Origin of the sequence: Novosphingobium sp. BL-52-GroH, from assembly GCF_044813085.1 — a bacterium.
Classification (GTDB): domain Bacteria; phylum Pseudomonadota; class Alphaproteobacteria; order Sphingomonadales; family Sphingomonadaceae; genus Novosphingobium.
Genome location: NZ_CP171149.1, coordinates 1,075,001 through 1,530,656, shown reverse-complemented (window position 1 = coordinate 1,530,656; position 455,656 = coordinate 1,075,001). Strand labels below are relative to the sequence as shown.

Annotated in this window: 403 protein-coding genes and 8 pseudogenes (2 of these 411 cut by a window edge); 196 read left to right on the top strand and 215 right to left on the bottom strand. The window is 65.2% G+C overall.

Annotation, left to right across the window (positions count from 1 at the left end; all coding sequences use genetic code 11):
- Window positions 1-2,333, bottom strand: the 5' portion of a protein-coding gene (locus ACFFDA_RS06635; RefSeq protein WP_404477186.1) for a TonB-dependent receptor. Its footprint begins 511 nt before the window's first position; the window shows 2,333 of its 2,844 coding nt (coding positions 1-2,333); the start codon lies at window positions 2,331-2,333; its stop codon lies beyond the left edge, outside the window.
- Window positions 2,334-3,275: 942 nt separating this feature from the next.
- On the opposite strand from ACFFDA_RS06635, the gene ACFFDA_RS06630 reads away from it, so the two are divergent.
- The gene (locus ACFFDA_RS06630) at window positions 3,276-3,542 is read left to right on the top strand and encodes a response regulator transcription factor (RefSeq protein WP_404477184.1); all 267 of its coding nucleotides are present in this window, start codon (window positions 3,276-3,278) and stop codon (window positions 3,540-3,542) included.
- Between the two features lie 215 nt (window positions 3,543-3,757).
- On the opposite strand, the gene ACFFDA_RS06625 is transcribed toward ACFFDA_RS06630, so the two are convergent.
- The 4 genes from ACFFDA_RS06625 to ACFFDA_RS06610 form a co-directional block, all read right to left on the bottom strand.
- Window positions 3,758-5,143: an amidohydrolase gene (locus tag ACFFDA_RS06625; RefSeq protein ID WP_404477182.1), complete on the bottom strand. Its 1,386-nt coding sequence runs from the start codon at window positions 5,141-5,143 to the stop codon at window positions 3,758-3,760.
- 22 nt (window positions 5,144-5,165) lie between these two features.
- Window positions 5,166-8,444, bottom strand: coding sequence for a TonB-dependent receptor domain-containing protein (locus tag ACFFDA_RS06620; RefSeq protein WP_404477180.1), 3,279 nt, complete (start codon window positions 8,442-8,444; stop codon window positions 5,166-5,168).
- Window positions 8,445-8,812: 368 nt separating this feature from the next.
- The gene (locus tag ACFFDA_RS06615) at window positions 8,813-9,451 is read right to left on the bottom strand and encodes a flavin reductase family protein (protein WP_404477178.1); all 639 of its coding nucleotides are present in this window, start codon (window positions 9,449-9,451) and stop codon (window positions 8,813-8,815) included.
- A complete protein-coding gene (locus ACFFDA_RS06610; protein ID WP_404477176.1) occupies window positions 9,448-10,227 on the bottom strand; it encodes a GntR family transcriptional regulator in 780 nt (259 codons plus the stop codon). The genes ACFFDA_RS06615 and ACFFDA_RS06610 overlap by 4 nt, the downstream gene beginning before the upstream one ends.
- Window positions 10,228-10,450: 223 nt before the next feature.
- Between ACFFDA_RS06610 and ACFFDA_RS06605 the strand changes: the two genes are divergently transcribed.
- Genes ACFFDA_RS06605 through ACFFDA_RS06590 form a run of 4 tightly spaced genes read left to right on the top strand, consistent with a single transcriptional unit; the run spans window position 10,451 to window position 15,161 of the window.
- Window positions 10,451-11,635, top strand: coding sequence for an ABC transporter substrate-binding protein (locus ACFFDA_RS06605; RefSeq protein ID WP_404477174.1), 1,185 nt, complete (start codon window positions 10,451-10,453; stop codon window positions 11,633-11,635).
- A gap of 3 nt (window positions 11,636-11,638) precedes the next feature.
- Window positions 11,639-12,514, top strand: a complete 876-nt coding sequence (locus ACFFDA_RS06600; protein ID WP_404477172.1) for a branched-chain amino acid ABC transporter permease — start codon at window positions 11,639-11,641, stop codon at window positions 12,512-12,514.
- A complete protein-coding gene (locus tag ACFFDA_RS06595; protein WP_404477170.1) occupies window positions 12,511-14,982 on the top strand; it encodes an ATP-binding cassette domain-containing protein in 2,472 nt (823 codons plus the stop codon). Before ACFFDA_RS06600 ends, ACFFDA_RS06595 begins: the two co-directional genes overlap by 4 nt.
- Before the next feature lie 2 nt (window positions 14,983-14,984).
- Window positions 14,985-15,161 (top strand): hypothetical protein, encoded by a 177-nt coding sequence (locus tag ACFFDA_RS06590; RefSeq protein ID WP_404477168.1) that lies wholly within the window; start codon window positions 14,985-14,987, stop codon window positions 15,159-15,161.
- A gap of 46 nt (window positions 15,162-15,207) precedes the next feature.
- On the opposite strand, the gene ACFFDA_RS06585 is transcribed toward ACFFDA_RS06590, so the two are convergent.
- Together ACFFDA_RS06585 and ACFFDA_RS06580 are read right to left on the bottom strand one after the other, a co-directional pair.
- Window positions 15,208-16,386: a M24 family metallopeptidase gene (locus tag ACFFDA_RS06585; RefSeq protein ID WP_404477166.1), complete on the bottom strand. Its 1,179-nt coding sequence runs from the start codon at window positions 16,384-16,386 to the stop codon at window positions 15,208-15,210.
- Window positions 16,387-16,396: 10 nt separating this feature from the next.
- A complete protein-coding gene (locus ACFFDA_RS06580) occupies window positions 16,397-17,617 on the bottom strand; it encodes an NAD(P)/FAD-dependent oxidoreductase (protein ID WP_404477164.1) in 1,221 nt (406 codons plus the stop codon).
- Between the two features lie 247 nt (window positions 17,618-17,864).
- Between ACFFDA_RS06580 and ACFFDA_RS06575 the strand changes: the two genes are divergently transcribed.
- Genes ACFFDA_RS06575 through ACFFDA_RS06565 form a run of 3 tightly spaced genes read left to right on the top strand, consistent with a single transcriptional unit; the run spans window position 17,865 to window position 21,529 of the window.
- Window positions 17,865-18,521, top strand: coding sequence for a GntR family transcriptional regulator (locus ACFFDA_RS06575; RefSeq protein ID WP_404477162.1), 657 nt, complete (start codon window positions 17,865-17,867; stop codon window positions 18,519-18,521).
- A 24-nt stretch (window positions 18,522-18,545) separates the two neighbouring features.
- A complete protein-coding gene (locus ACFFDA_RS06570; protein WP_404477161.1) occupies window positions 18,546-19,967 on the top strand; it encodes an amino acid permease in 1,422 nt (473 codons plus the stop codon).
- Between the two features lie 44 nt (window positions 19,968-20,011).
- Window positions 20,012-21,529, top strand: coding sequence for a glycoside hydrolase family 27 protein (locus ACFFDA_RS06565; protein WP_404477159.1), 1,518 nt, complete (start codon window positions 20,012-20,014; stop codon window positions 21,527-21,529).
- Between the two features lie 47 nt (window positions 21,530-21,576).
- On the opposite strand, the gene ACFFDA_RS06560 is transcribed toward ACFFDA_RS06565, so the two are convergent.
- The 8 genes and pseudogenes from ACFFDA_RS06560 to ACFFDA_RS06525 form a co-directional block, all read right to left on the bottom strand.
- Window positions 21,577-22,575: a 4-hydroxyproline epimerase gene (locus ACFFDA_RS06560; protein WP_404477158.1), complete on the bottom strand. Its 999-nt coding sequence runs from the start codon at window positions 22,573-22,575 to the stop codon at window positions 21,577-21,579.
- A gap of 10 nt (window positions 22,576-22,585) precedes the next feature.
- Window positions 22,586-23,500 (bottom strand): dihydrodipicolinate synthase family protein, encoded by a 915-nt coding sequence (locus ACFFDA_RS06555; protein WP_404477156.1) that lies wholly within the window; start codon window positions 23,498-23,500, stop codon window positions 22,586-22,588.
- Window positions 23,501-23,696: 196 nt separating this feature from the next.
- The gene (locus tag ACFFDA_RS06550; protein ID WP_404477155.1) at window positions 23,697-26,396 is read right to left on the bottom strand and encodes a TonB-dependent receptor; all 2,700 of its coding nucleotides are present in this window, start codon (window positions 26,394-26,396) and stop codon (window positions 23,697-23,699) included.
- A gap of 224 nt (window positions 26,397-26,620) precedes the next feature.
- Entirely contained in the window at window positions 26,621-28,189 is a 1,569-nt protein-coding gene (locus tag ACFFDA_RS06545) for a family 43 glycosylhydrolase (protein ID WP_404477153.1), read from the bottom strand.
- Window positions 28,190-28,193: 4 nt separating this feature from the next.
- Window positions 28,194-29,759: pseudogene (locus ACFFDA_RS06540) on the bottom strand (DUF885 domain-containing protein); the annotation flags it as partial.
- Window positions 29,760-30,002: 243 nt separating this feature from the next.
- Window positions 30,003-31,004, bottom strand: a pseudogene (locus ACFFDA_RS06535) (Ldh family oxidoreductase); the annotation flags it as partial.
- A complete protein-coding gene (locus tag ACFFDA_RS06530; RefSeq protein ID WP_404477151.1) occupies window positions 31,001-33,388 on the bottom strand; it encodes a beta-L-arabinofuranosidase domain-containing protein in 2,388 nt (795 codons plus the stop codon). The pseudogene ACFFDA_RS06535 and the gene ACFFDA_RS06530, both read right to left, overlap by 4 nt.
- 79 nt (window positions 33,389-33,467) lie before the next feature.
- Window positions 33,468-34,205: a FadR/GntR family transcriptional regulator gene (locus tag ACFFDA_RS06525; RefSeq protein ID WP_404477149.1), complete on the bottom strand. Its 738-nt coding sequence runs from the start codon at window positions 34,203-34,205 to the stop codon at window positions 33,468-33,470.
- Between the two features lie 178 nt (window positions 34,206-34,383).
- Between ACFFDA_RS06525 and ACFFDA_RS06520 the strand changes: the two genes are divergently transcribed.
- The 5 genes from ACFFDA_RS06520 (at window position 34,384) to ACFFDA_RS06500 (ending at window position 43,980) form a co-directional block, all read left to right on the top strand.
- Window positions 34,384-36,732, top strand: a complete 2,349-nt coding sequence (locus tag ACFFDA_RS06520) for a prolyl oligopeptidase family serine peptidase (protein WP_404477148.1) — start codon at window positions 34,384-34,386, stop codon at window positions 36,730-36,732.
- A complete protein-coding gene (locus ACFFDA_RS06515) occupies window positions 36,729-39,485 on the top strand; it encodes a DUF5695 domain-containing protein (protein WP_404477146.1) in 2,757 nt (918 codons plus the stop codon). Before ACFFDA_RS06520 ends, ACFFDA_RS06515 begins: the two co-directional genes overlap by 4 nt.
- A gap of 1 nt (window position 39,486) precedes the next feature.
- Window positions 39,487-41,352: an Svx/AvrXca family virulence/avirulence protein gene (locus ACFFDA_RS06510; RefSeq protein ID WP_404477144.1), complete on the top strand. Its 1,866-nt coding sequence runs from the start codon at window positions 39,487-39,489 to the stop codon at window positions 41,350-41,352.
- 140 nt (window positions 41,353-41,492) lie between these two features.
- Complete coding sequence (locus ACFFDA_RS06505) at window positions 41,493-43,088, top strand: FMN-binding glutamate synthase family protein (RefSeq protein WP_404478305.1); 1,596 nt, start codon at window positions 41,493-41,495, stop codon at window positions 43,086-43,088.
- Window positions 43,089-43,197: 109 nt separating this feature from the next.
- Window positions 43,198-43,980 (top strand): SDR family NAD(P)-dependent oxidoreductase, encoded by a 783-nt coding sequence (locus ACFFDA_RS06500; RefSeq protein WP_404477142.1) that lies wholly within the window; start codon window positions 43,198-43,200, stop codon window positions 43,978-43,980.
- 94 nt (window positions 43,981-44,074) lie between these two features.
- Here the strand turns inward: ACFFDA_RS06500 and ACFFDA_RS06495 are convergent, their stop codons facing one another.
- The gene (locus tag ACFFDA_RS06495) at window positions 44,075-45,319 is read right to left on the bottom strand and encodes a dihydrolipoamide acetyltransferase family protein (protein WP_404477141.1); all 1,245 of its coding nucleotides are present in this window, start codon (window positions 45,317-45,319) and stop codon (window positions 44,075-44,077) included.
- A gap of 3 nt (window positions 45,320-45,322) precedes the next feature.
- Window positions 45,323-47,671, bottom strand: coding sequence for a transketolase (locus ACFFDA_RS06490; protein WP_404477139.1), 2,349 nt, complete (start codon window positions 47,669-47,671; stop codon window positions 45,323-45,325).
- 134 nt (window positions 47,672-47,805) lie between these two features.
- On the opposite strand from ACFFDA_RS06490, the gene ACFFDA_RS06485 reads away from it, so the two are divergent.
- On the top strand, window positions 47,806-48,273 hold the full coding sequence (locus ACFFDA_RS06485; protein WP_404477137.1) for an Lrp/AsnC family transcriptional regulator: 468 nt from the start codon (window positions 47,806-47,808) through the stop codon (window positions 48,271-48,273).
- A gap of 82 nt (window positions 48,274-48,355) precedes the next feature.
- On the opposite strand, the gene ACFFDA_RS06480 is transcribed toward ACFFDA_RS06485, so the two are convergent.
- Window positions 48,356-49,279, bottom strand: a complete 924-nt coding sequence (locus ACFFDA_RS06480; protein ID WP_404477135.1) for a 3-keto-5-aminohexanoate cleavage protein — start codon at window positions 49,277-49,279, stop codon at window positions 48,356-48,358.
- A 579-nt stretch (window positions 49,280-49,858) separates the two neighbouring features.
- Here ACFFDA_RS06480 and ACFFDA_RS06475 point away from each other — a divergent pair.
- A complete protein-coding gene (locus ACFFDA_RS06475; protein ID WP_404477133.1) occupies window positions 49,859-52,369 on the top strand; it encodes a TonB-dependent receptor in 2,511 nt (836 codons plus the stop codon).
- 81 nt (window positions 52,370-52,450) lie between these two features.
- On the opposite strand, the gene ACFFDA_RS06470 is transcribed toward ACFFDA_RS06475, so the two are convergent.
- Window positions 52,451-53,206, bottom strand: coding sequence for an SDR family NAD(P)-dependent oxidoreductase (locus ACFFDA_RS06470; protein ID WP_404477131.1), 756 nt, complete (start codon window positions 53,204-53,206; stop codon window positions 52,451-52,453).
- A 155-nt stretch (window positions 53,207-53,361) separates the two neighbouring features.
- Between ACFFDA_RS06470 and ACFFDA_RS06465 the strand changes: the two genes are divergently transcribed.
- From ACFFDA_RS06465 to ACFFDA_RS06430, 8 genes are all read left to right on the top strand, one after another.
- A complete protein-coding gene (locus tag ACFFDA_RS06465) occupies window positions 53,362-55,707 on the top strand; it encodes a membrane-bound PQQ-dependent dehydrogenase, glucose/quinate/shikimate family (protein ID WP_404477129.1) in 2,346 nt (781 codons plus the stop codon).
- Window positions 55,707-56,471 (top strand): SDR family NAD(P)-dependent oxidoreductase, encoded by a 765-nt coding sequence (locus ACFFDA_RS06460; RefSeq protein ID WP_404477127.1) that lies wholly within the window; start codon window positions 55,707-55,709, stop codon window positions 56,469-56,471. Before ACFFDA_RS06465 ends, ACFFDA_RS06460 begins: the two co-directional genes overlap by 1 nt.
- Window positions 56,472-56,478: 7 nt before the next feature.
- Window positions 56,479-56,886: a nuclear transport factor 2 family protein gene (locus tag ACFFDA_RS06455; RefSeq protein WP_404477126.1), complete on the top strand. Its 408-nt coding sequence runs from the start codon at window positions 56,479-56,481 to the stop codon at window positions 56,884-56,886.
- Window positions 56,887-56,899: 13 nt separating this feature from the next.
- A complete protein-coding gene (locus tag ACFFDA_RS06450; RefSeq protein ID WP_404477124.1) occupies window positions 56,900-57,310 on the top strand; it encodes a nuclear transport factor 2 family protein in 411 nt (136 codons plus the stop codon).
- A gap of 112 nt (window positions 57,311-57,422) precedes the next feature.
- Window positions 57,423-59,216: an FAD-dependent monooxygenase gene (locus ACFFDA_RS06445; protein WP_404477122.1), complete on the top strand. Its 1,794-nt coding sequence runs from the start codon at window positions 57,423-57,425 to the stop codon at window positions 59,214-59,216.
- Window positions 59,213-59,563, top strand: coding sequence for a hypothetical protein (locus ACFFDA_RS06440; RefSeq protein WP_404477120.1), 351 nt, complete (start codon window positions 59,213-59,215; stop codon window positions 59,561-59,563). The genes ACFFDA_RS06445 and ACFFDA_RS06440 overlap by 4 nt, the downstream gene beginning before the upstream one ends.
- Before the next feature lie 51 nt (window positions 59,564-59,614).
- Window positions 59,615-60,877: an aromatic ring-hydroxylating dioxygenase subunit alpha gene (locus ACFFDA_RS06435; RefSeq protein ID WP_404477119.1), complete on the top strand. Its 1,263-nt coding sequence runs from the start codon at window positions 59,615-59,617 to the stop codon at window positions 60,875-60,877.
- Window positions 60,878-60,916: 39 nt separating this feature from the next.
- Window positions 60,917-61,342, top strand: a complete 426-nt coding sequence (locus ACFFDA_RS06430; RefSeq protein ID WP_404477117.1) for a nuclear transport factor 2 family protein — start codon at window positions 60,917-60,919, stop codon at window positions 61,340-61,342.
- Window positions 61,343-61,358: 16 nt separating this feature from the next.
- Here the strand turns inward: ACFFDA_RS06430 and ACFFDA_RS06425 are convergent, their stop codons facing one another.
- From ACFFDA_RS06425 to ACFFDA_RS06415, 3 genes are all read right to left on the bottom strand, one after another.
- A complete protein-coding gene (locus ACFFDA_RS06425; protein WP_404477116.1) occupies window positions 61,359-62,306 on the bottom strand; it encodes a hypothetical protein in 948 nt (315 codons plus the stop codon).
- Window positions 62,306-63,232, bottom strand: coding sequence for a hypothetical protein (locus tag ACFFDA_RS06420; RefSeq protein WP_404477114.1), 927 nt, complete (start codon window positions 63,230-63,232; stop codon window positions 62,306-62,308). The genes ACFFDA_RS06425 and ACFFDA_RS06420 overlap by 1 nt, the downstream gene beginning before the upstream one ends.
- 93 nt (window positions 63,233-63,325) lie before the next feature.
- On the bottom strand, window positions 63,326-64,957 hold the full coding sequence (locus ACFFDA_RS06415; RefSeq protein WP_404477112.1) for an FAD-dependent monooxygenase: 1,632 nt from the start codon (window positions 64,955-64,957) through the stop codon (window positions 63,326-63,328).
- Window positions 64,958-65,244: 287 nt separating this feature from the next.
- On the opposite strand from ACFFDA_RS06415, the gene ACFFDA_RS06410 reads away from it, so the two are divergent.
- Genes ACFFDA_RS06410 through ACFFDA_RS06385 form a run of 6 tightly spaced genes read left to right on the top strand, consistent with a single transcriptional unit; the run spans window position 65,245 to window position 70,008 of the window.
- Window positions 65,245-66,003, top strand: coding sequence for an SDR family NAD(P)-dependent oxidoreductase (locus tag ACFFDA_RS06410; RefSeq protein ID WP_404477110.1), 759 nt, complete (start codon window positions 65,245-65,247; stop codon window positions 66,001-66,003).
- 60 nt (window positions 66,004-66,063) lie between these two features.
- Window positions 66,064-66,822 (top strand): SDR family NAD(P)-dependent oxidoreductase, encoded by a 759-nt coding sequence (locus ACFFDA_RS06405; protein ID WP_404477108.1) that lies wholly within the window; start codon window positions 66,064-66,066, stop codon window positions 66,820-66,822.
- Between the two features lie 13 nt (window positions 66,823-66,835).
- Window positions 66,836-67,222: an EthD domain-containing protein gene (locus ACFFDA_RS06400; protein WP_404477106.1), complete on the top strand. Its 387-nt coding sequence runs from the start codon at window positions 66,836-66,838 to the stop codon at window positions 67,220-67,222.
- Between the two features lie 10 nt (window positions 67,223-67,232).
- Window positions 67,233-68,246, top strand: a complete 1,014-nt coding sequence (locus ACFFDA_RS06395; protein WP_404477105.1) for an NAD(P)-dependent alcohol dehydrogenase — start codon at window positions 67,233-67,235, stop codon at window positions 68,244-68,246.
- A gap of 38 nt (window positions 68,247-68,284) precedes the next feature.
- Window positions 68,285-69,508: a phosphotransferase family protein gene (locus tag ACFFDA_RS06390; RefSeq protein WP_404477103.1), complete on the top strand. Its 1,224-nt coding sequence runs from the start codon at window positions 68,285-68,287 to the stop codon at window positions 69,506-69,508.
- Window positions 69,508-70,008, top strand: a complete 501-nt coding sequence (locus ACFFDA_RS06385; RefSeq protein WP_404477102.1) for a hypothetical protein — start codon at window positions 69,508-69,510, stop codon at window positions 70,006-70,008. The genes ACFFDA_RS06390 and ACFFDA_RS06385 overlap by 1 nt, the downstream gene beginning before the upstream one ends.
- Window positions 70,009-70,099: 91 nt before the next feature.
- Here ACFFDA_RS06385 and ACFFDA_RS06380 read toward each other — a convergent pair whose 3' ends face one another.
- From ACFFDA_RS06380 to ACFFDA_RS06370, 3 genes are read right to left on the bottom strand one after another with little or no spacing between them, the layout of a single operon-like run.
- Window positions 70,100-70,855: an SDR family NAD(P)-dependent oxidoreductase gene (locus ACFFDA_RS06380; RefSeq protein WP_404477100.1), complete on the bottom strand. Its 756-nt coding sequence runs from the start codon at window positions 70,853-70,855 to the stop codon at window positions 70,100-70,102.
- Window positions 70,848-72,566, bottom strand: a complete 1,719-nt coding sequence (locus ACFFDA_RS06375; RefSeq protein ID WP_404477098.1) for an FAD-dependent oxidoreductase — start codon at window positions 72,564-72,566, stop codon at window positions 70,848-70,850. The genes ACFFDA_RS06380 and ACFFDA_RS06375 overlap by 8 nt, the downstream gene beginning before the upstream one ends.
- The gene (locus ACFFDA_RS06370) at window positions 72,563-72,973 is read right to left on the bottom strand and encodes a nuclear transport factor 2 family protein (RefSeq protein ID WP_404477097.1); all 411 of its coding nucleotides are present in this window, start codon (window positions 72,971-72,973) and stop codon (window positions 72,563-72,565) included. Before ACFFDA_RS06370 ends, ACFFDA_RS06375 begins: the two co-directional genes overlap by 4 nt.
- Before the next feature lie 246 nt (window positions 72,974-73,219).
- Here ACFFDA_RS06370 and ACFFDA_RS06365 point away from each other — a divergent pair, with 246 nt between their 5' ends.
- The gene (locus tag ACFFDA_RS06365) at window positions 73,220-74,086 is read left to right on the top strand and encodes an NmrA family NAD(P)-binding protein (RefSeq protein ID WP_404477095.1); all 867 of its coding nucleotides are present in this window, start codon (window positions 73,220-73,222) and stop codon (window positions 74,084-74,086) included.
- A gap of 31 nt (window positions 74,087-74,117) precedes the next feature.
- On the opposite strand, the gene ACFFDA_RS06360 is transcribed toward ACFFDA_RS06365, so the two are convergent.
- The 4 genes from ACFFDA_RS06360 to ACFFDA_RS06345 form a co-directional block, all read right to left on the bottom strand.
- On the bottom strand, window positions 74,118-74,810 hold the full coding sequence (locus ACFFDA_RS06360) for an EthD domain-containing protein (RefSeq protein ID WP_404477094.1): 693 nt from the start codon (window positions 74,808-74,810) through the stop codon (window positions 74,118-74,120).
- Between the two features lie 25 nt (window positions 74,811-74,835).
- Window positions 74,836-75,255 (bottom strand): nuclear transport factor 2 family protein, encoded by a 420-nt coding sequence (locus ACFFDA_RS06355; RefSeq protein WP_404477093.1) that lies wholly within the window; start codon window positions 75,253-75,255, stop codon window positions 74,836-74,838.
- Between the two features lie 17 nt (window positions 75,256-75,272).
- Window positions 75,273-75,875: a VOC family protein gene (locus ACFFDA_RS06350; RefSeq protein WP_404477092.1), complete on the bottom strand. Its 603-nt coding sequence runs from the start codon at window positions 75,873-75,875 to the stop codon at window positions 75,273-75,275.
- Between the two features lie 79 nt (window positions 75,876-75,954).
- Complete coding sequence (locus tag ACFFDA_RS06345) at window positions 75,955-76,356, bottom strand: nuclear transport factor 2 family protein (RefSeq protein WP_404477090.1); 402 nt, start codon at window positions 76,354-76,356, stop codon at window positions 75,955-75,957.
- A gap of 114 nt (window positions 76,357-76,470) precedes the next feature.
- On the opposite strand from ACFFDA_RS06345, the gene ACFFDA_RS06340 reads away from it, so the two are divergent.
- Window positions 76,471-76,956, top strand: coding sequence for a VOC family protein (locus ACFFDA_RS06340; RefSeq protein ID WP_404477089.1), 486 nt, complete (start codon window positions 76,471-76,473; stop codon window positions 76,954-76,956).
- A gap of 55 nt (window positions 76,957-77,011) precedes the next feature.
- On the opposite strand, the gene ACFFDA_RS06335 is transcribed toward ACFFDA_RS06340, so the two are convergent.
- The 11 genes from ACFFDA_RS06335 to ACFFDA_RS06285 form a co-directional block, all read right to left on the bottom strand.
- Window positions 77,012-77,776, bottom strand: coding sequence for a TetR/AcrR family transcriptional regulator (locus ACFFDA_RS06335; RefSeq protein WP_404477087.1), 765 nt, complete (start codon window positions 77,774-77,776; stop codon window positions 77,012-77,014).
- Between the two features lie 150 nt (window positions 77,777-77,926).
- Entirely contained in the window at window positions 77,927-78,781 is an 855-nt protein-coding gene (locus tag ACFFDA_RS06330) for a fumarylacetoacetate hydrolase family protein (RefSeq protein ID WP_404477085.1), read from the bottom strand.
- A 20-nt stretch (window positions 78,782-78,801) separates the two neighbouring features.
- Entirely contained in the window at window positions 78,802-79,617 is an 816-nt protein-coding gene (locus tag ACFFDA_RS06325; protein ID WP_404477083.1) for an SDR family NAD(P)-dependent oxidoreductase, read from the bottom strand.
- 26 nt (window positions 79,618-79,643) lie between these two features.
- Window positions 79,644-79,991 carry a hypothetical protein gene (locus tag ACFFDA_RS06320; RefSeq protein ID WP_404477081.1) on the bottom strand — a complete coding sequence of 116 codons (348 nt, stop codon included), beginning with the start codon at window positions 79,989-79,991 and terminating at the stop codon, window positions 79,644-79,646.
- Window positions 79,988-81,253: an aromatic ring-hydroxylating dioxygenase subunit alpha gene (locus ACFFDA_RS06315; RefSeq protein ID WP_404477080.1), complete on the bottom strand. Its 1,266-nt coding sequence runs from the start codon at window positions 81,251-81,253 to the stop codon at window positions 79,988-79,990. Before ACFFDA_RS06315 ends, ACFFDA_RS06320 begins: the two co-directional genes overlap by 4 nt.
- A gap of 374 nt (window positions 81,254-81,627) precedes the next feature.
- Window positions 81,628-82,506, bottom strand: coding sequence for an SDR family NAD(P)-dependent oxidoreductase (locus ACFFDA_RS06310; RefSeq protein ID WP_404477078.1), 879 nt, complete (start codon window positions 82,504-82,506; stop codon window positions 81,628-81,630).
- Entirely contained in the window at window positions 82,506-83,060 is a 555-nt protein-coding gene (locus tag ACFFDA_RS06305) for a nuclear transport factor 2 family protein (protein WP_404477076.1), read from the bottom strand. The genes ACFFDA_RS06310 and ACFFDA_RS06305 overlap by 1 nt, the downstream gene beginning before the upstream one ends.
- Window positions 83,050-83,946, bottom strand: coding sequence for an SDR family NAD(P)-dependent oxidoreductase (locus tag ACFFDA_RS06300; RefSeq protein ID WP_404477075.1), 897 nt, complete (start codon window positions 83,944-83,946; stop codon window positions 83,050-83,052). Before ACFFDA_RS06300 ends, ACFFDA_RS06305 begins: the two co-directional genes overlap by 11 nt.
- Window positions 83,943-84,473 (bottom strand): nuclear transport factor 2 family protein, encoded by a 531-nt coding sequence (locus ACFFDA_RS06295; RefSeq protein ID WP_404477073.1) that lies wholly within the window; start codon window positions 84,471-84,473, stop codon window positions 83,943-83,945. The genes ACFFDA_RS06300 and ACFFDA_RS06295 overlap by 4 nt, the downstream gene beginning before the upstream one ends.
- A gap of 111 nt (window positions 84,474-84,584) precedes the next feature.
- Entirely contained in the window at window positions 84,585-84,812 is a 228-nt protein-coding gene (locus tag ACFFDA_RS06290) for a hypothetical protein (RefSeq protein WP_404477071.1), read from the bottom strand.
- 40 nt (window positions 84,813-84,852) lie between these two features.
- Window positions 84,853-87,177, bottom strand: a complete 2,325-nt coding sequence (locus ACFFDA_RS06285) for a TonB-dependent receptor (RefSeq protein WP_404477069.1) — start codon at window positions 87,175-87,177, stop codon at window positions 84,853-84,855.
- 229 nt (window positions 87,178-87,406) lie between these two features.
- Here ACFFDA_RS06285 and ACFFDA_RS06280 point away from each other — a divergent pair, with 229 nt between their 5' ends.
- From ACFFDA_RS06280 to ACFFDA_RS06260, 5 genes are all read left to right on the top strand, one after another.
- Window positions 87,407-88,465, top strand: a complete 1,059-nt coding sequence (locus ACFFDA_RS06280) for an AraC family transcriptional regulator (RefSeq protein WP_404477067.1) — start codon at window positions 87,407-87,409, stop codon at window positions 88,463-88,465.
- A gap of 30 nt (window positions 88,466-88,495) precedes the next feature.
- Complete coding sequence (locus ACFFDA_RS06275; RefSeq protein WP_404477066.1) at window positions 88,496-88,741, top strand: hypothetical protein; 246 nt, start codon at window positions 88,496-88,498, stop codon at window positions 88,739-88,741.
- On the top strand, window positions 88,719-90,458 hold the full coding sequence (locus tag ACFFDA_RS06270) for a class I adenylate-forming enzyme family protein (protein WP_404477064.1): 1,740 nt from the start codon (window positions 88,719-88,721) through the stop codon (window positions 90,456-90,458). The genes ACFFDA_RS06275 and ACFFDA_RS06270 overlap by 23 nt, the downstream gene beginning before the upstream one ends.
- 76 nt (window positions 90,459-90,534) lie before the next feature.
- Entirely contained in the window at window positions 90,535-93,285 is a 2,751-nt protein-coding gene (locus ACFFDA_RS06265) for a TonB-dependent receptor domain-containing protein (RefSeq protein WP_404477062.1), read from the top strand.
- A 300-nt stretch (window positions 93,286-93,585) separates the two neighbouring features.
- On the top strand, window positions 93,586-93,999 hold the full coding sequence (locus ACFFDA_RS06260; protein ID WP_404477061.1) for an EF-hand domain-containing protein: 414 nt from the start codon (window positions 93,586-93,588) through the stop codon (window positions 93,997-93,999).
- 65 nt (window positions 94,000-94,064) lie between these two features.
- On the opposite strand, the gene ACFFDA_RS06255 is transcribed toward ACFFDA_RS06260, so the two are convergent.
- Together ACFFDA_RS06255 and ACFFDA_RS06250 are read right to left on the bottom strand one after the other, a co-directional pair.
- Complete coding sequence (locus tag ACFFDA_RS06255; protein ID WP_404477059.1) at window positions 94,065-94,736, bottom strand: GntR family transcriptional regulator; 672 nt, start codon at window positions 94,734-94,736, stop codon at window positions 94,065-94,067.
- Between the two features lie 67 nt (window positions 94,737-94,803).
- Window positions 94,804-96,315 carry an MFS transporter gene (locus ACFFDA_RS06250; protein ID WP_404477057.1) on the bottom strand — a complete coding sequence of 504 codons (1,512 nt, stop codon included), beginning with the start codon at window positions 96,313-96,315 and terminating at the stop codon, window positions 94,804-94,806.
- Between the two features lie 324 nt (window positions 96,316-96,639).
- On the opposite strand from ACFFDA_RS06250, the gene ACFFDA_RS06245 reads away from it, so the two are divergent.
- The 3 genes from ACFFDA_RS06245 to ACFFDA_RS06235 all read left to right on the top strand — a co-directional run bounded on the left by ACFFDA_RS06245 (window position 96,640) and on the right by ACFFDA_RS06235 (window position 101,713).
- Window positions 96,640-97,956 carry an NtaA/DmoA family FMN-dependent monooxygenase gene (locus ACFFDA_RS06245; RefSeq protein ID WP_404477056.1) on the top strand — a complete coding sequence of 439 codons (1,317 nt, stop codon included), beginning with the start codon at window positions 96,640-96,642 and terminating at the stop codon, window positions 97,954-97,956.
- Window positions 97,956-99,182, top strand: coding sequence for an MFS transporter (locus ACFFDA_RS06240; RefSeq protein WP_404477054.1), 1,227 nt, complete (start codon window positions 97,956-97,958; stop codon window positions 99,180-99,182). Before ACFFDA_RS06245 ends, ACFFDA_RS06240 begins: the two co-directional genes overlap by 1 nt.
- A 134-nt stretch (window positions 99,183-99,316) precedes the next feature.
- Complete coding sequence (locus tag ACFFDA_RS06235) at window positions 99,317-101,713, top strand: TonB-dependent receptor (protein WP_404477052.1); 2,397 nt, start codon at window positions 99,317-99,319, stop codon at window positions 101,711-101,713.
- A 186-nt stretch (window positions 101,714-101,899) separates the two neighbouring features.
- Here ACFFDA_RS06235 and ACFFDA_RS06230 read toward each other — a convergent pair whose 3' ends face one another.
- A complete protein-coding gene (locus ACFFDA_RS06230; protein ID WP_404477051.1) occupies window positions 101,900-104,290 on the bottom strand; it encodes a TonB-dependent receptor in 2,391 nt (796 codons plus the stop codon).
- 183 nt (window positions 104,291-104,473) lie between these two features.
- The gene (locus tag ACFFDA_RS06225) at window positions 104,474-105,712 is read right to left on the bottom strand and encodes a cytochrome P450 (protein ID WP_404477049.1); all 1,239 of its coding nucleotides are present in this window, start codon (window positions 105,710-105,712) and stop codon (window positions 104,474-104,476) included.
- A 149-nt stretch (window positions 105,713-105,861) separates the two neighbouring features.
- Here ACFFDA_RS06225 and ACFFDA_RS06220 point away from each other — a divergent pair, with 149 nt between their 5' ends.
- On the top strand, window positions 105,862-106,518 hold the full coding sequence (locus ACFFDA_RS06220; RefSeq protein WP_404477047.1) for a TetR/AcrR family transcriptional regulator: 657 nt from the start codon (window positions 105,862-105,864) through the stop codon (window positions 106,516-106,518).
- On the opposite strand, the gene ACFFDA_RS06215 is transcribed toward ACFFDA_RS06220, so the two are convergent.
- From ACFFDA_RS06215 to ACFFDA_RS06205, 3 genes are read right to left on the bottom strand one after another with little or no spacing between them, the layout of a single operon-like run.
- On the bottom strand, window positions 106,487-109,966 hold the full coding sequence (locus tag ACFFDA_RS06215; RefSeq protein ID WP_404477045.1) for an indolepyruvate ferredoxin oxidoreductase family protein: 3,480 nt from the start codon (window positions 109,964-109,966) through the stop codon (window positions 106,487-106,489). The genes ACFFDA_RS06220 and ACFFDA_RS06215 overlap by 32 nt on opposite strands.
- Window positions 109,959-110,669, bottom strand: a complete 711-nt coding sequence (locus ACFFDA_RS06210) for a glutathione S-transferase family protein (protein ID WP_404477044.1) — start codon at window positions 110,667-110,669, stop codon at window positions 109,959-109,961. The genes ACFFDA_RS06215 and ACFFDA_RS06210 overlap by 8 nt, the downstream gene beginning before the upstream one ends.
- A complete protein-coding gene (locus ACFFDA_RS06205) occupies window positions 110,656-110,964 on the bottom strand; it encodes a Rieske (2Fe-2S) protein (RefSeq protein WP_404477042.1) in 309 nt (102 codons plus the stop codon). The genes ACFFDA_RS06210 and ACFFDA_RS06205 overlap by 14 nt, the downstream gene beginning before the upstream one ends.
- 211 nt (window positions 110,965-111,175) lie before the next feature.
- Here ACFFDA_RS06205 and ACFFDA_RS06200 point away from each other — a divergent pair, with 211 nt between their 5' ends.
- The gene (locus ACFFDA_RS06200; RefSeq protein WP_404477040.1) at window positions 111,176-112,204 is read left to right on the top strand and encodes an AraC family transcriptional regulator ligand-binding domain-containing protein; all 1,029 of its coding nucleotides are present in this window, start codon (window positions 111,176-111,178) and stop codon (window positions 112,202-112,204) included.
- Window positions 112,205-112,242: 38 nt separating this feature from the next.
- Here the strand turns inward: ACFFDA_RS06200 and aldA are convergent, their stop codons facing one another.
- The 3 genes from aldA to ACFFDA_RS06185 form a co-directional block, all read right to left on the bottom strand.
- Complete coding sequence (gene aldA, locus ACFFDA_RS06195) at window positions 112,243-113,670, bottom strand: aldehyde dehydrogenase (RefSeq protein ID WP_404477038.1); 1,428 nt, start codon at window positions 113,668-113,670, stop codon at window positions 112,243-112,245.
- A gap of 17 nt (window positions 113,671-113,687) precedes the next feature.
- Window positions 113,688-114,902: an alpha-hydroxy acid oxidase gene (locus tag ACFFDA_RS06190; RefSeq protein ID WP_404477037.1), complete on the bottom strand. Its 1,215-nt coding sequence runs from the start codon at window positions 114,900-114,902 to the stop codon at window positions 113,688-113,690.
- A gap of 77 nt (window positions 114,903-114,979) precedes the next feature.
- On the bottom strand, window positions 114,980-116,224 hold the full coding sequence (locus ACFFDA_RS06185) for a cytochrome P450 (RefSeq protein WP_404477036.1): 1,245 nt from the start codon (window positions 116,222-116,224) through the stop codon (window positions 114,980-114,982).
- Between the two features lie 247 nt (window positions 116,225-116,471).
- On the opposite strand from ACFFDA_RS06185, the gene ACFFDA_RS06180 reads away from it, so the two are divergent.
- From ACFFDA_RS06180 to ACFFDA_RS06165, 4 genes are read left to right on the top strand one after another with little or no spacing between them, the layout of a single operon-like run.
- On the top strand, window positions 116,472-117,194 hold the full coding sequence (locus ACFFDA_RS06180; protein WP_404477035.1) for an ester cyclase: 723 nt from the start codon (window positions 116,472-116,474) through the stop codon (window positions 117,192-117,194).
- Entirely contained in the window at window positions 117,164-118,291 is a 1,128-nt protein-coding gene (locus tag ACFFDA_RS06175; protein WP_404477033.1) for an aldo/keto reductase, read from the top strand. The genes ACFFDA_RS06180 and ACFFDA_RS06175 overlap by 31 nt, the downstream gene beginning before the upstream one ends.
- A 3-nt stretch (window positions 118,292-118,294) precedes the next feature.
- Window positions 118,295-118,570, top strand: coding sequence for a hypothetical protein (locus ACFFDA_RS06170; protein WP_404477032.1), 276 nt, complete (start codon window positions 118,295-118,297; stop codon window positions 118,568-118,570).
- A gap of 48 nt (window positions 118,571-118,618) precedes the next feature.
- Window positions 118,619-119,803: an MFS transporter gene (locus ACFFDA_RS06165; RefSeq protein WP_404477030.1), complete on the top strand. Its 1,185-nt coding sequence runs from the start codon at window positions 118,619-118,621 to the stop codon at window positions 119,801-119,803.
- 16 nt (window positions 119,804-119,819) lie between these two features.
- Here the strand turns inward: ACFFDA_RS06165 and ACFFDA_RS06160 are convergent, their stop codons facing one another.
- From ACFFDA_RS06160 to ACFFDA_RS06145, 4 genes are read right to left on the bottom strand one after another with little or no spacing between them, the layout of a single operon-like run.
- A complete protein-coding gene (locus ACFFDA_RS06160) occupies window positions 119,820-120,137 on the bottom strand; it encodes a 2Fe-2S iron-sulfur cluster-binding protein (RefSeq protein ID WP_404477028.1) in 318 nt (105 codons plus the stop codon).
- Window positions 120,134-121,057: an enoyl-CoA hydratase-related protein gene (locus tag ACFFDA_RS06155; RefSeq protein ID WP_404477026.1), complete on the bottom strand. Its 924-nt coding sequence runs from the start codon at window positions 121,055-121,057 to the stop codon at window positions 120,134-120,136. The genes ACFFDA_RS06160 and ACFFDA_RS06155 overlap by 4 nt, the downstream gene beginning before the upstream one ends.
- A gap of 11 nt (window positions 121,058-121,068) precedes the next feature.
- Window positions 121,069-122,274 carry an acetyl-CoA C-acetyltransferase gene (locus ACFFDA_RS06150; protein ID WP_404477024.1) on the bottom strand — a complete coding sequence of 402 codons (1,206 nt, stop codon included), beginning with the start codon at window positions 122,272-122,274 and terminating at the stop codon, window positions 121,069-121,071.
- A 10-nt stretch (window positions 122,275-122,284) separates the two neighbouring features.
- Window positions 122,285-123,067, bottom strand: coding sequence for an SDR family NAD(P)-dependent oxidoreductase (locus ACFFDA_RS06145; protein ID WP_404477022.1), 783 nt, complete (start codon window positions 123,065-123,067; stop codon window positions 122,285-122,287).
- Window positions 123,068-123,313: 246 nt separating this feature from the next.
- Here ACFFDA_RS06145 and ACFFDA_RS06140 point away from each other — a divergent pair, with 246 nt between their 5' ends.
- The 3 genes from ACFFDA_RS06140 (at window position 123,314) to ACFFDA_RS06130 (ending at window position 125,352) form a co-directional block, all read left to right on the top strand.
- Window positions 123,314-123,937, top strand: a complete 624-nt coding sequence (locus tag ACFFDA_RS06140; protein WP_404477020.1) for a TetR/AcrR family transcriptional regulator — start codon at window positions 123,314-123,316, stop codon at window positions 123,935-123,937.
- A gap of 135 nt (window positions 123,938-124,072) precedes the next feature.
- Window positions 124,073-124,960 carry an NAD(P)-dependent oxidoreductase gene (locus ACFFDA_RS06135; protein WP_404477019.1) on the top strand — a complete coding sequence of 296 codons (888 nt, stop codon included), beginning with the start codon at window positions 124,073-124,075 and terminating at the stop codon, window positions 124,958-124,960.
- The gene (locus tag ACFFDA_RS06130) at window positions 124,957-125,352 is read left to right on the top strand and encodes a carboxymuconolactone decarboxylase family protein (RefSeq protein WP_404477017.1); all 396 of its coding nucleotides are present in this window, start codon (window positions 124,957-124,959) and stop codon (window positions 125,350-125,352) included. Before ACFFDA_RS06135 ends, ACFFDA_RS06130 begins: the two co-directional genes overlap by 4 nt.
- 51 nt (window positions 125,353-125,403) lie before the next feature.
- Here ACFFDA_RS06130 and ACFFDA_RS06125 read toward each other — a convergent pair whose 3' ends face one another.
- Entirely contained in the window at window positions 125,404-126,633 is a 1,230-nt protein-coding gene (locus ACFFDA_RS06125) for an MFS transporter (RefSeq protein ID WP_404477015.1), read from the bottom strand.
- 332 nt (window positions 126,634-126,965) lie between these two features.
- Here ACFFDA_RS06125 and ACFFDA_RS06120 point away from each other — a divergent pair, with 332 nt between their 5' ends.
- On the top strand, window positions 126,966-127,799 hold the full coding sequence (locus tag ACFFDA_RS06120; protein WP_404477014.1) for a helix-turn-helix domain-containing protein: 834 nt from the start codon (window positions 126,966-126,968) through the stop codon (window positions 127,797-127,799).
- 69 nt (window positions 127,800-127,868) lie between these two features.
- Here the strand turns inward: ACFFDA_RS06120 and ACFFDA_RS06115 are convergent, their stop codons facing one another.
- From ACFFDA_RS06115 to ACFFDA_RS06105, 3 genes are read right to left on the bottom strand one after another with little or no spacing between them, the layout of a single operon-like run.
- Window positions 127,869-128,075 (bottom strand): hypothetical protein, encoded by a 207-nt coding sequence (locus ACFFDA_RS06115; protein WP_404477012.1) that lies wholly within the window; start codon window positions 128,073-128,075, stop codon window positions 127,869-127,871.
- Window positions 128,076-128,083: 8 nt separating this feature from the next.
- Window positions 128,084-128,527, bottom strand: a complete 444-nt coding sequence (locus ACFFDA_RS06110; protein WP_404477011.1) for a MaoC family dehydratase — start codon at window positions 128,525-128,527, stop codon at window positions 128,084-128,086.
- Window positions 128,524-129,420 (bottom strand): IclR family transcriptional regulator, encoded by an 897-nt coding sequence (locus tag ACFFDA_RS06105; protein WP_404477009.1) that lies wholly within the window; start codon window positions 129,418-129,420, stop codon window positions 128,524-128,526. Before ACFFDA_RS06105 ends, ACFFDA_RS06110 begins: the two co-directional genes overlap by 4 nt.
- Here ACFFDA_RS06105 and ACFFDA_RS06100 point away from each other — a divergent pair.
- The 4 genes from ACFFDA_RS06100 (at window position 129,407) to ACFFDA_RS06085 (ending at window position 133,558) form a co-directional block, all read left to right on the top strand.
- Window positions 129,407-130,201: a 2-keto-4-pentenoate hydratase gene (locus tag ACFFDA_RS06100; protein ID WP_404477007.1), complete on the top strand. Its 795-nt coding sequence runs from the start codon at window positions 129,407-129,409 to the stop codon at window positions 130,199-130,201. The genes ACFFDA_RS06105 and ACFFDA_RS06100 overlap by 14 nt on opposite strands.
- Window positions 130,198-131,151, top strand: coding sequence for an acetaldehyde dehydrogenase (acetylating) (locus ACFFDA_RS06095; protein ID WP_404477006.1), 954 nt, complete (start codon window positions 130,198-130,200; stop codon window positions 131,149-131,151). Before ACFFDA_RS06100 ends, ACFFDA_RS06095 begins: the two co-directional genes overlap by 4 nt.
- Window positions 131,148-132,182 carry a 4-hydroxy-2-oxovalerate aldolase gene (dmpG, locus tag ACFFDA_RS06090; protein WP_404477004.1) on the top strand — a complete coding sequence of 345 codons (1,035 nt, stop codon included), beginning with the start codon at window positions 131,148-131,150 and terminating at the stop codon, window positions 132,180-132,182. The genes ACFFDA_RS06095 and dmpG overlap by 4 nt, the downstream gene beginning before the upstream one ends.
- Window positions 132,183-132,415: 233 nt before the next feature.
- The gene (locus ACFFDA_RS06085) at window positions 132,416-133,558 is read left to right on the top strand and encodes an acyl-CoA dehydrogenase family protein (protein WP_404477002.1); all 1,143 of its coding nucleotides are present in this window, start codon (window positions 132,416-132,418) and stop codon (window positions 133,556-133,558) included.
- A gap of 136 nt (window positions 133,559-133,694) precedes the next feature.
- Here ACFFDA_RS06085 and ACFFDA_RS06080 read toward each other — a convergent pair whose 3' ends face one another.
- The 5 genes from ACFFDA_RS06080 to ACFFDA_RS06060 all read right to left on the bottom strand — a co-directional run bounded on the left by ACFFDA_RS06080 (window position 133,695) and on the right by ACFFDA_RS06060 (window position 139,602).
- Window positions 133,695-134,705 (bottom strand): phosphotransferase family protein, encoded by a 1,011-nt coding sequence (locus ACFFDA_RS06080; protein WP_404477000.1) that lies wholly within the window; start codon window positions 134,703-134,705, stop codon window positions 133,695-133,697.
- On the bottom strand, window positions 134,702-135,622 hold the full coding sequence (locus ACFFDA_RS06075) for a hypothetical protein (RefSeq protein WP_404476998.1): 921 nt from the start codon (window positions 135,620-135,622) through the stop codon (window positions 134,702-134,704). Before ACFFDA_RS06075 ends, ACFFDA_RS06080 begins: the two co-directional genes overlap by 4 nt.
- A gap of 10 nt (window positions 135,623-135,632) precedes the next feature.
- Window positions 135,633-136,379, bottom strand: coding sequence for a FadR/GntR family transcriptional regulator (locus tag ACFFDA_RS06070; protein ID WP_404476996.1), 747 nt, complete (start codon window positions 136,377-136,379; stop codon window positions 135,633-135,635).
- A gap of 172 nt (window positions 136,380-136,551) precedes the next feature.
- Entirely contained in the window at window positions 136,552-138,762 is a 2,211-nt protein-coding gene (locus ACFFDA_RS06065) for a TonB-dependent receptor (protein ID WP_404476995.1), read from the bottom strand.
- 180 nt (window positions 138,763-138,942) lie between these two features.
- A complete protein-coding gene (locus ACFFDA_RS06060) occupies window positions 138,943-139,602 on the bottom strand; it encodes a class II aldolase/adducin family protein (RefSeq protein WP_404476993.1) in 660 nt (219 codons plus the stop codon).
- A 114-nt stretch (window positions 139,603-139,716) separates the two neighbouring features.
- Here ACFFDA_RS06060 and ACFFDA_RS06055 point away from each other — a divergent pair, with 114 nt between their 5' ends.
- From ACFFDA_RS06055 to ACFFDA_RS06025, 7 genes are read left to right on the top strand one after another with little or no spacing between them, the layout of a single operon-like run.
- Window positions 139,717-140,994, top strand: a complete 1,278-nt coding sequence (locus tag ACFFDA_RS06055) for a Rieske 2Fe-2S domain-containing protein (RefSeq protein WP_404476992.1) — start codon at window positions 139,717-139,719, stop codon at window positions 140,992-140,994.
- Window positions 140,987-141,490, top strand: a complete 504-nt coding sequence (locus ACFFDA_RS06050; protein ID WP_404476990.1) for an aromatic-ring-hydroxylating dioxygenase subunit beta — start codon at window positions 140,987-140,989, stop codon at window positions 141,488-141,490. The genes ACFFDA_RS06055 and ACFFDA_RS06050 overlap by 8 nt, the downstream gene beginning before the upstream one ends.
- A 16-nt stretch (window positions 141,491-141,506) precedes the next feature.
- Complete coding sequence (locus tag ACFFDA_RS06045) at window positions 141,507-142,415, top strand: VOC family protein (protein ID WP_404476989.1); 909 nt, start codon at window positions 141,507-141,509, stop codon at window positions 142,413-142,415.
- On the top strand, window positions 142,408-143,154 hold the full coding sequence (locus tag ACFFDA_RS06040; RefSeq protein ID WP_404476988.1) for an SDR family NAD(P)-dependent oxidoreductase: 747 nt from the start codon (window positions 142,408-142,410) through the stop codon (window positions 143,152-143,154). The genes ACFFDA_RS06045 and ACFFDA_RS06040 overlap by 8 nt, the downstream gene beginning before the upstream one ends.
- A 20-nt stretch (window positions 143,155-143,174) precedes the next feature.
- Window positions 143,175-144,023 carry an alpha/beta fold hydrolase gene (locus ACFFDA_RS06035; protein ID WP_404476986.1) on the top strand — a complete coding sequence of 283 codons (849 nt, stop codon included), beginning with the start codon at window positions 143,175-143,177 and terminating at the stop codon, window positions 144,021-144,023.
- Window positions 144,020-145,624, top strand: a complete 1,605-nt coding sequence (locus ACFFDA_RS06030; protein WP_404476984.1) for a long-chain fatty acid--CoA ligase — start codon at window positions 144,020-144,022, stop codon at window positions 145,622-145,624. The genes ACFFDA_RS06035 and ACFFDA_RS06030 overlap by 4 nt, the downstream gene beginning before the upstream one ends.
- A 13-nt stretch (window positions 145,625-145,637) precedes the next feature.
- Window positions 145,638-146,261 carry a TetR/AcrR family transcriptional regulator gene (locus tag ACFFDA_RS06025; RefSeq protein WP_404476983.1) on the top strand — a complete coding sequence of 208 codons (624 nt, stop codon included), beginning with the start codon at window positions 145,638-145,640 and terminating at the stop codon, window positions 146,259-146,261.
- Between the two features lie 52 nt (window positions 146,262-146,313).
- On the opposite strand, the gene ACFFDA_RS06020 is transcribed toward ACFFDA_RS06025, so the two are convergent.
- Window positions 146,314-147,051: a MerR family transcriptional regulator gene (locus tag ACFFDA_RS06020; protein ID WP_404476980.1), complete on the bottom strand. Its 738-nt coding sequence runs from the start codon at window positions 147,049-147,051 to the stop codon at window positions 146,314-146,316.
- 129 nt (window positions 147,052-147,180) lie between these two features.
- Between ACFFDA_RS06020 and ACFFDA_RS06015 the strand changes: the two genes are divergently transcribed.
- Entirely contained in the window at window positions 147,181-148,296 is a 1,116-nt protein-coding gene (locus ACFFDA_RS06015) for an alkane 1-monooxygenase (RefSeq protein WP_404476977.1), read from the top strand.
- Between the two features lie 84 nt (window positions 148,297-148,380).
- On the opposite strand, the gene ACFFDA_RS06010 is transcribed toward ACFFDA_RS06015, so the two are convergent.
- The 3 genes from ACFFDA_RS06010 to ACFFDA_RS06000 form a co-directional block, all read right to left on the bottom strand.
- Window positions 148,381-149,178, bottom strand: coding sequence for a tyrosine-protein phosphatase (locus ACFFDA_RS06010; protein WP_404478304.1), 798 nt, complete (start codon window positions 149,176-149,178; stop codon window positions 148,381-148,383).
- A gap of 239 nt (window positions 149,179-149,417) precedes the next feature.
- Window positions 149,418-150,857, bottom strand: coding sequence for an aldehyde dehydrogenase (locus ACFFDA_RS06005; protein WP_404476974.1), 1,440 nt, complete (start codon window positions 150,855-150,857; stop codon window positions 149,418-149,420).
- A 22-nt stretch (window positions 150,858-150,879) separates the two neighbouring features.
- Complete coding sequence (locus ACFFDA_RS06000; protein ID WP_404476971.1) at window positions 150,880-152,028, bottom strand: 2Fe-2S iron-sulfur cluster-binding protein; 1,149 nt, start codon at window positions 152,026-152,028, stop codon at window positions 150,880-150,882.
- Between the two features lie 75 nt (window positions 152,029-152,103).
- Here ACFFDA_RS06000 and ACFFDA_RS05995 point away from each other — a divergent pair, with 75 nt between their 5' ends.
- From ACFFDA_RS05995 to ACFFDA_RS05955, 9 genes are all read left to right on the top strand, one after another.
- Window positions 152,104-154,698 carry a TonB-dependent receptor gene (locus ACFFDA_RS05995; protein ID WP_404476968.1) on the top strand — a complete coding sequence of 865 codons (2,595 nt, stop codon included), beginning with the start codon at window positions 152,104-152,106 and terminating at the stop codon, window positions 154,696-154,698.
- A gap of 86 nt (window positions 154,699-154,784) precedes the next feature.
- A complete protein-coding gene (locus tag ACFFDA_RS05990; RefSeq protein ID WP_404476966.1) occupies window positions 154,785-155,492 on the top strand; it encodes a hypothetical protein in 708 nt (235 codons plus the stop codon).
- Between the two features lie 2 nt (window positions 155,493-155,494).
- Complete coding sequence (locus ACFFDA_RS05985) at window positions 155,495-156,094, top strand: cytochrome c oxidase subunit 3 (RefSeq protein WP_404476963.1); 600 nt, start codon at window positions 155,495-155,497, stop codon at window positions 156,092-156,094.
- A complete protein-coding gene (locus ACFFDA_RS05980; RefSeq protein WP_404476960.1) occupies window positions 156,091-156,351 on the top strand; it encodes a cytochrome C oxidase subunit IV family protein in 261 nt (86 codons plus the stop codon). Before ACFFDA_RS05985 ends, ACFFDA_RS05980 begins: the two co-directional genes overlap by 4 nt.
- Before the next feature lie 70 nt (window positions 156,352-156,421).
- Window positions 156,422-156,652, top strand: coding sequence for a hypothetical protein (locus ACFFDA_RS05975; RefSeq protein WP_404476957.1), 231 nt, complete (start codon window positions 156,422-156,424; stop codon window positions 156,650-156,652).
- A gap of 19 nt (window positions 156,653-156,671) precedes the next feature.
- Window positions 156,672-157,778, top strand: coding sequence for an NAD(P)-dependent alcohol dehydrogenase (locus ACFFDA_RS05970; RefSeq protein ID WP_404476954.1), 1,107 nt, complete (start codon window positions 156,672-156,674; stop codon window positions 157,776-157,778).
- A 17-nt stretch (window positions 157,779-157,795) separates the two neighbouring features.
- Window positions 157,796-158,584 (top strand): enoyl-CoA hydratase/isomerase family protein, encoded by a 789-nt coding sequence (locus tag ACFFDA_RS05965; protein ID WP_404476952.1) that lies wholly within the window; start codon window positions 157,796-157,798, stop codon window positions 158,582-158,584.
- A 4-nt stretch (window positions 158,585-158,588) separates the two neighbouring features.
- Complete coding sequence (locus ACFFDA_RS05960) at window positions 158,589-160,148, top strand: AMP-binding protein (RefSeq protein ID WP_404476950.1); 1,560 nt, start codon at window positions 158,589-158,591, stop codon at window positions 160,146-160,148.
- On the top strand, window positions 160,145-161,293 hold the full coding sequence (locus ACFFDA_RS05955) for an alkene reductase (protein WP_404476947.1): 1,149 nt from the start codon (window positions 160,145-160,147) through the stop codon (window positions 161,291-161,293). The genes ACFFDA_RS05960 and ACFFDA_RS05955 overlap by 4 nt, the downstream gene beginning before the upstream one ends.
- 189 nt (window positions 161,294-161,482) lie before the next feature.
- Here ACFFDA_RS05955 and ACFFDA_RS05950 read toward each other — a convergent pair whose 3' ends face one another.
- From ACFFDA_RS05950 to ACFFDA_RS05910, 9 genes are read right to left on the bottom strand one after another with little or no spacing between them, the layout of a single operon-like run.
- Window positions 161,483-162,427: an NAD(P)H-dependent flavin oxidoreductase gene (locus ACFFDA_RS05950; protein ID WP_404476945.1), complete on the bottom strand. Its 945-nt coding sequence runs from the start codon at window positions 162,425-162,427 to the stop codon at window positions 161,483-161,485.
- Window positions 162,420-163,280, bottom strand: a complete 861-nt coding sequence (locus ACFFDA_RS05945) for a MaoC/PaaZ C-terminal domain-containing protein (RefSeq protein WP_404476944.1) — start codon at window positions 163,278-163,280, stop codon at window positions 162,420-162,422. The genes ACFFDA_RS05950 and ACFFDA_RS05945 overlap by 8 nt, the downstream gene beginning before the upstream one ends.
- Before the next feature lie 10 nt (window positions 163,281-163,290).
- Entirely contained in the window at window positions 163,291-164,205 is a 915-nt protein-coding gene (locus tag ACFFDA_RS05940; RefSeq protein WP_404476941.1) for an SDR family NAD(P)-dependent oxidoreductase, read from the bottom strand.
- Between the two features lie 11 nt (window positions 164,206-164,216).
- Window positions 164,217-165,395: an acyl-CoA dehydrogenase family protein gene (locus ACFFDA_RS05935; protein ID WP_404476939.1), complete on the bottom strand. Its 1,179-nt coding sequence runs from the start codon at window positions 165,393-165,395 to the stop codon at window positions 164,217-164,219.
- On the bottom strand, window positions 165,392-165,721 hold the full coding sequence (locus ACFFDA_RS05930) for a hypothetical protein (protein ID WP_404476937.1): 330 nt from the start codon (window positions 165,719-165,721) through the stop codon (window positions 165,392-165,394). Before ACFFDA_RS05930 ends, ACFFDA_RS05935 begins: the two co-directional genes overlap by 4 nt.
- A complete protein-coding gene (locus tag ACFFDA_RS05925; RefSeq protein WP_404476936.1) occupies window positions 165,718-166,593 on the bottom strand; it encodes an HpcH/HpaI aldolase/citrate lyase family protein in 876 nt (291 codons plus the stop codon). Before ACFFDA_RS05925 ends, ACFFDA_RS05930 begins: the two co-directional genes overlap by 4 nt.
- A complete protein-coding gene (locus tag ACFFDA_RS05920) occupies window positions 166,590-167,042 on the bottom strand; it encodes a MaoC family dehydratase (RefSeq protein ID WP_404476934.1) in 453 nt (150 codons plus the stop codon). Before ACFFDA_RS05920 ends, ACFFDA_RS05925 begins: the two co-directional genes overlap by 4 nt.
- 20 nt (window positions 167,043-167,062) lie before the next feature.
- A complete protein-coding gene (locus ACFFDA_RS05915) occupies window positions 167,063-168,262 on the bottom strand; it encodes an acetyl-CoA acetyltransferase (RefSeq protein WP_404476932.1) in 1,200 nt (399 codons plus the stop codon).
- Window positions 168,262-169,686 (bottom strand): hypothetical protein, encoded by a 1,425-nt coding sequence (locus ACFFDA_RS05910; RefSeq protein ID WP_404476931.1) that lies wholly within the window; start codon window positions 169,684-169,686, stop codon window positions 168,262-168,264. The genes ACFFDA_RS05915 and ACFFDA_RS05910 overlap by 1 nt, the downstream gene beginning before the upstream one ends.
- A 166-nt stretch (window positions 169,687-169,852) precedes the next feature.
- On the opposite strand from ACFFDA_RS05910, the gene ACFFDA_RS05905 reads away from it, so the two are divergent.
- The 10 genes from ACFFDA_RS05905 to ACFFDA_RS05860 all read left to right on the top strand — a co-directional run bounded on the left by ACFFDA_RS05905 (window position 169,853) and on the right by ACFFDA_RS05860 (window position 178,674).
- The gene (locus ACFFDA_RS05905) at window positions 169,853-170,743 is read left to right on the top strand and encodes an SDR family oxidoreductase (RefSeq protein WP_404476928.1); all 891 of its coding nucleotides are present in this window, start codon (window positions 169,853-169,855) and stop codon (window positions 170,741-170,743) included.
- A gap of 3 nt (window positions 170,744-170,746) precedes the next feature.
- On the top strand, window positions 170,747-171,910 hold the full coding sequence (locus ACFFDA_RS05900; protein WP_404476925.1) for an acyl-CoA dehydrogenase family protein: 1,164 nt from the start codon (window positions 170,747-170,749) through the stop codon (window positions 171,908-171,910).
- A 74-nt stretch (window positions 171,911-171,984) separates the two neighbouring features.
- Window positions 171,985-172,461 carry a MarR family winged helix-turn-helix transcriptional regulator gene (locus ACFFDA_RS05895; protein ID WP_404476923.1) on the top strand — a complete coding sequence of 159 codons (477 nt, stop codon included), beginning with the start codon at window positions 171,985-171,987 and terminating at the stop codon, window positions 172,459-172,461.
- Window positions 172,462-172,485: 24 nt separating this feature from the next.
- On the top strand, window positions 172,486-173,244 hold the full coding sequence (locus tag ACFFDA_RS05890; protein ID WP_404476921.1) for an SDR family NAD(P)-dependent oxidoreductase: 759 nt from the start codon (window positions 172,486-172,488) through the stop codon (window positions 173,242-173,244).
- Window positions 173,245-173,251: 7 nt separating this feature from the next.
- Window positions 173,252-173,683, top strand: a complete 432-nt coding sequence (locus ACFFDA_RS05885; RefSeq protein ID WP_404476920.1) for a PaaI family thioesterase — start codon at window positions 173,252-173,254, stop codon at window positions 173,681-173,683.
- Window positions 173,680-174,474: an enoyl-CoA hydratase-related protein gene (locus ACFFDA_RS05880; RefSeq protein ID WP_404476918.1), complete on the top strand. Its 795-nt coding sequence runs from the start codon at window positions 173,680-173,682 to the stop codon at window positions 174,472-174,474. Before ACFFDA_RS05885 ends, ACFFDA_RS05880 begins: the two co-directional genes overlap by 4 nt.
- 24 nt (window positions 174,475-174,498) lie before the next feature.
- Window positions 174,499-175,743, top strand: coding sequence for an acetyl-CoA hydrolase/transferase family protein (locus ACFFDA_RS05875; RefSeq protein WP_404476916.1), 1,245 nt, complete (start codon window positions 174,499-174,501; stop codon window positions 175,741-175,743).
- 30 nt (window positions 175,744-175,773) lie between these two features.
- Window positions 175,774-176,697: a 3-keto-5-aminohexanoate cleavage protein gene (locus ACFFDA_RS05870; protein ID WP_404476915.1), complete on the top strand. Its 924-nt coding sequence runs from the start codon at window positions 175,774-175,776 to the stop codon at window positions 176,695-176,697.
- A gap of 1 nt (window position 176,698) precedes the next feature.
- Window positions 176,699-177,397 carry a hypothetical protein gene (locus tag ACFFDA_RS05865; RefSeq protein WP_404476914.1) on the top strand — a complete coding sequence of 233 codons (699 nt, stop codon included), beginning with the start codon at window positions 176,699-176,701 and terminating at the stop codon, window positions 177,395-177,397.
- A complete protein-coding gene (locus ACFFDA_RS05860) occupies window positions 177,394-178,674 on the top strand; it encodes an enoyl-CoA hydratase-related protein (RefSeq protein ID WP_404476912.1) in 1,281 nt (426 codons plus the stop codon). Before ACFFDA_RS05865 ends, ACFFDA_RS05860 begins: the two co-directional genes overlap by 4 nt.
- 180 nt (window positions 178,675-178,854) lie before the next feature.
- On the opposite strand, the gene ACFFDA_RS05855 is transcribed toward ACFFDA_RS05860, so the two are convergent.
- From ACFFDA_RS05855 to ACFFDA_RS05830, 6 genes are all read right to left on the bottom strand, one after another.
- The gene (locus ACFFDA_RS05855) at window positions 178,855-179,655 is read right to left on the bottom strand and encodes an enoyl-CoA hydratase/isomerase family protein (protein WP_404476910.1); all 801 of its coding nucleotides are present in this window, start codon (window positions 179,653-179,655) and stop codon (window positions 178,855-178,857) included.
- Complete coding sequence (locus ACFFDA_RS05850; RefSeq protein WP_404476908.1) at window positions 179,652-181,274, bottom strand: AMP-binding protein; 1,623 nt, start codon at window positions 181,272-181,274, stop codon at window positions 179,652-179,654. Before ACFFDA_RS05850 ends, ACFFDA_RS05855 begins: the two co-directional genes overlap by 4 nt.
- Before the next feature lie 77 nt (window positions 181,275-181,351).
- The gene (locus ACFFDA_RS05845) at window positions 181,352-183,688 is read right to left on the bottom strand and encodes a TonB-dependent receptor (protein WP_404476905.1); all 2,337 of its coding nucleotides are present in this window, start codon (window positions 183,686-183,688) and stop codon (window positions 181,352-181,354) included.
- A gap of 24 nt (window positions 183,689-183,712) precedes the next feature.
- Window positions 183,713-185,020, bottom strand: coding sequence for a cytochrome P450 (locus ACFFDA_RS05840; protein ID WP_404476902.1), 1,308 nt, complete (start codon window positions 185,018-185,020; stop codon window positions 183,713-183,715).
- Between the two features lie 10 nt (window positions 185,021-185,030).
- On the bottom strand, window positions 185,031-186,131 hold the full coding sequence (locus ACFFDA_RS05835) for an NAD(P)-dependent alcohol dehydrogenase (protein ID WP_404476899.1): 1,101 nt from the start codon (window positions 186,129-186,131) through the stop codon (window positions 185,031-185,033).
- Window positions 186,132-186,203: 72 nt separating this feature from the next.
- Entirely contained in the window at window positions 186,204-187,703 is a 1,500-nt protein-coding gene (locus tag ACFFDA_RS05830) for an aldehyde dehydrogenase family protein (RefSeq protein ID WP_404476896.1), read from the bottom strand.
- A 132-nt stretch (window positions 187,704-187,835) separates the two neighbouring features.
- On the opposite strand from ACFFDA_RS05830, the gene ACFFDA_RS05825 reads away from it, so the two are divergent.
- The 4 genes from ACFFDA_RS05825 (at window position 187,836) to arsB (ending at window position 190,880) form a co-directional block, all read left to right on the top strand.
- Complete coding sequence (locus tag ACFFDA_RS05825) at window positions 187,836-188,606, top strand: MerR family transcriptional regulator (RefSeq protein ID WP_404476894.1); 771 nt, start codon at window positions 187,836-187,838, stop codon at window positions 188,604-188,606.
- 399 nt (window positions 188,607-189,005) lie between these two features.
- Window positions 189,006-189,335, top strand: coding sequence for an ArsR/SmtB family transcription factor (locus ACFFDA_RS05820; protein ID WP_404476891.1), 330 nt, complete (start codon window positions 189,006-189,008; stop codon window positions 189,333-189,335).
- 16 nt (window positions 189,336-189,351) lie between these two features.
- A complete protein-coding gene (gene arsC, locus ACFFDA_RS05815) occupies window positions 189,352-189,801 on the top strand; it encodes an arsenate reductase (glutaredoxin) (protein ID WP_404476889.1) in 450 nt (149 codons plus the stop codon).
- Window positions 189,798-190,880 (top strand): ACR3 family arsenite efflux transporter, encoded by a 1,083-nt coding sequence (arsB, locus tag ACFFDA_RS05810; protein ID WP_404476887.1) that lies wholly within the window; start codon window positions 189,798-189,800, stop codon window positions 190,878-190,880. The genes arsC and arsB overlap by 4 nt, the downstream gene beginning before the upstream one ends.
- A gap of 149 nt (window positions 190,881-191,029) precedes the next feature.
- Here the strand turns inward: arsB and ACFFDA_RS05805 are convergent, their stop codons facing one another.
- Complete coding sequence (locus tag ACFFDA_RS05805; protein WP_404476885.1) at window positions 191,030-191,782, bottom strand: SDR family NAD(P)-dependent oxidoreductase; 753 nt, start codon at window positions 191,780-191,782, stop codon at window positions 191,030-191,032.
- Between the two features lie 111 nt (window positions 191,783-191,893).
- Between ACFFDA_RS05805 and ACFFDA_RS05800 the strand changes: the two genes are divergently transcribed.
- Window positions 191,894-192,802 carry a LysR family transcriptional regulator gene (locus ACFFDA_RS05800; protein ID WP_404476883.1) on the top strand — a complete coding sequence of 303 codons (909 nt, stop codon included), beginning with the start codon at window positions 191,894-191,896 and terminating at the stop codon, window positions 192,800-192,802.
- Window positions 192,803-193,224: 422 nt separating this feature from the next.
- Here the strand turns inward: ACFFDA_RS05800 and ACFFDA_RS05795 are convergent, their stop codons facing one another.
- The gene (locus ACFFDA_RS05795; protein ID WP_404476880.1) at window positions 193,225-193,641 is read right to left on the bottom strand and encodes a winged helix-turn-helix transcriptional regulator; all 417 of its coding nucleotides are present in this window, start codon (window positions 193,639-193,641) and stop codon (window positions 193,225-193,227) included.
- A 124-nt stretch (window positions 193,642-193,765) separates the two neighbouring features.
- Between ACFFDA_RS05795 and ACFFDA_RS05790 the strand changes: the two genes are divergently transcribed.
- On the top strand, window positions 193,766-194,629 hold the full coding sequence (locus ACFFDA_RS05790; RefSeq protein ID WP_404476877.1) for an NAD(P)H-binding protein: 864 nt from the start codon (window positions 193,766-193,768) through the stop codon (window positions 194,627-194,629).
- 11 nt (window positions 194,630-194,640) lie between these two features.
- Entirely contained in the window at window positions 194,641-195,507 is an 867-nt protein-coding gene (locus tag ACFFDA_RS05785) for an SDR family NAD(P)-dependent oxidoreductase (protein WP_404476874.1), read from the top strand.
- A gap of 185 nt (window positions 195,508-195,692) precedes the next feature.
- Here ACFFDA_RS05785 and ACFFDA_RS05780 read toward each other — a convergent pair whose 3' ends face one another.
- Window positions 195,693-196,838, bottom strand: coding sequence for an isovaleryl-CoA dehydrogenase (locus tag ACFFDA_RS05780; protein ID WP_404476871.1), 1,146 nt, complete (start codon window positions 196,836-196,838; stop codon window positions 195,693-195,695).
- 84 nt (window positions 196,839-196,922) lie between these two features.
- On the opposite strand from ACFFDA_RS05780, the gene ACFFDA_RS05775 reads away from it, so the two are divergent.
- The 6 genes from ACFFDA_RS05775 (at window position 196,923) to ACFFDA_RS05750 (ending at window position 204,797) form a co-directional block, all read left to right on the top strand.
- Window positions 196,923-197,798: a LysR family transcriptional regulator gene (locus tag ACFFDA_RS05775; protein WP_404476868.1), complete on the top strand. Its 876-nt coding sequence runs from the start codon at window positions 196,923-196,925 to the stop codon at window positions 197,796-197,798.
- 245 nt (window positions 197,799-198,043) lie between these two features.
- Complete coding sequence (locus tag ACFFDA_RS05770; RefSeq protein ID WP_404476866.1) at window positions 198,044-198,565, top strand: RNA polymerase sigma factor; 522 nt, start codon at window positions 198,044-198,046, stop codon at window positions 198,563-198,565.
- Window positions 198,559-199,512 (top strand): FecR family protein, encoded by a 954-nt coding sequence (locus ACFFDA_RS05765; RefSeq protein WP_404476863.1) that lies wholly within the window; start codon window positions 198,559-198,561, stop codon window positions 199,510-199,512. The genes ACFFDA_RS05770 and ACFFDA_RS05765 overlap by 7 nt, the downstream gene beginning before the upstream one ends.
- A gap of 104 nt (window positions 199,513-199,616) precedes the next feature.
- Window positions 199,617-202,661, top strand: a complete 3,045-nt coding sequence (locus tag ACFFDA_RS05760; protein WP_404476860.1) for a TonB-dependent receptor — start codon at window positions 199,617-199,619, stop codon at window positions 202,659-202,661.
- 82 nt (window positions 202,662-202,743) lie between these two features.
- On the top strand, window positions 202,744-203,706 hold the full coding sequence (locus tag ACFFDA_RS05755) for an alpha/beta hydrolase (RefSeq protein ID WP_404476857.1): 963 nt from the start codon (window positions 202,744-202,746) through the stop codon (window positions 203,704-203,706).
- Complete coding sequence (locus ACFFDA_RS05750; RefSeq protein ID WP_404476855.1) at window positions 203,703-204,797, top strand: pectinesterase family protein; 1,095 nt, start codon at window positions 203,703-203,705, stop codon at window positions 204,795-204,797. The genes ACFFDA_RS05755 and ACFFDA_RS05750 overlap by 4 nt, the downstream gene beginning before the upstream one ends.
- A 39-nt stretch (window positions 204,798-204,836) precedes the next feature.
- On the opposite strand, the gene ACFFDA_RS05745 is transcribed toward ACFFDA_RS05750, so the two are convergent.
- Genes ACFFDA_RS05745 through ACFFDA_RS05735 form a run of 3 tightly spaced genes read right to left on the bottom strand, consistent with a single transcriptional unit; the run spans window position 204,837 to window position 207,098 of the window.
- The gene (locus ACFFDA_RS05745; RefSeq protein WP_404476852.1) at window positions 204,837-205,082 is read right to left on the bottom strand and encodes a hypothetical protein; all 246 of its coding nucleotides are present in this window, start codon (window positions 205,080-205,082) and stop codon (window positions 204,837-204,839) included.
- Window positions 205,042-205,737: a histidine utilization repressor gene (hutC, locus tag ACFFDA_RS05740; RefSeq protein WP_404476851.1), complete on the bottom strand. Its 696-nt coding sequence runs from the start codon at window positions 205,735-205,737 to the stop codon at window positions 205,042-205,044. Before hutC ends, ACFFDA_RS05745 begins: the two co-directional genes overlap by 41 nt.
- 2 nt (window positions 205,738-205,739) lie before the next feature.
- Window positions 205,740-207,098, bottom strand: a complete 1,359-nt coding sequence (locus tag ACFFDA_RS05735) for a formimidoylglutamate deiminase (protein ID WP_404476849.1) — start codon at window positions 207,096-207,098, stop codon at window positions 205,740-205,742.
- A gap of 109 nt (window positions 207,099-207,207) precedes the next feature.
- On the opposite strand from ACFFDA_RS05735, the gene hutI reads away from it, so the two are divergent.
- From hutI to hutU, 4 genes are read left to right on the top strand one after another with little or no spacing between them, the layout of a single operon-like run.
- Window positions 207,208-208,404, top strand: a complete 1,197-nt coding sequence (hutI, locus tag ACFFDA_RS05730; RefSeq protein WP_404476847.1) for an imidazolonepropionase — start codon at window positions 207,208-207,210, stop codon at window positions 208,402-208,404.
- Entirely contained in the window at window positions 208,401-209,930 is a 1,530-nt protein-coding gene (hutH, locus tag ACFFDA_RS05725; protein ID WP_404476845.1) for a histidine ammonia-lyase, read from the top strand. Before hutI ends, hutH begins: the two co-directional genes overlap by 4 nt.
- Window positions 209,927-210,739: an N-formylglutamate deformylase gene (gene hutG, locus ACFFDA_RS05720; RefSeq protein ID WP_404476844.1), complete on the top strand. Its 813-nt coding sequence runs from the start codon at window positions 209,927-209,929 to the stop codon at window positions 210,737-210,739. The genes hutH and hutG overlap by 4 nt, the downstream gene beginning before the upstream one ends.
- Window positions 210,740-210,744: 5 nt before the next feature.
- Window positions 210,745-212,412, top strand: coding sequence for a urocanate hydratase (gene hutU / locus ACFFDA_RS05715; protein ID WP_404476843.1), 1,668 nt, complete (start codon window positions 210,745-210,747; stop codon window positions 212,410-212,412).
- 365 nt (window positions 212,413-212,777) lie between these two features.
- Here the strand turns inward: hutU and pcaF are convergent, their stop codons facing one another.
- The 5 genes from pcaF to ACFFDA_RS05690 all read right to left on the bottom strand — a co-directional run bounded on the left by pcaF (window position 212,778) and on the right by ACFFDA_RS05690 (window position 217,037).
- On the bottom strand, window positions 212,778-213,983 hold the full coding sequence (gene pcaF / locus ACFFDA_RS05710) for a 3-oxoadipyl-CoA thiolase (protein ID WP_404476841.1): 1,206 nt from the start codon (window positions 213,981-213,983) through the stop codon (window positions 212,778-212,780).
- Between the two features lie 27 nt (window positions 213,984-214,010).
- Window positions 214,011-214,328, bottom strand: coding sequence for a 2Fe-2S iron-sulfur cluster-binding protein (locus tag ACFFDA_RS05705; RefSeq protein WP_404476840.1), 318 nt, complete (start codon window positions 214,326-214,328; stop codon window positions 214,011-214,013).
- Between the two features lie 9 nt (window positions 214,329-214,337).
- Window positions 214,338-214,982, bottom strand: coding sequence for a 3-oxoacid CoA-transferase subunit B (locus ACFFDA_RS05700; protein ID WP_404476838.1), 645 nt, complete (start codon window positions 214,980-214,982; stop codon window positions 214,338-214,340).
- Window positions 214,982-215,704, bottom strand: a complete 723-nt coding sequence (locus tag ACFFDA_RS05695; RefSeq protein ID WP_404476836.1) for a CoA transferase subunit A — start codon at window positions 215,702-215,704, stop codon at window positions 214,982-214,984. Before ACFFDA_RS05695 ends, ACFFDA_RS05700 begins: the two co-directional genes overlap by 1 nt.
- An 82-nt stretch (window positions 215,705-215,786) precedes the next feature.
- Window positions 215,787-217,037, bottom strand: coding sequence for a cytochrome P450 (locus ACFFDA_RS05690; RefSeq protein ID WP_404476835.1), 1,251 nt, complete (start codon window positions 217,035-217,037; stop codon window positions 215,787-215,789).
- A 300-nt stretch (window positions 217,038-217,337) separates the two neighbouring features.
- Between ACFFDA_RS05690 and ACFFDA_RS05685 the strand changes: the two genes are divergently transcribed.
- A complete protein-coding gene (locus ACFFDA_RS05685) occupies window positions 217,338-219,539 on the top strand; it encodes a TonB-dependent receptor (protein WP_404476834.1) in 2,202 nt (733 codons plus the stop codon).
- Window positions 219,540-219,685: 146 nt separating this feature from the next.
- Here ACFFDA_RS05685 and ACFFDA_RS05680 read toward each other — a convergent pair whose 3' ends face one another.
- Window positions 219,686-221,173 carry an aldehyde dehydrogenase gene (locus tag ACFFDA_RS05680; RefSeq protein ID WP_404476831.1) on the bottom strand — a complete coding sequence of 496 codons (1,488 nt, stop codon included), beginning with the start codon at window positions 221,171-221,173 and terminating at the stop codon, window positions 219,686-219,688.
- A 102-nt stretch (window positions 221,174-221,275) separates the two neighbouring features.
- On the opposite strand from ACFFDA_RS05680, the gene ACFFDA_RS05675 reads away from it, so the two are divergent.
- Window positions 221,276-222,019 (top strand): SDR family NAD(P)-dependent oxidoreductase, encoded by a 744-nt coding sequence (locus ACFFDA_RS05675; protein ID WP_404476829.1) that lies wholly within the window; start codon window positions 221,276-221,278, stop codon window positions 222,017-222,019.
- Between the two features lie 130 nt (window positions 222,020-222,149).
- Here the strand turns inward: ACFFDA_RS05675 and ACFFDA_RS05670 are convergent, their stop codons facing one another.
- The 5 genes from ACFFDA_RS05670 to ACFFDA_RS05650 are packed head-to-tail and all read right to left on the bottom strand — an operon-like array spanning window position 222,150 to window position 227,802.
- Window positions 222,150-223,322 carry an SRPBCC family protein gene (locus tag ACFFDA_RS05670; RefSeq protein WP_404476826.1) on the bottom strand — a complete coding sequence of 391 codons (1,173 nt, stop codon included), beginning with the start codon at window positions 223,320-223,322 and terminating at the stop codon, window positions 222,150-222,152.
- A 10-nt stretch (window positions 223,323-223,332) separates the two neighbouring features.
- The gene (locus ACFFDA_RS05665) at window positions 223,333-224,457 is read right to left on the bottom strand and encodes an acyl-CoA dehydrogenase family protein (RefSeq protein ID WP_404476824.1); all 1,125 of its coding nucleotides are present in this window, start codon (window positions 224,455-224,457) and stop codon (window positions 223,333-223,335) included.
- Window positions 224,454-225,422, bottom strand: coding sequence for an acyl-CoA dehydrogenase family protein (locus ACFFDA_RS05660; RefSeq protein WP_404476822.1), 969 nt, complete (start codon window positions 225,420-225,422; stop codon window positions 224,454-224,456). The genes ACFFDA_RS05665 and ACFFDA_RS05660 overlap by 4 nt, the downstream gene beginning before the upstream one ends.
- A gap of 2 nt (window positions 225,423-225,424) precedes the next feature.
- Entirely contained in the window at window positions 225,425-226,567 is a 1,143-nt protein-coding gene (locus ACFFDA_RS05655; protein WP_404476820.1) for an acyl-CoA dehydrogenase family protein, read from the bottom strand.
- Window positions 226,568-226,596: 29 nt separating this feature from the next.
- On the bottom strand, window positions 226,597-227,802 hold the full coding sequence (locus tag ACFFDA_RS05650) for an acyl-CoA dehydrogenase family protein (protein WP_404476818.1): 1,206 nt from the start codon (window positions 227,800-227,802) through the stop codon (window positions 226,597-226,599).
- Window positions 227,803-228,027: 225 nt separating this feature from the next.
- Between ACFFDA_RS05650 and ACFFDA_RS05645 the strand changes: the two genes are divergently transcribed.
- Window positions 228,028-228,519 (top strand): nuclear transport factor 2 family protein, encoded by a 492-nt coding sequence (locus tag ACFFDA_RS05645; protein WP_404476816.1) that lies wholly within the window; start codon window positions 228,028-228,030, stop codon window positions 228,517-228,519.
- Window positions 228,519-229,301, top strand: a complete 783-nt coding sequence (locus tag ACFFDA_RS05640; RefSeq protein ID WP_404476813.1) for an SDR family oxidoreductase — start codon at window positions 228,519-228,521, stop codon at window positions 229,299-229,301. The genes ACFFDA_RS05645 and ACFFDA_RS05640 overlap by 1 nt, the downstream gene beginning before the upstream one ends.
- 1 nt (window position 229,302) lies before the next feature.
- Here ACFFDA_RS05640 and ACFFDA_RS05635 read toward each other — a convergent pair whose 3' ends face one another.
- The 5 genes from ACFFDA_RS05635 to ACFFDA_RS05615 form a co-directional block, all read right to left on the bottom strand.
- Entirely contained in the window at window positions 229,303-230,175 is an 873-nt protein-coding gene (locus tag ACFFDA_RS05635; protein ID WP_404476811.1) for an alpha/beta fold hydrolase, read from the bottom strand.
- Window positions 230,176-230,179: 4 nt separating this feature from the next.
- Complete coding sequence (locus ACFFDA_RS05630) at window positions 230,180-231,406, bottom strand: acetyl-CoA C-acetyltransferase (protein WP_404476809.1); 1,227 nt, start codon at window positions 231,404-231,406, stop codon at window positions 230,180-230,182.
- A 69-nt stretch (window positions 231,407-231,475) separates the two neighbouring features.
- Window positions 231,476-232,249, bottom strand: a complete 774-nt coding sequence (locus tag ACFFDA_RS05625; RefSeq protein ID WP_404476806.1) for an SDR family NAD(P)-dependent oxidoreductase — start codon at window positions 232,247-232,249, stop codon at window positions 231,476-231,478.
- 40 nt (window positions 232,250-232,289) lie between these two features.
- Complete coding sequence (locus ACFFDA_RS05620; protein WP_404476804.1) at window positions 232,290-233,066, bottom strand: SDR family oxidoreductase; 777 nt, start codon at window positions 233,064-233,066, stop codon at window positions 232,290-232,292.
- 109 nt (window positions 233,067-233,175) lie between these two features.
- Window positions 233,176-233,649, bottom strand: a complete 474-nt coding sequence (locus ACFFDA_RS05615) for a PaaI family thioesterase (RefSeq protein WP_404476802.1) — start codon at window positions 233,647-233,649, stop codon at window positions 233,176-233,178.
- A 209-nt stretch (window positions 233,650-233,858) separates the two neighbouring features.
- On the opposite strand from ACFFDA_RS05615, the gene ACFFDA_RS05610 reads away from it, so the two are divergent.
- From ACFFDA_RS05610 to ACFFDA_RS05600, 3 genes are read left to right on the top strand one after another with little or no spacing between them, the layout of a single operon-like run.
- Complete coding sequence (locus tag ACFFDA_RS05610) at window positions 233,859-234,293, top strand: Zn-ribbon domain-containing OB-fold protein (protein ID WP_404476801.1); 435 nt, start codon at window positions 233,859-233,861, stop codon at window positions 234,291-234,293.
- A 60-nt stretch (window positions 234,294-234,353) separates the two neighbouring features.
- A complete protein-coding gene (locus ACFFDA_RS05605; RefSeq protein WP_404478303.1) occupies window positions 234,354-235,511 on the top strand; it encodes a thiolase C-terminal domain-containing protein in 1,158 nt (385 codons plus the stop codon).
- Window positions 235,511-237,031, top strand: coding sequence for a class I adenylate-forming enzyme family protein (locus tag ACFFDA_RS05600; RefSeq protein WP_404476799.1), 1,521 nt, complete (start codon window positions 235,511-235,513; stop codon window positions 237,029-237,031). Before ACFFDA_RS05605 ends, ACFFDA_RS05600 begins: the two co-directional genes overlap by 1 nt.
- Here ACFFDA_RS05600 and ACFFDA_RS05595 read toward each other — a convergent pair.
- Both ACFFDA_RS05595 and ACFFDA_RS05590 read right to left on the bottom strand, forming a co-directional pair.
- Window positions 237,028-237,591 carry a metallophosphoesterase family protein gene (locus ACFFDA_RS05595; protein WP_404476797.1) on the bottom strand — a complete coding sequence of 188 codons (564 nt, stop codon included), beginning with the start codon at window positions 237,589-237,591 and terminating at the stop codon, window positions 237,028-237,030. The genes ACFFDA_RS05600 and ACFFDA_RS05595 overlap by 4 nt on opposite strands.
- Complete coding sequence (locus ACFFDA_RS05590) at window positions 237,588-239,162, bottom strand: enoyl-CoA hydratase-related protein (RefSeq protein ID WP_404476795.1); 1,575 nt, start codon at window positions 239,160-239,162, stop codon at window positions 237,588-237,590. Before ACFFDA_RS05590 ends, ACFFDA_RS05595 begins: the two co-directional genes overlap by 4 nt.
- A gap of 112 nt (window positions 239,163-239,274) precedes the next feature.
- On the opposite strand from ACFFDA_RS05590, the gene ACFFDA_RS05585 reads away from it, so the two are divergent.
- From ACFFDA_RS05585 to ACFFDA_RS05565, 5 genes are all read left to right on the top strand, one after another.
- Window positions 239,275-240,246, top strand: a complete 972-nt coding sequence (locus ACFFDA_RS05585) for an NAD(P)H-dependent flavin oxidoreductase (RefSeq protein ID WP_404476793.1) — start codon at window positions 239,275-239,277, stop codon at window positions 240,244-240,246.
- Complete coding sequence (locus tag ACFFDA_RS05580; protein ID WP_404476791.1) at window positions 240,239-240,985, top strand: enoyl-CoA hydratase/isomerase family protein; 747 nt, start codon at window positions 240,239-240,241, stop codon at window positions 240,983-240,985. The genes ACFFDA_RS05585 and ACFFDA_RS05580 overlap by 8 nt, the downstream gene beginning before the upstream one ends.
- Window positions 240,982-242,460 carry an aldehyde dehydrogenase gene (locus tag ACFFDA_RS05575; RefSeq protein ID WP_404476788.1) on the top strand — a complete coding sequence of 493 codons (1,479 nt, stop codon included), beginning with the start codon at window positions 240,982-240,984 and terminating at the stop codon, window positions 242,458-242,460. The genes ACFFDA_RS05580 and ACFFDA_RS05575 overlap by 4 nt, the downstream gene beginning before the upstream one ends.
- Window positions 242,460-244,076 carry a GMC family oxidoreductase gene (locus ACFFDA_RS05570; RefSeq protein ID WP_404478301.1) on the top strand — a complete coding sequence of 539 codons (1,617 nt, stop codon included), beginning with the start codon at window positions 242,460-242,462 and terminating at the stop codon, window positions 244,074-244,076. The genes ACFFDA_RS05575 and ACFFDA_RS05570 overlap by 1 nt, the downstream gene beginning before the upstream one ends.
- 87 nt (window positions 244,077-244,163) lie before the next feature.
- Window positions 244,164-244,991, top strand: a complete 828-nt coding sequence (locus ACFFDA_RS05565; RefSeq protein WP_404476786.1) for an IclR family transcriptional regulator C-terminal domain-containing protein — start codon at window positions 244,164-244,166, stop codon at window positions 244,989-244,991.
- Window positions 244,992-245,033: 42 nt separating this feature from the next.
- Here ACFFDA_RS05565 and ACFFDA_RS05560 read toward each other — a convergent pair whose 3' ends face one another.
- The 3 genes from ACFFDA_RS05560 to ACFFDA_RS05550 form a co-directional block, all read right to left on the bottom strand.
- Window positions 245,034-245,837 (bottom strand): enoyl-CoA hydratase/isomerase family protein, encoded by an 804-nt coding sequence (locus ACFFDA_RS05560; protein WP_404476784.1) that lies wholly within the window; start codon window positions 245,835-245,837, stop codon window positions 245,034-245,036.
- 28 nt (window positions 245,838-245,865) lie between these two features.
- Window positions 245,866-247,056, bottom strand: coding sequence for a cytochrome P450 (locus ACFFDA_RS05555; RefSeq protein ID WP_404476782.1), 1,191 nt, complete (start codon window positions 247,054-247,056; stop codon window positions 245,866-245,868).
- Window positions 247,057-247,133: 77 nt separating this feature from the next.
- Window positions 247,134-248,249: an alpha-hydroxy acid oxidase gene (locus tag ACFFDA_RS05550; protein ID WP_404476779.1), complete on the bottom strand. Its 1,116-nt coding sequence runs from the start codon at window positions 248,247-248,249 to the stop codon at window positions 247,134-247,136.
- A gap of 187 nt (window positions 248,250-248,436) precedes the next feature.
- Between ACFFDA_RS05550 and ACFFDA_RS05545 the strand changes: the two genes are divergently transcribed.
- Both ACFFDA_RS05545 and ACFFDA_RS05540 read left to right on the top strand, forming a co-directional pair.
- Window positions 248,437-249,843 (top strand): MFS transporter, encoded by a 1,407-nt coding sequence (locus ACFFDA_RS05545; protein ID WP_404476776.1) that lies wholly within the window; start codon window positions 248,437-248,439, stop codon window positions 249,841-249,843.
- Window positions 249,840-250,685, top strand: coding sequence for an SDR family oxidoreductase (locus ACFFDA_RS05540; protein ID WP_404476774.1), 846 nt, complete (start codon window positions 249,840-249,842; stop codon window positions 250,683-250,685). Before ACFFDA_RS05545 ends, ACFFDA_RS05540 begins: the two co-directional genes overlap by 4 nt.
- Window positions 250,686-250,948: 263 nt before the next feature.
- On the opposite strand, the gene ACFFDA_RS05535 is transcribed toward ACFFDA_RS05540, so the two are convergent.
- From ACFFDA_RS05535 to ACFFDA_RS05480, 12 genes are all read right to left on the bottom strand, one after another.
- Window positions 250,949-251,965: a CoA transferase gene (locus tag ACFFDA_RS05535; RefSeq protein ID WP_404476773.1), complete on the bottom strand. Its 1,017-nt coding sequence runs from the start codon at window positions 251,963-251,965 to the stop codon at window positions 250,949-250,951.
- Between the two features lie 353 nt (window positions 251,966-252,318).
- The gene (sucD, locus tag ACFFDA_RS05530) at window positions 252,319-253,209 is read right to left on the bottom strand and encodes a succinate--CoA ligase subunit alpha (protein WP_404476770.1); all 891 of its coding nucleotides are present in this window, start codon (window positions 253,207-253,209) and stop codon (window positions 252,319-252,321) included.
- A gap of 1 nt (window position 253,210) precedes the next feature.
- Entirely contained in the window at window positions 253,211-254,410 is a 1,200-nt protein-coding gene (gene sucC / locus ACFFDA_RS05525) for an ADP-forming succinate--CoA ligase subunit beta (protein ID WP_404476768.1), read from the bottom strand.
- 2 nt (window positions 254,411-254,412) lie between these two features.
- Window positions 254,413-255,345 carry an electron transfer flavoprotein subunit alpha/FixB family protein gene (locus ACFFDA_RS05520; protein ID WP_404476766.1) on the bottom strand — a complete coding sequence of 311 codons (933 nt, stop codon included), beginning with the start codon at window positions 255,343-255,345 and terminating at the stop codon, window positions 254,413-254,415.
- The gene (locus ACFFDA_RS05515; protein WP_404476764.1) at window positions 255,345-256,091 is read right to left on the bottom strand and encodes an electron transfer flavoprotein subunit beta/FixA family protein; all 747 of its coding nucleotides are present in this window, start codon (window positions 256,089-256,091) and stop codon (window positions 255,345-255,347) included. The genes ACFFDA_RS05520 and ACFFDA_RS05515 overlap by 1 nt, the downstream gene beginning before the upstream one ends.
- A gap of 5 nt (window positions 256,092-256,096) precedes the next feature.
- The gene (locus ACFFDA_RS05510; protein WP_404476761.1) at window positions 256,097-258,118 is read right to left on the bottom strand and encodes a biotin carboxylase N-terminal domain-containing protein; all 2,022 of its coding nucleotides are present in this window, start codon (window positions 258,116-258,118) and stop codon (window positions 256,097-256,099) included.
- On the bottom strand, window positions 258,100-259,041 hold the full coding sequence (locus ACFFDA_RS05505) for an alpha/beta hydrolase (RefSeq protein WP_404476759.1): 942 nt from the start codon (window positions 259,039-259,041) through the stop codon (window positions 258,100-258,102). Before ACFFDA_RS05505 ends, ACFFDA_RS05510 begins: the two co-directional genes overlap by 19 nt.
- Window positions 259,042-260,112 carry a biotin synthase BioB gene (gene bioB, locus ACFFDA_RS05500; RefSeq protein ID WP_404476756.1) on the bottom strand — a complete coding sequence of 357 codons (1,071 nt, stop codon included), beginning with the start codon at window positions 260,110-260,112 and terminating at the stop codon, window positions 259,042-259,044.
- A gap of 75 nt (window positions 260,113-260,187) precedes the next feature.
- A complete protein-coding gene (gene scpA, locus ACFFDA_RS05495; protein ID WP_404476754.1) occupies window positions 260,188-262,338 on the bottom strand; it encodes a methylmalonyl-CoA mutase in 2,151 nt (716 codons plus the stop codon).
- 147 nt (window positions 262,339-262,485) lie between these two features.
- Window positions 262,486-262,923: a methylmalonyl-CoA epimerase gene (gene mce, locus ACFFDA_RS05490; protein ID WP_404476753.1), complete on the bottom strand. Its 438-nt coding sequence runs from the start codon at window positions 262,921-262,923 to the stop codon at window positions 262,486-262,488.
- Window positions 262,920-264,113: a beta-ketothiolase BktB gene (gene bktB, locus ACFFDA_RS05485; RefSeq protein WP_404476751.1), complete on the bottom strand. Its 1,194-nt coding sequence runs from the start codon at window positions 264,111-264,113 to the stop codon at window positions 262,920-262,922. The genes mce and bktB overlap by 4 nt, the downstream gene beginning before the upstream one ends.
- 105 nt (window positions 264,114-264,218) lie before the next feature.
- On the bottom strand, window positions 264,219-265,745 hold the full coding sequence (locus ACFFDA_RS05480) for an acyl-CoA carboxylase subunit beta (protein ID WP_404476750.1): 1,527 nt from the start codon (window positions 265,743-265,745) through the stop codon (window positions 264,219-264,221).
- Between the two features lie 143 nt (window positions 265,746-265,888).
- Between ACFFDA_RS05480 and ACFFDA_RS05475 the strand changes: the two genes are divergently transcribed.
- The 6 genes from ACFFDA_RS05475 to ACFFDA_RS05450 all read left to right on the top strand — a co-directional run bounded on the left by ACFFDA_RS05475 (window position 265,889) and on the right by ACFFDA_RS05450 (window position 272,554).
- Complete coding sequence (locus tag ACFFDA_RS05475) at window positions 265,889-267,265, top strand: short-chain fatty acyl-CoA regulator family protein (RefSeq protein WP_404476747.1); 1,377 nt, start codon at window positions 265,889-265,891, stop codon at window positions 267,263-267,265.
- A gap of 161 nt (window positions 267,266-267,426) precedes the next feature.
- Window positions 267,427-268,821 (top strand): MFS transporter, encoded by a 1,395-nt coding sequence (locus ACFFDA_RS05470; protein ID WP_404476746.1) that lies wholly within the window; start codon window positions 267,427-267,429, stop codon window positions 268,819-268,821.
- Window positions 268,822-268,846: 25 nt separating this feature from the next.
- On the top strand, window positions 268,847-269,116 hold the full coding sequence (locus tag ACFFDA_RS05465) for a hypothetical protein (RefSeq protein WP_404476744.1): 270 nt from the start codon (window positions 268,847-268,849) through the stop codon (window positions 269,114-269,116).
- Window positions 269,113-270,234, top strand: a complete 1,122-nt coding sequence (locus tag ACFFDA_RS05460; protein WP_404476742.1) for a class I SAM-dependent methyltransferase — start codon at window positions 269,113-269,115, stop codon at window positions 270,232-270,234. The genes ACFFDA_RS05465 and ACFFDA_RS05460 overlap by 4 nt, the downstream gene beginning before the upstream one ends.
- The gene (locus ACFFDA_RS05455; RefSeq protein WP_404476740.1) at window positions 270,231-271,103 is read left to right on the top strand and encodes an alpha/beta fold hydrolase; all 873 of its coding nucleotides are present in this window, start codon (window positions 270,231-270,233) and stop codon (window positions 271,101-271,103) included. Before ACFFDA_RS05460 ends, ACFFDA_RS05455 begins: the two co-directional genes overlap by 4 nt.
- 152 nt (window positions 271,104-271,255) lie before the next feature.
- Complete coding sequence (locus ACFFDA_RS05450) at window positions 271,256-272,554, top strand: M24 family metallopeptidase (RefSeq protein ID WP_404476739.1); 1,299 nt, start codon at window positions 271,256-271,258, stop codon at window positions 272,552-272,554.
- A 113-nt stretch (window positions 272,555-272,667) separates the two neighbouring features.
- On the opposite strand, the gene ACFFDA_RS05445 is transcribed toward ACFFDA_RS05450, so the two are convergent.
- Entirely contained in the window at window positions 272,668-273,444 is a 777-nt protein-coding gene (locus ACFFDA_RS05445; RefSeq protein ID WP_404476737.1) for an alpha/beta fold hydrolase, read from the bottom strand.
- A 228-nt stretch (window positions 273,445-273,672) separates the two neighbouring features.
- On the opposite strand from ACFFDA_RS05445, the gene ACFFDA_RS05440 reads away from it, so the two are divergent.
- Together ACFFDA_RS05440 and ACFFDA_RS05435 are read left to right on the top strand one after the other, a co-directional pair.
- Window positions 273,673-273,966: a DUF1330 domain-containing protein gene (locus tag ACFFDA_RS05440; protein ID WP_404476735.1), complete on the top strand. Its 294-nt coding sequence runs from the start codon at window positions 273,673-273,675 to the stop codon at window positions 273,964-273,966.
- Window positions 273,967-274,001: 35 nt separating this feature from the next.
- Window positions 274,002-275,204, top strand: a complete 1,203-nt coding sequence (locus ACFFDA_RS05435; RefSeq protein WP_404476733.1) for an FAD-dependent oxidoreductase — start codon at window positions 274,002-274,004, stop codon at window positions 275,202-275,204.
- Window positions 275,205-275,223: 19 nt separating this feature from the next.
- Here ACFFDA_RS05435 and ACFFDA_RS05430 read toward each other — a convergent pair whose 3' ends face one another.
- The gene (locus ACFFDA_RS05430) at window positions 275,224-276,030 is read right to left on the bottom strand and encodes a helix-turn-helix domain-containing protein (RefSeq protein WP_404476731.1); all 807 of its coding nucleotides are present in this window, start codon (window positions 276,028-276,030) and stop codon (window positions 275,224-275,226) included.
- Window positions 276,031-276,270: 240 nt separating this feature from the next.
- Here ACFFDA_RS05430 and ACFFDA_RS05425 point away from each other — a divergent pair, with 240 nt between their 5' ends.
- From ACFFDA_RS05425 to ACFFDA_RS05415, 3 genes are all read left to right on the top strand, one after another.
- Window positions 276,271-277,689, top strand: a complete 1,419-nt coding sequence (locus tag ACFFDA_RS05425) for an MFS transporter (protein WP_404476730.1) — start codon at window positions 276,271-276,273, stop codon at window positions 277,687-277,689.
- Between the two features lie 176 nt (window positions 277,690-277,865).
- Complete coding sequence (locus ACFFDA_RS05420) at window positions 277,866-280,214, top strand: TonB-dependent receptor (RefSeq protein ID WP_404476729.1); 2,349 nt, start codon at window positions 277,866-277,868, stop codon at window positions 280,212-280,214.
- A gap of 57 nt (window positions 280,215-280,271) precedes the next feature.
- Entirely contained in the window at window positions 280,272-281,351 is a 1,080-nt protein-coding gene (locus ACFFDA_RS05415) for an alpha/beta hydrolase fold domain-containing protein (RefSeq protein ID WP_404476727.1), read from the top strand.
- Window positions 281,352-281,482: 131 nt separating this feature from the next.
- Here the strand turns inward: ACFFDA_RS05415 and rpoD are convergent, their stop codons facing one another.
- The 3 genes from rpoD to ACFFDA_RS05400 all read right to left on the bottom strand — a co-directional run bounded on the left by rpoD (window position 281,483) and on the right by ACFFDA_RS05400 (window position 285,545).
- Window positions 281,483-283,522: an RNA polymerase sigma factor RpoD gene (gene rpoD, locus ACFFDA_RS05410; protein ID WP_404476725.1), complete on the bottom strand. Its 2,040-nt coding sequence runs from the start codon at window positions 283,520-283,522 to the stop codon at window positions 281,483-281,485.
- Window positions 283,523-283,782: 260 nt separating this feature from the next.
- Window positions 283,783-283,959: a hypothetical protein gene (locus ACFFDA_RS05405; protein ID WP_404476723.1), complete on the bottom strand. Its 177-nt coding sequence runs from the start codon at window positions 283,957-283,959 to the stop codon at window positions 283,783-283,785.
- 68 nt (window positions 283,960-284,027) lie between these two features.
- Window positions 284,028-285,545 carry a UxaA family hydrolase gene (locus ACFFDA_RS05400; RefSeq protein WP_404476721.1) on the bottom strand — a complete coding sequence of 506 codons (1,518 nt, stop codon included), beginning with the start codon at window positions 285,543-285,545 and terminating at the stop codon, window positions 284,028-284,030.
- A 78-nt stretch (window positions 285,546-285,623) separates the two neighbouring features.
- Between ACFFDA_RS05400 and uxaC the strand changes: the two genes are divergently transcribed.
- From uxaC to ACFFDA_RS05385, 3 genes are all read left to right on the top strand, one after another.
- Window positions 285,624-287,066, top strand: coding sequence for a glucuronate isomerase (gene uxaC / locus ACFFDA_RS05395; RefSeq protein ID WP_404476720.1), 1,443 nt, complete (start codon window positions 285,624-285,626; stop codon window positions 287,064-287,066).
- Window positions 287,063-288,487, top strand: a complete 1,425-nt coding sequence (locus ACFFDA_RS05390; protein WP_404476717.1) for a mannitol dehydrogenase family protein — start codon at window positions 287,063-287,065, stop codon at window positions 288,485-288,487. The genes uxaC and ACFFDA_RS05390 overlap by 4 nt, the downstream gene beginning before the upstream one ends.
- 516 nt (window positions 288,488-289,003) lie before the next feature.
- Complete coding sequence (locus ACFFDA_RS05385) at window positions 289,004-289,183, top strand: hypothetical protein (RefSeq protein ID WP_404476716.1); 180 nt, start codon at window positions 289,004-289,006, stop codon at window positions 289,181-289,183.
- Window positions 289,184-289,236: 53 nt separating this feature from the next.
- On the opposite strand, the gene ACFFDA_RS05380 is transcribed toward ACFFDA_RS05385, so the two are convergent.
- From ACFFDA_RS05380 to ACFFDA_RS05345, 8 genes are all read right to left on the bottom strand, one after another.
- A complete protein-coding gene (locus tag ACFFDA_RS05380; RefSeq protein ID WP_404476714.1) occupies window positions 289,237-290,070 on the bottom strand; it encodes a glycosyltransferase family 2 protein in 834 nt (277 codons plus the stop codon).
- Window positions 290,071-290,078: 8 nt separating this feature from the next.
- Entirely contained in the window at window positions 290,079-290,666 is a 588-nt protein-coding gene (locus ACFFDA_RS05375; protein ID WP_404476712.1) for an SAM-dependent methyltransferase, read from the bottom strand.
- Window positions 290,663-291,292: a PIG-L deacetylase family protein gene (locus tag ACFFDA_RS05370; protein WP_404476710.1), complete on the bottom strand. Its 630-nt coding sequence runs from the start codon at window positions 291,290-291,292 to the stop codon at window positions 290,663-290,665. Before ACFFDA_RS05370 ends, ACFFDA_RS05375 begins: the two co-directional genes overlap by 4 nt.
- A 44-nt stretch (window positions 291,293-291,336) precedes the next feature.
- Window positions 291,337-292,464 carry an acyl-CoA dehydrogenase family protein gene (locus ACFFDA_RS05365; RefSeq protein ID WP_404476708.1) on the bottom strand — a complete coding sequence of 376 codons (1,128 nt, stop codon included), beginning with the start codon at window positions 292,462-292,464 and terminating at the stop codon, window positions 291,337-291,339.
- The gene (locus ACFFDA_RS05360) at window positions 292,464-293,507 is read right to left on the bottom strand and encodes a glycosyltransferase (protein ID WP_404476707.1); all 1,044 of its coding nucleotides are present in this window, start codon (window positions 293,505-293,507) and stop codon (window positions 292,464-292,466) included. Before ACFFDA_RS05360 ends, ACFFDA_RS05365 begins: the two co-directional genes overlap by 1 nt.
- The gene (locus tag ACFFDA_RS05355) at window positions 293,504-294,436 is read right to left on the bottom strand and encodes a glycosyltransferase (protein WP_404476705.1); all 933 of its coding nucleotides are present in this window, start codon (window positions 294,434-294,436) and stop codon (window positions 293,504-293,506) included. Before ACFFDA_RS05355 ends, ACFFDA_RS05360 begins: the two co-directional genes overlap by 4 nt.
- Before the next feature lie 10 nt (window positions 294,437-294,446).
- Entirely contained in the window at window positions 294,447-295,580 is a 1,134-nt protein-coding gene (locus ACFFDA_RS05350) for a glycosyltransferase family 4 protein (protein WP_404478300.1), read from the bottom strand.
- An 85-nt stretch (window positions 295,581-295,665) separates the two neighbouring features.
- Window positions 295,666-297,888, bottom strand: a complete 2,223-nt coding sequence (locus ACFFDA_RS05345; RefSeq protein WP_404476703.1) for a catalase — start codon at window positions 297,886-297,888, stop codon at window positions 295,666-295,668.
- A gap of 243 nt (window positions 297,889-298,131) precedes the next feature.
- Here ACFFDA_RS05345 and ACFFDA_RS05340 point away from each other — a divergent pair, with 243 nt between their 5' ends.
- Window positions 298,132-298,881, top strand: coding sequence for a Crp/Fnr family transcriptional regulator (locus ACFFDA_RS05340; protein ID WP_404476701.1), 750 nt, complete (start codon window positions 298,132-298,134; stop codon window positions 298,879-298,881).
- Window positions 298,878-299,090: a hypothetical protein gene (locus ACFFDA_RS05335; RefSeq protein WP_404476699.1), complete on the top strand. Its 213-nt coding sequence runs from the start codon at window positions 298,878-298,880 to the stop codon at window positions 299,088-299,090. The genes ACFFDA_RS05340 and ACFFDA_RS05335 overlap by 4 nt, the downstream gene beginning before the upstream one ends.
- Before the next feature lie 218 nt (window positions 299,091-299,308).
- On the opposite strand, the gene ACFFDA_RS05330 is transcribed toward ACFFDA_RS05335, so the two are convergent.
- Entirely contained in the window at window positions 299,309-299,500 is a 192-nt protein-coding gene (locus ACFFDA_RS05330; RefSeq protein ID WP_404476697.1) for a hypothetical protein, read from the bottom strand.
- 1 nt (window position 299,501) lies between these two features.
- Here ACFFDA_RS05330 and ACFFDA_RS05325 point away from each other — a divergent pair, with 1 nt between their 5' ends.
- From ACFFDA_RS05325 to ACFFDA_RS05315, 3 genes are all read left to right on the top strand, one after another.
- Window positions 299,502-300,332 carry a 23S rRNA (adenine(2030)-N(6))-methyltransferase RlmJ gene (locus tag ACFFDA_RS05325; protein ID WP_404476695.1) on the top strand — a complete coding sequence of 277 codons (831 nt, stop codon included), beginning with the start codon at window positions 299,502-299,504 and terminating at the stop codon, window positions 300,330-300,332.
- A 307-nt stretch (window positions 300,333-300,639) separates the two neighbouring features.
- On the top strand, window positions 300,640-300,960 hold the full coding sequence (locus tag ACFFDA_RS05320) for a hypothetical protein (protein WP_404476693.1): 321 nt from the start codon (window positions 300,640-300,642) through the stop codon (window positions 300,958-300,960).
- A gap of 235 nt (window positions 300,961-301,195) precedes the next feature.
- Window positions 301,196-302,107, top strand: coding sequence for a histone deacetylase (locus tag ACFFDA_RS05315; protein ID WP_404476691.1), 912 nt, complete (start codon window positions 301,196-301,198; stop codon window positions 302,105-302,107).
- A 114-nt stretch (window positions 302,108-302,221) separates the two neighbouring features.
- On the opposite strand, the gene ACFFDA_RS05310 is transcribed toward ACFFDA_RS05315, so the two are convergent.
- A complete protein-coding gene (locus ACFFDA_RS05310) occupies window positions 302,222-303,163 on the bottom strand; it encodes a homocysteine S-methyltransferase family protein (RefSeq protein ID WP_404476689.1) in 942 nt (313 codons plus the stop codon).
- Between the two features lie 250 nt (window positions 303,164-303,413).
- A complete protein-coding gene (msrB, locus tag ACFFDA_RS05305; RefSeq protein WP_404476687.1) occupies window positions 303,414-303,863 on the bottom strand; it encodes a peptide-methionine (R)-S-oxide reductase MsrB in 450 nt (149 codons plus the stop codon).
- A gap of 118 nt (window positions 303,864-303,981) precedes the next feature.
- Here msrB and ACFFDA_RS05300 point away from each other — a divergent pair, with 118 nt between their 5' ends.
- The 4 genes from ACFFDA_RS05300 to ACFFDA_RS05285 all read left to right on the top strand — a co-directional run bounded on the left by ACFFDA_RS05300 (window position 303,982) and on the right by ACFFDA_RS05285 (window position 308,996).
- Entirely contained in the window at window positions 303,982-304,545 is a 564-nt protein-coding gene (locus ACFFDA_RS05300) for a sigma-70 family RNA polymerase sigma factor (RefSeq protein WP_404476685.1), read from the top strand.
- Window positions 304,538-305,239 carry an anti-sigma factor domain-containing protein gene (locus ACFFDA_RS05295; RefSeq protein ID WP_404476683.1) on the top strand — a complete coding sequence of 234 codons (702 nt, stop codon included), beginning with the start codon at window positions 304,538-304,540 and terminating at the stop codon, window positions 305,237-305,239. Before ACFFDA_RS05300 ends, ACFFDA_RS05295 begins: the two co-directional genes overlap by 8 nt.
- 83 nt (window positions 305,240-305,322) lie before the next feature.
- Entirely contained in the window at window positions 305,323-305,883 is a 561-nt protein-coding gene (locus ACFFDA_RS05290; RefSeq protein WP_404476681.1) for a fasciclin domain-containing protein, read from the top strand.
- A 674-nt stretch (window positions 305,884-306,557) separates the two neighbouring features.
- Window positions 306,558-308,996: a TonB-dependent receptor gene (locus tag ACFFDA_RS05285; protein WP_404476680.1), complete on the top strand. Its 2,439-nt coding sequence runs from the start codon at window positions 306,558-306,560 to the stop codon at window positions 308,994-308,996.
- Window positions 308,997-309,099: 103 nt separating this feature from the next.
- On the opposite strand, the gene ACFFDA_RS05280 is transcribed toward ACFFDA_RS05285, so the two are convergent.
- Together ACFFDA_RS05280 and ACFFDA_RS05275 are read right to left on the bottom strand one after the other, a co-directional pair.
- Window positions 309,100-310,152 (bottom strand): aldose epimerase family protein, encoded by a 1,053-nt coding sequence (locus tag ACFFDA_RS05280; protein ID WP_404476678.1) that lies wholly within the window; start codon window positions 310,150-310,152, stop codon window positions 309,100-309,102.
- A 278-nt stretch (window positions 310,153-310,430) separates the two neighbouring features.
- Window positions 310,431-311,846 (bottom strand): MFS transporter, encoded by a 1,416-nt coding sequence (locus ACFFDA_RS05275; protein WP_404476677.1) that lies wholly within the window; start codon window positions 311,844-311,846, stop codon window positions 310,431-310,433.
- Between the two features lie 392 nt (window positions 311,847-312,238).
- On the opposite strand from ACFFDA_RS05275, the gene ACFFDA_RS05270 reads away from it, so the two are divergent.
- The 3 genes from ACFFDA_RS05270 to ACFFDA_RS05260 all read left to right on the top strand — a co-directional run bounded on the left by ACFFDA_RS05270 (window position 312,239) and on the right by ACFFDA_RS05260 (window position 315,631).
- On the top strand, window positions 312,239-313,444 hold the full coding sequence (locus ACFFDA_RS05270) for a class I SAM-dependent methyltransferase (protein WP_404476675.1): 1,206 nt from the start codon (window positions 312,239-312,241) through the stop codon (window positions 313,442-313,444).
- 95 nt (window positions 313,445-313,539) lie between these two features.
- Window positions 313,540-313,896: a hypothetical protein gene (locus ACFFDA_RS05265; protein WP_404476673.1), complete on the top strand. Its 357-nt coding sequence runs from the start codon at window positions 313,540-313,542 to the stop codon at window positions 313,894-313,896.
- A gap of 34 nt (window positions 313,897-313,930) precedes the next feature.
- Window positions 313,931-315,631: an alpha/beta fold hydrolase gene (locus ACFFDA_RS05260; RefSeq protein WP_404476670.1), complete on the top strand. Its 1,701-nt coding sequence runs from the start codon at window positions 313,931-313,933 to the stop codon at window positions 315,629-315,631.
- Between the two features lie 47 nt (window positions 315,632-315,678).
- On the opposite strand, the gene ACFFDA_RS05255 is transcribed toward ACFFDA_RS05260, so the two are convergent.
- The 6 genes from ACFFDA_RS05255 to ACFFDA_RS05230 form a co-directional block, all read right to left on the bottom strand.
- Window positions 315,679-316,683 (bottom strand): Gfo/Idh/MocA family protein, encoded by a 1,005-nt coding sequence (locus ACFFDA_RS05255; protein WP_404476668.1) that lies wholly within the window; start codon window positions 316,681-316,683, stop codon window positions 315,679-315,681.
- A gap of 76 nt (window positions 316,684-316,759) precedes the next feature.
- Complete coding sequence (locus ACFFDA_RS05250) at window positions 316,760-318,841, bottom strand: TonB-dependent receptor (protein ID WP_404476666.1); 2,082 nt, start codon at window positions 318,839-318,841, stop codon at window positions 316,760-316,762.
- 324 nt (window positions 318,842-319,165) lie between these two features.
- A complete protein-coding gene (locus tag ACFFDA_RS05245; protein ID WP_404476664.1) occupies window positions 319,166-320,413 on the bottom strand; it encodes an MFS transporter in 1,248 nt (415 codons plus the stop codon).
- A 34-nt stretch (window positions 320,414-320,447) separates the two neighbouring features.
- Complete coding sequence (locus ACFFDA_RS05240) at window positions 320,448-321,359, bottom strand: SDR family NAD(P)-dependent oxidoreductase (protein WP_404476662.1); 912 nt, start codon at window positions 321,357-321,359, stop codon at window positions 320,448-320,450.
- Window positions 321,334-322,080 (bottom strand): arylmalonate decarboxylase, encoded by a 747-nt coding sequence (locus ACFFDA_RS05235; RefSeq protein WP_404476659.1) that lies wholly within the window; start codon window positions 322,078-322,080, stop codon window positions 321,334-321,336. Before ACFFDA_RS05235 ends, ACFFDA_RS05240 begins: the two co-directional genes overlap by 26 nt.
- A gap of 24 nt (window positions 322,081-322,104) precedes the next feature.
- Window positions 322,105-323,295, bottom strand: coding sequence for an FAD-dependent oxidoreductase (locus ACFFDA_RS05230; RefSeq protein WP_404476658.1), 1,191 nt, complete (start codon window positions 323,293-323,295; stop codon window positions 322,105-322,107).
- 62 nt (window positions 323,296-323,357) lie between these two features.
- Between ACFFDA_RS05230 and ACFFDA_RS05225 the strand changes: the two genes are divergently transcribed.
- Entirely contained in the window at window positions 323,358-324,149 is a 792-nt protein-coding gene (locus tag ACFFDA_RS05225; RefSeq protein ID WP_404476656.1) for a helix-turn-helix domain-containing protein, read from the top strand.
- A gap of 123 nt (window positions 324,150-324,272) precedes the next feature.
- A complete protein-coding gene (locus ACFFDA_RS05220) occupies window positions 324,273-325,733 on the top strand; it encodes a carboxylesterase/lipase family protein (protein WP_404476654.1) in 1,461 nt (486 codons plus the stop codon).
- A 168-nt stretch (window positions 325,734-325,901) separates the two neighbouring features.
- Here the strand turns inward: ACFFDA_RS05220 and ACFFDA_RS05215 are convergent, their stop codons facing one another.
- The 3 genes from ACFFDA_RS05215 to ACFFDA_RS05205 all read right to left on the bottom strand — a co-directional run bounded on the left by ACFFDA_RS05215 (window position 325,902) and on the right by ACFFDA_RS05205 (window position 330,887).
- Complete coding sequence (locus tag ACFFDA_RS05215) at window positions 325,902-326,678, bottom strand: anti-sigma factor family protein (RefSeq protein ID WP_404476651.1); 777 nt, start codon at window positions 326,676-326,678, stop codon at window positions 325,902-325,904.
- A gap of 306 nt (window positions 326,679-326,984) precedes the next feature.
- The gene (locus ACFFDA_RS05210) at window positions 326,985-328,451 is read right to left on the bottom strand and encodes an aldehyde dehydrogenase family protein (protein ID WP_404476648.1); all 1,467 of its coding nucleotides are present in this window, start codon (window positions 328,449-328,451) and stop codon (window positions 326,985-326,987) included.
- A gap of 33 nt (window positions 328,452-328,484) precedes the next feature.
- Entirely contained in the window at window positions 328,485-330,887 is a 2,403-nt protein-coding gene (locus tag ACFFDA_RS05205) for a membrane-bound PQQ-dependent dehydrogenase, glucose/quinate/shikimate family (RefSeq protein WP_404476646.1), read from the bottom strand.
- A gap of 221 nt (window positions 330,888-331,108) precedes the next feature.
- On the opposite strand from ACFFDA_RS05205, the gene ACFFDA_RS05200 reads away from it, so the two are divergent.
- From ACFFDA_RS05200 to ACFFDA_RS05190, 3 genes are all read left to right on the top strand, one after another.
- Window positions 331,109-331,984: a LysR family transcriptional regulator gene (locus tag ACFFDA_RS05200; RefSeq protein ID WP_404476644.1), complete on the top strand. Its 876-nt coding sequence runs from the start codon at window positions 331,109-331,111 to the stop codon at window positions 331,982-331,984.
- A 362-nt stretch (window positions 331,985-332,346) separates the two neighbouring features.
- Complete coding sequence (locus ACFFDA_RS05195; protein ID WP_404476642.1) at window positions 332,347-333,636, top strand: sulfotransferase family protein; 1,290 nt, start codon at window positions 332,347-332,349, stop codon at window positions 333,634-333,636.
- 93 nt (window positions 333,637-333,729) lie between these two features.
- The gene (locus tag ACFFDA_RS05190) at window positions 333,730-334,047 is read left to right on the top strand and encodes a 2Fe-2S iron-sulfur cluster-binding protein (protein ID WP_404476640.1); all 318 of its coding nucleotides are present in this window, start codon (window positions 333,730-333,732) and stop codon (window positions 334,045-334,047) included.
- Window positions 334,048-334,151: 104 nt separating this feature from the next.
- On the opposite strand, the gene ACFFDA_RS05185 is transcribed toward ACFFDA_RS05190, so the two are convergent.
- Entirely contained in the window at window positions 334,152-334,826 is a 675-nt protein-coding gene (locus ACFFDA_RS05185; protein ID WP_404476638.1) for a TetR/AcrR family transcriptional regulator, read from the bottom strand.
- Between the two features lie 107 nt (window positions 334,827-334,933).
- On the opposite strand from ACFFDA_RS05185, the gene ACFFDA_RS05180 reads away from it, so the two are divergent.
- From ACFFDA_RS05180 to ACFFDA_RS05165, 4 genes are all read left to right on the top strand, one after another.
- On the top strand, window positions 334,934-335,854 hold the full coding sequence (locus ACFFDA_RS05180; protein WP_404476636.1) for a Rieske 2Fe-2S domain-containing protein: 921 nt from the start codon (window positions 334,934-334,936) through the stop codon (window positions 335,852-335,854).
- A 14-nt stretch (window positions 335,855-335,868) separates the two neighbouring features.
- On the top strand, window positions 335,869-336,951 hold the full coding sequence (locus tag ACFFDA_RS05175; protein WP_404476635.1) for an oxygenase: 1,083 nt from the start codon (window positions 335,869-335,871) through the stop codon (window positions 336,949-336,951).
- 39 nt (window positions 336,952-336,990) lie between these two features.
- Complete coding sequence (locus ACFFDA_RS05170) at window positions 336,991-337,431, top strand: hypothetical protein (protein ID WP_404476633.1); 441 nt, start codon at window positions 336,991-336,993, stop codon at window positions 337,429-337,431.
- 74 nt (window positions 337,432-337,505) lie between these two features.
- Window positions 337,506-338,021, top strand: coding sequence for a nuclear transport factor 2 family protein (locus ACFFDA_RS05165; protein ID WP_404476632.1), 516 nt, complete (start codon window positions 337,506-337,508; stop codon window positions 338,019-338,021).
- On the opposite strand, the gene ACFFDA_RS05160 is transcribed toward ACFFDA_RS05165, so the two are convergent.
- The 10 genes from ACFFDA_RS05160 to ACFFDA_RS05115 form a co-directional block, all read right to left on the bottom strand.
- Window positions 337,993-339,648, bottom strand: a complete 1,656-nt coding sequence (locus ACFFDA_RS05160) for an FAD-dependent oxidoreductase (protein WP_404476629.1) — start codon at window positions 339,646-339,648, stop codon at window positions 337,993-337,995. The genes ACFFDA_RS05165 and ACFFDA_RS05160 overlap by 29 nt on opposite strands.
- 75 nt (window positions 339,649-339,723) lie before the next feature.
- The gene (locus tag ACFFDA_RS05155; RefSeq protein ID WP_404476628.1) at window positions 339,724-340,644 is read right to left on the bottom strand and encodes a TIGR03619 family F420-dependent LLM class oxidoreductase; all 921 of its coding nucleotides are present in this window, start codon (window positions 340,642-340,644) and stop codon (window positions 339,724-339,726) included.
- Window positions 340,645-340,743: 99 nt separating this feature from the next.
- Window positions 340,744-341,304: a 2-phospho-L-lactate guanylyltransferase gene (cofC, locus tag ACFFDA_RS05150; RefSeq protein ID WP_404476626.1), complete on the bottom strand. Its 561-nt coding sequence runs from the start codon at window positions 341,302-341,304 to the stop codon at window positions 340,744-340,746.
- Window positions 341,305-341,348: 44 nt separating this feature from the next.
- The gene (gene npdG / locus ACFFDA_RS05145) at window positions 341,349-342,005 is read right to left on the bottom strand and encodes an NADPH-dependent F420 reductase (protein ID WP_404476625.1); all 657 of its coding nucleotides are present in this window, start codon (window positions 342,003-342,005) and stop codon (window positions 341,349-341,351) included.
- Between the two features lie 36 nt (window positions 342,006-342,041).
- The gene (cofH, locus tag ACFFDA_RS05140; RefSeq protein WP_404476623.1) at window positions 342,042-344,381 is read right to left on the bottom strand and encodes a 5-amino-6-(D-ribitylamino)uracil--L-tyrosine 4-hydroxyphenyl transferase CofH; all 2,340 of its coding nucleotides are present in this window, start codon (window positions 344,379-344,381) and stop codon (window positions 342,042-342,044) included.
- A complete protein-coding gene (locus tag ACFFDA_RS05135; RefSeq protein ID WP_404476622.1) occupies window positions 344,378-345,379 on the bottom strand; it encodes an LLM class flavin-dependent oxidoreductase in 1,002 nt (333 codons plus the stop codon). The genes cofH and ACFFDA_RS05135 overlap by 4 nt, the downstream gene beginning before the upstream one ends.
- A gap of 86 nt (window positions 345,380-345,465) precedes the next feature.
- Complete coding sequence (locus ACFFDA_RS05130) at window positions 345,466-347,715, bottom strand: TonB-dependent receptor (protein WP_404476620.1); 2,250 nt, start codon at window positions 347,713-347,715, stop codon at window positions 345,466-345,468.
- Window positions 347,716-348,036: 321 nt separating this feature from the next.
- Window positions 348,037-349,131, bottom strand: a complete 1,095-nt coding sequence (locus ACFFDA_RS05125; protein ID WP_404476618.1) for a CaiB/BaiF CoA transferase family protein — start codon at window positions 349,129-349,131, stop codon at window positions 348,037-348,039.
- A complete protein-coding gene (locus ACFFDA_RS05120; protein ID WP_404476615.1) occupies window positions 349,131-350,060 on the bottom strand; it encodes a 3-keto-5-aminohexanoate cleavage protein in 930 nt (309 codons plus the stop codon). Before ACFFDA_RS05120 ends, ACFFDA_RS05125 begins: the two co-directional genes overlap by 1 nt.
- Window positions 350,061-350,174: 114 nt before the next feature.
- Window positions 350,175-352,865, bottom strand: a complete 2,691-nt coding sequence (locus ACFFDA_RS05115) for a LuxR C-terminal-related transcriptional regulator (RefSeq protein ID WP_404476613.1) — start codon at window positions 352,863-352,865, stop codon at window positions 350,175-350,177.
- A gap of 227 nt (window positions 352,866-353,092) precedes the next feature.
- On the opposite strand from ACFFDA_RS05115, the gene ACFFDA_RS05110 reads away from it, so the two are divergent.
- The 3 genes from ACFFDA_RS05110 to ACFFDA_RS05100 all read left to right on the top strand — a co-directional run bounded on the left by ACFFDA_RS05110 (window position 353,093) and on the right by ACFFDA_RS05100 (window position 355,471).
- Complete coding sequence (locus ACFFDA_RS05110; RefSeq protein ID WP_404476611.1) at window positions 353,093-354,094, top strand: zinc-binding alcohol dehydrogenase family protein; 1,002 nt, start codon at window positions 353,093-353,095, stop codon at window positions 354,092-354,094.
- Window positions 354,091-354,867, top strand: a complete 777-nt coding sequence (locus ACFFDA_RS05105) for an SDR family oxidoreductase (RefSeq protein WP_404476609.1) — start codon at window positions 354,091-354,093, stop codon at window positions 354,865-354,867. Before ACFFDA_RS05110 ends, ACFFDA_RS05105 begins: the two co-directional genes overlap by 4 nt.
- A 97-nt stretch (window positions 354,868-354,964) precedes the next feature.
- Window positions 354,965-355,471 carry a nuclear transport factor 2 family protein gene (locus ACFFDA_RS05100; RefSeq protein ID WP_404476607.1) on the top strand — a complete coding sequence of 169 codons (507 nt, stop codon included), beginning with the start codon at window positions 354,965-354,967 and terminating at the stop codon, window positions 355,469-355,471.
- A gap of 47 nt (window positions 355,472-355,518) precedes the next feature.
- On the opposite strand, the gene ACFFDA_RS05095 is transcribed toward ACFFDA_RS05100, so the two are convergent.
- From ACFFDA_RS05095 to ACFFDA_RS05080, 4 genes are read right to left on the bottom strand one after another with little or no spacing between them, the layout of a single operon-like run.
- Complete coding sequence (locus ACFFDA_RS05095; protein WP_404476605.1) at window positions 355,519-356,385, bottom strand: MaoC/PaaZ C-terminal domain-containing protein; 867 nt, start codon at window positions 356,383-356,385, stop codon at window positions 355,519-355,521.
- On the bottom strand, window positions 356,385-357,542 hold the full coding sequence (locus ACFFDA_RS05090) for an acyl-CoA dehydrogenase family protein (protein ID WP_404476603.1): 1,158 nt from the start codon (window positions 357,540-357,542) through the stop codon (window positions 356,385-356,387). Before ACFFDA_RS05090 ends, ACFFDA_RS05095 begins: the two co-directional genes overlap by 1 nt.
- The gene (locus ACFFDA_RS05085; protein WP_404476600.1) at window positions 357,539-359,707 is read right to left on the bottom strand and encodes a 3-hydroxyacyl-CoA dehydrogenase NAD-binding domain-containing protein; all 2,169 of its coding nucleotides are present in this window, start codon (window positions 359,705-359,707) and stop codon (window positions 357,539-357,541) included. Before ACFFDA_RS05085 ends, ACFFDA_RS05090 begins: the two co-directional genes overlap by 4 nt.
- A 31-nt stretch (window positions 359,708-359,738) precedes the next feature.
- On the bottom strand, window positions 359,739-360,941 hold the full coding sequence (locus ACFFDA_RS05080) for an acetyl-CoA C-acetyltransferase (RefSeq protein WP_404476598.1): 1,203 nt from the start codon (window positions 360,939-360,941) through the stop codon (window positions 359,739-359,741).
- Window positions 360,942-361,098: 157 nt separating this feature from the next.
- On the opposite strand from ACFFDA_RS05080, the gene ACFFDA_RS05075 reads away from it, so the two are divergent.
- The 9 genes from ACFFDA_RS05075 to ACFFDA_RS05035 all read left to right on the top strand — a co-directional run bounded on the left by ACFFDA_RS05075 (window position 361,099) and on the right by ACFFDA_RS05035 (window position 368,544).
- Window positions 361,099-362,769, top strand: a complete 1,671-nt coding sequence (locus ACFFDA_RS05075; protein WP_404476596.1) for a class I adenylate-forming enzyme family protein — start codon at window positions 361,099-361,101, stop codon at window positions 362,767-362,769.
- A 43-nt stretch (window positions 362,770-362,812) separates the two neighbouring features.
- A complete protein-coding gene (locus ACFFDA_RS05070) occupies window positions 362,813-363,595 on the top strand; it encodes an SDR family NAD(P)-dependent oxidoreductase (protein ID WP_404476595.1) in 783 nt (260 codons plus the stop codon).
- A gap of 95 nt (window positions 363,596-363,690) precedes the next feature.
- A complete protein-coding gene (locus tag ACFFDA_RS05065) occupies window positions 363,691-364,215 on the top strand; it encodes an SDR family oxidoreductase (protein WP_404476593.1) in 525 nt (174 codons plus the stop codon).
- A gap of 117 nt (window positions 364,216-364,332) precedes the next feature.
- A complete protein-coding gene (locus ACFFDA_RS05060; RefSeq protein WP_404476592.1) occupies window positions 364,333-365,502 on the top strand; it encodes an acyl-CoA dehydrogenase family protein in 1,170 nt (389 codons plus the stop codon).
- A gap of 10 nt (window positions 365,503-365,512) precedes the next feature.
- Complete coding sequence (locus ACFFDA_RS05055) at window positions 365,513-365,971, top strand: hypothetical protein (protein WP_404476590.1); 459 nt, start codon at window positions 365,513-365,515, stop codon at window positions 365,969-365,971.
- Complete coding sequence (locus tag ACFFDA_RS05050) at window positions 365,968-366,357, top strand: MaoC family dehydratase (protein ID WP_404476588.1); 390 nt, start codon at window positions 365,968-365,970, stop codon at window positions 366,355-366,357. The genes ACFFDA_RS05055 and ACFFDA_RS05050 overlap by 4 nt, the downstream gene beginning before the upstream one ends.
- Before the next feature lie 17 nt (window positions 366,358-366,374).
- Window positions 366,375-366,926 (top strand): VOC family protein, encoded by a 552-nt coding sequence (locus tag ACFFDA_RS05045; RefSeq protein WP_404476585.1) that lies wholly within the window; start codon window positions 366,375-366,377, stop codon window positions 366,924-366,926.
- Window positions 366,927-366,940: 14 nt separating this feature from the next.
- Window positions 366,941-367,792: an alpha/beta fold hydrolase gene (locus ACFFDA_RS05040; protein WP_404476583.1), complete on the top strand. Its 852-nt coding sequence runs from the start codon at window positions 366,941-366,943 to the stop codon at window positions 367,790-367,792.
- Window positions 367,789-368,544, top strand: a complete 756-nt coding sequence (locus ACFFDA_RS05035; RefSeq protein WP_404476581.1) for an SDR family NAD(P)-dependent oxidoreductase — start codon at window positions 367,789-367,791, stop codon at window positions 368,542-368,544. The genes ACFFDA_RS05040 and ACFFDA_RS05035 overlap by 4 nt, the downstream gene beginning before the upstream one ends.
- A 12-nt stretch (window positions 368,545-368,556) precedes the next feature.
- Here ACFFDA_RS05035 and ACFFDA_RS05030 read toward each other — a convergent pair whose 3' ends face one another.
- Window positions 368,557-369,015 (bottom strand): nuclear transport factor 2 family protein, encoded by a 459-nt coding sequence (locus tag ACFFDA_RS05030; RefSeq protein WP_404476579.1) that lies wholly within the window; start codon window positions 369,013-369,015, stop codon window positions 368,557-368,559.
- Window positions 369,016-369,077: 62 nt separating this feature from the next.
- Entirely contained in the window at window positions 369,078-369,602 is a 525-nt protein-coding gene (locus tag ACFFDA_RS05025) for an ester cyclase (protein ID WP_404476577.1), read from the bottom strand.
- Window positions 369,603-369,748: 146 nt separating this feature from the next.
- On the opposite strand from ACFFDA_RS05025, the gene ACFFDA_RS05020 reads away from it, so the two are divergent.
- Both ACFFDA_RS05020 and ACFFDA_RS05015 read left to right on the top strand, forming a co-directional pair.
- The gene (locus ACFFDA_RS05020; protein ID WP_404476576.1) at window positions 369,749-370,204 is read left to right on the top strand and encodes a nuclear transport factor 2 family protein; all 456 of its coding nucleotides are present in this window, start codon (window positions 369,749-369,751) and stop codon (window positions 370,202-370,204) included.
- A gap of 35 nt (window positions 370,205-370,239) precedes the next feature.
- Complete coding sequence (locus ACFFDA_RS05015; RefSeq protein ID WP_404476575.1) at window positions 370,240-372,579, top strand: membrane-bound PQQ-dependent dehydrogenase, glucose/quinate/shikimate family; 2,340 nt, start codon at window positions 370,240-370,242, stop codon at window positions 372,577-372,579.
- 18 nt (window positions 372,580-372,597) lie between these two features.
- Here ACFFDA_RS05015 and ACFFDA_RS05010 read toward each other — a convergent pair whose 3' ends face one another.
- From ACFFDA_RS05010 to ACFFDA_RS05000, 3 genes are read right to left on the bottom strand one after another with little or no spacing between them, the layout of a single operon-like run.
- Entirely contained in the window at window positions 372,598-374,202 is a 1,605-nt protein-coding gene (locus ACFFDA_RS05010) for a GMC family oxidoreductase (protein ID WP_404476572.1), read from the bottom strand.
- Window positions 374,199-375,347 carry a serine hydrolase domain-containing protein gene (locus ACFFDA_RS05005; protein WP_404476570.1) on the bottom strand — a complete coding sequence of 383 codons (1,149 nt, stop codon included), beginning with the start codon at window positions 375,345-375,347 and terminating at the stop codon, window positions 374,199-374,201. Before ACFFDA_RS05005 ends, ACFFDA_RS05010 begins: the two co-directional genes overlap by 4 nt.
- Complete coding sequence (locus tag ACFFDA_RS05000) at window positions 375,344-375,652, bottom strand: putative quinol monooxygenase (RefSeq protein ID WP_404476567.1); 309 nt, start codon at window positions 375,650-375,652, stop codon at window positions 375,344-375,346. Before ACFFDA_RS05000 ends, ACFFDA_RS05005 begins: the two co-directional genes overlap by 4 nt.
- Before the next feature lie 136 nt (window positions 375,653-375,788).
- Between ACFFDA_RS05000 and ACFFDA_RS04995 the strand changes: the two genes are divergently transcribed.
- Complete coding sequence (locus ACFFDA_RS04995; protein ID WP_404476565.1) at window positions 375,789-376,232, top strand: nuclear transport factor 2 family protein; 444 nt, start codon at window positions 375,789-375,791, stop codon at window positions 376,230-376,232.
- Between the two features lie 16 nt (window positions 376,233-376,248).
- On the opposite strand, the gene ACFFDA_RS04990 is transcribed toward ACFFDA_RS04995, so the two are convergent.
- The gene (locus tag ACFFDA_RS04990) at window positions 376,249-376,623 is read right to left on the bottom strand and encodes a glutathione S-transferase N-terminal domain-containing protein (RefSeq protein ID WP_404476563.1); all 375 of its coding nucleotides are present in this window, start codon (window positions 376,621-376,623) and stop codon (window positions 376,249-376,251) included.
- 178 nt (window positions 376,624-376,801) lie between these two features.
- Between ACFFDA_RS04990 and ACFFDA_RS04985 the strand changes: the two genes are divergently transcribed.
- Together ACFFDA_RS04985 and ACFFDA_RS04980 are read left to right on the top strand one after the other, a co-directional pair.
- Complete coding sequence (locus tag ACFFDA_RS04985; RefSeq protein ID WP_404476561.1) at window positions 376,802-377,875, top strand: aldo/keto reductase; 1,074 nt, start codon at window positions 376,802-376,804, stop codon at window positions 377,873-377,875.
- Between the two features lie 48 nt (window positions 377,876-377,923).
- Complete coding sequence (locus ACFFDA_RS04980; protein ID WP_404476560.1) at window positions 377,924-378,646, top strand: SDR family oxidoreductase; 723 nt, start codon at window positions 377,924-377,926, stop codon at window positions 378,644-378,646.
- A 17-nt stretch (window positions 378,647-378,663) separates the two neighbouring features.
- On the opposite strand, the gene ACFFDA_RS04975 is transcribed toward ACFFDA_RS04980, so the two are convergent.
- Both ACFFDA_RS04975 and ACFFDA_RS04970 read right to left on the bottom strand, forming a co-directional pair.
- Complete coding sequence (locus ACFFDA_RS04975) at window positions 378,664-379,815, bottom strand: NADH:flavin oxidoreductase (protein WP_404476558.1); 1,152 nt, start codon at window positions 379,813-379,815, stop codon at window positions 378,664-378,666.
- A gap of 126 nt (window positions 379,816-379,941) precedes the next feature.
- A complete protein-coding gene (locus ACFFDA_RS04970; RefSeq protein ID WP_404476557.1) occupies window positions 379,942-380,142 on the bottom strand; it encodes a ferredoxin in 201 nt (66 codons plus the stop codon).
- An 89-nt stretch (window positions 380,143-380,231) separates the two neighbouring features.
- Between ACFFDA_RS04970 and ACFFDA_RS04965 the strand changes: the two genes are divergently transcribed.
- The 8 genes from ACFFDA_RS04965 (at window position 380,232) to ACFFDA_RS04930 (ending at window position 387,114) form a co-directional block, all read left to right on the top strand.
- Window positions 380,232-381,617, top strand: coding sequence for an aromatic ring-hydroxylating dioxygenase subunit alpha (locus ACFFDA_RS04965; RefSeq protein ID WP_404476556.1), 1,386 nt, complete (start codon window positions 380,232-380,234; stop codon window positions 381,615-381,617).
- Window positions 381,618-381,645: 28 nt separating this feature from the next.
- Window positions 381,646-382,221, top strand: coding sequence for an aromatic-ring-hydroxylating dioxygenase subunit beta (locus tag ACFFDA_RS04960; protein WP_404476553.1), 576 nt, complete (start codon window positions 381,646-381,648; stop codon window positions 382,219-382,221).
- Window positions 382,222-382,234: 13 nt separating this feature from the next.
- Window positions 382,235-383,404 carry an NAD(P)/FAD-dependent oxidoreductase gene (locus tag ACFFDA_RS04955; RefSeq protein WP_404476551.1) on the top strand — a complete coding sequence of 390 codons (1,170 nt, stop codon included), beginning with the start codon at window positions 382,235-382,237 and terminating at the stop codon, window positions 383,402-383,404.
- Window positions 383,401-384,213 carry an SDR family NAD(P)-dependent oxidoreductase gene (locus ACFFDA_RS04950; RefSeq protein ID WP_404476549.1) on the top strand — a complete coding sequence of 271 codons (813 nt, stop codon included), beginning with the start codon at window positions 383,401-383,403 and terminating at the stop codon, window positions 384,211-384,213. The genes ACFFDA_RS04955 and ACFFDA_RS04950 overlap by 4 nt, the downstream gene beginning before the upstream one ends.
- Window positions 384,210-384,842, top strand: a complete 633-nt coding sequence (locus tag ACFFDA_RS04945; RefSeq protein ID WP_404476548.1) for a TetR/AcrR family transcriptional regulator — start codon at window positions 384,210-384,212, stop codon at window positions 384,840-384,842. The genes ACFFDA_RS04950 and ACFFDA_RS04945 overlap by 4 nt, the downstream gene beginning before the upstream one ends.
- A gap of 4 nt (window positions 384,843-384,846) precedes the next feature.
- Window positions 384,847-386,073 (top strand): acyl-CoA dehydrogenase, encoded by a 1,227-nt coding sequence (locus ACFFDA_RS04940; RefSeq protein WP_404476546.1) that lies wholly within the window; start codon window positions 384,847-384,849, stop codon window positions 386,071-386,073.
- Between the two features lie 73 nt (window positions 386,074-386,146).
- Complete coding sequence (locus ACFFDA_RS04935; RefSeq protein ID WP_404476545.1) at window positions 386,147-386,746, top strand: malonic semialdehyde reductase; 600 nt, start codon at window positions 386,147-386,149, stop codon at window positions 386,744-386,746.
- A 167-nt stretch (window positions 386,747-386,913) separates the two neighbouring features.
- Entirely contained in the window at window positions 386,914-387,114 is a 201-nt protein-coding gene (locus tag ACFFDA_RS04930) for a hypothetical protein (RefSeq protein ID WP_404476544.1), read from the top strand.
- Between the two features lie 17 nt (window positions 387,115-387,131).
- Here ACFFDA_RS04930 and ACFFDA_RS04925 read toward each other — a convergent pair whose 3' ends face one another.
- A complete protein-coding gene (locus tag ACFFDA_RS04925; RefSeq protein WP_404476543.1) occupies window positions 387,132-387,854 on the bottom strand; it encodes a TetR/AcrR family transcriptional regulator in 723 nt (240 codons plus the stop codon).
- A 143-nt stretch (window positions 387,855-387,997) separates the two neighbouring features.
- Between ACFFDA_RS04925 and ACFFDA_RS04920 the strand changes: the two genes are divergently transcribed.
- Entirely contained in the window at window positions 387,998-388,459 is a 462-nt protein-coding gene (locus tag ACFFDA_RS04920) for a VOC family protein (protein WP_404476541.1), read from the top strand.
- A 133-nt stretch (window positions 388,460-388,592) separates the two neighbouring features.
- The gene (locus ACFFDA_RS04915) at window positions 388,593-389,429 is read left to right on the top strand and encodes an SDR family NAD(P)-dependent oxidoreductase (RefSeq protein ID WP_404476539.1); all 837 of its coding nucleotides are present in this window, start codon (window positions 388,593-388,595) and stop codon (window positions 389,427-389,429) included.
- Between the two features lie 201 nt (window positions 389,430-389,630).
- On the opposite strand, the gene ACFFDA_RS04910 is transcribed toward ACFFDA_RS04915, so the two are convergent.
- From ACFFDA_RS04910 to ACFFDA_RS04860, 11 genes are all read right to left on the bottom strand, one after another.
- Complete coding sequence (locus tag ACFFDA_RS04910) at window positions 389,631-390,008, bottom strand: carboxymuconolactone decarboxylase family protein (protein WP_404476537.1); 378 nt, start codon at window positions 390,006-390,008, stop codon at window positions 389,631-389,633.
- Between the two features lie 35 nt (window positions 390,009-390,043).
- A complete protein-coding gene (locus ACFFDA_RS04905; RefSeq protein ID WP_404476535.1) occupies window positions 390,044-390,805 on the bottom strand; it encodes an SDR family NAD(P)-dependent oxidoreductase in 762 nt (253 codons plus the stop codon).
- A 17-nt stretch (window positions 390,806-390,822) separates the two neighbouring features.
- On the bottom strand, window positions 390,823-392,106 hold the full coding sequence (locus ACFFDA_RS04900; protein WP_404476532.1) for an MFS transporter: 1,284 nt from the start codon (window positions 392,104-392,106) through the stop codon (window positions 390,823-390,825).
- Window positions 392,103-392,945 carry an SDR family oxidoreductase gene (locus ACFFDA_RS04895; protein WP_404476531.1) on the bottom strand — a complete coding sequence of 281 codons (843 nt, stop codon included), beginning with the start codon at window positions 392,943-392,945 and terminating at the stop codon, window positions 392,103-392,105. The genes ACFFDA_RS04900 and ACFFDA_RS04895 overlap by 4 nt, the downstream gene beginning before the upstream one ends.
- A gap of 276 nt (window positions 392,946-393,221) precedes the next feature.
- On the bottom strand, window positions 393,222-393,506 hold the full coding sequence (locus tag ACFFDA_RS04890; protein ID WP_404476529.1) for a hypothetical protein: 285 nt from the start codon (window positions 393,504-393,506) through the stop codon (window positions 393,222-393,224).
- 372 nt (window positions 393,507-393,878) lie between these two features.
- Window positions 393,879-394,520, bottom strand: a complete 642-nt coding sequence (locus ACFFDA_RS04885; RefSeq protein ID WP_404476526.1) for a glutathione S-transferase family protein — start codon at window positions 394,518-394,520, stop codon at window positions 393,879-393,881.
- A gap of 5 nt (window positions 394,521-394,525) precedes the next feature.
- Entirely contained in the window at window positions 394,526-394,942 is a 417-nt protein-coding gene (locus tag ACFFDA_RS04880; protein WP_404476525.1) for a limonene-1,2-epoxide hydrolase family protein, read from the bottom strand.
- Window positions 394,943-395,035: 93 nt separating this feature from the next.
- A complete protein-coding gene (locus ACFFDA_RS04875; protein ID WP_404476523.1) occupies window positions 395,036-395,818 on the bottom strand; it encodes a hypothetical protein in 783 nt (260 codons plus the stop codon).
- 34 nt (window positions 395,819-395,852) lie between these two features.
- Window positions 395,853-396,686: an SDR family NAD(P)-dependent oxidoreductase gene (locus ACFFDA_RS04870; RefSeq protein ID WP_404476521.1), complete on the bottom strand. Its 834-nt coding sequence runs from the start codon at window positions 396,684-396,686 to the stop codon at window positions 395,853-395,855.
- A 37-nt stretch (window positions 396,687-396,723) separates the two neighbouring features.
- Window positions 396,724-398,115 carry a phosphotransferase family protein gene (locus tag ACFFDA_RS04865; RefSeq protein ID WP_404476519.1) on the bottom strand — a complete coding sequence of 464 codons (1,392 nt, stop codon included), beginning with the start codon at window positions 398,113-398,115 and terminating at the stop codon, window positions 396,724-396,726.
- Entirely contained in the window at window positions 398,112-398,510 is a 399-nt protein-coding gene (locus ACFFDA_RS04860; protein ID WP_404476517.1) for a nuclear transport factor 2 family protein, read from the bottom strand. The genes ACFFDA_RS04865 and ACFFDA_RS04860 overlap by 4 nt, the downstream gene beginning before the upstream one ends.
- A 173-nt stretch (window positions 398,511-398,683) precedes the next feature.
- Between ACFFDA_RS04860 and ACFFDA_RS04855 the strand changes: the two genes are divergently transcribed.
- Together ACFFDA_RS04855 and ACFFDA_RS04850 are read left to right on the top strand one after the other, a co-directional pair.
- On the top strand, window positions 398,684-399,187 hold the full coding sequence (locus ACFFDA_RS04855; protein ID WP_404476514.1) for a hypothetical protein: 504 nt from the start codon (window positions 398,684-398,686) through the stop codon (window positions 399,185-399,187).
- A gap of 29 nt (window positions 399,188-399,216) precedes the next feature.
- The gene (locus ACFFDA_RS04850) at window positions 399,217-400,161 is read left to right on the top strand and encodes a phytanoyl-CoA dioxygenase family protein (RefSeq protein WP_404476513.1); all 945 of its coding nucleotides are present in this window, start codon (window positions 399,217-399,219) and stop codon (window positions 400,159-400,161) included.
- A gap of 63 nt (window positions 400,162-400,224) precedes the next feature.
- Here the strand turns inward: ACFFDA_RS04850 and ACFFDA_RS04845 are convergent, their stop codons facing one another.
- Together ACFFDA_RS04845 and ACFFDA_RS04840 are read right to left on the bottom strand one after the other, a co-directional pair.
- Window positions 400,225-400,662 (bottom strand): nuclear transport factor 2 family protein, encoded by a 438-nt coding sequence (locus tag ACFFDA_RS04845; RefSeq protein WP_404476512.1) that lies wholly within the window; start codon window positions 400,660-400,662, stop codon window positions 400,225-400,227.
- 17 nt (window positions 400,663-400,679) lie between these two features.
- Window positions 400,680-401,486, bottom strand: coding sequence for an SDR family NAD(P)-dependent oxidoreductase (locus ACFFDA_RS04840; protein WP_404476511.1), 807 nt, complete (start codon window positions 401,484-401,486; stop codon window positions 400,680-400,682).
- A gap of 210 nt (window positions 401,487-401,696) precedes the next feature.
- Here ACFFDA_RS04840 and ACFFDA_RS04835 point away from each other — a divergent pair, with 210 nt between their 5' ends.
- Window positions 401,697-402,932 carry a cytochrome P450 gene (locus ACFFDA_RS04835; protein ID WP_404476508.1) on the top strand — a complete coding sequence of 412 codons (1,236 nt, stop codon included), beginning with the start codon at window positions 401,697-401,699 and terminating at the stop codon, window positions 402,930-402,932.
- A gap of 748 nt (window positions 402,933-403,680) precedes the next feature.
- Here ACFFDA_RS04835 and ACFFDA_RS04830 read toward each other — a convergent pair.
- The 5 genes from ACFFDA_RS04830 to ACFFDA_RS04810 all read right to left on the bottom strand — a co-directional run bounded on the left by ACFFDA_RS04830 (window position 403,681) and on the right by ACFFDA_RS04810 (window position 410,364).
- On the bottom strand, window positions 403,681-406,023 hold the full coding sequence (locus ACFFDA_RS04830) for a TonB-dependent receptor (protein ID WP_404476507.1): 2,343 nt from the start codon (window positions 406,021-406,023) through the stop codon (window positions 403,681-403,683).
- Window positions 406,024-406,171: 148 nt separating this feature from the next.
- A complete protein-coding gene (locus ACFFDA_RS04825) occupies window positions 406,172-407,230 on the bottom strand; it encodes a hypothetical protein (RefSeq protein WP_404476505.1) in 1,059 nt (352 codons plus the stop codon).
- Window positions 407,223-407,414, bottom strand: coding sequence for a hypothetical protein (locus ACFFDA_RS04820; RefSeq protein WP_404476503.1), 192 nt, complete (start codon window positions 407,412-407,414; stop codon window positions 407,223-407,225). The genes ACFFDA_RS04825 and ACFFDA_RS04820 overlap by 8 nt, the downstream gene beginning before the upstream one ends.
- A complete protein-coding gene (locus tag ACFFDA_RS04815; RefSeq protein ID WP_404476500.1) occupies window positions 407,411-407,935 on the bottom strand; it encodes an LLM class flavin-dependent oxidoreductase in 525 nt (174 codons plus the stop codon). Before ACFFDA_RS04815 ends, ACFFDA_RS04820 begins: the two co-directional genes overlap by 4 nt.
- 11 nt (window positions 407,936-407,946) lie before the next feature.
- Window positions 407,947-410,364 (bottom strand): TonB-dependent receptor, encoded by a 2,418-nt coding sequence (locus tag ACFFDA_RS04810; protein WP_404476499.1) that lies wholly within the window; start codon window positions 410,362-410,364, stop codon window positions 407,947-407,949.
- A 192-nt stretch (window positions 410,365-410,556) separates the two neighbouring features.
- On the opposite strand from ACFFDA_RS04810, the gene ACFFDA_RS04805 reads away from it, so the two are divergent.
- Window positions 410,557-411,360: an SDR family NAD(P)-dependent oxidoreductase gene (locus tag ACFFDA_RS04805; RefSeq protein WP_404476497.1), complete on the top strand. Its 804-nt coding sequence runs from the start codon at window positions 410,557-410,559 to the stop codon at window positions 411,358-411,360.
- An 18-nt stretch (window positions 411,361-411,378) separates the two neighbouring features.
- On the opposite strand, the gene ACFFDA_RS04800 is transcribed toward ACFFDA_RS04805, so the two are convergent.
- Window positions 411,379-411,744, bottom strand: a complete 366-nt coding sequence (locus ACFFDA_RS04800) for a nuclear transport factor 2 family protein (protein ID WP_404476495.1) — start codon at window positions 411,742-411,744, stop codon at window positions 411,379-411,381.
- Between the two features lie 250 nt (window positions 411,745-411,994).
- On the opposite strand from ACFFDA_RS04800, the gene ACFFDA_RS04795 reads away from it, so the two are divergent.
- The gene (locus ACFFDA_RS04795) at window positions 411,995-412,264 is read left to right on the top strand and encodes a hypothetical protein (RefSeq protein ID WP_404476493.1); all 270 of its coding nucleotides are present in this window, start codon (window positions 411,995-411,997) and stop codon (window positions 412,262-412,264) included.
- Between the two features lie 95 nt (window positions 412,265-412,359).
- On the opposite strand, the gene ACFFDA_RS04790 is transcribed toward ACFFDA_RS04795, so the two are convergent.
- The 6 genes and pseudogenes from ACFFDA_RS04790 to ACFFDA_RS04765 all read right to left on the bottom strand — a co-directional run bounded on the left by ACFFDA_RS04790 (window position 412,360) and on the right by ACFFDA_RS04765 (window position 418,244).
- The gene (locus tag ACFFDA_RS04790) at window positions 412,360-412,734 is read right to left on the bottom strand and encodes a glutathione S-transferase N-terminal domain-containing protein (RefSeq protein WP_404476491.1); all 375 of its coding nucleotides are present in this window, start codon (window positions 412,732-412,734) and stop codon (window positions 412,360-412,362) included.
- A gap of 194 nt (window positions 412,735-412,928) precedes the next feature.
- Window positions 412,929-415,340: a TonB-dependent receptor gene (locus tag ACFFDA_RS04785; RefSeq protein WP_404476490.1), complete on the bottom strand. Its 2,412-nt coding sequence runs from the start codon at window positions 415,338-415,340 to the stop codon at window positions 412,929-412,931.
- A 337-nt stretch (window positions 415,341-415,677) separates the two neighbouring features.
- Window positions 415,678-415,810 (bottom strand): annotated as a pseudogene (locus tag ACFFDA_RS04780) (IS3 family transposase); the annotation flags it as partial.
- A gap of 207 nt (window positions 415,811-416,017) precedes the next feature.
- A complete protein-coding gene (locus tag ACFFDA_RS04775; RefSeq protein ID WP_404476488.1) occupies window positions 416,018-416,776 on the bottom strand; it encodes an SDR family NAD(P)-dependent oxidoreductase in 759 nt (252 codons plus the stop codon).
- Window positions 416,773-417,288, bottom strand: a complete 516-nt coding sequence (locus ACFFDA_RS04770; protein WP_404476487.1) for a cupin domain-containing protein — start codon at window positions 417,286-417,288, stop codon at window positions 416,773-416,775. Before ACFFDA_RS04770 ends, ACFFDA_RS04775 begins: the two co-directional genes overlap by 4 nt.
- On the bottom strand, window positions 417,285-418,244 hold the full coding sequence (locus ACFFDA_RS04765; RefSeq protein WP_404476485.1) for a fumarylacetoacetate hydrolase family protein: 960 nt from the start codon (window positions 418,242-418,244) through the stop codon (window positions 417,285-417,287). The genes ACFFDA_RS04770 and ACFFDA_RS04765 overlap by 4 nt, the downstream gene beginning before the upstream one ends.
- 179 nt (window positions 418,245-418,423) lie before the next feature.
- On the opposite strand from ACFFDA_RS04765, the gene ACFFDA_RS04760 reads away from it, so the two are divergent.
- The 3 genes and pseudogenes from ACFFDA_RS04760 to ACFFDA_RS04750 all read left to right on the top strand — a co-directional run.
- Window positions 418,424-419,575, top strand: a complete 1,152-nt coding sequence (locus tag ACFFDA_RS04760; protein WP_404476483.1) for an alpha/beta hydrolase family protein — start codon at window positions 418,424-418,426, stop codon at window positions 419,573-419,575.
- Complete coding sequence (locus ACFFDA_RS04755; protein ID WP_404476481.1) at window positions 419,575-419,982, top strand: VOC family protein; 408 nt, start codon at window positions 419,575-419,577, stop codon at window positions 419,980-419,982. Before ACFFDA_RS04760 ends, ACFFDA_RS04755 begins: the two co-directional genes overlap by 1 nt.
- Before the next feature lie 259 nt (window positions 419,983-420,241).
- Window positions 420,242-420,829, top strand: a pseudogene (locus ACFFDA_RS04750) (IS481 family transposase); the annotation flags it as partial.
- A gap of 214 nt (window positions 420,830-421,043) precedes the next feature.
- On the opposite strand, the pseudogene ACFFDA_RS04745 reads toward ACFFDA_RS04750, so the two are convergent.
- Window positions 421,044-422,337 (bottom strand): annotated as a pseudogene (locus tag ACFFDA_RS04745) (IS110 family transposase).
- A gap of 154 nt (window positions 422,338-422,491) precedes the next feature.
- Here ACFFDA_RS04745 and ACFFDA_RS04740 point away from each other — a divergent pair.
- The 4 genes and pseudogenes from ACFFDA_RS04740 to ACFFDA_RS04725 form a co-directional block, all read left to right on the top strand.
- Window positions 422,492-422,859: pseudogene (locus ACFFDA_RS04740) on the top strand (integrase core domain-containing protein); the annotation flags it as partial.
- A 494-nt stretch (window positions 422,860-423,353) separates the two neighbouring features.
- Complete coding sequence (locus ACFFDA_RS04735; protein WP_404476479.1) at window positions 423,354-423,563, top strand: hypothetical protein; 210 nt, start codon at window positions 423,354-423,356, stop codon at window positions 423,561-423,563.
- 50 nt (window positions 423,564-423,613) lie between these two features.
- A complete protein-coding gene (locus tag ACFFDA_RS04730) occupies window positions 423,614-424,813 on the top strand; it encodes a cytochrome P450 (protein ID WP_404476477.1) in 1,200 nt (399 codons plus the stop codon).
- Window positions 424,814-424,956: 143 nt separating this feature from the next.
- A pseudogene (locus ACFFDA_RS04725) lies at window positions 424,957-425,277 on the top strand (ATP-binding protein); the annotation flags it as partial.
- Window positions 425,278-425,497: 220 nt separating this feature from the next.
- Here the strand turns inward: ACFFDA_RS04725 and ACFFDA_RS04720 are convergent.
- Window positions 425,498-427,273: an SLC13 family permease gene (locus ACFFDA_RS04720; RefSeq protein ID WP_404476475.1), complete on the bottom strand. Its 1,776-nt coding sequence runs from the start codon at window positions 427,271-427,273 to the stop codon at window positions 425,498-425,500.
- A gap of 344 nt (window positions 427,274-427,617) precedes the next feature.
- On the opposite strand from ACFFDA_RS04720, the gene ACFFDA_RS04715 reads away from it, so the two are divergent.
- Complete coding sequence (locus tag ACFFDA_RS04715) at window positions 427,618-428,262, top strand: alpha/beta hydrolase (RefSeq protein ID WP_404476474.1); 645 nt, start codon at window positions 427,618-427,620, stop codon at window positions 428,260-428,262.
- 34 nt (window positions 428,263-428,296) lie between these two features.
- On the opposite strand, the gene ACFFDA_RS04710 is transcribed toward ACFFDA_RS04715, so the two are convergent.
- Window positions 428,297-429,166, bottom strand: a complete 870-nt coding sequence (locus tag ACFFDA_RS04710) for an aldo/keto reductase family oxidoreductase (RefSeq protein WP_404476472.1) — start codon at window positions 429,164-429,166, stop codon at window positions 428,297-428,299.
- A 98-nt stretch (window positions 429,167-429,264) separates the two neighbouring features.
- Here ACFFDA_RS04710 and ACFFDA_RS04705 point away from each other — a divergent pair, with 98 nt between their 5' ends.
- Window positions 429,265-430,185 (top strand): LysR substrate-binding domain-containing protein, encoded by a 921-nt coding sequence (locus ACFFDA_RS04705; RefSeq protein ID WP_404476470.1) that lies wholly within the window; start codon window positions 429,265-429,267, stop codon window positions 430,183-430,185.
- Window positions 430,186-430,583: 398 nt separating this feature from the next.
- On the opposite strand, the gene ACFFDA_RS04700 is transcribed toward ACFFDA_RS04705, so the two are convergent.
- The 5 genes from ACFFDA_RS04700 to ACFFDA_RS04680 form a co-directional block, all read right to left on the bottom strand.
- Window positions 430,584-432,833, bottom strand: a complete 2,250-nt coding sequence (locus ACFFDA_RS04700) for a TonB-dependent receptor (protein ID WP_404476468.1) — start codon at window positions 432,831-432,833, stop codon at window positions 430,584-430,586.
- A gap of 162 nt (window positions 432,834-432,995) precedes the next feature.
- Window positions 432,996-433,784 (bottom strand): enoyl-CoA hydratase-related protein, encoded by a 789-nt coding sequence (locus ACFFDA_RS04695; RefSeq protein WP_404476466.1) that lies wholly within the window; start codon window positions 433,782-433,784, stop codon window positions 432,996-432,998.
- A gap of 235 nt (window positions 433,785-434,019) precedes the next feature.
- Window positions 434,020-434,952, bottom strand: a complete 933-nt coding sequence (locus ACFFDA_RS04690; RefSeq protein WP_404476463.1) for a LysR family transcriptional regulator — start codon at window positions 434,950-434,952, stop codon at window positions 434,020-434,022.
- Window positions 434,953-435,019: 67 nt separating this feature from the next.
- Window positions 435,020-436,531 carry an acetyl-CoA acetyltransferase gene (locus ACFFDA_RS04685; protein WP_404476461.1) on the bottom strand — a complete coding sequence of 504 codons (1,512 nt, stop codon included), beginning with the start codon at window positions 436,529-436,531 and terminating at the stop codon, window positions 435,020-435,022.
- Window positions 436,532-436,735: 204 nt separating this feature from the next.
- Window positions 436,736-439,075 (bottom strand): CoA transferase, encoded by a 2,340-nt coding sequence (locus tag ACFFDA_RS04680; RefSeq protein ID WP_404476459.1) that lies wholly within the window; start codon window positions 439,073-439,075, stop codon window positions 436,736-436,738.
- Between the two features lie 367 nt (window positions 439,076-439,442).
- Here ACFFDA_RS04680 and ACFFDA_RS04675 point away from each other — a divergent pair, with 367 nt between their 5' ends.
- Complete coding sequence (locus ACFFDA_RS04675) at window positions 439,443-440,792, top strand: MFS transporter (RefSeq protein ID WP_404476457.1); 1,350 nt, start codon at window positions 439,443-439,445, stop codon at window positions 440,790-440,792.
- 412 nt (window positions 440,793-441,204) lie between these two features.
- Here the strand turns inward: ACFFDA_RS04675 and ACFFDA_RS04670 are convergent, their stop codons facing one another.
- Window positions 441,205-441,585, bottom strand: coding sequence for a winged helix-turn-helix transcriptional regulator (locus tag ACFFDA_RS04670; protein WP_404476456.1), 381 nt, complete (start codon window positions 441,583-441,585; stop codon window positions 441,205-441,207).
- A 104-nt stretch (window positions 441,586-441,689) separates the two neighbouring features.
- Between ACFFDA_RS04670 and ACFFDA_RS04665 the strand changes: the two genes are divergently transcribed.
- A complete protein-coding gene (locus tag ACFFDA_RS04665) occupies window positions 441,690-442,751 on the top strand; it encodes an SDR family oxidoreductase (protein WP_404478299.1) in 1,062 nt (353 codons plus the stop codon).
- A gap of 123 nt (window positions 442,752-442,874) precedes the next feature.
- Here ACFFDA_RS04665 and ACFFDA_RS04660 read toward each other — a convergent pair whose 3' ends face one another.
- The 9 genes from ACFFDA_RS04660 to ACFFDA_RS04620 all read right to left on the bottom strand — a co-directional run bounded on the left by ACFFDA_RS04660 (window position 442,875) and on the right by ACFFDA_RS04620 (window position 452,292).
- Window positions 442,875-444,500, bottom strand: a complete 1,626-nt coding sequence (locus tag ACFFDA_RS04660; protein WP_404476454.1) for a DUF4166 domain-containing protein — start codon at window positions 444,498-444,500, stop codon at window positions 442,875-442,877.
- Window positions 444,497-444,901 carry a thiol-disulfide oxidoreductase DCC family protein gene (locus ACFFDA_RS04655; protein ID WP_404476452.1) on the bottom strand — a complete coding sequence of 135 codons (405 nt, stop codon included), beginning with the start codon at window positions 444,899-444,901 and terminating at the stop codon, window positions 444,497-444,499. Before ACFFDA_RS04655 ends, ACFFDA_RS04660 begins: the two co-directional genes overlap by 4 nt.
- On the bottom strand, window positions 444,898-446,130 hold the full coding sequence (locus ACFFDA_RS04650) for an FAD-dependent oxidoreductase (protein WP_404476450.1): 1,233 nt from the start codon (window positions 446,128-446,130) through the stop codon (window positions 444,898-444,900). The genes ACFFDA_RS04655 and ACFFDA_RS04650 overlap by 4 nt, the downstream gene beginning before the upstream one ends.
- A 197-nt stretch (window positions 446,131-446,327) precedes the next feature.
- The gene (locus tag ACFFDA_RS04645; protein ID WP_404476449.1) at window positions 446,328-447,035 is read right to left on the bottom strand and encodes an SRPBCC family protein; all 708 of its coding nucleotides are present in this window, start codon (window positions 447,033-447,035) and stop codon (window positions 446,328-446,330) included.
- 1,029 nt (window positions 447,036-448,064) lie between these two features.
- On the bottom strand, window positions 448,065-449,819 hold the full coding sequence (locus tag ACFFDA_RS04640) for a chloride channel protein (protein WP_404476447.1): 1,755 nt from the start codon (window positions 449,817-449,819) through the stop codon (window positions 448,065-448,067).
- Window positions 449,807-450,496 carry a cytochrome d ubiquinol oxidase subunit II gene (locus ACFFDA_RS04635; protein ID WP_404476445.1) on the bottom strand — a complete coding sequence of 230 codons (690 nt, stop codon included), beginning with the start codon at window positions 450,494-450,496 and terminating at the stop codon, window positions 449,807-449,809. The genes ACFFDA_RS04640 and ACFFDA_RS04635 overlap by 13 nt, the downstream gene beginning before the upstream one ends.
- A gap of 37 nt (window positions 450,497-450,533) precedes the next feature.
- Window positions 450,534-450,941, bottom strand: coding sequence for a DUF6691 family protein (locus ACFFDA_RS04630; RefSeq protein WP_404476443.1), 408 nt, complete (start codon window positions 450,939-450,941; stop codon window positions 450,534-450,536).
- Window positions 450,941-451,378, bottom strand: coding sequence for a YeeE/YedE family protein (locus ACFFDA_RS04625; RefSeq protein ID WP_404476442.1), 438 nt, complete (start codon window positions 451,376-451,378; stop codon window positions 450,941-450,943). Before ACFFDA_RS04625 ends, ACFFDA_RS04630 begins: the two co-directional genes overlap by 1 nt.
- Window positions 451,375-452,292 carry an MBL fold metallo-hydrolase gene (locus ACFFDA_RS04620; RefSeq protein ID WP_404476440.1) on the bottom strand — a complete coding sequence of 306 codons (918 nt, stop codon included), beginning with the start codon at window positions 452,290-452,292 and terminating at the stop codon, window positions 451,375-451,377. The genes ACFFDA_RS04625 and ACFFDA_RS04620 overlap by 4 nt, the downstream gene beginning before the upstream one ends.
- Before the next feature lie 31 nt (window positions 452,293-452,323).
- On the opposite strand from ACFFDA_RS04620, the gene ACFFDA_RS04615 reads away from it, so the two are divergent.
- From ACFFDA_RS04615 to tnpC, 7 genes and pseudogenes are all read left to right on the top strand, one after another.
- Window positions 452,324-452,488 (top strand): hypothetical protein, encoded by a 165-nt coding sequence (locus ACFFDA_RS04615; protein ID WP_404476438.1) that lies wholly within the window; start codon window positions 452,324-452,326, stop codon window positions 452,486-452,488.
- Between the two features lie 30 nt (window positions 452,489-452,518).
- Complete coding sequence (locus ACFFDA_RS04610; RefSeq protein WP_404476437.1) at window positions 452,519-452,911, top strand: hypothetical protein; 393 nt, start codon at window positions 452,519-452,521, stop codon at window positions 452,909-452,911.
- A 13-nt stretch (window positions 452,912-452,924) separates the two neighbouring features.
- Window positions 452,925-453,410: a hypothetical protein gene (locus tag ACFFDA_RS04605; protein WP_404476435.1), complete on the top strand. Its 486-nt coding sequence runs from the start codon at window positions 452,925-452,927 to the stop codon at window positions 453,408-453,410.
- A 65-nt stretch (window positions 453,411-453,475) separates the two neighbouring features.
- Window positions 453,476-454,326, top strand: a pseudogene (locus ACFFDA_RS04600) (IS30 family transposase); the annotation flags it as partial.
- 169 nt (window positions 454,327-454,495) lie between these two features.
- Window positions 454,496-454,951, top strand: coding sequence for an IS66-like element accessory protein TnpA (gene tnpA, locus ACFFDA_RS04595; protein WP_404476433.1), 456 nt, complete (start codon window positions 454,496-454,498; stop codon window positions 454,949-454,951).
- A gap of 26 nt (window positions 454,952-454,977) precedes the next feature.
- Window positions 454,978-455,304, top strand: a complete 327-nt coding sequence (gene tnpB, locus ACFFDA_RS04590; protein ID WP_404476432.1) for an IS66 family insertion sequence element accessory protein TnpB — start codon at window positions 454,978-454,980, stop codon at window positions 455,302-455,304.
- A gap of 31 nt (window positions 455,305-455,335) precedes the next feature.
- Window positions 455,336-455,656, top strand: partial view of an IS66 family transposase gene (gene tnpC / locus ACFFDA_RS04585; protein WP_404476430.1) — the 5' end (the start) only. The gene runs 1,251 nt beyond the window's last position; 321 of the gene's 1,572 nt are visible here — the first part of the coding sequence; the start codon lies at window positions 455,336-455,338; its stop codon lies beyond the right edge, outside the window.

The window sequence follows — 455,656 nt, the reverse complement described above, 5'->3', positions numbered from 1 at the left end:
TTCACCCCGCCGGAGTTGGCCAGGTTGTCCACCGCGCCGTCGATCGCATAAGTGTTGCCGTCACGCGGCAGCAGCGAGCAGTAGCTGGTGTCGTAGGGCGTCCAGCCATTGTCCTGGGTGCCGTAGCAGGCCGAAATGATGTTCGACGTGCCTGCGGCGGTGATGAAGTTGTCGATCTTGACGTGGTAGTAGTCCACCGTGAGCGACAGCCCGGGGATCGCCTGCGGCTGCAGCACCATGCCGAAGGTATAGGTGTTGGCGGTCTCCTCGCGCAGCTTGGTATTGCCGCCGTTGCCGCTGTTGATCTGCGTGTCGCTGAAGTCGGAGCCGATCGCGCTGGCAGGAACGCCCGATGCGGTGCAGCTCGAGACGAGGCTGGCGGTGGAGACGACGTCCGGGTTCGAGCAGGGATCGGTCGCCGGCTCGAAGTTCTGGGCGCTGCCGCTGTACAGGTCGTTGACCGTCGGTGCGCGCACCGCGCGGCTGAACTGGCCGCGCAGGCTCAGGTCCTTGACCGGCGCCCAGACGAGCCCGGCCGAGAACGTGCCGACCGACTTGGCTGCCGTCGAGTAGTAGGAATAACGGGCGGCGCCGTTGAACTCCAGTCGCTCGATGAACGGCCGGTCGGCGAGCAGAGGCACGTTGATCTCGGTGAACAGCTCCTTGACGTTGTAGCCGCCGGCGGTCGGTTCCGAGCCGTTGAAGCCGATCACGTCGCCCGAAGAAAGCGCCGCGTCGGGATCGAACGAGCCGTGCTCGTTGCGGTACTCGGCGCCGATCGCAAGGCCGGCATAGCCGGCGCCCAGATCGAACAGCGAGTCGTTGGTGATCGCGCCGCTGACGACCTTCTCGGTGATGGTCGAGCGGTTGACCGTGTCGATCGAGATGAAGTCGGCCGCCGCATCGCTGATGTTGCCCGCGCCGAAGATGTTCAGCGGGACGCAGCCGTTGCTGGTGTCCGAACAGACCAGGTTGCCCGACGAATCGTACGTCGTCAGCAGGGCCTGCTGGACGCGGCTGGCCGAAACGTTGCCCGACTGGCGCTCGACGCGCCGGGTGCGCGAGAAGCTGGCGTAGACGTCGTAGTTCCAGTCGCCGTCGATGGTTCCCTTGGCGCCGATCAGGCCGCGATAGGCCTTGCTGTCGATCCTGGAGATGCGGTCGCCTACTTCTGTCAGGCGACGGTTGACCGCGGCGGAGGTGTAGCCGTCGCCATCGGTGTCGTAGCCGGAGAGCAGCGACTGGCTGTCCGCGGCGAGGAACGAGGAATCGGTGTCGAGCAGGTAGGTGCCGGTCAGCGGGGTCGGCGCGAGCTGGTTGGCGACCTTGTTGTGGACGTACTGCCCCTCGGCGTAGAGCGTCAGGTGGTCGTTGACCTCGAAGTGGCCCTGCCCCGACAGCAGCACGCGCTTCTGCGGGATCTGCAGGTAGTTCTCGGAGGCGTAGTTGTAGGCATCGGTGGTGCCGTCGTAGGCGGAGTAGCTGCCGTCCTGGGCGAACTTGTAGGGCTTGCCGGCCAGCGTCACCTTGCCTTCGGGGATCGTGCCCGAGCCGCCGGCGGTTAGATAACGAACGCCGTCGTCGGTCTCGGCGTCGGTCTGGGTCACCGACGTATAGCTGCGGGCCGACTGATTGATCGACTTGCGCTTCGAGTAGTCGCCGTAGAGCGTGACGTTGCCGCGCCCGTCGGCGAAGTTCTTGCCGACCAGCAGGCCGCCCGTGTACTGGCCGCCGTCGCCGGAATCGGTGATGCGGTAGTTGGCGTTGGCCTGGATGCCCTCGTAGTCCTGCTTGGTCACGAAGTTGACGACGCCGCTCACCGCGTCCGAACCGTAGACCGCCGACTTGCCGCCGGTCACGACGTCGACGCGCTCGATCAGCGCTGTCGGGATCGTGTTGAGATCGACTTTCTGGTTGGTGTCATAGGATATGTAGCGGCGGCCATTGACCAGCACCAGCGTGCGCGCGGTGCCCAGGCCGCGCAAGTCGGCGGTGGCGACGCCGTCGCCCGGGTTGTTGGAGGCGCTCGTCGCGCCCGGCAGCACCTGGGGCATGTCCTTCAGGATGTTCTCGACGTTGACCTGGCCGGTCAGCTTCAGCTCCAGGGCGCTCAGCGCGAGGATCGGCGCGGCCTGCTCGAGATTGGCGTTGGACAGGCGCGAGCCGGTCACGACGATCGCCTCGCCTTCGCCGCCTGCCGCGCCTTCGCTGCCTGCCGCGCCTTCGCTACCCGCCTGGTCGGCAGGGCTCGCGGCGTCCTGCGCATGGGCAGTGGCGGGAAGGCCCATGAGGAGAGTGGACGCCAGCAGGAGGCGCTTCATCTGGGGTGTCATTGATGCTCCTTTCGCAAATTCCGGCGGGACCGAAGTTCGCGGCGCCGGATGCAGGCGGCAGCGTTTGCGCTCGGGAGCGGGACGTTGTCATCCCTTAATGCCTGAACGAATGAACAACAGTTCATCGCCGTGGCAATTCGACAACAAGAATTTCAATTATTGAAAATATCTTGAAATAATACTGAAATATATTTCACAATATTGCATCGTGGTTTTTATGGAAATAATGAGGCAACGCGATATTTATCACGTCATGAATATCCCTCCTTACGCAGATATGCCAGATCAATATCCATAATACATCAAGAATTATTATTCTTCGACGTCTGTATCGTGGGACTTGCCCCGATGCGCTCACCAAATCATCGTGCATGTCGTGGCCCCACCCGGGGGCAAATCCGGAGGGTGTCGGGAGAACCATCCCGCGTTCGCGCGCCAATAGAATGCAGGCGGCGTCGAACCGCTCATGACATGGTGCAGGCATGTCGATGCGGTATCGCGCCCGGCATTGCCGACCCCGCTGCCGCGTACTCCCGCAATTCGCATGGCGCCATGCCGAGTCGCGACTCGCGCCGGGCGGCGAAAGGCGGGGCGTCGCCCGCCGGCGCGACGAGGGCCTGTCGCGCTACGCCGGCCCCGACAGGAAGGCGCCGGCCAATTCGAACCTGCGGCACCGGCAGAACGGCGCGCGCCGGCTCTACGGCCACCGGCAGGGCCCAAAAGCCCCGGGATACCGCGGGATTCGCACTGGTCCGACCCGGCTGGGGCGGGGGCATCCGACCGCAGCCAAATTCCCTATTATAGAGTAAAAATACCGTTATGGGACGAATCGCGCCAGGTAAGCGAAAAATAGACCGTGACTTTATCCCGTAGCATCCCTTAGTATAACCTCGGTTGCTAACATTTAATAATGAGGTTCAATCCGGACGACAGGGGGCATATATGGATTTTCTCGAAGAAAGTTTCACGCAACTGACCGATCGCGAACGCGAGGTCGTCCAACTGGTGGCCTTGGGCCTATCGGCCAAGGAAGCGGCGCTGAGGCTGGCGATCGCCCCCTCAACCGTCGAAAGACACGTCGAAAACGTACGCTTGAAAACCCGGACGCGCAACCGCGCCCACATGATCGCCCATGTTCTCAACCAGGGCTTGATCTCCATGGAAGTCCACCGGCAGCCCGCCGTAGCGGTCGCCCGCGGATATCTCTGAAACTGCGCGCGTAGACGCACGCATCATCCAGCAAACCAGAAGCCCGGGGGCTACCGCATAGTCGGACTGGCCGGGCGCATAGTCGGACTGGCCGGGCGCATAGTCGGACTGGCGGGGCCGGGCACGACCCGCTCGTGCAAGTCTGCGGCATCGACTTCCGCCGGAGTGCCGGTGGCGATGATGCCGCAAGGCTCGCGCGGTCAGGCGGCGCCCGTTCAGGCGGCGGCGTCCAATGCACCGGCGACGAGGTTGCCGGCGTGGAACACCGCCTTGCGCGGTGAGAGGCGCGCGACTGCCTCGGCCGAGCAGCTTGCCGAGACCAGGACCATGTCGGCGGCATCGCCGGCCCTGGGCCAGGCCCGTTCTCCCGCCGCGTCGAGCGGGGTCGGGCCGCCGGTGGCGATCTTGAGCGACTGGGAAATGCCGTATTCGTCGCTCCAGCCGTAAAGCTGGCAGGCGAGCTTGGCTTTTTCCAGGACGTCGCCGCTGCCGAACACCGACCAGTGGTCCTCGACGCTGTCGGTGCCGGTGTAGACCCTGACGCCCTTGTCGAGCAGGATCGGGATCGGCATCACATGCCCGCCGAACGGCAGCGTCGAAGCGACCGAAATCTGCTGCGCGGCAAGCCTTGCGGCCAGTTCCTCCATCTCGGGTGCGGAAAGCGCCATCATCGAGAAGCCGTGGCTGATCGTCACCTTGCCCCTGAGCGAGGGTTCGCGCTCCACGGTGTCGGCGATGCGGCGGATCGCCGCGATGCCGCTGGCGCCCGGTTCGTGGAGGTGGATGTCGACGCCCTTGTTCATGTCGAGCGCGACCTGCATCATCGCATCGACCGACTTCTCCATCCCCCCGTCGAGCGTGGTGGGATCGATGCCGCCGACATGCGTCGCGCCCGCCGCCATCGCCGCGCGCATCGTCGGGATCAGATTTGCGCTGACGAAGCCGTGCTGCGGGAAAGCGACGATTTCATGGCCGAAGCCGTCGGCGCGTTGATCGAGCGCGTGCTTGAGCAACTCGACGTGCCTCGTGCCGATCACCGGATCGACGTTGCACTGGCTGCGCGCGAACGTCGTGCCGTTCGACTGGAGCAGGTCGACGAGCTTGCCGGTGCGCTCCTCCAGGGTGGGCAGGAGCTGGGGCAGCAGGGTCTGCTCCAGCCTGATCTGTCCGCGAATGCCGTCCGTGCGCTTGCGAGGGGGAACCCAGGGACCGCCGTAGAAGGTCTTGTCCAGATGGATGTGCATGTCGCGGAACGAGGGCAGCAGCAGCATCCCTGCCCCGTCGCGCACCGTGGTCCCCGCCGGCGCCGGCGCATCGGCGGGCAGGATCGCGGCGATCTTGCCATCCTGCACCAGCACCGCTGCCTTCGCCGTCTCGGTCCCGACCACTTCGGAGCCTTCACGCAGGTAGCCGGTTTCCAGCAGCACGTTGCGCAGCAGGAAGCTGGCGCCCCGGACCGTGAAGGGCACCGTGCCGGGCGCGCCCTTCTTCGCCGCGGCGAAGGCAGGCGCGGCGACCCCGGCGGCGCCCACGGCCAGCGCGGCGGCAAGGATACCGCGGCGCGACAGCGGCGGCATGGCGTTGCTCGTCTTGTCCATCATGTTGGTCCCTTCCCTCTTTCCGTCAAAACTTGAAACGCGCGCCGATCTTCGCCTGCCAGACCGACTGGGTGTTGAAGCTGGTCGCCGCCCGGCCCACGAAGCTGTCGTACTGGTAGAAGTTGCCCTGCGTCGCACAGGCCCCGGCGATCTGGCAATTGCGCGCCACCACGTTGGCCGAGACGTAGGGCGAGGGAATCTGCTGCAGCACGCCCCAGCGCTTGTTGATGAGATTGCCCAGGTTCTCGACGTCGAGGTAGATTTCCGCCTTCGCCCCTTCGGGGAAGAAGCCGGGGATCTCCTGGCTGATGCGCATGTCGATGGTGGTGATCGCCGGCGCCTTGAAGGCGTTTCGGGGCGCGATCCTGCCCGCATACTTGAGCAGGCCGTTGTTCTTGAGGAAGGCGTTGAACGCCTGGAGGTCGAAGCCCGCGCCGTAGGTGACGATCGGGTCGCTGCCGGCGGTCACCTGCCCGCCCACCGCCTGCGGGACGTAGAGGAGCTGGCGGTTGCGGGTGGCGAGCGCGCCGTTCTCGCCCACCAGCATGTCGGCGGCCATGTTGGCATTGGCGCCCACGTCGAAGGTATAGCTGAACACCTGCCCCGAACGGCGCTGTCCGAACAGCGTCAGGCGCGTGCGATTGTCGCCGAAGAAGGCATGCGAATAGCTGACCGAGAGCTTGGAGAGGTGACGGAACTCGTAGTTCGACGTCGCCAGCCCGGGATCGTTCGGATCGGAGGTCGCCACGCCGCTGTAGTTGGAGGCGGCCACGGTGGTGATGCCGGGGTTGACGTCCTTGGAGCGGATGTAGGTGTGCGAGAACATCGCCTCCAGCCCGTCGAGCGGACCCTCGCGCCAGGTCTTGGCGAGCGCCAGGCCGAGCTGGTTGGCATAGCCCTGCTTGGTATTGGTCACGAGGATGTCGTTGCGGTTCTCGCGCCCCGGCAGGAACGTCGGGCGGCCGTCCGGCGCCGCGGGGCCCTGGTTGGCGCCGGCATAGAGTTCGTACCACGCGACGGCGTTCTGCACCTCGCTGTGGATGAACTCGGCCGCCACGCGCCAGCCGTTGCCGAAGCGGCCGAGGTCGAATTCCTTCTGCGCGCCGATCGACATCTTCCACGTCGACTGCGGCTTGAAGTTCTTGTCGAGCGCGTTGATGAGCCCCTGCCCGCGCGCGGCACTGGCGGTATTGGCCTGCTGCAGCGCGGGGTTGACGGCAAAGCCGTCCACGTTGGTCAGGCCCGCAAGGCATGCCGCGCTGGTCGTGGCATTACGGGTGCACGTGACGTTGCCCAGCATCTGCCCGGTGTTGTAGAAGGTGTTCGCCGTCCACACCGTCGGCGAGCCGCCGCCGAACAGGCCGATGCCGCCGTAGACCGTCAACGTCGGGTCGGGCTTCCAGTTGAAGCCGAAGCGCGGTTGCAGCAGGTGCTTGCCGTCGAGGTTCTCGGTATTGGAGATGCCGTAGCGCGCCATCACCACCGGGTTCTCCGTCGGACGGTCGGACTGCTCGAAGAAGTCGTAGCGCAGGCCCGCCTTGATCGTCAGTTCGGGCAGTACCGCCCATTCGTCCTGCAGGTAGAGCGTGTTGGTGGTGGTGTGGAGCGTAAAGCCCGCGTCCGCCTTCACGTTGTTGCCTGCATTGGCATAGCTGACCGACGAGGCATTGCCGGCCTGCAAATCGGCGAGCGAGTTGAACACGTAGGAGCCGTTGGCGTTCTGCACGAACAGGTCCCACAGTTTCAGCGCCTCGCGTTCGTAGCCGGCGGTGATGCGGTGCGACCCGGCGGTGTAGGTGGCCTTGGCGCGGTATTGCTGGAGGTAGGTCGTCAGCTCGTTCGCCTGGTACGAGGCGTTGGTGCCCGCATAGATGCTGGGGCCCGTGGTCGTGCCGTTGAGGTAGACGCGGAACTGCGCGAAGTCGTTGCCCGCCAGCGGATAGCCGGGGTTGTCCATCTTCTTGTAGGACGCGCTGATCTCGGTGCTGAAGTTGTCGGTCCAGTCGGAGAAGACCTGCGCCTTGTAGACCTGCAGGTTGTTCTGCCGCTCCACCCACTGCGACAGCAGGCCCAGCGACGTGCTCGACCCGGTCAGCGTATTGCCGTTGGCCGAGATCGAGGAGCCCCTGGTCTGCTGGTAGGACACCGTGGCGCGATGGCCCGGCGCGATGTTCCAGTCGAGCTTGGCGAAGATCTTCTCGTCGCGCGCGGGCAGCTTGGTCGCCTCGTAGCCGAGCGGGTCGTAGCCGTACCGATCCTTGAGGATCTGGCGCACCGCGTTCGCCTGCTCGACGCTGACGCCGGGCACCTGGTTGGCGAAGCCGGAGCCGGTCGGCCCCACCAGCGAGGGCTCGGAACGCTGGAACTTCTCGTAGTTCAACGTGAAGAACAAGGTGTCCTTGATGATCGGGCCGGTCAGCGTGGCGCCGAAGGTCTTTTCCGAGAACTTGCCGGTCAGGCGGCGGTTCTGGCGCGAGCCGTCCTGGAAGTCGGTATAGGCGAACTTGCCGCCCTGCAGCGCATCGCCGGTATATTCGTAGAAGACCTGGCCGTGGAAGCTGTTGCCGCCCGACTTGGTGGTGGCGTTGAGCGTGCAGCCGCCGAACGCGCCGTAGTTCACGTCGTAAGGCGCCAGTTCCACGCCCAGGGTCTCGACCACGTCGATCGAGATCGGCGAACGTTGCGTCGGATAGCCGTTGGCCTGCAGCCCGAAGTCGTCGTTCTGGCGCACGCCGTCGATGGTCAGCGAGTTGGTGCGGTTGTTGGCGCCGCCGCAGACCAGCGCGTCGCTGTTGCTGGGATCGACCGCGACGAACGGGTTCATCCGCGCCAGGTCCTTGAGGTCGCGGCTGATCGAGGGCGCGGCCTCGATCTTCTGCGCCGAGAAGTTGGAGCTGGGCCCGGTCTTGAGATCGCCCCCGCCGAACGAGGAGCCGCTGACCACGATCTCGGTCACCTCACCCAGCGCGAAGTTCACCTGGAAGGCGTCGCCGGTGTTGATCGCGGGCACGTCGACCGACTTGGAGCCCAGGTCCGGCGAGGTCGCCGTGACCCGGTAGGGACCGCCGGGGCGCAAGTTGCGCACGGCATAGACGCCGTCGTCGCTGGTGGTCGCGGTGGTCGTCGTTCCCGACGGGACGTGGACGATGGTGACCGGCACCCCGCCGACCGGGTTGCCGTCGGGATCGGTCAGGCGGCCGTTGATGGCCCCGGTGATGACCTGCGCGTGGATCGCGGTTGGAACGGCAAGCGCGATCCCCATCGCGCCCAGAGAAAGACCGGCAGCTAACTTCGCAATATGCATGATCGTCACCCCCATGGCTGTCCGAGATCACGATCGGAAGCGGTGCGACGGACTGTTGCCCTGCCGACACCCGGCGACCCGATCGCTCGTTGCGAATCATGTCATAAAGGGATTTTCGTCGATGATCCAAGTTTAAATCGTCAACGATCTAAGAATTATTCGGCGACGTTGGTTTTGCGCGATTTCGTGGCCCTGTGCATTCCGGTCAAGGCTCCGCCACGCGCGCGAAGCACGGTTTGCGACGACAGAAGCCATCTATCGTTGACGATTTTAGAGGTCGGCGCATTTGGATCGACGCATAATTGCGGGTCCGGCACTCGCCGGGCTGGCAATGACGATTCGCCGTGACGTCATCCCGCCATGACGCGTCAGATGCGGTCGATCGCGGTTTCCCGGGCCTCGCCCTGCAGGGCGAAGCGATCGCGCGTGCGTGTGTAGAAGCTGGCGCCGAAGCGGCCGACGGGGAAATAGTCCTGCAGGTTCACTCGCCACAGCTCGGTGTCGATCAGCCCTTCGCGGGCGTGAAGATGCAGGATGCGGCCCAGGAAGATGAAGCGGCTGTCGGTCTCGATCTTCTCCCACAGCCGGCACTCGAAGGCCACCGGGGCCTCGGCGATGCGCGGCGGACAGACGCTGGTGGACGGCACGGCGTGGAAGCCGACGAGGTCCAGCTCGCTCCGGTCGGGCGGCAGGGTCGTGCCGCAGTCGTGCATCTGCGCGGCAATCGCCTCGTCCGCCATGTGGACGACGAATTCGCGCGATTCCAGAATGTTGGCGGCCGTGTCCTTGAGCGCGTCGTCCTTCAGCCGGTTGATCGAGATCATCACCAGCGGCGGGTCCTCGCCCAGCATGGCGAACATGCTGAACGGGGCTGCATTGACGACGCCTTGGGCATTGATCGTGGTGACCAGCGCGATGGGGCGAGGCACGATCAGGCTCGCCATCAGCTTGTAGCGCTGATAGGCGCCGATCGCGTCGAAATCGACGTGGGTGGGCTCGTTTCTCATCCCAGGTTCAGCATCTGCGCGAGCGTTTGTGTCGAGGCGCCCCGGTCGAGGCTGATGTTGTCCTCCAGCGCGCGCAAGTGGCGGCCCATCTCGGCCCGTGCCGAGGCCACGTCGCCCTTCTCCATGTAGTCGACGATGCGGCTGTGCTCGGCATGTTCGCAAGCGGCGTTGCCGATCGGCTGGTAGAGCGCGACGATCAGCGAGCAGCGCGTCATCAGTTCGGTGAGATAGGCGGTCAGGATCGGATTGTCCGCGACCGCGGCGATCCTGAGGTGGAATTCGCGCGCGCAGGCCGCCCAGGCGGGCTGGTAGGGGTTGTGCGTCACTTCGTGCTCGTGCGCCAGGAGGTGGCGCAGATCGGCCAGGTCCTGCGGGGTGTGCCGCCGCGCCGCGATCTCCACGATGGAGACCTCCAGCGCCCGGCGCGCCTCGAAGATCTGGCGCGTTTCCTCGGGCGTGGGGGCGGCGATGACGGCGCCCTTGTTGGGACGTAGTTCGACGATGCGGTCGTGCTCCAGGCGCTGCAGAACCTTGCGGATCACCGCGCGCGAGACGTTGAACAGCTCGCAGAGCGCCGGCTCGGGCAGCTTGGTTCCCGGTGTCAGCCGCTGGTTGAGCACGCTGTCGAACACCGTCGCGTAGATGTGCTGCTCGATGTCGACGCCATGGCTCGCGGCAGGCGCGCCCAGATCGGGCGCGGCTTCTGCCTTGCGGGCCCGGCGGCGGGGAGGAGTGGCGATGGCGCCTTCGTCCGACATGTCGATGCTCTGCTTCATGATCCAAATCCGCCTTTCCAAGACGCTGGTCGCGCCGCCGCCTCACCCTTTCGACGCTCCACTCTCAAATGCGCGGCGGATGCGTCGGAATCGCTTTGCACTACAATGGAGCCGGATGGCAAGACCAATCACATACGATCCTGAAATAAATCGTTGACGATTTTTGCGTTGAATTGTCCAAGTGTTGTGGTAGCCAGCTTCCCAACCGCAATGAAGGCGAACCATGGCGATTCTCGTTCCAAGACGGACTATCCTGGCCGGCGTGATCGGTGGCGCGGCCACGGCCCTCGCCGGATGCGGCGGTCGCGGCGACCGTATCGGCATCGGCCTGATAACGGCGCTGTCGGCACAGTCGGCAAAGTCGGGCGAGGCGATCACCCGCGGCCTCGCCGTGGCGATCGACGAGATCAACGCGCAAGGCGGGCTCCTCGGCCGCCGGCTGGACCTGATCCGCCGGGACGACGAGAGCAACCCCGGCAAGGGCGTGATCGCCGCGCGCGAACTGCTCTACAAGGAACGCGTCGCCCTGCTGTTCGGCGGGCTGGACACGCCGGTGGCGCGAGCGATCGTCCCCATCGCCACCGCCGCGCGCACGCCATTCGTCGTGCCCTGGGCGGCCGGCACCGTCATCACCCACAACGGCACCGATCCGAACTACGTGTTTCGCGTCTCGGCGGTGGACGAACTGGTCGACAAGGCCATGGTCGGCTTTGCCCGGCGCACCTACGGCGCCCGGCGTCCCGGCCTGATCCTGCTCAACAATCCGTGGGGCCAGTCGAACGAGAAGGGCCTGAAAGCCGCCCTCGCCGCCGCCGGGCTGCCGCTCGCTGGATCGGAAAAGTTCGAGCATTCCGACGTCGACGTCACGCCCCAGCTTGGCCGCCTGCGCGCGTCCGGGGCCGACAGCCTGATGATGGTCGCGACGGTCGGTCCCTCGGCGCAAGTGGTCAAGTCGCTGGACCAGATGGGCTGGGACGTTCCGGTCGTATCCCACTGGGGCCCCGCCGGCGGGCGCTTCTCGGAACTGGCCGGGCCTCACGCGAACAGGGTGAAATTCGTGCAGACATACAGCTTCTTCGGGCCGGACAACCCCGTCAAGACACGGGTGCTGGCCGCGCTGAAAGCGAAGTATCCCGATATCCGAGGACCGCAGGACGTGACCCCGGCCGTCGGCGTCGCCAATGCCTATGACGCGATGCACCTGGCGGCGCTGGCGATCCGGGCCGCGCGATCGCTCGACGGCGAGGCTGTCCGGCGCGGCTTTGCCCGGATCGATCGCCATGACGGCCTGATAAAGTCCTATCGCGCGCCCTTCGCGCATGGGCAGGATGCGCTGGGCGAGCAGGACTACGTCTGGGCGGAATTCGACGACGGGCGCATCGTGCCGGTCCCGGCGAAGGCAGGCTGAGCCATGGAGATCGTTCCCGCGCTGCTGACCGGCCTCGCGCTCGGTTCCGTCTACGGGCTGATCGCGCTCGGTTTCCACATCACCGCCTCGGTCTGCGGCGCGCTCAACTTCGCGCAAGGGTCCAGCGCGATGCTGGGCGCGGTGCTGCTGTGGATGATCGTGCAGGCAGGATGGCCGGTGCCGGTCGCCGTGGGCATCGCCATCCTCGCCTGCGGTCTCTATGGGCTGGTCGTGGAACGCCTGGCCATCCGGCCGTTCCTCGCCCGCAAGTCGGAGGCCTGGCTGATGGCGACCGTCGCGCTCGGCCTGGTGTGCGACAACGGCATGATGCTGGTGTTCGGCGCGGAGCCGCGCTCGATGGCCTCGCCGCTGGTGCTGTCGTCTGTGCGGCTGGGCGGGGTGGACCTTGGCATATACCCGCTTCACCTGCTGATGCCCGTCGTCATGCTGGTGCTGGCGGCAGGCATCGACCTGTTCCGCCGCAGGACCCTGCACGGGACGGCCATGCTGGCCGTCGCGCAGAACCGGGACGCCGCCGGCATCATGGGCATCCCGGTGGGCCGCGTGATCGCCGCCGCCTTCGCCCTGTCCTCCGCGCTGGCAGGCATCGCGGGGATGATGGTGGCGCCGCTTTCGCACGTCGAGACCGGGATGGGCGTGGTGCTCGGCCTCAAGGCCTTCGCGGTCGCCATCCTCGGCGGCCTCGGCAGTGCCTGGGGCATCGTCGCCGCGGCGCTGCTGTTCGGGCTGGTCGAGGCGATCGTCACGCTTGCCGTCGGGTCGGGCTACACCCAGATCGTGACCTTCCTGCTGGTCATCGTCGTCCTTGCCGTGCGCCCCGACGGGCTGCTCGGCCGAGCACAGGTCCGCAAGGTATGATCGCCTCCCCATCCCACCGCAGCGTGGCCCTCTCGCTCTGGGTCCTGTTGCTGGCGGGCGCGCTCGCCGGGGCGCTGACGCTCAACGGCTACTATGCCTTCGTCATCGGCCAGATCGCCCTGCTGGCGATCGCCGGCATCGGCCTCAACATCCTGGTCGGCCTGAGCGGCCAGTTCAGCTTCGGCCACGCCGCGTTCTATGCGATCGGTGCCTACAGCGTGGCCATCTGCACATCGCGCGGCTGGATGCCGTTCTGGCTTGCCTGGCCTCTGGGCATCGGGATCGCGACCGGCGTGGGCGGGTTGCTGGCCTTGCCGGCGCTGCGGGTCAAGGGGCCGTACCTCGCCATGGTGACCATCGCCTTCGGCCTCGTCGTCGAACAGACGCTGGTGGAGGCGGAGAGCCTGACCGGCGGGCAAGGCGGCATCCTGCAGATCGCGCCGCTTTCGCTGGGCGGCACGGTGCTGGGTGACAGGGCGATGGCGATCGTCGCCATCGTCGCCGCCGCGCTGGTCATGGGCGCCTACCGGATCCTCTCCGCCAATGGCTGGGGACAGGCGATGCGGGCGGTGCGCGATTCGGAGACGGCCGCGGCGTCGATCGGGATCAATCCGATGCGCGTGCGCATCGTCGCCTTCATGCTGTCGGCCGGATGCTGCGCGCTGGCGGGCGGCCTCTCCGCGCCGCTCAACAGCTTCGTGATCCCGCAGTCCTTCAACCTGGGCCTGTCGATCCTGCTGGTGCTGGTCGTGCTGATCGGCGGAGCCGGGAGCCGGCCCGGTCCGGTCCTGGGAGCGATCGTGATCGGCCTGCTTCCCGAAATCCTCTCCTCCTTCGAAGCCTATCGGGTTCTCGCCTACGCGGCGCTGGTGCTGCTGGTCCTCTGGCTGGCGCCCACCGGCATCGCCGGCTTGTTCGGGCCGGCGCGCGAGGACGACGGCCTGCCGGTGGAGGCCATGCCCTTCGCGACGTTGCTGCCCGCCCGCCCGCGCGAGACGCTGCACGGCCATACCCTCGGCATCCGTTTCGGCGGCGTGCAGGCCATCGACAGCCTCGACATCGACGTTCCCGCCGCCACGGTGACCGCGCTCATAGGCCCCAACGGAGCGGGAAAATCCACCGTCATCAATATCCTGAGCGGCTTCTACCGCTCCGATGGCGGCCAGCGCACGCTGGGCGACCGGCCACTGCCGCCCGGCAGGCCGTGGCTGTCGGCACAGGCCGGCGTGGCCCGCACCTATCAGACCTCCGCCTTGTTCGACAGCATGAGCGTGGAGGAGAACGTCCTGCTCGCGATGCGCAAGGGGCGGCTTGGCCACCTGCTCGGGCGCGCCACGAACCGTTCGGCAGCCGACCGGGAGCACGCCCGCGCGCTGCTGGCCGCCTGCGGCTTTGCCGGTGCCCCTGCGACGCCGGCCGACGCCCTCGCGCATGTCGACCGCCGCCTCGTCGAAATCGCGCGAGCGCTGGCGACCGACCCCGAAGTGATCCTGCTCGACGAGCCTGCCGCCGGCTTGTCGCAGGCGGAAAAGCGCATCCTGGGCGATCTGCTGCGGCACATCGCGCAAGCCGGGATCGGCGTGGGACTGGTCGAGCACGACATGGGCCTCGTCATGGGCATATCGGACCGGATCGCGGTCCTGCAGACGGGCGCCTTGATCGCGAGCGGCACTCCGGCCGAGATCCAGGCCGATCCCGTCGTGCGCGCAGCCTATCTGGGCGAGCGCCGGATGGGACGACAGGCTCGTGCCGTCGAAAAGCTCGGGGAGCCGTGCCTGGGCGCCTATGCCCTCCATGCCGGATATGGCGCCGTCGACGTGCTGCACGGCGTGGACATCGAAGTCCGCCGCGGCGAAGCCGTCGCCCTGCTGGGCGCGAACGGGGCGGGCAAGTCCACGTTGATGCGCATCCTGTCCGGCCTGCTGACGGCGAGTTCAGGGCATTTGCGGATGGATGGGACGCAGATCAACGGCCATTCGACGGCGGCGCGGGTGCGGCAGGGGCTGGCCTTGGTGCCCGAAGGACGGCAGGTCTTCCCCGAGCTGTCGGTCCGCGACAATCTTCGCCTCGGTGCCTATACCCGTCCCCGGGGAGCAGCGCAGCGCATGGAGCAGGTGCTCCGGCGTTTCCCCCAGCTCGCGACGATGCTGGAGCGACAGGCGGGCCTGCTTTCAGGTGGCGAGCAACAGATGCTGGCGGTCGGTCGCGCGCTGATGGCGCAACCGCGCATCCTGCTGCTCGACGAACCCTCGCTCGGCCTGTCGCCCCAGGCGACGTCCGACCTGTTCGATCAGCTCGAGACCGTCCGGGACGAAGGCGTGGCGATGCTGATCGTCGACCAGATGGCGGACCTCGCCCTGGCCTTATCCAGTCGCGCCTATGTCCTGAGCCAAGGGCGCGTCCGTGCGAAAGGCTCCTCGGCGCAGATCGCGGCCGGTGGCGACCTGGAAGCCGCCTACCTCGGTTAGCCGTGCGCAGGTTCGGATTCGTCGATGCCGGCTTCGAGCTGGGTGCTGCACGCGGTGGCGGCGGCGATCTCGCGGAAGGTCCGCGCGTCGATACCGCGATCGGCGACGAGGTCGAACGCCACCGACAGGACGAGCGACCGGGAGCGGCGGGCGGTCTTGCCAAGCGCGGGCAGGAATAGCCGCCGTCCGAACGGGCAGCGCCGGACAGGCCGTCGCGTCCCGATGCTAGAGCCGGTCGATCGCCGCCTGTGGCCGGGTGAACCACTGCGCGCCGGTGTCGGTGACGAACATGTGATCCTCCAGGCGGACGCCGAAACGCTGCGGCACGACGATCATCGGCTCGTTCGAGAAGCACATGCCCGGCTCCAGCAGCGTGCGGTCGCCGCGCACCAGATAGGCCGGTTCGTGGATCGACAGGCCGATGCCGTGGCCGGTGCGATGCGGCAGGCCCGGCAGGTCGTAGTCGGGGCCCAGGCCCGCCTTCGCCAGCACCGCCCGCGCGGCGCCGTCCACGCTCTCGCAGGTCTCGCCCGGGCGCGCGGCGTCGAAGGCGGCCTGCTGGGCCTCCTTCTCGATCTCCCAGATATTGCGGATGTCCGGCGAGACCGCCCCGAACGCATACGTGCGGGTGATGTCGGAGTGATAGCCCTGCACCGTGCAGCCGGTGTCGATCAGGACGAGCTGCCCCTCCTCCAGCGCGCGGTCGCCGGGCAGGCCGTGGGGATAGGCGGTGGCCTCGCCGAACTGGACGATGCAGAAGCTGGACCCGCTGGCGCCGAGCTTGCGGTGGGCCGCGTCGATGAAGTGCACGACTTCGCTCTGGCGGATGCCGGGCTGGAGGATGCGCGCGGCGGCATGGTGGACCGACAGCGTCATGTCCTTCGCCTGCTGCATCAGCGCGAGTTCGGCCGCCGACTTGACCATGCGGCACTGCTTGACGACCGGCATCGCGTCGACCAGCGCGGTCCCGCCCTGGCGGATGCGCTCGGCGAAGTGGAACGGCAGTTCGGGGTCGATGGCCAGCGTCCTTGCGCCGACTTGCGCCAGCACGTCGATCACCAGCGCGACCGGGTCCTCGTCCTCCTGCCACGAACGGATGTCGACCGGGATGGCGAGGTCGGCCTCCAGCGTGCCGATCTCGAAATGCGGGCAGATCATGATCGGCGTGCGGCCGGGCACCAGCAGCATGGCCACGAGACGCTCGCTCTGGCCCCATGGCAGGCCCGAGAAATAGCGCAGCGAGGCGCCCGCATTCACCAGCAGCGCATCGGCGCCCATGGCATCGGTCAACTGCTGCGCGCGGGCGATCCGCGCGTCGCGCTCGCCGGCGGCGATCGCGGCGGCTCGCCCGGCCCAGGGCTGGATGCGATCCAGTTCGATCTGCGCGGTCGATCCGCCAATCATGATGTCGTCCTTATGCGAAGCGCTGGATGTCGAAGGGCGCGAGCGGCAGTTCCGGCTGCCCGCCTGCGATCATCGAGGCGACCAACCGCGCGGTAATCGGTGCGAGCGTGAGCCCGAGGTGCTGATGCCCGAAAGCATAGAAGAGATTGCCCGCCCGCGTCGAGCGCCCGATCGCCGGAAGGTAGTCCGGCAGCGTCGGGCGGCTCCCCATCCAGCGTCGGAAAGGTCCCGCGATCGGCAGGCCGAGCTGCGCGACGTGGCGCTCGAGACGCTCCCACTTGTGCGGATCGGCCGGCGCATCGAGGCGGCTGAATTCGACGAAGCTGGCCGCCTGCACGCTCTCGCGGTAGCGGGTCACGATCATCGAGCGCTCCTCGAACACCACCGGCGGCAGGTCCGCGGGCCAGCCGGAGGCGTCGCCCCGGACATGATAGCCGCGCTCGGCGATCATCGGCACCTTGTGGCCCGATGCCTCCATCAGCGCGCGCGAACGAACCCCGGCGCAGACGAGCACGCGGTCCGCGTCGAGCCCGGCGATTTCCGCCCGGCCATGGCGGAGGCGCAGCGCGGCGGAGGCCTCGTGGATGGTCCCGCCCCGCGCGATGAACGCCGCCCGCAAGGCGATGCGCAGCGCGCCGAGGTCCGCGATCTGGCCGCTGCCGGAAAAGCGGATCGCACCGGCCACGCGCCTCCTGCACAGGCTCGAGAGCATCTCGTGCTCGTCCGGGGTGACGCCGTGCACCGAGGCGCTTCCGGTCCGGGCCGTTTCCCAGGCCGCGCGCCCGGCGCTCGCCGCGTCATCGCCGTGCCACACCACGAAGTGACCGTCCTGTCGCACCAGTTCGGGCGCGCCGATGCGGCCGGCGATGGACTGCCACGCCGACATCGAACGCTCCAGCAGCGGTGCCAGCGCCGCGCAGCCTTCCTGAAAGCGCGAAGGGCGCGCTGCCGCAAGCAGGCGCAGGCCGAACGGCAACCACGTCGCCAGCGACGCAGGCGGCAAGGCCAGCGCGCCACCGCGCAGGAACAGCCGTCCCGGCATCGCGCGCAAGGTCTCCATCGAGGCCAGTGGCTCGACCTGCTCCACCGCGATATGCCCGGCGTTGCCCCAGGACGGCGCCCGGGCGGCGGTGTCGTCGTCGACGATCACGACGCCCTCACCGGCTTCCAGCAGTTCGATGCCCGCGCACAGGCCGACTACTCCGCCACCGATGATCCCGATTGGTCCCACAAAAACTCCGTTGCAATGAACGAGATATCGTATACGGTATATACACCGATCACCGCCAAGACAAGGCTGCTTCTCCAATGACCCTTCCCGCTCTCCACGCTCAGGAAAGCAGCCTCCCGTGGGGCGCTGCCGCTGATGCCGAAGGCCCGGGACCAAGGCCTGCATTGCAGGTGCACACAGGATCATCTACCGTATACGTTAGTCCAGCCGCGTTACACACGGCTGCTGTCGATATGGAGATATATTGGTGACGATCGTTGTCCGCACGCTTGCAGAACGGATTTTCGATGTGATCCGCGAAAGGATCGTCGAAGGAAAGCTGCCGGTGATGGAGCCCGTACGGCAGGATGCGCTCGCCGCGGAACTGGGTGTCAGCAAGATACCCCTGCGCGAGGCGCTGACCCGGCTCGAACATGAGGGCCTGCTGACCAGCCAGGCCAATCGCGGCTGGTTCGTCCGGCCGATGTCGAGCGACCAAGCCGAGGAAATCTACCTGTTGCGCCTCGCCATCGAACCGGCGGCCGCCGCCTATGCCAGCGCCCGCGCCGACGAGGACGACCGCCGCGCCGCGGTCGAGGCGTTCGAACGGCTGGACGAAGCGGCGCGGGGCAACCTCACCGATGTCGGCCTGCGCAACCGCGAATTCCACGTCGCGCTCGTGCGCCCCGGCAAGCGGCTGCTGACCACCCAGCACGTCGAACGGCTCGAGGTTCTCGCCGAACGCTACGTCATCGCCCATCTCGAGCCAGCCGGGCGCGGCGATCGCGCCCATACCGAACACCGTGATCTGCTGGACGCCTGGCTCGCCGGGGACGCGGACAAGGTGAAGGACCTGCTCACCCAGCACATCGCCAGCACGCTCGACGATCTGCGCGCTCATTTCGCCGCCAGCCAGACCGGCTGATCCACGACTTCCAGGGGGGACCAAATGCTTGGACCGCGTAAATCCATAGACTCGTTGCTGAAACGCGAATCCGGGCACTCCCTTGCCAAGACCCTGAGCTGGCCGCACCTGATCGCCCTGGGGGTGGGCGCCATCGTCGGCACCGGCATCTATACCCTGACCGGGGTGGGCGCCGACCGCGCCGGTCCCGCCGTGATCCTGGCCTTCGCGATCGCGGGTGCGGTCTGCGCCTGCGCCGCGCTGGCCTATGCGGAAATGGCGACGATGATCCCCGCGGCCGGCAGCGCCTACACCTTCAGCTATGCCGCGATGGGGGAAACCATCGCCTGGATCGTGGGCTGGAGCCTGATCCTCGAATATTCGCTGGCCTGTTCGACCGTCGCGGTCGGCTGGTCGGGCTACCTCGTGGGGTGGATCCAGTCGGCGGGCATCCACCTGCCCCATGCGCTGCTGGTCGGCCCGCACGGCGGCGGCATCGTCAACCTCCCCGCCGTCGCGGTGGCGCTGGCGGTGATGGGCATGCTGATCGCCGGCACGCGCGAGAGTGCGACGCTGAACATCGTCCTCGTCATCATCAAGCTTGCCGCGCTGTCGGTCTTCGTGGTGATGGCGATGCCTGCCTTCCATGCCGGCAATCTCGAACCGTTCATGCCCTACGGCTTCGCCAGTACCGAGATCGGCGGCGAACAGCGCGGGGTCATGGCCGCCGCCGCGATCGTCTTCTTCGCCTTCTACGGCTTCGACGCGGTGGCGACGTCCGCGGAAGAGGCGAAGAACCCCGGGCGCGACCTGACCATCGGCATCGTCGGCTCGATGGTGGTGTGCACGGCGATCTACATGGCCGTCGCCATTGCCGCGATCGGCGCCGTGCCGTTCCAGCAGCTTGCCAATTCGCCGGAGCCGCTGGCGCTCGTGCTGCGCCAGCTTGGCCAGCCCGTCGCCGCCCATCTCATCGCCTTCGCCGCCGTGCTGGCGCTGCCCTCGGTCATCCTGGTGATGATGTACGGCCAGAGCCGCGTGTTCTTCGTCATGGCCCGCGATGGCCTGCTGCCCCGCGCACTCGCCAAGATCAGCCCGCGGACCGGCGCGCCCACGCGCATCACGCTGATGACGGGCATCTCGATCGCGGTGGTCGCAGGCATCTTCCGCCTCGACGAGATCGCCGAGCTGGCCAATGCCGGCACCCTGATCGCCTTCATCTCGGTAGGCGCCTGCCTGATGATCCTGCGCCGCCGGATGCCGGACCTGCCCCGCCTGTTCCGCTGCCCCAGGCCCTACCTCGTCGGCACCCTGACGATCCTGGGCTGCGCCTACCTGCTGTTCAGCCTGCCAGCCTCCACCCTGATCCGCTTCGGCGTGTGGAACGTCATCGGCCTGCTGGTCTATTGCCTCTACGGGCGCAGCCGCAGCGATGCCTCGCGCGAGGCGGCCATCGCTCCCGCCTGACCTTTCCTCACTACCCGTCTCACTACCGATCGAAGGAGATCGCGATGTCGCGCGCCCTTTTCACTGCCGCTGTCCTTCTCGGCACCAGCCTGTCGCTGGCCGCCCCTGCCCTCGCCAAAACCGCCTACGACGGCGTCTGGCTGTTCGACGATACCCCGCCCACCCCCGGCGTCACGATGATCGAGGTCGCCTCGAAGGGCGGCAGGATCGAGGGCACCGTGACTACCCGGTGGTACGGCCCGGTCGAGATGCTGAACCCGCGCGTGGAAGACGGCGCGCTGCGGTTCGACACCCGCAACATCAACGACCGCGACCATCCCACCCGCGCCTGGAGCGTCGCCATCGAAGGCAGCAAGGCCCATCTCAAGGGCCGCATCTGGGAATCGGACATCGACGTCGCCGGCTATCGCGGCAAGGCGAAGGACGCGCGCGCCCGCGCCTTCAAGTTCGCCCCGCCCCTGCCCGCGCTCGGTGCCCCGATCCCCAGCAAGCTCGCCGCCACCCCGCCGATGGGCTGGAGCAGCTGGAACAAGTTCGCCGAGCATATCGACGACAAGACCGTGCGCGCCCAGGCCGATGCCATGGTCGCCACGGGCCTGCGCGATGCCGGCTACCTCTACGTCAACATCGACGACGGCTGGCAGGGCCAGCGCGATGCGAACGGCGTGCTCCAGCCCAATGCAAAGTTCCCGGACATGAAGGCGCTGACCGACTACGTCCATTCCAAGGGTCTGAAGATCGGCATCTATTCCTCGCAGGGGCCCCGTACTTGCGCCGGCTACGAAGGCAGCTACGGCCACGTCGCGCAGGATGCCAGGACCTTCGCCGCCTGGGGCTTCGACTATCTCAAGTACGACTTGTGCTCGGGCGAGTGGTTCTACGCGGATGCCGACACGGTGAAGCGCAGCTACTATGAAATGGGCGCGGCGCTGCAGGCCACCGGGCGCGACATGCTGTTCTCCTTGTGCGAATACGGCCGGTTCGACGTGGGATCGTGGGGCCGCGATGTCGGCGGCCAGCTATGGCGCACCACCGGCGACATCACCGACGATTACCCGACGATGGCGAAGATCGGCTTCGACAGGAACGGCAAGCCCGAATGGGCCGGCCCCCACGGCTGGAACGACCCGGACATGCTGGAAATCGGCAACGGCGGCATGAGCGCCGACGAATACCGCACCCACATGACCTTGTGGGCGATGTCCGCCGCGCCGCTGATGATGGGCCACGACTTGCGCGAAACGGATGCGGCGACGCTGGCGATGCTGACCAACCGGGCCGTGATCGCGGTCGACCAGGATGCCAGGGGCGTACAGGCCAGGGCGGTCCGCAAGGCGGGCACGATGGAGGTCTGGACCAAGCCGCTCGCCGATGGCCGCGTGGCACTGGCCCTGTTCAACCGGGGCGATGCGGCCGGATCGTTGGCGGCGACGGCGGCGGATGCCGGACTGGCGTCGGTGACGCAAGTCGAGGACCTGTGGAGCGGGACGAAATCCGGCACCCTGCCGGCCAGCTACACGGTGCCGGCACGCGGCGCTGTTATGGTGGTGGTGGGAGGATGAACGCCAAATCCTCCCCATTGGCCGCGCCAACGGGGAGGATCGGAAGTTCAGGTGACCTGGAAGCCTTCCCAGAAGGTATCCGCCCGGTCGATCCAGATGGTGTTGAACCCGGTGGCGATCGCCGAGCCCTCGATCGAGGGAATGATCGCCGGCTGGTCGCCCAGCATGACGGCCTGCTCCACCCGGCCGGTGAACCGGCTGCAGATGTAGCTTTCGTGCACGAAGGCATCGCCCACTGAAAGCCGCCCGGTCGCCGCGAGGTGCGCCAAACGTGCCGAAGTGCCGGTGCCGCAGGGGCTGCGATCGATCGCCTTGTCGCCGTAGAACACCGCGTTGCGGCCGTCCGCGCCCGGGTGTTTCGGCCTGTCGGCCCACAGGACGTGGCTCACCCCCCGGATCGTGGGATCGAGCGGATGGACCGGCTCGAACTTCGCGCGCACCGCCTCGCGGATTCGGCCGCTCAACTCGATGATGCGCGCCGCGCCGAGGTCGTCGAGGCCGGTGTAGGCGCCCTGCGGCTCGACGATGGCATAGTAGTTGCCGCCATAGGACACGTCGATCGAGAGCGGGCCGATGCCTTCCACGTCCACCGCGATACCGCGCGCGGCGACATAGGCGGCGACATTGGTGATGCGCACCGACGTGACCTTGGGCCCTGCCGTCTCATAGGCGATCTCGATCACCCCGGCGGGCACTTCCACCCGCAGGCGGCCCGGAGTCGCGGGCTGGATCAGGCCATGTTCGAGGCCGAACGTGACGATGCCGATCGTCCCGTGGCCGCACATCGGCAGGCAGCCGCTGGTCTCGATGAACAGGATGCCGATGTCGTTCCCGGGGTCGGTCGGCGGATAGAGGAATCCGCCCGACATCATGTCGTGGCCGCGCGGTTCGAAGCACAGGCCGGTCCGAATCCAGTCGAAGCGCTCCAGGAAATCCTGGCGGCGCTCGGACATGGAGGCGCCCTTCAACAGCGGAACCCCGCCCGCCACGAGGCGAACGGGGTTACCGGCCGTGTGGCCGTCGATGCAGAAGAATGTGTGCCGCATCGATGCTCCTTCAGGCTGCCTTCGCGACGGTCAGGTCGGGACGGGTCGCGGCGGCCTTCTCGACCATGGCGATCACTTCGGCGCGGCGCTCGCCCTGCAGGACGTAGCGCGGAGGCAGGACGCGCTCCGACCCGCGGCCCATGACTTCCTCGGCCAGCTTGATCGACTGGACGAGGTCGTGCTCGGCATCGAGGTGCAGCAGCGGCATGAACCAGCGGTAGATTTCCATGGCCTTGGCATGGTCGCCGCGCGCGAAGGCCGCAACCAGCTCCACCGATTCCTTGGGGAAAGCGTTGGTCAGGCCCGAGACCCAGCCCTGTGCGCCAAGGTAGAGCCCTTCGAGCGCCACGTCGTCGAGTCCCGCGAACAGCACGTAGCGGTCGCCGAAGGCGTTGCGGAAGTCGGTGAAGCGGCGGGTATCGGGCGCCGATTCCTTGACCGCGACGATGTTGGGCACGTCGATCAGGGCGGTCAGCACCTTCTGGTCGATCACGGTGCGGTAGGCCGGGGGGTTGTTGTAGAGCATGATCGGCAGGCCGGTCTGCTCCGCCACGCCCTTGAAGTGGGCGACGAGTTCATGCGCCTTGGGCACGTAGACCATCGGTGGCAGCAGCATCAGGCCGTCGGCGCCCGCCTTCTCGGCAGCCTGGGCATAGCGAACCGCGCGTCGCGTGTCGTATTCGGACACGCCGGTGATGACGGGCACGCGGCCGTCCACCACCTCGACGATCGCCGAGAGAACCTGGACCTTCTCGTCGTACTCGAGCGAGTTGTTCTCACCCACGGTGCCCAGCGCGATGACGCCGGTGACGCCGTCGCGAACCAGGTCGTCGACGACGCGCTGGGTGTCCGCAAGATCGATCGACAGGTCCGTGCGGAGCTGCGTGGTGACTGCCGGGAAAACACCCTTCCAACCGATTGCCATGAATTTCGTCCTGTTATGCGTTAGCTTGAGATATCGTATACGATATTATATGCTGCAACGCAATGCCATTTGTCACTTATCGATCGGGTCTTCGCGATTTTGTAACCCGCCTTGCCCTCGCGGGTGACATTCGAAGGGCCGCGATGCATCGCACCGCGGCCCGTCCTTCAACCCGTGGCCTGCGCGATATCCATGCTCAGAACCGGAAACGGGCACTTGCCTGAACGGTACGCGCCTGCAGACGCACGCCGAGAGGCACCAGCCGGTCCTTGCCCCACCAGGACTGCGTATTGTTCTTCAGCAGATTGGTCCCTTCGATGCTGAAGGTCACGAACTTGAACGGAGTATAGTTCACGGCGGCATCGAGACGCGAAGTCGCATCGACGTAGGGCGAATACTCGGGGAAATCGCTGAACACCCCGGTACGGAACCTGGAACGATGGTTCCACGCAACACGGGTACTGAACTGCGGCGTATCGTAGTAGAGTGCCAGATTGTACGTCATCTTGGACATGCCGATGGCGTTCGAGTCCGATCCGTCCGGGTAATCGATCTTGCCCTTGGCAAGATAGGTCAAATTCGCGGAAGCGCCGAAGTTGCGAAGAATTCCGGGGAGGAAGTCGAAGAACGACTGTGCCGCGATCTCGTATCCCTGGAAGGTGCCGCCCCCCGCGTTGCGGTTGGTCCAGACGTCACCATTGGGAACGCCGACCTCGCCGGGGAACTCGGGCACGTATTCGCGCGCGACGCTGTAGTATATATAGCCTTTCGGCTTCTTGAGGTACGTCGCCACGGAGATCGATCCTGCGCGACCGAAATAGTATTCGAGCGAGGCGTCGAAGCTGTTTTCGGTATAGGCCTTCAGATCGGGGTTGCCGGCATATACGGTCGTGTTGTTGAGCTGGACCACGCGGCTCGGGCGCAACTCGTAGAAGCCCACGCGCTGGACGTTCTTCGTCCAGGCCAGCCTCAACTGAACCTTGGAAGCAAGATGCGCGATCGCATTGAAGCTGGGCAGCACGTCGATGAAGTTGCCCTTGCCCGAAGACGTCGTGATGGTCGGGTTCCAGTTGACGTCGAGCCGGTTCTGCACACTGTCGCTGACACCCCAGGTATTGACCACGCGCGCTCCGAAAACGCCGTCGATCGGAACGCCAAGCTTCATGGCATAATTGAACTGGCCGTAGACCGCGAAAGTACGCTCGGTCGATCCGTAGCCGTTGCCAAGGCTCAAGCTGGGATACTTGGTCGTCCAGTTGGAGCCGCCGTCCGTCTTGTTGGCCTGGACCCACGAGCGCACCGCATCGAAATTGCTCATCAAGCTGGCGCCGTCGAGATGATACCAGGTCGGCGAATCGAAACCGGAGACTTCGGGAGTGCTGGCGATGTAGTCGTAGCCCACTTCGTCCAAAGTCGGCGAAGCGCCGTCGACTTGCGGGAAACTGTCGCGATAGCCGTTGGTGAAGCGAATTTCACGCGAGCTGTATCGCGCGCCCATGCTGAAATCCCGCAGCAGGCCGTTGGTCGTGAGGTTCTGGACGAGGTCGACCTGGGCTGCAAAGCTCTTGCTGGTCTCGACGCTGCGTTCGTCGTGAACGTTGAACAACTGGTACTCGCCCGGATCGCTCAAGTCGACGCCGTTGAACGTGACGGACGGGCCTCGGCCCGATCCCACGTCGGTATCCATGTCGAGCGTGGCGCTCTGGGCCGTCGCAAAACGATAGCTGGTGAGAATCCCGTAATTCTCGCGACGTGATTTATTGTACTGCGTGGCAAAATTGATCCGGGTATGATCGTTGTGCCAATGGGCTTCGAAGTTTCCGCCGTAATTGTAGGAATTGACTTCTTCATAATATGATTCCGGCCCGCCGTTCACGACGCCGGTAGCCGGGGTGACTGTCAAGCCGTCGATCGTCTGGTAATCGGAGTTGCCGTTGTCGGCGTAGCTGATACCCGAGATGTTGTAATTGCCATTGCGGGCGACCAGATGCAGCCGGTCGCGCGAACGCTTTTCGCGGCTGCCGAAGTAGTTGCCCTCGACGACGAAATCGAGCTGGTCGCTCGCCCGCCACTGCCACACGGCATTGATGGCGGGGCGCGAAATCTTGCCCTCCTCGACGCCGTAATTCACCGCATAGGGAACGAGGGTCGTGCCCTGCTGGGCAACGGGAATGCTGTTCAGGTCGGTCCCGAAGAAGACCCCCGGCGTTTCGCTCTCGATGAACGTCTCGTTGTAGTGATTGCGCGTGTACGAGGCGTTTATCAGGAAGCCCATCTCGCCGATGCCGGTATCGAAGCGCTCGCCGACGAGCAGGCTTCCGTAAGGGCTCTTGGTATCGCCGATGCTGGAGAACACTTCGCGGAAGCTTCCGGCGACCGTCAGGCCTCGCTCGAGGTCGAGCGGGCGGCGCAGTTCGACGTTCACGGTGCCGGCGATGCCGCCTTCCACCTGGTCCGGCGTGCGGGTCTTGTAGACGTCCACCGACTTGAGCAGTTCGGCCGGAATGTCCGAAAGGTTCATGGAGCGGCCGACGCCGCTGGCGGCATCATAGCCGTTCACCGTCGTGGAGATGTCGCTCATGCCACGGATCGAGATGTCCCCGCCCTCCCCGTGCGACCGGGTGATCTGGACGCCGGTCACCCGGGCGATCGCTTCGGGGACATTGTTGTCGGGCAACTTGCCGACATCTTCGGCGACGATCGAGTCGACGATCTGCTTGGCCTTGCGCTTCTTGACGGCGGCGGCTTCCACGCTCGCGCGGACACCTGTGACTACGATCGTTTCGCTCGGGGTTTCTTCCGCGGTCTGGGCCTGTGCCATCGGCGCTATGCCCGCGACCAGGATCGCGGCCGAAGACAGCGCCGTCGATAGCTTCAAGGCTTTTAAAGATGTCATCACAAACCCCCTGGTTGAATATCCGGCGCCTTCGATGTGGCCGCCTGAACTTATATCGTATACTTCCTATGATATCTAAACTGAGTCAACCCGATTGTGGCGGTTTGGCGAATTTTATGTCCGACAAATGTCTCGATGGAGATATATCTGGAAAGACAAGCACTTCGGGGCACGGGTTGCTCACCCGCGCCCCGTCCGGTGGCCCGTATTCCGCCGTCAGCGTGTCATTTGCAGGCCGGGCGCGGGGCCTGCTCACGGTGCAGGGTGACCGGCTGCGCGGCGGGTGCGAGCGCCTCCCACTCCTGCACGGCGAGGGCCGCGTGGGTCTTGCCGTCGGTGGACGCATCCATCACCGCGCGCAGGCATCGGGTGGTGACGGCGCGGAACGACACGTCCTGCCAGGCGCCGCTTGCGACCCCATAGCCGCTGGCGCCGCGAACCGGCTTCCAGCCTCCCTTGCCAGCAGTGCTCCAGTATTCCAGGTGCCAGGCAGCCGGCGGCGCCACGCCCAGGCCCGAGCCGGCCGGCTGGTCGTTCCAGAACCGGATGCGCGAGCCGTCGAGCGTGACCGGCTTGTCCCAGCGGTACTCGATCCACTGGCGCGGCGGGTTGTTCGGGGTCCAGCTTCCCCACATGTCGGGCGGCAGCGGGGCGTCCTTGACGATCCCGTCGTTGAGCGACTTGATCCAGAACTGCACCGGCACCGGGTCGTTCGAGGCCGTGGCCCAGGCGGAGCGCGCGATGTTGCGGCTTGGCGCGAGCGGCGGCTGCGGGCGCAGGGTCGGCACCACGGTGCGGATGCGCGCTGGGGTGACGCTGTCGTCCCACTCCATCCGGTCGAGCGCGACGCTACGCCGGAAATGGCCGCCGCCTTTCGCATCGGCGGTGTGGTAGGCCATGTACCACTGGCCCTTGAACTCCACCGCGCCGGGGTGCGACGTGGTCGAGGACACGGGCTTGAGCGCCACGCCGCGATACGTCCATGGCCCCATCGGCGAAGGCGCCGTGCCATAGGCGATGCAGGCGTGATAGACCGCAGGGGTGCAGTCCGAGGTGGGCCCGGCCCTGTTGCCGGCGTAGAGCATGTAGTAGGTGCCCTTGCGCTTCATGATCCAGGGCGCCTCGAAGAAGCCGTCCAGGCCCTCGATCGTCTGCTCCGGGCCTTTCGGCGTCATCATGTCGCGCGCCAGTTCCATGCCGCGCAACTGACCGAACGTACCCCAGTAGACGTAGACCCGGCCGTCGTCGTCGATCAGAACGGTGGGGTCGATGTTCTGGATGGTGTTGGCGGAGGGCACCCGCTGCGAGATGATCGGCCCCGCCGGATGGGCATCGCGCCACGGTCCGACCGGGCTGTCGGCGACGGCGACGCCGATCGCGAAGCGGTCCGCGGCATCGCTGTTCCTCTCCAGCACCGGGGCATAGAAGTAGTAGCGCCTGTCCGGGCCCTGGACGATCTGCCCGGCATAGGCGCGCGCCTCCTCGGCCCACGCGAAGACGTTCTCCGGCTTGGCGATCGCGGGGTAGTGCGTCCATTTGCCCGATGCCGGGTCGGCCGTCTTCAGGAGCTGCCATTCGCCCATGATGAAGTCGTTGACGTCCGGCGGCGCCTGGTCGCGGCCGGCAAGGACCCAGAGCTGCCCGTCCGCAACGAAGGGGGCCGGATCGGTCGAGTAATAGTCACCGTCCGCGAGGATCGGGTTGCCCGGTACGGTCAGTTCGCGTGCATCCCGGGCGAGCGCCGGAGCGGCCAGCGCCGTGGCGCCAAGCAGGGCTGCGGCAAGGCGGATCATCGGTTCATTCCTCATCGGGATAGGGTCCCTTGCCGTCGTCCTTGATGAGCTGGTCGACGCGGGTTTCGATGACCGGCAGCGGCACGCCGCCCAGTTCGAGCACGGCATCGTGGAAGGCGCGGATGTTGAACTTGGGGCCGAGCGCCTTTTCGGCCTTGCGGCGCGCGTTCACGAAGGCGAGCTGGCCCATATAGTAGGACAAGGCCTGACCGGGCCAGGAGATGTAGCGGTCCACCTCGGTCTCGATTTCGTGATCGGACAGCGCGGTATTGTCGCGCAGATACGCCTGCGCCTGCTCGCGCGACCAGCCCATCGCGTGAATGCCGGTATCGACGACGAGGCGCGAGGCACGCCAGGCCTGGTAGCTGAGCATGCCGAAGCGGTCGTAGGGCGTTTCGTACATGCCCATGTCCTCGCCCAGCGCCTCGCAGTAGAGCGCCCAGCCCTCGCCATAGGCAGGCAGGTAGCTGTCGCGGCGGAAGGCGGGCAAGTCGGCGTTCTCGGCCGCCAGCGGCATCTGCATCGCGTGCCCCGGGGCGCTTTCGTGCAGGGTCAGCGCGATCTGCGAGTAGAACGGGCGCGAGGGCAGATCGTAGGTATTGACGAGGTAGATGCCCGGCCCGCCCCGCCCGCCGGTATAGAACGGCGCTATGTCGTCCGGCACCGGCTTGATGGCAAAGCGGCTGCGCGGCATCCGTCCGAAGAACTGCGAGGCCTTGCCGTCGAACGTCTTGGCGATCCAGGCGGCACGATAGAGCAGTTCGTTCGGCGTCTTGGGATAGAACTGCGGATCGGTGCGCAGGAAGTGCAGGAACGCCTTCAGGTCGCCCTTGAATTCGACCTGGTGCATCACTTCGCTCATCTGCGTACGGATCCGCTCCATCTCGGACAGGCCGGTCTGGTGGATCTCCGCCGGGCTCTTGTCGAGCGTCACGAACTCGCGGATCTTGGAGCGGTAGTAGGCCTCGCCGTCGGGCAGGGCATAGGCGGCCAACGTCTTGCGCGCGCCCGGCTCGTACTCGCGGCGCAGGAAGGCCAGCAGCTTCGCGTGGGCCGGGACGACGCCCCGGGTAATCAGCTGGCGCGCTTCGACACGCAGCTTTTCCTGCCTTTCGGCGGGGATCGTCGAAGGCAGTGCCTTGAACGGTTCGTAGAAGGGCGATGCCTCCGCCGTCTTTGCCTGCGCGACCAGTTCGATGCCCTTGTCGCGGCCCGCCAGCGTGACCTGCGGCGCGGAAAATCCCCGCGCGAGCCCGGCACGCATGTTGTCGATCTGCTGGTCGTAGTAGCGCGGGATCTCGCGCAGCATTTCGATATAGTCGTCGGCCGCCGCCTGGTCCTTCAGTGGGTTGCGCGCCCAGTCGCCGAGGTCGCCCCAGAAGCTGGTGTCGGCATTGAACGGCTTTTCGTAGTCGCGGTAGCGCTGGGCGGCGAGCAGGGCGTCGATCTGCCCCTTGTAGACAGCGAAGTTGACGCGGTTGGCAGGCGAAAGCCGGTCCTGCCGGATGGCGCCGAGCTGCCTTTCGACCTTTTCCCAGCAGGCGAGACGATCCGCCTGCGCCTTGGGGCCGAGGTCGGGCAGGATGATCCGGCTGTTCTTCGGGGTATCCTCGCAAGGGCCGGCCTGCTTCTGGCGCCATTCGTATTCGGCCGTATAGATCGCCTCGAATGCCTTGTCGGCGCTGCGGGCCTCCACTTGGGCGGTGGGCGCCGCGGCCGTCACGCCGGGCGCGGCGGCAAGCGCGGCACCGGCCATCAACATGGCCCGGGCAACCGATGTGTTCACGTCATTTCCCCTTTCGAGAACCTCGATAATATCCTGGTGGAGCTTTGCCGGTATGCGCAGCCCGTCGACTTCGGATCGCGCGCGGGCGACCAGGCGGCGCGACCCGGGAAGTCGGGCGCCCTGCCCCTCGATCGCGGCGAACATCGCCTCGGCCCGGCGCAAGTGTTCGTCCATGCCGGCGCCCAGGAAGCCCGCCGGATCGATGGCAACGATCAGTTCGCCGCCCAGCGGCGATCCGCCGCGCGCCCGGTCGGCCGCCAGCGATTCCGCGCTGGTCATGTCGCCGATCAGCGGCCCGGCAAGCAGTTCCACCATCGCCGCCAGCGCCGACCCCTTGTGGGCGCCGAAGGTGCGCATCGCACCGTCCAGCACCGCCTCGGCATCCGCGGACGGGTTGCCCTGCGCATCGTATCCCCACTCGAGCGGGATCGCCTTGCCGGCGCGGCGGTGCAGTTCGATCTCCCCGCGCGCGACGGCGCTCGTGGCGAAATCGAACACGAACGGCGCGGTGCCGGGACGCGGCCATCCGAAGGCGATCGGGTTGGTGCCGAACACGGGCCGGGTGCCGCCTTCCGGCGCGACCCAGGCATGGCTGGGCGTGAAGGCAAGCGCGACAAGCCCCTGCTCGGCCAGCGCCTCGACCTCCGGCCAGAGCGCGGCGAAGTGGACCACCTCGTTCAGCGCCATGGCGGCGATGCCGTACTTGCGCGCCTTTTCGACCAGCAGCGGCATGCCCTGGCGGAAGGGAAGCTGCGCAAAGCCGCCCTTCCCGTCCACCCGCACCAGAGCGGCGGCAGGCTCGCTCACTTCGGGAACGGCATCGGGAACGACCACGCCCCGCTCGATCGACTGGGCGGCCACCAGCAGGCGATACAAGCCGTGCGAGGTACACCCGTCCCGCTCGCCCGAAACCATCGTCTCGGCAACGGCGGCGGCGTGGTCGGGCGCCAGCCCCCACGCCTGCAACACGGCGCGCGCCAGTTCGTCCGCTTGCGCCAGCGTCAGCGCAACCTCATCCGCCACGCTCACTTCGCCGCGCCGACATTGCCTGCATCGGGCTTCGCGGTGAACAGGCGCACGCCGAATACCGGCCCGGCGGAGCTGCGGTCGGCGGGCACGAAGCGCACCTTGACGCTGCTTTTGCCCCTGGTCAGTGCCTCGGGCAGCGAATATTCGACATCGAAGAACTTGCCGGGACGGTCGTTTTCAAGGCGCTGCGTGGCAATCTTCACGTTGTCTACGAGGATGTCGAAGGTGCGCGAACGCTCGCCGCCCCAGTAGCTGGCCTGGAGGAGCAGCGGGCCGGGCTTCACCTTCATCGTGAACTCGAAGTAGCCGCCCGAACGGGCATCGCGGCCGTTGCGCCCCCGGTACGACGCCGGGAACGAGATTTCCGAGGTGAGGTTGTGGTCGCGCTCCGGCTGCATCTCGCCCAGGTGCATGAAGTCGATCGATCGGGCGGCCAGGTCCTTCTGGCGGGCCTGCTCGGCAAGGAACGCGGCTTCCTCGGTCTTCCAGCCGGCCTCGGTGAAGCGCTTGAAGTAGACTGCGCTGCGGCGCTCGTACTGGCTGTAGAAAGGGACGAAGGTGAGGTTGCCCGGGCGGATGATGCCGGCCGTCTGGAAGCGCGGACGGTCCGAAACCATGGGGGCGAAAGCGGTCAGCGGCGCGTCGCCGACCATCGCCGGCTCCACGCCGGTCCATTCCGTCTCCGAAGGCCCGAGGTCTGCGGCAAGCACCAGCGGGCCGCGGACCACCGCGACGACCTCTGGCGAGCCGGGCGCGGCTTCCAGGCGCAGGTCCAGCGGCAGGTGCAGCGCCACCACGTCGCCCTTCTTCCAGCGGCGCTCGACGAAGGCGTAGCCGTTGGTCGGAGTGGAAGGGACTGCGGCGCCGTTGACGGTGATCCGGGCGCGACCTTCCGTCCACGCCGGAATGCGCAGCGCCAGCGCGAACTTGCCCTGCTTCACCGCATCGAGCGTGAAGCGTACGTCGGACTTGAACGGATATTCGGTATCCAACGCCGCCGCCACGCCCTTTGCCCGCCATTGTACGCTGGCGGGGATGTAGAGATTGACGAACAGGGTGTCCTCACCCTCCCAGAAGATGGAATCGCCGTGCTTGGCGTGGCTTTCCATGCCCGAACCGACGCAGCACCAGAACGCTTCCTCGCCCGGCTGCGAATAACCGCGCGCGGCACCGCTCATCATCGGCGTCATGTAGGTGAAGCCGCCGGTCGCCGGGTTCTGCGCCGAGAGAACGTGGTTGAGGTGCGCACGCTCGTAGTAATCGAACAGCGCGCCGTCGGGCTGCCAGCCGTAAAGCTGCCGGGTCAGCTTGAGCATGTTGTAGGTATTGCAATGCTCGCACGTCGATTCCGTGAGGTGCAGCGCCACCGTGTCGGGATCGAAGAAGTATTCGCGATCGGCATTGCCGCCGATCACGTAGCTGTGGTGCCCGGTAACCCGCTCCCAGAAGAAGCGCGCGGCGCGGCCCGGCTCGTCCCTGCCGGTCAGTTCGTGGATGCGGCCAAGGCCGATCAGCTTGGGCACCTGGGTATTGGCGTGGAAGTTGGAGAGCTTGTCCTCCTGCGCCACCAGCGGATCGAGGACGCGGCGGTCGAAGATGTGCTCCGCCACCTTGAGCCAGCGCAAGTCGCCGGTGCGGGCGTAGAGTTCGGCGTAGCTTTCGTTGAGGCCGCCGTATTCGCAGTTGAGAAGGTCCTGCATCTGCTTGTCGTCGAGCGCGGCGAACACCTTCTCGAAGTAACCGCCGAGGCCGATCGCCACGTCGAGCGCCTTGGCATTGCCCCAGGCGCCATGAACGTCGAGCAAGCCGGCGAAGTACTTGTGCACCGTGTAGAGCGGCGACCACGAACCGTTGAGGTCGAAACCGCCGGACTTGATCTCTCCACGCATCACTTCGGGGAAGATCGCCTCGCCATCGACGATCTGGCCGTCCTTGGTCTTGCGCCCCAGCGCGCCGATATAACCGTCGCTGCGCTTCGACTGGCACAGCGCCAGCTCGTCGACGATGTAGTCGGCGCGGCGGCGACATTCGGGGTTGCCGGTCTGCTGCCAGCCCAGCACCAGCGCGGTCATGTAATGGCCCAGCGTATGGCCGGCGATCGTGTCCGATTCCCAGCCGCCATAGATCGGCGCCTTGGGTTCGAGCCCCGCATACTTGCGGAAGTTGTGCAGGAACCGATCGGGACTGAGCGACAACAGATAGTCGATGTTCACGTCCACCGCCGTCGCGAAGGCCGAAGGGCGCAGGCGCACGTCGGTCAGCGGCAGGGGCCTTGCCTTGAGCGGCACCCTGGGCGCGACGATCGCCGCGAAGCCCTTCAAGGGAACAGAGCAAAGCGCCAGCGCCGCAACACCCGCCATCCATTCGCGCCGATTGGCCTTCATGCCCGCAAAACTCCTATCGAATATCGTATACGTTATTGATAGAAGGCGGTCCGGCGAAGTCAACCCCCGCTTCGAGCGCTTACCGCTTCAAGGCAATCTTGGTATCCGAATGCGCCAGTTCGATCAGGGTAATCATCGCCTTGCGTGCCTGCCGGGGATTGCGCTCGGCGATCTGGGTATAGAGCGCATAGTGTTCGGGCATGGCATTGCGCGGCGCCCCGTCGAGGCTCTGCTTGATCGCCGTGGTCGAGGCGATGGCGGTGGAGATCGAGTTGGACAGCGCCAGCAGCATCTCGTTGCGGGTCGCCTCCATCAGCAGCTCGTGAAAGCGGATGTCGGCGGCGCGGCCCTTGGGCGTGGAAAGGGTAAACCGCTCCATCGCATCGAGCGCGTTGGCCATGTCGACCAGTTGTCCCTCGTCACGACGCATGGCGGCCATTTCGGCAGCCTGAGGCTCCACCACCATGCGCAGTTCGAACAGGTCGCGCAGGAATGCGTCACTCGCCCCGCACTGGATCTGCCAGCCGAGCACGTCCGGGTCGAGCAGGTTCCACTTGCGACGCTCGTTGATCCGCGTACCCGCCTTGGGACGGCTGCTGACGAGGCCCTTGGCGGTCAGCATGCGAAACGCCTCGCGCAGGACCGAGCGGGAGACGCCGAGCATGTCGGCATGCTCCACCTCGGCCGGGAAGACGTGCCCGGCGGGCATGGCGCCACTGACGATCTGGGTCGCGAGCCGCTGGGCCACGACGTGATGCAGCCGGCCGCTCGGCAACGGCAGGCCCTCGATCCCTTCGCCCAAACCCAAATCGGCCATCGCGCTCTCTTTCTTCGTCCGTGCCGTCCCCTAGCATGCATTGCGCAAGAGCAGGACACGAAAAGCGCAGATCATATATCGTATATTTTTCTTGACGCCTATCGCGGTGCCCGTCATGACGAGGGCGTTCCCCTGAAATAACCGACGGGCCATAGCCGTGAGCGCATCCCTCCCCCGCATGTCCCGATCCATCAGCGTGTTCGCCATCGCCTGGGCGCTCGGGTCCGCCGCCATGCTCCCCGCGGTAGTTCATGCCGAAGCTGCCCGCCCGCGCGGTGTCGCCGCTCCTGCCCAGCCCAGCATTGCCCAGCGCTACGCCGCGGCCGAAGCCTTCCTGGGCAATGCGCTGGGCGACCTCATCGACAACGCCGACATCGCGCCGCGCTTCGTCGAGGGCGGCCTGTTCTACCGCACCGGCAACCGCGCGGACCAGCGCTACCAGTTGCTCGACCTGGCGACGCGCGAAACCCGGCAGGTGACGACGACCGCCGCGCTCCTTGCCGCGCTGTCCGCCGCCACAGGCAAGGCGGTGACCATCGACGAGGCGCGGATCACCGAAGTCGACTACGACCCGGCGAAAGACGAATTGAAGTTCCACGCCTTCGACGGTGCCCTGTGGGCCATCGACACCGCGGGCAAGGCGTCGCAGATCGAGGAAGCCGACCATCGCGAACTCGACCTGCTGTCCCCCGACGGCAAGACGAAGATCGTCGCGCGCGATTTCAACCTGATCGCCGTCGACGTGGCGACGGGCCGCGAAGTGCCGCTCACCACCGATGGCACGCGCGAACAGCCCTATGGCCGTTCGATCCCCGAACTGTCCGACATCCTGCGCGAAGGGACGGAGGAACCGGCAATGCCGGTTTCCGCCCAGTGGTCGCCCGACAGCCGCTACCTCCTGACCTGGCGGCTCGATACGCGCGAGGTGAAGAAGCTTTCGATCACCCAGCAGAACCCGCCGGGCAGCTTCTATCCGCGCAGCTTCTCCTACGTCTATCCGCTGGCCGGGGCGGAAAAGCTCCCGCAGGCGACCCGCCTCGTGGTCGACGTGCGCGCGGCGACGAAGGCGCGCAAGGCCAGGATCGTACCGATCCGCATGCCGGCAGAATCCCTGCTCTACCCGGCCGCGCCCGACCTGAACTGGGTGGACGGCAAGCCGCGCATGCTCTGGACCGAGCGCGGCTACGGCCAGCAGGCGGTCTACACCGCCGACCCCGAGACCGGCATCGCAACCATCGTGGCGCACGAGGCGGTGAAGCCGGTGGTCACGGTGACCTCCAGCATGATGATGCCCGCGCCCGAGCTGGGCGGCGAGCTTTCCATCTCCGAGCGGACCGGCTGGGCGCAGCTCTATCTCGTGAAGCCCGACGCGCCCGATGGCGGCACCGCGCTTACGCAGGGCAAGTGGGAAGTGCTGTCCGTCGATCACGTCGAGGAGGACAAGTCCGCGCTGGTCGTCACCGGCGTCGGCCGCGAGGCACGGCGCAATCCCTACTGGCGCGCCCTGTACCGGGTGCCCGCCAAAGGCGGCGATCTCACCGAACTGACGCCAGAGCCGCTCGACCACGACGCCAGGGTATCGCCCGACGGCAAGTGGATCGTCGACCAGATGTCCAGCCCTGTCTCGCCCACCCGCGCGGTGCTGCGCGATGGCAGGACGGGCCGCATCGTCAAGGAACTGGCCAGGGCCGACGACAGCCGCCTGCGCGCCCGGGGCTATACCGCGCCCGAGCCGTTCCAGGGCCTCGCCGCGGACGGCACGACGCCGATCTACGGCATGATCCTGCGGCCTGCGAACTTCGACCCCAGGCGCAGCTATCCGGTGATCGACAACGTCTACACCGGCCCCACCACCACCGACGTGCCCGCCACCTGGTCCGACGCGCGGCGCGTGAGCGGCAACAGCCTTGCCCAGATCGGCGCGATCGTGGTCATGATCGACGGCACCGGCACCTCGCGGCGCGGACAGGCCTTCCGGCTTCCCGCCTTCCAGAACCTGGGCGAAGTCGGCCTCGACGATCACATCGCACTGATCCGGCAGATGGCGGCGAAGTATCCGTACATGGATACTACCCGCGTCGGCGTGTTCGGCGGCTCGGCGGGGGGCTACGATACGGCGCGCTTCGTCCTGCGCCGCCCGGATTTCTTCAAGGTAGGCGTGTCGTCCTCGGGCAATCACGACCTGCGGCTCGACAAGACGTGGTGGCCCGAAGTCTCGATGGGCAACCCGGACGAGGCGACGTGGGAACGCAATTCCAACATGTCGGTCGCGGGCCAGCTCAAGGGGCACCTGCTGCTGATCCACGGCGACATCGACGACAACGTGCCGATCACCGAGAGCTTCCGCCTTGCCAAGGCGCTGATGGATGCCGGACGCGACGTCGATCTCGTCGTGCTGCCCAATACCACCCATCGGGTCAACCAGCCGTTCTTCTTCAAGAAGCAGCGCGACTACTTCACCCAATACCTGCTCGGCGAAAGCCCCCCACCGCTCGGCCCGGTGAAATCCCGCGAGGACTCGAAATGAAGCGTCTGTTCAAGCCCCTGCCGATCGTCGCGCTGATGCTGGGCACCGCCCCCGCCCTGCTGCCAATGACTCTCGCCCACGCGGAGGAAGGCGCGGAAAAGCCCAGGCCGGTCTTCCCGCCGATCCAGACCACGGCCATGACGACGCCCGCCTTCGACCTGGCCCTGCGCGCCGATACGCAGACGCTGGCGCACCTGTCTCCCACCGGTGACGCCGCGTTCGACTTCGTCCCCGCGAGCCGCGAGGCCGAGCGCGCGGGCGACGGCTACGTCCACATCGGCGATATCCACATCCGCCTCAGGACCGCCGGAGCCGACTGGCAGGACTTCTCCTCCGCCCACGCCCGCAAGCAGATCGCCGCGCTTGCCGGCGGCGGCAACGTGCTCGCCGCCGCCGACATCACCGCGTCGATGGGCTCCGCCATGCCCCTGCGCGTCGAGCGCCGCTGGGTGAACGACGCGGGCGTGCTGGCGATGCGCTTCACGCTGGTGAACACCGGCACCGTGCCCGTAGAGATCGGCGGCCTCGGCATGCCGATGGTGTTCGACAACATCATCCTCGACCGCGATCTGGATCAGGCCCACGCCCAGGCCAGCTTCGTCGATCCCTACATCGGCCGCGACGCGGGCTACCTGCAGGTCACCCGTTTGAACGGCCAGGGCCCGGCCCTGCTGGTCCTGCCCGAGAAGGGTACCCCGCTCGAAGCCTATCGCCCGGTGCTGGAAGCGCGCGGCGCGTCCAAGGGCGATATCTTCACCGACCGCAGCCCGCGCACGCAGGTCTCGGAAGGGTTCTACGACTGGACGGTCGCCAGCAAGGCCTTCGCCGAAAGGGAATGGGCCAGGGCTGGCCAGCAGTGGAACGACCCCACCAGCTTCACCATCGCCCCGGGTGAAAGCCGCACCATCGGCCTGCGCTTCGTGACCGCGCCCAGCGTGCGCGCGATCGAGGACACGCTGGTCGCCAACAGGCGCCCCGTCGCGATCGGCATTCCGGGCTACGTCGTGCCCACCGACCAGACCGCCAGCCTCTTTCTCAAGAGCGCCAGCAAGGTCGCGAAGATCGAATCCTTCCCGCTGGGCGCGCTGACGGCGACCTCGCGGAAGGCCGGCAAGGGCTGGGCCCGCTACCAGGTCAAGGCCACCGGCTGGGGGCAGGCCCGCCTGACCGTGACCTATGCCGACGGCCAGAAGCAGACGGTGAGCTACTACATCACCAAGCCGCTCGACCAGGTCATGGCCGACATCGGCCACTTCACCACGACCAAGCAGTGGTTCGAAGGCAAGGACGACCCCTTCCACCGCTCGCCCGCGATCCTTTCCTACGACCGCGAGGACAACAAGATCCTCACCCAGGACGGCCGCGTCTGGGTTTCGGGAATGAGCGACGAGGGCGGCGCCGGTTCCTGGGTGGCCGCCGCGATCAAGCAGCTCGACAATCCGAACGCGGAGGAAGTCGCCAAGCTGGAACGGCTCGTCAACGAGACCGTGATCGGCCACCTTCAGGTCGCGGACGGCGCGCAGGCCGGTGCGGTCAAGAAGAGCCTGTTCTACTACGACCCCAAGGAATTTCCGGACTATTACGATCCCGGCATCAACTGGAAGAACTGGACCGCGTGGTCGAAGAAGGATTCGGACGATCTCGGCCGCTCCTACAACTATCCCCACGTCGCGATCGGCCACTGGGTGCTGTACCGTCTGGCCCGCGACAACCAGGGCCTGGTCAAGCAGCACGACTGGAAATTCTACCTCGACTGGGCCTATCGCACTTCGGTCGCGATGATGCGCGATGCGCCGTATTACGCGCAGTTCGGGCAGATGGAGGGCGATGTCTTCGTCGACATCCTCAAGGACCTCAAGCGCGAGGGCCTGAGCGCCCAAGCCACCGAAATGGAAGGCCTGATGAAGGCTCGCGCCGATCACTGGCGCACGCTCAAGTTCCCGTTCGGCAGCGAGATGGCGTGGGATTCCACCGGCCAGCCCGAGGTCTACGCCTGGATGCGGTACTTCGGTTACCAGCCTCAGGCCGACATCACCCGCGAAGTGATCCTCGGCTACGATCCGACGATCCCGAGCTGGGGATACAACGGCAACGCCCGCCGCTACTGGGACTTCCTCTATGGCGGCAAGGTCTCGCGCATCGAGCGGCAGATCCATCACTACGGCTCGGCTCTCAACGCCGTTCCGCTGTTCGACGCCTATCGCCAGAACCCCGCCGACCTGCACCTGCTGCGCGTCGCCTACGGCGGCATGATGGGCGGCGTGACCAACATCGACCAGGAGGGCTTCGGTTCGGCCGCGTTCCATTCCTGGCCGGACATGATGAAGTGGGATGTCATCACCGGCGACTACGGCATGGGCTTCTACGGCCATGCGATCACCTCGGCCAGCTACATGGTCAACGATCCGCAACTGGGCTGGCTTGGGTTTGGCGGAGACATCGAGGCCAAGGGTGCGCAAGTGCGCCTGACCCCGAAGGACGGCGCCCGCCGTCGGCTGTTCGTCGCCCCCGCCGGCTTGTGGATCACGCTGGAATCGGGCCGCATCCAAAGCGCCGTGTACGATGCGAAGTCCGGCAGGGTCGTGCTCGCTCTCGACCCCTCCAGCACCGCCGCGCCAACCGCGCGCCTGCTGTTCGAGACGACCACCGGCGGCGGGCGCACGTACGCGACCGAAGCCGGCACGGCCGATCGCGGCGGCTACGCGATCCCGCTTGGCAGCGGCGCGACCACCGTGACGCTCAGCCCGCGCTGACATGAGGACATTGCTTCAGGCATCGGTGCTGGCGCTGGCAGCGCTTCCCTACCCGGCCATCGCCGCGCCGGTGCCTGCTCGGGTATCGGCGGCGCCGGCCTTCGCAAACACCTGCATGGCCGGAAGCTGGAGCGTGGCGGAAACCGATCCCTCCGACGCGGTCAACTCCGCGCTGCCGCTGCAGATGCAGAGCGCCCATTTCGCGCTCCACTGGAAGCCGGGCACCGTCACGCAGGTCGATGCCCAAGGAGCGGTGAAGCACCTCGAATACGTCTGGGACTATTTCGTCCGCACCCTGCACTTCCCGGAACCGCACTGCGGCTCGGCCACGAAGTTCAAGGTCAACGCCTATATCGGCGTCGACTACGGGCTGACGGGGGGCGCGGACTCGCTGGGCCACATGGGCATGTGGATCGGCCCCGGCGCGCTGAAAGACCGGTTCGGCCTGGCGCACGAGCTGACCCATGCCCTGCAGGCCGCCACCGGCCACCTGATGGATTCGCCCTACACCGGCTGGCTGTTCGAGAGCCACGCCAACTGGATGACCGTGCAACTGCCGGAATTCCGCGAGAATACCCATTGCTCGGTCCTGCTCAAGCAGTACCCGCACCTCTATTACGGCTCCACCCGCACGCGGTACTGCAACTGGCAGTTCCTCGAATACATCAAGGACAAGCACGGATTCGAGGCGGTCAACGACATCTGGCGCAAGGCCCCCGGCACTGCCGACCCCGCGCACCTCACCGCCGATCCGATCAGCGTGCTCAAGCAGAACATGGGCTGGACCCAGGACCAGCTCAACGACGCGTTCGGCGACTGGGCGCTGCACAACGCCAACTGGGACTACACCAATCCCGACGGCTCGGACCAGGGCGCGGTCTTCCGCCGCAACTACGGCACGTACGACCAGACCACCGGACCGGACATCCTTGCCGCCACCGTGCTCGACCCCATCGACCTGGGCAAACGCCGCTTCGCGGTGCCGGGCATGTGGGCACCGCAGCGCTGGGGCTACAACATGGCCAAGCTCTACCCCGACCCCGGCAGCCGCCGCGTAACCGTGACCTTCCGCGGGATCGTCCAGCGGGCCAGCGCCGTCACCGCCCTCCCGGGCCTCGCCGACGAGCCGGAGACGATCCCGGCCCCGTCGTCCGACTGGCGCTGGGGCCTCGTGGCAGTGGGCGCGGACGGCAAGAGCCGCTACGCCCCGCTGCAGCGCGGAGCCAAGGCCACCGCCTCGATCGACGTGCAGCCGGGCGATACCGGGCTGTTCCTGATGGTCATGGCCACGCCGTCGCAGATGCAGCAGATCCGCTGGGACCAGCCTTGGTATTCCATCTACCGCTACCCGTGGATGGCCCAGTTCGAAGGCGCCATGCCCGAGCGTTTCCAGCCCGGGGCCCCTGCCCCCATCCCCGGCGGCCATCGCCACCCGAACGGCGGCGGCTGGGTGGGACCCGGCGCGAAAGTCGCGACCGGCGCCTACGTCGGTCCCTATGCGCGCGTCATCTCGGGCACGGTCTCCGGCAAGGCCCGGATCGAGGATCATGCCGTCGTCATGGACCAGGCGCAGGTCCGCGACGATGCCGTTGCCGCCGGCCTGACGGTGCTGCGCGGCGACACCGTGCTGCGCGATGGCGCCCGGACCGATACCGCGATGCTGGGCATCGGCGAATACGAAAAGGGCATCGTGCTGTCCGGCAGCGCCCGGCTCGTCGGGGATATCGAGCAACGGGGCGCCTCGCTGTCGCGAGGCACCTTCTACGGTTTCGTGGACCCCGCTTCCGTTGGCGCGGAGCATGGCGCGGCGCTGAACGGCCCGGTTCCCGAGGTCACCGCGAAAGTGGAGCCTCGCTGGTATCCTTGAGCGACGGTTGCCGGCCGGCGGCGGGCGGGATGTCCGCAGCTTGCCTTCGATGCACCGCACGGGGGCAGATTCCGCGCGATATCCCTGGACCGATGGCCTAGAACGGCGGCCTCGTTTCGGAGAGGTCTGCCGCCATGGCCATGAGATTGCATCGTTTTACCACTCTTCTGGTCTGTGCCGCGATCGCCGTGATCGCCATCGCGCTGCTGCCCGACCATCACTGGCTGACGGTGCCCGCGATCGTGGCCGTGCTGCTGACGCTGCTCGGGTTGCGCGACCTTGCCCAGCCGATGCATTCGATCCAGCGCAACTATCCGATCATCGGCCATATCCGCTGGTTCGTCGAACTCATCCGCCCCGAGCTTCGCCAATATCTGTTCGAGGCCGACGAGGAGGCCACGCCGTTTTCCCGGTCGCAGCGTTCGCTGGTCTATCGGCGGGCCAAGGGCGAGGCAGGCGATCATCCCTTCGGAACCCTGCTGGACGTCTATCGCGACGGCTACGAGTTCATCGGCCATTCGATGCGGCCGGTGCCCGCTGCCGATCCCAGGGACTTCCGCATCACCATCGGCGGCGACCAATGCGGCCAGCCTTATTCTGCGTCGATCTTCAACATCTCGGCGATGAGCTTCGGCTCGCTCTCCGCCAACGCGATCCGCGCTCTCAACAAGGGCGCGAAGCTCGGCGGGTTCAGCCATGATACCGGCGAAGGCAGTATCAGCCCCTATCATCGCGAATTCGGTGGCGACATCGTGTGGGAGGTCGCCAGCGGCTATTTCGGATGCCGCGATGCCGAAGGGCGCTTCGATCCCGATCGCTTCGCGGCCCAGGCCTGCACCGAGCAGGTGAAGATGATCGAGATCAAGCTGAGCCAGGGCGCCAAGCCCGGGCACGGCGGCATCCTGCCCGCGGCCAAAGTGACGCCCGAGATCGCCGAGACCCGTGGCGTGCCGATGGGACGCGATTGCATATCGCCGTCGAGCCACAGCGCCTTTTCGACCCCGCTTGAAATGATGGCGTTCATAGTCCAGCTCCGCACGCTGTCGGGCGGAAAGCCCGTCGGCTTCAAGTTGTGCCTTGGCCATCCGTGGGAATTCATGGCGATCGTCAAGGCCATGCTGGCGAGCGGCGTCTATCCCGACTTCATCGTGGTGGACGGCGCGGAAGGTGGCACCGGCGCGGCGCCCGTCGAATTCAGCGACCACATCGGCGTGCCGATGCGCGAGGGGTTGTTGTTCGTCCACAACGTCCTGATCGGCGCCGGCATCCGCGACCGCATCAAGGTGGGCGCGGCGGGGCGGATCGTCAGCGCGTTCGACATCGCCAGCGTCCTTGCGATCGGGGCCGACTGGGCCAATGCCGCCCGCGGCTTCATGTTCGCGCTCGGCTGCGTCCAGTCGCTGTCCTGCAACACCAACCGCTGCCCCACCGGCATCGCGACCCAGGACGGCTTGCGCCAGCGCGCGCTTGTCGTACCGGACAAGGCCGAGCGGGTGCGCGGTTTCCACGAGAGCACGTTGCGCGCGCTATCCGACATGATGGCCGCCGCAGGGGTCAGCCACCCGCGCGAGATCGGAGCGCATCATCTCGTGCGCCGCATCAGCGCGACCGAAGTGCGGCAGTTCTCCCAGCTCCACGTCTTCCTGCAGCCGGGCGAACTGCTGGACGGCCAGTGCAGTACGGAATTCTACAAGCGCAACTGGGCCCTCGCGAAGGCGGAGAGCTTCAACGCCTAAGGGCCGATCGACGAGCGCGGCCAGCACCAACCAACGGCACGTCCCGGTCGCCGCCCGGTGGACGAACAAGACGCGCTGCCCCATCCCGCGCCATGAGGACCACACGATCATGAGCAGCCTGCGCAATCTGAACAACCCGGTGACGCTCGTCACCGGCGCGTCGAGCGGTATCGGCGAGGAAATCGCCCGCGAGGCGGCGCGGCGCGGCCACCGCCTGGTCCTGACCGCTCGCCGGACCGACCGCATCGCAGCGCTGGCCGCCGAACTCGGCGCGCTGGCCGCGATCCCCGGCGACCTTTCGGCACCCGGAGGCGTTGCCGGCCTGGTAGAGGAACTCTCGCGCAGGGACATCGCCGTCGACATCCTCGTCAACAATGCCGGGGTCGGTCGCCAGGGCAGCGTCGCCACCCTTCCCGCAGCGCTCCAGACCGGCCAGATCGACCTCAACGTCCGCGCCCTGACCGAACTGACGATAGCCCTGCTGCCGGCGATGGTGGCCCGGGGCGCGGGAGGCATCCTCAACGTCGCATCGCTCGCGGCCTTCCAGGCAGGGCCCAACCTCGCGGTCTATTTCGCGACCAAGGCCTATGTCCTGTCCTTCAGCGAGGCGCTGCACGAGGAAGCGAAGGCTGCCGGCGTCAACGTCACCGCGCTCTGCCCCGGCCCCACGCGCAGCGAGTTCGCCGACGTAGCGCATCTCCACATGTCCACGGCCTTGCGTTCATCCGCGCTGGTCGCGGACCCGGCCGAAGTGGCGCGCACCGGCCTCGATGCCCTGGAACGCAACCGCGCCATCGCGGTGCCCGGACTCGCGAACCGGATCGCGGCGTTCGGGACGCGGCTGGTGCCGCGATCCGTGGCCCGGCGCATCGCCGGCCGGATACAGAAATGAGGACCACGCCTCGCGCAAGGTCGCCGCGAGATCGAGGGCGGGCCATTGGCGCGCCCCGGCGTCCTGCACCTCCGGCGAATTTCCAGCCAGGCTCTCAGGCCACTATCAGCATCGGCGCCTCTACCATTTCTCGGAAGGCGGCCATGAAGCGCGCGGCGACGGCACCATCGATGGCACGATGGTCGAAGCTGCCGGTGGCGGCCATCACGGTCGCGAGACCGATCTCGCCGTCGACTTTCCACGGCTGCTCGATCCCCGCGCCGATGCCCAGGATCATCGCCTGGGGCGGGTTGATTACCGGCACCATCTCGTCGATCCCGAACATGCCCAGGTTCGAGATCGTGGCGGTGCCGCCCTCGTAGTCCTGGGGCATCAGTCGACCTTCACGGGCCTTCGCCGCAAGCGCCTTGCTCGCCTGCGCGATGGCTCCCGGCGACAGGCTCGCGACATCGCGGATCACCGGCGTGACCAGGCCGCCCTCGATCGCCACGGCCATGGCGATATCGACCCGATCGAAGCGATGGAGTTCCTCGCCGGCGAACTGGACGTTGGCTTCGGGCACCTGCCCGAGCGCGCGCGCCATCGCCTTGACCAGCAGGTCGTTGACCGAGAGCTTTATGCCCCGATCGGCAAGCGTCTCGTTGATCGCGCCGCGCAGGCGCAGCAACGGATCGATATTGCAGCGCACGGTGAGGTAGAAATGCGGGACCGTCTGCTTGCTCTCGGTCAGCCGGCGCGCAATCGTCTTGCGCATCGTGGAGAGTTTTTCGGTCCGGACCGGCACGCCCTCGGGCGGGACCGCCCGAACCGGCGCCTGCATCTGCGCCACGGGCGAAGCCACGATCGGCATGGCGGTGCGCGACGGCAGGTTCAGGTCCGCCAGGACGATTTGCCCCCTTGGGCCGGAGCCGGCAATGCCGCCCAGGTCGATACCCTTGGCGCCCGCGATGCGCCGGGCGAGGGGCGTGGCGGCATGCGTCGTGTCGAGATTCGACACGACGACCGGCGCCGGCGCTTCACGCAAGGGCAGCGCAGGCACGTCGACCTCGACCACCGGGACGGCAAGAGGAGCCGCGCCGGGCCCTGCAGCCCCCCCTTCACCGTCGCCGAGCAAGGCGATCACGGTCCCCACCGCCACGTCGGCGCTGCCTTCGGGCACGACGATGCTGGCGATACGGCCGTCCTCGGCCGCTTCCATCTCCATCGTGGCCTTGTCCGTCTCGATTTCGGCCAGCATGTCCCCGGCCTTGACCACGTCGCCGGGCCCCACCAGCCACCGCGCGAGCGTGCCTTTCTCCATCGTCGGGGAGAGCGCCGGCATCTTTATTTCGAAAGTCATGGGTCAGCTCTCCAGGAACAGTTCCGCGGCCGCGTCGATGATCGCCTCGGCATCGAGGCGGTACGTTCGGTAGAGGTCGGGAAGGTCGCCCGTCTGGCCGAAGCGATCGGTGCCCAGCGGACTGATGCGCATTCCGGTGACCCCGCCCAGCCATGAAAGCGCACCCGGCGATCCGTCGAGCACGGTGACGAGTCCCGCCCCCGGTGCCAGCGCACCCAGCAGCGTCTCCGCGTGGCAGGGTTCCGGCCGGGTCCCCTCTCCCTTCCAGCGCGCCGCGCGGCGGGCCGACCAGCCCCGGTGGAGCAGATCGGGCGAGGTCACGTTGAGCAGGCCGAGGCCCGGCAGGTCGTCGCCCAACTGCTCCCACGCCGCCAGCGCCTCGGGCGCGACGACGCCGCTGAAGGCGATCGCCGCTTGTGCGCCGGGTGCGGGGCGGCGCAGCCAGTACCCTCCTTCGAGCGCATCGGCGCGCCAGTCGTCGTCCTCGCGCACCACCTGCGGGATCGACCGCGTCGACAGCCGCAGGTAGACCGCCCCCCCGTCCTGGCGCTGCATGTGCTCGAATGCCCAGCCCATGAAGAGCGCCAGTTCGTCGGCAAAGGCGGGCTCGAAGTAAGTGAGGCCCGGCTGGCCCATGCCGATCAGCGGGGTGTTGATCGACTGGTGCGCCCCGCCCTCCGCCGCGAGCGTCAGGCCTGACGGCGTGCCGACCAGCAGGAAGCGGGAATCCTGGTAGCATCCGTAGTTCAGCGCATCGAGCCCGCGCGCGACGAAGGGATCGTAGACCGTCCCGACCGGCAGCAGCCGCGTGCCGAAGTGCGGCGCGGCAAGCCCGAGCGAGGCGAGCAGGGTGAAGAAGTTGCTCTCGGCGATGCCCAGTTCGATATGCTGGCCGGCCCCGTGCGCGCGCCACTTCTGCGCTGAGGGGATTTTCGCCTTCTGGAACACGTCCGCCAGTTCACGCCGCCGGAACAGTCCACGCTGGTTGACGAACCCACCGAGGTTGGTCGTCTGCGTCACGTCGGGCGCGGTGGTGACGATACGGTCGCCCAGTTCCCCGCCCGCCTTCGCGATGTCGAGGAGGATGCGTCCGAATGCCGCCTGGGTGGACTGCTCGTGTCCCTCCGGAATCGCCAGCCGGGACGGCACCGGGATCATCGGTGCAGCCGGCTCGGCTTCCTTGCGCCCCAGTGCGCTCGCCTTGACGAAGGCGTCCAGGCGCGCGGCGACATTGTCGCCAAGACCGCCCCACGGCTCCCACTCCCGGCCCTCCTCGATGCCCATCCGGCTGCGGAACTGCTCCATCTGGGGCGGGTTCATCATGCCCGAATGGTTGTCCTTGTGGCCCGCAAGCGGAAGCCCGTGGCCCTTGACGGTATAGGCGATGAACAGCGTCGGGCGATCATCCTGGCAGGCGTCGAAGGCCTCGACCAGCGACTGGATGCAGTGACCGCCCAGGTTCGTCATCAGCGCGGCGAGACCGTCGTCGTCGAAGCTCCCGATCAGCGCGGAAACCTGCGGCCGGTCGCCGATGTCCGCCATGAGCCGCGCCCGCCAGGCGGCGCCACCCTGGTAGGTGAGCACCGCGAAGTCGGCGTTGGGGCACTGGTCGATCCATTCCTCGATAACCTTGCCGCCCGGCCGCTTGAAGGCCTGGCGCTGGAGCTTGCCGTACTTGAGCGTGACGACACGCCAGCCGCAGGTCTCGAAGATGTCGTCGAAGCGGCGGAACATGCGGTCGGCGGTCGTGCTGTCGAGCGACTGGCGGTTGTAGTCGACGATCCACCAGCAGTTGCGCAAGTCGTGCTTGTAGCCCTCGATCAGGCACTCGTAGATGTTGCCCTCGTCGAGTTCGGCATCGCCCATCAGCGCGATCATCCGGCCCGCGTCCTCCTCGCGCACCTGGCCATGGGCGATCAGGTAGTCCTGGACGAGGCTGGAGAATGCCGTGACCGCTACTCCCAGGCCCACCGAGCCGGTCGAGAAGTCGACGGGGATCGTGTCCTTGGTGCGCGAGGGATAGCTTTGCACGCCGCCCAGGCCGCGGAAGCGCTCCAGCTTGTCGCGGGTCTGGTTGCCCAGCAGGTAGTGGATCGCGTGGAGCACCGGCCCGGCATGGGGCTTGACCGCAACCTTGTCCTGCGGGCGCAGCGCATGGAAATAGAGCGCCGCCATGATCGCGGTCATCGAGGCGCAACTCGCCTGATGGCCGCCTACTTTCAGCCCGTCGCGCTTCGGACGCAGGTGGTTGGCGTTGTGGATCGTCCAGGCCGACAGCCACAGCAGCCGCTTCTCCAGCGCCTCGAGGGTATCGACGAGGTCTTGTCGGTCGTGAAGCTTGGCTGGCGACATTTCCTGTGCGTTCCTGTGCAAGTGATCAGTTGATGAACGTACTCCACCGAAGCAAAGCATGTCCTTGCTATTTCCAGCGCGAAAGCAGATAATTATGGCATATCCTGCCAATTTCGTGCTATTGAAGATGGATCATGCCAAAGCGTATCCTTGACTCGGTAGATCGTCGCATTCTCGCGGAGCTTCAGTCCGATGGCCGCGTCACCAATCAGGAATTGTCGGACCGCGTCGGACTGTCCCCTTCGCCATGCCTGCGCAGGCTCAAGCAACTGGAAGCCGACGGCGTCATCACCGGCTATGTCGCCCTCGTCGATCCGGCCGCAGTGGACCTTCCGGTAACCGCCTTCGTGCGCATTCGCCTCGACCAGCAGGACGACCGCCACCTTGCCATGTTCGAGCGGGCCGTGACCGAATTTGCGGAAGTCATGGAATGCTACCTTATGACCGGCGAGGCCGACTACCAGTTGCGCGTCCTGGTGCCTTCGCTCGGCGCGTTCGAGGACTTCCTGCGCTTCAAGCTCACCAGGATCGACGGCGTCTCGCAAGTGACCACCAGCTTTGCCCTGCGTCCCGTGGTCTACCGCACCAACCTTCCGGTCTAGGTCAATCGACACTCGGCTCGGGCGGCCTGCAAATGGCGCTTTGCCCCGCTCGCCCAACGCGATGCGAGCGGGATTCCCGATCTCAGAACGCGACTTTGTCGCCGCCCTTGAGCGCGAGGATTTCGCGGGCTTCGGCCGGCGTCGCGATCTCGCCGCCGAGCCCTTCGATGATCTGGCGCACCTTGCTGACCTGCTGGGCGTTGGTCTGGGCCAGTTGCCCCTTGCCGATCCACAGCGAGTCCTCGAGCCCCACCCGGACGTGCCCGCCCATGCTCGCCGCCATCGCCGCGACCGGCATCTGGTTGGCGCCGGCGGCCAGCACCGACCAGCGGTACGCGTCGCCGAACAGCCGGTCGGCGGTGCGCTTCATGTGCATCACGTCTTCCGGGTGCGCGCCGATGCCGCCGAGCAGGCCGAAGCAGGTCTGGATGAACAGCGGGCCCGACACGAGGCCCTCCTTCCAGAAGTAGTGCAGGTTGTAGAGGTGGCTGGTGTCGTAGCACTCGAACTCGTAGCGGGTGCCGGTGGCGTTCAGGGTTTCGAGCGCATAGCGGATGTCCTTGAAGCTGTTGCGGAACACCAGGTCGTGGCTGGCCTCGAGCATCTCGGGCTCCCAGTCGTGCTTCCACTCCCGACCCTTCTTGAGCATCGGGAACAGGCCGAAGTTCATCGAGCCCATGTTGAGGCTGGCGACTTCGGGCTGCCAGGTCTGCGCCGGCTTCACGCGGTACTCGACGGGCATGTAGGGCGAGGCGCCGGTGGTGATGTTGACCACCACGTCGCTCGCCTGCTTGATGACCTGGAGGAAGGGCGCGAAGTCCTCGGGGGTATGGACCGGCTTGCCCGTCTCGGGGTCGCGGGCGTGGAGGTGGACGATCGCGGCGCCGGCCTCGGCGGCCTCGAGCGCGCTGCGGGCGATCTCCTCCGCCGTCACCGGCAGGTAGGGCGACATCGAGGGCGTGTGGATCGAACCCGTGATCGCGCAACTGATGATGGTCTTGGCCATGTCTATCCTCTCCGGCGTCGATTTTCATGCCGCCCGGGCGGCCCACGAAAGGGTCGCATGCCCGGTGACGGTCGACCTGACCTTGGATAAAACTGTCCATACGGTCAAGTGTATCCATTGCACATACCGCATCGACGGACGCCGCAGCAGCCTGAGAACCTTTCGGAATGCCCATAGACCCCTCAGAAACACCTGGATTCGGTCCGCACCTGCCCTTCCCGGCATCGCCCCCCATGGCGCGAATCCGACAGGTACACCGAACATCACTCGGACACCCGCCACCAATTTATTGACCATATAAATAGCGCAGCGCTCGCAGAGTGCTCTATCGCAGGAGAGAACAGGCAATTGGCGACAGGATCTACCCATGTCGAAAATGTTCAATTTTATGACAATATATCAATATCATAAATAATATAATGCGCTGAAAAACGCGAAGCAGATCCGTCGGTATCCGGGAAAATCCGGGACAGCCGATTAATCGGTTGACGCAACAGGACCAATCACTAGAATTCCAATTGGTCAATTTAAGCAATCGACACGACGAGCGCAAAGTGCCGTCAGATGGGGAGGATAATCATGAACACACGCCTGAAATCCGTATTGTTCGCAAGCAGTTCCGCGCTGCTGGGCCTTGCGCCCGTGTCTGCACAGGCCCAGGAAAGCGAGAGCGCCGCCGCACCCGCGGCCACCACCAACGAAATCGTCGTCACTGCCAACAAGCGCGAGCAGAGCCTCAGCGACGTCGGCTCGTCGGTCAGTGCCGTCGGCGGAGAGGCGCTCGAGGTCCAGCACATCTCCAACATCGCGGACCTTGCAAAAGTCACGCCGGGCCTGACCTTCGCGCCCACGCCCAACGCCACGCCCGTCTATACCATTCGCGGCGTCGGCTTCTACGACAGTTCGCTGGCGTCCTATCCCGACGTCGCCGTCTACATGGACCAGTTCCCGCTGGCACTTCCGGTCATGTCGGGCCTCACCGGCTTCGACCTGCAGCGCGTCGAAGTTCTCAAGGGACCGCAAGGCACGCTGTTCGGCAACAACGCCACCGGCGGTGCGATCAACTTCGTCGCCAATACGCCGACACCTACGCTCGAGGCCGGCGCGGACTTCAGCTATGGCCGCTTCAACACGATCGAGACTTCCGGCTTCATCAGCGGTCCGATCACCGAAACGCTGGGGGGGCGCCTCGCCGTCAAGGCAGTGAACGGCGACGGCTGGCAGAAAAGCTATACCCGCGATGACCGAAACGGTCGCCTCGACACGATCGCCGGCCGCCTGATCCTGGAATTCGAACCCACCAGCGCCTTCAAGGCCTCGCTCAACCTCAACGGCTGGCGCGACCAGAGCGAGCCACAGGCGCCGCAGCGCATCGCCTTCGTGCCGCAGAACGACGTGTCCGGCCCGCCCGCCATCGCGCCCTTCACTTATGCCGCCGCGCCGGTGCCCTACGCCCAGGCGACCTATCCCAATGCCCCCCACAACGCCCGTGCTGCCGACTGGTCGACGGACTATCCCCCGAGCCAGGACAACCGCATGCTGCAGAGCCTGCTGCGCATGGACTACGACATGGGCGGCATCACCGTGACCTCGCTCAGCGGCTACACCGACCTCAAGTTCCAGAACACCACCGAAGGCGGCGGCACGGCCCTGCGCGATCTCGATTTGCGCGACGACAGCGGCCACATCAAGAGCTTCACCCAGGAAGTGCGCATCGCCAACGATGCCGGCAACAGCCTGCGCTGGGTGATCGGAGCGAACTACGAGCGCACCAAGGTCAACGAAGTGACCTGGCTCGCCTATACCGATACGAGTTCGACTTACGTCAACGGCATCGTCAACAGCACTTACGAAACGCGTCAGACGATGAAGAACTACGCGGCTTTCGGAAACGTCGAATTCGACGTGACCGACCAGATCACGCTGAAGGGCGGTATCCGCCAGACCAAGGCCAAGCGCGACGCCTACGCTTTCAACGGCGACCTCCCGCAATTTCCGATTCTCGCATCCGACCAGACCTTCGGGGGGACTCCCGGCGTTACCCTGGCCAACTTCTTCAATGCGGTCTACGGCTCGCTCGGTCCGCTCTACGGCGGCCCGGGATACCAGATCCCCACCATCGCGCCGGGCGGTTCGATCATCCTGGACACGCGCGGCCTGGTGCTCGGCGATCCGGCCTCGAACGACCCGGTCGACCCCAGCACGTTCCTGACCGCGACGACCGTCAACACGAAGATCAGCGAGAACAGCACGTCCTGGCTGGTCGGCGCCGACTTCAAGCCGACCGACGGCCTGCTCATCTACGCCAACGTCTCGAAGGGCTACAAGGCCGGCAGCTTCCCGCATCTGTCCGGCGCGATCTTCGATGCCTATGCTCCGGTGAAGCAGGAATCGATCGTCGCCTACGAAGCAGGCTTCAAGGCGGAACTGATGGACCGCCTGCTCACCATCAACGGCGCGGCGTTCTACTACGACTACAAGAACAAGCAGACCCGCGCGAAGTTCGTCGACCCGATCTTCGGAGCGCTCGACAAGCTGCTCAACGTGCCCAAATCGACGATCAAGGGCGCGGAAATCGAAGTCACCGCACGACCCGCCACGGGGCTTTCGATCAGTGCCTCGGCCACCTATCTCGACGCTAAGGTCGACAAGTACACCGGCGCGGTGGGTCAGACGGCGATCAGCGGCGTGCTGGTGCCGGTCAACGCCTCGTTCAAGGGCGTCGAGCTGCCGTTCTCACCCAAGTGGCAGTACGCCATCCGGGCGGACTACTCCTTCCCGATCGGTTCCGCCCTGGACGGCTTCGTCGGCCTCGGCGTCAATGGCCAGAGCAGCGCGGTTTCCTCGCTCGTGGTGCCGGGTTCCACGACTTTCGGGGCGACCTCGGACCTCTACGACATCAAGGCCTATACCCTGGTCAATGCGAACCTTGGGATCAAGTCCTCGGACGGAAAGTGGAGCGCATCGATCTGGGGCAAGAACATCTTCGACAAGTATTACTGGAGCAACGCGACGCAGGCCTACGACACTTTCGTGCGCTACACGGGGCGGCCCGCCGAATATGGCGTGTCGATCGGCGTCAACTTCTGATCGAACCGAACCTACCCTCCTGAAAAAGCCCGGGAACCTCGCGGTTCCCGGGCTACTTTTTGGCCGGTTCGATGGCTGGCGTCAGATCGAGGTGTGTCCGCCGTCGATGGCGAAGGACGCGCCGGTCGCGAAAGACGCCTCGTCCGACAGGAGCCAGCGCACGGCCCCGGCGATCTCGGAAGGATGGCCGAAGCGGTTCATCGGGTGGACCGCGGCCAATGCGCCTTCCAGCCCCGGATCGACCGCCATCGCCCCCTTGAGCATCGGCGTCAGGGTGCCCCCCGGCAGTACCGCATTGATGCGGATGCCCTTCGTCGCGTAATCGATCGCGGCGCCACGCGTGAGACCCATCGCCCCGGCCTTGCTGGCGCAATATTCGCTGCCGTTCGGGAAGCCCACCATCGCCGAGGTCGAGACGATGTTGACGATGGCGCCTCCCTTGTCGAGCATCGCCCGGATCTCGTGCTTGTTGCACAGGAACAGGCCACGCAAGTTGACCGCGTGGCAGGCGTCCCATTCGCCGAGTTCGATCTCGTGGAGGGCCTTGCCACGCTGGGGAACTCCGGCGGCATTGCAGGCACCATCCAGCCTGCCGAAGCGCGACGCTGCCGTCTGCGTCATGGCGCTCACCGATGCCTCGTCGGCAACGTCCACCCGGACGGCTTGCGCGGTCCCGCCCGCCTCGCCGATCGCCGCCGCGACGGCTTGCGCCTTGTCCGCGTCGAGATCGGCAACGGTGACCAGGCAGCCAGCCTCGCCCAGCATCAGGGACACCGCTTCGCCGATCCCGCTGCCGCCGCCGGTGACGATGATGGATTTTCCTTCAAGGCCTTTCACTGCTCTTCTCCCGCATGCGCGTGTCCGCAAGGGAACTGCCCTCGACCGTCGACCTGCATGTCACTTCTAATATTGACCAAACGGTAAACTTAGTCCAGCCTCGACAAAACGATCGGGGAAAGAGGATGATGCCTGCACGGGCGACCTGGGCCACAATGGCTCTGGGGTTTACGGTGATCGTCGCAGGGCTCGCCCTGGCCCTGGGCGGCGCGCAACTCGCGTGGCTGTCGGGTTCGACATATTACCTGATCGGCGGCGTCGCGCTCATGGTCGCCGGTGCGTTGGTATGGGCGAGAAAGGCCTTGGGCGGGCATGCCTATGCCGCGTTCCTGGTCGCGACGGCGGTATGGGCCTTCGCCGAAACCGGCTTCTCCCCATGGCCACTCACCGCCCGGCTGCTTGCCCCCGCACTGCTGGGCGTGGTGTTCCTGCTGCCCTCCCCGCATCGCCTGCTTGGCACCGGCGCGCGGCTTGCGGGAAGCAGCGGGCTCGTCGCCGTCGTTCTCGTCACGGGCGCTTTCGTGGTCCGGGACAGCCACGATATCCGCAACAACGCCGCTGCCGAGGGCCTGGTCGCGAGCGGCAACCCCGGCGCGGCGGGAGACGAATGGACCTCCTGGGGCGGAGACAAGGGCGGGAGCCGCTTTTCCACGCTCGCACAGATCACCCCGGCGAACGTCGGCGACCTCCGGCCCGCCTGGACCTTCCACACCGGCATCGCCTCCAACCCGGCCACCGGCTATCTCTCGACCACGCCGCTGATGGCCGATGGCAAACTCTTAGGGTGCGGGCAGGACAACTCGGTCTTCGCGCTCGACCCCGAAAGCGGCCGCGCGATCTGGCGCTTCGACCCCAAGGTTCCCGCACGCGGATCGTCGGCCGTGCGCACCTGCCGGGGCGTCGCCTTCGCCCGCACCGCGGCGCAAGGCCCCTGCGCGGCGCGGGTGGTGACGGCGACCTTCGATGGTCGCCTGCTCGCGCTCGACGCGGCGACGGGCACGCCCTGCAGCGGGTTCGGCGACAAGGGCACCGTCGACTTGTTCGCGGGCATGGGCCAGGTCCAGCCGGGCTTCTATTACTCCAGCGCCCCGCCGACGATCGCGGGCGGGCGCATCGTGATCGCCGGGTGGGTGGCGGACAACCAGAGCAACGACGAACCGTCGGGCGTCATCCGCGCCTACGACCTCACCACCGGGGCCCTGGCCTGGGCATGGGACGCGGGCAATCCGTCGAACGCGCGCGGCCCCGCACCGGGCGCCCACTATTCGCGCTCGACCCCCAACAGCTGGGCTCCGATGAGCGCGGACGAAGCGCTGGGCCTGGTCTATGCCGCCACCGGCAACCCCACCCCCGACCACTACGGCGCCCGGCGCACGCCTGCGAGCGAGCGGTACGGATCGGCGGTCGTCGCGCTGGATCTTGCCAGCGGCGCCGTGCGCTGGTCGTTCCAGACGACGCACCACGACCTGTGGGACTACGATGTCCCCGCCCAGCCCAGCCTCTTTGCCATGCGGCGTGACGGGCGCAGCATCCCGGCCATTGCCATTCCCACCAAGCGCGGGGAAACCTTCATCCTAGATCGGCGTACCGGCCGACCGCTGGTCCCGGTGGACGAGCGCGCGGTGCCCGTCCGGGGGGCCGTGGAGAAAGTCTCGGCGACCCAGCCCTTCTCGCGCTTTCATTCGATGGCGGGGCCCGACCTGGGCGAACGCGACATGTGGGGCCTCACCCCCTTCGACCAGCTCTGGTGCCGCATCCGCTACCGCCAGCTCCGCTACGAAGGCAAGGCCACGCCCCCCGGCACCGATGAGGCGCTGATCTATCCCAGCATCGGCGGCGGCATGAATTTCGGCGGCGTGGCAATCGATCCCGTCCGACGGATCCTGATCGCCAATGCGCTCTACTACGGGACCGTGATCCAGCTCGTGCCGCGCGCCGAAACGGATCGGCTGCTCGCGCAAGCCTCGTCGCAGAGCCACGCCGTCACCAATTTCGACCTCCCCCAGCCTCAGGCGGGCACCCCCTTCGGCGTGCGCCTCAAGCCTCTGGCATCGCCACTGGGCGTGCCGTGCAACGCGCCGCCATTCGGCCGGCTGGCGGGGGTCGACCTCGATACCGGCAAGGTCCTTTGGCAACGCCCTTTCGGCACCGCGCGCGACGCCGGGCCTTTCGGGATGAGCCTGGGCCTGCCGATTCCGATGGGCGCGCCCAACTTCGGCGGTGCGCTGACCACCGCCAGCGGCCTCACCTTCATCGGCGCCGCGCGCGAAAAGACCTTGCGCGCCTTCGCGACGCGCACGGGCGAGGAGCTGTGGTCCGCCCGCCTCCCCGCGAGCGCCCAGACCATGCCGATGACGTATCGAGGCCCGCGCTCGGGCTGCCAGTTCGTGGTCACGACCGCGGGCGGCCACAACATGCTGCAATCGCCGCTGTCGGACAGCATCGTCGCATTCCGCCTGCCCGGCTGCCCGGGCCAGGCCAAGAAGGGAGAAGGATCGTAATGAACAGGCTCGAAGGAAAGGTCGCGATCGTGACCGGCGGCGCGTCCGGCATCGGCGCGGCGGTGGCCCGGCTTTTCGTCGCCGAGGGTGCACGGGTGCTCGCCTGCGACATCCAGGACCCGCTCGACGCCGGGCTGCGCACGCTGCTGGCGGACATGCCGGACAAGGTCCGCTTCACCCGCTGCGACGCTTCGAACGAAGGCCAGGTCGTCGCGGCAGTCGGCGTGGCGCTGGAGGCATGGGGCAGGCTCGACGCCGCCGTCGCCTGCGCCGGTGTTCCCGGACAGGGCAGCGACATCGACCTCGCGGTGGACGAATGGGATCGCATCATGGCGATCAACGCGCGCGGCGTCTTCCTGCTCACCAAGCATTCGCTGCCCCCCATGATCGCGGGCGGCGGCGGGTCGATCACCAACATCTCATCGGCCTACGGGGTCGTCGGCGCGCCCGGTTTCGCGGCCTATTGCGCCTCCAAGGGCGCGGTGCGCACGTTCACCAAGTCGACCGCGATCGAGCATGCCCGCCAGGGCGTGCGGGCCAACTCGATCCACCCCGGCGTCATCGAGACACCCATGCTGCAGGGCATCTTCGATGGCACTGCCGACCCGGAGCAGACCCGCGCCGCCTTTTCCGCCCAACAGCCCAACGGCTTCAACGGCGCCCCGGAGGACATCGCCTGGGGCTGCGTCTACCTCGCCTCGGACGAGGCGCGGTTCGTGAACGGGGTGGAACTGCCGATCGACGGCGGCCTTCTGGCGGGATGAGACGGACATGACCGAAAACGCACGCATCGCCGCCGATCTCATGGGCACGTTCGGCATCGACATGGAGCCCTGGTGGGCCATCGCACACGACGAGCTCGTGCTCGAATTCCCCTTCGCGCGCTCGATCGGCATGCCGGAGCGGGTCGAAGGCAAGGCAGCGTCCCGCACTTATCTGGAAAAGGTCGTGTCCGGGCTCGACGGCCTGCACTTCACCGGCATCGACGCCCGCGAGACCGGTCGCGAGGGGGAGGTCCTGGTCGAATACCTTGGCCAGTGCCCCGCCCCGAACGGGACTTACGACCAGCGCTACATCACCATCATGCGCTTTCGCGACGGGCGCCTCGCCCTGTTCCGGGAATATTGGGACACGACCGAAGTGACGCGCGCCTTCGGCGACCTTGCCGCCGCATTCTGAGGAGACCGACGAGATGACGACCAACAAGGACCGCGCACTCGAAGCCTGCAGGCTGCTCTCCGAGCGCGATCTCGACACTCTTTTTGCCAATTTCGACGAGGCGGGGACATGGACCATGCCGTTCCTTGCCGATCGCTTCGCCTTCGCGGGAGAGCGCGACAAGGCGGCGATGCGCGCCCTTCTCGAGCAGTTTCTCGGCGGTTTCGACCATTTCGAATTCACCGTGGAGCATGCAACCGCAGAAGGCGACACCGTGGCGATCCAGGGCGCCTCGAAGGGCACCGGCCCCGGGTCGGCGCGCTATCTCAACACCTACCACCTGTTCTTCACCTTCCGCGACGGCAAGGTGTTCAAGGTGCGCGAACTGTTCGATCCTTATCAGGTGGAGGCTTATGTGGCGCAAGTCGAGGCGCAAGCTGCGTAAGCTTTAACTTGACTAATTGGTCAGCTTAGCCATTCTGCAGATGTGGCCGGGGCGCAAAGATCCCGCCGCGCAACCGGCCACACGATGCCGCGCCGATGGAGAGGTCAGCGAAATGAAACGAATTGAAGTCCCGGTCCTGATCGTCGGCGGCGCGGGCTGCGGCCTGGCCAGCGCCAACTTCCTCGGCCGGCTGGGCGTGGAATGCCTGGTGGTCGAACGATATCCGGCCACCTCCCCCGCGCCCAAGGCCCATTACCTCAACCAGCGCACGATGGAGATCCTGCGCGAGGAAGGCCTGGCCGAACATATCTACGCCAGTAGCACGCCGGCACAGAACATGGCGCGTGTGGGCTGGTACACCAGCCTCGGCGGTGACGGTCCGCTCGACCGCAAGCGCATCGGCATCATCGACGCGTTCGGCGGCCATTCGCTCAAGGACGCCTACGAGGCGGACAGCCCGGTCCGGTCCGCCAACTTCGCGCAGATGTACATCGAGCCGCTTCTGCTCGACCACCTCGCGACTTACCCCACCTCGCGCATCGCCTTCCATCAGGAACTCAGGAGTTTCGTCCAGGACGACGACGGGGTCACCGCGACGATCGAGGACCGCGGTTTGGGCGAGACCTACGAGGTCCGCGCGCAGTACATGATCGCAGCGGACGGAGGCCGGCTCGTCGGGCCTTCGCTCGGCATCGAGATGGACGGGATCGAACGGCTCATCGACATGGTCACCGTCTGGTTCGCGGCCGACCTGTCGGAATACATCGAGGACGAATCGGTGATGATCCGCTGGTTCACCAATCCCGAAAAGGGCGGCTCGTGGGGCAGCGGCGTGATGGTGGCGCTGGGCCCCAAGACCTTCGGCGCCGGCAGCGAGGAGTGGCTGATGCACTTCGCCTTCCGGCCGGGCGAGGCCGGACCGCTCGATGCCACGACCGCGATCCCGCAGATCCGCGAACTGCTGCGCCTGCCGGACCTCGACCCGAAGATCATCCGCATGAACGACTGGAAGGTGCAAGGCGTGCTGGCCCGCGAATATCGCCGGGGCCGGGTGTTCCTTGCCGGCGATGCCGCGCATCGCCATCCGCCGACCACGGGGCTCGGCCTCAACAGCGCCATCCAGGACGCGCACAACCTGGCCTGGAAGCTGGCGGCCGTGATAAACGGCACGGCGGGCGACACCCTGCTCGACAGCTACGAGGCCGAGCGCCGGCCCGTTGCGGCCAACAACGTGGCCTGGGCGATGATGACCTTCCAAAACCACCTGACCATCGATTCCGCCATAGGCCTGATGCCCGGCGTGCCGGTCGAATTCAACATCGGTGCCTACCACAAGCTGTTCTCCGAGACCCCCGAAGGCGCGGCGAGACGGCAGATGGTGTCCGAAGTGATCGGCACCCAGCGCGCCGAATTCCAGGCCCACGACATCGAGATCGGCTTCCGCTACGATGCCGGCGCTCTCGTTCCCGACGGCACCGAACCGCCGCCGCGCGGCCTGCTGGGCGATGTCCACGTCCCCACGATGCGCCCCGGCCATCGCATGGCCCACGTCTGGCTCGACGGACCGGACGGGCAGGTATCGACTCTCGACCTCGCGCGGCTCGACCGCTTCTGCGTCTTCGTCGACGGGCCGGCGAATGACTGGGCGGCTGCCGTCGCTGCCGCCGCTGCGGCAAGCGGGCTGACGATCGATCTCGTCACGGTGGGCGAAGGCGCCGACTATACGACGCAAGGCGATCGCTGGGCCCAGGTATCGGGGCTTCAGCGCGGCGGCGCCATCGTCGTGCGCCCCGACCAGCACGTGGCCTGGCGTAGCGCGGTGCCTGTCGGCGATGCCACGGCGACCCTGCTGGACGTCATCGCTACCGTGCTCGGCCAGCGCATGAGCGAGACCCTGGCGGTATGAGCGCCGCGGATCTCTCGCTGCCGCCCGGGTTCGAAGCGCTCGAGCCTTACGTCGCGTACTGGGCGACGGCGCGCACGCAGGAGCGGCGCGAACGGCGCGAGGCCGCCTCGATGGCGGCGATCGAGGAGTTCTACTCGGCCATGCTCGCTCTTGCCCCCGAGGCGATCCGCAGCCTCGAGGGGCGCGACATGGAAGCGCTCGAGGGCGCGGAACTGCGGCTCATGCACCTGCTGCTGGCGCTCGCCCACGTCTCGATGGCGACCGAGTTGCACCGCCAGCCGCGCGCGCCCTTCACGCCTTATCCGCACCACGTAAGGTTGGTGGAGGCCCCTCGAATACTCGGATAAACACTGGGATAGCCACTTGGGACAGGCCGAAAACGGCGAAGGAGAGGAACCATGAACGACCAGGTCGCCGATTTCCGGGCGGAACGCACCAACCTTACCGAACTGGCAGGGCTCGATACCGCCCCCGTCAGCCTCGAACCCTATCGCTCCCAGGCCTGGTTCGAGAGCGAGGTGGCACAAGTCTTCAAGCGCGCCTGGCTGTGCCTCGGCCGCGAAGAACGGATCGGCGCGCCCGGCGACTATTTCGTCCAGACCATCGAGGTCGCCAGGGCCGACGTGCTCGTCACCCGCGCCAAGGACGGCCGTATCCGGGCCTTCCACAATGTCTGCTCCCACCGCTCGAACAAGATCGTGCTGGAGCGCGAGGGCAATGCGTCGCGCTTCGTGTGCCGCTACCACAACTGGACCTATCGCAACGACGGCGAACTGGTCGGCGTGCCGGACCAGAAGAACTTCTTCGACCTCGACCGCAAGGCCTGCGGGCTCACGCCCCTGGCCTGCGACACCTGGGAGGGATGGATCTTCGTCAACCTGCAACCCGAGCCGGAAGTTTCGCTGGACGAGTTCCTCGGCGAGTTCGGGCGAATCTACACCGGCATCCCCTATCCCAATGCCGACAAGTCGATCCTGTTCGTCTCGCACCTCAAGGCGAACTGGAAGGTGATCGCCGATGCCTTCGCGGAAACCTACCACATCCCCGCGATCCATCCCGAGACGATCGGGGCCACGTTCGCCAGCAACGAAAACCCCTTCGCGCGGCCCATCAGCGCACAGACCTGGGGACCGCATCGCTCGGTCTCCACTTACGGGAACCCGGAGTACGCACCGCCGACGGGCTCCCAGGTGGAGCGCCTGTTCTACAGCAACATCGCCACCGGGAACGTCCTGTCCGCCGCCAGCCTCGAGGATACCGAGGTCTTCCGCCGCCACCCGGCGATCAACCCGACCAAGTCGGCGAGCTGGGCGGTGGACGTGACGTGGCTGTTTCCGAATTTCCAGATCGACGTATCACCCGGCGGCTTCTGGACGCATCATTTCTGGCCGGTCAGCCAGGACGAGACCCGCTGGGAAGCACGGTTCTACATCCCCGACGCGTCCGACGTATGGAGCCGACTCCAGCAGGAGCATTACATCGCCCGCCTGGGGGAAATCCTGCTCGAGGACGTCGGCAATACCGAAAGGACGCAGGAAGGCATCGCCTCGGGCGCCAAGGACACGATGCCGCTGCAGGACGGCGAGGTGATGATCCGACATTCGCTGCACAACCTGCGCAAGTGGATCGACGCGCCGAGCGTGCGCGAAGCCCTCGCCTGACGCACAGACGCCCTCAACGATGCAAGGAAATTCCCGGATATGAGCGAATTCGACAAGGCCCTGAGCGATCGCAACGTCGCCAACGCGCAAAGGCTGATGGCCCTGTTCGGTCACGACATGCCGGCGTTCTGGGCGATGGTCTCACCCGCGCTGCACATGGAGCTGCCGTTCGCGCCGACCGTGCGGCTGCCCGAGGTGCTCGAAGGCGAGGATGCCCTGGGCATGTTCCGCACGGCGGCCGAAGTCTTCGACGTGAAGTTCAATTCCGTGGAAGTGACGCCGCTCGCCGATCCCCACCGCGTCCTCGTGGAATATCGCGGCTATGGCGAGCCGGGCGGCGTGGTCTACGACCAGCGCTACGTCGGCGTCCACGAATATCGGGACGACAAGCTGGTGTTCTACCGCGAGTATTTCGATACCGGCGTGGTGACGAACGCGCTGGGGGCGTATCTGCCGCCGGCGTGACTCATTCGCTGCGTGCTCAGTACGCTCCCGTCGCGCGTACATGTTCCAGGTAGGCGATCGGCCAGCCCATCTCCATCCAGCCGCTGCCCGCATGGCCGTCGATGCTGACATGCGCCGCGCCTTCGTTCAGGACGAAACTGGCCGAGGCGGGCAGCGGAAACACCCCGAAGACTTCGGCCTCGACCCGGGTGGCGCGACCCAGTTCGTCCACCACGTCGCATTGGAACGCCGTCTGGTCGAGCCGTGCATCACCCTGCCAGTCGACGTCGAGGCGAGTGATCTCCGCCATCACGCCGTGCTTGTAGACGTACCCCCTGATCTCCCTCTTGCCGAGAGCATGGAACTCCCAGAAATGCACAGCGAACCCGTCTCCCGACTGGCACTGCAGCCAGCGGTAGTAGTGCAAGGCATCCCAGTCCCGTCGACCCCAGCTATGATCGCGGTGACCGCTGGTGACGAAATCGATGGTGCGTTCGCCGATCGTCAGCGTTCCGGTCACGCGGCCGCTCTGTTCGATGCGGTCGTCGGCCGCGTAGGCGGGGCAGCCGTCCTTGTGGCTGGAATAGGCATAGGGCGGGTGGAAGGCCTCGTACGTGAAGGCGATATGCGCCTCCTCGCTCTCCCAGGCGATCTCGGCGCGGTTGAACGCGAGGTCCTGGCGCATGGTGAAACCATCGATGCGCCAGTCGTCGAAGCCCATGGTGTCGGCCACCTTGCGGTCGGGCAGACGTACCGCGATCGGCGCGCGGCCAAGGCCCCTGCCCCAGATGCCCATCGCCGCGCCGGCCTCGCCGTCCTTGTTGACCCAGGTATAGGTGAACAAGGCGATCTCATGCTCGGGTATCACCACGCAATAAGGGATCGATTCGCGCATCAGCGGCAGGCCGGGCAGGCGGTGACGTCCGTCGTGCACCGGGTCGATGGCCATGGCGGGACGCGCGAGCGCCTTGTTGTCGAACGCCATCAGTCCTCTCCGTTGCCGGCCCAGGGAAAGCGGAAGCCGCATTCGCCCAGGCCATAGCCCCTGGTTCCGTCGGCGAGCGTGTATTCCATCATGTGCTCGGTCAGCACGAAAGTATCGAACGGGAAGCTCCAGCGGTAGAGCGGGCGGGCCGTGAAGGCGTGGACGTCGCCATCGGCGTCGGTCACCCGCCAGTCCATCGCCTGCAGGGTCATCTCGTCCGCCTCGTAGACGTTGCGGTCCTCTATCTTCGCCACCGGGATCCACCGGCCGTCCTTGCCGACCATCCTGATGTAGGCATGGTCGCCGTTGGTGGAGATGCCGTGCGTCGCGACGATGGCCAGGCCATTGTCGAAGATCGGCCAGGCCAGCCGGTAGTGGCGCATGAAGTCCCAGTTGCGCGGGCCCACGGCGATGTCGCGGAAGCCCTTGCCGTCGATCGGAATGACCTCGCCATCGGCAAGGGTGATCGTGCCGGTGACGCGACAGGTGCCTTCCATGTGGACGTGGGCGATCTCCTTGGCGAAGGCATCGTCCTCGCCGGCGGCGCTGAGGTGGATGGCGTCCTGCATCGGCAGGATCGCATCCCACGTCAGGTCGACCTTGAAGTCGCGCTCGTCGAAGGTGATGTGCGCCTTGCGCAGCGGTTCGAGCGAGCGGGCCCGCATTCCGGCGATGTCCAGTCCCTCGCCGATGCCAAGCCGCGCGGGGGTGTAGGGCAGGTTCATGTTGAGGCGGGTGAACAGCGGCTTGCCGTCCCGGAAGAACGCGAACCAGCTATTCGCCTCGCTAAGGTTCTCGAGGATGCCGACGCGGATGAAGCAGCCGGTCTGGCGGGCCGGGTCGTAGAAGTTGAAGTAGACGCTCTGGTTCCAGCGAGGGTGGTCGTTGGCCTGCCAGTATTCCTCGGGATTCTTCTCGATGGTCAATGGACCCCTCCTTTTTCCTTCGCCTGTTTCCGGCGTTTCGTTCCAGACACTTCCAGTCCCTCCGGCTTTCGGGAAGGGCTTGCCCGCAAGCGGTCAGGACGCCGTCTTGCGCCCGCAGACCAGTTGCAGCAACTGCCCACAATCGGCCGGCAAGGCATCGCCGCGCCAGGCGACGTGCTGGTCGGGCCGCACCAGCACCAGGTTGCGCTCGTAGATGCCGCGCAAGTCCGGCCTGCCCAACCGCAACACGTCGAGCGGCACCGCCATCGCCGCCGCCGCTTCCTCCAGCCCGGACGTATCCGTATCGTCCAGCGCGACGAGCGTGAAGAACATCCCCAGCTTGTCGAACAGCGCGGTCCCGTCGGCGAGGAAGACGTGCGGCAAGCGGGCGCCCGGCCATGTCGAAGGCGCATAAGTCAGCGGATCGATCGGGGGGGGCGCCCCTTCGTGTGCCACCACGGGGGAACCATCGTAGCGGTAGCCGAACTCGACGCCCCAGCTCTCGTTCTCGGCATTGCCGAGCGCGGCGATCCTGGCCGCCACCTCTGCACGCCGCGCGTCGCCCTCGGGACCGTCCGCCTCGAGGTCGCCGGCCTCGAGGTAGATCATGGTGATCTGCTGGCGAACCGCCATGTGCCGGCGCGAGGCTTCCAGGTGCCACCAGGCGGTCGGCCGCCGTTCGGCATCGTAGGCGTCGAGCAGCCCCTCGCCGCCCCAGCCCTGTACGTTGGCGGCCAGCGCCCACGACAGCGCCGCGGCATCGGCTATTCCCGAATTCATGCCGTAGCCGCCGGTGGGAATGAACTGATGGGCGCTGTCGCCGGCCAGCAGCGTGCTGCGGTCCCGGTACTTTTCCGCGACCACGAAGTGCGCGAACCAGGGGTTGGCCTGAAGCACCTCGTACTCGAACGGCCTGCCGACCCAGCCTTCGAGCACGCCCTGCGGCGTCATCTCGTCCGGGTTCATGCCCGGCAGCAGCCAGGCCTGCAAAGTGTAGATGTCGTGGTCGTTCTGCGCGATGATCGTGCCCAGCCCCGACTGGAGGTGGTAGATCGGACCCCAGCGCTGGAGCAGTTCGCGATCGTCGGTGCGGAAGTGGACCATGTAGGCCCCCGCGACGTTCTCCTCGCCCTCCAGCGCGATGTCCAGATTGCGGCGCACCCGGCTGCCACCGCCGTCGCAGCCCGCCAGGAAGCGGCATCGGATCGTCTCGCTGACGCCGCCCTGCGAATCGACGATCTCGGCGGTGACGCCGTCCGCGCCGTTCTCGACGATGCGCTCGAAGCGCGTGCCGAAGCGCACGTCGATCAGCGGATGGGCATCGATCGCTGCCTTGAGCACCGGCTCGATCTGGATCTGGCTGACGCGCAAGGGCGCCTGCGCGCCGTGGCTGCCGTCGTTCTCCTCGCGGATGATCCGGGTCTTCTCGGTGGCGGACGGATAATGAAAGCGGAACAGGTCGTGCCCTACCATCGAGGTGATCCACAGGATGTCGAAGGCGTTCTCGCGCGGGACGCCTGCATCGCGCAGCGCCTCGTCGAGGCCGAGGCGATGGAACAGCTCCATGCTGCGACCATTGGTAAGGTCCATCTTGGGATGACGGGTGGTCGCCGGGTTGCGCTCGACCAGCAGGGAGCGAACCCCGTAGCGCGCGAGGTTGAGCGCCAGGGTCATGCCTACGGGTCCGCCGCCGGCGATCAATACCGGCACTTCAGTCTGCGTCATCCACTCTCCCCTCGCTTGATCGCATCGTCTCGATGCCGCGACGGCCGCTTGGAGCTCATCGCCTGACTTTATTAAACCATATGGTCAGCTTTTGCGATATCAACGCTTCGCCGTCAACCCGCAAGATTCGCGCCCGATTCATCCATAATTAAAGCCATTGCTATCAGACGCAGGAAATTTTCGACACTTACGGGCTTGACATTTATTGACCGTCTGGTCTGTTTATACCCAAGAACACGGGCCGAACGGCCCCCGGCTCCGGCCGGACAGGAGCAGAGGATGAAGCGATGCGGGAACCCCGCGGACGGCTGTCCGGGAAAGTTGCGCTGATTACCGGCGCGGGCAGCGGCATCGGCGCCGCCCACGCCCGCCTTTTCGCAGCCGAAGGCGCGCGCGTGGCGCTCACCGACATACGCCCGGACGCGGCGCAGACGGTCGCCGCGCAGATCCGGACGGCAGGCGGCGAAGCCATCGCCGTCGCACACGACGTCGCGAGCGAATCCTCCTGGGAAAGCGCCGTCGCGCAGACGGTGGAGGCCTATGGTGCCCTGACCACGCTGGTCAACAATGCCGGGCTCAACCACATGTACGGGGTCGAGGACGAGACGCTGGCGGGCTGGAACCACATCGTCTCGATCGACCAGACCGGCACGTTCCTGGGCATGCGCGCGGCCCTGCCGCACTTGCGCGCGAGCGGCAACGGATCGATCGTCAACATCTCCTCGGTGCTGGCGATGATGTCGACGGTGACCTGCTTCTCGTTCCACGGCGCCAAGGCGGCGATCCGCGGAATGAGCAAGGCCGCCGCGCAGGAATATGCCGCGCGCGGCGTGCGGGTGAACTCGATCTACCCGGGCATGATCGACACCCCCCAGCTCGACACCATGCTGCCCGAGGAACGCGAGATGGTGCGCACCTCGATCCCGATGAAGCGGATCGGCAATCCCGACGAGATCGCGCGGTGCTCGCTGTTCCTGTGCTCGGATGACGCGTCCTACGTGACCGGCGCGGAACTGGTCGTCGATGGCGGCCTGTTCCCGGGATGACCTGCAATCGGCCCGGACCAGTCCGGGCATGGGAGAACGAACAATGCTGAAAGCCACACCATGCTGAAGAACAAGGCGATCCTCATCACCGGCGCGGCCTCGGGCATCGGCCGCAAGTGCGCCGAGGTCTTCGCCGGGCACGGCGCCCGTGTGCTCGTCACCGACATGAGCGTGGAGGCAGGCGAGGACGTCGTCGCAGGCATCCGCGCACAGGGCGGCGAGGCTTCGTTCCAGCGCTGCGACGTCACGGACGAGGCGAGCGTCGCCGCCGCCGTGGATACCGCGGTGGAACGCTACGGCAGGCTCGACGGGGCGATGAACAACGCCGGCATCGAGATGCGCAACAAACCGGTCCACGAGCTGACCGCACAGGACATCGCGGCGGTCATCGGCGTCGACCTCGTCGGCGTGTTCTACTGCCTCAAGCACCAGTTCCGCGTCATGAAGGACAGCGGCGGCGGTGCGATCGTCAACACCGCCTCCTCGTCGGGCCTGCGCGGACAGGTCAACGCCTCCGACTACGTCGCGGCCAAGCACGGCGTCGTCGGGCTGACCAAGGCGGTGGCGTGCGACGGCGGACCGCTCGGCATCCGCGTGAACGCGCTGTGCCCCGGGCTCATAATGACGCCGATGGCCAAGGACCGCCTGATGCAGGACCCGGTCTTCTCGCAGGCGCTCGACGGCCTGCGCCAGCGCCACGTCATCGGGCGTTTCGGCGAGATGGAGGAAATCGCCAACGCGGCCACCTTCCTGCTTTCCGACATGTCCTCGTTCATGACCGGCTCGCCGATGATCGTCGACGGCGGCTATTCGATCTGAAGGAAGCGACACGATGATAAAGATGGTCGTCGAAGTGTGGAAGAAGCCGGGCATGACCGACGAGCAGTTCGGGCAACGCTGGCTGGTCGAACACGGCGCGCTGGTTCGCCGGCACGCCAAGGCGATGGGCTTCGTGCGCTACGTCCAGAGCCACAAGCGCCTCTCCCCCGAGATCGAGGCTTTCGCGCAGGGGCGCGGCTGGAAAGGCCCGCCCGACGGGCTGACCGAAGTCTGGTGGGAAAGCGAGGACGCCATGCAGGCCGCGCTGGCGACGCCCGAGGGGATCGAGGCCAGCCGCCTGCTCCAGGCGGACGAGGAGCAGTTCATCGATGCTCCGCGCATCAGCGCCTTCCTCGCGGACGAACGCACGATCTTCGACTACACTGCCGCACAGGGATGAGGATTCGCCGATGAGCGACAACCGCAAGTACGTCATCACGCCCGGTCTGGGGATCGAGGGCCTGCGCCTCGAACGCGCTGCCGTACCGCGTCCGGGCCGCGGGCAGGTGCTGGTGCGGATGAAGGCGTTCTCGCTCAATTTCCGCGACCTGCTGATGGTCGACGGGCATTATCCGGGCGGCACCGCCGATGCCATCGTACCGCTGTCGGACGGCGCCGGCGAGATCGCGGAACTGGGCGAGGGATGCACCCGATTCGCAGTGGGCGAGCGCGTGTGCCCCATCTTCATGCAGAGCTGGATGGCCGGCCGGATGACTGATGCCGACGGCGCCACGGCACTGGGCGGCGCGATCGACGGGGTACTCGCCGACTACGTCGTCGTCGCTGAGGCCGGACTGGTGAAAGCGCCCGCGCATCTCGATTTCGCGCAGGCCGCCACGCTCCCTTGCGCCGCCGTCACGACCTGGAACGCCCTCTACGACAAGGAACCGATCACGCCCGGCAGCACCGTCCTGGCGCTGGGCACGGGCGGCGTCGCGATGTGGACCCTGCAGCTCGCGAAGGCGGGCGGCGCGCGCGTGGTCGTCACCTCGTCCAGCGATGCCAAGCTCGAACGGGCGGCGGCGATGGGCGCGGATCATGTGGTCAACTATGCCGCGAACGCCGAATGGGGCCGCATCGCCCGCGGCTTCACCGAAAACGGCATCGACAAGGTGGTCGACAGCGCGGGCCCGGGCACCATGGTACAGTCGCTCGCCTCGGTGCGGCGCGGCGGCGAGATCGCCATGGTCGGCGTCCTCGCACCGGGCACCATCGACCCCATCGCGATCCTCGTCGGCGGCGCGCTGGTGCGCGGGGTCATGGTCGGCTCGCGGCGGCATTTCGAAGACCTCGTGACGGCGCTCGAAGCCCACGCGATCAGGCCGCTGATCGACCGCACGTTCTCCTTCGAGGAGGCCGCCCACGCCTACGAATACCTGCGCACAGGCCAGCACATGGGCAAGGTCGTCATCGAGATGACCTGACCCCACGACGCCAACGATAGAAACCGACTGGGAATAGAATGGCTGAGACAATGCATCACAGTTTCGACATCCGGCAGAATCCCGATGCCCATTTCCTTGCGCAAGTGCGTGCGCGCTTTCCGGTCGAGGCGGAGATCGACCGCACGCTGAGCCGCAAGATGACGCAGCGCGCGACCGGGCGGGCTTACGCTGCGCATTCGCTGGAGAGCCTCGTGGCCGGCACCGCCAACCTGGTGCGCGCCAACGTGGGCGACGATTTCGCCATCACCAACGCGCGCTGGCTCACCGGCGGCGCCTCGAAGATCCAGGTCGCCTTCGACCTCGACTGGCACGACGGCAACGTCCGCCGCAGCGAACCGATGGTGCTGCGCATGGAGCCGGCGGAATCGGTGGTCGAGACGAGCCGCAAGCGCGAATTCGAACTCCTCCAGGCGCTCGACGGCGTGGTGCCGGTCCCACCCTGCTTCTGGGTCGACGACACCGCCGAGCACTTGCCGCACCCCGCGCTGATCTATGGCTTCGCCCAAGGGGTGACCAAGCCATCCGACCTGCCCTCGCAGCAGGTCACCGGGATCGGACTGAACTACGGCCCCAGGCTGCGCGCGCCGATCACCGCGCAGTTCATCGAGCACATGGCGCGCTTCCACCGCATGGGCGCCGAACTGGCACCCCGGCTGCCCAGCTTCGACCGCGTCGAGGTCGGCTCCAATGCCAGCGTCATCCGGCTCGTCAACTGGTGGCGCCGGGTGTGGGAAGAGGACCGGGCGCAGGACGAACCGCTGATGACCGTCGCCTACGATTGGCTGATCGCGAATGCCCCGCCGATCGACCACGTCTCGCTCGTCCACGGCGACTGCCGGGCTGGCAACTTCCTGTTCAACGAGAGCGATGCCCGGATCACCGCCTGGCTCGACTGGGAACTGGCACTGCTGGGAGACCGCCACCAGGACCTCGCCTGGTCGATGATGGACCCCTACCGCCATTCGAGCGAAGACGGCTCCGTCGAACTCATCAACGGCATGCTGCCCTACGACGACTACATCGCCGCCTACGAGAAGGCATCCGGCCTCGTCGTCGATCCCGCCAGGCTGGCCTATTACCGGGTGCTGTGCAGCTACCTGTCGGTCTCCATCTGCCTGGGCACCGGCTACCGCGTCGCGAAAGGCGCCAAGACTCACCAGGACATCGTCGTCGGCTGGCTGGCGATGATCAGTTACCCGATCATGGAACAGTTGCGCAGCACCTTGCAGGAGGCACTCTGATGGTCCCCGACCCCGATCTGCAGCTCCAGACCGTCATCAAGGCGCTGCGCGAGTCCGTCCTTCCCGCCATCCCTCCGGGCGAGAAAGTGGCGCACGAGCAACTCCACCTCGCGATGGCGACGCTGGGCATCCTGCGCGGCCATCTGCCGATGACCCGGCGTTTCCTGCGCGGCCTGTCGCGAGACGCCATCGACCTGGCGGAGGCCCTTTCGCGGCTCACCGCGAGCCAGGCACTATCGGGACCACGCACCGCGCTGGAGGCGGCGCTCGCCGACCCCGCCCTGGAAAACCAGGAGATCGAGGCCGCACGCTCGCAACTTATGGAGAGCATCTGCGCCCTGCTGGAAAGCATCGAACCGGACCTTGCGGCGCAGGCTCGGCGGATCGTCCTCGAGGCCAGCGCGCTGCCGATCGAGCGGCAACGGGCCTGGTTCATCGGCTCCGGCTTCGAATCGGCGCCGGGCAACATCCGCCCCATCGCCACACTGCTGGAAGCCTAGCGACTGGCGGAGGGGTCTTCTTTTTACCCCTCCGCCATCTCCGCTTCCTTTCCCGGTCGCCGGGACGGGCGTACCCTTGTCAGCCCGCCATTCAGGCGAGGATTTTCCCGAGCGTCTGGACCGTGGTGCCGACGCTCCAGCCGCCATCGACGAACCAGTTCTGGCCGGTCACGTAGCCGGCATCGTCGCTGGCGAGGAAATGCACGGCTGCGGCGATATCCTCGGGCTGCCCCTCGCGGCCGAGCGGCGCCAGCACTTCGAGCGCCCGCGCCAGCGCTTCCCCGTTGATCGCCACCGACAGCGGCGTCGCCACTCCACCCGGGCTCACCGCATTGACGCGGATGCCGAGCGGACCGAACTCGAGCGCCGCGGTCTGCGTGGCCGAAATGATCGCCGCCTTGCTCATCCCGTACTCGCCCCAGCCCGGCGTTCCGCGCGCGCCTGACAGCGAGGCGATGTTCACGATCGCGCCGCCCCGTTCCATGCGCCGCGCCGCCTCGCGCATGCCGACGAGAACGCTGAGCGCATTGATCCCGAAATAGCGCGCGGCGCGTGCCTCGTCGGCGTCGGCCATGTCGTGGACGCCTGCGATCGCGGCGTTGTTGACCAGCACGTCGAGCCGGCCATGGCGCTCCACCGCCTCGTCGAGCAGGGCCGCGACGTGGGCAGGGTCGGACACGTCGGTCCGGCGAAACGCACAGCCCCAGCCCGCCACGTCGGCCGCGCAATCGGCAATGTCCCCGACCAGCACATGCGCGCCCGCCCGGTGCAGCCGCCGCGCGGTGGCCGCGCCGATCCCGGAAGCGGCGCCGGTGACGACGATCGACTTTCCCGTAAGGTCAAACATGGCCGGCTCCTTGCGCTTTCCTGGCGGCCGCGATCTCGCGCGCGGCGACGTAGCCGAAGGTCATCGCCGGCCCCAGACTGGCGCCGCCGCCGGGATACTTGCCACGCATGATGGAATTGTTGTCCAGCCCCGCCGCATAGAGCCCGGGAATCGGGTTGCCGCCTTCCGCCGCCAGGACCCGCGCCCTGGCATCGGTGTCCAGGCCCTGGACCGAGCCCAGATCGCTCGGCCGCACCTCGATCGCGTAGAACGGTCCCTGCCTCAAGGGACGCAGGCTCGGATTGGGACCGTGCGTCGCGTCGCCCATGTAAGCGTCGTAGGCATTGCTCCCGCGGCCGAAGTCGGGATCGGTGCCGGCGGCGGCATGGCGATTGAAGCGCTCGACGGTGTCGGCCAGCGTCACCGGGTCCAGGCCGAGCTGGACTGCCAGTTCAGCTATGGTCCCGGCCTTCTTCGCATAGCCCGAGCGGACCCACTTGTCGGGTCGGAACGGCGTCGGCTTGATCGCGCCCAACCCGTAACGCGCGACCGCCCGGGCATCGGCGATCTGCCAGATTTTGGTCACGCCCTTGTCCAGCGTGACTTCGCCGAAATTCTGGTAGTGGAAGCTCTCGTCCACGAACCGCTTGCCGTTGCGGGCGTCGACCATGATCTGCCCCGGGCAGTGGCGATCGAAGAACAGCGAAGGGAAGAACCCGACGCTGCCATCCTGGCGGGTGTAGCGCGAGGCCGGCACCCAGATTCCGTTGGCGGCGTTGTCGGGATTGAGCCGGCCCCCCACGCTTTCCCCCATGCGAATGCCATCGCCCCGGCTGCCTTCGGGCTGGAGCGACCACCCGGCCGCCGACTGCGCCATCCACTTCTGCCGCATCGCCTCGTCCTGCCCGAAACCGCCCGAGGCCAGCACCGCGCCGCCGCGCACCGCGATCGTCCGCTTCTCACCGCCGTGCTCGAACACGACTCCCGAAACCCTGCCGTCCGCGAACACGAGGTCACGGGCGCGGGCGTTCTCGATCAGGTGCACGCCGGCGTCGCGCGCGGACTTGAACAGCCGGCCGGCCAGGGCATTGCCGTTCGCCATGTGGCGCCCCCTCCGCCCGCGCAACCGGTCGAGGGCATAGCCACCCATGCGCGATACGGTCAGGCGCAAGGATGCCAGCGACCGGTTCCAGCCTTGCATCGCCACTGCCTGTGCCGGACTTACCTGCATCGAGGCGAACAGGCCCATTTCGCGGATCGGCGGGCGGACGCGCTCGAAATCGGCGCCAAGAGCATTGCCGTCGAAGTCCTCCGTCAACAGGCAGCGGCCCTGGCTCCAGCCGGGCAGCGCGGGCGCGTAGTCGGGTATGTCGCTTGGCGAAAGCCGAACCGTCGTGTGCGCTTCCATGAAGCCGAGCATTTCGTTGGCCTTGGCAAGGTAGGTGTCGATCTTCTCCGCATTGAAGAAATTGCCCAGCACCGCCTCCAGGTAGCTGCGGGCCTTCGCATTGTCGTCCGGGATGCCGATCGCGGCCTGGTGGTGATTGGCCGGAATCCACACACAGCCGCCGGAAAAGGCCGTCGTGCCGCCGAACAGCGGGGTCGCCTCCAGCAGCACGACCTCGAGCCCGCTCAGCGCACCGACCGTCGCCGCGGTCATGCCGGCGGCGCCCGAGCCGATGACCACCATGTCGGCACTGGCCGGGATGCCGGGTTGCGCGCTACTGCTCATTGCCCTGCGTCCACCAGCCTGCGACCGACCAGCGCCGTCTCCACCGCGACCGTGTCGAGGTATTCGACGATCTCGACGATCTGCCCGTCGCGAGTGCGCAGGACGAAACAGTAGGGGTCCTGCCGGTATGGACCATGAGGACCGACCCCCTCGACCTTGGCGATCACCACCGCGCGTTCGCCCTCGGCGATGATCTCGTGCACCGCCATCTGCGCAGGCTCCTTGAACGTCGAGAGCATGGGAATCATGTCGGTGAGCAGGCGGTCCTTCGTGAAGCGCTTCGACAGCGGTGTGTCGCCGATGATGGTCCAGGTCGCGTCATCGGCCAACGTTTCGAAACCGCCGGTAAAATCCCCCCCGCAAAGCTTTCCGAAGAATGCCTGCGCGATCTGCCTGCTGTCGGTCATGACCTCTCCTATCGCCTGTCGTTCCCGTCCTCGCGGCAGGAATCTACGGATGTTTCGAACTTCCCATAACTGACCGTTATGTCAACTCACTATCGAAAATTGCTCGGGAATATGCCGCCATATCTACAAACTCCGACGTCCAGTAACGCATTATGCTGTTAATATGGTCAATTATGTTGCGGATGAAATTGAGCTTCGTCATACTCGACATTCGCCAGCCACGGCTGACACGGAGGGAGAGAAACAATGAGTTCACGCACGATCACCGTCTTCGGCGGGACCGGCACCGCAGGCGGTGGCGTCGTCCGCGCCATGCTCGATGCGGGCTGGAACGTCCGCGCCGTCACCCGCGATGCCGCTTCCGACAAGGCGAAGGCGGTGGAAGCGCTGGGCGCGCAAACCATCGTCACCGACATGGAGGATCGCGCGTCCCTGCGCCGGGCGATCGACGGCGCCGACGCGGTGTACCTGTCCGGGGCCTCCCTGCAGGACCGCTGGGACATCGGACAGGCCGTGCAGGGCATCATGGTCGCAGAATCGGCACGCGAGGTAGGCACAAGCCATTTCGTCTACCAGTCGGCCCAGGCGGCAGGGAGCCACGGGGTCCTGTCGGTCGGCTCGAAGCGCGCCATCGAGGAGCGCATCGCCGAACTCCATCTCGAGGCGACGATCCTGCGCCCCGCGTGGTTCATGGACAACTTCCTGCACTACTTCCCGGTGACCGAGAACGAAGGCACGCTCGTCGTGGCGATGGCCCTGCCCACCCAGGTGCCGCTGGCGCTGGTGTGCTCCGACGATATCGGACGGGCCGCAGCCGCCATCGTCGCCGACCCCGAAGGCAGCCGCAACCGGACCTTCGATCTCGTCGCCGACGTTGGCAGCACCGGGCAGATGGCCGCGATCATCGGCGAGATCGTGGGCAAGCCGGCCACGGCGGTCGAAGTTCCCATGGCCGCGATCGAGGAGCATTGGCCTCAGGGCGTCGACCTCTACACATGGCTCGCCCGCAAGCCCGCCGAAAACGACACCACCGATCTCACCCGGCTGGTCGGCACGCCGATCAGGTTCCGGCAGTGGGCCGAGGACAAGCTCGCGCCGGTCCTGCGCGGCTGAATGGCTGCGGGGGCGGCGCGCCCCCGCATAGCTACATGAAGCGCTCGGCGCTCGCGAGGTAGGCGATGGCATCGCCCGGGCGCCGCAGCAGTTCCTCCCAGGCGCCGGGATCGCCCGCGACCCCTTCCTCCATCGCCGTGCGGGTCGGCCAGTAGAGTTCGCGTATGCCGATGCAGAACGCCCCGTCGCGGTGGAGCACCGGCGACGGACGGCAGCGCACATGGCGCAGCGCACCGATCCGGCGGCCGAGCGCCAGGTCTCCGGCATCGTCCCAGGGCTGCGCGCCATCGACGATGACATATTGCAGTAGCTTGATGCTGAGCGGGCGCCGGTCGAGCCGGAACAGCTTGTCGCCGACTTGCGCCCCCGCCTCGTTCCAGTCCGTCCCGGATTGCAGGACCTCCTCCTCGGCAAAGACGAAGCGCAGCTTCTCCATGTCCACGAACAGCGGTTCGTCGGGGATCAGCAGCGCCACATAGTTGGGCTCGGTCGGAAAATCGATCGCGTCCTGCACGCAGTCGAACCAGACTTCGGCGGTCGCCTCGAAATGCGTCTGGCGATCGTCGAGCAGGTCGCAATGGACCTGATGGCTTTGGGTATAGGCCCGCATCGTCGAGATCGTCCGCCCCATCGTTCCGTGCGGATGGCGGTAGTGATCGTGGAACCACTGCGGCGAAACGCCGGGCTTGCGCGGAATCGCGCCGAACATCTTTATCCTGGTCAATCGTCCTCTCCGGCCGGCCGTGGGTTCAAGAAGGCTGGAAGACCGGAAGGATCTTGCGATCCGCGATCTTCCAGCCACCATCTTCGCGCACGCAAAGGTCGACGACGTCGGCGACCGAGCGGACGATCGGCGTCACGTCCGCATCCCCCGTGCGAAACAGCGTCAGCAGCGTGTCGACGCGCGCACGGCCGTCTTCCATCGCGGTGACCAGGGCGTTGGACAGCACGTGCCGGGACGTGACCGCGACTTCCGCCTGCCGGGCGGCCATGGCCGCGGCGATGGCGGGACCCGATATCGTTCCCGGCCGCGGCGCCCCGGGCCCGAAGGTCAGCGCCCCGTCGGCGATGAACGCCTGGGCCGTCTCCGCAGCGCGCCCCTGGTCGATGAGCCAGAAGCTGCGCGTCACCAGCGCGATGAGGTCGAGGTGGTCCTGGATGGACAGCATGGCGCATTCCTTCATCGTCAACGCAGTTTCACGGCTTCGAGGCCGCGCTGGCCGATGTCCGGCCGGCGCTTGAGCACCTCCTCGTCCTCCCCCGCCTCGACCCTGCGAAGCAGGTCCTCGGGATCGAACTCCACGCCGATCGGATTTTCGGCGAAGGCGGGAGAATAGAAGAATGCCGTGGCGTCTTCGATCCGGTCGTAGTTGTCGACCTGCAGTTCGATCTGGTTTCCATCGGGGTCCTGGTAGTACATCGAAGTCGTCGGACCGTGGTTGATTGGGAAGATCGGCTTTATCCCGACATCGCGCAGGCGCTTGTAGGTGGCCATCAGGTCGGACAAGCTGGAATACGTGAAGGCGGCATGGTGGAAGCCGGCCACACCCTCCTGCTGTTCGGCGAGGTCCGGCATGTTGAGGAACGCCACGCGGTGATGTTCCTCGTCATAGGAAAGGAAGGCCAGTATCTCGTTCTGGAAAGCGGCCTCTGCTCCCAGGACCGTCTTGTACCAGTCGATCATCTCCTCGAACCGCGAGGTGCGCAGCACGAAATGCGCAAGGCGCGCGGGCGGTATGGTCTTTGCGGCGCTCGATGCGTCGGGCAATGTGTCCTGGGTCATGGTCATGCTCCCCTCTTGAAGCTGGTTTTCGGCAAGATGTCCGGAATCCGGATCCGCCATTTCAGGTAATTCGGTCAGTTGGATCTCACGCCGCACGCTCTCCGAACACGGCTGACTGCAGCATCATGGTGTCCATGAATTCGACGATCTCGACGATGCGGCCATCGGAAACCTTCATGACGAAGGCGTAATGGGGCTGATCGTAAGGCCCTGTCGGACCTACGCCGCGGCCGCTGCCGAGCAGCACTGCACGGTCGCCCTGGACGATGGGGTCCTCGAACGTGACCACGGGCGGCTCCACGAAATCCGCCAGGAGCGGCACGAGGCGCTCCAGCAGGTCGCGCGGACCGTGGTAGAGACCCGAGGCCGGAGTCGTGCCGATGACCGTATAGAGACCGTCGTCGGCCAGCATGCCGAACGCGTCCGGGAAACGCAGGCCCGCAATATGTTCGCCGAATTCCCGCGCCAGTCGCTCGGTGTCTTTCATGCTATCCTCCAATTGTCTTTATCGTCTTATATTGATCTTTTGGTCAGGAAAGCATAACAAAGCGCCGATGGCAAGAAGGCTGGTTCAATCAGCGGCCGATCGGGAGAGAAAGACATGAAATTCCACCACATGGCGCTCATGGTCAGCAATCTGGAGGAGGCGATCCGTCTCTGGCGGGACGTCATGGGATTCGAACTCGCCGTCGATACCGTAATCCCGGACGGACCCGAGCCCGGCCCCGACACCTTCATGTATCCGGCCCTGCTCGACGATATCTTCAAGGTGAAGGGCGCCCGCTCGCGCATGGCGCTGCTGAGTTCGGCGGACGGTGCCTTCATCGAACTGCAGGAATGCCAGAACCCCGCGATCGAGAAGACCCCGCAGGAAAACCTGCGCTACGGGCATACCGGCATCCACGAACTGGGCCTGCTCGTCGCCGACATCGACGGCTGGTTCGAGAAGGTCAGGGCCGCCGGCTATCGCACGCAGACCGACTACGTCTGGCAGTGCGCCTCGATGGGCCGTTCCTTCCTGTTCTACGACCAGGACGGCAACATGATCCAGATGTGGGAGAACCTCGGCCAGCCCGAATGGGGCTGAACGATACCATTGCCCGGCGGCGACTGGAGCGCGGGACGAACCGGTCCCGCGCCGGTCAGGGCGCGTCGATGAACACGATCTCGTAGAGGAATGCGATGTTGCGCAGGATTTCGGTCTCCGAGAAGACGTCCCTGCCGGTCAGTTCGCGATATTCCGTCGACACCGTGAACGGCGTGCCGCCCGCGCTGATAATCATGTAATAGAGCCGCGCCGGATCGCACTGCCTGACCAAGCCCTGTTCCTGCCCGGCACGGATCAGATCGCGGATCGTGCTGAAATGTTCGCGCAGGTAGTTTTCGATGACCCACTGCAGGCGCGAGGTATCCTGGTTGCTCTCCATGGTCAGGATGCGATGGATCTGCGGTTGACGGGCCGACATTCGAATGAACTGCCCGATGAAGATGCGCAGGCCCGCCGCCGCGCTGCCCTCCGCCTTGTCGAGGTGCTCCTTCATTTCCGCCGAATAGCGCTTCAAGGCATTGTCGATCGTGGCGATCCACAGGTCTTCCTTGGTGTGGAAGTGATAGAGCACCAGCGTGTGGGTCACTTCCGCGCGATCGGCGACGGCGCGGGTGGACGTGCCCTCGAACCCGAAGGCCCCGAAGCACTCCAGCGCCGCTGCGAGGATGCGTTCGCGAACGTCGTCGCCACGCCGGCTGGCCCGCTTGCGAAGCCGTTCCGGCGCCTTCTGGTCGATCGCCACCGGATGCGTCTCGGCGCCGTCCAGGCGTACCGCGATACGGCCGCTCGTCGCGCGCCGCTTGCGCGCTGCCGCCGGCTGGGGCTCGCTCGCTTCGGTGTTCTCGTTCGTCTCGGCCATTCGATTGCTCCGCTGGGCCACTTGCCTGACCAGTGTATCACGCCTTGCAAGCGTGGCAGCCGAGCATGTGCAGCATCCAGAACGTTTTTCAAGCCGACAGCCCTACCGTTTCCCCACCATTAGGTCAGTTCAACGGACATATCGCACATATCAGGGTACGATGCGGTTCTCGATGAAACCGATGCCGGCGATCTCGCAACGCACCACGTCGCCCGGCGCAAGGAAGCGCGGCGGCTGGAGCGCGGCACCGACGCCCTCCGGCGTCCCGGTGGCGAGGATATCTCCCGGCTCCAGCGTGAAAGCGGTCGACAGATGGGCGATCTGGGCGGGAATCGAATGGATGAACTGCTCGGTATTGCTCGATTGGCGGACCTCGTCGTTGACCAGGCATCGCACGTCCAGGATCGCCGGATCGGGAATTTCGTCGGCGGTCACGATCCACGGTCCGATCGGTCCATGGGTATCGAACGACTTGCCCAGGGTGATCGTGGGCGACTGGAACTGCCAGTCGCGGGCCGACACGTCGTTGACGACGAGATATCCGAAGATGTGCGCAGATGCCTCGCCCTCGCCTACGGACTTCGCCGCGGCTCCGATCACGACCCCCAGTTCGACTTCATAGTCGAGTTTCCCGGTCACCCCCTGCGCGACGTCGTCGTAAGGACCGTTGATGCAACTCGTCTGCTTGTTGAACCACATCTGGCCATCGGGAAAGGCAATGCCCAGAGCCCGCGCCTCATCGGCATGGCGGCGGTAGTTCATGCCCAGGCCAAGGAACTTGCGGGGCCTGAGCGGTGCCAGCAGGCGCACCTTGGCAAGCGGGACGGGGTCTCCCTCGCCGGCATCCAGCGCCCGCGCTATGCGCTCCAATGCGCCGGGGCCCGCCTCGATGAGGGCGACCATGTCGCTGAAATCGACGCCGAGGCTGTCCAGAGGGACGACGGTGTCGTCCACCACAACGCCGAGGCGGGCGACCTGCTTGATCTCGAACCGGGCGAGTTTCATGTCCGTTCCTTCCTTGGCGTTCAGGCTGCGACGGGGGCGTCGTAGAAACGCCGGGCATCGGCGTAAGTCGCCAGGTGTGCGGTCGAGCCCCCATCGACGCGGATGACCTGCCCGGTGATGTACCGCGCCTCGTCGGAAGCGAGCCAGGCGACCGCCTGGGCCACGTCCTCGGGCGTGCCGAGATAGCCGGTCAGCGTTGCCTCGGCATTCATCTCGATGAAGGCGGCGGGGATCGATGCGTCCAGCAGCGGCGTGCTTATCATGGACGGAGCCACCGCGTTGCAGCGGATGCCCTGTCGCCCGAATGCCGTCGCAACCTGCTTGGTCAACTGGATGACCGCCGCCTTCGACACGCAATAGGCAGGCATCTTGTAGAATGCCTCTACCCCGTACATCGAGGCGGTGTTGACGATCGCGCCGCCGCCGTGCCTGCGCATGGCGAGGATGGCGTGACGGCACCCGTGCATGGTGCCGCGCACGGTGCCGGCGAAGATCTGGTCCCAGATATCGTTCGAGATCTCGAGGATGTCGGTGTCCTGCGCGATCGCCTCGGGCGAGGTGAACGCGGCATTGTTGTGCATGATGTCGAGCCGGCCGTAGCTTTCGACCATGGCGCCGACGGCGGACCGGAAGTCTTCCTCCACGGTGATGTCGAGCCGCAGCGGTCGCGCCACGCCGCCTGCATCCGCGATTTCTTCGGCCACGAGCTTCGCCCCGGCATCGTTGATGTCCGCGATGCCGACGCTGGCGCCTTCGGAGGCGAGCCGCATCGCCGTTGCCCGGCCCAGCCCCGAAGCACCACCGGTGACGATCGCCACCTTGTCCTTGAAACGCATATTCCTGCTCTCCCTTGTGTCGCGGTTCAGCCCAGCAGGGCAAGTCCGCGCACGATTTCGATCGAATTGGGCCACGGTGTCCCCGGCGCGCGCGGCTGGCGATGGATTTCCACCGCGATGTGCGCCTGCGCCAACCCCAGGACCAGGGCCAGGAGATTGCGCGCCTGTTCGGGCAGGTCGTCCAGCGGGAAGCCGTCGATGTAGCCGAGCGCTTCCTCCGCCCGCGCGGTCATGGCATCGTAGAACTGGCCGATCTCGTCCATCGAGCGTTCGCACCGGGCGGCCAGCCGCTCCTGCGTGGTATGGCGCCCCCAGCTATCGAGGAAGGGCTCGAGTTCCCCGAAGCCATCGGGCAATCTTGCACCCGCACTCACAACAGCGCTTCCGCCACGCTGTCGGCATCCACCCACTTGAGCAGTTGTTCGACGGAATGGCGGATACCCACCTCGCTGTCCTGCAACTGCATGTGGTCCTTGCCGCTGCTGTCGATGCCGCGCTGGGTGCGCGCGACGTTGGCGAGGTCCTCCAGCACGACCTCGATCACCCGGGCGACATAGAGTTCCTGCTGCAGGCGCTGGCGCGCATTCAACGCGTCGGGCACGTAGAAACGGACCTCGTAGCGCGACGTATTGGGTGTGAGCGGCCAGAACTGGTGAACCCAGAAGCCGCCCGGCCCGAAGTCGATCTGGGTATTGGGAAAGAGGTTGTTCACGTCCATCGACCAGCAGTCCACCCCGGTCGGATTGACTGCCGGATGCTGCAGGAAACTGTCCATCTGGGTACTGGTCCCGGCAGCGATGAGACTGCCGGTATCGCCCGAGGCATAGGCCAGCATCTCGACCTTGTTCGCCGGATCGAGCGGCATCTTCGGGTTGCCGTACATCGATACGGTGCGGTGCGGGCCGAAGACGCGGGCATCCAGAAGACGCGCGAACCGGTTCTCGTTCGACGAGAAGGTCTCGGCGATGGTCCGCTTGTGGATGGCCGGGATATGGTAGCTTTCGATGAAGGCGTCCTGGACCACCTTCCAGTTCGCGTCGAGGTCTGCCTTCAGGACGATCGGCTTGTCCGCGGCGACGTAAGGCACGCCGGCGAGACGGTCCGCGAAATCGCCGAGGAATGCGCGCAGGCCGACTTCCGGCTCGGCCTGGAGATTGACGAAAATCCATCCTTCCCAGGTGTCCACCGCCATGGGCGTGAGGCCGCAGCGCTTCCTGTCCACCGCGAAGAAGCTGGATTCGTCCGGGATCGACAGCAGTTCTCCGTCCGCGGCGTAAGTCCAGTTGTGGTAGGGACAGACGATGCGCCGGGCATTGCCGGTCGGTCCGTCCACCACCTGCGAGCCACGATGCGAACAGGTGTTGTAGAACGCACGAACCTTGCCGTCCTTGCCTCTATTCAGAACCGTGGACACGCCGCCCGGAAGCAGTTCGGCCACGAAGTAGTCGCCGTAGGCGGCGATCTCCTCCTCCCGCCCGACCAGGAGCCAAGCCCGCTCGAACACGCGGGCACGTTCGCGTTCGAAGAATTCGGCGGAACGGTACGGCGCCAGCGGAACCGGCTCGGTGCCCAGTCCGCAACTCTGGGTGAACGCGGTCTTGCCCGCGAACGGCTTGTCGGACGTAGCGATGTTCATGTTCCAATCCTCTCCAATCGGAACTGCGGGGCCGGCGCGTACCTTTGCAGTCGCCGCGAATCATTTATTGACCGTTTGGTAAACTTAAAGATGGGCGGCAGGTTGTCAATCGCTCCGCTGCGCCCGCACGGCGCGTGTCGACGCGGGCTGCCGGCAGCCCGATTTCCAGGATGTGTCCGGATGGCGTGGCCTTCGCTAACGAGCGGCCGATTTCGCCCGATATCGCGGCGCAATGCGGGACCGGCCATGCCCCCTCTTGGCAGGACCGGTCCCTAGAGCCGACCCATGACGGCGGGCCGATCAGCCCGGCGTCGGCGCGACCCAGCCTGCGTCCGGCGGCGTGACGGCCGCGACGTGGCAGACCCGGCTTTGGCTTATCGCCTGCTCCACGTCGTATCTCCGGCGCCCCAAAGCGGCACGCCGCGGCTTTCGCGCAGCGAAGGAACGACGCGCCCATCCTTGTCGGTGACGCCGTATTCCGCCGCGAGTTCGGCGTTGATGAACGTCCCGCCGGACTTGTCGGCAACCGCCGGGTCCATCGCCAGCGCCGCCACCACCCGTCCGGGAAATTCGGGCGAGGACCCTGCCGCGCTGTTGAGCTGGCCGGCCATGCCCGGAACCGTCTTCAGGTTCTCGATCGCGCGTTCGGTGTAAGTGAAGCCCTGCCACAACGACACCGCACTCACGCCCGTGCCTCGCAACTCGTGCCCCATGTCCCGCATCATCCGGTCGGTGGCGGTCTTGGTGGTGCCGAAGACGACGTCGTAGGTATACGTGACGCCCACGTAGCCGGAAAGCGCGGCGATCAGGCCCGAGCCCTGGGGCACCATGATCCGGGCCCCATGCCACGCGGCGACGTAGGCCGCACGCAGGCCGCTGTCCCAGATGCTCCATTCCTCGGCCAGCGGCTTTTCCCAGAAGCCCGTCCGCTGCGTCATCGATTCAGGAATGGTCATGGCGTTGTTCACCAGAATGTCGAGACGCCCCTCGTCCCGCGCGACCCGCTCGAAAGCCGCCGCGATCTGGGCATCGTCGAACAGGTCCAGCGCGACCGCCACGCCCCTGCCGCCCCGCGCCTCGACTTCCGCGACCGTCTCTTCCAGCGAACCCGGCAATGCATGACTACCGGCGCCGACAGTGCGGCCGGTCACGTAGACGGTCGCGCCTTGCTCCGCGAGCGCGCAGGCGATGCCCTTGCCGATGCCCCGCGTAGCGCCCGTGACGAGGGCGACCTTCCCCGAAAGCCGGCCCATCACGCCTTGCCCGGATCGGCAGGCGCGCGCCGGTTCACGAGCGGGCGCTGGTACGACGGGTCGTGCATGCTGCGCGAGGAGACCCCGTTGAGCGCGATGTCGGGCACGTCGGCGAAGGGGATCGGCATCGGCGGAGGCAGGCAGCCCCACTCGATCACGTTGGTCCTCAGCGCGATCCGCCACTCGCCATCGCGCCGCTCCAGCCGGTCGACGTAGCGTCCCCCGGCGATCCACAGGCTCTCGTCCCGGTTGCGGCCGACAAACTGGTAATAGGTCTCCGCGTGCGCGGCGTCCCCGTCGAGGTCGATGTTCGACTGCAGCAGGGCGTGGTGGGTGACCACCTGCCCCGCCTCGTGCATCGGAATCGCCCAATCCCAGCAATCCGCCGCGCTGCCCACGAACGGCCCGGCAGCCATCTCGGCGTCGTCCCAGAAGGCGGACAGGTATATACCTCTATCGAAGCGATCCATCCCGCGCGAGAAGCGTTCGAGCGCCTCGCGTATCTCGTGTTTGTCGAGCATCGCGTCGATGCGGGCTTCCCGGTCACTTGCCACGGTAGTCGACCTCCGCAATCGGTTGCCAGATCGGCGATCCCCGGCTTGCCCGCGCCGAGGCGATCGTGCTGCCATCGATGTCGGTGATGCCGTATTCCTGCGCCAGTTCGGCGGTGACGTACTCGGCGCCCGAACGCTTCATCACGTCCGGGTCAGCCGCCAGCGCGGCGATCACCCGGCCGGGATGCTCGACGCTGCTGCCCTGCATCGAGGTGATCGACGTGGTCATCTTGTCGCCCATCTTCGCAAGGTTGTCCTTCGCCTTTTCGGTGAGCGTAAGCCCCTGCCACAGCGTCAGCGAGGCGACGCCGTGCGGTTCGAGTTCAATCGCCATGTCGCGCGCCATGCGGTCGACCGCCGACTTTGACGTGCCGAAGATCACGCCATAGGTATACGTCACCGCTGCGAAGCCGGAGATGGCGACGATCAGGCCGGACTTCTGCGGGGCCATGATCTTCGCGGCGTGCCAGGCGGCGACGTAGTTCGATTTCACGCCCACGTCCCACATCTCCAGGTTGGAGAGCGGCTTTTCCCAGAAACCCTTCGCTTCGAGCAGGTCGTCCGACAGCGTAAAGGCGTTGTTCACGAGGATGTCGAGCCGCCCCGCCTCGCCAGCGATACGCGCGAACAGGGTCTCCACGGCGGCATCGTCGCCATGGTCGCAGGCGACCGCCACGCCGCGCCCGCCGCTGTCGCGCCCACGCTCGTCGCACTCGGCTGCCGTGCTGCCGATGGTCCCGGGGAGGTAGTAATCGCCCTCCTTGACGGTGCGCCCGGTCACGTAGACGGTCGCGCCCTGCTCGGCGAGGACCAGCGCGATGCCCTTGCCTATGCCACGGCTGGCGCCAGTGACGAGCGCCACCTTGCCGGCAAGCGGCGCGCTCACTTCGCCGTCTCCGCGAACCAGGCCTCGCTGAAGTCCCCCTTGGCACGGCCGGGGAAATGCTCGGCGGTGAACGGATAGCCCATCACTCCCCTGGACCAGTCGGCCGCCGCGCCCCAGTCCTGCTCCCAGTCGTAGAGCATCACCCGGTCGGCGATGCGCCAGTCTTCTGCGCGCCGTTCGAACGTGTCGAGGTAGCGCCCGCCGATGCAGGTATCGCGGTCGCCCTCGCCTATGTCGACGCGGTGATAGGAGAAGACGTGCGTTTCGGCCTTGGCAGCGTCGCCGGCCAGTTCGACGTGGGTCTGGCCGATCAGGTGCTGGGTGTCCTTGATTGCGTCCGCTCCGGGCACGACCCAGGCGAGATAAGTCTCGAAATCGCCATTGTGGACGCCGTAATCGAAACGTGCTTCGGGCCACCAGCACGAACGGATCAGCTCGGCGCTGCGCCTGTCCTCGCCGCGCGCAAGGCGCGCCACGCAGGACCGGATGGCCTCGCGGTCAAGCATCTCGCGTAAAATCTGTTCCATCGTGCCTCTCCGCAATCCGCCTTTCTCGAGGGCGGCTTCCTCAGGGTCTAACCGAAACTTCCATTTGCGATTTGACGAATGTGGACAAAATTCCGGCCGTCGGGATAATCGTCACTGCGGCACCCTCACCGGCGCCCGGTCGGGGCCAAAGCCTTCCGGTAGCCAGGCGGGCGGACGCTTTTCCATGAAAGCACGCATACCTTCGCGCGGCTCGTCGGAATGCTGAAACGACCACGACATGGTCTGGTAATCTCTCGCGCCGTACTGTTCGTTGAGCATGAGCACGTCGCCGGGGTCATGGCATTGCGTGCATGGGGCCGTTTCGATCCGCTGCGCCAAGGTCGTATCCGCTCATTCCTCTACCCGTGCAGGCTGGCCGTCACCGGAACTTCACGCCAACTTCCACGCCGTACGTCACCGGAGAGTTCCACACCGATCCCGTCCCCAGCGTGTTGAACAGGACCTGGGTGCGATAGCGCCGGTTGGTGACGTTGTCGCCGAAGGCCGCGATCGTCAGCCTGTCGCCGGCATCGGTCCATTGTGCGCGCAGGCTGAGCACTTCGTAGCCCTTCTGGCGGAACTGCTGCTCCGGGTCGAAGTAGAAGCTGGACGTGTAGTACAGGTTGCCCGAGAGCAGCAGCCTGCCTCCGCCCGCGTCGAGCCCGTAGCTGGCACCGATATTGCCGGTGAATTCGGGCGCGCGCTGCATTTTGTAGCCCGACGCGTCGGTCGATGCCTGGACGATGCCGCCGGCGCTCTGCGTGCCCGAATAGGCGCAGTTCATCGGGTTGGTGAAATCCGTGACCGCTGGATCGCAGTATCCGTAGAACGGCGCATTGGGGAACGACTTGTACCGCGCATGCGTCCAGGCGACGCCCCCGTTGATGTTGAAATCGCGGCTCACCGCATAGCGAAGCTGCGCTTCCAGCCCGTAGATTTCCGAGGACGCCGCATTGCGAATCTGCGCCGCACCGTCCTGATAGCTCGACACCTGCAGGTTCTTGTAATCATAGTAGAAGCCTGCGAGGTCCACTTGCAGCGTCCGGTTGTCGAACTTGTAGCCGACCTCGAAGGCGTTGATCTTCTCGGGCTTGACGGGCTGCTGGGAATAGCCGCCAACGTTGAGGATACCCGCCTTGTAGCCTCGCGTGAACGAGGCGTAGGCGCTCGATTCCTCGCTCGGCTTGTATCGCAGCACGACGCGCGGCGTGAAGCTGTCGTTCTTGAGCGTGTTGACCGCGATGCGGTCGCCGGCATTGCCCGTGAACGGCACGTTCTCGCCGTTGGGGCCCGTATAGCCCGTCAGCGGCGTGGTGAAGTTGGCGGTGAAGTTGGCATCCCCGACCACGTCGTGGCTATAGCGACCGCCCAGCGTGACGAAGAACCGGTCGTTCACCTCATACGTCGCATCGAGGAACGCGGCGTAGGAGGTGGTCTTCGTGCTGGACCCGCCGAACGGCGAGAACGGAGCCCCGCCGAAGGCCGCGCCGATGGTCCAGGTATCGCGGATCTGGAAGTAGTTGAGCCCCGCGGTCCACTGAAGCCTGCCGCCCGGCTTGGAATTCAGCAGGAACTCCTGGCTCCAGGTCTCGTCGTCGACGCCGACGTAGATGTTGAAGATCGGAATCGCGGTCGCGTCCAGGTCGCCGTAGTAGGGCGAAAGGTCCTTGCGGTACTGGGTGTAGCTGGTCAGATCGGCGAAACCGAGGTCGGCGGTGATCGTCCCTTGCAGCGCATCCGAATTGGTGCGGAAGCTGAGCGGCTTGTTGAGCAGCACCTCGCCCGGCCGCGTGGCATAGGCGGATGCGGGCGTGCCGTAGCTGACCAGCGCCAGACCCTGCGAACTCGACGTGCCGTAGATCGCGCGGCCTGCGGCCGAGACCTTGTCGAAGAAACCCGCCTCGCCGCTCTTGTCGATATAGGCATTGACCAACTGCGTGGTGGGGTCGTCGGTTTCCGCGTGGACCCAGCGCAGCAGCACCGAGACGTCGTCGGTCAGTTCCGCCTTCAGGCCGACGCGCAGCGACCAGTTCTCGTATTCGCCGACCTTGTCGTCATCGTTGCCAAGGTCGGTGATGAAGCCATCGCCGCGGCGATAGAGCCCCTCGATGTCCAGCGCCACCCGGTCGCTGATGCCGTAGGTCGCGTAGGCCTGCGCCTTGAGCGAATGGAAGCGCCCGTAGCTGACCCTGGCCTGCATGCCGGTGTCGGTGCTGGGCTCGGCGGTGGTGACGATGATCGCACCCCCGGTCGTGTTGCGGCCGAACAGCGTGCCTTGCGGTCCCTTGAGCACCTGGATGCTGCTCACGTTGAGCAGGTCGAAATCCGACATGTAGGTGTTGGCCTGGAAAAAGCCGTCGACGTAAATGCCCACGTTGGGGCCCCCGCCCGAGGTCGTGATCGCCGTGCCGACGCCGCGGATCGTCGGCTGCACGGCCGGACCCTGGGAATCGAAGCGCAGTCCGGGCGTCAACTTGGCTGTATCCGAAAGCTGGCGCACGTTGGCGGTGGCAAGCTGGTCCTGCCCCAATGTCGTCACGCTGATGGGCACGTCGCGCGAGGCTTCCTCGCGGCGCTGTGCAGTGACGATGATTTCGCTGACCACATCGCCCGCGCCGGTTTGCTGCGCCATCGCCGGCGTGGCCGAAAGGGCGGCAGCGACGGCGAGCAACGATACGGCGGCCTTCGTTACGGGTTCAATCATCGTTTCCCTCCCGACGGACCATGCCGGTCCGTGAATACTGAGCGCGGAGGGTGCGTGGATCGTGGTTCGCCCGCGCCCTTCCTGTCACAGGCCGTCACCTGCCGCAGTTTTCCGGGCCTGACTTGACGGATGTGGTCAAACGAGGCAGCCAATGTCCCGGCCACGAGCGCTTAACGGGCGAAAAATCGCCGATTGCAGTGCATTCGCTGCAGCGCCAGGGGGAAGCCGCATGTCATTGATCGCCGATGCGGAATTTGTGAAGCTCAACATACCGCTGCTGCGCCATTTCCCGGAGATGGTGCGCGCTTTGGCCGGCGATCCTGCCGAGATACTGGCGCTGGCGGGCATCCCTGCCGAGACTTTCCGCGACGATGCCATCGACCTGACCTACCCCGAAGCGATCCGGCTGCTCGACATCGCGGCAAGGCAGCTCGCATGTCCCGACTTCGGGATGCGCCTGGCGTTGCGACAACGCGGCGGCGCCGTGTTCGGGCCGCTGGGCCGCACGATGCGCAACTCCAGGACGTTCGGCGATGCGCTGCGGTTTGCCAGCGAACACATGGGTGCCCACAGCCGCGCCGCGCGTGTCTGGCTGGAAGCGGGGCCCGAAGAAGGCTGGGTCTTCGCCGGCCACGAACTCTTGCTGGAAAGCAGCCGCGACCGCATCCAGGCCATCGAGCAGACTCTCCTGATCGGACATCTGGAAGCCATGGAAATGACCGGCGGCTATGCGCGTGCGCGCACCGTCCACTTCCGTCACGAGCCGATATCGCCGCTCACGGACTATCGCCGCTATTTCGGCTGCGACGTGCGTTTCGGAGGTCCGTCCGATGGACTTACATTCTCGGCGCGGGATCTCGCCAGCCCGGTCCTCAGCCAGAACGAGGACATTCACCGGGAACTGGTCACCTACATCGAGACGCATTTTCCCAAGCAGCGCCCGCCCTTCAATGCCGAAGTGCGCGGCCTCATCATGCGTCGGCTCACCCACGGCGATTGCGCCAGCGGCGAGGTGGCGCGCGCGCTGAACATCCATCATCGCACCCTTCGGCGCCGTCTGAAGGACGAGGGAACGAGCTTCCAGGACGTCAAGGACGACGTACGCCGCGATCTGACCCTCTACTATCTGCGTCAGACACAGCTCGATTTTCGCAGCATTTCCGAAAAGCTCGGCTTTGCCGAACAGGCGGTTTTCTCGCGAAGCTGCCGCCGCTGGTTCGGCCAGTCCCCCACGCAGTTGCGCGCCACGGCGGCACCAAAAGTGCAGCACCGCACTTTGTCCGGATAGATCAAGCCAAACGCTCCCGTTTGCGCAACTATGCAGGCCAACGACGAACCAGCGATGGTGCGGGCCAGCCCTGCCGTGCATGGTTTCGCGCCGGAGGAGCGGGAAATGGCGAAAGCGGACCCCAAAGGTCGACATGGATATCGCGTCGCGATGGCGGCGTGGAACAGCGACCGCATCGTCTTCGAGCGCGACGTCCTCGGAATCGGGTTGCCGGTGGTCGACCGGGATGAAAGGACCGTCGGCGGATCCGTCGATGAAGTACATCTTTCCTCCTGACCGGATCGTCGACTTGACCCAGCACACCTTCGTTGCAGACCCGGCCCAGTCGATCTCGCGCGGCCCTCCGCTCGCAGAGGAAACCGGCCTCGGCGACCTGACGCTCGGCGGCTTCCTGCGCGAAGTCACGGTGCGATATTCCGGGCGCGAGGCGTTGGTTCATCACCGGGAGGACGGCATCGTGGAACGCTGGTCCTATGCGGACCTGTGGCGCGAAGCGAACGCGGTGGCGCAAGCGCTGGTGGCGGGCGGCATCGCCCATGGCGAACGTGTCGGCGTGCTGATGACGAACCGGCCGGAATTTCTCGCTGCAGTATTCGGAACCGCGCTTGCCGGCGGGGTCGCCGCACCGATCGGCACTTTCTCGACGGCGGCGGAACTCGGCTACCTGATCGAGATATCGGCAGTGTCGACCCTGCTGTTCGAGCGTGCCGTGCTCAAGAAGGATTTCCTCGGCGCACTGTGCGAAATCGATCCGCAGATTGCCGAGGATACGCCGGAAAGGTACGCTTCGACGCGCTTCCCGTTCCTCAAGACGCTGGTCATGCTCGGCGAGGGAGCGATCGGCGCGGTGCGTGGCTGGGACGCCTTCCTCGAGAGCGGCAACAGCACCGCGCAGGAGCGCGTCGCCGCCCGTGCCGACGCCGTCTCGCCATCCGATCCCGGCGTCCTGTTCTTCTCCTCCGGCTCGACCGCGCGTCCCAAGGGCATCCTGTCGTCGCATCGCGGGGTAACCTTGCAGATGTGGCGCATGGGCCCGCAACAGGGCCTTGAGGACGGCGTGCGAAGCTGGACCGCCAACGGGTTCTTCTGGTCGGGCAACTTCGCGATGATCGTCGGCGGCACGCTCGCGACGGGCGGTGCCATCGTCCTCCAGCGCACGTTCCAGCCTGCCGAGGCACTGGCGCTCATGGCGGCCGAAAAGGTCCAGTTCCTGTTCGCCTGGCCGCACCAGTGGGAACAGTTGATCGCCGCCCCGAACTGGGCCGAAGTCGATCTCTCCTCGCTGGTCTACGTGGACGCCCATTCACCGATCGCACGGCATCCGACCGTCGACGTCGAATGGATCGAGCCGCGCCATTGCTACGGCAACACCGAGACATTCACCTTGAGCGCCGCCTATCCCGCGCAGACCTCGCGCGAGGAGGCGGCCGAAAGCCATGGGCTGCCGCTGCCCGGCAATGTCCTCAAGATCGTCGATCCCCTGACCGGCCGCACCATGCCGCTGGGTGAACGCGGCGAACTGGCGGTCAAGGGCCCTACCCTCATGCTCGGCTATCTCGGGTTGCCGCTGGCCGACACGCTCGACCCGGAGGGGTTCCTGCGCACCGGCGACGGCGGCTGGCTCGACCGGGCCGGAAGACTGCATTGGGAAGGCCGGCTCAATGACATCATCAAGACCGGTGGCGCCAATGTGTCCCCGCTCGAGATCGACGACGTCATCCGCGAGTGTGCGGGCGTGAAAGTCACGCAGACCGTCGGCGTGCCGCACGAGACGCTGGGCGAGATCGTGGTCTCCTGCGTCGCCTTGCACGAGCGCGCGCAGGTCAGCGAGGAAGAACTGCAATCCCACGCCCGCACCAGGCTGGCGAGCTACAAAGTCCCTCGCCGGATCCTGTTCTTCGCAGCCGAAGACCTTGCGGTCACCGGCAGCAACAAGGTCAAGACCGCAGAGCTACGCCGGGTCGCGGCAGAAAGGCTGGCCATGCAAACCTGACGATTCGTGTTTCGCCTGATCGGTCGGAAAGAGCCGGCGGGCGATGGTTTTCAACCAACAAGGGGAGGATATCACAATGACATTCAACAAGAAGCGCGCAGCATGGCGTTTTGCGATCGGCGTGGCAGGGACTGCCCTCATCCCGGGCGTGGCGAGCGCGCAGGACAAGATGCCACCGGCCGAGGATAATTCGGCCGACCAGGTGTCCTCGGAACCGATCGTCGTGACCGGCACCCTGATCCGCGGCATCGCGCCTGCCGGTAACAACGTCATCGGCGTCACCAGCGAACAGATCACCGCGACGGGCGCCGCGACGACCAGCCAGGTTCTCAGCAACGTTCCCCAGGTGGGCAACTTCTTCAACGCCTTGCCCGCCGGCGTATCGCCCCAGGCGGGGGCGAACACCTCCAACCCGATCAACCGACCCAACCTGCGCAACCTGCCCGGCGCCAACACCAGCGGCGGCGCGCAGACGCTGGTCCTGTTCGATGGCCAGCGTGTCGTCGGTGCCGGCATCCAGCAGGTCGCCGTCGACCCCGACATCATCGCGCCGGGTGTGATCGCGCGCGTGGAAGCCATGACCGACGGCGGTTCGGCCGTCTACGGGTCGGACGCCCTTGGCGGCGTGATCAACTTCGTCACGCGCGACAGGTTCGACGGCCTGCAGGTCGATGCCCGCTACGGCCTGGGCGACAACTACAAGTCGGTCGAGGCGAGCGGTATCGCCGGCAAGGACTGGGGTTCGGGGGGCTTTTACGTCGCGTACGGCTATTCGCACCACGACAGCGTCTACGGCTCGGACCGCGACTGGGTGAAGCAGATCAACTGGGACACCAAGGTTCCGACCGGCCGCAACTGCGCCACCCCCAATGTCGGCATCGGATCGGCGACTTACGTTCCGTCCGGCACGGGACTGGCCGCAGGGGGCCCCAACGTCTGCGATTTCTCCGACACGGTTGCGATCTATCCCACTTCGACGCTGCACACGGCCTATGCCCGCCTCGACCAGCGGCTGTCGGACTCGGTCCGCTTCGACGTGACCGCACTATATGCCAACCGCGCCATCGACGCGGTCGGCGGGACGCTGGGGACCGGCGCGCTGAGCACGGGGGCCACGGGCCAGGCGACGCTCACCGCCGCATCGCCGTTCTATCGTCCCACCGGGGACGCCAACACCGGCCTGCCGCAAGTGGTGCGGTACGACTACAGCCCCCTGTTCGGCGCCCGCTCCGCAACGCAGGAAACCAATCTCGAAACCTGGCGCGTGGCCCCTTCGATCTCGATCGAACTCGGTTCCGACTGGGAGTTCGGCGGCCTGTTCAGTTACGGCATCGCCACCACCTCGTTCCGGAACGCGCAGATCAGCCCGACCGCCCAGGCTGCCGCGCTGGCGTCCGGCGCTCTCAATCCGTATGATATCGGTGCTGCCAGCTCCGCCACGGCGGCAAGCCTGCTGCGCTACGCGGAAGGAACCGGGCGCAACGAGCTGTTCGACTATCGCGCCATCGCGAACGGCCCGCTGTTCGCGCTCCCGGGCGGCTCGGTAAAGGCCGCGGTCGGGTACGAGCACATGCAGGACAACTTCCGGCGCCGCACCACCAACGCCACGACCTATGCTTTCCAGACTCCCACCGACTACACGCAAAAGGTCGATTCCGTCTTCGGCGAATTGCAGGTGCCGATCGTGGGCAGCACCAACGAGATGTCGTTCATCAACGAACTCTCGTTGTCCGCCTCGGCCCGCTACGACAAGTACAGCGATTTCGGCGATACGTTCAATCCGAAGTTCGCCGCCACGCTGCGCCCCGTCGAATGGATCGCGATCCGGGGTAACTGGGGCAAGTCCTTCACCGCGCCCTCGCCGGTCGACCAGTTGGGCGTACTGGCATCGGCAGTCGCGACCGTTCCGGCAGCCTTCCTGCGCACGCCGCCCGGTGTCACCGCAGCGCCGGGAGAACTGGGGCTGTTCGTTTCCGGCACCGCCCCCGGAATCCAGCCGCAGAAGGCCACGAACTGGTCGGTCGGCGTCGAAATCGAGCCTCCGTTCGTACCGGGCCTGACGCTCAACGCCAGCTACTACAACATCGACCTGTCCGGCACCATCGGACGGCCGGTGACCGGCGCCGATCTCACCGACTACTATGCGAACTTCCCGCAGCTCTACTCGGTGCGACCGACCGGGCAGGAACTGGCCGCCTATCTCACCCAGTTCAACCCCGCCAACTTCAACTTCACCGTCGTCAACCCGACTTCTACCGGACAGGCCCTCATCACGGCGGGCGGCGTCACCTCTCCCGTTCTCGTGACGCTGGACACTCGTTCGAGGAACCTCGGCACCGCCAAGCTCGACGGCATCGACTTCAGTGCCAGCTACGTGCTGGATACCAGCTTCGCCTCGTTCGACGCGAGCGCATCGGGCAATTACCGCCTGTCGCAGAAGTCGCGCGCGCTGCCTTCGCTACCGATCGCCGACGACCTGGCGTTCAACACTCCCCGGTTCCGCATCCAGGGCACTCTGGGCACGACGATCGGCGCCCTTCGCGCCCAGGTGACGTGGAACCACACGGCAGGATACAAGCGTGGCACCATCGAGTTCGGCCAGGCCAAGATCTCCGCATTCGACGCCATCAACCTGTTCTTCAAGTACGACGTGAAATCCGACTCGGCACTGACGAGCAACCTGTCGTTCACGCTGCACGTCCAGAACGTGTTCGATAGCGCACCGCCCGAGTTCCGCAGCGCCACCGGCCTCGGCTACGACGCCACCCAGGGCTCTGCCTTCTCGATCGGCCGCATCGTGCAGTTCGGGGTGCGCAAGAACTTCTGATCGCCTGTTTGACGCAACACGGCACGACGGCTTCGGGGTCAGCCCCGAAGCCGTTTCGCTTTCGGCCAGGCACCGCGGACGGGGCCGAACCACTTCGCCGCCGAACTGGCGTTCGCCGACGGCAGCATCGGCGCCGGACATGCGCATCCCTTCTTCTGGGCGCCGTTCAGCGTCATCGGATTCGACTGAGGATCGACGATATGCCCCGGCGGTGGCTCCAGCCATCGGGGTTTCTGTTCAGCACCGTGTCAGGCCGGGCCTCTATAAGCGCGCCGACAGTTGGCCGGCCGGAGCAGAACCATGTTCAAGTTATTGATTTCAATGATGACGGGCATAGGCGTCGCGACGGCGTTCCCATGCGGCGCCCAGGCGGTCGAACTTGGCCAGCGACCGATCAAGCGGACCGAAGTCTTGGCTGGTGTCAAAGCCCAGTTCGCCACGATGGACAGGAACCACGACGGCGCGATCGACGACGAGGAGTTCGAAGCCTACCGGGCAAGGCAGGCGAAATTGCCGGATGGCGGAGCGGGCCTCTATCATATCGGAAGCCGGTGGTTCGAGAAGTCGGACGCCGATGGCGATGGCCGCGTAACCTTGGCTGAAGCTGGAACTCGCCCGCTCCAGATGTTCGATCTGGCCGACGCCAATCGCGATGGCATCGCCAGCGTAGCGGAACAGAAGCTTGCGATGATGCTCAAAGGGCTTGGCGGCTAGAAGCCGACACCCGCGCGCATGGGCCAGCGTCGCCTGACACGTCCAGCCGCGTTACGGCGAGGGCATCAGCCGCCGGCGTCCGGAACACCCGTGCCGCCGACGAGTTCGGCGATCAGGTCCGTGCGGTAGGTCTTGCGCACGAGGACGATCATCGCGGCTTCCGCCCAGCGCGCATCGCGCGCCGCGAAGGCTTCGACGAGTTCGCGATGGGCCGCCAGCATGTCGGCCAGACGCTGCCCGGCATGCTGCTCCAGAAGTCGCACCAGGGGAGCCGGATTGGCCAGTTGCCATGAAAGCGTCGTCAGCCTGTCGGACTCCGCGGCCGGGACCATGATCTCGTAGAAGCGTGACGCGGCCGCGAGCGCTGCCGCCTGGTCGGGCACCGCGCTGGCCGCGACTTGCCCAAGTTCCTCATTGAGCGCGCGCAGCGCCTCGATGTCCTTCGCCGATATCCGGGTGGCTGCGCGCGCGGCCACGTAGCCGCCTACGCGCATACGCAGTTCGACGAAGACTTCGATCTCGTCGATCGTCCATGCCCGCACGATCATCCGCTTGTTGTCGAGGCGGGTCACGAACAGTTCCGCCTCGAGCCGGAACAGGGCCTCGCGGACCGGCGTGCGCGACACGCCGCACTGGCGGGCGAGTTCGTCGGGAAACAGCGAATCGCCGGCGCGCAGTTCGCCGTGCAGGATCATGTCTCGAATGCTCAGATAGGCTTGTTCGAATGCGGTCGTCATTCCGTTTCCCTGCCACGATGCCTGCAGACCCGCCGGCCCGCCGGAACAGATATGCCGGCGCGGCCCGTTACGATGCCTTGGCGGTTCGCTCAGGTAAAGTCATCCCCTCGAACGCTTCGCGGCCCGGTTCGGTCACCGGCCGCATGCGCCGGTCCAATCGGGCCTGTATCGCACGATGGCGGGCGCGATTGATCGGGAAGCGCGCCATGACGAGGCCCCCTGCGACGATCAGGCCCGCCGGAAGATAGAGGCCCAGTGTCTTGAGGATCAGGAGATCGCCGTCGTCGATCCCCTTCGCCGGGTCGAAGCCGAGCAACCCCGCCAGCCACAGCGTGGCCGAACTGAACACCGAGCCGAGCTTGAGGATCATCGAAATGATGCTGATGTGGACGCCGCGATTGTCGATGCCCTGGCGCCAGCGCGAATAGTCCGCCGCATCGCCGGCCATCAGGTACGGCAGCAGGTACAAGGTGCCGCCGGGCAGGCCGATCGCGACGAAGGCGAGCGGCGCGAGCGCGCTGAACGAGCTCGCCAGGCTGAGCGCTACGAGGCCCGCGGCCTCGACGCCCACCGCCAGCATGAGCGCGCGCGTCCGCTCGACCCGGCCGAAGATGCGCGACCACAGCGGCGTCGCGACGATGCCCGACACGTTCTGCACCAGCATCAGCAGCAGGAAGCTGTATTGCCCGCCGGTTGCATAGGTGACCACGAAGGGAAACAGGCTGAGCCGCCCCATGTAGCCCGCGATCAGCAGCAGGTAGCCGAACGAGAAATTGCGGAAGATGCGGTTGCGGAACGCGGCGGCGATCGACCCGGCCGCTGCCGCCGGCGTGCGGCGATCCTCGGGCACGTAGCGCAAGTAGCGGTAGACGATCACCGGCAGCGTGAGGATCGTCATCCACACCAGCACTGTCATCACCGCGCCGTAGTTGGCGACGCCGGCTATGCGCGGGATCGTCAGCCAGTCCGCCAGCGGCAAGCCGACGCCGATGCTGCGCAGCGCCGCGCCGACGCCACCGCGAAAACCGGCGGCGCCGGGATCGACCAGCAGGTACGGCACGAGATAGACGACCAGCCCGGCGACGATCTGCGTGACGCCCTGCCACAAGTTGATGCGAGTGCGACGGTCGTAGTCGGTGGTGATCTCTCCGGCATGCGCGACATAAGGGATGAACGCCGTGGTCCAGCTGGTGAAGAAGCAGAACAGCCCCACCGCCAGCCACGCACTCGACAAGCGATCGCCCGGCTGCGGCATCGCGAACAGCGCCAACACCATCACCAGCAGCATCGCCGCATAACCGATCCCGACCCAGGGCTTGCGCCGCCCGAAGCGGATCGGCGTGCGATCCGAGATCGTACCCATCAGGGGGTCGTAAAGCGCATCGTATACCCGCCCCACCGTGGAAAGCAGGCCCAACAGCGCGATCGAGGTCCCGGTGGCGTAGTTGAGATACGGCGCGAGGAAGATGATCGGCGCGTGCCCCGTCACCGACGGCCACAGTGCCAGCGCATAAGCGCGATCGATCCGCCGTGCGGCGGCGCTTTCGTGCTCGGAGAGTGTTTCGGGATCTGTCGACATGGCGCTCTTCCTTGCACGGCAACGAAAACGCATTGCACCGCAACATCGGAATGCATTGGCCTAAGCGTATACACATGATGCCTGCGTTTCGATCGAGGTCAATGCATTCCGTGCCGAACTCGGGATATTTTCGTCGAACTCTGTAGAACGCGCTTGCAAGTGTATAATGTTTTTGTACTCTCATGATGAGAATCGAGAAAGAAGCGGAATTCTCCTCGCATCGCAGCATCATCTACTGGTCAGGGCACAGTTGCCCCGGCCGGGCGCGGCATCGCCTGTCGATACCGGGCCGTGCGCGACAGAAAAGAAAGGTCAACTTTGCCCATGTCGAAACCGCCTACACCGTTCCACCTCGCATATTTCCTGGCGGAATCGCACGTCCAGTCCTGGGGACGCGCATGGTCGGGAAATGTCGACAAGGAATGGATGAATCCGGACCTTTACGTCTTCGTCGCGCGCGAACTGGAACGGGCGTGCTTCGACTACATCCTGATGGAAGACAACGTCTACGTACCCGATGCGCAGAACGGCAAGATGGACATCTATCTGGAGCGCGGCCTTTCGTGCCCGCGCCGCGATCCGATGATCGTCGCCCCGTATATGCTACAAGCCACCAAGCATATCGGCATCGTGCCGACGGTTTCGACCTTCGCGATGCATCCGTTCCTGCTGGCGCGCATGATATCGAGCCTCGATCAATTGTCGAACGGACGGGCCGGGTGGAACATCGTCACCGGATCTTCGGACCGGGCGGTGCAGAACTTCGGGTTCGACAACATGATGGAGCATGACGAGCGCTATCGCCACGCCGCCGAATTCACCGACGTCGCCAATGCTCTGTGGGATTCCTGGGACGCCGACGCGATCGTCGCCGACAAGGACACCGGCGTGCTGGTCGATCCCGCCAAGGTCCGCACCGTCGATTTCGAGGGCGAATGGTTCAAGAGTCGTGGTCCTCTCAATACCGGCCCCGCACCGCAGGGCCGACCGGTGGTGGCGCAGGCGGGCAGCTCGCCCAAGGGCCGAGAATTCGCCGCGCGCTATGCCGACACGATCGTCGCCGAAGGCCACAACCTGGATTATGCGCGCAAGTACCGCGAGGAAGTGCGCGAACTGGCCGCCAGCTTCGGGCGCAACCCGGACGATATCAAGCTACTCATGGTGATTTCCCCGATCATCGGCGAATCCGAAGCCGAGGCGGCCGAGAAACTGAGCCTCGCCAAGCAGTACAACCTGGACAACGCGGCAGGGCTGCTCGCGCGCTTCTCCAAGATCACCTCGATCGACTTCGGGCAGTTCCCGCTGGACGCGCCGCTTTCCTCGGAAGACCTGAGCACCAACGGCTCGCGCCAGACGTTGGTGGAGTTCGTCCGCCGCAACGAAGGGCGGACACTGCGCCAGGCCACGGCCGACATGCACACGCCCGACACGCGCTGGGTCGGCACCGGACGCCAGGTGGCCGAACGCATGCGCGACGCGATCGAGCACGTCGGCGGCGACGGCTTCCTCCTGGCGGGCCTCATCACCCGGCGCTACATCGTCGAACTGGTCGACGGGCTCGTTCCCGAGCTGCAGCAGATGGGCTGCGTGCGCACCGCATACACCGGCCGCACGCTGCGCGAAAACCTGCGCGAATTCTGATGGTGCCGCAGCGCGCCCGCCAGACCTTCCGCTCGTTCGCGGTGGTGGATTTCCGCTGGTTCGCGGGCGCGTCGCTGATGGTCAACGTCGCCACCTGGATGCAGCGCATCGCGCAGGACTGGCTGGCGATGACCATCGCCCCTTCCGGCCAGGGGACCACGGTAGGTATCGTGACCGCGCTGCAGTTCCTGCCGATGCTCCTCGCCTCGCCCTTCGCCGGAGCGCTGGCAGACCGCCTGCCCAAGCGTCGGGTCCTTGTCGCGACCAGCCTGGCGTTGGCGATCTCCGCGATCGCGCTGGGCGCGATGACGGCGAAAGCGGTGGTGTCCGTCCCCATGCTCTACGCCTTCGCGCTGGTTCTGGGGGTGGCCGCTGCGATCGATGGCCCGGCGCGGATGGCCTATGTCCGCACGTTCACGCCCGACAAGGATCTCGTCAACGCCATCGGGTTGAGCGCCCTGCTGTTTCACACCTCGCGCGTCCTGGGCCCCGCGCTCGCCGGAGCACTGATGGCCGCGGCCGGGACCGGCAGCGCTTTTCTGGCCGTCGGATGCTGCCACCTGCTGGCGACGGTCATGCTCGGCGCGATCACCCGCGAAAAGCCGGCCTCGCCCGCCGACCGCCCCGGCCTCCGCGCAGCGGCGACCCGCCTGGGACGACACCCCGACCTGCTGGTGCTGATGGCGCTGGCCTGCGTCGTCTCGGCCTTCGCCATGAATTTCCAGATCACGATCACGCTGATGGCGACCCGGACCTTCTCGCTGAGCGCCGGGGCGTTCGGTGCCCTGACCTCCCTGATGGCGCTCGGGTCCATTGGCGGCGCGCTGTCGATGTCCGCCTCCTCGGGGCCGTCGTACCGGATGATCTGCAGCGCCGCCGGTGGCCTCGGCCTCGCCTACACGATCGCGGCGCTGTGCCCGGGTTCGTTGGCCTTCGCCATGGCCCTGGTGCCGATCGGGTTCCTCTCGAACCGCTACATGGTCGCATCCAGCAGCCTGTTCCAGCTTCGCGCGCCCGGGGAGATCCAGGGCCGCGCGCTCGGGCTGTACCAGACCGCGACTTATGTGCTGGTGCCGGCCGGAGCAGCCCTGATCGGCCGGGCCGCCGACATCTACACGCCGCGTATCCCCCTCGGGATCGCCGGCCTGACGTGCATCGCCGCGGCCCTCGTCGCCAGTCGGATGCTTGCGAGGCGACACGGGCAGACTTCGACGACCGCGCCCTGAACGAGGCCGGCGACAGAAACAACAGGCTGGGAGACGCATGCCCGAGGCGAACAGCCGCCGGTCGCGACTGCGATTTCGCAGCGCACGACCGGTGATCCGTCGCTCGTAAAGCATCAAACCAAAGGGGGGTTTCCATGGCCACGAAGAACACCACGTTCCGCAGCAGCATTTTCGCCACGTCCGCATTCGCCGCCATTGCTCCCGCCTTGGCCGCGACGATCTGCATGGCCACCGTTGCCCAGGCGCAGGAAGCCGCGCCCGCCGCCAGCGCCGAAGCCGCACCGGGCGACATCACCGTGACGGCACGGCGCAAGTCGGAGCGCCTGCTCGACGTGCCGCTCAACGTCACGGCACTGACCGGCGAGGCGATGAAGGACCTCGGCGTCGCTTCGTACCGCGACCTGATGAACGTCGTGCCCAGCCTCAACACCCAGGCCAACGATCGCGGCGACAGCGTGAAGCTGACGATGCGCGGGCTCGGAGTTTCGACCACGGGCACCGCCAAGGCTTCGGTGTTCCTCGACGGCGTCTACATCGGCGGCAACTACACCGGCATCCCGGTCGCCGGCCTGTCGACGATCGAGGTCCTGAAAGGGCCGCAGAGCGCGCTGTTCGGCCGTAGCACGTTCGCGGGCGCGATGAACTACGTCACCCGCAAGCCGACCGATACGTTCGAAGGCAGCATCGACGTCGAACTCGCCACGCTGGGGGAAAAGAAAGTCGACGGCTTCGTGTCGGGGCCGATCGTACCGGGCAGGCTCTACGCCTTCGTATCGGGCAGCTACATGGACTACAACGGCCCCGACGGGTGGAAGACCCCCGGCACCGGCAGCCGCAACGGCGCGCAGAGCGGGTATGGCGGCATGGCCAAGCTGGTCTACACGCCCACCGATACGCTGACCGTCACAGCGCTCGCCAGCTACGCGCGCATCGACGACGAGCCGACCGCCGCGCTGTTCATCGACCCCGCCTCGCGCGATGGCGCGATCGCCAAGATCAACCCGGCGACCGGCGTCGCCACCGGCCAGGTCGTCTATTACCCCACCCGCATCCGCAGCATTTCGTCGAAGAACGCCGATTTCGACGTGACCAACGAATATCTCGACAATCCCGGATACCGCGCGAAGACGCTGACCACCTACCTCAAGGCGGAATGGCACTCGGATTCCGGCTACGCGGTGACGTTGACCGGCGGCTATGGCGAGCAACACGCCACCAGCGAACTCAACGTCAACTTGCGCGACCGCGCGCCGACCGCCGGATACGGCTATCTCTATTCGATGAAGACCGTGCTGAAGGAAACCGACAAGTCCGTCGAACTGCGGGTGAGCACCCCCGACGACAAGCCCATCCGCCTCGCTGCGGGCGGCTATTACCTCGATCTGCGCAAGACTTACGACCCGGAAGAGAGCGCGTCCTATCTGCTGGCTCCGGTGGTCGGCACGTACGACCTCATCATCCCGCACTATTACGCAGACACGCGGACGCAGGATCGCTCGGTGTTCGGCGCAGCCTATGTCGACATCGTGCCCTCGCTGACCCTGAGCCTCGAAGGACGCTATCAGTCGGAGAAGATCAGGACAGTATCGGCGGATTCGGTGACCGTGCTGGCGTCCCGCTATGATCCTGCCGCGCCGTATACGCTGACCAACCAGACCTTCAACGCCACCTTCGACGCGTTCCTGCCGCGCGCCAGCCTGCAGTACAGGATCAGCGACCGGATCAACGTCTACGCCACGTATTCGGAAGGCACCACGCCGGGCGGCTTCAACACCTCGATCTACACGCTGCCCGAGTATCGCACGATCAAGGAAGAGAACCTGCGCAACTACGAGATCGGGTTCAAGGGCCGGATCACGCCAACCCTGACGATCGAGGCCGCCGCCTATCACATGGACTGGCTGAACCAGCAGACCACGGGCACGTTCTATGTCTCGGGCGTCAACGTCGCGCTGACCACCAACCAGGGCAATTCGAAGATCAACGGGCTCGAAGCGCTGGTCAACTGGACGACCCCGGTGGAAGGGCTGAACCTGCGGCTCGCCGCCAGCTACAACGATGCCGAATACAAGGACTTTTGCTCGGCCAACTACGCCGCGCTGACGTACGACGTGCGCTCGCTCACCGCCGCGCAGAAGACCCAGTACGCCTGCCGCGACGTCAGCGGCAGCAAGCTGGAATCGATCTCGCCCTGGCAGGGAACGGTCAGCTTCGACTACAGCCGCGCCATCACCGAAAGGCTGAAGGGCTTTTTGCGCGGCGACTACGACTATTTCGGACCGATGTGGGATTCCGAATTCAACCTGGCGAAAACAGAGGCGGCGCAAGTGGTCAACGTGCGCGCGGGCCTGGAAAGCGGACCCTGGACGCTCGAAGTCTACGGCAAGAACATCACCAACGAGGACGCCCCGGTCCGCGTCCAGCGCGCATCGGACGTCTATGCCGGCTACGACAACACGACCAACCAGAGCATAACGATGGTGTTGCGCCGTCCCCGCCAGTTCGGCCTTCGGATGGGCTATCGGTTCTAGCTGTGCTGCGGCGGAATCGGGATGGCGGATCGGCACGATCCATACCGCCGGAACGCAACCGAACTTGCTGAAAGCGGCGATGCCCCGCAGGCGTTGTCGGGACTTGAGTAATCCCCGCAACACCCGGAACACAAAAGGCGCCGCAAGATTTACCTTGCGACGCCAGTTTCGTGGGAGAGCCCTGGATTACTTGAAGTTGAATTTCAACGTGGCACCGTAGCTGACCGGCCGGGCTGCATAGCGGACCACCACGTCCTGTGTGACGAACTGGTTGGTCCAGTAATATTCGTTGAACACATTCCGGCCCCAGACCGAGAAACTCCAGCGATCATCCAGCGATTTGATGCCGGCGCGCACGTCGACGGTCGTGAATGCGTCGATCACCGAAGACGGCGCGGTGCCCAGTGTCGAATTGGTGCCGCTGTTGTACAGCAGGTTGGCGCCGACGAAAGCACCCATGGTATCGCTGATGTCCCAGCCATAGTCGACATCCGCGACGACGTGCCACTTCGGCGAGAACGGCAGGGCAGAGCCGCGATAGTCGCCCAGGACGCGCTCGTTGTTGATGCCGGTGAAGTTCAGGATCTTGGAGTCCACGTACGTCACCGCCCCGCGCAGCGTCAGGCCGTCGGAAGGCCGCGCGGTCACTTCCACTTCGGCGCCGTTGATGCGCGACTTGGGTACGTTGACGAGTTGTTCGAGCTGGTTGAACACCGGATCGACGATCAGCCCGCGGATCTGCTTGTCGCGGTAGATGTAATGGAACGCCGCGACATTCACCTGCAGCGCGCGATCCAGTGCCGATATCTTGGCTCCCACTTCGAATGCGGTCACTGATTCCTGCGTGACCGGAACGAACTGGGCCGTGGTGGAGGCTGGCAGCGTCGGGAAGCTGCCCGACTTGTACCCGCGCGAAGCCAATGCATAGAACAGCATGTCGCTATTGGGCTTGTAGTTCACGCCGAGGCGCCAGGAGAAGTTGTCCTCCTTGAGGCTGTCTTCATAGGGCACGCGGGTGTTCTCGAAGGTCACCGCGTCCATGCTGAGGCACGACGTCGCGTCGAGCGGGGCCCCGGGCGTGCCGGAGATGGCGTCGGACAGCACGCCGAACGTCGTCTGCATGCCGATGTCGCCGCGCATGCACGACGTGTAGTCGTTCTTGCTCTTGGCATAGCGGGCACCGCCGAGCAGCGTGAGCGTGTCGGTGATCTCCGCCTCGACGTTGCCGAAGATCGCCCAGTCGGTGATGTCCTGGGTGATCGTGGTGGTCGATGCTGCGATCCAGGGTCCGCCAGGCAGGATCGCGGTATTGGTGGAATCGCCGGTGAGGATGTCGTTGGCGCTGCGCACCTTGTTCTTGGCGTAGTTTCCGCCGAGCAGCCAGTTGATCCCGCCCATGTCGCCGGACAGGCGCAGTTCCTGGTTGAAGCCCTTGACGTTGCCGTCGGCGTTGACGCCGGCGTTCTTGAGAGACGTACCGTCCCGGTCGACCACGTAGTTTTCGTTGTAGCGCGACAGGGCGGTGATCGAGGTCAGGCTGATGTCGTCGGTCAGTTCATAATCCGCACGCACGGAAAGCTGGAAGAACCCGTCGTCCCTGCGCAGCTTGCGATCGCTGTCCCAATCGGCCGCGCGGGCATTGTCCGGCGCCGGCGTCAGGCCGCGGAACACCGCGATGCGGCGCAAGGTCTCGGTGAGGTCCGCAGCGCCGGCGGCGGCCGCTCCGGGCGCGGTGGTCTCGTTAAGCTGGAGGAACAGGCCCTGAAGCTGGCCGGCCTGCGTGTCCGACTTGTCGCGCCAGCCATTGGCGCTGAACAGCAGGCTCAGGCGATCGGTGGGCTTCCATTCGGCCTGGAAGCGGCCGCGCAGCGTGTCCTGCCGACCGAGCTTGGCGTCACGGTTGTAGTTGGTCTGCCAGGGCCCGGAAACGGTCGTGCTGCCGGCGAGCCTCACCGCCAGCGTGTCGCTGACCGGACCGCTCACGTAAGCCTCGCCGTCGAAGGTGTTGAAGCGCCCGTAGGACGCCGTCATGCCCGCTTCGAGGGTCTGCGTCGGCTTGGCGGCGATATAGTTGATCGCGCCGCCGGTGGAGTTCTGGCCGAACAGGATGCCCTGCGGCCCCTTGAGCACTTCCACCCGCTCCAGATCGAGCGAGGCGCCCTGCGTGAACGCGCCGTAAGCCAGCGGCACCTGATCGACATAGACGCTCACCGCAGGGCTCGCACCGAGGGTGTAGTCGTTGAACCCGACACCGCGCAGCGTATAGAGCGGGGTGCCGTCCTGGCTCTTGGTGAACGTGAAGCCGGGGGTGATCTTCGCCAGGTCGCCGGCGCTCTGCACGCCGAGCGACTGCAACTGGGCGCCGGATGCTGCGGTGATCGACAGACCGACGTCGTTGAGGTTCTGGGCGCGCTTCTGTGCGGTGACGATGATCTCGTTGGAAGCGGCCGACGAGTGGGCATCGCTCGATGCCTGATCCGCCTGCCCGGCCGCGTCCTGCGCCTGTGAAGGATTAGCCATCGCCATGGCACAGAGCGATACGGTGGACGCAAGAACGCGTGACGAAAATCTCGCCATTTCAATCCCCTCATTCGCGGCCTTGTCTAATTCAGCCGCCAGTTGTTAATCTGATGACTGTTCTAGATGAGGGCCCGAAGCAATACAGGGCGCGCCGTGACAGTTCGGAGCGAAACGCGCCATGCATGTCGATCACGGAGGCGGGCGCGTTACCTTGCGGGGCTTGCAGCACAAGCGGGCGCTCTACCGGGCAGGCGAGCTCCACTCGAGATTCAGCGCATGGATGCTGCAGGTGACGCCCATGAGATGAACCGGACGGCAGCCCGGCGCGACCCGGAATTCGGGAATGTGCCGCAGCCATTCGCGCAGGAAGATCGTGATTTCGCGCCGCGCGAGAGTCGCGCCCGGGCAGCTATGCGGGCCCGCACCGAAGACCAGATGCCTGGCAGGCTTGGGTCGTTCGAAATCGACCGCCAGCGGATCGTCGATCCGGCGGTCGTCGAGGCCGCACAGCAGGTTCATCGGCAGGATCGCATCGTCCTTGCGGAAAGGGACATCGCGATAGTCGAAGTCTTCCTGAACGACCCGCGCCGCCTGGACGATGCCGAAGCGGCGAAACAGTTCCTCCATCGCGTTGCGGACATAGGTGTCGTCATCGAGGTGCGCAACGAGCTGCGCACGGTGGGCCGGGTTCTCCGCCAGGAAGTAGGTGATGAACGAAAGCATCGATGCGATCGTGTCCAGCCCGCCGAACAGGATCAGGGTCATGTAGGCGATGGCATCGGGTTCGGATATGCGATCCTCGCCGATCTGCGCATTGACGACGATGGATGCAAGGTCGGTTCCGGGTTCGAGGCGGCGGGCACGGACGACGTCGGTGATATAGGCGAACACGGCCATCTGCGCCTCCTGGCGCGCGGCGATGGTCCCGCCCTTGATGAAGGCCTCCACCAGGGGCAGCAGGACATGCCGCTCCTCGCGCGGCAGGTCGACGAGGTCGAGGAAGATGTTGATCGGCATGACGTTGGCGAAGTCGGCCACGAATTCGCATCCGCCCCTGGGCAACAGGCCTGCCACCAGCGATTGGGCGAGTTCCTGCACGCGCGGCTCCATGGCATCGACGATCCTGGGGAACAGCGCGCGGCTGAGCGGCTTGCGCAACTCGGTATGCAGCGGCGGATCAACCTCCAGCGGCAGCGACCGGGGCGCGGTATCGTCTCGCGGAAGGAAGACCCTGTTGCTCGAAAAGCGGGCGGGATCGCGCAGCATCGCCTCGATGTCGTCGGCGCGGGTCGCTACCCAGTGACCGCCGTTGCGCGGCGTCCAGAAGATGTCCGGCGATGCGGTCTGGATCGCATGCAGGGCGGCCTGCGGCCCGTCCGCGCCGCCGGCGAAATCGTACATGTCGAAATCGACGACGAGTCCCTCGGGCACATGCGAAGGTTTTTCGGCGAGTTGGGTCTGTCCGCTTGCGCAATCCATGGCTTTTCTCCCTTGCTCTCTTCCCTTGTTGACGTGCGGTAGGCTTTATTGAACTTTACTTCAATAAAGCCTACCGGGCATATCGGGACAAGGCAGGGCCGTGCGAGACAAAGGCTTGGCTCCCACGGGGCATCGGATAGGGATGGAACATGAAACAGACCGATCCCGCCAATGCGAAGACCCCTCCAGCCACGCGCCGCCGGGCGGCGCGCCTGTCGCCGGACGAACGCAAGCGGCAACTGGCCGAAGCCGCGCTTCTCGTACTGGCGGAAGAAGGGCTGGGTCATACCAACCACAGCATGGTCGCGGCCCGTGCCGGGGTTTCGCTGCCGACGATGCTGCACTATTACCCGCAGCATGCCGACCTGGTCGATACGGTGCTGGACGGCGTGGCGGACTTCCTGCTGAACGGCATTGCCGGTCGGGTCGCGGCGACGGTCGGCGACCCGGCGCTGGCGACGGAGGAAATGCTCGTCGCCTTCGCGCTCTCGATAGAGACTAACCAGGACATGGTGCGCGTCTGGCTCGACTGGAGCACCGCCACGCGCCATTCCACCTGGCCGAAGTACCTCGCCTTTCGCACGAACGCCTGCGCGATCGTCGCCCGGTTGTTGCGCCGGGGGCAGGCCGAGGGAGTGATCCACGCCGCTCTCGTCGTGGACGAGGCGGCGCAGGTCGTCGTCGGACTGGCGCACATGACGGCGCAGATGTATTTTACCGGATCATCCCCCGGCCAGATACGGAGGGCAGTCCACGAACTGCTCGAGGGTTACCTCAGGAGTAAGCGGCTTCCGGCTGCGGGCTGACCGCCTCCCCCGCCTTGTGGAATTTCTTCAGCACCTGGACCTCGAGCGCCGTGACTTTCTCGACGTTGGCGTGCTTGACGTGGCCGTAGCCGCGGATCTGGGCCGGTAGCGATGCCAGTTCGATGGCGGCGGCGTGGTTGGCCGGCGTCAGCTTGCCTGCGACCATGCGCATCTGGGCTTCGTAGTGGTCGATCAGGCCGCGCTCCATGCGGCGCTCTTCGGTGTAGCCGAACAGGTCGAACGGCGTGCCGCGCAGGCCCTTGAACCGGGCAAGCACGGTGAACGCCTTGCCCATCCAGGACCCGAACTCGCGCTTGACCAGGTGCCCTTCGGCGTCGCGCTTCGAAAACAGGGGCGGCGCCAGATTGTAGCGCAGTTTCGCGCCGTCCTCGAAGCTGTCCTTGAGCTGCTGCCGGAACACGGGATCGCTGTGGAGGCGGGCAACCTCGTATTCGTCCTTGTAGGACATCAGCTTGGCGAAGTTGCGCGCCACCATCACCGCCAGCGCCTCCTTGCCCGGCATCGCGCGCGCCTCGGCCTTCGTCACGGTGTCGACCAGGTCGCGGTAGCGGGCCGCCCAGGCCGCGTTCTGGTAGTCGGTCAGCAGCGTCGTGCGGTGGGCGAGGATGTCCTCGAGCCTGGTCAGCGGCTGGAATTCCAGCTCCTGCACATGGTCGACCACCGCCTGCTCGATCCGCGCCGGATCGACCGCCTGGAGCCGGCCGAGCTTGAAAGCCGCCTTGTTGAAGGGCACCGCGACGCCGTTGATCTCCACCGCACGCTCGATCGCCTCGGGCGAGACCGGGAGCAGCCCGAGCTGGCAGGCATAGCCCAGCATGAACAGGTTCGCGGCGATGGTGTCGCCCAGCAACGCCAGGCCCAGTCCGGTCGCATCGACGCCGTGAAGCTGGGTGGACATCTTGCGGAGGCGGTGGATCAGCAGCCCCTGGTCGAGGGTGAGGTCGGGATTGCGCTGGAACGCCGGAGTGGGCGTGATCCGCGCATTGACGACCACCCGGGTCCGCTCGACCGAGAGCGTCATCGCCGGCTCCTTGGCGAGACCCGCCACGGCATCGAAAGCCAGCGCGAGGTCCGCCTCGCCGATCCCCAGCTTCTGCGCCCCCAGCCCTTCGTTGCTCCGGGCGATGCGCAAGTGGCTGAAGACCGCGCCGTTCTTCTGGCTGAGGCCGGTCATGTCGAACACCGAGGTCGACTTGCCCTCCAGATGGGCCGCCATCGCGAGCAGCGCCCCGATGGTGACGACGCCGGTGCCGCCGATGCCCGAGATCATGACGTTGTAGGCGCCATTCTCCAGCGCGACGATCGCGGGGGCGGGCAACGCGATGTCGGCTTCACCGTCGAGCTGCGCCTTCTTCGGCTTGCGCGGCTCGGCATCGAGCACGGTAACGAAGCTAGGGCAGAAGCCCTTCACGCAGCTGTAGTCCTTGTTGCAGTTCGACTGGTCGATCTGGCGCTTGCGACCCAGTTCGGTCTCCTTGGGCCAGACGCTGACGCAGTTGGACTGGACCGAGCAGTCGCCGCAGCCCTCGCAGACGGCCGGGTTGATGAACATCCGCTTGGCCGGGTCGGGGAACTTGCCGCGCTTGCGGCGGCGGCGCTTCTCGGCGGCACAAGTCTGTTCGTAGACGATCACCGTCACGCCCTTGACGTCGCGCAAGTCCTTCTGGACGGCATCGTAGGTGTCGCGGTGGTGGACCGTCACTCCCTCGCCCAGCCCGCTGTGCGCGCCGTAGAGATCGGGGCGGTCGGTCACCACGACGCAGCGCACCGCACCTTCGGCCAGCACCTGGCGGGTGATGTCGCCGGGGGTGAGCGGGCCATCGACCGGCTGGCCGCCGGTCATCGCCACCGCATCGTTGAACAGGATCTTGAAGGTGATGTTGACCTTGGCCGCCACCGCCCCGCGCACTGCGAGCAGGCCCGAGTGGTAGTACGTGCCATCGCCCATGTTCTGGAAGATGTGCTCCATGTCGCTGAAGTAGGCGAGGCTGTACCAGTGCGCGCCTTCCCCGCCCATCTGGGTGTTGGGCAGCATCTCCGGCCCGGAATACATCGCCATCGCATGGCAACCGATGCCGCCCGCCGCGATCGAGCCTTCGGGGAAGCGCGTGCCGGTGTTGTGCGGGCAGCCCGAGCAGAAGTAGGGCGAGCGCGCCGCGTCCGCCGGCTTGAGCGCCTGGACTGTCTCCATCTGGCGCGCCAGCCTCTCGGCCCGCTGCGCCAGCCCCGCATCGACGACACCCAAGCGCCGCAACCGCTCGGCGATCACCAGCGCCAGTTGCACCGGCTCCAGTTGCTCGTCCGAGGGGATCATGAAGGTGCCCTCCTCGTCCACCTTGCCGACGATCCGGGGCATATCCGGCCGGCCGTAGAGGATCGCCTTGGCCTGGTTCTCGGTCAGCGGGTCCTTTTCCTCGATGAACAGCAGTTCGCCCTGCCCGGCCGCGAACTCGGCCAGTCCCTCGCGCTCCACGGGGTACATGCAGCCCAGCTTGTACACGCTGATGCCCAGATCGGCCGCGGCGGCATTGTCGAGGTCCAGCAGCTTGAGCGCCTGACGCACGTCCTGCACCGCCTTGCCGGTCGAGACGATGCCCAGCCGGCGTTGCCGTGCGTCGACCAGCACCTTGTCGATGCCGTTGGCGCGCACGAACTTCCCGACCAGCGGCCAACGGTAGCGCTTGACCACCGTTTCCGAGGCGATCCGGTCGAGATGGGTGGGATGGTTGTGGAAGCCGTTCGCCGGCGCCGGCCCGCGATCGGGCGTGACCGGGCCATTCTCGCGCGAGCGGATGTCGACGGTCATCGTCTGTTCGAGCGTCTCGTTCGTCAGCTTGAAGCCGGTGAACAGCCCGGTGTAGCGCGACATCGCGATGCCCAGCAGCCCGAAGTCGAGCACGTCCTGCACGTCCGACGGCGCCAGGATGGGCATCCCGGCATGCATCAGCGCGACTTCGCTCTGGTGCGAGACGGTGGAGGACTTGCCGCTATGGTCATCGCCCGCGACGATCAGGACACCGCCGTTGGGATGCGACCCGGCGAAGTTGCCGTGCTTGAAGGGATCGCCCGAACGGTCGACGCCCGGGCCCTTGCCGTACCAGATCGCAAAGACCCCGTCCTTGTTGGCGCCGGGCGTGCCGGCCAGCATCTGCGTGCCCCAGACCGCAGTGGCGGCCAGGTCCTCGTTGACGCCGGGCTGGAACAGGATGTCGTGGCTTTCCAGCAGCGCCTTGGCGCGCCACAGTTCCAGGTCGTAGCTGCCCAGCGGCGAGCCGCGGTAGCCCGAGATGAACCCCCCGGTATCGAGCCCGTTGCGACGGTCGATCTCCTTCTGCAGCAACGGCACGCGGATCAACGCATGGGTGCCGCTCATGATGACCCGGCCCTCGGGCACGGTGTACTTGTCGTCGAGCTTGACGTCACGCATGGGCTGGATCTTTCAGGACTGGTTCGCGCCACGCCGCGCCCTTGTCGCGCAGGTAGGCTCCGAATGCGGAAGAAAAGTCGGCGAGCACGGCGCGCGTGCTCGCACGCGTGCGCATCATCGCGTCCCACCCGCGCAGGCCGTCGACCATGTCGAGCAGCGACGCATCGTAGGCAAAGCGCATGACCCGTTCGCCGATGTCGAACGTGTAGAAGGCGAAGACGTCCGCATGGGTCAGTTGGTCGCCCAGCAGGAAGGGTCGCGGTTCGACGAGGCGCGCCAGCGCCCGCATCGCACGCTCGACCACCGGCCGCGCCGCGCCGAGCGCCTCGGCGCCATTGGCACCGCCCATGAACACGCCGGGAAACAGCGAACGCAGCGGCGTCTCGACATAGACCTGCACGATGTTGACGACCTGCCGCGCCCGCGCCCGTTCGAACGGGTCGGCCGGATAGAGCGGCCGCCCGCCGCCGGCATCCTCGATGTACTCGAGGATCGCCACGGTCTCGGCGATGGAGCCTTGCGGCGTCTCCAGATAAGGTATCTTCCCCATGGCACTGCGCCCCAGGAACGCTTCCTCCTGCGACGCGCGCGTCGCCTCGATCTCGAACGCAACCCCCGCCTCCATCAACGCCGCACGCGCCGCGTTGAAGTAGTTGCTCACCGGATAGCCGTGCAGAACAAGGTGGGGGTCAGCCTGCGGCATCGATCGATACCAGCAGGTCGTCGCCGTCGCGCACGACCGTGTAGGTCGCCAGGACCAGGTCCGGGTCTTCCTCGCAGGAACCCGAAGGGAGGTTGAAGGTCCAGCCGTGCCAGGGGCAGATCAACTGCGATCCGCATATCTCGCCCTGGTGCAGCGGGCCGTGAGCGTGGGGGCAACGCGCGGCGGTGGCCACGGGCTGATCCGCGACGAGGAAGACCAGGATCTTCTCGCCCTCCACGGTCGCCCGGATCGGCTTGCCGGCCGCCAGGTCCGCCATGGTTCCCACCTTTTGCATGCCGATCGCTCTCCCGTTCTGCCTTTCTGGCTATTTCTCGGGATTAGCCGGGCACGGACGGGCTGGGCAGGGCGCCCGGGGCCATGACGAAGCAAAACGTGACAAGCGGCGAAGTTACGCAAGAAAGCCATTGACGCGGAAGGGTCGAGCGCCGACCGTTGGTCCATAAGCAGAGGACACAGATCCCCGCCTTGGCTATGGAGAGAGACAGATGAAGGGTTTGGACTCCCCTCGATCAGCTTTGACCGGATGGGTGCTCGCCATCATTCGCGCCATGCGCAAGCAGGGCGTCGACGCCGACAGCATATTGCGGGAAATCGGCATGGACCCTTCCCTTCTCGAGGGCGGGTACAGCCGCTATTCGCAGGCCGACGTCAGCCAGTTGTGGCGCCAGGCCATCGACCTGACCGGCGATCCGGACTTCGGGTTCAAGGTTGCGGCCGAAGTCAGGCCCGCCACGTTCCACGTCGTCGGCTATTCGATGAGCTGCAGCGCGACGCTCGCGAAGGCCCTGCACCGGTTTGCCCATTACTGCCGCCTCATCTCCGATTCCGCCACCGCGACGCTGACCGAAGCGCAGAACGAGGTGATCCTCGAATTCCACTTCGACACCGGCGGACAGCCGCCCATCTACCAGACAGTCGACACCGTGGTCGCCAGCGTGCTCTCCTACATGCGGTGGATCACGAACGAGCGCGTCGTGCCGGTCGAAGTCCGTTTTTCGCATCAACCGGTCGGCAGCAACGAAGCACACTGGAAGTTCTACGGCTGTCCGGTGCGTTTCCTGGAGGCCCAATGCTGCATGGTGTTCCGCAAGGAAGACCTCGAACGGCGGATCCTGTCCTCTGACGAGGAACTCGCATCGCTGCTGGACGGCGCAGCGAACCGCCATCTGGAGCAGCGCATGGCCGGGCGTTTCGCGACGCGGGTGCGCGACCTCATGATCGCGCAGTTGCCGCACGAAGTGCCTTCGAAAGCGGAAACCGCGCGCCTTCTCGGCATGACCGAGCGCACCTTGCTGCGGCGGCTCAAGGTGGAAGGCACGACGTTCGCCGACGTACTGCAGCAATTGCGCGAGGAACTGGCGTTCCAGTACCTGCAACGCGGAATGTGCCTGAGCGAAGTGGCCTATCTGCTTGGCTTCAGCGACAACGGCACGTTCTCGCGCGCATTCAAGCAATGGACCGGACGGCGTCCCAGCACCGTCTTCCGCGAGGATTTGCCCGCGAAAGCGGCCTGACCGAACTTCGGGCGGGAAGCCCCCGCCCGAAGCCGCCGTCAGTTCTGGATATAGGCCACTTGCGTATGGGTATATTCGTAAAGCCCGTGCTTGCCGTCGGTGCCGCCGATCCCGGACTTGCGCACGCCGGCGTGGAAACCCTGGATCGCCTCGAAATTCTCGCGGTTCACGTAAGTCTCGCCGAAGCGCAGTTCGGCGATCGCCTTCATCGTCGATGACAGGCTGTCGGTGAAGATCGAGGAGGTCAGCCCGTATTCGCTGGCGTTGGCCAGGGCGATGCCTTCGTCCAGACTGTCGATCTCGTTGACGACGATGACCGGGCCGAAAATCTCGCGGTGCATGATGTCCATGTCCGGCGTGGTCCCGGCGACCAGGGTCGGCCGGTAGTGGCAGCCGGCGCCATCGGCGGGAGCGCCACCCGCCAGCACTTCGGCGCCGAGCGAGCGCGCGTTGTCGACCAGCGCGCCGATCCGCTGGACTGCCGCGCGGTTGATGAGCGGCCCCATCGCCACGTCCTGGGTGCCGAACGGATCGCCCTGCGTGATCGCGCCGATCGCCCCGGCCAGCTTGTCACGAAACTCCTGGGCCACGGCCTTGTGGACATAGACCCGCTCCGCACAGTTGCACGCCTGCCCCGTGTTGATCGTCTTGGAGGCGGCCAGCGTGCCGACCGCAAGGTCGACGTTGGCGTCGTCGAGCACGATCGCGGGCGCCTTGCCGCCCAGTTCCAGGTTGACCTTGGTGATGTTGCGCGCCGCGCTCGCCATGATCGCCGAGCCGGCGGCGGAACTGCCGGTGAAGCTGACCATCTGCACCAGCGGATGCGAAACCAGGGCCTCGCCGGTGGTCGGGCCGCGGCCGCAGATCAGGTTGAAGATGCCCGGCGGCAGGTCCGTCTCGGCCACCAGGCGGGCGAAGGCGGCAGCTCCGAACGGCGTCTCCTCCGATGGTTTCACGACGATCGCGTTGCCGGTTATCAAAGCCGGTGCAAGCTTGCGCGCGATCATGAAGAAGGGGAAATTCCACGGCAGGATACCGGCGACGACACCCATCGGGCGGCGGAACAGCAGCATCGTCTCGCCCGGGCGATCGCTGGAGATGACCTCGCCTTCGATCCGGCGGCCCCATTCGGCCATGTAGTCGAGGTACTCGGCGGTCAGCGCGATCTCCATCTGCGCCAGGGGCAGGACCTTGCCCTGTTCCAGCGCGGTGATGCGGGCCAGTTCGGGCAGGTTCTCGCGGACCTTGGTGGCGATGGCCCGCAGCGCGAGGCCACGGCTGTGCGCGGGAAGCCGCGCCCATGCCGGCTGCGCCGCGTCGGCGGAGCGGAGCGCCGCGTCGACGACACCGGCATCGGCATCAGGCGCCTCGCCGATCACCTGCCCCGTCGCCGGATTGAGGACTTCGATGCCGCCCGCGGTCGGCAGGAACTCCCCGCCGATGTAGGTCTCGAATTTCAGGTCCATCTCTCGTCCACCATTTTTCAAAGGATATTGCGCAAGTGCGTGGCGTTCGGCCGTGCTTCGCCGTCCTGCAGGAAATCGGGAATGTCGCCCGCCAGGCGAATGTGGTCGCGGGTCAGGTCGTCCACGCTGGCGCAGCCCAGGAGCCCCAGCGTTCGTTCGGTTTCGGCCCGCATCAGCGCCAGCACGCGCCGCACGCCCGGCTTACCGAATGCGCTGAGGGCATAGAGATACGGCCGCCCGGTCATGCACGCCCTCGCGCCCATCGCCAGTGCCTTCACGATGTGGGAGCCCCGCCGGATACCGCCATCGAGGATGACTTCGACCCGGTCGCCGATGGCATCGACGATGTCCGCGACGAGGTCGATTGTAGGGGGCACGCCGTCGAGCTGACGACCTCCGTGGTTGGACAGGATCACCGCGCTGGCGCCGGCGGACGCGGCCAGCCGCGCATCGCGTACCGACTGGATGCCCTTGATCGCAAACGGCCGCCCCCAGTGGCTGGCGATCCGTTCGACCGCCGCCCAGGTGATGTTCCGCTCCATCTTCGCCGCAAAGTAGGCCGCAAGCGTCGTGAGATCGCCGCTCCCGCCGGCTTCGCCGACGTTGGGAAGACTGAATGCCCCGCCGCCGAGATAGTCCACGCACCAGCGCGGGCGAGCCGCGAAGGCCAGGAGGCTGCCCGGCGTCAGGCGCGGCGGCACGGTGAGCCCCGTGCGCAAGTCCCGTTCCCGGTTGCCCGCCACGACCGTGTCGACCGTCAGGCACAGGGCATCGAACCCGGCCGCCTTGCAGCGATCGATCATCGCGAAATTCATGGCCTCGTCGTTTAGCAGGTAGAGCTGGAACATCTTGGGACCGGCCGTCATGCGCCCCACATCCTCGATGCTCGCGGTCCCCATCGTCGACAGCGAGTAGCCGACACCGCTGCTTTCCGCTTCCTGCGCCACGCCGATCTCGCCAGCCTGGTGAAACATCCGGGTCATGCCGGTGGGGGCCAGGAACAGCGGCCAGGCCAGTTCGCGGCCCAACACGGTGCGGCGCATGTCGATCGAACGGATATCCTGCAGGTAGTTCGGAGCCAGATTATAGCGCTCGAAACCCAGGACATTGGCCGCAGCCGTGCGTTCGTCGTCGGCGCCGCCGGCGATGTAATGATACAGCGGGGCAGGCAGGCGCTTGCGCGCCTGCCGCTCGAAATCCGCTACGTTGAAGCAATCGCCAGCTCGAGCCATGCTCGTCAGGCCTCCCCTTAGAGGCGCCGGCCGACGGCGTCCTCGATGACCGGCCCAGCCTCAGCCGGACCGCGCAATTACCGAACCTTGTACCGGACGGGCAGGACGTGGGGTCCGCGCGCGAAGTAGGAATCGAGCCAATGCACATCCTCCGAAATCGGCTCGATCAGCGAGAAGCGCGAAAACACCACCTCCAACGCGGATTTCGCCTCCATCCGGCTCAGGTAGTTGCCGAGGCAGAAATGCGGCCCCTGGCCGAACGACATAAGCGGCACTTCGATCTTGCGGTCGATGTCGAACACCTCGGGGTTCTCGAACTTGCTCTCGTCCCGATTGGCCGAAGCCAGGATCGGCATGATCGCATCGCCCTTCGCGATCTTGACCCCGGCGATCTCGACTTCCGCGGTGGTGTGACGGAAGATGATCTGGACCGGCGGATTGTAGCGCAGCACTTCTTCGAGCAGCGGCGGGATTAGGGCGTGATCGGCAAGCACCCTGTCGAACACGTCCCGGTGGCGGTGCAGTTCGACGAGAGTGGTGCCCAAAAGGTTGGTGGTGGTCTCCACCCCGCCGATCAGGAGCAGGCAGGCCATCGAGAGCACCTGGTTGCGCGTCAGCGTCTGGCCGTCGACTTCAGTGGTGATGAAGGTGGACAGCAGGTCTTCGCCCAGGTTCGCGGCGCGCTGGTCGTAGAGGTCTTCGAAGAAGGCGCGCATCTTCTTGGCGCTCTCGTCGATCTTGGCCAGCCGTTCCGGGCCGTAGGCGGCACGGTTCGCGGCCGACAGGACATCGTCGACCCAGTACTTGAACTCGGCGCGGCGCTCGGTCGGCACGCCCAGCACTTCGGCCACCACGGTTACCGGATAGAGTGCGGTGAACTCCCAGCAGAAGTCGAACTCGCCCTCATTGCCGTGCTTGGCGATGATATCGTCTATCAGCAGGTTGGCGATCTCGTACGTGCGGTCGCGCAGGCCGTTGACCTTGGAGGGCACGAAAGCCTTGTTGGCGATGCGGCGCAACTGCATGTGGCCGGGCGGGTCCATCGAGATCAGCGGCGGCTCCTCGGGCACCGGGTCGTATTCGCCCAGCAGCGCCGGCCAGAACTGGCCCGAACTGTAGGTCCGGCCATCCTTGAGCAGCATGTCGATGTCGTCGTAGCGCGCGACCGCCCAGGCCTGGAGGCCCGGGAGCCACTTCACCGGCTCGCTGTCGCGCAGCTCGACGTAATAGGGATAGGGCTCGTGCTTCACGACCGGGTCCAGCGGATCGTAGTCCAGCTTGCCGCCATCGCCCGGGGCGTCCGTCTTCAGCATCGCAGTCATGCCCATCCGTCTCCATGTCTCTTGCGCTGTCCCATCGAGGGCGCGCCTTGCATGGCTTGATGATTGCGCCATTCCGCTACGAGACCAAAGGGCGGTTCGTGCCAGTGAGCGGCAGGATGTGCCATTTGCACCCTATCTGTCACGATCTGCCCTGGGCTGGCGCAATCGGCTGTAGATTTGGGGCGGCTTGCCACGCACTATCATCCCGCATTGACCGAACAACGATCGGCAGGAGAGGCCCCGAGCTATGCATATACTCTACTCCCAACTTGTGACCGACGCACACCTGTCGCCCGAGCAGCAGATGACGCTTCGCGGGCTGCGCGGCAGCGCCCCCACGATCACCGCCGAAGCGCCGGTTTCCTCAGGAGGCGGCGCGCGCGAGCACAAGAGCTTCCAGGCCGCGCAGGACTGGGTGACCGCGTTCTTCGACAAGGGCGCGGAGGAAGTGCTGGGCTACTACGCGGACGACTTCGTCTGGGAAGACATCGAGTTCATGCAGACGATCACCACCAAGGAAGACCTCTACAAGGCCTTCGTCGTCTTCAACAACAGCGGGCCCGACAGCCCGTTCGGAGTCCACAAGTTCGAAGTGCTGACGTATGACGGCGGCCCCGCCGGCAAGTCGCGCGGCGTGCGCCGCACCGAAGGCACGCCGCCCGAATGGGAAGGCGAGCTGGAAGGCGACTATGCCCGCTTCGCCAACAACATCTTCCTCGGTGCCGATTTCGACTACGACGAATGGGGCTACATGCAGTGGGTCTGGAAGGCCACGCACAACAGCGATTTCTTCGGCATTCCCGCCGCCGGCAAGACCACCGTCACGCGCGGCACGACCACGCAGATGTACAAGGACGGCAAGATCGTGCGCTGCCGCACGCACTGGAACTTCCGTGAATTCGCCATGCAGCTGGGCCTGATTCCGCCGCCCGACGAGGCATGGCGCAGCAACCCGGGCCTCAACGGCTGATCGCCCGGGCCATGCGCTATTCCCTGCTGGGCCGGAGCGGGCTTCGTGTCTCGAAGCTCGCGCTGGGCACGATGACCTTCGGGACCGCGGCCGACTGGTCGCGTCCCGAAGAGGAGTGCCGACCGATTTTCGACGCCTACGTCGAAGCGGGCGGCAACTTCATCGATACCGCCAACATGTACACCGGCGGCGAGAGTGAAAAGATGGTCGGCCGCTTCATCGCGCCCGACCGCGACCGCTTCGTGGTGGCGACCAAGTACGCCAACGCAGCGCCGGGAAGCGGCGATCCCAACGCCGCCGGGGTCCATCGCAAGAGCCTGACCCGCTCGCTCGACGCCAGTCTCAAGCGCTTGGGGACAGACTACATCGACCTCTACTTCGTCCACTGGTGGGATTTCACGACGCCAGTGGAGGAAGTCCAGCGCGCGCTTACCGATGCGATCAGCGCCGGCAAGATCCTGCACGTCGGTCTGTCCGACGTTCCCGCCTGGGTGGTGTCACGGGCACAGACCTTCCACGACCTTCGCGGGCTTGCCCCGATTTCCTGCATGCAACTGGAATACAGCCTGGTGCAGCGCTCGATCGAACGGGAGCACATCCCCCTCGCCCTGGCGCACGACATCGGCATCACTGCCTGGTCGCCGCTCGCGGGCGGCATCCTGAGCGGCAAGTACACCCGCACCGGCGGCGCCGGGGACAATGGCCCCAAGCGCATGGATTCGATGCAGCTCCAGCAGCTCGACGAACGCAACCGCAAGATCGCCCTCGCCGTCGACGCGGTGGCGGGCGAGATGGGCGTGAAGCCCTCGCAAGTCGCGCTCGCCTGGATCATCGCACAAGGCGTCATTCCCATCGCCGGGGCGACCCGTGTCGAGCAGATGCGCGAGAACCTTGCGGCGACCTCGCTGGAGCTTTCGCCAGACACCATCGCGCGCCTGAACGGCGCGAGCGCCTTCGACGCCGGCCATCCCTATTCCATGCTGAACTGGGACATGCCGATGGCGCTGGGCTACGGCGGAATGTTCGACCGGATCGACATCCCCCGGTTCCCGCCGCACGATTTCGGCGCCCCCGGAACCGACCCCGTGCAGGGATGAGCGATGGCGACCTCCCTGATCGTCCGCATCAAACGGCGCGCCGACCTCACCCCAGGCGAATTCCTGCGCCACTGGCGCGGGGTTGACGCGCCGCTGCTGCTTGCCTGCAGCCCGTTTAGCCGTCACATCCTGTGCTATGAGGAATTCCACATGCCGGACAGGAACCTACGATGGCGTTGCGGTCATCGCATTTCCCGATGCGCACGCCATCGCCGCATGCCGGGAGGCAGCCTGTTTGTCTCGGCGCCGGCCCGAAGAACCCAAGTTCGTCGATCGTGACGGGCCGTGGGTCAAGGGGAAGCGGCCTGCCGGCACGATGGGACCAGCATGACCGATGAGCCGCGAACCACAAAGGCGCCGCGCGTTGCCTTGCTGTGCTTCCTCGTCGCGATCCTCGAGGGCTTCGACCTGCAGGTCGCCGGGATCGCCGCGCCCAACCTCAAGCAGGCTTTCACGCTGGACCCGCGCACGCTCGGGTGGTTCTTCAGCGCCAGCACGTTCGGCCTGCTGATCGGCGCATTGATCGGCGGCCGCCTCGCCGACCGTATCGGCCGGGCGCGAGTGCTGATCTGGTCGGTGGCGGGCTTTGGCCTCGCATCGATCCTGACGGGCCTGGCACAGGACCCGACCTCGCTGATCGCGGCACGGTTCGCGACCGGGCTCGGCCTGGGTGGGGCCCTGCCCAACCTTCTGGCCTTCACGTCCGAGAATGCCGCCCAAGGGCGCGAACGGCGAGCCGTGGCACTGCTCTACTGCGGCGTGCCGATCGGCGGCGCCGGCGTCAGCCTGCTGGGCGCTGCGCTGGGAACCGACTGGCGAACCTCGTTCCTCGTGGGCGGTGCCTTGCCGCTCGTCCTGGCCCTGGCACTATGGCGAGCGATGCCGCCTGAACGGGCTGCGGTGCAGACGGCCTCGCTGCCTATGCGGCCGCTGGACGCGCTGTTCGGCGGTGGACGGCTGCTATCCTCGCTGCTGATCTGGACCAGCTTCTTCGCCACGCTCGTGATCCTCTACCTGGTCCTGAACTGGCTGCCCACTCTGCTCACCGGGCTGGGCCTCGATGCCCGGACCGCGTTCGTCGCCCAGTTGGCCTTCAATTTCGGGGGCCTCGTCCTATGCGCGGCGACGGCTCCGCTGCTCGACAGGCCCCGCGGCTGGCTGGTGGCGTTGGCCAGCTTCACCGCAATCCCGGTGCTGCTATGGCTGGCCAGTGCGATCGACTCCCCGCGGAACGCCGTTGCACTCGCCTTCCTGCTGGGCGGCGGCGTGCTTGTCACCCAGTCCTACCTCTACGCTCTGGCGCCCCGGATCTATCCATCGTCCGCGCGCGGGATCGGCGTGGGTAGCGCGGTGGCGGCGGGGCGACTGGGATCGATCGCAGGGCCGCTGCTCGGCGCGGGGTTGCTATCATCGGGCGGCGGCATCTCCGGCGTCCTGCAAGGCATTATCCCGGTCGCGGTCGTCGCCGGGATCGCCGCCATCGCGCTGTCGTTGCGAAGACCGGGCGGCTAGCCGCCCGGGTGCTCGTTCAATCCTCGGGGGCGATGGTGACGCGCAGCCCTTCCATTTCCGGCGAGACGAATATCTGGCAGGCGAGACGCGACGTGGCCGCGCGATGGTCGCTGCTGTCGAGAAGATCGTCCTCGTCTTCGCCCAGGTCCGGCATCGCACCGGCAAACTCCGGCGCGATGTAGACGTGGCAGGTCGCGCAGGAGCAGCAACCCCCACACAGCGCCATCAGTTCGTCGATCCCCGCAGAGCGGATGGCTTCCATCAGGTTCTGAGCGGGGCCGACGTCGATTTCATGCTCTTCGCCGCCTCGCGCGGTCAGGAGAATCGTTGTCACACTGCAGCCTTTCGTGCGGCGAAGAACGCCTGGACCTGCCTCGCCGCAGCGGGCGAGCGGGCCGTGTTGAAGAAATAGCGGCTCTCGATACGCAGGGCCGCGTCGATCGGAACTTGCGAGCCCTCGTACATCGCCTTGAAGATATTGGCCGCAGCCTCTGCCTCCCCGCCCGCACCGCGCCGCGCCGCGATGGCGGGGCCGAACATGCCGTATCCCGTCGCGGTATGCGGACCGCCATCCGGCATGCGGAAACCCTTGGCATCCCACGGCGCCTGGGCGCTTCGATTGGCCAGTATCCATTCCCGCGCCCGGTCGATCGCCTCGCCCTCCTGCGCGGCGACGTCGATGATCCCCAGCGCAAGCGCGTCGGACAGAGCAATCGGCGCTCCATCCACCAGGAAAGGAACCGCTGGAACGAGCCCGGCGAGCCGGATCAGCCGCTGCGTGGCTCCCGCGCCGGGCATCAGATCCAGCGTCGCTTCCGGCAGCCCGAGGCGAAGCGAAGGTGTATCTATCGCGATGCGCCAATGGCAGCCCAGCGCAAGTTCGAGCCCGCCGCCCAGCACGACCCCGTGCACCACCGCGACCAGCGGCTTGCCGCAAGTCTCCAGCGCGCGGATCTGCCTGCTGAAATCCCCCGCCTCCGCCACGCCCGCGCGCAACTCCTCCTGCGACGTCGCCGCGCGCCAGACGTCCATGTCCGCCGCCAGTTCGCGCAAGTCCGCCCCGGCGCAGAAACCACCGAGCTTGCCCGATCGCAGCACCGCGCCGACGATCCGGTCGTCCGTCCCAAGCAGGTCCGCGAGTTCCCCCAGCTCCCGCTGGACCGCGTGGCTGATCGTGTTCATCGATTTGCCGGGTACGTCGAAGGTGACTACGGCGACGCCGTCGCTGCCGATCTCAAACGTAAAGTTGTCCATGACTACCCCCTTCAGACGCGCGCGATGACTGTCGCGGTGCCCATGCCGGCCCCCACGCACAAGTTGACCAGAGCCGTTTCCCTGTCCGTCCGTTCGAGTTCGTCGAGCACGGTGCCCAGGATCATCGCGCCCGTGGCGCCAAGCGGATGGCCCATCGCGATCGCACCGCCATTGACGTTGATGATTTCAGGATCGATTTGCAGTGCCTGGATGTAGCGCAGGACCACCGCCGCGAAGGCCTCGTTCAGTTCGAACAGGTCGATGTCGGCCGTGGTCATCCCCAGCCGGTCCAGCAGCTTGCGCGTCACGAACTCCGGTCCCGTCAGCATGATGGTGGGCTCCGACCCGATCGACGCCCCGCCCAGGAACCGCGCCCTCGGCTTGAGACCCAGGGCCTCGCCCGCCTCTTTGCTGCCGATCAGCACCGCCGAGGCGCCGTCGACGATGCCGGACGAATTGCCGCCGTGATGGACATGGGAAATTTCCCCCATCTCGGGATACCGTGCGCGGGCGGCGGCATCGAACCCGGCCGCGCCCATCTTGGCGAAAGCCGGCTTCAACATTCCGAGCGACTGCACATCGGTCTGGGGACGCATGTGTTCGTCGCGGTCTAGCAGGATCACGCCCGCCTGATCCTTGACCGGAACGATCGAGCCTGTGAACCGGCGCTCCTCCCAGGCTCTTGCCGCGCGCTGCTGGCTCTGCACGGCATAGGCATCGACATCGCCACGGTCGAAGCCGTAGAGCGTCGCGACCATGTCCGCACCGATACCTTGCGGGGCATAGTAGTGGTCGAAAGCAAACGTGGGGTCGACCATCATCGCTCCGCCGTCCGCGCCGAGCGGCACTCGCGACATGGATTCGACGCCGCCCGCAATCGCAAAGCGGGCCTCCCCCGAGGCCACTTTCGCCGCTGCCATGTTGCACGCTTCCAGGCCCGAAGCGCAGAAGCGGTTGATCTGTACGCCGGGAACCTGCCGGTCGTAGCCAGCCACGAGCGCGGCGATGCGTGCGATGTCGCTGCCCTGCTCACCCACCGGCATCACGCAACCGAGGATCACGTCGTCCACCAGGGAGGTGTCCAGGTCATTGCGATCGCGGATGGCCTGCAGCACTTGCGCCGCGAGCGACAGGGCGGTGATTTCGTGGAGCGCGCCATCGGGCCGCCCCTTCCCGCGCGGCGTGCGCACGGCATCGAAGATGTAGACGTCGGTCATGGGGATCACCTCAACGCGGGGCGAGACGGATGGCACCGTCGAGCCGCACGGCCTCACCGTTGAGATAAGCGTTTTCGATCATGTGCAGCACCAGCGCGGCGTATTCCTCGGGCGCGCCGAGGCGCTTGGGGAACGGCACCGAGGCGCCGAGCGCCACCTGCACGTTCTCGGGGAGCCCGCGCATCATCGGGGTCATGAACAGCCCGGGCAGGATCGTGTTGATGCGAATACCCTCGCCCATCAGGTCGCGCGCGATCGGTAGCGTCATGCCCAGTACGCCGGCCTTCGAAGCCGAATAGGCGGCTTGGCCGATCTGGCCATCCTGCGCCGCGACGCTGGCGGTGCACACGATCGCTCCCCGTTCGCCGTCATCGAGCGGCTCGAGGTCGAGCATCCCTTGCGCAGCGACGGCGATGCACCGGAACGTGCCGAGAAGATTGATCTGCACAGCACGCTCGAATTCCTTCATCGGAAAACGCGTCGTCGCTCCATCCGCCTTGTTGCGCGAAGCCGTCTTGAAGCCATTGGCGATGCCCGCGCAGTTGACCAGGATGCGCTCCTGCCCGAGCGCGGCACGCGACTTCGCGAAAGCCGCTTCCACTTGCTCGTCCGAAGTCACGTCGACCTTGCAGAACACGCCCCCGATCGCCTCGGCGAGCGCGGAACCGGCGTCCTCGTTCATGTCGAAAACGGCCACCCGCGCGCCCGCGTCCGCAAGCCTCCGGCTGGTTGCTTCGCCCAGACCGGAAGCTCCTCCCGTCACCACCGCAACGACGTCATCGCCTATTCGCATCGCCATCTCTCGCTGTTCGTTATTCTGCGCAAGCTGTGGCGGGTGCGGCATCGCTCTGAAACGGCAAGGCGCGACAGCAATCGGCTATTCGAGACATTTTGTGCGGGGGTCGTTCCGATCCGAAATGCCGTCGACGAAGGACGAGCCGGCGATCTTACGCGGTCACCCGCATTCGGACAGGTGCAAGCCGGGCCCGGACATGATCCAGCCCATGTGAATCCATCGGGCATCCACGCGCAGACCAAAATGGCAGAACTCACCATCCCCGACCGCCCTCGTGCAGCAAGGTCCGCGCAGCGTCGCCAGCACCTTCTGGACACCGCGCGCCGGCTCTTCGTCGAGAAAGGGTTTCACCAGGCCGGCATGGCGCAAATCGCCAAAGCATCCGGGATTGCGATCGGCCAGATCTATCGCGATTTCGCGAACAAGGAGGCAATCGTTGCCGCCATCTGTGAAGCGAATCTGATAGCCTGGCTTGAGGAGGAAAAGCTCCAGGCCGCGGTCGATGACGGAGACGCACCGGCAATTCGCAATTGGGTCAAGCGGATTGTCACCGATGAGCTGGCCGTCGAGGACCGACGCCTGATGTCCGAGCTTCTGGCCGAAGCCGGCCGCAATCCCACGATCGCCGCGATCAATCGCAAAGAAGATGCACGCCTGCGCTCCAGCCTCGATTCGGCCCTAAGCTCGCTCGCACCGGCGGCTTCGGAATGCCAGCGCGCCACGATCGCGGATTTCATCATATCGCTGGCATGGGCGATGTTGGCGCGATCGGAGATGTATCCGCATCAGGATCACGGCATGCTGCGGCAATACGTGGCCGATCTGCTCGACCGGGAACTGACGGCTCTGGGCTCGCATCGGGCATGATACCGTCCCCCCTCTTCGGCGGGCCTCGCTACCGGGAGAAGTATCGCGAAACTCGGGAAATGTATCGAATCCCGGCCAACGGCCGATAACATGATGACGCCCGGCAAGCCGCCATGCCACCGTGTTCCCGCAACGATGGAATACCGTACCCCCATAAAGGAGAGGATCACAGACATGGGAAGCGCAGGAGTTATCGGATTGGGACAGATCGGCGCGGGTGTCGCGATCTGTCTCGCCCGCACGGGCCAGTTGGCGGCGGTCTACGACATCCGCCCGGATGCCTCGGACATGCTCGAAGGTGTCCCGCCCGTGGTGGCCACGCCCGCGGAACTCGCGCGGCAGGCCGACGTCATAGTCATCGCGGTCGTCAACGCGAAGCAGACCGTGGACGTCCTGTCCGGGCCCGATGGGGTTCTCTCGCAGGCACGTCCCGGCATGAGCATCGTGCTCGTGGCGACCGTTTCGATCGAGGATCTCGACGCGATCCGCGAACTGACCGACCGGGAGGGCGTGGAACTGATCGACTGCGGCGTGACGGGCGGGCCCAAGTCCCGCGAAAACGGCCTGGTATGCCTGGTCGGCGGATCCGACGAGGCCGTGGCGAAAGTGCGTCCCGTCCTGGACGGCTTTGCCAAGCTCGTCGCGCACATGGGCGGCCCCGGGGCAGGCATGGCGGCCAAGATCGCGCGTAACGTGATCGTCTTCGGCGGCCTGCGCGCAGGCTACGAGGCCTCGGTCTTGTGCCGCAATGCCGGCGTGGACGTCCGCCAGCTCAGCGAAGTCATCGAGGCCAGTTCGGACAGCGTCGGTGGCCCCTTGATGCTCGCGACGCGGGATGACCCTTCGTCCAGCGACCAGGAGGCCGCCATCCGCGAATATACCCGCGGATTGATGGTCAAGGATCTCGACGCCGCCATCAACCTCGCTCGCAGCTTCGGCATCGGCTTGCCGTTGGTCGAGCTGACCCGCCGGACCGACCAGGCGGTGGTCGGCCTGGCAGACGTTATGGGAGAAAAGGCATGAGCATCGACGAAGCCCAGTGGCAGAAGGGCCTGGAGGTCTTCGACCAGGTGTACGGACCTGGCTCCTCCGAAATGACGCGCCCCTACCGCGATTCGTCGTTCAACCAGGAGATCGTCGGCAACCAGTTCGCCAATCTGTGGGGAAGCGAAGTGCTTTCCATGCGGGAAAAGCGGCTGCTCGTGCTTGGCGCTACGGCCATGCTGGGACGACCCGATCTGGTCGAAATCCAGATGAATGGCGCTCTCATCAACGGCGAGTTCACCGATGAGGAACTGGATTTCATTCCTCTTTTCGTGCTGTTCTACGCCGGGGCGGGGAACACGACCGCGGTATTCAGGGGCATCGAGGCCGCCAAGGCAAGGCGCAAGGAGCGCAGCGCCGTCGCAGAATGAGCGGTGCATGCAAGCCCGACGCGCCCCGGTCCCTGCGGATCGGGGCGCTTTTCATTTGGCCTCGCTGCCTTGTGCACGGCGGATCGAGCGGGAGGCCAGCAGCAGCAGGACACCGCCGCCGAACGTGAAGATCATGGCCGTGCCGATACCCCACGCCACCCCCGCGTCTCCACCCACGAAATCACTGACCGCGCCGATGAGATAAGTGCCGGCTCCTACGCCGATGAGATTGGCGCCCAGTTGGACCAGCGAGACGGCAAGGCCGCGCAACCGAGGCCCGGCAATGGTCACGATGACCGCGTAAATCGGTCCATTGTAGGAAGCGCTGAGAAAACCGCATGCCATGAGCAGCACCAGCATCGAGCCGGTATCCTGCACCAGGACCGTGCCGATGCCGGTCATGGCCGTCAGGAGGGGGATCACCGCGCCGAACAGCGTCGTGCGCGCCGGCGCAAATCCGCCGCGCCGCCGATTGACGCGATCGATCACCCAGCCCGCCAGGAAACCTCCCAAGGACCCGAGACCACCGTAGGCGATCGCGATATACAAGCCTGCCCGCGCGATCGGAATGCCGTGGACGCGGATCAGGAACGTGGTGAGCCAGATGCTCATGCCGTAGATCCCTGCTGCAATCAGCACGATCGCGAAGATGCACAGCAGCAGTCCGGGCCGCGAGGCGAGCAACCGGATGCGCCGTCCCAGCCGCAACCGTTCGCCGTCGTCGGTCGCTTCAGACGAGTCATGCGCGCCCCGCCTCGGTTCCCGCACAGTCAGCAGCAGGACGGGTGCCAGCAGCAACCCGGGTATACCCGCAGCGACGAATGCCCAGCGCCATCCCGCGCCTTGTACGATCATCCCGCCAACCACAAAGGCGACCGCCAGGCCGATCCCCGCACTCAAATACCAGATGCCGATCGCGGTCGCGCGACGGTCCTCGCCGAAGTAGTCGCTCAGGAGCGACATGCCCGTGGGTGAGCCGCCAGCTTCCGCGACGCCGACAAATGCGCGCCCGAGCAGCAACGACCAGAAACCCGCTGCCAGCCCGCACAGTGCCGTTGCGCCACTCCACAAGGTCAGCGCCGCTACCATCAAATTGCGCCGGTTGAAATTATCGACCGCGATCCCGAAGGGCAAGGCGGCCAGGGCGAAGAAGATGCCATAGGCAAAGCCGGCAAGGATGCCGAGCTGACTGTCGGTCAGGGCGAATTCCCGGCCGATGGGAGCGAGGACCAATCCAATGATGGCGCGGTCGATCCCGTGGCAGGTCTGCGCCAGCGTCAATATGCCCAGCACGTACCACGGATAGCGGCTGGCCCGGACGGGCTCTTGCGGCTGCATACTCATTTGGCCGGTTGTCGCAGGTCCGGTTGCGTCAGCATGGCACGCCTCTCCCATAATCCATGAATTGCGCCGAAACCGCGCTGGCGAGGACCGCCATCGGTGCGCTATCCCGTCGGACGACCAACGTGCGTGGATAACCCGGCGCGCGCCACCTATCCGAAGATAGAAGCACAGCGCGGCCGGTCGCCCTATCGACGGCCGATAAAAACGGAACAGGCGGAGAAGCAATGTTTGCACCGGAGGGCGATTGGACCGGGCAGGAGAGGTTCGGAATGAACGGCTTCTACATCGAAGCCAATGCGACCGTGCAGGACGCCAGCGTCGACCTGAGACACTTCAACTGGGTTCTACCGTGCAGCGGCACCTTCAGCCCGGAAAAGCATTATATCGATTACTCGCTGGACAGCCGCCCGCGCCGCAGCATGATAAGTGTGGGCAGGCCTGGCCACCGCATCCCCACGGGTGACATTCTCTACATGCCCCCACACCGGCAGTATATCGGCGAACCCGCACTGCAGGAACGCCACCTCGTCTGCGTCGCCCTGGGCGACCGGTTCCTCGAGGCATTCTTCGAAGCCGAACATCCGCTGGTTGGCCTCGATCCCTGCGTAGACATCCAGAACGGCGCGATGCGGCGACTGTTCGAAGGCCTTGCCTCGGAACTGCGATCGCCGGGGTTCGCCAGCACGACCCTGATCCAATCCATGCTGATGGGCCTGGCAGTGGAACTCTACCGACACCTCGGCATCGGCGAGGCCGACACCGCCACGGGGCGCAACAGCAGACAGGTTCGCCAGATAGTCGACTACGTGATGGAAAACCTGTCCGCGCCGCTGGGAATTGCCGACATCGCAATGAACTGCAACATGAGCCTACGACACGTCGCCCGCGTGTTCAAGAACGAGACTGGCGTCAGTCTGGGCGAGTTCGTCGCCCGCAGCCGCATCGGCCTCGCCAAGGACCTGTTGCGCTGCGAAAACGTGCGGATCAAGGAAATCAGCTGGCGTTGCGGATTTGCCAGCACTTCGGCTTTTTCAGCGGCCTTTCGCGTCGCTACGGGCCAGACGCCCAAGGCATATCGATGCCAGCCGAGACATGCCCATTGACGCATCGGAAGTACGACTGCACCCCCTCGCGGGAATGACGACGCATTATAATTTAATAAAATCAAATTCTTACTCGGCATCCAGCATCGCGGCAGCACCGGCCCCGAGGTCCTTCCAGGTGATCTTGCCCGGTGCGGCGGCAGCGGCGCTGATGGTCGCCAGGCCCTCGATCCAGGTCGCGAAGACGGATGCCTGGCCGCGGTCGATGTCGAGGATGCAGGGAACCTGCAGGAGCGCTACGAACGGCCGTGCACCTCTCGGCGTGCCGAGGCCCATGCTGCGCTTTACCGCGGCGTCAGGCCATTCATGGTGCAGACCATGACTGCCGCGCCATTCTGGTTGAGGACGGTGACCTGCAGCGACACCTTGTCCATTTCCGGACGCTTGCCCGAGCGCGATTTGCTCAGGATGCGCGTCTCGCACGAGAGGGTATCCCCGGGATGGACCGGTTGCAGCCATTTCAGGTCCTGCGCGCCCAGCCCGATCCCACCGCGCTCGACATCGACGACGCTGGGTCCTTCCCGCACGAGCATTCCCATCATCATCGCGCAGGTATGCCACCCGCTCGCCACCAGACGCCCGAAGGGAGACGACGCTGCCGCTTCCTCGCTGAGGTGGAAGGGCTGCGGGTCGTAGAGCCTCGCGAAAGCCACGACCTCCTCGCGTCCGACCACATGGCTGCCAAAACGCCGGACCGTGCCGACTTCGATGTCTTCGTGACTGGTCAATCATGGTCTCCATTGTGGTCAGGATGAGAGGGGGCGGCGCCGAAAACCGCCGTCTCGATCCGGTCGCGTACCGCCGACAGGATCGGCAGCACCTGCACCAGCGCGTCCAGTTCACCCGGCACTACCGACAGCGATGCGGAAATCGCAGCCACCACCACGCCCCGGCCGTTTCGGAGCGGGAGCGCGATGCAGGCAAGCCGCTCGGCGATTTCCTCGCGATCGAAGGCGCGGCCTTCGCGGCGGACGCATTCCAGTTCGCGGACCAGGTCATCGGGCCGGGTGATCGTGTTCGCGGTGAGCGGAACGAAAGGGCCGCCATCGAGATACCGCGCCAGTTCGCCGTCCGGAAGGTGCGCCAGGAGCACTTTGCCGATCGCCGAACAATACGCTTCCAACTGCATTCCGACGCGCGTGAACAGGGCCCCTGCCCCGCGCCCCTCCTTCACGCGGTACGTCACCATGTCGCCGTCGAGCGTGCCCAACTGGACGACACAGCCGAGCTGGCGGGCGGCGTCGGCCAGGAATTGGCGGGAGACTTCGGCCAGTACCGCCTGCACGTCCATCCCGGCATGGATCGCCAGCAGGCGCGGCCCGGCGACATGGCGGCCACCCCCCAGAGGCGTCAGGAAACCATTGCCCGCAAGACTCGCGACATGGCGATGCGCCGTCGCAAGCGGAACGTTCGTTTCCCGCGCAAGTGCGGAAACGCCCCTGCGCCCGCCATCGGCGAGCACCGCGTCGAGCATGTCCAGCGCCCGGCCGAGCGAGGAGAGGTGTGGCGTTCCATTTCTCACGATGTGAGAGGTAAACCGAGTGACCAACTGGTGCAAGTGGCGCCGGGCGGCTATCCGATCTTCGGGACGAGAGGAGAGGCCGACGATGGTTTCCAACATGCACGACGACCTGGCACGGCGCCTGCGCGCAGCCTACCACGAAGGCGCCGTGGCGCCGCTGCGCGATGGCCTGGAGCCGACCGACGCGGCCGGGGCCTACGCGGTCCAGGAGATCAACACCCGCCACTGGCAGGCCGAGGGACGTCGCATCGTCGGCCGCAAGGCCGGCCTCACCGCCAAGGCGGTGCAGAAGCAACTGGGCGTCGACCAGCCCGATTTCGGCACCTTGTTCGCGGACATGCGGATAGCGGACCAGGGCAGGCTCGACCCAGCCATGACCCTGCAGCCCAAGGCCGAGGCCGAGATCGCGCTGGTCCTCTCGCGAGATCTTCCGGATATCGCGACGACGCGCGATGAAGTCGCCGATGCGGTATCTTCGGTCCACGCCGCGATCGAGATCGTCGATTCGCGCATCGCCGACTGGAAGATCACGTTCGCGGACACGGTTGCGGACAACGGTTCCTCGGCCTTCTTCGTGCTGGCCGAAGCGGGCCTTCCGCTCGCCGGGCTGGACCTTTGGACCTGCGGCATGGTGATGACGATCAACGGCGAAACCGTCTCGCTGGGCGCCGGTGCGGCGGCGCTGGGCCACCCGCTCGAGGCGGCCGCCTGGCTGGCCCGCACCCTGGCCGAACGGGGCGACCCCTTGCGTGCCGGCGATGTCCTGCTCACCGGCGCGCTGGGCCCGATGGTCGCGCTCGCGCCGGGAGACCGCGTGCGCGCGATCGTCGGCGGCATAGGCGAGTGCGGCTTCACGTTCGCGAGGGACATGGCACGATGACCAGGACCAAAGTCGCCATCATCGGCTCGGGCAATATCGGCACCGACCTGATGATGAAGATCGTGCGCCTTTCCGACCGGCTCGAGATGGCGGCGATGATCGGTGTCGATCCCGCCTCCGACGGCCTGGCCCGGGCCGAGAGGATGGGCATCGTCACGAGCGCCGAAGGCATCCACGGTCTTGTCGCCCTACCTTGCTTCGACGAGGTGCGGATCGTCTTCGATGCCACGTCCGCGTCCGCCCATGCCCGTCACGATCAGGTGCTGAAGGCACACGGCAAGCGGGTTGTCGACCTGACGCCGGCGGCCATCGGCCCTTTCGTCGTGCCTCCAGTGAACGGATCGGAACACCTGGGCGCGAGCAACGTCAACATGGTCACCTGCGGCGGCCAGGCGACGATCCCGATCGTCCATGCCGTCCATCGCGTCGCTCCGGTACACTATGCCGAGATCGTAGCCTCGATCGCCTCGCGCAGCGCGGGCCCCGGAACCCGGGCGAACATCGACGAGTTCACCGAGACGACCAGCCGGGCCATCGTCGAGATCGGCGGTGCCACGCGGGGCAAGGCGATCATCGTGCTGAACCCGGCCGAACCACCGCTCATCATGCGCGATACCGTCTACTGCCTGTGCGAGGACGCGGATCGCGCGGCCATCGCCTCCAGTATCGAGGACATGGTGGCGCAAGTGCAGGACTACGTGCCCGGATATCGTCTCAAGCAGGCCGTGCAGTTCGAAAGCATCGGTTCCAACCGGCCCCTGCACATACCCGAAATGGCGCCAACCGGCAGGACGGACTTCACCGGCCTCAAGGTTTCGGTCTTCCTCGAGGTGGAGGGCGCCGCGCACTACCTGCCCGCCTATGCCGGCAATCTCGACATCATGACCTCGTCCGCCCTGCGCGTGGCGGAGAAGATCGCCACCGGACTTGCCCAGGGAGAGCCGGCATGAACATCGATCCCGCCATCGACAAGCTCTACATCCAGGACGTTACCCTGCGCGACGGCATGCATGCGATCCGTCACCGGTACGGCATCGCCGAGGTGCAGGCGATCGCCGGCGCACTCGACCGCGCCCGCGTCGATGCGATCGAAGTGGCGCATGGCGACGGTCTCAGCGGGTCCTCGTTCAACTACGGCTTCGGGGCGCATACCGACTGGGAATGGATCGAGGCCGTGGCCGAGGTCCTCGACCATGCCGTGCTGACCACCTTGCTGCTGCCCGGTATCGGCACTCTCCACGATCTTAAACTGGCATACCAACTCGGCGTCCGCTCGGTTCGGATCGCGACGCATTGCACCGAGGCCGACGTGTCGCGCCAGCACATCGAGGCCGCCCGCAGCCTGGGCATGGACGTGTCCGGCTTCCTGATGATGAGCCACATGGCCGATCCCGCCTCGCTGGCCGAGCAGGCACGGCTGATGGAAAGCTACGGCGCGCATTGCGTCTACGTCACCGACAGCGGCGGAGCGATGAACATGGAGGAATACGCTGCCCGGCTCCAGGCCTACGACCGCGTCCTGAAACCGGAAACCCAGCGCGGTGTCCATGCCCACCACAACCTTTCGTTGGGCGTCGCCAATTCCATCGTCGCGGTCCAGAATGGTGCGCTGCGCGTGGATGCTTCCCTCGCCGGGATGGGCGCCGGGGCCGGCAATGCCCCGCTAGAGGTCTTCGTCGCTGCTGCGGATCGCTACGGATGGAACCACGGCTGCGACCTCTACGCGTTGATGGACGCGGCCGAGGATCTGGTCCGCCCCCTGCAGGACCGCCCCGTGCGCGTGGACCGCGAGACGCTGACGCTGGGCTATGCCGGGGTCTATTCCAGCTTCCTGCGACACGCCGAAAAGGCGAGCGCGGACCACGGGGTAGATACCCGGGCGATTCTCGTCGAAGCCGGCCGCCGCAAGATGGTCGGCGGCCAGGAAGACATGATCGTCGACATCGCTCTCGACCTCGCCCGTGACGGAGCCCGGCGCTGAAAAAGAAGACCTGGCCCGGTTTGCGAACCAGGTCTTCGAGGAGGGTGGAGAGACTGCTCTAAAGCAGGCTGGTCGGACCCGGGTCAGCAAGGCGGCTCATGCCTATGCCCAGCGGAGACCCTGTCCGGCCAATGCATCATCTCATAACGTTCACAGGTTTACAATATGTAATGGATTGGGCTAGGAATTCGCCGATAGAGCGGCAATCGACCGCCGTTATGGAGATGAAGCCCATGTTGGACCGCGAAGGCAGCCGACTGTTCGATGACGACCACCGCCTCTTCCGTGAGACCGTCCGCCGGTTCGTGGAGCGCGAATTTTCACCGCGGGTCGAGGAGTTCGAGGAAGCGGGGAAGGTCGCGCGCGATTTCTGGCGCAAGATGGGCGATGCGGGCTTCCTGTGCCCGGGCGTTTCGGAGCAGTTCGGCGGTCTCGATCTCGATTTCCGCTTCAATGCCATCCTGAACGAGGAACTGACTTACGCGATGATGTCCGACAGCGTGACGCTGCAGTCGGATATCACGATGCCGTACCTGCTGCACTACGCGTCCGACGAGATCAACCAGCGCTGGCTTCCCGGCATGCTCAGCGGCGAGACGATCTCCGCCATCGCCATGACCGAGCCGGGAGCGGGATCGGACCTGCAGGGCGTGCGCACGACTGCCCGCCGCGAGGGGGACGAATATGTCATCAACGGTTCGAAAACCTTCATCACCAATGGCCAGAACGCCGACATCATCCTGACGGTCTGCAAGACCGAGCCCGAACTGGGGGCCAAGGGCACCTCGCTGATCCTCGTCGAGGCCGACCGGGCCGGTTTCGAGCGGGGCCGCAACCTCGACAAGGTCGGACAATGGATGGCCGATACCTCCGAGCTTTTCTTCAACGACGTGCGCGTGCCCGCCGGCAACCTGATCGGGCAGGAGAACCGGGGCTTCATCTACCTCGTCAGCGAACTGGCGCAGGAGCGGCTGTCGATCTCGATCACCGCGCAGAGTGCCGCGCAGCGCGCCTATGACGAAGCCGTTGCCTTCACCCGCGAGCGCAAGGCGTTCGGCAAGGCGATCATCGACTTCCAGAACACCCGCTTCACCCTGGCCGACATCAAGGCCAAGTTGCAGGTCGGCTGGGCCCACCTCGACTGGGCGATCGAACGCCATGTGCGGGGTGAACTCACCGCCGAGGAAGCGGCTGCCTCGAAATACTGGCACACAGAAATGCAGTGGCTGGCCTGCGATGCGGCGCTGCAGCTTCATGGCGGTTCGGGATACATGAACGAATACCCCATCGCCCGCATCTGGCGCGATGCCCGCGTGCGCCGCATCTACGGCGGGTCGAGCGAGATCATGCGAGAACTGGTCGGGCGCTCGCTGTAGGTCTGCGCAAGGCGCAAGGCGCAAGGCCCACGGCGCTCCGACCGTTCCACCCTCGTCATTGCGAGTCCAGCGAAGCAATGACGAGGGATAGCGTCAGGTGACCAGGCGGCGCGATCCGACCAATACGCTACCCTCCTCAGCCCCGGCAGTAATGCTTCGCTTCGGCAAGGAAACGCGCTTCGTGCGTCGCGTCCGCAAAGTACGGATCGTGCCCTGCCAGCCGGGAATAGCGGTAGAGCGCCGCGAGCTTGAAATTGACCATCGCCTGATACCAGCCGATCTCGACCTCCCCGCCGCCCGCCTGCTCGAAATAGCGCGCGACCAGCGCCTCCGGCTCGGGGCACGACGCCGCCAGCAGCGCGGCCGCAAGGTCCTGTACCGGCGTATGGCACGCCCCTTCGCGCGGCAACGACGAGGCGAGGTAGGCGAGGTCGAGCAGCGGGTCGCCCACCGTCGCCAGTTCCCAGTCGAGGATCGCGGCAAGGCGAGGCTGTCCGGTTGCACTCCACATGACGTTGCCGAGGCGCATGTCGTTGTGGATGATCGCCGCGCCCGAAGGTTCGGGCGTGCGCGCTTCCAGCCAGGTCGCGACTTCGCGGAAGGCTCGGGCCGGCTCGTCGCGTCCGTCGTCGATCATCCTGGCGAATATCCGGAAGTGACGCGCGTTGAAGCCGTCGGGCCTGGCCTTGAGCGCCAGCGGCGTCTCCGCCCAGTCTATGCGATGGAGGTGCCCCATGGCATCGACCAACTGGGCGGCGATGGACTCTCCGACGCCGCCGCGGCCTTCCAGCGTGGCGGGCAAGGTTTCGGTGACGACGATGCCGTCCACCATGTCCATGATGTAGAACGGCACGTCGAAGACCGTTCCCACGTCGCCCGTCGCCAGCACCGCGGGGACGGGAACGCCCGCCGGGCCGACGATGCGTAGGAACCCGGCCTCGCGCAGGACGTCGTTGCTGCCCGGTGGCAACGGCGGGGGAGGAGGACGGCGAAGCACCATCCGGCGCCCGCCGGTTTCGAGCAGGAACGTCAGGTTGCTGTGCCCGTCGCCGATCGGTGCGATTTTCGGCGCCTCGTCGGCCAAGCCATGATCGCGCAGAAATTCAAGCAGGCGTTCGCGCGTGGGCTCATCGAAACTCCAGCTCAACGGGTCGCTCCGCTTTCCACCAGGTGATCGAGATAGGCCTGTTGCCAGTGGGTTTCGTACTGGCCGGCCGCGGTGATGCCGTCTATCGTTCCGGTGCAGGCCGCTTCCTGGATCAGCGTTCCGAACTTGTCCTTGGTCGGCAGCTTGACGAGGCCGAAACGCTGGAGTTCCAGCACGCAGGTGTCTCCCGCGGTATCGACGATCTCGGCGCGCAAGGTGTCCTGGCTCATGTCGTCGCGATAGGTGCCGTGCTGGCGGATCGTGGCGATCGGGGTCAGCGCGCCATCCCGGACCACGTAGCCCGCACAGCCCCATTCGCCCCGTGCGATCCAGATCCACCCGTTTATCATACGGCTGCCGTCCGGACTGTAGGCACAGAACCACTTCCAATGCTGCGGCACACCCCAGTTGCGGTTGCCCCAGCTATGGTCCCGGTGCCCCATGCCGGACAGGTCGACCGTCCTCCCGTCGAAGCGGATGCTGCCTTCGATCCTGCCGGTCTGTTCGTAACGGTTGAGGGCGAACCAGCGCGGCAGGCCGTCGGGGTTGTCGTGGTAGCTGAAGGGCGGATGGCTGCCGGTGAAGGTGAAATCCAGCTCCACCCGCTCGCTGCGATAACTGACCTGCGCCGGTTCGCCGAACCCGGTCTTGCGCAGCTCGAGGCCGCCGAACGAAAGGGCATCGAGGTCCATCTCGGCGGGGATTTCGTCGTTGACCAGTTCGAGGACCAGCGGGCGCTTCTCCTCGCCCCAGAGCACCAGGTTGAAACCCGCCTTGCCCGCGCTCGTCAGGTAGAGGTAGGCTTGGAAGCCCAGCTTCCGGTCCGGCAGGATCGTCTGCCAGAACAGCGAATCGCGCATGCGCCCGCTCGCGTCGGCGGGATGGCGCAGATGGTCGCCGGGGGAAAAGCGCGACATGGGATCTCCTTCATGAATCTGCCCGGGCGTCCTGCGGTCCGGCGCCGTTCACGCGGGACAGGACGTAGCGGGTGGTTTGCGCATAATGCGCCGTGAGAATCCGCGCGGCCTCGACAGCATCACGCGATCGCAGCGCCTCGACCAAGGCACGGCGCGGGGCGACCAGTTCGATCTTGCTGCTCAGCCGATAGACGCGCAGGACATCGGCGACGATCTGCGCCACCGAATCGATCAGCATCGACAGCACGAGGTTGTGCGAGGCACGCCCGAGCACCCGGTTGAATTCGACCAACGGCTCGATCGTGGCCAGCGGATCACCGCTCTCGAGGCAGCGCACGGTCTCGGCGATATTGGCGTCGAAGGCGGCGAAATCATCCGCATCGGCGCGCTGCGCGGCAAGTTCGGCGGCCTGCACCAGAAGATTGACACGCACCGCCATAAGGTCTTCCAGCGGCATCCGGCCCAGCACGATCATGTCGCGGATCGACTGGCCCACCCCTTCGCCGCTTTTCTCGCGTACGAACGCGCCGCCATTGGCGCCTTTGGCAAAGCGCAGCACGCCGGACATCTCCAGCGTGCGCAGCGCCTCGCGCACGGCGTGGCGGCCGACGTGGAATGCCTCGGCCAGCGCGCGCTCACTGGGAAGCCGGTCGCCGGGATTGAGCCGCTGCGCGCCGATCTCGTCGAGGATCGCGTCGCGGACCCTCTCGAATACCCGGCGTCCTGCGCGTACGCTGCCCTGAGCCTGTGCCGTCATCTGAGCGCCCGCCTTTTCCGGATTTGCGCCCGAATCGCAGAAGCGCGCGCGGCGTGCAACGCCCCGCGCGCTTCCCTTGCGCCCGAGGGCAGTCCGGCAGGTCGGAAGCTGAGGGCCAGCGCAAGTCTGCGCCCCTCCATCACCACCCTGCTCCTGCCGGATCACCGCCATGCTACATCGACCAGCCCAGCGTCAGACCATACGTCCGCGGCTGGCCATAGATGCTGATGACCTGCCCCGGCAGCGCCAGGACCGTGCGGCGATAGGTCACGTCGAAGGCGTTCTGCACCCAGGCACTGATGCGCCAGTCGCCGGTGCGGAACGTGATCCGCGCATTGCTGAGGACGTAGCCGTCCTCGGCCGTGAACGGGATCGTCGTGCCATAGGCAAGTTCGCCCTGGCCCGGCTCGTGGAAGAAGTCGCTAAGCATCGCGACGTCGCCATGCAGGGTCAGTGCGCTGTCGCCACCGGTGTGGATCGTGTAATCCGAGCTTACATTGACCGAATGCTTGGGCGCACGAACCATCCGCGTACCCGAGAAGTCGAGCGTACCGGTAGAATAGTCGAGGTACTTGGCGTCCGTATAGGCATAGGCCACCGCAACCTTGACGTCGCGTATGGGCTCCATGGTGACGTCGAGTTCGGCGCCCTTGATCCGGCTCTTGCCCGCATTGGTAATCAGCGAGGGCGTCGATCCGTCGGGCAACTGCACCACGCGCGATACCTGCAGGTTCGAGTAGTCGTAGCGGAATACCGCCGCGTTCGCCTGCAACGCGCCGTCCAGCCAAGTGCTCTTCACGCCGATCTCGTAGGCCGTGATCTTCTCCGGATCGAAGACTTCCGCCGCCTGTACCGCGGTCAGCGGAGTGTACTGGTAGCCGCCCGACTTGAAGCCCTTGCTGAAGCTGGCGTAGAGGTTGAGGTCCCGCGTCGGCTGATAGGCCAGCACGAACTTGGGGTCGAACGAGGTGAACTTCTTGGTCGGGTTCACCTGGTCGAAGTTCGCGCGCACCAGCGGGAAGGCATCGTTGGTCCGGCCGCCCAGCGCCGCCTTCTTGCGATCCTCGGTATAGCGCGCACCCGCGGTAAACTTCAGCTCGTCGGTAAGGTTGAAGGTAGCCTGCCCGAACCCGGCGATGCTCTTGGTGTCGTAGTGGCCGAAGGTCTGGTCGACGGCGCCCTCGCCGGCAATGCTGTCCGCGCCGTAGTCGAAGAAGTCCTCGTGGTAGCTCTTGTCCTTGTAGAAATAGACGCCAACGATCCAGTCGACGAAACCGCCCAGAGACAGGGCGCCGTCATTGGCGGAGACGAAGCGCAATTCCTGTGAGAACTGCTCGGAATCCTCGTTGCTGATCTGGCGGATGACGTCGAGGCTGGTGTTGTCGAAGTCGCGGTCGTCGGTATACTTCATCTTGCGGTACGACGTGACCGAAACGAAATCGCCGAGATCGGTAGCAAGGTCCACCTTGCCGGTGAAGGCATCGATCTTGCGATCGTAGACCGGGTCGGTCGTGTAGTACTGCTTGTACGGATCATCCGAAAGCTGCGGGACCAGGCCCGCCCGGCCCAGCAGGATGCCGTAGGGGTTGGTGGTGCTGCCGATGCTTTCGCCCTGGAACGAACGGCCGGTGTCGCGCGCGATTTCGCCAATCAGGTCGATCTTGAGGTTCGACGAAGGTTCGATCGCCAGGCGCAGGCGTCCGCCCCAGTTGTTGACGCCCTGCGGGTGGTTGCCAGTGGTGAGGTTGGTGACGTAGCCCTGCTGCTTGGTGCGCCAGGCAGCGAGGCGGCCCTTCACCACATCGCCCGCGATCGGCCCGGAGACGGCGCCGAACACGTTGTAGGTGTCGTAGTTGCCGACGCCCGCTTCCGCTTCTGCCTGGAAGTCGTCGGTCGGGCCCTTGGTGATGACGTTGATGGCGCCGGCGATGGTGTTGCGGCCGTAGAGCGTGCCCTGCGGCCCCTTGAGCACTTCCACCCGCTCGATGTCCTTGAGCGCGCCGAGCACGCCGCCGGTGCGACCGAGATAGCTTTCGTCGACGAACACGCCGACCGAGGATTCAGATCCTGGATCGAACTGACGCGTACCGATGCCGCGGATGTAGAGTTGCGGGCGGGCAGAACCGAAACCGCCGGCGTAGAAGCCCGGCACGCGCGGTGCGATGTTGCTGATGTCGTTGACGCCGGCCGCGACCAGCGCCTTGCTGTCGAGCGCCGAGATCGTGGCGGGAACGTCCTGAAGACGTTCCGAGCGGCGCTGTGCGGTAACGACGATTTCGCGGGTAGCGTCGGCTCCCGTATCCTGCGGCGCCTGTTCCTGCGCAAGCGCAACCTGCGGCATGGCGCATGCGGCAAGCAGAATCGTACGGTACTTGCAGTTCATCCTCTTCCTCCCTCTGTTGAGGCCCTCCCGGCCACCGTCTGTCGCGGCATCCCGGATTTGGTTGGACCATTTACCAACCTCGATTTTAAATCGTCAAGCTGTTTATCTTTTATAACCACAGCCGTTACGCCAGCGCGTGAAAAATGGCTGTTTTCCGGACATTTATGGTGAGTTGCATGGCTATAATGAATTTATCCAGTTCCACATTCTTTCCACGACGCCTCCCGACCACACCTGACGGGCGGCGACTTCGCTCTCGGTCAGGCACCCGCCTTCCGGCGCGAACCCCATCATCCGCACGTCGCGTTCGATCCGTGCTGCGTCTTCGAGAAACCAGTTCAGCGTGACCGCCTGCTTGAGCGTATCTCCGGCCACGACGACGCCGTTGCCACGCAGGACGATGGCGTTCCCCGCTCCCAACGCATCGGCGACGCGGACAGCGGACGCATCGTCGCGCAGCAGGCGCGGATCGTCCCAAAACGCGGGCCGCGGTGCGAAATAGGCGCCGATACCGTGGCGGGGAACCGGCACGATCCCTTGCGTCGAAAGCGCCATGAGCGTGGGCGGCATCGTGCGGCAGATGCCGCCCACGTCGGCGCGCCTGGCATAGATCGCCTGGTGAACGCGCACCTCGCCGAGCACGCCTTCCGGAAGCGGGCCCGATACCGGCACCACGACGCCCGGCTCGGTCGTCACCAGCCCCATCGGCATGGCCGCGCAGACCAGGAAGCTCTCGGCATCGAGCCGCGCCGAACAGTGCCCATAGGCGTGCGCCAGGCCGCTGCGCCCGAGCGCCCGCGCCGCGTCGCGCACCACATGTTCCTGCGCTGTCCGGTCCATTCGCCTCTCCCACGCCGCCGGGGAGTTGACCCCGTGCCCTGCGCTTCTTACAAACCATGTGCTCGGTTTCTTGATTCGCTTTGTAACCGGGCCAATAAGGGAGTCAACATCGACATGGAGAGGACATCCTCCGGGATCATCGACGACCCGGCGTCGAACCGGTTTCTCGTGCCGCGCCGCGTGTTCACCGAGCAGGCGACGTTCGAGCGGGAATACGCCGCGATCTTCGACACCTGCTGGCTATACCTGGGCCACGCCTCCGAACTGCCCGCGCCGGGTAGCTTCGTGACACGCAAGGTCGCGCGCCGGCCGATCCTGTTCACCCGCGATCGCGACGGCGAGTTCCACGCCCTGTTCAACGCCTGCCCTCATCGCGGCGCCACCGTGTGTCGCGAGCGCAGCGGCAGGTCGCCCGCGTTCATGTGCCTCTACCACGGCTGGACGTTCGGCTCGGACGGCCACCTCAAGACGCTGCCCGGCTCCTCGGGCTACCCGGAGGGGTTCAAGACCGATCCTCAGAAGCAGATGGTCCACGTGCCGCGCATGGAACGCTTCGGTGACTTCTTCTTCATCAGCTTCGCCCGAGACGGCGAGGACCTGGCGACCTACCTTGCCGGCGCGGGAGACTACCTCAAACTGATCTCAGAGCATTCGACGAGCGGCATGCAGATCGTTGGTGGCACGCAGGAATACGCCATCCGGGGTAACTGGAAGCTGCTCTCGGAAAACAGCTTCGATGGCTACCACGCCGCCTGCAACCACTCGACCTACCTGGAATATCTCAAGAGCGCCAACGGCGCCCTCTCCGCCACCCCGCTCGCTGGCGAGGCCTACGACCTCGGCAACGGCCATGCGGTGGTCGAGTATTCCGCGCCCTGGGGACGCCCGATCGCCAGTTGGGTGCCCTTGTGGGGCGAGGCAGGCAAGGCCGAGATCGACGGGGTCTATGCCGAGCTTGTCGGCCGCCTGGGCGAACCGCGTGCCGACCGTATCGCGCACAAGAACCGCAACATGGTGATCTTCCCCAACCTCGTCGTGAACGACATCATGGCGATCACCGTGCGCACCTATTTCCCCACCGCGCCGGACTACATGGAGATCAACGCCTGGGCGCTCGCCCCGCGCGAGGAAAGCGAGTGGCGGCGCAAGTACCGACTCTACAACTTCACCGAATTCCTCGGCCCCGGCGGCTTCGCCACGCCCGATGACGTCGAGGCGATCGAGAAGTGCCAGCAGGGCTACGCCACGGCCGGAGACGCGCTCTACAACGACATTTCAAAAGGCATGATCCGCGCCGACGCGCCTTCGTTCGACGACGAGGCGCAGATGCGCTGCTTCTGGCGCGAATGGGATCGCCGGGTCACGACGGCGAAAGTGATGGCCGATGCCTGAGATGATCGACGACACCCTCATGCTGCGCCTGCGCGTGGAAGACCTGCTTTTCGAGGAAGCCGACCTGCTCGACCGTTGGCGGCTGGAGGAATGGCTGGCGCTCTACACCGAGGACGCCTGGTATCATGTGCCGCCCAGCGACGTGGACGGCGACACCGCCGATCCCGACACCTCGCTGTTCTACATCATCGACGATGCGGTGCGCATGCGCGAGCGGGTGTCGCGCCTGTCCAAGATCGGGGCGCATTCCGAGCACCCGCGATCGAAGGTGCGGCACGTCGTCTCGAACGTGCGCGTCCACCGCGAAGGCGCGGTGATCCGCGCACGGTCCTCGTTCATCATCTACCGCAGCAAGGACGTGACCAGCGATGCCTTCGTGGGCCACTACATCCACGAGATCGTCGAGCGCGACGGCGCCCTGCTGATCGCAGGCAAGAAGTGCGTCCTCGACATGGAAGCGCTGCGTCCGCACGCGCGCATCAGTATCATCCTCTGACCGGCGGGAGACAGCCATGGACGACCACCCCCTCCGCTTCGCCCGCCTGGGCTACTGCCGCCTGCTCACTCCCGAACTGGAGCGCAGCATCGGCTTCTACCGCGACGTCGTCGGCCTCACGCTGGCGCGGCGCGACGATGCCGAGGCATGGCTGCGCTGTGGCGACAAGCCTTACGACATCGTGCTGGGCGAAGGCCCGGCCGGCCTTGCCGCCGTAGGCTTCGAGTTGGAGGGCGAGGCCGATCTCGACCGCGCCCACGGCCTCGTCGACGAACTCGGACTTTCGCCGCACTGGGCGGACGAGGCCGCCTGCGAGCGGATGCAGGTCCGCCGCTCGCTGCGCTTCACCGACCCGATCACCGGCATGGAAGTCGACTTCTACACCGGGCAGGCGGTGGTGAACGAACCGCTCTCCTCTCAGCTCACGAAGATCGTGCGCATGGGGCACGTAGTCATCAACGTGCACGACCTCGATGCTGCGCACAAATTCTGGGTCGAAGTGCTGGGCTTCGCCGTCTCGGACCGGGTCGAGGGCATGGCCGAGTGGCTGCGCTGCTGGCCAAATCCGCTGCACCACAGCCTCGCCCTGCTGCAAAGCCCGACCGGCGCCAATACGCTGCACCACGTCAATTTCATGGTCACCGACATCGACGACATTGGCCAGGCCATGAACCGGCTGAAGGGCGCCAATGTCCCCATCGTGTTCGGTCCCGGCCGCCACATGCCCTCGACCAGCGTGTTCCTCTATTTCCTCGACCCGGACGGCAACAGCGCGGAGTTCAGCTTCGGCATGGAGCTGTTCGACGAGCAGGGCGCCCGCGGGCCCCGCGAACTGGAGCACAAGGCCGAAGTCATGGACACCTGGGGCGGTCGCCCCGATCCGCGCTTCGGCAAGGGCAGCCCGGTGCTTGCCCGCCATGGGTGACCGCCCCCTGGCCGGGCAAGTCGCCATCGTCACCGGCGCAGGGCGGGGAATCGGCCGGGCCATCGCGCAACGGCTGCAGGCCGATGGCGCGCAGCTCGTCGTGGCCGATCTTTCGCACGAGATCGCTGAGGCGCTTGCAACGGACCTTGGCGGCGTCGGTTACGGCGGAAATCTGGCGCTGGAGGCGGTCGCGCGCAGTCTCGTCGATACGGCGCTGGAACGGTTCGGCCGGATCGACGTGCTGGTGAACAACGCAGGCGGCGGTATCATCGCGCCGTTCCTCGACCACACCCCGGAAACCCTGCGCGAGACGGTAGACCGCAACTTGTGGTCGGCCCTGTGGATGTGCTGGCTGGCCCTGCCGCACATGAAGCGGGCAGGGTATGGGCGGATCGTCAACATCGGCGCGGATTCGGTGCGCAACGGCCTTGTCGACCATGCAGCATACAATGCAGCAAAAGGCGGCGTTCACGGCCTGACCACCGGGCTCGCCCGCGAATTTGCGGGCGATGGCATCACCGTCAACACCGTCGCTCCCTGCGCCGTGCGCACCGAGCAGTACGACGAGATCGCGGCGGTGAACCCCGATCTCATCCGCAGGGTCGTCGAGGTCATCCCGATGGGCCGCCCCGGCACCGTCGAGGAAGTCGCATCGATGGTCGCGCACCTTGCCAGCCCCGCCGCCGCGTTCGTGACCGGGCAGGTCATCAGCGTCAACGGCGGCACCACCATGCTATAGGCCTTCCTGGGAGAACGATCGTGAGCACGGATTCCGCAACCTTGAGCAACCCCGAGATCGGCGAACGCGTCGACGTCGGCGGCATCGGCACCAACTATATCGTCGCGGGCCAAGGCACCCCCCTGATCCTCATCCACGGGTCGGGGCCAGGCGTCACAGCCTATGCCAACTGGCGCGGGGTGATCCCCGATCTTGCACAGCATTTCCGCTGCTATGCACCCGATACGCTGGGCTTCGGCTATACCGACTTCCCCACCGACATCGCCGGGTTCGACATGGATCGCTGGATCGCCCACCTCACCGGCTTCATGGACGTACTGGGGATCGAGCGGGCCCATTTCATCGGCAACAGCTACGGCGGCGCGCTGACGCTCGCACTTGCCACGCGCCACCCCGAGCGGGTCGATCGCATGGTGCTGATGGGCGCAGCCGGCGTGCGCTTCGAAATGACCGACGGGCTCCGCAAGGTCTGGGGCTACGAGCCTTCGGTCGAGGCGATGCGCGACCTGATGACAACGTTCGCCTTCGATCCCGCGCTGGTGAAGGACGAGATCGTGCGCTCGCGTTACGACGCCAGCGTCCGCCCCGGCGCGCAGGAAGCATTCTCCAGCCTGTTTCCCGAACCGCGCCAGCGCTGGCTTGAGGCCCTTGCCACCGACGAGGGCGCGCTTGCCGCGCTGGAGCACGAAGTCCTGATCGTCCACGGGCGCGAGGACCTGATCGTACCGCACGCCGTCTCCGAAAGGTTCCACCAGCTCATCCCGAACAGCGAACTGCACCTGTTCGGCCGGTGCGGCCACTGGACCCAGATCGAGAAGCGCGAGCGCTTCGTGGCCCTGGTGACACCCTTCCTGAAAGGTCCACGATGACCATACCCGGCTCGATGCAGGCGCGTCCGCTCGCCATCGTCGACATATTGCGCTTCGCCGCCGGCGCCCACGCGACGCGCGAGATCGTTTCGCGCAACGTGGACGAGCCGGTCTGGCGCTACGACTATGCGGCTTGCCTTGGCCGGGTGGCGCAGGCGGCAGGGATGCTGGCGGCCATCGGCGTCGCCGCGGGAGACCGGGTGACCTCGCTCGCATGGAACACCCACCGGCACTTCGAGCTGTTCTTCGCGGTCCCCGGCATGGGCGCCGTACTCCACACCGCCAACCCGCGCCTGCCCGACGAGCACCTGATCTACACGATCAACCACGCGGGCAGCCGCGTGCTGCTCCTCGATCGCAACATGGCGCCGGTCGTCGCTCGGATTCGCGACCGGCTCGAGCATGTCGAACGGATGGTGGTGCTGTCCGACCGGCCCTGCGAGGGGATCGAATGCTACGAAGACCTTCTTGCCCCGTACACGGACAAGCTGGACTGGCCGCAGTTCGACGAGAACGCTGCCGCGTTCCTGTGCTACACCTCTGGCACCATGGGCGACCCCAAGGGCGTGCTCTACTCGCACCGATCGGTAGTGCTGCATGCACTGGCGGGGGGACTGTGGGGCGCCATGGGATTTTCCGCGTTCGACGTCGTCATGCCTTGCCAGTCGCTCTACCACGCGACGGCATGGGGCCTGCCGTTCGCCGGAGCGATCAACGGCGTCAAGTTCGTGCTTCCTGCCGACCGGATGGATGGCGCATCGCTCGACGAGTTGATCCGGGGGGAAGGCGTCACTTTCTCGGGCGGTGTGCCGACGATCTGGACGATGTACCTCGACCACCTTGGCCGCACCGGCGGCGATACCGGCACGCTCGACCGCGTGTTCATCGCCGGATCGGCAGTGCCGCGCGACATGGCGGTCGCGTTCGACCGGCATGGCGTGTCGGTCAGGCAGATGTGGGGCATGACCGAGACCAGCCCGCTCGGCGTCGTCTCCGCGCCAACCCCGGCGCTGGCCGAATTGGATGAGGAGGACGCGCGCGAACGGATCTGGACCCGGCAGGGCCGCATGCTGTTCGGGATCGAGATCGAGATCGTCGACGGGCAAGGCGCCCCCCTCCCCCACGACGGCCAGGCCTCCGGCGCGCTGATGGTACGCGGGCCATGGGTGATCGAGCGCTACTTCCGCAGCGATGTCAGCGCCTGCGATGCGGACGGCTGGTTCGATACCGGCGATATCGCCACGATCGACCGCTTCGGCTTCATGCGCATCACCGACCGAAACAAGGACGTCATCAAGTCCGGTGGTGAATGGATCAGTTCCATCGACCTCGAAAACGCGGCAGCGGGCTGTCCGGGCGTGAAGGTGGCCGCCGTCGCGGGCGTGCCGCATCCCAAGTGGGAGGAACGCCCGATCCTCCTGATCGAAGCGCACGAGGACGCCTGCCCAACCGAAGCGCAAGTGCTCGACCATCTGGCGGCGCGGGTGGCGAAATGGTGGATGCCCGACCGCGTGATCTTCGCAAACGTGCCACTGACGGCTACGGGCAAGATCGACAAGAAGGTGATCCGCGACACCTATCGCGATATCCTGGCCACCTGAGGAGGACACGCGATTGCCCGGACCTGCCCAAACCCGCGAAAGGCAGCCTCGCCGCACCCAGGCCGAGCGTAGCGAAGCCATGCGCGCGCGGCTGGCCGCCGCCGCTTACGAGACGATCGCGCAAGGGGGCTTCAATGCCCTGCGCATGCGCAACGTGGCGCAGGCGGCAGGCGTGTCGCAAGGCGCGTTGATGCACCATTTCCCGGACAAGAACGCGCTGGTCCTTGCCGCAGTCGAACAGGCGCTGGCCCTTGCCGAACGGGACAGCGGCGCCGGCGACCTCGCGGCCGACGCCTCGCCTGAAGCTGTGCTGCACGCGCTGCTCGACGACTTGCACGGGTTCTTCTTCAGCGACCGCTTCTGGGTGGCGATCGGCATGACCATGGAGGCTGCGAAGGATGCGGAATTCTACCCGGTCCTGCGCGGCTGTGTCAGCGGCCTTCGCACACCGGTCTACGCAGCCTGGCAGGACCGCCTCGTCGCGGCTGGATGGCGCGAGGACGAAGCGCAAGTCGCGGTGCGCTCGGCAGCGGCGATGATCTCCGGCTTCTCGATCCGCCGTTTCTGGGCCGAACCGGACGAGATGGAGGAAACCCTGACGCAGCAGTGGATCACCGAACGTCTGGCCCGCCGCTAAGGGGGATCATTTCAGATCGAACCATCTTTCTGTCGAGACGATCACACCCCGATCATCCCTTGCGTCGGGGAGCGCGGGGCAGCTTCTTCACCTTGATGCCGGCGCCGTCGCGCGTCCGCTCGCCGATCATGCGCAGGAAAGCCTTCTGCCGCAGGATGCCGAAGAAATCGAGCATCGAGGGCAGCGCGACCTCCAGCATCGCCGCCGCCTCGTCCTCGCCCATATGGCCTTCGACTTGTTCGAGAAACAGCTTCGCCTCGTTCGCGGCGACATATTCCGACGCCTTCACGTAGTAATCGAGGATGTCCGGCGGGAAACCGTGGGCCTCGTCGAAGCCGACGCTGCGCATGCGGCTCCAGATGTTGAGCAACTCGGCGTCGGTGATGCTTATCATCGGCCCCTCGTCGCCTTCGGCCAGCTCGATGACCCCCAGCCTGGCAAGCGCCTGTGCGTCGACGAGTGCGGTCGGGTGCTGTTGCGAAAGCGAGGCCAGCGCAAGGTAGCCCTTGCGCACGCCGACCCTGCCCGACACCAGTTCCTCCAGGTGGCCGAGCGCATGGGCGCCGATCTGCGTGGCGCCGTTCTGCCCGCTAAGCGCCGCCTTGATCTGCGGCAGGGTCATGCGCGAATCCTGTTGGAGCTTGCGCACCGCGAGAATCGCCCGGACGTGCTCCTCTCCGTAATCGGCGACATTGCGCGCAGGGCGGTGGGGGTCCGGCAGCAGTCCGGCGCGAAACAGCACGCGGATGGTTTCGCGGTTCACTCCGGTTCTCGTTTCAAGGTCGCGCATTTTCATGGCTTTTCCATACGCATTCGCAGGGCGGATGTCTCGATACTCGGCATCGAAATTTACGGATTGCCGTAACGCATTTTTTGCGTATAGATGTAACGCAATAAAGATCGTCCTTTGGAGAGGAACATGGATTACTCGCGCTATTATCTGGGGGTGCTGTTGCAGTTGGCGGTGATCGCCAGCTTCATCGCGGGCGGACCGTGGGTCTGGGTGGGCATCGCCAGCCTGCCGGCGTTCGGCCTCGTCGACAGTCTTCTCCCCAATGATTTCCGCGCCCGCAGGATCGCCCACGAAGGCCTGGTCGAAATTCCGGTATGGCTCTGCGCGCTGCTGGGCCCGGTGATCTATCTTGCCGCCGCCTATTGGGCCGCGCACAACGGCGCCGCAACCGCCTGGGAATACGCCGGGGTCATCGCCTCGTGCGCATGGCTGAGCGTCATCCCGCTGGTCCCGGCCACGCACGAACTCTATCACCAGCGCGGCAAGCTGCGACGACTGGTGGGCCGCTATTGCCAGATCTGCTACCTCGATGCGACGCGCGAGATCGCCCACGTCGTCGGCCACCACATTCATGTCGCCACCACGCTCGACGGTGACACCGCGCCGCGCGGAACCAGCCTCTACGCCTTCACGCCGCGCGCCGTGTTGGAGAGCACGAAGGAAGCCTGGCGCTCGGAGAGCGACAATCTGGAGAAGATGGGCAAGGGCCGCTGGAGCATCGGCCACCGCTTGTACCGGGCAATCCTCGTCCAACTCGCGTTCCAGGCGATCCTTCATGCGATCGGAGGATGGCAGGCGAATGCCGTCGCGCTTGCGGGAATGATCGGCGCGCGCTTCTGGATCGAGAGCTTCAATTATTTCCAGCACTATGGCCTGTGCCGCGTGGCCGGCACCCAGATCGACCGCCGCCACGTCTGGAACCACCTCAAGCCGATCTCGCGCGTCATGGGCTTCGAGATCACCAACCACGCCGATCACCACACCAACAGCTTCGCGGCGTTCTACGAACTGGTGCCCGACCGGAAGTGGATTCCGATGCCCTCCGTCTTCGTGTGCTTCTTCTCGGCGCTTATCCCGCCCTTGTGGCATCGCCGCGTCATCATGCCGGCACTGCGCCGCTGGGACAACGAGATGGCCTCGCCCGCCGAGCGCGAACTGGCGCGCGAGCAGAACCGCCGCGCCGGATGGCCGGACTGGTTCGACGAGAAGCCCGCCGTCAAAGGCCAGATGGCGGCGGCGTGATCTTGCGGGCATGACGAGGAGGTAATGACGATCATGCTTTGGCCGCGGATCGAAATTACCTCCTCGTAAAGGAGTCTGCTGCGATCAGGCCAGCAACCGCTCGCCGATCCGGTGGATATCGGCCGGTGCGACCCCCGCAGTCTGCGCAAGGTAGGCGGCGGGGTTCTCGCTGGTTTCGGCGATCTTGAGCAGTCCGGCCTCGAGATACTCGGCCCGGACCGACATCGCCTCGTGCATGACCCACTCCGAGGTCCTGTCCCTGTCCTTTCCAAGCAGCGCATCTAGCCCGAACTCGATGCGCTCGGGGCCCATGGCGTTCGTCAGCAGGTAATCGTGAAACACGTCGTCCCGGTGGACGCCCATGGCCAGTTGCACCAAGGCCACCGCCAGTCCGGTGCGGTCCTTGCCGGCGAAGCAATGGATGAGCGTCGCGCCATCGTCCTGATCCAGCGACGCGACGAGATGCCCCATCGATTCGCGGAAACGTGGGCTGTCGGGCAGGATGCGGTAGATCCTGGTCATGTGCGCGACCACTTCCTCGAGCGTGGTCATGCGCAGGAACGCCGCCACCGCATGGGGGATCGTCTCGTCGAGCGCGCTGGCCCTGCGGATTGCACCTGTATATCCGTCGAACGCGGAACCTCTTTCCAGAAGGCATTCCGAACCGGCGCGCAGATCGATGATCGTGGCGACGTCCAGGGCCGCAAGAATGCCTTCGAAGCCATCGCCGGCCGCTTCGAGCTGGCCGGAGCGGAGGAGGCGCCCAGTCTTCAGCCGGGCGCCCGAGGCGGTGGCATAACCCCCGAAATCGCGAAGGTTGTGGACGGCCGAGCCGGCAGGAAAGCTACCGCCTCCAGCGCTCGTCAGGCCATTCGATGTCATCACGCGCGTATCCCGTTGCTGGATCGTGCGAGCCTTGTGGCAGCTTTGACAGGTCCGGGTCAACGAATTGGTGCATGGATTTACCATTCAACCTGCCATTCGTTGCCGCATTCGGCGCCTGCTCTTTTCCCCAGCGAAGCAAGATGCACCAGCACGACGTGGCCCGAAGTCGCCGGCCAGCCGAGCAGCGTACCCTGTCGGTTGGCGCCGTCGCGCGCGGCGATGTCGGTCTGGCGTAATCAGGCCATTACGTAGATCGACTTGGTGTTCTGGTAGGCCGAGATGGATTCCGGGCCGAATTCCCGACCGATGCCGCTGGCCTTGATGCCGCCGAACGGCGCGCCGAGAGACGGCATGTATCCATTGACCCCAACCGTTCCGCTGGCAACCTTGCGCGCAACCTGTGTCGCATGCTCGCCATCGGCGCTCCACACCGAACCGCCGAGCCCGAACGCACTGTCGTTGGCGATGCGGATCGCCTCTTCCTCGCCATCGTAGGGGATCACGGCAAGGACCGGGCCGAAAATCTCCTCCTGGGCGATCCTTGCCGCGTTATCGACGCCGGCGAAGATCGTCGGCTCGACGAACCAGCCTTGGTTGGTCGACTGCGGACGACCGCCACCGGCCACGAGGCGGGCTTCCTGCTTGCCGATGGCGATGTAGCTTTCGACCTTGTCGCGATGTGCTGCCGACGCCATCGGCCCCACCTGGGTGCCGGGATCGAGCGCGTCGCCCACGACCAGGCCGTTCGCGAACTCGGCCAGCGCGCCTACCACTTCGTCGTAGCGGCGACGCGGCGCCAGCACCCGCGTGGCGTTGTAGCAGGCTTGGCCGTTGTTGAGCATGCTGGCCATCGGCACGCCCTGCAGGAACGCGCCGATATCCACGTCGTCTAGCAGGATCGCGGCGGACTTGCCGCCCAGTTCCAGCGTGACCGGGCGTAGCAGTTCGCCGCAGGTCCGGGCGATCGAACGGCCCGCGCCGGTCGAGCCGGTGAAAGCCACCTTGTCGATACCGGGATGCCCGACGAGATAGGCGCCGACGTCCCGGTCCGCCGCGACCCAGTTGAGCACGCCGGCTGGCACGCCTGCTTCCAGCGCCGCTTCGGCCAACAGATAGCTGTCGAGGATCGTGCCCGGCGAAGGCTTGATGACAACGGTGCAGCCGGCCGCCATGGCCGGCGCGATCTTGTTGAGCGCCAGCGTGACGGGGAAGTTCCACGGGACGATCGCGGCGACGACGCCCAGTGCGGAGCGCTCGACCAGGGTCTCCTTGCCCATCTGCGAGGGGCGCACGTCGGGCGCCCCAAGCCCCTCGGCAAGCTGGGCGTAATACTGCACGACGCCGGCCGCGAACTGGCCTTCCAGAAGAGAGCTGAGTCCGATCGGCATGCCGTTCTGCGCACTGACCGAGCGGGCGATCTCGTCGCCCCGCGCAGCAATGGCCGCGACGAAACGCTGCATGACTTCGGCGCGGTCCGCAGGCGCGGCATCGGCCCAGCCAGACGTCTCGAAGGCCTTGCGCGCCGCCGCCACGGCCGCATCGACGTCGGCCTCCACCGCTTCAGGAACGCTGCCAAATTCCTCGCCGGTGGAAGCATTGACCAGCGTAAATCGCCTGTCGCTGGCTGGGGAAACCCACTGGTTACCGATGAAGAAGGCGTCCTTGGATATCGTCATCGTGGTCATCCTCTCTCTGGCATCATTGCGCCACACGCGTGCTGGCGTCGGTGAACTTGTCGTAATGGATGGCATCCAGCGCTACGCCTTGGGCCGTCAGCGAAGCGACCGCCGCATCGATCATCGGCGGCGGCCCGCACATATAGGCCTGGAGCCCGGGCGCTCCGCCGAGTTCCGCTATGGCGTCGGCGATTTCCTGCGTGACGAGGCCGTGGCGCACGCCCTCGACCTGCTCTTCCGAAAGCACCGGCCGGAACTGGAACCGGGCGTCCCAGCGCGCGGCGATTCCGGCGATTTCATCCAGGCAATAGAGATCGCGCTCTCCGCGCCCTCCGAACAGCAGCACGACATCGCGCCTCACGTTCCTGGCCGCCGCATCCTCGAGCAGACTCATCAGCGGGGACAACCCGCTGCCACCGCCCACCAGCAGGATCGGCCCATCGCCTGGCCTCAGCCAGAAGCCGCCGTGGGCGCCATCGACGGTGAACTCGGTGTCGGCAAACTCGCCTGCGAACAGCGAATCGGTGAACGCCCCGCCGGGCACGCGGCGAACGAAGGCGGAAACCCGAAGCGAGCCCTCGGGCGAAGGTGCATGACAGAACGAATAGGACCTGTGCCCCGGCCCTGCAGGCCACCGCACGTTCATGTACTGCCCCGCCTTGAACCGCAGCGGCGCGTCCAACTGCCAGGTGACCTTGCGAATGTCGTGCGTCAAATCCTGAATGTCGACGATGCGCCCGCCGACGGACACCGGCACGTCCTCGGCATCCGGCAGTTCGACCTCGATCCGCAGGTCGGATTCGGGAATTGCCTGGCAGGCCAGGATGTAGCCGGCCTGCAGTTCTTCACGGCTCAGCGTATAGCCGAACGGCGTGATGGCATCGACTCTGCCCGACAGCAGCCGCGACCTGCAACTGCCACAAGTTCCCACCGTGCAATCGTGCGGATAGGGCAGCCCGATTTCAAGCGCCTGTTCAAGCACCGTCTTGTTCCTGGCGACCGCAAATTTCCGCCCGGAAGGCACCAGCTCCACCTGTGGCTCGGGCTTCTTGCCGAATAGCTTCTTGAACATGGTCCTATCCCAAATCGGCCGATTCTCGATGGTCCGGCTTACAATCCACCTAACGGTGAATGCTGCGAAGCACAAACTCGTAAATCTGTTGACATTCATTTCGAGCTACATAATTTACGTATCAAGGTCACGCAAAAAACCAATGTGACCTGAAATTGGGATTGGGAGGAATGCATGAAAGCGATTCGCTGCGTTAGCGTCGTTGCCCTTGCCGCCGGACTCGCCGCGCCGGCGTGGGCACAGGAAGACCAGGTCAGCCAGGGTGGCCTGCACGAGATCATCGTCACCGCCACCAAACGCTCGGAAAACCTCCAGGACGTGCCCGTCGCGGTCTCGGCGATCTCCTCGGACACGCTGCAGGCCAAGGGGGTCTTCGAGACGTCCGACCTGAATGCCTCGATGCCCAACCTGCAGGTGTCCTCGCCTTACGGTTCGCAGCAGCCGAACTTCTCGCTGCGCGGCGTCGGCGTGGGCACGGAATTCAACGCGAATGCCGCCTCGCCCGTCGGTGTCTACGTCGACGAGGTCTATCAGGCGTTTCGGTCCAGCCACGGTCAGCAGCTCTACGACCTCGAGCAGATCGAGGTCGTGCGCGGTCCCCAGGGCACGCTATACGGCCGCAACACGACCGGCGGCGCGATCAACTTCATCACACGCAAGCCCAAGCTGTCCGGCACCAACGGCTATGCGACCGTGGGCTACGGCAACTACAACCGGGTCAACGGCGAGGCGGCGATCGAAGTCACGCCGGTGGAGGACAAGGTCGGCCTGCGCATCGCCGGAACCTATGTCGATTCAGACCCCTACATCCACAACCGCTTGGCGCCGGGGCTGAATACCTCCGCGGCTGGCGGCGCGTCGGGACTTAACCAGGTGAACGACCGCTCGCCGGGCGGAACCAAGAGCTACGGCATTCGTGGCACGCTGCGGATCAAGCCCATCGAAACGCTCGATATCACCCTGAAGGGCTATTACGCCAAGGCCGTCGGCGGTACCGAGTCGCCGTTGCCGACCGGCCAGTCGAAGACCAGCGACGTCATCGACTACACTTCGTCCAGTTTCCTGCTGGGCAGCCTGTTCTCCTCGCTTGCGCCGGCCGGCCTGCTGCCCGCGTCGTACAGCCTTTCGGCCGACGGCCTGGGCCTCAGGGAAATAGAGGCGGACACCATCGGCAAGGCCCTGACCCGTTCGGAAGGTGTCGTCCTCACCGTCAAGGCCGAACTCGGCGACTCGCTCGACCTGGTTTCGGTGAGCGGCTACGATTCCGGGCGCTACCTGCAGTCCATAACCGACTGCGACGGCACGCCGCTGCGCATGTGCTCGATCGGCTACCAGTCCAACTTCAACGCCTTCAACCAGGACCTGCGCTTCGTGGTCGATCGACAGGCGTTCAAGATGATCGTCGGCGGCTTCTACGGCCGCGATTCGATCACCGCGGACAACAAGCCGGACTTCTTCAACTTCCTGAGCGACGTGCGCGCGGCGGTCGGCCTTCCCGACACTTACTTCAACCCTGGCGGCGCGTTCAACGGCACGGCGCTTTCTTCCAGTTCGCTGCCTACCGGCATCCGTGCGACCAACCACTCGAAGCAGGAACGCACCAGTTGGGCGATCTACGGCGAGGGCAGCTACGAGATCACGCCCACCCTGAAGCTGACGGCGGGGATACGCTACACGATCGACAAGACCCGGTTCAAGGACGGCATCACCACCTACTACGACGATGCCGGCAACGCGCGCATGATAACCGTATCGGACTTCAACGATCCGGCGCTTGGGAGCACCTATTTCATCGAGCCGGTGCGCGACGAGGCAGGCAACATCGTCATCCCGTCCTATCGCGACCTCGGCGTTCCGCTGCCTGGCGGCCTCGAACGCAGCGGCAAGTCGAAGAAGTTCACCGGACGGGCGATCCTCGACTGGAAGCCGGTCGACGACGTGATGCTCTACGCCAGCTTCAGTCGCGGCTACCGGGCGGGCACCTTCAACGGCCTGGCATACGGTAGCGCCAACCAGGTCTACTTCGTGCGGCCCGAACAGGTGAACGCCTACGAGATCGGCTTCAAGACACGGTTCCTTAACAACCGGGTGCAGATCAACGGCGCGTTCTTCTACTATGACTACAAGGGCCAGCAGGGCCAGGTGGTGGACAATACCGCCACCGCCAACCTGATTGCCCTCGACGGGACGCTCAAGGGCTTCGAGGCGGACCTCCAGTTCGCCGCGACCGACAGCCTGACCCTGACCGCGTCGGTCGGTTTCCTCGACAGCAAATACAAGGGATACGACCAGGCGGCGTGCGCGGCCAAGGACCTGTCCGGGCTGTTCCCCGCGCAGGACGGCTCCTGCGTGCAGACTTCGGCCGGCAACGTGAGCGTCGGCGGCAATCCCTTCCCTTACGCAGCCAAGTCCTCGCTCAACTTCGGGTTCGACTGGGACGCGGTGGAGCTGGGAAGCGGCACCATCAAGCTTCATGGAGATGCGTCGTATACCGGGCGGTTCTATTTCGACTCGTTCAAGGACTATAGCCGCGGTGCGCTCACCAGCGTCTCGACCGGCAAGTTCGGCGAAGGCAACGGCGACTACTGGCTGCTGAACGGGCGCATCTCCTACGATACGCCGCGCTACACGATCTCGCTCTGGGGCAAGAACCTGAGCAACAAGGTCTACTACCCCTACGGCATCTCGCTCGAGAACCTGTTCGGCAACGGATACCGTGTGCGCGGCCAGCCCCGGACTTACGGCATCGAAGCCTCGATGCGCTTCTGACTGCCTGGAGCCGGGGGCGCCTGTCCCGCGCCCCCGGCTCCGACCGATCCAGACCAAACGGAAACGATGAAAAGCGGGAGAGCATCATGGAGAATCCCTACAAATACGTCCGGTTATGCGCATGGGGAGGTCCGGTCCTCCTGATCGTCACCATCATTTTCTGGGGCATTCTGGGCCGTAACATCCCGCCCTATTCCGCCGGGCTTTCGGCCGTCGAGTTCAAAGCCCAGTTCGCACCGGTGGCAGACCAGATTCGCGTCGGGATGACCGTCACGATCGCATGTTCCGTCCTGTATTTCGTGTGGGGACTGGCGATCACCAAAGTCATGGAGGCGGTCGAGCGCCACAACAACGTGCTCTCGACGATGCAGCTTTGGGGGGCCGGGTTCACCACCCTGATCTTCGTCATCCCTTGCGGCATCTGGCTGACCGCGACGTTCCGCGCCGATACCCTGGAGCCGGGCACGCTGCAGATCCTGTTCGACCTCGGCTGGATGATCTTCGATCTCGCCTACTCTCTCACCACCCTGCAGATGGTCGCGCTTGGGGTCTGCTTCCTTTCGGACAAGCGCCAGGTCCCGCTGCTCCCAGTCTGGGTCAGCTGGTTCAGCATCTGGGTCGGCGTGATGTTCGTGATCGAGGCGCTGAACCCCTTCTTCAAGACCGGCCCGTTCTCGCGCAGCGGCACCGTCAACTACTGGCTGGAGTTCTCGATCTTCTTCCTGTTCATGGCCATCATCTCGATCTACCTTTTCAAGGCGATCGACCGCCTTGATGACGAGAAGGCGAACTGACCATGCATGGCCAGTCGGTCACCGGGAAGGCTCCGGAGCGCGACGACACCCTGCCTGGCGACGAAGGCGTGTTCTTCTTCATCACCGCGGACATGGCCATGTTCGCGGTCTTCTTCCTGCTGTTCATGGTCGGCCAGGCTCAGGACCCGGAAGGGTATCGCGCCTCGCGTGCCGCGCTCGATCCGATGCTGGGCCTGGGGAACACCCTGATCCTGGTGTTCAGCGGCTGGTGGATGGTGCGTGCGGTCGAGGCCGGCCGCGCCGAAGACTGGGTCCTCGCACGCAGCCGGGTACTGGCCGCCATGCTGTTCGGCTCAGCCTTCGCCATCACCAAGGCCTATGAATATTACGCGAAGATCTCCAAGGGCATCACGCTGACCACAAGCGAGTTCTTCGGCTACTATTTCGCCTTCACCGGCATCCACTTCCTGCACTTCGCCCTGGGGATCGGCGTGCTGGCGATAACCGCCGGAAAGCTGGCGAGGCCCGAAGGCGCCAAGACCCGGATCTGGCTGGAGAGCGCAGCCGCATACTGGCACATGGTCGACCTGTTGTGGATGGTCCTGTTCCCGATGCTCTATCTCGCAGGGGGGACGGCATGACCCCACGGTTCGGCAGCACCGCCACCCTGATCGTGCTTGCGGCCTTGTCGACGGCCAGCTTCCTGCTCGTCGAGACCGAGGCGGCATCGCTTGCCGTCGGCCTCGTCGCCGTCGCGATCGCGCTCGCCAAGGCCGCGCTCATCCTCAGCCGCTTCATGCATCTCGAATGGCGTCACCGTCCCTTCGCGCAAGTGCTGGCCGCCTGGCTTGCCGCCGTCGGCCTGATCCTGGGGGCCGGTCTATACGCCCTTCCCTAACCGCCGGCCTGACGGCAGAGTTTCGACAATGACGCCGGCACCACGACAGGCCCATGATGGAGAGAATGACGTGTTCGAAGGCATCGCCCCGCGACCGGCCGTGGAAGGTCCCGCAGCCGGCGACGTGCGCGATCGGTGCAGAGCCATTCACGATGCCGTCGACGCCCTCGTGCGGGCCGTCGGAGGACAGGGTTGCCCCGAGACCCGGCACAATTTTTCGACGACGATACTCGATCACGAAGTCCGTCGCGCGCGCAAGGATCGCCAGTGGTTCGCCGCACTCGGTTTCAATGCCCACTGACAACGAGGACCACAAGGCCATGCAAACTCTCGCTGCCGTACTCCACCAGCCCGCCGGTGCCTTTTCGCTGGAAACCATCGACATCGCCGAACCGCAAGCCGGGGAAATCCGCGTCGCGGTCAAGGCCGTCGGCGTATGCCACACCGATCTCGTGATCGGCTCCGGAGCGCTCGGAAATGCGTTTCCCACCGTGCTCGGGCACGAAGGCGCCGGGATCGTCGATGCCGTGGGCGCCGGGGTCACCAGCGTGCGACCCGGCGACAAGGTGCTGCTCTCGTTCAACAGCTGCGGACATTGCCCCCGCTGCGATCACGACGATCCGGCCTATTGCCACGAATTCTTTCCCCGCAACATGCTCTGCACCCGGCCCGACGGGTCGTCGCGACTGAGCAGGGACGGCCTGGCGATTGCAGACAACTGCTTCGGCCAATCCTCGTTCGCCGCCCTGGCCATCGCCAACGAGCGCAACGTGCTCAAGCTGCCCGAGGATGCGGACCTCGCCACACTGGCGCCGCTCGGCTGCGGTATCCAGACCGGGGTGGGCGCGGTCCTGCGCTCGCTGAAGGCGCAGGCCGGCGAAACGCTGCTGGTGATCGGCGGCGGCGCGGTCGGCCTGTCGGCGGTGCTCGGTGGCGTCCTTGCCGGATGCGGGACGATCGTGCTGGTGGAACCGCAGGCCTCCCGGCGCGACATGGGGCAAAGCGTGGGCGCCACGCATGTGATCGATCCGTCCGCCGCCGGCGACATCGTGGATGCCGTGCGCGCCATCGCTCTGACCGGGGTCGACATGATCGTCGACACCAGCGGCCACATGCCTACTCTCGCTCGGACTCCGGACATGATCGCGCCGATGGGACGCATCGGACTGGTCGGTGTTCCCGGCGCCCTTGACGCAGTGCTTCCCTTACCGATGATAAAGTGGTTAACTGTTGGCGGAACGGTTCGCGGAATCGTCGAAGGTGATAGCGACATCACCGGCTTCCTGCCGGAACTGATCGCGCACCATGCGGCGGGACGGCTGCCGTTCGACCGTTTCGTCACGCGCTATCCGTTCACGCGGATCAACGAGGCGATCGCGGACACAAGCAATGGCACCTGTATCAAGCCGGTGCTGATATTCGATTGACGGAGAGTTTGTCCTCAATGACCGATCAGACCATGCGCATCGAACGCGACGGCGCCATCGCCCGTCTCGTCTTCGCCCAGGGAGAGCGCGGAAATCCCATCAACGGCGACTTTTGCGCCGCCTTTCTCGACGCCGCAAACACGATTTCGGACGACCGCTCGATCCGCGCCGTGCTGATCGTGGCGGAAGGGAAGAACTTCAGCTTCGGAGGTGACATCGCCACGTTCGTCGACGAACTCGATCGCCTGCCGGGCATGATAAGGCGCTGGACGTCGGCCCTTCATGCCGGCATCGCCCGATTCGCCCGGATGGACGCGCCGGTCGTCGTCGCCGTGCAGGGCATGTCGGCAGGCGGCATGAATGGCCTCGTCGCAGGGGCCGACTATGTCGTGACCTCCAAGACCTCGCGATACCTGGCCGCCTATACCGGCATCGCGTTCTGCGCCGACGCGGGAACGTCGGTCATGCTTTCGCGGCGCATGGGTATCGCGCGCGCCAAGCGCTTCCTGATGATGAATGAACTGCTCGACGCCGAAGCCGCGCTGGTTGCCGGCCTCGTCGACGAATTGGCCGATCCGGACGACTACCTGGCCCGCGCCGAGGCGGTGGCCCGGCAACTTGCCGATGGACCGACGAGGGCGTTCGGCGAGCTTCGCCGCCTGTTCCTGAGCGTCGAGGACCAGCCGTTGGAAACCCAACTCGAACTGGAAGCGCTGGCCCTGGCCCGCTGCGCCGGAACCGCCGACGCGCGCGAAGGCATCACCGCCTTTGCCGAAAAGCGCAAACCCGCCTTCAAGGGAGAATGACCTCATGTGGTTGTATCCTGAAATCCGCACCCTGGGCGAATTCATCGAATACCACGGTCGCCATACTCCCGACCGCCGCGCGCTGGTGTACGGGCAGCGCAGCATATCCTTCGCGCAATACGACCGGTCGGCCAACCGCATCGCCAATGCGCTGCTCGCGCACGGCATCGCGCCGGGCGACCGGGTCGGCTTCCTCGGCCTCAACTCGCCCGACTTCTACTTCGCGCTGATCGCCAGCGCGAAGACGCGCGGGACCTTCACGGTGTTCAACTGGCGCCTCGCCGCCGGGGAACTGGCGCAGTTGGTCGCCGACAGCAGAGCCGCCGTGGTGCTGGTCGAGCGATCCATGGAAACGCTCTGGAACGAAGCCGTGGCGATCGCCGGGCATGCACCGGCGACGATATGGTTCGACGAGACGGACAGCATCGAGGCCCAGTTCGCCCACTATCCCGACACCCGCCCCGACCTGCTCATCAGCGAGGAGGACATCGCCGTCCAGCTCTACACCTCCGGGACGACGGGCGTCCCCAAGGGGGTGATGCTCAGCCACGGCGGCTTCAATCGCATGCGTTTGTGCGAACATCTTGAACCAGCTTACGAGTGGGAGGACGGCGACATCTTCATTAATCCGCTGCCGAACTTCCACCTGCTGTCCATCGGCATAGCGTTCCAGTGCCTCTACAACGGGGTCGCCATTTCGGTGGTGCGGCAGTTCGATCCGGGGCTGGTCTGCGAGGCGATCCAGCGGGATCGTCCCACCCTGGTGACGGTGACCCCGACGATGCTGCAGATGCTGCTCGACCATCCGCGTGCCGCCGAAACGGATTTCACCTCGATCCGCCTGACACTCTACGCCGGATCGCCGATCTCGCTCGGGTTGATCAAGCGGGCTATCGTCCAGATGCCGGGCAAGTTCATGCAGTTCTACGGCGCCACCGAGGCCGGCGGCGCCTTCTCGATCCTGCGGCCCGAGGAGCACGACCTCGACAATGAAGCCAAGCTGCAGAGCTGCGGCCGCCCGCTTCCCCTGATCGAGTTCCGCATCGTCGATGCCCAGGGCAACGAGCAGGTCGATGGCGAGCCCGGCGAACTGCTGATACGTAGCCCCGCGATCACGGCCGGATACTGGAACCAGCCGGAAGCGACCGCCAAGGTTCTCGACCACGGCTGGTATCACACCGGCGACGTCGCCCGGCGCGATGCCGAGGGATTGTACTACATCGTCGACCGGGTGAAGGACATGATCGTCTCGGGCGGCGAGAACATCTACTGCGCCGAAGTCGAGAACGTTCTTTCGATGCTCCCCGGCGTCGCCACGGTGGCCGTCATCGGCATCCCCGATGCGCGCTGGGGCGAGGCGGTGACGGCCTGCATCATCCGCCGCCCCGACAGCGCCGTGACGGAAAGCGACGTGATCGCCCATGCGCGCCTGTCGCTGGCCGGCTACAAGGTGCCCAAGCGCGTGATCTTCATGGAAAGCTTTCCTCTCGTGCCCAGCGGCAAAGTCTCCAAGAAGGACCTGCGCGCGCCATTCTGGCAAGCCCATGGAAGGAGCGTGGCATGACTGTCTGCCAGACGATGGAAGGCGCGGATCACGGTGCCAACCTGCATCCAGCCTTGTTCTCTCCGGTTCGCATCGGCACCCTGGACCTGCCGAACCGCGTGGTGATGGCACCCTTGACACGGGCCCGCGCCGGAACGGACCAGGTACCAACCACCATGATGGCGCATTACTACGCGCAGCGGGCCGATTGCGGACTCATCATATCGGAAGCCACGGCAGTCGACCGGCTCGGCATGGGCTGGTACGGCGCCCCGGGCCTATGGGACGAGGCGATGGTGGCCGGATGGCGCGTCGTCACCGACGCCGTCCATTCCGCCGGTGGCCGGATCTTCGCCCAACTGTGGCACATGGGACGTCTTGTCCTTCCGGAATATCTCGATGGAGAACTGCCGATCGGCCCTTCCCCGATAGCGGGCGAAGGGGAGACGATGGCGCCGCCCGAACCAGGCTACGGCGGCGGCTTCCTGCCGATGAAGCCTTATGTCGTGCCGCGCGAGATGAACCAGGCAGACATCGACCGGGTGATCGCCAGCTATTCCGCGGCGGCCCGCAATGCGGTCGCGGCCGGCTTTGACGGGGTCGAGATCCATGGTGCGAACGGCTACATCATCGACCAGTTCCTCCAGTCCAAGACCAACCGGCGCAGTGACGGGTACGGCGGCAGCGTTGCCCACCGAACCCGGTTGCTGCGGGAGATCGTCGAGGCGGTGGCAACGCAGATCGATCGGGGCCGCATCGGTTTGCGGATCAGCCCCACCAGCGAACGAAAAGGCATGGGCGACGAAGACCCCGGGCTCCTTGCCGAAGCAATCGGCCGGATCGCCAGCGATTTCGACATCGCTTACGTCCATCTGATCGAACCGATCGCTTCGGGATTCATGGAACGGCCCGAGTACCCGGTGATGGCCCGGTTACGCGGCGCCTATGCCGGCGCGGTGATCCAGAACGGCAGCTTCGATGCGACGATGGCGGACGCATTCATCGCAGGCGGGCAGGCGGACGCGGTTTCGTTCGGGCGGCCCTACATCGCCAATCCCGACTTGGTCCGGCGCATGCGCCAGGGACTGCCGCTGGCCAGCGCGAATTTCGACTTCGCCTATGTTGGCGGCGAAAGGGGCTACACGGATTATCCTCTCGCGGATTGACCAATGCTGCGTGGACAAATTCCGGTGCCTGCCGAAGAGCGGTTACGCACCGTTTTGGCCGAGCAAACCTCCCCCCTTCTCTGAAGAGGGGCCTACGAAAGCCAGCCACCCACAGGGTAGCTCGTCGTGTGGGCCGGTGGTGCTTCCGCTGCAAGCGGACAGCCTCCACCGGCTAGACGACATCGATCCTCACCCGTGAGCGGCGGCCAATCGCCGACGGGCATCGGCGTATTCGCCGACCAGCCGATCGATCCATTCGCCCGCCGGCCCCGCCGCCTTGACCGCGCCGATGCCTTGCCCGGCGCTCCAGATCTCCTTCCACGCCTTGGCATTGTCGCCGCCGCCGTCGATGTTGATGCTCTTGCCCGCCGCGCGCACGAGGTTATCGGGGTCGAGGCCGTTCTCGACGATCGACGGGCGCAGGAACGTCGCCTTTACGCCGGTGAAGGAATCACTGACGAGGATGTCGTCGGCGGCGCAGTCCACGATCATCTGCTTGAAACCGGCCTGTGTGTTGGCCTCCTCCGATGCAAGGAACGCCGAGCCGACATAGGCGAGGTCCGCCCCCATCGCCTCGGCCGCCAGGACCGAACGGCCGTTGGCAATGCAGCCCGACAGGATGAGCAGGCCGTCCCACCACTCGCGGATTTCCTGCACCAGGGCGAACGGCGAAATGTTGCCGGTATGCCCGCCCGCCCCGGCGCCAACGGCAATGATGCCGTCCACGCCCATCTCCGCGGCTTTCTGCGCGTGCCGGTTGCGCACGACGTCCTGGAACACCAGCGCGCCGTTTTCCTGCAAGCGCTTCACAAGGTCGGGGTTGGCGGCAAGCGCGAGCACCACGATCGGCACCTTGTGGCGCAGCACCACCTCGAGGTCAGCCTCCAGCCGCGAGTTCGAGGCATGGGCGACGAGGTTGATGGCGAATGGCGCATTGCCCACTTCGGCCTTGATCCGCGCGATATCCGCATCCAGGGCCTCGGTCGTTCGCGGGTTGAGCGCGGGCATGGAGCCGATGATGCCGGCCTTGCATTGCGCGATGACAAGCTCCGCCGTCGAAGCGATGAACATCGGCCCTGCCATCACGGGAATGCGCAGGCCAGCCTTGAGTGTGGCGATCTCTTCCCTATTCATCGTCTTGTCGTTTCCATCTGATGGTGCCGTCGTCGAGAACTTTGCGATCACCGACCAGCGCGCGGAAGCGCGCTGCGGCATCGCCGTCCCGCCATATCTCAAAAGTGATATCATCGCCGGGAAGCACGACCCCGGAGAACCTGCAGGCAAGCGCCGCAACGGCCCCGGGATCGCGACCGAGCGCGCGAGAGACCGCCAGGCCGGCCACGGCATAGCTGGCCAGACCGTGCAGGATCGGACGCGGGAAACCCGCCCTGGCCGCGAAGGCCGGATCAAGGTGGAGCGGATTCCAGTCGCCGGACAGCCGGTAGATCAGCGCAGCGCGAGCGGAGATCGGGTGACGCTTGATCGCGTCCGGTTCTCGCGCCGGCTCGAACCTGGCCTCGCGGGGCGCATCCGGGCCACCGAAACCGCCGTCGCCGCGCAGCAGCAGGGTTTGGCGCAAGCGGCAATGGACCGCATCGGTATCCGCATTGCTGAGCTCGCGTTCAAGAACCAGCACGGCGCCGCGCCCTTCACCACGGTCTGTCAGCGATATGACGCGGGCCGTGCCCTTGACGACCGCGTGGGGCGGCAGCGGTTCGATAAACTCGGCAGCTTGCGCGGAATGGACGAGCTTGGCGAAATCGACCCCGAAACCCGGTTCGCGAATCCACATGCCGGGCGAACAGAGGGTGACGCCATAGGTAGGCAGCACGAGCAGCGACCGCTCGTCGAGAAACCGCAGGTCGTCCGCATCGCATGGATCGTTGCCCAGGCCCACGCCGAGCGCGTAGAGGATCGCATCGCGCTCGGCATAATGCTGCGTGCGGACGCCGAAGTCGTGGTTGAGGAGGGCCTGGGGATCGATCACGTCCGCGCCCTCACACCGGGTCCCAGGTGAAGACGTCGCCCGAGCGGTGCAGCGGGTAGAAGTCGTTGGCGAACTGCGGGAACACGCGCTCGCTGATCGTCTCGGGGGTCCAGCCCTCCGCCGTATGGGCGGTGCGGATCGGGCGCGACTGCGAGAAGAGGTATATCTCGTTGTTGCGCACGCCGAAGACCTGTCCCGTCACGTCCTTGCCGGCATCGCTGCACAGCGCCGCGCAGAACGGGCCGATCTTGTCGGCGTCCAGCTTCTTGAGGCCCTCGACGCGCTTTTGCTGTTCGGGCGTGTCGGTGGGGATCGAGCTGACCATGCGCGTCCATGCCCAGGGCGCCACCGCGTTGGAGCGCACGCCAAAGCGCTGCATGTCGATGGCGATGCACTTCGACAGGCCGACGATGCCGAGCTTGGCCGCCGCGTAGTTGGCCTGCCCGAAATTGCCGACCAGCCCGGTAGAGGACGTCATGTGGACGAAGGCGCCCGAACCCTGCTCCTTGAAGAAGGGCGCGGCGGCACGGCTGGTGTGGAAGCTGCCCATCAGGTGCACGTCGATCACCGCACGGAAATCGTCCGGCGTCATCTTGTGGAAGATGACGTCGCGCAGGTTTCCGGCGTTGTTCACTACCGCGTCGATGCGGCCGAAGCTATCGATCGCGGCCTGGACCATTGCCTGCCCGCCGTCCCATTCGGCCACGCTGTCGTGGTTGGCGACCGCCTGGCCGCCGATAGCGCGGATTTCCTCCACGACTTGCTGGGCGGGTGACGTGCCCTCCTCGCCTTCGCCCGTCAGCGCCACGCCCAGGTCGTTGACGACGACCGCCGCCCCCGCCTTCGCCATGGCCAGCGCAATCCCGCGCCCGACGCCGCGTCCCGCCCCGGTGACCAGCGCGACCTTGCCTTCCATCATGCCCATCTGCGGTATCCTCAGTAGCTCTTGGGAAGGTCGAGGACCTTCTCGGCGATGAAGCTCATGATGAGCTGCTCGGTGATCGGCGCGAGGCGCGTCAGCGCCGCTTCGCGGTACAGCCTCTCGACGTGGTATTCCTTGGCATAGCCGAAACCGCCATGCGTCGCGACGGACTGCCACGCCGCGTCATGACAGGCCCGCGCCGCGAGGAACTTGGCCGAGTTCGCCTCGGCGCCGCAAGGCAGGCCGCTGTCGTAGAGGCGCGCCGCCTTCTCGACCATCAGCCAGGCGCTCTGCAGGTACATCCACTTTTCCGCGAGCGGGTGCTGGATACCCTGGTTCATGCCGATCGGCCGGTCGAACACGATGCGCTCCTTGGCATAGTTGACGCCCCTGCGCAGCGCGTCGGAGCCAATGCCAGTCGCCGCGGCCGCGATCAGGATGCGCTCGGGGTTCAGCGAGTGCAGGATATAGCCGAAGCCCTTGCCTTCCTCGCCGATGCGGTCCTCGTCGGGGATGAACAGGTCCTCGATGAAGATCGCGTTCGAATCCACCGCCTTGCGGCCCATCTTGGGGATCAGGTGGACGTCGATCTTGGTGCGATCGAGATCGGTGTAGAAGATGGTGATGCCGTCGGTCGGCTTGGTCACGTCCTCGAACTTGGTCGTGCGGGTGAGCAGCATGATCTTGTTCGCGACCTGCGCGGTCGAGGTCCAGACCTTCTGGCCGTTGACGCGGTAGCCGCCGGGCACCTTCTCCGCGAACGTCTTGATGCGCGTGGTGTTGAGGCCGGCATCGGGCTCGGTAAAGCCGAAGCACACCTGGTCCTCGCCGGACACCAGGCGCGGCACCCAGCGGGCCTTCTGCTCCTCGGTGCCCTTGACCACGATGGGATGCGGCCCGAACAGGTTGATGTGGATCGTCGAGGACGCCGCGAAGCCGCCGCCGCAGGAGGCCACCTCGCGGATCATCGTCATCGCCTCGGTGACGCCGAGGCCCGAACCGCCGTATTCTTCGGGCATGGTGATGCCCAGCCAGCCGCTTTCGGCCATGGCGCGGTGGAATTCGCGCGGGAACTTGCCGTCGTCGTCGCGGGCGAGCCAGTATTCGTCGTCGAAAGGCTTGCACACCGCGCGCACGCCGTCGCGGATGACTTCGAGATCTTCCTCGGTCGGAAGCGGACGGGATGCATTCATGACGGATACCTCGGTGAAGAAGACTGGATACGGCGCCACAGGTCCGGACCTCGCCAGAGAAGCCAGGCGGCATTGACCATGTTGCCGGTGCAGCAGGTGACGATAAAGAGCATGACGACGAGCGCCAGGTTGCGTTCGTAGGCGTAGATCAGCAGGGAAAAGAGCAGGAAGCCGCTATACGCGTCGGCCCAGACATACTGCCCCCAGACCACCGACCAGACGTGCAGTTGGTCCTGGATCAAGTCCCCCGTGACGAAGCAGTAGAGAAGGAACGCGGTCAGGCCGAACAGTATCGCCAGGCAGGCCCCGCGGGCAAATCCGCTCATACCCCTTCTCCGGCTGCGGCCAGCGTCTTGTGCGCGGCCTTGAGGTGGGGGATGTCGAACATCCTGCCGTCGATGCCGATCGTGCCGAGGTCCGGATTGGCGGCGAAGGCATCGACGATCCGCCGCGCCTGCGCCACTTCCTCCTCGGACGGGCTGAAGCAGCGGTTGATGGCGTCGACCTGGTCGGGATGGATCGCGATCCGGCCGAGAAAACCGTCGCGCCGGGCCTTGCGGCAGTCCGCCTCCAGCCCTTGGGCATCCCGGAAGTCGGCGTAGAGCGTATCGATCGGAAACACCCCCGCAGAGGCCGCGGCAAAGAGGCATTGCGCGCGCGCGACCTGGTAGGGGAAAGTCCAGGAGCCGTCAGGCTCCTTGTTTTCCGTCGCGCCGATGGCGGCACCAAGATCCTCCGCCCCCCACGTCAGACCGACGAGGCGCGGATGCGCAGGGGTATAGGAGTGCAAGTTGAACATCGCGAGCGGTGTCTCGGTGGACACCACGGCAATCTTCACCGATCCCGGCGCCATGCCTGCCGCGGCCTCCAGTCGATCGAGTTTACGCGCGATTTCGGCGATATCGTGGGCGCCATTGGCTTTGGGCACCAGCAGCCCGGCAAGACCGAGGCGCACCACGGCGGCAAGGTCGTCGTCCAACAAACCGCTGTCGAGCGGGTTGGGCCGCACGAAAAGGGCCGCGCCCACCTCGCCCGCGCGGTCGAGCCACCCGGCGACGATGCCGCGCGCTTGCGGCTTGATCGACGGCGCCACGGAATCCTCGAGGTCGAGGATCAGTACGTCCGCTGCCGTCTGCGACGCACGCGCGAACTTCTTCTCGCTGTCGCCCGGCACGAAAAGGAGCGAGCGAAGCCTCATGCGGGCTTCTTCAGCATCAGCGCATTGCGCTTGGTCCGGCAAATGACCTCGTCGTTCTGGTTGAAGCCGACGTGCTCGAACGTGACGATCCCCTGCGAAGGGCGCGACTTGCTCTCGCGCTTTTGGAGGATATGCGTTTCCGATCGGATGGTGTCGCCGGCGAAGACGGGCTTGGGAAAGACGGTGTCGGTCATCCCCAGGTTGGCGACCGTCGTTCCCAGGGTGGTGTCCTGGATCGACAGACCGATGACGAGCCCGAGCGTAAAGATCGAGTTCATCAGCGGCCTGCCGAACTCGGTCCTGGACGCATAGTCATGATCGACGTGGATCTGCGCGGGATTGAACGTCAGCGACGAGAACATCATGTTCTCGTATTCGAGCACCGTCTTTCGGATTTCGTGCCGGATCACCTGCCCGACTTCGAACTCCTCGAACCAGAGACCTGCCATAGTATCTTCCTTAATTCTTGTCAGTTCAGGCGGCCGAGTATCGCCACTGCCGCGACACTGTTGAACGGCGCGCCGCCGAGGTTGTGCGTCAGGCCGAAATCGACCTTGCCGCGTTGCCGCTGGCCCGCCCGGCCCTGAAGCTGGTTGTAGACCTCGTAGGCCATGCGCAGGCCCGAGGCCCCGACCGGGTGGCCGAAGCACTTGAGGCCGCCGTCGAGCTGGCACGGGATCGCCCCGTCGCTGTCGTAGCGTCCGTCGAGGATGTCGGACGGCGCGCGGCCTTCGTCCGAAAGGCCGAGGTCCTCCATGATGACCAGTTCGGTGATCGAGAAGCAGTCATGCACCTCGGTCATGTCGATGCTCTGCTTCGGGTCGTGGATGCCCGCCTCGGCATAGGCCTTGCCGGCCGCGACGCGGGTGTTGGGAACGTGCGCGCCGTCCCATTCGCCGAACTGCATCTCCCAGCCGTTGCTGGCGCTGAGCTGGATCGCCTTGATCGTCACCGGGTTCGCCTTGCCGAGGCCGCGCGCGATATCCGGCGTGGTGACGATGGCGCATGCGGCGCCGTCGGAGACGCCGCAGCAGTCGAACAGGCCAAGCGGATCGGCGATCATCGGCGCGTTCAGGATCTTGTCCATCTCCACCGCCTTGCGCATGTGCGCCTTGGGGCTGTGGACGCCGTTCTGGTGGCTCTTCCACGAAACATGCGCCATCGCCCGCTTGAGGTCGCCTGCGTCGATCCCGTGGCGCGCCGCATAGGCGCCTGCAAGCTGCGCGAAGGTGCCGGGCGCCGAGCCATAGGGCATCCACAGATCGTTCTGCACGCCCTTGGTCTTGAGCGGCAACCCGCCGTAGCCGGTGTCCTTGAGCTTCTCGACGCCGATGGCCAGCGCAATGTCGACCGCGCCCGAGGCCACCGCGTAGGCGGCGCCGCGCAGCGCCTCGGTGCCGGTAGCGCACATGTTCTCCACCCGCGTAACCGGCACCCTCTGGAGGCGCAGGGCATGGGCGGCAGGCAGCGCCGAATTGCCGACGTTGATGTCGTCGAGCGCGTTACCGACCCAGGCCGCCTCGATCTGTTCGCGCGCGATGCCGGCGTCGGCCAGCGCCTCGCCGAAGGCCTCGACCATCAGGCCGTCGGCGCCCAGGTCCCAGCGCTCGCCGAAGCGGCTGCAGCCCATGCCGACGATGGCGACCTTGTCCCTGAAACCACTCGCCATCAGGCGTCTCCCAATGCCGGGCGCGCAAGCGGCGCCGCTTTCCAGAAATAGGTGCGCGTGCCGAGGTCACGGTGCTGCGCCTTTATGCGCAGGCGCATGCGGACCGGATCTCCGACCGCGAAGCCCTGCTCCGGCCGGTCGACCATCTCCATCAGCACCCGCGCGCCGTTGTCGAACTGTACGAGGCCGAAGTCGAACGGAGGGTCGGGCGTGAAATTGAGGCGATCCGCGGTGATCGAGACGATCCTGGCCTCGAGATCGGCGAGCCGCACGTCCTCCAGCATCTCGGGCGCGGAAAGCGCCGGGTTGATCGGGTAGGCGCTCTTGGGGAACTGGACGTTGCCCAGGCTGTCGCGCCCGCCGATGAAGCCGATGACGTCGCGACCGACGCGTTCAAGCACGGTCGCCTGCGCCTTCTGCTGGAACTCCGCACGCATCCCCCAGTCGAGCGCGATGGCGCCCGCGAGGTTGAGGAAGCGGGTGGGCGAGGTAAGGCGGAAGCCCTCCGCCAGCGCCGGTGCGAAAGCATCGGTGCCCGCGACCGTGCCGGTGACTTCCAGCACCAGCGCATCGGCGCCGCTGCCGAAGCCCAGCACCAGCACGAAATCGCCTGGCCTGGCGGCCGCCAGCGCAAGGCCGAGGCCGAACAGCGGCAGTGCCGTACCGAGGTCGCCGGCACGATCGGAAACCGATTGACAATGATTGGTCGCCGCGGACTTCAGCACCCTCGCCGCCGCTGCCCAGGTGCCGGCGACGGGCTCGGCGATCGCGACATGTGCGAGTTGCACCGGTTCGATACCGGCGGCGGCGCAGGCCTGCCGGATCGTCGGGACGACGATCTCCGCCACCGCCACGTCGCGCACGAAGCGCTCCTCGTAGGCGTAGGGCGTCGGGTGGTCCTGCGAGGCGTAGCGGTCGACGAGATCGTGCGTGAGGCTGGCGTGGCCGACGAGGCGCGCCGCCCCGCCCTCGCCCACGCGCACGGCCGCGGCACCATCGCCATAGCCGAGCTGCGCGGCGCTTCCCGCCTGGGTGAGCCGCTTTTCGGAGGCGACGACGATCTCGTCGCGGCCACCGAGCAATGCTTCGAGCAGGGCGCTGGTGCCGGCTCGGCGCGAATTGGCAAGGTCGGCGGTGCGCACAGTGCGCGGCAGGGCAAGAGCGTCGAGGGCGATCGCGCTCTGTGCGCGATCGGTGTAGAAGGCCGAGGTCGAAGCCACCCGCAGCGCGTCCGGCACGGTCCCGGTAAGGCCGCGCGCGGCTTCCACCGCCATCGTCAGGCTGTCCTCGTCCCAGCCGGCGAGCGCGCGAAAACCGGCGCGGGCCATGCCGAGACCACTCCAGGAATATTCGCGGGCCATCGCCTTGCGGTCGACCCGCAGCGCGGGCAAGTACGCACCCATCGCGGTTATACCGATCTGCACCCTGTCCTCCGAAAACTCTTTTTACCCGACCCGCCGCATCGTTCGTGGCAGGTTGTCGTCGCAGCCTTCTTGACAGCGTCGAATCATTTTGTAAACAGGTTCACAATTACTGGCAAGGGCGATTTGGCGACCCATCTGGGAAGCGTCGGGGCCGAGGGAGCAGGACTTGGATATCTTTAGACAGGACGCACTGGCCGGCAAGGCCATTCTGGTGACCGGGGGCGGCAGCGGACTTGGCCGCGAGATCGCCCGCAGCCTCAGCGCACGCGGCGCCGTGGTGCACATCTGCGGCCGCCGCCAGGCACTGCTGGACGAGACGGCAGCGGCCATCGCCGAGGCGACGGGCGGCGTGGTACATGCCCATGCCTGCGACATCCGCGACGCCGATGCGGTCGACGCGATGATCGAGGCGATCTGGCAGATCGGGCCTCTCTCGGGCCTGTTCAACAACGCCGCCGCCAATTTCATCGCCCCCACCAAGGATCTGAGCGCACGCGGCTTCCGCGCCGTCACTTCGACGGTGATCGACGGCACGTTCTATACGACCCTGTCGTGCGGCAAGCGCTGGATCAGGGACGGCATCGCCGGCGCCGTGGTCTCCAACCTGACGACCTGGGTGTGGACCGGCTCGGCCTTCGTGGTGCCTTCCGCCATGGGCAAGACCGCGATCGATGCGATGACCAAGTCGCTCGCGGTCGAGTGGGGCCCTTACGGCATCCGCCTCAACGCGGTCGCCCCCGGCCCCTTCCCCACCGAAGGCGCCTGGGAAAAGCTCAATCCGATCCCCGACACGCAAAGCTCGGCCACCAATTGCGAGACGGTGCCGCTGCGCCGCTTCGGCGACATGCCCGAACTGTGCAACCTGATTACCTTCCTGCTCTCGGACGGGTGCAATTACCTGACCGGGCAGACCATCGCGATCGACGGCGCCCAGCACCTCGCCGGTCCCGGCACGTTCGCCGACCTCACCAACCTCACGCCCGAACAGTGGGATGCGGCCCGCGCCGCCATCGCCGGCTCGGTCGCCAAGGAAAAAGCCCAGCGAGGGAACAGCTAAGCCATGATCGAGCGCTCCCTATTCCAACCCGAGCATGAAATGTGGCGGGATACCGTCCGCAAGTTCATCGACAAGGAGATCGTCCCCTTCCACGAACAGTGGGAGAAGGACGGCATCGTCCCCCGCGAGGTCTGGCTCAAGGCCGGCGAGGCAGGGATGCTGTGCTGCACGGTGCCGGAAGAATACGGCGGCATCGGCGCCGACTACCTCTACGACGTGATCGTCTTCGAGGAGCTGTGGCGCGCGGGCACCAGCGGACCGGGCTTCCTGATCCACACTGACCTCGTCGCCTCCTACATCCTCGCCTTCGGGACCGAGGAACAGAAGAAGCAGTGGCTGCCCAAGATGGTCACCGGCGAGGCGATCGGCTCGCTGGGCATGACCGAGCCGCACGCCGGTAGCGACCTCAAGGCGATCCGCACCCGCGCCGAGCGAGACGGCGACGAGTTCGTCATCAACGGGCAGAAGGTGTTCATCTCGAACGGCCAGATGTGCGACGTGATCGTGCTGGCCACCAAGACCGACAGCGCGGCGGGCGCCAAGGGCACATCGCTGTTCCTCGTCGATGCCAGCCTGCCCGGCTTCAACCGGGGCCAGAACCTCGAAAAGCTGGGAATGAAGGCGCAGGACACCTCCGAGCTGTTCTTCGACAACCTGCGCGTTCCCGCCAGCTCCATGCTGGGCGAGGAAGGCAAGGGCTTCGCGCTGATGATGACCAAGCTGTCGCAGGAGCGCCTCGCGCAGGCGATCCGTTCGGCCACCGTCACCGAAACCGTGATCGAGTGGACGGTGGACTACACCGCCGAGCGCAAGGCCTTCGGCAAGACCATCGGCGATTTCCAGAACACCCAGTTCGTGCTGGCGGACCTCAAGGCGCGTGCGGTGATGGCCCGCGTTTTCACCGACAAGTGCATCGAGCTGTTCATGAAGGGCGAACTCGATCCGGTCGACGCCGCAATGGCCAAGATGACCACTTCGGAACTGCACTGCGAGGCGGTCGACAAGTGCCTGCAACTGTTCGGCGGCTGGGGCTACATGTGGGAATATCCGATCTGCCGCGCTTACGCCGATGCCCGCATCGTCAAGATCGCCGGCGGCTCGATCGAGATCATGAAGACGATCATCGCGCGGGAGATGTTCAAGGGCAAGCTCACGCGCAAAGACTAATGGAAACACGCTTACCTCTTGATGCGCGCGCGATTGCGGATAGTGCGGAAGGTTCAACTTCCGGAGTTTCCAGCGTGCCCAAGAATTTGGATTCCAATCTACGTTTCGGGTTCCTGATCCACGACGTGTCGCGCATGCGCCGCATCGTCGTGGACCGGGCGCTCAAGCCGCTCGGCATCACCCGATCGCAGTGGTGGGTGCTGGCGTTCCTCTCGCGCCGCGACGGAATGACCCAGACCGCCCTCGCCGCCGATCTCGACCTGACCAAGGTGGCGATCGGCGGGCTGGTCGATCGCATGGAGACCGGCGGTTTCGTCGAACGCCGCGCGGATGAGCGCGACGCCCGCGCTCGCCGGATCTACCTGACCAAGGCCGGCCAGAAGCTGGTCGCCGCGATCAGGGAAGCGGTCGATGCGGTGGAAGCCGACATCATGAGCGTGGTCGAGGACGAAGAACTCGAAATCGCGAGCGCGGTGCTCTTGCGAGTCAAGACAAGGCTTATCGAACTCATCGGCAGCGATGCCGAAGGAGCCGGCGACATCGAATTGTAGCCGGTCAACAATCAGGAGGTTGCATTGAAAGGTTTGGAAGGCAAAGTCGCCATCGTCACCGGCGGCGGACAGGGCATCGGCCGGGCGCTGGTCCTCAGGCTCGCGCAGGAAGGCTGCAAGGTCGCGATCTTCGACCTGAGCCCCGAAGCGGGCGAGGAGACCGCGAAGCTCGCCGGCGACGCGGTGGTCAAGACCTGGCAAGTCGACGTCAGCGACTTCGATGCCGTCCAGGCTGCCGTCGAGGCCGTGGAGAGCGATCTCGGCCCGGTCTGGGCCCTGGTCAACAACGCCGGCTGGGACAAGCCGATGCCGTTCCTGACCACCACGCCCGAGTTCTGGGAAAAGGTCATCGCGATCAACCTCAAGGGCAACCTCAACACCCACTTCGCGGTCGCGGGGCTCATGGCCAAGCGCGGCGGCGGACGGATCATCAACATCGCATCGGACGCGGCGCGCGTGGGCACCAGCAACGAGGCGGTCTATTCGGCCTGCAAGGGCGGCCTGATCAGCTTCACCAAGTCGATCGCGCGCGAACTGGCCCGCAAGGGCGTGCTCGCCAACTGCGTCTGCCCGGGGCCGACCAACACCCCGATGATGGCCAGCGTCGTGGGCGAAGGCCCCGATGCCGAGAAGTGGAAGGACGCGATGCTGCGCGGCATCCCGCTCAAGCGCATGGGCGAGCCCGAGGACTACGCCGGTCTCGTCGCGCTGCTGGCGTCGGACGATGGCGCCTTCATCACCGGCCAGGCCATCTCCGTCTCCGGCGGCATGAACATGGTCTGACAAGGCCATGGACAGCCAGGAGAATACGCCCCCGCCCATTCCCGGCGACTGGGTGAAGGGCATCGTCACGCGGACCGGCCCGTGGACGGTCGGCGACCTGTGGGTCGACTGGGACGCCAAGCGCTATTGCCTCAAGGTCACCGACGCGCATTGCAATGCCGTCGGTGGCATGCACGGCGGCGCGATGGCGACGTTCCTCGACGGGCAGGTCTTCGTCTACCAGGACCCGCAGGCGTCGGATTCGCATACGCCGACGATATCGCTCCACGTCGATTACCTGGCGCCGCCGGTCGCCGGGGACTGGCTCGTCGCCGAGGTGGTGCTGGTCAAGACCACCCGCACGATGCTGTTTTCCCAGGCCATCGCCAGTGTGGGCGACAGGGCAATGGCCCGCTCCCACGCGATCTACAAGAACAATGCAGGAAAGGATTTCCGATGATCGACGCATCCCAGTTCGAGCATGTGATCTACGAAGTGAAGGGCCGCGCGGCCTGGATCACGATCAACCGCCCCAAGCTGTACAACGCCTTCAACGCCCAGACGATCGAGGAACTGATCGCCGCCTTCAAGCTGGCCGCCGACGATCGCGGCGTCAGCTCGGTGGTGCTCACCGGCGCCGGTGACAAGGCCTTCTGCACCGGGGGCGACCAGTCGGCCCACGAGGGACAGTACGACGGACGCGGTATCGTCGGCTTGCCGATCGACGAGTTGCAGTCGATCATCCGCGACATTCCCAAGCCCGTGATCGCACGCATCAACGGCTTCGCGATCGGCGGCGGCAACGTCTTCGCGACGCTGTGCGACCTGTCGATCATGTCGGACACCGCGAAGCTCGGCCAGGTCGGGCCCAAGGTCGGCTCGGTCGACGCCGGCTGGGGCACTGCGCTGCTCGCCCGCCACGTCGGCGACAAGAAGGCGCGCGAAATCTGGTTCCTCAACCTGCAGTACACCGGCGCCGAAGCGCTGGAGATGGGCCTGGTCAACAAGGTCGTGCCGCACGCCGAACTCGACGCTGCAGTGACCGAATGGACCGACATCCTCGCCCAGCGCTCGCCCACGGCGCTCGCGCTCGCCAAGCGCAGCTTCAATGCCGACAGCGACAACATCCGCGGCATCTCGATGCTCGCACTCAATGCGGTGAAGCTGTTCTACGATACCGACGAGTCCAAGGAAGGCGTGCGGGCCTTCACCGAAAAGCGCGCGCCCGACTTCCACAAGTACGTGAAGTGAGGTGAGGCGAGACGGGTCCGGCTCATGGCGCCTCGCCGCATAGATACAGACGCACTGGCCTCTGTCCTGCCTCCGGGCGGACTGACGCTGGTGTCCTCGTGCAGCGCGGAGTCGGACCTGCTCGCCGCAATGGTCGCCGGCGCCGGCGAGGCGCTGGGGGACATGTGCTTTTCCGGCATATTCGTGCCGGGGCTCAATCGGCCGACCTGGCGGGCGGGGCCGGACAGCCGGGTACTGACTTTCTTCCAGACACCCGAACTGCGCGCCGAACCGCAGCGCGTCGATTTCCGGCCGCTGTGCTACGGGCAGATTTCGGCGCTCTATGCCGCCGAGCCTCCTCGCGCGGTGTTGTTCATGTGCTCGCCGCCGGACGAGGACGGGATGTGCTCGTTCGGGCCGGAAACCGCCTTCATCCCCGATTTCTGGCGCTCCGCTACGGTGCGCGTGGCCCATATCAATCCGGCGATGCCCCGCACCCGGGGCGATCCGGGTATTCCCTTTGCGGAACTGACCGCCTTCGTGGAGGGCGAACAGGTGGTCAAGGGCACGCCCGAAAGCGCGGCCGATCCCGTGGCGCAGGCCATAGCCCGCCACGCCGCGCCGTTCATCGGCGACGGCGCCACGCTCCAGACCGGGCTTGGCAAAGTGCCAGACGCGGTGCTCGATGCCCTCCACGACCGACGTGACTTGCGCCTGCACACCGGCCTCGTCGGGGATGCCGGGCTGCGGCTGGTACGCTCGGGCGCGATGGCGCCGGGGCCGAGCGCGCTGGTCGGGGTCGCGATCGGGTCGCCCGCGCTCTACGCCGGGCTTGACGATCCGCACTTCCAGTTCCGCCCGGTGTCGGTGACCCACGACTTGCGGCTTGCGGGCAGTGCCGGGCATCTCGTCACCGTCAACAGCGCCCTCGAAGTAGACCTGTTCGGACAGGTCTATTCCGAGATCGGCCCCAAGGGCGCGATGTCGGGCCCCGGCGGCGCGAGCGATTTCGCCGCGGCCGCCCGCCTCTCGCCGCGCGGGTTGCGGCTCGTCTGCCTGCCCGCCGATGCAGCCAAGGGTGCGCTCAGCCGCGTGATCGACCCCGCCGAGGCACGCGGACCCGCTTCGCTTGCTCGCCTCGATACCGATGTAGTCGTCACCGAACACGGCGCGGCGGACTTGCGCGGTAAGGGTCACGATGCCCGCGCCCAGGCGCTTATAGCCATAGCCGCGCCACCGTTTCGCGACATGCTCGCCGACAGATGGCGCAGGATTTCGGACGGGCTCTGACCGCCCGTCCCAAAAGAAGAGAGGATAGACATGGCCAAGACCATCATCAGTTGCGCGATCACGGGTTCGATCCACACGCCCTCGATGTCGCCCTACCTGCCGGTGACGGCGGAGGAGATCGCCCGCAGCGCGCTCGAGGCCGCCGAGGCCGGCGCCGCGATCGTCCACCTCCACGCCCGCGATCCCGAGACGGGCAAGCCGGTCCATACCCCCGAGGACTTCGCGCCCTTCCTCCAGGTCATCAAGCAGGCAAGCGACGTGGTGGTCAACATCACCACCGGCGCCTCGCCCTACATGCCCGTCGAGTACCGCGTGAAGCCGGCGCAGACCTGGCAGCCCGAAGTCGCCAGCCTCAACATGGGCTCGATGAACTTCGGCCTGTTCCCGATGCTCAAGAAGGATCGGGAGTGGAAGTACGACTGGGAGCCCGAGATGCTCGAGGCCAGCCACGACCTGGTGTTCCGCAACAGCTTCAAGGACATCCGCTATGCGCTCGAAACCCTGAACGCCACCGGCACCCGCTACGAGTTCGAGTGCTACGACACCAGCCACCTCTACAACCTGCACTACTTCTGGAAGGAGGGCCTCGTGTCGGGCCCGCTGTTCATCCAGACCTGCTTCGGCCTGCTCGGCGGCATCGGCGCGCACCCGGAAGACGTGATGCACATGAAGCGCACCGCCGACCGGCTGTTCGGCGACGCGTACCGCTGGTCGGTGCTGGCCGCCGGCGCCAACCAGATGCCGGTCGCGGCGATGGCGGCGAGCATGGGCGGGCACGTCCGGGTGGGGCTCGAGGATTCGCTGTGGATCGGCAAGGGGCAACTGGCCCAGACCAACGCCCAGCAGGTCAGCAAGGTGCGCCAGATCATCGAAGGGCTCGGCGGCGAGATCGCGACGCCGGCCGAAGCCCGCGAAATCCTCGCGCTCAAGGGCGGCGACAAAGTCGCGTTCTGAGATGACCAGGCTTGCCCTCGCCACGCTTTGTGATCGGGTCGATCCCCTTCGCACCGCGCTGGTGCAGGGCGACGAACGCTGGACGTTCGGGGAACTCGATCGCTACAGCGCGCGGCTGGGGCTGGTCCGGTGCTGGATCGGTGGCCGCGAATGGCTCGAAAATCCCGGGTCCGTCGGACCACCCATGGACGGCGTGCGGATCAGGGTACTCGCCGAGGACGGCAGCGATCTGCCTGCCGTTTCCGTAGGTGAAATCGTCGCCATGCCTGCCACGGGCCCCGGTTCTACCTACCGCTACATCGGGGCTCCCCGTAATGCGACGCCGGACGGGTGGGAGAGCGTGGGAGACACGGGCTGGCTCGACGAGATCGGCCATCTCCACCTCGTCGACCGCAAGGACGACCTCATCATCTCGGGCGGTGTCAATATATGGCCCGCGGAAATCGAGGCCGCCATCCTGCAGCATCCCGATGTCAGGGGCTGCGCAGCCTGGGGCATCCCGGACGCCGATCTGGGAGCCATCCCTCATGTCCTTGTCGAAACCGAAGCACCGCTGACGATCGACATGCTGAGCCAATTTCTCAAGTCCGTCCTGGCTTTGCCCAAGCACCCGCGAAGCCTGGACCTCACCACCAGCCCGGTACGTGACGATGCCGGCAAGATCCGCAAGCCCCGCCAGAAGGCGCAGGAGACCTCATGACCCTTACCATTCCCGACCTGACCCAGTTTCGCATCGAACGGCGCGACAACGGCATCATCCACTTCGTATTCGACTGCCCCGGCCGGACGATGAACGTCTTTTCGAACAAGGCGATTCACGAACTCGCCGCATTCGCCGAATGGCTCCACCGCACCGATGAAGTGCGCGGCGTCGTCCTGCGTTCCGGCAAGCCCTCCGGATTCTGCGCTGGCGCCGACCTGACCGAGCTCGGTGTCGCCTACGAGATGATCGTGGCCGCACCCGAGGCGGATCGCTTCGATATCGCGTTCAACCACTTCTTCCCGCTCAGCCATGCGATCCGCCGCCTGGAAACCGCCGGCAAGCCCATCGCCGCGGCTATCGCGGGCGTCGCTCTGGGCGGAGGGTGCGAACTCGCTCTCGGAGCGCATTTCCGTGTGCTCACCAACTCGCGCCGCGCAATCATGGGCCTGCCGGAACATGCGGTGGGACTGCTTCCCGGTGCCGGAGGCACGCAGCGCATGCCGCGCCTCGTCGGTGTGGAGGCCGGTCTCGACGTGCTGCTGCTGGGCCGCACCTATCAGGGAGCCGAGGCACTGTCCGCGGGCCTGGTCGGCGAGATCGTCGAGGAAGGGGCCGAAATCGACGCAGCGGAGAACTGGTTGCTTTCGCAGGCCGCGCACGGCACCCAGCCTTGGGACAGGCCCGATCACGTTCCCCTTCCCCATGCGGAGATCGCGGAGGCCATCGAGCGCCACCGCGCAAGGGAACTGGCCCGCATGCTGGGCCACGAGCCCGCACCTCTCGCCATTCTCGATTGCGTGGAGTTCGGCCTGGTCCAGCCGATCGACGGTGCGATCCGTGCCGAAATGTCGGTTTTCGCCGGACTGATCCAGCGCATCGAGCCGCGCAACATGATCCGGACCATGTTCCTCGGCAAGCAATCCTACGACAAGGCGGCGAAAGAAGGCCTCCTGCCTGCGGAAGTGGAGAGCGCACACGCGGCGATCGCGCGGTTGGTGGAGCAGGCGCGTGCGGACAGCCCGGGCCTGCGAAAGGCATTCTTCGTCGATCGCGGAGCGGATGCCGGCCCCGTCCAGACGCGCGCAGGCCGCGACCTGTGGATCAGGGCGAACGACGAGGCGATGATCGCGCTCGCCGCGCTGTACGCTCGGTGCGAACCGCTCGTCGCCGATTTCGACGATGTTGCCCGCCTGCAGCTTGACCATGCCCTGGCGCGCTCGGGCGTGGTCCCGGCCTACCTCGGCGGGCTGTCCGGCATCGGGGGGCTGCTGTAACATAACCCGAAGGCCGGACGACGACGCCCGGCCTTCGGGCCCGCCTTAGCGGCGATGACGGGGTGTGTTGGAGAACGCAAAAACCCTACGGAACCGCGCTCTGGCAGGCACCGGGACTTTCCCACCCCGCTGGCTTCGGCTAAAGCCGGCAGATCGCGCAGGAACGGCGGCCGGTGCAAGCTAAAGGTCGCGGTACTCCGGCACGCTGCGGGTCCGGAAGGCTTCCACCGCCGTCTCGTGATCGGCGGTGGAGAGCAGCATGCACTGCTGCCGGTCCTCGAGCGTCAGGGCCGCTTCCAGGCTCGGGGCATCGATCGTCAGGCCCAGCGTCTCCTTGGTCATCCGCAGGCCCATCGGCGAGGCGCGCAGCATGTCCTGCGCCATCGCGAGCCCGGCATCGAGCAGGTCTTCGTTGGCGACCACCGAACTCACCAGTCCGCTCGCGAGAGCGCGCGGGGCGGCGATGAAGTTGCCGGTCATCAGCAGTTCCGACGCCACCGACAGGCCCACGAGCCGGGGCAGCAGGTAGCCCGAGCCCATGTCGCAGCCGCCCAGGCCGACGCGCAGATAAGCAGCATTCAACCGGGCATCCTCCGCCGCGATGCGCACGTCTGCCGCCAGCGTCAGCGAGAAGCCGGCTCCGCAGGCAGCGCCATGGACGAGTGCGATTACGGGCTGCGGACAAGCACGCATGGCCCGCACGATGCCCGAATAGAGCCGCTGCATGGCCAACTGGCGCTGGTTACGGCCGGGCCCGCCTTCGGCGAAGGCCTCCGAGCCCAGTTCCGCCCCCGCGCAGAACACCCGCCCCGCCCCGCGCAGCAGGACGACACGCACGTCGAGCCGGTCGACCAGCGCCCTGAAATAGTCCAGCAGCGCCTGCGCCAGTTCGGGAGATAGCGCGTTGAGCTGTTCGGGCCGGTTGAGCGTGACGATCTCGATAGCGCCGCGGCTCTCTATTTCCAGGATGCTGCCGCTCATGCGATGATGTTCTCCGATCGCTGCGCATAAAGCCGCCGCAGTGCCATCTTGTCCAGTTTCCCGGTGCTCGTGCGCGGCATCGTGGGAACAACGCGGATTTCGTCGGGCAGCCACCACTTCGCCACGAAGGCCAGCATGTGCTCACGCACGGCGGCAGCGTCGAGTTCGTTCACGCCCTCGGCCAGAGTCACCAGCATCAGCGGGCGCTCCTGCCAGCGCGGATGGGGCACGCTGATTACGCCCGCTTCGGCGATGGCGGGATGGCTGGCGGCGGCGGATTCGAGCTGGAGCGTGCTGATCCACTCCCCACCCGACTTGATGACGTCCTTGGCGCGATCGACGATCTCCATCGAGCCATCGGCATAGATCCGCGCGATGTCGCCGGTTTCGAGCCACTCGAAGGCTTCCTCCTCGGCAAGCCCCACGTAGCTGCCCGATGCGATCGGGCCGCGTACCAGCAAGTGCCCGGCATGCTCGCCATCAAAGGGCAGCACCTTGCCGTCGTCGTCGACGATCCGCATTTCCGACAGGAAACCGATCCGGCCCTGGCGGGCCAGGTGGTGTTCGCGCTGTTCCTCGGGAGTCCAGTCCTCGGCTCCGGCCGGCGGAGCACTGCGTGAGCAGCCCGGCACTTCGGTCATGCCCCAGGACTGGCACAGGGTGATGCCGAACCTCTCGAACCGCTCTGCCAGCCCGCGCGAAGGCCGGGTACCGGCAAGCAGGCCGGTTCGCACGGTCTCCAGCTTCGAGCCCATGCGGTCCGCGGCATCGAACAGGTCCATCCAGATCGTCGGCACGGCGCCGGTGATCGTCACCTTTTCGGTGTCGATCAGCTCGACCAGGCTCTCGGGCGAGAAGTCGCGACCGTTGAGCACCAGCTTGTGCCCGTTCATCGGCGCGGTGAAGGGCATCATCCAGCCGTTGGCGTGGAAGATCGCCGCGATCGGCATCATGCACTCGGCCGCGCCCCGGCGGTGGGTGCCGTACATGTCGGCCATCGACATGTTCATCGAGCCCAGCGTGATCGAGCGATGGGTATAGGCAACGCCCTTGGGCCTGCCGGTGGTGCCCGAGGTGAAGCAGATCGTCGCCGCCTGGTTCTCGTCGAAGCAGGGCCAGGCGAAATCGTCAGAGGCGTCGCCGATGAAGGCGGTCTTGGTCACGAACCCGGGGAGCGTGCTTTCGGGAACGGGCGCGCCCGGCTCGTCCATGAAGACCCAGCGGGTGACCATGCCGGTGACGGCGGCGACCTGCTCGGCCAGCGGCAGGGTGTCTGCATCGACGAACACCGTCGTCTCGCCGACTTTCTCGATCATGTAGCGCAAGTCGTCGGCGGTGAGGCGCGGGTTGAGCGTGTGGAGGCCGACGCCGATGCCCAGTGCGCCATAGAACAGCTCGATGTGGTTCGAGGTGTTCCACGCCAGCGACCCCACCACATCGTCGACCTTGAAACCTTGCGCGGTCATCGCATTGGCTAGCCGCTTCGCCCGCGTACGCATGCGGGCCCAGTCGGAACGCTCGATCGTCCCGTCGATGCGACGCGATACGAAAGGGGTGGTCGCGTGATGGTCGGCCGCATGATCTATGAGCCGCGAGAGCAGCATGGGATTCGTCATCATCGTACCGCGCAAGTTTCAGGCTCCTCTTATTTCACCTGCGCCGGGAGGAGGCTTGCCCCCCTCCCCGGCGCGGACCGTCAGAAGCGTGCCGACACCGCTACGCCGTAGCTGGCAGGCCGCCCCGTGTACCGGACCTGTGTATCATACAAAATTGGTGCATTGGTGTAATAATATTCGTTAGTGACATTGTTTCCGAAAACGCTGATCCGGTAGGCATCATCGGCGAACGACAGCCCGGCACGAAGGTCAACCAGTGTATAGGCCTTCAGCTTGGCGGTGGGCACGGTATCGATCACCGAGTAGGTCGAGCTGTTGTGCGTCATCGTCCCGCCGAAGAAGGCATTGACGCTGTCGCTCAGGGCGAACTCGTAATCGGCCGAAAGGTTCAGCGAGAGGTCGGGCGCGAAGGGGATCGGGTTGCCCTCGAAGTTCTTGACGCCGCCGCTGAAGCCGACGCCGGTGTACTCGTCGATCCGGGTCATGATGTAAGTGCCGCCGAAGCGCAGCTTGAGCCCGTCGACCGGCTCGGCCTGGATTTCCGCCTCGACGCCGGTGAGGCTCGACTTGGGGACGTTGACCAGCGCATCGAGCACGCCGAACACCGGGTCGATGCGTTTGCCGCGGATCTGCTTGTCGGTGTACTGGTAGTAGAAGCCGGCAAGGTTGAACTGGGCGCGGCGGTCGAACAGGCTGGCCTTGAAGCCGCCTTCGAAGGCCAGGACGGACTCCTGCGTCACCGGTGCGAACTGGTCGGTGCTGGACGCGTTGGTGAACAGGAAGCTGCCCGCCTTGTAGCCCTTCGAGACGTTGGCATAGAGCAGCAGTTCAGGCAGCGCCTGGAAGTCGGCGCCCACGCGCCACGAGACGTTGTCCTCGTCGAGCGAGCCCTGGTACAGCGTGGGTAGGAAGGTCGCGGCATCGAGCGTCACGCAGCCGCCCGCCGGGATCGCCGGGGTCGGCGCCGCGGTAGGATCGATCGCCTGGCGCACCGAAGTCGAGACCACGGTGAAGAACCCCGCCGCGCCGCCGTTGCCGGCATCGCGGGTGCAGGTCTGCGCGTCGCGCTTGCTCTTGGTGTAGCGCACGCCGCCCTTGATCGTCAGGTTCGGGACGATCTCGTAGTCGGCATTGGCGAAGACCGCGTAGTTGTCGATCTGCGAGTTGAGGAAGAAGGTGTTGGTGTTCGACGGGAAGCCGAGATTGGCCACCACCGAGCTTTGACCCGCGTACTGGTCGGCGAACTCGCGCGAGGTGGTGTGCTCGTAGTTGCCGCCGACGATCCAGCTGAACGGACCGCTGGCGTCGCTGGCGAGGCGCAGCTCCTGGCTGAACGACTTGAGCGAGCCGTCGAACAGGAATTCCAGCGATTCCACCGCGACGCCGTCGGGATCGTTGGTCTGCTTGCGCTTGTAGTCGATGTAGGAGCTGATCGAGGTCAGCGTCAGCGCGTCGGACAGTTCGTAGTCGGCGCGAAGCGCGGCCTGCCACTGGCGGTCGTCGCCCTTGGGCCGGCGATCGGGGTTCCAGTCGGCGACGCGCGGCTTGTTCTGGGCGAACGGGGTTGCGGCAAGGCCGGCGCCGACCGTCGGGCCGGCCTGCGGGAACAGCGCGATGTACTGGCCGGCCTGCGGGTCGGACTTGTCGATCATGCCGTTGACGTTGAGCATCAGCGAGAGCCGGTCGGTGGGCGTCCAGTCGACCAGCAGGCGGCCCATGTACAGTTCCTTGTCACCCAGCTTGTCGTCGTCCGGGCGGGTCTGGCTTTTCTGCCAGGCGCCGCCCTGCGCGGTCTTGACCGCGACGCGCGCGCGCAAGGTGTCGCTCAGCGGGCCGCTGACGTAGCCGTCGGCATTGACTTCGCCGAAGCTGTCGACGCTGGCGCTGACGCCGGCCTTGAAGCTGTCGGTGGGCTTGGCGGCGATGTAGTTGATCGCGCCGCCGGTGGCGTTCTGGCCGAACAGCGTGCCTTGCGGACCCTTGAGGACCTCGACCCGCTCGACGTCGAGCGCAGCGGTCCCCACCAGCGCCGGGAACGGCATCGGCACTTCGTCGACGTAGACGCTGACGGCGGGGTATGCGGCCAGCGAGTTCTCGTAGAAGCCGACGCCGCGCAAGGTGTAGACGGGGGTGTTGTAGATGCTGTTGGCGACGGTCAGCGCCGGCACCACCTTGGCAAGGTCGGCAACGTCGTTGACGCCTTGCTTGACGAGGTCGTCGGCAGACAGCGCCTGGATGGTCAGGCCCACCTTGTTCAGCGATTCCGAACGCTTCTGCGCGGTCACGATGATCTCGCCGACACCGGCCTGCTGCGGGGCGGCGGCGGGCTGCACCGCCTCATCCTGGGCAAGTGCCGCTCCCGGGATCGCCAGGATACCGATGGCGGCGACGCCCGTAAGAAGGTTGCTCAGTTTCATTCTTCTTCTCCCGTTTGTCTTTTGTCAGTTGGTCGTGAAGGCTATCGGCAGGGATTTCAGCCCACCGACGAAATTGGTTTCGATGTAGCGAGGCACTCCGTTCATCCGGACGGAAGTGAGGTTCGGCATCAGCTCTTCGTAAAGGATGCGGATTTCCAGCTTGGCCAGGTTCTGGCCCAGGCACATGTGCGGCCCGGAGCCGAACGAGAGGTGGCGGTTACGCTTGCGCGCCAGATCGAAATGATCGGCGTTATCGAAGATTTCCTCGTCGCGGCTCGCCGAAGGGTAGGACAGCATCAGGCGCTGGCCCTTGCGGATCTGCGTACCGCGAAGTTCGAAATCGTCGATGGCCGTGCGAGTGAAGTGGCGTACCGGTGCCGCCATACGCACCGCCTCGTCGACGAAGCTGCCGATCAGCGCGGGATCGGCCTTGAGCCGTTCGAACTGCGAGAGATCCTCGCACAACGCCTTCATGCCGACGCCCGTGGTGGACGAGGTCGTATCGTGGCCGGCGGTGGCGATGGTGATGTAGTAGCCGTTGGCGAAGAAGTCGCTGATCGGCTCCCCGTCGATTTCGGCATTGGCGATCACGCTCATCAGGTCGTCGCGCGGATTGGCGCGGCGGTCCTGCGTCATGGGGGTGAAGTAGTCGTAGTACTCCTGGATGACGCGGTGGAACTGGCGCGCCGCCATGTCGGGAGTGACCTCGATGTCGCTGCGCTGCTCCTCGGGGTCCTTCGAGCCGAAGAACTCCTGCGTCATCTTGAGCATCTTGGGCAGGTCGGCATCGGGCACGCCGAACATCCGCATGATGACCCGCAGCGGGTATTCCAGCGCGAAGTCCTTGAGGAAGTCCACCTCGCGCGGCCCGGCGAGCAATTTGGCGACGACGTCCTTGGCGATGACGCGGATATCCGCTTCCAGCCGGGTGATGCGCGCCGGCGAGAAGTAGGGGGTGGCGACCGCCCGCAGGACCTTGTGGTCGGGGTTGTCCATGTGGGTCAACGCGGCGACGACCTGACAGGTGCCGTCGTTGACCGATTTGAGGAAGGCGTCGTCGGCCTGCGGGTTGAAGATCGGGTTGTCGACCATGTTGAGGAACACGTCTGCGCGCCGCTCCACGGTGACGACGTCGTTGTACCTGGTCACCATCCAGATCGGATCGTAGCCGGGCAGCTGCGCCCATCCCAGCGGGCGATTGGCGCGCATCCAGGCCAGCGCGGCGTGGTACGAAGCCTCGTCGGCGCACAGGTTCGGATCGACGACCTTGGCTGCGATCTCGTCCGGGATGCGCAAGTCGGCGGGACCGAAGTCCAGAGTGTCGGCAAGCATCGGCAATTCCTCAGAATGTGAGCACGGGCTTCACCACCAGCCCTGCGAGCTGGTCGTCGATGGCCTGGTTGATCTGGTCGAACGGATAGGTATGGACCAGCTTGTCGAGCGGCAGGCGGCCGGCCTCGTAGTGGGCGAGCAGTTCGGGGATGAAGGTGTCGGGGTCGGTGTCGCCCTCGATCACGGCCTTGAGCGTGACGCCGCTGGCGAGGAACCCCAGCAGCGAAGTGGAGAACACCGCCTCCGGGTTCTTCGGCACGCCGAGGAACGCCATCGTCCCATGCGGCGCCAGCGAGGCGAGCGCGGCCTGGATCACCGGATCGACGGCGGTGGTATCGACGACGTAATCCACCCCCCGCTCGACGATGGCGCGGATCGCGGCAGGGATCTCGCCCGCAGCAGGATCGACGGCATGGGTGGCGCCGATTTCCAGCGCGAGGGCGCGGCGGGCTTCCACCGGCTCGACGACGATGATGGGATCGCAGCCGGCCAGGACGGCGCCCATCACCGCGCTGAGGCCGACCGAGCCGGCACCGAACACGGCAATGGCGCGCCCCGCCTGGGCCGCCAGCGAACGCATCACCGCGCCCGCCCCGGTCTGGATACCGCACCCCAGCGGCGCTGCCATCGTGAGGTCGGCGCCGGCGTGGACCTTCACCGTATTGTGCTCGGTGGCGATGGCGTACGTGGCGAACGAGGACTGCGCGAAGAAGTAGCCGCCGATCGCTTCCGACCCACAGCACAAAGTCGCACTGCCATCGGGACGGCGGCCGCTGTAGTTGAGCTTCATGCCCTTCTCGCAATAGGCGACGTCGCCGCGCCTGCAGTTGGTGCATTCGCCGCACGAGCCGACCGTGAGCACGACCTTGTCGCCGGGCTGCACCTTGGTCACCCCCGGCCCCACCCGCGCGACGACGCCGGCACCTTCGTGGCCCAGCACCACCGGCATCTGCACTGGCAGCGACTGGTCGCGCGCGGCGATGTCGCTGTGGCACACGCCGACCGCTTCCAGGCGGACCAGCACTTCGCCGGCGCGGGGCTCGTCGATCTCGATCTGTTCAAGCGCAAAGGGGCGCTTGGCCTCGCGCGCAATCGCGGCCGTAATCTGCATCGGTCGTTCCTCGGGTTCGAAAAATGTCGTGGCGCGGAGGCGGGGAGAGAGGTCGCCCCCGCGCCATGGCCGTCAGTCGCCCAGCAGGGCGGTGACGGTCTTTGTCTCGGTGTAGTTCAGCACGCCCTCTTCGCCGACCTCGCGCCCCCAGCCCGATTCCTTGAAGCCGCCGAAGGGCGCGGACGGGTCGTTCAACCCGTGGGTGTTTATCCATACGATCCCGGCCTGCAGGCGCCTGGCCACGAGATGCGCTCGGCTCAGGTCCCGCGTCCAGATGTTGGCGGCGAGACCGTAGCGGGTGTCGTTGGCGGTACGCACGACCTCGTCGACGTCCTTGAACGGAGTGGCGACGAGGACGGGCCCGAAGATCTCCTCCTTGACGATCGCGCTGTCGGCTTGCGAGCCGCGGAAGATCGTGGGCTCGACGAAATATCCCGTTTCCAGCCCCTTGCCGCCGCCGAGCAGCAATTCGTTGCCCGCCGCACGGCCCTTCCCGATGTAGCCAAGCACGCGGTCCTGTTGCGCGCGGCTGACGAGCGGGCCGATCATGGTGTGCGGATCGCGGCCATGGCCGAGCTTGAAGCCGCGCGTCACTTCGATGATCGCTTCCATCAGGCGATCGTAAATCGATTCCTCGACGTAGAGCCGCGATGCGGCGAGGCAGACCTGTCCAGAATTGAAGAAGATCGCCAGCGCCGCGCCCAGCGCCGCCTTCTCGATATCGGCGTCCGCAAACACCAGCGACGGCGACTTCCCGCCCAGTTCGAGCGTGACGCGCTTGAGGTCGATCGCGCAGGTGCGCACGATGTCCTTGCCCACCCGGGTCGATCCCGTGAAGGCGATCTTGTCGATCCCCGGATGTTCCACAAGCGCCTGGCCCGCTTCGGGACCATAGCCGGTGACGACGTTTATCACGCCCTCGGGGACGCCCGCTTCCAGGCATAGTTCGGCCAGGCGCAGCGCCGTCAGCGGAGTGACTTCGGAAGGCTTGAGCACCATTGCGCAGCCCGCCGCCAGCGCAGGCGCGAGTTTCCACGCGGCCATCGCCAGGGGATAGTTCCAGGGAACGATCAGGCCGACCACGCCGATCGGTTCGTGGACGGTATAGGAATGGTACTGCCGCCCGTCGCCCGAGATCGGGTTCACGGTTCCGCCCAGCCGCGCGCACCAGCCGGACATGTACCGGAAAATGTCCACGGCGGCGGGCACGTCCACCATCTTCGCGTGCTCGAACGCCTTGCCGTTGTCGAAGCTTTCGAGCAGCGCGAGTTCGTCGGCATGCTCCTCGATCTTGCGGGCGATCGTTTCGAGCAGGCGGGCCCGGTCCAGCGGACGCATCCGCGACCAGGCCGGGCTTTCGAAGGCCTTGCGCGCTGCCCGCACCGCCTTGTCGACGTCCTCTGCGCCGCCCGCCTCGACCTTGGCGAAGATTTCGCCGGTCGCCGGGTCCTCCACGTCGATGGACGCACCGGACGACCCCGCGACCCACTGCCCACCGATCAGCATGCGACCCGAAGGGATGGGCGGTAGGCGTAATTCATCACGGTCGAGCTGGATCGCATCCGACATCATCGTCTCCCAAGCCGCCGCTTTGCGCGATCGGCCTCACCATGCTAACGGAAGTCACTCCGTACTGCGTATACGTAGTTGGTAATCTGATTTACTTCCGGTGACAAGTGGCAAAATCGCAACTAGGATAAGACGATGAAAATGGGGGAACTCGAGCAGCGCACCGGCGTAAATCGCGAAACTATCCGGGTCCTGATCCGCAAGGGCCTAGTTCCCGCGCCGGACAAGCCGAAGGCGACTGTGGCGCATTACACCGAGGAACACGTGCGTGCGATTCGCGCCGTCCGCAATCTCCAGCAGGAACACCAGGTCACGCTCGAACAGATCCGTTCGATGTTGCGCGGCGACCATCTCGACAAACGCGTGGAAGCTCCCGCCTTTCATCATCTGGAAGCCCTGGTCGCCGCGCGCTTCGGTGAAGACGATCGAACGATCCCGCTCGACGTCCTCGTCCAGAGCAACGCCCATGCCGAGCGCGATGCACGCGGCCTCGCAGCACTGGGTGCGATCGAACTTGTCGAATCCGACGATGGTACGGGCGTCAGTTATACCGACGCCCGCCTGATCGGTATCTGGGCGCGCATGCGGGAGGCCGGCTTCGAGGAGACGGCCAATTTTTTCCCCGAAGTGCTGGATCACTATACGAAGTCGGCCGACTACCTGGCCTATGCCGAAGCCACTCGCTTTATTGCGCGAACCGACGGACTGATCCGGGAGGAACTGGCCGCCGACATGCTGAAGACCGGCCTGCCGCTCATGCTGGATTTCTTCGGACTGCTACGCATGAAGTACTTCATCCGTTATCTCGCCGCAGAGACCGAGGGGCGCCTCGCCCAGATCGAACCACCCAGACTGGATCGCAAGGGCGGCGCGGACCGCAAGCGGGAAAGGTCGCGGGACCTTTAGGAGCAGGTTGGGAAGGTCGCCCGCAAAATTGATGATTTTGCCGTGTCGTGCCCAGGTTGTCGGGATATGTTTTCGGCCGGGCGGCCGAGGAGACACGATACTTCGTAAGACAAATATTTCTCTGCAAGGCGGATAATTGCCATATTCGACCAAAGCATGGTCTTTTCCCGAAGCGGAAGGAAAGGGGAGCCAGCCGTCGCGAACCTCGCTGCTAACTTCGATGTCGGTCAGCAGCGACCGGCGAGGCGGGTTCGGACGCTGTTCTGCCAGGACCGTACCACGCTTCCTTTGGGGGCTAGCTCCGCTGGAGGCGAAAGGCTGGGCGGCGTCAGCGGAAGAAATGCATCGGAAATAGCCGTTGAGTGTTGACCAGGAAATTTCATCGGCTATTTCCGATGCATGGAAACCGACAGCGCCCTCTCGATCCTTGCAGCTTTGGCACATCCCACCCGCCTCGACGCCTTCCGCCTCCTGGTGCAGCACGAGCCGGGCGGCCTCTCTACCGGCGCCCTGGTGGAGGCCTCCGGCCTCACGCAGAGTACGTTCTCGACCCACCTCGGCGTGTTGGCCAAGGCTGGCCTTGTCCTTTCCGAGAAGCGCGGGCGCCAGCAGATCCAGCGAGCCAACATCGATGCCCTTCGCGGCGTCATGCTTTTCCTGGCGAGGGACTGTTGTCAGGGCAGGCCCGAGTTGTGCGTCCCCCTCCTGGCCGAACTTGCGTGCTGCTGACGCGAAGGAGCATGCAGTGACCACCGACATCGTCATCTACCACAACCCGGCGTGCGGGACCTCGCGCAACACCCTGGCGATGATCCGCAGCACGGGGATCGAGCCGCACGTCGTCGAGTACCTCAAGACCCCGCCGAGCCGGGAGTTGCTGGTTCGCCTGATCGGCCGTGCCGGGATCACGCCGCGGGAACTGATGCGTCAGAAGGGCACGCCCTATGCCGAACTGGGGCTGGGTGACGAGACCCTCAGTTGCGACGTGCTGCTGGACGCGATGATGGCGCATCCGATCCTGATAAACCGTCCCCTGGTCGTCTCGCCGCTCGGCGTGAAGCTGTGCCGACCATCCGAGGCCGTCGTGGATCTGCTGCCCTCCGGCCTGCAGGCTGACTTCGTGAAGGAGGATGGCGAGATCGTCGAGGCGGCAGCGCCGTTGCGCCCCACGCCTGCTGACGGGACGCCGTCATGACTCTGTTCGAGCGATACCTGACCCTGTGGGTCGCTTTGTGCATCATCAGTGGCATTGCGTTGGGCCACCTGTTTCCTGCCGTCTTCGCCGTCATTGCATCTTTGGAAGTGGCCAGGGTCAACCTGGCAGTCGCCGGTCTCATCTGGGCGATGATTGTTCCCATGCTGCTCAGGGTGGACTTCGGCGCACTCGGCAGCCTCAAGAGGCACTGGCGCGGCATCGGCGTGACCCTGTTCGTCAATTGGATCATGAAGCCGTTCTCGATGGCGTTGCTCGGCACGCTGTTCCTGGGGCACCTGTTCGCCCCTCTCCTCCCCGTAGCGGCCGCGTCGTCCTACATCGCCGGGCTCATCCTGCTCGCCGCAGCGCCTTGCACGGCCATGGTCTTCGTCTGGTCCAACCTGGTCGACGGCGAGCCGAACTACACGCTGAGCCAGGTGGCGCTGAACGATCTCATCATGGTCTTCGCCTTTGCGCCGCTCGTCGGCCTGCTGCTGGGGGTCGCCTCCATTACCGTGCCCTGGGCGACCCTGGCGCTGTCCGTGGGGCTGTACATCGTCGTTCCTGTAGGCGTTGCCCAGCTCCTGCGCCGTGCACTGCTCGGCACCGGGCGGCTAGAGCCTACGTTGAAAGCGCTGGCGCCCGTCAGCCTCGCGAGCCTGCTCGCGACGCTCGTACTGCTGTTCGGTTTCCAGGGCGAACAGATCGTCAGGCAGCCCTTGGTCATCGTGCTGATCGCGGTGCCCATCCTGTTCCAGGTCTACCTGAATGCGGGCGTCGCCTACTGGCTGAGCCGCCGCCTGAACGTGGCCTGGTGCGTTGCCGGACCTTCGGCGCTGATCGGCGCCTCCAATTTCTTCGAGCTGGCTGTGGCTGCTGCCATCAGCCTTTTCGGGCTCGCTTCCGGGGCTGCCCTGGCAACGGTGGTGGGCGTTCTTGTCGAGGTCCCGGTCATGCTCTCGATCGTGTCCCTGGTGAAGCGAACCAGGGGCTGGTATGAAAGGGGGATCACCGGCGGCGATCAAACCGCCGTCCACCAACTGCGCGAACATGCCCCTAGTCCGGGGGAATGCCGTTAGAGCGGCATGATCTTGGTGTCTTTTGCGGTCTCCATACGGCCGCTCAGGCGACGAACGAAACCACCCCGAACCTTTCGCGGAGGCACAGCGTCCGGAACCGGATGGCATCGCCGTCGCAACGGACCGCCATCCGGCTCTGCTGGAGCAGGTCAGATCTGGGCCTGGCCGCCGTCGACGAAGAGTTCGACGCCGTTGACGAAGCTGGCATCGTCGGAAGCCAGGAACAGCACGGCCTTGGCGATCTCCTCGGGCTGGCCGATCCGGCCGGCCGGGATCAGGCTCGCCAGATAGTCCTTGGTGCCCTGCGCCTGCTCGCCTTCGCCGAAGAGTTCGTTGAGGCCGGCGGTGTCGGTGAGCCCCGGGCTTACGGCATTCACGCGGATGTGACGGTCCTTGAGGTCGAGGATCCAGTTCCGGGCGAAATTGCGCACCGCCGCCTTGGTCGCCGAATAGACGCTGAACGCCGGCGTGCCGGAGATGCTGGTGGTCGAACTGGTGAGGATGACCGAGGCCCCGTCCCGCAGCAGCGGCAGCGCCTTCTGCACTGTGAAGAGCACGCCCTTCACATTGGTGTCGAAAGTGCTCTGGTAATGCTCCTCGGTAATCGCGCCGAGCGGCGCCATCTCGCCGCCGCCGGCATTGGCGAAGACGACGTCGATCTGGGCGTGCTTCTGCTGGACCGCATCGTAGAGCCTGTCGATATCGGCCAGACTGGCCATGTCGCCACGAACGCCCGTGACGCGGCCGCCGATCTGCTTCACCGCGGCGTCCAGGTTTTCCTGCCGGCGCCCGGTGATGAACACCGAAGCGCCTGCATCCGCAAAGGCCTTCGCCGTGGCGAGGCCGATACCGCTCGTGCCGCCGGTTACCACCACCACCTTGTTGTCGAACTTGCTCGTCATTGTCTGTCTCCTTTGGGTCCCGGCAAAGCGCCGATGCCCGTCATAGATGCAGTCAGAACGATGAAGCTTGTAGACGGCAATAATAACACTTAGCGTTCCATCAAAGGAACGATGATGCGGATTGATCTCAACGACTATGCCTATTTCGCCGAGGTAGTCGCCCACGGCGGCTTCGCCGCAGCGGGACGGGCGCTGCGCGAACCGAAGTCGAAGCTCAGCCGCCGAATTGCCGCTCTGGAAGACCGCTTGGGCCTGCGCCTGATCGAGCGGTCGAGCCGGCGCTTTCGCGTCACCGACACGGGCCAGGCCTTCTACGAGAGATGCCGGGCGATGCTGGCCGAGGCCGAGCAGGCGGAAGCGCTGGTGATGCAGGCGCAGGCCGAACCCCATGGCCGAATCCGCTTCAGTTGCCCGACGGGTATGCTGCAACCGATATCGGGCCTCATCTCATCCTTCCTGATTCGCTATCCGAAAGTCCGGCTGCAACTTATGGCGACGGATCGCGCGGTCGATCTGATCGAGGATCGGATCGACCTGGCGCTTCGGGTCCGCGCAAGCGTGACGAGCGACGCCGCGCTGACCATGCGATCGCTGGGAATGTCCACCCGCATCCTTGTCGCCAGTCCCCAGATCGCCAGCCAGATTGGCAGCATCGAGCAGTTGGCCGATTTCCCTGCCCTGGTCACCGACGACGCGGCGGACGATTTCGAATGGCATCTGGAAACGGAAGATGGCCGCAAGCAGGTCGTCCGGATCAAGCCGCGGATGGGGTGTGAGGATATGGCGACCGTGCGCGATGCCGTGGTTGCGGGCCTTGGAACTGCGATATTGCCCGACCATGTCTGCCAGGACGCGCTGGAGGCGGGACGCCTGGTCCGTGTCCTGCCGGAATGGCGAGGCCTGCAAGGGATCGTACATCTGGTCTTCACGACAAGGCGAGGCCTCTCGCCGGCCGTCCGAGCGCTGATCGATCATCTCGCCGCAGGTTTTCCGCGTGTCGTGTCCGTGAAGCACGATTAGGCGAATACCATCCGCGCCGGCAGCGGCCCACCTGCACCGCTCGGCCTCCCTGCGGTTTTGCGAGGCTACATCTCGCCCGGCCCCGTGCGACGCTGAATACGTCTGACGTGGATGGCATGTTCCTCGATCTTGAGGCAGGCTTCGTGGAAGGCTTCGCCCGACCTGGGGTGCGCGTGGACCATGCCTGTACCTCAGCCACCACGGCCTCCATTTTTATGCGCGCCACCGCCTGGATGCCAACGATCCTGGATATTGAGACCTGGCGACCACACGCACGAAGCGCTCTTCATCGCCCGCATCCATCGACAGGGCGCGGTCGTTGCGCCAAGGGTAGCACCTCCGTCAGGGTATCCGGCCAACCCGGCGCGGCGCCATCTCCCCCCCCCCCCCAGCCGTCCGCCAGCGGGTTGCGGCGACAGGCCTCAGGCTTTCACGATCTCGCGCTGCCCGGTCGCATCGTCGAACTGACGCCTGGCGCTTTCGATCGTCGGCTGATTCTCGACGGCCCAGGCGCTCAGGATACGAAGCGGGTCGATGAGCGAACGCCCGAGCACCGTCAGCTCATATTCCACTTTGGGCGGAATGGTCGCGTAAGCAGTGCGCGTCACCATGCCATCGCGCTCCAGGGCACGCAGGGTCAGCGTCAGCATACGATGTGAAACCGCACCGATCTCGCGCATGATGGAATTAAACCGAAGCGGACCTCGCGACAGCGTGCCCACCACCATCACCGTCCATTTGTCCCCTACGCGATCCAGGATCTGTCCAAGGGCCCGGCAGTTCGCGTGATCGTTCGCATTCGCTGCATCATGCTCTTCCACTGCTGCGACCGAGGCCATGTCTTCGCTCCTTGATAACGAACACCGATGTTCGTGACGCACCGGAATGTGCATTCTTGCCAGCGCCAACCGATACCATAGATAGCGTGACGTACAAAATGTTCGTGCCATACAAGGTAATAGTATGAAGATCGGAATCAGCGGCGCATCGGGAAACCTCGGGCGGGCGATCGTCAGGGAACTGGAGGCGCGCGGGGTCGGCGAACAGGTCGTCGCCATCTCGCGCTCGCCGGAGACGCTTATGGTCGAAGGCGAGACCCGGCGGGGCGACTATGACCACCCCGACACGCTGGCAGCGGCGTATGCCGGGATCGACCGCCTGGTACTGATTCCCAGTGTCGATCTGCGACCCGGTGTACGCGGCAGGCAGATCAAGGCGGCCGTCGATGCCGCCTTCGCTGCGGGCGTGCCGCACATCGTCTTCCTCTCCGCCGCCGGCACGCGTCGGGCAGAAGTCCCGGCAATGGGGGAAGCCTACTGGACCGGCGAGCAGCACCTGATCCGTACCGCGTCGACGTGGACGATCATCCGCATGAACTACTACGCGGAATCGATGGCCGAGGAGATTTTGAGTTCTCTCGATCAGGGGGTGCTGGTCGGCTTCGGCGACGAACGTGTCGGCTATGTCTCGCGCGAGGACCTCGCCACGGCCGTTGCACGCGCGGTACTGGGCGAGGGGCATGCCGGTGCCATCTACAATGCAACCGGCCCGGCCCTCATCGGCGGTCCGGAACGAGCGGAGATCGCCTCTGAAGTCTTGGGCAAATCCCTAGGCTATGTCGTGATCGGCCCGGAACAACTGCGCGCAGGCATGGAGCCATTGGGTCTACCGTCCCACGTGCTGGACGCGATCGTCGAGATCAAGACGCAGTTCGTCGAAGGTTATTTCGACATCCTGACCAACGACGTCGAGCGCCTGTCGGGTCGTGCGCTGACCCCATTTCGTGACGTGCTCGCCAAGATCGCCGCTCACGCGGCGCAAAATTGAAGGATCAACGAATGGAGAACGAACGCAATGTTGCCAACGGTAACTTCGTTTTCTTCGGAGGCACTGCCGGTATCGGCAAGGCCGCCGCGGTCGAACTCGCCCGCCGCCATGCCAATATCCTGCTGGTCGCCCGAGACAGGCAGGCCGGCGCCGCGGCGGTGGCGGAACTGCAGCAGGAAGGCGCCGCCTCTGCCGCCTTCCTTGCCGCCGATCTGTCGACCGTAGCCGGCGTGAAGGCCGCGGCGGACGGCGTAAAGGCTTGGAAGCCAACGCTGCACGGGTTGACGCATAGCGCCATGACCGCGTTCGGCAAACATCAGACGACCAGCGACGGGTTGGAATTCGCGTTCGCGCTGCAGTATCTCGCGCGCGCCCTTGCGAACCGCCTGCTCGTTGACGCCCTCTCCGCGTCGGGCGATGGGCGCATCGTGCATGTCGCCGGCTCCGTCGGCAAATCGGCAATCCCGGACCTCGACGACCTGCAATATGAACAGGGCAAATGGGGGTTCTTCAAGGCCGTTCTGGGTACGCACGCACTTGGCTTCCTGCACATCCAGGAAGCTACCAGGCGCTGGGCCGACAAGCCGGTCACCCTGACAGCGTGTTGCGTAGGGCCCACCAAGACCAAGGCAATGCAGGACAAGCGCATGCCGCTCGTCATGCGGCTGATGGGGCTGGTAGGCACTACGCCGGAAAACTCCGCGAGGAACGTCGTGACGTGCCTGGCCAAGACGTCCGCGGCGGACGCAAGCGGCGCCGTATTGCGCAAGCCCAAGGCATGGACCCCCGAAAAGATCGACTGGGATGCGGCCAAGGCGGCCAGGCTATGGGACATAACGGAGCGACTTGCGGAAAATCGGCACTTGTCACTGTCCTAGCGGGCGTCTTCATAAAAGCGTTACCCGTCCCGGCGACCGGCTCGGCGCTCGGGAACGGGTTGCCGGCCGGTCTGTCGTCGAACGCGCCCTACTTCAATGGAACGGGTGCACCGGCAGGCCTTAGCCCATCGGCAGCAGCAGGTATTCCGATCAAGCCGCGCTTTCCGCGAAATGCCGTCCCGTCCTTATGCGCCGATCAGTTCCCGACCGATGAGCATGCGCCGGATTTCGTTGGTGCCTGCACCTATGTCGAGCAGCTTGGCATCGCGCATGTAGCGCTCGACCGGCCAGTCCTTGGTATACCCCGCGCCGCCCAGCGCCTGCACCGCTTCGAGCGCGACCTTCATGGCGTTCTCGCTGGCGAGCAGGATCGCGCCGGCCGCGTCGAAGCGTGTCGTCCGGCCCGCATCGCAAGCCCTCGCCACTGCGTAGACGTAGGCCCGCGCGCTGTTGAGCGCGACGTACATGTCCGCGATCTTGGCCTGCATGAGCTGGAACGCGCCGATCGGCTTGCCGAACTGCTTGCGCTCGCGCACATAGGGCAGCACCGTATCGAGGCAGGCCTGCATGATGCCGAGCTGGATGCCCGCAAGGACGGTGCGTTCGTAGTCCAGCCCCGACATCAGGACCTCGACGCCGCCATTGAGCGGCCCCATCACGTTGTCTTCCGGCACTTCGCAATCGTCGAACACAAGTTCGGCGGTGGGACTGCCGCGCATGCCCATCTTGTCGATCTTCTGACCGATCGAGAAACCCTTCATGCCCTTCTCGATGATGAAAGTGGTGAGGCCCCGCGACCCTTCGCCGGTCCTTGCATAGACCACCAGCGTATCGGCATACGTCGCGTTGGTGATCCAGAACTTCGTCCCGTTCAGGACATAGCGATCGCCCCTCTTCTCGGCCTTGAGCTTCATCGACACGACGTCCGACCCCGCGCCGGCCTCGGACATCGCCAGGCTGCCGACATGTTCGCCCGAGACGAGCCTGGGCAGGTACTTCGCCTTCTGCGCATCGTTACCCCAGCGGCGCAGCTGGTTGACGCACAAGTTGGAGTGCGCGCCATAGGACAGCCCGATCGAAGCCGAAGCCCGCGCGACTTCCTCCTGCGCGACGACATGCTCCAGATAGCCGAGCCCGAGGCCGCCCCACTCTTCCTCCACGGTCACGCCGTGCAGGCCGAGCGCCCCCATTTCCGGCCAGAGTTCGCGGGGGAACCAGTCCTTGGCGTCGATCTCGGCAGCGAGCGGCGCGATCCGGTCTGCGGAGAAACGCGCGGTGCTCTCACGGATCATGTCCGCGTTCTCGCCGAGTGCGAAGTCGAAATCGATCATGTGCCTCTCCTTTGCCCTTGCGCTACCGCATTGCTCCAGCAAAACAAAATTGAACTTCGGCGCCGTAGATCATAGACAGTATCTATGCTGGACCGATATCAGTTGCGCTATTTCCTTGCCATCGTCGACAATGGCAACTTCTCCCGCGCCGCTGCGCAATGCAATGTCTCGCAACCGACCTTGTCGGTCGGGATCGCCAAGCTGGAACGGGCTATCGGCGCCAAGTTGTTCCTTCGTAGCAGCCAGCGCGTCCAGTTGACGCCGGCCGGGACCAAGTTTCTCGTCCATGCCCGCAAGATCGAAAACGAATTCAATCTCGTGCTTCGACAAGTCGCAGACGCCGACGATTCGGCGGTGATCCGGATCGGCGTGCTGAGGAGCATCCCCGGAACGACGATGGCCCGTGTCATCCATGAGCTTCACCGCGAGGACCCGGCGGCGCGGATCGAACTGGTCGAAGGAAGCGAGCGTGAACTGGCAGGGCATATCGCTCGTGGTCGCGTCGATTGCGCCTTGAGCCTGGTGGGTCGGGGCGGCGAGAGGTTTTTGGAAGAAGGTCTGTTCAGCGAGGGCTATTCGCTGGCTATGGCGCTCACTCATCCGCTTGCATGCCAGCCCGTGGTCCGCGCAGAGGCGCTCAGCAAGGACATCATGATCGTGCGCCGGCATTGCGAAGCGCTTTCGGAGACGAGCCGGCATTTTACCGACCGGGCTGTGAGGCCGCATTTCGCCTACAAGTCGACGAACGACGAGCGCGTACTGCAGATGGTGGAAGCGGGCCTGGGCATCACGGTAATGCCTGAAACCTATCATGCGCCAGGCGTCGCTCGGCCGCGTCTGGAGGGGTTCACCCTGCGGCGCACGATCGGGCTCATCTACGGGCCCGCTGCCGAAGCGTTACAAACCTCCGCGCCAACCATCATTACCAGCATTCGCTCGGCCCTGACCGCACCGGACTGAAATCGGGGATTGGTTCGGGTCCGAGAAGCACCGCATCACGCTCTCAAGGCTGGGCTCGTCGGCCTGGGCCGCAAAAAGATATGGCGCACGTGGAAGGAAACTTCCACCACAGGTCTCTTGCAGGACAGAGCGGGAATTCAAGCCCGCTGATGGAGGGTGTCACGCCAGGAGAGGCAGACGCAACAGGGGCAGGTGGCGAACCTGCCCGGAGGCGCCGGATTGCGGTCTGGGTCGCGCGCGAGATCGTGCCGCACGAGGCGCGGGTCCGCCGATGGCTCGCGCGTTCGCGCCTCTCGCCGGAGGATATCGACGAGGTCATGCAGGAAGCCTACTGCCGGATAGCGATGCTCCCCTCGGTGGATCACATCGACCAACCGGTCGCCTACATGTCGGCGATCGCGCGCAACCTCATGCTGCGCCGCCTCAAGCGCCAGCAGGTGGTGATGTTCGAGGCCGTCAGCGAGATCGACACCTGGCGCGACGAGACGCCGTCGCCCGAGGAACAGGCGGCCAGCCGCATCAGCTACGAACGGGTGCTGGCGATCATCGGCACGCTTCCGGAACGCTGCCGCCGCGTGGTGGAACTGCGCAAGATCGAAGGCTGGTCGCAAAGGGAGATCGCAGACCATCTCGGGATGACCGAGAAGGCAGTCGAAAAGCAGGTATGGACCGGCGTGCGCGCCGTCCGCGATGCCTGGCTTCGCGCAGAGGCACAAAGCGAGAACCGCATGACGCCCGCCGGTGAGAAGGAGGCGCGCCGATGGTGACCTCGGGCAGCGAACGAGCCCGCGACGAGGCGGCGCACTTCGTCGCCCGGATGGACGGCGATGCGTGGAGTGCGGCGGACGAGGCCGAACTCCAGGCATGGCTGGCCGAGGATACACGGCGCCAGGGCCTGCTGCTGCAGGTGCAGGCGCACTGGCTGGCGCTGGCTCCCCTGGCCGAGGATCTGCAGGTGCAAACGGACGTCTCTCCACAGGAGACCCCGTCCGTCCGGTGGCGGCGGCGCGGCGTGATGGCCGGGATCGCCGCCTCGGTGGCGCTGGCCTTCGGGGGGCTGCGCTGGATGCAAAGTCCGGCCGCCTATGCGACGCGGCTTGGCGAAATCAGGCGACTGCCATTGTCCGACGGTTCGGTGATGACGATGAATTCGGGCAGCCAACTGACCGTAACGATGGCGCAGCAGGCCCGTGAAGTCGAAATCACCCAAGGCGAGGCCTGGTTCGAAGTGGCCAAGGATGCCACGCGGCCGTTCGTCGTCGCATCCGGCGACGTGCGCGTGCGTGCGGTGGGGACGGCCTTTTCGGTACGGCGACGCGAGATGGGCGTGGAAATCCTCGTCACCGAAGGCGTGGTGGAAACCTGGGCCGAGGGCGGCCGAGACTTGCGGATGCGGCTGCAGGCCGGCGATCGCGCGACAATTAGCGCCAGCGCAGTGATAGACTACGAGACGGGCATCTCCTCCTCGGTCGACCGGGCGCTGGCCTGGCGCGGCGGCATGATCGACCTGGGCGGGCGCACGCTTTACGACGCCGCGGACGAGTTCAACCGCTACAACAGCCGCCAGATCATCATCGCCGACCCGCGCATCGCCCGCGAGCAGTTGGACGGCCTGTTCCGGGTCAACGACCCGGAAGGCTTCGCCGACGCGGTGAAGGCCAGCCTCGGCGTATCGCTCGACACCAGCAACCCGGCGCTCATTCGTATCGAATGACAAGATTATGAAAAAAGCTCGCCGGAGAGAAGGAATATCAGGCGGCGGGTCTCTTGGAAAATACAGGCGGAAAAAGTCCGTCGAACAGGGAATTGGGAGGGATCATGAATATTTCCACGTTGCGGGGTGCCTTGTTCACGTCTGCCGCGATCGTCTGCGCCGTGTCTTCTCCGGTACAGGCAGCGGCGCAGACCCGCCAGTTCGCGATCGACGCGCAGCTTGCCGAAACCGCGATCACCCAGCTCGGCCGCCAGGGCGACATCCAGATCATCGCCGCGCGGCGGCTGACCCATGCCGTGCGGGCCAATGCCGTGCGCGGCGAAATGAGCGTGGACGAGGCGCTGGCGCGGCTGCTTGCCGGAACCGGCCTTGTCGCGCGGCGCACCGGGCCGGGCTCCTACGCCATCGTGGCGCGGAGCGCGCCACAGCCGACCGGGCACCGGGCAATGACGCTGACCAGCCTCACCGCTGCGCCCGCGAACGCCACCGCCAGCCAGGACGCGCCCATCCCGGCCTCGCGCGCCGAATCCGAGGCGACGACACCCGACGAGCCGCCGGCGGGATCGGAAATCCTCGTCACCGGCTTTCGCGCTACCTTGGCCAAGGCGCAGGACCTCAAGCGCCGCGCGGTGAACCTCACCGAAAGCATCATGGCCGAAGACATGGCCAAGATGCCCGACCTCAACTTGTCGGAATCGATCCAGCGCCTGCCGGGCGTCGCCATTTCGCGCGAGGGCGGCGAAGGCCGCAACATCACCCTGCGCGGCTTCTCGCCTGACTTCACCCGCACGACACTGAACGGCATGGAAGTGCCCGCCAGCAGCGATGGCCTCGATTCCGGAGGCTTCACCATCAACGCCGGCCGTGCCTTCGACTTCCACGTCTTTGCGTCCGAACTGTTCAACCGCATCGACGTGCAGAAAACTCAGCGCGCCTCGATCGAGGAGGGCGGCATTGCCGGCACGGTCGATCTCTATTCGGCCAAGCCGTTCGATTTCAAGGGCTTCCACGTTGTCGGCTCGGCGCAGGGCGGCTACAACACGATCACCCGCAAGGTCGATCCCCGCGCGACGGTGATGGTGTCCGACACCTTCGCCGACGACCGCATCGGCGTGCTGCTTTCCGCCGCCTATTCCAAGCGCACCGTCTACCAGGAGGGCTTATCCAGCGTACGCTGGACCTCGCCTTTCGTGAACGGCGATAGCTGGGCGGACACCAACCCGACCGTCACCGGCACGCCGGAGGACTGCGGCGCGGCCGATCGCCTCGATTGCCTGTGGGCGCCGCGCCTCCCGCGCGCGGACTTCTTCGGCAACGACCAGAAGCGCCTGGGCCTCACCGGCTCGATCCAGGCCAAGCCGATCGACGGGCTGACGATCAGTCTCGATGCGCTCTATTCGCAGCTCGACAACGACCGCTACAGCTACAACTCGATGGAGTGGCTGCTGACGCATGGCACGCCGGGCAATTTCGTGGGGCAGACCCCTCTGTCGTTCACCGTCGCGCCCGACGGCAAGCAACTCGTCGCAGCGGCCTTCGACGACGTGACCTCGTGGTACGAAAGCCGCCACCAGACCTCGACCTCGAAGTTCCGCCAGTTCGTGCTCTCGGGCGACTACGAGGTCACGGATGCGATCAAGGTCGACGCCATGGTCGGCAAGGCGCGCGATACCGCCGATCGAAGCGAGCTGCGCTTCTACGCCCGTTCGATCCCGCACTATTATTCCTACGACTATTCGGACAACAAGGACGTCGCGACGCTGGACTACGGCAACTACGATCCCAACGATCCCGGCAACTTCATCAATGCGACGACCGCGGCGAACCGGCTGAACAACGTCGTGAAGGACAATTTCACCACCAAGGCCAACGTCACGTTCACAAAGGACCGCTTCACCGCGCAGGCGGGTGTCGCCTACAACCGCCGCCTGGTGCGCTATTCCGAAGCGCAGGGCGACCTGCCCAGCTACGAACCCTCCGACTACATGACCAGTTTCCCGGTCAGCCACTTCGGCAGCGGTGTCGTCTCGGGCGGCCTGCCCACCTTCGCGGTGATCGACTTCGACGCGATCGGCGCTTCGGGGCTGATCTCGCCGAACTACACCACCAACGTCGCGGCGGGCTGGGAAGTCGTAGAGAAGACCACCGGCGGCTTCGGCGAAGTCACCGGCGAAATCGACATCGGCGCGATGACACTGCGGCTCGACGGCGGCGTGCGCTGGGTACGGACCGACGTGGAATCGCGCGCAGTGATCGCGGGATCGCCGGTCGAGGTCAAGCGACACTACGACAACCTCCTGCCCTCGTTCAACGCGGCACTGAACATCACGCCCGACCTCGTGGCCCGCTTCGCCTATGCCCGTTCGATGACGCGGCCGGGGCTGGCCTCGCTCAACATCGCCGCGCCCGTGTTCGAATATACAACGCGCACGGTCAGCAACCTGGGCAACCCGGCGCTCAAGCCCTACCTTTCGAACGACTTCGACCTTGGCTTCGAATGGTACTTCAGCAAGGGTGGCCTGTTCGCGGTCGGCGTATTCAAGAAGAACATCATCAGCTCGCTGACGACTTCGGTGGTGCAGCAATCGGTGCCGCAGGAATACTGGGCGGCCATCTATGCCGATCCGCGCTACGACGCATCCTACCAGGCGGACCCGGCAACGGCGCAGTACACCTTCTACAGCACCGTCAACTCGCCCGACGGCAACAGTGTCAAGGGTCTTGAAGCGACTCTCAACGTACCCTTCACGTTCCTGCCGGGGCTGTTCTCGTATTTCGGCATCGCCTCGAACTATACTCATGTCACCGCGCGCGATTCGACGGGTCTATCGCCCAATTCGTACAATTTCACGGCCTATTATGACACCGGTAACCTCGGCCTGCGGGTCTCGATCAACAAGCGCGACGACTATCTGTTGAGCGAGCCGGGCGGCAACGGCCACGTGCAGGAGCGCAAGTACGGCCCCACCCAGGTGGATCTTTCGGCCTACTACAACCTGACCAAGCGGCTCAGCCTCAATGTCCAGGGCATCAACATCACCAACGAGAAGGAGCGTATCTACGGCACTGGCGACGGCTCGCAATACCTCGTGCGTGAGTTCTCCAAGACTGGCGCGCAGTGGTTCGTGGGCGCACGTTACCAGTTCTGACACCTGCAGGGCCGTCGCCAACCCCTCGGTGGCGGCCCTCTTTTTTGTCTCGAAAGGCAGCCGGGTGACCCTAGCAAAGCGAATGGCGGGATGGTTGCTCGCCGCCTGCCTGAGCCCTGCCGGAATGGCCGGCCCGACCGCGGCGCGCGAAGTGGACGACAGCTACACGATCGGGCAGCGCTTCGCGCAGTACCAGGACAAGTATCCCGGCATCGCCTGGCCGGCGGTGACGTGGCAGGAAGGACAGTCGGTCCTGTTCGACCGTCCCTACAAGACCGCCGACGGCCGCGACCTGCATATCGACGTGTTCCGCCCGGCCAAACCCGGCAAGCAAGGCATCGTGATGGTCCACGGCGGCGCCTGGCGCGCCGGCGACAAGTCCCACTTCTACGCCCTCGCAGGTCTGCTGGCACAGCGCGGATACACCGTATTCCTGCCCGAATTCCGACTCTCGCCCGAAGCGGCTTATCCCGCGGGAATGATCGACATCGGCGACGCCCTGGCGTGGGCTCGGAACCATGCCGCCAGCTTCGGCATCGATCCACGGCGCATCGCGATAGGCGGTGCCTCGTCGGGCGGACAGATGGCAGCGCTGCTTGCCTATGCCGGGCCATCCGGCCGGTTCGGTCCGGGCGACGAGCGCACCGCCGCAGCCTTGATCGATCTCGACGGCGTGCTCGATTTCACCACCCCGCAGGCCCTGTCGTTCGAAAATGCCGCCGGAGAGGCCTCCCCCGCCGCGCGTTGGCTGGGCGGCTCCTACGGAAATGCCGCCGTCCGCTGGCGCGACGCGAGCGCTGCCGCCCACGTCGGCCCCGCCTCGCCGCCGACACTGATCGTCTCCAGCGGCATCCCCCGCTTCACCGAGGGCAAGAATGCGGTGATCGCAGCGCTGGAGCGCCATGCCATCGCGCATCGTTTTCACGCCTTCGCCAACGCGCCGCACGACTTCTGGCTGTTCGAACCGTGGTTGCCGCAGGTGGCCAACGAGATCGACGGATTTCTCTCGACCCTGCCCGCGCCGAGGGAGGGCGCTTCGCGATGAGATATCTCGCCTTTGCCGCCGCCCTGTTCCTGCCCGCTGCCGCCGAGGCGGCGCCCGACGCATATGCAGTGCGTCCTTCGTGCGAGGCCAGCACCCTGCCTTGCTACACCGCCATCCAACTCGCGCTGGATGCTGCCGCGCGCGACACCTCGCCGCAGTGGATCACGATCCACGTCGCGCCGGGCGACTATGCGGAAAAGCCCGTCGTCACCCGTGACCGTGTCCGCCTGACCGGAAGCGGCGCAGCTGGCACGCGGCTGCACTTCGGCGCGGTTGCGCAGACTGCCGGCCACTACCACCGCGCCGGGTGGGGCACGCCCGGCTCGGCCACGTTGACCATCAACGCGAAGGACGTCGTCGTCTCGGACCTGACGGTCGAGAATACCTACGACTACCTCGCCAACGACAGCCTGAGCGAGCCGGCCCGCATCCGCAATCCGCAGGCGGTCGCGCTGCTGCTCGACATCGCCAGCGACCGGGTGCGGCTCGATCGCGTGGCGCTGCTCGGCTATCAGGACACGCTGTTCGCCAACGGCGGCCGCGCGCTCGTGCAGCGCAGCCTTATCGCGGGCAATGTCGATTTCATCTTCGGCAATGGCCAGATCCTGATCGAGGATAGCGAGATCCGCTCGCGCCGCCGCGCCGAACCTTACGTTGCCGGTGCGTTTCAGTCCTTCATCGCCGCACCTTCCACCCCGCTCTCGCAGGAAAGCGGGATCGTCGTGTACCGCTCGCGCCTGACCGGCGAGAAAGGCGTGCCCGACGGCGCCGTGGCGCTCGCACGGCCATGGCACCCTACGACCCGCTTCGCCGACGGTCGCTATGCGGACCCTGCCGCCGTGGGCCAGGCTTCATTCATCGACTGTTTCATGGATCGCCACATTCATGCCGACCACTGGGCCACGATGAACGGCACAGCCCGGGATGGGACCCCGACCCTGGTCTTCCGCCCGCAGGATTCGCGCTTCTTCGAAGCCGGTTCGTTCGGCCCGGGAGCAAAGCCGCGCGAAATCGGCATGACCTGGCGACCTGCCGCAGACATCGTCCGCATCCGGGATGCTATCGCAGGATGGGCTTTTGTGACGAAATAGATCCTAGTCTTGCGGCAAAGGCCGGATGTCGGAGCTTCTTCATTCCCAGATAGAACACATGCCACCAGCAAGCGTCGGGACGATGCACGCGCCCTTGTCCCTGGCGAGTTGCATCATCGACAGGTCCATCAGATTGGCAAAGGACTTCCAGGCCGAACTGCCGTCGGCCTCGATCAGTTCGTCGGGATGCCCCGGCTGTGACCACCCCCGCTCTGGCCACTGCAGCGTTCGCGCGGCCGGGACGTCATCCGCCGGGACCGAACCGGGCCACCAAGTCATAGGCATGGCCGGGGAACACCTGCCGGACGGAGGTGATCCGCTCCGACCCACGCCACGTTCGTCGCTCGACGCAAAGGCAGGGCGATCCGATTTCAATCTCCAGCTTGCGCGCTTCCTCCTCCATTGCCGGCACCGCCGAGATGCGGGTTTCCGCTTCGGTCCAGGGGACATGCTGGAGGAGCCATGACCCCGGGGCCACGACCTGCAGATCGGCGCCGACGATGCCGGGAACCGCGCCGACGCTGACCAGGCGGAATTCGATAGCCAGCGGCGCACCGTCGGCGATATGGAGGCCGTCGATCTGCAGCAGTTGCCCCGCACCGGCCAGTAGCGCCTCTTCATCGTCGTCCGCTGCCCGCAGCATGCGCCTGAGCGGCTGATACGTGTAGTCCTGCCCCCGCTCCGCCACCTGCACCGCGATATCCGGAATATCCAGGATCATGCTGTGCATCTTGGGTTGGGCGACGAACGTACCGGCCTTCTTGCGGCGCTCAATAAGGCCAGCCGTCAGCAGATTGGACAGCGCCTTGTTCACCGTCATGCGCGAACAGCCGTATTGCCGCATCAAATCCTGCTCGATCGGCAGGCGTGCGCCCGGCGCGAGGTCACCACCCAGTATCCGGCCTTCGAAATCGCTGCGAATCCGTTCGTGCAACGCCATTCTCACGCGATCAAAGTCTCCAGCACGCGATTGTAATCCCGAACCGCATGGTCGCGGATGCGGTGTCTGCCTCGGCTCACCAGCTTGTCGCCATGGCGCCAGACGCAGTCAATGGCCGAACGCCCGGCCGCGAAGACGAAGCTGTCGGTTATCGCATCGCCAGACCGGTGGACAAGCGCGGGATGGGTGAGGTCGAGGCTGACGATATCGGCGCTGAGCCCCACCGCGATTCCGCCCGTGACGCCAAGCGCCGCCGCCCCGCCCGCCAGCGCATCACCATAAAGGTCCGCACCGGTCGAGCGCCCACCGCCACGCGCCATCACGTTGCGCGCGCGGCGAGTGAGGCGCTGTCCGTATTCGAGCAGGCGCAACTCCTCCGCGCAGTCGATCAACACGTTGGAATCGCTGCCAACGCCGTAGCGGCCGCCCGCCTCGAGGAAGGTCTCAACCGGAAACAGCCCGTCGCCCAGGTTCGCCTCGGTGATCGGGCACAGCCCAGCCACCGCGCCGCTGCGGCCCATCGCGGCGGTTTCCGCCTTGGTCATGTGGGTGGCGTGGACGAGGCACCAGCGGCCATCGACCTCGGCATTGTCGAGCAGCCATTCGACCGGCCGCCGGCCACTCCAGGCGACGCAGTCCTCGACCTCCCTGACCTGTTCGGCGATGTGAATGTGGACCGGGCGGCCTCGAGACAACCCCGCCAGATCGCGCTGCTGTTCGGGCGACACCGCACGCAGGCTGTGCGGCGCCACCCCGACCACCGCATCGGGCAAGGCGCGCGCGTGCCGCTGAGCGCCCTCCAGCAGACGTGCATAGCCATCGATGTCCAGGATGAAGCGCGCCTGCGCGGTTTGCGGCGGCCGCGCTCCGAAACCCGCATAGCTGTAGAGAACCGGTAGCAACGTCAGGCCGATCCCGCTGTCTGCCGCTGCCTCGCAGACCGCCCCGCTCATCGCCGCGATGTCGGCGAAGCGCTGCCCGTTGCGGTCGTGGTGGAGGTAATGGAACTCGCCGACGCGGGTAAACCCGGCCTCCAGCATCTCGACGTAGGCGAGCGTAGCAATGGCGCGCACGTCCTCGGGAGCCATGCGATCGACGAAGCGGTACATGATCTCGCGCCAGGTCCAGAAGCTGTCGTTCGAAGGGCCGCGACGTTCGGCAAGGCCCGCCATTCCGCGCTGGAAGGCATGGCTGTGCAGGTTGGGGATTCCCGGCAGCGCGCAGCCGTGCCGATCGTCACCGGGACCGGGCGTAGCGCCCGTCTCGACCTCCGCGATCCGTCCCTCGGCGATGGTCACGCGCACCTCGCGGGCCCAGCCGTCTGTCAGCAGGCAATGACCGAAAAACAACGATCCGGGCATGGACGGCTACCCTTCCGACATCAATTTCGTTCCTTGGCTCCATTTTTGTCTATACATTATATGCGAGCGGTGCAATCCATTTGGGCACCCCAAGGCGAGGGCTTCGGTCATGCAGTGCGACACCGTCTGGAAAGGGGCCCGACTGGCCACGATGACCGGCGAGGGGCTGGGTATCGTCGAACACGGCCTGATCGCCGCGATCGGCGGCGTCATCCTCTATGCCGGGCCCGAAGCCGATGCGCCCGCCTTCTCCGCCGATCGCATCGTCGCGTGCGAAGGCCGCTGGATCACTCCGGGCCTGATCGACTGCCACACCCACCTGATCCACGGCGGCGACCGCGCGGCCGAGTTCGAGATGCGGCTGGAAGGCGCTTCCTACGAGGATATCGCGCGGGCCGGAGGTGGCATCCTCTCCACGATGCGCGCCACCCGCGCCGCGAGCGAGGACGACCTCGTCGCCACCGCCCTCCCCCGCCTCGACGCGCTGATCGCGGAAGGGGCGACGACGGTGGAGGTCAAGTCCGGCTACGGGCTCGATGGCGAGACCGAAGTCCGCATGCTGCGCGCCGCCCGCCGGCTGGGCGACGAGCGCCCCGTGTCCATCACCGCGACCTTCCTGGGCGCCCACGCTCTGCCTCCAGAGTTCGCAGGCGATGCAGACCGCTACATCGCCATGCTGTGCGACGAGGTCCTGCCGCAAGCCGCCGCGCTCGGCCTCGCCGATGCGGTGGACGCCTTCTGCGAGGGCATCGGCTTCACCCCCGCACAGACCGAACGCATGTTCGCCGCCGCCGCGCGCCACGGAATGCCGGTCAAGCTCCACGCCGATCAGCTTTCCAACCTCCACGGAGGCGCCCTCGCCGCCCGCCACGGGGCGCTCTCGGCCGACCACCTCGAACATCTCGACGAAGCCGGCATCGCCGCAATGGCAGCCTCGGGGACAGTCGCCACGCTGCTGCCCGGCGCCTACTACTTCGTACGCGAGACGAAGTTGCCGCCGGTCGACGCCCTGCGCGCCGCCGGTGTGCCGATCGCGCTGGCGACCGATTGCAATCCCGGCACGTCGCCGCTCACTTCGCTACTGCTTGTGGCGAACATGGGCGCGACGCTGTTTCGCCTCACCGTCGCCGAGTGCCTGGCGGGCGTCACGCGCAACGCGGCGCTGGCGCTGGGACTGGCCGATCGCGGCACGCTGGAAGCCGGCAAACGCTGCGACCTTGCCATCTGGGACATCGAACGTCCCGCCGAACTGGTTTATCGCATGGGGTTCAACCCGCTCCATGCCCGCATCTGGAGTGGTCAATGAACAGCATCGTGCTCATCCCCGGCGAGGTTCCGCTGGCGGACTGGCGCAGCGTCTATCGGGGAGCGCCGGTCCGGCTGGACCCCGCCTGCGCCGCGCGCGTGGCGCAAAGCGCCGCCGCCGTCGCGCGGATCCTGGCGAAGGGCGCACCGGTCTACGGCATCAACACCGGCTTCGGCAAGCTCGCCAGCGTGCGGATCGGCGACGAGGACCTGGCGACGCTCCAGCGCAACATCGTGCTCAGCCACGCGGCGGGCACGGGCGCGGCTTCGCCGGTGCCGGTGATCCGGCTGATGATGGCGCTCAAGCTTGCCAGCCTGGCGCAGGGCGCGTCGGGCGTGCGGCCACAAACCGTTGAATGGCTTGGTGGAATGCTCGAAAATGGCCTGACCCCGGTGGTCCCATGCCAGGGTTCGGTAGGCGCGAGCGGGGACCTTGCGCCGCTGTCGCACATGGCCGCGACGATGATCGGCGTGGGCGAAGTGTTCCACGAGGGCGAGCGGCTGCCCGCGCTCGAAGCGCTGCACAAAGCCGGTCTCGAGCCCACCGTACTGGGTCCTAAGGAGGGTCTAGCCCTGCTTAACGGCACCCAGTTCTCCACCGCCAACGCGCTGGCGGGCCTGTTCGAGACCGAGCTGCTGTTCCGCTCCGCGCTGGTCACCGGCGCGCTGTCCACCGAGGCGGCGAAGGGCTCCGACACCCCGTTCGATCCCCGCATCCACGCGCTGCGCCGGCAGAAGGGGCAGATCGAAGTCGCCGACGCCTTGCGCGACCTGATGGCCGGCAGCGCCATCCGCGCCAGCCATCTGGAGAACGACGCGCGCGTTCAGGACCCTTACTGCCTGCGCTGCCAGCCCCAGGTCATGGGCGCGGTGCTCGACCTGCTGCGCCAAGCGGCGACCACGCTTGAGATCGAGGCCAACGGCGTCTCCGACAACCCGCTGATCTTCCCCGAGACCGACGAGGCGTTGTCGGGCGGCAACTTCCATGCCGAGCCGGTCGCCTTCGCCGCCGACATGATCGCGCTGGCGATCTGCGAGATCGGCTCGATCGCCGAGCGCCGCATTGCCATGCTGGTCGATCCGGCGCTCTCCGCCCTGCCCGCGTTTCTGACGCCGCGCCCCGGCCTCAACTCCGGATTCATGATCCCGCAAGTCACCGCCGCCGCGCTCGTCAGCGAGAACAAGCAGCGCGCCTATCCCGCGAGCGTCGATTCGATCCCGACTTCGGCGAACCAGGAGGACCACGTCTCGATGGCAGCCCACGGCGCGCGCCGCCTGCTGGAGATGGCCGAGAACGCGGTCGCGGTGATCGGCATTGAACTGCTCGCCTCGGTGCAGGGGATCGGCTTCCACGCTCCGCTCGCCTCCAGCGATGCGCTCGAAGCCGCGCGCGCGGCCTTGCGCGAAGTGGTGCCGGCGCTTGAGGACGACCGCCATTTCCATCCCGACATGGAAGCGGCGAACGCGCTGATCGCCTCGGGCGCGCTGGTTGCCGCCGCCGGTGGCGTGCTGCCGGGTGTGGCATGAGCGACTGGCTCACGATCACGGAAGGCGACGCGCCGCTGATCCTCGCGTTTCCGCACGTCGGCACCGGGCTGGCGGACGTCGAAGCCGGTTTCCGCTCGCCGTGGCTCGCGCGGCGTGACGCCGACTGGTGGGTGAATGACCTCTACGCCTTCGCCGCCGACCTTGGCGCGACCTTGGTGGCGACGGGCATCTCGCGCAGCGTGATCGACGTGAACCGCGATCCTTCGGGCGCCTCGCTCTATCCGGGTCAGGCGACGACCGAACTGTGCCCGACGACGACGTTCGACGGCGAACCGCTCTACGCCGATGCCTTGCCAGACGAGGCGGAAATCGCCCGCCGCCGAACCTTGTGGTTCGATCCGTACCATGCCGCGCTGCAGTGGCAGATTGACCGCCTGCGCGCCGCGCACCCGAGCGTGGTGCTCTATGATGCCCACTCGATCCGCAGCCACGTCCCGCGCCTTTTCGAGGGCGAACTGCCGCCGTTCAACATCGGCACCAACGGCGGTACCACTTGCAATCTCGCGCTGGCTGCTGCCGTCGAAGCCATCTGCATGGCCAGCGGCGAAAGCCACGTCCTCGACGGGCGGTTCCGCGGTGGCTGGACCACCCGCCACTACGGCCACCCCGAAAACGGCGTCCACGCGATCCAGATGGAACTCGCCATCCGCGGCTACATGGACGAGCCCGAGGCACCGACGGAAGCCAACTGGCTCCCAACCTTCGATCCGGCGCGTGCCGCGCACCTCACCGCGATCCTTTCCCAGATCATCGAAGCCGCCCGCGCCTTCGCCCTTCAGGAAGCCTGATCTCCATGTCCCGCACCGACAACACCCGCGTCATCAAGCCCGCCACCGGCACTGAGCTTTCGGCGAAGTCGTGGCTCACCGAAGCGCCCTTGCGCATGCTGATGAACAACCTCCACCCCGACGTTGCCGAGCGGCCCGAGGAACTGGTCGTCTACGGCGGCATCGGCCGCGCCGCGCGCGACTGGGCCAGCTTCGACAAGATCGTCGAGACGCTGCGCCGCCTCGAATCCGACGAGACGCTGCTGGTGCAGTCGGGCAAGCCGGTCGGCGTGTTCCGCACCCATGCCGATGCGCCGCGCGTGCTGATCGCCAACTCCAACCTCGTGCCACACTGGGCGAACTGGGAGCATTTCAACGAACTCGATAAGCGCGGCCTCGCCATGTACGGCCAGATGACCGCCGGTTCGTGGATCTACATCGGCACGCAAGGCATCGTTCAGGGGACCTACGAGACCTTCGTCGAGATGGGCCGCCAGCATTACGGCGGCGACCTTTCGGGCAAGTGGCTGCTGACCGCGGGCCTTGGCGGCATGGGCGGCGCGCAGCCGCTGGCGGCGGTGATGGCGGGCGCCTCGTGCCTCGCGATCGAATGCCAGGCGAGCCGTATCGAGATGCGCCTGCGCACCGGCTACCTCGACGTCGCGGCCAGCTCGATTGAGGAAGCCATGACGATCATTGACAAGGCCAACGCCGACAAGGTGGCGCTGTCGGTCGGCCTGCTCGGCAACGCGGCCGAACTGCTGCCCGAAATCTACGCGCGCGGCATCCGCCCGGACATCTTGACCGACCAGACCAGCGCGCACGATCCGGTCAACGGCTACCTGCCCGCCGGCTGGAGCGTCGCCGAGTGGATCGAGCGGCGCGAGCGCGAGCCCGAGGTGGTGGCGAAGGCCGCCAAGGCGTCGATGGCGCAGCACGTGCGCGCGATGCTCGATTTCCAGGCGGCGGGCGTTCCCACCACCGACTACGGCAACAACATCCGCCAGGTCGCGCTCGACGAGGGCGTGGAAAACGCGTTCGACTTCCCCGGCTTCGTGCCCGCCTATATCCGACCGCTGTTCTGCCGCGGCATCGGTCCGTTCCGCTGGGCCGCGCTTTCAGGCGATCCCGAAGACATCTACAAGACCGACGCCAAGGTGAAGGAACTGCTGCCCGACAATGCCCACTTGCACAACTGGCTCGACATGGCGCGCGAGAAGATCCGGTTCCAGGGCCTGCCGGCGCGCATCTGCTGGGTGGGTCTGGGCGATCGCCACCGCCTCGGCCTGGCCTTCAACGAGATGGTCGCGAACGGCGAACTGAAGGCCCCCGTCGTGATCGGTCGCGACCACCTCGACAGTGGTTCGGTCGCCTCGCCCAACCGCGAAACTGAATCGATGAAGGACGGTTCGGACGCAGTGAGCGACTGGCCGTTGCTCAACGCCCTGCTCAACACCGCCAGCGGCGCGACCTGGGTGTCGCTCCACCACGGCGGCGGCGTAGGCATGGGCTTCTCGCAACATTCCGGCATGGTGATCGTGGCGGACGGTACGTCCGAAGCGGCAAAGCGGCTGGAGCGCGTGCTGTGGAACGACCCCGCCACCGGCGTCATGCGCCACGCCGACGCGGGTTATGAAATCGCCCGCGACTGCGCAGTTGAAAAGGGCCTGGACCTGCCCGCAATCCTGGACTGAGCAGTGCCGGCGTCATGCCGAGATGGGAAGGCGATCCGCAACGAAAGCGCGCCATTCGCAGCAACAGGTCGCGCAAACGGTCGCACGGCATGTTCATGCAGGTCGCCTCTACGCGCTGATGTCGGCACGTATTTTCAACTCGTCGTGAAGCTGGCCGTTGGCCGCAATCTCGACGAAAAGCGTCTGCTGGCGACCCGGGCAACCCTTGACGAAATGACGCTGTGCCGCCGGCACCGATCATGCGGCAGCCGCGGGCGTCGCGCATCAGAAGAGCCGCAATCGCCGGGACGCCCGCCTGCCTGCAAGCGTAAACATCGTCGCCGCTTCTGGCGTGCCCCGCGCCCATGACGGCGACGACCGTCTCATCAGACTCGCTCCAGCAGCACCGCAAGGCCCTGTCCGACGCCGATGCACATGAAGGCCATCGCGTACCGCCCGCCGGTGCGATGGAGTTCCTCGACGGCCGAGAGCGCGATGCGCGCGCCCGACATGCCGAGCGGGTGGCCGAGCGCTATGGCGCCGCCGTTCGGATTAACGCGCGAATCCTGGAACGGGTCGACACCGAGGTCGCGCAGCGTCGCGATGGCCTGGCTCGCGAAGGCCTCGTTCAGTTCGATGACGTCCATCTGTTCCATCGAAAGATCGGTACGGGCCAGTACCTTGCGGGCCGCCTCGATAGGGCCTACGCCCATGACGCGCGGGGCGATCCCCGCCGCCGCCATACCGAGAATCCGCGCGCGCGGCGTGAGACCATGCCTTGCCGCCGCCGTTTCCGAAGCAACCAGCATGGCCGCCGCGCCGTCGTTGAGGCCCGAAGCATTGCCAGCCGTCACGGTGCCGTCCGTCCTCGACACCGGCTTGAGGTTCGCGAGCGCTTCGAGGCTGGTGGCGCGCAAGTGTTCGTCATGCTCGAACACGAAAGGGTCGCCCTTGCGCTGCGGGATCGGCACCGGAACGATCTCCGCCGCGAACCGCCCGGTGGCTTGTGCCCGCGCGGCCTTCTCCTGACTGGCCAGCGCAAAGCGGTCCTGGTCCTCGCGGCTGACCTGCCACTGGGCGGCGACGTTCTCGCCGGTCTGCGGCATCGTATCGACACCGTAGGCGGCCTTCATCGCCGGGTTCACGAAGCGCCAGCCCAGCGTCGTGTCCTCGAGCTTTTGGCCGCGTCCGAAAGCGCTTTCGGCCTTGCCCATGACGTAAGGCGCGCGGGTCATCGATTCGACGCCACCGGCGACCACCAAGTCCGCATCGCCGCTGCGGATCGCCTGCGCAGCGATGCCGACCGCATTGAGGCCCGACGAGCACAGGCGGTTGACGGTCACGCCCGGCACGGCCTCGGGCAGCCCTGCCAGCAGCACAGCCATGCGGGCGACGTTGCGATTGTCCTCCCCCGCCTGGTTTGCGCAGCCGAGGATCACGTCGTCGACCGCCGCCCAGTCGACGCCCGGATTGCGCGCGACCAGTGCGCGCAAGGGCAGTGCGGCGAGGTCGTCGGCGCGGATGGTCGCGAGGCTGCCGTTCAGTTTGCCGATGGGAGTGCGCACGGCGTCGCAGATGTAGGCATCAGGCATAAGTTCTCCGACAAAGCTGCCGATCGGTCAATCTTCAGGCGCGATGACGATCCGCAGCCCGTCACGGGCCGACGTCATCCTCACCTGGCAGGACAGCCGCGAATGCGCGGTTCGGTGCTCCGAGGAATCGAGAAGATCGTTCTCGTCGCCTTCGGGAGCGCCTACTGCATCGAACCAGTCGTCGTCGATGAACACATGGCATGTTGCACAAGAACAGCAGCCTCCGCACAGCGCGAGAAGTTCGTCCATGCCGGCATCGCGGACGGCCTCCATGACGGAAGCGCCGTCAGACGCATCGATCTGGGATTCCCGACCGGCACGGTCGACGACGATCAGTTTTGGCACGTTGCTTCCTTATGGGGATTTGTGGCGCAGTGGCGCGCCGGTCTTTTCCAGCACCTCGGCCTCGGTGACGCCCGGTGCCAGTTCGACCAGCGTCAACCCGCCGGCCTTGCGATCGACCGCGATCACCGCGAGGTCGGTGACGATGAGGTCGACGCAGGCCTTGCCGGTAAGCGGCAGTGTGCACGCCGGAAGGATCTTCGGCTCGCTGTGCTTGGAGACGTGGTCCATCACGACGATCACCTTCTTCACACCCGCGACGAGGTCCATCGCCCCGCCCATGCCCTTCACCATCTTGCCCGGGATCGTCCAGTTGGCGAGGTCCCCGTTCGCCGAGACTTCCATCGCGCCCAGCACGGCCATGTCGATGTGGCCACCCCGGATCATGGCGAAGCTGTCGGCGCTCGAGAAGAAGCTGGAGGTCGGCAACGCGGTGATGGTCTGCTTCCCCGCGTTGATGAGATCGGGGTCGACGTCCTCGTCATAGGGGAACGGGCCGATGCCGAGCATGCCGTTCTCCGACTGGAGCGTCACCTTGATGCCTTCGGGCACGTGGTTGGCGACCAATGTCGGAATGCCGATGCCGAGGTTTACGTAGTAGCCATCGCGCAGTTCCCGCGCGGCGCGGGCGGCCATCTGGTCGCGCGTCCAGGGCATTATGCCGTCTCCTGCTTTTCGGTTTCTCTGGGACGCACGGTGCGCTTCTCTATGCGTCTCTCGCTGATGGTGGAGAGCACCACGCGATCGACGTAGATGCCGGGCGTGTGGATACAGTCGGGATCGAAAGTGCCGGCGGTCACGATCTCCTCGACCTCGACTACGGTAACCTTGCCCGCCGTCGCCATGTTCGGGTTGAAGTTGCGCGCGGTCTTGCGAAACATCAGGTTCCCCTCCTCGTCCGCACGCCAGGCCTTGATGATCGAGAGGTCCGCGCGCAGCCAGGTTTCGCGCACGTATTCCTCGCCCTCGAAGACATCGACCGGCTTGCCTTCGGCAACCACGGTGCCCACCCCCGTCCTGGTATAGAATGCCGGGATGCCCGCGCCCCCGGCGCGGATGCGCTCGGCCAGCGTGCCTTGCGGGTTGAGTTCCAGTTCCAGTTCACCAGACAGGTACTGGCTCTCGAACAGTTTGTTCTCGCCAACGTAGGACGAGATCATCTTCCTCACCTGCCGGCTTTCCAGCAACATCCACAGCCCGAAGCCATCGGCACCCGCGTTGTTGGAGATAACCGTGAGATCCTTCACGCCCGAGACGCGGATTTCCGGGATCAGGCTTTCGGGATTGCCTGCAAGGCCGAAGCCGCCGGACATGATCGTCATGCCGTCGAACAGCAGGCCATCGAGGGCGGCCGACGGACTTTCGTAGATTTTCGACATGCTCTGCACCGCTCGTTCAAATCGTTCAGTCGAAGCGCAAGGAGCGCCTCGGCACTTGCGCGCATTCTTCGTCAGGGCCGGTCTAGTTCCATTCGAACCAGATGTTGGAAAGGGCCGCCACACCGCCACTGCGAATCTGCGGCTCGGTTCCCGGCTTGCGGCGGAAGCTGGGTATCCGGCGCGTCCACTCCTCTACGAGTATCCGCATTTCGGTGCGGGCCAGGAAGTTGCCGACGCAGGTGTGTGGCCCGGTCGAGAAAGCGATATGCTTGCGGGCCTCGCGATCGACGTCGAACGCTTCCGGCGAGGGATTGACGCGCTCGTCCATGCCCGCCGCAGGCAGCGAGCATACCACCATGTCCTCCACCTTGAACGTGACACCGAACATCTCGACATCCTTTTTCACGATGCGAGGTTGCTGGACGATGGAGTACCGGCGCAGCGACTCCTCGACGAAGTTGTTGATGTCGCCCGGGTTTGCCGCCAGCCGCGCCTGAAGGTCCGGACGCTGGGCCAGGTTGTTGAACGAAAAGCCGATGGTGTTCGCGACGGTGTCGAGGCCTGCGAGGAACAGCAGGAAGCCCATAGAGTTCAGTTCCGCGTCGGTCAGCTTGCGTCCGCGCACTTCCTCCTGCAGCAGTTTGCTGAACAGGTCGTCGCCCGGCTCCTTGCGGCGGAGTTCGAAATATTCCGCGACGATCCCGATGATCTGGTCCTGGACCTTTACGCGGTCGGCCGGCGCAATGTCGGGGCGGAAGAACTCATGGACGATGGTGCGGAATTCCTCGAAGCGATCGAGCGGCCAGCCCACCAGTTGCATGAAGACCGACACCGGGAAGGCCGCGCCCACTTCCTCGCCGAATTCGCACTCACCGCGATCGATGACCGCATCTATCAACCGGTTCGCCCACTCCCGTATACCGGGCTCCATCGCGCGGATCTGCGCCGGGCCGAGATGACGCATCAGCACCATGCGGAAAGGGAGGTGCTGCGGCGGGTCCAGGTTCAACGGGATCATCACGTTGTCGCTGTAGATGCGGGGAATTTCGAGGACACGGTTTGAGAAGTGTTCCGTATCGGACAGCACCTTCGACATCATGTCGAGCCGTGTCACCATCCAGAACCCGCCATTGCGGGGCGAATAGAACACGTCGGGAGCCTCCTGATGCAGTTCGTGCAAGCCGAGTTGCAGGTCGTCCAGCCGGAAGATTCGCTGATCGCCGGTGTAATCGTAATCGACCACGCGGTCCTTGCCGACGTGAGCCGGGATCGCTGCCATCAGTTCGGATTCGACCATCTGTAACCTCTCTCCATGACGCGTCTTTCGTCCCATGTACGATCGCCGCCGCTGCCGGGAGTTCGGCCCGGCGCGATCCTCGTACCTGGAACAGTCCAAACGGGTACGTCAATTCGTCCGTTAATCGCACATATGTAGCAATTAAGCACAGCTAGAGGGCAGGTCAATCGCTTTTCAGGGCCGCCGTACCTTCCGGCCGGCCTTGTGCGGCGGCAAATCCGACACATGGGCAAAGCACGCTGTCAAGCCGATTGACACGCTCGAGCCGGCCCCGTAATGTTGCTTTACCGAACATACGGTCGTTTATCGTACATAAATCTGGAGGGGAGCGTTACAGTGTTCCAACAACTCGACACCCGGGGCCCATCCCCGCGTCATTTGCGATTCGGTCTGATCGCCACTACCGCGCTCGTCGGCGCGCTCGCCGCGTTGCCGCAACAGGCATCGGCCCAGGGCACTGTCGCCGCGCAGGACTCTGCGACAGACGATACGGGCCCAAGCGTCGCCAACGAGATCGTAGTCACCGCGCAAAAGCGCGCAGAAGCACTGCAGGACGTTCCGATTTCGATCGCGGCGGTCTCGCAGGCCCAACTCGCCCAGGCCGGCATCGAGCAGGTCCTCGACCTGCCGCAAGCCGTTCCCTCGCTGCGGGTAACGTATGCCGGCACGTTCGTGCTGCCGACCATCCGCGGTGTGGGCTCGGTGGTCGCCCTGCCGGGCCTGACGCAGAACATCGCGACTTATGTCGACGGCTATTACGTGCCCACCCCCAGCTCGAGCAACTTCGACCTCGTGAGCGTGGCGAGCGTCAACGTCCTCAAGGGTCCGCAGGGCACGCTGTTCGGCGCCAACGCGACCGGCGGCGCCATCCAGATCAACACGCGCGAACCTTCGTTCGAACCCTCCGCGCTGATCCGTGTCGGATATGGCTCGTACGATACCGTTTCGAGCGCCTTCTACGGAACGACCGGGATCGGAGACAAGATCGCCATCGATCTGGCCGCGAACTACGAATACAGCAACGGCTACGTGACCAACATCGTGGACGACAACGACAGCGTCGCCAAGTACCACAAGTACTCGGTGCGTTCGAAGGTGCTGGTCAAGCCGGTCGACGGGATCAAATTCACCTTCGCCTACCAGCACGCCTATTCGAACGATCCCATCTCGCAGATGGTGGTGCCGCGCAACGGCATTTCGACCGGTGCGCTCAATCCAGACGCCATCCTGAGCTACGACAGCCCCAAGCGTGTCGCGCTGGACATCCCCGGCTATGCCCGGTTCAAGCAGGATTCGTTCAGCCTGACGAGCGAGTTCGACCTCGGCTTCGCCACGCTCACCTCCTACACGCAGTACCGCAAGGACGGCGTGGACCAGGGCCTGGACTACGACGCCTCGTCCTCGCCGGACAACTTCTCGTTCTGGTCGGTGCGCGACAAGACCTTCACGCAGGAACTGAACCTCGCGTCGAACAGTTCGGGACCGCTGAACTGGGTGGTCGGTGCCTTCTACCTCAACTACAAGGACGCCTACGACTACAACACGTTCGTCTATCCGCTGAACACTGGCATCGACGTGTTCCAGTCGCGCAACAAGACCGAATCCTGGGCCGGCTTCGCGGAAGTCACCTATGAACCTGTGGACGACCTCTTCCTGACCGGCGGCATCCGCTACACCGAGGACAAGCCCCAGGTCGCCTTCAACCTGCAGGCATTCGGGCTCACCGGGGCGGGCGACGCTAAGTTCAACAATACGTCGTTCCGCGCCGTGGCACGTTACCAGCTGACGCCGCGCTCGAACGTCTATGCATCGTTCTCGCAGGGGTATCGTTCGGGCGGCCTGCCTGGTTCGGCCTTCTCCACGGTTCCGGTCCAGCCCGAAACCATCGATGCATGGGAAGTGGGCTTCAAGACGGCGGAAGGCCCGCTGCGTCTCAACCTGGCCGCGTTCTACTACGATTACAAGGACATCCAGGTCACCAGCTATGGAGCCGGGGGCCAGTCGATGACCGTGAACGCCGCGAGCGCGGAGATCTATGGCCTGGATGGCGACGTCACCTACGAGATTACCCCCGATTTCTCGCTGACACTTGCCGGGACCTACACCCACGCCAAGTACAAGGACTTCCCGAACGCACTGGGCCGCTACATCGATCCCAGCGATCCCGCCACATTTCTCCAGCCGTTCAACGTGGATGCCTCGGGTTTCCGGGTCGAGCGTACGCCACGCTTTGCCGGCAGCTTCTCGGCCAACTACGGCTTCGACCTCGCGGGTGGCCGACTGGTATTGAACGGCAACGTGTTCCGCTCGGGCAGCTACTACTTCGATCCCGCCCACCAGCTCAAGCAGCCGGCCTACACGCTGGTCAATCTCAAGGCGACCTGGACGGATCCTTCGGACCACGTGGACTTCTCGATCTTCGGGAAGAACGTGTTCAACGAGAAATACTTCGTCGCCAACTTCATCGATCCCTCGTCTGCGCGGGCCCGCTTCGGCGAACCGACGACATTCGGCGGATCGATCACCTACCGCTACTGACGCGAAGCATGGCGGGGCGACGTGAGGGCGCCTCCCCGCCATGCGGATGGTCAGACGAAAGGGCCGGACGGTATCGTCCGGCCCTTTCTTTTGCGTCCACCGCTCAGGGACGATGCGCCGGAGATTCTTGGGCTCCGGCGTCGTGCTCAGTCCTTTGCGGGAAGATGACTCGGTCGGTCGCCCAAGAGGATCGTCTTGCTTTCGAGGTAGGGATAGAGCCCTTCGAGCCCGCCTTCGCGCCCTACGCCGGACTGCTTGAAGCCACCGAAGCCGATGGTGAAATCGACCAAGTGCCCATTGTGACCGACTGTCCCGGAGCGCACCTGGCGCGCCACGGCATACGCGCGGTCTACGTCTTTCGTGAAGACCGCACCGTTGAGCCCGAACGGGGAATCGTTGGCGATGCGCACCGCATCCGCTTCGTCGCGGGCGGGAATGACGCAGACGACCGGGCCGAAGATCTCTTCCTGCGCGATCGCCGAACCATTGTCGACGCCGGCAAAGACGGTCGGCTCGATGAAGAAGCCCCGGTTGAGGTGGGCCGGACGACCGCCGCCCGCGGCCACGCGAAAGCCTGCCGCCTTTCCTTTCGCGATGTAGCCTTCGACGCGGTCGCGTTGGATGCGCGTCGCCACCGGGCCCATCTGCGTGGCCGTGTCGAACGGATCACCTACCACTACGTTAGAGAAAGCAGCGCCCAGCGCGTCGGCCATGGCCTCCGCCCGGTGTCCCGGCACGACCACGCGCGTGAGCGAGGCGCAAACCTGCCCGCTCATGTCGCAGGCGCGCTCGGCGATGTCCCTAGCCGCCGTCTCTATGTCGTAGTCGTCGAGCACTATCGCCGCGGACTTGCCGCCCAGTTCCAGGGTGTAGCGGGCCATGCGCCCCCCCAGGATCTCGGCGATACGGCGGCCGGTGGCGCTCGATCCGGTGAAGCCGATCTTGTCCACGCCCGGATTGCGCACCAGCGCCTCGGATGCCGCGCGATCGGCGATCACGACGTTTATCACGCCCTTGGGCAGCCCGACCTTGTGCGCGACCTCGGCCATGAGCAACGCATGGCCGGGCGCCTCGGGCGATCCCTTTATGACGACCGTGCACCCGGCGATGAGCGCCGGCGCCACCTTGAACGCGGTAATCATGATCGGCCCGTTCCAGGGAATGATCGCCCCCACCACGCCGACCGGTTCGTGCACCAGCAGCCCGACCTTGGCGCCGGAGAAGGTCCTGTGTTCCTCCTCGAACGGGAAGCTGTCGGCCAGTCCGGCGTAGTAGCGGTAGAAATGCGCGGCCCCCGGCGCATAGGCGCTCGCCAGCGAATGGGTGATGCCCATCTCATTGGGCCAGATGGCGGCGATGTCGCCAGTGCGGCGCGCCAGTTCGTCGGCCATCGCGTTCATGTATCCGGCACGCTCGGCATGGCTCATGCGCGGCCAGGGTCCGTTGTCGAAGGCTTCCCTTGCGGCGGCGACGGCGCGGTCCACGTCGCTGACGTTGGCATTGGCCACCTGCATGTAGAGGTCTTCGGTGGCAGGCGCGATGACGTCGATCAGATCGGCGCCGTCCGAATCGACCCACTCGCCCGCGATGAAGAGCTTTCCGGGATGTTCGAGCGGGGGTGTCGATAGCGTCATTCAGCCAATCCTCTGATACAAAAAGGTCGATTATCGCCCTTGCGTTCTATTATCGCCTAACCTAGCAAAGCGCGGAGATAGTTCAAGACAATGGAGGACCGGGTGAACGAAAGGCGTTCTGTTATCGTGACGGGCGGCGCGAGCGGCATCGGCAAGGCATGCGTGGACGGGCTCGTGGCCGATGGCTGGGCCGTTACGATCGCCGACCGGAACCCGGAAGGAGAAGCGCAGGCCGCCGCCATCCGCGCGGCCGGCGGCGCGGCGCAGTTCGTGGCGACTGACGTGAGCCGGGACGAGGATGTGCGCACGCTGGTGAAAGCCGCGACCGACGCCTACGGGCAATTGCACGCCGCGATCAACTGCGCCGGGATCGTCGGGGTCTCGAAGCCGCTGCACGAGATCACGCCCGAGGAATACGACCGCATCATCGCGATCAACCTGCGCGGCATGTTCCTGTGCCTCAGGCACCAGATCGCCGCGATGCTGCCCTACAAGGACGGCGCGATCGTCGCGGTGTCATCGGCGGCCGCGCTCAAGGGCTTGCCATGGAGCTCGGATTACTGCTCGTCCAAAGCGGGCATCGACGGCCTCGTGCGCGGCGCGGCGATGGATTATGCCGAACACAACCTGCGCATCAACGCGATCCTTCCCGGCGCCACGATCACACCGATGGCGATGAGTTCGACCAACGCCAACCCCGCCCTTGCCAAGACGCGCACGCGCCCGATGGAGCGCATGGCCGACCCGTCGGAAATCGCCGCCGCCGCCATCTTCCTCGTCGGCAAGGGTGGCAGCTTCGTCACCGGCATTTCGATGCCGGTCGACGGCGGGATGGTGATCGCCTGAGGCGGAGTAGTGGCGAAAACCGCCCCTTCCTCCCTCTCCCCGTACCGGGAAGGAAGACGGCCGCCACATTCCGTCCGAACATGGACATCGCCCTCTGCCGCTAACGGCAGAGGGCGATGTCGTTTCGGCTTCAGATTTCGCCGAGGCGGTCGGTCACGGCGTCCTGGAACATGCGGATCTGCACTTCCATGCCGCCCAGGTTGACCTGCGAGATCGCGCCCGAGGCGATCCCTTCGTGGCACATTGCGGCGGCCCAGTAGTCTTCTTCGCCGAAGACCCGCGCCATCAGTTCCATCGAGCGGCGCAGGCGGCCTTCGGCCTTCTCGGTTTGGGGCTTTTCCTGGGCGAGCATGTAGTAGTCCACCGCCGTCTCGTCGACGGCGATCGGACGCACCACGCCCAGGCTGACGTAGCCGGGGCTGACCACGATGATGCCGTTGGGAAAGCCGATGTAGCTGAACACCATCATCCGGCGCATGGCGTCGTGATCGCGCGAGACCAGCGCGGGATCGAAATTGCTGCGATGCGCCGCATTGCGGATGTGCAGGCCGATGCGGTCGATCTGGTTTTCGGAATCGACCGAGAACTGCGCCAGCGAATCCTTGTGCAGCCGTGTGACGTGATAGCTGTCGAGCATGGAATCCATGACCAGCTTCCAGTTTGCCTTCACCGGGAACGTGGCATGATCGTAGAGGAACGCGTCGCCCATCTGCAGCGCGTCGAGGTCCTGTGCCAGTTCGCCCGTCACGCCGGAGAAGTCCGGCGGATTATCGGCATCGAGGCCGACCCAGATCAGCCCGCCCGCATCGGCGCAGGGCAGTTCCAGAAGGCCGAGTTCGGACTTGGCGAGGCCCGGAAACGTCTCCGATCGCGGCAGGCCCACCAGCGCGCCGTCGAGGTTGTAGGTCCAGGCGTGGTAGGGGCATACGATCCGCGGCGCCTTTTCGGTGCGCTCGGAGGTGCACAGCTTCATGCCGCGATGGCGGCACACGTTGGCGAAGGCCTTGACCTTGCCCGCCTTGTTCCGGGTCAGCAGCACCGGCATGCCGGCGATCTTGACCTGGTGGTAAGTGTTGGGCTCGGGCAGCAGCGCCGAAGGGGCAGCGATCGTCGGGCCGGCGCGGAAGATCCGCGCGACTTCCGCCTCGTAGCGCGCAGGGTCGGTGTAGACCCGCGCCGGGATGGTGTCGCGCACTTCCGGGTACTTGCAGTCGGACAGTGCCGGCATCGCCGACAGCAGACGGAACTGGCCATCCGTAACCCGTCCGGCGACGCTTGGCTCCTGGATACTGGTTTCGCTCATTTCTGGTCTCTCATGCTTGCTGCAACAGCGCGGGCTCGCCGGGGGAGGCGGGCTCGGGGTCCATGAAGGCGAGGCGCGCGACGCGCTCCTTGTGATATGCGGGACTACCGAAAAGCTGCTCGTTCAGCTTGGCCCGCTTGAGGAACAGGTGGCAGGGATGTTCCCAGGTGAAGCCGATGCCACCATGCAACTGGATCGCATCCCCGGCCAGTGCCGCGCCGACCTGCGCGGCATAGGCCCGCGCTCCGGACGCGGCCGCCGAGGCATCTCCGCGCCCCGCCTTCACTTGCGCGGCGGCGTGGCGCGACAGTGCCGTCATGGCTTCGGCCTTCGCCTTCCAGTCCGCCATGCGGGCCTTGAGCGCCTGGAACGAGCCGATCGGCCGCCCGAACTGCTCGCGCGTCTTGAGATAGTCGAGCGTCATCTCGAAGATCGCGACGGCGCTACCGACCGCGTCGCTGGCAATGCCGATCCCGGCGTGGTCTTCCAGGCTTGCCCAAGCGGCGTCGACAAGCGAGAGCACCGTGCAGTCCGCTAGGCACACGCGCTCGAATGCGATGTCGGCGCTGCTGCGGGTCAGGTCTACCAGCGGTCGGCCGGTGATCCGCACACCGGCCGACCCCGCCGGTACGAGCGCGAGGCCGGTGCTGCCACCAAGGTCCACCGGCACGGCGAGCAGATCGGCCACGTCTGCGAACAGGACGTGGCGCAGCGTCCCCGACACCGTTCCATCGGCGCCGCGTGAAAGCAGGCCGTGCGATCCGGGCAAGGCGATGGCGGCCAGGGTCGAACCATCGGCAATTGCGCCGAGCAGGCCGGCATCGCCGCCGTGCTCCGCGCCGTTGTGGTCGATGATCGCCTGCGCGACCATCATCGTCGGGAGCACCGGAACCGAGGCAAGCTCGCGGCCCAGTTCCTCGTAGAGCACGGCAAGGTGTGCCATCCCCAGGCCGAGGCCGCCCAGATTCTCCGGGATCGCCAAGGCTAGCCAGCCCAGTCCCGCCATCTGCTCCCACAGCGCACGGTCGAGGCCGCGGCCCTGCTCGTCCGGGATCGACCAAGTGTCGCCCCGGTGATCGACCAGGACCTGCCGGATTGATTCGCGCAGTTCTTCGATTTCGATCGTGTCGCTCATGATCCCGCCACGCTCAGTTGCGGCTTTGCCATTGCCGAATGTCCGTCATTCCACCGCTCGTCGGCAATTTCCAGTGCCGCCGCCGTGGGCCCGCCGGTTTCCGCCTGCAACGCGCGGACCCGGTATATCCAGAAATGCAGCAGATGTTCGTTGGTCATGCCCATGCCGCCGTTGAACTGGTGCAGGTCGAACATCAGTTCGCGGATGCCCGACTGGGCATGGCAGGCGGCTACATCCGCGTCGATCTCCTCGCCGCTCCAGGCCGCGCGCATCGCCAGGTAATAGGCGGATTTGGCGTAGCCATGGCGTTGCACCAACCGGTGCTGGACCGACTGGAAGGACCCGATCGGCCGGCCGAACGCCACGCGGTTGCGAGCGTATTCAATGGTGAAGTCGATGGCGGCAGTGGCGGCCCCGGCGATCTCGGCGGCAAGCCCGACGCGCCACCACTTGCGCATCTGCGCTGCCGCGCCTGAAAAGCGGCGGGCTTTGTCGAGCGCCGGAGCCTCGGTGAAGCGGCCATATGGGTAGGCCAGGATCGATTCCACCGGCTCGACCCCGTCGCCGTCGCGTTCGAGCGCCAGCACGTCCTCGCCATCTTCGACCAGCACCATGCCCGCCACCGGAAGGTTGCGGATGGCGCGGCCGAGGTCGGCGCGGCGGACGAGGGCGACCGGGCCGCTCACCGCCAGCCCCGGACAGGCCAGCGGCGCGACGAGGCCACGGCCGATCGTCTCCACCGCTCCCACTACCTTGGCGGTTTCGTAGATGACCAGCGCAGCCTCGACCGGGCCCATGTCTCGCGCGGCATCGAGGAAGCCCATGGCTTCGAGCTGGTCCTGCAGCCCCGCCTGCGACCAGAAGCTGGCGAAGCGCTCGGACTGGGGGATGTCGGCGTGATCCTCGAGGATCGCCTGGAGTGCGGAAACGAGGGCCGACTGATCCTCGGAAAGCTGAAAGTCCATGCCTATCCCCGCGGCAGTCCGAGGCCCCGTTGCGCGACGAGGTCCATCTGAATTTCGTTCGTACCGCCGGTGATGCCCGCCGGGATGTTGATCCGGTAATAGTCTTCGAGCAGCAAGTCGCCGCCGGCCAGCGCATCGGGCGTGTATTCGGCGATGAGGTCGAGCATCTCGTTCACCGCCGCCAGCGCCACCACGCGGGCAAGATTGGAATCGGTCGTCGGCGCCATGCGCTTCACCCGCTGGTCGACCACCAGATACGTGAGCATCCGCGCGGATTCGAACTGTGCGACCAGCCGCCCCGCCCGCGCCCGCACCACCGGATCGTCGTCCCAGCGCCCTTCGCGCTTGAGCTGGGCCACGAGCAGGTCGAGCGCGTCGAGCCCGGTGTGATAGCGCGGTACGCCCACCCGCTCGAAGGCGAGCGCGTGGCTGACGATTTCCCACGCCTGCCCTTCCGCGCCCACGCGGTTCTCCACCGGCACGCGCACGTCGGTGAAGTAGACTTCGTTGAGGTGGCCGAACTTGATGACGCCGGGATAGCTGGTGACAGATATGCCCGGAGTGTCCATCGGCACCAGCAGGATCGTGATGTCCTTCTTGCCCGGGCCGGTGCGGGTCAGCAGGAAGCACCAGTCGGCACGGCGGGCATAGGAGGTCCAGATCTTCGATCCGTTGACCACGTAATGGTCGCCCTCCCGTTCCGCCCGCGTGCGCAGGGCCGCAAGGTCGGTCCCGGCGTTGGGCTCGGAAAAGCCCTGGCACCAGATCACTTTGCCGCCGGCGATGCCCTTGACGTGGCGTTCCTTCTGCTCGGCCGAGCCGTAGCGCATCAGCGTCGGGCCGATCCAGTTGACGTTCATGTACTGGGCGCCGCGCGGCTCGCCCGCACCCTTCATTTCCTCGCCGAGTATGAAGTGGTTCCAGTCCGGCGTTTCCTGCCCGCCGAACTCGCGCGGCCAGTGCGGCACCAGGAGGCCGCGCTCGGCCAGCTTCGCGCAGAACTCGCGCGAGAAATCCACCTGCAAGTCCGACGCATAGCTTTGCGGGACGTAGACCTCGTCCCAGTCGTCAGGCAGCAGTTCGTCGAGCGCCTCGCGAACGCGGCGCCGATAGTCCTCCTGCTCCGGGGTCCATCCGAATTCCATCTAGGGCTTCCGTTTCTCGAAATTGCGCATCAGGCCACGGCAACCGGTTCGCGCGGCAGGCCGAGGCCCCGCTCGGCGATGATGTTGCGCTGGACCTCGGAGCTTCCGCCCGAGATCGTCCAGGCCCACGAATAGAGGTAGTCCTGCATCCAGTAGCCGGTCTCGTTGGGACCACCCATCAGGACGCTTTGCAGGTACTGCGCGTCTATGCCGCCAAGCGAGACGCCCAGCTCGGTGAAGTCGCGCAGCAGGTCGCTATAGTAAAGCTTGATGATCGACGGCGCGACGCCCAGCGCCTCACCGCGCAGCACCGCGGTAAGTTGGTTGTTGACCAGCACCCGTAGCGCCTCGATGCGCACGTGGATGTCGACCAGCCGCCGCCGCGTCTCGTCGTCCTCGTAAGGGACGCCGCCGGGCCCGGCCACGCGCGCATCGGCGAGCAGCAGCTTGAAGCCTTCGCGCATCCGCTCCGCCAGTTCGAGGACCGAGAGGCCGCGTTCGGAGGACAGGGTGGCCTGCGCTACCTTCCAGCCCTCGTTCTCAGGGCCGATGAGATTTTCCACCGGGATGCGCACGTCGTCGAGGAAGATCTCGTTGAAGTGCGACGAGCCGGTCATCTGCCTGATCGGCCGCAGGGTGACGCCGGGCGTCTTCATGTCGAGGATGAAATAGGAAATGCCGCGCGTCTTAGAGGCGGCCGGGTCGGTGCGGGCCAGCAGCAGGCAGAACTGCGCATTATGGGCATTGGAAGACCACGTCTTCTGGCCATTCACGACATAGTGGTCACCATCGCGCACCGCGCGGGTACGCAGGCTGGCAAGGTCGGAACCGGCGTTCGGCTCCGAAAATCCCTGGCACCAGATTTCCTTGCCCGACAGCACCGCCGGCAGGTGGCGCTCGCGCTGCGCCTGCGTTCCCCAGTGCAGCAGGGTGCCCGGAACATGATGGAGCGCGACGAAGTAGTGGATGAGGCGCGGGGCACCGGCACGGGCGATCTCCTCGTAGAGAACGATCTGCTGCGCGAAACTGAAGCCGCTGCCGCCCCATTCCTGCGGCCAGTGCGGAGCGCCGTAGCCGGCCTCCATCAGCTTGCCGAACCACCATTCTTGGAATGCGACATGTTCGGCCTCGTCCGCGCCCAGCATCCGGTCGCGCCAATCGGCCGGGAGATTTGCGCCGAGCCAGCCGCGCACGGCCGCGCGAAACGGCTCTAATTGTTGCAGTTCTTCCAGCATGGGCTCGGCAGCGTCCTCCCCGATTATTCTGCCGATGCTGCCCAAGGCTAACCCGGGCGACATCACTAATCACGAATATCGTGCGAATAACGCTCCGATGTTCCATATGGAACCATTGCTGCAAGTCCTGCGCACTGTCAACTCTCGCGGCCATGACAAGAGGCTAAAATGTGCGTATATCGATCCCTCGCGCGATAAACGACCATTTTGAAGGATAGGTAGAACATGGGAGAGCCGCCGGGCACCGCCGCATGCGGGTGGGAAACGCTGGAGGAAATCCGCCGAATCAAAGCGCGCTACTTCCGCTTCGTGGACACGCGGGACTGGCAGGGCCTTGCCGGCCTGTTCGCCGTCGACGCCCGGTTCGATCGTGGATTCGGCCATGTCGCCCGCAACCCGGTGACGGGATCGTGGGACGGCCCGGCACCGGTCCCGGTGATCGTCTCGGGGCGCGAGGCGATCGTCGCCATGATCCGTGCCGCAGTGGCAGACCGCTGGACGGTCCACCAGGGCTTCATGCCCGAACTGGCGTTGACCGGGCCGGACAGCGCCACCGGCATATGGGCCATGGCCGACGAACTGCGCAACCGGGAGGGTACGCTGCTCCTCGCCGGGCGAGGATATTACCACGACGAATATCGCCGCGAAGAAGGCATCTGGCGCATCACCTTTTCGCGCCTGACGCGGCTTCATATCAACCGAACGGAGAACGGATAATGGACCTGGGATTGGAAGGCCGACGCGCCATCGTGTGCGCCGGTAGCAGCGGCATGGGACTGGCGACCGCGCGCCGCCTGGCGCTCGAAGGGGCGCAAGTGACAATCGTCGCGCGCGATCCGGCGAAGCTGGCCCGCGCCGCCGACGAGATCACGGCCGAAGCCGGCGGTGCCGTCACGCACTTCGCCGCCGATCTTTCGCGCCGGGCGGACCGCGACGCGCTGCTCGAAGCGCACCCGGCGCCCGACATCCTCGTCGCCTCACCCGGCATCCCGCAGCGGCCGGTGGCTTACGCGCAGATCGACGAGGCGACCTGGGCATGGTGGTTCGAGGCGCATTTCCATTCGGTGATCGACCTCATCCATGGCTACGCTCCCGGCATGTGCGAGCGCGGGTTCGGCCGCATCGTCAATGTCAGCGCCAACTTCATCAAGTTTCCGCAGGCAGGGGCCGCCCCCTCCCATTCGGCACGCCTGGCGCTGGCCGGCGCCATCGCGTCGCTGGTCCGCGAAGTCGCCCCCTTCAACGTGACCGTCAACAGCGTGCTGCCGGGACTGATCGATACGCCGGCATTGCGCACCGCACTCGGGGAACGGGCCCGGGCCCAGGGCGTGCCTTATGCGCAAGTGGAAGCCGAGGTGTGCAAGCGCTGCGCCGCCAATCGACTGGCCGATCCACAGGAAGCCGCAGACCTCATCGTCATGCTATGCGCCGCCCAGATGGGCTATGTGACGGGGCAGAACATCGTCAACGACGGAGGTGCGTTCCAGGGCCTGTTCTGAGTCACCCTCTGCCGGCTTTCCCGCGGATGGAAACGTTCACGGGAAAGCGGCGGGCGAGGAAGTCGACCATGCCGGCGTTGAACGCGTCGTTCCTGTCGCCGGCAACCATGTGGCCGGCGCCTTCGACATCGAAGACTTCCATGCCTGGCAGCACCTCGCGCAGGATCGCGACGCCCCTTGCATCGACCACATCGCTGCTCATCCCCCGGATCAGCAGCGTGGGTACGTCGCCCGCCCGCCGCGCACCCTCGATGGTGGCGGCGAGTTCGCGCAGTTCCTCGTCGACTTCGCGGCCCAGGAATGCGGGGTCCCAATGCCATACGTAGCGTCCCGCCGCGTTGCGGCGCAGGTTGCGCAGCAGGCCGGAGGTATCGCGCGGCCGCGGCCGGTGCGGGTTGTAGGCGGCGATCGCATCGGCGACGTCGTCGAGGCTGGCATAGCCTTGCGGGCTGCCCTGCATGAAGGCGCGGATGCGCGCCACGCCCGCCGGGTCGGGATTGGGTACGATGTCGACGAGGACGACCGCGCCCGGCCTCATGCCACCGGCCAGCGCGCCCAATGCGGTGGCGCCGCCCAGCGAAGCGCCGACCAGCGCGTAGCGGACGCCCAGCCCCGCCGTCACGCAGCGCAAGTCGGACACGCTGCGCGCGATATCGTAGCCGCCAGGTCCCGCCCAGTCGCTGTCCCCATGCCCGCGCGCATCGAAATTGACGACCCGATACCCTGCCTCGACCAGTTCACCGCACGCACGCGACCAGGAACTGCGCGTCTGCCCTCCGCCGTGCATGAGCACGACGCAAGGGGCGTCCGGCGGTCCGGCCACGTCGCCTGCCAGGGTGATACCGTCTTCGGTTCGGTAACGGGCTTCGGGCAATCGGTCAGATCCGCTCGATGACGAGCGCGGGGGCAAGACCGCCCGCCGCACACATGGTGACCAGCCCGACAGTCTTGTCCTGCCGCTCCAGCTCGTCAAGCAGGGTGCCGGCAAGGATGGCGCCGGTCGCGCCGATGGGATGGCCCAGCGCCATCGCGCCGCCGTTGACGTTGACGGTTTGTGGATCGATGCCGAGATCGCGCATGAACTTGAGCGGCACGACCGCGAAGGCCTCGTTCACTTCGAACAGGTCGACGTCGGACACCGCCATTCCTGCCATCTCCAGCACGCGCCGTGCGGCCGGAACCGGGCCGTTGAGCATGAGCGTGGGATCGTCGCCCACCGTGGCCGTCGCCCGGATGCGCGCGCGGGGTTTCAGGCCATGCGCCTTCGCATAGTCGGATGAAACCACCAGTAGCGCGCCCGCCCCGTCGACGACCCCGGAACTGGTCGCGGCGGTGTGCATGTAGCGGATCTGCGTGTCGGGGTAGACCTGGCGCAGCAGCGCGCCGTAGGTCGTGCCCTCGGCATCGATGGCGCGGTCGAAGAAGGGTTCGAACGCAGCCTTGAGCGCGGCCAGCCCCTCGGCGCTGGTCTGCGGGCGCGGGTACTGCTCGCGATCGAGAAGAACCGTACCGTCCAGGTCCTTCACCGCGATCAGCGACCGCGCGAAGCGCCCCTCGCCGATCGCTCGCGCGGCGCGGCGCTGGCTTTCCAGCGCCAGCGCGTCGAGGTCCTCGCGCGTGAAGCCCTCGATCGTGGCAATGAGATCGGCGCACAGGCCTTGGTGTGGCTGGGGGATACGCTTGCGCAAGGAAAGGTTGCCCGAATCGAGCATGAACTCGCGCTGGAGCGTGCGCGCGTGCGACATCTGCTCGACACCGCCTGCGATCACAGCCTGCTGCTGGCCGGACTGCACCCCCATCGCGGCGAGCGTCAGCGCGGTCAGCCCCGAACCGCAGAACCGGTCGAGCGAGAAGCCGGGCACGCTCGCCGGGAACCCCGCGTCGAGCACCGCCATGCGCGCCAGGTTGAGGCCCTGTTTGCCCTGCTGCGTGTTGACGCCGGCGATCACGTCGTCGACCGCCGCCGGATCGAGCCCGGTGCGCTCGACGAGCGCGGTCAGGAGTTGCGAATAGAGTTGCTGGGGATGCAGTGGCGCCAGGGCGCCCTCGGCCTTGCCCAGCCCGCGCGGCGTGCGCACCGCGTCGATGATCCATGCTTCGGTCAAGTTCAGGTACTCCTGTGTGGGTCTGGGACGGCCGCGTGTTCGATCTGGCGTGCCGGGCCTTTGCGCCGGCTACATGCGGATCGCGCCGTCGAGGCGCACATGTTCGCCGTTGAAATACGAGTTGCGGCACATCTCCACCGCTAGGCTGGCGAACTCCGCCGGGCGCCCCATGCGCCGGGGAAAGGGCACGCTTTCATTGAGTTGCTGGCGCAGCTCGGGACGGGCAGTGGCGAACAGCGGCGTATCCATGATGCCGGGCAGGATGGTGTTCACGCGAATGCCTTCGCGGCGCAGGTCCCGCGCGATCGGCAGGGTGAGGCCGACGATCCCGGCCTTGGACGAGGCATAGGCCGCCTGCCCCGCCTGCCCGTCGGTCGCGGCGACCGAGGCGGTGTTGACGATGACACCGCGCTCCTTGTCGTCGCCCAGCGGGTCGAGGGTCATCATGCCGGCGGCCGAGGCGGTGATGCAGCGGAACGTGCCGACGAGGTTGAGCAGGACGATCTTCTCGAACTCGGCGATGGGAAAGGTGGTGATCTCACCCGTCTCGCGCGAGCGTTGCGCGGTCTTGAACGTGTTGCCGCGCCCGGCACAGTTCACCAGGATGCGCTCCTGCCCGAGGGCCTGGCGCGATGCGGCGAAGCCATCGGCGACGCTCTGGTCGCCGGTGATGTCCACCGCGCAGAAGACCCCGCCGATCTCACTGGCCAGGGCTGTGCCCTTCTCGGCGTTCAGGTCGAAGATCGCGACTTTCACGTCCTGCGCCGCCAGCGCCCGTGCGCAGGCTTCGCCAAGCCCGCTAGCGCCACCGGTCACGACGGCGGTCAGTCCCTTGAGTTCCATGGCTTTGTCCGATTCCCTTGCAATCGTGGGCGCGCGCCCGTCAGTCCGTTGCGGCGAAAGCCGCGGCGATTTCGTCGACGTCGGGCGGCCGGCGCAGCGACATGCCCCCGTCGGTGTGGATGGTCTCGCCGGTGATCCAGCCGCGCGCGGTGCACAACCAGGCGATCGCGTCGGCCACGTCCTGCGGACCGGCCACGCGGCCCAGCGGCACTTCGCGCGAAACCACGGCACCTGCACGCGGATGGTCGACCAGATAGCGCGCTGCCGGAGTGGAGATCGGGCCCGGGCAGACGGCATTCACGCGGATACGGCGATCGGCGAACTCGATCGCGGCGTACTTCACCAGCGTCTGCAGCGCGGCCTTGGCAGCGCCATAGGCGAAATAGCCGGCCCATGGATTGGTCGCGGCGATCGAACTGAGCAGGACGATCGACCCGTCGTCCTTCATCCGCCGCGCCGCGTGCCGCAGGAAATAGACCGCCGCATGAAAATTGAGCTGCATGCAGCGCTCGAATTCGTCCGCCGGCATCGCGTCGATCGTTCCGCGCATGCCTGCCCCCGCCACCAGCACGGCACAGTCGAGCTGCCCATCGCCAGCCGCCGCCGCCACGAACGCGTCTACATCGCTTTCGAGAGTCGCATCGCACCGTACCGCGCTGCCGGCAATCGCCTGCGCCAACTTCGCCACGCCGTCGAAACGACGGGCACCGACGGTGACGTGGTGACCTTGCTGCGCCAGCGTGGTCGCGATGGTCCAACCGGTGCCTCCTTCTTCAGAGGCGCCCATTACGGCGGCCTTCGGCTTGGTTTCGCTCATTCCTGCATCCCCTCGCCCGCCTGTCGGTGCAACCATTATGGTGCGTTATTCGCGCGTATGCTCGAATAGCGTTCATTGTCAGGAATGGAAAGGTCTTACCGGAAAATTTTCAGTCGCCCTCTGCCCGGGTGCGTTCGCGATAGATGCGAAAGACGCCGCTCGCGCGCAGCACCATCGTCTCGCCCACATGGAAAGTGGCGTGCAGGAAGGCGAGGCTCGTCGCCAGCCGGTCGATCCTGACTGTCGCCTCGACCCAGCCGCCGAGCGGTGCCGGCGCGAGGTAGTCGATCGAGAGGTTCACCGTAGGCAAGGAGGTGCGATCCGTGTCGACGAGAACCACGGCCTTGGCCATCACCACATCCGCGAAGGTCGCGAGCATCCCGCCGTGACATGTCGGCAGGAGATTGCAGTGCCGTGGCGCCACTCGAAACCCGAAGCGCGGCGGCACGTCCCGGCTTTCGCTTTCCCACGCGTAATGGAAATCGCCGACGTGGTCGGTGAAAGGGCCGCCATTGTCGAGGGGCAACCAGTCCCGGTCGCGCGGAGGGCCGGCGGGAACGTCGTCCTGCATTGGTGTATTCATCGTCGCATCCTCACGTCCCGCGCCCATAACGAGCATATGGTCGAATATCGTCCAGTTGGACTGTTCCATTCAACCGTGTCAACTCTTGCAGGCACTGCGATGGACGGGGATTGCCAAAGGAGAAGCCTTGTCGTAGATCGCACCATTGTTACATAGTCGTACAAACGAGCGCATTACGGCGAGGCCGTGAAGCGGGGTCGGAGAGGGAAATGGCGTACAGTTTCGAGCAGCATAAGATCATCGGCGCCATCGAGGCGGACGATGAATTCTGGCGTGGACTCGAGGACGGGAAGTTCCAGCTTCCGCGCTGTTCCGGCTGTCGTGCCTGGAACTGGCCGGCGCACCATCGCTGCGGCCAGTGCGGATCGTGGGAGTTCGAGTGGACGGCGCTGGAACCGCGCGGCACCGTCTTCACCTATACCCGCACCCAGTACCGTTTCGACCGCGTGCTCGAACGCGCCGAGGACGTGCCTTACGTCACCGTCGTCGCCGAACTGCCTGAAGCAGACGGCGCCCGGGTCATGGGCGTGCTATGCGGCGACGAGGCGGGGCTTGCCATCGGTGCGCGGGTTAGGGGCGTGATCCGCCCGCCCAGCGCCAAGACCAAGCACTACCCCGCGATCGAGTGGGAACTCGAGCGCTAGAACGACGCGGCGAAACCCAACAGCGCGATGAACAACAGATCGGAGAGAACCTTGAGCAGGATGCGCGGCGCGGCAGCGATCGTCGGGATCGGCCAGACACCTTACTACAAGCGCGGTACCTCGCCCGAGCCCGAGCTGAAGCTCGCGCTGCGCGCGATCACCGCGGCCGCCGAGGATGCCGGCATCGACGTGCGCGACATCGACGGCTTCGTCTCCTACGCCTCGGAGCGTAGCGACGCGCCCAAGCTGATGCCGGGCCTGGGCACGCGCGAATGCCGCTTTTCCTCGCTCGTGTGGTTCCATGGTGGCGCCCTGCCCGCGACGCTGAACCTGGCGTCGATGGCGATCATGTCGGGACAGGCCGAGATCGTCGCGGTCTATCGCTCGATGGCGGAAGGCAGCAGCCAGCGCCTGCGGGTCATGGTCGCGCAGGGAGATACCTCGGCGCAGTACCTGGTCAATGGGCTCGACTCGCCCGCGCAGATCCTCGCCTTGCGCTCGCAGCGGCTGATGGAGCATCACGGCGTACCCCAGTCCGCGCTCAAGGCGACCACGCAGGCCTCTTACTATCACGCGCGCAACAACCCGCACGCGCTGGGCCGCAACATCGAGATCACCGACGAAGTCTACGACAACTCGCGCCTCATCTCCGAGCCCTACCGCCTGTTCGACTGCTCACGCGAGAACGACGGCGCCGCTTGCGTGATCCTGGTCTCTGCGGAACGGGCCAGGGACCTCAAGCAGACGCCAGCCTACGTTCTTGCGGCGCCGATGGGCACGATGCAGGGCGGCGGGGCGCTGGAAGAGAACTGGCGCCCGTACTATGCCACTGCCGGCCAGAAGGAACTGGCCGACCGGATGTGGCGGGAATCGGGCTATGGGCCGCAGGACGTCGACGTGGCACAAGTCTACATGAACATGAACGCGATGGGGATCGGATCGATGATCGACCACGGCTTCTTCTCGTTCGAGCAGGCCGGCGAGTTCTGCACTTTCGAGAACCTGATCGCGCCCTCCGGCCGCCTCCCGATCAACACCTCTGGCGGTGACCTCGGCGAAGGCTTCATCCACGGCATGGGCCTCATCCCGGAAGCGGTGCGCCAGATCCGTGGCACCTCGACCAACCAGGTGCCCGGCGCAGCACTCTCGCTCGTCACGGGCGGGCCCGGCGACATCATGAGCAGCACCGCGCTGCTCGGCAGCGAGGGAACCCTGTGATGGCATTCACGGTAGAGCGCGCGCTCAAGTGGTGGGCCCGCGACAAGCCGGACACCCTCGCCCTGCACTACGACGGCGAGACGGTGACCTTCGGCGAACTGAATGCCTGGGCCTTACGCATCGCCGCCTATCTCGATGCGCAAGGCGTGCGGCCCGGCGACCGGGTCGCTATGGTCGCGGCGAACTCGCTCGACTACGCAGCGCTGATCGTGGGCACGGTCCTTTCCGGCGCGATCGCCAACCCGCTCAGCTTCCGTGCCAGCGCGCGCGATCTGGCCAAGTCCTTCGGCATCACCGATCCGCTCGTGGTCTTCGCGGACGAGGACCGCGCGTCCACCGTCGCCGACGCGCTCGGGCTGGCGGGCGATCGGCTGCTAGTCTCCATGGCCACCGTACGCGCCTTGCGCGACGCGCCCGAGCCGGCCGCGCCCGCGTTCGAAGCGCGGCCCGAGGACCCCGTATTCATCATCGGCACCAGCGGATCGACCGGCTTCCCCAAGGGCGTGATCTACAGTCACGGCGGCACGATGACATACGCCGCCGAATTCGTGCTCATGCAGCCGGCGACCGGGCACGGCGGCGGTGCCCTCGTCACCGGGCCCTACAGCTCCGCGTCGGGCACCTTGTGCATGCTGCAGTTCCTCGCGGTGGGGGCGACGGTGTATTCGGAAAGCCGCTTCTCCCCCGAAAGCGCGCTGCGCCTGCTGCGCGAGCACCGGATCACGACGTTCCTGGCCTCGACCATCTTCTTCGAACGCATCGCCGCACTTCCGGAATTCGAAAACGCCGATCTATCTTCCATCGCCTTCGCGCAGATCAGCGGTGCCCGGGTCAACCCCGCGCTTCTGCAGCGTTACCGCGAAAAGGGCGTGGTGCTGCGCCAGGCCTACGGCTCGACCGAAGCCGGCGGCGCCTGGGCCGCGCGGGACGATACCGCCGTCAGCGAACCCGAAAAATGCGGCCCTGGTGCGATGTTCTCGCGCTTCAAGGTCGTACGCGAGGACGGCGCGCCCGCCGATCCCGGCGAATCCGGCGAAATCCTCATCGCCAGCGATTGCCTCGCCACCGGCTACTGGAATGATCCCGAGCAAACCGCCGCCACTTTCCGCGACGGCTGGCTGCACACCGCCGATCGCGGCATGCTCGACGCGCGCGGCAATCTCACCTTCATTGACCGGATCAAGGACATCATCATCACTGGCGGGCTCAACGTCTCGGCGATGGAAGTCGAAGCAGCGATCTGCGAAATGCCGGGGATCGAGGAAACCGTCGTCATCGCCGTCCCCGACGACGATTTCGGCGAGGCCCCGCTGGCGATCGTCCATGGACCGGATGCAGCCGGCATCCAGCCCGCGGCCGTCATCCGCCACTGCCGCGAGGCGCTGGCCAGCTACAAAGTGCCGCGCTACGTCACTGTGGAGCCGGAGCCGTTTCCGCGCCTGCCGTCGGGCAAGATCGACAAGAAGACCGTTCGCGAGGCATATGCGGAGCGGCACAAGGTGCTCGAAAAGCTGCGCTAATCGAGATCGACGATGCGTGCCTCGCCGCAGGCCGTGTCGAGGACCGCGCAGCTGCGCACGAAGCCGCGCGGTTCGGGGCGCCCTTCTCCCACCGAGCCCGGATTTATCACCAAGGTCCGGCCCAGGCGCTTGACTACGGGCATATGCGTGTGCCCGTAGATCAGCACGTCGACGTCATCATCCTCGAAGCGTTGGAAGTGCGCATGGCCGGGCGGGACATAGGCGAAATCGCTCGGCCAGGATGTCGCGTGGACGACGCGGATGCGCAGTCCACCCAGTTCGAGGCGCAGTTCGCGGGGGCGGTCCGCCAGCCAGTCGGCCAGAACCGGGTCAACGCGCGGCGACCGGCGCGCCTCCCCTGCCAGGCAATGCAAGTCGTGGTTGCCCAGGATCGCCAGCGCGCCCGTATCCCTCAGCCGGGCGACCGTGTCGTTGCAGAACCGGCTCTGGTCGATGCAGTCCCCAGCACAGACCAGGCGATCGACCGGCCCCATGCGTTCCAACGCCATGTCCAGCGCCCGGTGCTGGCAGTGGACGTCCGAGACGATTCCGATCTTCAAGCCAGTTCCTTCGCCTGCGCCGCATAAGCGGGACCGCCGCGCCAGAGCGGCCACAGCTTCGCCTTCACGGCAGCCACGTCGATGTCGGACGCCCGTAGCACGCGGCCCTCGTCGATCAGGACCTGCGCCTCCCTTGCCATCGCCACGGCGAGCGCTTCGGCAAGGGCGGGGTCGATCGTCCCGCCAGCGCCTCCGTTCACCACCGCCCTGTCGCCAAAACCATAGTCGCGGGCCGAGGCCCCGATGTCCGCTGGTGAATGTCCGGCCCTCTCCTGCTCTGCCCGCGCCTGGTCCAGCGCGTGTCGCAACCGGCCGATCACGCTTCCGGCACCTGGTTTCACGAAAATCGAGGGAATGCCGGCCGAACGGGCCAGCGCCATCAGCGACAGGCCCGCTTCGGGCGCAGTTCGTTCACCGACGACGATCTCCCACAGGCCATCATGGACATGCAACCCGACGAATTGCGAAGCATTTTCGCAGCCTGCGGCGAGCATTTCGAAATGCGGCAGGTGCCGGGTAGCGATACTCATACCCCCGGGCACTCGCGCCACGGCCGCGCGGTAGGCGTCCAAATCTCCATCGGTACAGATCGCGGTCGCTTCCGGGCCCTCGGATACGTCCAAGTCCCGCAGGACTTGCGCAACGGGGCCATCGCCCACCACCGTCATTCCCTTGGGTGCGTCCGCGCGGACTTTCTCTGCCCCCGGGATCTTGGCGGCGGCACGTTCGGCAAAGAACAAATGTCGCTGCGCCGCCGATTCCGGGCTGGCCGTCAGCGCCCGCGAGAGTTCGCGCTCCCGGGCTATCCCATCCTCGAACGGGAGAGTGGCGGCCGCCTCGATCGCCTTCAACGCGCCCTCCGGCGCCTTGAGGCCCACGAACAGGCTCGGATGCGCCTTGCGGAACGCCGCGAAGATGCACGCGATCCCTGCCGCATCGACATCCAGCGAAAGGTCGCGCACCCGGCGCAAGGGCCGGCCTTCGCGCAGCACCGTCCGCACGAAAGCGATCGCCCCGGCTTCCAGGGCCTCTTCATCTACCACCGCGTCGATCAGGCCCAGTTCAAGCGCCTCGGCCGCACGAACCTGCCGCCCCAGCCCGATCATGTCCAGCGCGGCCTCGACGCCGACGATCCGGGGAACCCGCTGGGTCCCGCCCGCACCCGGCAGCAGGCCGAGCGCAACCTCGGGAAGACCGACAACCGCAGACGGCACCGCCACCCGGAAGTGCGCCGCCAGCGCGAGTTCGAACCCGCCGCCCAACGCGGTGCCGTGCATGGCGGCCACGATGGGTTTGCCGGAAGCCTCGAAAGCGGCCATCACGTCGCCCAGCAGCGGTGCCGCGATCGGCTTGCCCAGTTCCTTGACGTCGGCCCCGGCGAAGAACGTCCGGCCCGCGCACAGGATCACCAGCGCCCGCACTGCGGCATCGCCCAGCGCCCGCTCCACCCCCTCGCACATGGCGATCCGCACATGGTGGCTCAGCGCGTTGACCGGCGGATTGTCGATCGTGAGGATCGCAATGCCGTCGTCCTCCAACCTGAACGTCGCCGTACTCGCGGATGTCGTCACGCTGATCCTCTCCTTCTCGCCGGAACTACTTGACGCTCATTGCCTGAACAAGCCAAAAGGTGCAATAAGTGACCAATCGAGCGATTAACGCACGATATTTGAGGAGAGCACGGTGACCCTGGCATCCGAATTGCGCGCCCTCCTGGTGCTGCCGGCGATCTGTGCGCCGATGATGCTGGTCTCGGGCCCCGAACTGGTCAGCGCTGCGGCAAAGGCGGGAATCATGGCCGGGCTTCCTCGCCACAATGCCCGCACGCCCGAAGAATTCGCAAGCTGGCTGGAAGCCCTGCACCGCGATCTCTCGACCTTCCGCAACGACAACCCCGAGGCCCGTATCGGACCGATCGCGGCGAACATAATAGCCAGCCGCCCACTGGACGAGACGATACCCGACATCGAGGCCTGCATCGCGAACGGCATCACCCACTTCATCACCGCACTGGGCAATCCGACCGAAATCGCCAAGGCCATCCACGATCGCGGCGGTACGATCATGCATGACGTCACCAGCCTGCGGTTCGCCGAAAAGGCCATCGCGGGCGGGGTGGATGGGCTCGTGTGCATCGGCAGCGGCGGGGGTGGCCACTCCGGTACGCTCAATGCGCTGGCCTTCCTGCCGCAGGTGCGGGCCCTGTGGGATGGATTGATCGTGTTCGCCGGCTCCGTTTCGTCGGGCAGCGCGATCCGCGCCGCCGAAGTCCTGGGCGCCGACCTCGTCTATCTCGGCACCCGCTTCATCGCGACGCGGGAATCGCTGGCACCGTCGGAATACAAGGACATGCTGGCGGCGCACACTTCCGCCGATCTCGTCTATACGCCGGCGATCACCGGCGTCCCGGCCAATTGGCTGCGCCCCTCGCTGGACCGCAAGGGCATTGCCATCGACACCTTGAGCGCCCCCAAGCGTACCTACGAACACCTTCCACGCGACGTACGTCCCTGGCGTGATCTGTGGAGCGCCGGCCAAGGCATCGACCTGATCGACGACGTTCCCGACGTCACATCGCTGGTCGCCCGCCTGCGCCGCGAATACATTGCGGCCTGCGCCTCCCCCGACATGGCCGATGTCGCCGCCCATGGCTGAACCGAGCGCGCCCGCCGACGCCGAGCCGATCCTCGTGTCCGACCGCGAAGGTATCCGCACCATCGTGCTCAATCGCCCCGCCGCGCGCAATGCAATGACGCGCGCCATGCGCGCGGACTTCGCCCGGTTGATCGGCCGCACCGCGGAGGATGCCGAGATCGGCGCGGTGATCCTGACCGGCGCTGCCGGTTGCTTCAGCGCCGGCGTCGATCTCAAGGACCGTCCTTCTTCGGCGGCGCCCGTGAAGCCCGACCCGGCGAGCGCGCTGCGCTCGCTCGGCAAGCCGGTGATCGCGGCCATCGACGGGCCTTGCCTGACAGGCGCGCTCGAAATGGCGCTGTCGTGCACGGTCATGCTGGCCACGCCTGCCGCGCGCTTCGCCGACACCCATTGCAAGGTCGGCTTCTTTCCCCGCTGGGGCGGAGGCGCGCTGCTGACGCGTACGGTCGGCGTCCAACGCGCGGCGCAGATGATGCTCACCGGCGATCCGATCGATGCCGGGACGGCGCTCGCCTGGGGCATCGTCAACGAGATCGTCGAACCCGCGAAGCTGCTCGCTCGCGCCCGTGAACTGGCGATGACGATGATCGCTCGTGCACAAGCGCAGCCGCTCGCGTTCGATCTGCATATGCAATTCCTGCGCGATGTCGCCGCAGGCAAGGACGCCGTATCGTCCGAAGCAGCGATGCTCGGACTGTTCGACGACGTCCGTACCGAGAGGATGATAGCCAAGCCATGACCAGTCACGCCCCGATCCGCCACCCCGACCGCTTCTACATCGGCGGCGAATGGGTCGCCCCGCTCGGCTCCGGCACCATAGACGTCGTCCGCCCGGCCGACGAGGAGGTCTACATGACCGTGGCCGACGCCGGCGAGGCCGACATCGCGCGCGCCGTCACCGCTGCGCGCGCGGCGTTCGACACCGGGCCATGGGCGGGCATCGGCGTTGCCGAGCGCGCGCACTGGCTGCGCAAGCTGGCCGACGGAATCGACGCGCGCGCCAACGACTTCGCCACCGTCTGGCCGAACGAGATGGGCATCGTCCATCGCATGGCCGAGGCGATGGCACCCGGCTTCGCGTTCTCGTACCGCAGCTACGCCAGGATCGCCGAGCGTTTCGCCTTCGTCGAGGAGCATCCCACCGTGTCAGGCGCCGAAATGGGGCTCCTGGTGCGCGAGCCGGTGGGCGTGGTGGGCGCCATCGTGCCGTGGAACGCGCCTGCCATGCTGATCGCCGTCAAGGTGGCGCCTGCACTGGCGGCGGGTTGCACTGTCGTCCTCAAGGCATCGCCCGAGGCACCGGGACACGCACTGCTTCTTGCCGAAGTGGCGGATGAGATCGGGCTGCCGGCGGGCGTCCTCAATGTCCTTACGGCAGGCCGAGAGGCTTCCGAAGCGCTCGTCCGCGACGAGCGGGTCGACAAGATCACCTTCACCGGCTCCAGCGTGGCGGGCAGGAACATCGCGGCGACCATGGGCGCCCGCATGGGCCGCTACACGATGGAACTGGGCGGCAAGTCCGCTGCGATCATCCTCGACGACTATGACGTCGCGACGGCTGCCGAGGCCATCGCCAAGCGAGCCTGCGACATGACCGGCCAGGTCTGCGCCGCGCTCACCCGCGTAATCGTGTCCGACGATCGCCACGATGCGATGGTGGACGCGCTCGCCGCGTCGTTCGCAACGGTCGTCGTCGGCGATCCCTTCGATGCCGCCACCCGCATGGGCCCGCTGGCTACGGCCCGCCAGCGCGACATCGTTCAAGGCTACATCGACGAGGCGGCATCGTCCGGCGCCGTTCTGGCGACAGGCGGGCGGCGTCCCCCTCACCTCGATCGCGGTTTCTACCTCGAGCCCACCGTGTTCGGGAACGTCGATCCGACCTCCAAGCTCGCACGCGAGGAAGTGTTCGGCCCGGTCCTTTCGGTGATCCGCGCGCGCGACGAACGTCATGCGGTGGCACTGGCCAACGACAGCGTCTTCGGCCTGAACAATGCGGTCTTCACCAATGACGTCGACCGTGCCTACCAGGTGGCACGCGCGCTGCGCTCGGGCACCGTCGGCCATAACGGCATGAAGGTCGACTACACGATCGCGTTCGGCGGCTTCAAGCAATCGGGCGTGGGTCGCGAGGGAGGCGTCGAAGGCCTCAAGCCATACCTCGAAAGCAAGACCGTGCTGCTGCGCGGCCGTCCCGCGGAGTTCGCCGCGTGATGGCGGGCAAGGTGGAGCGACCTGTCTACGACTACATCGTCGTCGGCGCCGGATCGTCTGGCTGCGTGCTCGCCAACCGGCTGAGCGAGAACCCGGCCGTGTCCGTCCTCCTGCTGGAAGCGGGCGGCAGCGACCGGCATCCCTTCATCGCCATGCCGCGCGGCCTCGCCAAGATCATGGCCAACATGCGCTACATCTGGCCGTTCATGACCCGGCCGGAAAAGTGGTCTAACAAGGCGGCCGAGTTCTGGGCGCGCGGGCGCGTCATGGGCGGCTCGAGTTCGGTCAACGGTATGGTCTACAACCGCGGCAGCGCTGCGGACTTCGACGAACTGGCCGCGCTAACTGGTCCCGACTGGAACTGGTCGCACATCGGCGAGGCCTACCGGCAGATCGAGAACCATGAACTGGGTCCCGCGTCCGCGCGCGGCGATGCCGGCCCTCTCAGGATATCGATGCCGGAGACGAAGAACGCACTGACCGAGGCGGTGCTCGACGCAGGCGCCGCGCTGGGGCTGCGCAAGGTGGAGGATGTCAACGAGGCCGAGGACAGGCCCCGCATCGGCTATGCGCCGCGCACGATCTGGAAAGGCCGCCGGCAAAGCGCGGCGACCGCGTTCCTGCTGCCCGTGCGCGGCCGGGCGAACCTGACCATCGAGACCGGCGTGGTCGTCGACCGCGTTCTTTTCGAAGGCAAGCGCGCGGTCGCGATCGTGGCTCGGCGCGATGGCAAGGATGTGCGGTTCGCGGCCGCAAAGGAGATCATCCTGAGCGCCGGCGCGCTCGCCAGTCCGGCCATCCTCCAGCGCTCGGGAGTAGGCCCCGTGGACGTGCTCGCCAAGGCGGGCGTCGCGCTGGTGCAGGAAAACGCCGCGATCGGTGCGAACCTGTTCGAGCACCGCGGCGTCGTCTTCCAGTGGCGGGTTCCGGATGCGGTCTCGCAGAACCGGGAGTTTCGCGGCGCCGGTCTCGTGCGCAGCGTCCTGCGCTACTACCTGCAGCACAAAGGGCCGATGGCAGGCGGGGCCTACGACATGGCCGCCTGGCTCAAGTCCGACCCGGCGCTCGAACGCCCCGACGTCCAGTTGCTGATTTCGCCCTTCACGTTCGACTTCGCGGCGGTTCCGATCCGGGTCGAGGACCATGGCGGGCTGAATATCTGCGTCTATCCCATCCGCCCGAAATCGCGCGGCCACCTCGCCATCGCCTCGCGCGATCCCGAGGCCTTGCCGGAGATCACTCCCGGTTACGCGACGCATGCGGATGACAGGGCGATGATCTCCCGCATCTTCGCCTGCGCCCGCAACTTCGTCGGCCAGCATCCGCTCGCCCAGTTCATCGAGGCCGAAACCAGGCCCGGCGCCGAACATGAAAGCCAGGCCGCCATCGAGGCCGCCTATCTCGCAACCGGCTACACCAACTATCACGCCTGCGGCACCTGCCGGATGGGCAACGACGCCGCATCGGCCCTTGACCCTGCACTGAAAGTGCGCGGGATCGAGGGCCTGCGCGTAGTGGACACCTCGATCTTCCCGTTCATGCCGGCGGGCAACACCAACGCGCCGGCGATGGCTATCGCCTGGCGCGCGGCCGACATCATTCTGCGCGGGGGATAGCAGCATCGCGATCGTATGCCCGGGACTTGCCGAATGCCCACTCGATGTACAATAATCGCACAGATGATGTCGAAAGGGTGACGTTACATGGCGCATGCCAATGCGGATGAGCTGGTCGAGACGGACGGCGCTTCCGAGCTAGCCGGAGAAAAGAAGAAGACCGTGCGCGACGTCGACCGCATGGGCGGCTTCGCCAAGGGCCTCGCCGTGATCGAGGCCTTCGGCAAGGGTCGCGACCGGTTGACGATTGCCGAAGTCGCGCGGCTGAGCGGGTTGGACCGCGCATCGGCACGGCGCTGCCTGCTGACCCTGGTCGAGCAGGACTATGCCGTCGCGGACGACCGCTACTTCGAACTGACCCCGCGCATCCTCAAGCTGGGACAGTCCTACCTGTCGGCCTCGCTGCCGCAACTGCTGCGCCCCGCGCTCTCGCAGCTCGCCGGCCGGATCGGCGAGAGCTGCTCCGCCGCCGTGCTCGACCATACCGAGGTGGTCTACATCGCCCGGGCGACGCAGCACCACATCGTCGGCACGGGGCTGCACCCGGGTAGCCGCCTGCCCGCCTACTGCACATCGCTGGGACGCGTGCTGCTCGCGGCCCTGTCACCCGATGCGGCGCGCAAGCGGATCGAGGCCAGCGTGCGCCAGCCGCTGACCGGGCATACGCTCACGTCGGTCAAGGACATCATGGCCGAACTCACCCGCGTGCGCGAACAGGGTTATTCGATCATCGACCAGGAAGTTGCGCCAAACTCGCTGTCGATCGGCATCCCGGTAATCAACAGCACCGGCAGCACGGTCGCCGCGATCAACGTCGGCCTCCATGCCTCACGCGGCACCAAGGAGCGGATGATAGACGATATCCTGCCCGCCCTTCTGGACGTGAAGCGCTATCTCGCGGAGACCCTGCCCTGAAGCATCCCGTCGTCCCGGATCAAGTCCGGGACGACGCGGCTCTCAGCTTCCCCTGAATACCGGGTCGCGCTTTTCGAGGAAGGCGCGCGCACCTTCCTTGTGATCTTCGGTGAACAGGGTCAGCTGATCGTAGGCCAGCGACGTCTCGAAGGCCCCTGCCGTCATCTGCTTGAGCAGAAGGTTCACCGACATCTTGCCGTAGGAGATCGCCAGCGGCGGCCCCGCTGCCAGCCGGCGGGCGTAGCCGTCCACGAAAGCGTCAAGCTCGTCGCCGGGCACGCAGTAGTTGATGAGGCCGATATCGGCGGCCTTTCGGGCCTCGATCGGCTCGCCGAGCATCAGGTATTCCTTCGCCCGGTGGAAGCCCAGCAGAAGCGGAAAGAACGCCACGCCGCCATCGCCGGGGGCGATGCCCATCCGTACGTGGGAATCACAGAATCGGGCGCCTTCCGCCGCGATCACCATGTCGCAGGCCAAAGCGATGTTCACGCCCACGCCATAGGCCGGGCCCCGGACTTTGGCGATGACGGGCTTTTCGGCGTCGAGCATGTTCCAGAACAGGCGGCGCGCGCTCTTGGTCGGTGGGCGTCCCTTGCGACCGCTCTCGTTCTCCGCATCCTGGACCGACAGGTCGGTGCCGGCGCAGAATGCGTCGCCTTCCCCGGTCAAGATCACCACGCGAATGTCGTCGTCGCGGTCGACGTCGTCCCAGATGCGTTCGAGTTCCTTGTGCATCGGACGAGAGACGGCATTCTTGCGGCGCGGATTGTTCAGCGTCAGCGTCGCGATGCCGTCTTTCTTTTCGATCTTGATCCATTCGTACTGGCTGGGATCGATGGCTGGCACTGGTTTATCCTTCTATGAATCGTGGGAATTACCGGGCGCGCAGGCGCATCGTCATCGAGACGATGCCCTGCCCAAGCCCGGTTGAATAGGCGATCGGTTCCGCGGCATCGAGTTCGAAGGCCTCGAATCGCTCCAGGAGTTGCGCGAATGCTATCCGCATCTGCGCTTTGGCGACGAACGAGCCGACGCAGCGATGGCGCCCGGCCCCGAAACCCAGGTGCATGTTCGGCCGACGCTGTGCATCGATTTCCTCGGGACAGGCGAACTTCGCCGGATCGCGATTGGCGGCGGCGAAGGCGACCAAGACCGAATCCCCGCGCTCCAGCTTCGTCCCGGCCAGTTCGACAGGTTCCATCACTTCGCGCCGCAAGTAAGTCGATGGCGAAGCGAAACGCACGATTTCCTCGCTGGCGCTATCGATCAGCCCGGGGTTTGCACGCAGGCGCGCCACTTCCTGCGGGTTCTCGGCCAGCCATTTCATCATCGTCGCAAGTGCGATCGCGGTCGTGTCGAAGCCGCCGACCAGGATTTGGCGGAGCATCGACATCTGCTCCTCCGCACCGAGCGCACGACCCTCGACCGAGCCGCGCAGGATCGAGGCGACGACGTCGTCGTCCTCGTCCCGAAGCGTCCGGCGCCGCTGTGCCAGCACATGTTCGGCGAACCGCTTAAGGCGTTCGGCCGCGCCGGTCGGCATACCTGTCGCGACTTCGCGGTGAAGATCCTCGACCATATCTTCCAGTTCAGCGGCATGGCCACGGTCGAGGCGCATGATGTCCAGCGCCACCATGATCGGCAGCGGCCGGGCGAAGGCGCGCACGAAGTCGAACGGTGTATCCAGCGGCAGCCGTTCGACCAGTACATCGACGATCTCGCGGATCGCCGGTTCCATCGATCGCGCGCGGTCAGCGTCGAGCTGCGGCTGCATCAGTGCCCGATACTCGCCATGCAGCGGCGGATCGATCTCCGCCGGAATGTGGAAGCTGCGGATGCCGTCCGGCGGTGGCAGCGTGATCCCCTTGCCAGACCCGAACACGCCGGGCTTCGTCAGGACCTGGAGCGCATCCTCGTAGCGCGCCGCCACGTAGAAGCCGCCGTATCGCGGTGACCACGCCAGGCCTTCCTGTTCGCGCAGGCGGCTCCAGATACACGGTCCATTCTCATAAGCGCCGGAAGCGTGGATATCGAGGTCGGCAGTGTCCGCCGCTTCTGCCGTCATCGCGCCCGCTCCGATATTTGAGCGATAATCGCTCTATTGTTGCTTATTCGACCATAGCACCGAGCTGACCCGGTTTGTCAAGCCGCTCCTGCGCCGTCGTTCCACAGCACCGTCCCGTCCACGGCAGCCACGTCTGCAATATCGAGGTTGGCGAGCGTCGCCGTCAGGCTGCGCCGGAACAGGCGCAGCACTTGCGCCACGCCTTCTTCCCCACCGGCTGCCAGCCCCCAGAGGAAAGGTCGTCCGATCAGCGCGGCATTCGCCCCGAGCGCCCGCACCTTCACGATATCGGCGCCGCGCCGCAAGCCGCCGTCGAGCAGTATCTCGCACCGTCCGGCGACGGCGTCGGCAATGCTCGGCAGCACGTCGAGCGTGGCCACCGCGCCATCGAGAACCTTGCCTCCGTGGTTGGACACGACGATGCCGTCGACCCCGCATTCAAGCGCTCGCAGCGCGTCGCCTGGCCGCATAACGCCCTTGAGCACGAGTGGTCCCTGCCAGCGTTCGCGCAGCCACCGCAAGTCGTCCCATCCGAACGGTGTCCGGGTAAGCAACCGCCCGGCGTCCTCCACCCGGAGCATCGTCCCGTCCTCGCGGCGCGGGGCATTGGGCGCGGGCATGTCCAGCCCGCTTCGCAGCAGCGAAAACAGCCAGCGCGGCTTGCCGAGCGCCGAAGGCGCAAAGCGCAGGACCGAGCCCAGGCTGCCAGGATCGGGCAGTGCCGGGGCGCGGCGGTCCGCAGGCGATACGCCGGCAATGTCGGCCGTCACCACGAGCACGCGGCATCCGGCTTCGCGCGCCATGTCGATACAATATCGAGCCCCCACCCTGCCACCGATCATGTAGAGCTGGAACCAGCAGTCCGGATTCACCGCGACGATATCGCCCACCGGCACGCTGGCCCAGGTACTGGTCACGAGAGGCATGCCTTCGGCGGCGGCGGCGCGCGCCGCGCCGAGTTCGCCGTCGCGGTGGACGATGCGCACGAAGCCGGTCGGCGCGATCGCCAGCGGCAAGGCACAGCGTCGGCCCAGGATAATGGTTTCGAGCACGGGTCGGGTCGCCGTGGGGCAGGCTGCAGGCAGGAAGGCATGCCGCGCGAAGGCCGCTTCGTTGGCCCGCACGGTCACTTCGTCCTCTTTCCCTCCGTCGACATAATGGAACACCGCGGAAGGCAAGCGGCGGCGTGCCATCTCCCTCGCTTCTGCCACGCTACGAAACATCGTCATTCTTCCTCACCGCCTCTCGCACAGTCCGGGCCCGAAGCTCGACGCGCGCACGCCCGCTTGGAGTTTGTTTGATTATCGCTCATTTGTGCAATATAGAAGCATTCCGCAAGGCCGCAAATATGTCCAACGAATGGGCCGCCGGGAGAAAAGCATGACGTTCACACAGTCGGCCACGCGGTCTGAAGAGGCCGAGGAGATGCCGGAAACGTCGCCGGATCGGACCGCCTCATCGGACCTTCCCTCTGCGGGCTGGCGGAGCTGGCTCGTGGCCGGTCTGCTGGCCTTCTGCTACACGATCGCCTACCTCGACCGTCAGGTCATCAGCCTGCTGATCGCTCCGATCCAGGCGACGCTGGACATCGACGATACGCAGTTCGGCATGCTCCAGGGAATCAGCTTTTCGTTATTCTACGTAGCGGCGACCCTTCCGCTGGCCTGGCTCGCCGATCACACTCGCCGTTCGCGGGTCATGAGCGGATGCGTCGCCGCCTGGAGCATCCTGACGATGATGTGCGGCATGGCCGGAACCTTCTGGCAGATGATGCTGGCGCGCATCGGCATCGCCGCAGGCGAATCAGGCCTGACCCCGGCCGCCCTCGCCACGCTTTCCGACCGCTTCAATCGCCGGCAACTGGCTACCGCGACCTCGTTCTACATGCTCGCCCCGTTCATCGGCGGCGGCTTCGCGCTCAGCCTGGGCGGCGCGATCTACGCTTGGGCCGAGACGATCGAGCCGGGATCGCTCCCCATCCTGGGCACGATGGCAGCCTGGCAGGTCGTGTTCCTGATCGTCGGCGCGCTCGGCCTGATCCCTGCCCTGCTTCTCCTGCTGATCGCGGACCGCCCTGCAGCGGCGCACTCGAGGCAGGGGGAACGCGGCCCGGGCCTTGGCGCCGTCTTTGCGCTCTTCGGCAGGCACTGGCAGATTTTCGTCCTCTACCAGCTCGCCATGGCAGCCGTCATGATCCTCCTGGCCAGCTACATCAGTTGGCTACCCGCCGCCATAATGCGCTCGAAGGGGATCGACGAAGCCGAGATCGGCCGCCTATTCGGGCCCATCTACCTCGTGTGCGGGGCGGCAGGCACACTGTCTGCAGGCATGCTGGTATCGCGCCTGGCAAAGCAGGACCCGGCAGGCACGGTGTTGCGCGTCATCCTCGTCTCGCTCGGGCTCGTCTGGCCGCTGGCGAGCGGTGGCTTGCTGACGTCCTCGCTCTACGGCGAACTGGCGATGATGGGAGCGGCCCTGTTCCTCATCAGTTCGGTCACGAGCCTTTCCTCGCTCACCTTCCAGTACATCACCCCGAGGCATCTGCGGGCGCAGGCGATGGCAGTGATGGCAATGGTCGCCGCCCTGCTCGGGACTGGCCTCGGCCCGATCCTGTCCGGCTACATGAGCGACCACCTGACCGGCTTCGCCCATCCGCTGTCCGCCGCTCTTGCCATCATCGGCTTCGTGGCGGTCCCGCTTGCCTTCGCCTTCATGGCCATCGCGTTGCGCTATCATGCGCGCACGAGGCTCGACCTTCGACTTCTGGCGCACGAGGACGACGCATGACCAAACCCGTAGCCTGTATCCTCGGCGCTGCTTCCGGCATCGGCCGCGCCACCGCCGAACTGCTGCATGTACGCGGTTACGATCTGATCCTGAGCGACCTTTCGGCGGACGCGCTGGCGCCTTTATGCTCTGCCCTCGGCGCCCGCGCCGAACCGCTGGACATGAGCGATCGTACGGCGATCGGGCATTTGGCGGCCAGTCTCCCGGACCTCGACGCCCTGGTGGTGACCGCCGGCCTGTCGCCGAGCATGGGCAGTTTCGCACGCATCATCGAGATCAACCTGACGGCGACAGCGGCCTCCGTCGAAATGCTCGGCGCGCGCTTGCGAGAGGGCGGAGCAGCGGTATGCATCAGTTCGATGACCGCGCATACCGCCCCTGTGGACGATCCTCGCATCATCGCTCTTCTCGACCGTCCCGACCACCCCCGCCTCGCTGCGGAGCTGGCCGAAATCGTGGGCGCACAAGCTGCCATGCCGGGCTTGGGATACGCACTCTCTAAGGCGGCGATCCTGCGCCTCGCGCGGCGTCTCGCAGCGCCATTCGGCCTCTCCGGGCGCCGCATCTGCTCGGTCTCGCCCGGTTGCATCGACACGCCGATGGGCAAACTCGAGATGGCCCGTAGCGAAGCCTCTCGCGAAGCCCTGAAGGGCGCACCGATTCCGCGATCCGGGACGCCCCAGGAAGTGGCGAATGCGATTGCCTTCATGATCTCCCCGCAAGCAGCATATATTACAGGATGCGATCTCCAGGTGGATGGCGGCTGGGTCGGATCGGCAATATCGGGCGGGCCGGAATCAACACTCAATCAGGCCGTCGAGCGGGCGCGAGCGAAGCAGTAGCATGCTTCGAATATCGCAGCTTCGAACACCGCCAGGAGCGAACCTCTACCGCTGAGCGGTAAGGTGCGCCCCGATACCGGAAGTTCGCGAGCCAAAACCAATCCCCGAAATCGAGCCTTCGTTTTGCGCGGAGAGTAGCGCGAGACTGTGCTGGGCACAGCTGAAACGTCGTTCGGCACCGCCCAAGCGTCACCTAAATTGATAATTGACGACAGAAACCCGGCGGCGCCTGGCCCCGGTTGCGTTCGAGCCAGGATGCGTGGCTACATAGGGACCGAATGCGCGAGCCCCGCCGCTCCGGCCGCGACCCGGGCCATCGCCGCATCGACGAAAACACCGCCGCCCGCTTCCGCCGCCTCGATCGCCGCAAGCGCGCTGGCTACGCCTGTGAGCGGGTCCGCCAGGGCGTCGCCGAGGAACTGCGGCACTCCATCCACCCATCGTACCAGGCCGCCGGCAACGGCGGCATCGTCCCCGAAAGCCACCCGCTCCGCATGCGGCGCCTGCCATCCATGGCCGGTGATCGCCACCCAGACGAGCCCCGGATTGGTGGCAAAGACGCGCTCGGGTGCCAGTCCGAGGCTCTCGAAGGCACGCGGTCGCGCGCTCGTGACGATGGCGTCGGCCTCGCAGGCGAGCGCAAAAAGGCGTTCCCGGCCTTCGGGGGTCCGCAGGGAAAACGAGATTTCCGTCTTGCCTCGGTTGAGCCTCTCGTAATGGCGCGGCGTGGTCACCCGCACCGGATCTGGGCGGCTCGGGTCCTCGATCCGTGTCACCTGTGCGCCCATTCTCGCCAGGATTCCCGCGCATAACGGCCCCGCCCACAGGCTGGACAGATCGATCACGGTGCGCAAGCCGCGACGCGATGTCCCTGCGCCCATGGCGATACGGTGCGGCGCCAGCCCCTCTCCCGCAACTTCTCCGGGGGTCGCAATCGGCAATCCGAGCAATATGCCACGGGCAACGAGATCGCGCACCGATGTCCGCGCTGCATGGCGCGCGGCAGCGTCCCAAGCGTCGCCTGACCACTCCTCGCCGATCCATGCGGGGATCAGTTCCAGGTCGCTGGGCCGGGCCAGGTTGAGCGCGATCCATCCGTCTGACGCGGCCAGCATCCGGCAATGACCGTTCGGCGAGCGCGCGCCCGGTCGAAAAAGAGGGATATCGGCGCTGCGGTCGAGCACTTGCAGAGGGTCCAGCGTCACGCGTCGCCCGTGCGCGGCAGTCAGAACCTCCAACCGCCGCGTCAGCATGGCCGCGGCACGATGGGCAGCACTCACGACATCCGCTCCACCATCCCCATGCAGGGCTTTTCGCTTTCGCCCGCGCTGCTCGCGATCGTTACTACGTGCTCGCGCCGCGATGCGTCAACATGGGGAAGGAAGCGTTGGACAAGGAAGGCCTCGCGGGTGTCGGACGGCTATCCGCTCGTCCTCCTTCTACCGCGAGGCCTTTCCCCGTTCATGCAGTGGATATGCCGATTGCAAACGGCGAGTCGGATCAGTCGCCCATCTTCGTCCTTGCGAGCCCGGCAGCGGTGCGGCAACCCGGCTGCGGCGTAGACCGCCCCGGGTTGCTTCGGCCTGCGGCGTCGCAACGACGAAGTAGGGCAAGATGACCCGACCTCCTTCGTTCAGGCGAGTTCCTTGAGGACTTCCACAAGGGTTTCGCCGAGCAGCGAGGGCGAGGACGACACCTTGATGCCGGCTTCTTCCATCGCCGCGATCTTGTCCTCGGCGCCGCCCTGGCCGCCCGAGACGATCGCGCCGGCGTGGCCCATGCGGCGGCCCGGAGGCGCCGTGCGGCCGGCGATGAAGCCCGCCATGGGCTTCTTGCGGCCGCGCCTGGCTTCGTCCTTGAGGAACTGCGCCGCTTCTTCCTCGGCGCTGCCGCCGATCTCGCCGATCATGATGATCGACTTGGTCTCGTCGTCGGCCAGGAACAGTTCCAGCACGTCGATGAAGTTGGTGCCGTTGACCGGGTCGCCGCCGATGCCGACCGCGGTGGTCTGGCCCAGGCCTGCGTTGGTGGTCTGGAACACCGCTTCATAAGTCAGCGTGCCCGAGCGCGAGACGACGCCGACCGAACCCTTGGAGAAGATGTTCGCGGGCATGATGCCGATCTTGCACTCGCCCGGCGTCAGCAGGCCGGGGCAGTTCGGGCCGATCAGGCGCGACTTCGAACCCGAGAGGGCGCGCTTGACGCGGACCATGTCGAGCACCGGGATGCCTTCGGTGATCGTCACGATCAGCGGGATCTCGGCATCGATCGCTTCCAGGATCGAGTCGGCGGCGAACGGCGGCGGCACGTAGATCACCGAGGCGGTCGCGCCGGTGGCGTGCTTGGCTTCGGCGACGGTGTCGAACACCGGCAGGCCGATGTGGCTGGTGCCGCCCTTGCCGGGCGTCACGCCGCCGACCATCTGCGTGCCGTAGGCCAGCGCCTGCTCGGTGTGGAACGTCCCGGTCGCGCCGGTCATCCCTTGCGTGATGACCTTGGTATTCTTGTCGATTAGAATGCTCATGTCAGGCTACCTTCTGTACTTCGGCAACGATCTTGCGTGCGGCATCGCCCAGGTCGTTGGCGGCGACGATCGGCAGGCCCGAGCCTGCCAGGATGTCCTTGCCCTGCTGGACGTTGGTGCCTTCGAGGCGGACCACCAGCGGAACCTGCAGGTTCACTTCCTTGGCCGCGGCGACGATGCCGTCGGCGATCACGTCGCACTTCATGATGCCGCCGAAGATGTTCACCAGGATGCCCTTCACCGCCGGATCGGCGAGAATGATCTTGAACGCCGCGGTGACCTTTTCCTTGTTGGCGCCGCCGCCTACGTCGAGGAAGTTGGCCGGGAACATGCCGTTCAGCTTGATGATGTCCATCGTCGCCATCGCCAGGCCCGCGCCATTGACCATGCAGCCGATGTCGCCGTCGAGCTTGATGTAGGCCAAGTCGTACTTCGACGCCTCGACTTCGGCCGGATCTTCCTCGGTCTCGTCGCGCAGCGCCAGCACGTCGGGGTGACGGTACAGCGCGTTCGAATCGAAGCTCATCTTGGTGTCGAGGACGAGCAGGTTGCCGTCCTTGGTTTCCACCAGCGGGTTGATCTCGAGCATGTCGCAGTCGAGCGCCACGAAGGCCTCGTAGAGCTGCTTCGAGATCTTCTGCGCCTGCTTGTTCAGTTCGCCCGTGAGCTTGAGCGCGAAGGCGACGGCGCGGCCGTGGTGCGGCTGGAAGCCCGTGGCGACGTCGATGGTGATCGTGCTGATGCGCTCGGGCGTCGAGTGGGCGACTTCCTCGATGTCCATGCCGCCTTCGGTCGACACGATCAGGGCGACGCGGCTCGAGGCGCGGTCCACCACCATCGAGAGGTAGTATTCCTTGGCGATGTCGACGCCGTCGGTCACGTAGAGGCGGTTGACCTGCTTGCCGGCATCACCCGTCTGGATGGTGACGAGGGTGTTGCCGAGCATTTCCTGCGCGAAAGCCTCGACTTCCTCGATCGACTTGGCGAGGCGCACGCCGCCCTTGGCGTCGGCGGGCAGCTCCTTGAACTTGCCCTTGCCGCGCCCGCCCGCGTGGATCTGCGCCTTCACGACGTAGAGCGGTCCCGGCAGCTGCTTGGCGGCGGCCACCGCTTCCTCTACGGTCAGCGCCGCAATACCGGCGGGAATCCCCACGCCATACTTCGCAAGCAGTTCCTTGGCCTGATATTCGTGAATGTTCATGTTCAGAGCTTCCCAGTGAGTTCGGGCACGGCGTTGAAGAGGTCTGCGACGAGGCCGATGTCGGCGACCTGGAAGATCGGTGCGTCCTCGTCCTTGTTGATGGCGATGATGGTCTTGCTATCCTTCATCCCGGCCAGGTGCTGGATCGCGCCCGAGATGCCGACCGCGATGTAGACTTGCGGCGCGACGATCTTGCCGGTCTGGCCGACCTGGTAGTCGTTGGGCACGTATCCTGCGTCCACCGCGGCGCGGCTGGCACCCACGGCGGCGCCGAGCTTGTCGGCCAGCGGCATGATGACCTGCTCGAACGTCTCGCCGTCCTTCAGCGCGCGGCCGCCCGAGACGATGATCTTCGCGCTGGTCAGTTCGGGGCGCTCCAGCTTGGCAAGCTCGGCGCCCACGAAGCTCGACAGGCCCGCGTCACCCGTGCCCGAGACGGCCTCGACCGTGCCCGAACCGCCGGTGGCGGCAGCCTTGTCGAAGGCGGTGCCACGCACGGTGATGACCAGCTTGGCATCGCTCGATTCGACCGTGGCGATCGCGTTGCCGGCGTAGATCGGACGGGTGAAGGTCTTCTCGCCTTCGACCGAGAGGATGTCCGAGATCTGCATCACGTCGAGCAGCGCGGCGACGCGCGGCGCGAGGTTCTTGCCGGTGGTGGTGGCGGGCACCACGAAGGCGTCGTGGTGGCCCATCAGCTCGGCGACGAGCGGGGCGACGTTTTCCGCCAGGCCATGCGCATAGGCGGCGTCGTCGGCGAGGTGGACCTTGCCCACGCCCGCGATCTGCGCGGCTTCCTCGGCCACGGCGGCGCAGCCGGAACCTGCGACCAGCAGGTGCACTTCACCCAGCTTGGAGGCGGCGGTGACGACGGCGAGGGTCGCGTCCTTGACGGAGGCGTTGTCGTGTTCGACCCAGACGAGAGTCTTGGACATCAGGCTACTCCCAGTTCCTTGAGCTTGGCGACGAGGCCGTCGACGTCGGCGACCTTGATGCCGGCGACGCGCACCGGCGGCTCGGAGACCTTGAGGGTCTTGAGGCGCGGGGCGATGTCGACGCCGTAGTCGGCCGGCGACTTCACATCGAGCTGCTTCTTCTTCGCCTTCATGATGTTGGGCAGCGAGGCGTAGCGCGGCTCGTTGAGGCGCAGGTCGGTGGTGACGATGGCGGGAAGCGAGAGCTTCACCGTCTCCAGGCCGCCGTCGACCTCGCGGGTGACCGAGACGAAATCGCCGTCGATCTCGACCTTGCTGGCGAACGTGCCCTGGGGCCGTGCGAGCAGCGCGGCGAGCATCTGGCCGGTCTGGTTCGAATCGTCGTCGATCGCCTGCTTGCCCAGGATCACAAGGCCCGGGTTCTCTTCACCCACGATGGCTTTCAGGATCTTGGCGACGGCGAGCGGTTCGACTTCGGCGTCGGTCTCGACCAGGATCGCCCGGTCGGCGCCCATCGCCAGCGCCGTGCGCAGCGTTTCCTGCGCCTTGGCCGGCCCGACCGAGATCGCGATGATCTCCTCCGCCTTGCCCGCCTCCTTGAGACGGATGGCTTCTTCCACCGCGATCTCGTCGAACGGGTTCATGCTCATCTTGACGTTGGCCAGGTCAACACCCGTGCCGTCGGCCTTCACACGAGGCTTCACGTTGTAGTCGATCACCCGCTTCACGGGCACGAGGATCTTCATTTGTGTCACTCCATTTCGAGAATGATGTGGTCGACGCGCAGGCTTTCGCCGGCTTTTGCGTTGACGGATTTGACGGTTCCGGACTTCTCGGCGCGGAGGATGTTTTCCATTTTCATGGCCTCGATCACGGCAAGGGGCTGGCCGGCCTCGACCTTGTCGCCCTCGGCGACACTGAGCGAGACCAGCAGGCCGGGCATCGGGCAGATCAGGAAGCGCGAGAGGTCCGGCGGGACCTTTTCGATCATGTGCCGGGTCAGGCCGTGGATGCGCGTGGGTAGGCAGGCGACCTTGTGGATCGCGCCGCGGGTGGTCAGCGTGAAGCCGGTGCGGGTGGTTTCCAACTTGAGGATCAGGTCCTCGCCGTCCACTTCGGCCTCCACGAAGCGGTCGCCAGGGGTGTATTCCAGCTCCAGCTCCACTTCCTCGCCGTTGACCGTTAGCAGGTCCTCGTCGAGTTCGACCGCGAAGACCGCGCCGTCAATGGTGACGGTCCAGGCGCCCGGCGGGTCGAGTGGGGTGCCGAGCTGGCCTTCGACCCGACGCGAACGATCGGCGCGCGCGGTGGCGACGAAGGCGGCGACGGCGGCGAGCTTGACCTTGAGGTCGTCCGAGGCGGGCGCGCCGTGGAAGCCGTCCGGGTATTCCTCGGCGATGAAGCCGGTGGTCAGCTCGCCCGAACGGAAGCGCGGGTGCTGCATGATCGCCGAGACGAAATCGATGTTGTGGCCCAGGCCCTCGATCTCGAAGGCGTCGAGCGCGGCAACCTGCCGGTCCGCGGCCTCGTCGCGGGTCTCGCCCCAGGTGATGAGCTTGGCGATCATCGGATCGTAGAACATCGAGACTTCGCCGCCTTCGTAGACGCCGTCATCGACGCGCACGCCGTCGATGCCGCGACGGCCGTTGGCCTCCTCATCCTCGGTCCAGCCTGCGACCGGCGGGTTGTAGCGCGAGAGGCGCCCGGTCGAAGGCAGGAACCCGCGATAGGGGTCTTCTGCGTAGACGCGGTTCTCGATCGCCCAGCCCTCGATCTTCACGTCGTCCTGGGTGAACGACAGGGCTTCGCCGGCGGCGACGCGGATCATCTGCTCGACGAGGTCGATGCCGGTGATCGCTTCGGTGACGGGGTGCTCCACCTGCAGGCGGGTGTTCATCTCGAGGAAGTAGAAGCTCTCGCCCGTCGGATCGGCGCCCGAGACGATCAGTTCCACGGTACCCGCCGAGTAATAGCCGACCGCGCGCGACAGGGCGACGCACTGCTCGCCCATGGCCTTGCGCATCGCCGGCGTCACGAAGGGCGACGGCGCTTCCTCGACCACTTTCTGGTGGCGGCGCTGGATCGAGCACTCGCGTTCGTTGAGGTACAGAATGTTGCCGTGCTGGTCGCCGAGGATCTGGATCTCGATGTGCCGCGGGTTGAGGATGAACTTCTCGATGAAGACGCGATCGTCGCCGAAGGAGTTGAGACCTTCGCGCTTGGTGGCCTCGAAGCCTTCGCGCACGTCGTTTTCATTGTAGGCGAGGCGCATGCCCTTGCCACCGCCGCCGGCAGACGCCTTCATCATGACCGGATAGCCGATCTCGGCCGAGATGCGCACGGCATGCTCGGTATCCTCGATCTCGCCGACGAAGCCGGGGACGACGTTGACGCCGGCCGCCTTGGCGAGCTTCTTGGACTCGATCTTGTCACCCATCGCCGCGATCGCGTTGACGGGCGGGCCGATGAACGCGATGCCCTCTGCGGCGAGCGCCTCGGCGAAGGAGGTCCGCTCGGACAGGAAGCCGTAGCCGGGGTGAACCGCTTCGGCGCCGGTCTGCTTGGCTGCGGCGATGATCTTGTCGGCGATCAGGTACGATTGCGCGGCTGGCGCCGGACCGATGTGGACGGCCTCGTCGGCCATCTGCACGAAGGGTGCGCGTGCGTCGGCGTCGGAATAGACGGCGACGGTCTGGATGCCCATGCGGCGCGCGGTCTTGATGACGCGGCAGGCGATCTCGCCGCGGTTTGCGATCAGGATTTTCTTGAACATGGCACCTCGAAGCCCCATTCGGGGTCTTGTTTGTTGGCGGTCGGAAACAGGAACTGCAGCGCCTGCGGCGAAAGGACGTGGTAGGCGGTCGCGTGCGTCAGATCAGGGCGCGGGACGAGGCAGACGAGTGCGCTTCCCGCCCTGGCGACGCGATCGGCGGCGTCGGCGGTCTCGGGGCCCTCATTGGAATACGTAAGGTACAGCGGACCGCGCGATGCTCCGCCGGCGAGTACGCCTGGAGCCGCTTTCGAAAGCGCCCCGTCATCCCACCACAAGCTCGCGTCGATGGCGGCATAGCGGCCGAACAGGCCGGGTTCGCGTAGCCAGGTCTCGACGATGAACAGGCCGGCGAGCGACTCGCCGATCACGCCGTCCTGGCCGTTGGTTCGGTAGCTCGCCTCTACCATCGGCTTGACCTTGTCGCGCAGGAAGGCGCGGAAGGCGGCGGACCGGCCGGCGGTGGGGTACTGTTCGTGCTGCGCCGCGTTGCCCGGACTGCCGATCAGTTCGGCGCGCCTGTCCCGGCTCTCGATCCCGACGACGATGGCCGGCTCCGAGCGGCCCCATACGGCGCCCAGCGCAGTGGTCCCGGCCACATGGAGGAAGTCCTGCGAAAGCCCGCCGTCGATGAGGTAGAGCACGGGGTAGCGCTTGTCATCCTTGGCATAGCCGTCAGGGAGATAGACGTTGACCTGCCGGACATCGCCATCGGCAAAGGTGACGAGGCGAGTTTCGCCGATCGTGATCGGAACCGCCGCCGGCGCTGCGGCGGAGGCGACGCCGGGCATGGCGGCAAGGCAGGACACCGCCAGCAGCATCGCCCCCACGCCCCGTGCTCGCAGGCACGCGCGCCAGCTGGTCGCGAGGTTGCGCGAGACAGCGAGGTCCGCCTTTGCTAGGCTGACGGGCAAGCCGGCTGTCACTTACTGGGCCGCTTCCAGCTTGGCGCATCCCTTGGGCATGCGCTGTGCTTCGAGTTGTGCCGGGGTCATTTCGATGGCCATGGGCTTGAGGCCGAGGCGGGCGAACATCGCCAGGTCGTTGTCGTCGCCTGCGTTGGGCGCGGTGAGCAGCTTGTCGCCGGTGAAGATCGAGTTGGCGCCGGCCAGGAAGCACATCGCCTGGGTCATCTCGGACATCGATTCGCGCCCCGCCGAGAGGCGCACCATCGAGGCCGGCATGGTGATCCGCGCCACCGCCACGGTGCGCACGAACTCGACGTCGTCGATCTTGGCGAGCGGGGTGTCGGCCAGCATGTCGCCCAGCACCGTGCCCTTGACCGGGACCAGCGCGTTGACCGGCACCGACTGCGGGTGCTCGGGCAGCGTGGCGAGCGTGTGCATGAAGCCGACGCGGTCGGCGCGGGTCTCGCCCATGCCGACGATGCCGCCCGAGCACACGTTGATCCCCGCCATCCGCACGTTCGACAGCGTGTCGAGGCGGTCGTCCATCGTGCGCGTGGTGATGACCTGGTCGTAGCGCTCGGGGCTCGTGTCGATGTTGTGGTTGTAGTAGTCGAGCCCCGCATCGCTCAGCATGTCGGCCTGCTCGGGCGTCAGCATGCCCAGCGTCATGCAGGTTTCCATGCCCATCGCCCGCACGCCCTTCACCATCTCGATGATGGCGGGCATGTCGCGGTCCTTGGGGTTGCGCCAGGCGGCCCCCATGCAGAAGCGGGTCGAGCCCTGGTCGGCCGCCTGCGCGGCGCGCTGGAGCACGGCCTGCACTTCCATCAGCTTGGTCGCCTTGACCCCGCTGTTGGCCGAGACCGATTGCGAGCAGTAGCCGCAGTCCTCGACGCAGCCGCCGGTCTTGATCGAGAGCAGCGTCGAGAGCTGCACTTCGTCCGCCTTGTGGCTGGCGCGATGCACCTCGGCCGCGCGGAACACCAGTTCGGTGAACGGCAGGTCGAACAGGCCTGCGATCTCCTCGCGGGTCCAGTCGGTACGAGCCACGGGGCGGGAGGCGAAGGCGGGGGTTTGGGTCATAGTCATTCCTCAGGCGGCACGCGCGCGGCTCGGGCCAAAGCCCTGCCATAGAGCGCGATGCCGTGCTGATCCAGCATCCGCCTACTCCGCCGCCTGCAGCTCGGAACCTGCCGGCGGCATGTTGTGCCCGAGCAGGCGCAGCACGTCGGCGGCGCATTCGACCACGTTCGAGCCGGGGCCGTAGATGCCCTGGACACCGGCATTGCGCAGGTATTCGTAGTCCTTGGCGGGGATCACGCCGCCCGCGATCACCTTGACGTCGCTGCGCCCGGCAGCGCGCAGCTGCTGGATCAGCTCGGGGATCAGCGTCTTGTGCCCGGCCGCGAGGCTGGAGGCGCCGACGACGTCGACTTCGTGCTGCAAGGCCAGCACCACGGTTTCCTCGGGGGTCTGGAACAAGGGGCCCGAGACCACCTCGAAGCCCATGTCGCCGAAGGCCGAGGCGATCACGTTGGCGCCGCGATCGTGGCCATCCTGGCCCATCTTGGCGACCAGCAGCTTGGGCTTGCGGCCGAGGCGGCGTTCGACCGCCTGCACCCCGTCGAGCACCTGCCGCCAGCGGCTGTCGCCCTCGTAAGGCGCGCCGTAGACGCCCTTCACCGGGGTCGGCTGGGTGCCGTAGCGCTCGAAGCTCTCCTCCATCGCAGAGGAGATCTCGCCGAGCGTGGCGCGCGCGCGGGCCGCTTCCACCGCAAGGGCGAGGAGGTTGTTCTCGATGCTGGCGGGCGCGGCGGCGCCGTCGGCCAGCGCCCTGAGCGCGGCCTGGCACGCGGCCTCGTCGCGGCTCGCCTTCATCTTCTCGATGCGGGCGATCTGGCCCTCGCGGACCTTGGCGTTGTCGATGTCGAGCGTCTCGATCGCGTCTTCTTCGGCGAGGCGGTACTTGTTGACGCCGACGATCACGTCGTCACCCCGGTCGACGCGGGCCTGGCGGGCGGCGGCGGCGGTCTCGATCATCGCCTTGGGCCAGCCGGCGGCGACCGCCTTGGCCATGCCGCCATCGGCCTGGACGCGCTCGATGATCTCCCAGGCCTGGTCGACGAGGCTCTGCGTCAGCGATTCGACGTAGTACGAGCCACCCAGCGGATCGACGACATTGCACATGCCGGTCTCCTCCTGGATGATGATCTGGGTGTTGCGGGCGATGCGCGCCGAGAAGTCGGTCGGCAGCGCGATCGCCTCGTCCAGCGCGTTGGTGTGCAGCGACTGGGTGCCGCCCAGCATCGAGGCCATCGCCTCGATCGTGGTGCGGATGACGTTGTTGTAGGGGTCCTGCTCCTGCAAGGACACGCCCGAGGTCTGGCAGTGGGTGCGCAGCATCTTGCTGCGCTCGTCCTTGGCGCCCAGCTCGGTCATCACCCGGTGCCACAGCACGCGCGCGGCGCGCAGCTTGGCGACTTCCATGAAGAAGTTCATGCCGATCGCGAAGAAGAACGACAGGCGCCCGGCGAACTTGTCGATGTCGAGGCCCGAGGCCACGCCGTACTTCACGTATTCCGCGCCGTCGGCGATGGTGAAGGCCAGCTCCTGCACCTGCGTCGCGCCGGCTTCCTGCATGTGGTAGCCGGAGATCGAGATCGAGTTGAACTTGGGCATCTCGCGGCTGGTATAGCCGAAGATGTCCGAGATGATCCGCATCGAGGGCTCGGGCGGGTAGATGTAGGTGTTGCGGACCATGAACTCCTTGAGGATGTCGTTCTGGATGGTCCCGTCGAGCAGCTTGCGGTCGACGCCCTGTTCCTCGCCGGCGACGATGAAGAACGCCAGGATCGGGATCACCGCGCCGTTCATCGTCATCGACACCGACATCTTGTCGAGCGGGATGCCGTCGAACAGGATCTTCATGTCCTCGACCGAATCGATCGCCACGCCCGCCTTGCCGACGTCGCCGACCACGCGCGGGTGGTCCGAATCGTAGCCCCGGTGCGTCGCGAGGTCGAAGGCGACCGACAGGCCCTTCTGCCCGGCGGCGAGGTTGCGGCGATAGAAGGCGTTCGATTCCTCGGCGGTCGAGAACCCGGCGTACTGGCGGATGGTCCACGGCCGGCCCGCATACATCGAGGCCCGCACCCCGCGCGTGAACGGCGCGTAGCCCGGCAGGCCCGGATCGACGGTGACGTCCGCGGCGGTGTAGAGCGGCTTGACCGCGATGCCTTCGGGCGTGTTCCAGGTCAGGTCCCGACCCTTGACTTCCTTGTCCGCCGCTGCCTGCCAGTCCTTGATGTCGGGCATGATCGGTTCCTCTTCTACTCGTCGTCCCGGATCGCAGCCGGGACCGGTGCCTGTCTTCAGGCGAGACCCCCCTTCAGAGCGCCTCGCCGCGAGCTCGGCCGTTCCCGGCCAGCGGTCCCGGAACAAAAAACCGGGACGACGTGATATTCAGTGCCCGGATTTTGGCGTCTCCATGATCTCCGTCAGTTGCCCGCCCATGTCCTTGGGATGCACGAAGAAGATCATGGTGCCGTGAGCGCCGACCCGAGGTTCTCCAAGCACCCGCTTGCCCAGGCCTTCGAACCAGACCTTGGCCTCGGCGATATCGGGCACTTCGTAGCAGATGTGGTGCTGCCCCCCGAGCGGGTTCTTCTCCAGCCACTTGCCCACCGCCGAGTCCGGCGTGGTCGGCTGGAGCAGTTCGATTTGCGTGCCCGCAGTACCGTTCTCACCAGGCGTGTTGACGAAGCACACGCGGACCTGCTGGCTTTCGAGAACGAAGGGCTCGGTCACGTCGGTGGCGCCCATCACGTCCCGGTAGAAGGCGATAGAAGCGTCGAGATCGGGCGTGGCGACGCCGATGTGATTGAGGCGACCGAGCTTCACGCTGCGTTCCCCGCCACGTTCTCGATGACCAGCGCGATGCCCTGGCCGCCACCGATGCACATCGTCACCAGGCCATAACGCCCGCCGATGCGCTTCAGTTCATAGGCGCACTTGACCGTCAGCATCGTACCCGTTGCACCGACCGGATGGCCGATCGAGACGCCGGAACCGTTGGGGTTCACCTTCTCCGGGTCGAAGCCAAGCACCTTGGCGACAGCGCAGGCCTGCGCCGCGAAGGCCTCGTTGCTCTCGATCACGTCGATCTGGTCGAGTGCCAGGCCCGCGCGCCGGAGCGCGATCGGCACCGCCGCTATCGGGCCTTCGCCCATGTACTCCGGTTCGACGCCGGCGTGGCCCCAGGCAACGATGCGAGCCAGCGGCGCGAGCCCGCGCTTCTCGACCTCGGAACCGGTCGCCAGCACCACGGCGGCGGCGCCGTCGTTGATGCCGCTGGCGTTGCCGGCGGTCACCGAACCGTCCTTCTTGAAGGCCGGCTTCATCTTGCTCAGCGTCTCGGGAGTGGTGTCGGCCCGGACATGCTCGTCGGTGTCGAAGATCGTCACGCCCTTGCGGGTCTTGACCTCGATCGCGAGGATCTGCTCCTTGAAGCGGCCTTCCGCGATGGCTTTCGCGGCGCGGGCATGGCTGGTCGCGGCCAGTGCGTCCATGTCCTCGCGGCTGACGTGATGGCGCTCGGCCACGTTCTCAGCGGTGATGCCCATGTGATAGCCGCCGATCGCGTCCGACAGGCCCAGCGTCAGCGCATCTTCCTGCGTGTTCGCGCCCATCTTCCGACCCCAGCGCACACCGTGGTCGTGGTAGGGCACGTTCGACATCGATTCCGCGCCGCCCGCCAGCGTCACCGACGCCTCGCCCAGCTTCATCATCTGCGCTGACGAGATGATCGCCTGTACCCCCGAGCCGCACAGCCGGTTCAACGTCAGCGCCGGCGTCGCCAGCGGGATGCCGGCCTCGATGCCGATGACCCGGGCCAGCATCTGGTCGCGCGCGCTGGTCGGCATCACCTGGCCGATCACGACGTGCTCGACCGCACCTGCCTCGATACCCGCGCGCCTGAGCGCCTCGGCGGCGACCAGACTACCCAGCGCTGCCGGCAGGAAGCCCTTCAACGACCCCCCGAAGTCGCCGACTGCCGTGCGTACGCCGCTGACGATGTAGATCTCTTCCATGACCTCTTCCAAACCCTTCCTTGCGTTTCGACCGGAGCCCCTCTTCGACCTCCGGCCGCGATCGCGGTACTCCCAAAAAGAACACCGCTTCGACGCCCCCGCCGATCAGAGCGGGATGTTGTCGTGCTTCTTCCAGGGGTTCTCGAGCACCTTGTTGGCCAGCTTGCGCAAGCCCAGTGCAATGCGCCGGCGCGTCGAATGCGGGTAGATCACCTCGTCGATGTAGCCCCGGCTCGCCGCCACGAAGGGATTGGCGAAGCGGTCCTCGTACTCCCGAGTCTTCGCTGCGATGCCGTCCGGGTCGAGCCCGCGGAAGATGATCTCAACCGCACCCTTGGCTCCCATCACCGCGATTTCCGCGGTCGGCCAGGCGTAGTTGAGGTCGCCGCGCAAGTGCTTGGAGGCCATCACGTCGTAGGCCCCGCCATAGGCCTTGCGGGTGATGATGGTGATCTTCGGCACAGTCGCCTCGCCATAGGCGAACAGCAGCTTGGCGCCGTGCTTAATGATCCCGTTGTGCTCCTGGTCGGTGCCGGGCAGGAAGCCGGGCACGTCGACGAACGTGATGATCGGGATGTTGAAAGCATCGCAGAAACGCACGAATCGCGCCGCCTTCTTCGATGCGTTGATGTCCAGCACGCCTGCCAGCACCATCGGCTGATTGGCGACGACCCCCACGGTCTTGCCCTCGATACGGCCGAAACCGATCAGGATGTTGCCCGCATGCAGCGGCTGCAATTCGAAGAACTCGCCCTCGTCCAGCGTCTTGCGCAGAACTTCGTGCATGTCGTAGGGCTGGTTGGCCGAAGGCGGGATGATCGTGTCGAGGCTCGGCTCGAGCCGGTCCCACGGGTCCGCGCAAGGGCGCTCGGGTGCATCGTCGCGGTTAGAGGCCGGCAGGAAGTCGAAGAAGTCGCGCGCTGCCAGCAGCGCCTCGATGTCGTTCTCCAGCGCCAGGTCCGACACCGAGGTCTTGCTCGAATGCGTGATCGCTCCGCCCAGTTCCTCCTGAGTCACCACCTCGTTGGTGACCGTCTTGACCACTTCGGGCCCGGTCACGAACATGTACGAGCTGTCCTTCACCATGAAGATGAAGTCCGTCATCGCCGGCGAATAGACCGCCCCGCCCGCGCAGGGCCCCATGATGAGCGAAAGCTGCGGCACCACGCCCGAGGCCAGCACGTTGCGCTGGAACACATCGGCATAGCCGCCCAGCGAGGCGACGCCTTCCTGGATGCGTGCGCCGCCCGAATCGTTGAGCCCGATCACCGGCGCCCCCACCTTCAGCGCCGCGTCCATCACCTTGCAGATCTTCTGCGCATGCCTCGCCGACAACGAGCCGCCGAACACCGTGAAGTCCTGGCTGAACACGTAGACCAGCCGGCCGTTGATGGTGCCGGACCCGGTCACCACGCCGTCGCCCGGGATCTTCTGCTCCTGCATCCCGAAGTCCACGCAGTCGTGCTCGACGTAGAGGTCCATCTCCTCGAAGCTGTCCTCGTCCAGCAGGACGTCGAGACGCTCGCGCGCCGTCAGCTTGCCCTTCGCATGCTGACCCGCAATCCGCTTCTCACCGCCGCCAAGCCGGGCAGCAGAACGACGACGCTCCATCTCCGCTATATTCGCTGACATGCTTTTCCACCAAAGGCCAAAATCTGCCCTTCCATGACCCCGGACCAAGGCAGTGTCCAATGTAATTGTGCAAAGTTGCAATCCGTGAATTTGCAAAGTAGGCTCGCCAGATGGCACAACATCGCATATTTGCAGGCTCACACTTGCGTGCCTTGAGAGCCGCGCGCGCCATGCGCCAGGCGGATCTCGCCGCGGCGCTGGACATCAGCGCCTCCTACCTGTCGCAACTGGAAAACGACGACCGCCCGCTGACTTCGGCGCTCATAGACCGATTGCGCACGACTTTCCCGGTCGAGTGGCAGGACATGCCTGCCGATTCGACGGTGGACCTGCTCAGGGCATTCGAAGGAGCCCTGGCATCGTCCCCCAACCAGGCGGAGCATTCGACCGCGCAGGCTCGCCGGATCGTCGAGCAGTTTCCCGAGTTCGCCAGGCAATTCGTCACCCTCAACGAAAATCACCAGGCAAACCTCAAGCGCCTAGAAATGGTGGACGAGGCGCTGGGCTCTGACAACAGTGCGGGCGGGCGGCTGCCATGGGAAGAGGTCCGGGACTGGTTCCAGAACACCAACAACTACGTCGATGGACTCGATCGGGCGGCGGAGCTTTTTTCGGAGGTGATCTCCGAAGGGACCAGCACGCCTTCGGTAGCGCAATTGATCGCCTGGCTCGATCAGCGCGATATCGTGATCCGTTTCACCCTCAGCGGGCCGGTGCGGCAATTCGACGCACAAGCGAAGACGCTGACGATCAACACCGCGAAAGTCCACGACAGCCTGAGATTCCATCTGTCCTGCCACATCGCGAGCACGGCGTTCCAGGACGAGATGTCGATGATCGTGCAGAGCGCGGTACTGCGGTCCGGCACCGCACGGCATCTCCTGCAGATCGGTCTGGTGAACTACATGGCCGGGGCCATCATGATGCCCTACGGAAAGTTCAGGGAAGCCGCGCGCAAGGTGCGCCACGATGTCGACCAGCTGCGCTACCTGTTCGCAGCGACATTCGAGCAGGTCTGCCATCGCCTGTCGACCCTGCAGCGCCCCGGCGCACGCGGGACGCCGATGTTCTTCTGCCGGGTGGACATGGCGGGCAACATAACCAAGCGGCATTCGGCGACGCGCCTGCGCTTCGCGCGGTTCGGCGGGGCCTGTCCGCTATGGGTGGTGCACGAGGCGGTCGCGGTTCCCGATCGCATCCACGTCCAGCTTGCGGAACTGCCCGATGGCGTGCGCTACGTCTCGATAGCCAAGGGGCTGGTCAAGCAAACGGGCAGCTACGCGCGCACGCCCCGGCGCTATGCGGTGGCGTTGGGCTGCGAAGCCGACTTCGCCAGCGACTTCGTCTATTCCGACCAGCTCAACCTCGCCAGCCGCACATCCTCGACGCTCATCGGTGAATCCTGCCGGATCTGCACGCGCGACGATTGCGACCAGCGCGCCTATCCCCCCAGCGACAAGGAGATCGCGGTCGACGTCACCGAACGCGATATCGTACCTTACCGCATTCTGGCGGATTGAGCGCAGCAGCCCGGCCGCATTCCCCAAAGTGGTGCATAGTCTGACGTATCACGATCGAAACTATGGCCGGCACGATCACGCTCGAGGCCATTCTTGTCGCCTGGCGGATAACGGACGTCTGTAAGATGGCATACCCGATCTGGCCGCAACATCCAGTTTCCATGCGATCAGGTTCAGGCCCACACTCGACCACCCGCGGCGGGGCCGAAAAGCTGCCGCTCGGGCTTTGCCTCGGGTTCGGAGTGGGATCGTTCGGGATCGCCATCCTGCTCAACACCGTCACGACCTTCTTCCCCGTCCTGATGACCACCGTGCTAGGGCAGTCGGCGGCGGTCGCGGGGTTGTTGCTCACGTTTTCCAAGCTCTACGACGTGCTGGCCGACGTCGTCATCGGCGTCGCCAGCGACCGGACCCGGTCGCGCTGGGGCCGCCGCCGGCCCTACTTGCTGGCGGGGGCGATCGTCTCGGCGCTGTCGTTCGTGATGATCTTCCTGCCGCCGAAGCTGGGTGAGGGCTTCCTGATCCCGTACATCGCACTCGCCCTGGTCATCTATTCGACCGGCTATTCGCTGTTCGCCGTGCCCTACATCGCGATGGCGGGCGAGATGACCGACGGCTTCCACGAACGCACGCGGCTGCTCTCGTTTCGCACCTTCTTCATCTCGGTCGGGCAACTTGTGGGCGCGGCGGGCATGGCGGCGATCGTCGAGTGGGCCGGCGGCGGTGCCGGGGGTTACGCCTGGATGGGGGCGGCGGCGGCCTCGATCATCTTCACGACGATGCTGCTATCCTTCCTCGGCACGGCACGCGCCCGGCAGGGCCGCGGCATGACGCAGGCGCCCCGGCGCGGCGCACCGCGCGCGCCCATCGCCACCCTGCTGAGCAACCGGCCGTTCGTGCTGCTGATGTCGGCCAAGATCGTCCAGTATTTCGCGATCTCGATCTTCACGACGACCAAGCTGCTGTTCATGCTCAACGTTCTGGGCATCGGCTATGCGGGCCTCATCAACCTGACCCTGGTGCAGAACGTGGTGGGCATGGCGTCCGTCCCGCTGTGGACCTGGGCCGGGCGGCGTTTCGGCAAGCGCCGCGCCTATCTCGCCGCGATCCTTACGCTATGCGTGATGTACGTGAGCTGGAGCTTCACCGGGCCAGGCGTGTCCATGTTGCAGGTGTGGCTGCGCGGTGGCCTCAACGGCGTCGCGGCCACCGGCGTGATCCTGCTCAGCATCTCGATGCTCCCCGACATCATGGAATTCGACCGTCGCCGCACCGGCCTTCACCGCGAAGGCGTGTTCTCCAGTATCTATGCCTTCGTCGAAAAGCTCGCCTATGCCGTGGGTCCCGGCCTGATGGGCATCCTGCTCGCCGCGGCCGGGTTCGTCGCGACCACCGGCGGCAAGACGGTGGTGCAATCGCAAGGCGCGATCATGGCGCTCTATGCCGGCATGTCGGCGATCCCGGCGGCATTGGCGCTGGTCAGCTTCACAATCATGCTATTCTACCGGCTCGACGAGATCACGCTGAAGGCAACTGCCGATCTTTCCACGCAATGAGGACCGCATGACGAAACGCCCGTCGGTGAGACGCAGACTGCCCGTTCCCGGCCAATCCCCCGGCGATGAACGGCTGCTGGCCATGGTCGCCGCGCTGACCGCCGAACTGGCGGTGACGCGCGAGCGGCTCGATACCGTCGAGCGGCTCGCCGAGGCCGCCGGCCTGTTCGGCCCCGCCGAGGTCGAGCGCTTCGCCGCCGATGCCGAGCAGGGCGCCGCGCGCGACGCGATCCGCCAGACCATCATCGCCCACGTCTTCGCCCCCCTCAAGGCCGATACGGAGCAGCAACCGTGACCACCGATACGCACCCGATGCTGCCGACCGCCAGCCACGACGAAGCCGCTGCGCAACTGTTCGTGCGCGATCTCAAGACTTTCCTCTCTGCCGAGATCGAGCCGGGCCTGCGCGCCCGTGCGGATCGCGCCGATCCGGGCCCGTCGAGCAACGCGCGGGTGGAGACCGTCTACGAGCGCCTGCACAAGGACGAGGCCTTTCGCGCCTGGGCCAGTCTGCGCCGCACGTCGCAGGAGATGCTGTGGGCGCGCGTAGGCGAATCCGTCGATCGCCAGGCCGCCACCCTGGAGGCGCGTGCGGCGGCCGCAGCGCCCCTGGGGTCGCTGACGCTGGCGTCGGATTTCGTCCAGCCGGACTATCTCGCCGATGCCGAAGTGCACATCATGCCGGGCGGCTATTTCCACGACGAAGGCTCGGTGCTCCAGGGCGCGCTGATGGATCGCGGCGGCGCGGTTTACATGCTGGGCCGCAACGGCGGGTTCCTCAACGACGGACGCGGCAAGACGCTGCTGGCGCACCTCTATGCGCTCTATCCCGACCTCGAGCCGGCACGCATCCTCGAACTGGGCTGCGGCGTGGGGGCCAGCATCGTGCCGATCGCCACGGCCTTCCCGCAAGCGCAGACCTACGGCGTCGACGTGGGCGCATCGATGCTGCGCTATGCGCTGGCGCGGGCGCGCCATCTCGGCGCCGCTGTCCACTTCGTCCAAGACGATGCCGAAGGAACCCGCTTCGAGGACGAGAGCTTCGACCTCGTGTTCAGTTGCGCGCTGCTGCACGAGACCTCGCCGGATGGGATCGAGGCGGTTGTGCGGGAATCGCGGCGCCTGCTGCGTCCCGGCGGTGTCGTGATCCATCTCGAAGTCCCGCAGCGCTACGAGGAGTTGGACCTGTGGGGTCGTATCCGCGGCGAAATCGAGGCGGACTACAACAACGAGCCGAACTGGAAGGTCGCGATCAGCACCGACTATCGCGCGGCGTTCGAACGCGCCGGCTTCGCCGACGTCGCGGTCGGCTACCAGGATGCCACCCGCGCCCCCGCCCCGGGCCAAGGCGGTTTCGGACCGGAATCCAAGGGCGTGTTCCGCTCCTGGTTCGTGGCTTCGGCCCGCAAATGAGCGCAGCCTTCATCGACCCGGTCGACCGGGCTTTCGTGCGCATCGAGGAAGGGCAGGTCCATCTTCGCCGCTGCGACGGGGCGAAGGCGGTGCGCCCGCTGGTGATGGTGCATGCCTCGCCCGGGTCGTCGCGGGGGTTGGCCCCCCTGATGCGCGAAATGACGGCGCTTGACGGCGCCCCGACGCTGATCGCCCCCGATACCCTGGGCAACGGAGATTCGGTGGCGCCGACGGTGGCCGAACCTGACATCGCCTGGTTCGCCAGGTCGCTGGTCCGGGTGCTCGACGCGCTGGGGCTGGACAAGGTCGACCTCTACGGCACCCACACCGGTGCGCGAACCGTTTGCGAGATGGCCGCCGCCTTCCCCGATCGTGTCGGCCGTGTCGTTTTCGACGGCATCGGTGACTACACGCCCGAGATGCGTGACCTGCTGGTCGATCGCTACGCCCCGGAAATGGCACCCGACGACTACGGCACCCAGTTCGTCTGGGCATTCCATTTCGTGCGCGACCAGGCCCTGCACTTCCCGCATTTCCTGCGCGACCCGGCACACCGGCTGACTGCCCGCCCGGTGCCCGAGGCAGCGGATCTCCATACGGCAGTGGTCGACGTGCTCAAGGGACTGGGCTCCTACCACAAGCCCTATCGCGCCGCGTTCCGATACGAGGCTGGCAAGCGGCTGGGTGACATCGCCGCGCCGGTGCTGTTCGTCGGCGCCGAGAACGAGTTGCCCAGCCTGCGCGCCGCGACCGAAGGCCTGTGCGCCTTGTGCCGCGACGGCCGGGTGGTTCCGGTGAGCGGCGATCCCCGGCACAAGGCCCGCGCCATCCTCGACTTCCTGCAGGCGGGAACGAGCGACGCGGATTGAAGCTTTCGTTGCGGGCAGGACCGGTGGAAGACGAAACTGTCCACGCCGTTTTCTCGACCTGCGGAGAGCGCGAAAGCGATGCGCGGGGCTGACCGGCTTTTTGCGATAGCACGGCGGCAGAGCCCCCCCGATTTGAATACGAAGGACGATAGATGCTTTTGAACAGAGCGCGCGCGATCGAAGTGATGGACCGGCATGGGCTTGACGGCCTGGTGGCCGCGTTCAAGGAGAACATCTATTACCTCAGCGACTATTGGGGACCGATGTTCCTGATGTCGCGCAACTACACGCTCTATGCGTTTCTTCCGCGCGATCCGGAGCTTCCCGCCGCCCTCATTATGCCGGGCACGGGCGTCTACCACCTCGAGCACGTGCCGACATGGATGCCGCACGTGTCGACTTACGTGACCCGGATCACGCCCGGCGCGCCGATCCCTCCGCGAGACTTTGAGTTCACCACCGAGGAGATCGACGAAGGCGACCGGATCGTCACGCCGCAGAACGCGCAAGGCCAACGCCTCACGCCCTATCCCATCCGCGAGGGCGCCCCGATGGCCGCGCGCGACGAGCAGTTGCTGGCGCGCTACGCCATGCACAGCAGCAACGTGCACGAAGTCACCGCGACGCGGGCGCTCAAGGCGGCGATCGAGGCAACCGGCCTGGGCAAGGGTCGCATCGGCTTCGACGATCCGCGCGTGCTGGGCTGGCTCAATGCCTGCGGCCTGCCGGACCTCACGGGCGTCGATGCGCTGAACATCTTCAAGGAAATCCGCATGGTGAAGAGCCCTGCGGAAATCGAACTGCTGCGCACCGCAGGCCGGATGAGCGAGAACGCCATCAACGCGGTCATCGCCGCGATCGAGCCGGGCATGCCGCTCGACGACATCGGACGCATCCATGCGATGTCGATGATCGAGCAAGGCGGCAAATCCGAATGGATCATCGCCAATGTGCGCGGCCTGGCCACCGGCAATGTCGAGGCGGGCGAGCTGATGAAGCTCGATTCCGTGGGCAGCTACAAGGAGTATCGCGGCGACGTCGGGCGCACCGTCATCTGCGGCGAGCCGACCCGGGAGATGGTCGATCGCAACAAGGCCGTCACTCGCGCCCTGCAGATCGCCTACGAGAACATCCGGCCGGGCAAGACCTTCAAGGAGATCGTCGACCTGACGCTCAAAGCCGTCCACGACGAGGGCTTCCCCGGCTTCGTGATCGCCGGCCCGCACTCGGTCGGGCTGGAGCACACCGACCACCCGGTTTCGGTCGGCGCGCAGATGCCCGGCCACCACGAGCTGCGGTTCCTGGAAAACATGGTCTTCACTCTCGACATGCCCTACCACGAGTTCGGCTGGGGTACCTCGCACGTCGAGGACATGATGCTGGTCACCAAGGATGGCTGCGAAGCACTGACCTCGATGGACACCTCGTTGCGGGTCAAGCCGCTCCGCTGAGATAAAATCCGGTTTGGGCTCAGGCCCTTGCATGGGATTAGGTCATTGCGACCCCGGTGAAGGCCGGGTCGCAATGAAGGTTCACCGCAAAATCATCCTGCGCAGAGGGCGGATCAGGCCGCTTCGGCAAGGAACGCGTGGATCGCCACAGCTTCGTCCGCGGTGTCCACCACCCGCGCATCGGCCATGGTCGCCGCCAGTTGCGGGGCGGCCAAGGCGATGTGCGATGGCAGCGAAGGCAGTCGCACGAACAGCGAAGGTGCCGTGACGAGGCCGATCCTGTCGGCGGTCGGATAGGCGAACGCGGCGCGATAGGGCTTGTGATAGCTGTCGATGTTCTTGAGGACGTCGAGCGCGGCCATGTGCAGCGCCTGTGCATCGGGGACGGCGCGGTTCGTCAGGCGATGCTCCGGGTCGCGCAGGAAATAGGGCGCGTGAAGCGACTGGTCGCGCACGAAGTTGAAGGCCCAGATGAACTGGCGTCCGTAGTCGTCGGGATCGATGGCCGGGGCGTAGGCTTCCAGGCGCCTGGCGCGCGTCGCCGAATCGAAATCGCTGATCCCCTGGAACACCACGCGCCCGACCCGGTCGGGGCAGGTCGCTGCCAGTTCGCAGGCGATCCTAGCCCCGGTGTGCGATCCGTAGAGGTCGGCGCGCTCGAGCCCCAGCACGTCCATGGTCCGGCGCACCGCGTCGGCGAAATAGCCGATGTCCGGCACGTCCGGCACCGGCGGCGCGGAATCGCCGTTGCCCAGGGTATCGAGCGCGAACATGTCGGCCCTGCTGCCCGCCGCGCGCAGGCCCTGCAGCAATGGCACCAGACCGCGCGAACTGTTGGGTGATGGATGGAACAGCAGCAGCGGCGGACCGTCGCCGCGAATCCGTCGCATGTGCACGGCACCTTCCGCGATGGATACAAAGTGGCGTTCGATCATCCTGGAAAACTCACTCGTCCGTTTCAGCTGGCATGCCGCACCTGCACAGTGCTGCAGGCACGGATCGCCGGGCCATCGCCGCTGCCAACATTTGTCGACAGTCGGATAGACGAAATCGATCCCGGCGCGGCGTCGGACAGATAGTGCCAAACATGGTGCGTCAACGGAATAAAGGGGCAGGTCATGTCGGCCTATATCGTGGCGACCGTGAGGGTCGCCGACGCCGAAAAATTCGCAGCCTACGGCAAGGGCATCGCAGGGCTTTCCGAGCAATTCGGGGGCGAATCGATCGTGAAGGGGCCGGTCGCCGAGTGGCTGGAGGGCGATCCAAGCCCCGGCGAGCGGGTCGTCGTCAGTCGCTATCCCGATGCGGATGCCGCGCGCGCCTACATCGCGAGCGCTCAGTACCAGGCCGCGGCCGCGCTGCGCGCCGGTGCGGGCGAGGTGATCATGCGCCTGCTCGTCGATCCGGCCTGAGCGAACCCCATTCCACCACCCCAGGATTCAAGATCATGATGAAGAAAACCCGCGTCCTCGTCGCGGGCGCCGGCCCGGTTGGCGCCGTTGCCGCCTATCGCCTCGCGCAGATGGGCATCGATGTCATCCTCATCGAACCCAACACCCATTGCCCCGACGACATGCGGGCATCGACGATGCATCCGCCGACGCTCGACATGCTCGAGGAGCTTGGCGTGCTCGACGACCTGGTGGCGGTCGGCCTGAAGGCGCCGGTCTACCAGTATCGCAATCGCAAGACCGACAACGTCATCAGCCTCGACATGACCGAGATCGGCGACGTGGTGCGCCATCCGTTCCGCCTGCAGTGCGAGCAGTTCAAGCTGGCGCGCCTGTTGACCGGCCTGCTGGCGACGCACCCCCATGCACAGGTCCTCTTCAACCACCGCCTGTTGTCCTACGAGCAGGATGCCAAGGGCGTGACGTGCAAGGTCGAAGGGCCGCTGGCGATCGAGACGATCGCGTGCGACTATCTTATCGGAGCCGATGGCGCGAGTTCGACCGTGCGCAAGCTGACCGGCATCGAATTCGAGGGCTTCACCTACCCCGAGCGCTTCCTGACGCTGTCGACCGACTACCCGGTCGAGGATCACCACCCCGGCCTCGCCAACGTCAGCTACATGTCGGACGAGGCGGAATGGTGCGTGCTGCTGCGCGTGCCCGGCCTGTGGCGCGTGCTGGTGCCCTCGCACGAGCAGGAAAGCGATGCCAGCCTGTTGTCGGACGCCAAGAAGACCTCCGTGTTCAAAGGCCTGGTCCCCGACGGCGAGAGCGTCAAGACCCACCACCGCACCTTGTACCGCGTCCACCAGCGCGTGGCGGCCAGCTTCCGCAAGGGCCGTGTCCTGCTGGCGGGCGACGCGGCGCATCTCAACAATCCGCTGGGCGGCTTCGGCATGAACTCGGGCATCCACGATGCCTGGAACCTGACCGGCAAGCTGCGCGACATCCTGCTCGACGGTGGCGACGCCGATGCCCTGCTCGACCGCTACGATCGCCAGCGTCGCACCATCTCGCGCGAATTCGTCCAGGCGCAGACCATCCGCAACAAGGCGGCGATGGAAGCCGATCCCGGCGCGGGCAAGAGCGCGCAGGAAAGGCACATGGAGAAGCTTGTGGCGGACGCAACGCTGCGTCACGAATACATGATGCAGCAGGCGATGGTGCGCTCGCTCGAGCGTGAGGGCGAAATCCTCTGAGGTCAGGGCGCCGGTGTCGTCACTCCGACGATGCCGGCGCCGGCCCTTGCGACCCGCTCATGTCCTCGCCGATCGCGAGGGCAGCGGCCTTTAGCGGTTCGAGGCACTGCTTGAGCGCGTCCGCCATTTCAACCGCGGCGGCGAAGAAAGCGAGCGTCAGGGTTCCCGCGACATGGCCGTCGACGATGATCGGCACCGCGATCGACGAGGTCTTTCCGGGATTGCGGGTGAAGGTGTTGTAGACGCGCGTGGCATAGCCCTGCTCGATGATCTTGGCCGCCAACGCTTCCTTCTCGAACAAGTCGATGGTGTGGTTGGTCACCTGGTCGGGCATCAGCCGCAATGCGTCGAGCAGGCCCTGCCGTTCGTCTTCCGGAAGGAACGACAGGTAAGCGAGGCCGGCGGCGCATTCGAGGATCGGCACCCCGTAGCCGGGATAATAGGCATTGAACGTCAGCGTCGTCAGCGAATGGGTGGAGTCGCGGATAATCATCGAATGGCCGACATGGCTGGCGAGCGAAATCGGCCAGCCGAGCTGACGGGTCAGCGCCACGATATGGGGCCGCGAATGCCCGACGAGTTCCGCGTGGCCTTGAAAGCCGTGCGCCAGCGTTTGGACCAGGGCCGTCGGCCGGTAATTCTTGCGCGAAGGCTCGCGCTCCACCAGCCCTTCGTGAACGAGCGTCTGGACCAGGCGGACGGCCGTCGGGTAAGGGACGTTGGAGGTGCGCGCAATCTCCATCATCGAAATGGTGCCGCCCCGGTTGATGGCTTGCAACACGGCAAGACCTCGCGCGAGCGACCGTATCGGTACGCCTTTTTCCATGGCGGGATGATGGCAGAGACTTGTCGGGAATTGCAACGGCAAGTTATCCGACAGGCGAGTAGAAATGGCCTGGATATCCGAATCTGTCCGCAGGGCCTGGCCGCCCTGCTGCTATCGTGCCGGATAATCAGGGTTTCATTATCCGCCAGGTGACAATGTGATATATACGACGGGCGTTTATCGGGTGCCCATGCTTGTGTCGACATTCCCCCAAATCAGCGGCTGCGTGTGAACCCGTCCATGACTCAACCCAATCCACCCGCCCTGCCCGCCGACACCGAGTACGACACGAAGACCGCTGCGCCCCTTTCGCTAAAGCTCTATCTGGGCTGGAGCCTGGGGACGCTCGGACTGACCAGTTTCATGGTCGGCAGCTACCTGCTGCTGCGCTTCATGACGGACTACATGGCAGTGCCGCCGGCGATCGCCGGCCTCGTATTCGCGCTCGCCAAGATCTACGACGGCATCGCCGATCCGATCTTCGGCTCGATCAGCGACCGCACGCAATCGCGCTGGGGCCGCCGCCGGCCCTATCTGTTCGCCGGCGCCTTCGCTTGCGGGTTGAGCTTCATGCTCGCCTTCAACGCGCCGATCATCACCAACCAGGCCGGCGCGGTGGTCCTGCTCGCCGGACTGCTGGTCCTCCACGCCACATCCTACGCCATCTTCGCGGTGCCCTACATGGCAATGCCGGCGGAAATGACCGACCAGCCGCACGAACGCTCCAAGCTGATGTCGTTCCGCGTGGTCAACGGATCGCTGGGCAATCTGGTGGGCGGCTGGGCGACGGCGACGCTGATCGCGCTGTTCGGCGGTGGACTGGTGGGGCACCGGGCGATGGGCATCATCGTCGGCCTGGCGATCTTCGCGGTGCTGATGGCATGCTGCTGGCTGACGCGCGACGCGCGGCTGCGCGTCCACGATCCGCGCACCCACATTCCCTATCGCCAGCAGATGCGCAGCGCCTTGCGCAACCGCCCCTTCGTCATCCTTCAGGGTGCCAAGCTGATGCTGCTGACGGCCGCCGCACTGCACACCGCCTCGGCCGCCTACTTCGTGCAGCGCCGCCTCGAGATGTCGGACGCCTGGCTGGGCACCATCTACGGGACCCTGACGATCGGCACGGTGGTCGCCCAACCGTTCTGGCTGGCCATGGCCCGCAAGTACGGCAAGCGCGCGACCTACACCTTCGGCGGCCTGTTCACCGCGATCATCTGGCTCGCCTGGCTGCCGCTGGGGCCGGGGACCGCCGGATGGCTGGTGATCGTCGTGGGCCTCGCCGCGGGGCTCGGCAACGGCGGGATCGTGATGGTCAGCCAGTCGATGCTGCCCGACACGATCGAGTACCAGTATCTCAGCACCGGACAGCGGATCGAAGGCAGCTTCGCCGGCCTCTACATCATGGTCGAAAAGCTCGGCCAGGCAGCCGGCGCCTCGCTGGTGGGCCTCTTCCTGGGCCTGTTCGGCTACGTCGAGGCGCATGGCGGCGCCGCGGTCGTCCAGCCCCGGAGCGCGATTACCGGGATAACCCTGTGCTATTCCGTCTTCTCGACGGCTTTCCTGCTCATCAGCGTGGCCGTCATGCGCTTTTATCCGCTGGACGAGAGAACGATGAGCTTGCGAGGCGTAGGCCGCGACAGTTTACCGACAGTCGGATAACTAGCCAGAAATTTGTATGGGAAACCATACTGGAGGGGCACTCTTTCCATGTGGCTGTACAGGTAAATGCCAACGGCCAAGCAATAATTGCTAAGACAAGCCCTGAGCAGGACAGGGCCTCAGAATTATGAGGGCTAGAAATGAGAAATTCTCGTAGAATCAAAAATGCCGTCGCCATGTTGCTTGCCGGCGTTGTTCTTCCGGCCGATGCTTACGCTCAGGATGCACAGTCTAGCGAGAATTCAGGCGTCGGCGATATCGTCGTTACCGCGCGCAAGTCGAACGAAACGCTGACTGACGTGCCGATCGCGATTACGGCCCTCACCAGCGAGGCGCTCGAAGCGCGCGGAATCACCGACGTCGCCGACCTCGCCGCATTCACGCCCGGCTTCCGCTTCCAGAACCAGTCGGTCGGCCGCAATGACCGTGGCTTCAAGCAGTACAACATGCGCGGCCTCGTGCCGAACAACGCCTCGTCGGTCCGCCAGAACGTCACCATCTTCGTCGACGGCGCCCCGGTCGGCGGTGGCAACGTCGCCGGCATCGGCGACGTCGAGCGCGTCGAGGTCGTCAAGGGCCCGCAGAGCGCATTCTTCGGTCGCGGCACGTTCGCCGGCGCCGTCAACTTCATCACGCGTGAACCCAGCTACGACTGGAAGGGCACCGTCAGCGCACAGTACGAGCGCTTCAACAGCTCGGACCTGAACGCCAGCATCGAAGGCGCCATCATTCCCGACAAGCTGGCCTTCCGCATCAGCGGCCGTGCCTACCACACCGATGGCCAGTATCATGATTCGACCTACAGCGACACGCGCCTGGGCCGCCGCAACACCAAGTCGATCAGCCTGAGCCTGCTTGCGCAGCCGACCGACAACCTCAAGATTCGTTTCTTCGGCGTCTACTGGAACGACAGCGACGGCCTCCCCGCCAACGCCCGCTACGGCCAGAGCGACTACAACTGCAACGCAGGGGCAGGGATCGGCGGCGCCGACAACTACATCTGTGGCAAGCTCGGCGGAATCCCGATGGCGTCGGCCACCTGGGCGCAGTACATCGAGCCGACCGCCTACGCGGCGCTGCAGAACGGCACCCTGCTGCACAAGAAGGGCTTCATGGACCATCTCGGCCTGGAGCGAGACGCCAAGCAGTTCCGCCTCTCGGCCGACTGGGACGTGGCGGGCCTCACCGTCAGCGCGATCGGCGCCTACAGCGACAACAACTGGGGCTTCCTGCAGACGCAGTTCGGTTCCGACCTGCGGTCGATCCCGAACACCAGCGCGACCGCCGCAAACGGCCGTCTCGACTATGTCTATTCGCTTACCGAGGGTAACACCAAGGACGAGGACAAGTACGTCGAACTGCGCGTGGCGACCGACCAGTCGGCTCCGTTCAAGCTGCTCGGCGGCGTGAACTACCAGAACCTCGCCTACACGAACATGACCACCGCCTACGGCACCACCGGCTACGTCGTGGCGACCCCGATCGGCATCAGCGAGGCGAACACCTACAGCATCTTCGGTTCGGCCAGCTACGACATCACCGACCAGCTCTCGGTCTCGGCAGAAGGGCGCTATCAGATCGACAAGCAATCGCAGACCACGGTCTCGACCACGACTTCGAGCCTGAAGCACACTTTCAAGGCTTTCACCCCGCGCTTCATCGTCCAGTACAAGCCTGACGACCGTTCTTCGGTCTATGCCTCGTACTCGCGCGGCAACCGCGCCGGAGCCTTCAACAGCGTCTACTACGCGCAGAGCGATTTCGTGAAGGCGCAGATCGACGCCGCCTCGCCGGTCCAGGGCGTCATCCCCGAAGAGAAGCTGTGGATGGCCGAAGTCGGCTACAAGGCGCAGCTCTTCGACAACCGCGTGCGCCTCCTCGCTGCCGCCTATTACGGCAAGTGGACCGATCGCGGTATCCCGAGCACGATCCCAGTCTATACCACCCTGGCTGCCCAGGCGACCGGCGTGACCGACGGTTCGGTGGTCATCACCGCCCCCGGCGGCAAGGTGAAGGTCCAGGGCATCGAGCTGGAAACGGCGTTCAAGGCGACCGACAACCTGCTGCTCGAAGGCACGTTCAACATCGCCGACACGAAGATCCTGAACACCTACAGCTCGGACGCCTTCGCCCTCACCGGCAACGGCACGCCTTATGGCACGCAGCTGCCGTTCTACCCGAAGATGACCGGCACGGCCTCGGCCACCTATACCCGCCAGATCGGCATCTTCGACGCCTACCTGCGTGGCGACATGATCTACACGGGCAAGCAGTACGAAACGGAAGCCAACCTCGCCTACACGGCACCGGCGGCAACCGTGAACGTGCGCCTGGGTGCAAGCTGGGATGGCAAGCGCGTCGAACTCTTCGCGACCAACATCCTCAACAACAAGACCCCGACCAGCCTGGCGCGCACCACGTACGCGACCTACACCGCGGCCGGCGTCGGCACGACCCGCAACGCGATCACGGTCTCGCTGCCGGATCGTCCGAGCTACGGGATCAAGGTCAGCTCGACCTTCTGATCGATCGAAGGGCCGGAGCATCGCTCCGGCCCTTTTTTCTTCGTGCCGGAGACGCATATGACCTTGCTGAAGCACCTCGCGCGCGTCGTGCTCCTTATCCTGGCCGGAGCCGCCATCGGCGGCGTGGCCCAGGCCGAGCCCACCACGGTCGACTACGCACTGACCCCGCGGCCGCCCGAAACCTATCCGCCGCTGACCTTTACGCTCGAAGGCGGAGTGCGCGGCATCGCCGACCTGACGTATGCAACCCAGTACGGCTACCGCCCGCTGCGCCTCGACCTTTACCTTCCGCCCAAGGACCGCCCGGTTCCCAAGACCGGCCGCCCGGTCATCGTTTACGTCCACGGCGGCGGCTGGGTGATCGGCAACAAGCGCCAGGCCGACTTCCACGGCCATTTCCTGCAGACCATGGCGGCCCTCGCGCGCCGGGGCTACGTCGTTGCCTCGATCGAGCATCGCCTGCGCGAGGAAGCACCCTTCCCGGCCGCGACCCAGGATGCCAAGTCGGCAATCATGTGGCTGCGCAAGAATGCCGCCACCTACGACATCGACGCCAACCGCTTCGCCATCTGGGGCGGATCGTCGGGTGGCAACATCACCGGCAACGTCGCCGTGAGCTGCGGCGTCAAGGCGCTCGACCCGGTATTCACGGCCTATGTCCCCAAGGGCGCCACACCCCCGCAGAATCCCTTGGCAGGCTATTCGAATTGCGTACAGGCAGCCGTCGCCTGGTACGGCGTGTTCGACTTCAACACCCTCAAGGCGCAAGCCATTCCCGGCGGCGATGCCAATTTCGACGAACCGACCTCGGCCGCGTCCCGCTATCTTGGCTGCGCCGTCCAGGAATGTCCGGCAGACAAGCTCGCGCTCGCCAATTCCCATGCGCTCGTCGACGCCAAGGACCCGCCCATGCTTCTGATCCACGGCACCGGGGACACCAACATCCCGTTCGGGCAGTCGGTCGAGATGGACAAGGCCCTGCGCGAGGCCGGCGTCTCCTCGAAACTGGTCCTGATCCCGAACTCCCTGCACGGCTTCCGCGCCGCCAGCGACGCCCAGGCCGGCCTCGACATGCAACAGGCGCTGGCCGAGACGTTCGCCTTCTTCGACCGGACCATCGGCCGCGGCGGACGCTGAAGGGCCCTGCCCGGATCAACCCGGACGCATTCCCCATCTCGACATCATCGCGCCGGCACCCCCACTAACGTTCAAGATTGCCCGGGACCACCGCAGCGTTCCAGTGGCCGGTGGCCGGCGGCCAAGCCTGGCTAATCCAGGAAAGCACGCATCGCCCGCGACCGGCTCGGATGCTTCAGCTTCCTCAACGCTTTCGCCTCGATCTGGCGGATGCGTTCGCGGGTAACCGAGAACTGCTGGCCGACTTCCTCCAGCGTATGATCGGTGTTCATGCCGATGCCGAAGCGCATGCGAAGGACACGCTCCTCGCGCGGGGTCAGCGAGGACAGGGTCCGAGTGATCATTTCCTTGAGGTTCGACTGGATCGCTGCCTCTACCGGCATGACGGCATTGGCATCCTGGATGAAATCGCCCAGGTGGCTGTCTTCCTCGTCGCCGATCGGCGTGTCGAGTGAGATCGGCTCCTTGGCGATCTTCAAGACCCGCTTCACCTTTTCGAGCGGCATCGACAGGCTCTCCGCCATCTCCTCGGGCGTGGGCTCGCGGCCATGGTCATGGAGGAAACGGCGGTTGGTGCGGACCAGCTTGTTGATCGTCTCGATCATGTGGACCGGGATGCGGATCGTGCGGGCCTGGTCGGCGATCGAGCGGGTGATCGCCTGCCTGATCCACCAGGTGGCGTAGGTCGAGAACTTGTAGCCGCGGCGGTACTCGAACTTGTCGACCGCCTTCATCAGGCCGATGTTGCCTTCCTGGATGAGATCCAGGAACTGCAGGCCACGGTTGGTGTACTTCTTGGCGATCGAGATCACCAGGCGCAGGTTGGCCTCGACCATTTCCTTCTTGGCGATGCGCGCCTCGCGCTCCGCCTTCTGGACCATGTTCACGATGCGGCGGAACTCGGGCAGCGCCATGCCGGCGGCGGCGGCGATGTCGGAGACTTCCACGCGGATACGCTCGGCGGGTCCGGCCTCATTCTCCGCAAAGGCAGCCCACTTCTTATCGATCTTCGCGACTTCGGCCAGCCAGGTATCGTCCAGTTCACGCCCGACGTAGCTTTCCAGGAAGTCGGCGCGCTTGACCTTGTGCCGCTCGGCAAGGCGCAGCATCTGGCCGCCCAGCGTGGTGAGGCGACGGTTGAAGGCGTAGAGGTTGTCGACCAGGTATTCGATCTTGGTCGCGTGGAACTTGACCGATTCGACTTGCGCGGTGAGGTCCTCGCGCAACTGCTGGTACTGGTCTTCCTTGGCGACCGGGAAATCGATGCCCAGCGCCAGCGCGTCGAGGCGCTCGGACTGGAGGCCCTCGAAAGTCTGGAACAGTCCGGTAATCAGAAAGAACTTATCGAGTGCCTCCGGCGTCAGCGCGGCTTCCAACTGCGCGATGCTGATGGTGCTGTCTTCCTCCTCTTCCTCCGCTTCGCGCTTGGGAAGCGGGTTGCCGTCCTCGTCGACCTCGTCGCCGGCATCCTCCTCGACGTCGTCCTCTTCCTTGAACGAAGGACCGGCGGTCTTCTCGCTGATCTCGCCAGCTTCGCCTTCGCCGTCCTCGTTGAGGGCTTCGGGGGCGGGTTCCTTCGAGAGCATGGCATCGAGATCGAGAATCTCGCGAAGCTGCATCTCGCCGGCGTTGAGCGCTTCGGACCACTGGATGATGGCATGGAAGGTGAGCGGGCTTTCGCACAGGCCCTGGATCATCATGTCCCGGCCAGCTTCGATACGCTTCGAAATGGCGGCTTCGCCCTCGCGGCTGAGCATTTCGACCATGCCCATCTCGCGCAGGTAAATTCGCACCGGGTCGTCAGTACGGCCCAGGCTTTCCGCATTTTTGCTCTCGGTCGCTCGAAGGGGAGAAACGTCACCGTCGGCGTCCGCCTCGGGCTCCATGTCGCGGTCTTCTTCTTCGGCCTGCGAGCCGGTATCCCGATCCGCGTCGTCGCCTTCATCGCCTTCTTCGTCGTTTTCGATGATCTTGATGCCCATCTCCGACATCGCGGACATGATGTCCTCAATCTGATCGGTGGTCATCTGGTCCTGCGGCAAAGCAGCGTTCAGCTCGCTGACGGTCACGACGCCCCGGCGCTTTGCGCGTGCGATGAACTGGGCAACCGAGCCCTTGCTTACCTCGATCAGCGGTTCGTCGCCGTCCACACCATGTCCTGTCTTGCTCATACGTCCGTCAATCTCATGTGCCCTTTCCACGACGGATGCACCGCCAGGGAAAGACTTGGGTCAATGGGGCCCATGCCTGACAAGTCTTCCGGGTTCCAGCGATCTCTCGCCCCGCCTTGATACCGGCGGCTCCCGCTTTCCGAATGTGCAGGGTCCGGCCTGACCCGAGCAAGCCGTAGATCGACGGTTCCTACACCACCCCGCGGGACACGACCAAAATATCGGATGGAGACCGGCCACTCTCGCTTGTCTCCAAAGCCCTATCGTTTGCGACGGAGGCACATGGCGGCATAAGTCACGTCCGCGTCAGCGAGGCGCGGGTGTTCGGCGGGGCGGCGGTAGACCGCCAGCCACGCGATCAACCATACGACGCTGATGACGCCTGTGACGACGAAGGCCGCGCGCCAGCCGTAGTTGACCGCGATGAACTGCACCAACAGCGAACTGTCCCCGTTCCTGCGCCCCATCCGTTGCGGGCCGGTCCTTGCCCATCGCGGGGCATTCCCTAAAGTGTGACTCCCCGCTTCCAGATGCCGATCGCGCGTTCGTCGTTGGCTTCGTTGCGCGCGGGCTCACCGCTGGCGATGGCGAGAATGCGGTCGAGCAGCAGGTCCGCCGCGCCCTGCATCCCGCGCTCCAGCACCAGTCCCGCGTCGAAATCGATCCAGCCCGGCTTGCGCTGCGCCAGAGCATGGTTCGAGGCGATCTTGACGGTCGGAACCGGGCTGCCCAGCGGCGTCCCGCGTCCGGTCGAAAACAGCGTGATCGTCGCCCCCGCCGCTGCCAGCGCGGTGGTCGAAACGGCGTCGTTGCCCGGCGCTTCGAGCACCGTCAGGCCGCCGGCGGACCTCTCGTCCGAAAGCCGCTCGCCATAGCCGATCACGTCGCGTACCAGCGCAAGGCCGCCCTTCTGCACCGCCCCGAGCGACTTTTCCTCCAGCGTGGTGATGCCCCCGGCGATATTGCCCGGACTGGGGTTCTCCGAAACCGGCTCGCCATGGTCGATGAAGTAGCGCTTGAAGCCGTTCACCAGCGCCGAGAGCCTGTCGAACACCTCCTCGCTGGTGGCGCGTTCCAGCAGGAGGTTTTCGGCGCCGAAGACCTCCGGAATCTCGGTCAGGATCGCGGCGCCGCCGGCGTCGGTCACCGCATCGGCCATCAGGCCGATGAGGGGATTGGCAGTCAGCCCGCTCATCGCGTCCGAACCGCCACACTTCACGCCGAGGCGCAGTTTCGCGAGCGGCACCTCTTCCCGCCTGTCCCGCGCCATGACCGCAAGCAGGTCGCCGATCAGCGCCTCGCCAGCGGCGAACTCGTCGCCTTCGGACTGGGCGCGCAGGACTCGCAAGCGATCGCGGCGGTCTCCCGGAATACGCTTGAGCAGTTCGTCGAGCTGGTTCGATTCGCAACCCAGGCCGAGCAGCAGCACTCCGCCAGCATTGGGGTTAAGCGCCAGCGAGGCGATCACCGCCGCCGTGCCTTCGAGGTCCGCGCCCAGCTGCGAGCAGCCGAACGGATGGTTGAAGGCATGCACGCCGTCGACACCCTCATCGATCATCCCGTCCCCCTTGGCCGCCAGCCTTTCCCCCAAGCGCCCGACGCACCCGACAGTGGGCAGTATCCAAAGCTCGTTACGTGTGCCCACGCTGCCGTCGGGCCTGACGTAGCCACGAAATGTCCGGGGCGTTGCCACCACTTTGTTCGCACCGACGCTGGCTCCCGCGAAAGCATAAGACTTCTCGCCTGCCAAAGCTGTGCGCACGTTATGCGTATGGACATGCTCGCCCACCGCGATATCGCGCCTGGCGAGGCCGATCGCCGCGCGATAGCGGCGCACCGGCGCACCCTGCGCGACCGGCTGGACCGCGAACTTGTGCCCCTGCGCGATCGCGTCGCGCAAGGTGATCGTGCGATCACCGACACGGACCTCCTCGCCGGCAAAGAAGGGTCGCAAAGCGACCGCGACGTCGTCCTCCAAGGCAATCCTCATGGCATCGACAGGGGTCGGGAGCGTTTCAGACATGGCCCGGCGATACAGCATTGCCAGCGCTGGCACAACTCGGTAATCGAATGGCGACAACACTCTGCGGAGTCTTTTTGCGTGCGCGATCTTTCGCTCCATCCCGACCGGCTGCTGCCTGCAGAGCCAACGACCCGTGCCATCGCGCGCGAGCTTTACGCCCAAGTCGCAGGGCTCCCCATCATCAGCCCCCACGGCCACACCGACCCGGAGTGGTTCGCCGGCAATGCGCCTTGGACGAACGCGACCGAACTGCTCCTTGCCCCCGATCACTACCTGTTTCGCATGCTCTATTCGCAGGGCGTCGATCTCGATGCCCTTGCGGTGCCGCGTAAAGGCGGGGCCCTGCCGGCGACCGATCCGCGCGTGGCATGGCGGCTATTCGCAAAGAACTGGAAACTGTTTCGCGGCACGCCGTCGAGCATCTGGCTGCCGCACGTCTTCACCGAAGTGTTCGGCATCTCCGTCGATCTCGACGAGGCCAGCGCCGATCACTATTACGACACCATCGCAGAAGCGCTGGCCACCCCCGCATTCCGGCCGCGCGCTCTGTTCGAGCGCTTCAACATCGAACTGCTCGCGACCACCGAAGGCGCAGGCGATGCGTTGCAGCATCACAAGACCATCCGCGCCTCGGGCTGGCAGGGCAAGGTCGTGACGACCTACCGCCCCGATTCGGTGATCGATCCCGAGCATGATTCCTTCGCGCGCGATCTCCGCCGCTTTGCCGAACTGTCTGGCGAGGACGTCGAAAGCTGGGACGGCTACCTCGCGGCACACCGCAAGCGCCGCGCCGATTTCCGCGCGATGGGTGCGACCGCGACCGACCATGGCTTCCTCACCGCGCGCACCGCGAATCTTTCGACGGCGCAATGCGAGACGCTGTTCGCCAAGGTCATGGGCGGCAAGGCCGATGCGCAGGACGCCGAGCTGTTCCGCGCGCAGATGCTCACCGAAATGGCGCGGATGAGCCTGGAGGACGGCATGACCATGCAGATCCACCCCGGCGCGACGCGCAACCACAACGCGCGCCTGTTCGACAGCCACGGCCGCGACAAGGGCGCCGATATCCCGCGCGCTACCGAATACGTCGAGGCGCTGCGCCCGATGCTCGACCTGTTCGGCAACGAGCCTAACCTCAAGGTAATCCTCTTCACGCTCGACGAGACAACGTATGCTCGCGAACTGGCGCCGCTGGCCGGGCACTATCCCTGCCTCAAGCTGGGCCCTGCCTGGTGGTTCCACGACAGCCCCGAAGGCATGCGCCGCTTCCGAGAGATGACGACGGAGACCGCCGGCTTCTACAACACCGTGGGCTTCAACGACGATACCCGCGCTTTCCTGTCTATCCCCGCACGCCATGACGTCGCCCGCCGGATCGACTGCGGCTTCCTTGCCCGCTTGGTTGCCGAGCACCGCATGGCGGACTGGGAAGCCGCGGAAATTGCCCAGGAACTGACCGTAGGTCTGGTCCGCAAGGCCTATGGCCTTCCCACCCCCTCGCGCGAGGTGGAACCGGCGTGACGCGGCTTTCGAACCAGTCGCTGCCCTCGTCCGCTGCCGCGCGCCCGCAATACGAACGCGGGGGCGTGCGCCCCGGCGTCGTCCATTTCGGGCCGGGCGCATTCCACCGCGCGCACCAGGCGGCCGCTTTCGACACGCTGCTGGCGCAAGACCTGCGTTGGGGCCTGACCGGGGTGAGCCTCAACTCGCGCGGGGTGGCTGAAGCGCTGGCGCCTCAGGACGGCCTCTATACTTTGGCCCTGCTCGATGCGCAGACCGAATATCGCGTGATCGGCGCGATCGGCAAAGTGCTGACGCGCGACGATCCCGGCCCGATCCTTGCGGCGCTGACCCATGCGGACACACGGATCGTCAGCTCGACCGTGACCGAGAAAGGCTATTGCCTCGACGCCAGCGGCGCTCTCGACTTCGCACATCCCGCCATCCGCAGCGACCTCGAAGCGGCCCGTTCGGCGGACTGGGTTCCGGGCTCGTTCACCGGCTGGCTGGTGCGCGGGCTGCAAGCACGGCGCCTCGCGGGCTTACCCGGCGTGACGGTGATGTGCTGCGACAACCTGACCGACAACGGCCGCAAGCTGGAGTCGGCTACGATGGCGCTGGCCGAGACGATCGATCCGGAAACCGCGCGCTGGATCGCCGACCAAGTGACGTTCCCCAACGCCATGGTGGATGCCATCACCCCCGCCACCGACGATGCACTGCGCGCACGTGTCGCTGCCGCGATCGGGCTGGAGGATGCATGGCCGATACAGCGCGAACGCTTCACCCAGTGGGTCGTCGAGGACCGCTTCGCCGGTGAACGCCCTGCCCTCGATGTGGCAGGCGTCACGTTCGCGAGCGACGTCCGGCCGTTCGAGGCCGCAAAGCTGCGCCTTCTCAACGGACCTCATTCGGCGCTCGCCTATATCGGCCTTGGCCGAGGGCTGGAAACGGTGGCGGAGGCGATGGCCGATCGTGAACTCGCGCGCTTCGTCGAACAGCTCATGCGCGAGGACATCGCACCGTCGATCACCGCGCCACCAGGCCTGGACCTGTCGGCCTATATCACCGACGTGCTGGCACGGTTCGCCAATCCGGCGATCCGGCACCTCCTTTCGCAGATCGCCTGGGACGGCTCGCAGAAGTTGCCTTACCGCCTCCTCGACACGACGCGCGAGGCACTGGCGGCGGGTCGACCGGTCGAGCGGCTGGCATTGCCGATCGCAGCCTGGCTGCGCTTCCTCCAGCGGGCCACCCGCGAAGGCCACGCGATCACCGACCCCCTCGCCGCCCCTCTGCTGGAGCGCGCCGGCGACTGGCGACGGATACTGGCGATGCGCGAAATCTTCGGGGAACTGGGCGAAGACGCCCGCTTCGTGCGCGCAGTCGAGGCGGGAATGGCGACGCTGAATGCGGGGCGGCTGGAACCCCTTCCCGCCTGAGGCTCAATCGGGTGCGGGCCCCGTGGATACGGCCGCGAGGACCTGCATCCCCACATCGAAGAGCGGCGTCTCACCGTTTGAGAATGGGCACCGCCCATTCTGCGGCACCGGCCCGCTCCCCCACCCGGCCACCCATCGGTATTATCCTGTGGGTGGTCGGGTGGGGGAGCAGGCCAGTGCCGCCTCAAAATGCACGCTCCCGCGCATGTTCGAACGGGCTCTCAGACCAGAACCAGTGTAATTCGCCCGCGCATTTGTCCATGCCGCTCGTGGATCGATGACGCATCGATATGCCTGCACTGTCATGCAGTTGGACCGGCAGCCTCGCATTTGCAAAGACACAAGCCGGGACGCGCAGCGTCAACTTATTACCTTTCATGTTCATCGAGCATGTTCAATCCAATTGCAGCAGTCATAATTCGCGTTTTGGTCATTAGTGAGCGGAACTGCGCAGGCCCTTCGTTCGCTTTACCCGATGTCACGATCCGCATTGGCGGACGTCAAAAGGAGACGATCATGAGCATCGAAGGCAAAGCCAAGGAAGCCGCCGGTTTCATCAAGGAAGAGTTGAACGAGCACGGCAAGTCGCCCGAAAGCCAGAAGAAGGCCGACGAGGGCCGCGCCCTTCGCAACGAAGGCCGTATCGAGGACGGAAAGCCGCCAAAGACCACCGAGCCCGGCACCGGCGCGAAGTAAAACGAATTACCCCCGCTTCGGCGGGGGTAATTGTTCCATGAGGGCAAGATTTCTCAAAATGCTCTGGATGTGAGGGCCAGTGCTATCTCGCGCGACGTGGGATATCGCACGACATCGAGCTGTTCATCGGTCCATCGGATCAGCCCTGCTGCTTCGAATGCCGCCAACCAGCCCCCCATCGGCCATTTGCCCCATTTCGCCCGAAACGCCTCCGCGTTTCGCAGAATATCTACAAAGTGCTGCAGCGGCGGATCGAACGTATCGTGATGCTGGTGGAATGCACCCGGCCCGCCCATGAACAACAACGGCAGTTTCGCCTCACGGGCCCGGAATCCAAAATCGGTGTCTTCCGCGCCGTAGCCGGTGAACGCTTCGTCGAACCCGCCGAGATCAAAGAAGACGTCACGCGATATTCCGAAGGTCAGCGACCAGAACAGCCCCGCATCCTCGACCCGCCGGGCTCCGCTGGCGGGGAACCGGCGAGCGGGATGACCCGTTGATCGCGCTAGCAGATCAGCTTCCTGCCAAGCCCCACGGGCGTCATCGGAGCCGAGATAGCGCACTTGTGCGCAAACCAACGCAGCTTGATCCTCCAACACCTGTATCATCGCCCCGATGAGGCCGCGCATGGGAATACAGTCGACATCGAGGAACAGCAGCAAGTCTCCAGCGGCGCTACTTGCTGCCAGATTGCGAGCGGCCGCCAGCGGCAACCCTCCCCCATCGAGGCGTACGATACGAGCGGGAAACGGCACCTCGGCGAGGTTTATCGGCGGATCGCTTCCCATGTCCACGGCGATGAATTCGCTCGGCATCACGTCGCTGCGCCGCAACCCTTCGAGCAGTTGCGCCAAATGCCCGGGGCGATCCTTGACGATCGTGAGCACGCTCAGGCTCACAGCAAGCGGCGCCAAAGATCGAGGCGGTATTCGGGATGCCGTTCTGCCGAGACGATCTCCATCCCGTCGCCGAGGGCAGCCCGCAATGTCTCCACCGCGCCATCACCGCTTTGCGGATAGTCGGTGTCGCCGGTCCAGTGGACGAGGATCACATCGCCCCCCTCCGCAAGATGAGTGCGCAGCCAGGCACCGGCCCGCCGGATGTCGCCATCGTCCCAGTAATACGCCACTTCCGACAGAACAACGAGGTCGAACGCACCTTCGGGCGCTTGCGAGGGAAAGATCATGTTGGCGAACGCGATCTTTTCGAACATGGAACATCGCGCCCGCGCCGCCCGGAGCGCAGTCGCGCTGACGTCGATCGCCAGAAGCCTGTCGCACAATGGCGCCAACCTGTGCGTCAGCACCCCTTTCGCACAGCCGATCTCGAAGGCGCTCGAATAGCGCCGTCCCCCCAGCGCCTCGATCGTGTGGGCGTATTTCGCTTGCTCGTAGGGGCTGCTTTCCAGATTCCACGGGTCGTCGGTGCCCTGGAACATCGTCTCGAAATACGCCGGACCGAGGCTGGTTTCATGGCGGGTCATGACTTTCTTTCGATGAACAGGATGTCGGACGCAGGCATGCGCTGCTTGTCCTTGGGGAGCCGGAAGCCGGGGCCATGGGATTGGGTCAACTGGCTGCGATGGGCGCGCAGGGCATGACGGCGTCTACCCACCGGCATCGGGCGCGTGCGAACAGCACGATATCGGCGCGCTGCCGGAACCGCTCCCCACACATAGTACTCGGCAACCGTCAGCCGGCGCGTCGCCCGTCCCTGCACGGCATAAGCGATTTGCGCCGCTGCGGCATGATCGCAATGTGGTTCATCCAGAGCCGTGACGGCGATCGCATCCACCTGAAGGCGCCGGCAAAGCGCTGCAACTCTCCCGACAGTTCGCGCGAACGCCGGGCTTTCAGCGGCTGCCGGAGCAGCGTCCTTCCATCCCAGATGCAGCGGCGGATTACGGCGGCTTCCCGTCAGCCTGAACAAGGCGGTCGCCGCTTCGCGCCGTCTCGCCGCGATCAGTCGCCCAGCGCCACCTGCCGGCAGGTCATGCGAGCCCGAACCGTCGGTCAGATAGACTAGGCCGGCGAGTTGCCCCGCCGCTGAGGCATGGGCGATCAGCGCGCCCGCTCCCAGCGTCTCATCGTCCGCATGGGGGGCGAGCACCAGCCAACTCAAGCGCCGCCAGGGCCTGTCGGATAACGAGGAAATCACCACAAGGCGTCCTCATCGCCCCAGGCATCGTGATCCAGCCAAACCTTCGCCGCCTCGTCGCGGGCATGGTCGGGGCCTGCCTGCCGAAGATAGAGTGAGAGATCGCGGATAATCTTGTCGATGCGCTGACCGTCCATGGCGCTGCGGGTGCCGACGATCCTTGCCGCCAGTTCCATGACATCTAGGCCGGCGCGCTCGACGATGCCGCGGGTGAGTTGCGCAAAAGCGGGGCCATCGGCGTCGTCGCGCGCCGCGCGCAAAGCGCACTCGCGCACCCACATGTAGGCCGTACGCGTCGCTGCCACGCAATCGGCGAACTTGGCTCGCTGCAGCGGTTCGCCCAGTGCCGCCTCGGACATGGCAAGGCGGGTTTCGCTGAGCAATGCCTCGATGCCGCCCAGTTGCACGGCGGTGAAGCGCCACGCGCCGGTGGTAAACCGGGGATCGCGGTCGTAGTCGCCGGGCAGACCGAGCAGGGTCGCGGGGTCAACGCGAATGCCCGTAAGGTCGTAGAACCCGCTGGTGGTCGCCCTCATTCCGCGCACGCGCCATTGCGAAACGTCGGCGCGGGAAGCATCGTCGGCGGCGACGATCACGAGTTGCCGGTCGCGGCCGGCCATCTGCGCGGTCACGATAGCGTGGGCGAGGCCTCCTGCCCCGCTTGCGAAGGACTTGCCGCCAACCAGCATCCTGGCGCCGTTGTCGCCGGGTTCGATTCGCAAACCAGGTTGCGGTTCGGTCGCCCATACGCCGTAGAACGAGCCCGCTTGCAATTCGCGGCCAAGCCACGCCTGTTGCTCGGGCGAGCCGTACCAGTCGAACAGCGCCATCGCGTTGACATGACCTTCGTAGAGCCGCCCGATGCTGAGGTCCGCGCGGCCGATGATACGAAGCACGTCCAGCAAAGCGAAGTGGCGGGTCGTCACGTCCGCGAAACTCCCGCCCCCGCTGGCCGGTGGCGCAAAGTCACGATGCAGGCCGGCGGCGGCGAGGCAGCGCATGCTTTCGACTGGAAAAACCGGCGCGGCATCGTACCGCGCGCCGAACGCGGCCAGGCGTGCGGCGATCGCAGCGGCGCGGGCAACTGGACCGTCGATGTCGGCCTGGGCACGGCTGAACGGCATCAAGCGGCCTGCTCCTTTCGGGACGTGGCGGCTTCGGCATGCGCGGACAACCATGCCGCCGCCTTTCGCGCGCCTTGTGCATCATGCAGTTCACGGCGGGGGGCGCTGCGCAACGACAGCGCGGCCGCGATCACCGCCGGCCATGCCTCGCCATTCGGCCACGCAGGCAGGACGATCGCTGCATCGAGCGCCTGGAGACTCCGCGCGGTAGTTTGCTGCTCATCGAACGGGCGCTCCTCGGGAATACACACGAAGGGTCGGTCTGCGGCCATGACCGCGCCGACCAGCCCGTCGCCCGCCGCACCGACGACGAGCGCGGCCTGGGCAATCTCACGCTCGGGCGCATCGACCCAGCCTGCGAAGACGAGGTTGGGAGGGATATCGGCGGGGGCGATGGCAGGGCCGATCACACGCCATTGCCATTGCGGACATGCCCTTGCGGCGCTGGCCAGCAGCGTCCCGTCGCCGGGCTGCCCCCCACGTCCGAACACAACCAGTATCCGACGAGCGACCGGAATGGCAGTAACGGTGTCGGCGGTGATACCCGGCAAATACGTGGTCTTGCCGCGTACCCATGCCAGTGTCGAAGGCGCTTCGAGCCTGCAGTGAAAAGGGGCGAACAGTGCCGACGCGCCTCGCCAAGCATCGAGATGGGCGGGATCGTCGCGCTTGCCGTTCAGCCGAACGCATATTGTGGGAACCGAGGCCAGGCGCGCCAGCATCGCCACTTCGACCGAGACATCGACGACCATCAGCGCCGGCCTTGCGACGGCGATCCAGCCGCCGATGCGCGCCACGCGTTCTCGCACCCCGTCATGGTCGAGCGGCGCGTAATGGAGTGCATCGGGTCGAAAGCAGGCGGCATCAACGCCGTCGAAGCCGCCGGATAGCGGCCGGTCGTCGGGAAGGTCGATGCCCGCCTCGCCGAGATTGGTGCCGAGCATCACCACTGGCCATTCGCAGGCGCGGGCGATGGCATCGGCGCGGGCGCGGTGGCCGGCGCCGTGGTGATGAACGTAATAGCCGATCGGGCGCCGTCTCACGATGCGAAGTCCGGCAGCGCGACGTCCAGTTCCATGTCGTACGGCATGGGGGCAAGCAGCGGTTCCTCGCGAGCGATCAACGCCTGGCCATCGGGCCGGGTGCGCAGACTGCGCCGCCACGCCGCACGTTCGCGCCAATGTTCGAAGCCAGGCGCCCGCGGCCTTTCGCCGCGAGCGGCCAACTCAAACAGCTCCTGCATGGCCAGCGCCATGCCGCCTTCCGCCCGCCCGTCACGGCGCGGCGAGACCCTTGTGAACAGATCCACCGGATGGGCAAGCCGTCCACCGAGCGCCAACGCAGCGTTCACCAGCGCGCGGTCTTCTCCGGTACGCAGCAGCGGTACGCCGCCGCAGGCACGATACAGCGCTGTCGTGATCGCGAGCGAGGCGCCGGTGTGATCGCCATGACGCGGCGCCGGGTCCCACGGCAGCGGATCAAGCGCATCTTCGATGGCGCGTACGTCCTGCCAATAGCGGTCCCAGGCCGCCTTCAGTTGCACAACGCCATCGGGTAGCGGCTCGGATTCCTCGATCTCGATCCGTCCGCCGACGATGTCCACGCCCTGTGACATAGCCCGCGCGATGTTGGCAAGCCAGTCAGACGGGGGCCGGGTATCGGCATCGGTACTGACGAGAACACCGTGATCCGCCGCGGACAGCAAAGCCAGCCCGCTATCCATCGCCAGACGCCGAGCGGAGCCTGCATGGGCCTGTGCGGGGGCAAACGTCACCTCGCGGGCATGCAACATCAGTCGCCCGGCATAGCGCCTGCCTGCGGCCTCGATGACGGCGAGACTGTCATCGCCGGTGTTGTTGACCGCAATGGCCACGACGACGGGCGCGGACCAGGTCTGCGTCGCCAGAGCGTCGAGCAGGGTAGCAAGTCGCGCCGCCTCGTTGCGAGCCGGAATACAGACGCACAGGTCCATTGTGCCCCCTTCAGACATGCTGCTGGGCGCAGGGCGGCGGGGCGGCAGCGTAGGCAGCGTCGATCTTTACGGGCGCGCGCGTATCGTTGCGCACCATTGCTATTCGGCGGCGATAGAGCGCCTCGTAGCCATCGACCATTCGCACGGCATCGCAGGCGAGTTCCGCTCGCGTGCGGCATGCGCGCCGATCGAGATCAAGCGCGGCGAGCCCGGCGGCAGCCAGCGACGCGACATCGTCGGGCGTCGCGAGCACACCGCACGAGGCGTCGAGAATTTCCGGGATTGCCCCGCGTGCAAACGCTGCGACGGGCACGCCGCAGGCCAGCGCCTCGGCAACGACCAGGCCATAAGGCTCGTCCCATAGAGGGGTGCACAGGGACGCCCGCGCCCCGCCTACCAGTCGCGCCAGTTCGCTATGTGCCAGATGTCCGACATGAACGGCCTTCGTACCCAGCCCCGGCTCGATCAGCGATCGGTAGTAGTCCTGGTCGAGAATCGGCCCGGCGATGCGCAGCGGCAGGCCGATGCGGTGCGCTGCTTCGATCGCGAAATGCAGCCCCTTTTCGGGCACGATGCGCCCATACCAGACGAGGTAGCCCCCTGGATCGGGGCGAGGATGAAAAGCGAACTTATCGAGGTCGATGCCGTTGAGGATAACCTCCTCGGCCCTCGCGACGTGTGCCCACAGCGCGGCCACCGATCGCGAGACGGCGACGAATGCGTTGTTCTCCGCCGAGCACAGCCGGATGCCGCTCTCCAGCCAGCAGAACGGGGGCGTATGCAAGGTGGTGACCATGGGCATCGGCAGCGAATCCGCCAGCGTCACCGGCAGGTAATGTAGCGAGTTGTTGTGGATCACGTCGAAGTCGCCGTGCCGCAAGTCGTTCATCAGGCTGAGGTAGGCATGATGCTCGCGGAAGAAGGCGACATCGGTGGCTTCGGCCGTCCCGACATTGTCGAGCGCAGTTTCCGAGCAGATAGGCTCAACTCCCAGGCTGCGTTCGGAGCCGGACGAAGCGAACACCGTCACCGCATGACCGCGATTGCGCAAGGCGCGGGCCAGGAGATGGGTGTGCATTTCCAATCCGCCCGCGAAGGGCTCGGCGATGGGATGCTTGAGATGGGCAATGATGCCGATGCGCAAGTGCCGCTCCTTCGACGGATCGACGTGCCGGGCGGGCGACCTCGCAAGGCCGCCCTCGGGATGCCGCGCGGCAAACATCGGCCGATCAGGCTGCGGGCCGTGCATCCAGATCGACCTCCAGTTCGCGCGGCCAGTGCCGCAAGGCACGGCAAGCTTCGAGGAAAGGCCCCGCGTCCTTGGCGCTCGCCAACGGTAGGCAGGCTTCATCGAGATCGTCGGCGATGCCGGCCTTGACGAACAACGCGTGTGCCTCGGCAGTGAAGCCGATGAACTTGCAATGCGCGAAGGCATCGGTAACGAAATCCTTCGCCGCGGCGTCCAACGCCAGCAGCGCGGCCCCTTCCTCCGAAGCGAGGATGGCGACGGCATCGAACAGGACGGACGGGCCTCCGTCGATCTTCTGCCTGGCGGCGACGGTAGTGCCGTCCGAGAGGGTGACACCAGCGATCTTGGGTGCGATCACCTCGTAAACGGCGCCTTCGCCATCGACGGCCTTGAGCAGCGCCTTGAAGATCGCGGCGTCAGCGCCGTCGGTCAGCACGATACCCAGCTTGCGGCCCTTGAAATCGGCCGGGCCGTTCTTGACGATGCTCAGCTTGTCCGAAGCCGGCAGGTCGGTGATCGGGGCCGACGCAGCAACGGCGGCATCAGGAACGACGATGCCCAAACCATTCGCAACGGTTGCGGCAAGACCCTCGTCGATGTTGACCAGGTGGGAAACAGTGCGCGAGCGGATGTCGGGACGTTCGACCTTCGACAACTCAAACACCAGCGCATCGCCGATATGCTTCTGCTCGATCGCCGTCTGGCTGACGAAGAACTGCCGCGCCTGGCTGTAATGGTCGGCGAAGCTCTCCGACCGGACCCGCTGCTTGGGGCCGTCGGCTTGCTCGGCGAAGCTGGTGAAGCCGCGTACGGGGTCCTCGCGCGGGCCTCCTTGAGTAGCGCCCCAGCTGTTGGGCTCGTAGTTCACCCGGCCTTTGGGGTTCTGCATCGCCATGTGCCCGTCCTGCTGGAAGTGGGCCATGGGACACTTGGGCGCATTGATCGGGATATGCGTGAAGTTGGGACCGCCCAGGCGCTTGATCTGGGTGTCCAGGTACGAGAAATTGCGCCCCTGCAGCAGCGGATCATTCGAAAAATCGATGCCGGGCGGCACATTCTGGGTGCAGAAGGCGACCTGCTCGGTCTCGGCGAAGAAGTTGTCGACAACGCGATCGAGGACCAGGCGACCCACCACACGGATAGGCACCAGCTCCTCGGGGATCAGCTTGGTCGCGTCGAGCACGTCGAAGTCAAAGCTGTCGGCGAAGGCATCGTCGAACAGCTGGACGCCGAGCTCCCACTCGGGGAAATCGCCCGAATTGATAGCGTCCCACAAGTCGCGGCGATGGAAGTCGGGATCGGCGCCGTTGATCTTGACCGCCTCGTTCCAGACGACCGACTGCAGGCCTTGCTTAGGCTTCCAATGGAACTTGACGAAAGTGGACTTGCCCTTCGCGTCCACCAGCCGGAACGTATGGACGCCGAAGCCTTCCATCGTTCGGAACGAGCGCGGTATGGCGCGGTCGGACATCGTCCACATGACCATGTGGAAGCTCTCGGGCGTCAGGCTGATGAAGTCCCAGAAATTGTCGTGGGCTGTCTGCGCCTGGGGGAAAGCACGGTCGGGCTCGGGCTTGGCCGCGTGGATCAGGTCGGGGAACTTCATAGCATCCTGGATGAAGAACACCGGGATGTTATTGCCGACCAGGTCCCAATTGCCCTGCTGGGTATAGAGCTTAACTGCAAAGCCGCGGACGTCGCGGGCCAGATCGACGGACCCCTTGGAGCCCGCCACGGTCGAGAACCGCACAAAGGCGGGGGTGCGTTCGCCGACACGCTGGAACACGTCGGCGCGGCTGACGTCGGACAGGCTGTCGGTCAGCTCGAAGAAGCCGTGCGCGCCATAGCCGCGCGCATGGACGACGCGCTCGGGAATGCGTTCGTGATCGAAGTGGAACATCTTCTCGCGAAAATGGAAATCTTCCAGCAGCGTCGGGCCTCGTGAACCCTGCTTGAGGCTGTTTTGGTCGTCCGCGACGGGAATGCCCTGCTGCGTGGTCAGAGTCGCGACGTCGCCACCGGCCACCTGGTGCGTTTCACCGCCCGCCGCCTGGGGATCGCGATAGGTGAAGGAGATGTCGGCGTCGGCCGGCACGGGGGGGGCCTTCTGTGGAGATTGTCCACCCACGTCTGGATTGGCCAAGACTGGTGGCTTCGGCTTGTTGGATGATTTCTCGCGCGGATTGGTTGGCGTCTTGGCCATGTGGCTTTCCTTCCGGTCAAAAGTCATGCGGCAGCGTCGGGCCGTCTTGTCGGCGGCACACGAATGGCGGCATCGGGGAACTCGTGTGACGGTAACAAAGGCCGGGCTCGTTCAGTTGCGCGAGATGCCTGGATATTAACCTGCATCAGCACGTTTCCGTCCGCCGCTGTTGAAACGCGCGCTTGCGTGAGGGGTTAGACTGAGATCGAAGCCCGATCTCCGAAACCAGCAAGGGACAATTGCGTGTTTACTGACCGCTTTCTCAGATACAAACGAGGTGTCAGCCTCTCGCTCGATGAGCGTGCCACGCTGGAAGCCTCGATCTCGGAAGTGCAAACGATCGATGCACGCAAGATCGTCGTTCGCGCGGGTATGGAATTGGATCACAGCACGTTGCTGATCGAGGGCATCCTGTCCCGCTACATCGACGATCGAAAAGGCCTGAGGCAACTGGTGGCGATCCACGTGCCGGGCGATTTCGTCGATCTCCACGCCTATCCCTTGAAAGTCCTCGACCATGACGTGGCGACGATGACTGCGGCAACCGTTGCGATAGTTCCGCACTCCGCGCTGGACACCATTATCGCCGACCGCCCGCAGCTAGGGCGAAAGCTGTGGTTTTCCACGCTCATCGACGCGTCGATTCACCGGGCCTGGCTATTTCGCCTCGGCAGGCTGGACGCGATGGGGCGCGTGGCGCATTTTCTCTGCGAGACGAACGCCCGGCTCAGATCCGCAGGTCTCAGTGACGGGAACCGGTTCGCGCTGGGTCTTACCCAAACCGACCTGGCCGAGATCTGCGGCCTTACCAATATCCACGTCAACCGGGTCCTGCGCCAGTTGCGCGAGGAGGGCTTGTGTGTGTTTCGCTCCTCGCTGGTCGAGATACCCGCTCCAGAGCTCTTGGCCGCGCGGGGGCAGTTCGACCCTGCCTATCTCTACATCGACGATACGCAGTCTCTTCCTCCTCCAACCGAAAGAGCCGCTTCATGACCACACCATCATCGCCCAACCCACCCCAACCCCGCTCCGATGCCGGGATAGCCACAGCCGAGGACGGCCTGGTTGTGCTCGACGGGCCCAACGGCGTGGCGGTCACAATGACTGCCGAAGCCGCTGCCCAGACCGGACGCAATCTCATCGATGCGTCGCTCGTCGCTGACCGCCAGATTGCGGAGAAAACGGTACGATCGATCGATTGATTTCCGCCTATGTCGACGTGCCGGACTCTGGAACAACGTCATCGCGCGACGGCAAGCCGCTTCGACACTCTATCGAAGACAACGCACCTCGTCCCCGAAAGCCGACCGGGATGCAAGGTCGGCTGGCTCCTCGCAGATGCCCGAACCCAACCCCGGCGCTCATCATGGAACAGCAGACGGACTGAACGTGGAGACGGAAAGTCGGCCGGCGACGGTCGCTAACGCAGGATTGCGGCCTCGCGCCCAATCGCGTTGAAGATCTCGGCCCGACCCGATGCGAGCACCGGTTTGGTTGTTTCAATCGCCTCACGTTCGGCTTCCGCGGCCTGCAACACCGGCGCGGCCATAACTTCGCTTTGCAAAAGGGCCAGCAGCTCGTGTAAAGGCGGATCGTCAGAATTTTGAAACACAATGAATTATCGCCATTCCTTCCATGCTGGCAACAGCGCCGATGTCGTCAAGCACAGCCTCCTGATCGCCTTGGTGCGGGCCTTGCAGCTCAAGCAGGGCGCGCTGACGCTGATCGATACCCATGCCGGCTGCGGGCTGTACGACCTGGGCGGCGACGAAGCGCAACGCACCGGCGAGGCCACCCGAGGCGTGCTGCAGGCCCTGGCCGACCCGAACCCGTTGCTGAACGACTACCGCGCCGCCGTGCAGGCGGTGAATGTGGGTGGCGAACGGCACCTTTACCCCGGCTCGCCACAGTTTCTTGCGCAGCTTTTGCGCCCTCAGGATTTCCTGATCCTCAACGAAAAGCACCCGGAAGACGCATGCACCCTGCGCGGCGTGATGCGGGGCACCAGCGCGGCCGTGCATGAACGCGATGCCTACGAACTTTGGCTGGCTATGGTGCCGCCCCGCACCGCGCGCGGCGTGGTGGTGGTCGACCCGCCGTACGAGCAGCCGGACGAACGCGCGCGCATCACCGCCACCTTGGGCGCCGCTTACCGCAAATGGGCGCATGGCGTGACCGTGATCTGGTATCCGCTGAAAGACCGCGCCACGCATTGGCGATGGAAAGTGCAGTTACGTAAGCTCGGCATCCCGAAATTGTTGGGGGTGGAGCATTGGCTATACAATAGCGAGCAACCCGGCATTTATAACGGTGCGGGCCTATATATCGTCAATCCGCCTTACGCATTCACGCAAACACTGCCGCCACTGTTGGAAGCGTTGCGGGCGGCGTTAGCGCCCGAAGGGCATAAGGGCGAGATTATAGCGGATTGGTTGGGCGACTAAGGTAAACCTACCCCCCACCCTCTTCACAGAGCAGGATTGTCGCGCTTCAGGTTGCAAACAAATCAGTTACGCTGGTTCTTGAAACACGCCTCACGCTGCGCGGCCGTCCTCCAGACGATCATGCTTATGAGGCGCAGGACGAATAGGACAAGGCCGCTGCGGAGGAACGGTCTTGCCGGGCGTTACGGTCGCCGCCTGCATGCAATCAGGCTACGTTCCCCGCGCGCCTTCAAGGGACCGGACGAGTATCGGGCGACGAGCGCCAGTAACGGGTGGAGTGCGGCCGCTGGCATGCTAAAGGCATGTCATGCTTCATACACACGGCCGTGGCGGCACCGTCGAAATCGATGGGTTCAAATATGACTGGGAACTCCTCAGCGAACCCCAATTGTCCTCTTCCGATGGCTGGAAGGGCATGACGATTTCCCTGCGTCAGAAAGACATGCCACGTGAGGCAGTGCTGGAATTTCCAACGCCGAAGCGCCTGTTGAAAGGATTACCGAAAGGCCGCTTGCATATCAACGATGCGATTGCTTCGCGAGGCGTGCGGGCAGCATTGTCGGCAGGATGGGATCCGGCATCGCGCGGCAAACCCACTGTATTCATGGTCGATGCCAACGGCGATTAAGCGGACGGAAATCGTGCGCTCCCACCACCGGCGATATAGACTTGGTCGGACGACATCGTGGCACCGTCCGCTCAGATACTGGTGAAGCGGTAGGTCCGCTTCGAAAGCGCAAATACGGTCACGAATGGCCGGGCGCCCCGCGTTTCTAGGCTGGCCGGCTGCGGCTGAAATCGCCGGGTCCTGCGCTTAGCAATGTCTCTCGACCCGTGCGTCCTGACGTTATACCTGCCAAGTCATGCTGCATGTCGTCCATCATCCCGGTTATGTGGTCGAAACCGAGCGCACGGGCACTTTCCCGCATCACAAGTACGCGCTGGTCATGCGGGTCCTGGGCGAAAGCGGCGTACCAATGACGGTCCATGTGCCGGAAGTCATGCCGCGGGAATGGCTCGAGGCCGTGCACGACCCAGCCTACGTCGACGAAATCATCAGTTGCTCGGTGCCGGCAGCCAAGCAGCGCCGGATCGGCTTTGCGATCGACGAGCCAATCTCCCGGCGATCGCAGCTCTCCCCCGGTGGAACATGGCTCGCGGCGAAGCTGGCGCTGCAGCATGGATATGCTGCAAATTCCGCAGGCGGCAGCCACCACGCACTGGCCGACACCGGCGCGGGCTATTGCGTGTTCAATGACCTGGCGCTCGCCGCCAACAGGTTGATCGAGGAAGGTGACGTCTCGCGCATCCTGATCCTCGATCTCGACGTGCATCAAGGCGATGGCACTGCGGCCCTGACCGCGGGACACAGCGACATTTTCACGCTTTCCATTCATGCGGAGAAGAACTTCCCTACCCGCAAGGCGCGCTCGTCACTCGATGTCGGGCTACCCGATGCAACGGGCGATGCCGGCTATCTGGAAGCTCTGGCGGGATCGCTGCCGATGGTCCTGGATCATTTCGTGCCGGAACTGATCCTTCTGCAGGCAGGCGTCGATGCCCATGCGGACGACAAGCTTGGCCGGCTCTCCCTGACCGACGAAGGCCTTGCGGACCGCGATCGCTTTGTGGCGACCGAGGCGCAGCGGCGCGGCATTCCATTGGCGAGCACGCTAGGCGGGGGGTACGGCACGGATCGCGAAGCCGTGGCGCGGCGGCACGCGCGCACGATCCTAACCCTTTCCGCCACGATCAACCCGAGGGATGCCGCCTGACTGCAGGGGATTCCTGGCTGCCTTTCTCGGACGTAGATCCTTGCTGCAGCGCCCGAAGACGCGATTCAATGTCCTTGGCGTTGTCCCGAAAGATCCAATCGGTTCGGATGGTTCCTATCGCGACAATTTGCACACTTGTCTGGCGATCTCCTCAAGATGCGGCGCCCACGTGCCGCAACACCCGCCAAAGACGTCGATATGGGGATAGCGTTGCGCCAGGGCGCCGATGCGCTGGCCCAGGTCGATGGGATCGCCATCTTCGATATGTCCGATTTTGCAAAGATCGATCTTGTCTTTCGCGCTCGCATTCGGCCGTACGCTTCGGATGCGCTCGATCCAGGCTCCCGTCTCTAACGCGGGCTCGAACTCGATCGGATGCGAACAGTTGATGCCGTAGAAGTCCGGCCTGTTGTCGCCGGTTTGGGCATCCACCGCTTCGATGGCCTCCCGCAGGCTGGGGCCGGATTTCAGCCGATGATTGCTGTCGAGCGTGAAGGAGATTGTGAGCGGCAGGCCGATCCGCGCAGCAGCCCGCGCAACGCCGACCGCCTCGGGGATATTGTTGAATGTCGCCGCCCAAGCGAAATCGACGTTCACACGTTTGTGCACCTCAAGCTGGAAGCCATGATAGTCTTCCGCCTCGTCTGCAGTGATTGTCCGGTTGAGTTCATAGGCGTCACCTCTCGGGCCGACCTGCCCGCCGATGAGTACTTTCGCGCCCTGCTCCTGATATGGCCGGGCTACGTCGCGGAGAAAGGCGATCGATCGCTCGATAGCATCCGTCAGGCCATCGCGGGAATAGCCTAGTTTCTCGCCCCAGTCGGGGCTGCCGCGATAGTCGAGGCCGGTGATCATCGCGACGAAACCATATTCGGCGGCGACGTCGAGCACGCGGCAATACATCGTCTTCAAATCGGACATCGCGGCGGCATTATCAAGCAGCGGATACATGGCGAACTCGGGCAGATCGTGCCCGTGACGATACTGGATTTCCGTTTCTTGCCCGCCTTCGGTCAGATAGAATACGCCCTCGCGCTGCGGTGCAAAGCCAGCCATTGCGTTCTCCCCTCACAATCGAGTGCTGATTATCCCGTCATCGACTCCAGCTGACACTTTATCGCATCTGGTGGTGATTCCAAAGATGGGCAGCCTATCACGGCGACGACGCCGATGGCCCATTTGCGTCGCCGCGAATACACTTGCCGGAAACCGGTGATGTAGATCTCGCTGGGTTGGTGAACGGCAGCCTCGCCGGATCAAGCGGATCAAGCGCCCGGGATCGGCACCACCACCATCACCGCGGCGTTTACGTTACGTCTTCCACTTGGGCGAGATAGGCGCCGTAACCCTGCGCCTCCATATCGTCGCGGTGGACGAAACGCAGGGACGCCGAATTGATGCAATAGCGCAGGCCGCCGCGATCGAGGGGACCATCCTCGAACACATGGCCGAGGTGGCTGTCGCCGTGGGTCGAACGCACCTCGACCCGTACCATGCCATGGCTGGCGTCGCTCAGTTCGGCGACGTTGCCGGCGTCTATGGGCTTGGTGAAGCTTGGCCAGCCGCACCCGGACTCGTACTTGTCAGCGCTGGCGAACAGGGGCTCACCGGAAACTATGTCCACGTAGATGCCGGGCTCCTTGTGCTTTTCGTAGGCGCCTGTTCCTGGCCTTTCAGTGCCATTCTGCTGGGTGACACGGAATTGCTCGGGCGTGAGCCGGGCGATAGCTTCATCAGTCTTGCGATAGTCTGTCATGGCTGATCTCCGTTCCCGGCCCGATATGGGACGTAGACAGGGAATTTGCCAGTCGCCGCCATGCGATGCCCCGTCGGAAAGGCTGGCAAGTCGCGCAAACTCGGATAGGTTGGGGGTGATGGCCGATCCCGCAATCAATGATGGCAGGCAGAGACTGGTGTTCGCCCTCGCGCGTGTTGCGGCCGGCGAGCAGGCCGCCTTGCGCGAAGTCTACGATTCAACATCCGCGAAGCTATTCGGCGTTTGCCTGCGTATCTGTCAGGATCGCGAAGCCGCCGAGGATGTCTTGCAGCAAGTCTATATCAAAATCTGGGACCGCGCCGGAAGGTTCGACGGGCAGCGGGCCAGCCCGATCACCTGGCTGTGCGCGATCGCGCGCAACGCCGCGATCGACTGGCGGCGCGCCAATGGAACGGTGCATCTTCCCGAGAGCGCCGCCGCCGCGGTGGCCGACACCAGCCCGCTCGCGCCGGAACTGATCGACGGCGCACAGCAGCGGGCTCGGATATTCGACTGCCTCGAAATGCTGGAAGATCGCCCGCGCAGCGCCATTCGGGCAGCCTTCTTCGATGGCTTGACCTATGGCCAGCTAGCCGAAACGATGGCGGTTCCGCTCGGCACTCTCAAAAGCTGGGTGCGACGTGGTCTGATCCAGTTGCGCGGGTGCCTGGGCGATGACTGATCCGCTGAGCCCGGAAGATCGCGACGTCCTGGCGGGTGAACTCGCGCTTGGTATCCTCGACGGTAAGGATCGCGCGCGCGCCAACCGGCTGCGCCTGTCCGATCCGGCGTTTGCCGCAGCCGTTGCTGCATGGAACCAGCGCCTTGCACCTCTTGGCACGGGCTTCCAGGAGCAGCCTTCCCCGGCGCTCTGGCCGGCGATCCAGCATCGTCTGGGACCGGGCGACGATAGCCGATTCGAGCGCGGGCTCCGACGCTGGCGGCTGGGCGCGATAGCCAGCGGCGCATTGGCGGCATCGCTGGCCACCGTCATTGTCCTGCGGCCGGCACCTGCGCCCGTAGAGATCGTGGGCGCACCGGAACGGATGGCCGTGGCCCAACTGGGCGCCGAAGGTACGCCGGCTCTTTTCGCGGCTAGCTACGATCCGGCAGGCGGCGTCCTGCGTATCCGTGCGATGCGCCTGCCCGGCAGTGTTCTGGCACCCGAACTCTGGGTGATCCCGGCTGACGGGGTGCCTCGCTCGCTGGGCCTGGTGGCGCCGTCCGGCGTCAGCAAAGTCGCGGTTTCCCCCGGCCATCGGGGCCTGCTGCAGGATGGGGCCACCCTGGCGATCACCCTCGAACCCCGCGATGGAGCGCCACATGGTGCCCCAAGCAGCGCGCCGATCGCTGCAGGAAAAATTTCGGCGATCTGAGCCGGCGATGCATCCGCCGCCAACCTGGCCCCGTAGCTGCCGGCGAACCCCGCGTTTCGGGGTCGTTGGAGAAGGAAGCCAAGATGCCAAACTTCAAGAAAATCGGTCTCGCCGTCGCTGCGTCGGCGCTGCTCGCCACCGGTGCCGTCGCCGCCACGAAGCATTTCCCGATGGTCGGCGGGGCGGAGATGTACCCGACCAAGACCATCGTCGAGAACGCGTTGAATTCGAAGGATCACACCACTCTGGTCGCTGCCGTAAAGGCTGCCGGACTGGTCGAGACGTTGTCGGGTCCGGGGCCGTTCACGGTCTTCGCACCGACCAACGAAGCCTTCGCCAAGCTCCCCGCAGGAACGGTCGAAACACTGGTCAAGCCCGAGAACAAGGCACAGCTTACCTCGATCCTCACCTATCACGTTGTCGCGGGCAAAATGAGCGCCGCGATGCTTGCCAAAAACGCCGCCATGCACAAGGGCGAGGCCACGCTCACCACGGTGCAGGGCGAAAAACTGATCGTCACAAAGGGCCCAGGCGATAGCTGGTGGGTGGCGGATGCCAAGGGCGGCAAGGCGAAGATCACGATCGCCGACGTCAACCAGGCCAACGGCGTGATCCATGTCGTCGACAGCGTGCTGATGCCCTGAAGCCTGTCGGCCGGCGCGTCCCCCACTGGCGCGCCGAGCCGCGTGCCTGCCGGCGTCTTCCAACCCCGCCGACGGCGGCAGGCACATCATCCATTTGGACATTTCGTTGGGGTCCGAACGGCGGCGATCGGGAACCCCGCAATTTTCACAAGGTTGCCCATTCACAATCGCTCATAGGAATTCTCAAGGAGATTGCGTTCCAGTACTGAGCCACGGCGCTGACAGGGTCAGGCCGTTCGCTTCTTAAGCCAGTTGCAACTAGGCCGGTGTCGTTCGTGGCCGCAGAGGCCATGCCCGCGTCCACCGCCACTCCGGTCACGCCATAAATCGCAACAGCAGGCGCCGCCACTCGACATTCCCGCCTGCCGCGCCAAGCCTCAGATTGCATTGCCGAAATCCTCGGAATCGCCCTTTTCTGCAGGACGACATGCCACGGCGGCGCCACGCTGGCGACCATCCCAGGAACGACGGGTCCGGCTCCCTGAGACACCATCGTCGACCTTCATCCATGCAGGAAACGATCGCACGCATCGCTCGCGGTGCGAGAGATGGCAGCTTTCTTCTATCGATGAACCTCTAACTAGATGTCCAAACGAAGTGCCCCGGCACTGCGGCCTGGCAAATATTATGGTCTGGACGGCATCCGGGCCATGATCAAAGAAAATGAGGGAAGTATGACACGGATCAGAAATCGGGGGGTTTTCCAAGCACTTCTGGCGACGAGTTGCTCGCTCACCAGCCTTTTTGCGACAACAACCGCACAGGCACAGGCAAGCCCCGACCAAGTCGCGACCGAGGGTGGCGATATCGTCGTCACGGCCCGTCGCCGCGAAGAGAGCATCCTCGACGTGCCGATCGCCGTCAGCGCGTTTGACGCCAAGTCGATCGAGAACCGCGGGGTCAAGTCGATCGGTGAACTGGCCGCTTTCACGCCCGGCCTGTTCGCCCAGACCGACTCGTCGGTCTCATCCGGTCGTAACGACCGCAGCTCGACTCGCCTGACCTTCCGCGGCCTTTCGGTTGCCAGCGGCGGCGTCTTCATCAACGGCGTACCTTACGCCGGCAGTGGCCAGCCCGACCTGACCGACATCGCCCGCGTCGAGGTGCTCAAGGGCCCACAAGCCGTCTACTTCGGCCGTTCCACATATTCCGGTGCGGTGAACTACGTCACCAAGGACCCCGCCTCCACTCTGGGCGGCAAAGTCGAGGCCGACCTGGGCACATACGGCAAGATGGACGTGCGCGCCGCGCTCGAGGGGCCGATCTTCGGAGACGTCCTGACCGCACGCGCCAGCATCCGCAAGTATCACTCCGATGGTCAGTACCGGAACTACAACGGCGGCAGGCTGGGCGAAGAAAGTACGCTGAACGCGAACTTCGCTTTCACTTTCAAGCCCAGCTCCGACTTCACCCTGCGTGGCTTCTATGCCTATACCCGCGACGACGACGGCGCTCCGCCGACAGCTTCGATCAAGAACGGTGGGTCCGGCACCGTGCTTAATTGCTCGCTTGGCGGGACCGGCGCCAACTACTGGTGCGGCGGCCTGCCAAGCGTATCGTCGCTCCCGTCATCCTACATCTCGCTCGACACAACCATGGATGCGCGTCGCCGGGCAGAATTCGTGAACAACGCCGCCGGTCGCCCCGACCTGCTGTTCGACAGTTCCTATCTCGACCACTTCGGCTTCAAGCAGGACATCCATCACGCCTCGCTCCGCGCGGACTATGACATGTCGGGCTTCCAGTTCTCGGCCATCGGTGCCTACAGCCACACCAAGCAGCAACGCCTGAACAGCTTCACCGGCCGCGACGTCAGTGGCATCGCCAATCCCTACTATACGGGCACGAATGCCGCGCAGTCGAGCTACTATAGCTTCGATTCGATGCAACAGTCCGAATACAGCGAGTGGTTCTTCGAAGGTCGCGTGTCTTCACCGCAGGACAAGCCGGTGCGCGGCACGGTTGGCGCCAGCTACTACAAGCTGGACCGCCCCGGCGAATTCGTCATGAACGTCTCGCCGCTCGGCCGCGGCAGCAGTGCCAACGCGCACTCGCGCACCGAAACCCCCGCGATCTTCGGCGGCCTCTACATCGATCCGTTCGAAGGCCTGACCGTCACACTCGAAGGTCGCTACCAATGGGACGAGATCAGTTCGGAACAGAACTACCCGATTCCCGCCAACCGATCGCTGACCGATTTCCAGCGGACCTGGAAGAGCTTCTCGCCACGCGTTTCGCTCGACTACAAGATCGATCACGACAGGATGGTCTACGCGACATTCTCGCGCGGCTACCGCCAGGGCGGCTACAATGCCACTTACGCCGGTCTTTCCGCATCCGACCAGGCCCTGATCAAGACCGTCGCGCCAGATGCTTCGGAATACTACGGCCAGGAACGGCTGGACAACTATGAGATCGGGTTCAAGGGCGCGTTCTTCGACCGCCGCCTGCGCACGACTCTGGCGCTCTACAACATGAACTGGAACAACGGCCAGGTCACGAGTAGCGCCTATGCAGTGAACGCGAACAATACCACCGTCGGTGCGGTGCTGACCGTGAACCGCGGCAAGGTACGCATGCGCGGCGTGGAACTGGAAGCCAGCTTCGCGGCGACCTCCAACTTCACGCTCGAAGGTACGCTGCAATATGCTGACAACAAGATCATCGACTACGTCTATCCGGATGGGCTGAAGATCAACGGAAGCAGCAATGTCGACGGTAACCAGCTCGATCAGTCTCCGCAGTGGACATGGACGGTTTCTCCGACCTACAATCGATCGATCAGCAGCGATTGGAGCATGTTCAGCCGCCTCGACTACATGCACCGCGGTAGGATCTTCATCGATCCGACCAACGTGGCATGGCTCGATGCGCGCGACACTTTCAACTTGCGCGCCGGCCTGACCAACGAGGATCGCGGCTTCCGTATCGAGGCTTATGTCAACAACCTGCTGAACGATGACACCATTGTTTCGGCTGTGCGTGGCAACGACGTCGTATATCGTTCCACCAGCGCGGGGATCGTGCCAGGCGTCGCGCTGACCCTCAACGAACTGCGCCTCGGCCTCCCAGACAAGCGAGAGTTCGGCGTGCGGATCAGCCAGACCTTCTGACCACAAGATCGCGTCGGCAACCGCCGGCGCGATCAAAAAAGGGCGGTATCGCTTCTTCCGGAAGGAAAAGCGATACCGCCCTTTTTTGCATCCCGGCTATTCTTCAGCAGGAGAATGTGAACATCGTGCGACTGGAGAAAAGCGCGCCGGGCCGTAGCGTGCAATCCGGAAAGTCCGGCCGGTTGGGAGAGTCTGGAAAATACTGAGTTTCCAGCGCCAGTGCGCAGCGGCGACCGTAATGCACTCCGGCCTTGCCGGCGATCGTGCCGTCCAGGAAATTGCCCGAATAGAACTGCAGACCGGGCAGATCGCTGCGGATGTCGAGCGTCCGTCCCGACGCGGGATCATGGAGCCGGGCGACGGGACGGAAGCCCGAGCCGTCGATGATCCAGTTATGATCGAAGCCACCAGCCAGTGCCAGTTGTTCGTGCTGGGAGCCGAGATCGCGGCCCACCGCCTTTGCCGTGCGGAAATCGAAAGCACTGTCCTGAACGGGGGCGGCAGCGGCAAGCGGGATCAGCGTCTCGTCGATCGGCAGATAGCGACTGGCTGGGATCGTCAATTCATGGTCCAGTACGCTGCCTTCGCTGCCGACGACCCCGGCGAGGTTGAAGTAACTATGCTGTGTGATGTTGAACGGCGTCGCACGCGTCGATCGGGCTGCATAGTCGACGATGAGGCGGCTATCTTCGGTCCAGACGTAAGTGACGCTGACCGTAACCGCACCGGGATAGCCTTCGTCGCCGTCGGGGCTGTCGAGCGAAAACCTCACGCCTGGCCCATCCCCTGTCTCCACCCATTCACCCGCCCACATTTGCTTGTCGAAACCGCGTGCGCCCCCATGCAGGCTATTTGGGCCGTCATTGAGGGCCAGTTGATAGGCGTTGCCCTCCAGTTCGAAGCGCCCATTACGGATGCGATTGGCAAAACGGCCAACGACGGCACCAAAATAGGGCGCTTCCAGATACGGCGCCGCGCTGTCGAAGCCCAGAACCACGTCGGCAACGATGCCGCTGCGATCGGGCACTGCCAGGCGCTGGATTGCCGCGCCCAAGTCGATCAGGCAGACTTCCGCACCCTCATCGTTGCGCAGGCGCCATCGGCGGACCGTCCGGCCATCCGGTAGCGTATCGAATATAGTGCATTCACGATGCATTGCAGTTCCTTGTCTCGGGAAATGGGATGGAAAAAGGAAGCCGCGACAGCGGCGGGTCGCCGCTGCAAGGTATGCTTGCAAGCCTGCGCACGCGGGTCCGGTCTCCGGCTGGCAAATTGCCGACGGCAAGGCGGCGTGCCGAGGTCAACCGCTATCGACCAGGAAGATCGGATGGCCTCGACAATGGAACGCGCCGACGATCGCCGAGAGGGGCATGACCGCGCATGTCCGACGCGTCTGTCAGGTCCGGAAAGACCTCGAAAGCCAGACGCCCCCGCTCAATGAGCTGCGCTTGCCGCGTTGAGCAACGCGCTTTTATCCTTGCGCGAGATCAGCCGGTCGTCGCGGAACAGCAGCAGGAAGAGCAGCAGCGCAAAGCCCGACATCGCGGCGGGAATGCCGAAGATGAAGCGCCAGTCCTTGCTCGCGAGTTCGGCTTCCCGCGCTGCCTGACGCTCTCCGTCCAAGATCGCGATGCGGGTATCGATGGCTGACCTCCCGCTCGGAGCGGCAGCATTCCTGCGCGCCTCGAGTACGGCAATCTCGCGTCCCTTGGCCTGCACGAGATCGGCAAGCGCAACCGACTTCGCAGGAGTGAACCGGGTCTCCACCCTGCCGGCCAACTGCGCACCGATCGCCATGCCGAGGCCCACGGTAAGAATGACCAGCATACCCTGCGCCTGGGCGCGAATCTCCTTGGGAGCGAGTTGGTCGGTATAGATCTGGCCGGTTACCACGAAAAAGTCCTGGCACACGCCATGCAGGATGATGCCGATCAGGATCATCCAGGAAATCCCCGTCGGTGCACCCAGCGCGAAGAGAATGTAGCGGACCAGCCACGCCATCATGCCGGCCGCCAGCATCCATTTGACACCCAGCCGCACGAAAAAGAACGGCATGACGATCATGAAGACAATTTCGGAAACCTGCCCATAGGCCATCGTCTGCCCGATCGGCATCTGCGCCATTTCGACGACCCGGCTGACGATCTGCTGATAGAAGGCAAGCGGGATGCAGATGAGCCAGGAGCAGACCATGAAGATCAGGTACGATCGGTTCCGGAGCAGCACCCATGCTTCGGCACCGATCATCTGGCGCCAGGTCATCTTGCCCTGCGCCATGGGAGGGGTCTTGGGCAGGAAGAAGCAGTAGGCGCCCATGACCAGGCCGGTGCCGATGGTGAGGTAGAACATATCGATGGTCTTCTCCCATCCGGTCCACGTCAGCACGAAGCCGGCAGCGATCCAACCGATGGTTCCGAACACGCGAATGCTGGGAAAGTCCTTCTGCGGATTCTCCATGTGCCGCATCGTCAACGTCGCCAGCAGGGCGAAAGTCGGGTAGAAGGCAAGCATGTAGAGGAAGAAGACAAAATTGATGAGTGGCGGCGATGGAGCGGCCCCTTTCATCAGCACGGTTGCCAGCAACATTGCTGCCGCACCGAAGAAATTGATGCCGCCCAGCACCTTCTGAGCCGACACGAACCTGTCAGCCAGAATGCCGACGAAGATCGGTGAGATGACACCGGCGATCGGCCCCACCGAATACGTCCAGCCAAAGTCGGCCGGCGTGAAGCCGATGGTGCTGAGGAAATTCGGAGCCGTCACATACCAGGCACCCCAGACGAAGGACTGCGCGAACATCATGAGTGAAAGCTGGAATCGAAGAAGCGGGTTCACGCAGCAAATCCCCATGCGCCGGTATCCGACATAACGCCCTCACCCGTTCCGGAAAATTCTCCAACAACCGATAACCTCGGCAGTGGCCTGAATTTATGTATGCATTTTGGTGTTGTCGCCAGACCAAAATCGGCCCGACTGTACACCTTTGCGATGCGGGCATGGGGCGCTTTCACCATTTCGCTCGCAGATCGAGCGTCGAACAAAAATACCGCGATTTTCCGCTCTATCTCACTACGGTTCCGGCGACGAACATGCCGACAAAGCCGGTGGTCCGGCATCCGTGGGGTTACTGGATCGCCTCAGGCCAAAACTATGTTTTGCATACACAAAACTTGACAATCGCAATTCGTGGGTGCGACAAAACGGCAATGCCGAGTGGGTCGCGGAGACATTGGGAGTTCGCTATGGACGCACAGACATTTCACTCGACGCTGGTCGACACCACGCTTGACGAACACAACCGACAGGCCTTCACGGCGGATCTCCGCGGTTTCCTGCTGAACGACATCGCCGGCGGCATGCGCACGATCTACGACCAGAAGGTCCGGCAGCATACCGACCCGGCCCGCAACTACAGCCGTGATTCTGCCATGGACATCCACGACATGATGTTCAAGGAACGCTACGTCCGCTTCTATTCGTCCTTGGTACGCTCCACCCAGGAGATGATCTGGGATTCGGTTATCCCGAGCATCGAGCGCAACCTGCCCGAGATCATCGAGAAAACGAGGCCCAAGGCGGACGCGCTAGGCTCGCTGACCCTCGACCCGAGCGTCAAGGTGCCGTTCTATGTGGCAGAGGCTGACATCCATTGCATGCCCGGCAACTATCATAGCGAGCGACTGCCTGACGACGTTTCGCCAGGCGTGCTGTTCGATCGCGGCCTGTATATCTATGCCGGCGGCGCCGGCGGCCTCGACAGCGACGGCAACGGCCGCACCCAGGCAGAGATGCTCAAGCGTCGCTTCCCCGACTTCAAGCCGAAGCGCATCCTCGATCTGGGCTGCACGATCGGCAACAACACCCTGCCTTACGCCGACGTCTTCCCCGATGCCGAGTTGCACGCCATCGACGTCGCCGCGCCCTGCCTGCGCTTCGCCCATGCCCGTGCCGAGGCGATGGGCAAGAAGGTGCACTTTCACCAGATGAACGCGGAACAGACCAGCTTCGAGGACGGCAGCTTCGACCTGGTCGTGTCCTGCATCCTGTTCCACGAAACCTCGACCGAAGCGTTCCACAACATCGTACGCGAATGCAGCCGCCTGCTGCGTCCGGGCGGCATGATGATGCACATGGAAACCTGGTCGCAGGAAGCGATCGACGGATACGATGCCTTCTACACCGCCTGGGACGGCTGGTACAACAACGAGCCCTTCATCGACGGCTGGCGCCAGGTCGACAAGCGCAAGGCCTGGATCGAATCCGGGTTCCCCGAAGCCAATCACGTCACCGTGGCGATGCCCGACTTCTATGGCACGCCGGAGTCCGTGTTCCAGGCCGCGGCCGAGGGCAAGACGAACATCATGGCCAGCAGATCGGGCCATTGGGGTGAGGACTTCGTCTGGGAGATGTACGGCGCTTTCAAGCCCGAAGAACTCCCCCGGCACTGACGGCCTCGCTGCCGGCTAACGGTCAATCGCCAAACAAGGCCGATGATCGCGGATACTTGCGATCATCGGCCAATCATGCCTGTCAGGAGACCATCATGGTCGAGATCAAATCCACCAACATGGCGGCACGACCGCACTTCTTCGACAATCCCGAATCCGACGAATTCATAGCCATAGTGCTGGCGCTCACCTCCGAACTGGCTGTGGCCCAGGACCGCGCCGACACTCTGGAGCGCATTCTCGAGAGCAAAGGGCTGCTCGACCGCGCGGAGTTGGAAAGCTTCCGCCCCGACGAGAAACTGGCCGAGGAACGCAAAGCCAAGCATACGGAATATTTGCGTCGCATTTTCCGCGTCCTGCGCATGCAGACGGAAAAGGGCTCGCACTTCGTGCCATTCGACCAGATGACCGAGTTCCAGGACATCAGCGGGCGAGCCGCCAAGGGGGCCTGAACCCCACCCTACTCTCTGCTGCGATAGTGGACATATGACGACCCAGCCCAGCCCATCCGTCGGCATCGATCGCCATTTCGTGCAGATCGATGGCCGAAACGTCCATTACTTGCGTGGAGGAGAAGGGCCGCCCCTGCTCCTCATTCACCCCTCGCCATACAATGCCACCTTCTGGAACGCGGCCATGGCGCAGTGGGGCCGGCACTATACGTGCATCGCACCCGACTCTCCGGGCTTTGGCCTGTCCGATCCGCTGTCGCCCGAAGACATGTCGGTCGATGGCCTGACCCGTGCGATCGGCAAGCTGGTCACCATGCTGGACCTCAAGGAGTGCCGCCTGGTCGGCAGCCATACCGGCGCAGCCATCGCGCTCGAACTGGCTGTTCGCCATTCCGACCGCTTCACCGGCGTCGCTCTCGAAGCCGTACCGCTGTTCACCGCGACCGAGCAGGAAGAATGGTTCACCGACGCTTACTTTTCGCCGCTGCGGGTGAGCGAGCATGGCGAGCATTTGACCTGGGCCTGGACGCGGGTACGTGACGCGGACGTCTATTTCCCCTGGCTGAGGCGCCAACCGTCGCATTTCTATAATGTCGGGCGCGGCTCCGCGGCCAAGCTGCATCAGGACGTGATCGACTACTACGAGTGCGCGCGCCATTTCCGACCTGCCTATCGCTCCGCGGTCGGCTACGCGGACCAGGCCGTGCAATCGCTCGCGGCGCTCGAACTCCCGGCGCTGATCTATGCCAGCAGCGCCGATGTCATGGCCTCGCACATCGACCGCCTGCCACCGCTCAAGGCGGGGCAACGAGGCGTCGGCCTCGGCACCGATGCACAGGAAATCATCGATACGGTCAACGCCGCCCTCGCCTCGTTCGGCGGCGGCGCGTCACCGCCCGACGCCCTGCCCTTCTCGCCCGATCCGGTGCATGTCGCCAAGCGGATCGTCGAGGTCGATGGCCAGCCAGTACTCGTCCGCCAGATCGGTGACGCGGCAGCCCCGGGAATCCTGCTGCTGCACGATGCACCCGGTTCCGCTGCGACGCTTGAACCGTTGATGCGCGCCATGATGCCGGGCGCGCTGGTGCTTGCCCCGGACCTCCCCGGCTGCGGTAGCAGCGCACCATTGTCGGAAGACGCCGACCTGTCCGCATATGCCGCGTGGCTCGATCAGTTGTGCGACACGCTCGGCCTTGCCACGATCGCGGTCCATGCCGTTGGTTTTGGAGCCTCGCTCGCGTTGGCGTTTCAGGCCCACGCACCGGGGCGCGTGACGGCATTGAGCTTGGATGGCTTGTTTGCTCCGGAAGCGGACGAGCGCGCGGACCTTCTCGCCAGTTATGCCCCGGCGATTGCAGTCAAGGACAATGGCTCCCACTGGTACGACCTTTGGCTCATGTTGCGTGACTCGCTCACCATGTGGCCTTGGTACGGTCGTACCGCCGACCATGTCCGCGCTTTTGCCGAGCCCTGCTCGCCCGACCAGTTGCATGACTGGACTGTCGAGGTGATGAAGCAGTTCGGCAGCTATCATAGGCTACCCAATGCTGCGTTGGCGCAGGACATTGCGCCCTTGCTCCAAGCCACGACCGTTCCCGTGACGCTGTGCGACGATCCCGCCCATCGTTTTTCCGTCTATCGCGACAAGGTGCAAGTCCGCACCGCCGCACGGCTTGCGATAACCCGCGACCCTGCCGTGGACGGCCCGGCCTTGCGGGCCGCACTCATCGCATAGGCATAGTGACCAAAGACGCGGGACGGCCGGTTCGGCCGTCCCCACGATCAGCGGAAACGCAGGTCACCCATGCTTGCGGCGACGTATATGTCGTCAAGCAAAGCCTGCTGCTGCAGGATGTAATGACCTTCCGAGGCCATGGGTGTTCCCGTCCTGAGCGCCTCGACCAGCGCATTCATCTGGTGCAGATACGTAGTGGTACGATCGACAACCGGACAAACGATCCCCGCGTCCGTTTCCAACTCCAGCGTATAGCCGAGATGGGGTACGCAAGGATTGTCGAACCGCACGCGGCCCGCGCTGCCCGTCACCTCAAGCCAGCAGCGCGTCTCGACTTCCATCGCCATCGAGGCGGATAGATGCGCTTCGATGCCGCCGGGGAAGCTCAGGACGGCAGACATCCATTCGTCCACCCCGCGTGCCGTACGCCGCCCTTCCGCAACCACGCATGGGATCGACCAGTCCATGAGGCTCATCGCCCAATTCAACGGATAGCAGCCCAGGTCCATGAACGCGCCGCCGCCGGTTTCCGGCAGATGCCGGATTTCCTGCCCACCGCCGTCCGGAATGGCCACGTTCAGGCAAGCCTCGATCCGCTCGACACAACCGATCCGGCCCGACCGAACCCATTCGAGGACTGCGAGAAAAGCCGGATGATAGCGATAATGCATCGCTTCGATCACGCGCCGGCCATTTGCACGCGCGGCATCGAGGACGGACTTCGCTTCCTGCACATTCATCGCGAAGGGCTTTTCGCAGAGGACGTCCTTGCCCGCCTCCAATGCCTTGATCGACCATTGTGCATGGTGGCTCACCGGCAGCGGGTTGTAGATCAACGTGACATCCGGATCGGAAATGACCGAAAGATAGTCCGGAAGGACTCGGGCAAAGCCATGCCGCTGTGCGAACGCACGCGCGCGTTCCGTCGAGCGCCCGGCCACGGCAACCAGATCGACGTCACCGCGCACCGATGCCGGACGAACGATCACTTCGGGCGCGATCCGCGCGGCGCCCAGGCACCCTATGCCCAGCCGCCATTCATCCCGATCCATGCATTCTCCTCCCCCCGCAAGCGAGCCATCGACGCCCCGCTCACGGAACGCCGATGGAATATATCCCGGACTTCGATCAGAAGTTCATGCGGAACCGCACGCCGTAAGTCCGTGGATCGGCGAACTGGTAGACATAGGCCTGCACCAGCGACTGCTCCTGCGCCGCCGTCAGCACCACCTTGTCCTCGATGTTCCGGACGAAGGCTTCAACCAACCATTTCTTGTCATCGGGCTGGTAGGTCAGGGTGAAGTCCGACCTGCTGTAACCGGCCTGGCGATCGCTCGCGTAATTGTAGAATTGCAGATGAGTGGTGCTCTGCAGGTGAGTCTGTGCGCGCGCCGTAATCGTACCGCCATTGGCCAGGTAGAAACCATGCTCGATGGCGAAGTTGCCCGACCAGTCCGGCGCCTGCGGCGGGGTGTTGCCGGCCAGGTCCAGATTGGCGGTGGCGCCGGCGATCTCGAATTCCTTGTAACGCGCATGCAGGTACGACACGTCCGCCTCTATGCGTGTATTGGGTGCCACGAGCCACTGCACTTCCGCCTCGGCGCCGTAATATTCGGACTTGCCGGCATTCTGGATTATCGTCTGGCTGCCAACGAACTGCAGCACCTGCTGGTCGGTGTAATCGTAATAGAACGCAGCCAGGTTGAGTTGCAGCTTGTCGTCGAGGAAACGGTTCTTGGAGCCGATCTCGTAAGCCGTGATGTTCTCGGGGCCGTAAGGCGCGACATCGGTGTAGCCGCCTGGCTTGTAGCCCGTATCGTACTTGGCATAGATCATATTGTCAGGCGATGCCTGGTAGTTGATCCCGGCATGCCAGGTGGTCTTGTTCCATTTTCCCTTCTGCGCAATTGGAATGTAAAGGTCGAAGGCCGAATAGTCCGCGTAGCCGTTTCGCCATTTCTCGTCGTGAGTGTACCGTACGCCGCCTTCTACCGAAAGCTGATCGGTGAAATGGTAGGTCGCCTGACCGAACACGGCCTTGGACTCGGTGCCCAGATCGGGATACGAGAAAATGAACGCGACGTCGGGATCGTTCGAAGTGTCAAAGTACGACAGCTCGGTATAGACGTCGTTCTTTTCCTTGAAATAAAGTACGCCGACCTGCCAGTCGAGCGCAGTGCCGGGTTTGCCCGACAGCCGCAATTCGTGGCTCGTCGTCGTCGGCTTCTCGCTCTGCGGCGCGAAATAAGTGTTGGTCCCGTAGAGCCCCGCATGATCCTCCATTCCGTCGAGGTCGATCAATGCACGGAACTTCAGCTTGCGATAGCCGCCAAGATAGCTGAGTTCTGCCGCGCCGAAGTCGTACTTCAGGTTCCAGCGAAACGCGGTCGTCTCGGTATCGGTGTAGCCTGAAGGATAGCCCAGGGCCCAGGTCTTGCCCCCCGAGGGAAGCACCGGCTTGTCATGGATGACGTTGCCGCTCGAATCGAACACCAGCGGCGATCCATAGTTCGCCGCGCCCACGCCATTCGAACGCACGATTTCCGCGGTCAGCAGGCCGCTCAGTTTGTCCGTGGGCTGGAAGGCGACATGGATGCGAGCCGCCTTCGAATCCTGATCGTCGCCATTGCGGGCCGGCGCATTGTTGCGATAGCCGTCATGATACCGCGTCTGGAACGCGGCACGAACCTGGATCGTGTCCGACACCGGAACGTTGAGCATCCCCTCGGTGACTATGGCACCATAATTGCCGACGGTCCCGCCGACATAGGCATCGAAGTCCTTGCCGGGCTTGGCTGAAACGAAGTTGATCGCACCTCCGGTCGCGCTGCGGCCGTAAAGCGTGCCTTGCGGCCCCTTGAGCGCTTCGATGCGCTCCAAGTCGAAGACGGCGTCGTTGATGCCCAGTGAACGCTGGAAATAGATGCCATCGAGGCTGATCGCGACTGCCGGATCGCCGGTTTCGTCGGTGTCACGACTGGACACGCCCCGGATCGTGACGATGGAATTGGCGAAGTTGCGGCCGAACTGGACGCTCGGCAGTACCTTGATGGCATCGGACAGCGTGCCGATGCCGTTGCGCGCGACGGACGCGGAGTCGATCACCGCTACCGAAATGGGCGTGCGCTGAACGGTGGACTCGCGCTTCTCCGCAGTCACCACGATCTCACCGAGGCCATCCCCGGTATCGGAGGCAATTTCCTGTGCCATCGCCGGTCCCGACCACGCGACTGCACCGCCCGTCAACGCGCCCGCGAAGGCAAGCGCGCGTACTGAAACCAGCCCACTATTCCGCAATCTCATTTTGAAATCCCCTGTTGTCGATGGCGCTGTTGCGCTTTCAACGGCCAGCATCTTGTCAGGGGCATGTACTGTCAAGTATTTATGTATGCATTTTTTTATTTAAATACAGATTTTCGGCGATTATTCGAGGTATTCTAGAATTATTGTATGCAATTTTGCTACAGCAAGGCGTGTTCCAGCAGGGGTCGATCCCGCGCGGGATCGGCCCTGAGGCATCAGCGCTGCTGCAGTTCAGGCCGCGCGCTTCTCCCGATGATCGGAAAGGTCGGGATAGCGGCCCAATGTCCCGATGAGACTCGCGCCGAGCAGGAACAGAGCGATCCCTATGGTCATAGCCTGATCGTAATTCCCAGTTTGATCAAAGGACAGTCCGGCCAGGCTCGGCCCAATCCCTGCACCCAGCGCGAAGATGGACAAGTTGACCCCGTAGATGACGCCGTAGTGTCGCATCCCGAAATAGCGGCTGACCAGAAATGCCAGCAGATCCACTTCCGCTCCTGCGGCAAGGCCGACCAGCAGGATGGCCAGGATAGTCGCGCCGTGGCCTGAAGTCGTCAGCAGGATAATCAGGGCGAGTGCCGGAATCGGCAGGAAACACAGCGCGACACGCGGGGCGTGGAACCGATCGACCATCGCACCGACCAGCAGGCGGCCGACGATGACCGCGATACCCATCAGGCTCGCCATTCCCGCAGCCTCTGCGGGAGCGAGCCCGCGATCCGAAAGCATCGGCACCATATGAACCATGGATGCCGCCTGGGGCACGATGATGAGAAAGATACCCATGCCGATAAGCGGGAAATGCCGTGTCGTGATCGCTTGCCGCAAAGTCATGCCAGGCATGGTCGACCGATCTAATTCCGAATCGTTGCGCATGTTGCGACTGCTGAGAGCGACCAGAGGGAGGATCACAAGGATCGCCAATAGCCCCAGCGTCGCATACGCCGCGCGCCAACCGAACTCGCCGATCACGTAAGTACAGAAACGCGGCCCGGCGATGCTGGCAATGCCCGTCCCGGCAAGCGCGATCCCCAGGGCAAGGCCGCGCGCCTTGTCGAAGTTCTGGCTTATCATGCGCGTCCACGTGAGGGGTGTCGTGCCGCACCCCAGTAATGCCACGAGGACCCAGGCTCCATAGTAAGTCACCAGTGCCGGCCCGGAGGCTGCAAGCAGCATGAGCGCGATTCCCAGTGCCGCCAGGGATGCAAGTGCAACGCCGCGAGGGCCGCGCCGGTCGACGAACCGTCCGAGGAACGGACTCAGCAGGAACGTGCCCGAGTGCAGGAAGAACGCGCCCAGCCCCACCTGGGAACGGGTCCAGCCAAAATCCGCCGCCAGCGGCTTCAGAAACACGCCGAAGGTATAATACGGAATGCCGGTTGTGCCCATGGCCACGCCCAGCGCCGCTGCCAGCACGATTGGCCAGCGCATCCGCAATTCCATCGCCCGGCTCATCGTCTCGGCAGCAGCCTTGGTCATGAAGCATTCCCTATTTCTGACGTCGGATCGACCCTTACAGGATGTCGGGCATCGCCAGCGGCTCGGAACTCGCCGCCCGTATCGCCTCGGAAGGGTCGATGCCCGCGTCCCAGTCCTTGGCAATAATGCGCCGCCCGGTCCATGCAGCGGATTGCTCCGATGCGATCCACAGCGCGGGCGGCACAAGGATATCGGCCGGCAACAGTGCGTCCATCCGCCCGAGATCGCCACGCGTGCCACGCCCTGGCCGGAAATCGGAGGGCGCGCGGGCACCTACATCGCCGCCGGGTATCAAGGCGGTATCGCTGGCGGCCCCTGGCAGCAACGCATTGACCGTCACCCCGGTACCGCGCAAGTCGTCCGCCCAGACACGCGTGTTCACCTCCAGCGCCGCCTTGGTGGCGCCATAGGGCCCTCCACCGCGCCGGATCATCGTCGGTCGCGAGGTCGATATGTTGATTATACGGCCAAATCCACGGGCCAGCATGTCAGGGACGACAGCGCGCGCCATCAGGAACGGCCCGACCACATTGGTCATCACCACCTCCTCGTAACGCTCGGGCATCGCATCCCAGAACGGCAACGGATTGGCGATGTCGTAGACCGGCATCGCGTCGGAAGGACCCCGCGCAGCGTTGTTGATGAGGATGTCGATGCCACCGAAGGCCAGCCGCGCCAAGTCCAGCAGCTTGTCGGTATCCGAACGCGAGCCGGCATCGGCAAGCATGCCAACCGCGGCACCGGGCGCGATCACATCGACCATCGCCAGCGTCTCGTCCAATTCCGCCTGGTTACGGCCCGCGGTCAGCACCACTCTGGCGCCCGACCGCACGAAAGCCAGTGCCAGTGCTCGACCGAAGCCACGGCCACTGCCGGTTATCAGCGCGACACGACCGTCCAGCGACAGGCCCGAGGCCAGATCAGTATTCCGTGAAGAGACGACCATAACCCTCGATCCGATCCGTGATGCCGTTGGTGCGCAGCGCATGCCAGTATGTCGCCGCATTGATCGCAATCACCGGCTTGCCCAGCCATTGTTCCGCTTCGCCCGCCAGGCGCATCATCGACATGTTCGTGCCCACTTGGCAGATGGCATCGACGTCATCTCCGTCCAGTTCACGCAAAGTGCGTCTAAGCAGGTCTTCCGGCGTCTGCGCGATATCGGTCCAGCTCGACCGGCGCAGTGGAATGTCGCGCACCGTTTCGAAGCCGTAATCCGCCAGGAAGCCAGAGACGTTCGCGTTCGCTGCCGGATAATAAGGCGAAACGAAAGCGACCTTGCGGATGCCGCCATAGGCTTCGAGGGCGGCGACGAGCGCCTGTGATCCGACGCTGATACCTAGGCCGGTCATCGCCTGGACATCGTCGACGAAGCGCTGGCATCCCGCCTTGCCCCCAACGAACGAGATCGCGGAGATACCCAGCACCAGATAATCCGGGCTGCAGGTCATCGCCGTGCGCAAGGCATCGGCTACGCCATCGCTGATCTTCTGCGTGCCCGCCATGAAGCTCTCGTCGGAAAGAGCCTGTACGTTTTCGACATAAATGTCGCGATAGGCATTGGTGACGCCGGCGGGGCGCAGTGCTTCCATATCCGGCTGCACGATCGTGTTGGTCGACGGGCCGAGCACCGCAAACACCTTCCGCCAACCCAGAACATCGGTCATTTCAACTTCCCTCGACGTTGATGATCAGGCGATCTCGCGCTCGTCGTCGAGGCTCTTGAACATCGACTGCTTGTAGAGCGCTTCGCGACGCTTGACTGGATCGGCGACGACGTCGGCCATGCCCGCGCTCTGCGAGTCCCGCCTGCTGCCCCAGCCCTCTTTCATGGCACGGGTATTGTCCATCGTCTGCGCCTGGACGAAGCTGTGGGCGATGCCTCGGCGCTGGCGGTCGTAGAGACCAAGGAGGTCTGCCGGGCCTCCATCCAGCAGGATGGCGCGAAGCTTGTCGATCAGGTTGAAGGCATCGTGAATGCCGCCGTTCATGCCATATCCGCCAATCGGGCTGTTCACGTGAGCAGAATCTCCGACGAGGCAGATGCGACCTTCCACGAAACGGGAAGCGACCCTCTGGTGGATGCGATAAATCGTGCGATGCACGGTCTCCACCGGCTCGTCCGAATTCAGCAATCGCCGGAATACCGCGTCCTTGAATGCATCGGACATATATTCTTGCGGGTCATTCTCGGCATCGACCGACAGGAGCACACGCCAGGCGCTGGGCGCCCGCAGCAGGACCAGCCATTCATTCGGATCCGAAATGTAGTTGACCAGCGAGAGCCCGGAAATCCGTTCCTCGAGCGGCAGCATGGTCGAATAGCACAGATAGGCTTCGGGATACGTGAACCCCCCAAAGTCGATGCCCAGCGTCTGCCGGACCAGGCTGCTCGCGCCGTCTGCGGCGATCATGTAGCGCGCCTCCACGATGCGGTCGCCGTCGACACTACCGAAAGTCGCACGTACGCGGGCGTCGTCCTGTTCGAAGCTGCGCAGTTCCGCACCGAAGATCATGGTCACGTTGGAAAGCTTCTCCAGCTCCGCCGTGGCCGCTTGCACCAACTTGTACTGCTCGCACTGGAGCCGGAAGGGATAGCGTGTCCGGTCGCTGATTTCCGCCATGTCGAGCCGGAAGGTCGTATCGGTCGCACGATCGCGGAACGTGTACACCGGCGCTTTCAAGCCTTGCGCGATGAGCGGCTCGGCCAGGCCGATGCTGTCCAGCATTTCCAGCGTCGGCGGATGGATGGTCGACGCCCGCAGGTCCATCGGCGGTTCCTGAACCCGGTCGACCACGGTGACGTCAATCCCGGCCTGCGCAAGCATCAGCGCGCAGACCGACCCGACCGGACCGCACCCAACAATCAAAACATCGGTCACTTGAACCCCCAGATCAATCTCGGGCGTTTTTGTGGCAAATGGCATATTGCGTCGCGGCGTTCGTGCTCTATGCTCGCAGTGCGAGCGCCATGATAAGAAGTCCGAACATACGATCCCTGTCACGCGGTCTCGCGGTCCTCGAGTGTTTTCGGGGAGGCAATCCGCTGACTCAGATCGAGATCGCGCAGGCCACGGGGCTGCCCTACCCGACCGTATGGCGTATCCTGATGACGCTTACCGATCTCGGCTATCTCGAAACGCTGCCGGTCAGCGAACGCTATGCCCTGACGGCGCGGGCGCTGGTCCTAAGCGCGGGATTCCAGGATCGCGAGAACATGGTGCAGCGCTTTCGTCCGGCAATGGACACATTGTGCCACGAAGTTCTGTGGCCGATCTCGCTGGCCGCCCCGGCCGGCAGCTCGATGGTCGTCCGCTACAGCACGCACAATGCGACGACCATGACTTATACCGTGTACAAGCCCGGGTTCGCAACGCCATTGGGGCAGAGCGCGACGGGCGTGGCCTATCTTTCCGCGCTGCCCCAAGAAGAGCGGGACCATTTGGCGTATTCGCTCGGCCTTGAGCAAGTCGATCGCGAAATCCTGATCGAACAGATGAAGCGCGCGCGCGACCTCGGTTATGCGGCCTACGAAAGATCGCGCTTTAATCCGACACCCGGAAAACTATCGACCATCGCCGTTCCCGTCTTTCAGGGCGAGACGGTTCTGGGCGCGCTCGCGCTCAGCTTCTTCGCCAACGCCATGTCGCTGCAACAGGCGATCGAGCGCTACATCCCACGGCTCAAGCAAATCGCCAACTGCGAGCCACTCGAGGACCAGGGGCCTCGATCCTGAAATGCCGCTCGCACAGCGAGTAAAGCGGGACGAGTTGGCGCTCTGCCGTGCACGATGCCGCATCATCGTGGCTGGCGATGCGAATTCCATCATCAGCCATATCTCCGTCCCAGGCAAGGTTGCATGATAAAGTCTTCAGATACCGCGCTCTTCTCCCCTTCTCCCTACGCCGGTCGGCGTTTCGTTGCAGCCGTAGCGCTGGCGACACTTTCGGCTTTTCCCGCCATCGCGGGCTCGCTTCCTGCCATCGTGCGGACAGACAAGGGCCGTGTTGCGGGAGATGCCGTTGCCATCGACGGCCGGGAAAGCGTCGTCGCCTACAAGGGCATCCCGTTCGCCGCCTCAACCGCCGGAGAGAAGCGATGGACGCCGCCCGTGCCCGCCGCCGCCTGGCGTGGCGTCCGCGCTTCGGTTGCGCAGCCCGTCGGTTGCATGCAGGGGACGACTGAAGGGGCCAGCCCCGAGATGCTTCCCTGGACGAAGGAGTTCATCCATCCCGGCCCGGTCGGCGAGGATTGCCTCAATCTCAACGTCTGGACCCCTGCGGCGCGGAGCGCAAAGAAGCTTCCCGTGCTCGTCTTCATCCACGGCGGCGGCTTTTTCGAAGGTTCCAACTCTGTTCCCGTCTACGATGGGGCCCGCCTCGCCGCGCAGGGCATCGTCGTTGTGACGATCAACTATCGCCTCGGTGCATTCGGCTTCCTGGCGACCCCCGAACTGGCTGCCGAATCGCCGCATCATGCTGCCGGGAACTATGGCCTGCTGGACCAGCTCGCCGCCCTCAAGTGGGTCCGGCGCAACATCAGTGCGTTCGGAGGCGATCCTAGCCAAGTGACTATATCCGGCCAGTCATCCGGGGCGATGTCCGTCTACATGATGACCGCTTCGCCCTTGGCCAAAGGCCTGTTCCAGCGCGCGATCGTCGCCAGCGGACCCGGCGCCTTGGCCAGCTTTGGCTATACGACTGCCGGCTCACTCAACAAGCCGCTCGAGAACAATTACAGGATCAGTCAGGAGTTCATGAAACGGCGCGGCGTCAGTTCGATCAGCGAACTGCGCAAGCTCGATGCCCGCAGTTTGTTGCCCACGCCGGGCGATGCGGGCCCGCGCCCGCGCCCCACGATCGACGGCTGGTTCCTTCGCGAGACGATCGACACGGTCTATCGGAAAGGGGCGCAAATCGACGTCCCGATGATGCTCGGCATGGTAGCCGACGAAACCAGCGCACTCGGATACACGCCTGAAAAGGCGGCAGCCGGCCGCGACGCCTCACGGGTCGCCATCGACAACATCCTGACCGCGCGCGCGCGAACCGCGCGCACGCCGGCCTTCGCTTACCTCTTCGACCGCGCCATTCCCTGGCCGGAGAAACCGCAGTTCGGCGCCTTTCATACCAGCGACATTGTCTACGCCTTCGGCAACCTGTCTATGTTGCAGCGCCCGTGGCAACCGCTCGATCGCAAGGTATCGGAGGAATTTTCCGGGGATTGGGTCGATTTCGTGAAAGGCGGGAAGCCCGGCGACGACAATCGGCCCTGGCCGGCCTATCAGCCGGGTAGTTCGCTCGAAGTCATCGGCAACTGAAGTCGGCGAGGCGTGTCCATCCGGACGAATCCCGGTCGCCGCCGCGCCGCCTGCGTCGAGGTGCAGTCCAACCTCGTCCGTCACCTCGATGCCGAGCCACTCGCCGCGGAGCTGGTGGAGGCGATCGAAGATCGCCCCCATCACCAACGCTTGGCGATCGCCAACCGATCAGTTTTCCGATGCTTGGCGAAAGGTGGCGCGAAACTGTTCAAGATCAGCTTCGTCGACGTCGGACACCGCGAAATATTCGAGCTTGCCGGCCTCCCAACGCAGCATGCTGAAGCGATCACCGCGCAAGATGGCAGACAACGGCGATGGGCGCTGCGGCTTCGGGCGCACGAACAAGGTGATGGGATGCAGGCTCGTGCCGTAGACCATGACAGCGACATTGTGCCCGCCGACATGATCTAGCCGGGTACCCAACAGTGGAAATCCGGCTGCCGAAATGTCGACCACGGTCGGAGAGAAACCAATCCGTCGGTCGAACCACGGGGTTCCCCGCTGCCTATCGGATGCCTGGACCTCGGTCAGCTGGGATGCGCTCAGCGAGCGCACATGCGCTGCGACCAATTCATCCTCGAGCCCGCTCGTGTTCTGCCCGGGCATGCCGACCCTCAACACGGCAATTGCGCCCAGTACCCCGAACGCACCGCCCCCCAGCCATCGGGCTGTCCGGCCTCCAATGCTGCGGCCACCCAGGGCGAATGGTCTTGAGGTTCTCGCCGAGGACAACATCGTTCTCACTGCGTCGCGCAAACCGCTCCACCCAGGGTGCTGCGGCGCGCTTTCACGAGATTGCACATCCTCCGTTTTGAGCCGGGCCAGCGCGGCGCGACATTCGACGCAGCCGCGAAGATGGGTTTCCAGAGTCATACGGGCCATGCTGTCCAACTCACCGTTGGCGATGGCGTGCAGTCCCAACTCGTGGTCCGCGCAGGCCGTCATGTTCGCTTTGCCGAATTGCAGGCATAACACATCAGGAATACCTCACGCGCTTAGCGCCGTTCCTCGCACGGTTCGGGGCGATAGCGGGCATGTATACGCCGTGCGCCCGGATATCCCACGCACCCGCTGTATCACGCTTTCCCAAAATCTGCTCCCGATCTCGTTTTCCCGGCACTGCCTGACGTATAAGTAAAATCGGGATGACGTCCGCTGTGCGTAAGGCCGGGCTACCGCTCCCCGCGCCTTGAAAACCACGGGGCGATGGTAGCAGGCGGCGGCATTGTGGATAATGCCGCGCGCCCCGGCTCAGGGTGCCGGGAGCGCGATGCCGACCGTCTTGACCCGGATGAATTCGGCGAGGCCTTCCTTGCCGCCTTCGCGCCCGTAGCCGCTCACGCCCAGCCCGCCGAACGGGCGCTGGGGCTGGATGTTCTGCGATCCGTTGACGAGGACGACGCCGCTGCGCAGTTCCTCCGACAAGCGCAGCGCCCGGCCGAGATCGCGGGTCTGGACATAGGCGGACAGGCCGTAATCGGTATCGTTGGCGATCGCGATCGCCTCCGCCTCGTCCTTGAAGCGGGTGATTGCCAGGACCGGGCCGAAGACTTCCTCCTGCGCCAGGTGCGACGCCGGATCGACGTCGGTGAACACGGTCGGCTCGACGAAATAGCCCTTCGACAGCGCGCCGCCAATGCGGTTGCCGCCTGCCACCAGCTTGCCTGCACCATCCGCCTTCGCGCGCTCGATCGTGGCGAGGATACGGACCAGCGCCGCCTCGTTGACCACCGGGCCCGAAGTCGTCGCGGGATCGAACGGATCGCCCACCTTGATTTGCGCGACCCGGGCCAGGGTCCGCTCGACGACCTCGTCGTAGATGTCCTGATGCACCAGCATGCGCGTGGGGAAGGCGCAGCCCTGCCCGCTCATCATGCCGATCGAGCCGTCGACGCCGAACGCGCAAGCCGGGTCGAGATCGGCGTCGGGGAAGATCAGATTCGCCGACTTGCCGCCCAGTTCCAGAACCGCCGGCTTGATCTGCTCGGCGCATGCGGCAAGGATCTTGCGCGCGGTCACCGGGCCGCCGGTGAAGCTGATCTTCTCGACCAGCTTGTGCCGAACCAGCGCCTCGCCGGCGGCGACCGAGCCGGGCAGCATGTTGACGACGCCCGCCGGAATGCCGGCTTCGGCCACCAGCTTCATGAACAGCTCGCCTGAGTAGGGTGTCATTTCCGAAGGCTTGACGACGACCGTGTTGCCCGCCGCGATCGCCGGCGCGACTTTCATGCCCAGCGAGATCAGCGGCCCGTTCCAGGTGATGATCAGGCCGATCACGCCATAAGGCTCGGCGAGCGTGTAGCCCAGTTCCCCCCGCGTCATGACCGAACCGTTGACCTGGCCTTCGATGCGATCGGCCCAGCCGCCGTAGTAGTCGATCCAGTCGGCGGCGATGCTTGCGCCGAACATCGCGAAAAGCGCCGGGGTGCCGTTGTCGAGCGCGCCGAGACGGCCGAACTCCTGCGCATTGGCGCGCACCAGTTCGCCCAGCCGCCGCAGCATGCGCGAACGCTCGCGCGGGTCGGAGCGGCGCCAGGTCTGGAAAGCGACGGCGGCGGCGGCCACCGCCTCGTTGGTTTCCTCGGCCCCGGCGAGCGGCACCTTGCCGGTGGAGGACGCATCGACCGGGTAGATGTGCTGGTGCTCGCCGCCCGAGCCGGTCAGGCGCTTCTCGTCGCCGATGTGCAGGTGGACGGTGGGTGCGGATAAGTCGGTCATGATGAAGGTCCCGTATGGATCAGCGTGTCTGGATCAGCGTTTCTGGGGCAAGGCGAAGGCGTAGATGGCGTCGCCGGGCCGGGTGCCGAGGAAGGCGTGGCCTCCCGATGCGGTCACGACGAACTGGCGGCCACTCGCGCGCGAGATGTACGTCATCGGCGTGGCCTGACCGGCCTGCGGCAGGCGGCCGCGCCACAGGACCTTGCCGGTACGCACGTCGATCGCGCGAAGGTACTTGTCCTGCGTCGCCGCGATGAAGATCACCCCGCCCCGGGTCGTCACCGAGCCGCCGAGGTTCGGCGTGCCGATGCGGAAAGGCAGCATCGAGGGCAGCCCCAGCGGCCCGCTGTCGCGCGCGGTGCCCAGGGGGTGCGACCAGACCAGCTTGCCGCTCGCCAGGTCGACCGCGCTCAGCCGGCCCCAGGGCGGTGCCTGGCACGGGGCGAACAGTGGCGACAGGAACGGCAGCGAGCGCACGGCGAAGGGCGTGCCCATCTGCGGCTGGATCGTCTGCCCTTCCGGCTTGGCGACGCTGCCCATGCCCACCGGCCGCACGCCGAGGCGATCGGCCTCCTCCCGCTTGACGAGCTGGGCATAGTTGCCGACGTAATTGGAGTTGACGATCATCAGCCCGCGCGCACGGTCGATCGACACACCGCCCCAGTTCATGCCGCCCAAGAAGCCCGGATATGCGATCGAGGGCGAGAACCCCGGCGGGGTGAGCGGGCCTTCGTAGCGCGCTTCGCGGAACTTGATGCGGCACCACAGCTGGTCGAGCGGGGTGATGCCCCACATGTCGCGTTCGGCGATGTCGACGCCTCTAAACGAAGGCATGGCATTGGAGAACGGCTGGGTGGCCGACGCGCGTTCGCCCGGCGCCATGCCGCCCTGCGGGACAGCAACTTCGGTCACCGGCCGGATCGGCTTGCCGGTCGCGCGGTCGAGCACGAAGACCTCGCCGCGCTTGGTCGGCTGGACGAGCGCCCGGCGTGGTCCTTGGGGTGTTTCGAGATCGACCAGCGTGGGCTGCGAGGGCACGTCGTAGTCCCACAAGTCGTGATGGGTGGTCTGGAAGCGCCAGCGCGCGCGGCCGGTTTCGACGTCGAGCGCCACCACCGAACTGGACCAGGCATTGTCGAACGGCCGCCGCTGCGCGCCTGCGTAATCGGGCACAGCGCCGCCTAGCGGCACATAGACCAGCCCGAGGCTATCGTCGGCGCTCATCGGCGCCCAGGCGTTGGGGGTCGAAGGGGTATAAGTCTCGCCGGCGGGGGGCGCGCCGGTCCGGTCGGGGCGGCCCACGTCGAAGGCCCAGCTCAGCGTGCCGTCCACCGCATCGAAGGCGCGGATTACGCCCGAGGGCTCGCCCCAGTACATGCCGTCGACGACCCAGCCGCCCAGGACGATGCGTCCACGCGCGATGGTGGGGGCGGACGTAACGTAATAGTAGCCGGTCGGCGCCATGGGCATCCCGACCTTCAGGTCGACTTCGCCGTTCCTGCCGAACCCCTGGCACAGCCGTCCGGTAGCCTTGTCGATCGCGAGGATGCGCGCATCGACGGTGTTGGTGTAGATACGTTCGGCGCACCGGCCGCTGGCGCCGGGCACGCGGTAATAGGCGACGCCCCGGCAATGGCCGTAAGTCGCCCCTTGCGTGTTGGTGCGGGCATGGAAACGCCACACCTGCCTGCCCGTCTCGGCATCCAGCGCGACAACGTCGTTGTAGTCGTTGCAGGCGTAGAGCGTGTCCCCGATCTTGAGCGGCGTGACCTCGAGCGAGGCCGGCGCGCCAGGAGGCGCGGCGCCGAAGTGATAGGTCCAGGCCAGTTCCAGCTTGTCCGCGTTGGCGGGGGTGATCTGACCGGCGGTGCTGAAGCGGGTGCCGGCGCTGTCGCCGCCCCAAACCGGCCAATCGTCGCCGGCGGTATCGGCGGGCGCACGCGTCACCGGCGCCGGAACCGCCGTGACCCCGGCCTGGTACATCGGATCGGGCCGCTCGCCCACGAACGTGGTGTGGATGGCGGCGCCCAGGCCCACCGCGAGCGCCAGGCCGGCCAGCGCCGTCGCGAGACGGGTGTGCAGGGGCCTCGTGTGCTGCGGGTGGAGCCGGCGCGCGGTCCACGGCAGGACGAACCACAGGCCCACCGCCGCCGGTCCCGCGAGCCGGGCGAGGAGCGACCATCCGGCAAATCCGACTTCGCCCACCGCCCATGCCGTCGTCACCAGCAGCAGCGCGCCGAACAGCAGCGCGCCGATCCGCCGACCCATCGCGACGAAGACGCCGCTGGCCAGCGTGGCCGCCCCGGCCAGCACGTAATAGGCCGATCCGCCGAGCAGAAGCAGCCGCACCCCGCCGATCAGCAGCGTGACGCCTACGATCGCCAGAAACAGCGCAAAGAGATAAGGCCGGCCAAAAATGGAGCGCAGGAATTTCAAATGCCGGTTCCCGTGTGATATCGCCTTCGCCACTCTCCAAGGGTCCACGTTTTCGCTGCAGACCCGGTCCATCGCGAAGGCATGGACGCGGTGCTCATTTGCGCGGGACAATCGTGTCCCGCACCCCACCGACTTTGTTGCGGCCGGGTGTAGCCATCAACGGCCCTCGGGGTATATCGACATTTTTGATCTGCATTCGTTCAAAAATGTCGGAGAGTGGGATGGAACGGCAGTGGGACGATCTTCGGGTGTTTCTCGAGATCACGCGCACCCAGTCGATCACCGCAGCGGCGCGTTCGCTGGCGCTGAGCGACGCGACGGTGCGGCGGCGGCTGACGGCGTTGGAAGCGCAACTGGGCGTTACCCTGTTCGACCGGATCGAGGGGCTCCTCAAGCCGACCCGCTCGGGCCTGCAGCTTCTCCCCGCCGTAGAGGACATGGAGCGGACCTCGCAGGAGGCGATAGAGCGGTTGCATCACGCCGATCGGCGCATCGAGGGACTGGTCCGACTGGGCGCGCCCGACGGCATTTCCACCGTGCTGCTGGCGCCCCGGATCGCGCGGCTGCAGGCGGCGCACCCGGACCTCGACATCGAGATGGTAAGCCTGGCGCAAGCGGTCGACCTGCGCCGGCGCGAGGCGGACATCGCGGTCGTCTGGGATCGGCCGGACCGGGGGGAGCACCGCATCTCGGCGCTGGGGCCGGTGTCGATGACGCTCTATGCCGCAGAGAGCTACCTGCAGGCCCATGCCCCGATCGAATCAATCGACGACCTGCGCGCGCACCGCTTCGTGGGCTATCCCCTCTCCTCGCCGATGGCGCAGAGCCTGAGCAAGGTGCTGTCCGGCTACGATCAGGACGTGAGGCTTGCTTTCACCAGCGCCAACATCATCGTCCAGGCCGCCGTCGCCAGCCGGGGCGGCGGGATCATCATGCTGCCACGCTACATCGCGCAGGAGCAGCCGGCCTTGCGCGCGGTGCTGTCGGAAACGTTCTCGGTCTCGCTGCCATTGTGGATGCTGATCCACAAGGAGGTGGCCCGGCTGGCGCGCATCCGCTCGGTGGCGGCAGTGGTGCGCTCGTGCTTCAGGGAATAAGCGTCCGCGAAGCGGGCCATCGCCTTCATTCCGACAGGGACGCGGCGGCCAGCCTTTATTCCACTAGCCTTCGTTCCGGTGGCGAGCACCCCGCCGACCGCGCGATGGCGGCGAAGGATCACGTCGAAGCCGCCGTCCGCGCCGATCTCACACCAGCCTGCGGTTCTTGGACGTTGGAAACGGTTATCATCGGTCCTCATTCTTCCGCTGCGGTCGCCGTGTGATCGGGATCGTGGTCATGGTGGCGCTCCGACGGCGAATTTGGCGCGGTGGCGACAGACCAGCACCTTGCCGAAGAGCGGGTCGAACGTCTTAGATCGTGCATCGGCACGCAGAACCGTGCCTCACGACGGGAGAGAGACATGGGAACCGCCGCTCAGGAAAAGGCCGCACGCAGCAACATCATCGACATCACCGACCTGCACGCGCCGGTGCTCACCGAAGTGCAGAAACAAGTGCGGGCGGCGGCCGAGGCCGCTGGCGATCAGATCGTCCTGCAGCCCGACGTGATCCTGGGCGCGGCGCAGGCGCAGACAGGCCTTGCCGATTTCGGTCCCGCCGACTTCCGCGAGCGCCTCGCCGTATGGTGCCAAGCGATCGACGAGGACGAGAACGCCTCCGCCGTCACGCGCGCCAACCTGTTCCAGATGATGATCCGCCTGGCCTCCACGCGGCTTCGCATCGAAGACATCGTGAAGCGGCATCCCGAGATTCTCGATATCGCGATCGAGAGGCCGATCATCGTGGCGGGACTGCCTCGCTCGGGCACGACGCATCTGCTCGGCCTGCTGTCAGCGGATAAGCGCCTGCGCTCGCTGCCGTGGTGGGAAGCGATCGCCCCTGTGCCCGCGCCCGATGAGGAACCGAGCACGCAGGCACCCAACCCACGCTGGACGAAGGCCGAGGAAGGCTGGCGCGGAATGGAGGCGGTGCTGCCTTACATGGCCATCATGCACGAATTCTCGCCCGATCACATCAGCGAGGACATCGAGCTGCAGGCGGTCGACTTCTCCTCCTACCTGATCGAATGGCTGGCCCTGGTCCCGCGCTGGCGCGACTATTATCTCAGCCACGACCAGTCGGGGACTTATGCCTACCTCAAGAAGTGCCTGCAGGTGCTGACCTTCCTTAAAGGACCGAATCGGTGGGTCATCAAGTGCCCCCAGCACATGGAGCAATTGCCCGCGCTGTATCGGACTTTTCCCGACGCGACGTTCGTGCTGACCCATCGCGACCCGGTTGGATCGATCCGGTCGCAGCTTACGATGTACACCTATGCGGCGCGTATGCTGCGCAAGTCGGTCGATATCGCCGAGCCGCTGGGCTACTGGCCGGACCGCTACGAGAAGCTACTGCGGGCCTGCGTGCGCGATCGCGACGTGCTGCCGCCTGAACAAACCATCGACGTCTACTTCCACGACTGGATCCGCAACCCGGATCCGATCGTCAAGGAAATCTACCGCATCGCGGACATCCCGCTCACCGATGCGGTGCTCGCCGACCTGCACGCCTATCTCGAGGAGCACGGCGAACAGAAGAAAGGCAAGATCGTCTATGACTTGGAACGCGATTTCCGCGTTACCGGAGAGGAGTTGCGGGGCCCCTTCGCCTTCTACTTCGACCGCTTCCCGGTCGAGATCGAGGTCCGCTGAGAGCACGCCCCAGCCTACCGTCCGGCAGGATTGCGCCCGCCGGACGGTGAGTACGGCAAGCCGAATATCGTCCCAACCCGAAAGAGCTATGCAATGCCCGAAATGAACGTCGTCACGCGCGATGGCACGCAAACGATGATCGAGGCTTCCGCCGACGCCACCGTGATGGAGGCGATCCGCGACGCCGGCTTCGACGAACTGCTGGCGCTGTGTGGCGGCTGCTGCTCGTGCGCCACCTGCCACGTCTTCGTCGACCCCGCGTTCGCCGACGCGCTGCCGCCGATGTCGGAAGACGAGAACGATCTGCTCGACGGATCGGGCCACCGCACCGAATATTCGCGACTGTCGTGCCAGGTGCAGATGACCGAGGCGCTTTCGGGGCTGCGCGTCACCATCGCGCCCGAGGACTGACGACGCGGACGAGCCGCATAAGACGGCGCCGGCGGCCGGAAAGTCCCCCGGCAGATCGGCGTGCGGGATGGAGGATCCACCCGTCTGGCTTCGCGTCGCGCTGCTCAACCGCCGTGCGGAGCCGGTGGCAGCAGGGCGGCGAGCAGGAACGCCGCCATGCGGCCGGCCTGCGCGGCGGAGTGATCGCCATCGACCTCGGAACCCGCACCTAGCCTTTCCTGCATCGGCACGGCACTGAAGTAGTAGCCCACCCCCTGGACGAGCAGAGCCATCAGCGCAGGTGTCGACAGATCGGATACCGGGCGTTCGCGGCGCACCGCATCGAGCAAGTCGTCAAGTTGCCTCTGGAACGGCAGCACGAAGCGATCGACGATATGGTCGAGCCGCCAAGTCGCTCGGCACCCTTCCAAATTGGTGAGCGCGACGATATCGGAATTGCGCGTCGCCCACAGGCAGAAACGCTCGACGAGGTGGCGCAGGCGGCTTTCCGGGTCGGCGTTCTCGTCGAACACCGTCACGACCGTTGCAGAGGCCTTGGCCATCCGCCAGTCGACCGCGCGCATCCACAACTCCTCCTTGCGCCCGAACCTTACGTTCAGCAGATTGTGGCTGACGCCCAGGCGCTTGGACAAGTCGCGCAGCGTCGTCCCCTCATACCCCCGTTCTGCAAATGTCGTGAAAACGAGGCCGAGCAATTCGCCTTCGTCAATGGCCAGGATGGCGTTCTGTGCAGGGCGACCCCGCGTGCGCAGCGGCGTTTGTATGGGACGATCGAACATGGCCCCTCCTAGCGAAAAGAGATTGACTTATAAATTGTCATTCGTCAATTTACGAAAAAGAGAAATGGGATGCCGCTATGAGTCTGCAAAAGGATGTTTGGTGGGCCGTGGCCCGGTCCGAGGAAGTGACCTCGCAAAAGCCCCTGTCGGTCGACATCGGCGATCAGCCGGTCGTGCTGTGGCGCGACAATGACGGCATCGCTCGCGCGCTGGAGGACCGCTGCCCGCACCGCCGTGCGCCGCTTTCGCTCGGCTGCATTCGCGACAACGGCTGGATCCAGTGCGGCTATCACGGCTGGAGCTACGACGGCGAGACGGGGCGCCTGAAGGAAATCCCGAACATGAAGGACCAGCAGAAGTTTCCGCCGGTCTATCGCGCCAATGCTTTCGCCGTCACCGAACAGGCCGGCTTCGTGCGCGTCTGCCTCAACCCCAAGGCCGAAGTTCCGCCCGGTGCCGCACCGCGCCATGGCTATTGCGGCACCGCCAACGTCAGCCTCGGCCACCAGGAATACCTCAACGCGCTCTACGACGACCCGGGCCTGGTGATCGCCATTCGCGGCGTACACTTCAGCCCCTACCTCATGTCGGAACTGCACGAAGACAACGGCAAGCTGGTGATGGAGCGCAACTGTCAGTGGAAAATGTTGCACTGGCCCGCCCACTTCGTAGCCGAATTTCCGCTTACGCTGCTGACCCGCACCGATCCGGTCAGCGGCGAAACCGAACTGACCTTGCGCGACGACCAGTTCAAGGAACTGCTCCATGCCGTCCTCGCGCCAGTGCCCTCTGCGCGCGGCGTGACTGCAGTGCGCTGGCGCGCTTCGCTGGGCGAGCGCATGCCGGGTCTGCGCGGCGCGCTGCTGCGCGGGATCAACCCGCTCTCAGTGCTGTCCTCGGTCGACGGGTCGAAGCTGCGCACCACCAAGCCGACCGTATCGCTGCATGGTGAAGACTTGCGCGAAAGCCTGCACGATGCCGCCACTCCCCCGGCCGGCCATTCCGCCGATCAGACCGTCGCCGCCTGAAGAAGGATAGGAAGATGCTCGAAGTAGCCGATCGTACCCCGCCTTACGAAGACAACGTCCCATCCGCTCCCACCGGTAGCGGGCCGAGCCCGATCTCCATGAACGCCATCAACCGTTGGGTGCCGCACAACCTGGTCATGCGCGATGCCTGGTTCCCGGTAGCGCACGACTATGCGCTGTCGGGCAAGCCGGTGCGCCGCGCCGTCTATTCGCATCCGATCTTCGTGTGGCGCGAGGATGGTGTCGCCATCGCCAGCGAGTTCCATCCCAACGAACGGATCGCCCGCGACAAGAGCGCCTACACCGATTCGCGCGGGCGCTATCCGGTGATGGAACACTATGGCGTGATCTGGGTGTGGTTCGGCAATCCCGAAGCGGCCGATCCCCGTCACCTGCCCAGCCTGCCGTTCCTGCCGCCCAAGGGCGGCCTGCCGCGGTACATGACCTCGACTGTGCGGTTCGAGTCCTCCGCGCCGATCAGTCTGGAAAACCTGATCGACCTGACCCACGCCGACTTCCTCCACGCCGATGTCGTGGGCGACGAACGTTCGGACAGCGAGACGGTGGAAACCTTCTACGACAGCGAGACCGTCACCATGGTCCGCACTTGCGTCAACAAGTCAGTGGCGCCCATCATGAAGTTCTTCAGCGGCATCCGCCAGCCGACCCAGAACGTGCGCCAGGTGATCCGCATCTACCTGCGCTCGCACTGCGCCATCGCTTACGGACGGTTCAGCCCCGGCGACGACGTACCGCTGTTCCACCCCTGCACGCCCGAGACGCGCGATCGCACGCGCATGGAAATGGTGATGAACACCTCGAACGCCGGGCTTATGTTCCGCCACGTCATGCCGAAGGCCAGCTACAAGGTCTCGCGCCAGGACAGCTACATGACCTCGCCGCAGAGCCCGCGCTACATGCGCCATACCGACCGCAAGGACCTGCACAGCAAGTTCGACCAGCCCGGCCAGCGCTACCGCATGGCGATGATGGAACTGGCCGATCGCCAGGACAAGGGCGACTTCGCCTATCGCGACAACGTCAGCGCCGATTGCAGCGACATCATCGGCCTGCGCAAGGAACTGTTCCAGTTCTGAGCTAAGCATCCCCCGGGGGTGGCCGAGCGGCCGCCCCCCGTGCGCGAGGAAATCCCGATCTGGATCGCGGCGCTACAGGACAAGATGACCGCGCTGGCTCTGGAAGTGGGCGACAGGCTGATGGTCCATGCGCGGTGGTCCGCCGCCTATTCGGGCTACAAGGAATACCAGCCCTTCTTCGAGGCGATCGGCTTCGGCGACCAGGCTCGCGCGTGTCAGTTGAGCCTGGGCGAACATGGCGACATCGCCAAGGTCGTCGGCACCGTGTCCGACGAGATGGTCGAGGCCTTCGTGACCTGTAGCCCGGTCGACGAGGTGCTGGAAAAGATCGAGCCGTTCTGGGACGTGGTCGACTCGCTGTGCCCGATCTCGCCGTATCGCGACCTGGCGATGGACCAACTGACCGAATACAACGCCGGCCTCTACCAGCTCGTCGCCACCGCCCGCGCGCGGGTTGGCGGGGTCCTCGCCTCCGCCTGATACGCGCGCCTACCGGCGGTCAGGTTGCGGGCGGCGGCGATGGTGGTCCTCTGGGGCGAGAGAGGGAGAACACTATGCCTGACCACGATATCGCCGCAAGACTTGCCATCACCGACCAATTGAGCCGCTACGCCCGGGCGATGGACCGCATCGACGCCGACCTGGGTCGCCGCGTATGGCACGCGGACGGCACGGCTGACTATGGCGCGATGTACCAGGGCAGCGGGCCCGGCTTCGTCGACTGGGTCTGCACCACGCACGCGCAGATGATCGCCCACGCGCATCGCATCACCAACGTGCTCGTCGAGGTCGACGGCCCGTGCGCGTCCAGCGAGGCCTACGTCCACGCCACCTTGCGCTTCGTGCGCGACGGGCGCGAACTGGTGGGCACGGTACACGGCCGCTACCTCGACCGCTGGTCGCTGCGCGAGGGGCGCTGGGCCATCGACCACCGCATCTACGTGCAGGACATGGATGAGCTGCGCGACGCCGGCGCCCCGCTGGTCGGCAGTTTCGGAGGGCGCCGCGATGGCGACGATCCCTCCTACGCGGTGCTGGAACCTAGGCGGGGACGAGCGCCTCGGCCATGACCTTGCCGGCTATGTAGCCGGTCACCATCGCCGGTCCCACATTGCAGCCATGCGCGGGCGACTTGCCGCGCCAGATCGAGTTGGCATCGAGCCCGGCGGCGTAGAGCCCGCGCACCGCCTTGCCATCCGCACCGATCACCCGGCACTGTGCGTCGATCTTCAGGCCCACCGTGGTCGAACCGTCTCCCGGGTAGATCTTGATCGCGTAGAACGGCGCTTTCTCCACCCGGCCGAGGCACGGGTTGGGCTTGTGCTTGGGATCGCCGATCTCGATGTCGATCTGGCTGTCGCCCTTGCCGAACTCGGCGTCCTTGCCGGTCTCTGCGTACCGGTTGATTTTCGCAACGGTCGCCTCCAGCCCGGCGGGATCGACGCCGATCTTTTCCGCCAGCCCGCGCAGCGTCGGCGCCTCGGTCACGTAGCCCGCCGCGATCAGTTTCTTGAGCCCGCCACCGCCGGGGAAGATCATGCCCATCCCGTACTTCTTCACGAAGTCCGCATCGCCGATGATGTGCGCCGGTACCGCGCCGGTGCCGTGCATCGCCTCGACGAAGTGAACCGAAGCCTCGTTGCCGAAGCGTTCGCCCTTGTCGTTGACCGCGATGCAGCCGGGTTTGGACATGTCGATGAGGTGCGCATACCGCGCCACGTAGCCGTCGGGCCGGGTCATCTTGGAAACCACCGCCCATACCGCATTGACGATGTTGTCCCCCGCCAGCGCGGCGCCGGCTTCCAGCCCCATGTTCATGCCGTCGCCGGTGTTCTCGTAAGGCAGGATCGAGACGTGCTGCTCGGCATAGGGGATGTAGGCTTTGCGCAGTTGCTCGCTGGCCGAGAACCCACCGGAGGCGAGCAGGACGCCGACGCGCGCGGTGATCTCCTCCCCGCCCACGCGCACGCCCGTCACTCGCCCGGCCTTGACGACCAGTCCGTCCACTGCCGCCTCCTTTTCGAGCGTCACGCCCTCGTCCAGCGCCGAGCGCAACAACCTGGCAGCGAGGGCATTGCCCATCGTCAGCCGGGTCCCGCGCGGAAAGCGGCGCAGCTTGTCCACTCCGAACCGCGCCACCAGCTTGCCGAAATGGAACACGGATCGGGCCGAAGGCATGTCAGCCAGGTAGGGCAGGTCGAACAAGTCGATCATGAAGCCGCCCGGCGCGTTGAACTCCTGGCACGCGGGGCGCAGGTCCGCGAAGTGCGCGCCCAGCTTCTTGCCGTCGTATTCGGCCGGCGCGAGCAGGCGCCCATGGTCCGCAGCCCCTTCGACCTGCGGATACCAGTCGCTGCTGGGGGGCGAGAGCAGGAAATGGACCGCGCTGTGACTCTCGAGCCATTCCACCATCTCGGGCCCGTTTTCGAGATAGGCGTCGATCAGTGCAGGCTCCGCCGTTGGCCCGATCACATCCAGCACGTACTGGCGCGCGATGGCGCGGCTGTCTGCGACGCCCGCCTTACGCGCCTGCGGGCTTTCCGGGATCCAGATGCCGCCGCCCGAAACCGAAGTGGTCCCGCCGAACCAGGCCGCCTTTTCAAGCACCAGCACGCTGGCACCCTCGGCCGCGGCACGGATCGCCGCTGTCATTCCGGCCGCGCCCGACCCCACCACAACGACATCGAATTCGCGCATCGTGAGCTCCTGCTCCCTGTCTTTAGCGCCGTGGTGCCCCACGCGGCCGGCGTTGCCCCCTTCCGCCGGGCAGGTTCAAACCTTGGGCATGATCTCTTCGGCCACCCAGCGCAATCGGTCGAGATATTCGTCGAGCCCCGAAATGCCGGGCGGCAGCGGTACGATGGTTTCGTTGACACCCAGTTCCTTGAGCCATCCGATCTGGTCGATGATCTTCTGCGCATCGCGCGTGCCCGGCGCGCGCGGATCGTCCATGATCTCGTGGTGCGCGCCGACGTTGAGCATTTCCAGCGCGAAGAACAGGTCGATCGGCCGGCCGTCGTATTCGGGCTGCGAACGGATCAGGTCGAGGCATTCGGGGAATTTTTCCGGCGGCGTGCGGAACGGCGACCAGCCATCGCCGAATTTCGCCACGCGCCTCAGTACAGGTTCCGCATCGCCGCCGAACCAGATCGGCAGCCGCGGCTGCTGCACCGGCTTGGGCGCGAAGCCGACGCCCTTGAACTTCACGAACTGGCCGTCGAACGCGGGATTGTCGGAGGTCCACAATTCGATGATCGCGGCGACGTATTCGTCGGCTATCCGGCCGCGCTGGTGGAAGTCGACGCCGAGCATGTCGAATTCGTCCTTTAGCCAGCCCACGCCGAACAGCGCGGTCGCCCTGCCCCCGCTAAGCCAGTCGAGCGTGGCCCAGGCCTTGGCCTGCACAATCGGGCTCTGCAGCGGCAGGATCGACACCGAGGAACTGACCCGCATCCTTCTGGTGCGCCCGGCCAGGAAGGCCAGCGCCACCGTGCCATGGACGTAATGGTCGCCCGACAGCGCGACGTGCTCGCGCGGCATGATGAAATGCTCGCCCAGCATGCACTTGTGAAAGCCAAGATCGTCGGCGACCTGCAGCGCGCGGCCGATGTCGTCGCCCGTCAACGCATGTTCCCATGGCTGGGTCATCGCCGCAACGTGCATGCTGTTGGGCACTCCGACGTTCAGCTTCATACCCTGCTCCCCCTCTGGTTTATGTCGGCGAACAAGATCGGCCAGCGGCCACCGATCGCACCTTCCCAAGGAAAGGCGCCCGACACAGTGACGACAACCTCAGCCGCAGGCGAAGGCGGGCAGCACCCCTCCGCCATCGATCTCGGCAAAATCTTCGGGCGTGTCGAGATCGAAGGCCAACCCCCGCCGTTGTACGATCGCCGCGCGCGGCCAAAGAAGGCGATGCCGCGCCAGGCTATCGGGCCCAAATGCGAAGCGGCAAGGGCGGGACGTGTTTAAGGCCAGCGCATTGGTGCCTCCGCCATGGCGATCAGGAGCGATGGCCACACCGCTGCGTGATGCGCTCGCCAGAAGCTCCTCGAGGTCAACGACCGCAAGGAACGGCAGATCCGCGTGGATGACGAGCAGCGGCCGGGGCGGCAAGGCCGCGCAGGCACGCTCCAGTTCCGTATTCAGCCCTGCCCCGCCATCCGGCATCCAGGTCGTCATACCCGCCATGACCGGCGCGGGAGAGAGGAGACGGATGTCGTCGATCGCGTCTACGGCATGCAGGCAGGATACGACATGGTGTGCCATGGCATCTGCCAGCATGGTCCGCGTCGGCAGGTCGAGCAGTCCCGCCAGGCGCGACTTCGCCTGGGCACCCTGCTTGATCGCCACCAGAGCGGTCCATCGATCCAAACGACGATCCTTCCGTCAGTGCGCTATTGTTCGGGCGCGACGAGGTCTCCAGTGATGCGAATCCCTGCGCCGTCCACCTTGTAGGTCTTGTTGAGGAAAATTAGGATGGAGGTCAGCGCCTCGGCGGCAGCGGAGTTGGCCAGAGCGCCCCCGTGAAGTCCGCGCAGACCCATCGCGTCCGCCAGGTCGACCACGCGCGCGCGCGCTTCCTTGTCATCGCCGAACACCAGTACGTCGCAGCCGACATCGACGTCCTTCGCGAGCTTGTGGGCAGCAACGTTGTGGAAGGCCGATACCAGCGTCACCCCGTCTCCCAGGGCAGCCTGCGCCTTGACTGCCGCCGATCCCTCTGCCGGCAGTTGCACGCGCATGACGCGCGGTGGCACCAGCGGCACGGTGGTATCGACCACCAGTTTACCGGCTACGTGCGGGGCAATGTCGGCAAGTGTCGTATCCTGTGCCGCGAACGGCACGGTGACGATTATGATATCGCCTTGAACGGCCGCATCGGCGTTGGTCGCCCCCCGTAACCCGTGGCCCAGTTCCTCCGCCGCCTTCATGGCGCTTTCCGCGCTGCGTGATCCGATCACGACCGGGTAGCCCGCCCGGGCGAGACGCCAGGCGATTGCCGCGCCGAGATTGCCGGTGCCGCCGACCACGGCGATGGTTGATAGGCTCATGCTTGGAATTTCCTCGTGGTTTGAAACGGCGGCGTGTCAGCCGCCAGCCCCGTGAGCCGGAAGAGAGATGGCGACATCGCGGTAAAGCGTCGTGCGTTGGCGTACCGGGCGGTCGACCGAAAGGGCCAGTGCCCGCATCTCCGCAGGGCCGAATTCCTGCCCGTTGACACCGCCGGCGGCGCGCGTGATGGACTCGTCCATCAGCGTACCGCCCATGTCGTTGGCACCGGCATCCAGTGCGATTGCAGCGCCTTCCGGGCCCATCTTGACCCACGAAACCTGTATGTTGGTGATGACCGGATGCAACACGATGCGCGCTATCGCATGCATCAGAACCGCCTCGCGATAGCTAGGCCCGGAGCGCGCGAGACCCTTGCGCCAGATCGGCGATTCCATGTGTACGAACGGCAGCGGCACGAATTCGGTGAAACCGCCGGTCTCTTCCTGCAAGGCGCGGATGCGCAGGAGATGGCGGGCCCAGTGGCGATACTGCTCGACATGGCCGAACATGATCGTGGCCGTGCTGCGCAAGCCGACGCCGTGCGCGACGCGCATGACTTCGATCCACTCGTCGGCGGTCACTTTGTCGGGACAGATCACGGCACGGATGTCCGGATCGAGGATCTCGGCCGCGGTCCCCGGCAGCGACCCCAGGCCCGCAGCCTTCAGACGCGCCAGGTAATCCTCCAAAGGCAACCCGAGCGTGCTCGCCCCATGGGTAACTTCGAGCGGCGAAAACGCATGGATATGGATACGTGGCGCGGCTTCCTTCACCGTCCGCAGCACGTCGAGGTACGTGTTGCCGTCATAGTCCGGGTGGATGCCGCCCTGAAGGCATACTTCGGTAGCGCCGCGTTCCCAGGCTTCCGCAGCGCGGCGGCCGATTTCCGCCATGTCGAGACGGTAGGCAGGGCCACGCATCGCCTTGGTGCTACCTTTGGAAAAGGCGCAGAAACCACATTTGTACAGGCAGATGTTGGTGTAGTTGATGTTGCGGTTGACCGCATATGTCAGCGTGTCTCCGGCGCATTGCGCGCGCAAGCGGTCCGCCAGGGCCACGATTGCGGCGAGGTCATCCTCCTCGGCATCGAACAGAGTCTCGATATCGCGTTCCGTCAGGGCCTGTTCCGCCTCGGCGCGCTGCAGAATTACGTCGACTTCCGCGGATACGGCCTGCCCTCCGACACAGCCGAGTTCAGGCACCGCATCACCACGCCCGGCCGCCCAATCGTCCAGCTTTGGCAGTCCTCGCCCGTCGATCGCACGCAACACGCGGGTCGCCATCGCGGGGTCGGCCCATTCGAGCGCGCCCAGTGCATGGCGAGGCCCGATCGCGAGCCGCTGAGCGAGCGCGCGGCCGGCATGGCGCGTAGCGGTCTCGAGGATTTCCAGATGCGGCCACGGGGCCTCGGGGTTGACATGATCCGGTGTGACGGGAGAAATGCCGCCCCAATCGTTGACGCCCGCGCGGATGAGCGGGGCGAGATCGATCCGCTCGTGCAGATTGGGCGGCGCCTGTATGGTCATCTCGGGCCCCAGGATCAGGCGCGCCGCCGCGATGGCCCACAGATGGTCTTCCAACGCGGGTTCCGCATGCATTTCCATCCGCGTACCCGGCTTGGCCCGGAAATTCTGGATGATGACTTCCTGGATATGGCCGTAACGACGATGCAGATCGCGGATCGCCACCAGCGCTTCGATCTGCTCGGCCCGGGTTTCGCCGATCCCGATCAGCAGACCCGTTGTGAACGGTACTTTCGCGCGGCCTGCCTCCCCGATCGCCGCGAGACGACGCGCAGGTGCCTTGTCGGGCGAACCGAAGTGAGGGCCGCCGCGCTCGCACAGGCGCTCGGCCCCGCTTTCCAGCATGATCCCCATCGAAGCGGCATGGGGACGCAGCATGGCATAGTCGCCCGCGTCCATAAGCCCCGGATTGAGATGCGGCAGCAGACCGGTCTCGCGCAAGACCAATTGCGCCATCTCGGCGAGATAGGACAAGGTCGAGGTGTGGCCCAGCGCTGCCAGCGCCTCGCGGGCGGCAGCGTAACGGGCTTCGGGAACGTCACCCAAGGTGAACAGCGCTTCGCGGCAACCTGCCTCGACGCCCGCTCGCGCGATAGCCAGGACTTCCTGCGCACCGAGATAGGCTGTGCCCGCCTTCGCCGGGGTGGTCGCGAACGTGCAGTAATGGCAGACGTCACGACACAGCTTGGTCAGCGGGATGAACACCTTTCGCGAATACGTAACCCGCCGCCCATGCCCAACCAGCGTCAACTCTTCCGCCATATTCATCATGGCGCCCAGTTCTACACGTGAAAATTGTTCGACAATTGCCCGCGCGTCATCGCTGCTTCGATACAGCTTGTCCAACGTCACATCGCACTCCGGGCTTTGGCCAGTCCCCGGATCGTCTCCTGCGGTGCCGCATGACCGGGAAGCGCAGCGATGAAAGTCGAAACACCCATCGCCTCGAGGTCCCGCAGCATAGTGGTCGCCGACTCTACCGGACCGGCGAACGTATCGAACTCGGCGAGGTATTCGGTCAAGCCAAGTTCTTCCATCAAGGCCACGTTGCGCCCACCGACCACGACATGCTCGGTCGGATCATAGCGGGCGTGCAATTCCTCGATCTTGCCGCGAAACTGCGAGGGTATCCGCGCCATCGCCTCGGGCGTGCGCATCGCCATGCCGTTGACGACGATGAAGGACTTCAGGTCCTCGATGGCCTCGGCACGACTGTCCCGGATCGAGGCGAACGAGACGACCCATACATCGATCCCGTCACCATCGCGTCCGGCCGCAGCAGCCGCCTGGCGCACTGTGGCTATACGTTCGCGCAGGCCGTCCAAATGGCGCTCGCCCGCGAAAAGGATAACGCCGTCGGCCCGCTCTCCGGCCAAGGCCAAGGCTTTCGGGCCGAAGGCCGAATAGTAGATCGGAATCGGTCGGGTGAAGCGAGGCGGCTTTACTTGGGCGCCTCCGCTTTCCACTGCCTGGCCCGCAAAAAGCCCTCGCAAGGCATCGAACTCGGCGCGGATCTCCACTTGTGTCGCCGGCGGACGTCCGATCGCCAGCACAGTGCTGCCACCCGTCGCCAGCCCCAGCGCGACGCGTCCCCCGGACAGGTCGTCGATGCTGCCGAGCGCAGCAGCAGTGACCAGGGGGTGGCGCATGAACGGGGAGGTGACCAACGGCGCAAGCGTGGCGCGGGGCGCCTCCAACGCGGCGAGGGTCAGAGACACGTAGAGTTCGTGCCAACCGGCCGGCGAGTCTCCCACGGTAACAAGGTCAAACCCCAGATCCGAGGCAAGGCGCACTTCATCCCGGAACGCGTCCAGGCTTTGCCCCCACATGCTGCAGATACCCAGTTTCATGGCTTCTTTCATCCTGCCCACATGGCCTGCACACCCGTCGAAGGGCGGGTCGGAGCTGGTATCGCAGCCCCGACCCGCCTCCCCCCTCAGAACGAGTATTTGGCGGTGACGCCCCAGGTCCGCGGCTCGCCCGCATAGACCGAACTGGTCGGGAACGACGGCAGCAGGACGCTCGATGCGGAGTAGTACTTTACGTTGAAGACGTTCTTGACGAAGACGCCGAGGTCGAGACCGGAACCGGCAATGCCGCGCAAGTCGAGACGGGCATTGGCGATGTCGTAGCCGGGCAGCTTCTCGCCGTTCTGGCCGCCGAAATCGGTGGTCATGAACAAGTCCGCGTTGAACGTCAGTTCACCATCGGCAGGGCGGACCGGCATGATCCAGCTGATGCTCGCGGTGCCCGAGAAGCTGGGCGAATACTTGTTGATCTGGTCCGGGCCCAGCACGATCGTCGACGGCAAGGTACCCGGCACGGCCACGCGCTCGACCTTGACGTTCGTATAGGCAGCGTTGAAGCCTATCGTCATGCTGCGGACCGGGCTGATCGAGGCTTCCAGTTCCACGCCCCAGATTCGCAGATCCGCGGCATTCGCAGCCAGAGAACCGTTGCTGGGCGAATCGGGCGTACCGTTGGGCACCGTGGTCTGCGTGTTGAGGAACTGCAGCGCGTTCTTGTACTTGCTGTAATACGCGGCGATGTTGAGGAGGCCGCGCGCCGAACCGACACGGTAGTCGTATTTCGAACCCACCTCGACGTCGGTGATCGTTTCCTCGCCGGTTTTCTGGAACGGCCGAAGGTCCGCACACACGCCGCCGGTGGCGACGCAAGCCGGATTGACACCGCCGGTGGTGAAAGGCGTCTCGAACAACGGAGTATTGATGTTCGCGCCGCGATAGCCGCGCCGCGACACGACGTAGAGCAGCCAGTCGGGATTGGGCTTGTAATCGAGCCCGATGGTCCAGCTCGGCTCCTCGCCCTTGTTCGATACAGTGCCGACGCCATCGAGCGCGCCGGTTGCAGCTACGTCCAGACAGGTGCTTTCCGTAGCATAGGTAGTACCGATCGTACCGCCGCAGGCCGAGACTTTATCCCAACTGTAGCGTGCACCAAGGTTGAGCTTCAGCTTGTCCGTGATCTCGTAGCCGATCTGGCCATAGACGGCCCAGTTCTTGTTGCGAACGTGGGCGGTGACGGCGGGGGCGGGCACGGAACCGACGGAGAAGGCGGTGAACTGCGAACCGCTGGCTCCGGCAGGCTTGTCGTTGTTGTAGAAGACGCCGGCGATGAAGTTGAAACCATCGAAATCGCCCAGCAACTGGGTTTCGTTGGTCAGATACTGGCGGTCAAGGATCGACGCGGCGGTGAACAGCGTGAACGGCACGGTGGCCGGAGCGGCGAGCCCAGTCGGAATCTGCAACAGCGGAAGCCCTCCAGTGTTGATGAGCTGGTCGCTGTAGTTCTTTCGATAACCGAAGATGTTGCGCAACGTCAGCGCACCGAAGTTGAAGGATGTGTCGTTCGTGATCGAGGTGGTCTTGCGATATGCCCTACCGCCATCGATGCCGCCATCGAACGAACCGCGGCGATTGCCGCGTTGCGTCGCAAGCGCCGCGGACACCTGCGGATCGACGACGCCCAGACCCAGCGCGGCGAACGGGTAGTTCTGGCGAAGCAGGTATAGGCCGCCCGCCAGTTCGTCAGCCTTGAAGTATTCGTAGATGGTCGTGCTCTTGATCCCGTCCACCGGCTCGAGCAGCAACGAGAGACGGAAGCCGTCCTGGTGGATGTCGTCGAAGCCGGGACCGCCGTCGAAGGCGACCGTGCGCGGGTCCTGGCGGCGGATCTGGCCGGCGGCGCGCAACGCCACCTTGTCCGCGATGATGGGGATGTTCACCGCACCCTGGATTTCGCGGTAGTCGAAGCGGCCATACGTTCCCTCGACATAGCCTTCGAATTCGTAGCTCGGCTTCTGGCTGCCGATAACAACCGCGCCGCCCAAAGTATTACGCCCGAACAGCGTGCCTTGCGGGCCTTTCAGAACCTGAATGCTGCTGATGTCGTAAGTCGGCACGTTAGAACCAACCGACGGCAACGGGATGTCGTTGAGGTAGATGACGACGCCGGGGGTCACTTCCCCGAGCGGCAACTGGCCGATACCGCGCAAGGTAAGGGCGACGTTGTCCTTGCCACCTTCCGAAGAGAATGTGAACCCGGGTGCGATCGTCTTGACATCGCTGACCGTCTGAATCGTGCTGCGCTCAAGCGCTTCGGCCGAGAACGCCGTGATCGAGACCGATACGTCCTGCAGACGCTCCGCGCGTCGACGCGCGGTCACGACGATGTCGGATGAACTTATAACCTCGGGCTGCGATGCCGGGGCAGCGCTTTCCTGTGCGGCGGCCGGCGTCGCAAGAACTGCCACCGTCGAGAAAAGAGCGCATTTCAGAAATTTGTTTTGCATATTGATCCCCTCCAAATAATTGACTCGCCGCCCCGATCGTTGGTCAGGACTTGGTGCCCCTGCAAAATGGCGAATTGCACCCACGCCCTCCACCTGTCGCTCGATAGGGGTGGGGCGTTCCCTCACTAATTCTTCTTGGTGTTGCGCTTTTGCACATCCGTGGCGCAACGTCGGTTCATGGATGAATCTGTCCGGTCAGGACCAAGCATTTATGGCATCGCCTATCGTCAGCGCCCCGGGTTCGCGAATGGCGGCTGGGGTGTTGGACAGACGCGGTGCGGGCGCCGGCTGGGCGATCGCGTTGCGCTCCACGAACGTGCCTCGTGCCCGGTTGTGCGGATGGCTCGGCGCCTCGGCCATCGACAGGACCGGGGTGACACAGGCATCGGTTGCGGCGAACAGCGCGGCCCATTCATCGCGCGGCCGGCTCGCGAAAGCGGCGGCGAAGTCGGCTTCCATCGCCGGCCATCCGGCGCGCGCGTTCTGGTCGTAGCCGCGATCCGCAAGCCCCAGTCCTTCGACCATCTGCGCGAAGAACTTGGGCTCCAGGCATCCCACCGCGACATGGCCGCCATCGGCGCAGGCATAGGTGCGATAGAACGGCGCGGCGCCGTCGAGCAGGTTGGAGCCGGGCGCGTCTTCCCACAGCCCCTTGGGCTGCCAGGCGTAGAACAGGCTCATCAGCGAGGCGACGCCGTCGGTGATGCACGCGTCCACGACCTGCCCCCGCCCCGTGCGCTGGGCGGACAGCAGCGCGCTCAGCATGCCGGCGATCAGGAACATCGCCCCGCCGCCGTAATCGCCCACGAGGTTGAGCGGCACCGGCGGCGGACTGCCCTTCTCGCCCATCGCGTGCAGCGCCCCGGTGATGGCGAGGTAGTTGATGTCGTGCCCGGCGCGCAGCGCCAGCGGGCCGGTCTGCCCCCACCCGGTCATGCGGGCGAAGACAAGGCGCGGATTGCGTGCCAGGCAGGCATCGGGTCCCACGCCGAGGCGTTCCATGACACCCGGGCGATAGCCCTCGATCAGCCCGTCCGCCCGCTCGACCAGGTCCAGCAGCCGGGCGCGGTCGGCATCCTGCTTGAGATCCAGGTGGACCACCGCGCGGCTGCGGTGGAGGATGTCGCCCCCGACGTCTTCCCAATCTCCCACCCCGGCGCTGGGCGGACGCGCCACACGCACGATGTCGGCGCCCATGTCCGCCAGCAGCATCGCCGCCAGCGGCACCGGCCCGATCGCGTCGATCTCGACGATGCGGATGCCGGCGAGCGGCCCCCTCGGCTCTTCCATCAGATGCTGGTCCGATCGGCGCCCTTGAGGTCGAGCATCGCGCGCGCCTCATCAGGCGTGGCGACCTCGAGCCCCATCCCTTCGATGATCTGTCGCGCGGTGCGGACCTGCTCGGCGTTGGTCTCGGCAAGCCTGCCGCGCCCGCCCCACAACGAGTCCTCGAGCCCCACGCGGACGTTGCCGCCCATCGAGGCGGCCATGGCGACGATCCCCATCTGACGCGCCCCCGCCCCCAGGACCGACCATTCGTACTGGTCGCCGAACAGGCGGTCGGCAGTGCGCTTCATGTGCATCACGTCGTCGGGATGGCCGCCGATGCCGCCCAGGATGCCAAAGCACGTCTGGATGAACAGCGGCGCCTTCACCAGGCCGCGGTCGAGGAAATACTTGAGATTGTAGAGGTGGCTGGTGTCGTAGCATTCGAATTCGAAGCGCGTGCCCAGCGGAGACAGCGTCGTCAGCAGGTGTTCGATGTCGGCATAGGTGTTCTTGAACACCAGGTCGCGCGACGCTTCGAGCGCTGCCGGTTCCCAGTCGTGCTTGAACTCCTTGTAGCGGTCCAGCATCGGGAACAGACCGAAGCCCATCGTCCCCATGTTGAGGCTGGCGACTTCGGGCGCGAAGGTCTTCGCCGGGCGGATGCGCTCCTCGACGGTCATCGAGGGGTGGCCGCCGGTGGTCAGGTTGATGACCGCGTCGCTGCGCTGCTTGATAACCTTGAGGAAGGGCTCGAACAGGTCCGGGTTCTGGTCCGGCCGCCCGTCGACGGGATTGCGCGCGTGCAGGTGGATGATCGCGGCGCCCGCCTCGGCGGCGCCGATCGCCGATTGCGCGATCTCCTCCGCCGTGACCGGCAGATAAGGCGACATCGACGGGGTGTGGATGGCCCCGGTGACGGCGCAACTGATGATGACTTTACGTTTGGACATGACGGTTCCTTTCGCGCCGGCGGGAGTTGGCAGGTCAACCACCGGTCGCAATCTATCCTTCGATAGGCGCAAGCGGAGCGAACGGGAGCGGCCCGGGTTGCCCCGGGCACAGCGTCAGGGAAGAATGCCCAGCTGGCGGGCCCGCAGCACGGCCTGCGGCCGCCGCCGCACGCCCAGCTTGTCGTAGATCTGCTGCATGTACCACTTGACGGTGCCTTCGGTGAGGCCGAGCCGGTCCCCGATCTCGCGATTGCGCAAGCCTCCACCGACCATGGTGAGAATGTCGACCTCGCGGTTGGCCAGCCGTCCGGTGAGGCCAAAGTCATCGTCGTCCTCTTCGACTTCCTCGTCGGTACGGATCTTCGGCCCGGCGCGCATGAGCGACACCAACCCGACCGCGAAGCGATCCGCCGGGGTTTCCAGCTCGGGGCCGTTCGAATAGGCCTCGACCAGCAACGAGGAGATCACCTCGCCTTCGTCGATGAACACCCGCACCCAGCCCGCCGGCTCGGCCATCTCCACCGCCGCCCGCACCGCACGGCGCGCTTCCGAACGATTACCCTGAAGCACCGCGATTTCCGCCAGCAGCAGCTCGAAGGTCACGGCCGACCGCGTAGCGCCACTGCGCTTGACGAATTCGAGCCAGCGATAGGCTACCTTGCGCGCACGGCCCAACCGATGGCGCTGCATTTCGATCCGCAGCCAGGCGATGGCGATGCTCTCGTTGCGACGGGTGGGACGCAAGGTCGGGATCGGCTCCCCGTCCAGTTGGGGATCGCCGGCGAGAAAATGGCGCTCGGCTTCCTCGATCTGCCCGGCCTTCACCAGAAGCCGTACCTCTTCGGCCACGACGATCGCGCGCAGGCGCTCCAGGCCGCACTCGATCGCCACGAGGTGGGCGTCGTTAAGCGTGGACAAGGCGCCCGGAAGATCGCCGTGTGCCGCACGGAGGCGGGCATTGACAAGATAGCCGGACGCCATCTGGTCTGCGAAGGCCCATTCGCGCACGACCGGCAGATAGCTCTCCACGAGAGCTGCGGCACCAGAGAGATCGTTGGCGTCGTAGAGCAGTTCGGCCAGCGGCAGCGCCGGGAGGGCGGCCAGGCCGGACCCTTCACCATGGATCTGGCGGGCCAGTCCGAGGGCTTCTTCCAAGAAGCGACGGGCGAACTGCGTCTTGCCCTGCGCCATCAGCGTCGGCGCGACAGAGGCCTTCAGCGCGATCGAGGCAAAGCCGGACCCTGGTCGTGCGAGCGCGACCCGGGTTTCGGCTTCGAGCTTGAGCATGTCGCTGAAATGATAAAGCTCGCGGCGCGCCGACATGAGCTGCGCGAGCAGAGTGCAATTCAGATAGGCGTGGCCATCGCTCAATTCGACCAGCAAGGTTTCGGCCTGCGCTTCTACACTGACCATGTCGTCGCGCGCGGCATGCAGCATCACCAGCCGATGACGGATGATGAGTTGGAGCTGGTCGGCATCGTGGCCCGATATGTCACCCGACGCCCGCTGCTCGTCGCAGGTCTTCTGTGCCGCCGCGATGAAGCGATCGGCCGAAACGAACGACAGTTGCCTGATACGCCGCCAAGCCAGCGCAAGCAGCAAGTGGGGACGTCGTTCGAGCAACGTCCAGGGCATTTCCGCGCCAAGCTCGTCGACACGGTACAAGAAGCCCGAATACGTCAGCGGATCGGCAAGACGATCGAGCTGGTCGGCCAGAAACTCCATGTCCCCGCTCAGCCGGGCGTGCTCGATTGCGACCTGCAATTGTCCCTGTCCCGCAAAATGACGGCTGGCGCGCTTGTGCATCACGGCCGCGCGCGAAGGAGCGCGGTCCATCAGGCGGCCCAATACCATCTCGCGGAACATGCGGTGATAGCTGTAACGGCTGTGCTCCTCGTCGATGGCGTGGAGGAACAGGCCCTGGCGGAATACCCGATCGAGCATCGTACGGGCATTCTCGTCGCCGGTGACGGCGGCGCAGGCCGCAGGCGTCAATTCGTCGAGGATCGAGGTGTCCACCAGGAAGCGACGGATATCTTCGGGCTGCTGCCCGACAACTTCCTCGTGGAAATACTCCGCGAATTCGGGACGCAAGCCAGTGATTCGCAGATTGGTCGAGCCCGGGCTTTCGTGCCGGTAGAGTTCGCAGGCGATGACGATGCCCGAAACCCATCCTTGCGTGTCCCGGACGATGTCGTGTAGCGCCTGCGTATCCACCGGCCCGGCGACGCTGCGGGTTATCAGTTCGGTCGCTTCCGCCAGAGTGAAGCACAACTCCGCATTGCCGACTTCCACGAGGAAACCTAGCGCCCGCATCCTTGCGAGCGGCAGGCCGATGGCCCCGCGGGCTGCCACGATGATGGTCAGTGCATCGCGCGCACTGGCCGAAAGCTGGGCGACGAATTCAAGGATTGGCGCCTCCAGAAGCTGCGCGTCGTCGATGACGATCACCGGCGCGACCGCCTGGTGCGTCGCGATCGCTCGCAGCCATGATTCGTCCGGGGCGTCGGCGGTCAGATCCTGCCAGTCCAGCCCGGCAGCATTTCCTGCCGCCTGGAGCGCCTGCAGGAACGAGGCCTTGCCGCTGATCCCTGCCCGTGCCGCCAGCCACAGTACCGGGCGGCCTTGCTCGCGCAGCCGATCCGCCCAATAAAGAATGGCCGTAGTCTTGCCGCTGCCGGCAGGCGCCGACACCGCCGTGAGCCTCGACCGGGCCACCTTTTCGGTCAGGTCCTCGATCGTCTTGCGGCTCACTACCGTGCGCATCACCCTGGGCGGCAAAATCGTAGTTGGTACAACGTTCATCTTGTCTCTCCCGAGAGCTTCGCGATTTTCCGCGATTCGTTCTGTTCTTCGGAATATATTTCACGCAGCGAAATCTTAAATGCAAGCTTCTTTCCCTATCGGCAGATAGGTCATCAACGGTGCGGGACATTGTCCACGCTCACTTACGGGGGAGCGCGCCGCGAATGTGCGAGACTCCCAGTCTGCCGGCAGGCGCTTGCTTGCATGCGAAGTAGGAAAGGTTGACCATGAAGGCTCTCTATCTCGACCGGGCGGGCGGCCCTGAGGCTGTTGTCGTTACGGATGTGGAGACGCCACTCCCCGGTCCGGGTGAGGTACGGGTCGCCGTGCGGGCAGCTTCGGTCAACCATCGAGAACTGTTCATTACTCACGGGCAATATCCGGGCATGACGCTGCCGGTGACTCTCGGCTGCGACGGTGCCGGCGTGGTCGACATGGTCGGCGAAGGCGTCTCGGGCGTCACCCAAGGCGATGAAGTGGTCTTGTACCCTGCACGCAACTGGGGACCCGACCGCCACGCGCCCGCTGACGACTTCGGCCTGCTGGGGATGCCCTTTGCCGGGACCATCGCGGAGTACATCTGTGTGCCTGCGGGCAATCTGGCCCCCAAGCCTGCCTTCATGAGCTTCGAGGAAGCGGGCGCGATGCCGCTTACCGCGCTGACCTCCTGGCGCGCCCTGATGTTCAAGGGGCGTCTCGAGGCCGGCGAGACCGTCCTCATCAGCGGCGTCGGCGGCGGCGTGGCGACCTTCGGCCTTGCTTTCGCGGTGGCCAAGGGTGCCAACGTCTACGTGACCGGCGAGAGCCAGGAAGTGATCGACCGCGCGGTCGCCATGGGTGCGAAGGGCGGCCTGCTCTATACCGATCCCGACTGGCGCAAGCAGGTCGGCAAGCTGACCGGCGGCATCGACGTCGTGCTCGACGGCGCACCCTCGCCCAGTTTCGCCAACTACGTACGCGCGATCAATCCGGGTGCGCGGATCGTCATCTATGGCTCGACTGCCGGGAACGAGATCAAGTTCAACGCCACCGACATCTTCCTCAAGAGCGCCAGCATCGTAGGTAGCCAGGTGGGCGATCCGCAGGACTTCAGGGACATGCTGGCCTTCGCAGACACGCACGCGATCAAGCCGGTGATCGAAGCGACGTATCCGCTGGCACAGGCCAGGGAAGCGCTTCTGCACCTGCGCGATGCGCACAAGTTCGGCAAAGTCGTGGTGACGATGTGAGCGACCTGTTCAGCCTTGCCGGCAAGAAGGCGCTCGTCACCGGGGGGGCGCAGGGCCTGGGCAGGATGATCGCGGAAGGTCTTCTCAGGGCCGGTGCCACGGTCGCCGTCACGTCGCGCAAGGCAGAGGTCTGCGAAGCGGCGGCAAGGGAGATGGATGGCCTTGGCACGTGCGTCGCCCTGCCCGCGGACCTGTCGACCCCGGAAGCGGCGGTGGACCTTGTGGCACGCTACCGGGAAGCCCTCGGGGAATGCCACATCCTCGTCAACAACGCCGGCAAGACCTGGGGTGGGTCGATCGATTCGTTTCCGGACAAGGCCTGGCCCGGGGTGATGGCGGTCAACGTCCAGACGCCCTTCACCATGATCCGCGAACTGCTGCCGCAATTGAGCGCAGCGGGTGCCCCGCTGGACCCGGCGCGCATCATCAACATCGGATCGGTCGCCGGCATGAAGACGGAACGGTTGAGCGCCTACAGCTATGCAGCCAGCAAGGCGGCGGTGCACATGATGAGCCGGGACCTGGCCGGCGACTTGGCCGAACGCAACATCACAGTCAACGCCGTGATCCCGGGCTTCTTCCCCACCAAGATGACCGCGCACATGCGCGAGGACGATCGGGTCGATCCCGCCCTTCTGGCGCATATCCCGATGAAGCGACTGGGCACGCCGGAGGACATCGCAGGCATCGTCGTCTTCCTGTGCTCGCGCGCGGGCGCTTACGTGACCGGAGCGCAGATTCCTGTCGATGGCGGCGTCGTCGGCTGCGGCTGACATGCCCCGCGCCGGCAACTTCGTCTTCGTCGGACGAGGCGCTACGTCTTTGGGACATCACCACGCAGATCGCCGCCACCAGGGGAGTGCGCCTACCATGACCATCGATCTCGAAGCGATCGCCGATCGCATCGCCATTGAGGAATGCGTCTATCGCTATGCCCATCTCGTCGATGCCATGCAGTTTCATCGTATCGCCGAGGACGTCTTCACGCTGGACGGCAGCATCGACTTCGGCGGCACGCGATCGATCGGGCGCGAGGCGATCCATGCGCAGTGCATGGCCTACCAGGGCGCGCTGCTGGGCTGCTCGCACAACGTCACCAATCTGGTCATCGAACTGGCTGGCGACGAGGCGCGTGCGGCAAGTCGTATCCTCGCATGGCACTGGTTTGCCATCCCTGATGCCGATCCGCTACGCCCCACAGATCTGCTCGCCATCGGCGGCTACGAGGATCGCCTGCGCCGCACGGCCGAAGGCTGGCGTATATACGAGCGGCGCGGCATCAACTTCGGGACGGGGGTCGGTGCCGGGCAAGTGCCCGAACCGATGCGGGCCATTTTCACCGGAATGCAGGGGCGGGTGCCTAGCTGGCCCGCATAGCGCCGCCCTTGCCTGCCGGCCTCGGACGCGAGACCGGCAGGCAAGGTTCACACCGTACCAAACGTCGCGACGCCGCAGTCGGCAATGACGATGCCCCGCTCCGGCACAGAGGCGCGGAACCGGGCCGAACCGTCGCCCTCGTCCCATATCTCGGTGCGGATGACATCGCCGGGAACGACCGGCGCGGTGAAGCGCTGGCGCATCGACCGCATATGGTCGGGGTTGCCGTCGGCACACTTGTGAAGCAGGGCCCGCCCGATCACGCCCATGGTGGAAAGGCCGTGCAGGATCGGTTCCTCGAAGCCGACGCTCCTGGCCAGCTCCCGGTCGGCATGAAGCGGGTTGCGATCGCCCGAAAGGCGATAGACCAGAGCCTGATTACGCGAAGTCGGCAGGTCGATGACGCAGTCTGCCCCCCGATCGGGCACGGCCGGCAAGGGATCGCCCGGAAGGTCGCGAACGCCTCCGAAGCCTCCCGCCCCGCGAAGCACCCAGACCCCGGTGGTCTCGGCTACGGGAAGTCCCGATAGGGTCGTCAGTTCGCGGCGGCTGCGGATCATGACCGGCTTGCCGGGGCCCTTGTCCGCGATGTCCAGGATCCGGGTCGAGCCGACGAGTTCGCCCGTCGCTTCGATCGGGCGATGGACGACCAGCGTTTCCTCCCCGTGGAGGATGTTCTTCCAATCGAGGCCCGCCTTGGGGTCCATCGCCCAGAATCCGGGCGTGCCCAGCACCAGGGCCATGGTCGGAAGCGCCTTCAAGTCCCGTTCGAACACGAAGTCCAGTTCGTCGACGGTGTCCGACAGGCCCGCTCCTACGCCCAGGGCATAGAGGATGGTGTCCCGCATGTCGTAGCTCTCGCGGTACTCCGGCAGCCGGTATGCCAGCAGCTTGTCGATATCCAGAACCGCCATCAGTTCAGCTTCCGTTCGTCGAGGCCCAGTCCGCGGCCGATGATCTCGCGCATGATCTCGCTGGTGCCGGCGAAGATGCGGCTGACGCGCGCGTCGGTGTACATCCGGCAGATGCGGTATTCCTGCATGTAGCCAGCGCCTCCGTGTAGCTGGACGCACTGGTCCATCACGCGGGCCTCGAGCTCGCTGGCGAGCAGTTTGGCGGACGAGGCGTCCTCCGCGGTCAGTTCACCTGCGTTCAGCAGCAGCACGCTTTGATCGACGTAGGTCTGCAGAGAATCGAGTTCGGCGCGCATCGTCGCCATCGCGAAGCGGGTGTTCTGGAAGGCTCCGATCGGCTTGCCGAACGCCCTGCGCTCCTTGACGTAGTCGAGCGTGAGATCGAACGCGGTCTGCGCCGTCGCCATGAACCCGATCGCGGCGACCAGGCGCTCCTGCGCCAGGAAGCGCGCGAGATACCGGAAGCCCTGGGTCGGATCGCCCAGCACGTTGGCCTTGGGCACCTTGACGTCGCTGAAGAACAGTTCGGCGGTATCCTGCGCCTGCATGCCCATCTTGTCGAGCTTGCGGCCGCGTTCGAACCCGTCCATCCCGCGTTCGACGACCAAGAGCCCCAGGCCATGGCGGCTTTCCGGATCGGTCCGCGCCGCTACGACCACCAGGTCGCCCAGGATGCCGTTGGAGATGTAGGTCTTCGCCCCGTTGAGCAGCCAGTGATCGCCCTTGTCGACCGCGCTCGTGCGCATGCCGGCAAGGTCGCTGCCGGTCGAAGGCTCGGTCATCGCGACGGCGAGAATCTTCTCGCCGCTGACGATGCCGGGCATCCAGCGGTCCTTCTGCTCGTCGGTGCCCAGCTTGGCGATATAGGGCGCGACGAGGTCGTTGTGCAGGTTGATGTAGAAGCCGATGTCACCGTGGCGCATGTTCTCCTCGATGATGATCTGCTCGAAGCGGAAATCGTCGATCCCCGCCCCGCCGTACTTCTCGTCCGCCCAGGTGCACAGCAGGCCTTGCGCGCCGGCCTTGAGGAACACATCGCGATCGACGATGCCCTGCTCGCGGAAGCGCTCGGCATGGGCGCCCACTTCGGCTTTCATGAACTTGACGACGCTGTCGCGGAACTGCTCGTGCTCCGGCTCGAAGGTAAGCCGCTTCATGCCGGGACCGTTTCCTTGATCGCGCTAGCCTGTGCCGGCGTATAGAACGCCTCGCCCCGCGCTGCCTTGTCGCGCAGCCACGCCGAGGGCAGGAAGCGCGGTCCGTAGAGCTGGGCCAGGCGATCGGATTCCTGGACGAAGGCGGCCAGGCCGACGGTGTCGATGTAGCTGATCGTGCCGCCGGTCCAGGCCGGGAAACCCCAGCCATAGATCGCGCCGAGGTCGGCATCCTGCGGGGTTTCGAGCACGTTCTCCTCGAGGCAGCGCGCCGTCTCCATCGCCTGGGCATAGAGGTAGCGCGTCTTCAGTTCCTCCACGTCCCAGCTGTCCTTGACGGGGAAATGCTCGCCCAGTCCCTTCCACAAGTGCTTCTTGCCGCCTTCGGGGTATTCATAGAAGGCGCCGCCGGTCTTGCGGCTCGACCGACCGATCTCGTCCTTCATCCGGCGCATCACGGCAACGCCGGCGGGCGGGGTGTAGGCATCGCCTTCCTCGGCGATCGCCTGGTCGACGATCTTGAGCGGCAGGTCGAGCGTCAGTTCGTCGAGCAGCGCCAGCGGGCCCACCGGCATGCCGACGGCCTTGGCGGCATTCTCGATCACGGCGGGCGGAACGCCTTCGCCCAGCATCGCGGCGCCCTCGTGGATCAGCGTCTGGAAGACGCGGCTGGTGTAGAAGCCGCGGCTGTCGTTGACGACGATCGGCGTCTTGCGCAACTGGGCGATGAAGTCGAGCCCCTTGGCCAGCGTCTCCTTGCTGGTCTGCTTGCCCATGATGACCTCGACCAGCCCCATACGGTCGACCGGCGAGAAGAAGTGCAGGCCGATGAACTGGTCCGGCCGCTGCGAGGCCTGGGCCAGCTGCGAGATCGGCAGCGTCGAGGTGTTCGACGCGTAGATGGCGCCCGTCGGCAGGACCGCTTCGGCCTTGCGGGTCGTCTCGGCCTTGATCGCGGTGTCCTCGAACACCGCCTCGACGACGAGATCGCAGCCTTCGAGCAGGGCGAAGTCGTCGGTCGGGGTGATGCGCGCAAGGACGGCATCGGCCTTGTCCTGCGCCAGCTTGCCCTTTTCGACCAGCTTGCCGAGCACCTTGGCGGAATAGGCCTTGCCCTTCTCGGCGGTGGCGACGTCGCGGTCGATCAGCACCACCTCGATCCCGGCATTGGCCGAGACGTGGGCGATGCCCGCCCCCATCATGCCTGCGCCCAGCACGCCCACCTTGCGCGCCTCGAACCTGGCGAAGCCCTCGGGACGGCGCGCGCCCTTCTCGGCCGCGAGCTTGGAGATGAAGGTGGTGCGGATGATGTTGCGCGAGACCGGATTGGTCAGCAGCTTGGCGAAGTACTTGCCTTCGACCGTCAGCGCCTTGTCGAACGGCATCTGCAGCCCGTGGAACAGCGCGTTGAGGATCGCCAGCGGCGCCGGCTGGTTGTAGCCCGACTTGGCGAGGCCGCCTGCCGCCATCATGTAGGCGGCGGAATCCTCAGGGACGGTCAGGCCCTTCTTCTGCGGCGGCACCCAGCCCTTGACGTCCCACGGCTTCACCGCGTCGGGTCCGGTGGCGAGCCATGCCCGGGCGGCATCGACCAGGCGATCGGCGGGAACCACCTCGTCGACGATCCCCAGCTTGAGCGCCTCGGCCGGACCGACCGAGCGGCCCGACAGCAGCAGGTCGAGCGCGGTCTTCATGCCGGCGATGATGCCCAGGCGCACGACGCCGCCCGAGCCGGGAAGCAGACCCACGTTGACTTCGGGCAGGCCGACCTGCGCCTTGGGGTCGTCGACCAGCACGCGACGATGGCACGCCAGCGCCAGCTCGAAGCCGCCGCCCAGCGCCAGGCCGTTGATCGCCGCCACCCAGGGCTTGCCCGAATGCTCGATCGCGCGGTGCATGTCGGTCGCCCGCTTCGAGAAGGCATAGGCATCGTCGACCGAGAGCGTCTCGAAGCCGTTGACCAGTTGCTTGAGGTCGGCGCCGGCCATGAAGGTCTTCTTGGCGGACGTGACGACGACGCCCTTGATCGCATCGTCCCCGGCGATCCGCGCGGTCGCCTCCTCCATGTCGGCGATGAAGGCGTCGTTGACGACGTTCATCGGTGCATCGGCATCGAGGGTCAGGATCGCAATGCCGTCGCCGGCCACGTCCAGTCGCATAGTTTCCATGGGTGTTCCCGATCTGCTTGTCGTTTGGCGCTCAGACGCGCTCGATGATGGCGGCGGTGCCGAGGCCGTTGGCGGCGCACAGCGTGATGAGGCCGGTGTTGAGATCGCGCCGTTCCAGTTCGTCGAGCACGGTTCCCAGGATCATCGCCCCGGTCGCGCCCAGCGGATGGCCCATCGCGATCGCGCCGCCGTTGACGTTGATCCGGTCGTCGGGAACGTCCATGTCGCGCTGGTAGCGCAGGACGACGCTGGCGAAGGCCTCGTTCAGTTCCCACAGGTCGATGTCGTTCGCGGTCATGCCGCCGGCCTTGAGCGCCTTGCGCGAGACGGCGGCGGGCGCGGTGAGCATGATCGTCGGCTCCGAGCCGATGTTGGCGTAGGAGCGGATGCGCCCGCGCGGCTTGAGCCCCGCCTTCTCGCCGAACTCGAGCGAGCCGACCAGCACCAGGCCCGAGCCGTCGACGATGCCCGAGCTGTTGCCGCCGTGGTGGACGTAGGCGATGTCCTCGATCTCGGGATACCGGGCCTTGGCGACCGCATCGAACCCGGCCTTGCCGAAGCCTTCGAAGGCAGGCTTGAGCTTGGCGAGGCTTTCCAGCGTCGTGGTCGGGCGCATGTGCTCGTCATGGTCGAGCAGGACGTTGCCCAGGATGTCCTTCACCGGCACGACCGACTTCTTGAAGTAGCCGTTCTGCCAGGCGTTGGCGGCCTTGCGCTGGCTTTCCACCGCGAAGGCGTCGACGTCCTGGCGGGTATAGCCGTCGAGCGTGGCGATGATGTCGGCGCCGATGCCCTGGGGGGCGTAGTAGTTGCCGTAGGCGACCGCCGGATCGGACGTCCAGGCGCCCGAATCATAGCCCATGACGGTGCGGCTCATCGATTCCACGCCGCCGCCGATGCCGGCCTGGATCATGCCCGAATGGACCTGCGCCGCGATCAGGCTGACCGCGTCGAGCCCGGTCGCGCAGAAGCGGTGGATCTGCTGGCCGGCGACGGTCTGCGCATAGCCTGCCTGCAGCACCGCCGCGCGCGCCAGCACGCCGCCCTGCTCGCCCACCGGCTGGGCCATGCCGATGATCACGTCGTCGAGCAGGCCGGTATCGAGGTCGTTGCGCTCCTGCAGCGCCTTGAGCAGCTGCGTCGCCATTTCGACCGAAGTGACCTCGTGCAGCGCGCCATCCGGCCGGCCTTTGCCGCGCGGGGTGCGCACATGATCGTAGACATAGGCTTCCATCGTAAATTCCCGACAAGTGATCCGCGAAATATCGTGATCCAGCTCTTGGATCGCCAAGGCCCGTCCGCACCTATCCGACGAAAGGCGCACCGCTGCCGCCCTGCTGCAATCTCCCCCTCACTTCATGGACACACGAGCATTTGCGGAGCGGACATCGGTGGGCACTACGGGCGAGGATTACGCCGCGATTCGGATATCGGGGACGACGCTGGGCGACCTTCTGCTCAAGGCGTGGGACCTGGGCGGCGACAAGGAGGCCCTGGTCTTCCCGGGCGAGCGCAAGACCTACGACGACGTCGTCGCCAGCGTGCTGCGCCGGGCGCGGGGTCTCAAGGCGCTGGGCGTCGGGCGCGGCGATCACGTCGGCATCCTCCTGCCCTCGAGCATCGAATTCGTCGAGACGCTGTTCGCCAATGCCATGTTGGGTGCCGTCTCGGTCCTGATGAACGCACGCTACAAGGCGCCCGAGGTCACTTACGTCACCCAAAATGCCGACCTGACGACGATCGTGACCAACGACCTGGTGAGCGAACACCTGGATTTCTGCGGGCGGCTCGTCGAAGCGCTGCCCGGCCTGAGCACCGCGACCGCCCCCAACGACCTCTCGCTTTCCCAAGCGCCGCGCCTCAGGCGGGTGGTGATGCTGGGTGGGCGCAGCCTGCCGGGCTTCGTCGACCAGGCGATGTTCGATGCCGGCGTCGAGACCGTGAGCGAGGCTGAAATCCACGCCGCCCGGCTGACCGTGCGCATCCGCGACACCGCGATGATCCTCTACACGTCCGGCACGTCGGCCAATCCCAAGGGCTGCCTGCTCAGCCACGAGGCCGTCACGCGCGAGGCCGGGAACCTCGCCCGCTATCGGTGGGAGTTCCGCAACGACGAGCGCGCCTGGTCGCCGCTGCCGCTGTTCCACATCGCCGCGATGCTGTGCATGCTGGGGGCGATGGACGTGGGCGGCACGTTCATCGGCCAGCCCCACTTCGATGCCGGCGAAAGCCTCAGGCAGATCGGTGAGGAGCAGGTGACGATGATGTTCCTGCCCTTCGTCACCTTCCACCAGGCGATGATCGCGCATCCCGACTGGGCAAGCGCCGACTTGTCGTCGGTTCGCCTGCAGAACAGCTGTTTCGCCTTCATGCCCGACCGCGTCGGCCAGGCCTATCGCGACAAGGCCCCGGGCATGCTCCAGGTCGGCACCATGGGCATGACCGAGGCGACCGGCATCGTCACCACCGGCGGCTATGCGATGGACCCCGAGATGGGCCTGAAAAAGCTGGGCTATCCGCTGGCCGGGATCGAGATGAAGATCGTCGATCCCGAAACCGGCGCGGAAAAGGGCGTCGACGAGCGCGGCGAGATCCTCATCCGCGGCTACAACCTGTTCGACGGCTACTACAAGGACCCGGAGAAGACCGCAGAGGCCTTCGACGCCGACGGCTGGTATCACAGCGCCGACATCGGCTCGATCGACGCGCACGGCCACGTCATGTTCCACGGCCGGTTCAAGGACATGCTCAAGGTGGGCGGCGAGAACGTCGCCGCCGCCGAAGTGGAAGCGGTGCTCGCCACCCACCCCGCCGTGCGCCTCGCGCAAGTCGTGGGACTGCCCGACGAACGCCTCGCGGAAATCCCCGCCGCCTACGTCGAGCGCGACGGCGACGTGGCAGTCGATCCCGACGAACTGATCGCCTATGCCAAGGCGCGCCTCGCATCGTTCAAGGTCCCCCGGCACATCCGGTTCATCGACGAATGGCCGATGTCGGCGTCCAAGATCCAGAAGTTCAAGCTGCGCGCCGCGCTGATGGACGAACTGGGCCTGGCCGACTGACGCGATGACCGCGCAAGGCACGGAAAAGACAAGGGAGGATACGATGCGTGTAATCATCACCGGCGCGGCAAGCGGCATAGGCCGCGCCTGCGCCGAATTGCTGGCGGCGGGCATTGTCATCCCGGGCGATCACCGGATGCTGCTCGCCGACCGCGACGCGGCCAATCTAGCCAAGGTGGTCGAGGCCATCGGCCCGGCGGCGGCGGCCTGCGTGGTCGACTTGTCCGAAGCGGACTGCGGCGAGCGGATCGTCGCCGCCGCGCTCGATCACATGGGCGGCGTCGACGCGGTCGTCAGCAACGCCGGGATCATCATGGGCGGAGCCCTGGTGGATCAGCCGGCGGCGGACTTCGATCGCATCTTCGCGGTCAACACGCGCTCGTCCTGGCTGCTGGCCAAAGCCGCGCATCCTCACCTCAAGGCCAGCAAGGGCGCCTTCGTGGCAACCGCCTCGATGTCGGGGACGCAGGCGACGCCGGGGCTGGGTTTCTATTCGTGCAGCAAGGCGGCGCTGCTGATGCTGGTGCGCCAGCTCTGCGTCGAGTGGGGCCCCGACGGCATCCGCTGCAACACCGTCTCGCCCGGCCCCACCTACACGCCGATGACCGCCGCCGGATACGAGGATCGATCGCGCCGCGACCAGCGCGAGGCGAACATCGCACTGCGCAAGCTGGGCCTCGCCGAGGACGTCGCCAATGCGATCCTGTTCCTGATCGGCCCCCATTCGGGCCACATCAGCGGGATCGACGTGCTGGTCGATGGCGGCATGAGCAACATGCTGATGCCCGCCAGCGGCGGCGGCACCGGCCAGCAGCGACAGAGCTGAAATGCCTCCACAGCCTGCTTCAAAATTCCGGTTCCGGCCCACACCCCCACCCGGCCTCCCATCCAGGATACACTGCTGTGGGAGGCCGGGTGGGGGTGTGGGCCGGAACCGGACTCGAAAGTCGTCCCACGGCGACTTTCGAAGCAGGATCTCCCATCGACGAGACGGGGGAAGAGGCCTGGGACCAGGTCATTGACCTCAATCTCAAGGCGCCGTTCTTCGTGCTCCAGAAGTTCCTGCCGCTGCTGCGCGCAGGCGGCACCGCCGAGCGGCCCGCCACGGTCATCAACATCGGCTCGGTCGGCGCGCTCAAGGTCGGCCCCAAGGAGAACTACGCCTACCAGGCCTCCAAGGGCGCGATCCACTGGCTGGCCAGGGGCCTCGCCAAGCGCCTTGGCCGCGACCACATCACCGCCAACGTCATCGCCCCCGGCTTCTTCGAATCCGAGATGACCGTGATCGCCTCGGACGAGATGCGCAAGATGGTCGAAGGCATGGTCCCGCGCGGCCGCGTCGGCACGCCCGAGGACCTGGCCGGAACCGCGATCTTCCTCGCCTCGCGCGCGGGGGCCTACGTGACCGGATCGGTGATCCCGCTCGAAGGCGGCCTGTCCATCTGATCGGGTCCATCTGATCCCTTCGATGATCGCGTCGATCTGATCCCGCCGCCCTACCCTATAGGGCGATAGGTAACGAGCGGCAGCGCCGATGCCATTGCCGTGCCAAGACAAGAAGGAATGGCAATGGATTTTTCGCTGACCGAGGAGCAGCAGGCGTTTCGCGACGTCGTGCGCCGCTGGGTCGACGCCGAAGCCCCCAAGGACTGGATGCGCGCACTGGAGGCGGACGAGGAGAACTATCCCTTCGCCTTGTGGGACAAGCTGGCCGAGCAGGGCTTCTTCGGCGTGGGTATCCCCGAGGAATACGACGGGCTTGGCGGCGACGTCGTCATGCAGATGATCTTCGCGCGCGAGTTCGCGCGGACCGCCGGCGGCCTGCTGTGGGTCTGGGGGCTGACCTCGTTCGGCGGCGCCAAGACGATCGGCGCGGTGGGCACCGAGGAGCAGAAGGAGCGCTGGCTGCGACCCATGGCGCAGGGCAAGCTGCGCGTCTCGCTCTCGATGACCGAGCCCGACGGCGGCACCGACGTGCTGGGCGCGATGAAGACCCATGCCGAGAAGGTCGACGGTGGCTGGAAGCTCAACGGCGCCAAGATGTGGACCACCGCCGCCAAAGTCGCCGACCGCCTGCTGGTGCTCGCCCGCACCGACCGCACCGCCCTGAAGAAACACCACGGCCTGACCATGTTCTTCGTCGATGCCAAGTCGCCGGGCATCACCGCCTCGCTCCTGCCCAAGCTGGGCATGCGCGCGATGGGCTCGTGCGAGGTGCACTACGAGGACGTGTTCGTCCCCGACGAGGACGTCCTGGGCACCCCCGGCCAGGCCTGGTATGCGATGCTGCCCACGCTCAACAACGAGCGGATCATGGTCGGCGCGCAGTGCCTGGGGGCGATCGACGGCGTGCTGGAAGATGCGCTCGACTACATGAAGCAGCGCAAGGCCTTCGGCGGCATCATCGGCCGCTTCCAGGTGCTCCAGCACTACGTCGCCGACATCGCCACCTGGCAGAAGACCACCGAGCTGCTGCTCAACAACGTCGCCTGGATGCAGGCCAACGGCATGCCCTGCGGGACCGAGGCGAACATGCTCAAGATGGTCGCCACCGAAAACGCGGTGAAGGCGGCGGACCTGGGCATCCAGATCCTGGGCGGCATGGGCTACTCGGCCGAGACCGACATGCAGCGCTACTGGCGCGACCATCGCATCCTGCGCATGACGCCGATCAGCAACGAGATGGTCCGCAACACGATCGCCGAAAGCCTCGGCCTGCCCCGTTCCTTCTGAAGGACGCACGATGAGCGAACTCGACGACCTGCCACCCGCCCCGCCCGCCGCCGGCACCTCGCTCGACGGCACGAGCGTCTTCACGATCTCCACCGAGGAGAATGCCGCGCTGTGCCGCTCGACCGGGATCGAGCCCGCGGCCGACGGCAGCGCGCATCCCATCTACTATTACATCGCCACCCAAGTCGCGATGGGCAAGACCGTCGCCGGCGTGTGCGAGGCCTGCGAATTCGACGTCGAGGACGGCCCGATGATGGGCAGCAGCGGCGTGCGCTTCGATGCCCCGCTCAAGGTCGGCGAAAGCTACAAGGTCACCGGCGAAATCCTCTCCCTGGTGCGCAAGCGCAGCCGCAAGCTGGGAGTGATGGACGTGCTGACCTATCGCCTGCGCCTCCACCTGCTCGACGGCACCCAAGTGCTCGAGACCGACAACGTGTGGGTCCTGCCCCGCAAGGAGTTCGCCGCATGAGCCATGCCGTCGGAGATGCCCTGCCCCCCTTCACGATCGAGAGCGTCAGCCCCGAGGCGATGAAGCAATGGGCCGTGTTCCTCGCCGATCCCAACCCGATCCACCTCGACGTCGAGGTGGTGAAGGCCAAGGGCCTGGGCGACCGGGTCATCAACCAGGGCCCGATCAACGTCGCCTACATGATGAACATGCTGATGCGCGCCTTCCCCGGCGGCCGGATCAAGGCGATGGATTCGCGCTTCCTCGACAACGTCTACGCCGGCGACCGGGCGGTGGTGACCGGCAGGGTCACCGCGGTCGAAGGCGGCGCGGTGACCTGCGAGTTCACCCTGGAGATCGACGGGCGCGGCGCCGTCAATTCCGGCACCGCCATCATTGAAACCTGATTTCGAGGAGAGAATTTATGCCAAGTGGACCCTTCGCCCATGTCTGCATGGTCGTGCGCGACCTCGACACCGCGATCGAGGACTGGACCAGGATCCTGCGCGTGCTCGACCCCGCCTCGCTCGAAGACCGGATCGTCAAGTACGACGAGTTCTCCAGCGGTGACGATGCCGGCATGAAGTGGGCGACGTTCGTCAACCCCACCGGCACCGAGATCCAGTTCATCCAGCCCTCCCCCGGCACCCCGATGGGCGACCGGCTCGACAAGGTCGGCGAGCACGTCCACCACTTCTGCTTCGCGACCGACGACGTCCCCGGCGCGATGGAAAAGCTCGCAGCCGAGGGCCTGCACGTCATGGGCGGGGGCAAGACCTACAACGATCCCGACATGACCTGGCAGAAGTGGAGCTGGGTCGGCCCCAGGAGCACCCACGGCTGCCTGATCGAAGTCGCCTCGCCTTACGAGAGCCGCAACGACGGCAAATGGCACCACGCGCCGGGCAAGTTCGCCTACAAAGGCCCGGGCGAGCACCCCTCGTTCGCCGAGATCGCCCCCATCGCCGCCGAGTGAACGGGCGGCCCGGCATGACCGTCGGCGTGCGAGGTCCCGAAACGATCCGCCTGCCCGGCGCCGGGCCGACCCTGGCAGCGGACGCCTACGGCGATCCCGCGGCGCCGCCGGTGTGCTTCTTCCACGGCGGCGGCCAGAGCCGCCGTTCGTGGACGGGCTCGGCGCGGCGCGTGGCGCAGGCCGGCTACCACGCCCTGACCTTCGACTTGCGCGGCCACGGCGACAGTCACTGGGCCGATGACGGCGACTATCTGCTCGACGCCTATGCCCGCGACGTCGAGGCGATCCTCGCCGCGCTGGGCCGGCCGGCGGCACTGGTCGGCGCCTCGCGCGGGGGGCAGGCAGCACTGGTGGGCGGCTCGCGCCATCCCGAACTGGTGCGGCTGATCATGCTGGCCGACGTCTCCCCGTACATGCACGACGGCGGGGTCGAGGCGATCCGTGGCTTCTTCCGCGCCAGCGAGGCCGGGTTCGCCTCGCTGGGCGAAGCGGCCGACGCGCTGCACCACCATCTCGGGCGACCGCGCCTGGCCGATCCCTCCGGCCTCGCCAAGTCGATGCGCGAGGCGGGCGGGCGGCTGTTCTGGCGCTGGGACCCGCGCACCGCCGATCCCCGCTTCCTCCACCCACCCTCCGAAGGCGAGGCGCTGATCGCCGCGGCGCACCGCGTCTCCAGTCCCGTCGTCCTGGTCCGCGCCGAACTGAGCGACATCGTCTCGGCAGAGAGCGTGCGCAAGTTCCGCGAACTGACGCCGAGCCTCGAGGTGGAAGTGGCCAAGGGCGCCGGGCACATGTTCACCGGCGATCGCAACGACGCCTTCGCCGACCGGCTGCTCCACCACCTCGCCCGGTTCCTGCCCCTGTGAACGCCGGCGCGGCTCTCGTCGTGGGCGGCACCGGCGGGCTGGGCCGCGCCATCTGCCGCCGCCTCGCGCACGAGTGGGAAGGCGTCGCCATCGGCTATCGCACCAGCCGCGACAAGGCACAGGCGCTGGCCGACACGCTGGGGGACCACGCGCAAGCGGCGCTGCCGGTCCACTGCGACCTCGCCGACCGCGCCTCGATCGCCGCCGCGCTGGAGGCCACGGTCGAGCGCTACGGCGCCATCGGCACGGTGATCTTCGCCAGCGGCGTCGAGATCCCCCAGCCTTTCGTCAGCACCATCGTCGAGGACCAGTGGCGCGAGGTGATCGAAGTCGAACTGATCGGCTTCACCCGCATCGTCGCCGCCGCGCTGCCCTTCTTTAGGCGACAGAGCCATGGCAACTTCGTCTCGGTCGTCTCGGTCGCCAACTACTGCTTTCCGCCGGGCGATGCGCTGTCCTCGGTACCCAAGGCCGGGATCGAGGCCCTGGGCCGCGCCATCGCCAAGGAAGAAGGCCGCTTCGGCATCCGCGCCAACATGGTCGCGCCCGGCATCATCGACGCAGGCCTGGGCGCCGACTTCATGGCCAACCTCTACACCCCCCAAATCTGGGAAAACCAGCGCAAGCGCATCGCCCTGCAACGCTTCGGCAACGGCCAGGACATCGCCGAAGCAGTCGCCTTCCTCGCCTCCGAGCGCGCGCGCTACGTCACCGGCCACACCCTGATCGTAGACGGCGGATTTAGCCTGTGAGGCGGATAAACGCTATCCGACCTCCGAATAGGTGCGCACCAGGTTGAGCCGGCGTATCTTCCACCCGTCTGCCTCGCGCACGAAATCCTCGTGATAGCGCCCGAAGTTGTGCGAGCTGCGGTGGGGGAACGGACAGGGTACGTGATCTGGGAAGACCACGCGGTCCTCCTGCGCCCAGATCGCCGAGGCGGTGCCGGCGTCGTGCACGGTGATCTCATGCGAATAGCCGTTGTGGACCATGACTGCATCGGACAGAAGCCGGCGGTTCTGCGCCACGATCGCTTCGCGCCCGTCCACGGTCAGCATCGCGGGCGGGGTGCCGGGAGGCAGGACGTCCGACAGGTCCATCACCGCGTCGGCGGTGAACAGCGCGCCAAAATCGTCCCACCGCTTGTCGTCGAGCAGGCGGAAGTATCGCGCCTTGAGCGCACGGATGTCTTCGATGGCGGTCAGGCGAACGATGCCGTCCATGGTGCGGGTCCCGGGTTGTCGCGTCCCCAGCCCGCGCGCGGCGGGCCGGGGACGCGCGAGAATTACTTGTAGGGGTCGACCGGCTGGGGGACTTCGATGACTTCGAGGTCCTTGAGCATCGTCAGCACGTCCGAGATCGAATAGATGTGATCGATCTTGTCGTCGCGGAAGCGCAGCCAGGAGAACCACAATACGTTGAGTTCGTTGCCCGTGGGCTGAACGCCCATGTAGGGACCGCCGGTGTGCTTGCCGTGGTGGTGGCACAGCACGCAGATTTCGTCCTCGCCGCGTCCCCAGGCCTTGAGCGTGCGATAGATGCCGGGCGGGAACGTCGTGTACAGGCCCTGCGGCGAGGTCTTCCAGACGTGGTAGGTGCCCAGGTCCGGACGGTTCGGATTGTCGTAGGTCATCGTCTCGGTGTTGAAGAACGCGTCCATGCCGTCCCAGTCGCCGCGATTGATGACTTCGTGCAGGTCCATCCAGTGGTTGACCATGAAAGCCTGGCGCTCGGTCAACCCGGCGGTGATTTCGGCCCGCTTCTCCTTGGACAGGACGAAATCGGCTTCGGTAAACGGCGCGAGGCCCATAAATCTCTCTCCTTGATCGAAAAACTTTCCGCGGCGATGCCGGATGCCGCTTCTTCCTTTCCCGTCACCCTATCAGCACCTACCCGATGGAAGGCGGCGGGTCGCCCAAGGCATGGGAATGTCATTCTATAGAATGGGAGTGAGCGATGCCTCTGAGTGTGCAGGAAATGTCCGATCGATTCGAGATCCAGGACCTGATCGTAGGCTACTGCTACGCGGTCGACACCCAAAGCTGGGATGCTTTGGACGACATCTTCGCTGCCGACGCCGTGATCGATTATTCAGAGATGGTCGGCGTCCGTGGCGGACTCGCCGAAATCAAGCAGTTCCTGGCGAACAGCCTCGCCCCCATACTCGCTTTCCAGCACGCGGTATCGACGACCCAATACAAGATAGAGGGCGACCGGGCACAGACCCGTACCGCCTGCTACAATCCGATGACCGTCAGCGATGGCGCCACCACCGATACTCTGGTTTTCGGGCTCTGGTACATCCACGACTTCGTTCGCACTGCCGAAGGTTGGCGGATCAGCAGGCTTTATGAGCAGAAATGCTACCGGCTGAACGTGCCCGACTGGCTCGCAGCCCAACTTCCCGCCTGAACCCTCCGATACCTCCGTCAACTGCGGGTAGTCCCATGCAACGAATCCTGAACGTGCTTTTCCTGATCCTGCTGAGCGCCATTGCGCTGGCCCTGTTGTGGCTCGGCGCCCGTCTCGCATTGTTGGCGGGCTCCTGGTGGTATGTCCTTTCGGGCGCCGCGATGCTGGCAACGGCAGTCCTCGGCTGGCGCCGGTCGCCGAAGTCAGTCCCGGTCTACTGGTCGTTCCTGGCGGCAAACCTGTGCTGGGCCCTGTGGGAAGCGGGACTCGACGGTTGGGCACTCGCGCCCCGACTCGCGATGCCGACCTGCATGGGGCTCTACATGCTGACACCGTACTACCGACGCCACGTCGGTATCGAAGCGCCTTTGACGGGCGGACGGGTTCTTTGGCCCAGCCTCGCGGTCGTCGCGGCGGGCGCCGTCGGCCTTGCCTTCTGGATGGATGCGACGCCCGGTTCCACCAGCAAGACCTGGGGACCGGCGCCCGCCTCGGCGGCCGAGGGAGACTGGATCGCCTACGGCAATGACCGGGGTGGATCGCGCTATTCGCCGTTGGCGCAGATCACCCCGGCCAACGTCGGCAACCTGGAACCGGCCTGGACCTTCCACACCGGAAAGCTCGCCAATGGCAAGGTCGGCAACGCCTTTCAGGTCAATCCCCTCAAGGTGGGCAGTCGCCTCTATCTTTGCGCAGGCAACAACCAGGTAATCGCACTCGATGCCGAAACCGGTCGGACGCTGTGGCGTCATGATCCCCATGTCGACTTGGCGGGAGTCTACGGCACGGTCTGCCGTGGCGTGACGTACTACCGCGTGCCCGGCGCCTCGGGACTTTGCGCCGAACGCGTCTATACCGCCACGCTCGATGCGCGCCTGCTGGCGCTCGATGCGGCGAGCGGGCGCCCCTGCCGCGACTTCGGGCGCGATGGACAGGTCGATCTGCGCCAGGGCCTCGGCCACGTCGAAAAGGGCTACTACTTCGTGACCTCGCCGCCGGCGTTGGCTCGCGGAAAGCTGGTGCTTGGCGGCTGGGTCATGGACGGACAGAAGATCCACGAGCCGTCCGGCGTCGTTCGCGCTTTCGACGCCGTGACGGGAACCTTCGCCTGGGCCTTCGACATCGGCCGGCCCGACGAGCACGGCCTCCCCCCTGAGGGTAGCACCTTCACCACCGGTACGCCCAACAGCTGGGCGCCGATGAGTTCGGACGACTCGCTCGGCCTCGTCTACATTCCCACCGGCAACGCCACCCCCGATTACTACGGCGGTCACCGCAGCGCGAACGACGATCGCTACTCCAGCTCCGTCGTGGCGCTCGATGCGTCGAGCGGCCAGGTGCGCTGGGCCTTCCAGACCACGCATCATGACTTGTGGGATTACGACGTTCCCGCCCAGCCAACGCTTGTCGACTTGCCTGGCGGCGTCAGGGGCCTTCTGCAGCCCACCAAGCGCGGCGAGATCTTCTTCCTCGATCGCGCGACCGGCAAACCCATCCTGCCCGTCGAGGAACGTCCGGTGCCACAAGGTGGCGTTCCGGGTGAGCGGATCGCGCCAACCCAGCCTTACTCGACGGCGATGCCCAGTTTTGGCGGCCCGCGCCCGAGCGAGAAGGGAATGTGGGGACTGACCCCGATCGATCAGGCGATGTGTCGCATCCGCTTCCGCGAGGCCCGCTTCGATGGCGACATGACGCCGCTGTCCACCGAGCACCCTACGCTGACCTGGCCGGGCTACCTCGGCGGCATCGACTGGGGCGGCGTTTCGGTCGATCCGGTGCGCGGCCTGATGATCGTCAACAACAACCAGGTCGCGAACTACAATCGCCTGATCCCCCGGGCCGTGGCGGACCGGCAGGGTATCAAGCCGATGAATGCCGAGCACATGAGCGATGTCGGCGGTCCGGTAGCGCAGCTCGGCGTGCCTTATGCCGCGCACATCGCGCCATTCCTCTCGCCACTCGCCATCCCATGCCAGCAGCCGCCCTACGGCCGCATCAATGCGGTCGACCTCCGGACCGGCAAGATGGTGTGGAGCAGGATCTTCGGCACCTCGCGAGACAGCGGTCCCTTGACGCTGCCCACTTTCGTGCCGATCCCGATGGGCGTGCCCAATATCGGTGGTTCGGTGGCCACGGCCAGCGGCCTCACGTTCATCGGCGCGACGCAGGAACACGCCTTCCGGGCCTACGATACCGCAACCGGCCGTCTTCTTTGGAAGACCCGACTGCCGGCCGGCGGCAATGCCTCGCCCACGACATACTGGTCGCCTGCCAGCGGGCGGCAGTTCGTGGTGATCGCGGCCGGCGGGCACGGCGCCATGCTTTCCGGATCGAGCGACACGATGATCGCCTACGCCCTGCCGAAGCCCAAATGAGGGATATCGATTGGCGGATCAGCTATCCGCCAGGATCAGGTCCGCGCCCTTTTCGGCGATCATCATCGTCGCCGCGTACGTATTGGCCGATGGGATCACCGGCATGATGGATGCGTCGACGACATGCAACCCCTGCACCCCGTGCACGCGCAGCCTGTCGTCGACGACCGCCATCGGATCGCTCTGCGGTCCCATCTTCGCCGTACCGACAAGATGATAGCTGCTGTTGCCATACTGGCGCGCGAATGCGAGCCACTCGTCGTCGGTCTGCACTTGGTCGCCCGGAAACAGCTCGCTCTCGACCAGCGGCGCCAAAGGCGCTCCCGACAGGATCGCCCGCGCTTCCCGCAAGGCGGCAATCAGCACGATGCGGTCCTTCTCGTCGCCGAGATAGTTGGGATCCAGCAAGGGCGCCGTCATCGGGTCTGATGACGCGATCCGTACGTAGCCCCGGCTTTCCGGGCGCATCTGCCAGGCACCGCAGGTCATGCCGGGAAAGTCGTCGAGGCGGCCGATGAAACCCTGCTTGTAGCTGCCGGGCGTGAAGACCAGGCTGTAATCGGTGATGTCGAAAGCGGGATCGCTGCGGCCGAACACGTGCACCAGCGCGGGCGACAGGGCCAGTACGCTCGGCCGCCCAAGCAGCCAGCGCGCCACTTGCCCGACCAGCGGCAACCCGCGGACGTGAGCGTTCAGGCTGTCTATGCCCGCGCGCAGCCGCACGACCATGCGGGGGCTGTAGTGGTCGTGGAAATTCTCGCCGACGCCCGGCAACGCGTGGACCACGTCGATGCCGTGCCGGCGCAGCAGCTGCGCAGGACCGACGCCGGAAAGTTGCAGCAGCTTGGGCGTATTGGTCGTACCGGCCGCAACGATGACCCCACGGCGGGCATGGACCTGCCTGCGCGTGCCATGGTGCAGGTAAGCGGCGCCTGTCGCACGATTGCTTTCGAACAGGATCGCCGTGACGAGGGCTCCAGTGCGCACGGCCGCACCCTTGCGCTGGGCCGGATGCAGGAAAGCGGTAGCCGTGCTGGCCCTGCGACCATGGCCGATCGCGCTCTGGTACAGCCCGACACCGTCGTGCCTCGCGCCGTTGTAGTCCGCATTGAACGCATGCCCGTGCTCTACGGCAGAAGCCATGAACGCGTCCACGACCTCGCTTGGCCATGGCGAGGTGGTGACGTCCAGCCGTCCGTCGCGGCCACGATAGGCATCTTCGCCCTGGCCGTCGCGGCGCTCGGTGCGGCGGAACAGGGGCAGAATGTCGTCGTAGCCCCAGCCCCGGTTGCCCAGTTGCGCCCAGTGGTCGAAGTCGGCCCGCTGGCCACGGTTGTAGACCATCCCGTTGACACTGCTCGAACCACCGAGCACTTTGCCCTGGGTATACTGGATCGGCCTGTCGCCACTGTTCGGATTGGGCTGGCTCGCAAGCTGCCAAGTCACCCGCTCGTCGAACAGCGTCTTGATGAAACCGGCCGGAACGCGATGATAGAAGCTGCTGTCGGGTGGCCCCGCCTCCAGCACGCAGACACTGCGCCCGGCCTCGGTCAGGCGCCAGGCGAGGATGCCCGCCGCGGTGCCGCCACCGACTATGACGTGATCGAACGTCTCCTCGCTCACAGGCCCAGGCTCGCGCGGATCACGTCGGCGATCTCGGTGAGCGGATGATCCTCGCAAGTTCGTGGGCGCATCATCCGGTTGTGGCAGAAGGCGACCGCCAGCCCGGTGTCTGGATCGGCCCATCCCAGCGATCCGCCAGCTCCGGGCACACAGATGGTCCGTGCGCCCTTTGCGGGGCAAGTCAGGGGCGTGGTTGCCGAATGCATCCAGTAGCCTCCCTGGCTGAGCGTCATCGGTGCGTTGAAATAGACTGGGTCGGGCGCGGCGCTGTCGGCACGCGGCAGGCAGGCGGCATCGACGCGTTCGGCGGATAGGAGCCGCCGGCCATCCAGAGTTCCGCGATTCGCGAGAAGCGCCCAGAACCGCGCTTCGCTGCGGGCAGTGAAAATTCCGCCCACCGCCGCGATTGCGGCGCGGCGGACGGCGGGTCGCTCGAACACCTCGGGAATCAGCCTCACGCAATTGGGAAGCGCCTGTGCAAAGAGGCTATCCTCCGGAAATGCTGCCGAGGACCCCTCGTCGACGAGCGTCGCGACGCGTCCCTCGGCATGCTCTGGAATGCCCATCCACAGGTCAGTGATGCCGAAAGGCTCGCAGATCTCGTCCTGAATGAAGCGATTGAAATCGCGACGGGCGGGATCGGTACGTCGAACCACCTCACCCAGAACCCAGCCGAAGGACATCGCCTGATAGGCAGGCTTGTCGAACGGCAGGATCGGCGTCAGCCCGGCGATGCCGCGAACGATGAAGTCCCAGTCGCAAATCGTCTCCGGCGTGGTGCCCGGCGGCATTTGAGGGGTGCCGGTGTGATGGTTGAGGGCATCGCGCACCGTGATCCGCTCCTTTCCATTCCGGGCGAATTCGGGCCAGTAGTCAGCGATCGGCAGGTCGTAGTCGAGCAAGCCTTTTTCGGCCTGCACGTGAACGGCGGTCGAGACGACCGCCTTTGACACGGAAAAGACGTTGAATAGCGTGTCGCCGTCCACCGGCCGGCCGCTCTGGCGATCGGCAAGCCCTGCCCAGCAATCGACCACGAGTTCTTCGCCGAGGTAGGCGGCGACCTGGATTCCGATTTCGCCCTTGTCGGCTATCGCCCGGTCCAGGGCGGCTTTGACCGCACGGTTCGCGTGGGAATCAACGCTCATGACTGCACCGGATGGTAGGCTTCCATGGTCCCCGCGCGCCGCTCGATGGCGATGACGCGGCCCGTCTGCGGCAACCGTTCAAGGAAGCGCGCGAACGTCTCCCCCTGTCGGTGCGCGAGGTAAGCCTGCTCGCTCTCCCAGATTTCCAGGAGATGAAACACCAGAGGGTCGTCGAGCGAACCGGTAGCCCGATATGCGAGACACCCCTCTTCGGCCAACGAGCCGGCGACCGTATCGCGCAACAGGCCGACGAACGCGGCGCGTTCTGCCTCTCCAGTCGCCAGAACCACTTCTATCAGGATCATCACTCGCCTCCTGCACGCGCGCTCGTGCTTGACGATCAAAACTCGCTGGTTCTCCCGCGTGCCCTATCCTTAGACGGGCAAGCGTCCGCGCGGGTCAATTATGCTGTCGATCGAGGCGATAGGGAGGGAGGACGGTATGCACGGGCATCGCAGCCTGTCACGGCGGCAACCGATCTCGGCGGAGGACGAGCGGGAAATCAACAATTTGCTGTTCCGTTATGCGACCGGAATAGACAATCGGGACTGGCCCCTGTTCAGGAGTTGCTTCTCCGTGGATTGCGAGGCCGACTACGGCTCGTTCGGAACCTGGCGGGGCCTTCGCGAAATCGCCGAGTACATGGAGGCGACACATCGCCGCCTTGGGCCGACGCTGTTTCGCATCACCAATATCACCGTCGAGAACCGCAACGACGAAGTGCTCGCCAGAAGCTATGTCGATGCGATCCTGACGGACCCGGTCCGCGAAGGCATGGTCCATCGCACCGAGGGATACTACGACGACACGCTTGTGCGCACCTCGAGCGGCTGGAAAATCGCCCGGCGGCGCTTCACCCTCGTCAAGGCCAGCCTGGACGGCTGACCTTGAGATGCCGCTTTCAAGCGAGCTGCCGCTTCAGCTCAGCGTTTTCCTTGAACAGCCCTATGATCCGGTCCAGCGCGACCTGCTTGTAGGCAGAGAGTACGGGCAAGCCTTCGGGGTCGATTCCGGCTCTTGCGGCTATCCGGGTGATGATGCCGTCGGAATCCGCGATATATTCGCCCGGCGCGACCTCGGCCGCAGGCACCGTCACCTTGTCAAGATGTACCGCTAGTGCCTGCTTGATTCTGGGTTCCTCAGCCGAGCCGGGCGTGAACTCGACGATGTCTACACTGTCGCCAAGTCCGGCTTCGATCAGGAAGATCTTGACCTTCAGGCAGAAAGGACACTGCGCATTGAAATAGAGGGTCGGGCGGAACGTATCGTCGGTCATCTCATCGTCCTTGCCAGTGTGCATGTGGCGGGCAGCCGGGGTCGACTGGTGAACAACCGGCGCTGCTCACGAGTTCTTGGATGGAGCGGCAGGCGGCCATTTGCCCTGTCGCACGATGGGGGATGGGCTCGTCGTCGCGTGCTGGACTGGGGAGAATGGAATCGGGACAGGACATTCCATGACGTATTCGCCGCTTGCGCTCGATACCTACAGGCTGCTCGGCCGATCCGGGCTGCGCGTTTCGCCACTGTCGCTGGGAACGATGACGTTCGGCGAGGAATGGGGCGCGCAAGAGGATGAATCGCGCCGCATCTTCGACGCTTATGTCGATCGGGGAGGCAACTTCGTCGATACGGCCGGCTATTACGCCGACGGGCGTTCCGAGGAACTCACCGGCAAGTTCGCGCAAGCCAAGCGCGAGCAGCTGGTCCTGGCGACGAAGTATTCACTCACGCGCAAGGCCGGCGATCCGAATGGAGGGGGCAACAGCCGCCGCACGATGATGCAGACGGTGGAGACGAGCCTCAAGCGCTTGCGGACGGACCGAATCGACCTGTTCTTCCTGCATGTCTGGGCCGACACCACGCCTGCCGACGAAATCCTGCGCGCGTTCGACGACCTCGTGCGCCAGGGCAAAGTACTCTACCTCGGCATTTCGGACACGCCCGCCTGGCAGATAGCGCGGCTTCAGACGATGGCGGAACTGCGTGGCTGGACCCAGTTCGCCGCGCTGCAGGTCGAATACAACCTGATCGAGCGCACCGCCGAACGCGACCTGATACCCGCCGCCCAGGCTCTGGGGATCGGCGTGCTGCCCTGGTCTCCGCTAGCGAGCGGCCGGTTATCCGGAAAATACGCGAGCGGCGCGGACCAGCATGAGCCGGGCGGACGCGGCCCCTTGCTCGCCGCTTCGGGCAGCGTGAACGCGCGCACGACAGCGATCGCCGACGAGGTCAAGGCCGTCGCCGACGAGATCGGCGCGACGTCGGCCCAGGTCGCGATCGCCTGGACCCTGGAGCATTCCGCCGTGGTGTCACCATTGATCGGAGCGCGGACCATGCGCCAGTTCGACGACAATCTCGGCGCGCTCGGCATCAGCCTGGAACCGGCCCACATCACGCGCCTGGAGGCGGCCAGCCAAGTCGAGAAGGGCTTCCCGCACGATTTCCTCGCCACCCCCTTCATTCGCCACGCCTTGGCCGGGGGGACCACCGTGCTGCCCCGAAGAACGGCACAAGCCATCACGGGATAATACGGGCGGCAAGGCCGAACGGAGCACAACAAAGGGGAGGTTCGCATCATGGATCTTGACGGAAAAATCGCCGTCGTCACCGGCGCGTCATCAGGCATCGGCGCAGCTACCGCGCGTGCACTGGCGCAGGCCGGGGCCAGTGTCGTCGCGGTCGCCCGGCGCGTCGAAGTGCTGAGTGTGCTGGCGCAGGAACTGGGGCGAGGCAGTCGGCCTTTCGCCGTCGACATGGCGGAGCCCGAGGCCGCTCAGGCCTTGCACGATTTCGTGATCGGTCAGTTCGGTCGGGCCGACATTGTGGTCAACAACGCGGGCATCCTGCATGCTGGGCGGCTTGATGGGTTCGACCTTGATCGGTTGCGGCCGATGATCGCGGTCAATTATGAAGCGGTGGTGCGGACGAGTACCCTGTTTGCTCGTACGATGAAGGCGGCGGGTTGCGGGCAGATCATCAACGTCTCCAGCATCGGAGCGAACGTCGTCGCGCCCGGTATCGGCGTCTATGGCGGCCTCAAGCGGGCCCTGGAGGCCTTTACGGACTGTCTGCGCGTCGAACTGGCGGGCAGCGGGGTCAAGGTAGGCATCGTCGCGCCGGGTACGACCAGCACTGAGATATTCGATGACATGAAGAGCCGTGGCCAGCCGGGGTGGGACAGCTTCATCCCGCCCATGCAACCCGAAGACGTTGCCGGCGCCATCGTCTACATGGCCAGGCAGCCTGCCCGGACCAATCTTGCCCGCATCCAGGTCTACGCCGCTGCCGACGCCAATTAGCGAGCGGTGGGGGCGGATCAGTCCAGCGTAGCGTAGGCTTCGAGGCGGAACGGGTTGACCGCCTGCCCCTCGCGCATGCGTCGAACCCACTGCGCATCCATCAGCAGCGCACGTCCGACCCCGATCAGGTCGAATTCGCCTCGCGCCATGCGTTCGGCGGCAAGGGCCAGATTGTCGGTCATCATCGTGGGCTGTGCGAAGGACGATTGCAGGTCCTTGTCCAGCCCGACGCCGCCTACCGCAATCGTGGGCATATCCGTGAGCTTCTTGGCCCAGCCCGCAAGGCCCAGGTCGGACCCTTCGAAAGCGGGCTTGCTGAAGCTGCGGGTGCTGGCATCCAGCACATCCACGCCTGCATCGACGATCGGTGCCAGCAACGCTTCCAGCTCTCCCGGCGTTTCGGCGAGGCGCGCTTCGTAGTCCTGCAGCTTCCATTGCGAGAAGCGGAAGATGATCGGAAAATCCGGACCGGTGGCCGCCCGCACGGCGCGCACCACTTCGCCAGCGAAGCGCGACCGCGCGGCGGGCCCGCCACCCCAGCCATCCTCGCGCCGGTTGGTCTGCGCCCACAGGAAGCTGTCGATCAGATACCCGTGTGCCCCGTGCAAGGCGACGCCGTCAAACCCGACGGCCTTGGCATTGGCGGCACTCCGGGCGAATCCGGCGATGATGTCGCCGATCTCGCTCTCCGTGAGTGGCGCCGTCTCCTTGCGCACCAGGTCGAGGTAATCGGGCGGCACGAGCGCCCGGTCGGTCGGCCCCCAGGTTCCGGATGGCCGCGCGGACGGCGCTTCGGGGTGGTAGCCGGTGCCTGGAACGCGGATGACCCCCTGGTGCCACAATTGCGGTACGATCGTTCCTCCGGCCGCATGGACGCCTGCCACGATCGCACGCCACCGCGCCAGCGCCGCTTCGCCATGCAGCACCGGCGATGCCCCGCCGCCCACGGATTCGCGCCCCAGCGCGGCGGGATGGTCAACCCCGATGCCTTCCGTCACGATAAGGCCGACATCCGCTTGCGCCCGTCGCCGATAATATTCGTCGACGCCCTGCGACGGTATCCCGCCCGGCGAAAAATTGCGTGTCATCGGCGCCATCACGAAACGGTTGCGCAGCGTCAGCCGGCCCGCCTGGAACGGCGTGAACAGGATATCGGAATCGGCGCTCACCCGGCTCTCTCCATCATCTTTCCTCCGATCCTGTCCAGCCGGTCGAGTCGCAGGACCTACCGTCCGACAGGTCATCTGCCCGGCGGACGGCCCGAGACTGGAAGGAACGATCGCAGCGAAGGGACGTCAGACTTCGACCACTGCCAGGGCGGCCTGGGGACATGCTTCGGCCCCCTCGCGGGCCAGTTCTTCCTGGCCGTCGGGAACGATCTCGTCGTCCACGTAGACGATGCCGTTGGCATCCAGCTTGTACACGTCGGGGCAGATCTCCGCACAGACCCCGTAGCCGCAGCATGCAGCCTTATCGATCACAACCTTCAGCGTCATCGTTCTCTCCTTTCCCATGAGATTACAGCTTGAACACTTTTAGTTCAATATGTATCATGCGGGCAATGAGATTTTCCAAGGAGAGGAAAATGTTGCACAATTCCGGGCTGACCCTGACCGATGGGACGACCATCGACGACCTCATCAACCGCGACATGAACGAAGTTTCGCTGCGCGTGATGAACGACAAGGAACTCTACGAAGTGGAGATGGAGCGTATCTTCGCTCGCACCTGGCTGCTGCTGGGCCACGAATCGGAAATTCCCAAGGCCGGCGATTACGTCATGCGCGACATGGCCGAAGACAACGTAATCGTCTCCCGCGACCGCTCGGGCGAAATTCACGTCATGCTCAACGTCTGCCCGCATCGCGGCATGAAGGTATGCACGGCCGAGGCCGGCAATGCCCATGCGCACCGCTGCATCTATCACGGCTGGGCCTTCCGCGCGGACGGCAGCTTCATCGGTGCGCCGATCGAAAAGGAGCAGATGCACGGCAACAAGCGCGGCAAGGAGGAACTCGGCCTTAAGAAGGCGAAGGTCGAACTCTACGGCGGCCTGATCTTCGCGACGTGGAACGAAAACCTGCCTTTCGCGGAATACCTGGGCGACGCCAAGTTCTACCTGGACCAACTGTTCTGCCGCACCGACAGCGGCCTCGAGATGCTTGGCCCCCCGCAGCGCTTCGTACTGCCGTGCAACTGGAAGATCCCCGGCGAGCAGTCGGGCTCGGACGGTTTCCATACGCTGACCCTGCATCGCTCGCTGATGGAAGGCGGGATCATGGGCGGCACGGCCGAATCGATCTACGACACCGCACCTGGCATGTATGGCGTCGACCTTTCGGTGCCGCAGGGCCACACTTTGCGCTGCCTCGAGGCGGCGCAGACCTTCAAGATGTTCGCGGACGTCAGCTTCGAGGGCAAGTCGATCGAGGAATGCCTCCACCTGCTACCGCCGCCGGGCATCACCAAGGAGCTGATCCCGCAGCTGTTCAAGAACCTGTCGGAAGACCAGGTCAAGCAGTTGGCCACGATCCCGCCGCAGGTCGGCGGCATGTTCCCCAACATCCTCATCGCCTTCATCTTCGCACCGCGCGCGGACGGCGGTGCCTCGGGCGCGCTGTCGCTGCACACCTACGTCCCCAAAGGCCCGGACCACGTGGAGTTCGTGAACTTCATCTTCGCCGAGAAGGACGCGCCCGAGGACGTCAAGCGCGACATGTTGCAAAACGCGATCTGGAGCACCGGCACGTCCGGGACGATCGAGCAGGACGATGCCGACACCTGGCCGCAGATCATGCGCAATTCGCGCGGGCACATGAGCAAGACCATGACGCTCAAGTATCAGGCGCTCCATGGGCACGAACGTCCCGAAGGCTGGATCGGTGGTGGCGACCTCTATCCCGGCTTCACCAAGGACGACACCCAGTGGGCCTGGTGGATGGCCTACTACGACCTGATGGCCCAGGCCTGAGCCCGACTATAAAAGAGAGGATCATAGCATGGTGAACTACGCCACCGCCGCCGTCGAGAAGACCGGCGTCATGCGCGGCCTGGTCTCGACGAAGCGGGTTCCGCTGGGGTCGGAGGTCTACAACCGCCTGCTCGAAACGCTGTACGACGAAGCGGCAGCGCTGGACGAGCGCCGCTTCGACGATTGGGTCGCCTACCTCGAGAAGGACCTCGTTTACACCGCCCCGCTTCGCCTCACCCGCAACGGTCCCAACAAGGACCGCGACGTGGTGCGCACGATGAAGCACTTCGACGAGAACTACGAATCGATCCTGATGCGTACGGGCCGCCTGGCGAAGAGCGCCTGGGCGGAGGACCCGCCCTCGCGCACCCGCCGCTTCGTCACCAACGTCCGTGTCGCCCAGCACGATACTTCCGGCGAATACGAGGTGGTCAGCTACCTCTATGTGGAACGCAGCCGCTTCGACAATCCGCACAACGAGACGATCAGTGCCGAACGGCGTGACGTCTGGCGGCTCGTCGATGGCGCCTACAAGCTCGCCAACCGCGAGATCATCGTCGACCAGTCGACGCTGGGCATGTCCAACTTCGCCATCTTCCTCTGATCGGGGAGCCGTGGTGACGACATCCCCGCATATCGTGGTGATCGGCAGCGGCCTGGCCGGCTACGGCGTCCTGCGCGAGCTTCGCAAGCTGGCGCCGGACGCCCGGCTGACGCTGGTGACGCAGGATGACGGGCACTTCTACTCCAAGCCCGCGCTGTCCACGGCGCTGGCCAAGGGCAAAGTCGCCGATACGCTCGTCACCACCCCTGCCGAGAAGATGGTCGCCCAGCTCAAGCTGGACTTGCGCGCAGGGCGACAGGTCGAGGCGATCGACCGCGAGGACAAGGCGGTACTGACCACCGGCGGTCCGATCTTCTACGACAAGCTGGTGCTGGCGCTCGGCGCCGATCCGGTCCGCCCGCCGATCGACGGCGACGCCGCGCACCGCGCGCTCGCGGTCAACAACCTCGACCACTACCGCGAATTCCGCGCGATCCTGCCCGAGGGCGCCCGCGTCCTGGTGATGGGCGGCGGCCTGGTCGGGACCGAATTCGCCAACGACCTGTCGGCTACCGGCTATAAGCCCGTAGTGGTGGACATGCTCTCGCACCCGCTGGCCCAGCTGGTTCCGGCCGGGGTGGGCCAGGTGGTGCGCGATGCACTCGCGGCCAGGGGCGTGGAATGGCATCTCGGCCGCAAGGTCGTCGCCATCCACAAGTCCGGTTCGGGCATCCGCGCCGACCTGGACAGCGGCGCGACGATCGAGGCCGCGGCGGTCCTTTCCGCGGTGGGCCTTCGCCCGCACCTCCAGCTCGCGACGGACGCCGGGCTCGAGGTAGGGCGCGGCATCACCGTGGACCAGACCGGCCGGACCAGTGATCCCGACATCTACGCCATCGGCGACTGCGCCGAGTATCCGCAAGGGCTGGCGGCCTACGTGACCCCGATCATGGCCGCGGCCCGGGCGATCGCTCCCAGCGTGCTGGGCACTCCCACCCAGATACGCTTCCCGCCGCTGTCGGTGCAGGTCAAGACGACGGCCTGCCCGGTCGTGTTGCTGCCGGCGCCGCAAGGCGTGGACGGGCAATGGGAGGAGACCGCCAACGACGAGAAGGGCCTCAAGTACCTGTTCCGCGATGGCGATGGCGCCGTGCGTGGTTATGTTTTCACACAAGACTACTGCCAGGAGCGGATGGACATGGACCGCGCCCTGAGCGAGCAAACGACGGGACTGGCGGCATGACGGGTTTGGTAGAGGGCAAGGTTGCGATCGTCACCGGCGGTGCCAAGGGGTTGGGCTACGGCATTTCCCGCTGTCTCGCCCGCGATGGGGCACACGTTCTTGTTACCGGCCGCGACGGCGCCACGGCGGAAACGGTCGCGGCCCGGCTCACCGAGGAATTCGGCGTGCGCGCGGTCGGGATGTCCGCCGACATGGGCGTGAAGGAGCAGGTCGAGGCGATGGTCGAGCGGGCAGTCGCCGAATTTGGCGGAATCGACATCCTCGTCAACAACGCATCGCTGCTGTCCGACAACATCCTGCTCGAACAGAAGACCGACGAAATGCTCCAGCGCACGCTGGAAATCGGCACCTGGGGCACCTGGTGGGCGATGCGGGCCGCTTTCCCATACATGAAGAAGCGCGGTGGAGGCTCGGTCGTCAACTTCTACTCGATCGATGCGCAGACCGGTGCGTGGCTCCATGCCGACTACAACATGAACAAAGGCGCGATTCTGGGCCTCACGCGCAGTGCGGCAGTGGAATGGGGACGGTTCAACATCCGCACCAACGCCATCGCCCCGACCGGCATGGGCCAGGTCTTCGCCGAACTTGTCGACAAGGTTCCGGGGTTCCTCGACATGGCGACGGCCAGCAATCCGCTCAAGCGCGCTGGCGATCCGGAAAAGGACATCGGCCCGGTCGTCCTGTTCCTCGCTTCCGAAATGTCGCGCTTCGTCAACGGCGAACTCATCAATGTCGATGGCGGCCAGCACCTGCCGGGCTATGTGAGCGTTCCCCACAATCTGGCCGAGATGGAAGCGCAAACATGAAACTGATGCCACCTCCGAACTGGGGCGATCTGGTCGAGACCGACCAGACCGGGAGTGTCCTGAAGATCCTGGACGGCACTCTCCGGGCGATCAGCAGCATCGGCGCGCGCCGGCTGTCGATGAGCGACATCAGCGAGAGCAGCGGCGTCTCGCGCGGCACGCTCTATCGCTACTTCGCGTCCAAGGACGAGGTGCTCGCTGCCGTCAGCGAATATATCTGCAGCCACTTCGAGAAAGGCATCATCGAAGCGGGCGAGAGGATGGAGGAGCCCATCGAGCGCTTTCGCGCGGTCATGCTGTTCTACAGCCGGTTCACCGTCGAACGCTCGCCGGAAGGGATTTTCGAGGTCGAACCGGCCTTTCACCTCAACTTCCTGCGCGGCCACTTCGGACGCCACAAGGCAGCCGTGCGCCGTGCCCTCGATCCCGTCCTCGACCATTTCGAGGGCCTGATCGGGTGCCATCTCGATCGCGACACCTTCTGCGACACGCTCGTCCGCCTGCAATTGAGCACGCTCATCATTCCCGCCACCGACGAATGGCTGAGGATATGGAACGGCGCGCCGGACCGCTTGTGCGAGTGGGCCCTCAAGATCGCCAGCAATCAGACCGAATACGAGAAAGGATGACCGTATGGCTACAATCGTAAAAATCGAGGCCGGCGTAGACGACGGCTTTGCCGACAAGACCGTCGCAGACGCATTCGTCGAGAAAGCCCGCAGCCTGCGCGCCTTTCTCCAAAGCGAAGCGCCGGCCGGCGAAAAACGGCGCAGCCCTACCCCGGCAGTCCACAAGATGCTGACCGATGAAGGTTTCCTGCGCCTGCTCCTGCCCCGGCGCCTCGACGGTTTCGGCCTGTCGCCCTCCGATTTCTGTCGCGTGCAGATCGAGATCGCCAAAGGCGATCCGGCGATCAGCTGGGTCATGCAGATCATCAACGGCACGAGCTGGATCACCAGCCTCGCCCCCGACAGCGTACAGGATGCGGTCTTCGGCGAGGGGCCCCAGCCCGTCTGCGGCGCCTACAACCCGCCGGGCAAGGCCCGCAAGGTCGACGGCGGCTGGATCATCAACGGCAAGTGGCCTTACATGTCCGGCTCGCGCCAATCGACCTGGGCGCAGCAGGGCGTGGTGCTGGAAGGCTATGACGGCCCCGTCGTTCCCGGCATCAACATGTGCTACCTGCCGATGGATGCCATGACCATCGAGGATACTTGGTTCGTGACCGGGATGCAGGGCACGGGCTCGGACACCGCGGTTGCCAAAGACGTCTTCATTCCCGACGCCCAGATGGTCCTGATGGATGAACGGGCCGGCCAGATCGACCGCACCAAGCGCCATTTCGGCGCGCCCTCGGACCTGCTTCCCGCAGTCCCCGTAGTGCGCACCACGGGCGTTGCCCAACTCGTCGGCGCGGTCGAGGCGATGCTCGAGATCGTGACCGCCGAATCGGCCAAGAAGCCGGTACTGACGACCTTCATCACGCCGCGCACCAATTCGGGCGCCTACATGCGCGACCTCGGCGAAGCGGCGGCAATGATCGACACCGCCAAGCTGATCCTGTTCGACATCACCGCCAAGCTCGACCGCGTCGGCCTGGGCGAGGAATACACCCTGGCGGAAAAGGCGCGCCACCGTGCAGGAACCGCGCAGATCATCGAACTGGTCCACGGCGCCAGCGAATCGCTGATGTTCCAGGCAGGCTCGTCTGGCTTCGCGACCGACAAGCCGATCAACCGCTACTGGCGCGACGTGTCCATGGCGACGCGCCACATCCAGAACATCCCGACCATCGGCTACGAGATCTACGGCCGCAACACGGCAGGCGCGGACCCGATCTCGCCTCCCGGGTCCTACTGATCGCGACGCGAGCCGCCCGCTTGAACGGCGGGCGGCGGCAGCGTGGCCTGGCGACGAAAAAGAACGCCCCGGCATGACAGACACCGCGGATTTCACCGAGAAGGCAATGCTCGACCGCCTGTTCCTCCAGGCACGCAGCCATAACGCCTGGTCGGACCGCCCGGTAGACGATGAGACCGTGCGCCTGCTCTACGAGCTGACGCGATGGGGGCCGACGACCGCAAACAGCAATCCGGGGCGCTTCGTCTTCGTCCGCTCCGCGGCAGCCAAGGCAAGACTGCTGCCGCACATCAATCCGGGAAATGTCGCAAAGGTGGCGGCCGCTCCCTGCACGGTTGTCATCGCCGGGGACACCCGTTTCCACGAACTCTTTCCCAAGCTGTTCCCCGCGCGTGACATGCGCGCGTCCTTCGAGGGCCAGCAGGAGCTGATCGAAGATACCCTCGCCCGCTCATCGACTTTGCAGGGCGCATACATGATGATGGCGGCGCGCGCCTTGGGCCTCGATTGCGGACCGATGTCGGGGTTCGACAAGGCAGGCCTCGACGCCGAATTCTTCCCCGACGGGCGATGGCGCAGCAACTTCCTGTGCAACCTGGGCTACGGCGATGCCCAAGGTCTCTTCGTCCGCAATCCCCGCCTCCACTTCGACGAAGCCTGCCTCGACCTCTAGCCAGCACCCCCTTCAGGATCCGCAAACGCCCACCCTGAGCAGGCCCGATGCCAGGAAAATCCGGAAATCTTGGGCCATGCACTCCACATGCGGCAGGCCCGTCAGGGGGCGGGTGAGGACCAACATCATGGCCGGCCTGCGCTCCTTCGGAAGGCCGACCGATATCCGTGGACCAGGCCCGGCACTTCTCGTTGATGGACGCGGCCGAAGTTTGCGAGATGGTGCCCGAAGCGATCCTGGCGAACCGCGTCATGTTGCCCACCCATGCCAACGTCCGGGGTTTCCTGGTGCAACGCGCAAGCGACTGGTACGGTTTAATCGACCGCCAGATCGACGATCCCCCCATTGTCGCTCGCGCCACCAAATGACGCGCGCACGATAGCGTTTAGGTCCGTGGCTGGCCTGCCCCTGCAGAGGGAAGCCTAACCGTGGCGCAGCCGTTGAGGAAAATGTCCACGACCCGTTCGGCCGCCCGCCGAGGATCGCGATACTGTTCGGCGCTCGCCGGCTCGAGAATGACGTTGTTGGTGAAGAACACCATCTGCATGAAGTGACGGCTGAGAAACCGTGCGTCGTCGCCGGCGAGATTGCCGCTCTCGATCATCGAAGCGAAGTATTGCTCCAGCGGCACGCCCTCGTCGCAGTGCAGGATGCCCAGGCATCGCCCGCTCAGTTCGGGGTGGGTGATCGACGCGCTCAACAGCACGCGCACGAATACGTAGAAAGGCCTGGTGCCAAACACCGGCCGCAACATCCGCCGCACATGCTGCTCGGCGAAATCGACCAGCACCTCGCGGATCGGCCGGTCGGTGCGCAGCAGCGCACGCGACATGACCGGATTGGAACCGGCCGCGTCGATCATGCACTGAGAAAACAGCTCAGTCTTGTCACCGAAGAGTTGATAGATGGCAACTTTGCCCACCCCGGCGGCCTGCGCGATGTCGTCGATCGTGGCCCCGGCGAACCCCCGGTTGAGGAATATCTCGGTGGCCTCGCGCATGATGCGCATGCTCCGTTGCGGGGAATCGCATTCGGCCAGCTTGAGATGTCTGGGCTCAGCAGCGAACGTAATGCCTTTTTCCGTCGAATCGACGGCGCCGATGGTCATGCGTGCCTCTCTCGTCGTCGGGGATTTTTCTCTTGTCTTCCGTCGCCTACACCAAGCGGGCAAGTTCGCGCCCTATCGGTCGGCAGGGGTGCCCCGCGTTTCCGCACCTAACTTGCGTCAAACCAAACGGGAGAACAATCGTCATGATCGGATCGGCAGGCCCCTTCGGGCGTTTCTTCCAGATCGGCTACGTCACGCACGACATCGCCAGCGGCCTTGCTATCCTCGAAGGCACGATGGGCGCGCGGCGCATCGACCTTCTGGAAGATTTCCGCGATGCGAACGGCGACCCCGTGATGATCCGCGCGCTATCGCACCTGAGCATGGGCGATGCCGAGATCGAGCTGATCGAACCGCGCGCCGACTGGCCATCGGTCTACCTCGATGCCCTGCCGGCCGACGACCGGACGATCGCGCTGCACCACATCGGCTATCGCCAGCCCGACGTCGCGGCATGGACCGCCGCGCGCGACCGGGCGCAGGCGGCAGGCCTGGCGATCTCGATGGAAGGCTACACGCCGCATGCCCATTTCGCCTATATCGACACCAGGGCGACGCTCGGCCACTATACTGAGGTCGTCTACCGGGAAGACCGGCCGCATTGAACAGGTAGGCTCTCCAACCCATCCCCACCGCCCTGCCCCCCGATAGGCAGGCGTCGCTTCGCGGACCTCTGTCTGCAAACAGCATCGTCCGGGCCCGCGGGTGCCGGCGACGAATGAGAGGAATAGACGACCAATGCGCAAGATCGACCTGCCCGAGCTGGACCGGGCCGCCTTTACCGAAAAGTACGGCCCCTGGGCCGTCATCGCCGGCGCATCGGATGGCACCGGCGCATGCTATGCGCAGCAACTCGCCGCGATGGGGATCAACCTCGTCCTCGTCTCGCGCCGGCAGGCCGCGCTCGATGCGCTGGGCGAACAGCTCGCGTCCGAACACGGCATCGAATTCCGCACGCTCGTCGCCGACCTTACCGAGCCGGGTGCCGGTGGCCGCCTGGTCGAAGCGACCGCGAACCTCGACGTAGGCCTCTACATCTCCAATGCCGGTGCGGACGGCGCGGGCAACAGCTTCTTCGCCTCGCCGGTCGACCGCTCGCTGCGGCTGCTCACGATGAACGCCGCCAACGTGCTGGAAGCCAGCCACGGCTTCGGCAACCGCTTCCTCGCGCGCGGCAAGGGCGGCATCGTCGTCATGTCCTCAGGCGCGGGCCTTGGCGGCCAGCCGTGGCTGGTCATGTATTCGGCGACCAAGGCATTCGAGCTGAACTTCGTGGAATCGCTGTGGGCCGAACTCGACGGGCAGAACGTCGACGTTATCGGCGTCGCCGCCCCGATCATGGACACGCCCACCCTGCGCAAGGCGACCGAGGGGCTGGGTATGGACTATTCCATGGCCTACGACCCCGCCGACGTCTGCGCGCTGGCGCTGGCGAGCCTGGGCAAGGAACCGCTGGTCCTGGTGCCCGACGGCCCCGACGAGGCGAAGATCCCGCAGATCCAGGCCGAGCGCAAGACGCGGCTGCTGGCGCTGGCCGAATGGGGCAAGGCCTATACCGCAGCGGCGGACGCCTGAGTCATGGCGGCAACCGAACATCGGTAGCGAACAGGTCGATGTCGTCGTCATCAGTGCCGGCCACAACGGCATTGCCGCCGTCGGATACCTCACGCGCGCGGGCACGGAGGTCGTCGTCGAGCGGCTCGACAAAGTCGGCGCCATGGCGCGCTGAGCGGAACCGTCCGCGGCCCCCTTGCTGAGAGCCGCCGGCCGGTTCGCTCAGGCCATCTTTTCGATAATCGCCTTGGCCACCTGCCGCGCCGTGGCGGCGGCAGGGAAGCCGGCATAGCCGCTGGCGTGGTAGATAACCTCTTCCAGTTCGGGTATCGTAACGCCATTCTTCATCGCCAGCGGGAAGTGGTACTCCATCTCCTCGGTCGCGCGCAGGGCGATGAGGATGCCCAGCGTCACCAGGCTGCGATCGCGCGGCCCCAGTCCCTCACGCGACCACAGGGTGCCGAACGGGTAGAGCACCGCCAGTTCCCCGATCTCGCCGCCGAACTCCTTCTTGGCGACCGCCGCCTTCATCGCCGTGGCCACCTCCGGGCCAAGCAGGCGGTTGACGACCTCGTAGCCTTTTTCCATCGCATCACTCATGGTTCGTCTCCTTGCATGGGAAAATCGTGTCCGTGTCAGCCGGTCTGCCCGGAAGAGCCACCGCTCGCGACAAGCGTTTGTCCGGTGATGAACGAGGCCCGGTCCGACAGCAGCCACAGCGCGGCCTCAGCGATCTCGCGCGCAGTGCCCATGCGGCCCATCGGCCCGAACATCCGGTCGGGCGCAACGCCCTGGGTGGCGATGAACTCGCGCATGCCCTCGGTGTCGGTCGAGGTGGGGCATACCGCATTGACGCGGATGCCTTGCCCTGCAAACTCGCTCGCGGCGCTCTTGGTGATGCCGATCAGGCCGAACTTGGAGGCCGTATAAGGGATCATCTTCGGCGTCGCGGCAAGGCCGGCGAGCGAGGCGGTGTTTACGATGGTGCCCCCGCCCTGCGCCAGCATGACCCGGATCTCGTGCTGCATGCACCACAAGGCGCCGCTCAGGTTGACCGCCAGATAGCGCTCGAACATCGCCGCGTCGACGTCGAGCAGCGAGAGCGGCGTATGGCCTATGCCTGCGTTGTTGAACGCGCAGTCGAGCCGGCCATAGGCGCCCACCGTCGCCGCGACGAGTGCGCCGACTTGCGCCTCGCTCGTCACGTCGGTCGCCATCGCTTGCGCCTCGTGCCCTTGTGCCCGCAAGGCCGCCGCCACCGCCTCGACGCCTTCGCCGTTGACGTCGGACAGCATCAGGCGCGCACCTTCGCTTGCGAAAAGCTCGGCCGCGGCCTTGCCGATGCCCGCCGCCGCACCGGTGATGACCGTGACTTTGCCAGCCAGTTCCTGGGTCATAGAAGCATTCCTTTCGTTCATCTCGTCTCGACCGAGCGACGCCAGCGCCGCATCGCGGTGAAATAGGCCGCCGCGGTCGCCAGTTGGAGCACCGCGATGGCCGCCATCGCCGGCCGCAGGCTGTCGCTGCCCAGCGTCGGCAGGAAGTGGTCCGACAGGCGCCCGACCGCCAGGGGCCCGAGGCCCGAACCGATCAGGTTGCACAGCACCGCGAAGAGACTGAAGCCCACGCCCGTCAGCCGTGGCGGCGCGATCTCGCCGATCGCGGCGTTGCTGGGTCCCGAATAGGCGATGGCGGTGATCCCCCACAGGCTGAGCGCCACCAGCGCCACCACCGCGCTGGGCACCAGCGCCGCCGCCAGCCCGGCGACGCCGTTGGCGATCGCGCAAAGGCCGATGACGAACAGCAATCCGCCCCGCCGGCGCGCCTCCGCCTTGTCCGCCACCGCCGCCAGCGCCAGGCTGCCCACGGTGCCGAACACGCCGAGCCCCAGCGCCACCGCCGCCCCCGCCTGGGTCAGCGTGAAGCCGTGCACCCGGATCAGGAACGAGACCAGCCAGGCACCGATGCCGGCGTTGACGGTGGAAAACAGCACTGAGCCCACGTAGATCGGCCGCAGCCGTGCATCACGCAGCAGAAGCAGCGCATCGTGGAAGATGCCCGAGCGCTCGGCCGGATCGATCGCGACGCGCGGCGGTTCGGGCACCAGCAGCAGGATCGCCACCGCCAGCACCAGCCCCGGCGCACCATAGAGGAAGAAGACGGTGCGCCAGCCGTAGTTCGCCGCGATGTAGCCGCCGGCCATGAAGCTGACGATCACCCCCAGCCCGGCCCCTGCAAAGAACAGGCTGGAGACGGTCGCGCGCTTCTCCTTGCCGAACAGCGGATGCAGGATCGAGAGCGAGACCGGCGCCCCGCCCGATTCCGCCGCGCCGACCAGCACGCGCGCGATCGCAAGGTGCCAGAACTGCGTGGCGAGGCCGCACAGCACGGTCACGCCGCTCCACACCGCAACCAGCAGCGTCAGGAGCCGCACGCGATGCGTCCGCTGGATCAGCCAGCCGACGGGAATGCCGACGCAGGCATACGCGACGCCGTAGAGGATACCGGTCGCTAGCCCGACCTGGGTGTCGCTCAGGCCGAACTCGGCCTTGAACAGCTCCTGCGTCACGATGATCGCGTTGCGGTCGAGCAGGTAGAAGAAATAGACGAGCGTGGTGAGGCCGAGCACCAGCAGCCGGCGCCTGCGGCTGGGCAGCGATGCCTCGGCGCCGGCCCCCGGCGCCGGCGGTAAGGTCACGCTTTGTCGCCGTGCTGCAAGGTGCCCGTCAGCCCGCCATCGACGAGAATGTCGGTGCCCGAGATGAACGAGGCCTTCTCGGATGCGAGGAACTCGACCACGTTGGCGATCTCCAGCATGGTCCCTTCGCGCTGGATCGGCGTGGCTGCCAGCAGGTTATACTTCATTGGTTGCTTCTCGAACTCGAGCGCGCCCATCGGCGTGGCGATCAGGCCCGGCGAAAGCGAGACGAGCCGCAGGCCCCGCAGCCCCCAGTCCTTCGCCCGGCGCTTGCACATGCGATTGAGCGAGGTCTTGGACAGCAGATAGGCGGTGGAGGAATCCGCGCCCTCGCCCACCAGCGCTTCCAGCTTGTCGATGACCCCGTCCTCGAGCGGCGCGTCGAGCAAATCCTGGATCTCGGGTGTCAGCGGCTTCATGTGCCCCGCCATCGAGGAAATGAATATCGCCGCGCCACCGCTCGCCATGATCGGGCGGAACGCCTCGGCGATGCGGGTGGCGCCGACGATGTTGACTCCGATCACCGCGCGAAAATCCCCCATGCTGGGCGACAGGCCGACGACGTTGCACAAGGTCCGTACCGGCCCCGCGTCGCTCGCCGCCTCTGCCAGCGACGCGACGTGCGCCGGGTTGGTGACGTCGCACGAGAAGGCCACGGCATCGTACCCGTCGCCGCGCAGCGCCTGCGCCTTCTCCTCGGCGTGGTCGAGGTTGCGGTCGGCCAGCAGCAGCCGGTGATCCTGGCCGATCCGGCGGGCCACGGCCATGCCCATTCCGCCGGCGCCGACGATGACCGCCAGCGGCCAATCCGGGCGTTCGCTCGTTCCTACCTTGACCATTTCGGGCGCTCTCCTCGGATCGATTTTGGGTTGTCCGGCAGGTCATAACGGACGACCGCCCGCCAGACCTCACGGCGAAACCGGACAGTTCAGGCGGCTCGACGCATCCCTGGTGTCGCAGGTCGAGCCCGCATGTTACCTGTCGACAGACGGGAAGGACGATAAAATCGGTCCCTCACCCGTGCACCGGGGCTCTCTCCACCGCACGGGCGACGGCAGTAAAGACATCGAGGTTTTCCGGCTGCCTATCATGGTCGAGCTGTGGCCCGTAGCGCACTACGAGCCCGGTCGGGCCGCCGTTGAACCAGGCCTGCGCCGCTCGCTGATCCGCGCGACCGGCCCGACCAGCGATCCCTCGTCGATATAGTCGTCGGAAACGCCGGCCCGCGCGAAGCACCGCTGTAGGAGCGGAGTGAACGGCCCCATCAATCCGCGCGCCCAGTTGGCGGCATCCAACCGCCGATGTTCGCACCAGGCATGGCGGTGGCCGACGGGATCGGCCCCGCCATGGCCGCTGCTGGCGAGGCGCTGCACCGTGGCAACATGATGGTGGTGGCGCACAAGATCGTCTCCAAGAACGACGGCCACATGGTGGATATAGCCGCAATCGCACCGGGCGCGTCCTTAGCAATGCCGGGATCGAAGCCAGCAACTGGATAGGCGACCTATGCACTGGCCGGGCTCAAAGACACTGATCGCGGCTGGGGCCTGAAGGACTAGACCTGGCAGACTATGGCGATAGTGCGCCAACCCGCCCCTGACGGGCGCGCTGAGCATCGCACACCCGATCTTGCCGATGAGCAACTTGCCGGTGCGCACGCAGGTAAGGACCGAGGCGAGAATGTCGGCCGGGGTGACGGTCGCCCCGCGCTCGGCGAGGACCGTGGCGGTTTGACGGCCGATCCGCTGCCCCGCTCCTCGTCTATGTGCGTTTCAAGTGCGCCCACCGCCGAAACGATAAGGCACCGGAGCCGCGATCGCCCGCTGGTAGGCGGGCCGTTCATACAGCAGCCCCAGCCAGGCATTGATCCGCGGATAAGCCTGAAGCGAATGGAATTCCCGGCCCAGTTCGGCGATGAAGCTGACCTGGATATCCGCCGCAGTGAACCTCTCCCCCATTAGATAGGGCCCGGGCTCCAACCCCGCTTCCAGATAGCCCAGGACATGGTCCATTTCGGCGATCGCAGCGTGCATGAAGGCGGTGTCGTCGAGCTTGAAGGCCCTTCCCCAGGCGAGGAACATGATCGGCGCCGTACCGATCGAGACGGCGAAATGCATCCATTCTAGGAACCGCAGTAGGTCCGGTCCTTCGCGATCGGGCACCAGGCGGCCATCGTCGTATCGCGCCAGCAGGTAATCGGCGATTGCCCCGGATTCGACGATGCGGCGGCCCTCCGCCTCCAGTACCGGCGCCTTGCCGATGGGATGCGCGGCCTTGAGCGCAGGCGGCCCCTTGAGCGTGGCGGGATCGCGCAAATGCGGCACGACCTCGAATGGGCAGCCCAGTTCCTCGAGCAGCCATACCGTCTTCTGCGAGCGGGAATCGTTGAGATGATGGACGCGGGGCACCGTCATCGCGCTTACCCCGCCGCAGAAACGACGTGCGCCACGTCGGTACCCATCTGTCGGGCGATGTCGCTGGTATCCCAATACTCCCGCCAGGACACGATCAGTCCCTCGTCGTCGCATTCGAACACGGCGCAGACGCGCGAGGACACCTTGTGATCGCCCTTGTGCAGCGTGACGTGGTCCGAACGCTCGGTGAAGACGAAGCGTCCGTTCGCGGCGCTCGCATGAATTTCACACTGGCAATCGTAATACGTCAGATACTGCTTCTGCAGCGCCGCGATGATTGCTTCGCGCCCCTTGAAACTGGCGGTCGTGGGGACCAGCGGCTGATAGACGCCTTGCGGCGCGAAATAGGTTCCGAGCCGCGCGAAATCAGGCGCGTCGTGAAATTCTTCCAGAAACGCAAGGACCTTTTGATGAATATCCATGACACGCCTTTTCATTGCAATGTCCTCACCGCTTGGCACCCCGGCTGATGACTCGTACCTAAACAAGGATAGGGTCGGTTCGATCGACGCCCGTCAGTGCACCGCCAACTTGTCGAGCCCCTGCGTGCGCACGTCCTCGCCCATTCGCGCCCTCGCCCGCTCCTCTTCGCCAAGGCCGGCGGCCGTGGGATGCTGGACGTCATCCTTGGTGAGACGCGCGGTGGCGGGGTCCCATTGGGTGATGCGAATGCCGTCTGGCAACAGCAGGTGCCTGGCTCCCAGGATGGCATCCGCGCCCGACCACGCGTCTCGTGCGGCTGCTGCGTCGTTCGTGCGATAAATCGCCACGTAACGGTACTTAGGCTGGACGGGAATCATCTGGCCGAAATCGCGGTACACAAGGAATGCGGCGGACTTTACGCCCGGCCGCTCCGCAGCCTCGCCAAAATAGTGCTCAGCGTACCATTTGGCGAACTCTTTTCCGCGCCCTTCGACGCATGCGAATTCTTCGAGAACGACACCGCCCTCATGCCCGGTTTCGGGGTCGTTGTCCTGGAAACGCAGCGGGTAGTAATGAAAATCGTACAGTTCGCCGTCGTCGATCGCACTCGATACCTGCATGCGCGAGGTAAGCGCGTTATCGAGATGCTCCCTGCTGAACCGGACGGGATCGAAGACATCGTAAAGCGCAAGATACTGCCAGTCGAAATCTTCGGGAGCGCAAGGCTGGGCGTCGGCGAGGCGGAAGCGCTGCGCCGCGATCGACCCGCGAAACCGCAGGGCGTCCCGGACGTGGATATTGGTGTACCAGTCCTCCATGTCCGCTTCGCGGCCCGGTATCGCCTTCGTAAGCACCACGAGCACCGCATCGATCATCGCATCCTCCCTGTGATTGGCTTGGAACGTAGCCTTACGCGACCCCGAGGAACGAAAGCGGCGCGCCCATCGTCGCCCGGTAGGACGGAGGCTGCTTGCCGCCCTCGTCCGATACGCCATAGCGCTCGCCCAGTTCCGCACCGATCAGCGCCTTGCCTGACAGTGCCGGCAGCTCCGGATCGTCCGCGAGGCGATCGAGCACCAGCGCGGAAAATTCAGGCGTCTCCCAGGAAGGCAGCATGGCGCGCAATTCCTCGGGAATGTGCTCCGGCGGCATCGCCTTCACGGCGTCGGTAAGGATGAAGCCCGGCCATAGCGACACCGCGCTCACGCCATGAGGCGCGAGATCGACGGCCATGTCGGCGGTCATCTTGTCCGTTCCCGCCTTGGCAGCGCCATAGGCCGGTCCATGGAAATACGAGACCGCGCCGTAGAATGAAATGCTGGCGATCAGACCCTTGCCGTGCGGCACCATCAGCTTCGCGGCATGGTAAGCCGCGACGTAGCTGGAGCGCAGACCGACCTCGATCATGTCGACTAGCTTGAGCGGCTTTTCCCAGAACGGCCCGGGCGCAACCAGATCAGCAGGATAGACGGCAGCGGCATTGTTGACCAGCAGGTCCAGCCTTCCCCCCGTCTGCTCGGCGAGGCGGGCGAAGGCGCCTTCCACCGCGCCATCGTCGCGATGATCGCATTCGAGGGCGAAGCCTTGCCCTCCGGCTCGTTCGATCTCCTGGACGACTTGCGCGAGTTGGCGGGCGTCCCTGCCCGTCACCCCCACGGTATGGCCACGAGAGGCGAAGCCACGGGCCATGCCGCGTCCCAATCCCCGCGTCGCTCCCGTCACCAGCACGATACGCTCTCTCATGATGTCTCTCTTCCGTTTTTCAAAACATCCCGTTCGGCTATTCGGAAATCGCCGACACGGGTTCTTCGCGCGTCACAGGCAGCACCACATTGCGCGCCGCAAGGCCAAGCCTGGTCGGCCCGAACACCTGCAGCCGCCTGCCTTCGATGGCCGCGAGTACCGCAATGATAGCCGCATCCCGAGAGGCAGGCGCTTCCAGCACGTGGTCCTCCAGAGCCTGCTCCGCGTCGGCCCAGTGCGCGAATGCGGTGCCCAGCAGCGCAGAGACGTCCGCGATGTTGCGTTGTGTCATCCAGACGCCGTAATCGTCTGCGCGCTGGACCCATTCGACCAGTTCGGACACTTGCTCCCTGTGCGCGGCCGGGCCCTCGCCCGTCACAGGCAGCGATTGCAGCGTGTCCACCAGCTTGGCCAGCAGCGGCGCATTGCTCTGGGCCGGATCGGGCAGCGCGGGCAGCTCGGGCAAGGCGACGCCGCTCAGGCGCGACAGCGCGAGCAGGATGGATCGGCGCAGCGACAGATCGAACATCAGGTAGACCGAATGCGGATCGCCGGGACTTGGCTTGCCGACGGTCCCGGCGAACTGCATCGTTCCCAGCAGCGAGAACTGCAGTACATGGAAGACGACGGCGTCGTGATCGACCGGCTCTCCGATCGCCTCCTCGTAGTAGCGCACCAGTTCGGCCAGCGGCGCCCCGAGCGGCTCGTAGCTGTTGCGCATGCCCATGGTGGCGATATCCACCAGCGGATCGCCGATCATCGAGAACTCGAAGTCGTAGAGCTTGGTCATCTCCCCGCCATGGACGAGGTATTGCCCGGAATCGAACTGGATGAAGCTGCCCTTGGAGCGGTTGCCCGGAACGTTGCGGCGCAGCCACTGGATGACGAATTCCAGCAGTGGCTCGGGGCGGCTCTTGGTCCGCCGGTAATGGGGCATGTAGGCATCGAGCCCCGCCAGGGCGATCGCCTCCGCCCCTTGAGGCGCCGCGATGCCTGCCGCCACGAACGGTTCGAGCGGCAGGGCATGCATAGCCGCGACGGCGCGCATGTAGTCCCGCCCGATCGCGCTGCGCACCGGGTCATCGAGATCCGAAAAATCCCGGGTGCCCTCGATGGCTTCCATCACGATGCACGGCGGATCGGCGAGGTAGCCGTGGATTTCGGGTACCGGCAGACCGTGCCGGTGCAGGATTTCGATCACGTCGGCCTCGCGCTTGAGGTCGGGAAAGATCGAAACGTCGCCGCCGCGATCGCCACGCAGGTGAATGCGGCGGACGGAACCGTCGACCCGGACGTCAACGAACCACGAAGGCCGCCAGCGTATCAGTCTCTCGAGACCGACGACTTTGCCCCCCGTCAACTGTTCGACGAAATCGACGATGCGCGCGACGGCGGCCTCGTCGTAGTTGTTGAGGCCTGCCTCGGTCACTGCGCCTCACTCCCTTGCACCGCGAAAGCTTCCGCCACGGCCTTGGTATCCATGTACTCCTTGCCCGACACGATCCGGCCATCGCGCACGATCAGCAGGTTGTGGTATTCGTTGCGATAGACGCGGTCGGGGAAAACCATCTCGCCGCGCACCTCGATGGCGACGCGGTCGCCTTCCGCGGTGATGCCGACGACCTCGGCAGTGCGTCGCTGCGCCGTGAGCAGGCCACCTTCGACGCCGGCAATGAATTGCTCCCGGCTCATGTCGCCGTGGCCCAGGATCCACCAAGTGCATTCGGGATGCTGCAGCGCCTCGATCGTGGCGATGTCGCCTTCCTCGACCGCCCGCATGTAGCTGCGCGCAACGGCCTTGTTGGCCTCGATGTCGGTCATCATCCGTTCTCCGTTGCCGCCGGACGGTCCTGCCGCCTTCGTCGCCGCCGCTTCTCTTGACGTCATGTGCAGTGGGTGGCGCCCTTGCGAACCCTATCGGAAGGCGGGTGGTCTCGTACCCGGTCTTCCGCACGATGGCGCACGAACACCGGAAACGAACGGTCGTGGGGACGGAGATGGACGGCAAGGACACGACGATGAAACGGTGCACCTATATGGGGGCAGTCGCCGGTACGTCGATGTTCCTGGGCATATGGCCGGTGGCGCGCATGTTCCCGCCGCTGGGCCCGGCGATGCCGGCGGCCGCGGTAGCCGCCCATTACCGCGATCTACTACTCTATGTTCACCCGAATCCACCTGGTCCATGTGCTCGTCGGGCTTGGCGTGCTGTGTTTCATACTGTCGCATTTCGACCGGACTGGCCGTATGCCCAGCGTTGCGCTGATGGAGGGCAGCGGCGCCTTCTGGCATCTCGTCGACCTGCTGTGGATCGTCCTCTTCGCCCTTCTGTATCTGCTGGGAAGGAAGCTCCCGCAACGCTCCCGATCCTGCGCAGCCGGTTCCTGCTGGTCGGGCGCGAGTTCATGGAGCTGCGCCACGCCCCGCCTTTGCTGCTGTGGCTATTCCAGGGATGGGTCGTCGCGGTCTGCGCGATGCTCCTCTTACTGTTTCTGATCTGATTTTCACCGCGCCAAGGAGAGCAAGCGAAATGCGCGAATTGATCGTGTCGAACCACGCGCTGGGCGATCGCCAGGCGCTTGACCGGATATGGACCGAACACGGCTACTGGTTCTTCCGCGACGTTCTTGACCAGGATGCCCTGGCCGCCCTTCGCCGCGAATACGTGTCGCAACTCAAGGCGCTCGAACTCGTCGATTCCGAAGATGGCGAGCCGCTGTGGAACGGGCGCCCGATCGTCGATTTCCCCGCTACCTTCGATGCTCTGCACCAGCGCCGGGTATGGCAGTCCTTCGTCAAGGACCCCAGGATCAACGCCTTCTTCGAAGAAGCGCTGGGCGACGAAATCTACTGGATTCCCATCGATTACTACCGGCTGGTCGCGCCCACGCCCGGCGGTGACGACAAGGCCTATCTGGGCCTGCACCAGGATGGCATGTCCAATCCGGGCATAGATTTCGTCACCTGCTGGATTCCGCTCAACGACATCGACGAGAAAGTCGGCGGCCTCGTCATCGCCGAGGGCCAGCACGAGCGCGGGTACATGGACGTGGTGGACGGCAAGGTCGGGTTCACCGCCGGCCCGGTCATCCCCGAGGATAGCTGGAGCCGCGCGCACTATCGCCCCGGCGACGTGCTGATCTTCATCAAGTCCATGCCGCATTACGGCCTTGGCAACAGCTCCGACAGGTTCCGCCTTTCGCTGGATATTCGCGCGGTCCGCCGGTCGAGCAACCTGCCGGTGGTCGGAACGGTGAAGGCCAGCAGCGCGGACCAGGTTACGATCACGACCGACGAGAGCGGAGACGTCACCCTCTATATCGACGACGAGACGAACCTGCGCGGTCCGGCACCGGGCAGCCCGAATCCCCTGCCGATAGTCCGCGCCCAGGTGCCTGAACAATTGCCCCCCGGAACGGCCGTGATGGCGACCCGCGAAGGCGAACGCGCCTTGGTCCTGCGCCCGCACCTTTGAAATGCGATCACCCGCCGTGGAGCGGCCAATGTCGCCGCCACGACAGGGGCGGTCCCGTTCAGGTCAGGCGGGGACCGCGCTTCCACCGGCAGCCGCTTCGTCGATGCCCATCTTGCGCGTCAGGTCGGCCATGTCGAGATATTCGCGCCAGCGCGAGATGAGGCCCTGCTCGTCGAACTCGTAGATCGCGACCATCTGGTGGGGACAGGGGCGGCCCATGATGATTGCCGTATCCGAGCGCTCCTGCATCACCATCCGGTCGTTGGACACGATGTTGACCTCGTTGCACTTGTTGTTGGTGGCGAAGGCCATCTGGCGGACGATCTCTTCGCGCAGCGCCTCCTTGCCGCGCACGAGCGGGCCGCCCGGCACCCATAGCTGCCACTCGGCATCGGGAGCCATCATGCCCAGGATCGCCTCCACGTCCGGCCGGCTCTCGTCGCTGCCGTCGCCCCAGGCCGCGCAGAAGGCGCGAACCTTGGTTTCCAGTTCAATGCCCATGTCTCTCTCCTGTCGGTTCAGCCGTTGGCCAGTTTGCGGGTCACGCTGATGAACGGTACGGTGCAGCTCTGCCCGCCATCCACGGGATAGAGCATGCCGTTGACGTAGCGGGATTCGTCCGAGGCCAGGAAAAGCGCCATCGCCGCAATGTCCTCGGGCTCGCCGATGAAAGGGGTGTTGAGCACGTCGAGGAACAGCCGGTCCATCTCGGGCGTCGACCATTCCAGCTTAGCTGGGGTCTGCGTGGGGCCGGGCAGGATCGCGTTGCTGCGGATGCCCTGCTTGCCGTAGGTCGCCGCGATCGACTGCACGAACCAGTTGAGCGCCGCCTTGGACGAGCCATAGCTGTAGGCGGTGATGTCGCCGCCCATCGAACTGCCCGACGACGTCGAAATGATCGAGCCGGCCTTTCGCTCCAACATATGCGGGATTGCCAGTTTGCTGGCCAACACCGCCCCCAGAACGTTGACGCGCAGGTTCGCAAGGAAGATTTCCGGATCGAACGCCAGGAAATCCATGTCGCGCATCGCATGATCGCGGTTCACGTAGAGCGCATTGTTGAATAGCACGTCGATGCGCCCGAAATCGGCGACCGTCTGTCCGATCATGCGTTCCAGATCGCTTTCCTCGCCCACATCGACTGTCATCGCCCGGACGACGCCACCCGAATCGCGAACCGCCTGCGCAGTCGCCTCTGCAGCTTCCCCCCGGATATCGGCGACGATGACCGTCGCGTCCTCCCGCGCGAAGGCCAGAGCGCTGGCACGGCCGATGCCACTCCCCCCGCCGGTAACGATGCAGACCTTTGCGTTTAGTCTACCCATGGAAGCGATCTCCTCAGCCGTCTCGCACGGCCATCTTCGACGCTCGGAAGCGCCGTCCCAATCTCCACGGGGCGCGCGGATGCAGCAGTTGGCACCTGTCGACAGGCAGGAGAGCCGCCACCGACGGGAACTGACGGGTTTTGATGGTTGGTCTTGCGATCGCATCGGCGGGATAACGAACATTCGAATTTGAACGCCGGGAGAGAACGGATGGCGACCCAATTTGTCGAAAACGTGGAGGGGCTGGAGTTCTCCGATTTCGACCCCTTCAGCGCGGAATTTCGCGAGCAACCGGAAAAGTATCACCCACTGCTGCTGGCGGAATCCCCCGGCTTCATCACGATGGAAGGCGTGCCGTCCGCCTATGTCGCGGACTTTGCCCAGTGCCAGGCCGTCCTGCGCAACTTCAAGGCCTTCTCCAGCCTCAAGCCCAAGGGCCTTCCGGGGATGGAGCGCATCGACTTCTTCAACGGCCTGCCGGTGATGAACTATTCTGATCCGCCAGACCATACGCGCCGCCGCAAGGTCGTGAACCCCGCTTTCACGCCCAAGCGCACCCAGATGCTGAACGAGCAGGCGGCCATCCTCATCGACTCGCTGATCGACAAGATCCTGGCCGAGGGCGGCTCGTTCGAGGCGCTGGGCGACTTCACCAAGGTCATGTCGATCGATACCCTGCTGCGCCGCTTCATGGGGATCGAGGACAAGGATCAGCCGATCTTCATGAAGTACGTCATGACCCTGCCCCTGCTCGACAAGATGCGGCCGGGCGACCCCAAGCCCCAGGCCTATCTGGATGCCTGGGCCGAAGGCGCCGCGTTCTGCAAGGAGCAGCAGGAACTGGCGCGCCGGGGCGAATGCCACAACCTCGTGGGCGTCATCGCCGACGGCGCCGAGGACGGCGCCATCAACGACGACGAAATGATGGCGATGATGATCGTGCTCCTGATCGGCGGCGTGTCGACCGTCGCCGGCGCGGCGGCCGCTTCGCTGATGAACCTGGCCAAGCACCCCGAAATCGCCGAACGCGTGCGCCAGGACCCGTCGCTGGCAATCAACGTGCTGGAAGAAAGCATGCGTCTCGACCCGCCAGTCTCGCTGGTCATGCGGTTTTCCGCCGGAGACAACGAAGTGGGTGGAAAGGTCATTCCCAAGGGCATGCCAACCTACGTCATGCTGGGCGTCGCGTGCCATGACCCGAAAGTCTATCCCGACCCTTACACGTTCGACATCGACCGCCCGAACCTCAAGGATCACCTGGCCTTCGGCTATGGCATGCACACCTGCATCGGCAATGCGATCACCCGCAACGTCGTGCCCGTGCTGATCCAGAAGGTCGTCGAGCGCATGCCCGGCCTGCGACTGGCAGATCGCCCGGACGCCCTCGAATGGGATACTTCGACACCCCGCGCGCGTCATATCGGCAAGCTTTACCTGCAGGCGTAGCAACTCGCGCATCCCTGCGCACTTCTGGGCCGCAGGCAGTCTTTCACGGGTTGCCTGCGGCTGTTGCAACGATCGTTGATACAGCCCGTCTCGCGGCAGGCTCGCCTGCCCCCTTGCGACGTCAGTACGTTCCGCAGCGGCGCCAAGCGTAAATGCCCGCGGCGTTGGGCATCCTAGGGGCGGCTTCAAGCGAGTTTCTGGACAAAAGCCTGGATGGCGCGAACCTCCACGAGGTCGCAGCCGTGGCCGCATCGGACGGGCGACGATCTACACGACAAGTCCGACTTGTTCCTCCACCGCGTGTTACGGTCGGTCCCGTACGCGATGGAGCTCTGCGTGCGGTGCTCGATCCGGCCCTACCGGTAGAGAAAGTGCTGAAGCGGATTGCGACGATGCACCTCTTACGCATGACGAGCATCGTGAGAGGTGAATGACCGCTCTACGAAGTGGTCCCCAGACTGGTCGGCGCGTCGATCAACAGCGGCGGCCTTGCACGGCAGTGCAAGCATATTTTCCGCAAAGCCTTGGTATTTCCCCAGGCACCTATTTTGCGCTGTCGCAGATCATATTCTTCGCCAACCCGGTGATTCTGGCGTCCGAACCGCACCGAAACCCGATCAGATAAATGCGCTCGACACGCGGACCGTCAGCATTTCCTGAACGGCTGCCGCACCTGCCCATAGCCGTAGCCGCGGCATGAAAAAAAGGCCGGCGAGCGCTCCTCCTCGCTCGCCGGCCCGGCATACGCTCAGAACTGATAGCGCAGCCGCACACCATACTGGCGTGGCGCGCCAAGGATCACGGTCTTGAAGCCCGCCCCGGGACCGTCGAATGCACCGTTCTGTTCGTACACCTTGTCGAACACGTTGTTCATGTAGAGGCTGATTCCGGCATTGCTGCCGAATACGTTATTGTAGTCAAGTCGGGCATTGACCAGCGTATATCCTTCAAGCGACGAGTCGGTGAAAGATACGTCGCTGGTCTTGTAAAGGTCCGCATGGGCCGTGAATTCAGAGCCATCATCTCCCAGCGGTGTCGTGTAGTCCGCACCCAGGGTGAACGTGCGCTTGGCGACGAAATCGAAGGCGATCGCGGAATTGGGCGGAATATACGCGGCAAGCTCCGCCGGAATATCGAATCCGGTCGACTTGGGCTTCAGGAAGTTCGCGCCATAATTCAACGTGAAGTGGCCGATCTTCAGGAAGCCATCGATGTCGATGCCGCTGATGCGCGCCGTTCCCGCGGTAATCAAAAGCGTACCGGACTGCGGATCGTTGGCGACGTTGCAATCGCCGTCCGGCGAGACTGGCGGAGCCGCACCGGGGGTGCAGCTGGCGACGATCGTGCGCACGCCTGAAACCGAAGCCGCGATGTTCTTGTGCCAGCCAACGAACCCGGAGATGTTGAAGCGGAGGCGGACGTTGTCCGCGAGATCCCAGTCGCTACGCACGCCGAGCTCCACGTCGGTGACCTTCTGCGGCCCGTAGGTCTGGAAGCGTGCGAGCGTGCCACCCAACGTCGGGTTGTTGATCCCGCCTGCGCGATAGCCACGGTGGGTAGTCGCATAGGCGAACAGGTCGGGGCTGATCTGCCAGTCGAAACCGGCCTGCCAGGTGGGAGCCTTGAACTTGACCCCATTCGTTGCGGGGAGTTGGAGAAGGGGATTGCTGGCGTTGCAGTCATCGGGATCGACGGTCCCGCCGGTCACCGTGTCCGTCGCCGTGCAGGCAGTGATCTTGTCCCATGTATAGCGGAAGCCGCCACCAAAGCGCAGGCCCTCGACCAGGTTGTCGAGACGTACGTTGACGTTACCGAACAGCGCCTTGCTGCGCTCGTGGTAGAAACTGTAGTTGAAGACGTTCAGATACGAGGTCGATGTGCTCAGCGCATTGCTGCCTGTGCCGGTCGGACCGAACGGATCACTCTTCAGGTAGAACCCTCCGAGAAGCCAGTCGACCGCGCCGACGGTTCCCTTGAGCTGCACTTCGTTCGTGTACTGTTCGGTATTGTTGATGGCACCGGCATGAAAGACGGTAAACGCCGCCCCGCCAAGCGCCGGATTGCCCGAGACGAGCGGACCAAAACCGCCAACGTTTGCATGGTAGTCGACCTCCGTGCGGCGATAGCCGAAGATGTTTGTGAACGAGAGGTCGTCGGTGATGTCGATGTCGGTACGGTTGGTCACGCCGAGGCGACGGCTGCGATTGAGTGGTTCCCCGGTCACCGCCACGCTGCGAGGCCCGCGGGCCTGCTGGTCCGCCAGCGCCTGCAGCGCGGCCGGACGCAGCGCCAGTGCGTTGTCGAGCAGCGGGCTGAAGGAGCGGACGTTGCGGACGATAAACGAGTCGCCGTTGTAGTCGTTCTTGTAGTAGTCGAAGATCGTGACGTTCTTCACGCCGTCTACCGGCTCGATCAGCAGCGAGGCGCGAACAGCACGCGAATCGGTGTCGTCGAAGCGCTTCCCATTCAGGATGTTCTTGGTATAGCCGTCGTGCGTCTCCATCCGCCCGGCTACGCGAAGCGCAACCTTGCCGTCGATAATGGGCACGTTGAGCGCTCCCTCGAGCGATGCATTGTTGTAACGTCCATAGGACGCTTCCACGTAACCCTCGATATTATAGGTCGGCGCGGCGGGATAGAACAGTACTGCGCCGCCGATGGTATTGCGTCCGAACAGCGTGCCCTGGGGTCCCTTGAGGACCTGTACGGAGGCAAGGTCGTATGTCGCAACGCTGCTGCCAAAGGTCGGCTGGGGAACGTCAGCGAAATAGCTGACGACGGCGGGCGAGTTGAAGCCGCTGCGGGCCTTGGCCATGCCGCGAATCTGGAAAACCGAATTCTCGCGGCCGCCGGAACCGCCGAGGTAGACGCCGGGCGTCCTCATCATCAGGTCGGCCGTATCGGTAATGCCAGACTTGGCGATATCCGCGCCGCTCAGCGCCGTAACCGAAACCGGCGTCGACTGCACGCTTTCCTCGACGCGGCGCGCGGTAACGACGATGTCTTCCGAACTCGACACGGGACGGCGCGCTTCGGTCTGGGCCGCAGCCGTATCCTGTTCCTGCGCATGCACCGCGCCAGCGACCAGCATGGAGCCTATCGAGCATGTCGCGAATAGAAAATGCTTCATTGTGTTCCTCCCCGGGAATGTTGGGTCGCAGTTACGTTTGCGATCGCAGCCCGTTGAGCATACCGGTCGTGTGAAGGCCATCTGCCAAGACGCGCCAGTTTTTCAGAGTTTATTTCGATTTTGTGACCGAAAGTAGGACGTTCCAAGAGCGGCTACGCTGTGGCGCAGCCGCGATGCGCGCGGCGAGACGGTCGGTCAGCCGATCCAGAAGGGCGTTCCTGTCGCGCGAGACATCAAGTCCGGCTGCGAAGTTCGGCCCGTTGGCCGCCCGCATCATGCACGACCATTGTTCTCCAAGTCTTCGTGCATCGCCTGTGCCTTGATACTCGTCCCAGAAAGGATCGGGCGATTCGAAGAGCGACAGGTGATCGATTTCCAATCCCGGAACCTCACCCGACTGCAGCGGCGCGGCTACCTGGGCGAGCGATCGCCCTGCGGACGGGGCCGTCATGCGCTGCGTCTCGGCTTCGGTGAGGTGTCCCTCTTCCCGCAGTTCCACGATGCTTTGCCAGAACAGCCCTGCCATCCATTCGAAGCCCAGTTCGCTCTCTCCGCGTCCCATGAACTGACAGATCAAGCGGCCGCCAGGGCGCAGTTCGAGATTGCGCGCAGTCAGGAATTGGAGCCAATCGCGTGCCAGCACATCGTCCACCGCGTCGCGAGCCGCCTGTGATGCGCTGAAGACGGCCCAGGCGTGATCGTCCACCTCCACCGGGCTCTCGCTCATCCAGTGCAGGGCGTTCGACGACCATCCCAGATCGACGCTGGATGGCGGCAGGATCGCTTCGAAGTACGAGCGGCCGATCGCCGTCGGATATACCGCGGTGCGACCTGAAAGGTAGCTGGCCGGGTCGTCGGCCAGTAACGTGAACAACGAGGTGAAATCGTTCGACGGCAGATCGGCATGAAAGACCTGCACCGGCCGATCCTCATCCTGCTGGCGCATCAGATCGATGGCGCGTCCCATCGGCCCCATCGAATTGCGCCCCTGCGACGCGCCATAGTCCGCAATCACCGCGAGGCCGGCGCTTGACTGGCCGATCAGACGGGCCGCCTCCTCCAGCAGAGGCAGCGCCGTCTGCAGGTTGGCATGCTGCAGGCCCGAGTGGCGGTTGTAGAGCCCGCCGCCTTCCATGGCTGCGGTCTTCGAACCGAGGGGCTCATTCATAAAACACATCCGCTATGCGCTGGCCATAAGCCACCGCTTTTTCCTGCGACAGGCCGTGATGGGGGACGACGGGAGTGATGGCATCGGCGTGGCGGGCCCGTTGGGCCACACGTTCGCGCACGTAGTCGGGCGGGCCGGCTACAGCGATGCTCTCCACCATCGCATCGGGGCAGGCAGCGATCATGGCGGCGAGATCGCCCCGCGCGAAGGCGGCCTGTATCGTGGCGGCTTCCCGGCCAAAGCCGATGCCCTCGAAGTGGCGCAGATACTGCGGCGACTGGCTGTAATAGGCGACCGTTGCCCGGCAATCCTCGATCGCTTCGCGGCGATCGCCCGGATCATGCTGACGATCTCGGCCATGTGGGCCAGCGGCTTGCCGTAGGGCGAGCCGAACGACCCTTCGATCTGGCTCTGCGCGCTCGAACCGAGGCCCAGAACCACCCTGCCGCCGCTTATCAGGTCCAGGTCGATCGCATTGCACGCGGTCTCCAGCGGGCTGCGCACGAAGGCGAGCGCGATGCCGGTGCCCAGCTTGAGCGTCGATGTCGCCGGTGCGACCGCCGCAAGCGTGGCAAAGGGCGCGCCGAACATCTGCGGCGCCCATACGCCCTCCACCCCGGCCCGCTCGAAGGCGCGAGCCTGCGATGCCAGCGCTCCACCGGCGATCGGGATCAGTTGCGCCCACACCTTCCGGACAGCAGCCATGCCCCCGCGCCCTACCCGCCGAACCTGTAGCGCAGCGAAAGGCCGTACTGGCGGGGCGGGCCGTAGATCGCGCTGTCGAAACCGAGTGCCGCGCCCGATACCGCACCGATCGCAGCGTAGGACTTGTCGAACAGGTTCGTGGCATAGACGCTCAGGTCGATGGGCTTGCCGGCCACATCGCGCCATTCGATGCGGGCGTTGACGACGCCATAAGCCGGCAGCGACGTATTCACGAACTTGAGCGGGCTCGAATGGTAGTAATCAGCATTGGCCGATAGTTCTCCCAGGTTGCCGCCCAGTGGCAGCTGGTACTGCAGCCCCAGCGAATAGGTGGTCTTGGCGACCAGATCGAAGGGGATTTCCTGCTGCGTCAGGTAGGGCTGGATCGCGGCGGGCGCCTGCAACGACCGGGTCTTCGTGTCCAGGAAATTGGCAGCGTAAGTGAACGCGAAGCGATCGCCGATGGCAAGCCGACCGTCGAGGTCTATCCCCGCTACCCGCGACTTGCCGGCGTTGACCAGCAAGGTGCCCGACTGCGGATCGTTCGCGGCATCGCAATCGCCGTCCGGCGAGATCGGCGCCGGGTTGTCCGCTCCAGGCACGCAGGCACCGGCCTGGGTGATAAGGCCGGACAAGGCGATCTGTACCCCGCTATAATAGCCCGCGAACGCCGAGGCGTTGATGCGCAGCTTGACGCTTCCGCCAAGATCCCAGTCCGAGCGGATACCCAGTTCGACGTCCGTGACCTTTTCCGGCCCGAAGGACTGGAACGGAACAAGGCGTCCGCCGAAGTTGGGCGTGTTGATGCCTCCGGTACGATAGCCGCGCCGGGACGCGACGTAAGCGAAGAGATCGGAGGTGACCTGCCAGTCCAGCCCGATCGTCCATGTGGGGGCCTTGGACTTGGCGCTGCTGACAGTGGCGCCGACCAGGAGCGGGCTGGAAGGGCAGTCGTCGGGGCCGAGGTCTGGCGCCTGCGTGTTGGGGCTCGCCATCGTGCCTTGCGTGGCGATACAGGCGACCTGCTTGTCCCAGGTGTAGCGCACACCGGCGCTGAAGCGCAGGCCCTCGACGATCGAATCCAGCTTGACGTTGACGTTACCGAACAGCGCCTTGCTGGTTTCCTTGTAGAAGTTGTACTGGAACGTGGCGTAGGGGCTGCTTGTCAGGAAGCCCACGCCGTTGCCGGTCCCGGTGGTATCGTAAGGCTTGCTCTTGAGATAGAACCCGCCCAGCAACCAGTCCACCTTGTCGTCGAATGCCGATCCCTTGATCTGCACTTCCTCGGTATACTGCTCGACGTTGCTGATCGCGGCGGCGTTCAACAGCGGGAACGTCAGCCCGGGGGCCAGTGAACTGTCAAGGCGCGGCACGCCATCGGTGTTGATGGCGTAGTCCACGTACGTCTTGCGATACCCGAAGATGTTGACGAGATCGATCGAGCCCAGCGTGACGTCGGTGCGGTTGGTAATGCCCCAGCGGCGCGAGCGGTTCAACGCCGGCTCCACATCGCTGTCGATCACGCGCGAACCGCGCGCACGCTGGGCCGCCAGGGCAGCAAGCGCGGATTCGCGCACGCCCAGGGCATCGAGCAGGCTCGGGGTTTCGTTCACGCCGAGCAGCAACACGCCATCGCCGGTGTAGTAATTGCGATACCAGTCGAAGATGGTGAGATTGCGGATCGAATCCGTCGGTTCCGCAAGGACGGACACACGGAATGCGCGGGAGTTCACGTCGTCGAGATCGCCGCCCACGCCGATGTTGCGCGTATAGCCATCGCGCTTGTCGTAGCGGCCGGCCACACGCACCGAAAGGCGATCGGCGATGATGGGAAGGGTGAGCGCCCCTTCAAGCTGCTTGTGATCGTAGTTGCCGTAGTCGCCCTGAAGATAGCCTTCCAGCGTGTATCCGGGTGCAGTAGGATAATACAGCACCGCGCCGCCGGTCGTATTGCGACCGAACAGCGTTCCTTGCGGACCTTTGAGCACCTGCACCGAAGCCATGTCGTAAGTCGACACGCCGCTGCCGAAGGTGGGCTGCGGAACGTCGGCGAAATAGCTGACGACCGCTGGCGCATTGGAACCGCTCAGCGCCTTGGTCTGGCCGCGGATCTGGAAGACCGAATTCTCCCTGCCGCCCGACCCGCCCAGATACACCCCCGGGGTCTTGAACATGAGGTCTGACGTCGTCTGGATATTGGCGGAACGCAGCATGTCCTCGTTGAACGCCGCCACCGAAACCGGCGTCGCCTGGATGTTTTCCGAAGACCGGCGTGCAGTCACCACGATGTCGTCAGGGGCGGCCGCAGTTGGCTTGTCGGCTGTCTCGCTCTGCGCGAAGGCGTGCACCGGCAGGCCCACCGAAGCGACGACCGAACACAGCAACATGGCCCGACGAACGGCGGACGAGCGAGGGATACGATGGTTCATAACGGCTATTCTCTCCTCCCGACACAGCGCCGGCGTGCTTTCGACGCCCCAGCTTCGATCGCTGATCGACCGCGACGATGGAGACAGGCTCGCTGCCTACAGCCTGTCCTCCGGCAGGGTATCATCGGGTCGGCTCGCATAACGGTGACCGCGCACAACAACGCGTCGTGAGTACGAATGGAGGGGGACAGCATGACTGGAAGGCTGGACGGCAAAGTTGCGATCGTGACCGGCGGGGGCGGCGGCATCGGCTCGGCCGTGGCGCGGCGTTTCGTCGCGGAAGGCGCTCGGGTCGTGGTCGCCGACCTGATCGCGGAAGCGGCGGACCGCGCGGCGTCGTCCATCGGCGAAAACGCGCTGGCATTTCAGTTCGACGCCGCCGACCCGCAGTCCGTGCGCGACATGGTCGATGCGGCGGTAGACCATTTCGGCCGCCTAGACATCCTCCACAACAACGCGGCGATGACCGATCCGGTAAAGGCCGCGCAGGACACCACCGCGCCCGACATACCCATCGCCGTCTGGCGCGATATTCTCGACGTCAACCTGACCGGCTACCTGTTGGGCTGCAAGTACGCGATCCCGCGCATGATCGAGACCGGCGGTGGATCGATCATCAACACCGCCTCCAATTCGGGCAGCGCCGGCGACCTCGCGCGCGTGGCCTATGGATCGTCGAAGGCTGCGATCATCGGACTGACGAAATACGTCGCCACGCAGCACGGGCGGCAGAACATCCGCTGCAACAGCATAGCGCCCGGCGTCGTACTGACCCAGGCCCTCGAAGACACGGTGCCGGGCCTGAAGGAGATGATCCAGCGCCACATCCTGACGCCCGAATTCGGGACGCCGGACGACATCGCGGCACTGGTCGCCTTCCTTGCCTCCGATGAATCTCGCTACATCACAGGCGAGAACATATCGATTTCAGGCGGCGGGCTGGCGCATCAGCCCCATTACGCCGACCTGCTCGATTTCATGGAAGCGGCCGTCTAACCCCTGCAACCGGACGGCTCAATGCTTCGTCCGGTGGTAATAGCGCACCGTGAGTTTGCCGTCCGCGATGCGATAGGTCTCCAGGCTGGGCAGGATCGTCACGCCCTGCTCGGTCTGGAGATGGTTGGCCACGTAAGCCGCCCCTTCGGTGCCGTTGGCGATCACTTCCACCGCCTCGGTCGAGCACTTGCCGCCATATTCACGCCACATCGCCTCCATCGCGGCCGGGCCGTCGACGGCGGGCGAACCGACGTATTCGATGGAGAACCCGGCCGGTCCCATCCGCGCGAACAGAGCGTCCAGTTCCTCGCGCTTGCCTTCGTTCCACAACCGATAGGTGTCGCGGATGGCCTGTTCCAGATCGAGGGTTTCCACATCACTCATCGATCCATCTCCTCTTTGTAGTTGCCTGAGCGGGCGATAGACCCGGCGTTCGGGCCACCAACCTTCCTTCGGCTAGGTAATCCCATTCGAGCGATGGCGATTTTGGGCGCACCCCGTCTTTCGATAGGAGAATCAGGCCCCTGCCCGTGGTCGGCTGAGCGGAGCCCCGAACCAACAATGGTGGGCGACCCGGGAGCGCAGCGTCAATCGGCGGTCGCCCTGGTCTGGTGCAATCGTGTGGGAACTAGGAATGGCTGACGAAGGCAAGTGCGATGTCGACCCGGGCGACAAGGCGGTGACCATCCTGCAGACCCTGGTATGCTACCTGCGGGAAAAGAACATCCTGTCGCGCGCGGATATCGAGCGGCTGGCCGATCAAGTCTCGGCGCGGATTGCGCAGGGCGAGACTCATCTCCCGAGTGCGGTCACGGCAGCATCGGCGGCGGCGATGGAAATGCGCCGGCTCGACGATTTCTGCGGCCGGAAATACGGCGGAAAGCACAGCCGTCGCGTATCGTGAGCACGACATGGGCTGGACCCCGGTTCCACTTGACGATACATTGCGCTGACATGGAAATGCCGGGGCCATCATCGGCCTGGCACCCGTAGCAGTGCTTATGCCAGTTGCCGCTGGAGTTCGGCGTTTTCCTTGAACAGGCTCACCACGCGGTCGAGTGCGACGCGGCCGTAAGTCGCCAGGACCGGAAGATCGGCGGTATTCACGCCGGCCCGGTCCGCGAGCCGCGCGATGATGGCGTCGGAATCGCTGATCCACTCGTCCGGGGCGATCTGTGCGGCGGGCACGGTGACTTTCTCGAAATGGGTCGCCAGCATCTGCTTTATCGCCTGCTCTTCCTCCGAGCCCGGGGCGAATTCGACGATCTCGACCTGGTCCTGCAATCCCGCTTCGAGCAGGAATATCTTCACCTTCAGGCAGAACGGGCAGTCCTTGTTGAAATAGAGCGTGGGGCGAAACGAAGTCGAGTTCATCCTGTCGTCCTTGCTTGGCGGGGCATCCTATCGCGCGGGAGCTTCCATCAGTCACACGGGGAATCGAAGCCGCACGGGGCGCCTCGGGTTGCCGAAGCGTCCTCCCCCTGTTGCGGCCCATCGTCACGACGCATCCTTGCTCCGAGCGACGCGCGGTTCCCCTATCTTCGGGCCGGTGCGATGCCGGCTGTGGCTCAGAACCGGAACCGTGCGGACACACCGTAAGTGCGCGGCTCGCCCACGTAGCCCACGTTGACCGGGAATGAGGGCGAGAACTGGGCCGGCGAACGGAAATACTTCTCCTCGAAGATGTTGCGCACGAACACGCCAAGGTCCACCCCGGCCCCGCCGATGTCACGCAAGTCGATGCGCCCGTTGGCCAGTTCGTAGCTGGGCAGGTTCTTCCCGCTCGAGCCGCCGAACTTGTCGGTGTAGAAGTAGTCGGCGCTGACCGACAGTTCCGCGAAACCGAGCGGCGCGGTGTAGTTCACCGCCACCGAGCCGGCGAAGGCGGGCGTGGGCAGCGTGATCCCCTCTTCCGCGACGTTAAGGCCGGGCACCACCGGGGCGACGACCTTGTCGATCTCGGAGCTGGTCCAGGCCCCCGTCATCGTAAAGGTCAGGCCGTGTACGGGGCTGAAGACGAATTCGCTCTCGATGCCATAGATCGTCTCGTCGGCAACGTTGACACCGACCGAGGTGTTGGTCGGCTGGTCAGGCGCACTGGTCGGAATGCCCACGCCCGATACGTTGGCGAACTGCAGCGCGGCCTTGTACTTCGAATAAAACACCGCGACGTTGAGCCGCCCATGCGCCTCGCCCGAGCGGAACGCGAACTTGCCGCCCACTTCGACGTCGGTGATCTGCTCGGGCCCGGTGGTCTGGGCGGGCCGCAGGTCGGGGCACGGCCCGGTGCCGGCGGGCACGCCGCAGGCGGACGGGTCGCCGGTGGTGAAGGGCGATTCGAACAGCGGCGTGTTGATGTTCGCCCCGCGAATGCCGCGCCGGGTGACGGCGTAGAGGAAGACGTCGTCCGATGCCTGGTAGTCCAGCCCCAGCGTCCAGCTCGGCTTGTTGCTCTTGGTGCGGATGATACCGGTTCCGTCGATCAGATCGGCGGCAGCCTGCGTCTCGCATTCCGCGCTCGTGGCATATCGGCCCGCCGTGACCGACCCAGCGCAACCGCGGACCCTGTCCCAGGTATAGCGCGCGCCAGCATTCAGCTTCAGGCCGGGTGCGAACTCGTAACCGATCTGCGCGAAGACGGCGTAGGACTTCGAAGCCACATGCGCGGTCGTGAAGCTGCGCGGCGCCGCGGCCGGAACGAAGGCGCGGAACGACGAGCCCATGGGTCCGTCGGACTTCGCATCATAGTAGAAGCCGCCGAAGATCCAGTCGAAGGTCCCCGGGTCGTTGCTGCCCGAAATCTGCAGTTCGTTGGATATGTAGCGGCGATCGATGATCTGGCTGGCATCCAGCAGGATCAGCTCGAACGGATCGGCACCCGCCGGCAGGCCGAAGGCAGGCCGCAGGAAGTTGGGAAGATAGACTGGATTGAGGCCCGCGCTATCGATGCGCTGGTCGCTGAAGACCTTGCGGTAGCCGAAAATGTTGCGCACCGTCACGCCGTCGAGGTCGACCGATGTGTTGTTGCTGATGCCCCACAGCTTGCGGTTCGCCGAGCGCGGGATCGAGGGTGTCGAATAGGCGGAGAAGAAGTCGTCCTGCTGCGCCGCATATTGCGCGGCGATCTGCGGGTCGAGGAACACCGACAGCCCGTTGGTGTTGGGGTTGGTTCCGAAGATGCGCGGGCCAGAGACTTGTTCGTTTGCCTTGAAATAGTCGAAGATGGTGAGGCTTCGGATCACGTCGCTGGGCTCCACCAGCAAAGATGCGCGGACCGAATCCTGGTGGATGTCGTCGAAGTCCTTGCCCTCGCTGAGGTTCTTGACCACACCGTCGCGGCGGCGCACCTGTCCTGCCGCGCGCAAGGCCACCTTGTCGGCGATGATCGGAACGTTGACCGCCCCTTCGAGCGTGCGATAGTCGTAGTTGCCATAATTGGCCTCTACGTAACCCTCGAATTCATACGTCGGCGCCTGCGGTGTTACCAGGATCGCGCCGCCGATGGTGTTCTGGCCGAATAGGGTGCCCTGCGGTCCCTTGAGGACCTGGATGCTTGCAAGGTCGTAAGTAGGCAGGTTGGAACCTTCGCCCGCCAGTGGGATATCCGCGAAATACGTGACGACTGCCGGCACACCTTCGCCGAGCGGAATGCGCGACAATCCTCGCAATGAGATGTTCGTTCCGTTTTTACCACCTTCAGAGCCGAAACGCAGGCCTGCAACGGTCGAGGACAGATCTTGAAGGTCCTGGACACCGCGTTGCTGCAGTTGCTGGGATGAGAACGCCTGGATGGCGACCGGAACGGTCTGCAACGATTCTTCACGGCGCCGCGCTGTCACCACGATTTCGTCTGGATCAATCGACGGTCGCGCCTGGGTGTTGCTCGTGCCCGACGGGACCGGCTGCGCGGTCTGCGCAAATGCGCTTCCTGCGGTTAGCGCAAGAACCGATGCGCTGAAAAGACGAGAAAATCCTCGCATATAACTCTCCCCTGTTTATTTCTTTTACTTGCCGCTGATTCATTTTTTTGTCCGGCGACGCTTTAACACCTCACAGATACCCCTTTGCGTAACCTATCTATGGTGAGGGTCCGTTCGTGACCGCCAGCGGATGTTTCAATGAAGGCACGGAAGACCGGAGAGATGCCGCGGTGTTTATGCCGGCGGGAGGGAAATTGCTTTGGCCCGCCGATGGAGGTCTTGCCCCGCCTACCAGACTTCGACGGGCCGCTCCGAAAGGATGCCGAGGCGATCGCGCGAGGCGCGCGTGGGAGGGCGGCGAAAGTTCGAGATTTACCCCGAGCCCGATGCCGCCCTGTGAGTGAGGAAAAGAAGCTTTCGGCCACCGCGTTGTCATGGCAGTTGCCGCGCCGGCTCATCGAATGCTCGAGATCGTAAGTTCGGATGAAAGCCGCCCAGTCCATGCTGGTGAACTGCGAACCTTGATTCGATGCGGTCGATGACCTTTAGATGTAGTCGGTGTATTCTCCATCATGGAGATGCCCGAACACGCGGAATCCGATGGAGGTTTCCTCGCCGGGTACGTGGACAGTATTTAGTTCTACCCTGACTATTTCCCGTTCGACGAGTGTTTCGACTTGGATGTCGACATGCAATCAGAAGAATCCATTGCTGAACACTCTGATTGGGCTTTGCCCCTAACTGCCATCCGTGATCAGGGTGCCCCCATCGACAACCAAATTGTGGCCCGTCACAAACGCGCCCGCCGGCGACGCGAGGAAGAGTGCGCTGCCTGCCACCTCGTCCATTTCGCCCGGTCGGCGCAACGGCGTCATCTGCATTCGCCGCGCCATGAATGCATCGTCGGCCAGCAACGGCGCGGATAGTTCGGTTCGGATGAGGCCCGGCGACAGGGCGTTGACCCGCACATTGCGTGGGCCCCACTCAACGGCGAGGTTGCGGGCAAGCTGCGCAACGCCCGCCTTGGCAAGCGCATAGGCGTTGATCGCACCATTGCCGCGTAGGCCCGACAGGCTGGCGATAAGGACTGCGGCCCCGCCGCCTGTCGCGGCGATATGGGGCAAGGCAAGATTGCACAGGCGCACTTGGCTGCGCAGGTTAATCGCCATCACCCGATCATAATCCGCCATGCCGATCGTAGCGAACGGCCCCGCACGCCCGGTGATCCCGGCGTTGCAGACGAGAATGTCGAGGCGGCCGAAATGGGCCATCGTGCCATCGACCAGTGCATCAAGTTGCGCGTCGTCTGCCACGTCCGCCGCAATTGCCAGCGTATTCAGTTGCTCCCCGACCCTCTGGCTGTCTACGGCATCTTCGCTGGAGATTACGACATTCGCGCCATGGCCCTGAAGCGCCCGCGCGATAGCAAGGCCAATGCCTCGCGTCGATCCGGTGACGATCGCGACCCTGCCGGTAAGATCGAACAACGGCGTCAATGCTTGTCTTCGGGCTTGTCTTCGGGGAGCGGCTGGCCGTTGTGCAGATAGGCGGGCGCCTCGATCAGGATGAAGGCGATGCGGCAGGGCCGGTCGGTGACGTTGCGCCAGAGATGATTGGTGCCGCGCTGGATGATGACGCCGCCCTCCCGCACCGTCGTCTTGCGGCCATCGTCCAGTTCCAGCTCGACCTCGCCCGACATGACGATGCCATAGTCGATGCTGTTGGTGCGGTGCATCGGCGACTCCTTGCCTGGCAGCATGTCGACGATGCGGATCACCGATCCCTGGTTGAGGGTCAGGCCGGCGTCGCGCAGGCGGCCATCGGTCTCGTCATTATTGTCGGCCGGCACGGTAGGCGTCGTCCACAGGAGCAGGAAGGAGGCATCGCCCGATGGGATCATCCGAGTCGGGGTGACATCTTCCGATTTGAAGATCGCCCGGCCGTCCGCGTCGTGGCCGGTGACCACGCGCTGGACCGGGGGAAGGCCGGAATCGCTGAGGTCGGTCATGATTGCTCTCCTGCATAGGCGATGACTTGCTGATCGATGATGCCGAAAGGCGCGCGCCCGTCTGCGAGGCGCCCTTCCATGCGGACGCGGTCGCCAAAGCGCATGAAGGCGGTGCGGGCCGCGCCTTCGTCCACGATCTCGATCCCGCGCCGTTCGGCGATGCAGGAGGACCCGACCTCGCGGAAATTGGCGTTGGAAACCGTGCCTGAGCCGATCACCGTGCCGGCCACCAGATGGCGGGTCCGCGCCGCGTGGGCGACCAGTTCATGGAAGCCGAACCCCATCGGTTCACCATTGGCGGCGCCAAAGCGCTGGCCATTCCAGTCGACCAGCAGGTCCATAGCAACCCGGCCATCGCGCCATTGGTCGCCCAGTTCGTCCGGCGTGACAGCGAAAGGCGCCATGGAGCAGGCGGGCTTGGCCTGAACCCAGCCGAAGCCGCTCTTCATTTCGGGACCGGCGAGCGCACGCAGCGACCAGTCGTTGATCTGAACGATCAGGCGGATATGCGCCATCGCCTCTTCGGGCGTGATGCCCATCGGCACGGCGTCGACGATGACGCCGAACTCGCCTTCAAAGTCTATGCCCAGCGCCTCGTCTGGCATCGGCACATCGTCGGTCGGGCCGTAAAAATGATCGGACACCCCCTGATACATCAGCGGTCGCCCGGTCTTTTCCGGGGTGATGCCCAGCACCTTGTCCATCAGCGCGCCGTGGCTTTCGAAGGCGGAGCCGTCGAGCCACTGCCAGGCGCGGGGCAAGGGGGCGCCGAGTGCGGTGGGGTCGATCGGATGCGGGAAGTCGCTGATCGCCGCCAGCGCGGGCTGTGCGGCATTCCACTGCTCGATCGCCTGCTGGAGCGTTGCGAAAGGCGCGTCGGCATAATGACCGCCATCGGGTGACAGGACGATCAATCGCCCGTCCCTGCCGCCATCCCTGCGCGTTGCAAGCCGCATCGTCTCTCCTTCTCTCTATCTGTACATGCTGGCGATGGAACGGGTGCGCATCGGGGTCAAAGCCAAAGCATGGATAGTGGGCTTCCACCTTTTCAATTTGATCCACGCCATCTGGCGGGGTCTGTGACGGGATGGATGAAGCTGCCCATGCCGGCGGCACGACAGTCGAGAGGATCTGCATGTTCGAGCCCTTCCCCGGAAATTATGTCTGGAACCTCGCCACCAATCTGGCGCTGGTGTGCGGCGGCAATCATGGCGAGATCGACGAGGCGAACCGGCCGATCCTGGAGGCCGCCAAGGCCGGAGCCGACGCCGGCAGCGCGCTGATGTTCGACAGTTGGCTGCGGGTGGCGGACCAGGTCGCGGCCAATGGCGCGGCGGACGAGGCGGCGGGCTATGCCTTGTCCGCGGGGACCAAATATCTGCGCGCTTCTGGCTATTATCTGGCGGCCGAACGGATGCAGAGCCGCGATTATGCGCCGCGCTGGGCCGCCTACGATCGCGGGCTGGAGCTGTACGCCAAGGGGGTGGCGCTGCGCGGGCTGCATGTCGACTTTGTCGAGATACCTTATGAGGACAGCGCCTACACGGCAATCTTCGTCCATGATGGATCGGGGACGCCGCGCCCCACTCTGGTGTCGGTCAATGGCCTCGATTCCATGAAGGAACAGGTCAATATGGCGGGGCACGGCGCGTCCAATCTGGAACGCGGGATCAACACCCTTTTCGTGGACCAGCCCGGCACCGGAGAAGCGCTGCGCAAGCGCGGACTCACGGCGGTATTCGATGCCGAACGCTGGGGGTCGCCCGCCTTCGACTATCTGCTGACGCGCGACGACGTAGTCCACGACCGGATCGGCATTTTCGGCCTGTCCTTTGGCGGCTATCATGCGCCGCGCATCGCCGCCAATGATCCGCGCTATGCACTGTGCGCGGTGATGGGCGCGAACCATGTCTGGGGACGGCGCCAGCGCGAGCGGGTCGCCAATGAAGGCGAGAACCCCGTGCCGCATTATTGGGACCATGTGATGTGGGTGTTCGGTTTCGACAATCAGGCCGATTTCCTGGCCTATGCCGACCAGATCACGCTGGACGGACAGGTCGAGAAGATCAGGGTGCCGTTTCTCATCACTCATGGCGAGAATGACAGGCAGATCCCCGCCTTCAACGCGCAACTGAGCTACGACCAGGCGATCAATTCACCCAAGCGCACGCTCCGCATGTTCACCAAGGCCGACTTCGAGGTCGAGCATTGCGGTGCCGACAATGGCACGGGGATGCGCGACTATATCGCCGACTGGTGCGCGCAGACCTTCGCCGAGATGGCCTGATGGCCGAGTTCAGCTTTCATCATGGCGGTGTGAGCGTGCCCAGCCTGGACGCGGCGATCGAATGGTATGGCCGGGTGCTGGGCTTCGTGGTCGAAAAGCGTTTCTACATCGAGGCGGCGCGGTCCCATGCGGCGATGGTGCGCAAGGGACCGTTGCGATTCGAACTGTTCGAGGTGGAGGGCGCCGCGCCCCTGCCCGACGATCGCCGCCATCCGCCGTCCGACCTCAAGACCCACGGTAACAAGCATGTCGCCTTCCGGGTCGATGACCTCGAAGAGTTTCTGGTCGAGATGGAGGCCAAGGGCGCGGACATCGCCTTTGTTGTGCGCGAGGCATTCGGCAAGGGCTGCTTCCTGCGCGATTGTGCCGGCAACCTCATCGAATTCGTCGAGGAGCCGATCCTCTGAAAATAGGATGTCGACCCTTTAGATGTTTGGTCCCGGCATCCAGATGACGACAAGACAATGGCAAACATCAAAGCGAGCAGGCAGAGACCTGATTTTAAATGTGATCTCTGCAATTTATCCCGTCCATCTTATCCCAAGATTCAGTTTGTACAGACTACTTGTTCTGCGCCCCTTCCACCAGGCGATGCTTGGCTGATCCTAGGTGTTTGATCCCACGGTTTGATGGTGCGATCCGTTCGTTGGAATGGAAGGAAGCCGTATGGTACAGGTACGTCACGGGAACGCCACGACCACGCACGCCGTCAGAGCAGCAATACGGCGATCGCAAGCTTCGCTCGCGACGCTGAGCAGGGAGTTGGGGATCAACCCCAAGGCGGTGGCGAAGTGGCGCAAGCGGGCAATAGTCGAGGATTTGAAGACCGGGCCGAAGGCTCCTCATTCCACGACCTTGACTGAGGCTGAAGAGGCGATGGTTGTGGCATTCCCTCGGCACACGTTGCTGCCACTGGATGACTGCCTCTATGCGTTGCAGCCGTCGATCCCTCATTTGACGCGTTCAGCGCTGCATCGATGCCTCCAGCGGCACGGGATCTCCCGCCTGCCGGACATCGAAGGTGAAGCCGAAGCGCCAGCGCTTCAAGCGTTATCCCATCGGCTTCTTCCACATGGACATCGCCGAGGTGCAGACTGCCGAAGGCAAGCTCTACCTGTTCGTTGGTATCGACCGCACCAGCAAGTTCGCCGTCACCCAGTTAGTCGACAAAGCTGATCGACGAACAGCGTGGGAGTTCTCGAATATCTGCTGAAGGCGGTACCCTACCGCATCCATACGATCCTGACGGACAACGTCCTGGGTAGGGAAGCAACGGCGAGATTTGGCCAGCAGGTCTCTATGCGCCGACAATGATCGGCACGGCATGCATTCTGAGCCAGATGGCTTCCACCGTCAACGGGATCGCTCTCTGCCATAGCAAACACAGGATCCAGCGGCGCCGAAGCAGCCGTGGTCCTCACCGTCCTTAGAATGAGATACGCACCCAGGTGGAAGGCCCGAACATTATCTACAGGGTCGCTTTCGCGCCCTCACGGCACTTGCAGAGAGGGGTCCTTCCACCTGGCATCCGGCCGTTCGAGAAACGGCCGGTACTCTGTCCCCGTCTTGATAACGGCGTGAGTCACGCGCGCCATCTTGGCGGTGAGCGCCGTCATCGCTTTGCGGCGACGATCGGCATCGTCCGCGTGCCCGGCGGTATATCGTCCGAGCTTGTCGCGGAAGCTGTTGTCGCGCTGACGGGCGGCGACCTGGGCGGCCATCCAGAATGTACGACGCAATCGCGCATTGCCGTACTTGGATAGCTTCGTGCGACCGCGAAACGTGCCGGACTGGCAGGTTGCAAGATCGAGGCCGCAGAACTTGAGGAACTGGCGGTGATGGTTGAAGCGGCGAAGGTCGCCTGCCTCAGCCAGGATCGTCAGTGCGTTGATCGGACCGATGCCAGGAATATTGCGCAGCAGCTGGTAATCCACATGCTCTGCAAGCTGGGCATGGGCGAGCCGTTCGATCTCGTCGCGCTGGTATATGAGGCTGCGACCTTGTGCGATGACCATGCGAAACATGGAGATTGCGATCGAGTCCTCGGGCACCGGCAACGCCGCAGAACTGCAGGCGGTCGCATACACATCGTTGATCAAACGGGCTTTGGAGACCTTGCGCCCGATCAGCGGCCCTACCTCAGCAGAGAATTCTTCCCGATCAAGCGAGGTGATGCTGGCTGGGGTCGGGAACCGTTCGATCATCGCCAGGAACCAATCCGACCGACTGTTGCCGGCGAAGCGCGCCATCTCGGGAAAATACAGGGGGAGGTAATGGGTCAAGATGCGATGCCAGGTTTGCGTCTTCATTCTGGAGACGACCTCGTGGGTCTTGGACAGCTCTTGAAGGTCGTTGATCCCAGCGGCGAGCGGATCGACGTAGCGCTGTGTGGCGCCGATCCGCAGCATGTGGAGGATCACCTGCGCGTCCTTGGAATCGTTCTTGTCCCAGCCATTATGGAGCGCTTCGCGGGTTCGAGCGAGCGCGACTGATGAGATGAGGCGCAGTTCGAACCCCGCGGTCAGCAGTCTGTGCGCCAGCGTGCGATGGTAATTTCCAGTCGCTTCAAATCCAACGACGATAGGACGACCGATGGCGGCGAGCTGTTCGGCAAAGCCGTCGTAGTCCTCCTTGGTCGCCATAACGGTCATACGTCGGCGCCGCCCGCCTTCCGGTCGCTCGATGAGAACCTCCTGCCGGTTCTTGGACATATCGATGGCTACCAGCACGGCATCGGCAGGCGTAGGGATGAGCTTGGTCATGGTCGGTTGGCCTCCAAAGTGTTGTCTCGACAACTTCACTTTAGACACATGCTGGCCGGCCATGGCTTGCCCTGATGAAGCCGGCGGCCGCTTCGCGACCTTGTCTTCATCAGGGCCATAGCGGCTCCCGATCCGGCGTTTCCCAATGTGCTACGGCATCCAGTTCGCTGACCAACCGCGCAACCGAAACACAGCCTGGTCGCGCCAGATGCGCTTCGACATGACCTGCGAGGCCAACGATATCGAACATCGGCTCACCAAGCCGAACCACCCCTGAACCAACGGTCAGGTCGAGCGGATGAACCGCACCATCAAGGAGGCAACCGTGAAGCGCTTCCATTACGACAGTCATGACCAGCTACGGACCCACCTCACCGACTTCATGGCTGCCTACAACTTTGCCCGTCGGCTCAAGACACTCGGCGGCCTCACGCCCTACGAATACATCGCAAAAATCTGGACTTCAGAGCCAGACCGATTCATCGTCAATCCGATCCACCGGATGCGGGACTGAATACCTAAAGGAGCGCCTGCCGACCGGCAGGAAATCTCCTTTGTCAGCGATGCGCCAAACCGAAGGCGACGGGCAGCTACCTGCCGATCTGAGCCGGAGCCGCCTTTCCGGAATCGGCCGTCCAAGGCCCCAAGAATGAGGAAGCCGCCGGTCCGCATCTGGGAGCGTAAAATCAGGTGCTGAACGACCGCGAAGAGTCGGTATGGATGGGCAAGGCTTGGGACTTTGCCGCCTTTCAAGATCGTCGCCACGAATGACCGCTCGCGCCCCAATGGCGGTCTTGCCCGAAATGGTGCACCAATGCGTTAATGAGGCTGGCAACGTTCATTCATTGCTATTACTTCTCCGAGGTTATGGAAGCGCTTTCGCGATCACCATCGAACTTCCTCAATGGGGCGGAAGCCACCCGCTTCAAACGCGCAGAACGCCCGGTGACGAAACAGCATTTGCCAATGGCGTCGCCGAAGCACAGTCTAGGTGCCGTCGTGGTGGGGAAAACTAAATGAAGTCGCTTTCTGTTGTGCTCGACCCGCAGATGCCATTGGTCATGCGCCTGATGGGCCGCTTCGGCACGACGCCGGAACGATCCGCGCAAAAAGCGATCCGTCTGCTTACGACACAATCAGCCGCCGATGCCAACGACGCCATTCTGCGCAAACCCAAGGCCTATGCGCCTGAACAGATTGCGCTCTATCCGGCCGAGGCGGCATGACTTTGGGAGATCACCAGCATGTTGACCCAGCAACGCAGCGTAGTGCTGCCATGAGCGCCATTACCTGCCCCCATGCCCGCTTCGCCGCCCTGCGTGCGCAGGCGCCGGTGTCGGAAGTCTACCCCGGCACCTGGGCGATCACCCGCCACGCGGATGTCCAGCGCGTGCTGCGCGACCCGGGGACCTTTTCCGCGCGCGTCACCGACGGCAATGATTTCGCGCTGTTCGGCCCCAGTCCCGTTCAGGACGAACTGGACGCGATCATGGCGAACTATCCAGAACGGCCGGCCCTGATGCGCACCGACCCGCCGGAGCATAAGCAGGTGCGCGACATCGTCGCGCGCGTGCTGACCCCGCAGGAGGTCGCCCGGTTCGAACCGGTCATCCAGACTATCGTCGATGACCTGATGGCGCGCTGGATCGACCGCGGCACCGTCGAATTCGTCAGTGAGTTCGCCATGCCCCTGCCCGGCGCGGTCACCACCGATTTTCTGTCGGGCGAACCAGATATGCGCGACAGCTTCCGCTTCTGGGCGGGGGAGATCATGTCCCGCGTCGCCGGCCCGCAAACGCCGAAACGCCAGCTCGAAGTGGCGCATAATATCGCTGCCATGGGACAGTATTTCCTCGACCGCATCGCCCGGCGCCGGGCGCAACCGTCGGGCGACCTCATTTCGCTGATCGCCAATGCTGCGGGGGAGGATGGCCTGCCGATCCCGGACGTGGCCATCGTGAACGTCCTGGAAACGTTCATGGTCGGCGGTAACGAAACCACGACGTTTCTGCTGGGCAATGCACTGCTGCGCCTCGCCGACGATCCGGCATTGGCCGACCGGCTTCGCGCGGACGCGGGGCAGATACCCGTCTTCATCGAAGAAATGCTGCGGCTCGAAGCACCGGCGCAATCGGTCGTGCGGCGCACGACGAAGGACGCGGCGTTCGACGACGTCACCATTCCTGCCGGCGCCCTCGTGATGGTCTTCCTCGTGTCCGCGAACCGCGATGAGATCGCCTTCGCCGATGCGGACGAGTTGCGTCTGGATCGTCCGGCAGCGCCTCGCCATCTGGCGTTCGGCTATGGCAATCATGCCTGCCTGGGGCTGCAACTGGCGCGGGCAGAGGCACGAATCGCGCTCGCGACCCTGCTGCCGCGCATGCACGACATCACAGTTATGGACGTCGATTGGATGGCCAACGACTTTCTGCGCGGCCCCATGCGTCTCGACCTGCGCTTTCGCGGCAGCGCCTGAGCGGCAGATGTAATAGCCTTACGCGCTATGCTGCAAAGCGGCTGATCTTCAGTCTTGCGGTCGCGGGATGAGCGCCAGGCCATCATCCTCGGTCGCCATCACCGCCGTGCCCGGTGCCACATCGGCTCGTTTGATCGGCAGCGGTGGTGACACGCCTCGAAGAGGAAACCTGGATCGGCAAGGGTGGGACCCTAACGGGACAGCTCCCGCGGCTCGACCTGGTAGTGCTCCATGGACTTGGACATCTGCCGTTCGCGCGCTCAGGCGGGCAGCATCTGTTCCACCTGATCAGCAAGCTATATTAACGCACCAGCGTCGTCATCACGACCAACTTCGCCTTCGGCGAGTGGCCTACGGTGTTCGGCGATCCCAAGAGGACCACGGTTCTGCGCGACCGTGTCACCCATCACTGCGATATCGTCGAGACCGGCAATGACAGCTGGCGCTTCAAAAACCGCAGTTGACCGCCACTCTCTCCCTCCTTCAGAACTGACTTGCGCTGGGTGCGCCTCCGGCCGGGCTATGCTCGGGCCTCCACCGTACCCAGCGCAGGGCGTCCCTGACAACTATCTCCACAATCTTGAAACGGGGATCCCCCCTCAACGCCGATAAGGAGTCCCGTTTGCGCGCCGTTTGACAGCAGTTGGGGACTGAAATTGGACGGCTGAACGACCGGCATGGTCGTCAATGCAACGGCCACGTCCAGAGAATGAGTGGTGTGCCGACCAGCACGACAAGGATCGAGAGCGGGGCGCCCAGTCTGGCATAGTCACCGAACCTGTATCCTCCCGGCCCCAGAACCAGCGTGTTGCACTGATGACCGATCGGGGTCAGGAAGTCGCATCCGGCTCCCATTGCGGTGGCGATCAGGAAGGGCTCTGGACGATATCCCAGGTCATGCGCGAACACGGCGGCGATCGGCGCCATGACGAGGACGGTGGCGGCGTTGTTAAGAAAGGGCGTGACCGCCATCGCGGCTACCAAGATCAGCGACACCGCGCCCCATGGCGGAAGTGTCGCTGCGATATGGGCGAGCCCCGTCGCCAATATATCCGAAGCGCCCGTCGTTTGCAGACTCTCGCTCACCGGTATCAGGGCTGCGAGCATGATGAGGATGGGCCATTCAACGGCGTTATAGGCTTCGCCGATGGGAAGCGCTCCGGCTATGACAATCAGCGCTGCTGCCGCGAAGAACGCGACTGCAACAGGCACAGCGCCCGTCGCGGTGACGATCATGGCCGCGGCAAGGATGAACAGGGGTAAGAAACTCCGGTTGGAGTTGCCCAGGCGAATTTCCCTGGTCGCTAGAGGAAGGGCGCCAAGTTGGTTTAACCGGTCGGGCAGCAGGCCCACGGGGCCTTGCATGACGATTACGTCGCCCGCCTGGAGAACAGTCTGCCCAATCTTGTTGGTCAGATGCTGACCCGCCCTGGACACCGCAATGAGGTTCACTCCGAGTCTTTCGCGCAATGACAGCCGACCGGCTGTCCGGCCGATCAGGGCAGAATCAGTTTTGACGACGGCTTCGATGACGCCGATTTCGTTTCCCTGATCAGCGTCCTGTTCCTCTTTCCCTTCGCCCGTCAAAGCGAGGCCATCGCGCGCGATCACGCGTTCCAGGGCATCCGGCTCGCCGGACAGGATGAGGATATCATCTTCGTGCAAATGGATATTGGGATGAATCGTGCCACGTATGTCGCCACGCAGCAGGCTCATGACCGCAATTTGATCGTCATGCCGCTCGATAAACTCTGCTATGGTTTCGCCAATGGCCTGCGATCCTTCGGTGACGGATGCTTCCGTGACATAGCCCGAGATGTTCAGCGCCTCTCCCATCGTAGGGGTCGCGCGGCGATTACGGGGCAACAGGCGGTAACCGAAACGCAGGAAGATTAGGCCGACGACCAACAGGCCAAAGCCGGTTGGGAAATAGTCGAACATGGCAAAGGGCCTGCCCGTCATCTCTTCGCGTACCCGGCTCACGATGATATTGGGCGAGGTGCCGACCAGCGTCATCAATCCGCCGAGCAGGGACGCGAAAGACATCGGCATCAGAAATACCGAAGCGCTGGTCTTGTTCTTCTTCGCCATCTGAAGGGCGGCGGGCATTAGCATGGCAAGTGCGCCGACATTTTTGACGAGAGCCGACGAGAAGCCAACGGATGCAGTCAGCACCAGAAGTTGAGAGCGGATGCTGGTCACGCGTCCTGCCAGGAAGCGCATGGCAATCTCGATAACGCCGGAGCGCTGAACCGCTGCCGAGATGACGAGTGCAGATCCAACGATGATGACAATGTCGTCGGCAAAACCTTTGAAAGCATTGGCCGGCTTGACGATGCCCAGAGCCAAAGCCGCAAGCAATGCGATGACAGCAGTCACATCATAGCGAAATCGTCCCCATAGGAAGAGCGCCATCATGCCAGCAAGCGTAGCGATCGAAAGCCATTGGGGAAGCGTCATCGAGCCTCGATATCAAAGGGGAAATCCTAAGGATGCTGGGAAAGGAAACGATCGAATCTGCGTTTTGCTTCACCTGCAAACACGGATCGCAGACGCAGCAACGATCGAGCGAGAGGCCCTCTGCCGATCTACTGCTGCAGAACGTTTAGATAACCGGTTTTGGCGTGAGCTGACATTCCACCGAAGCGACAGATCGGCCTGAGTTCGTCGGCACCTGTCGAGGTAGCGGACTGTCAGCACCTGGGAACAAAAAATCTGTGACTGAGCGTCCGGCATGGGTCAGTCCTCGCATTTCATAGTGCAGGCATTTATGGTGAGATCGCCAATCTGAAAGGATCATCGTGTTGCTCGACGGCCCCCGGCTCGCCCCACTCTCCGGCACTGCCCCCCACGCACTCGTGGTCCTGCTTCATGGATACGGCTCCAACGGCGAAGATCTGATCTCGCTGGCGCGCATGATCCAGCCCGCCTTGCCCGATGCGGCCTTTGTGGCGCCGAATGCCCCTTCGCAGATCCCTTACATGGCAGCCGCTTACCAGTGGTGGCCGATCGAGACCTTCTCGACGGCGGAACGTGCGGCCGGCGCGGCGGCGGCGGCGCCGGCTCTCGATGCCTTCCTTTCTGCAGAACTCGAAGCGGCCGCGTTGACCGCCGACCGCCTGCTACTCGTCGGGTTCAGTCAGGGGACGATGATGGCACTCCACGTCGGGTTGCGCCGGAAAGAAACCGTTGCCGGGATCGTCGGGATTTCGGGCATGCTGGTCGCACCGGATTTGCTGGAAGCGGATATCCGCGGCCGCCCTCCGGTCCTGCTGATCCACGGTACGGAAGACGAGGTGGTGCCGTTCCGTTCGATGGATCTGGCCAACGCTGCACTCACGGCAGCCGGCGTGCATGTCGAAATGCACGTCTCGCCGGGACTGGGCCACAGCGTCGGGCAGGATGGCCTTGAGGCAGCTGCGGCATTCGCACGGAAGGTCATCGGTTGAACAGCGCGCTTCTGCCCTCTGACGGCGGCAGATTTCAGGTGTCCGCCACGACGTCCAGCTCGCCGAGAACATCCTGCGACAACCGCAGGTTCTCGGCCGCCAGATTCTCGTTCAGATGCGCGACTCTCGAGGTGCCGGGGATCAGGAGCAGGCTGGGCGAACGCGCCAGCAGCCACGCCAGCGCAACCTGCAACGGACTGGCTTCGAGCCGCGCCGCGATCCGGGAGAGCGCATTCGACTGGATCGGGCTGAACCCGCCCAACGGGAAGAACGGGACATAGGCGATGCCCTGGGCAGCCAGGTCTTCCACCAGCGCATCGTCAGCACGGTGGACGAGATTGTACTGGTTCTGGACGCAGACCACCGGCGCAATCTTCTGCGCCTCGGCCACTTGCGAAGGGGTGACGTTGCTGAGGCCAAGATGCCGGATCAGTCCTTGCTCGCGCAATTGCCCAAGCGTGGAGAACTGTACTTCGAGCGATCCTTCGCTCGGCGCGTGGACATCGCCCATCAGCCTCAGGTTGACGACTTCGAGCTGCTCCAGTCCCAGATTGCGCAGGTTATCGTGCACCGCCTGCGTCAGTTCGGCGGGGCTCTGCGCCGGAAGCCACGAGGCATCGTCGCCGCGAACCGCGCCCACCTTGGTCACGACGACCAGATCATCAGCGTAGGGATGCAGCGCTTCGCGGATGATCTGGTTGGTGACGTGCGGTCCGTAGAAGTCGCTCGTGTCGATATGGTTGACCCCGGCCTCTACTGCGGCGCGCAGGACCGCAATCGCGGCAGCCCGATCGCGCGGCGGGCCGAACACGCCTGGTCCTGCAAGCTGCATGGCGCCGTAGCCCATCCGGTTGACGGTACGGTCGCCGAGTTGGAAGGTCTTCGCGGGGGCAAGATCGGTCATGTGCAAGTCTCCTGTGACGGTGTGGCAACGCATATGGAGCTGTTGCCATCGATCGATAAGCCGTGCAGTTCGGAACAGGCTGTACGAGAATCTGCACAATGGCGACTGAACTCGACGATCTATCGGCTTTCGTGGCCGTGGCCCGCGCAGGCGGCTTTCGCGAAGCCGCGCGGGTATCGGGCGTTTCCGCATCCGGTCTCAGCGAAGCGCTTCGCCGGCTGGAGACACGGCTGGGCGCCCGCCTGCTGCACCGCACGACCCGCAGCATCTCGACCACCGAAGCGGGCACCCGGCTGTTTGAGCGCCTTTCCCCAGCTCTTACCGAAATCGATGCCGCACTCGATGCGGTCCATGCCGACACCGACCGCCCGGCCGGCACCCTGCGGCTCAACGTCCCGGCGAACGTCGCCAGAACCGTCCTGCCCGGCATCCTGCCGTCATTCCTGAAAGCGCATCCCCAGATCCGGGTGGAAGTAACCGTGGAAGACAGCTTCGTCGATATCCTCGCCTCCGGCGCCGACGCCGGCATCCGCTACGAGGAACGGCTGGAGCAGGACATGATCGCCGTACCGATCGGGCCACGGTCGCAGCGGATAATCACGGCGGCGGCTCCGGCCTATCTCGATGTCCATGGCCGCCCCGCGCATCCCCGCGACCTTCTTCACCACGCGTGCCTGCGCCTGCGCTTCTCCAGCGGCGCGCTGGCCATCTGGGAATTCGAGCGCGGCGACGAAGTGATCCGTATCGACCCGCCCGGCCCTCTCCTTATCCAGCCCGGATCGGCTTGCGACCTGCTGGTCGAGGCCGCGATGGCGGGGCTTGGTGTCGTACGGCTGTTCGAGGACTGGCTTGCCCCGGCCATGCGGTCAGGCACCCTGGAACGGATACTCGACGAATGGGACGAGCCATTCTCCGGGCCGATGCTGTATTATTCCGGCCGCCGCCAGCTTCCGCCTCCACTCAGGGCCTTCATCGACTTCACCAGGAAGGAGCCAGTTGCGCTGCAAGCGCAAGGCTAACGATCATCCGCTTGCAGCACGATGTGCAATTAGGGCCTTCGCCCGCTCTGATCTGAACGACCTCGACTGGTGGGCACCTGCCCAGGATGGATGGGCCGGTATTGAGCAGTAACTGTCGGAATGGCAGAACATCCGCATCTTGGGAGTGGGAATCGGCAGCTGACCGTCCGGCATGGATCGGCTGTGCCGCGACCTCGTCGCCAAGTCGTTGAGCATCCAAGCCCTTTGTTTGAAGAAGGTTCAGAAACTCAGTCCCGTCGGTGGACACAGAGAAATGCGATCAAAAAAAGGGGCGCCATTAGAAGCGCCCCTTGCCAGGTACATCCGGCCGCGGGAGGTGCGAATCCGGACGGGAAATTCAAATCCCTAAGGCTTTCAGATGCCAGAGATAATCGACCTCAGTACTCAAATCCCAACGTCAAACCCCACGTCCGCGCAACCTCTCGACTGGCGAAGGCGAAGGGGCCGGTGATTACCTTGCGATACAGTCGGCCATCGCTGTGGAAGGCGTTCTGCACGAACGCCGAGAAGCTGATCTTCTTGCCTCCGTCCAATTCGTGTCGGTAGCCGATCGAAGCATCAACGGTGGCATAATCCTCAATGAAGTCGCGATCCAGCCCCGTCGTATCGCGGATGATCGAGGTCGCGAACTTGTCCGTCCACTTGTAGTTCGCATTCAGGAGCACTTCGCCTCCGGTTGCAGCCACCGGAATGGTCGCGTCGCCACCGAAGCTGACCGACCATTTGGGAGCGTAGCGCAAGTTGCGCATGTTCTTGATGTCCACGCCACTGGAGAAGAACGAGTCGTACTTCCCATCGATGTAACCCACCGCTGCACGCAGGTTCAACCAGCCGGTAGGCGCCAGCTGGAATTCACCTTCGACGCCCTGCAGCGTAGCCGAGGAAGCATTCTGGACCTGGGTCTGCGTGATCAGAGGATTGGTCGGCGAGGCGGTGATGACCTCCTCCTGTTTGTCCTTGTACTCCGCACGGAAGACTGTGACGTTGGCCCGAGCCCGATTACCCCAGAAGGTCGTGCGCAGGCCGCCTTCGTAGCTGTCGACAGTCTCTGGATCGTACGGTCCGATCGCGGTCGTAACCGTTGCGCGGCTGTTCCAACCGCCCGAGCGGTATCCGCGCGACCATCCCGCATAGACCATGATGTCCGGCGTAAAGCGGAAGTCCACGGTCACACGCGGGGTGAACTTTCGGAACGTGACCGAAGGGTCCGCGCAGTAGCCGTAAAGTGACGAGGCATCCGGACACTGGCCGGTAATCGCACCGGTCGTCGGATTGCGGAAGCGGATGTAGAAATCCTTCTTCTCATGGGTATACCGCCCACCGATGGTCAGGTGGAGACGGTCGACAGGCTCGATATAGGCTTCCGCGTAGGCGGCATAGGCGTCGAGGTTCTGTCCGGCATCGTACAGTTGCGAAGGGGTACCGGCGACCGTCGCCGAAGCGACGAGGTCAAACTTCGACTTCATGTAGAAGAGGCCCGCGACAAAATCGAAGCGACCACCCAAGTCGCTGATCGCCCGCAATTCCTGGCTGAACTGACTGGCGGTCTGACTGCGCCGCGCGATGTAGACCTGGGCTCCGCTAGCCAGTGGCGCACCGCCCGTATTCTCTACATTCAGCGAATCCCGCTGCTTGGTGTAGTTGGTGATCGACTCGATCGAAATTCCGTCGATGGCATCGAGCTTGGCGTTGAGGGTTCCCGACGTGTGGCGAAGGGTCGAGAAGAATGGATAGTCGCTGAGAGCGATCTTGTAGCCGCTGTCCCGGATTTCCTGGCCTTGCGTGCCGATGCACGCTCCGAAGGCGACGCAGAACGTCTGGTTGCTCGCGGACAGCGGCACAAGGCTGGGGTAGTGCGACTTGTCGTTGATGTGGTCGATGGAAAGGGTGGCATCGAAGGTATCGCTGGGTTTCACCCGCAATGCGCCGAAGAGCGAATAGCGGTCGATGCCGTCCTCGTGCTTTCCATCGCTGACTCGCCGGGTGAAGCTGTCGCTACGCTCGCGATAGCCGCCGATCTTGAGGCCAATCGCATCCTCGACGATCGGTACGTTGGCGATGGCCTTGTATTCGCGCACACCATAGCTTCCCACTGTGACCTGTCCCTTGACCCCCCAATCCATGGTCGGCTTGGTTCGCTTGATGCTGATCACACCTCCGATGGTATTGCGCCCGAACAGCGTGCCCTGGGGGCCGCGCAGCACTTCGACCGATGCCAGATCGAAGGTGTCCATCATCGCGCCGGTGTTCGAGGCCAGGAACACACCGTCGATCGACACGGCAACCGCCGGTTCGAACGCGCGGTCCAGATCGCCGAAACTGATCCCACGGATCGATGCCGACATGCCGCCGCCGGTGAACGGGTGACGCCCGAGTTCGACATTCGGCATGAACCGCTCGATCGAATCCACATCGGGAATGAAGCTGCGCTCGATCATCGCCGCATCCATGGCCGCCACTGCCACCGGAACAGACTGGAGCGACTCAGACCGCGCACGGGCGGTCACGATGATCTCGCCGATCCCGGCGCTCTCTTTCTTGTGATCGGTCTGGGTTGTCGATTGGGCCCAGGTCGGGGCAGCACTGATCGCAATCAGGCTGGCGGCGAATAGAAAACGCTTCTTCATTTCAGGCTATCTCCCCTCATTTTTTTCATTGGCCTGCAAGATGCCTTTTCCGAGGATCGCGCACGCCCGTATCCTATCGCGTCAGTTCGGGCCGACGCGGGTATCCATTCAGGTCTCCTGCGATATTTTTATGGGTTTGGTGTATTCACCGGCATGATCTCTTTATCGGCCGGTCCATCGCGGTGCGCGCTTTTCAACGAAGGCACGGGGTCCTTCGGCATAGTCTTCGGTCTGCGACAGGCGTTCAAAGCCTTCTCGTGTGGCAACGATGGATTCCTGCTCAGGAACATCAGCCGCCGCGCGCGCCACTTTCAGACTCTCGCGCACCGAGACAGGCGAGTTGACGCAGATCGCGCGCGCAAGATCCAGTGCGCTGTCGACAACCTCGTCGACGGCGACGACACGGTTGACCAGACCGAACGCGGCGGCCCTGGCGGCTTCCATCGGTTCGCCGGTTGCAATCATTTCGAGCGCGATCGCACGGGGCAGTTGCAACGGAAGACGGTAGATGCCGCCCGCGCCGGCGATGAGGCCGCGCTTCACTTCCGGCAGGCCCAGAACCGTCGTGTCCGCAACAACGCGCATGTCGCATGCGAGCGAGATCTCCAGGCCACCGCCCAAGGCGCTGCCCTTTACGGCCGCGATCCAGGGCTTGACCCGCCTGGATTCCACGAAGCCGGCAAAGCCGCCGTCCGGCGTGCTGAGTTCATGCCCGCGCCCGGCGGCCACCTCCGCCAGATCCGCACCGGCACAGAACGTCGGACCTTCCGCCGAGGTTATGACCACAGCCCAGATGTCCGGATCCGCTTCGGTCCGCTTGACGATCTCGTCGATCATACGGGCCACCGCGCCATTGATCGCGTTGCGCTTCGCAGGTCGGTTCAGCGTCACCAGACCGATATGCTGATCGACAACTTCGAACAGCACCACGTCATCAACCGCTTCAATCATTCATCGCTCCAACGCACATCGCATAAGGGGATCGAGCAAGTGCCGATCTCGATTGCAGTTCGACGGGAAGCCCCTTGAACAGATGGCGATCTATTGAATCCCCATCACTTGAATTGATGATTGCGCTCCTACGCAATACCAGGACATCCTCAACGTCATTTACAAGATGCCCTCTCTTGAGGGCTATCTTATATTTGTGAAGTTAGGTCGCCGCCGCCATTGCGTCTAATATGTATCACGGCGCGCTTGAGATCATATTCTTATCAACGGCGTGATCGACGAACGTCCTCGCCACGTCCCAAAGAGCGTTCACAGTGGGCCTTTCGTCGTCTACGCGGCACGCAAGATGCAGCCCGAAGTTAAAGTCCGGTTCGTCGATCGGAACCACTTTGAGGTTGGAAGCTGCAAACGAAGGCACGTGCCATTCACTGACCAGAACCGGCACATGTGCCTTTTCCACATGCTGGCGCATTCCGAATGTCGTTGTTTCGGACAACGGCACCAGTTCTATGTCATAGGCCGCCAGACGAAGCGCAAAACTGTCGAAAAACGCTGGATTGATCTTACGGCGGAAGCTGGCGATTTGTCGGCCGCGCATCGCGGCAAGAGGCACCTCATCCCCCCAATCGGCAGCCTGCTCCTCTTCGACCAGAAGCGCCCAGCGATATCGGGCTATGTCCAGTACCTTGCAGCCGCGACCGTCGATGGGCCCGACGGTGAACGCCATGTCGATCTCATGCTGCGCCAGTGCGTCCAGCAGTTGCGACGACCAGGCGTTGACGATCTCCACCTCCATTCGCGGATACCGGCTTTCGAAGCTGTCGATCAGCATGCTGCGAGCCGGGATTTCACCGGAAAAGTCGGGAGCGCCCAATTTAAGGAACCGCGCCTGTTGCCCCACAATCTCGCGGGCGGCTTCCGCCGCATCCTGAGCCGCTTCGACATAAAGACGTGCAGGCTCGAGGAACTCCTTGCCCTGTCGGGTCAGCACGACCCCGCGATTGCGATTGCGGAAGAACAGCTGAAAGCCGACCTGCTCTTCCAGCTTGCGGATCTGCACCGAAAGCCATGGCTGGGCGACGTGAAGCTTCTCCGCGGCTCGCGTAAAGGACAGAGCATCGGCGACCGCTACGAACATGCGGACCTGTCGGATATCAATAGTGCTCACCGTTGCGTTTCCTCTCTCAACGACGCCCGTTTATCCAGGCTTTGTCCTGTCTTCCTGCTTCACCGGGTTAGGCCATGCTCCAGATTGCGAGGCCATCTTCGCCCGTGGCTGCGACACCTTGCGCGCCGACCGGCTGGGTTTCTTCCGACATCAGGAATCCGATCGCGGCGACATCCGTCTGCGGCACGCGGGCGAGGAAGCGCTCACCTTTGGGGGAACGACCGACAATGGTCGCGTGGCGCGGATTGCCGTGGCGGTCGAAGGGGATCGTGAATGTCTCGATCGTGCCCGGCCCGTCATAGGTCTGGAGCAACTCCGGCTCATCGCTCCGCCGCGCATCCGCCTGCGCCTGAACGCTGTAGTCCTGCGGGAAGGTTCCGGCGACTACCGGCCTGCGGCTGAACACCATCGAGTGACTATGGGTGGCATATCCCCCATTCGCGACGATCAGTCCATGCTCGCCGCCTTCGCGAAGCTTGGCGACCATCCGCGCCGCGGCATGCATCATGCAGTTGCCGATGGGGCCACCGCCAAAAGTCAGGCCGCCATAGACCGAGCACGGCTTGTCCAGCGGCCAATCGAGAACCCTGCGCGCGAGCTTGGGCACGATGGGGAAGCAGGAGTATAGCTCGACGTGATCGATGTCGCTCGTCTTCAGCCCGTTGCGTTCGAGAGCCGACGTGACCGTGGTTTCGAGACTGGTCGCCCGCGAATAGCTGTCGCGCAACAGAAAATCGTGGTGTTCGTGTGCTGCGGCCCCAGCGCCCACGTAAACGATCCTGCTTTCGTCCACGCCCAATTCGCGGGCCTTGGCGAGGCTGGTGATGATCACCGCCGCACCCATGTTCACGCTTGAATTCGCCACCATCATCTTCGTGTAAGGGAAGCTGACCATGCGATTTTCAGGCGTAGCGCTTGCGATCGTTTCGGCACTGACCGGCTTGCGAAGCCACGCGTAGGGGTTCTCGGCAGCGACTTTGGCGAGACCTTCACCGATCGCCCCGCTTTCAGCCTGGCCTTCGGCAAGCGTCTGCCCCCACGCGGCCCGCGCAGCATTTTCGTACAGCGGGTAGACGTCGATCGGCGTGAACAGCCCGTACAGGCGCGCAAGCGGCTTGGCCCCGGCTTCCGCAACGTCGTTAATCGAAACCTTGGGGGGCTCGCGCCCGGCAGCGATCTCGGCCTGCGCCCGCTTGGCAGCGGTGCGCAGTGCTTCACCGCCAACCGTTGCCGCGATCTGGATTTCACCATTGCCGATCAGGTTCGCGGCGTCGTTGATCAGTTTAATCGGCCCGTCGCCACTGGCCTCGTAGGTCTTGACGCGCCGTGCTGGCGGGACTGCCATGCGCTCTGCCACGCGGTCCTGCGGAGCGGGGTTGGGGAAGGAAATCTGGTCTTCGACGCCTAGCCACTCCAGTGCATCGAGCACGGCCACCCCAGCGTCTGCTTCAGCGGCCTTGAGTGCCTGCAGCATCAGGTCGAATGAATCCATCCCATCGAGGTCATTCGACGGGCGATCAAGGACTTCGCCGATACCGATTAGAACCGGGATCCTTGTTTCATCAGCATTGGAACTCATGCATCTCTCCTTTTCAAGACTAGGCTTGTGGACGACGCAGATGTCCGAGACAGACCTTATCGATTCTCCGGTGACGCGTTAAACCGCAGCCCCGGCGGACGTTTGACCAAGCATCCTCATGTTTTATCACCGAAGGATGCTATCCGGCCAAAAAAGGAAGTCAAATCTGCGTTACGATCACATTCCTATAATTTGTGTTAGGTGTCAGGCCACGAGTTCGGCGCCGCGGCCCTCGCCTCGCGCCAGCATACTTTCGATGTCCGGTGCCACGCCCTGCAGCACATTTGCGCCAATGAGCTGCTCGATCTCGCCCTGTGACAGGCCTAGCCAGTCGCGTACGACATCGATGCTATGCTCGCCCATCAACGGGGCGGGAGTGCTGGGCAACTGGCCGAGGTTTTCCGACATCGCATGAAAGCTTTCCGCGATGACTTCTTCCGCAAGATGGGGGTGCTCTTCGACCCTCAGCAGCCCCCGCTCAGTGTAGTAACCGAACTCGGGCAGGTCCGCGATCCGCAGCATTCGAGCGGCCGGCACCCCTGCGGCCTGAAGTTTGCGCATCGCTTCATCCGCGGTGTGGCTCAGCATCCATGCGCGAAGGCGCTCATCGATGACGTCGCGGTGCTGCAGACGGGCATGGAAGTCGCCAAAGGCTGCTGACCAGGTCGGACCATCTGGCGCCATCACGTTGGCCAGGGCCTGCCAATCATTATCCCCGCGCACCGTGACGACGCACCATTCGTCGTCTCCCTGGGTCTGATAGACCCCCCAGGGCGCATCGCCCGGCACATCCCAATCACCTACATCAAGGTCCAGCGCCGCAATTTCTGCGGCAAAGTGATCGAGCATCACCTCCATCTGGGATAGGGAAGCAGTACCGCCATGATGCGTGCGCAGCCGGCGATACAGCAGCGCCAGAACGGCAATGATGCCGTAGCGTGCGGCCGCATGGTCGGGATAGATCGTGACAGCATCGCTGTAGGCCTGCGCATCGTCCGGATAGCACCATTTGCTCGTGAGCCCGGAAGCCGCCCTGACAAGAGGGCCATAGCCCATCCTTCCGGCCCATGGTCCATCGGCGCCGAAAGCGCTGCTATCCACCATGACGATGCCCGGATTGATCTGCCGGATGGTTTCATAATCGAACCCCAGCGATTCCATGGTCCCCGGCTTGAAATTGGAGAGGATGACGTCCGCTTCGCCAGCGAGCCGAAGAAAGATCGCCTTGCCTTCAGGGTGGCGCAAATCCAGCCCCAGACTGCGCTTGTTCCTGTGTCCGGCGGCAAATCCCACCGACAGGCCGGTCGGCAGATAGGTATGGCGTGTTCCATCCGGGAACGACGCACTTTCTATCTTGACGACGTCGGCCCCGAGATCGGCCAGGAGCCGGCTTTGCTCGCCTCCGACAACGATCACGCCTAGGTCAAGGACCTTTAAGCCAGCTAGCGGCTGTGACGGCGTAGCCTCCTTCAAACGAGGACTTGCCGCCGGCGTATTACCTCCACCATCAATACCATGATCGATAGCGATGACGCCGCGCGGCATGCGAACGGTACGTCCGTCCGGCAGCGCAACCGTCGCAATGATTCCGCGCGCCCGGACATGGTCCGTCGCCAGACACTCCTGCAGCGACAGTACGCCGGAGATCGGGACACCCTGCTGCGCGCCTTCACGTTCAAGGTCCTCCCAGCTTCGCGCGGCAAAGAACGCCTTGAGATACCGGCTGAGCTCTGCGGAGCTCTGACGGACATCGATCCGATTGAACTCCGGAGCGGAAAACTCCGCTGGCGAACCAAGCCATCGATGCATGTTCTGCCATTGCCGCGGAGCAAGTACGCACAAGCGCACGTGCCCATCGGCGCACGGGAAGATCGGATAGAGGGTTCCAGGCTCTGGTCGTCCGGGCGGCAGGTTCCTTGCAGAGCGCCCCAGTGTCGCGCTGCCAGCCAGGCCGAAGCCGGGATCTAGCCCTTGCACGGCGCCGTCCAGCATCGAAAAGTCGATGCGATCACCGTGACCCGTCACCTGTGCCGCATATAGCGCGGCCATGCCGACATACGCCGCTTGCGACATCGCGCAGTTGAAGGCCAGTTTTCCCGGCGGCAACAGCGGCTCACGCCCTGCAAGCCCCGAGCGGGACAATTCACTCGAAAGGGCATTCAGCACCGGGTCGGTGGCCTGCCAGCCGGAATAGCTGTTGCCTTGCCCGAACATGCTGACGGTCATCCAGACAGCCTTTTCCGAAAGATGTTCAGCGAGAACGTCCAGTATCGTCTGTACAGCCGGCGTTGCCGGATAGCTTGCCAGAATCAGGTCCGCCTGCGCTGCCAGGCGTCGCAGGTGCTCACCGCCCGCATACGTTTCGACTTCGATCTGAACCTGCTCTTTGCCCAGGTCCGCGACAAATTCGGCCAACGCCGCCCGGCTATCACGGGGGTCAGACGGCACCGATCCTGCCTGAATCCGGATCACCCTTGCTCCGAGTTGGGTATAGATGCTCGTGGTGCTACTTACGGATGGCTCCAGCAAATCGACGATGATCAATCCTGTGAGCGGTCCGGCAGTGTAGTCCCAGCCCCTGTGCAACATCACGGCTGGCACCATGCCGCAGCGAATGCAGTCATCCGAATTTCCCAAGACAGTTTTTAAAACGATCCGGGAACAATCAGAGACGCGCTAAATCCTGTCCAATACGCAAACGCCGAAAGTCGATAAGGATTTCATATCAAGATCGCGCGATCGCAACTTCGATATCAAAGCAGCGACTACGCTCCCTTTTTGATAAGAGATCGCAGATCAAAACATCTCGAAATCCTATTGGATGCGGCCCATGACACTGGGTAGCAACTTGCTCTGCAATCCGTGCAATGAGACGCGATCCTCGATACTCCGAGCGCAGAGAGATGTCCTGATGATTATAGCTCCCGGCGCCGATCGCCCCGTTGAGAATTCCAGCGGACGCATTGCCGCGTGGGTTGCCACAATCGCCGTATCGCTGGCTTTCACGCTGTCTTACGTCGACAGGCAGATACTGAGCCTGCTTGTCACGCCCATCAAGGCGTCGCTCGATATGAACGACACGCAGATCGGGCTCCTACAAGGCGTTAGTTTCTCCATCTTCAACGTGCTGGCCACCCTGCCCTTGGCCGCAATGGCGGATCGCGCCCACCGGCCACGATTGATGGCCATGTGCATGGTCGCCTGGAGCATCGCAACCTGTGTATCCGGAATGGCCACAAGCTTTTTGAGCCTGCTGCTCGCAAGGATCGGCGTTGCCATGAGCGAAGCCGGACTTCCCCCGGCCGCCCAATCGCTTCTCGCAGACCTGCACGACAAACGCGGTCTCGCACGGGCAACCTCCGTGTTCATGCTGGCGCCGTTCGTGGGCGGTGGTCTCGCGCTACTGCTCGGCGGTAAGCTGTACGCCGCCTCGGCCGCTTGGGACATCCCGGCGATCGGCGGCGTCTGGACCCCTGAGCGCTGGCAGGCGATCCTGCTGATCGCAGGCCTGCCGGGCCTCATCCTTGCACCGCTGCTGCTTCTGACAGTGCGCGAGCCAAGGACACATTCCGCTATCCGTCCGTCGCAAGCATCAGGCAAGGCCCTCTTCATATACCTGTCAAAGAACAGGGCGTTCTGCGTCCCCTATATGTTCGCGATCGCGCTGCTAATAACGCTCCTCAACGCTATCGTATCGTGGATGCCGACGGCTTTGATGCAGCAACACGATGTCGGCGAAGTCGAGATCGGCACGTTGTTCGGGCCAACCTTCATTCTCGCCGGCGCTGCGGGCACGATCATCGCCGGATGGGCCGTCGGACGGTTTGCCGGCGAGCAAATGCTGAAACGCACCATTCGCCTGATGGCTGGCGGCGTTATGGCCATGATCATTCCATCAATCCTGGCGCCTCTGGCGAGCAGTATTTCGATGGCGATCGCCTTGCTCATCCCGTCGATTTTCATCCTCAGTGCGGTCATAAGCATGAGCTCCATACCATTCCAGCTGATCGCGCCTGTTGAATTGCGGGCAAAGACCCTCGCGGTGCTCTCCATATTCGCCGCGTTCATCGGTACCGGGATGGGGCCATTGATCGTTGGGATGCTAAGCGATGGCCTTGCCTTCGCGGATATACGGACACCCCTTGCCATGGCCTTAGCCATCGTTGCAGGGACGTGCACGATACTCGCGTCAGGTCTTCTGATCGGTGGATTTCGTGCGCTTGCCGAAGGTAAGTCTGGCGACAAAAACGAGGCGATATAGCCGTGGTATGGGGCAATCCGTGTGGAGGCCCTGCCGAAAGCCCACTTGTAGCTCTATAGACGCATCTCGCCTCACTGGCCGCAGCCCAGACCGCCGCGAATTTTTCGAGGCAGTCCAATCCGTGATCTGTTCTATTTCAGCGATCGTTGACGTGACAGATCTCCATTTTTTTAAGAGGGATAGCATCTACTGCAGTGCTCAAGGCTACGAGGATCACTCGGCGCGCATGAACCACCTTGGTAGTGGAGTGAACTCGTCGATACCTGTTGAGATTGCGGACCCTCCGCATCTGGGGATCGAAAATTGACGGCTGAGCGGCCGCAAAGGGTCGGAGCCCGATGGCTCTGTGACCTCACAACAAAGGTCTTCAGCGGCCACATTTGCGACGTTGTTCACCCCGGTGCTAACGATGTCAGCTTCGTCTGCTCGTTGGTCTGGTGCCAAGCTGATCGAGCGCATCGGGATTGTCGCGCCCCCATGCATAAAGCAACTCGACTGGTTCAACGAAACGTGTGCCCAGCGCGGTCAGGCGGTATTCGACCGCCGGCGGAATATCGCTTTGGACATGCCGACTGATCAAGCCGATTTCTTCCATATCGCGCAGAGTCTGCGTCAGCATCTTCTTGGAAATGCCGGGAAGGCTTCTCTGCAGGGCACCAGTGCGGCAAGCGCCACCATGACGCGCATGCAAAGTGTGCAGCACCATACTGGTCCATTTGGTTGCGAAAAGCGACAGGACCCGGCGCGGGGCGCAGTCCTCGCGCCATTCTTCTTCAGCGGTTCCGGGGAGCATGACTGGTTACCTTTTGGTGCCTAGTGACCTATTTGGTGCCGTCTAGAACCAAACGCGCATCGTGCCTAGTTGAGTTGCTCTTGAACGAAACGAAGGTGATGATCATGGCGAAGACCGCGTTGGTAGTGGGCGCTAGCGGCATAGCGGGAAGCGCGACGGCTGCATTGTTGGTCGAGCAGGGGTGGACGGTTTATGGGCTGTCCCGGCGCCCGGTCGAGCAGCACGGCGTACTGCCCGTCCTAGCCGACCTGCAGGATGCGCAGGCTACCTCTGCGGCTCTCTCGCAGATCGACCCTGAGGCGGTCTTCATCACCACATGGTTACGCCAGGACAGCGAGGCGGAAAACATCCGGGTGAATGGCGCTATGGTTCGCAACCTGCTCGCCGGCTTGCCGCAGGCCTCCGGCTCCCGCCACGTCGCGCTGGTCACCGGGCTCAAACATTACCTGGGGCCGTTCGAGGCATACGGGAAAGGAACCTTGCCTCAGACGCCCTTCCGTGAGGAGCAAGGTCGGCTCGATGTCGAGAACTTCTACTATGCTCAGGAAGATGAACTCTTCGGGGCGGCGCAGCGCGATGGTTTTACCTGGAGTGTTCATCGTCCCCATACGGTTATCGGCAAGGCGGTTGGCAACGCCATGAACATGGGATCGACCTTGGCGGTCTACGCTTCCCTGTGCCGAGATGCCGGTCGGCCATTTATTTTCCCCGGTTCGGCTGCACAATGGAATGGTCTAACCGACATGACGGACGCCGGACAGCTGGCGCGCCATCTGCTATGGGCCACGGAGACTGAAGCTGCCCATAACGAAGACTTTAACGTAGTCGATGGCGATGTATTCCGTTGGCAGTGGATGTGGAGCCGGATAGCAGACTGGTTCGGCATCGTGGCAGAGCCCTTTGATGGAACAGTCCGCCCATTGGAAGAGCAGATGGCGGATGATGCTGATAACTGGCGGGCGATAGCGGAGCGTGAAGGTCTGACTGAGCCGGATTTGTCGCGTCTCGCATCTCCCTGGCACACCGATGCTGATCTTGGCCGGCCGATCGAGGTCGTTACGGACATGTCAAAAAGCCGGCGGCTCGGCTTTACGGGATATCAATCGACCAAGGAGGCCTTTTACGCGCTATTCGAACGGCTTCGCGCGGATCGTCTCATCCCATAACGCTGGCCATGTGCGGGGAATGAGCGGACGGTCCGCACTTGAGGAACCAAAATCGCTGGCGGAGCGGCAACAAAGGGTCGAAGAGATCACAACAATAATGGGGAGGTCGAGATATCTCGCCGTCTACGCTTTCTCCAGCCATCCGCAATAGTGGATCAGTCTTCCGATCAGCGGCAGCGCGATGGGGACGTCGAAATGGAAACGCCCATTTTCGGTCCATTCCTTTGCGATCGAACGCGGGGCCAGGAACTTCGGCAACGGCAGCGGACCGATCCACCAGCGCTGCATCACCATGCTTAACCCTTGCGCGTCGCTGGGAAGGTCGAAGGCAAATCGCAGGAGACCGAACCGCTCTACTAGCCAGGGGCCGCGCTGGCTGAGGTGGCTGTGGAAACGCCGCCCGCTGAAATCGCGCGTCCAGGTTTCCTGCCCGCCGCTCTCCCGAAAATGGACGTGCAGACGATGGTGGCCGGGCTTAGGGAACCCCACGATCCGCGCAACGAATGCGGCGATTGGGTTCGCGGCGCCGGTCACTTGCGCTTCTCCCGTAGCGCCGCCGTCGCGGTGGACATCGTGGATCGCGCGGAGTTCCGGCGGCAGTTGCGCGAAGCGGTCGCCCATCACGCGTGCGTACAAGGGGGGAGACGCGGCCAGTTCCTGCGTGGAGCAGTTGATGGCCAGCTTGCCGAAGGCATCGGCATAGTCGTCGAGCGTCAGCACCTCCCCGGCGTCGCGCGCGCCCGCAGCCTCCGTGCCCGACAGGATGCGCGCGACGATCGGCGCGACGGACAAGGTCGGTATTTCCGGCCCGTCCCCCCGCTCCGCAATCAGTGTCCATCGCCGCTCTACGCGTCGTCCGGACGCATCGCCGAACAGGCGCACGATCATGGCGGAGCGATCGCTGCCGAGCGAACGGGTCAACGCCTGAAGCGGATTGAGGATGCGCGCTAGCGGTGCGAGAGACGCGACCATGCGCGTGCGCACCAGCCAGCTCGCCAAGCAGAGCGCCCAATTCTGAAACCTAAGCTCGGTGCCCGCGCGGAAGGCGACGGCGGGGCGCCCTGCCAGCCTGTCGGGCAGAAGCGCAAGGTCGGGCACGTCGACGAGCGCAACGCTGCGCCGCGCGATCGCCTCGCCCCCCGCGCATTCGAACCGCGCGGAACGCATCTCCTGCCATCCGAATGCCTGCGCCCAGCGCCGCCCGCGCCACAGGCGCAGGGGCTGGCCGACTTGGCCCAATATGGCCGCCGACACAGCCGGACCTGCCGCCGCCTTGTTCGATGCGCTGATCGCCATTTCGACTGCGCGGACCCTTTCCATTCCCTTGGCAAGATGCCGCACGGCCGCGCCCGACAGCGCCGGCACGCTTGACGCGCCAGAGAGAACGACTACGCCTGCGTCTTTCGCCGCAGCATCGAGCGCGGCGATACCGCATACGAAATCGCGGCTGTCGGCGATGTCGAGATAATGCACGCCGGCGGCGATGCAGGCCTTGGGAATGGCGTGATCCATCGCCTGGAATGGACCGGAGGCATCCACCACCATGGCGGGCAACTGCTGCTCCAGTGCCTCGGCGATACGGCTTCGGTCCAGTGCCAGCGGGACGAAGCCGGGCGTTTCCAAGCAAAAGGCTTGCGCCTTGTCGAAGGACCTTCCTGCGACCAGCACCTCATATCCTGCCGCTGCAAGGCGCCGGGCGATGCGCCCACCGAAGCCGCCATAGCCACCGAGGAGTAGGAGGCGGGTCACAGGATCCGGCCGGCCTGCCCGGGCGTCGGTATCCAGCACGCTGACCTTTGTCCGAACAGCCGGTAGCGATGCCGTGCGACGCAGCGATAGACCGGATAGCGCAGCCAGCGCGGCACGATCCGCAGCATCGCCAGCGCGTTCCACGGACGATCGAGGCCTGCCCATATCGCCAGCACCGCATCGCTATCCCGCAAGACCCTGTCGCCTTCCACCACGATCAAGGTTTCCGGATTGGCAGGATCGATCCCGAACTCAGGGTAGAGCGCGGCCCCCGCCTCACCCTGCAGCGAAGCTAGCCGGAATCGGCCGCGCCGGTCGTGCCGCAGCACGAAGGCAGCATTGGCGGAGCAGAGCACGCACATCGCATCGAACACGAGTATTGGGCCCGAAAGGACGGTCACGCGGCTTCCATGGCGGGCTGAACCATCTGTAGATCGTCCTCCAGTCCCAGCGGCCGCAGGGGGTTGCTGACCAGTCCACTCACCATCGACGCCTGTATTGTGGTAGCCGGCCATAGCTTCGACAACGGGCCGACGAGACGGTCGCGGATCAACGGCAGCAGGCGGCTGTCGGATTGATAGACGGGGGTGAACAACGCAGTGAGCCATTGATAGGTCAAAACGTGGCGGCGACGCAGCCGGATGCCGTGCCGAACTCCCTCGTCGACGCTTTCGGCATGCTCAAGACCGCGGGCCAGCGCCCAGGCGTCGAGCAGCGCCATGTTGGCGCCCTGCCCGAGTTGAGGGCTCGCGGAATGCCACGCATCCCCGATATGGACCAGCGCCGGCTCGGCCGGCGAGGACAGAGTCCGATGCGCGTAGCGAGCGAAGGTCAACTGGCTCGGATCGGTGATCTGGTCGAGCAGCGCCGCGCAATCTGGCCAGAGCGCGGCGACCTGTGCTTTCCACGCAGGCAGCCCGGCCGCGCGCCATTCGTCCAGCCGATCCGCCCGGAGCGACCAGAAAAAAGCAGCCTTGGGCACAGTCGCGCCCGGTGGTGTCCCGATGGGCAGCACGCCCGCCATGATGCTCGCCCGCTTATAGCGCTGCGCAAGGGCATGGGGATCGAAGCCAACACCCTCGGGCCATTCTAGGCTGGCCCACAAAGCTCCATAAGCCAGTTCCCGGCCCGTCGGCGGGGCGAGCGGCGTGCGCGTGCCCAGTGCGTCCACGACCAGATCGTAGGGGCCGCTCGTTTGTCCGTCGGCAAAGCCCAACGCGCGTTTCGTCCCCAGCAGCGTACTCCCGGCCAACGTGCGCCCGGAGTAAAGGGGAATGCCCGATCGCAGCACAGCCTCGTGCAGGACCGCGAACAAGCTGGCGCGGTGTATTCCGATCCCGAAGGTGTCGGGACGGCGCAGCGCAGCGTAATGCACGTCGAGCACCACCCGCTTGCCCGCCATCCCGAACAACCGGTCGATGCGCGAGCCGCTTGCCAGGACCGCGTCCAGCAAGCCGAGCCTGGCGAGGACCTCCATCCCGGTGGGTTGGATCATCAGCCCGGAACCGATAGGCTGGGGCGTCTCGAACCGCTCGAACAGGGTAACATGGTGCCCTGCACGGTGCAGCAGCAGTGCCGCTGCCAGCCCGCACGGTCCACAGCCGGCAATCGCGATGTTCAGCCCCCGCATCCCTGTTGCCTAGCCCAGGATGCGGATCGGTCCAATAGGGCGGGCGTAAATGGCCGCGCTGAAGCTGGCGATGATCGGCGCCCCGCGGCGTGCGCCCGCGAACTGTCCGAGCGAGAAGATAGAGCGTCCGGAAGGCAACCGCCCCTATGCGGGTCGTTCTCCAGACCAACTCGCCTTACCGAAAGCGCCCTTTTGTTTCATTCAGGACGCCCGCCCTGCGCCTGCATCCTGGCGCTCTCGAGCACCCGACGGACATTCAAATGGAACGCGATGCGGGCAATCGGCTCCCAATAGGGGATGGGGTCGATGCGCAGCACGGTCTGCGCTTGTAACGTAAGCCTGGTGCCGCCGCTGCGCAGGGGTAAGATGACATACCTCGTGTCTCCGGTGACGACGTACCCCGTCAAGTGCGACGTGTGGAGATGGCGATAAGGGCTCATCTCTTCCATCGCCGGGGGCTGGGAAAGGACGGTGAAGGCCAGCACCCGATCAGGTTTCCATTCGGTCACCCGTTCCACGGCGGTCCCGGTCGAGAATACGCCGAGGCGCGTGGCGCCGACGCCCACGCCCTGAAGGCGACTGCGGACTGGGTAGGCCAGCCCCGCAAGTCCGGGAAGCCCCGGTGACAGGCCGATGGGAGCTTCGCTGGTGATCGCCTGCCACACCGCGTGCGGCGAGGCGGCGATGTCGATGCTCTCCACCGTGTCGATGGGCGTCGCGGGCGGCATGCCCGCTTCGATTGCGAACAGCGCCGGAAGCACCGCAACGGACATCAGGGGCCTGCTGCCATCATGTCCGAACAGGGCGATGGCCCGGCCGAAGGCACCACCGAGCGCCGCGGCGGCCAGACCGAGCGGTGCGACAAGGAGGATGCACATGAAGCCCTCCAGGGCGAACATGAGCAAAGCGAGCCCGCCCAGGGCACCGGCTGCAAGGACCTGCGCCGTGGTACGCGCCCCCCGGTCTGCGGGGCGCGGCGGTTCACGATATACCCGGTCGTCATTCCGACCACGAAGGGCGTCGCCACGAAGAGGCCCCAGCCATAGGCCCCAAGCGTCAATGCCGAGATCAGCACGGCGACGACGATGATCGCCACGCCGGCCAGCACGCCTTGCAAGACTTCGGCCGGATCCACTTCGTCGTCTCGTTGCCCATCCGGTTCGCCTTGCCGGCGTGGCATTGCGCAGAGCAGTATGACGACGATGACCTGGAGCGCAGGAAAAATGGCGAACAGGCTGATCCTTTGCCCGCGTCCGGACCAGTTCGCACGGCGAAACGAGAGGGCTGCTGTGCCGTCATGGTTCAGATGTGCGGCAGTCAGGTGATACCTGAAGCGGCAGGTTGCGGGCGCTATGTCGCTGCTACGGAATGACCAGAATGGGGGCGCACCCCACCGGCAGCGGTCAATCTTGCAAGTGGCGGGTTCCGGCGAAATCGGCCATTCGGTGGGCCGCTGTCAGACGACAACCTCTGGTCGACAGCTGCTTCCTTGCATCCCCGCAAATCCTGCTCCAACGCGTTTTCCAGACGGCCAATCTGGCCGTTGGAGAGTAGTCATGGAGATGCTTGAAGGCAGCTATTGCTGATGAGCTAGAGGTCAATGCGCCAAGGTCGATGACCGTACAGCAGTACCGTCACGACCGTCCGTAAAAGCCGATTTTTAGGTCGGCGGAGGACCGACGGCCTCCTACCGATCTCTACTGCGAACCGCACACAATGCGCCAGCATGAAGCCCGGTCACCTGTCGCTCACACCGTCGACCCGCAGATTTATGAGAATGCGGCCTCGGACGCGATCCGGGTGTTTGGGTTGAGATCACTGCTTTTTGATGGTCGGCGAAGCGCACGAGGGTTCAAATAGCCGATCCTCATGATGGCGCGAGAATTTCCAGGTGATCTGCCCCCCGCGAGCAAGCCTCGTAATCCGCCGGCCCGTCAGGTCTCTCCAAACAGGGCGCGCTGTGAGGCTTCGATCTCCTCGAAATAGCGCCGGCGTGCGTGCCGTTCCGTCACTACCCCGACGACCCGCCCGACGCCGTCCACGACCGCTAGTTCGTCCGCCGCGGCAAGGTCGAACGCCTTGAGGGTCGCACGGATGTCCGTTGTAGGTGCCAGCACGTTCGTGGTCAGAACTGCCAACGCGGCCACCGGGGTGTCGGGATCAAGCTGAGGGTCGTAAGCCTTTGCGGTCGCGACCACACCGGCGTAATGTCCCTGGCTGTCGAGCAGCACGGCTTTGGCAGTCGAGCCCAGAGGAATGCTGTGTCGAAACTCGCGCACGGAAGCGTCGGCCGATACGCTTGTCCAGTCCTTGCGCATAAGACGTCCTGCGGTCAGGCTGAGCATCCAACCGATATCTCGCGGGCTGCGGATGATCGAACCGCGGACGTGCAGCCGCCATGTGGAGAAGGAATAACCGAACGTCTCGCGCGTAAAAGTGCCAGAGACGAGTGACGCCGCCAGGACGACGCCCATCAGCGCGAAATCGTGGGTCGTCTCCAGCATCAGCATCGCCAGGGTCATCGGTCCGCCAACTACCGTCACGGCAAGCGCGCTCATTCCGACCAAAGCAGCATCGTTCAGATCGAGCGCAACACCGAACGGCAGCATCGCCAATCCGGTCGCATATATAAGCCCCACCAGCGATCCGAGGAAAAGTGATGCGAAGAACAGTCCGCCGCGAAATCCGAAGCTGATGGAAATCGCCGAGGCCGCTATCTTCAAAACGAGGACGATGAGCAGCACATGCAAGGCAGGGGGCAGCGCGAGGTTGAGGTGCATCGCGCCGTGCCCGGACGATAGCGTCTGCGGTGAAATCATCGCCAATGGCATCAAAAGCAAACCGCCGACCACCGGCTTCCACCGCACCAATCGTTTCATGCGCTGCGCCTGCCCTTCCGCGAAGGTGACTAGGCGCATCAGTCCGATGCCGACGAGGGCGCAAATAAGGCCGAGGACGATGTAAAGGACATAGTCGCCGACGCCCAGAACCCGGTCGGCGCTCGAAGCAATCAGATAGGGCTGGATGCCCAGAAGGCGGGTGACGAATGCCGCACCTAGTGCAGCGGCTACGACCGGGGCGACCGATGCCGGCGTGTAGGCGCCGATGACGATCTCGAATGCGTAGAATGCGCCGGCCAATGGTGCGCCGAATGCCGCTCCCACGGCCGCGCCGGCCCCCGCGCCGACCAGCGTGCGCATGTCGGCGCGGCGCAATTTGAACCATTTGCCCAGTTGAGAGGCGATCCCGCCCCCCATTTGCGCATAAGCCGCTTCCAGACCCACCGACGCTCCCGCACCGTTGGATATCAAGGTCTGCGCGCTGATCACAAGGTTGTCGAGAAAGGGGATACGTCCGCTGTGCAGCGCATTCGCCTCGACGACGTCGATCGGCGCACGCTGGCGTTTGCGCAACAACCGGTTGAACATCACCAGGCCTAGCCCGCCCAAGGGAAGTGCGAGGAGCCGCCAGGGGTGGTGAATTTCGCCAAGGGCGCTCAAGCGATTGGAACTCAGCCCGTAGAAAAGGCGCTGCATCGCGTGGGCGGCGTAGCCCAGAAGATTGGTGACCGACCCGGCTGCCAAACCCGCCGCTAACGCCAACAGGATGAAAGCGATCTCGCTTTCCCGGAGCCGCTGGCGCTGCCGGATAACGAAGGATCGCAGCGTCTGGGTCCCTAAGCGTCGCACGTCTCCGCATGCGAGGCGACGGCCGCTACTGTCAAGAGCGAGGTGGCGGCCGGGACGCAGATAATGGGCATTACGCTCCGAGAGCTTGGGTCAAGGTTATGACAACCATCGGCGCAGGATAACTGATAGCAATCCCAGCGCTGCAACGCTGGTGCCCAGATCCCGAAAAACCAGCCTAATCTGGCAAGGCTCTCGCGCATCAGTGATAGCCCTCGCTGCCGACCTTCCCGCGAAACACCCCAATAGGCCCAAGCGGTGTAAGCCAGGATTACCGGCACCAGCACACCGCGGCCGACAAGCATGAACAACTGGCTGCGATAGGGCACTGCCGCTTCCCAGATGGTGACCCGGGCCGGAGTCACGTAGGGCCAGATCGAGAAGCCGAGGCCGAGGAGGTACAGACCGAAAAGGGCAAGCGCCCAGAAGAACGGCTGTACATCCCTGCGGCGCGAAAGACTGCGATAGAGCAGGGCTGTGACGATGACCGTGACGAGTGGTAGCAGCGCGATGCCGAGGATGCCCGGCCAGCTCAGCCAGCGGGTCTGGTAACTGGCCTCCAGCGTTAGCGTAGCGAGACTGACCGCGCCGATCACCGCGAGCAGCGCGATGCCCAGGCGCCCGGCATAGGTAACGACCTGGTCCTGAGGGCGCCTTCGGTCTTCCAGTTCAGCCAGCAAGCCCCCAGCTCCTTGCCGGCATCGCGGGATCGCAGGGCTAGCGGTTCGTGAAACGGTGCAGCGCCATGCCGCCGAGCATGGCCAGCACGAAGGGCGCGACCTGCAAGGGGGCAAGCGCGAGACTGGCGATGGCAGGACCCGGGCACAGACCGCCCAGCCCCCACCCGATGCCGAACAATACCGCGCCGACCGCAAGCTTGCCGTCGAGACTGCGCGTTTCGGGCAGGTTGAAGGCCGCGTCCGCAAACGGCTTCCCGAGACGCCGCTGGACCAGCCATGCGAGTGCCATGGGAACGATCGCGCCTCCCATCACAAAGGCCAGGGTGGGATCCCAGTGTCCGAAAAGATCAAGGAACGCGCGAACCCGCGCCGGATCGGCCATACCGGAAATCGCAAGTCCGGCTCCGAACAGGACGCCCGACAACAAGGCGATGACGATCCGCATCACAGCGCTCCCGCAAAGCGCATCACGGCCACCGTCGCAAAGCCGCTCGCCATGAACAGGCCCGTCGCCAGGATGGAGCGTCGTGACAAGCGCGACACCCCGCATACGCCGTGCCCGCTGGTGCACCCCGAGCCCAGCCTCGTGCCGAACCCGACGATCACGCCGGCGACGACGAGCAGAGACGGCGCCGGGAAGGTCGCAGGGATGCCTCCTGCCAACGTGGCGACGATGAAAGCGCCGAGCGGCAGGCCCAGGACGAAGGCAGCTGCGATCCCGTACGCGCCGCTATGGGAGAGCCCGGCGGCGCGGGCGGCCAGCCCGCTGACCCCTGCGATCCGGCCTAGGCCGAGCAGCATGATGGCTGCAGCAAGACCGATCATGAGCCCGCCGATCAGGCCCGCGCCGGCCTGGGCATGGGGAAAAGTGCCGGCGATCATAGCTGGTTTACCGGGATTTTGAGGTAGACGACGCCGTTGCCCTCGGCGGGCGGCAGGTGTCCGGCGCGCATATTGACCTGGACGGAAGGCAGGATCAGGCGCGGCATGGGCAGTGTGCGATCGCGGGCTTCTCGCATGGCGGCGAATGCGTCCTCGCTGATCCCGTTGTGGGCATGAACATTCGCTCGGCGCTGCGCGGCTACAGTCGTCTCCCAGACGTAATGATCGCGGCCTTCAGGCAAATAATCGTGGCACATGAAGAGGCGTGTCTCGGGCGGCAGCTCGAGAAGACGGCGCAGCGAGCGGAATAGCGTGCGGGCATTGCCGCCCGGAAAGTCGGCGCGCGCCGTGCCGTAGTCGGGCATGAACATGGTATCGCCGACGAAGACCGCGTCGCCGATCACATAGGCGATGCAGGCCGGCGTGTGGCCTGGCACATGCAGCACGGTAACCGACAGGTTGCCGATCTGGAATGTGTCGCCATCGGCCCAGAGATGATCGAAATCGGAGCCGTCGCGCGCGAATTCGGTGCCGGCGTTGAAGAGCTTGCCGAAGGTCTGCTGGACCTCGCAGATATGTGCGCCGATGGCGATCTCGCCGCCGAGCTCTTGCTGAAGGTGCGGCGCTGCCGACAGATGGTCGGCATGGGCGTGGGTTTCCAGATGCCAATCAACGACCAACCCCTGCTCAGCCACATAGGCGATGACTGGGTCAACGGCGCTCAACGCGGTCCGCCCCGACGCCGGATCATATGTGAGCACGCTGTCGATGATGGCTGCCCGGCGAGTCTGCGGATCATGCACGACGTAGGTGATTGTAAAGGTCGGCACATCGAAAAACGCCTTTATGACAACCATGCCTTCACGCGCGGCGTTGACCTGCGCGGCGGCCCTGTCGAGTGCGGCGTCGAGCATGCGACTCTCCTTTGATTTCTAAATTACCGCCTTGCGCGGCCACTGGGTAATTTTTTTCTCCCATCCGGCAGATTCCACCCCGGTCTGCAGCAAGGAATTTGCCGAACTGGCCCGCGGTCCGGATCTGCTGGTCGGGACCCTGCCGTCTGAAGCCGCCAGCATTGCCGCTGAAATCGGCGTGGTTGGCGCCTTTTAGGGTGCGCTGCACGGCGTCGATAAGGACGCGATGACCTATAAGCGCTTCATAGAGCGCCATCTCGGCATCGCCGGCCGCTGGAACAGCCCCAAATTTTTGATCGGCGAATCATACAGCGGCATCCGCGACGCCATGCTCGCCAGCCTGCTGCAGCAGGACTTCATCGAATTGACCGGCGTGGTCGCCATGTCGACGATCATGGATACGTCGCGGCTTGCGCTCAACTTTCCGTCGAGCGGCAAGGGGCCTGACGAATGGTATATCGGCCCCCTGCCGACGTTCGCGATGAGCGCGCAGGCGCTGGGTAAGTCGGGCCAAGGCCAGGCGCCGGCGGCCTGGGCCGAGAAGGCTCGTACCTTCACCCGCAACAGCTATGCCGCCGCGCTGATGCAGGGCGACGCGCTGCCAGCTGGCGCGTGCTGAGATCGTCGCGCAGATGAGCACGCTGACCGGTCTACCGGCGGACTTCATTGAAGGCGAACCTGCGCGTCTCCCCCTTTCAGTTCCGCAAGGAGATCGTCCGCGATCAGGGTCTGATGACCGGCCGCTTCGATGCGACCACCAGGGGCGGGGAGTCGATGCCAATGGCAATGAGCCCAATTACGATCCGTCCTGGGCGAACGGCAACGGGGCCTACCGCGCAGCCTATCTCGACTATCTCTCCGCCGAACTGCACCTCAAGAGTACAGACGGCTTCCGGATAAGCGCCGATAACATCCCCGACGGCTCGTTCGACTGGAGCAATACCCCGCGCTTTAGCGGACCGGGCAATCTGCCGAGCATGAAATCTTCAATCGTCGGCGATCACTTGGGCGAAGCGGCGCGGGAAAATCCGCGGCTGCGGATCTTCTGGGCGGGCGGCTATTACGACCTCGCCACCCCTTTTTTGCGGCCCAGGTTGACGCGAGCCACTTTGGCCTAGCCGCGCGCTATCGCGATGTGGTGACCTACAAGAACTATCCCGGCGGCCATCTGTTCTATTATGACGGCACGCGGATGTATCGGGCAACCGCATCCGATCAGGCGGCGTGGGACCGTGCTTTGCGGCCCAAGCTCTGCAAGCTGGCTTGCTCGCCGCCACTGGCCCGGGCAGTATCGGCCAAGCTGCGCCGCAAATGGTCACCGGAACAGATCGCGGGGTGGCTCAGGCGCAGCTTTCCTGAGGAGCCGCATAGGCAGGTGTCGCACGAGACCATCTACAGGAGCCTGTACATACAGGCGCGGGGGTTCTGAAGAAGGAGCTGCTGGACCATCTGCGCGCCCGGCTCACCATCCGCCGGTCCCGGCACGCCAGCCTCAAGCGCAACGGACATGGCCAGATCAAGGATGTCGTGTCGATCAGCGAACGCCCCGCCTCGGTCGAGGACCGCGCCATTCCCGGCCATTGGGAAGGCGATCTGATCGGAGGCAAGAAGAACAGCTACATCGCGACGCTGGTCGAACGGCATTCGCGCTATGTGATGCTGGTCAAGGTCGCCAACAAGGACACAAGGAGCGTCGTGTCGGCACTGATCAGACAGACGCGGCGCCTGCCGCGCGAACTCTACAAGTCGCTTACGTGGGACCGCGGCAAGGAACTGGCCGATCATCCGCGCCTCTCGCTGGCTACTGATGTCGATGTCTATTTCTGCGATCCGCAATCGCCTTGGCAGCGAGGCTCTAACGAGAACACCAACCCTCTGCTGCGACAGTATTTTCCCAGAGGAACCGATCTGTCGCTATACAGCCAGGCCGAGCTGAGTGCCATTGCCCGGCAACTCAACGAACGACCAAGGAAAACGCTCGAATACCAAACGCCCGCCGAGCGTTTTCAAGCTTGTGTTGCCTCCACCCGTTGAACCCACCACCCCTTCCGGTCGTCAGGCGCCGGCAAGCCGGTCCTCAAAACCCGCCATTCGGACGCGGTGCTGTTCACAAATGTGTAAGCGAAGCCTGAGCCCCACCTTGCGGGTGTGAGGCGCATCGCCGAGTTTCACCGCCTTTGATCAGGCGGAGGTCTTTAGTGCTATGACGATGTCATGTGACGATGCTGGCACTAGCGAGGTTCAGCGGTTCGAGGTCTTCACCGGCGCGGGGAAGCGTCGGGACTGGCCACCCGAGCTCAAGGTCTCGATCGTCGCGGAGAGCTATTCCGGCCAAGAGTCCGTCAGCGCCGTTGCTCGGCGGCACGGCATGATCCCCTCGCAGCTTTTCACCTGGCGCCGCGAACTGCGCAAGCAGATGGAAGCCCAAGGGTTCGCGCTTCCTGTTGCCCCGGCGCCCGCATCTCTCTTCGTTCCCGCAGTGATAGAACCGTCGCCGCCAAGCGAGGTGCCTGCCGTTGCCAAGCGTCCGCGGCGTCAGCGCCGATCGTCTCCGAGCGCGGTGGAGCTGGAGATAGATGGTGTGGCGGTGAGGATTGCCCGCGGTACCGATAAAGGGCTGATCGCCGCGGTGATCGAAGCGCTCAAGGCTACGCGATGATCGGACCTGGTGTTGGCGCCCGCGTCATGATCGCAACGCGGCCAGTGGATTTTCGCAAAGGGCCGGATGCTCTGGCTGCACTCGTCGGGGCCGAGTACGGCGGCGACCCCTTTTCCGGGGTCATCTACGTCTTCCGGGCGAAGCGAAGCGACCGAATCAAGCTGATCTGGTGGGACGGCACTGGTCTGTGCCTGATGGCGAAGAAGCTCGAGCAGGGCGGCTTTCGTTGGCCTGGGATACAGGACGGCGTGATGCGTGTGACGGCGGCCCAACTCGGCGCTTTGCTGGAAGGTTTGGACTGGCGCCGCGTACATGGTGGGCGCCGGCCGCAGGCGCCGCAGATTGCCGGTTGACGGGGCTTTCGCCTACTGATTCACTGCCTTCATGCTCACCGAAGCCGACCTACCCGAGGACGTTGCCACGCTACGTGCGTTGGTCCTCGAGCAGTCCCGGATGCTTGCCGAGGTGCAGGTCGCCAAGGAGGCCCAGGTCGCTGAGCTGACCCTCGCCAAAGGTGAGGCCGATGCCGAGATCGAGCGGCTACAGGCGATTATCGACGCCTTCATGCGCCACCGTTTCGGCCCCCGTTCCGAGCAGCTCGATCCTGACCAGCTCCAGCTTGGCCTGGAGGATGTCGAGACGGCGCTAGGTCAAGCACGCGCGAGCCGCGATGCGGTCTCTCAGCTCGCTCAAAGCCATGAGCCG

Excerpts from the sequence above, each read along its gene's own strand:
- ACFFDA_RS06630 (WP_404477184.1), top strand. The coding sequence starts at position 3,276 with ATGGATTTTCTCGAAGAAAGTTTCACGCAACTGACCGATCGCGAACGC.
- ACFFDA_RS06625 (WP_404477182.1), bottom strand. The coding sequence starts at position 5,143 with ATGATGGACAAGACGAGCAACGCCATGCCGCCGCTGTCGCGCCGCGGT.
- ACFFDA_RS06620 (WP_404477180.1), bottom strand. The coding sequence starts at position 8,444 with ATGCATATTGCGAAGTTAGCTGCCGGTCTTTCTCTGGGCGCGATGGGG.
- ACFFDA_RS06615 (WP_404477178.1), bottom strand. The coding sequence starts at position 9,451 with ATGAGAAACGAGCCCACCCACGTCGATTTCGACGCGATCGGCGCCTAT.
- ACFFDA_RS06610 (WP_404477176.1), bottom strand. The coding sequence starts at position 10,227 with ATGAAGCAGAGCATCGACATGTCGGACGAAGGCGCCATCGCCACTCCT.
- ACFFDA_RS06605 (WP_404477174.1), top strand. The coding sequence starts at position 10,451 with ATGGCGATTCTCGTTCCAAGACGGACTATCCTGGCCGGCGTGATCGGT.
- ACFFDA_RS06600 (WP_404477172.1), top strand. The coding sequence starts at position 11,639 with ATGGAGATCGTTCCCGCGCTGCTGACCGGCCTCGCGCTCGGTTCCGTC.
- ACFFDA_RS06595 (WP_404477170.1), top strand. The coding sequence starts at position 12,511 with ATGATCGCCTCCCCATCCCACCGCAGCGTGGCCCTCTCGCTCTGGGTC.
- ACFFDA_RS06585 (WP_404477166.1), bottom strand. The coding sequence starts at position 16,386 with ATGATTGGCGGATCGACCGCGCAGATCGAACTGGATCGCATCCAGCCC.
- ACFFDA_RS06570 (WP_404477161.1), top strand. The coding sequence starts at position 18,546 with ATGCTTGGACCGCGTAAATCCATAGACTCGTTGCTGAAACGCGAATCC.
- ACFFDA_RS06565 (WP_404477159.1), top strand. The coding sequence starts at position 20,012 with ATGTCGCGCGCCCTTTTCACTGCCGCTGTCCTTCTCGGCACCAGCCTG.
- ACFFDA_RS06560 (WP_404477158.1), bottom strand. The coding sequence starts at position 22,575 with ATGCGGCACACATTCTTCTGCATCGACGGCCACACGGCCGGTAACCCC.
- ACFFDA_RS06555 (WP_404477156.1), bottom strand. The coding sequence starts at position 23,500 with ATGGCAATCGGTTGGAAGGGTGTTTTCCCGGCAGTCACCACGCAGCTC.
- ACFFDA_RS06550 (WP_404477155.1), bottom strand. The coding sequence starts at position 26,396 with ATGACATCTTTAAAAGCCTTGAAGCTATCGACGGCGCTGTCTTCGGCC.
- ACFFDA_RS06545 (WP_404477153.1), bottom strand. The coding sequence starts at position 28,189 with ATGATCCGCCTTGCCGCAGCCCTGCTTGGCGCCACGGCGCTGGCCGCT.
- ACFFDA_RS06530 (WP_404477151.1), bottom strand. The coding sequence starts at position 33,388 with ATGAAGGCCAATCGGCGCGAATGGATGGCGGGTGTTGCGGCGCTGGCG.
- ACFFDA_RS06525 (WP_404477149.1), bottom strand. The coding sequence starts at position 34,205 with ATGGCCGATTTGGGTTTGGGCGAAGGGATCGAGGGCCTGCCGTTGCCG.
- ACFFDA_RS06520 (WP_404477148.1), top strand. The coding sequence starts at position 34,384 with ATGTCCCGATCCATCAGCGTGTTCGCCATCGCCTGGGCGCTCGGGTCC.
- ACFFDA_RS06515 (WP_404477146.1), top strand. The coding sequence starts at position 36,729 with ATGAAGCGTCTGTTCAAGCCCCTGCCGATCGTCGCGCTGATGCTGGGC.
- ACFFDA_RS06510 (WP_404477144.1), top strand. The coding sequence starts at position 39,487 with ATGAGGACATTGCTTCAGGCATCGGTGCTGGCGCTGGCAGCGCTTCCC.
- ACFFDA_RS06505 (WP_404478305.1), top strand. The coding sequence starts at position 41,493 with ATGAGATTGCATCGTTTTACCACTCTTCTGGTCTGTGCCGCGATCGCC.
- ACFFDA_RS06500 (WP_404477142.1), top strand. The coding sequence starts at position 43,198 with ATGAGCAGCCTGCGCAATCTGAACAACCCGGTGACGCTCGTCACCGGC.
- ACFFDA_RS06495 (WP_404477141.1), bottom strand. The coding sequence starts at position 45,319 with ATGACTTTCGAAATAAAGATGCCGGCGCTCTCCCCGACGATGGAGAAA.
- ACFFDA_RS06490 (WP_404477139.1), bottom strand. The coding sequence starts at position 47,671 with ATGTCGCCAGCCAAGCTTCACGACCGACAAGACCTCGTCGATACCCTC.
- ACFFDA_RS06485 (WP_404477137.1), top strand. The coding sequence starts at position 47,806 with ATGCCAAAGCGTATCCTTGACTCGGTAGATCGTCGCATTCTCGCGGAG.
- ACFFDA_RS06480 (WP_404477135.1), bottom strand. The coding sequence starts at position 49,279 with ATGGCCAAGACCATCATCAGTTGCGCGATCACGGGTTCGATCCACACG.
- ACFFDA_RS06475 (WP_404477133.1), top strand. The coding sequence starts at position 49,859 with ATGAACACACGCCTGAAATCCGTATTGTTCGCAAGCAGTTCCGCGCTG.
- ACFFDA_RS06465 (WP_404477129.1), top strand. The coding sequence starts at position 53,362 with ATGGCTCTGGGGTTTACGGTGATCGTCGCAGGGCTCGCCCTGGCCCTG.
- ACFFDA_RS06460 (WP_404477127.1), top strand. The coding sequence starts at position 55,707 with ATGAACAGGCTCGAAGGAAAGGTCGCGATCGTGACCGGCGGCGCGTCC.
- ACFFDA_RS06455 (WP_404477126.1), top strand. The coding sequence starts at position 56,479 with ATGACCGAAAACGCACGCATCGCCGCCGATCTCATGGGCACGTTCGGC.
- ACFFDA_RS06450 (WP_404477124.1), top strand. The coding sequence starts at position 56,900 with ATGACGACCAACAAGGACCGCGCACTCGAAGCCTGCAGGCTGCTCTCC.
- ACFFDA_RS06445 (WP_404477122.1), top strand. The coding sequence starts at position 57,423 with ATGAAACGAATTGAAGTCCCGGTCCTGATCGTCGGCGGCGCGGGCTGC.
- ACFFDA_RS06440 (WP_404477120.1), top strand. The coding sequence starts at position 59,213 with ATGAGCGCCGCGGATCTCTCGCTGCCGCCCGGGTTCGAAGCGCTCGAG.
- ACFFDA_RS06435 (WP_404477119.1), top strand. The coding sequence starts at position 59,615 with ATGAACGACCAGGTCGCCGATTTCCGGGCGGAACGCACCAACCTTACC.
- ACFFDA_RS06430 (WP_404477117.1), top strand. The coding sequence starts at position 60,917 with ATGAGCGAATTCGACAAGGCCCTGAGCGATCGCAACGTCGCCAACGCG.
- ACFFDA_RS06425 (WP_404477116.1), bottom strand. The coding sequence starts at position 62,306 with ATGGCGTTCGACAACAAGGCGCTCGCGCGTCCCGCCATGGCCATCGAC.
- ACFFDA_RS06415 (WP_404477112.1), bottom strand. The coding sequence starts at position 64,957 with ATGACGCAGACTGAAGTGCCGGTATTGATCGCCGGCGGCGGACCCGTA.
- ACFFDA_RS06410 (WP_404477110.1), top strand. The coding sequence starts at position 65,245 with ATGCGGGAACCCCGCGGACGGCTGTCCGGGAAAGTTGCGCTGATTACC.
- ACFFDA_RS06405 (WP_404477108.1), top strand. The coding sequence starts at position 66,064 with ATGCTGAAGAACAAGGCGATCCTCATCACCGGCGCGGCCTCGGGCATC.
- ACFFDA_RS06400 (WP_404477106.1), top strand. The coding sequence starts at position 66,836 with ATGATAAAGATGGTCGTCGAAGTGTGGAAGAAGCCGGGCATGACCGAC.
- ACFFDA_RS06395 (WP_404477105.1), top strand. The coding sequence starts at position 67,233 with ATGAGCGACAACCGCAAGTACGTCATCACGCCCGGTCTGGGGATCGAG.
- ACFFDA_RS06390 (WP_404477103.1), top strand. The coding sequence starts at position 68,285 with ATGGCTGAGACAATGCATCACAGTTTCGACATCCGGCAGAATCCCGAT.
- ACFFDA_RS06385 (WP_404477102.1), top strand. The coding sequence starts at position 69,508 with ATGGTCCCCGACCCCGATCTGCAGCTCCAGACCGTCATCAAGGCGCTG.
- ACFFDA_RS06380 (WP_404477100.1), bottom strand. The coding sequence starts at position 70,855 with ATGTTTGACCTTACGGGAAAGTCGATCGTCGTCACCGGCGCCGCTTCC.
- ACFFDA_RS06375 (WP_404477098.1), bottom strand. The coding sequence starts at position 72,566 with ATGAGCAGTAGCGCGCAACCCGGCATCCCGGCCAGTGCCGACATGGTG.
- ACFFDA_RS06370 (WP_404477097.1), bottom strand. The coding sequence starts at position 72,973 with ATGACCGACAGCAGGCAGATCGCGCAGGCATTCTTCGGAAAGCTTTGC.
- ACFFDA_RS06365 (WP_404477095.1), top strand. The coding sequence starts at position 73,220 with ATGAGTTCACGCACGATCACCGTCTTCGGCGGGACCGGCACCGCAGGC.
- ACFFDA_RS06355 (WP_404477093.1), bottom strand. The coding sequence starts at position 75,255 with ATGCTGTCCATCCAGGACCACCTCGACCTCATCGCGCTGGTGACGCGC.
- ACFFDA_RS06350 (WP_404477092.1), bottom strand. The coding sequence starts at position 75,875 with ATGACCATGACCCAGGACACATTGCCCGACGCATCGAGCGCCGCAAAG.
- ACFFDA_RS06345 (WP_404477090.1), bottom strand. The coding sequence starts at position 76,356 with ATGAAAGACACCGAGCGACTGGCGCGGGAATTCGGCGAACATATTGCG.
- ACFFDA_RS06340 (WP_404477089.1), top strand. The coding sequence starts at position 76,471 with ATGAAATTCCACCACATGGCGCTCATGGTCAGCAATCTGGAGGAGGCG.
- ACFFDA_RS06335 (WP_404477087.1), bottom strand. The coding sequence starts at position 77,776 with ATGGCCGAGACGAACGAGAACACCGAAGCGAGCGAGCCCCAGCCGGCG.
- ACFFDA_RS06330 (WP_404477085.1), bottom strand. The coding sequence starts at position 78,781 with ATGAAACTCGCCCGGTTCGAGATCAAGCAGGTCGCCCGCCTCGGCGTT.
- ACFFDA_RS06325 (WP_404477083.1), bottom strand. The coding sequence starts at position 79,617 with ATGCGTTTCAAGGACAAGGTGGCGATCGTCACCGGTGGTGCTTCGGGG.
- ACFFDA_RS06315 (WP_404477080.1), bottom strand. The coding sequence starts at position 81,253 with ATGAACATCGCTACGTCCGACAAGCCGTTCGCGGGCAAGACCGCGTTC.
- ACFFDA_RS06310 (WP_404477078.1), bottom strand. The coding sequence starts at position 82,506 with ATGGGCCGGCTTTCGGGGAAGGTCGCCCTCGTCACGGGCGCTACGCGG.
- ACFFDA_RS06295 (WP_404477073.1), bottom strand. The coding sequence starts at position 84,473 with ATGGAACAGATTTTACGCGAGATGCTTGACCGCGAGGCCATCCGGTCC.
- ACFFDA_RS06285 (WP_404477069.1), bottom strand. The coding sequence starts at position 87,177 with ATGATTGAACCCGTAACGAAGGCCGCCGTATCGTTGCTCGCCGTCGCT.
- ACFFDA_RS06280 (WP_404477067.1), top strand. The coding sequence starts at position 87,407 with ATGTCATTGATCGCCGATGCGGAATTTGTGAAGCTCAACATACCGCTG.
- ACFFDA_RS06275 (WP_404477066.1), top strand. The coding sequence starts at position 88,496 with ATGCAGGCCAACGACGAACCAGCGATGGTGCGGGCCAGCCCTGCCGTG.
- ACFFDA_RS06270 (WP_404477064.1), top strand. The coding sequence starts at position 88,719 with ATGAAGTACATCTTTCCTCCTGACCGGATCGTCGACTTGACCCAGCAC.
- ACFFDA_RS06265 (WP_404477062.1), top strand. The coding sequence starts at position 90,535 with ATGACATTCAACAAGAAGCGCGCAGCATGGCGTTTTGCGATCGGCGTG.
- ACFFDA_RS06260 (WP_404477061.1), top strand. The coding sequence starts at position 93,586 with ATGTTCAAGTTATTGATTTCAATGATGACGGGCATAGGCGTCGCGACG.
- ACFFDA_RS06255 (WP_404477059.1), bottom strand. The coding sequence starts at position 94,736 with ATGACGACCGCATTCGAACAAGCCTATCTGAGCATTCGAGACATGATC.
- ACFFDA_RS06250 (WP_404477057.1), bottom strand. The coding sequence starts at position 96,315 with ATGTCGACAGATCCCGAAACACTCTCCGAGCACGAAAGCGCCGCCGCA.
- ACFFDA_RS06245 (WP_404477056.1), top strand. The coding sequence starts at position 96,640 with ATGTCGAAACCGCCTACACCGTTCCACCTCGCATATTTCCTGGCGGAA.
- ACFFDA_RS06240 (WP_404477054.1), top strand. The coding sequence starts at position 97,956 with ATGGTGCCGCAGCGCGCCCGCCAGACCTTCCGCTCGTTCGCGGTGGTG.
- ACFFDA_RS06235 (WP_404477052.1), top strand. The coding sequence starts at position 99,317 with ATGGCCACGAAGAACACCACGTTCCGCAGCAGCATTTTCGCCACGTCC.
- ACFFDA_RS06230 (WP_404477051.1), bottom strand. The coding sequence starts at position 104,290 with ATGGCGAGATTTTCGTCACGCGTTCTTGCGTCCACCGTATCGCTCTGT.
- ACFFDA_RS06225 (WP_404477049.1), bottom strand. The coding sequence starts at position 105,712 with ATGGATTGCGCAAGCGGACAGACCCAACTCGCCGAAAAACCTTCGCAT.
- ACFFDA_RS06220 (WP_404477047.1), top strand. The coding sequence starts at position 105,862 with ATGAAACAGACCGATCCCGCCAATGCGAAGACCCCTCCAGCCACGCGC.
- ACFFDA_RS06215 (WP_404477045.1), bottom strand. The coding sequence starts at position 109,966 with ATGCGTGACGTCAAGCTCGACGACAAGTACACCGTGCCCGAGGGCCGG.
- ACFFDA_RS06210 (WP_404477044.1), bottom strand. The coding sequence starts at position 110,669 with ATGCCGCAGGCTGACCCCCACCTTGTTCTGCACGGCTATCCGGTGAGC.
- ACFFDA_RS06205 (WP_404477042.1), bottom strand. The coding sequence starts at position 110,964 with ATGCAAAAGGTGGGAACCATGGCGGACCTGGCGGCCGGCAAGCCGATC.
- ACFFDA_RS06200 (WP_404477040.1), top strand. The coding sequence starts at position 111,176 with ATGAAGGGTTTGGACTCCCCTCGATCAGCTTTGACCGGATGGGTGCTC.
- aldA (WP_404477038.1), bottom strand. The coding sequence starts at position 113,670 with ATGGACCTGAAATTCGAGACCTACATCGGCGGGGAGTTCCTGCCGACC.
- ACFFDA_RS06190 (WP_404477037.1), bottom strand. The coding sequence starts at position 114,902 with ATGGCTCGAGCTGGCGATTGCTTCAACGTAGCGGATTTCGAGCGGCAG.
- ACFFDA_RS06185 (WP_404477036.1), bottom strand. The coding sequence starts at position 116,224 with ATGACTGCGATGCTGAAGACGGACGCCCCGGGCGATGGCGGCAAGCTG.
- ACFFDA_RS06180 (WP_404477035.1), top strand. The coding sequence starts at position 116,472 with ATGCATATACTCTACTCCCAACTTGTGACCGACGCACACCTGTCGCCC.
- ACFFDA_RS06175 (WP_404477033.1), top strand. The coding sequence starts at position 117,164 with ATGGCGCAGCAACCCGGGCCTCAACGGCTGATCGCCCGGGCCATGCGC.
- ACFFDA_RS06170 (WP_404477032.1), top strand. The coding sequence starts at position 118,295 with ATGGCGACCTCCCTGATCGTCCGCATCAAACGGCGCGCCGACCTCACC.
- ACFFDA_RS06165 (WP_404477030.1), top strand. The coding sequence starts at position 118,619 with ATGACCGATGAGCCGCGAACCACAAAGGCGCCGCGCGTTGCCTTGCTG.
- ACFFDA_RS06155 (WP_404477026.1), bottom strand. The coding sequence starts at position 121,057 with ATGGACAACTTTACGTTTGAGATCGGCAGCGACGGCGTCGCCGTAGTC.
- ACFFDA_RS06150 (WP_404477024.1), bottom strand. The coding sequence starts at position 122,274 with ATGACCGACGTCTACATCTTCGATGCCGTGCGCACGCCGCGCGGGAAG.
- ACFFDA_RS06145 (WP_404477022.1), bottom strand. The coding sequence starts at position 123,067 with ATGCGAATAGGCGATGACGTCGTTGCGGTGGTGACGGGAGGAGCTTCC.
- ACFFDA_RS06140 (WP_404477020.1), top strand. The coding sequence starts at position 123,314 with ATGGCAGAACTCACCATCCCCGACCGCCCTCGTGCAGCAAGGTCCGCG.
- ACFFDA_RS06135 (WP_404477019.1), top strand. The coding sequence starts at position 124,073 with ATGGAATACCGTACCCCCATAAAGGAGAGGATCACAGACATGGGAAGC.
- ACFFDA_RS06130 (WP_404477017.1), top strand. The coding sequence starts at position 124,957 with ATGAGCATCGACGAAGCCCAGTGGCAGAAGGGCCTGGAGGTCTTCGAC.
- ACFFDA_RS06120 (WP_404477014.1), top strand. The coding sequence starts at position 126,966 with ATGAACGGCTTCTACATCGAAGCCAATGCGACCGTGCAGGACGCCAGC.
- ACFFDA_RS06115 (WP_404477012.1), bottom strand. The coding sequence starts at position 128,075 with ATGGGCCTCGGCACGCCGAGAGGTGCACGGCCGTTCGTAGCGCTCCTG.
- ACFFDA_RS06100 (WP_404477007.1), top strand. The coding sequence starts at position 129,407 with ATGGTTTCCAACATGCACGACGACCTGGCACGGCGCCTGCGCGCAGCC.
- ACFFDA_RS06105 (WP_404477009.1), bottom strand. The coding sequence starts at position 129,420 with ATGTTGGAAACCATCGTCGGCCTCTCCTCTCGTCCCGAAGATCGGATA.
- ACFFDA_RS06095 (WP_404477006.1), top strand. The coding sequence starts at position 130,198 with ATGACCAGGACCAAAGTCGCCATCATCGGCTCGGGCAATATCGGCACC.
- dmpG (WP_404477004.1), top strand. The coding sequence starts at position 131,148 with ATGAACATCGATCCCGCCATCGACAAGCTCTACATCCAGGACGTTACC.
- ACFFDA_RS06085 (WP_404477002.1), top strand. The coding sequence starts at position 132,416 with ATGTTGGACCGCGAAGGCAGCCGACTGTTCGATGACGACCACCGCCTC.
- ACFFDA_RS06075 (WP_404476998.1), bottom strand. The coding sequence starts at position 135,622 with ATGTCGCGCTTTTCCCCCGGCGACCATCTGCGCCATCCCGCCGACGCG.
- ACFFDA_RS06070 (WP_404476996.1), bottom strand. The coding sequence starts at position 136,379 with ATGACGGCACAGGCTCAGGGCAGCGTACGCGCAGGACGCCGGGTATTC.
- ACFFDA_RS06065 (WP_404476995.1), bottom strand. The coding sequence starts at position 138,762 with ATGAACTGCAAGTACCGTACGATTCTGCTTGCCGCATGCGCCATGCCG.
- ACFFDA_RS06060 (WP_404476993.1), bottom strand. The coding sequence starts at position 139,602 with ATGGACCGGACAGCGCAGGAACATGTGGTGCGCGACGCGGCGCGGGCG.
- ACFFDA_RS06055 (WP_404476992.1), top strand. The coding sequence starts at position 139,717 with ATGGAGAGGACATCCTCCGGGATCATCGACGACCCGGCGTCGAACCGG.
- ACFFDA_RS06050 (WP_404476990.1), top strand. The coding sequence starts at position 140,987 with ATGCCTGAGATGATCGACGACACCCTCATGCTGCGCCTGCGCGTGGAA.
- ACFFDA_RS06045 (WP_404476989.1), top strand. The coding sequence starts at position 141,507 with ATGGACGACCACCCCCTCCGCTTCGCCCGCCTGGGCTACTGCCGCCTG.
- ACFFDA_RS06040 (WP_404476988.1), top strand. The coding sequence starts at position 142,408 with ATGGGTGACCGCCCCCTGGCCGGGCAAGTCGCCATCGTCACCGGCGCA.
- ACFFDA_RS06030 (WP_404476984.1), top strand. The coding sequence starts at position 144,020 with ATGACCATACCCGGCTCGATGCAGGCGCGTCCGCTCGCCATCGTCGAC.
- ACFFDA_RS06020 (WP_404476980.1), bottom strand. The coding sequence starts at position 147,051 with ATGCGCGACCTTGAAACGAGAACCGGAGTGAACCGCGAAACCATCCGC.
- ACFFDA_RS06015 (WP_404476977.1), top strand. The coding sequence starts at position 147,181 with ATGGATTACTCGCGCTATTATCTGGGGGTGCTGTTGCAGTTGGCGGTG.
- ACFFDA_RS06010 (WP_404478304.1), bottom strand. The coding sequence starts at position 149,178 with ATGACATCGAATGGCCTGACGAGCGCTGGAGGCGGTAGCTTTCCTGCC.
- ACFFDA_RS06005 (WP_404476974.1), bottom strand. The coding sequence starts at position 150,857 with ATGACGATATCCAAGGACGCCTTCTTCATCGGTAACCAGTGGGTTTCC.
- ACFFDA_RS06000 (WP_404476971.1), bottom strand. The coding sequence starts at position 152,028 with ATGAATGTCAACAGATTTACGAGTTTGTGCTTCGCAGCATTCACCGTT.
- ACFFDA_RS05995 (WP_404476968.1), top strand. The coding sequence starts at position 152,104 with ATGAAAGCGATTCGCTGCGTTAGCGTCGTTGCCCTTGCCGCCGGACTC.
- ACFFDA_RS05990 (WP_404476966.1), top strand. The coding sequence starts at position 154,785 with ATGGAGAATCCCTACAAATACGTCCGGTTATGCGCATGGGGAGGTCCG.
- ACFFDA_RS05985 (WP_404476963.1), top strand. The coding sequence starts at position 155,495 with ATGCATGGCCAGTCGGTCACCGGGAAGGCTCCGGAGCGCGACGACACC.
- ACFFDA_RS05980 (WP_404476960.1), top strand. The coding sequence starts at position 156,091 with ATGACCCCACGGTTCGGCAGCACCGCCACCCTGATCGTGCTTGCGGCC.
- ACFFDA_RS05970 (WP_404476954.1), top strand. The coding sequence starts at position 156,672 with ATGCAAACTCTCGCTGCCGTACTCCACCAGCCCGCCGGTGCCTTTTCG.
- ACFFDA_RS05965 (WP_404476952.1), top strand. The coding sequence starts at position 157,796 with ATGACCGATCAGACCATGCGCATCGAACGCGACGGCGCCATCGCCCGT.
- ACFFDA_RS05960 (WP_404476950.1), top strand. The coding sequence starts at position 158,589 with ATGTGGTTGTATCCTGAAATCCGCACCCTGGGCGAATTCATCGAATAC.
- ACFFDA_RS05955 (WP_404476947.1), top strand. The coding sequence starts at position 160,145 with ATGACTGTCTGCCAGACGATGGAAGGCGCGGATCACGGTGCCAACCTG.
- ACFFDA_RS05950 (WP_404476945.1), bottom strand. The coding sequence starts at position 162,427 with ATGAATAGGGAAGAGATCGCCACACTCAAGGCTGGCCTGCGCATTCCC.
- ACFFDA_RS05940 (WP_404476941.1), bottom strand. The coding sequence starts at position 164,205 with ATGGGCATGATGGAAGGCAAGGTCGCGCTGGTCACCGGGGCGGGACGC.
- ACFFDA_RS05935 (WP_404476939.1), bottom strand. The coding sequence starts at position 165,395 with ATGAATGCATCCCGTCCGCTTCCGACCGAGGAAGATCTCGAAGTCATC.
- ACFFDA_RS05930 (WP_404476937.1), bottom strand. The coding sequence starts at position 165,721 with ATGAGCGGATTTGCCCGCGGGGCCTGCCTGGCGATACTGTTCGGCCTG.
- ACFFDA_RS05925 (WP_404476936.1), bottom strand. The coding sequence starts at position 166,593 with ATGAGGCTTCGCTCGCTCCTTTTCGTGCCGGGCGACAGCGAGAAGAAG.
- ACFFDA_RS05920 (WP_404476934.1), bottom strand. The coding sequence starts at position 167,042 with ATGGCAGGTCTCTGGTTCGAGGAGTTCGAAGTCGGGCAGGTGATCCGG.
- ACFFDA_RS05915 (WP_404476932.1), bottom strand. The coding sequence starts at position 168,262 with ATGGCGAGTGGTTTCAGGGACAAGGTCGCCATCGTCGGCATGGGCTGC.
- ACFFDA_RS05900 (WP_404476925.1), top strand. The coding sequence starts at position 170,747 with ATGATCGAGCGCTCCCTATTCCAACCCGAGCATGAAATGTGGCGGGAT.
- ACFFDA_RS05885 (WP_404476920.1), top strand. The coding sequence starts at position 173,252 with ATGGACAGCCAGGAGAATACGCCCCCGCCCATTCCCGGCGACTGGGTG.
- ACFFDA_RS05880 (WP_404476918.1), top strand. The coding sequence starts at position 173,680 with ATGATCGACGCATCCCAGTTCGAGCATGTGATCTACGAAGTGAAGGGC.
- ACFFDA_RS05875 (WP_404476916.1), top strand. The coding sequence starts at position 174,499 with ATGGCGCCTCGCCGCATAGATACAGACGCACTGGCCTCTGTCCTGCCT.
- ACFFDA_RS05870 (WP_404476915.1), top strand. The coding sequence starts at position 175,774 with ATGGCCAAGACCATCATCAGTTGCGCGATCACGGGTTCGATCCACACG.
- ACFFDA_RS05865 (WP_404476914.1), top strand. The coding sequence starts at position 176,699 with ATGACCAGGCTTGCCCTCGCCACGCTTTGTGATCGGGTCGATCCCCTT.
- ACFFDA_RS05860 (WP_404476912.1), top strand. The coding sequence starts at position 177,394 with ATGACCCTTACCATTCCCGACCTGACCCAGTTTCGCATCGAACGGCGC.
- ACFFDA_RS05855 (WP_404476910.1), bottom strand. The coding sequence starts at position 179,655 with ATGAGCGGCAGCATCCTGGAAATAGAGAGCCGCGGCGCTATCGAGATC.
- ACFFDA_RS05850 (WP_404476908.1), bottom strand. The coding sequence starts at position 181,274 with ATGATGACGAATCCCATGCTGCTCTCGCGGCTCATAGATCATGCGGCC.
- ACFFDA_RS05845 (WP_404476905.1), bottom strand. The coding sequence starts at position 183,688 with ATGAAACTGAGCAACCTTCTTACGGGCGTCGCCGCCATCGGTATCCTG.
- ACFFDA_RS05840 (WP_404476902.1), bottom strand. The coding sequence starts at position 185,020 with ATGCTTGCCGACACTCTGGACTTCGGTCCCGCCGACTTGCGCATCCCG.
- ACFFDA_RS05835 (WP_404476899.1), bottom strand. The coding sequence starts at position 186,131 with ATGCAGATTACGGCCGCGATTGCGCGCGAGGCCAAGCGCCCCTTTGCG.
- ACFFDA_RS05830 (WP_404476896.1), bottom strand. The coding sequence starts at position 187,703 with ATGATGTCGGATGCGATCCAGCTCGACCGTGATGAATTACGCCTACCG.
- ACFFDA_RS05825 (WP_404476894.1), top strand. The coding sequence starts at position 187,836 with ATGAAAATGGGGGAACTCGAGCAGCGCACCGGCGTAAATCGCGAAACT.
- ACFFDA_RS05820 (WP_404476891.1), top strand. The coding sequence starts at position 189,006 with ATGGAAACCGACAGCGCCCTCTCGATCCTTGCAGCTTTGGCACATCCC.
- arsB (WP_404476887.1), top strand. The coding sequence starts at position 189,798 with ATGACTCTGTTCGAGCGATACCTGACCCTGTGGGTCGCTTTGTGCATC.
- ACFFDA_RS05805 (WP_404476885.1), bottom strand. The coding sequence starts at position 191,782 with ATGACGAGCAAGTTCGACAACAAGGTGGTGGTGGTAACCGGCGGCACG.
- ACFFDA_RS05800 (WP_404476883.1), top strand. The coding sequence starts at position 191,894 with ATGATGCGGATTGATCTCAACGACTATGCCTATTTCGCCGAGGTAGTC.
- ACFFDA_RS05795 (WP_404476880.1), bottom strand. The coding sequence starts at position 193,641 with ATGGCCTCGGTCGCAGCAGTGGAAGAGCATGATGCAGCGAATGCGAAC.
- ACFFDA_RS05790 (WP_404476877.1), top strand. The coding sequence starts at position 193,766 with ATGAAGATCGGAATCAGCGGCGCATCGGGAAACCTCGGGCGGGCGATC.
- ACFFDA_RS05785 (WP_404476874.1), top strand. The coding sequence starts at position 194,641 with ATGGAGAACGAACGCAATGTTGCCAACGGTAACTTCGTTTTCTTCGGA.
- ACFFDA_RS05780 (WP_404476871.1), bottom strand. The coding sequence starts at position 196,838 with ATGATCGATTTCGACTTCGCACTCGGCGAGAACGCGGACATGATCCGT.
- ACFFDA_RS05775 (WP_404476868.1), top strand. The coding sequence starts at position 196,923 with ATGCTGGACCGATATCAGTTGCGCTATTTCCTTGCCATCGTCGACAAT.
- ACFFDA_RS05765 (WP_404476863.1), top strand. The coding sequence starts at position 198,559 with ATGGTGACCTCGGGCAGCGAACGAGCCCGCGACGAGGCGGCGCACTTC.
- ACFFDA_RS05760 (WP_404476860.1), top strand. The coding sequence starts at position 199,617 with ATGAATATTTCCACGTTGCGGGGTGCCTTGTTCACGTCTGCCGCGATC.
- ACFFDA_RS05755 (WP_404476857.1), top strand. The coding sequence starts at position 202,744 with ATGGCGGGATGGTTGCTCGCCGCCTGCCTGAGCCCTGCCGGAATGGCC.
- ACFFDA_RS05750 (WP_404476855.1), top strand. The coding sequence starts at position 203,703 with ATGAGATATCTCGCCTTTGCCGCCGCCCTGTTCCTGCCCGCTGCCGCC.
- ACFFDA_RS05745 (WP_404476852.1), bottom strand. The coding sequence starts at position 205,082 with ATGCCTATGACTTGGTGGCCCGGTTCGGTCCCGGCGGATGACGTCCCG.
- hutC (WP_404476851.1), bottom strand. The coding sequence starts at position 205,737 with ATGGCGTTGCACGAACGGATTCGCAGCGATTTCGAAGGCCGGATACTG.
- ACFFDA_RS05735 (WP_404476849.1), bottom strand. The coding sequence starts at position 207,098 with ATGCCCGGATCGTTGTTTTTCGGTCATTGCCTGCTGACAGACGGCTGG.
- hutI (WP_404476847.1), top strand. The coding sequence starts at position 207,208 with ATGCAGTGCGACACCGTCTGGAAAGGGGCCCGACTGGCCACGATGACC.
- hutH (WP_404476845.1), top strand. The coding sequence starts at position 208,401 with ATGAACAGCATCGTGCTCATCCCCGGCGAGGTTCCGCTGGCGGACTGG.
- hutG (WP_404476844.1), top strand. The coding sequence starts at position 209,927 with ATGAGCGACTGGCTCACGATCACGGAAGGCGACGCGCCGCTGATCCTC.
- hutU (WP_404476843.1), top strand. The coding sequence starts at position 210,745 with ATGTCCCGCACCGACAACACCCGCGTCATCAAGCCCGCCACCGGCACT.
- pcaF (WP_404476841.1), bottom strand. The coding sequence starts at position 213,983 with ATGCCTGATGCCTACATCTGCGACGCCGTGCGCACTCCCATCGGCAAA.
- ACFFDA_RS05700 (WP_404476838.1), bottom strand. The coding sequence starts at position 214,982 with ATGCCCTGGACGCGCGACCAGATGGCCGCCCGCGCCGCGCGGGAACTG.
- ACFFDA_RS05695 (WP_404476836.1), bottom strand. The coding sequence starts at position 215,704 with ATGTCGAAAATCTACGAAAGTCCGTCGGCCGCCCTCGATGGCCTGCTG.
- ACFFDA_RS05690 (WP_404476835.1), bottom strand. The coding sequence starts at position 217,037 with ATGGGACGAAAGACGCGTCATGGAGAGAGGTTACAGATGGTCGAATCC.
- ACFFDA_RS05680 (WP_404476831.1), bottom strand. The coding sequence starts at position 221,173 with ATGACGCTATCGACACCCCCGCTCGAACATCCCGGAAAGCTCTTCATC.
- ACFFDA_RS05670 (WP_404476826.1), bottom strand. The coding sequence starts at position 223,322 with ATGAGCGAAACCAGTATCCAGGAGCCAAGCGTCGCCGGACGGGTTACG.
- ACFFDA_RS05665 (WP_404476824.1), bottom strand. The coding sequence starts at position 224,457 with ATGAGCGACACGATCGAAATCGAAGAACTGCGCGAATCAATCCGGCAG.
- ACFFDA_RS05660 (WP_404476822.1), bottom strand. The coding sequence starts at position 225,422 with ATGGACTTTCAGCTTTCCGAGGATCAGTCGGCCCTCGTTTCCGCACTC.
- ACFFDA_RS05655 (WP_404476820.1), bottom strand. The coding sequence starts at position 226,567 with ATGGAATTCGGATGGACCCCGGAGCAGGAGGACTATCGGCGCCGCGTT.
- ACFFDA_RS05650 (WP_404476818.1), bottom strand. The coding sequence starts at position 227,802 with ATGCTGGAAGAACTGCAACAATTAGAGCCGTTTCGCGCGGCCGTGCGC.
- ACFFDA_RS05645 (WP_404476816.1), top strand. The coding sequence starts at position 228,028 with ATGGGAGAGCCGCCGGGCACCGCCGCATGCGGGTGGGAAACGCTGGAG.
- ACFFDA_RS05640 (WP_404476813.1), top strand. The coding sequence starts at position 228,519 with ATGGACCTGGGATTGGAAGGCCGACGCGCCATCGTGTGCGCCGGTAGC.
- ACFFDA_RS05625 (WP_404476806.1), bottom strand. The coding sequence starts at position 232,249 with ATGGAACTCAAGGGACTGACCGCCGTCGTGACCGGTGGCGCTAGCGGG.
- ACFFDA_RS05620 (WP_404476804.1), bottom strand. The coding sequence starts at position 233,066 with ATGAGCGAAACCAAGCCGAAGGCCGCCGTAATGGGCGCCTCTGAAGAA.
- ACFFDA_RS05615 (WP_404476802.1), bottom strand. The coding sequence starts at position 233,649 with ATGAATACACCAATGCAGGACGACGTTCCCGCCGGCCCTCCGCGCGAC.
- ACFFDA_RS05610 (WP_404476801.1), top strand. The coding sequence starts at position 233,859 with ATGGCGTACAGTTTCGAGCAGCATAAGATCATCGGCGCCATCGAGGCG.
- ACFFDA_RS05605 (WP_404478303.1), top strand. The coding sequence starts at position 234,354 with ATGCGCGGCGCGGCAGCGATCGTCGGGATCGGCCAGACACCTTACTAC.
- ACFFDA_RS05600 (WP_404476799.1), top strand. The coding sequence starts at position 235,511 with ATGGCATTCACGGTAGAGCGCGCGCTCAAGTGGTGGGCCCGCGACAAG.
- ACFFDA_RS05580 (WP_404476791.1), top strand. The coding sequence starts at position 240,239 with ATGGCTGAACCGAGCGCGCCCGCCGACGCCGAGCCGATCCTCGTGTCC.
- ACFFDA_RS05575 (WP_404476788.1), top strand. The coding sequence starts at position 240,982 with ATGACCAGTCACGCCCCGATCCGCCACCCCGACCGCTTCTACATCGGC.
- ACFFDA_RS05570 (WP_404478301.1), top strand. The coding sequence starts at position 242,460 with ATGGCGGGCAAGGTGGAGCGACCTGTCTACGACTACATCGTCGTCGGC.
- ACFFDA_RS05565 (WP_404476786.1), top strand. The coding sequence starts at position 244,164 with ATGGCGCATGCCAATGCGGATGAGCTGGTCGAGACGGACGGCGCTTCC.
- ACFFDA_RS05555 (WP_404476782.1), bottom strand. The coding sequence starts at position 247,056 with ATGACGGCAGAAGCGGCGGACACTGCCGACCTCGATATCCACGCTTCC.
- ACFFDA_RS05550 (WP_404476779.1), bottom strand. The coding sequence starts at position 248,249 with ATGGCACGCCGCCGCTTGCCTTCCGCGGTGTTCCATTATGTCGACGGA.
- ACFFDA_RS05545 (WP_404476776.1), top strand. The coding sequence starts at position 248,437 with ATGACGTTCACACAGTCGGCCACGCGGTCTGAAGAGGCCGAGGAGATG.
- ACFFDA_RS05540 (WP_404476774.1), top strand. The coding sequence starts at position 249,840 with ATGACCAAACCCGTAGCCTGTATCCTCGGCGCTGCTTCCGGCATCGGC.
- sucD (WP_404476770.1), bottom strand. The coding sequence starts at position 253,209 with ATGAGCATTCTAATCGACAAGAATACCAAGGTCATCACGCAAGGGATG.
- sucC (WP_404476768.1), bottom strand. The coding sequence starts at position 254,410 with ATGAACATTCACGAATATCAGGCCAAGGAACTGCTTGCGAAGTATGGC.
- ACFFDA_RS05520 (WP_404476766.1), bottom strand. The coding sequence starts at position 255,345 with ATGTCCAAGACTCTCGTCTGGGTCGAACACGACAACGCCTCCGTCAAG.
- ACFFDA_RS05515 (WP_404476764.1), bottom strand. The coding sequence starts at position 256,091 with ATGAAGATCCTCGTGCCCGTGAAGCGGGTGATCGACTACAACGTGAAG.
- ACFFDA_RS05510 (WP_404476761.1), bottom strand. The coding sequence starts at position 258,118 with ATGTTCAAGAAAATCCTGATCGCAAACCGCGGCGAGATCGCCTGCCGC.
- bioB (WP_404476756.1), bottom strand. The coding sequence starts at position 260,112 with ATGACTATGACCCAAACCCCCGCCTTCGCCTCCCGCCCCGTGGCTCGT.
- scpA (WP_404476754.1), bottom strand. The coding sequence starts at position 262,338 with ATGCCCGACATCAAGGACTGGCAGGCAGCGGCGGACAAGGAAGTCAAG.
- bktB (WP_404476751.1), bottom strand. The coding sequence starts at position 264,113 with ATGGAAGAGATCTACATCGTCAGCGGCGTACGCACGGCAGTCGGCGAC.
- ACFFDA_RS05480 (WP_404476750.1), bottom strand. The coding sequence starts at position 265,745 with ATGTCAGCGAATATAGCGGAGATGGAGCGTCGTCGTTCTGCTGCCCGG.
- ACFFDA_RS05470 (WP_404476746.1), top strand. The coding sequence starts at position 267,427 with ATGCGATCAGGTTCAGGCCCACACTCGACCACCCGCGGCGGGGCCGAA.
- ACFFDA_RS05455 (WP_404476740.1), top strand. The coding sequence starts at position 270,231 with ATGAGCGCAGCCTTCATCGACCCGGTCGACCGGGCTTTCGTGCGCATC.
- ACFFDA_RS05450 (WP_404476739.1), top strand. The coding sequence starts at position 271,256 with ATGCTTTTGAACAGAGCGCGCGCGATCGAAGTGATGGACCGGCATGGG.
- ACFFDA_RS05445 (WP_404476737.1), bottom strand. The coding sequence starts at position 273,444 with ATGCGACGGATTCGCGGCGACGGTCCGCCGCTGCTGCTGTTCCATCCA.
- ACFFDA_RS05440 (WP_404476735.1), top strand. The coding sequence starts at position 273,673 with ATGTCGGCCTATATCGTGGCGACCGTGAGGGTCGCCGACGCCGAAAAA.
- ACFFDA_RS05435 (WP_404476733.1), top strand. The coding sequence starts at position 274,002 with ATGATGAAGAAAACCCGCGTCCTCGTCGCGGGCGCCGGCCCGGTTGGC.
- ACFFDA_RS05430 (WP_404476731.1), bottom strand. The coding sequence starts at position 276,030 with ATGGAAAAAGGCGTACCGATACGGTCGCTCGCGCGAGGTCTTGCCGTG.
- ACFFDA_RS05425 (WP_404476730.1), top strand. The coding sequence starts at position 276,271 with ATGACTCAACCCAATCCACCCGCCCTGCCCGCCGACACCGAGTACGAC.
- ACFFDA_RS05420 (WP_404476729.1), top strand. The coding sequence starts at position 277,866 with ATGTTGCTTGCCGGCGTTGTTCTTCCGGCCGATGCTTACGCTCAGGAT.
- ACFFDA_RS05415 (WP_404476727.1), top strand. The coding sequence starts at position 280,272 with ATGACCTTGCTGAAGCACCTCGCGCGCGTCGTGCTCCTTATCCTGGCC.
- rpoD (WP_404476725.1), bottom strand. The coding sequence starts at position 283,522 with ATGAGCAAGACAGGACATGGTGTGGACGGCGACGAACCGCTGATCGAG.
- ACFFDA_RS05400 (WP_404476721.1), bottom strand. The coding sequence starts at position 285,545 with ATGTCTGAAACGCTCCCGACCCCTGTCGATGCCATGAGGATTGCCTTG.
- ACFFDA_RS05385 (WP_404476716.1), top strand. The coding sequence starts at position 289,004 with ATGAGCATCGAAGGCAAAGCCAAGGAAGCCGCCGGTTTCATCAAGGAA.
- ACFFDA_RS05375 (WP_404476712.1), bottom strand. The coding sequence starts at position 290,666 with ATGACCCGCCATGAAACCAGCCTCGGTCCGGCGTATTTCGAGACGATG.
- ACFFDA_RS05365 (WP_404476708.1), bottom strand. The coding sequence starts at position 292,464 with ATGCCGTTCAGCCGTGCCCAGGCCGACATCGACGGTCCAGTTGCCCGC.
- ACFFDA_RS05355 (WP_404476705.1), bottom strand. The coding sequence starts at position 294,436 with ATGGACCTGTGCGTCTGTATTCCGGCTCGCAACGAGGCGGCGCGACTT.
- ACFFDA_RS05345 (WP_404476703.1), bottom strand. The coding sequence starts at position 297,888 with ATGGCCAAGACGCCAACCAATCCGCGCGAGAAATCATCCAACAAGCCG.
- ACFFDA_RS05335 (WP_404476699.1), top strand. The coding sequence starts at position 298,878 with ATGACCACACCATCATCGCCCAACCCACCCCAACCCCGCTCCGATGCC.
- ACFFDA_RS05325 (WP_404476695.1), top strand. The coding sequence starts at position 299,502 with ATGAATTATCGCCATTCCTTCCATGCTGGCAACAGCGCCGATGTCGTC.
- ACFFDA_RS05320 (WP_404476693.1), top strand. The coding sequence starts at position 300,640 with ATGCTTCATACACACGGCCGTGGCGGCACCGTCGAAATCGATGGGTTC.
- ACFFDA_RS05315 (WP_404476691.1), top strand. The coding sequence starts at position 301,196 with ATGCTGCATGTCGTCCATCATCCCGGTTATGTGGTCGAAACCGAGCGC.
- ACFFDA_RS05310 (WP_404476689.1), bottom strand. The coding sequence starts at position 303,163 with ATGGCTGGCTTTGCACCGCAGCGCGAGGGCGTATTCTATCTGACCGAA.
- msrB (WP_404476687.1), bottom strand. The coding sequence starts at position 303,863 with ATGACAGACTATCGCAAGACTGATGAAGCTATCGCCCGGCTCACGCCC.
- ACFFDA_RS05300 (WP_404476685.1), top strand. The coding sequence starts at position 303,982 with ATGGCCGATCCCGCAATCAATGATGGCAGGCAGAGACTGGTGTTCGCC.
- ACFFDA_RS05295 (WP_404476683.1), top strand. The coding sequence starts at position 304,538 with ATGACTGATCCGCTGAGCCCGGAAGATCGCGACGTCCTGGCGGGTGAA.
- ACFFDA_RS05290 (WP_404476681.1), top strand. The coding sequence starts at position 305,323 with ATGCCAAACTTCAAGAAAATCGGTCTCGCCGTCGCTGCGTCGGCGCTG.
- ACFFDA_RS05285 (WP_404476680.1), top strand. The coding sequence starts at position 306,558 with ATGACACGGATCAGAAATCGGGGGGTTTTCCAAGCACTTCTGGCGACG.
- ACFFDA_RS05280 (WP_404476678.1), bottom strand. The coding sequence starts at position 310,152 with ATGCATCGTGAATGCACTATATTCGATACGCTACCGGATGGCCGGACG.
- ACFFDA_RS05275 (WP_404476677.1), bottom strand. The coding sequence starts at position 311,846 with ATGGGGATTTGCTGCGTGAACCCGCTTCTTCGATTCCAGCTTTCACTC.
- ACFFDA_RS05270 (WP_404476675.1), top strand. The coding sequence starts at position 312,239 with ATGGACGCACAGACATTTCACTCGACGCTGGTCGACACCACGCTTGAC.
- ACFFDA_RS05265 (WP_404476673.1), top strand. The coding sequence starts at position 313,540 with ATGGTCGAGATCAAATCCACCAACATGGCGGCACGACCGCACTTCTTC.
- ACFFDA_RS05260 (WP_404476670.1), top strand. The coding sequence starts at position 313,931 with ATGACGACCCAGCCCAGCCCATCCGTCGGCATCGATCGCCATTTCGTG.
- ACFFDA_RS05255 (WP_404476668.1), bottom strand. The coding sequence starts at position 316,683 with ATGGATCGGGATGAATGGCGGCTGGGCATAGGGTGCCTGGGCGCCGCG.
- ACFFDA_RS05250 (WP_404476666.1), bottom strand. The coding sequence starts at position 318,841 with ATGGCACAGGAAATTGCCTCCGATACCGGGGATGGCCTCGGTGAGATC.
- ACFFDA_RS05245 (WP_404476664.1), bottom strand. The coding sequence starts at position 320,413 with ATGACCAAGGCTGCTGCCGAGACGATGAGCCGGGCGATGGAATTGCGG.
- ACFFDA_RS05240 (WP_404476662.1), bottom strand. The coding sequence starts at position 321,359 with ATGGTCGTCTCTTCACGGAATACTGATCTGGCCTCGGGCCTGTCGCTG.
- ACFFDA_RS05235 (WP_404476659.1), bottom strand. The coding sequence starts at position 322,080 with ATGACCGATGTTCTGGGTTGGCGGAAGGTGTTTGCGGTGCTCGGCCCG.
- ACFFDA_RS05220 (WP_404476654.1), top strand. The coding sequence starts at position 324,273 with ATGATAAAGTCTTCAGATACCGCGCTCTTCTCCCCTTCTCCCTACGCC.
- ACFFDA_RS05215 (WP_404476651.1), bottom strand. The coding sequence starts at position 326,678 with ATGACGGCCTGCGCGGACCACGAGTTGGGACTGCACGCCATCGCCAAC.
- ACFFDA_RS05210 (WP_404476648.1), bottom strand. The coding sequence starts at position 328,451 with ATGACCGACTTATCCGCACCCACCGTCCACCTGCACATCGGCGACGAG.
- ACFFDA_RS05200 (WP_404476644.1), top strand. The coding sequence starts at position 331,109 with ATGGAACGGCAGTGGGACGATCTTCGGGTGTTTCTCGAGATCACGCGC.
- ACFFDA_RS05195 (WP_404476642.1), top strand. The coding sequence starts at position 332,347 with ATGGGAACCGCCGCTCAGGAAAAGGCCGCACGCAGCAACATCATCGAC.
- ACFFDA_RS05190 (WP_404476640.1), top strand. The coding sequence starts at position 333,730 with ATGCCCGAAATGAACGTCGTCACGCGCGATGGCACGCAAACGATGATC.
- ACFFDA_RS05185 (WP_404476638.1), bottom strand. The coding sequence starts at position 334,826 with ATGTTCGATCGTCCCATACAAACGCCGCTGCGCACGCGGGGTCGCCCT.
- ACFFDA_RS05175 (WP_404476635.1), top strand. The coding sequence starts at position 335,869 with ATGCTCGAAGTAGCCGATCGTACCCCGCCTTACGAAGACAACGTCCCA.
- ACFFDA_RS05165 (WP_404476632.1), top strand. The coding sequence starts at position 337,506 with ATGCCTGACCACGATATCGCCGCAAGACTTGCCATCACCGACCAATTG.
- ACFFDA_RS05160 (WP_404476629.1), bottom strand. The coding sequence starts at position 339,648 with ATGCGCGAATTCGATGTCGTTGTGGTGGGGTCGGGCGCGGCCGGAATG.
- ACFFDA_RS05155 (WP_404476628.1), bottom strand. The coding sequence starts at position 340,644 with ATGAAGCTGAACGTCGGAGTGCCCAACAGCATGCACGTTGCGGCGATG.
- npdG (WP_404476625.1), bottom strand. The coding sequence starts at position 342,005 with ATGAGCCTATCAACCATCGCCGTGGTCGGCGGCACCGGCAATCTCGGC.
- ACFFDA_RS05135 (WP_404476622.1), bottom strand. The coding sequence starts at position 345,379 with ATGAAACTGGGTATCTGCAGCATGTGGGGGCAAAGCCTGGACGCGTTC.
- ACFFDA_RS05125 (WP_404476618.1), bottom strand. The coding sequence starts at position 349,131 with ATGGAAGAGCCGAGGGGGCCGCTCGCCGGCATCCGCATCGTCGAGATC.
- ACFFDA_RS05120 (WP_404476615.1), bottom strand. The coding sequence starts at position 350,060 with ATGTCCAAACGTAAAGTCATCATCAGTTGCGCCGTCACCGGGGCCATC.
- ACFFDA_RS05115 (WP_404476613.1), bottom strand. The coding sequence starts at position 352,865 with ATGAACGTTGTACCAACTACGATTTTGCCGCCCAGGGTGATGCGCACG.
- ACFFDA_RS05110 (WP_404476611.1), top strand. The coding sequence starts at position 353,093 with ATGAAGGCTCTCTATCTCGACCGGGCGGGCGGCCCTGAGGCTGTTGTC.
- ACFFDA_RS05100 (WP_404476607.1), top strand. The coding sequence starts at position 354,965 with ATGACCATCGATCTCGAAGCGATCGCCGATCGCATCGCCATTGAGGAA.
- ACFFDA_RS05095 (WP_404476605.1), bottom strand. The coding sequence starts at position 356,385 with ATGGCGGTTCTGGATATCGACAAGCTGCTGGCATACCGGCTGCCGGAG.
- ACFFDA_RS05090 (WP_404476603.1), bottom strand. The coding sequence starts at position 357,542 with ATGAAGCGGCTTACCTTCGAGCCGGAGCACGAGCAGTTCCGCGACAGC.
- ACFFDA_RS05085 (WP_404476600.1), bottom strand. The coding sequence starts at position 359,707 with ATGGAAACTATGCGACTGGACGTGGCCGGCGACGGCATTGCGATCCTG.
- ACFFDA_RS05080 (WP_404476598.1), bottom strand. The coding sequence starts at position 360,941 with ATGGAAGCCTATGTCTACGATCATGTGCGCACCCCGCGCGGCAAAGGC.
- ACFFDA_RS05070 (WP_404476595.1), top strand. The coding sequence starts at position 362,813 with ATGCGTGTAATCATCACCGGCGCGGCAAGCGGCATAGGCCGCGCCTGC.
- ACFFDA_RS05060 (WP_404476592.1), top strand. The coding sequence starts at position 364,333 with ATGGCAATGGATTTTTCGCTGACCGAGGAGCAGCAGGCGTTTCGCGAC.
- ACFFDA_RS05055 (WP_404476590.1), top strand. The coding sequence starts at position 365,513 with ATGAGCGAACTCGACGACCTGCCACCCGCCCCGCCCGCCGCCGGCACC.
- ACFFDA_RS05050 (WP_404476588.1), top strand. The coding sequence starts at position 365,968 with ATGAGCCATGCCGTCGGAGATGCCCTGCCCCCCTTCACGATCGAGAGC.
- ACFFDA_RS05045 (WP_404476585.1), top strand. The coding sequence starts at position 366,375 with ATGCCAAGTGGACCCTTCGCCCATGTCTGCATGGTCGTGCGCGACCTC.
- ACFFDA_RS05040 (WP_404476583.1), top strand. The coding sequence starts at position 366,941 with ATGACCGTCGGCGTGCGAGGTCCCGAAACGATCCGCCTGCCCGGCGCC.
- ACFFDA_RS05030 (WP_404476579.1), bottom strand. The coding sequence starts at position 369,015 with ATGGACGGCATCGTTCGCCTGACCGCCATCGAAGACATCCGTGCGCTC.
- ACFFDA_RS05025 (WP_404476577.1), bottom strand. The coding sequence starts at position 369,602 with ATGGGCCTCGCGCCGTTTACCGAAGCCGATTTCGTCCTGTCCAAGGAG.
- ACFFDA_RS05020 (WP_404476576.1), top strand. The coding sequence starts at position 369,749 with ATGCCTCTGAGTGTGCAGGAAATGTCCGATCGATTCGAGATCCAGGAC.
- ACFFDA_RS05015 (WP_404476575.1), top strand. The coding sequence starts at position 370,240 with ATGCAACGAATCCTGAACGTGCTTTTCCTGATCCTGCTGAGCGCCATT.
- ACFFDA_RS05005 (WP_404476570.1), bottom strand. The coding sequence starts at position 375,347 with ATGAGCGTTGATTCCCACGCGAACCGTGCGGTCAAAGCCGCCCTGGAC.
- ACFFDA_RS05000 (WP_404476567.1), bottom strand. The coding sequence starts at position 375,652 with ATGATCCTGATAGAAGTGGTTCTGGCGACTGGAGAGGCAGAACGCGCC.
- ACFFDA_RS04995 (WP_404476565.1), top strand. The coding sequence starts at position 375,789 with ATGCACGGGCATCGCAGCCTGTCACGGCGGCAACCGATCTCGGCGGAG.
- ACFFDA_RS04990 (WP_404476563.1), bottom strand. The coding sequence starts at position 376,623 with ATGACCGACGATACGTTCCGCCCGACCCTCTATTTCAATGCGCAGTGT.
- ACFFDA_RS04985 (WP_404476561.1), top strand. The coding sequence starts at position 376,802 with ATGACGTATTCGCCGCTTGCGCTCGATACCTACAGGCTGCTCGGCCGA.
- ACFFDA_RS04980 (WP_404476560.1), top strand. The coding sequence starts at position 377,924 with ATGGATCTTGACGGAAAAATCGCCGTCGTCACCGGCGCGTCATCAGGC.
- ACFFDA_RS04970 (WP_404476557.1), bottom strand. The coding sequence starts at position 380,142 with ATGACGCTGAAGGTTGTGATCGATAAGGCTGCATGCTGCGGCTACGGG.
- ACFFDA_RS04965 (WP_404476556.1), top strand. The coding sequence starts at position 380,232 with ATGTTGCACAATTCCGGGCTGACCCTGACCGATGGGACGACCATCGAC.
- ACFFDA_RS04960 (WP_404476553.1), top strand. The coding sequence starts at position 381,646 with ATGGTGAACTACGCCACCGCCGCCGTCGAGAAGACCGGCGTCATGCGC.
- ACFFDA_RS04950 (WP_404476549.1), top strand. The coding sequence starts at position 383,401 with ATGACGGGTTTGGTAGAGGGCAAGGTTGCGATCGTCACCGGCGGTGCC.
- ACFFDA_RS04945 (WP_404476548.1), top strand. The coding sequence starts at position 384,210 with ATGAAACTGATGCCACCTCCGAACTGGGGCGATCTGGTCGAGACCGAC.
- ACFFDA_RS04940 (WP_404476546.1), top strand. The coding sequence starts at position 384,847 with ATGGCTACAATCGTAAAAATCGAGGCCGGCGTAGACGACGGCTTTGCC.
- ACFFDA_RS04935 (WP_404476545.1), top strand. The coding sequence starts at position 386,147 with ATGACAGACACCGCGGATTTCACCGAGAAGGCAATGCTCGACCGCCTG.
- ACFFDA_RS04925 (WP_404476543.1), bottom strand. The coding sequence starts at position 387,854 with ATGACCATCGGCGCCGTCGATTCGACGGAAAAAGGCATTACGTTCGCT.
- ACFFDA_RS04920 (WP_404476541.1), top strand. The coding sequence starts at position 387,998 with ATGATCGGATCGGCAGGCCCCTTCGGGCGTTTCTTCCAGATCGGCTAC.
- ACFFDA_RS04915 (WP_404476539.1), top strand. The coding sequence starts at position 388,593 with ATGCGCAAGATCGACCTGCCCGAGCTGGACCGGGCCGCCTTTACCGAA.
- ACFFDA_RS04910 (WP_404476537.1), bottom strand. The coding sequence starts at position 390,008 with ATGAGTGATGCGATGGAAAAAGGCTACGAGGTCGTCAACCGCCTGCTT.
- ACFFDA_RS04905 (WP_404476535.1), bottom strand. The coding sequence starts at position 390,805 with ATGACCCAGGAACTGGCTGGCAAAGTCACGGTCATCACCGGTGCGGCG.
- ACFFDA_RS04895 (WP_404476531.1), bottom strand. The coding sequence starts at position 392,945 with ATGGTCAAGGTAGGAACGAGCGAACGCCCGGATTGGCCGCTGGCGGTC.
- ACFFDA_RS04885 (WP_404476526.1), bottom strand. The coding sequence starts at position 394,520 with ATGACGGTGCCCCGCGTCCATCATCTCAACGATTCCCGCTCGCAGAAG.
- ACFFDA_RS04880 (WP_404476525.1), bottom strand. The coding sequence starts at position 394,942 with ATGGATATTCATCAAAAGGTCCTTGCGTTTCTGGAAGAATTTCACGAC.
- ACFFDA_RS04875 (WP_404476523.1), bottom strand. The coding sequence starts at position 395,818 with ATGATCGATGCGGTGCTCGTGGTGCTTACGAAGGCGATACCGGGCCGC.
- ACFFDA_RS04870 (WP_404476521.1), bottom strand. The coding sequence starts at position 396,686 with ATGAGAGAGCGTATCGTGCTGGTGACGGGAGCGACGCGGGGATTGGGA.
- ACFFDA_RS04860 (WP_404476517.1), bottom strand. The coding sequence starts at position 398,510 with ATGATGACCGACATCGAGGCCAACAAGGCCGTTGCGCGCAGCTACATG.
- ACFFDA_RS04855 (WP_404476514.1), top strand. The coding sequence starts at position 398,684 with ATGGACGGCAAGGACACGACGATGAAACGGTGCACCTATATGGGGGCA.
- ACFFDA_RS04850 (WP_404476513.1), top strand. The coding sequence starts at position 399,217 with ATGCGCGAATTGATCGTGTCGAACCACGCGCTGGGCGATCGCCAGGCG.
- ACFFDA_RS04845 (WP_404476512.1), bottom strand. The coding sequence starts at position 400,662 with ATGGGCATTGAACTGGAAACCAAGGTTCGCGCCTTCTGCGCGGCCTGG.
- ACFFDA_RS04840 (WP_404476511.1), bottom strand. The coding sequence starts at position 401,486 with ATGGGTAGACTAAACGCAAAGGTCTGCATCGTTACCGGCGGGGGGAGT.
- ACFFDA_RS04835 (WP_404476508.1), top strand. The coding sequence starts at position 401,697 with ATGGCGACCCAATTTGTCGAAAACGTGGAGGGGCTGGAGTTCTCCGAT.
- ACFFDA_RS04830 (WP_404476507.1), bottom strand. The coding sequence starts at position 406,023 with ATGCTGGTCGCTGGCGCGGTGCATGCGCAGGAACAGGATACGGCTGCG.
- ACFFDA_RS04825 (WP_404476505.1), bottom strand. The coding sequence starts at position 407,230 with ATGAATGAGCCCCTCGGTTCGAAGACCGCAGCCATGGAAGGCGGCGGG.
- ACFFDA_RS04820 (WP_404476503.1), bottom strand. The coding sequence starts at position 407,414 with ATGATCGCTGCCTGCCCCGATGCGATGGTGGAGAGCATCGCTGTAGCC.
- ACFFDA_RS04815 (WP_404476500.1), bottom strand. The coding sequence starts at position 407,935 with ATGGCTGCTGTCCGGAAGGTGTGGGCGCAACTGATCCCGATCGCCGGT.
- ACFFDA_RS04810 (WP_404476499.1), bottom strand. The coding sequence starts at position 410,364 with ATGAACCATCGTATCCCTCGCTCGTCCGCCGTTCGTCGGGCCATGTTG.
- ACFFDA_RS04805 (WP_404476497.1), top strand. The coding sequence starts at position 410,557 with ATGACTGGAAGGCTGGACGGCAAAGTTGCGATCGTGACCGGCGGGGGC.
- ACFFDA_RS04800 (WP_404476495.1), bottom strand. The coding sequence starts at position 411,744 with ATGAGTGATGTGGAAACCCTCGATCTGGAACAGGCCATCCGCGACACC.
- ACFFDA_RS04795 (WP_404476493.1), top strand. The coding sequence starts at position 411,995 with ATGGCTGACGAAGGCAAGTGCGATGTCGACCCGGGCGACAAGGCGGTG.
- ACFFDA_RS04790 (WP_404476491.1), bottom strand. The coding sequence starts at position 412,734 with ATGAACTCGACTTCGTTTCGCCCCACGCTCTATTTCAACAAGGACTGC.
- ACFFDA_RS04785 (WP_404476490.1), bottom strand. The coding sequence starts at position 415,340 with ATGCGAGGATTTTCTCGTCTTTTCAGCGCATCGGTTCTTGCGCTAACC.
- ACFFDA_RS04770 (WP_404476487.1), bottom strand. The coding sequence starts at position 417,288 with ATGACCGACCTCAGCGATTCCGGCCTTCCCCCGGTCCAGCGCGTGGTC.
- ACFFDA_RS04765 (WP_404476485.1), bottom strand. The coding sequence starts at position 418,244 with ATGCGGCTTGCAACGCGCAGGGATGGCGGCAGGGACGGGCGATTGATC.
- ACFFDA_RS04760 (WP_404476483.1), top strand. The coding sequence starts at position 418,424 with ATGTTCGAGCCCTTCCCCGGAAATTATGTCTGGAACCTCGCCACCAAT.
- ACFFDA_RS04755 (WP_404476481.1), top strand. The coding sequence starts at position 419,575 with ATGGCCGAGTTCAGCTTTCATCATGGCGGTGTGAGCGTGCCCAGCCTG.
- ACFFDA_RS04735 (WP_404476479.1), top strand. The coding sequence starts at position 423,354 with ATGAAGTCGCTTTCTGTTGTGCTCGACCCGCAGATGCCATTGGTCATG.
- ACFFDA_RS04730 (WP_404476477.1), top strand. The coding sequence starts at position 423,614 with ATGAGCGCCATTACCTGCCCCCATGCCCGCTTCGCCGCCCTGCGTGCG.
- ACFFDA_RS04720 (WP_404476475.1), bottom strand. The coding sequence starts at position 427,273 with ATGACGCTTCCCCAATGGCTTTCGATCGCTACGCTTGCTGGCATGATG.
- ACFFDA_RS04710 (WP_404476472.1), bottom strand. The coding sequence starts at position 429,166 with ATGACCGATCTTGCCCCCGCGAAGACCTTCCAACTCGGCGACCGTACC.
- ACFFDA_RS04705 (WP_404476470.1), top strand. The coding sequence starts at position 429,265 with ATGGCGACTGAACTCGACGATCTATCGGCTTTCGTGGCCGTGGCCCGC.
- ACFFDA_RS04700 (WP_404476468.1), bottom strand. The coding sequence starts at position 432,833 with ATGAAGAAGCGTTTTCTATTCGCCGCCAGCCTGATTGCGATCAGTGCT.
- ACFFDA_RS04695 (WP_404476466.1), bottom strand. The coding sequence starts at position 433,784 with ATGATTGAAGCGGTTGATGACGTGGTGCTGTTCGAAGTTGTCGATCAG.
- ACFFDA_RS04685 (WP_404476461.1), bottom strand. The coding sequence starts at position 436,531 with ATGAGTTCCAATGCTGATGAAACAAGGATCCCGGTTCTAATCGGTATC.
- ACFFDA_RS04675 (WP_404476457.1), top strand. The coding sequence starts at position 439,443 with ATGATTATAGCTCCCGGCGCCGATCGCCCCGTTGAGAATTCCAGCGGA.
- ACFFDA_RS04670 (WP_404476456.1), bottom strand. The coding sequence starts at position 441,585 with ATGCTCCCCGGAACCGCTGAAGAAGAATGGCGCGAGGACTGCGCCCCG.
- ACFFDA_RS04665 (WP_404478299.1), top strand. The coding sequence starts at position 441,690 with ATGGCGAAGACCGCGTTGGTAGTGGGCGCTAGCGGCATAGCGGGAAGC.
- ACFFDA_RS04650 (WP_404476450.1), bottom strand. The coding sequence starts at position 446,130 with ATGCGGGGGCTGAACATCGCGATTGCCGGCTGTGGACCGTGCGGGCTG.
- ACFFDA_RS04630 (WP_404476443.1), bottom strand. The coding sequence starts at position 450,941 with ATGCGGATCGTCATCGCCTTGTTGTCGGGCGTCCTGTTCGGAGCCGGA.
- ACFFDA_RS04625 (WP_404476442.1), bottom strand. The coding sequence starts at position 451,378 with ATGATCGCCGGCACTTTTCCCCATGCCCAGGCCGGCGCGGGCCTGATC.
- ACFFDA_RS04620 (WP_404476440.1), bottom strand. The coding sequence starts at position 452,292 with ATGCTCGACGCCGCACTCGACAGGGCCGCCGCGCAGGTCAACGCCGCG.
- ACFFDA_RS04610 (WP_404476437.1), top strand. The coding sequence starts at position 452,519 with ATGACCTATAAGCGCTTCATAGAGCGCCATCTCGGCATCGCCGGCCGC.
- ACFFDA_RS04605 (WP_404476435.1), top strand. The coding sequence starts at position 452,925 with ATGAGCACGCTGACCGGTCTACCGGCGGACTTCATTGAAGGCGAACCT.
- tnpA (WP_404476433.1), top strand. The coding sequence starts at position 454,496 with ATGACGATGTCATGTGACGATGCTGGCACTAGCGAGGTTCAGCGGTTC.
- tnpB (WP_404476432.1), top strand. The coding sequence starts at position 454,978 with ATGATCGCAACGCGGCCAGTGGATTTTCGCAAAGGGCCGGATGCTCTG.